472 protein-coding genes, 2 tRNA genes, 1 other RNA gene, 11 pseudogenes and 7 riboswitches (1 of these 493 running past the window's edge) are annotated in these 461,373 nt (G+C 41.6%); of the genes and pseudogenes, 159 read left to right on the forward strand and 327 right to left on the reverse strand.

Annotated elements, in window-relative coordinates; translation table 11 throughout:
- Together dapD and cbpB are read right to left on the reverse strand one after the other, a co-directional pair.
- Positions 1 to 523: the 5' portion of a 2,3,4,5-tetrahydropyridine-2,6-dicarboxylate N-acetyltransferase gene (dapD, locus tag BLR93_RS02975; protein WP_093211064.1), read on the reverse strand. It extends 200 nt beyond the left edge of the window; only the first 523 of its 723 coding nucleotides appear in the window; the start codon lies at positions 521 to 523; the stop codon falls past the left edge of the window.
- 173 nt (positions 524 to 696) lie between these two features.
- Positions 697 to 1,185, reverse strand: a complete 489-nt coding sequence (gene cbpB / locus BLR93_RS02980; protein ID WP_093211066.1) for a cyclic-di-AMP-binding protein CbpB — start codon at positions 1,183 to 1,185, stop codon at positions 697 to 699.
- A gap of 308 nt (positions 1,186 to 1,493) precedes the next feature.
- On the opposite strand from cbpB, the gene trhA reads away from it, so the two are divergent.
- Positions 1,494 to 2,132 carry a PAQR family membrane homeostasis protein TrhA gene (trhA, locus tag BLR93_RS02985; protein ID WP_093211068.1) on the forward strand — a complete coding sequence of 213 codons (639 nt, stop codon included), beginning with the start codon at positions 1,494 to 1,496 and terminating at the stop codon, positions 2,130 to 2,132.
- 54 nt (positions 2,133 to 2,186) lie between these two features.
- Here the strand turns inward: trhA and fadH are convergent, their stop codons facing one another.
- Positions 2,187 to 2,954 (reverse strand): 2,4-dienoyl-CoA reductase, encoded by a 768-nt coding sequence (gene fadH / locus BLR93_RS02990; protein ID WP_093211070.1) that lies wholly within the window; start codon positions 2,952 to 2,954, stop codon positions 2,187 to 2,189.
- A 147-nt stretch (positions 2,955 to 3,101) separates the two neighbouring features.
- Here fadH and BLR93_RS02995 point away from each other — a divergent pair, with 147 nt between their 5' ends.
- From BLR93_RS02995 to BLR93_RS03010, 4 genes are all read left to right on the forward strand, one after another.
- A complete protein-coding gene (locus tag BLR93_RS02995) occupies positions 3,102 to 3,953 on the forward strand; it encodes a metallophosphoesterase (protein ID WP_093211072.1) in 852 nt (283 codons plus the stop codon).
- A 101-nt stretch (positions 3,954 to 4,054) separates the two neighbouring features.
- Positions 4,055 to 4,633 (forward strand): SCO family protein, encoded by a 579-nt coding sequence (locus BLR93_RS03000; RefSeq protein ID WP_281241669.1) that lies wholly within the window; start codon positions 4,055 to 4,057, stop codon positions 4,631 to 4,633.
- A gap of 126 nt (positions 4,634 to 4,759) precedes the next feature.
- Positions 4,760 to 5,236, forward strand: a complete 477-nt coding sequence (locus BLR93_RS03005) for a YkyB family protein (protein WP_093211074.1) — start codon at positions 4,760 to 4,762, stop codon at positions 5,234 to 5,236.
- Positions 5,237 to 5,356: 120 nt separating this feature from the next.
- On the forward strand, positions 5,357 to 5,566 hold the full coding sequence (locus BLR93_RS03010; RefSeq protein WP_093211076.1) for a hypothetical protein: 210 nt from the start codon (positions 5,357 to 5,359) through the stop codon (positions 5,564 to 5,566).
- An 18-nt stretch (positions 5,567 to 5,584) separates the two neighbouring features.
- Here the strand turns inward: BLR93_RS03010 and BLR93_RS03015 are convergent, their stop codons facing one another.
- The 4 genes from BLR93_RS03015 to BLR93_RS03030 all read right to left on the reverse strand — a co-directional run bounded on the left by BLR93_RS03015 (position 5,585) and on the right by BLR93_RS03030 (position 7,623).
- The gene (locus BLR93_RS03015) at positions 5,585 to 5,776 is read right to left on the reverse strand and encodes a PLDc N-terminal domain-containing protein (protein WP_342720198.1); all 192 of its coding nucleotides are present in this window, start codon (positions 5,774 to 5,776) and stop codon (positions 5,585 to 5,587) included.
- A gap of 132 nt (positions 5,777 to 5,908) precedes the next feature.
- Positions 5,909 to 6,298, reverse strand: coding sequence for a hypothetical protein (locus tag BLR93_RS03020; RefSeq protein ID WP_093211078.1), 390 nt, complete (start codon positions 6,296 to 6,298; stop codon positions 5,909 to 5,911).
- An 87-nt stretch (positions 6,299 to 6,385) separates the two neighbouring features.
- Entirely contained in the window at positions 6,386 to 7,264 is an 879-nt protein-coding gene (locus BLR93_RS03025) for a patatin-like phospholipase family protein (protein WP_093211080.1), read from the reverse strand.
- Between the two features lie 215 nt (positions 7,265 to 7,479).
- A complete protein-coding gene (locus BLR93_RS03030; RefSeq protein ID WP_093211082.1) occupies positions 7,480 to 7,623 on the reverse strand; it encodes an FbpB family small basic protein in 144 nt (47 codons plus the stop codon).
- Positions 7,624 to 7,818: 195 nt separating this feature from the next.
- Here BLR93_RS03030 and BLR93_RS03035 point away from each other — a divergent pair, with 195 nt between their 5' ends.
- Positions 7,819 to 8,976, forward strand: a complete 1,158-nt coding sequence (locus tag BLR93_RS03035; protein ID WP_093211084.1) for an aminotransferase A — start codon at positions 7,819 to 7,821, stop codon at positions 8,974 to 8,976.
- A 28-nt stretch (positions 8,977 to 9,004) separates the two neighbouring features.
- Here BLR93_RS03035 and BLR93_RS03040 read toward each other — a convergent pair whose 3' ends face one another.
- Positions 9,005 to 9,235, reverse strand: coding sequence for a Spo0E family sporulation regulatory protein-aspartic acid phosphatase (locus BLR93_RS03040; RefSeq protein ID WP_342720199.1), 231 nt, complete (start codon positions 9,233 to 9,235; stop codon positions 9,005 to 9,007).
- 8 nt (positions 9,236 to 9,243) lie between these two features.
- Positions 9,244 to 9,477 (reverse strand): aspartyl-phosphate phosphatase Spo0E family protein, encoded by a 234-nt coding sequence (locus BLR93_RS03045; RefSeq protein ID WP_245690044.1) that lies wholly within the window; start codon positions 9,475 to 9,477, stop codon positions 9,244 to 9,246.
- 227 nt (positions 9,478 to 9,704) lie between these two features.
- Here BLR93_RS03045 and BLR93_RS03050 point away from each other — a divergent pair, with 227 nt between their 5' ends.
- The 4 genes and pseudogenes from BLR93_RS03050 to BLR93_RS18205 form a co-directional block, all read left to right on the forward strand.
- On the forward strand, positions 9,705 to 10,052 hold the full coding sequence (locus tag BLR93_RS03050; RefSeq protein ID WP_093211090.1) for a PilZ domain-containing protein: 348 nt from the start codon (positions 9,705 to 9,707) through the stop codon (positions 10,050 to 10,052).
- Between the two features lie 388 nt (positions 10,053 to 10,440).
- Positions 10,441 to 11,601: a tetratricopeptide repeat protein gene (locus BLR93_RS03060; RefSeq protein ID WP_093211094.1), complete on the forward strand. Its 1,161-nt coding sequence runs from the start codon at positions 10,441 to 10,443 to the stop codon at positions 11,599 to 11,601.
- Positions 11,602 to 11,627: 26 nt separating this feature from the next.
- Positions 11,628 to 12,773: a S1C family serine protease gene (locus BLR93_RS03065; RefSeq protein ID WP_093211096.1), complete on the forward strand. Its 1,146-nt coding sequence runs from the start codon at positions 11,628 to 11,630 to the stop codon at positions 12,771 to 12,773.
- A 274-nt stretch (positions 12,774 to 13,047) separates the two neighbouring features.
- Positions 13,048 to 13,131: pseudogene (locus BLR93_RS18205) on the forward strand (YjcZ family sporulation protein); the annotation flags it as partial.
- 94 nt (positions 13,132 to 13,225) lie between these two features.
- On the opposite strand, the gene BLR93_RS03075 reads toward BLR93_RS18205, so the two are convergent.
- Together BLR93_RS03075 and BLR93_RS03080 are read right to left on the reverse strand one after the other, a co-directional pair.
- The gene (locus tag BLR93_RS03075; RefSeq protein ID WP_093211100.1) at positions 13,226 to 15,232 is read right to left on the reverse strand and encodes an EAL domain-containing protein; all 2,007 of its coding nucleotides are present in this window, start codon (positions 15,230 to 15,232) and stop codon (positions 13,226 to 13,228) included.
- A 262-nt stretch (positions 15,233 to 15,494) separates the two neighbouring features.
- Entirely contained in the window at positions 15,495 to 15,905 is a 411-nt protein-coding gene (locus BLR93_RS03080) for a YwpF-like family protein (RefSeq protein WP_093211102.1), read from the reverse strand.
- A 512-nt stretch (positions 15,906 to 16,417) separates the two neighbouring features.
- Here BLR93_RS03080 and BLR93_RS03085 point away from each other — a divergent pair.
- Positions 16,418 to 16,741: a hypothetical protein gene (locus BLR93_RS03085; RefSeq protein ID WP_093211104.1), complete on the forward strand. Its 324-nt coding sequence runs from the start codon at positions 16,418 to 16,420 to the stop codon at positions 16,739 to 16,741.
- A 234-nt stretch (positions 16,742 to 16,975) separates the two neighbouring features.
- Here the strand turns inward: BLR93_RS03085 and BLR93_RS03090 are convergent, their stop codons facing one another.
- The 4 genes from BLR93_RS03090 to BLR93_RS03105 form a co-directional block, all read right to left on the reverse strand.
- Positions 16,976 to 18,031: a DctP family TRAP transporter solute-binding subunit gene (locus BLR93_RS03090; RefSeq protein WP_093211106.1), complete on the reverse strand. Its 1,056-nt coding sequence runs from the start codon at positions 18,029 to 18,031 to the stop codon at positions 16,976 to 16,978.
- 15 nt (positions 18,032 to 18,046) lie between these two features.
- Positions 18,047 to 19,327, reverse strand: a complete 1,281-nt coding sequence (locus BLR93_RS03095) for a TRAP transporter large permease (RefSeq protein WP_093211108.1) — start codon at positions 19,325 to 19,327, stop codon at positions 18,047 to 18,049.
- The gene (locus BLR93_RS03100; protein ID WP_175559219.1) at positions 19,324 to 19,860 is read right to left on the reverse strand and encodes a TRAP transporter small permease; all 537 of its coding nucleotides are present in this window, start codon (positions 19,858 to 19,860) and stop codon (positions 19,324 to 19,326) included. The genes BLR93_RS03095 and BLR93_RS03100 overlap by 4 nt, the downstream gene beginning before the upstream one ends.
- A 424-nt stretch (positions 19,861 to 20,284) precedes the next feature.
- Positions 20,285 to 20,863: a class I SAM-dependent methyltransferase gene (locus BLR93_RS03105; RefSeq protein WP_139184378.1), complete on the reverse strand. Its 579-nt coding sequence runs from the start codon at positions 20,861 to 20,863 to the stop codon at positions 20,285 to 20,287.
- A 172-nt stretch (positions 20,864 to 21,035) separates the two neighbouring features.
- Between BLR93_RS03105 and BLR93_RS03110 the strand changes: the two genes are divergently transcribed.
- Positions 21,036 to 21,218: a hypothetical protein gene (locus BLR93_RS03110; protein ID WP_093211114.1), complete on the forward strand. Its 183-nt coding sequence runs from the start codon at positions 21,036 to 21,038 to the stop codon at positions 21,216 to 21,218.
- 92 nt (positions 21,219 to 21,310) lie between these two features.
- Here the strand turns inward: BLR93_RS03110 and BLR93_RS03115 are convergent, their stop codons facing one another.
- Entirely contained in the window at positions 21,311 to 21,670 is a 360-nt protein-coding gene (locus BLR93_RS03115; protein ID WP_093211116.1) for a hypothetical protein, read from the reverse strand.
- Between the two features lie 224 nt (positions 21,671 to 21,894).
- Between BLR93_RS03115 and BLR93_RS03120 the strand changes: the two genes are divergently transcribed.
- Positions 21,895 to 22,650, forward strand: a complete 756-nt coding sequence (locus BLR93_RS03120; RefSeq protein ID WP_093211118.1) for a hypothetical protein — start codon at positions 21,895 to 21,897, stop codon at positions 22,648 to 22,650.
- A gap of 30 nt (positions 22,651 to 22,680) precedes the next feature.
- Here BLR93_RS03120 and BLR93_RS03125 read toward each other — a convergent pair whose 3' ends face one another.
- Entirely contained in the window at positions 22,681 to 23,127 is a 447-nt protein-coding gene (locus tag BLR93_RS03125) for a hypothetical protein (protein ID WP_093211120.1), read from the reverse strand.
- A 174-nt stretch (positions 23,128 to 23,301) separates the two neighbouring features.
- Here BLR93_RS03125 and BLR93_RS03130 point away from each other — a divergent pair, with 174 nt between their 5' ends.
- The 5 genes from BLR93_RS03130 (at position 23,302) to spoVAE (ending at position 26,934) form a co-directional block, all read left to right on the forward strand.
- Positions 23,302 to 24,300, forward strand: a complete 999-nt coding sequence (locus tag BLR93_RS03130; protein WP_093211122.1) for an aldo/keto reductase — start codon at positions 23,302 to 23,304, stop codon at positions 24,298 to 24,300.
- A gap of 313 nt (positions 24,301 to 24,613) precedes the next feature.
- Entirely contained in the window at positions 24,614 to 25,087 is a 474-nt protein-coding gene (locus tag BLR93_RS03135) for a YhcN/YlaJ family sporulation lipoprotein (RefSeq protein ID WP_093211124.1), read from the forward strand.
- Positions 25,088 to 25,103: 16 nt separating this feature from the next.
- Complete coding sequence (spoVAC, locus tag BLR93_RS03140) at positions 25,104 to 25,571, forward strand: stage V sporulation protein AC (protein WP_093211126.1); 468 nt, start codon at positions 25,104 to 25,106, stop codon at positions 25,569 to 25,571.
- Positions 25,571 to 26,587: a stage V sporulation protein AD gene (spoVAD, locus tag BLR93_RS03145; RefSeq protein ID WP_093211128.1), complete on the forward strand. Its 1,017-nt coding sequence runs from the start codon at positions 25,571 to 25,573 to the stop codon at positions 26,585 to 26,587. The genes spoVAC and spoVAD overlap by 1 nt, the downstream gene beginning before the upstream one ends.
- Entirely contained in the window at positions 26,584 to 26,934 is a 351-nt protein-coding gene (spoVAE, locus tag BLR93_RS03150) for a stage V sporulation protein AE (RefSeq protein WP_093211130.1), read from the forward strand. Before spoVAD ends, spoVAE begins: the two co-directional genes overlap by 4 nt.
- A gap of 91 nt (positions 26,935 to 27,025) precedes the next feature.
- On the opposite strand, the gene BLR93_RS03155 is transcribed toward spoVAE, so the two are convergent.
- From BLR93_RS03155 to BLR93_RS03165, 3 genes are all read right to left on the reverse strand, one after another.
- The gene (locus tag BLR93_RS03155; protein ID WP_093211132.1) at positions 27,026 to 28,006 is read right to left on the reverse strand and encodes a zinc-binding dehydrogenase; all 981 of its coding nucleotides are present in this window, start codon (positions 28,004 to 28,006) and stop codon (positions 27,026 to 27,028) included.
- A gap of 164 nt (positions 28,007 to 28,170) precedes the next feature.
- On the reverse strand, positions 28,171 to 29,598 hold the full coding sequence (locus tag BLR93_RS03160; protein WP_093211134.1) for a hypothetical protein: 1,428 nt from the start codon (positions 29,596 to 29,598) through the stop codon (positions 28,171 to 28,173).
- 191 nt (positions 29,599 to 29,789) lie between these two features.
- Positions 29,790 to 30,653 (reverse strand): DUF1028 domain-containing protein, encoded by an 864-nt coding sequence (locus tag BLR93_RS03165; protein ID WP_093211136.1) that lies wholly within the window; start codon positions 30,651 to 30,653, stop codon positions 29,790 to 29,792.
- A gap of 208 nt (positions 30,654 to 30,861) precedes the next feature.
- On the opposite strand from BLR93_RS03165, the gene BLR93_RS03170 reads away from it, so the two are divergent.
- Complete coding sequence (locus tag BLR93_RS03170) at positions 30,862 to 31,221, forward strand: YflT domain-containing protein (RefSeq protein WP_093211138.1); 360 nt, start codon at positions 30,862 to 30,864, stop codon at positions 31,219 to 31,221.
- Between the two features lie 104 nt (positions 31,222 to 31,325).
- Here the strand turns inward: BLR93_RS03170 and thiT are convergent, their stop codons facing one another.
- The 7 genes from thiT to BLR93_RS03205 all read right to left on the reverse strand — a co-directional run bounded on the left by thiT (position 31,326) and on the right by BLR93_RS03205 (position 37,009).
- Positions 31,326 to 31,898 (reverse strand): energy-coupled thiamine transporter ThiT, encoded by a 573-nt coding sequence (gene thiT, locus BLR93_RS03175; protein ID WP_093211140.1) that lies wholly within the window; start codon positions 31,896 to 31,898, stop codon positions 31,326 to 31,328.
- Positions 31,899 to 31,993: 95 nt separating this feature from the next.
- A riboswitch (TPP riboswitch) is annotated at positions 31,994 to 32,095 on the reverse strand.
- A 138-nt stretch (positions 32,096 to 32,233) separates the two neighbouring features.
- Positions 32,234 to 32,647 (reverse strand): universal stress protein, encoded by a 414-nt coding sequence (locus BLR93_RS03180; RefSeq protein WP_093211142.1) that lies wholly within the window; start codon positions 32,645 to 32,647, stop codon positions 32,234 to 32,236.
- Between the two features lie 121 nt (positions 32,648 to 32,768).
- A complete protein-coding gene (locus BLR93_RS03185) occupies positions 32,769 to 33,953 on the reverse strand; it encodes a cation:proton antiporter (RefSeq protein ID WP_093211144.1) in 1,185 nt (394 codons plus the stop codon).
- Between the two features lie 323 nt (positions 33,954 to 34,276).
- The gene (locus BLR93_RS03190) at positions 34,277 to 36,073 is read right to left on the reverse strand and encodes a M3 family oligoendopeptidase (RefSeq protein ID WP_093211146.1); all 1,797 of its coding nucleotides are present in this window, start codon (positions 36,071 to 36,073) and stop codon (positions 34,277 to 34,279) included.
- A 218-nt stretch (positions 36,074 to 36,291) separates the two neighbouring features.
- Positions 36,292 to 36,516 (reverse strand): hypothetical protein, encoded by a 225-nt coding sequence (locus tag BLR93_RS03195; protein WP_093211148.1) that lies wholly within the window; start codon positions 36,514 to 36,516, stop codon positions 36,292 to 36,294.
- A complete protein-coding gene (locus tag BLR93_RS17870; protein WP_175559220.1) occupies positions 36,495 to 36,752 on the reverse strand; it encodes an N-acetylmuramoyl-L-alanine amidase CwlD in 258 nt (85 codons plus the stop codon). The genes BLR93_RS03195 and BLR93_RS17870 overlap by 22 nt, the downstream gene beginning before the upstream one ends.
- 14 nt (positions 36,753 to 36,766) lie before the next feature.
- Complete coding sequence (locus tag BLR93_RS03205; RefSeq protein ID WP_093212320.1) at positions 36,767 to 37,009, reverse strand: phage holin; 243 nt, start codon at positions 37,007 to 37,009, stop codon at positions 36,767 to 36,769.
- Between the two features lie 192 nt (positions 37,010 to 37,201).
- Between BLR93_RS03205 and BLR93_RS03210 the strand changes: the two genes are divergently transcribed.
- Positions 37,202 to 37,693: a GNAT family N-acetyltransferase gene (locus BLR93_RS03210; protein WP_245690045.1), complete on the forward strand. Its 492-nt coding sequence runs from the start codon at positions 37,202 to 37,204 to the stop codon at positions 37,691 to 37,693.
- A gap of 70 nt (positions 37,694 to 37,763) precedes the next feature.
- On the opposite strand, the gene BLR93_RS03215 is transcribed toward BLR93_RS03210, so the two are convergent.
- The 6 genes from BLR93_RS03215 to BLR93_RS03240 all read right to left on the reverse strand — a co-directional run bounded on the left by BLR93_RS03215 (position 37,764) and on the right by BLR93_RS03240 (position 43,270).
- Entirely contained in the window at positions 37,764 to 38,972 is a 1,209-nt protein-coding gene (locus BLR93_RS03215; protein ID WP_093211150.1) for an MFS transporter, read from the reverse strand.
- Complete coding sequence (locus BLR93_RS03220) at positions 38,969 to 40,171, reverse strand: DUF58 domain-containing protein (RefSeq protein ID WP_093211152.1); 1,203 nt, start codon at positions 40,169 to 40,171, stop codon at positions 38,969 to 38,971. The genes BLR93_RS03215 and BLR93_RS03220 overlap by 4 nt, the downstream gene beginning before the upstream one ends.
- A 1-nt stretch (position 40,172) precedes the next feature.
- Positions 40,173 to 41,123, reverse strand: coding sequence for an AAA family ATPase (locus BLR93_RS03225; protein ID WP_093211154.1), 951 nt, complete (start codon positions 41,121 to 41,123; stop codon positions 40,173 to 40,175).
- A gap of 159 nt (positions 41,124 to 41,282) precedes the next feature.
- The gene (locus BLR93_RS03230) at positions 41,283 to 42,143 is read right to left on the reverse strand and encodes a manganese catalase (RefSeq protein ID WP_093211156.1); all 861 of its coding nucleotides are present in this window, start codon (positions 42,141 to 42,143) and stop codon (positions 41,283 to 41,285) included.
- 321 nt (positions 42,144 to 42,464) lie between these two features.
- A complete protein-coding gene (locus tag BLR93_RS03235; RefSeq protein WP_093211158.1) occupies positions 42,465 to 42,923 on the reverse strand; it encodes a DUF6884 domain-containing protein in 459 nt (152 codons plus the stop codon).
- 146 nt (positions 42,924 to 43,069) lie between these two features.
- Entirely contained in the window at positions 43,070 to 43,270 is a 201-nt protein-coding gene (locus BLR93_RS03240) for a cold-shock protein (RefSeq protein WP_093211160.1), read from the reverse strand.
- 852 nt (positions 43,271 to 44,122) lie between these two features.
- On the opposite strand from BLR93_RS03240, the gene ilvE reads away from it, so the two are divergent.
- From ilvE to leuD, 8 genes are all read left to right on the forward strand, one after another.
- Positions 44,123 to 45,031, forward strand: coding sequence for a branched-chain-amino-acid transaminase (gene ilvE, locus BLR93_RS03245; RefSeq protein ID WP_093211162.1), 909 nt, complete (start codon positions 44,123 to 44,125; stop codon positions 45,029 to 45,031).
- A 452-nt stretch (positions 45,032 to 45,483) separates the two neighbouring features.
- The gene (ilvB, locus tag BLR93_RS03250) at positions 45,484 to 47,199 is read left to right on the forward strand and encodes an acetolactate synthase large subunit (protein ID WP_425440923.1); all 1,716 of its coding nucleotides are present in this window, start codon (positions 45,484 to 45,486) and stop codon (positions 47,197 to 47,199) included.
- Entirely contained in the window at positions 47,196 to 47,717 is a 522-nt protein-coding gene (gene ilvN, locus BLR93_RS03255) for an acetolactate synthase small subunit (protein WP_093211166.1), read from the forward strand. Before ilvB ends, ilvN begins: the two co-directional genes overlap by 4 nt.
- 54 nt (positions 47,718 to 47,771) lie before the next feature.
- Complete coding sequence (ilvC, locus tag BLR93_RS03260; protein ID WP_093211168.1) at positions 47,772 to 48,806, forward strand: ketol-acid reductoisomerase; 1,035 nt, start codon at positions 47,772 to 47,774, stop codon at positions 48,804 to 48,806.
- Complete coding sequence (locus BLR93_RS03265) at positions 48,793 to 50,337, forward strand: 2-isopropylmalate synthase (protein ID WP_093211170.1); 1,545 nt, start codon at positions 48,793 to 48,795, stop codon at positions 50,335 to 50,337. Before ilvC ends, BLR93_RS03265 begins: the two co-directional genes overlap by 14 nt.
- Positions 50,338 to 50,392: 55 nt before the next feature.
- Positions 50,393 to 51,499, forward strand: a complete 1,107-nt coding sequence (gene leuB, locus BLR93_RS03270) for a 3-isopropylmalate dehydrogenase (protein ID WP_093211172.1) — start codon at positions 50,393 to 50,395, stop codon at positions 51,497 to 51,499.
- 49 nt (positions 51,500 to 51,548) lie between these two features.
- Positions 51,549 to 52,973: a 3-isopropylmalate dehydratase large subunit gene (gene leuC / locus BLR93_RS03275; RefSeq protein ID WP_093211174.1), complete on the forward strand. Its 1,425-nt coding sequence runs from the start codon at positions 51,549 to 51,551 to the stop codon at positions 52,971 to 52,973.
- A 10-nt stretch (positions 52,974 to 52,983) separates the two neighbouring features.
- The gene (leuD, locus tag BLR93_RS03280; RefSeq protein ID WP_093211176.1) at positions 52,984 to 53,568 is read left to right on the forward strand and encodes a 3-isopropylmalate dehydratase small subunit; all 585 of its coding nucleotides are present in this window, start codon (positions 52,984 to 52,986) and stop codon (positions 53,566 to 53,568) included.
- A 47-nt stretch (positions 53,569 to 53,615) separates the two neighbouring features.
- Here leuD and BLR93_RS03285 read toward each other — a convergent pair whose 3' ends face one another.
- The 3 genes from BLR93_RS03285 to BLR93_RS03295 form a co-directional block, all read right to left on the reverse strand.
- Positions 53,616 to 54,662 (reverse strand): cytochrome d ubiquinol oxidase subunit II, encoded by a 1,047-nt coding sequence (locus BLR93_RS03285; RefSeq protein ID WP_093211178.1) that lies wholly within the window; start codon positions 54,660 to 54,662, stop codon positions 53,616 to 53,618.
- Between the two features lie 27 nt (positions 54,663 to 54,689).
- On the reverse strand, positions 54,690 to 56,018 hold the full coding sequence (locus tag BLR93_RS03290; protein ID WP_093211181.1) for a cytochrome ubiquinol oxidase subunit I: 1,329 nt from the start codon (positions 56,016 to 56,018) through the stop codon (positions 54,690 to 54,692).
- A 78-nt stretch (positions 56,019 to 56,096) separates the two neighbouring features.
- Complete coding sequence (locus BLR93_RS03295; RefSeq protein ID WP_093211183.1) at positions 56,097 to 56,411, reverse strand: hypothetical protein; 315 nt, start codon at positions 56,409 to 56,411, stop codon at positions 56,097 to 56,099.
- A 471-nt stretch (positions 56,412 to 56,882) separates the two neighbouring features.
- Between BLR93_RS03295 and BLR93_RS03300 the strand changes: the two genes are divergently transcribed.
- On the forward strand, positions 56,883 to 57,164 hold the full coding sequence (locus BLR93_RS03300; RefSeq protein WP_139184379.1) for a hypothetical protein: 282 nt from the start codon (positions 56,883 to 56,885) through the stop codon (positions 57,162 to 57,164).
- A 55-nt stretch (positions 57,165 to 57,219) separates the two neighbouring features.
- Here the strand turns inward: BLR93_RS03300 and BLR93_RS03305 are convergent, their stop codons facing one another.
- From BLR93_RS03305 to BLR93_RS03325, 5 genes are read right to left on the reverse strand one after another with little or no spacing between them, the layout of a single operon-like run.
- Positions 57,220 to 58,068, reverse strand: coding sequence for a dimethylarginine dimethylaminohydrolase family protein (locus BLR93_RS03305; protein ID WP_093211187.1), 849 nt, complete (start codon positions 58,066 to 58,068; stop codon positions 57,220 to 57,222).
- A gap of 57 nt (positions 58,069 to 58,125) precedes the next feature.
- On the reverse strand, positions 58,126 to 58,641 hold the full coding sequence (locus BLR93_RS03310) for an NUDIX hydrolase (protein ID WP_245690046.1): 516 nt from the start codon (positions 58,639 to 58,641) through the stop codon (positions 58,126 to 58,128).
- A 47-nt stretch (positions 58,642 to 58,688) separates the two neighbouring features.
- Complete coding sequence (locus BLR93_RS03315; protein WP_093211189.1) at positions 58,689 to 59,519, reverse strand: ABC transporter permease; 831 nt, start codon at positions 59,517 to 59,519, stop codon at positions 58,689 to 58,691.
- 1 nt (position 59,520) lies between these two features.
- A complete protein-coding gene (locus tag BLR93_RS03320; RefSeq protein ID WP_093211191.1) occupies positions 59,521 to 60,492 on the reverse strand; it encodes an ATP-binding cassette domain-containing protein in 972 nt (323 codons plus the stop codon).
- Between the two features lie 22 nt (positions 60,493 to 60,514).
- The gene (locus BLR93_RS03325) at positions 60,515 to 60,943 is read right to left on the reverse strand and encodes a MarR family winged helix-turn-helix transcriptional regulator (protein WP_175559221.1); all 429 of its coding nucleotides are present in this window, start codon (positions 60,941 to 60,943) and stop codon (positions 60,515 to 60,517) included.
- Positions 60,944 to 61,125: 182 nt separating this feature from the next.
- Between BLR93_RS03325 and BLR93_RS03330 the strand changes: the two genes are divergently transcribed.
- Positions 61,126 to 62,631, forward strand: coding sequence for an HD-GYP domain-containing protein (locus BLR93_RS03330; RefSeq protein ID WP_093211195.1), 1,506 nt, complete (start codon positions 61,126 to 61,128; stop codon positions 62,629 to 62,631).
- 201 nt (positions 62,632 to 62,832) lie between these two features.
- Here BLR93_RS03330 and BLR93_RS03335 read toward each other — a convergent pair whose 3' ends face one another.
- Together BLR93_RS03335 and BLR93_RS18435 are read right to left on the reverse strand one after the other, a co-directional pair.
- Positions 62,833 to 63,567 carry a hypothetical protein gene (locus tag BLR93_RS03335; protein WP_342720202.1) on the reverse strand — a complete coding sequence of 245 codons (735 nt, stop codon included), beginning with the start codon at positions 63,565 to 63,567 and terminating at the stop codon, positions 62,833 to 62,835.
- Positions 63,568 to 63,594: 27 nt separating this feature from the next.
- On the reverse strand, positions 63,595 to 63,879 hold the full coding sequence (locus BLR93_RS18435) for a hypothetical protein (RefSeq protein WP_342720203.1): 285 nt from the start codon (positions 63,877 to 63,879) through the stop codon (positions 63,595 to 63,597).
- A gap of 172 nt (positions 63,880 to 64,051) precedes the next feature.
- On the opposite strand from BLR93_RS18435, the gene BLR93_RS03340 reads away from it, so the two are divergent.
- The gene (locus BLR93_RS03340) at positions 64,052 to 64,417 is read left to right on the forward strand and encodes a DoxX family protein (RefSeq protein ID WP_093211197.1); all 366 of its coding nucleotides are present in this window, start codon (positions 64,052 to 64,054) and stop codon (positions 64,415 to 64,417) included.
- 44 nt (positions 64,418 to 64,461) lie between these two features.
- Here BLR93_RS03340 and BLR93_RS03345 read toward each other — a convergent pair whose 3' ends face one another.
- From BLR93_RS03345 to BLR93_RS03355, 3 genes are read right to left on the reverse strand one after another with little or no spacing between them, the layout of a single operon-like run.
- Positions 64,462 to 67,053 carry a YfhO family protein gene (locus BLR93_RS03345; RefSeq protein ID WP_093211199.1) on the reverse strand — a complete coding sequence of 864 codons (2,592 nt, stop codon included), beginning with the start codon at positions 67,051 to 67,053 and terminating at the stop codon, positions 64,462 to 64,464.
- 11 nt (positions 67,054 to 67,064) lie between these two features.
- Positions 67,065 to 67,439, reverse strand: coding sequence for a GtrA family protein (locus BLR93_RS03350; protein WP_093211201.1), 375 nt, complete (start codon positions 67,437 to 67,439; stop codon positions 67,065 to 67,067).
- Positions 67,439 to 68,371 carry a glycosyltransferase family 2 protein gene (locus BLR93_RS03355; protein ID WP_093211203.1) on the reverse strand — a complete coding sequence of 311 codons (933 nt, stop codon included), beginning with the start codon at positions 68,369 to 68,371 and terminating at the stop codon, positions 67,439 to 67,441. The genes BLR93_RS03350 and BLR93_RS03355 overlap by 1 nt, the downstream gene beginning before the upstream one ends.
- 214 nt (positions 68,372 to 68,585) lie before the next feature.
- Here BLR93_RS03355 and BLR93_RS18340 point away from each other — a divergent pair, with 214 nt between their 5' ends.
- Entirely contained in the window at positions 68,586 to 68,708 is a 123-nt protein-coding gene (locus BLR93_RS18340) for a hypothetical protein (protein WP_281241670.1), read from the forward strand.
- Positions 68,709 to 68,747: 39 nt separating this feature from the next.
- On the opposite strand, the gene BLR93_RS03360 is transcribed toward BLR93_RS18340, so the two are convergent.
- From BLR93_RS03360 to BLR93_RS03375, 4 genes are all read right to left on the reverse strand, one after another.
- Entirely contained in the window at positions 68,748 to 69,494 is a 747-nt protein-coding gene (locus tag BLR93_RS03360; RefSeq protein WP_093211205.1) for a CAP domain-containing protein, read from the reverse strand.
- Between the two features lie 343 nt (positions 69,495 to 69,837).
- Positions 69,838 to 70,617 (reverse strand): enoyl-ACP reductase FabI, encoded by a 780-nt coding sequence (fabI, locus tag BLR93_RS03365; protein WP_093211207.1) that lies wholly within the window; start codon positions 70,615 to 70,617, stop codon positions 69,838 to 69,840.
- 72 nt (positions 70,618 to 70,689) lie between these two features.
- The gene (locus BLR93_RS03370; protein WP_093211209.1) at positions 70,690 to 70,950 is read right to left on the reverse strand and encodes a hypothetical protein; all 261 of its coding nucleotides are present in this window, start codon (positions 70,948 to 70,950) and stop codon (positions 70,690 to 70,692) included.
- Positions 70,951 to 70,995: 45 nt separating this feature from the next.
- Positions 70,996 to 71,406 (reverse strand): hypothetical protein, encoded by a 411-nt coding sequence (locus tag BLR93_RS03375; protein ID WP_139184380.1) that lies wholly within the window; start codon positions 71,404 to 71,406, stop codon positions 70,996 to 70,998.
- Between the two features lie 303 nt (positions 71,407 to 71,709).
- On the opposite strand from BLR93_RS03375, the gene BLR93_RS03380 reads away from it, so the two are divergent.
- Both BLR93_RS03380 and BLR93_RS03385 read left to right on the forward strand, forming a co-directional pair.
- A complete protein-coding gene (locus BLR93_RS03380) occupies positions 71,710 to 72,498 on the forward strand; it encodes a DUF3298 and DUF4163 domain-containing protein (protein ID WP_175559222.1) in 789 nt (262 codons plus the stop codon).
- A 135-nt stretch (positions 72,499 to 72,633) separates the two neighbouring features.
- Complete coding sequence (locus tag BLR93_RS03385; RefSeq protein ID WP_093211215.1) at positions 72,634 to 73,179, forward strand: GNAT family N-acetyltransferase; 546 nt, start codon at positions 72,634 to 72,636, stop codon at positions 73,177 to 73,179.
- Between the two features lie 32 nt (positions 73,180 to 73,211).
- Here BLR93_RS03385 and BLR93_RS03390 read toward each other — a convergent pair whose 3' ends face one another.
- The 5 genes and pseudogenes from BLR93_RS03390 to BLR93_RS17690 form a co-directional block, all read right to left on the reverse strand.
- Positions 73,212 to 73,421 carry a hypothetical protein gene (locus tag BLR93_RS03390; protein WP_093211217.1) on the reverse strand — a complete coding sequence of 70 codons (210 nt, stop codon included), beginning with the start codon at positions 73,419 to 73,421 and terminating at the stop codon, positions 73,212 to 73,214.
- 267 nt (positions 73,422 to 73,688) lie between these two features.
- Entirely contained in the window at positions 73,689 to 75,101 is a 1,413-nt protein-coding gene (gene selA, locus BLR93_RS03395; protein ID WP_093211219.1) for an L-seryl-tRNA(Sec) selenium transferase, read from the reverse strand.
- A gap of 149 nt (positions 75,102 to 75,250) precedes the next feature.
- Positions 75,251 to 75,439 (reverse strand): annotated as a pseudogene (locus BLR93_RS18440) (Rdx family protein); the annotation flags it as partial.
- Positions 75,440 to 75,580: 141 nt separating this feature from the next.
- Positions 75,581 to 77,473 carry a selenocysteine-specific translation elongation factor gene (selB, locus tag BLR93_RS03405; protein WP_093211223.1) on the reverse strand — a complete coding sequence of 631 codons (1,893 nt, stop codon included), beginning with the start codon at positions 77,471 to 77,473 and terminating at the stop codon, positions 75,581 to 75,583.
- Positions 77,474 to 77,597: 124 nt separating this feature from the next.
- Positions 77,598 to 77,750, reverse strand: coding sequence for a YfhD family protein (locus BLR93_RS17690; protein WP_139184381.1), 153 nt, complete (start codon positions 77,748 to 77,750; stop codon positions 77,598 to 77,600).
- 148 nt (positions 77,751 to 77,898) lie between these two features.
- Here BLR93_RS17690 and BLR93_RS17875 point away from each other — a divergent pair.
- Both BLR93_RS17875 and BLR93_RS03410 read left to right on the forward strand, forming a co-directional pair.
- A tRNA-Sec gene (locus tag BLR93_RS17875) sits at positions 77,899 to 77,995 on the forward strand.
- 159 nt (positions 77,996 to 78,154) lie between these two features.
- A complete protein-coding gene (locus tag BLR93_RS03410; RefSeq protein WP_093211225.1) occupies positions 78,155 to 79,132 on the forward strand; it encodes a tyrosine-type recombinase/integrase in 978 nt (325 codons plus the stop codon).
- 49 nt (positions 79,133 to 79,181) lie between these two features.
- On the opposite strand, the gene BLR93_RS03415 is transcribed toward BLR93_RS03410, so the two are convergent.
- From BLR93_RS03415 to BLR93_RS03425, 3 genes are all read right to left on the reverse strand, one after another.
- Entirely contained in the window at positions 79,182 to 80,591 is a 1,410-nt protein-coding gene (locus BLR93_RS03415; protein WP_139184382.1) for a restriction endonuclease subunit S, read from the reverse strand.
- Positions 80,592 to 80,626: 35 nt separating this feature from the next.
- Positions 80,627 to 82,696 carry an N-6 DNA methylase gene (locus BLR93_RS03420; RefSeq protein ID WP_093211229.1) on the reverse strand — a complete coding sequence of 690 codons (2,070 nt, stop codon included), beginning with the start codon at positions 82,694 to 82,696 and terminating at the stop codon, positions 80,627 to 80,629.
- A 1,003-nt stretch (positions 82,697 to 83,699) separates the two neighbouring features.
- Positions 83,700 to 84,080 (reverse strand): hypothetical protein, encoded by a 381-nt coding sequence (locus BLR93_RS03425; protein ID WP_093211231.1) that lies wholly within the window; start codon positions 84,078 to 84,080, stop codon positions 83,700 to 83,702.
- Between the two features lie 570 nt (positions 84,081 to 84,650).
- On the opposite strand from BLR93_RS03425, the gene BLR93_RS03430 reads away from it, so the two are divergent.
- Positions 84,651 to 85,943, forward strand: a complete 1,293-nt coding sequence (locus BLR93_RS03430) for a DUF6602 domain-containing protein (RefSeq protein ID WP_093211233.1) — start codon at positions 84,651 to 84,653, stop codon at positions 85,941 to 85,943.
- A 515-nt stretch (positions 85,944 to 86,458) separates the two neighbouring features.
- Positions 86,459 to 86,555 (forward strand) — tRNA-Sec (locus tag BLR93_RS17880).
- A 396-nt stretch (positions 86,556 to 86,951) separates the two neighbouring features.
- Here BLR93_RS17880 and BLR93_RS03435 read toward each other — a convergent pair.
- A pseudogene (locus tag BLR93_RS03435) lies at positions 86,952 to 87,309 on the reverse strand (cupin).
- Between the two features lie 333 nt (positions 87,310 to 87,642).
- Here BLR93_RS03435 and BLR93_RS03440 point away from each other — a divergent pair.
- Positions 87,643 to 88,665 (forward strand): phosphatidylglycerol lysyltransferase domain-containing protein, encoded by a 1,023-nt coding sequence (locus tag BLR93_RS03440; protein WP_093211235.1) that lies wholly within the window; start codon positions 87,643 to 87,645, stop codon positions 88,663 to 88,665.
- A 279-nt stretch (positions 88,666 to 88,944) separates the two neighbouring features.
- The gene (locus BLR93_RS18470; protein WP_093211237.1) at positions 88,945 to 89,334 is read left to right on the forward strand and encodes a GtrA family protein; all 390 of its coding nucleotides are present in this window, start codon (positions 88,945 to 88,947) and stop codon (positions 89,332 to 89,334) included.
- A gap of 112 nt (positions 89,335 to 89,446) precedes the next feature.
- On the opposite strand, the gene BLR93_RS03450 is transcribed toward BLR93_RS18470, so the two are convergent.
- The 3 genes from BLR93_RS03450 to BLR93_RS03460 all read right to left on the reverse strand — a co-directional run bounded on the left by BLR93_RS03450 (position 89,447) and on the right by BLR93_RS03460 (position 91,434).
- A complete protein-coding gene (locus BLR93_RS03450; RefSeq protein ID WP_093211239.1) occupies positions 89,447 to 90,049 on the reverse strand; it encodes a DedA family protein in 603 nt (200 codons plus the stop codon).
- A gap of 202 nt (positions 90,050 to 90,251) precedes the next feature.
- Positions 90,252 to 90,761 carry a GNAT family N-acetyltransferase gene (locus BLR93_RS03455; RefSeq protein WP_093211241.1) on the reverse strand — a complete coding sequence of 170 codons (510 nt, stop codon included), beginning with the start codon at positions 90,759 to 90,761 and terminating at the stop codon, positions 90,252 to 90,254.
- 244 nt (positions 90,762 to 91,005) lie between these two features.
- On the reverse strand, positions 91,006 to 91,434 hold the full coding sequence (locus tag BLR93_RS03460) for a GyrI-like domain-containing protein (RefSeq protein WP_093212326.1): 429 nt from the start codon (positions 91,432 to 91,434) through the stop codon (positions 91,006 to 91,008).
- 468 nt (positions 91,435 to 91,902) lie between these two features.
- On the opposite strand from BLR93_RS03460, the gene BLR93_RS03465 reads away from it, so the two are divergent.
- From BLR93_RS03465 to BLR93_RS03495, 7 genes are all read left to right on the forward strand, one after another.
- Positions 91,903 to 92,898, forward strand: a complete 996-nt coding sequence (locus BLR93_RS03465; protein WP_175559223.1) for a glycosyltransferase — start codon at positions 91,903 to 91,905, stop codon at positions 92,896 to 92,898.
- A gap of 66 nt (positions 92,899 to 92,964) precedes the next feature.
- On the forward strand, positions 92,965 to 94,014 hold the full coding sequence (selD, locus tag BLR93_RS03470) for a selenide, water dikinase SelD (protein ID WP_093211243.1): 1,050 nt from the start codon (positions 92,965 to 92,967) through the stop codon (positions 94,012 to 94,014).
- Positions 94,015 to 94,169: 155 nt separating this feature from the next.
- The gene (locus BLR93_RS03475) at positions 94,170 to 95,108 is read left to right on the forward strand and encodes an NAD-dependent epimerase/dehydratase family protein (protein WP_093211245.1); all 939 of its coding nucleotides are present in this window, start codon (positions 94,170 to 94,172) and stop codon (positions 95,106 to 95,108) included.
- A gap of 31 nt (positions 95,109 to 95,139) precedes the next feature.
- A complete protein-coding gene (gene phnD, locus BLR93_RS03480; RefSeq protein WP_093211247.1) occupies positions 95,140 to 96,048 on the forward strand; it encodes a phosphate/phosphite/phosphonate ABC transporter substrate-binding protein in 909 nt (302 codons plus the stop codon).
- A 12-nt stretch (positions 96,049 to 96,060) separates the two neighbouring features.
- Positions 96,061 to 96,816, forward strand: coding sequence for a phosphonate ABC transporter, permease protein PhnE (gene phnE, locus BLR93_RS03485; protein ID WP_093211249.1), 756 nt, complete (start codon positions 96,061 to 96,063; stop codon positions 96,814 to 96,816).
- Positions 96,817 to 96,830: 14 nt separating this feature from the next.
- A complete protein-coding gene (gene phnC / locus BLR93_RS03490; protein WP_093211251.1) occupies positions 96,831 to 97,604 on the forward strand; it encodes a phosphonate ABC transporter ATP-binding protein in 774 nt (257 codons plus the stop codon).
- A gap of 53 nt (positions 97,605 to 97,657) precedes the next feature.
- Positions 97,658 to 98,248: a polysaccharide deacetylase family protein gene (locus BLR93_RS03495; protein WP_245690047.1), complete on the forward strand. Its 591-nt coding sequence runs from the start codon at positions 97,658 to 97,660 to the stop codon at positions 98,246 to 98,248.
- Positions 98,249 to 98,297: 49 nt separating this feature from the next.
- Here BLR93_RS03495 and BLR93_RS03500 read toward each other — a convergent pair whose 3' ends face one another.
- The 3 genes from BLR93_RS03500 to BLR93_RS03510 all read right to left on the reverse strand — a co-directional run bounded on the left by BLR93_RS03500 (position 98,298) and on the right by BLR93_RS03510 (position 101,410).
- Positions 98,298 to 98,504 carry a thioredoxin family protein gene (locus BLR93_RS03500; RefSeq protein ID WP_175559224.1) on the reverse strand — a complete coding sequence of 69 codons (207 nt, stop codon included), beginning with the start codon at positions 98,502 to 98,504 and terminating at the stop codon, positions 98,298 to 98,300.
- Between the two features lie 223 nt (positions 98,505 to 98,727).
- Positions 98,728 to 100,203 (reverse strand): Na+/H+ antiporter NhaC, encoded by a 1,476-nt coding sequence (nhaC, locus tag BLR93_RS03505; RefSeq protein ID WP_093211257.1) that lies wholly within the window; start codon positions 100,201 to 100,203, stop codon positions 98,728 to 98,730.
- Positions 100,204 to 100,228: 25 nt separating this feature from the next.
- Positions 100,229 to 101,410 (reverse strand): trans-sulfuration enzyme family protein, encoded by a 1,182-nt coding sequence (locus tag BLR93_RS03510; RefSeq protein ID WP_093211259.1) that lies wholly within the window; start codon positions 101,408 to 101,410, stop codon positions 100,229 to 100,231.
- 191 nt (positions 101,411 to 101,601) lie between these two features.
- Here BLR93_RS03510 and BLR93_RS03515 point away from each other — a divergent pair, with 191 nt between their 5' ends.
- A complete protein-coding gene (locus BLR93_RS03515; protein WP_093211261.1) occupies positions 101,602 to 102,291 on the forward strand; it encodes a FadR/GntR family transcriptional regulator in 690 nt (229 codons plus the stop codon).
- A 267-nt stretch (positions 102,292 to 102,558) separates the two neighbouring features.
- Here the strand turns inward: BLR93_RS03515 and BLR93_RS03520 are convergent, their stop codons facing one another.
- From BLR93_RS03520 to BLR93_RS03565, 10 genes are all read right to left on the reverse strand, one after another.
- Positions 102,559 to 104,706, reverse strand: coding sequence for a type IA DNA topoisomerase (locus BLR93_RS03520; protein ID WP_093212328.1), 2,148 nt, complete (start codon positions 104,704 to 104,706; stop codon positions 102,559 to 102,561).
- A gap of 378 nt (positions 104,707 to 105,084) precedes the next feature.
- Entirely contained in the window at positions 105,085 to 106,296 is a 1,212-nt protein-coding gene (locus tag BLR93_RS03525; protein WP_093211263.1) for an NAD(P)/FAD-dependent oxidoreductase, read from the reverse strand.
- Positions 106,297 to 106,540: 244 nt separating this feature from the next.
- The gene (locus tag BLR93_RS03530; protein ID WP_093211265.1) at positions 106,541 to 107,188 is read right to left on the reverse strand and encodes a bifunctional 4-hydroxy-2-oxoglutarate aldolase/2-dehydro-3-deoxy-phosphogluconate aldolase; all 648 of its coding nucleotides are present in this window, start codon (positions 107,186 to 107,188) and stop codon (positions 106,541 to 106,543) included.
- 18 nt (positions 107,189 to 107,206) lie between these two features.
- Positions 107,207 to 108,151, reverse strand: a complete 945-nt coding sequence (locus BLR93_RS03535) for a sugar kinase (RefSeq protein ID WP_093211267.1) — start codon at positions 108,149 to 108,151, stop codon at positions 107,207 to 107,209.
- Between the two features lie 2 nt (positions 108,152 to 108,153).
- Positions 108,154 to 108,942, reverse strand: coding sequence for a DeoR/GlpR family DNA-binding transcription regulator (locus BLR93_RS03540; RefSeq protein WP_093211269.1), 789 nt, complete (start codon positions 108,940 to 108,942; stop codon positions 108,154 to 108,156).
- 66 nt (positions 108,943 to 109,008) lie between these two features.
- Positions 109,009 to 110,025, reverse strand: a complete 1,017-nt coding sequence (locus BLR93_RS03545) for a dienelactone hydrolase family protein (protein WP_175559225.1) — start codon at positions 110,023 to 110,025, stop codon at positions 109,009 to 109,011.
- Positions 110,026 to 110,185: 160 nt separating this feature from the next.
- Complete coding sequence (gene kduI, locus BLR93_RS03550; protein WP_093211273.1) at positions 110,186 to 111,019, reverse strand: 5-dehydro-4-deoxy-D-glucuronate isomerase; 834 nt, start codon at positions 111,017 to 111,019, stop codon at positions 110,186 to 110,188.
- A gap of 21 nt (positions 111,020 to 111,040) precedes the next feature.
- Positions 111,041 to 111,796, reverse strand: a complete 756-nt coding sequence (gene kduD, locus BLR93_RS03555) for a 2-dehydro-3-deoxy-D-gluconate 5-dehydrogenase KduD (protein WP_093211275.1) — start codon at positions 111,794 to 111,796, stop codon at positions 111,041 to 111,043.
- Positions 111,797 to 111,933: 137 nt separating this feature from the next.
- Complete coding sequence (locus BLR93_RS03560) at positions 111,934 to 113,463, reverse strand: tagaturonate reductase (protein WP_093211277.1); 1,530 nt, start codon at positions 113,461 to 113,463, stop codon at positions 111,934 to 111,936.
- Between the two features lie 39 nt (positions 113,464 to 113,502).
- Complete coding sequence (locus tag BLR93_RS03565) at positions 113,503 to 114,999, reverse strand: UxaA family hydrolase (protein ID WP_093211279.1); 1,497 nt, start codon at positions 114,997 to 114,999, stop codon at positions 113,503 to 113,505.
- 181 nt (positions 115,000 to 115,180) lie between these two features.
- On the opposite strand from BLR93_RS03565, the gene BLR93_RS03570 reads away from it, so the two are divergent.
- Positions 115,181 to 116,200 carry a LacI family DNA-binding transcriptional regulator gene (locus tag BLR93_RS03570; protein ID WP_175559226.1) on the forward strand — a complete coding sequence of 340 codons (1,020 nt, stop codon included), beginning with the start codon at positions 115,181 to 115,183 and terminating at the stop codon, positions 116,198 to 116,200.
- Between the two features lie 155 nt (positions 116,201 to 116,355).
- Positions 116,356 to 117,189 carry a sugar phosphate isomerase/epimerase family protein gene (locus tag BLR93_RS03575; protein WP_093211283.1) on the forward strand — a complete coding sequence of 278 codons (834 nt, stop codon included), beginning with the start codon at positions 116,356 to 116,358 and terminating at the stop codon, positions 117,187 to 117,189.
- Positions 117,190 to 117,193: 4 nt separating this feature from the next.
- On the opposite strand, the gene BLR93_RS03580 is transcribed toward BLR93_RS03575, so the two are convergent.
- The 16 genes from BLR93_RS03580 to BLR93_RS03655 all read right to left on the reverse strand — a co-directional run bounded on the left by BLR93_RS03580 (position 117,194) and on the right by BLR93_RS03655 (position 137,561).
- A complete protein-coding gene (locus tag BLR93_RS03580) occupies positions 117,194 to 118,114 on the reverse strand; it encodes an AEC family transporter (RefSeq protein WP_093211285.1) in 921 nt (306 codons plus the stop codon).
- Between the two features lie 109 nt (positions 118,115 to 118,223).
- A complete protein-coding gene (locus BLR93_RS03585; protein ID WP_093211287.1) occupies positions 118,224 to 118,859 on the reverse strand; it encodes a YesL family protein in 636 nt (211 codons plus the stop codon).
- A gap of 54 nt (positions 118,860 to 118,913) precedes the next feature.
- Positions 118,914 to 120,230, reverse strand: a complete 1,317-nt coding sequence (locus BLR93_RS03590; RefSeq protein ID WP_093211289.1) for a Gfo/Idh/MocA family protein — start codon at positions 120,228 to 120,230, stop codon at positions 118,914 to 118,916.
- A 50-nt stretch (positions 120,231 to 120,280) separates the two neighbouring features.
- Positions 120,281 to 121,402 carry a glycoside hydrolase family 88/105 protein gene (locus BLR93_RS03595; protein WP_093211291.1) on the reverse strand — a complete coding sequence of 374 codons (1,122 nt, stop codon included), beginning with the start codon at positions 121,400 to 121,402 and terminating at the stop codon, positions 120,281 to 120,283.
- Between the two features lie 18 nt (positions 121,403 to 121,420).
- Positions 121,421 to 122,260 carry a carbohydrate ABC transporter permease gene (locus tag BLR93_RS03600; RefSeq protein WP_093211293.1) on the reverse strand — a complete coding sequence of 280 codons (840 nt, stop codon included), beginning with the start codon at positions 122,258 to 122,260 and terminating at the stop codon, positions 121,421 to 121,423.
- 18 nt (positions 122,261 to 122,278) lie between these two features.
- On the reverse strand, positions 122,279 to 123,268 hold the full coding sequence (locus BLR93_RS03605; RefSeq protein WP_093211295.1) for a carbohydrate ABC transporter permease: 990 nt from the start codon (positions 123,266 to 123,268) through the stop codon (positions 122,279 to 122,281).
- Positions 123,269 to 123,350: 82 nt separating this feature from the next.
- Positions 123,351 to 124,667 (reverse strand): ABC transporter substrate-binding protein, encoded by a 1,317-nt coding sequence (locus BLR93_RS03610; protein WP_093211298.1) that lies wholly within the window; start codon positions 124,665 to 124,667, stop codon positions 123,351 to 123,353.
- A 186-nt stretch (positions 124,668 to 124,853) separates the two neighbouring features.
- Complete coding sequence (locus tag BLR93_RS03615) at positions 124,854 to 126,413, reverse strand: response regulator transcription factor (protein WP_093211300.1); 1,560 nt, start codon at positions 126,411 to 126,413, stop codon at positions 124,854 to 124,856.
- Between the two features lie 5 nt (positions 126,414 to 126,418).
- A complete protein-coding gene (locus BLR93_RS03620) occupies positions 126,419 to 128,143 on the reverse strand; it encodes a cache domain-containing sensor histidine kinase (protein ID WP_093211302.1) in 1,725 nt (574 codons plus the stop codon).
- Positions 128,144 to 128,237: 94 nt separating this feature from the next.
- The gene (locus BLR93_RS03625) at positions 128,238 to 129,557 is read right to left on the reverse strand and encodes a hypothetical protein (protein WP_093211304.1); all 1,320 of its coding nucleotides are present in this window, start codon (positions 129,555 to 129,557) and stop codon (positions 128,238 to 128,240) included.
- A gap of 42 nt (positions 129,558 to 129,599) precedes the next feature.
- A complete protein-coding gene (locus tag BLR93_RS03630; protein WP_093211306.1) occupies positions 129,600 to 130,679 on the reverse strand; it encodes a M24 family metallopeptidase in 1,080 nt (359 codons plus the stop codon).
- Positions 130,680 to 130,787: 108 nt separating this feature from the next.
- Complete coding sequence (gene iolB / locus BLR93_RS03635) at positions 130,788 to 131,591, reverse strand: 5-deoxy-glucuronate isomerase (protein WP_093211308.1); 804 nt, start codon at positions 131,589 to 131,591, stop codon at positions 130,788 to 130,790.
- Between the two features lie 574 nt (positions 131,592 to 132,165).
- Positions 132,166 to 133,053: an ROK family protein gene (locus BLR93_RS03640; protein ID WP_093211310.1), complete on the reverse strand. Its 888-nt coding sequence runs from the start codon at positions 133,051 to 133,053 to the stop codon at positions 132,166 to 132,168.
- 121 nt (positions 133,054 to 133,174) lie between these two features.
- Complete coding sequence (locus BLR93_RS03645; RefSeq protein ID WP_093211312.1) at positions 133,175 to 133,783, reverse strand: 3'-5' exonuclease; 609 nt, start codon at positions 133,781 to 133,783, stop codon at positions 133,175 to 133,177.
- 78 nt (positions 133,784 to 133,861) lie between these two features.
- Positions 133,862 to 135,058 (reverse strand): MFS transporter, encoded by a 1,197-nt coding sequence (locus tag BLR93_RS03650; RefSeq protein WP_093211314.1) that lies wholly within the window; start codon positions 135,056 to 135,058, stop codon positions 133,862 to 133,864.
- Between the two features lie 268 nt (positions 135,059 to 135,326).
- Positions 135,327 to 137,561, reverse strand: a complete 2,235-nt coding sequence (locus tag BLR93_RS03655) for an alpha-galactosidase (protein ID WP_093211316.1) — start codon at positions 137,559 to 137,561, stop codon at positions 135,327 to 135,329.
- 247 nt (positions 137,562 to 137,808) lie between these two features.
- Between BLR93_RS03655 and BLR93_RS03660 the strand changes: the two genes are divergently transcribed.
- Complete coding sequence (locus BLR93_RS03660) at positions 137,809 to 138,114, forward strand: iron-sulfur cluster assembly accessory protein (RefSeq protein ID WP_093211318.1); 306 nt, start codon at positions 137,809 to 137,811, stop codon at positions 138,112 to 138,114.
- A gap of 183 nt (positions 138,115 to 138,297) precedes the next feature.
- Here BLR93_RS03660 and BLR93_RS03665 read toward each other — a convergent pair whose 3' ends face one another.
- The 5 genes from BLR93_RS03665 to kynU form a co-directional block, all read right to left on the reverse strand.
- Entirely contained in the window at positions 138,298 to 138,780 is a 483-nt protein-coding gene (locus tag BLR93_RS03665; RefSeq protein WP_093211320.1) for a GNAT family N-acetyltransferase, read from the reverse strand.
- Positions 138,781 to 139,388: 608 nt separating this feature from the next.
- Positions 139,389 to 140,732 carry a sodium-dependent transporter gene (locus BLR93_RS03670; RefSeq protein ID WP_093211322.1) on the reverse strand — a complete coding sequence of 448 codons (1,344 nt, stop codon included), beginning with the start codon at positions 140,730 to 140,732 and terminating at the stop codon, positions 139,389 to 139,391.
- A 47-nt stretch (positions 140,733 to 140,779) separates the two neighbouring features.
- Positions 140,780 to 141,619 (reverse strand): tryptophan 2,3-dioxygenase, encoded by an 840-nt coding sequence (gene kynA / locus BLR93_RS03675; protein WP_093211324.1) that lies wholly within the window; start codon positions 141,617 to 141,619, stop codon positions 140,780 to 140,782.
- A 24-nt stretch (positions 141,620 to 141,643) separates the two neighbouring features.
- Entirely contained in the window at positions 141,644 to 142,276 is a 633-nt protein-coding gene (kynB, locus tag BLR93_RS03680; RefSeq protein ID WP_093211326.1) for an arylformamidase, read from the reverse strand.
- Complete coding sequence (gene kynU / locus BLR93_RS03685) at positions 142,273 to 143,559, reverse strand: kynureninase (RefSeq protein ID WP_093212330.1); 1,287 nt, start codon at positions 143,557 to 143,559, stop codon at positions 142,273 to 142,275. The genes kynB and kynU overlap by 4 nt, the downstream gene beginning before the upstream one ends.
- A 477-nt stretch (positions 143,560 to 144,036) precedes the next feature.
- Between kynU and BLR93_RS03690 the strand changes: the two genes are divergently transcribed.
- Positions 144,037 to 144,504: a BsuPI-related putative proteinase inhibitor gene (locus BLR93_RS03690; protein WP_093211328.1), complete on the forward strand. Its 468-nt coding sequence runs from the start codon at positions 144,037 to 144,039 to the stop codon at positions 144,502 to 144,504.
- A gap of 48 nt (positions 144,505 to 144,552) precedes the next feature.
- On the opposite strand, the gene BLR93_RS03695 is transcribed toward BLR93_RS03690, so the two are convergent.
- The 6 genes from BLR93_RS03695 to BLR93_RS17885 all read right to left on the reverse strand — a co-directional run bounded on the left by BLR93_RS03695 (position 144,553) and on the right by BLR93_RS17885 (position 149,605).
- Positions 144,553 to 145,110 (reverse strand): GNAT family N-acetyltransferase, encoded by a 558-nt coding sequence (locus BLR93_RS03695; protein ID WP_093212332.1) that lies wholly within the window; start codon positions 145,108 to 145,110, stop codon positions 144,553 to 144,555.
- Between the two features lie 396 nt (positions 145,111 to 145,506).
- The gene (locus BLR93_RS03700; protein WP_093211330.1) at positions 145,507 to 146,067 is read right to left on the reverse strand and encodes a maltose acetyltransferase domain-containing protein; all 561 of its coding nucleotides are present in this window, start codon (positions 146,065 to 146,067) and stop codon (positions 145,507 to 145,509) included.
- A 167-nt stretch (positions 146,068 to 146,234) separates the two neighbouring features.
- Positions 146,235 to 147,395 carry a M20 family metallopeptidase gene (locus tag BLR93_RS03705; RefSeq protein WP_245690048.1) on the reverse strand — a complete coding sequence of 387 codons (1,161 nt, stop codon included), beginning with the start codon at positions 147,393 to 147,395 and terminating at the stop codon, positions 146,235 to 146,237.
- 236 nt (positions 147,396 to 147,631) lie between these two features.
- Positions 147,632 to 148,156, reverse strand: coding sequence for an HD domain-containing protein (locus BLR93_RS03710; protein WP_093211332.1), 525 nt, complete (start codon positions 148,154 to 148,156; stop codon positions 147,632 to 147,634).
- A gap of 242 nt (positions 148,157 to 148,398) precedes the next feature.
- On the reverse strand, positions 148,399 to 149,331 hold the full coding sequence (locus BLR93_RS03715) for an aldo/keto reductase (protein ID WP_093211334.1): 933 nt from the start codon (positions 149,329 to 149,331) through the stop codon (positions 148,399 to 148,401).
- Between the two features lie 115 nt (positions 149,332 to 149,446).
- On the reverse strand, positions 149,447 to 149,605 hold the full coding sequence (locus BLR93_RS17885; protein WP_175559227.1) for a hypothetical protein: 159 nt from the start codon (positions 149,603 to 149,605) through the stop codon (positions 149,447 to 149,449).
- Positions 149,606 to 149,704: 99 nt separating this feature from the next.
- On the opposite strand from BLR93_RS17885, the gene BLR93_RS03720 reads away from it, so the two are divergent.
- Complete coding sequence (locus tag BLR93_RS03720) at positions 149,705 to 150,673, forward strand: LacI family DNA-binding transcriptional regulator (RefSeq protein WP_093211336.1); 969 nt, start codon at positions 149,705 to 149,707, stop codon at positions 150,671 to 150,673.
- Between the two features lie 285 nt (positions 150,674 to 150,958).
- On the opposite strand, the gene BLR93_RS03725 is transcribed toward BLR93_RS03720, so the two are convergent.
- A complete protein-coding gene (locus BLR93_RS03725; RefSeq protein WP_245690077.1) occupies positions 150,959 to 151,048 on the reverse strand; it encodes a putative holin-like toxin in 90 nt (29 codons plus the stop codon).
- Between the two features lie 305 nt (positions 151,049 to 151,353).
- Between BLR93_RS03725 and BLR93_RS03730 the strand changes: the two genes are divergently transcribed.
- Positions 151,354 to 152,775 carry a Na+/H+ antiporter NhaC family protein gene (locus tag BLR93_RS03730; protein WP_093211340.1) on the forward strand — a complete coding sequence of 474 codons (1,422 nt, stop codon included), beginning with the start codon at positions 151,354 to 151,356 and terminating at the stop codon, positions 152,773 to 152,775.
- 54 nt (positions 152,776 to 152,829) lie between these two features.
- On the opposite strand, the gene BLR93_RS03735 is transcribed toward BLR93_RS03730, so the two are convergent.
- A complete protein-coding gene (locus BLR93_RS03735) occupies positions 152,830 to 153,306 on the reverse strand; it encodes a GyrI-like domain-containing protein (protein ID WP_093211342.1) in 477 nt (158 codons plus the stop codon).
- A gap of 221 nt (positions 153,307 to 153,527) precedes the next feature.
- Between BLR93_RS03735 and BLR93_RS03740 the strand changes: the two genes are divergently transcribed.
- Entirely contained in the window at positions 153,528 to 153,908 is a 381-nt protein-coding gene (locus BLR93_RS03740) for an SET domain-containing protein (RefSeq protein ID WP_139184383.1), read from the forward strand.
- 54 nt (positions 153,909 to 153,962) lie between these two features.
- Here the strand turns inward: BLR93_RS03740 and BLR93_RS03745 are convergent, their stop codons facing one another.
- Together BLR93_RS03745 and BLR93_RS03750 are read right to left on the reverse strand one after the other, a co-directional pair.
- A complete protein-coding gene (locus BLR93_RS03745) occupies positions 153,963 to 154,943 on the reverse strand; it encodes a ketoacyl-ACP synthase III (RefSeq protein ID WP_093211346.1) in 981 nt (326 codons plus the stop codon).
- A 72-nt stretch (positions 154,944 to 155,015) separates the two neighbouring features.
- Complete coding sequence (locus tag BLR93_RS03750; protein WP_093211348.1) at positions 155,016 to 155,360, reverse strand: hypothetical protein; 345 nt, start codon at positions 155,358 to 155,360, stop codon at positions 155,016 to 155,018.
- Between the two features lie 116 nt (positions 155,361 to 155,476).
- Positions 155,477 to 155,565, reverse strand: a riboswitch (cyclic di-GMP riboswitch).
- Positions 155,566 to 156,185: 620 nt separating this feature from the next.
- Here BLR93_RS03750 and BLR93_RS17695 point away from each other — a divergent pair.
- The gene (locus BLR93_RS17695) at positions 156,186 to 156,392 is read left to right on the forward strand and encodes a hypothetical protein (RefSeq protein ID WP_139184384.1); all 207 of its coding nucleotides are present in this window, start codon (positions 156,186 to 156,188) and stop codon (positions 156,390 to 156,392) included.
- On the opposite strand, the gene BLR93_RS03755 is transcribed toward BLR93_RS17695, so the two are convergent.
- Positions 156,379 to 159,576 carry a DEAD/DEAH box helicase gene (locus tag BLR93_RS03755; RefSeq protein ID WP_093211350.1) on the reverse strand — a complete coding sequence of 1,066 codons (3,198 nt, stop codon included), beginning with the start codon at positions 159,574 to 159,576 and terminating at the stop codon, positions 156,379 to 156,381. The genes BLR93_RS17695 and BLR93_RS03755 overlap by 14 nt on opposite strands.
- 277 nt (positions 159,577 to 159,853) lie before the next feature.
- Between BLR93_RS03755 and BLR93_RS03760 the strand changes: the two genes are divergently transcribed.
- Positions 159,854 to 161,410 (forward strand): ABC-F family ATP-binding cassette domain-containing protein, encoded by a 1,557-nt coding sequence (locus tag BLR93_RS03760; protein WP_093211352.1) that lies wholly within the window; start codon positions 159,854 to 159,856, stop codon positions 161,408 to 161,410.
- A 213-nt stretch (positions 161,411 to 161,623) separates the two neighbouring features.
- Here the strand turns inward: BLR93_RS03760 and BLR93_RS03765 are convergent, their stop codons facing one another.
- Positions 161,624 to 162,784, reverse strand: coding sequence for an endo-1,4-beta-xylanase (locus BLR93_RS03765; protein WP_093211354.1), 1,161 nt, complete (start codon positions 162,782 to 162,784; stop codon positions 161,624 to 161,626).
- Positions 162,785 to 163,087: 303 nt separating this feature from the next.
- On the reverse strand, positions 163,088 to 164,302 hold the full coding sequence (locus BLR93_RS03770) for an EAL domain-containing protein (protein ID WP_093211356.1): 1,215 nt from the start codon (positions 164,300 to 164,302) through the stop codon (positions 163,088 to 163,090).
- A gap of 223 nt (positions 164,303 to 164,525) precedes the next feature.
- Between BLR93_RS03770 and cdaS the strand changes: the two genes are divergently transcribed.
- The 3 genes from cdaS to BLR93_RS03785 all read left to right on the forward strand — a co-directional run bounded on the left by cdaS (position 164,526) and on the right by BLR93_RS03785 (position 166,828).
- Positions 164,526 to 165,149 carry a sporulation-specific diadenylate cyclase CdaS gene (gene cdaS, locus BLR93_RS03775; RefSeq protein WP_217629269.1) on the forward strand — a complete coding sequence of 208 codons (624 nt, stop codon included), beginning with the start codon at positions 164,526 to 164,528 and terminating at the stop codon, positions 165,147 to 165,149.
- Positions 165,150 to 165,409: 260 nt separating this feature from the next.
- A complete protein-coding gene (locus BLR93_RS03780) occupies positions 165,410 to 165,640 on the forward strand; it encodes a thioredoxin family protein (RefSeq protein WP_245690049.1) in 231 nt (76 codons plus the stop codon).
- 126 nt (positions 165,641 to 165,766) lie between these two features.
- The gene (locus tag BLR93_RS03785; protein WP_093211358.1) at positions 165,767 to 166,828 is read left to right on the forward strand and encodes a YkvI family membrane protein; all 1,062 of its coding nucleotides are present in this window, start codon (positions 165,767 to 165,769) and stop codon (positions 166,826 to 166,828) included.
- Positions 166,829 to 167,173: 345 nt separating this feature from the next.
- Here BLR93_RS03785 and BLR93_RS03790 read toward each other — a convergent pair whose 3' ends face one another.
- Together BLR93_RS03790 and BLR93_RS03795 are read right to left on the reverse strand one after the other, a co-directional pair.
- Positions 167,174 to 167,914 carry a YkgJ family cysteine cluster protein gene (locus BLR93_RS03790; RefSeq protein ID WP_093211360.1) on the reverse strand — a complete coding sequence of 247 codons (741 nt, stop codon included), beginning with the start codon at positions 167,912 to 167,914 and terminating at the stop codon, positions 167,174 to 167,176.
- 103 nt (positions 167,915 to 168,017) lie between these two features.
- Positions 168,018 to 168,680, reverse strand: coding sequence for a ribonuclease H family protein (locus BLR93_RS03795; RefSeq protein ID WP_093211362.1), 663 nt, complete (start codon positions 168,678 to 168,680; stop codon positions 168,018 to 168,020).
- Between the two features lie 239 nt (positions 168,681 to 168,919).
- Between BLR93_RS03795 and guaC the strand changes: the two genes are divergently transcribed.
- A complete protein-coding gene (gene guaC / locus BLR93_RS03800) occupies positions 168,920 to 169,903 on the forward strand; it encodes a GMP reductase (protein WP_093211365.1) in 984 nt (327 codons plus the stop codon).
- Positions 169,904 to 170,386: 483 nt separating this feature from the next.
- Positions 170,387 to 171,280 (forward strand): fructose bisphosphate aldolase, encoded by an 894-nt coding sequence (locus BLR93_RS03805; RefSeq protein WP_093212338.1) that lies wholly within the window; start codon positions 170,387 to 170,389, stop codon positions 171,278 to 171,280.
- 158 nt (positions 171,281 to 171,438) lie between these two features.
- On the opposite strand, the pseudogene BLR93_RS03810 reads toward BLR93_RS03805, so the two are convergent.
- Together BLR93_RS03810 and thrS are read right to left on the reverse strand one after the other, a co-directional pair.
- Positions 171,439 to 171,888, reverse strand: a pseudogene (locus BLR93_RS03810) (GNAT family N-acetyltransferase); the annotation flags it as partial.
- 239 nt (positions 171,889 to 172,127) lie between these two features.
- Positions 172,128 to 174,047: a threonine--tRNA ligase gene (thrS, locus tag BLR93_RS03815; RefSeq protein ID WP_093211369.1), complete on the reverse strand. Its 1,920-nt coding sequence runs from the start codon at positions 174,045 to 174,047 to the stop codon at positions 172,128 to 172,130.
- 1,105 nt (positions 174,048 to 175,152) lie between these two features.
- Here thrS and BLR93_RS03820 point away from each other — a divergent pair.
- Positions 175,153 to 175,758, forward strand: coding sequence for a hypothetical protein (locus BLR93_RS03820; protein ID WP_245690050.1), 606 nt, complete (start codon positions 175,153 to 175,155; stop codon positions 175,756 to 175,758).
- Positions 175,759 to 176,004: 246 nt separating this feature from the next.
- On the opposite strand, the gene BLR93_RS03825 is transcribed toward BLR93_RS03820, so the two are convergent.
- From BLR93_RS03825 to BLR93_RS03885, 13 genes are all read right to left on the reverse strand, one after another.
- Positions 176,005 to 176,655: a hypothetical protein gene (locus BLR93_RS03825; RefSeq protein WP_093211371.1), complete on the reverse strand. Its 651-nt coding sequence runs from the start codon at positions 176,653 to 176,655 to the stop codon at positions 176,005 to 176,007.
- Positions 176,656 to 176,817: 162 nt separating this feature from the next.
- Entirely contained in the window at positions 176,818 to 177,147 is a 330-nt protein-coding gene (locus BLR93_RS03830; RefSeq protein ID WP_093211373.1) for a hypothetical protein, read from the reverse strand.
- 521 nt (positions 177,148 to 177,668) lie between these two features.
- Positions 177,669 to 178,202: a GNAT family N-acetyltransferase gene (locus BLR93_RS03835; RefSeq protein ID WP_093211375.1), complete on the reverse strand. Its 534-nt coding sequence runs from the start codon at positions 178,200 to 178,202 to the stop codon at positions 177,669 to 177,671.
- A gap of 375 nt (positions 178,203 to 178,577) precedes the next feature.
- Positions 178,578 to 179,681 (reverse strand): ABC transporter permease, encoded by a 1,104-nt coding sequence (locus tag BLR93_RS03840; protein WP_093211377.1) that lies wholly within the window; start codon positions 179,679 to 179,681, stop codon positions 178,578 to 178,580.
- Positions 179,682 to 180,965, reverse strand: a complete 1,284-nt coding sequence (locus tag BLR93_RS03845; protein WP_093211379.1) for an ABC transporter permease — start codon at positions 180,963 to 180,965, stop codon at positions 179,682 to 179,684.
- Positions 180,966 to 180,979: 14 nt separating this feature from the next.
- Positions 180,980 to 181,912, reverse strand: a complete 933-nt coding sequence (locus BLR93_RS03850; RefSeq protein WP_093211381.1) for an ABC transporter ATP-binding protein — start codon at positions 181,910 to 181,912, stop codon at positions 180,980 to 180,982.
- Positions 181,913 to 182,061: 149 nt separating this feature from the next.
- Positions 182,062 to 182,697: a response regulator transcription factor gene (locus BLR93_RS03855; protein ID WP_093211383.1), complete on the reverse strand. Its 636-nt coding sequence runs from the start codon at positions 182,695 to 182,697 to the stop codon at positions 182,062 to 182,064.
- The gene (locus BLR93_RS03860) at positions 182,675 to 183,847 is read right to left on the reverse strand and encodes a sensor histidine kinase (protein WP_093211385.1); all 1,173 of its coding nucleotides are present in this window, start codon (positions 183,845 to 183,847) and stop codon (positions 182,675 to 182,677) included. Before BLR93_RS03860 ends, BLR93_RS03855 begins: the two co-directional genes overlap by 23 nt.
- 156 nt (positions 183,848 to 184,003) lie before the next feature.
- Positions 184,004 to 184,600, reverse strand: a complete 597-nt coding sequence (locus BLR93_RS03865) for a bifunctional transcriptional activator/DNA repair enzyme AdaA (protein WP_093211387.1) — start codon at positions 184,598 to 184,600, stop codon at positions 184,004 to 184,006.
- Positions 184,584 to 185,870, reverse strand: coding sequence for an APC family permease (locus tag BLR93_RS03870; RefSeq protein ID WP_093211389.1), 1,287 nt, complete (start codon positions 185,868 to 185,870; stop codon positions 184,584 to 184,586). The genes BLR93_RS03865 and BLR93_RS03870 overlap by 17 nt, the downstream gene beginning before the upstream one ends.
- A gap of 200 nt (positions 185,871 to 186,070) precedes the next feature.
- Entirely contained in the window at positions 186,071 to 186,670 is a 600-nt protein-coding gene (locus tag BLR93_RS03875; RefSeq protein ID WP_093211391.1) for a class I SAM-dependent methyltransferase, read from the reverse strand.
- A 116-nt stretch (positions 186,671 to 186,786) separates the two neighbouring features.
- On the reverse strand, positions 186,787 to 187,224 hold the full coding sequence (locus tag BLR93_RS03880; RefSeq protein ID WP_093211393.1) for a VOC family protein: 438 nt from the start codon (positions 187,222 to 187,224) through the stop codon (positions 186,787 to 186,789).
- A 256-nt stretch (positions 187,225 to 187,480) separates the two neighbouring features.
- Positions 187,481 to 188,020, reverse strand: a complete 540-nt coding sequence (locus BLR93_RS03885) for a DUF1572 family protein (protein ID WP_093211395.1) — start codon at positions 188,018 to 188,020, stop codon at positions 187,481 to 187,483.
- A gap of 244 nt (positions 188,021 to 188,264) precedes the next feature.
- Between BLR93_RS03885 and BLR93_RS03890 the strand changes: the two genes are divergently transcribed.
- A complete protein-coding gene (locus BLR93_RS03890) occupies positions 188,265 to 188,789 on the forward strand; it encodes a DinB family protein (RefSeq protein ID WP_093211397.1) in 525 nt (174 codons plus the stop codon).
- Positions 188,790 to 189,155: 366 nt separating this feature from the next.
- Here the strand turns inward: BLR93_RS03890 and clpP are convergent.
- The 9 genes and pseudogenes from clpP to BLR93_RS03935 form a co-directional block, all read right to left on the reverse strand.
- A pseudogene (gene clpP / locus BLR93_RS03895) lies at positions 189,156 to 189,739 on the reverse strand (ATP-dependent Clp endopeptidase proteolytic subunit ClpP).
- An 18-nt stretch (positions 189,740 to 189,757) separates the two neighbouring features.
- The gene (locus BLR93_RS03900; protein WP_093211399.1) at positions 189,758 to 190,561 is read right to left on the reverse strand and encodes an RNA polymerase sigma factor; all 804 of its coding nucleotides are present in this window, start codon (positions 190,559 to 190,561) and stop codon (positions 189,758 to 189,760) included.
- A gap of 141 nt (positions 190,562 to 190,702) precedes the next feature.
- Positions 190,703 to 192,166: a protein adenylyltransferase SelO gene (locus tag BLR93_RS03905; RefSeq protein WP_093211401.1), complete on the reverse strand. Its 1,464-nt coding sequence runs from the start codon at positions 192,164 to 192,166 to the stop codon at positions 190,703 to 190,705.
- Positions 192,167 to 192,304: 138 nt separating this feature from the next.
- Positions 192,305 to 192,637 (reverse strand): DUF1048 domain-containing protein, encoded by a 333-nt coding sequence (locus BLR93_RS03910; RefSeq protein WP_093211403.1) that lies wholly within the window; start codon positions 192,635 to 192,637, stop codon positions 192,305 to 192,307.
- Positions 192,634 to 192,987 carry a DUF1048 domain-containing protein gene (locus tag BLR93_RS03915; protein ID WP_093211405.1) on the reverse strand — a complete coding sequence of 118 codons (354 nt, stop codon included), beginning with the start codon at positions 192,985 to 192,987 and terminating at the stop codon, positions 192,634 to 192,636. Before BLR93_RS03915 ends, BLR93_RS03910 begins: the two co-directional genes overlap by 4 nt.
- A gap of 152 nt (positions 192,988 to 193,139) precedes the next feature.
- A complete protein-coding gene (locus tag BLR93_RS03920; protein WP_093211407.1) occupies positions 193,140 to 193,889 on the reverse strand; it encodes an ABC transporter permease in 750 nt (249 codons plus the stop codon).
- The gene (locus BLR93_RS03925; protein ID WP_093211409.1) at positions 193,879 to 194,649 is read right to left on the reverse strand and encodes an ABC transporter ATP-binding protein; all 771 of its coding nucleotides are present in this window, start codon (positions 194,647 to 194,649) and stop codon (positions 193,879 to 193,881) included. Before BLR93_RS03925 ends, BLR93_RS03920 begins: the two co-directional genes overlap by 11 nt.
- 385 nt (positions 194,650 to 195,034) lie before the next feature.
- A complete protein-coding gene (locus tag BLR93_RS03930) occupies positions 195,035 to 195,373 on the reverse strand; it encodes a DUF1048 domain-containing protein (RefSeq protein ID WP_093211411.1) in 339 nt (112 codons plus the stop codon).
- Position 195,374: 1 nt separating this feature from the next.
- Positions 195,375 to 195,713: a PadR family transcriptional regulator gene (locus BLR93_RS03935; RefSeq protein WP_093211413.1), complete on the reverse strand. Its 339-nt coding sequence runs from the start codon at positions 195,711 to 195,713 to the stop codon at positions 195,375 to 195,377.
- A 473-nt stretch (positions 195,714 to 196,186) separates the two neighbouring features.
- On the opposite strand from BLR93_RS03935, the gene BLR93_RS03940 reads away from it, so the two are divergent.
- Positions 196,187 to 196,588, forward strand: a complete 402-nt coding sequence (locus BLR93_RS03940) for a hypothetical protein (protein ID WP_245690051.1) — start codon at positions 196,187 to 196,189, stop codon at positions 196,586 to 196,588.
- A gap of 396 nt (positions 196,589 to 196,984) precedes the next feature.
- On the forward strand, positions 196,985 to 198,613 hold the full coding sequence (gene abc-f / locus BLR93_RS03945; protein ID WP_093211415.1) for a ribosomal protection-like ABC-F family protein: 1,629 nt from the start codon (positions 196,985 to 196,987) through the stop codon (positions 198,611 to 198,613).
- A 107-nt stretch (positions 198,614 to 198,720) separates the two neighbouring features.
- Here the strand turns inward: abc-f and BLR93_RS03950 are convergent, their stop codons facing one another.
- A complete protein-coding gene (locus tag BLR93_RS03950) occupies positions 198,721 to 199,293 on the reverse strand; it encodes a nucleoside/nucleotide kinase family protein (protein WP_093211417.1) in 573 nt (190 codons plus the stop codon).
- Positions 199,294 to 199,388: 95 nt separating this feature from the next.
- Here BLR93_RS03950 and BLR93_RS03955 point away from each other — a divergent pair, with 95 nt between their 5' ends.
- Positions 199,389 to 199,994: a cupin domain-containing protein gene (locus BLR93_RS03955; RefSeq protein WP_093211418.1), complete on the forward strand. Its 606-nt coding sequence runs from the start codon at positions 199,389 to 199,391 to the stop codon at positions 199,992 to 199,994.
- 51 nt (positions 199,995 to 200,045) lie between these two features.
- On the opposite strand, the gene BLR93_RS03960 is transcribed toward BLR93_RS03955, so the two are convergent.
- From BLR93_RS03960 to BLR93_RS03990, 7 genes are all read right to left on the reverse strand, one after another.
- Entirely contained in the window at positions 200,046 to 203,282 is a 3,237-nt protein-coding gene (locus BLR93_RS03960; protein WP_175559229.1) for an ABC transporter permease, read from the reverse strand.
- Positions 203,275 to 203,970 carry an ABC transporter ATP-binding protein gene (locus BLR93_RS03965; protein WP_093211421.1) on the reverse strand — a complete coding sequence of 232 codons (696 nt, stop codon included), beginning with the start codon at positions 203,968 to 203,970 and terminating at the stop codon, positions 203,275 to 203,277. Before BLR93_RS03965 ends, BLR93_RS03960 begins: the two co-directional genes overlap by 8 nt.
- 185 nt (positions 203,971 to 204,155) lie before the next feature.
- Positions 204,156 to 204,668, reverse strand: a complete 513-nt coding sequence (locus tag BLR93_RS03970; protein ID WP_093211423.1) for a nucleoside deaminase — start codon at positions 204,666 to 204,668, stop codon at positions 204,156 to 204,158.
- A 63-nt stretch (positions 204,669 to 204,731) separates the two neighbouring features.
- Positions 204,732 to 205,241, reverse strand: coding sequence for a GrpB family protein (locus tag BLR93_RS03975; RefSeq protein WP_093211425.1), 510 nt, complete (start codon positions 205,239 to 205,241; stop codon positions 204,732 to 204,734).
- A gap of 386 nt (positions 205,242 to 205,627) precedes the next feature.
- Positions 205,628 to 206,140, reverse strand: coding sequence for a methylated-DNA--[protein]-cysteine S-methyltransferase (locus BLR93_RS03980; RefSeq protein WP_093211427.1), 513 nt, complete (start codon positions 206,138 to 206,140; stop codon positions 205,628 to 205,630).
- A gap of 272 nt (positions 206,141 to 206,412) precedes the next feature.
- Complete coding sequence (locus BLR93_RS03985; protein WP_245690052.1) at positions 206,413 to 209,160, reverse strand: UPF0182 family membrane protein; 2,748 nt, start codon at positions 209,158 to 209,160, stop codon at positions 206,413 to 206,415.
- 169 nt (positions 209,161 to 209,329) lie between these two features.
- Positions 209,330 to 210,301 carry a Gfo/Idh/MocA family protein gene (locus BLR93_RS03990; RefSeq protein WP_093211429.1) on the reverse strand — a complete coding sequence of 324 codons (972 nt, stop codon included), beginning with the start codon at positions 210,299 to 210,301 and terminating at the stop codon, positions 209,330 to 209,332.
- 511 nt (positions 210,302 to 210,812) lie between these two features.
- Between BLR93_RS03990 and BLR93_RS03995 the strand changes: the two genes are divergently transcribed.
- Positions 210,813 to 212,333 (forward strand): SAP domain-containing protein, encoded by a 1,521-nt coding sequence (locus BLR93_RS03995; RefSeq protein WP_093211431.1) that lies wholly within the window; start codon positions 210,813 to 210,815, stop codon positions 212,331 to 212,333.
- Positions 212,334 to 212,579: 246 nt separating this feature from the next.
- On the forward strand, positions 212,580 to 212,726 hold the full coding sequence (locus BLR93_RS17890) for a hypothetical protein (protein ID WP_175559230.1): 147 nt from the start codon (positions 212,580 to 212,582) through the stop codon (positions 212,724 to 212,726).
- 147 nt (positions 212,727 to 212,873) lie between these two features.
- On the opposite strand, the gene BLR93_RS04000 is transcribed toward BLR93_RS17890, so the two are convergent.
- From BLR93_RS04000 to BLR93_RS04020, 5 genes are all read right to left on the reverse strand, one after another.
- Positions 212,874 to 213,530 carry an NAD-binding protein gene (locus tag BLR93_RS04000; RefSeq protein WP_093211433.1) on the reverse strand — a complete coding sequence of 219 codons (657 nt, stop codon included), beginning with the start codon at positions 213,528 to 213,530 and terminating at the stop codon, positions 212,874 to 212,876.
- 57 nt (positions 213,531 to 213,587) lie between these two features.
- Positions 213,588 to 214,913 (reverse strand): TrkH family potassium uptake protein, encoded by a 1,326-nt coding sequence (locus BLR93_RS04005; RefSeq protein WP_093211435.1) that lies wholly within the window; start codon positions 214,911 to 214,913, stop codon positions 213,588 to 213,590.
- On the reverse strand, positions 214,903 to 215,583 hold the full coding sequence (locus BLR93_RS04010; RefSeq protein WP_245690053.1) for a potassium channel family protein: 681 nt from the start codon (positions 215,581 to 215,583) through the stop codon (positions 214,903 to 214,905). Before BLR93_RS04010 ends, BLR93_RS04005 begins: the two co-directional genes overlap by 11 nt.
- A 72-nt stretch (positions 215,584 to 215,655) precedes the next feature.
- Entirely contained in the window at positions 215,656 to 215,982 is a 327-nt protein-coding gene (locus BLR93_RS04015; RefSeq protein ID WP_093211440.1) for a hypothetical protein, read from the reverse strand.
- A 170-nt stretch (positions 215,983 to 216,152) separates the two neighbouring features.
- Positions 216,153 to 216,773 (reverse strand): NUDIX hydrolase, encoded by a 621-nt coding sequence (locus BLR93_RS04020; protein WP_093211441.1) that lies wholly within the window; start codon positions 216,771 to 216,773, stop codon positions 216,153 to 216,155.
- A 175-nt stretch (positions 216,774 to 216,948) separates the two neighbouring features.
- Between BLR93_RS04020 and BLR93_RS04025 the strand changes: the two genes are divergently transcribed.
- Positions 216,949 to 218,481: a multicopper oxidase family protein gene (locus BLR93_RS04025; protein ID WP_093211443.1), complete on the forward strand. Its 1,533-nt coding sequence runs from the start codon at positions 216,949 to 216,951 to the stop codon at positions 218,479 to 218,481.
- A 62-nt stretch (positions 218,482 to 218,543) separates the two neighbouring features.
- Here BLR93_RS04025 and BLR93_RS04030 read toward each other — a convergent pair whose 3' ends face one another.
- Positions 218,544 to 218,918: a hypothetical protein gene (locus BLR93_RS04030; RefSeq protein WP_093211445.1), complete on the reverse strand. Its 375-nt coding sequence runs from the start codon at positions 218,916 to 218,918 to the stop codon at positions 218,544 to 218,546.
- Positions 218,919 to 218,932: 14 nt separating this feature from the next.
- On the reverse strand, positions 218,933 to 219,736 hold the full coding sequence (locus BLR93_RS04035) for an AAC(3) family N-acetyltransferase (RefSeq protein ID WP_093211447.1): 804 nt from the start codon (positions 219,734 to 219,736) through the stop codon (positions 218,933 to 218,935).
- Between the two features lie 588 nt (positions 219,737 to 220,324).
- On the opposite strand from BLR93_RS04035, the gene BLR93_RS17895 reads away from it, so the two are divergent.
- The 6 genes from BLR93_RS17895 (at position 220,325) to BLR93_RS04055 (ending at position 223,038) form a co-directional block, all read left to right on the forward strand.
- Complete coding sequence (locus BLR93_RS17895) at positions 220,325 to 220,486, forward strand: hypothetical protein (protein WP_175559231.1); 162 nt, start codon at positions 220,325 to 220,327, stop codon at positions 220,484 to 220,486.
- A 164-nt stretch (positions 220,487 to 220,650) separates the two neighbouring features.
- Positions 220,651 to 221,340, forward strand: coding sequence for a VOC family protein (locus BLR93_RS04040; protein WP_093212346.1), 690 nt, complete (start codon positions 220,651 to 220,653; stop codon positions 221,338 to 221,340).
- Positions 221,341 to 221,359: 19 nt separating this feature from the next.
- The gene (locus tag BLR93_RS17900; protein WP_175559232.1) at positions 221,360 to 221,524 is read left to right on the forward strand and encodes a hypothetical protein; all 165 of its coding nucleotides are present in this window, start codon (positions 221,360 to 221,362) and stop codon (positions 221,522 to 221,524) included.
- Positions 221,525 to 221,589: 65 nt separating this feature from the next.
- Complete coding sequence (locus tag BLR93_RS04045) at positions 221,590 to 222,174, forward strand: histidine phosphatase family protein (RefSeq protein WP_093211449.1); 585 nt, start codon at positions 221,590 to 221,592, stop codon at positions 222,172 to 222,174.
- 17 nt (positions 222,175 to 222,191) lie between these two features.
- Positions 222,192 to 222,698 carry a hypothetical protein gene (locus tag BLR93_RS04050; RefSeq protein WP_175559233.1) on the forward strand — a complete coding sequence of 169 codons (507 nt, stop codon included), beginning with the start codon at positions 222,192 to 222,194 and terminating at the stop codon, positions 222,696 to 222,698.
- A 22-nt stretch (positions 222,699 to 222,720) separates the two neighbouring features.
- On the forward strand, positions 222,721 to 223,038 hold the full coding sequence (locus BLR93_RS04055) for a hypothetical protein (RefSeq protein WP_093211451.1): 318 nt from the start codon (positions 222,721 to 222,723) through the stop codon (positions 223,036 to 223,038).
- A gap of 171 nt (positions 223,039 to 223,209) precedes the next feature.
- Here BLR93_RS04055 and BLR93_RS04060 read toward each other — a convergent pair whose 3' ends face one another.
- The 12 genes and pseudogenes from BLR93_RS04060 to BLR93_RS04115 form a co-directional block, all read right to left on the reverse strand.
- Positions 223,210 to 224,937 carry a M56 family metallopeptidase gene (locus BLR93_RS04060; RefSeq protein WP_093211453.1) on the reverse strand — a complete coding sequence of 576 codons (1,728 nt, stop codon included), beginning with the start codon at positions 224,935 to 224,937 and terminating at the stop codon, positions 223,210 to 223,212.
- Positions 224,938 to 225,080: 143 nt separating this feature from the next.
- The gene (locus BLR93_RS04065) at positions 225,081 to 225,581 is read right to left on the reverse strand and encodes a GNAT family N-acetyltransferase (protein ID WP_093211455.1); all 501 of its coding nucleotides are present in this window, start codon (positions 225,579 to 225,581) and stop codon (positions 225,081 to 225,083) included.
- Between the two features lie 80 nt (positions 225,582 to 225,661).
- Positions 225,662 to 226,051 carry a MazG nucleotide pyrophosphohydrolase domain-containing protein gene (locus BLR93_RS04070; RefSeq protein WP_093211457.1) on the reverse strand — a complete coding sequence of 130 codons (390 nt, stop codon included), beginning with the start codon at positions 226,049 to 226,051 and terminating at the stop codon, positions 225,662 to 225,664.
- A 71-nt stretch (positions 226,052 to 226,122) separates the two neighbouring features.
- The gene (locus tag BLR93_RS04075; RefSeq protein WP_093211459.1) at positions 226,123 to 227,538 is read right to left on the reverse strand and encodes a hypothetical protein; all 1,416 of its coding nucleotides are present in this window, start codon (positions 227,536 to 227,538) and stop codon (positions 226,123 to 226,125) included.
- 194 nt (positions 227,539 to 227,732) lie between these two features.
- Positions 227,733 to 228,254, reverse strand: a pseudogene (locus BLR93_RS04080) (DinB family protein).
- Positions 228,255 to 228,345: 91 nt separating this feature from the next.
- A complete protein-coding gene (locus BLR93_RS04085) occupies positions 228,346 to 229,554 on the reverse strand; it encodes a Bcr/CflA family efflux MFS transporter (RefSeq protein WP_093211461.1) in 1,209 nt (402 codons plus the stop codon).
- Positions 229,555 to 229,709: 155 nt separating this feature from the next.
- Positions 229,710 to 229,994 carry a TIGR04104 family putative zinc finger protein gene (locus BLR93_RS04090; RefSeq protein ID WP_093211463.1) on the reverse strand — a complete coding sequence of 95 codons (285 nt, stop codon included), beginning with the start codon at positions 229,992 to 229,994 and terminating at the stop codon, positions 229,710 to 229,712.
- A gap of 193 nt (positions 229,995 to 230,187) precedes the next feature.
- Positions 230,188 to 231,192 carry an HAAS signaling domain-containing protein gene (locus BLR93_RS04095; protein ID WP_093211464.1) on the reverse strand — a complete coding sequence of 335 codons (1,005 nt, stop codon included), beginning with the start codon at positions 231,190 to 231,192 and terminating at the stop codon, positions 230,188 to 230,190.
- Positions 231,179 to 231,541, reverse strand: coding sequence for a PadR family transcriptional regulator (locus tag BLR93_RS04100; protein ID WP_093211466.1), 363 nt, complete (start codon positions 231,539 to 231,541; stop codon positions 231,179 to 231,181). The genes BLR93_RS04095 and BLR93_RS04100 overlap by 14 nt, the downstream gene beginning before the upstream one ends.
- A 466-nt stretch (positions 231,542 to 232,007) precedes the next feature.
- The gene (locus BLR93_RS04105) at positions 232,008 to 232,217 is read right to left on the reverse strand and encodes a hypothetical protein (RefSeq protein WP_139184385.1); all 210 of its coding nucleotides are present in this window, start codon (positions 232,215 to 232,217) and stop codon (positions 232,008 to 232,010) included.
- 85 nt (positions 232,218 to 232,302) lie between these two features.
- On the reverse strand, positions 232,303 to 232,512 hold the full coding sequence (locus BLR93_RS04110; protein ID WP_093211470.1) for a hypothetical protein: 210 nt from the start codon (positions 232,510 to 232,512) through the stop codon (positions 232,303 to 232,305).
- A 269-nt stretch (positions 232,513 to 232,781) separates the two neighbouring features.
- Positions 232,782 to 234,101: a D-serine ammonia-lyase gene (locus tag BLR93_RS04115; protein WP_093212350.1), complete on the reverse strand. Its 1,320-nt coding sequence runs from the start codon at positions 234,099 to 234,101 to the stop codon at positions 232,782 to 232,784.
- A gap of 382 nt (positions 234,102 to 234,483) precedes the next feature.
- Between BLR93_RS04115 and BLR93_RS04120 the strand changes: the two genes are divergently transcribed.
- The 4 genes from BLR93_RS04120 to BLR93_RS04135 all read left to right on the forward strand — a co-directional run bounded on the left by BLR93_RS04120 (position 234,484) and on the right by BLR93_RS04135 (position 237,628).
- Complete coding sequence (locus BLR93_RS04120) at positions 234,484 to 234,909, forward strand: peroxiredoxin-like family protein (RefSeq protein ID WP_175559234.1); 426 nt, start codon at positions 234,484 to 234,486, stop codon at positions 234,907 to 234,909.
- Positions 234,910 to 235,152: 243 nt separating this feature from the next.
- Positions 235,153 to 235,791: an HAD family hydrolase gene (locus BLR93_RS04125; protein ID WP_245690054.1), complete on the forward strand. Its 639-nt coding sequence runs from the start codon at positions 235,153 to 235,155 to the stop codon at positions 235,789 to 235,791.
- A 104-nt stretch (positions 235,792 to 235,895) separates the two neighbouring features.
- Positions 235,896 to 236,342 (forward strand): hypothetical protein, encoded by a 447-nt coding sequence (locus BLR93_RS04130; protein ID WP_093211477.1) that lies wholly within the window; start codon positions 235,896 to 235,898, stop codon positions 236,340 to 236,342.
- A gap of 221 nt (positions 236,343 to 236,563) precedes the next feature.
- On the forward strand, positions 236,564 to 237,628 hold the full coding sequence (locus tag BLR93_RS04135; protein WP_093211479.1) for an N-acetylmuramoyl-L-alanine amidase family protein: 1,065 nt from the start codon (positions 236,564 to 236,566) through the stop codon (positions 237,626 to 237,628).
- A 237-nt stretch (positions 237,629 to 237,865) separates the two neighbouring features.
- Here BLR93_RS04135 and BLR93_RS04140 read toward each other — a convergent pair whose 3' ends face one another.
- The 4 genes from BLR93_RS04140 to BLR93_RS04155 are packed head-to-tail and all read right to left on the reverse strand — an operon-like array spanning position 237,866 to position 239,826.
- Entirely contained in the window at positions 237,866 to 238,045 is a 180-nt protein-coding gene (locus BLR93_RS04140; protein ID WP_093211481.1) for a small acid-soluble spore protein H, read from the reverse strand.
- 39 nt (positions 238,046 to 238,084) lie between these two features.
- Positions 238,085 to 239,221, reverse strand: a complete 1,137-nt coding sequence (locus tag BLR93_RS04145) for a zinc-dependent alcohol dehydrogenase (RefSeq protein ID WP_093211483.1) — start codon at positions 239,219 to 239,221, stop codon at positions 238,085 to 238,087.
- A 24-nt stretch (positions 239,222 to 239,245) separates the two neighbouring features.
- The gene (locus BLR93_RS04150; protein WP_093211485.1) at positions 239,246 to 239,605 is read right to left on the reverse strand and encodes a spore coat protein; all 360 of its coding nucleotides are present in this window, start codon (positions 239,603 to 239,605) and stop codon (positions 239,246 to 239,248) included.
- Positions 239,606 to 239,619: 14 nt separating this feature from the next.
- Positions 239,620 to 239,826 carry a spore coat protein gene (locus BLR93_RS04155; protein WP_093211487.1) on the reverse strand — a complete coding sequence of 69 codons (207 nt, stop codon included), beginning with the start codon at positions 239,824 to 239,826 and terminating at the stop codon, positions 239,620 to 239,622.
- 168 nt (positions 239,827 to 239,994) lie between these two features.
- Here BLR93_RS04155 and BLR93_RS04160 point away from each other — a divergent pair, with 168 nt between their 5' ends.
- Together BLR93_RS04160 and BLR93_RS04165 are read left to right on the forward strand one after the other, a co-directional pair.
- Positions 239,995 to 240,201: a hypothetical protein gene (locus BLR93_RS04160; protein ID WP_093211489.1), complete on the forward strand. Its 207-nt coding sequence runs from the start codon at positions 239,995 to 239,997 to the stop codon at positions 240,199 to 240,201.
- The gene (locus BLR93_RS04165; protein WP_093211491.1) at positions 240,198 to 240,494 is read left to right on the forward strand and encodes a spore coat protein; all 297 of its coding nucleotides are present in this window, start codon (positions 240,198 to 240,200) and stop codon (positions 240,492 to 240,494) included. The genes BLR93_RS04160 and BLR93_RS04165 overlap by 4 nt, the downstream gene beginning before the upstream one ends.
- Positions 240,495 to 240,549: 55 nt before the next feature.
- On the opposite strand, the gene BLR93_RS04170 is transcribed toward BLR93_RS04165, so the two are convergent.
- From BLR93_RS04170 to BLR93_RS04185, 4 genes are all read right to left on the reverse strand, one after another.
- Positions 240,550 to 242,130: an FAD-dependent oxidoreductase gene (locus BLR93_RS04170; RefSeq protein ID WP_093211493.1), complete on the reverse strand. Its 1,581-nt coding sequence runs from the start codon at positions 242,128 to 242,130 to the stop codon at positions 240,550 to 240,552.
- 295 nt (positions 242,131 to 242,425) lie between these two features.
- Positions 242,426 to 243,595 carry a M24 family metallopeptidase gene (locus tag BLR93_RS04175; RefSeq protein WP_093211495.1) on the reverse strand — a complete coding sequence of 390 codons (1,170 nt, stop codon included), beginning with the start codon at positions 243,593 to 243,595 and terminating at the stop codon, positions 242,426 to 242,428.
- An 18-nt stretch (positions 243,596 to 243,613) separates the two neighbouring features.
- Complete coding sequence (locus tag BLR93_RS04180; RefSeq protein WP_093211497.1) at positions 243,614 to 244,591, reverse strand: cyclodeaminase; 978 nt, start codon at positions 244,589 to 244,591, stop codon at positions 243,614 to 243,616.
- A complete protein-coding gene (locus BLR93_RS04185; protein WP_093211499.1) occupies positions 244,588 to 245,583 on the reverse strand; it encodes a pyridoxal-phosphate dependent enzyme in 996 nt (331 codons plus the stop codon). Before BLR93_RS04185 ends, BLR93_RS04180 begins: the two co-directional genes overlap by 4 nt.
- A 188-nt stretch (positions 245,584 to 245,771) precedes the next feature.
- Between BLR93_RS04185 and BLR93_RS04190 the strand changes: the two genes are divergently transcribed.
- On the forward strand, positions 245,772 to 246,752 hold the full coding sequence (locus BLR93_RS04190) for an NAD(P)H-quinone oxidoreductase (protein WP_093211501.1): 981 nt from the start codon (positions 245,772 to 245,774) through the stop codon (positions 246,750 to 246,752).
- A 226-nt stretch (positions 246,753 to 246,978) separates the two neighbouring features.
- Positions 246,979 to 247,995, forward strand: coding sequence for an LLM class flavin-dependent oxidoreductase (locus tag BLR93_RS04195; RefSeq protein WP_175559235.1), 1,017 nt, complete (start codon positions 246,979 to 246,981; stop codon positions 247,993 to 247,995).
- 76 nt (positions 247,996 to 248,071) lie between these two features.
- Here the strand turns inward: BLR93_RS04195 and BLR93_RS04200 are convergent, their stop codons facing one another.
- Complete coding sequence (locus BLR93_RS04200; RefSeq protein ID WP_093211505.1) at positions 248,072 to 248,335, reverse strand: DUF3006 domain-containing protein; 264 nt, start codon at positions 248,333 to 248,335, stop codon at positions 248,072 to 248,074.
- A 6-nt stretch (positions 248,336 to 248,341) separates the two neighbouring features.
- Positions 248,342 to 249,661 (reverse strand): MBL fold metallo-hydrolase, encoded by a 1,320-nt coding sequence (locus BLR93_RS04205; protein ID WP_093211507.1) that lies wholly within the window; start codon positions 249,659 to 249,661, stop codon positions 248,342 to 248,344.
- 263 nt (positions 249,662 to 249,924) lie between these two features.
- Between BLR93_RS04205 and BLR93_RS04210 the strand changes: the two genes are divergently transcribed.
- Positions 249,925 to 251,454 carry a glycine betaine uptake BCCT transporter gene (locus BLR93_RS04210; protein WP_093211509.1) on the forward strand — a complete coding sequence of 510 codons (1,530 nt, stop codon included), beginning with the start codon at positions 249,925 to 249,927 and terminating at the stop codon, positions 251,452 to 251,454.
- Between the two features lie 35 nt (positions 251,455 to 251,489).
- On the opposite strand, the gene BLR93_RS04215 is transcribed toward BLR93_RS04210, so the two are convergent.
- The 9 genes from BLR93_RS04215 to BLR93_RS04260 form a co-directional block, all read right to left on the reverse strand.
- Positions 251,490 to 253,217, reverse strand: coding sequence for a CocE/NonD family hydrolase (locus BLR93_RS04215; protein WP_093211511.1), 1,728 nt, complete (start codon positions 253,215 to 253,217; stop codon positions 251,490 to 251,492).
- A gap of 105 nt (positions 253,218 to 253,322) precedes the next feature.
- Positions 253,323 to 254,213 carry a glycine betaine ABC transporter substrate-binding protein gene (locus tag BLR93_RS04220; RefSeq protein ID WP_093211513.1) on the reverse strand — a complete coding sequence of 297 codons (891 nt, stop codon included), beginning with the start codon at positions 254,211 to 254,213 and terminating at the stop codon, positions 253,323 to 253,325.
- A 59-nt stretch (positions 254,214 to 254,272) separates the two neighbouring features.
- A complete protein-coding gene (locus tag BLR93_RS04225) occupies positions 254,273 to 255,103 on the reverse strand; it encodes an ABC transporter permease (protein WP_093211515.1) in 831 nt (276 codons plus the stop codon).
- Entirely contained in the window at positions 255,100 to 256,299 is a 1,200-nt protein-coding gene (locus BLR93_RS04230; protein ID WP_093211516.1) for a quaternary amine ABC transporter ATP-binding protein, read from the reverse strand. The genes BLR93_RS04225 and BLR93_RS04230 overlap by 4 nt, the downstream gene beginning before the upstream one ends.
- Positions 256,300 to 256,335: 36 nt before the next feature.
- Positions 256,336 to 256,806, reverse strand: a complete 471-nt coding sequence (locus BLR93_RS04235) for a thioesterase family protein (protein WP_093211518.1) — start codon at positions 256,804 to 256,806, stop codon at positions 256,336 to 256,338.
- Between the two features lie 24 nt (positions 256,807 to 256,830).
- Complete coding sequence (locus BLR93_RS04240) at positions 256,831 to 257,796, reverse strand: L-carnitine dehydrogenase (protein ID WP_093211520.1); 966 nt, start codon at positions 257,794 to 257,796, stop codon at positions 256,831 to 256,833.
- The gene (locus tag BLR93_RS04245) at positions 257,793 to 258,689 is read right to left on the reverse strand and encodes a beta-keto acid cleavage family enzyme (protein ID WP_093211522.1); all 897 of its coding nucleotides are present in this window, start codon (positions 258,687 to 258,689) and stop codon (positions 257,793 to 257,795) included. Before BLR93_RS04245 ends, BLR93_RS04240 begins: the two co-directional genes overlap by 4 nt.
- Before the next feature lie 843 nt (positions 258,690 to 259,532).
- Positions 259,533 to 260,069: a TetR/AcrR family transcriptional regulator gene (locus BLR93_RS04255; protein ID WP_093211525.1), complete on the reverse strand. Its 537-nt coding sequence runs from the start codon at positions 260,067 to 260,069 to the stop codon at positions 259,533 to 259,535.
- Between the two features lie 155 nt (positions 260,070 to 260,224).
- Positions 260,225 to 261,172 carry an alpha/beta hydrolase gene (locus tag BLR93_RS04260; RefSeq protein ID WP_093211527.1) on the reverse strand — a complete coding sequence of 316 codons (948 nt, stop codon included), beginning with the start codon at positions 261,170 to 261,172 and terminating at the stop codon, positions 260,225 to 260,227.
- 156 nt (positions 261,173 to 261,328) lie between these two features.
- A riboswitch (SAM riboswitch) is annotated at positions 261,329 to 261,433 on the forward strand.
- A gap of 109 nt (positions 261,434 to 261,542) precedes the next feature.
- On the opposite strand from BLR93_RS04260, the gene BLR93_RS04265 reads away from it, so the two are divergent.
- A complete protein-coding gene (locus tag BLR93_RS04265; protein WP_093211529.1) occupies positions 261,543 to 261,734 on the forward strand; it encodes a hypothetical protein in 192 nt (63 codons plus the stop codon).
- A 280-nt stretch (positions 261,735 to 262,014) separates the two neighbouring features.
- Here the strand turns inward: BLR93_RS04265 and BLR93_RS04270 are convergent, their stop codons facing one another.
- The 7 genes from BLR93_RS04270 to BLR93_RS18450 all read right to left on the reverse strand — a co-directional run bounded on the left by BLR93_RS04270 (position 262,015) and on the right by BLR93_RS18450 (position 265,353).
- On the reverse strand, positions 262,015 to 262,647 hold the full coding sequence (locus tag BLR93_RS04270; RefSeq protein WP_093211531.1) for a hypothetical protein: 633 nt from the start codon (positions 262,645 to 262,647) through the stop codon (positions 262,015 to 262,017).
- A 95-nt stretch (positions 262,648 to 262,742) separates the two neighbouring features.
- Positions 262,743 to 263,312, reverse strand: a complete 570-nt coding sequence (locus BLR93_RS04275; protein WP_093211533.1) for a nucleotidyltransferase family protein — start codon at positions 263,310 to 263,312, stop codon at positions 262,743 to 262,745.
- 93 nt (positions 263,313 to 263,405) lie between these two features.
- Positions 263,406 to 263,822, reverse strand: coding sequence for a hypothetical protein (locus BLR93_RS04280; RefSeq protein ID WP_093211535.1), 417 nt, complete (start codon positions 263,820 to 263,822; stop codon positions 263,406 to 263,408).
- A gap of 321 nt (positions 263,823 to 264,143) precedes the next feature.
- Positions 264,144 to 264,452, reverse strand: coding sequence for a hypothetical protein (locus BLR93_RS04285; protein ID WP_093211537.1), 309 nt, complete (start codon positions 264,450 to 264,452; stop codon positions 264,144 to 264,146).
- Positions 264,449 to 264,577 carry a hypothetical protein gene (locus BLR93_RS18345; RefSeq protein ID WP_281241673.1) on the reverse strand — a complete coding sequence of 43 codons (129 nt, stop codon included), beginning with the start codon at positions 264,575 to 264,577 and terminating at the stop codon, positions 264,449 to 264,451. The genes BLR93_RS04285 and BLR93_RS18345 overlap by 4 nt, the downstream gene beginning before the upstream one ends.
- A 32-nt stretch (positions 264,578 to 264,609) precedes the next feature.
- Complete coding sequence (locus tag BLR93_RS18445) at positions 264,610 to 265,077, reverse strand: nucleotidyltransferase (protein WP_342720224.1); 468 nt, start codon at positions 265,075 to 265,077, stop codon at positions 264,610 to 264,612.
- 99 nt (positions 265,078 to 265,176) lie between these two features.
- On the reverse strand, positions 265,177 to 265,353 hold the full coding sequence (locus BLR93_RS18450) for a nucleotidyltransferase domain-containing protein (RefSeq protein WP_342720226.1): 177 nt from the start codon (positions 265,351 to 265,353) through the stop codon (positions 265,177 to 265,179).
- 277 nt (positions 265,354 to 265,630) lie between these two features.
- Between BLR93_RS18450 and BLR93_RS04295 the strand changes: the two genes are divergently transcribed.
- Complete coding sequence (locus BLR93_RS04295) at positions 265,631 to 266,509, forward strand: SDR family oxidoreductase (RefSeq protein ID WP_093211539.1); 879 nt, start codon at positions 265,631 to 265,633, stop codon at positions 266,507 to 266,509.
- A 721-nt stretch (positions 266,510 to 267,230) separates the two neighbouring features.
- On the opposite strand, the gene BLR93_RS04300 is transcribed toward BLR93_RS04295, so the two are convergent.
- The 5 genes from BLR93_RS04300 to BLR93_RS04315 all read right to left on the reverse strand — a co-directional run bounded on the left by BLR93_RS04300 (position 267,231) and on the right by BLR93_RS04315 (position 269,539).
- Positions 267,231 to 267,674, reverse strand: coding sequence for a regulatory YrvL family protein (locus BLR93_RS04300; protein ID WP_093211541.1), 444 nt, complete (start codon positions 267,672 to 267,674; stop codon positions 267,231 to 267,233).
- A 26-nt stretch (positions 267,675 to 267,700) separates the two neighbouring features.
- A complete protein-coding gene (locus BLR93_RS17905; RefSeq protein ID WP_175559238.1) occupies positions 267,701 to 267,871 on the reverse strand; it encodes a hypothetical protein in 171 nt (56 codons plus the stop codon).
- A 47-nt stretch (positions 267,872 to 267,918) separates the two neighbouring features.
- Positions 267,919 to 268,509 carry a hypothetical protein gene (locus tag BLR93_RS04305; RefSeq protein WP_093211543.1) on the reverse strand — a complete coding sequence of 197 codons (591 nt, stop codon included), beginning with the start codon at positions 268,507 to 268,509 and terminating at the stop codon, positions 267,919 to 267,921.
- Positions 268,510 to 268,628: 119 nt separating this feature from the next.
- A complete protein-coding gene (locus tag BLR93_RS04310) occupies positions 268,629 to 269,123 on the reverse strand; it encodes a DinB family protein (RefSeq protein WP_425440919.1) in 495 nt (164 codons plus the stop codon).
- Between the two features lie 68 nt (positions 269,124 to 269,191).
- Positions 269,192 to 269,539 (reverse strand): DUF4260 domain-containing protein, encoded by a 348-nt coding sequence (locus tag BLR93_RS04315; protein ID WP_093211545.1) that lies wholly within the window; start codon positions 269,537 to 269,539, stop codon positions 269,192 to 269,194.
- A 190-nt stretch (positions 269,540 to 269,729) separates the two neighbouring features.
- Here BLR93_RS04315 and BLR93_RS04320 point away from each other — a divergent pair, with 190 nt between their 5' ends.
- The gene (locus tag BLR93_RS04320; RefSeq protein WP_093211547.1) at positions 269,730 to 270,365 is read left to right on the forward strand and encodes a pentapeptide repeat-containing protein; all 636 of its coding nucleotides are present in this window, start codon (positions 269,730 to 269,732) and stop codon (positions 270,363 to 270,365) included.
- Between the two features lie 141 nt (positions 270,366 to 270,506).
- On the opposite strand, the gene ssrS is transcribed toward BLR93_RS04320, so the two are convergent.
- Both ssrS and BLR93_RS04330 read right to left on the reverse strand, forming a co-directional pair.
- A non-coding RNA gene (gene ssrS / locus BLR93_RS04325) (6S RNA) lies at positions 270,507 to 270,693 on the reverse strand.
- A 62-nt stretch (positions 270,694 to 270,755) separates the two neighbouring features.
- On the reverse strand, positions 270,756 to 270,941 hold the full coding sequence (locus BLR93_RS04330; RefSeq protein WP_175559239.1) for an aspartyl-phosphate phosphatase Spo0E family protein: 186 nt from the start codon (positions 270,939 to 270,941) through the stop codon (positions 270,756 to 270,758).
- Between the two features lie 186 nt (positions 270,942 to 271,127).
- On the opposite strand from BLR93_RS04330, the gene BLR93_RS04335 reads away from it, so the two are divergent.
- Positions 271,128 to 272,186, forward strand: coding sequence for a DUF3900 domain-containing protein (locus BLR93_RS04335; protein ID WP_093211551.1), 1,059 nt, complete (start codon positions 271,128 to 271,130; stop codon positions 272,184 to 272,186).
- 48 nt (positions 272,187 to 272,234) lie between these two features.
- Positions 272,235 to 272,699 carry a FosM family fosfomycin resistance protein gene (fosM, locus tag BLR93_RS04340; RefSeq protein WP_093211553.1) on the forward strand — a complete coding sequence of 155 codons (465 nt, stop codon included), beginning with the start codon at positions 272,235 to 272,237 and terminating at the stop codon, positions 272,697 to 272,699.
- 452 nt (positions 272,700 to 273,151) lie between these two features.
- On the opposite strand, the gene BLR93_RS04345 is transcribed toward fosM, so the two are convergent.
- A complete protein-coding gene (locus tag BLR93_RS04345) occupies positions 273,152 to 274,222 on the reverse strand; it encodes a C45 family autoproteolytic acyltransferase/hydrolase (RefSeq protein ID WP_093211555.1) in 1,071 nt (356 codons plus the stop codon).
- Positions 274,223 to 274,424: 202 nt separating this feature from the next.
- Here BLR93_RS04345 and BLR93_RS04350 point away from each other — a divergent pair, with 202 nt between their 5' ends.
- The 3 genes and pseudogenes from BLR93_RS04350 (at position 274,425) to BLR93_RS04360 (ending at position 276,109) form a co-directional block, all read left to right on the forward strand.
- The gene (locus BLR93_RS04350; RefSeq protein WP_093211557.1) at positions 274,425 to 275,213 is read left to right on the forward strand and encodes an HAD family hydrolase; all 789 of its coding nucleotides are present in this window, start codon (positions 274,425 to 274,427) and stop codon (positions 275,211 to 275,213) included.
- A 167-nt stretch (positions 275,214 to 275,380) separates the two neighbouring features.
- A pseudogene (locus BLR93_RS04355) lies at positions 275,381 to 275,664 on the forward strand (IS1595 family transposase); the annotation flags it as partial.
- Positions 275,665 to 275,740: 76 nt separating this feature from the next.
- Complete coding sequence (locus tag BLR93_RS04360) at positions 275,741 to 276,109, forward strand: hypothetical protein (protein WP_139184386.1); 369 nt, start codon at positions 275,741 to 275,743, stop codon at positions 276,107 to 276,109.
- 206 nt (positions 276,110 to 276,315) lie between these two features.
- On the opposite strand, the gene BLR93_RS04365 is transcribed toward BLR93_RS04360, so the two are convergent.
- Positions 276,316 to 276,513 carry a YwbE family protein gene (locus tag BLR93_RS04365; RefSeq protein ID WP_093211561.1) on the reverse strand — a complete coding sequence of 66 codons (198 nt, stop codon included), beginning with the start codon at positions 276,511 to 276,513 and terminating at the stop codon, positions 276,316 to 276,318.
- Between the two features lie 181 nt (positions 276,514 to 276,694).
- A riboswitch (SAM riboswitch) is annotated at positions 276,695 to 276,802 on the forward strand.
- Positions 276,803 to 276,874: 72 nt separating this feature from the next.
- On the opposite strand from BLR93_RS04365, the gene BLR93_RS04370 reads away from it, so the two are divergent.
- From BLR93_RS04370 to BLR93_RS04390, 6 genes are all read left to right on the forward strand, one after another.
- Positions 276,875 to 277,888 carry a methionine ABC transporter ATP-binding protein gene (locus tag BLR93_RS04370; protein ID WP_093211563.1) on the forward strand — a complete coding sequence of 338 codons (1,014 nt, stop codon included), beginning with the start codon at positions 276,875 to 276,877 and terminating at the stop codon, positions 277,886 to 277,888.
- Positions 277,878 to 278,540, forward strand: a complete 663-nt coding sequence (locus BLR93_RS04375) for a methionine ABC transporter permease (protein WP_093211565.1) — start codon at positions 277,878 to 277,880, stop codon at positions 278,538 to 278,540. Before BLR93_RS04370 ends, BLR93_RS04375 begins: the two co-directional genes overlap by 11 nt.
- A gap of 37 nt (positions 278,541 to 278,577) precedes the next feature.
- Positions 278,578 to 279,411 (forward strand): MetQ/NlpA family ABC transporter substrate-binding protein, encoded by an 834-nt coding sequence (locus BLR93_RS04380; RefSeq protein WP_093211567.1) that lies wholly within the window; start codon positions 278,578 to 278,580, stop codon positions 279,409 to 279,411.
- Positions 279,412 to 280,038: 627 nt separating this feature from the next.
- Positions 280,039 to 280,563 carry a hypothetical protein gene (locus tag BLR93_RS04385; protein WP_093211569.1) on the forward strand — a complete coding sequence of 175 codons (525 nt, stop codon included), beginning with the start codon at positions 280,039 to 280,041 and terminating at the stop codon, positions 280,561 to 280,563.
- A 120-nt stretch (positions 280,564 to 280,683) separates the two neighbouring features.
- Positions 280,684 to 280,848 (forward strand): hypothetical protein, encoded by a 165-nt coding sequence (locus tag BLR93_RS17910; protein WP_175559240.1) that lies wholly within the window; start codon positions 280,684 to 280,686, stop codon positions 280,846 to 280,848.
- 174 nt (positions 280,849 to 281,022) lie between these two features.
- Entirely contained in the window at positions 281,023 to 281,253 is a 231-nt protein-coding gene (locus BLR93_RS04390; protein WP_093211571.1) for a hypothetical protein, read from the forward strand.
- Positions 281,254 to 281,320: 67 nt separating this feature from the next.
- Here the strand turns inward: BLR93_RS04390 and BLR93_RS04395 are convergent, their stop codons facing one another.
- From BLR93_RS04395 to BLR93_RS04430, 8 genes and pseudogenes are all read right to left on the reverse strand, one after another.
- The gene (locus tag BLR93_RS04395; protein ID WP_093211573.1) at positions 281,321 to 282,484 is read right to left on the reverse strand and encodes a mannitol-1-phosphate 5-dehydrogenase; all 1,164 of its coding nucleotides are present in this window, start codon (positions 282,482 to 282,484) and stop codon (positions 281,321 to 281,323) included.
- Between the two features lies 1 nt (position 282,485).
- Positions 282,486 to 282,923 carry a PTS mannitol transporter subunit IIA gene (locus BLR93_RS04400; RefSeq protein ID WP_093211575.1) on the reverse strand — a complete coding sequence of 146 codons (438 nt, stop codon included), beginning with the start codon at positions 282,921 to 282,923 and terminating at the stop codon, positions 282,486 to 282,488.
- A 52-nt stretch (positions 282,924 to 282,975) separates the two neighbouring features.
- Positions 282,976 to 285,084: a BglG family transcription antiterminator gene (locus BLR93_RS04405; RefSeq protein WP_281241674.1), complete on the reverse strand. Its 2,109-nt coding sequence runs from the start codon at positions 285,082 to 285,084 to the stop codon at positions 282,976 to 282,978.
- Positions 285,085 to 285,300: 216 nt separating this feature from the next.
- Positions 285,301 to 286,767, reverse strand: coding sequence for a PTS mannitol transporter subunit IIBC (locus BLR93_RS04410; RefSeq protein WP_093211577.1), 1,467 nt, complete (start codon positions 286,765 to 286,767; stop codon positions 285,301 to 285,303).
- A 350-nt stretch (positions 286,768 to 287,117) separates the two neighbouring features.
- Positions 287,118 to 287,607 (reverse strand): annotated as a pseudogene (locus BLR93_RS04415) (N-acetyltransferase family protein).
- 92 nt (positions 287,608 to 287,699) lie between these two features.
- Positions 287,700 to 288,332, reverse strand: coding sequence for an SDR family oxidoreductase (locus tag BLR93_RS04420; RefSeq protein WP_093212356.1), 633 nt, complete (start codon positions 288,330 to 288,332; stop codon positions 287,700 to 287,702).
- A 197-nt stretch (positions 288,333 to 288,529) separates the two neighbouring features.
- Positions 288,530 to 289,924, reverse strand: a complete 1,395-nt coding sequence (locus BLR93_RS04425) for a sodium:solute symporter family protein (protein WP_093211579.1) — start codon at positions 289,922 to 289,924, stop codon at positions 288,530 to 288,532.
- Positions 289,925 to 290,208: 284 nt separating this feature from the next.
- Positions 290,209 to 291,099: a 50S ribosomal protein L11 methyltransferase gene (locus tag BLR93_RS04430; protein ID WP_093211581.1), complete on the reverse strand. Its 891-nt coding sequence runs from the start codon at positions 291,097 to 291,099 to the stop codon at positions 290,209 to 290,211.
- Between the two features lie 180 nt (positions 291,100 to 291,279).
- On the opposite strand from BLR93_RS04430, the gene BLR93_RS04435 reads away from it, so the two are divergent.
- From BLR93_RS04435 to BLR93_RS04450, 4 genes are all read left to right on the forward strand, one after another.
- Complete coding sequence (locus BLR93_RS04435) at positions 291,280 to 292,065, forward strand: hypothetical protein (protein ID WP_093211583.1); 786 nt, start codon at positions 291,280 to 291,282, stop codon at positions 292,063 to 292,065.
- A 390-nt stretch (positions 292,066 to 292,455) separates the two neighbouring features.
- On the forward strand, positions 292,456 to 292,803 hold the full coding sequence (locus tag BLR93_RS04440) for a DMT family transporter (RefSeq protein ID WP_093211585.1): 348 nt from the start codon (positions 292,456 to 292,458) through the stop codon (positions 292,801 to 292,803).
- Positions 292,803 to 293,120, forward strand: a complete 318-nt coding sequence (locus BLR93_RS04445) for a DMT family transporter (RefSeq protein WP_093211587.1) — start codon at positions 292,803 to 292,805, stop codon at positions 293,118 to 293,120. The genes BLR93_RS04440 and BLR93_RS04445 overlap by 1 nt, the downstream gene beginning before the upstream one ends.
- Positions 293,121 to 293,525: 405 nt before the next feature.
- Entirely contained in the window at positions 293,526 to 295,448 is a 1,923-nt protein-coding gene (locus BLR93_RS04450; protein ID WP_093211589.1) for an ATP-dependent DNA helicase, read from the forward strand.
- A 251-nt stretch (positions 295,449 to 295,699) separates the two neighbouring features.
- Here BLR93_RS04450 and BLR93_RS04455 read toward each other — a convergent pair whose 3' ends face one another.
- From BLR93_RS04455 to BLR93_RS18220, 4 genes are all read right to left on the reverse strand, one after another.
- Entirely contained in the window at positions 295,700 to 296,206 is a 507-nt protein-coding gene (locus tag BLR93_RS04455; protein ID WP_093211591.1) for a GNAT family N-acetyltransferase, read from the reverse strand.
- Positions 296,207 to 296,277: 71 nt separating this feature from the next.
- The gene (locus BLR93_RS18215; protein WP_245690056.1) at positions 296,278 to 296,751 is read right to left on the reverse strand and encodes an isochorismatase; all 474 of its coding nucleotides are present in this window, start codon (positions 296,749 to 296,751) and stop codon (positions 296,278 to 296,280) included.
- Positions 296,748 to 297,173 (reverse strand): Type 1 glutamine amidotransferase-like domain-containing protein, encoded by a 426-nt coding sequence (locus BLR93_RS04465; RefSeq protein ID WP_245690057.1) that lies wholly within the window; start codon positions 297,171 to 297,173, stop codon positions 296,748 to 296,750. The genes BLR93_RS18215 and BLR93_RS04465 overlap by 4 nt, the downstream gene beginning before the upstream one ends.
- Positions 297,170 to 297,391: a hypothetical protein gene (locus tag BLR93_RS18220; protein ID WP_245690058.1), complete on the reverse strand. Its 222-nt coding sequence runs from the start codon at positions 297,389 to 297,391 to the stop codon at positions 297,170 to 297,172. The genes BLR93_RS04465 and BLR93_RS18220 overlap by 4 nt, the downstream gene beginning before the upstream one ends.
- Positions 297,392 to 297,484: 93 nt before the next feature.
- Between BLR93_RS18220 and BLR93_RS04470 the strand changes: the two genes are divergently transcribed.
- Positions 297,485 to 297,907, forward strand: a complete 423-nt coding sequence (locus BLR93_RS04470) for a VOC family protein (RefSeq protein ID WP_093211593.1) — start codon at positions 297,485 to 297,487, stop codon at positions 297,905 to 297,907.
- Here the strand turns inward: BLR93_RS04470 and BLR93_RS17915 are convergent, their stop codons facing one another.
- The 3 genes from BLR93_RS17915 to BLR93_RS04480 all read right to left on the reverse strand — a co-directional run bounded on the left by BLR93_RS17915 (position 297,908) and on the right by BLR93_RS04480 (position 299,696).
- The gene (locus tag BLR93_RS17915; protein ID WP_175559241.1) at positions 297,908 to 298,084 is read right to left on the reverse strand and encodes a hypothetical protein; all 177 of its coding nucleotides are present in this window, start codon (positions 298,082 to 298,084) and stop codon (positions 297,908 to 297,910) included.
- An 83-nt stretch (positions 298,085 to 298,167) separates the two neighbouring features.
- A complete protein-coding gene (locus BLR93_RS04475) occupies positions 298,168 to 298,401 on the reverse strand; it encodes a DUF5316 family protein (protein ID WP_093211595.1) in 234 nt (77 codons plus the stop codon).
- 149 nt (positions 298,402 to 298,550) lie between these two features.
- Positions 298,551 to 299,696 carry a DEAD/DEAH box helicase gene (locus BLR93_RS04480; RefSeq protein ID WP_093211597.1) on the reverse strand — a complete coding sequence of 382 codons (1,146 nt, stop codon included), beginning with the start codon at positions 299,694 to 299,696 and terminating at the stop codon, positions 298,551 to 298,553.
- Between the two features lie 133 nt (positions 299,697 to 299,829).
- Between BLR93_RS04480 and BLR93_RS04485 the strand changes: the two genes are divergently transcribed.
- Positions 299,830 to 300,297, forward strand: a complete 468-nt coding sequence (locus tag BLR93_RS04485) for a GNAT family N-acetyltransferase (RefSeq protein WP_245690059.1) — start codon at positions 299,830 to 299,832, stop codon at positions 300,295 to 300,297.
- A 573-nt stretch (positions 300,298 to 300,870) separates the two neighbouring features.
- Here the strand turns inward: BLR93_RS04485 and BLR93_RS04490 are convergent.
- From BLR93_RS04490 to BLR93_RS04520, 7 genes are read right to left on the reverse strand one after another with little or no spacing between them, the layout of a single operon-like run.
- Positions 300,871 to 301,389 (reverse strand): DUF4352 domain-containing protein, encoded by a 519-nt coding sequence (locus BLR93_RS04490; protein WP_093211599.1) that lies wholly within the window; start codon positions 301,387 to 301,389, stop codon positions 300,871 to 300,873.
- Positions 301,386 to 302,054 carry an ATP-binding cassette domain-containing protein gene (locus BLR93_RS04495; RefSeq protein ID WP_093211601.1) on the reverse strand — a complete coding sequence of 223 codons (669 nt, stop codon included), beginning with the start codon at positions 302,052 to 302,054 and terminating at the stop codon, positions 301,386 to 301,388. The genes BLR93_RS04490 and BLR93_RS04495 overlap by 4 nt, the downstream gene beginning before the upstream one ends.
- Positions 302,055 to 302,067: 13 nt before the next feature.
- Positions 302,068 to 302,886, reverse strand: coding sequence for a hypothetical protein (locus BLR93_RS04500; RefSeq protein ID WP_093211603.1), 819 nt, complete (start codon positions 302,884 to 302,886; stop codon positions 302,068 to 302,070).
- The gene (locus BLR93_RS04505) at positions 302,883 to 303,707 is read right to left on the reverse strand and encodes a hypothetical protein (protein ID WP_093211605.1); all 825 of its coding nucleotides are present in this window, start codon (positions 303,705 to 303,707) and stop codon (positions 302,883 to 302,885) included. Before BLR93_RS04505 ends, BLR93_RS04500 begins: the two co-directional genes overlap by 4 nt.
- Entirely contained in the window at positions 303,694 to 304,467 is a 774-nt protein-coding gene (locus BLR93_RS04510; protein ID WP_093211607.1) for a hypothetical protein, read from the reverse strand. Before BLR93_RS04510 ends, BLR93_RS04505 begins: the two co-directional genes overlap by 14 nt.
- A 22-nt stretch (positions 304,468 to 304,489) precedes the next feature.
- The gene (locus tag BLR93_RS04515) at positions 304,490 to 305,266 is read right to left on the reverse strand and encodes a hypothetical protein (RefSeq protein ID WP_093211609.1); all 777 of its coding nucleotides are present in this window, start codon (positions 305,264 to 305,266) and stop codon (positions 304,490 to 304,492) included.
- 1 nt (position 305,267) lies between these two features.
- Positions 305,268 to 306,188 (reverse strand): hypothetical protein, encoded by a 921-nt coding sequence (locus tag BLR93_RS04520; RefSeq protein ID WP_093211611.1) that lies wholly within the window; start codon positions 306,186 to 306,188, stop codon positions 305,268 to 305,270.
- Positions 306,189 to 306,386: 198 nt separating this feature from the next.
- Here BLR93_RS04520 and BLR93_RS04525 point away from each other — a divergent pair, with 198 nt between their 5' ends.
- The 5 genes from BLR93_RS04525 (at position 306,387) to BLR93_RS18475 (ending at position 308,619) form a co-directional block, all read left to right on the forward strand.
- A complete protein-coding gene (locus tag BLR93_RS04525; protein ID WP_093211613.1) occupies positions 306,387 to 306,911 on the forward strand; it encodes a hypothetical protein in 525 nt (174 codons plus the stop codon).
- A 158-nt stretch (positions 306,912 to 307,069) separates the two neighbouring features.
- Complete coding sequence (locus BLR93_RS04530) at positions 307,070 to 307,453, forward strand: DUF2642 domain-containing protein (protein ID WP_093211615.1); 384 nt, start codon at positions 307,070 to 307,072, stop codon at positions 307,451 to 307,453.
- 243 nt (positions 307,454 to 307,696) lie between these two features.
- Positions 307,697 to 308,155: a helix-hairpin-helix domain-containing protein gene (locus BLR93_RS04535; RefSeq protein WP_093211617.1), complete on the forward strand. Its 459-nt coding sequence runs from the start codon at positions 307,697 to 307,699 to the stop codon at positions 308,153 to 308,155.
- 25 nt (positions 308,156 to 308,180) lie between these two features.
- Positions 308,181 to 308,414 carry a hypothetical protein gene (locus tag BLR93_RS17920; protein WP_175559242.1) on the forward strand — a complete coding sequence of 78 codons (234 nt, stop codon included), beginning with the start codon at positions 308,181 to 308,183 and terminating at the stop codon, positions 308,412 to 308,414.
- Positions 308,341 to 308,619: a GNAT family N-acetyltransferase gene (locus tag BLR93_RS18475; RefSeq protein WP_425440924.1), complete on the forward strand. Its 279-nt coding sequence runs from the start codon at positions 308,341 to 308,343 to the stop codon at positions 308,617 to 308,619. Before BLR93_RS17920 ends, BLR93_RS18475 begins: the two co-directional genes overlap by 74 nt.
- Positions 308,620 to 308,784: 165 nt before the next feature.
- Here the strand turns inward: BLR93_RS18475 and BLR93_RS04545 are convergent, their stop codons facing one another.
- The 3 genes from BLR93_RS04545 to BLR93_RS04555 all read right to left on the reverse strand — a co-directional run bounded on the left by BLR93_RS04545 (position 308,785) and on the right by BLR93_RS04555 (position 310,342).
- The gene (locus BLR93_RS04545) at positions 308,785 to 308,979 is read right to left on the reverse strand and encodes a helix-turn-helix transcriptional regulator (RefSeq protein WP_093211621.1); all 195 of its coding nucleotides are present in this window, start codon (positions 308,977 to 308,979) and stop codon (positions 308,785 to 308,787) included.
- Complete coding sequence (locus BLR93_RS04550) at positions 308,976 to 309,509, reverse strand: DUF6773 family protein (protein WP_093211624.1); 534 nt, start codon at positions 309,507 to 309,509, stop codon at positions 308,976 to 308,978. Before BLR93_RS04550 ends, BLR93_RS04545 begins: the two co-directional genes overlap by 4 nt.
- Positions 309,510 to 309,805: 296 nt before the next feature.
- Positions 309,806 to 310,342 (reverse strand): YkuS family protein, encoded by a 537-nt coding sequence (locus BLR93_RS04555; protein ID WP_093211626.1) that lies wholly within the window; start codon positions 310,340 to 310,342, stop codon positions 309,806 to 309,808.
- Positions 310,343 to 310,497: 155 nt separating this feature from the next.
- Here BLR93_RS04555 and BLR93_RS04560 point away from each other — a divergent pair, with 155 nt between their 5' ends.
- Positions 310,498 to 310,722 carry a KGG domain-containing protein gene (locus BLR93_RS04560; RefSeq protein WP_093211628.1) on the forward strand — a complete coding sequence of 75 codons (225 nt, stop codon included), beginning with the start codon at positions 310,498 to 310,500 and terminating at the stop codon, positions 310,720 to 310,722.
- Between the two features lie 532 nt (positions 310,723 to 311,254).
- Here BLR93_RS04560 and BLR93_RS04565 read toward each other — a convergent pair.
- From BLR93_RS04565 to BLR93_RS04600, 8 genes are all read right to left on the reverse strand, one after another.
- Positions 311,255 to 311,836 (reverse strand): hypothetical protein, encoded by a 582-nt coding sequence (locus BLR93_RS04565; protein ID WP_093211630.1) that lies wholly within the window; start codon positions 311,834 to 311,836, stop codon positions 311,255 to 311,257.
- Between the two features lie 188 nt (positions 311,837 to 312,024).
- The gene (locus BLR93_RS04570) at positions 312,025 to 312,777 is read right to left on the reverse strand and encodes an alpha/beta hydrolase (RefSeq protein ID WP_245690060.1); all 753 of its coding nucleotides are present in this window, start codon (positions 312,775 to 312,777) and stop codon (positions 312,025 to 312,027) included.
- Positions 312,778 to 312,976: 199 nt separating this feature from the next.
- A complete protein-coding gene (locus tag BLR93_RS04575) occupies positions 312,977 to 313,591 on the reverse strand; it encodes a queuosine precursor transporter (protein ID WP_093211632.1) in 615 nt (204 codons plus the stop codon).
- A gap of 71 nt (positions 313,592 to 313,662) precedes the next feature.
- Positions 313,663 to 314,157 (reverse strand): preQ(1) synthase, encoded by a 495-nt coding sequence (gene queF, locus BLR93_RS04580; protein WP_093211634.1) that lies wholly within the window; start codon positions 314,155 to 314,157, stop codon positions 313,663 to 313,665.
- A 131-nt stretch (positions 314,158 to 314,288) separates the two neighbouring features.
- A riboswitch (PreQ1 riboswitch) is annotated at positions 314,289 to 314,335 on the reverse strand.
- Positions 314,336 to 314,477: 142 nt separating this feature from the next.
- Positions 314,478 to 315,038 carry an RNA polymerase sigma factor gene (locus BLR93_RS04585; RefSeq protein ID WP_093211636.1) on the reverse strand — a complete coding sequence of 187 codons (561 nt, stop codon included), beginning with the start codon at positions 315,036 to 315,038 and terminating at the stop codon, positions 314,478 to 314,480.
- A 14-nt stretch (positions 315,039 to 315,052) separates the two neighbouring features.
- Positions 315,053 to 317,035 (reverse strand): DUF6449 domain-containing protein, encoded by a 1,983-nt coding sequence (locus BLR93_RS04590; protein ID WP_093211638.1) that lies wholly within the window; start codon positions 317,033 to 317,035, stop codon positions 315,053 to 315,055.
- A complete protein-coding gene (locus BLR93_RS04595) occupies positions 317,010 to 317,909 on the reverse strand; it encodes an ABC transporter ATP-binding protein (RefSeq protein WP_093211640.1) in 900 nt (299 codons plus the stop codon). Before BLR93_RS04595 ends, BLR93_RS04590 begins: the two co-directional genes overlap by 26 nt.
- Positions 317,896 to 318,291 (reverse strand): GntR family transcriptional regulator, encoded by a 396-nt coding sequence (locus BLR93_RS04600; RefSeq protein ID WP_093211642.1) that lies wholly within the window; start codon positions 318,289 to 318,291, stop codon positions 317,896 to 317,898. Before BLR93_RS04600 ends, BLR93_RS04595 begins: the two co-directional genes overlap by 14 nt.
- 261 nt (positions 318,292 to 318,552) lie before the next feature.
- Between BLR93_RS04600 and BLR93_RS04605 the strand changes: the two genes are divergently transcribed.
- Positions 318,553 to 318,891, forward strand: a complete 339-nt coding sequence (locus BLR93_RS04605; RefSeq protein WP_093211644.1) for a hypothetical protein — start codon at positions 318,553 to 318,555, stop codon at positions 318,889 to 318,891.
- A 235-nt stretch (positions 318,892 to 319,126) separates the two neighbouring features.
- Entirely contained in the window at positions 319,127 to 320,608 is a 1,482-nt protein-coding gene (locus BLR93_RS04610; protein ID WP_093211646.1) for a potassium/proton antiporter, read from the forward strand.
- Positions 320,609 to 320,711: 103 nt separating this feature from the next.
- On the opposite strand, the gene BLR93_RS04615 is transcribed toward BLR93_RS04610, so the two are convergent.
- Positions 320,712 to 321,767, reverse strand: a complete 1,056-nt coding sequence (locus tag BLR93_RS04615; protein WP_245690061.1) for a lactonase family protein — start codon at positions 321,765 to 321,767, stop codon at positions 320,712 to 320,714.
- Positions 321,768 to 321,934: 167 nt separating this feature from the next.
- On the opposite strand from BLR93_RS04615, the gene BLR93_RS04620 reads away from it, so the two are divergent.
- From BLR93_RS04620 to BLR93_RS17930, 3 genes are all read left to right on the forward strand, one after another.
- Positions 321,935 to 322,114, forward strand: a complete 180-nt coding sequence (locus tag BLR93_RS04620; protein ID WP_093211648.1) for an aspartyl-phosphate phosphatase Spo0E family protein — start codon at positions 321,935 to 321,937, stop codon at positions 322,112 to 322,114.
- Positions 322,115 to 322,229: 115 nt separating this feature from the next.
- On the forward strand, positions 322,230 to 323,006 hold the full coding sequence (locus BLR93_RS04625; RefSeq protein ID WP_093211650.1) for a PAS domain S-box protein: 777 nt from the start codon (positions 322,230 to 322,232) through the stop codon (positions 323,004 to 323,006).
- Positions 323,007 to 323,139: 133 nt separating this feature from the next.
- Entirely contained in the window at positions 323,140 to 323,283 is a 144-nt protein-coding gene (locus tag BLR93_RS17930; protein ID WP_175559244.1) for a hypothetical protein, read from the forward strand.
- Positions 323,284 to 323,367: 84 nt separating this feature from the next.
- On the opposite strand, the gene BLR93_RS04630 is transcribed toward BLR93_RS17930, so the two are convergent.
- The 5 genes from BLR93_RS04630 to BLR93_RS04655 form a co-directional block, all read right to left on the reverse strand.
- Complete coding sequence (locus BLR93_RS04630; RefSeq protein ID WP_093211652.1) at positions 323,368 to 323,595, reverse strand: hypothetical protein; 228 nt, start codon at positions 323,593 to 323,595, stop codon at positions 323,368 to 323,370.
- A 664-nt stretch (positions 323,596 to 324,259) separates the two neighbouring features.
- Positions 324,260 to 325,528, reverse strand: a complete 1,269-nt coding sequence (gene cypC, locus BLR93_RS04640) for a CYP152 family fatty-acid peroxygenase CypC (RefSeq protein ID WP_093211656.1) — start codon at positions 325,526 to 325,528, stop codon at positions 324,260 to 324,262.
- Between the two features lie 642 nt (positions 325,529 to 326,170).
- Positions 326,171 to 327,376: a S8 family peptidase gene (locus BLR93_RS04645; RefSeq protein WP_093211658.1), complete on the reverse strand. Its 1,206-nt coding sequence runs from the start codon at positions 327,374 to 327,376 to the stop codon at positions 326,171 to 326,173.
- 317 nt (positions 327,377 to 327,693) lie between these two features.
- Positions 327,694 to 329,679, reverse strand: a complete 1,986-nt coding sequence (locus tag BLR93_RS04650) for a methyl-accepting chemotaxis protein (protein ID WP_093211659.1) — start codon at positions 329,677 to 329,679, stop codon at positions 327,694 to 327,696.
- Positions 329,680 to 329,837: 158 nt separating this feature from the next.
- Positions 329,838 to 330,941 (reverse strand): MGDG synthase family glycosyltransferase, encoded by a 1,104-nt coding sequence (locus BLR93_RS04655; protein ID WP_093211661.1) that lies wholly within the window; start codon positions 330,939 to 330,941, stop codon positions 329,838 to 329,840.
- A gap of 264 nt (positions 330,942 to 331,205) precedes the next feature.
- On the opposite strand from BLR93_RS04655, the gene BLR93_RS04660 reads away from it, so the two are divergent.
- Positions 331,206 to 332,057 carry a metallophosphoesterase gene (locus BLR93_RS04660; protein WP_093211663.1) on the forward strand — a complete coding sequence of 284 codons (852 nt, stop codon included), beginning with the start codon at positions 331,206 to 331,208 and terminating at the stop codon, positions 332,055 to 332,057.
- Between the two features lie 45 nt (positions 332,058 to 332,102).
- Here BLR93_RS04660 and BLR93_RS04665 read toward each other — a convergent pair whose 3' ends face one another.
- Positions 332,103 to 332,663: a YkoP family protein gene (locus tag BLR93_RS04665; RefSeq protein ID WP_093211665.1), complete on the reverse strand. Its 561-nt coding sequence runs from the start codon at positions 332,661 to 332,663 to the stop codon at positions 332,103 to 332,105.
- 419 nt (positions 332,664 to 333,082) lie between these two features.
- Between BLR93_RS04665 and BLR93_RS04670 the strand changes: the two genes are divergently transcribed.
- The gene (locus BLR93_RS04670; RefSeq protein ID WP_093211667.1) at positions 333,083 to 333,907 is read left to right on the forward strand and encodes an N-acetylmuramoyl-L-alanine amidase; all 825 of its coding nucleotides are present in this window, start codon (positions 333,083 to 333,085) and stop codon (positions 333,905 to 333,907) included.
- A 469-nt stretch (positions 333,908 to 334,376) separates the two neighbouring features.
- Here BLR93_RS04670 and BLR93_RS04675 read toward each other — a convergent pair whose 3' ends face one another.
- The 7 genes from BLR93_RS04675 to BLR93_RS04705 form a co-directional block, all read right to left on the reverse strand.
- Positions 334,377 to 334,616, reverse strand: coding sequence for a MerR family transcriptional regulator (locus BLR93_RS04675; protein ID WP_093211669.1), 240 nt, complete (start codon positions 334,614 to 334,616; stop codon positions 334,377 to 334,379).
- 42 nt (positions 334,617 to 334,658) lie between these two features.
- Entirely contained in the window at positions 334,659 to 335,390 is a 732-nt protein-coding gene (locus tag BLR93_RS04680) for an exonuclease domain-containing protein (RefSeq protein WP_093211671.1), read from the reverse strand.
- Positions 335,387 to 336,361, reverse strand: coding sequence for a DUF294 nucleotidyltransferase-like domain-containing protein (locus tag BLR93_RS04685; protein ID WP_093211673.1), 975 nt, complete (start codon positions 336,359 to 336,361; stop codon positions 335,387 to 335,389). The genes BLR93_RS04680 and BLR93_RS04685 overlap by 4 nt, the downstream gene beginning before the upstream one ends.
- A 27-nt stretch (positions 336,362 to 336,388) precedes the next feature.
- Positions 336,389 to 337,660: an ammonium transporter gene (locus tag BLR93_RS04690; RefSeq protein ID WP_093211675.1), complete on the reverse strand. Its 1,272-nt coding sequence runs from the start codon at positions 337,658 to 337,660 to the stop codon at positions 336,389 to 336,391.
- A 748-nt stretch (positions 337,661 to 338,408) separates the two neighbouring features.
- Positions 338,409 to 339,023: a PH domain-containing protein gene (locus BLR93_RS04695; protein WP_093211677.1), complete on the reverse strand. Its 615-nt coding sequence runs from the start codon at positions 339,021 to 339,023 to the stop codon at positions 338,409 to 338,411.
- Between the two features lie 69 nt (positions 339,024 to 339,092).
- Positions 339,093 to 339,347: a hypothetical protein gene (locus BLR93_RS04700; RefSeq protein ID WP_093211679.1), complete on the reverse strand. Its 255-nt coding sequence runs from the start codon at positions 339,345 to 339,347 to the stop codon at positions 339,093 to 339,095.
- Positions 339,348 to 339,458: 111 nt separating this feature from the next.
- Positions 339,459 to 339,668, reverse strand: coding sequence for a CDGSH iron-sulfur domain-containing protein (locus BLR93_RS04705; protein ID WP_093211681.1), 210 nt, complete (start codon positions 339,666 to 339,668; stop codon positions 339,459 to 339,461).
- Between the two features lie 331 nt (positions 339,669 to 339,999).
- On the opposite strand from BLR93_RS04705, the gene BLR93_RS04710 reads away from it, so the two are divergent.
- Positions 340,000 to 342,996, forward strand: coding sequence for a PBP1A family penicillin-binding protein (locus tag BLR93_RS04710; protein WP_093211683.1), 2,997 nt, complete (start codon positions 340,000 to 340,002; stop codon positions 342,994 to 342,996).
- 115 nt (positions 342,997 to 343,111) lie between these two features.
- On the opposite strand, the gene BLR93_RS04715 is transcribed toward BLR93_RS04710, so the two are convergent.
- Positions 343,112 to 343,729: a YpjP family protein gene (locus tag BLR93_RS04715; protein ID WP_093211685.1), complete on the reverse strand. Its 618-nt coding sequence runs from the start codon at positions 343,727 to 343,729 to the stop codon at positions 343,112 to 343,114.
- A gap of 268 nt (positions 343,730 to 343,997) precedes the next feature.
- On the opposite strand from BLR93_RS04715, the pseudogene BLR93_RS04720 reads away from it, so the two are divergent.
- The 3 genes and pseudogenes from BLR93_RS04720 to BLR93_RS04730 all read left to right on the forward strand — a co-directional run.
- Positions 343,998 to 344,573 (forward strand): annotated as a pseudogene (locus tag BLR93_RS04720) (peptide-methionine (S)-S-oxide reductase MsrA); the annotation flags it as partial.
- Between the two features lie 619 nt (positions 344,574 to 345,192).
- Entirely contained in the window at positions 345,193 to 346,101 is a 909-nt protein-coding gene (locus tag BLR93_RS04725; RefSeq protein WP_093211687.1) for an ABC transporter ATP-binding protein, read from the forward strand.
- A gap of 18 nt (positions 346,102 to 346,119) precedes the next feature.
- A complete protein-coding gene (locus tag BLR93_RS04730; RefSeq protein ID WP_093211689.1) occupies positions 346,120 to 346,863 on the forward strand; it encodes an ABC transporter permease in 744 nt (247 codons plus the stop codon).
- A gap of 39 nt (positions 346,864 to 346,902) precedes the next feature.
- On the opposite strand, the gene BLR93_RS04735 is transcribed toward BLR93_RS04730, so the two are convergent.
- The gene (locus BLR93_RS04735) at positions 346,903 to 347,142 is read right to left on the reverse strand and encodes a hypothetical protein (RefSeq protein WP_093211691.1); all 240 of its coding nucleotides are present in this window, start codon (positions 347,140 to 347,142) and stop codon (positions 346,903 to 346,905) included.
- A 156-nt stretch (positions 347,143 to 347,298) separates the two neighbouring features.
- Here BLR93_RS04735 and BLR93_RS04740 point away from each other — a divergent pair, with 156 nt between their 5' ends.
- The 3 genes from BLR93_RS04740 to BLR93_RS04750 are packed head-to-tail and all read left to right on the forward strand — an operon-like array spanning position 347,299 to position 349,739.
- Entirely contained in the window at positions 347,299 to 348,399 is a 1,101-nt protein-coding gene (locus BLR93_RS04740; RefSeq protein WP_093211693.1) for an NAD(P)H-binding protein, read from the forward strand.
- 40 nt (positions 348,400 to 348,439) lie between these two features.
- Positions 348,440 to 348,943: a DUF2243 domain-containing protein gene (locus tag BLR93_RS04745; RefSeq protein ID WP_093211695.1), complete on the forward strand. Its 504-nt coding sequence runs from the start codon at positions 348,440 to 348,442 to the stop codon at positions 348,941 to 348,943.
- A complete protein-coding gene (locus BLR93_RS04750; RefSeq protein ID WP_342720240.1) occupies positions 348,927 to 349,739 on the forward strand; it encodes a cytochrome c oxidase assembly protein in 813 nt (270 codons plus the stop codon). Before BLR93_RS04745 ends, BLR93_RS04750 begins: the two co-directional genes overlap by 17 nt.
- Before the next feature lie 80 nt (positions 349,740 to 349,819).
- Here the strand turns inward: BLR93_RS04750 and xylE are convergent, their stop codons facing one another.
- The 3 genes from xylE to BLR93_RS04765 all read right to left on the reverse strand — a co-directional run bounded on the left by xylE (position 349,820) and on the right by BLR93_RS04765 (position 353,575).
- Positions 349,820 to 351,211: a D-xylose transporter XylE gene (gene xylE / locus BLR93_RS04755; protein ID WP_093212370.1), complete on the reverse strand. Its 1,392-nt coding sequence runs from the start codon at positions 351,209 to 351,211 to the stop codon at positions 349,820 to 349,822.
- 280 nt (positions 351,212 to 351,491) lie between these two features.
- On the reverse strand, positions 351,492 to 352,277 hold the full coding sequence (locus tag BLR93_RS04760) for a class I SAM-dependent methyltransferase (RefSeq protein ID WP_245690062.1): 786 nt from the start codon (positions 352,275 to 352,277) through the stop codon (positions 351,492 to 351,494).
- A 95-nt stretch (positions 352,278 to 352,372) separates the two neighbouring features.
- On the reverse strand, positions 352,373 to 353,575 hold the full coding sequence (locus BLR93_RS04765; RefSeq protein ID WP_093211699.1) for an MFS transporter: 1,203 nt from the start codon (positions 353,573 to 353,575) through the stop codon (positions 352,373 to 352,375).
- A 298-nt stretch (positions 353,576 to 353,873) separates the two neighbouring features.
- Here BLR93_RS04765 and BLR93_RS04770 point away from each other — a divergent pair, with 298 nt between their 5' ends.
- Positions 353,874 to 354,767, forward strand: coding sequence for a phosphotransferase family protein (locus BLR93_RS04770; RefSeq protein WP_093211701.1), 894 nt, complete (start codon positions 353,874 to 353,876; stop codon positions 354,765 to 354,767).
- 15 nt (positions 354,768 to 354,782) lie between these two features.
- Here BLR93_RS04770 and BLR93_RS04775 read toward each other — a convergent pair whose 3' ends face one another.
- From BLR93_RS04775 to BLR93_RS04850, 17 genes are all read right to left on the reverse strand, one after another.
- Positions 354,783 to 355,712: an aminoglycoside phosphotransferase family protein gene (locus tag BLR93_RS04775; RefSeq protein WP_093211703.1), complete on the reverse strand. Its 930-nt coding sequence runs from the start codon at positions 355,710 to 355,712 to the stop codon at positions 354,783 to 354,785.
- An 81-nt stretch (positions 355,713 to 355,793) separates the two neighbouring features.
- Entirely contained in the window at positions 355,794 to 357,182 is a 1,389-nt protein-coding gene (locus BLR93_RS04780) for a bifunctional metallophosphatase/5'-nucleotidase (RefSeq protein WP_093211704.1), read from the reverse strand.
- Between the two features lie 154 nt (positions 357,183 to 357,336).
- On the reverse strand, positions 357,337 to 357,900 hold the full coding sequence (locus tag BLR93_RS04785; RefSeq protein ID WP_093212372.1) for a beta-class carbonic anhydrase: 564 nt from the start codon (positions 357,898 to 357,900) through the stop codon (positions 357,337 to 357,339).
- A 171-nt stretch (positions 357,901 to 358,071) separates the two neighbouring features.
- Entirely contained in the window at positions 358,072 to 358,620 is a 549-nt protein-coding gene (locus tag BLR93_RS04790; RefSeq protein ID WP_093211706.1) for a hypothetical protein, read from the reverse strand.
- Positions 358,613 to 360,037, reverse strand: a complete 1,425-nt coding sequence (locus BLR93_RS04795; protein WP_093211708.1) for a hypothetical protein — start codon at positions 360,035 to 360,037, stop codon at positions 358,613 to 358,615. Before BLR93_RS04795 ends, BLR93_RS04790 begins: the two co-directional genes overlap by 8 nt.
- On the reverse strand, positions 360,034 to 360,726 hold the full coding sequence (locus BLR93_RS04800; protein WP_093211710.1) for an ABC transporter ATP-binding protein: 693 nt from the start codon (positions 360,724 to 360,726) through the stop codon (positions 360,034 to 360,036). The genes BLR93_RS04795 and BLR93_RS04800 overlap by 4 nt, the downstream gene beginning before the upstream one ends.
- 788 nt (positions 360,727 to 361,514) lie before the next feature.
- Positions 361,515 to 361,610, reverse strand: a complete 96-nt coding sequence (locus BLR93_RS18480) for a small, acid-soluble spore protein, H family (RefSeq protein ID WP_139184387.1) — start codon at positions 361,608 to 361,610, stop codon at positions 361,515 to 361,517.
- A gap of 108 nt (positions 361,611 to 361,718) precedes the next feature.
- Positions 361,719 to 363,197, reverse strand: coding sequence for an aldehyde dehydrogenase family protein (locus BLR93_RS04805; RefSeq protein WP_093211712.1), 1,479 nt, complete (start codon positions 363,195 to 363,197; stop codon positions 361,719 to 361,721).
- Positions 363,198 to 363,351: 154 nt separating this feature from the next.
- Positions 363,352 to 364,956 (reverse strand): ABC transporter permease, encoded by a 1,605-nt coding sequence (locus tag BLR93_RS04810; RefSeq protein WP_093211714.1) that lies wholly within the window; start codon positions 364,954 to 364,956, stop codon positions 363,352 to 363,354.
- The gene (locus BLR93_RS04815; RefSeq protein ID WP_093211716.1) at positions 364,956 to 365,870 is read right to left on the reverse strand and encodes an ABC transporter ATP-binding protein; all 915 of its coding nucleotides are present in this window, start codon (positions 365,868 to 365,870) and stop codon (positions 364,956 to 364,958) included. Before BLR93_RS04815 ends, BLR93_RS04810 begins: the two co-directional genes overlap by 1 nt.
- A 36-nt stretch (positions 365,871 to 365,906) precedes the next feature.
- On the reverse strand, positions 365,907 to 366,530 hold the full coding sequence (locus BLR93_RS04820) for a TetR/AcrR family transcriptional regulator (protein ID WP_093211718.1): 624 nt from the start codon (positions 366,528 to 366,530) through the stop codon (positions 365,907 to 365,909).
- 240 nt (positions 366,531 to 366,770) lie between these two features.
- On the reverse strand, positions 366,771 to 367,187 hold the full coding sequence (locus BLR93_RS04825) for a DUF4181 domain-containing protein (RefSeq protein ID WP_175559245.1): 417 nt from the start codon (positions 367,185 to 367,187) through the stop codon (positions 366,771 to 366,773).
- Positions 367,188 to 367,279: 92 nt separating this feature from the next.
- Complete coding sequence (locus BLR93_RS04830; protein WP_093211722.1) at positions 367,280 to 367,837, reverse strand: TVP38/TMEM64 family protein; 558 nt, start codon at positions 367,835 to 367,837, stop codon at positions 367,280 to 367,282.
- A gap of 161 nt (positions 367,838 to 367,998) precedes the next feature.
- Positions 367,999 to 368,556 (reverse strand): GNAT family N-acetyltransferase, encoded by a 558-nt coding sequence (locus BLR93_RS04835; RefSeq protein WP_093211724.1) that lies wholly within the window; start codon positions 368,554 to 368,556, stop codon positions 367,999 to 368,001.
- Between the two features lie 27 nt (positions 368,557 to 368,583).
- Positions 368,584 to 369,360, reverse strand: coding sequence for a nucleotidyltransferase domain-containing protein (locus tag BLR93_RS04840; RefSeq protein WP_093211726.1), 777 nt, complete (start codon positions 369,358 to 369,360; stop codon positions 368,584 to 368,586).
- A gap of 490 nt (positions 369,361 to 369,850) precedes the next feature.
- Positions 369,851 to 370,975 (reverse strand): radical SAM/CxCxxxxC motif protein YfkAB, encoded by a 1,125-nt coding sequence (gene yfkAB, locus BLR93_RS04845; RefSeq protein ID WP_093211728.1) that lies wholly within the window; start codon positions 370,973 to 370,975, stop codon positions 369,851 to 369,853.
- 90 nt (positions 370,976 to 371,065) lie between these two features.
- The gene (locus tag BLR93_RS04850) at positions 371,066 to 371,911 is read right to left on the reverse strand and encodes a LysR family transcriptional regulator (protein WP_093211730.1); all 846 of its coding nucleotides are present in this window, start codon (positions 371,909 to 371,911) and stop codon (positions 371,066 to 371,068) included.
- A gap of 122 nt (positions 371,912 to 372,033) precedes the next feature.
- Here BLR93_RS04850 and BLR93_RS04855 point away from each other — a divergent pair, with 122 nt between their 5' ends.
- Both BLR93_RS04855 and BLR93_RS04860 read left to right on the forward strand, forming a co-directional pair.
- Entirely contained in the window at positions 372,034 to 372,606 is a 573-nt protein-coding gene (locus tag BLR93_RS04855; protein WP_093211732.1) for an NAD(P)H oxidoreductase, read from the forward strand.
- Between the two features lie 22 nt (positions 372,607 to 372,628).
- Entirely contained in the window at positions 372,629 to 373,183 is a 555-nt protein-coding gene (locus BLR93_RS04860) for a flavodoxin family protein (protein ID WP_175559267.1), read from the forward strand.
- A gap of 96 nt (positions 373,184 to 373,279) precedes the next feature.
- On the opposite strand, the gene BLR93_RS04865 is transcribed toward BLR93_RS04860, so the two are convergent.
- The 8 genes from BLR93_RS04865 to BLR93_RS04900 all read right to left on the reverse strand — a co-directional run bounded on the left by BLR93_RS04865 (position 373,280) and on the right by BLR93_RS04900 (position 380,506).
- Positions 373,280 to 374,218 (reverse strand): NAD-dependent epimerase/dehydratase family protein, encoded by a 939-nt coding sequence (locus BLR93_RS04865; protein WP_217629270.1) that lies wholly within the window; start codon positions 374,216 to 374,218, stop codon positions 373,280 to 373,282.
- 44 nt (positions 374,219 to 374,262) lie between these two features.
- Complete coding sequence (locus BLR93_RS04870) at positions 374,263 to 374,838, reverse strand: TetR/AcrR family transcriptional regulator (protein WP_093211738.1); 576 nt, start codon at positions 374,836 to 374,838, stop codon at positions 374,263 to 374,265.
- A gap of 189 nt (positions 374,839 to 375,027) precedes the next feature.
- Positions 375,028 to 375,789 carry a class I SAM-dependent methyltransferase gene (locus BLR93_RS04875; RefSeq protein ID WP_093211740.1) on the reverse strand — a complete coding sequence of 254 codons (762 nt, stop codon included), beginning with the start codon at positions 375,787 to 375,789 and terminating at the stop codon, positions 375,028 to 375,030.
- Positions 375,790 to 375,888: 99 nt separating this feature from the next.
- Positions 375,889 to 376,872: a ring-cleaving dioxygenase gene (locus BLR93_RS04880; protein WP_093211742.1), complete on the reverse strand. Its 984-nt coding sequence runs from the start codon at positions 376,870 to 376,872 to the stop codon at positions 375,889 to 375,891.
- 214 nt (positions 376,873 to 377,086) lie between these two features.
- A complete protein-coding gene (locus BLR93_RS04885; protein WP_093211744.1) occupies positions 377,087 to 378,166 on the reverse strand; it encodes a GGDEF domain-containing protein in 1,080 nt (359 codons plus the stop codon).
- 336 nt (positions 378,167 to 378,502) lie between these two features.
- Positions 378,503 to 378,919 (reverse strand): GNAT family N-acetyltransferase, encoded by a 417-nt coding sequence (locus tag BLR93_RS04890; protein WP_093211746.1) that lies wholly within the window; start codon positions 378,917 to 378,919, stop codon positions 378,503 to 378,505.
- Positions 378,920 to 379,014: 95 nt separating this feature from the next.
- Entirely contained in the window at positions 379,015 to 379,455 is a 441-nt protein-coding gene (locus BLR93_RS04895) for a VOC family protein (RefSeq protein WP_093211748.1), read from the reverse strand.
- Positions 379,456 to 379,474: 19 nt separating this feature from the next.
- Entirely contained in the window at positions 379,475 to 380,506 is a 1,032-nt protein-coding gene (locus BLR93_RS04900; RefSeq protein WP_093211750.1) for a S66 family peptidase, read from the reverse strand.
- Positions 380,507 to 380,655: 149 nt separating this feature from the next.
- On the opposite strand from BLR93_RS04900, the gene BLR93_RS04905 reads away from it, so the two are divergent.
- Positions 380,656 to 381,351, forward strand: coding sequence for a YetF domain-containing protein (locus BLR93_RS04905; RefSeq protein ID WP_093211752.1), 696 nt, complete (start codon positions 380,656 to 380,658; stop codon positions 381,349 to 381,351).
- 503 nt (positions 381,352 to 381,854) lie between these two features.
- Here the strand turns inward: BLR93_RS04905 and queE are convergent.
- From queE to queC, 3 genes are read right to left on the reverse strand one after another with little or no spacing between them, the layout of a single operon-like run.
- The gene (queE, locus tag BLR93_RS04910; protein ID WP_093211754.1) at positions 381,855 to 382,583 is read right to left on the reverse strand and encodes a 7-carboxy-7-deazaguanine synthase QueE; all 729 of its coding nucleotides are present in this window, start codon (positions 382,581 to 382,583) and stop codon (positions 381,855 to 381,857) included.
- Positions 382,576 to 383,052 carry a 6-carboxytetrahydropterin synthase QueD gene (gene queD, locus BLR93_RS04915; protein WP_093211756.1) on the reverse strand — a complete coding sequence of 159 codons (477 nt, stop codon included), beginning with the start codon at positions 383,050 to 383,052 and terminating at the stop codon, positions 382,576 to 382,578. Before queD ends, queE begins: the two co-directional genes overlap by 8 nt.
- Positions 383,052 to 383,717, reverse strand: a complete 666-nt coding sequence (gene queC, locus BLR93_RS04920; protein ID WP_093211758.1) for a 7-cyano-7-deazaguanine synthase QueC — start codon at positions 383,715 to 383,717, stop codon at positions 383,052 to 383,054. The genes queD and queC overlap by 1 nt, the downstream gene beginning before the upstream one ends.
- Before the next feature lie 85 nt (positions 383,718 to 383,802).
- Positions 383,803 to 383,847: riboswitch (PreQ1 riboswitch) on the reverse strand.
- Positions 383,848 to 383,961: 114 nt separating this feature from the next.
- Between queC and BLR93_RS04925 the strand changes: the two genes are divergently transcribed.
- The 3 genes from BLR93_RS04925 (at position 383,962) to BLR93_RS04935 (ending at position 386,583) form a co-directional block, all read left to right on the forward strand.
- On the forward strand, positions 383,962 to 384,717 hold the full coding sequence (locus tag BLR93_RS04925) for an AAA family ATPase (protein ID WP_093211759.1): 756 nt from the start codon (positions 383,962 to 383,964) through the stop codon (positions 384,715 to 384,717).
- A 99-nt stretch (positions 384,718 to 384,816) separates the two neighbouring features.
- A complete protein-coding gene (locus BLR93_RS04930; protein WP_093212374.1) occupies positions 384,817 to 385,131 on the forward strand; it encodes a DUF3889 domain-containing protein in 315 nt (104 codons plus the stop codon).
- A 180-nt stretch (positions 385,132 to 385,311) separates the two neighbouring features.
- Positions 385,312 to 386,583 carry a glycoside hydrolase family 18 protein gene (locus BLR93_RS04935; protein WP_093211761.1) on the forward strand — a complete coding sequence of 424 codons (1,272 nt, stop codon included), beginning with the start codon at positions 385,312 to 385,314 and terminating at the stop codon, positions 386,581 to 386,583.
- Positions 386,584 to 386,597: 14 nt separating this feature from the next.
- Here the strand turns inward: BLR93_RS04935 and BLR93_RS04940 are convergent, their stop codons facing one another.
- The 12 genes from BLR93_RS04940 to BLR93_RS05000 form a co-directional block, all read right to left on the reverse strand.
- Complete coding sequence (locus tag BLR93_RS04940; RefSeq protein WP_093211763.1) at positions 386,598 to 387,197, reverse strand: response regulator transcription factor; 600 nt, start codon at positions 387,195 to 387,197, stop codon at positions 386,598 to 386,600.
- Positions 387,194 to 388,327, reverse strand: coding sequence for a sensor histidine kinase (locus BLR93_RS04945; RefSeq protein ID WP_093211765.1), 1,134 nt, complete (start codon positions 388,325 to 388,327; stop codon positions 387,194 to 387,196). Before BLR93_RS04945 ends, BLR93_RS04940 begins: the two co-directional genes overlap by 4 nt.
- 172 nt (positions 388,328 to 388,499) lie before the next feature.
- Positions 388,500 to 389,555 (reverse strand): Delta(5) desaturase DesA, encoded by a 1,056-nt coding sequence (gene desA, locus BLR93_RS04950; RefSeq protein WP_093211767.1) that lies wholly within the window; start codon positions 389,553 to 389,555, stop codon positions 388,500 to 388,502.
- A gap of 155 nt (positions 389,556 to 389,710) precedes the next feature.
- Positions 389,711 to 390,664: an ArsA family ATPase gene (locus BLR93_RS04955; RefSeq protein WP_175559246.1), complete on the reverse strand. Its 954-nt coding sequence runs from the start codon at positions 390,662 to 390,664 to the stop codon at positions 389,711 to 389,713.
- 17 nt (positions 390,665 to 390,681) lie between these two features.
- Positions 390,682 to 390,939 (reverse strand): cory-CC-star protein, encoded by a 258-nt coding sequence (locus BLR93_RS04960; protein ID WP_093211771.1) that lies wholly within the window; start codon positions 390,937 to 390,939, stop codon positions 390,682 to 390,684.
- 52 nt (positions 390,940 to 390,991) lie between these two features.
- A complete protein-coding gene (locus BLR93_RS04965; protein WP_093211773.1) occupies positions 390,992 to 392,716 on the reverse strand; it encodes a carbon starvation CstA family protein in 1,725 nt (574 codons plus the stop codon).
- 217 nt (positions 392,717 to 392,933) lie between these two features.
- Positions 392,934 to 394,370, reverse strand: a complete 1,437-nt coding sequence (locus tag BLR93_RS04970; protein ID WP_093211775.1) for a DHA2 family efflux MFS transporter permease subunit — start codon at positions 394,368 to 394,370, stop codon at positions 392,934 to 392,936.
- Between the two features lie 235 nt (positions 394,371 to 394,605).
- On the reverse strand, positions 394,606 to 395,847 hold the full coding sequence (locus BLR93_RS04975; protein ID WP_093211777.1) for a dicarboxylate/amino acid:cation symporter: 1,242 nt from the start codon (positions 395,845 to 395,847) through the stop codon (positions 394,606 to 394,608).
- 324 nt (positions 395,848 to 396,171) lie between these two features.
- Entirely contained in the window at positions 396,172 to 396,663 is a 492-nt protein-coding gene (locus tag BLR93_RS04980) for a DUF1189 family protein (RefSeq protein WP_093211779.1), read from the reverse strand.
- A 77-nt stretch (positions 396,664 to 396,740) separates the two neighbouring features.
- Positions 396,741 to 396,989 (reverse strand): YuzB family protein, encoded by a 249-nt coding sequence (locus tag BLR93_RS04985; protein ID WP_093211781.1) that lies wholly within the window; start codon positions 396,987 to 396,989, stop codon positions 396,741 to 396,743.
- 33 nt (positions 396,990 to 397,022) lie between these two features.
- Positions 397,023 to 397,976 carry a bifunctional riboflavin kinase/FAD synthetase gene (locus BLR93_RS04990; protein ID WP_093211783.1) on the reverse strand — a complete coding sequence of 318 codons (954 nt, stop codon included), beginning with the start codon at positions 397,974 to 397,976 and terminating at the stop codon, positions 397,023 to 397,025.
- A 321-nt stretch (positions 397,977 to 398,297) separates the two neighbouring features.
- The gene (locus tag BLR93_RS05000; RefSeq protein WP_093211787.1) at positions 398,298 to 398,450 is read right to left on the reverse strand and encodes a small acid-soluble spore protein P; all 153 of its coding nucleotides are present in this window, start codon (positions 398,448 to 398,450) and stop codon (positions 398,298 to 398,300) included.
- Positions 398,451 to 398,631: 181 nt separating this feature from the next.
- Between BLR93_RS05000 and BLR93_RS05005 the strand changes: the two genes are divergently transcribed.
- A complete protein-coding gene (locus BLR93_RS05005; RefSeq protein WP_093211788.1) occupies positions 398,632 to 399,237 on the forward strand; it encodes a TetR/AcrR family transcriptional regulator in 606 nt (201 codons plus the stop codon).
- A 57-nt stretch (positions 399,238 to 399,294) separates the two neighbouring features.
- Entirely contained in the window at positions 399,295 to 400,569 is a 1,275-nt protein-coding gene (locus tag BLR93_RS05010) for an MFS transporter (protein ID WP_093211790.1), read from the forward strand.
- Positions 400,570 to 400,645: 76 nt separating this feature from the next.
- Here the strand turns inward: BLR93_RS05010 and BLR93_RS05015 are convergent, their stop codons facing one another.
- Entirely contained in the window at positions 400,646 to 401,041 is a 396-nt protein-coding gene (locus BLR93_RS05015; RefSeq protein WP_093211792.1) for a hypothetical protein, read from the reverse strand.
- 178 nt (positions 401,042 to 401,219) lie between these two features.
- Here BLR93_RS05015 and BLR93_RS05020 point away from each other — a divergent pair, with 178 nt between their 5' ends.
- Complete coding sequence (locus BLR93_RS05020; protein WP_093211794.1) at positions 401,220 to 401,372, forward strand: aspartyl-phosphate phosphatase Spo0E family protein; 153 nt, start codon at positions 401,220 to 401,222, stop codon at positions 401,370 to 401,372.
- A 211-nt stretch (positions 401,373 to 401,583) separates the two neighbouring features.
- Positions 401,584 to 402,228 (forward strand): HD-GYP domain-containing protein, encoded by a 645-nt coding sequence (locus BLR93_RS05025; protein WP_139184400.1) that lies wholly within the window; start codon positions 401,584 to 401,586, stop codon positions 402,226 to 402,228.
- Between the two features lie 124 nt (positions 402,229 to 402,352).
- Here BLR93_RS05025 and BLR93_RS05030 read toward each other — a convergent pair whose 3' ends face one another.
- The 3 genes from BLR93_RS05030 to BLR93_RS05040 form a co-directional block, all read right to left on the reverse strand.
- A complete protein-coding gene (locus BLR93_RS05030) occupies positions 402,353 to 403,819 on the reverse strand; it encodes an MDR family MFS transporter (RefSeq protein ID WP_093211796.1) in 1,467 nt (488 codons plus the stop codon).
- A 2-nt stretch (positions 403,820 to 403,821) separates the two neighbouring features.
- A complete protein-coding gene (locus BLR93_RS05035; RefSeq protein WP_175559247.1) occupies positions 403,822 to 404,718 on the reverse strand; it encodes a TetR/AcrR family transcriptional regulator in 897 nt (298 codons plus the stop codon).
- A gap of 216 nt (positions 404,719 to 404,934) precedes the next feature.
- The gene (locus BLR93_RS05040; RefSeq protein WP_093211800.1) at positions 404,935 to 405,615 is read right to left on the reverse strand and encodes an HAD family hydrolase; all 681 of its coding nucleotides are present in this window, start codon (positions 405,613 to 405,615) and stop codon (positions 404,935 to 404,937) included.
- Between the two features lie 353 nt (positions 405,616 to 405,968).
- Between BLR93_RS05040 and dacB the strand changes: the two genes are divergently transcribed.
- A complete protein-coding gene (dacB, locus tag BLR93_RS05045; protein ID WP_093212378.1) occupies positions 405,969 to 407,465 on the forward strand; it encodes a D-alanyl-D-alanine carboxypeptidase/D-alanyl-D-alanine endopeptidase in 1,497 nt (498 codons plus the stop codon).
- A gap of 80 nt (positions 407,466 to 407,545) precedes the next feature.
- Here the strand turns inward: dacB and BLR93_RS05050 are convergent, their stop codons facing one another.
- From BLR93_RS05050 to BLR93_RS05075, 6 genes are all read right to left on the reverse strand, one after another.
- Entirely contained in the window at positions 407,546 to 407,920 is a 375-nt protein-coding gene (locus BLR93_RS05050; protein WP_093212380.1) for a hypothetical protein, read from the reverse strand.
- Positions 407,920 to 408,453: an acyl-CoA thioesterase gene (locus tag BLR93_RS05055; RefSeq protein WP_093211802.1), complete on the reverse strand. Its 534-nt coding sequence runs from the start codon at positions 408,451 to 408,453 to the stop codon at positions 407,920 to 407,922. Before BLR93_RS05055 ends, BLR93_RS05050 begins: the two co-directional genes overlap by 1 nt.
- Before the next feature lie 179 nt (positions 408,454 to 408,632).
- Positions 408,633 to 409,529 carry a cidABC operon transcriptional activator CidR gene (gene cidR / locus BLR93_RS05060; protein WP_093211804.1) on the reverse strand — a complete coding sequence of 299 codons (897 nt, stop codon included), beginning with the start codon at positions 409,527 to 409,529 and terminating at the stop codon, positions 408,633 to 408,635.
- A gap of 99 nt (positions 409,530 to 409,628) precedes the next feature.
- Complete coding sequence (locus BLR93_RS05065) at positions 409,629 to 410,177, reverse strand: Rossmann-fold NAD(P)-binding domain-containing protein (RefSeq protein ID WP_093211806.1); 549 nt, start codon at positions 410,175 to 410,177, stop codon at positions 409,629 to 409,631.
- 39 nt (positions 410,178 to 410,216) lie between these two features.
- Positions 410,217 to 410,609, reverse strand: coding sequence for a VOC family protein (locus BLR93_RS05070; protein ID WP_093211808.1), 393 nt, complete (start codon positions 410,607 to 410,609; stop codon positions 410,217 to 410,219).
- Between the two features lie 50 nt (positions 410,610 to 410,659).
- Positions 410,660 to 411,868 carry an MFS transporter gene (locus tag BLR93_RS05075; protein ID WP_093211811.1) on the reverse strand — a complete coding sequence of 403 codons (1,209 nt, stop codon included), beginning with the start codon at positions 411,866 to 411,868 and terminating at the stop codon, positions 410,660 to 410,662.
- Positions 411,869 to 412,061: 193 nt separating this feature from the next.
- Between BLR93_RS05075 and BLR93_RS05080 the strand changes: the two genes are divergently transcribed.
- Complete coding sequence (locus BLR93_RS05080; protein ID WP_093211813.1) at positions 412,062 to 412,970, forward strand: DMT family transporter; 909 nt, start codon at positions 412,062 to 412,064, stop codon at positions 412,968 to 412,970.
- A 36-nt stretch (positions 412,971 to 413,006) separates the two neighbouring features.
- Here the strand turns inward: BLR93_RS05080 and BLR93_RS05085 are convergent, their stop codons facing one another.
- The 5 genes and pseudogenes from BLR93_RS05085 to BLR93_RS05105 all read right to left on the reverse strand — a co-directional run bounded on the left by BLR93_RS05085 (position 413,007) and on the right by BLR93_RS05105 (position 415,896).
- Positions 413,007 to 413,579, reverse strand: coding sequence for a GNAT family N-acetyltransferase (locus tag BLR93_RS05085; RefSeq protein WP_093211815.1), 573 nt, complete (start codon positions 413,577 to 413,579; stop codon positions 413,007 to 413,009).
- Positions 413,580 to 413,690: 111 nt separating this feature from the next.
- A pseudogene (locus BLR93_RS05090) lies at positions 413,691 to 413,813 on the reverse strand (DNA mismatch repair protein MutT); the annotation flags it as partial.
- A gap of 193 nt (positions 413,814 to 414,006) precedes the next feature.
- A complete protein-coding gene (locus tag BLR93_RS05095) occupies positions 414,007 to 414,405 on the reverse strand; it encodes a VOC family protein (RefSeq protein ID WP_093211817.1) in 399 nt (132 codons plus the stop codon).
- A 46-nt stretch (positions 414,406 to 414,451) separates the two neighbouring features.
- Positions 414,452 to 415,210: a phosphosulfolactate synthase gene (locus BLR93_RS05100; RefSeq protein ID WP_093211819.1), complete on the reverse strand. Its 759-nt coding sequence runs from the start codon at positions 415,208 to 415,210 to the stop codon at positions 414,452 to 414,454.
- A complete protein-coding gene (locus BLR93_RS05105; RefSeq protein WP_093211822.1) occupies positions 415,207 to 415,896 on the reverse strand; it encodes a 2-phosphosulfolactate phosphatase in 690 nt (229 codons plus the stop codon). The genes BLR93_RS05100 and BLR93_RS05105 overlap by 4 nt, the downstream gene beginning before the upstream one ends.
- Before the next feature lie 256 nt (positions 415,897 to 416,152).
- Here BLR93_RS05105 and BLR93_RS05110 point away from each other — a divergent pair, with 256 nt between their 5' ends.
- Genes BLR93_RS05110 through cysC form a run of 4 tightly spaced genes read left to right on the forward strand, consistent with a single transcriptional unit; the run spans position 416,153 to position 419,720 of the window.
- On the forward strand, positions 416,153 to 416,863 hold the full coding sequence (locus BLR93_RS05110) for a phosphoadenylyl-sulfate reductase (RefSeq protein ID WP_093211825.1): 711 nt from the start codon (positions 416,153 to 416,155) through the stop codon (positions 416,861 to 416,863).
- A gap of 19 nt (positions 416,864 to 416,882) precedes the next feature.
- Positions 416,883 to 417,980 (forward strand): sulfate permease, encoded by a 1,098-nt coding sequence (locus BLR93_RS05115; RefSeq protein WP_093211827.1) that lies wholly within the window; start codon positions 416,883 to 416,885, stop codon positions 417,978 to 417,980.
- Positions 417,973 to 419,121, forward strand: coding sequence for a sulfate adenylyltransferase (gene sat / locus BLR93_RS05120; RefSeq protein ID WP_093211829.1), 1,149 nt, complete (start codon positions 417,973 to 417,975; stop codon positions 419,119 to 419,121). Before BLR93_RS05115 ends, sat begins: the two co-directional genes overlap by 8 nt.
- Complete coding sequence (cysC, locus tag BLR93_RS05125) at positions 419,121 to 419,720, forward strand: adenylyl-sulfate kinase (RefSeq protein WP_425440925.1); 600 nt, start codon at positions 419,121 to 419,123, stop codon at positions 419,718 to 419,720. Before sat ends, cysC begins: the two co-directional genes overlap by 1 nt.
- 613 nt (positions 419,721 to 420,333) lie before the next feature.
- Here cysC and BLR93_RS17935 read toward each other — a convergent pair.
- The 4 genes from BLR93_RS17935 to BLR93_RS05140 form a co-directional block, all read right to left on the reverse strand.
- Positions 420,334 to 420,471 (reverse strand): hypothetical protein, encoded by a 138-nt coding sequence (locus tag BLR93_RS17935; RefSeq protein ID WP_175559248.1) that lies wholly within the window; start codon positions 420,469 to 420,471, stop codon positions 420,334 to 420,336.
- A gap of 87 nt (positions 420,472 to 420,558) precedes the next feature.
- Positions 420,559 to 421,395 (reverse strand): DUF5667 domain-containing protein, encoded by an 837-nt coding sequence (locus BLR93_RS05130; protein ID WP_093211833.1) that lies wholly within the window; start codon positions 421,393 to 421,395, stop codon positions 420,559 to 420,561.
- Positions 421,396 to 421,408: 13 nt separating this feature from the next.
- Positions 421,409 to 421,915 (reverse strand): hypothetical protein, encoded by a 507-nt coding sequence (locus tag BLR93_RS18225; RefSeq protein ID WP_093211835.1) that lies wholly within the window; start codon positions 421,913 to 421,915, stop codon positions 421,409 to 421,411.
- Positions 421,916 to 421,987: 72 nt separating this feature from the next.
- A riboswitch (cyclic di-GMP riboswitch) is annotated at positions 421,988 to 422,073 on the reverse strand.
- 385 nt (positions 422,074 to 422,458) lie between these two features.
- Positions 422,459 to 422,662: a methyl-accepting chemotaxis protein gene (locus BLR93_RS05140; RefSeq protein WP_093211837.1), complete on the reverse strand. Its 204-nt coding sequence runs from the start codon at positions 422,660 to 422,662 to the stop codon at positions 422,459 to 422,461.
- A gap of 117 nt (positions 422,663 to 422,779) precedes the next feature.
- Between BLR93_RS05140 and BLR93_RS05145 the strand changes: the two genes are divergently transcribed.
- The 4 genes from BLR93_RS05145 to BLR93_RS05160 all read left to right on the forward strand — a co-directional run bounded on the left by BLR93_RS05145 (position 422,780) and on the right by BLR93_RS05160 (position 427,594).
- Positions 422,780 to 424,318, forward strand: coding sequence for a spore germination protein (locus BLR93_RS05145; protein WP_093211839.1), 1,539 nt, complete (start codon positions 422,780 to 422,782; stop codon positions 424,316 to 424,318).
- A 2-nt stretch (positions 424,319 to 424,320) separates the two neighbouring features.
- On the forward strand, positions 424,321 to 425,421 hold the full coding sequence (locus BLR93_RS05150; protein WP_139184388.1) for a GerAB/ArcD/ProY family transporter: 1,101 nt from the start codon (positions 424,321 to 424,323) through the stop codon (positions 425,419 to 425,421).
- Positions 425,408 to 426,559: a Ger(x)C family spore germination protein gene (locus BLR93_RS05155; protein WP_093211841.1), complete on the forward strand. Its 1,152-nt coding sequence runs from the start codon at positions 425,408 to 425,410 to the stop codon at positions 426,557 to 426,559. Before BLR93_RS05150 ends, BLR93_RS05155 begins: the two co-directional genes overlap by 14 nt.
- Positions 426,560 to 427,372: 813 nt before the next feature.
- Complete coding sequence (locus tag BLR93_RS05160) at positions 427,373 to 427,594, forward strand: hypothetical protein (RefSeq protein ID WP_093211843.1); 222 nt, start codon at positions 427,373 to 427,375, stop codon at positions 427,592 to 427,594.
- A gap of 24 nt (positions 427,595 to 427,618) precedes the next feature.
- On the opposite strand, the gene BLR93_RS05165 is transcribed toward BLR93_RS05160, so the two are convergent.
- A complete protein-coding gene (locus BLR93_RS05165; protein ID WP_093211845.1) occupies positions 427,619 to 428,422 on the reverse strand; it encodes an SIR2 family NAD-dependent protein deacylase in 804 nt (267 codons plus the stop codon).
- 208 nt (positions 428,423 to 428,630) lie between these two features.
- Between BLR93_RS05165 and BLR93_RS05170 the strand changes: the two genes are divergently transcribed.
- The 5 genes from BLR93_RS05170 to qoxD all read left to right on the forward strand — a co-directional run bounded on the left by BLR93_RS05170 (position 428,631) and on the right by qoxD (position 434,054).
- On the forward strand, positions 428,631 to 429,413 hold the full coding sequence (locus BLR93_RS05170; RefSeq protein ID WP_093211847.1) for a PAS domain S-box protein: 783 nt from the start codon (positions 428,631 to 428,633) through the stop codon (positions 429,411 to 429,413).
- A 799-nt stretch (positions 429,414 to 430,212) separates the two neighbouring features.
- Positions 430,213 to 431,142 (forward strand): cytochrome aa3 quinol oxidase subunit II, encoded by a 930-nt coding sequence (gene qoxA, locus BLR93_RS05175; RefSeq protein ID WP_093211849.1) that lies wholly within the window; start codon positions 430,213 to 430,215, stop codon positions 431,140 to 431,142.
- A gap of 86 nt (positions 431,143 to 431,228) precedes the next feature.
- Positions 431,229 to 433,178, forward strand: a complete 1,950-nt coding sequence (gene qoxB, locus BLR93_RS05180) for a cytochrome aa3 quinol oxidase subunit I (protein ID WP_093211851.1) — start codon at positions 431,229 to 431,231, stop codon at positions 433,176 to 433,178.
- Positions 433,175 to 433,771: a cytochrome aa3 quinol oxidase subunit III gene (gene qoxC / locus BLR93_RS05185; protein WP_093211853.1), complete on the forward strand. Its 597-nt coding sequence runs from the start codon at positions 433,175 to 433,177 to the stop codon at positions 433,769 to 433,771. The genes qoxB and qoxC overlap by 4 nt, the downstream gene beginning before the upstream one ends.
- Position 433,772: 1 nt before the next feature.
- Positions 433,773 to 434,054: a cytochrome aa3 quinol oxidase subunit IV gene (qoxD, locus tag BLR93_RS05190; protein ID WP_093211855.1), complete on the forward strand. Its 282-nt coding sequence runs from the start codon at positions 433,773 to 433,775 to the stop codon at positions 434,052 to 434,054.
- A gap of 23 nt (positions 434,055 to 434,077) precedes the next feature.
- Here the strand turns inward: qoxD and BLR93_RS05195 are convergent, their stop codons facing one another.
- The gene (locus BLR93_RS05195; RefSeq protein WP_093211857.1) at positions 434,078 to 434,326 is read right to left on the reverse strand and encodes a hypothetical protein; all 249 of its coding nucleotides are present in this window, start codon (positions 434,324 to 434,326) and stop codon (positions 434,078 to 434,080) included.
- 374 nt (positions 434,327 to 434,700) lie between these two features.
- The gene (locus tag BLR93_RS05200; protein ID WP_093211859.1) at positions 434,701 to 435,177 is read right to left on the reverse strand and encodes a hypothetical protein; all 477 of its coding nucleotides are present in this window, start codon (positions 435,175 to 435,177) and stop codon (positions 434,701 to 434,703) included.
- A 227-nt stretch (positions 435,178 to 435,404) separates the two neighbouring features.
- Here BLR93_RS05200 and BLR93_RS05205 point away from each other — a divergent pair, with 227 nt between their 5' ends.
- Both BLR93_RS05205 and BLR93_RS05210 read left to right on the forward strand, forming a co-directional pair.
- On the forward strand, positions 435,405 to 436,136 hold the full coding sequence (locus BLR93_RS05205; protein WP_217629272.1) for a DUF421 domain-containing protein: 732 nt from the start codon (positions 435,405 to 435,407) through the stop codon (positions 436,134 to 436,136).
- 17 nt (positions 436,137 to 436,153) lie between these two features.
- Positions 436,154 to 436,519: a DUF4363 family protein gene (locus tag BLR93_RS05210; protein WP_093211861.1), complete on the forward strand. Its 366-nt coding sequence runs from the start codon at positions 436,154 to 436,156 to the stop codon at positions 436,517 to 436,519.
- 25 nt (positions 436,520 to 436,544) lie between these two features.
- Here BLR93_RS05210 and BLR93_RS05215 read toward each other — a convergent pair whose 3' ends face one another.
- Together BLR93_RS05215 and BLR93_RS05220 are read right to left on the reverse strand one after the other, a co-directional pair.
- The gene (locus tag BLR93_RS05215; protein ID WP_093211863.1) at positions 436,545 to 438,038 is read right to left on the reverse strand and encodes an esterase/lipase family protein; all 1,494 of its coding nucleotides are present in this window, start codon (positions 438,036 to 438,038) and stop codon (positions 436,545 to 436,547) included.
- A gap of 689 nt (positions 438,039 to 438,727) precedes the next feature.
- A complete protein-coding gene (locus tag BLR93_RS05220) occupies positions 438,728 to 440,968 on the reverse strand; it encodes an MMPL family transporter (RefSeq protein ID WP_093211865.1) in 2,241 nt (746 codons plus the stop codon).
- A gap of 128 nt (positions 440,969 to 441,096) precedes the next feature.
- On the opposite strand from BLR93_RS05220, the gene BLR93_RS05225 reads away from it, so the two are divergent.
- The gene (locus BLR93_RS05225; protein WP_245690064.1) at positions 441,097 to 441,732 is read left to right on the forward strand and encodes a TetR/AcrR family transcriptional regulator; all 636 of its coding nucleotides are present in this window, start codon (positions 441,097 to 441,099) and stop codon (positions 441,730 to 441,732) included.
- Positions 441,733 to 441,861: 129 nt separating this feature from the next.
- On the opposite strand, the gene copZ is transcribed toward BLR93_RS05225, so the two are convergent.
- The 3 genes from copZ to BLR93_RS05240 are packed head-to-tail and all read right to left on the reverse strand — an operon-like array spanning position 441,862 to position 444,795.
- The gene (gene copZ, locus BLR93_RS05230) at positions 441,862 to 442,065 is read right to left on the reverse strand and encodes a copper chaperone CopZ (protein ID WP_093211869.1); all 204 of its coding nucleotides are present in this window, start codon (positions 442,063 to 442,065) and stop codon (positions 441,862 to 441,864) included.
- Between the two features lie 25 nt (positions 442,066 to 442,090).
- The gene (locus BLR93_RS05235) at positions 442,091 to 444,478 is read right to left on the reverse strand and encodes a heavy metal translocating P-type ATPase (RefSeq protein ID WP_093211871.1); all 2,388 of its coding nucleotides are present in this window, start codon (positions 444,476 to 444,478) and stop codon (positions 442,091 to 442,093) included.
- Positions 444,479 to 444,492: 14 nt separating this feature from the next.
- Positions 444,493 to 444,795 carry a metal-sensing transcriptional repressor gene (locus BLR93_RS05240; protein ID WP_093212386.1) on the reverse strand — a complete coding sequence of 101 codons (303 nt, stop codon included), beginning with the start codon at positions 444,793 to 444,795 and terminating at the stop codon, positions 444,493 to 444,495.
- Between the two features lie 171 nt (positions 444,796 to 444,966).
- Between BLR93_RS05240 and BLR93_RS05245 the strand changes: the two genes are divergently transcribed.
- Positions 444,967 to 445,293, forward strand: a complete 327-nt coding sequence (locus BLR93_RS05245) for a four-helix bundle copper-binding protein (RefSeq protein ID WP_093211873.1) — start codon at positions 444,967 to 444,969, stop codon at positions 445,291 to 445,293.
- A gap of 92 nt (positions 445,294 to 445,385) precedes the next feature.
- Here the strand turns inward: BLR93_RS05245 and BLR93_RS18485 are convergent.
- A pseudogene (locus BLR93_RS18485) lies at positions 445,386 to 446,685 on the reverse strand (globin-coupled sensor protein).
- A gap of 246 nt (positions 446,686 to 446,931) precedes the next feature.
- Here BLR93_RS18485 and BLR93_RS05255 point away from each other — a divergent pair.
- The gene (locus BLR93_RS05255; protein WP_093211875.1) at positions 446,932 to 448,014 is read left to right on the forward strand and encodes a DNA alkylation repair protein; all 1,083 of its coding nucleotides are present in this window, start codon (positions 446,932 to 446,934) and stop codon (positions 448,012 to 448,014) included.
- Between the two features lie 247 nt (positions 448,015 to 448,261).
- Here the strand turns inward: BLR93_RS05255 and BLR93_RS05260 are convergent, their stop codons facing one another.
- The 6 genes from BLR93_RS05260 to BLR93_RS05285 form a co-directional block, all read right to left on the reverse strand.
- Positions 448,262 to 449,350 (reverse strand): threonine aldolase family protein, encoded by a 1,089-nt coding sequence (locus tag BLR93_RS05260; protein ID WP_093211877.1) that lies wholly within the window; start codon positions 449,348 to 449,350, stop codon positions 448,262 to 448,264.
- Between the two features lie 205 nt (positions 449,351 to 449,555).
- Positions 449,556 to 450,308: an ABC transporter ATP-binding protein gene (locus BLR93_RS05265; protein ID WP_093211879.1), complete on the reverse strand. Its 753-nt coding sequence runs from the start codon at positions 450,306 to 450,308 to the stop codon at positions 449,556 to 449,558.
- On the reverse strand, positions 450,308 to 451,372 hold the full coding sequence (locus BLR93_RS05270) for an ABC transporter permease (RefSeq protein WP_093211881.1): 1,065 nt from the start codon (positions 451,370 to 451,372) through the stop codon (positions 450,308 to 450,310). Before BLR93_RS05270 ends, BLR93_RS05265 begins: the two co-directional genes overlap by 1 nt.
- A 19-nt stretch (positions 451,373 to 451,391) precedes the next feature.
- Positions 451,392 to 452,045, reverse strand: coding sequence for a permease prefix domain 1-containing protein (locus BLR93_RS05275; RefSeq protein ID WP_093211883.1), 654 nt, complete (start codon positions 452,043 to 452,045; stop codon positions 451,392 to 451,394).
- Positions 452,035 to 452,388 (reverse strand): PadR family transcriptional regulator, encoded by a 354-nt coding sequence (locus tag BLR93_RS05280; RefSeq protein ID WP_093211885.1) that lies wholly within the window; start codon positions 452,386 to 452,388, stop codon positions 452,035 to 452,037. Before BLR93_RS05280 ends, BLR93_RS05275 begins: the two co-directional genes overlap by 11 nt.
- Before the next feature lie 155 nt (positions 452,389 to 452,543).
- On the reverse strand, positions 452,544 to 453,038 hold the full coding sequence (locus tag BLR93_RS05285) for a GNAT family N-acetyltransferase (RefSeq protein WP_093211887.1): 495 nt from the start codon (positions 453,036 to 453,038) through the stop codon (positions 452,544 to 452,546).
- Between the two features lie 708 nt (positions 453,039 to 453,746).
- On the opposite strand from BLR93_RS05285, the gene ymzB reads away from it, so the two are divergent.
- Positions 453,747 to 454,106 (forward strand): protein YmzB, encoded by a 360-nt coding sequence (gene ymzB, locus BLR93_RS05295; RefSeq protein ID WP_093211891.1) that lies wholly within the window; start codon positions 453,747 to 453,749, stop codon positions 454,104 to 454,106.
- Positions 454,107 to 454,207: 101 nt separating this feature from the next.
- Here ymzB and BLR93_RS05300 read toward each other — a convergent pair whose 3' ends face one another.
- A complete protein-coding gene (locus tag BLR93_RS05300) occupies positions 454,208 to 455,041 on the reverse strand; it encodes an alpha/beta hydrolase (RefSeq protein WP_093211893.1) in 834 nt (277 codons plus the stop codon).
- A gap of 208 nt (positions 455,042 to 455,249) precedes the next feature.
- Between BLR93_RS05300 and BLR93_RS05305 the strand changes: the two genes are divergently transcribed.
- A complete protein-coding gene (locus tag BLR93_RS05305; protein ID WP_093211895.1) occupies positions 455,250 to 456,410 on the forward strand; it encodes an MFS transporter in 1,161 nt (386 codons plus the stop codon).
- Between the two features lie 79 nt (positions 456,411 to 456,489).
- Here BLR93_RS05305 and BLR93_RS05310 read toward each other — a convergent pair whose 3' ends face one another.
- Positions 456,490 to 457,227, reverse strand: a complete 738-nt coding sequence (locus BLR93_RS05310) for a nucleoside triphosphate pyrophosphohydrolase family protein (protein ID WP_093211897.1) — start codon at positions 457,225 to 457,227, stop codon at positions 456,490 to 456,492.
- Between the two features lie 628 nt (positions 457,228 to 457,855).
- Here BLR93_RS05310 and BLR93_RS05315 point away from each other — a divergent pair.
- Positions 457,856 to 458,566 carry a polymorphic toxin type 44 domain-containing protein gene (locus tag BLR93_RS05315; protein WP_217629273.1) on the forward strand — a complete coding sequence of 237 codons (711 nt, stop codon included), beginning with the start codon at positions 457,856 to 457,858 and terminating at the stop codon, positions 458,564 to 458,566.
- 248 nt (positions 458,567 to 458,814) lie between these two features.
- Here the strand turns inward: BLR93_RS05315 and BLR93_RS17715 are convergent, their stop codons facing one another.
- Positions 458,815 to 459,126: a hypothetical protein gene (locus BLR93_RS17715; protein ID WP_139184391.1), complete on the reverse strand. Its 312-nt coding sequence runs from the start codon at positions 459,124 to 459,126 to the stop codon at positions 458,815 to 458,817.
- 731 nt (positions 459,127 to 459,857) lie between these two features.
- Entirely contained in the window at positions 459,858 to 461,366 is a 1,509-nt protein-coding gene (locus BLR93_RS05325) for a right-handed parallel beta-helix repeat-containing protein (RefSeq protein ID WP_093211900.1), read from the reverse strand.
- Positions 461,367 to 461,373: the final 7 nt, after the last annotated feature.

Raw genomic sequence — 461,373 nt, forward strand, 5'->3', positions numbered from 1 at the left:
TTACGACACCATCTTCAATCACGACCGGTTTGGCAGAGGGTGGTTCAATTACACCGGCGAGTACTGCTCCGGCACCAATATGGCAATTTTTACCTACAGTAGCTCTGCCTCCAAGTGTTACATTCATATCAATCATGGTTCCTTCACCAACCACAGAACCAATATTGATCATAGCGCCCATCATAATGACGCAGCCATCGCCAATTTCCACTTGATCACGAATGACAGCACCAGGTTCAATCCGGGCATTTACTTGCTTTAAATCAAGCAATGGAATTGCCGAGTTTCTCCGATCATTCTCCAATACATAATCTTCAATTTTGTTTTCGTATGTATGCAAAACGGGTTGAATATCTTTCCACTCACCAAATAAAACACCTGTTTTTTCATCAACAAAGTCCTGTACTTTTTCACCGAAATCAAGGGTGTTTAATTGGTTCCCTTTAATATAAACTTTGACAGGTGTCGATTTGTTGCTATTTGAAATGAATGAGATAATTTCATTAGCATCCATCATCTTCATGTAAATCCCTCCAATATTTTATTAAGCTACCAGCTTTACTTTATCAAATTTCATTGTAAACGTACAAGGAATTTAGTTGGCTGGCAAGTAAAGGGGGAATTAATTATTAGAATCCTCGATTTTCCGGCAATATAAAGAGCTCTTAGAATACTAAGAGCCCAACATCTAAATCGTCATTTATTTTTGGCTAGTTCTGTAATCGTCTCTGATAACGTTATTTTATGTTTGTTCGCGTGAAGGCTTTTATTCAACTGCTTTAATATTGCTCTTCTCGTTAATATTCCGTCAAAATAACCTTGGTCATCTGCTACACATACAAAGGGAAAGTCAATTACAGCTTTTAAACCTGTCAGGAAACTATCTTTTCTATGCAGACACGGGATGTCTTTGTTCATTACTTCGCTCACTTTGATATCTGCTAATCTTTCCATCTCAAATCGTTCTAATCCAAGTATTTCATTTAGAATTCGTGTCTTCCCTATTGTCCCTTGTAATTTATAAGAAGCATCAAGAACTGGTACTGCTGAATATCCAGACTTCACCAATACTAGCAAAGCATGCTCCAAGGGATTCCCCATCTGCACGTGAGCCACTTTCTCTGAATTGATCATTAATTCTTCAACATACATTTCCATCATTTCTTTGTTTTCTACACTGTTCATTTTGATGAACACTCCTTTTTTTGCAGTTGAAGGAGTTTGTTTTTTCACGCATTACTGCCCAACAGTATTTTACCACAATCACTTTTAGAAAACCAATATTTACATAAAATGTAAATAGAAAATTTACGCCCTTCATGCCAAAATCCTACTTTTCATTCCACCGCCCCCATGAGCTTAAACTTACTTTCTTTATATTATATGTGTTTCGTTGTATAATAAGTAATCAGCAAAATTTAATATTTAGTGTGGATAATCTTAATATTCTGGCCGAATTTATTTAAAAAAACGGCTTCGGAAGGACGATCATATTGGCAAAAACACATACTTTCACCAAAAGTGAAGAATTCGCGAATGCCCTAACTCATGCAATCGGTGCTTTGTTGAGCATAGCAGCGCTTGTCACTTTAATAGTTCATGCCAGTCTCCATGGAACCATCTGGCATATTATCAGCTTTACATTATTCGGAGTAACAATGGTTCTACTTTATTTTTCTTCCACCTTTGTCCATGCCTTGCCGCAAGGCCGCGCCAAAGACTTATTTGAAATAATGGACCATTCCTCGATTTATTTTTTTATCGCAGGTTCTTATACTCCTTTTTTATTCGTGGCAGTTCAAGGCTGGCTGGGATGGACGTTGTTTGGCATCGTGTGGGGAATTGCAATAGCTGGAACGATTTTTAAATGCTTCTTTGTTAAACGATTTCTGTTTGTGTCAACTATTGGGTACATTTTGGTAGGCTGGCAAATCGTCTTTGCCTGGCAGAGCCTTGTTCAAAATATTCCTTATAATGGTATCGTTCTCCTCGTAGCAGGGGGCTTACTTTACACGATAGGGTCTGTTTTTTACATGTGGAGAGGCTTTAAGTTCCACCATGCTATCTGGCACTTGTTTGTATTAGCAGGAACAACCGTACACTTTTTCTCTGTTATTCTCTACTTGATTTAATCAGTAGGTAAGCTAAACAAAGGCAAAAAGCCGGTAGGGCTTTTTGCCTTTTGCTTAAAATGGGTGCTTGTTCAACCACTGTCCTCCATCCATAGTAATGACTTCTCCGTTTATATAGCCGGCATTGTCAGAACAAAGGAAGTGTGCGACGCCAGCAATTTCTTCCGGCTTTCCCAGTCGATGAAGCGGAACAGAATCCAATGTCCGTTGGGCAGCTTCTTCCGAAAGAAACAACTTCTCTGCGCCTCCTGTCCGCTCAATAGGGCCCGGTGCAATTGCATTCACCCTAATCCCATACTTGGTTCCCCATTCGACTGCCAGTGTCCTTGTCATGGAAAGAACGCCAGCTTTTGCTGCTGCTGAATGAATCACACCTGCTCCAGCATTCCAAGCGTAGGTAGCGACAATATTAATAATACTTCCTTTCCATTCGTTATTGATCCAATAATTCCCTACTTCTTTACTGCAATAGAATGTTCCATTTAAAACAATGTCGATCACAGAATTCCAGCCATTCACGGACAATTTTTCAGCAGGGGATATGAAATTGCCTGCAGCATTATTTATCAGGTGATCGATCTGGCCAAACTTGGAGATTGATAATTCGACCATATTTGCCACCTGATCCGGCTTTCTTACATCCATAACAAAATACTCAACGTTTCCGCTGCCGCTAATTTCAATTTCCTGTTTTGCGGTGGACAAAGTTTCCTCAGTCCGCCCAGTAATTAATACATTGGCGCCTTCCTCTACAAAACGCTTAGCCATAAACTTTCCCATTCCGTTTGATCCGCCAGTTACAATAACTGTTTTATTTCTCACCAGCACTCCCTCCCTCTTTAAAATCTTCCATATAAATTATAAAATTCCTTTATCTTTTATTCTATTTTACTTCTATAAGCTAATAAGTTACATTAAATGCTATAATACTCCTAGATAAACTCTACCAGAAGAAAGGCTTGGAAACCTATGAACCGAAGATCATTCCTTAAAAAAATATCCGCCTCAGCTCTTGCACTCCTGGGAATTGGCGGAGGTACTTATTATTATGCTAGAGATATTGAACCAGGTATGTTGAAAATAAAGCATGAAACACTTTCTTCTGGCAAAATACCAGCATCCTTTGATGGCATAAACATTCTGCAGTTTTCTGACACCCACGTTGGTTTTCATTATAGCTTGGAACAATTAGATCAGCTGGCAGCTGAAATAAATGCCCAAAATCCTGACATCGTTTTATTTACAGGTGATTTGGTGGATGAACCAAACCAATTTAACTGGGATAACCAAATTGTCACTATCTTAAAAACCATTAATGCTCCTTTAGGGAAGTACTGGGTTTATGGCAACCACGACCATGGCGGGTATGGTACAGAAACTGTGAAGAAAGTCATGGATGCAGGCGGATTTGCTTTATTACAAAATAGCCATGTAAATATTACCCGCGGTGAGACTTCGATTACCATTGCTGGTGTAGACGATGTCATGCTTGGCAAACCTGATTTAGATAAAACTTTAAATGGCGCAAATCAGGACAATTATACAATAATCATGATTCATGAACCTGATTATGCTGACAAGGCTAAAAATTACCCTGTAGATGTGCAGGTTTCCGGTCACAGTCATGGTGGGCAAGTGCAGATACCCCTCGTAGGGCACGTGTACACACCTGCTTATGCCGAAAAATATGTAGAAGGTACGTATCATTTGGATGACCGGCTTCAATTATTTGTGAGCAGAGGAATTGGCACCACCCGTCTGCCTTACCGATTTTTATGCGCTCCTGAAATGACTGTCTTCTCATTGAAATCCAGCCAGTAGGTTTATAGCTGATTACAGTAGTCACAGAAAGGACATAGTATTTTTGAAACAGCCATGCTAAAATAGTTGGACAACAGACATGTAAGCATGGAGGTAGTAAGATGAGAATGAAATATAAAGCCGTTGCACTTTTCTCTGTTTTGATTGCTTTAGTATTGACCGGCTGCGGCCCTAAGTACGAGGGAGATTTCTCCTACGAGGTAGAGCCATTTGAATTTACAAACCAGGATGGTGAAACTGTCACGAAAGAAGATCTCGAAGGAAAGTTCTGGGTTGCCGATATGATTTTCACTAATTGCGAAACCGTCTGTCCTCCTATGACAGCTAATATGGCCCGACTTCAGGATAAATTGCAGAAGGCGGGACTGGATGTCCATCTCATTTCATTCAGTATAGATCCGGAAAATGATTCGCCGGAAGCTCTGAAGCAATACAGCAAGGAGCGTGGAGGGGAATTTGATAATTGGGATCTTTTGACCGGTTATCAATTCGAAGATATAAAGAAGTTCGCTGTTAATTCTTTTAAAGCGTTAGTGCAAGACTTGGATGAATCGGACCAATTCCTGCATGCTACAAGCTTTTATCTAGTTTCCCCCGAGGGGAAAGCAATAAAAAAGTACGATGGCACCAAAGCTGCAGAAATGGATACCATTGTAGAAGATATAAAAAAGATGAATTGAGATTGTGGAATTTTAACAGCAAAAGTTATTCGACAGATGGTTGAATAGAGGCTTAATTAGTGGTTTTTATCCAACTTTCTGTTGAACATAACTTTGCGAAAAGCTGAAAGGAGCAGGAATAGAAACATGAGCAATAAGCTTAAAAATCTGGACGACATCGCGAAAGCACTGTTTATAGTCAACCGCCACGCCAAAACAGCTCCAAATCCACGCCGCCTTTATGATCTGAAAAAGCAAACCATCAACAAATTGTTAAAAGAAAAGCAGGCTCATAAAGTTGGTCTGCATTTTTCTGATCACCCCAAATACAGCCGCCAGCATTCCACCTTACTTGTAAAAGTCAGTGACTATTATTTTCATATTCCGCCGACCAAACAGGATTTCAGTGAGGTTAAGCACTTAGGCTCAGTGGATAGGGATTTCCGCAATCCAAAACCGCAAATGGGTTTGTCCCAAGCCAAAAAAATACTTAGCCATTATTTGGGATGGCCATTTCCCGATAACCCCGAACCAAACCTCAAAAAGCCGGCATCTTCTTATTATACCCCCTCTTCGCTCGGCCAGTGGGAACGGCGGCCGCGCAGAGGCCAAAATAAATATTGATTAACTTTTGACGCAAGGGATTATTAAAAAAGCTGCAGAAAGTCTGCAGCTTTTTTTAGTGGCCTAAAGGTTTTAAGATAACTGAGAAAAGGAAAGCAATACGAAAAGGAGGTATTTTATATGCAGCAATTACAAGATTTTCTGTATGAATTAAACAAATATATGGATCAAACTTCTGTATTAAAAGACTCTTACAATCGGCTGACTGATTCGGAGAAGAACCTTGTGTTATCACAATCGCCAACAAACCAGTCACCAGACAAACTATCTGAGGACGCCACAAAATGGCTGTCTGCCATGCAAAAGGAAATGGGAATAAATAATGACTGATCCAGTTATGCTTTCGATTTAAATTTCACGTATAAACAAATAGACAATGAGTCCAACAACCGGAAAGAATAAAGTTGCAACTAATACAATGACAGCAAATTCTCTGCTTCTTCCTTTCTCGACGGCGTCTTTATATGCCCAGATACTAGTGAATATGTTTAAAAAAAACAAGCCAACAATAAATAATATGAAAATCATGATAAGTTCCAAGTCGCTTTCTCCCCCTTTCTCTATAGTTACGGATAGATATTCGGGAAAGTTTCAAGACCATAAAAAACTTACCCATCTCCAGGAAATCGGTGATGGGTAAGTTTTTATACAATAATCATTTTCTCGCTTCATCTAGTAGGAATGGGATTTCTTTTTCAAGTTATAGACAATGGACTTGCAAATTCTTACTGTGCACAACACCCCGCCAAAAAAAACAATTCCTAAAAGTAAAAAACGAAGATGCTCGCTGCCACTTTCTTCAACAGCCAGACGATTGCCGCTTTGGAACCAATAAATAATTGCAGTTAAACATATGCTTCCCACCATATATGTCAACAAGTCATTCCATTGCAGCAAGATCAATAATCGTATCAGGGGGCGTACCACCCAAAAAAACAGCAGAATTGCTAAAAAACCAAACAAAAAAAACAATTGATTATCGGTTACTCCCAGTGTGTGTAACTGTGCTTTCTTTAAAAAAATAGTAAAACAATGGAACAAGGAACCATTCCAGACATCCATTGCGAAACACCTCTTTGAGCCTTTTATTACCCATCATTTCCATATCGGGAAAAATTCATACCTCAAGCGCTAACTGGTGACGTTTAATTATTCGACGAGCAATGGCTCCTTTATGTTTGTTTCAATAAATGAACGTATTTGCTTTCCTTGTGCCTCTGCTTCTTTATACCCTTGCAGGTATAGGGCATGGAGCTTTTCTTTTTTTCGTTCGACCCTTCCGACTAGTAAAGGGTCTTTCGGGCGAATAATATAAACTTCCTCGTTTCTTTCCATTTCTTCCAATTGCTGTACGGCTTTATTATACCTCTCATGCCGGTCGGCCATAGCTTTTAATAAGCCCGGGTATTGTTTATAAGAATGATTGAATAACCAGGCGAATTTCATTCTTTTCTTTACATACCCAGCATTCCGGGTCAACACAACTACGTGCTTTTTATTGCCTGCCTCGATGGACGGGGTTATGGGAATAGGATCGGCAATTCCACCATCCATTAAATTTCTCCCCTTATAAGTAATACTTGGAGCTATCATTGGAAGCGAACTTGAGGCACGGATCACTTTCAACAAATCCTCATTCCCCTGAAAACTATCGTAATACACAGGCTCTCCAGTATCTATATCTGTCGTACTGACTGTCAGCGTGGTGTTACTTGTAAAAAAAGATTCAAAATCAAAAGGAACGAGTTGATTGGGCAGGATATCAAAAATAAAATCCATTCCAAATAATTCCCTTTGCTTAAGGGCTCGTTTAAAGGATATGTAATCAGGGTGACTGCCATATTCCACTAGCACTTTATAGTTTCTTCCCCGTTGGCGGGCCACATAAGAGGTCGCGTTACAAGCACCGGCTGAGGCTCCCGAAACAAATGGGAATTCTATCTGGCTATCATGAAAATAATCAAGCACTCCGGCGGTATATGCTCCTCTCATTCCTCCGCCCTCAAGGACTAGGCCAATATCTTCCATATAAACTGTCACTTCCTTTATTCAAAAGAATAATCCTTATTATAACAGTTTCCCAAAAATATGATAATGGCAGATAGCTTTATTAAAGTGCCCAGTTTTCCATAAAAAAACTCAGTACCACTACTGACCGTTTAAATTCAAAATGTCAAATTGCAGGGTACAAGCTGAGAAATCTCCCTTCTTTTATTAACCTTCTTTGTTGTGATATCATCAGCTTAGCGTTTGAGTTTTTTATTGTTGTTTTTTTCGCGTTTCCATTCTATTTGCTTTTCTATTTTGTCCATTGCTTGTCGGTCGTTGATAAGTTCTTGTTTATTTTGGTTAACTAACTCTGAGAAGGATAGTTTACGCTGTCTCATTATAAACTCACTCCTTTACCTTTTCTCGTTTGAAAACGATGGAAATTTTCAGCCATAAATGCTCTGGGATTTCGTTCCATAGCATCTCATGGCTGAAAAGCTGCTTATATCTATATTTATTATACTTAATTATCGTTATATATCTATCAAAATTGTGTGAACAATTTGTAAATTTATATGTTGGAGGACGCTCATGTGGAACATTTATTAAACGACCAAGTTAAATCATTGCAGATATCAGGCATAAGGAAATTTTTTAATATGGTAGCCAATAAACAAGATATTATTTCTTTGACAATCGGGCAGCCAGATTTCCCCACTCCTGAAAATGTAAAGAATGCCGGAAAAACAGCCATTGACCAAAATCATACCACCTATACTCACAACGCTGGCATGTTTCCGCTAAGGCAGGCAATAGCTGATTTTGTATCTGAAAAATACCACCTTTCTTACAATCCTGATGACGAGATTATCGTTACAGTAGGTGCATCCCAAGCAATTGACATCACATTAAGAACCATTATCCAACCAGGTGATGAGGTTATTCTCCCTTCACCCGTTTATCCAGGATACGAGCCTTTAATTAAACTTGCTGGCGGCGTCCCCGTCCATGCTGACACACGGGATACTAACTTTAAATTGACTGGTGATTTAATAAAAAGCCATATAAGTAAAAAAACGAAGTGCGTCATCATCCCCTATCCGTCTAATCCAACCGGCATGACATTAAGCCATGCCGAAATAGAGGATATTGCCGATTTGCTGGAAAACAAAGAAATATTTATCCTTGCCGATGAAATATATAGTGAATTGGTTTATGAACAGGACCACACCTCTATAGCTTCCTTTAAAAAGATGCGGGACAAGACCATCGTCATTAACGGCTTATCAAAATCACACTCGATGACCGGATGGAGGATCGGATACTTACTTTGCCCCGACTGGCTGGGTGCACATATATTAAAAGTTCATCAATACAATGTCTCCTGTGCCACTTCGATAAGCCAGCACGCTGCACTGTCCGCATTAACTTCGGATAAGCTAGCGCCGATTAAAATGAAAAATCAATATAAAAAAAGACGCGACTATGTGTATCAGCGCCTAACCGACATGGGACTGGATATCCTAAAACCGGATGGAGCCTTTTATTTCTTTATAAAGCTAGAAGTTGACGGTCTGTCCTCCTTTGAATTAGCGATTAAGCTAGTCGAAGAAGCTAAACTTGCGCTTGTTCCCGGAGATGCTTTTTCTGAAGGAGGAAAAGGTTATTTGAGGCTCTCCTATGCCTATGATTTTAAAACAATTGAAACTGCATTGGAACGCCTGGAAACCTTTTTAAAAAACAATCAATAAAAGCAAGGCTGGCAATAAGTGCATAAAATCACTCATTGCCAGCCTTCTGCTTTTTTTGGCTTCCTAATTGTTTATGGGAGTCATAGATGTTCAATAATCGATCCAGTTCTTGACTGAGGGAAATGGATTCTGCACTTGTGAACCCCTTTCGGAGGGCAACCTTGGTCATCTTATTCCGTAAAAGCTCAATTCTTTCCAGAAGAGTTTGCAAGTTTTCCATTTTCTGATCGGTTACCCCCTCTACAACATGATAATCCATTACATAAACTATATTACTTTTGGGTGTAACACCGTTGTGCCGTTTTCTCCATAGCCTTCAGGGTTAAACGCTTGTCCGGTTGCGCTGTACTGATTAAGCAGTGCATCCAACTCCTGGCTTAGTTTCAGCGTCAACAAACTCGATAAACCCTGATCTTTTGCTGTATGTATCATTTGTGCTCTTTTTTGGGCTATTTTCTCTTGTAACTTACGTAATTCTCTACCCGAATCGTAACCTACCACCTTACTCAAAACCTTTCTTATTCGACTAATTTTTAGAACCTTAATGATTATGTCAAAGGAAATACAGTAAGTAAAGCATATCGCAAAATTAGACATTTTTTTCAAGTAATTTATGGTAAACTAGGATAATAACTACATAATTCGACAAATATTTTTTTGCAATCATAGCAGTAATGAAAGAAAGACTGTTCCTTTATTGTCACAGCAACAGGAGGTAGAACAGAACCATGTATTTTAAGCGGAACGAACCCTATCGGTACTCATTCAGCCAGCCGGTGCCGAGCAGAATAAAGAAAATACCGAGCAATCAGGATGACAGTTTTTCAAATGCTGTTATTGTAGATGTAAGTTTAAGCGGGATTCGTATGGAAGTAGAAAATCTGTTTTTAGAGGATGGGGATAGGCTGCAATTAGAATTCCAGCTTCTAAACCAAGCCTGCCGTGCGATTGGGTCGGTAGTATGGAGGAAAGGACAGGAAAAGCGATATAGTTATGGCATCCGGTTAGATTATGATGAACAATACCAAAGGCAAATAACGGACCTGCTTAAGCGATTGGCAAGAGGGGGAAATTAATGGATTGGATATACCCCTCCACTTTTGTTAACGAAAAACAACCCTGCCGCTTATTGAACAAGCGGCAGGGTTGTTTTTATCCATTATCAAATATACAGTATCCAATGTTTAAAATAAGTAATCCTATCGATACGATTCCTAAAATGATTTCCATAGCCAACCAACACCTCCTATTCCATCTTATCTTGTGCACTGATTTTCAGCAACTGTATATAATAATTTTCCCAAGAATGGGTATTTAAATCAAGACACTTACACTAAGCAGGCCGTTTTTGCTCAGCAGCTATTAACAATAAATGGGTATGGATATACGGTTGTTTATGGTAAACTATTGTTTGAGATTCAATCATGAGATTGCTAGTTTTTACAGAAGAAAGCGGGTGTTCTTATGCTCCATTGTCCATATTGCGGAAGCAAAACGAAGGAAGACGAACTGTTTTGTATTCAATGTGGAAAGAAACTACCAGAAGACAGATATGAAAGAATACCTCAGTCAAAATATAATTCCCGTGTTTGGTATTTACCTGCTATTGCATTTACTGTCAGCTTGATAGCCATTGGATTCTATTACTTTCATCTTGAGCACCAGACAGATCAAGCAAAGGAAGCTTTTAAAGAGGGAGAAGAAAGTGCACTGGAAGGAGAATTTAACGAGGCTCTGGTTCAATTCAGTAATGCACTTAGCGAAAATGCGAATTTTCCCGCGGCTCAAGAAAACAAAGAGTTTATGCAGGTTGCCCTTCGCTCAAAACTCGATTTAAAACAAGCACAGGACTATGCGTCTGAGAACAAATATCAAAAATCATTAGAAAAGATAAACGAAGCGGAAGATAATTTAAAGATATACAATGGCGAAGCGGTTGATTTAATCATTTCTGAAGTCGTGGCTCAAAGGAAAGAGATACAGTTAAGCCAATTGAAAGAAGAAATGGAAGAGGATCCGGCGATTGAAAAATTAAAGACACTCTTATGGCAAGCTGAAGGGATAAACAGCAGAGAGTCAGACACGATTGCAAAAGCCATTAGGAAACAAATCATATCTTATATTTTTTCGACGGCAAATGAACAGCTAGCCCAGAAACAATTCAGCAACGCCAGAGACATTGTTGAAGAAGGGTTAAACTATGTTCCCGAGAGTGACAAACTGCTAAGCTTACAAACTACGATTGAAAAGGAAAAAACTGCCTTTGAAACGGAGCAGCAGCAAAGAATTGAACAGGCTGTAACAGCTGCAGAAAAAGAAAAAACACAAAATGAGAATGATGCAGTGGAAATGCTAAAAGCGAAACTCAGCCAAGATGACCAGGAAAACATTGTCATCATCGGAAGATTAAAGAGTATTGCTACGGTTCCCATCAATTCCATTTCCGTAGAGTATTCAGTCTTAAACGGGGAAGGCAGGGAATTATTCTCAAACGAGGTCTATGTGTATCCTGACACATTATACCCCGGAGAAGAAGGGAAATTTGAATTTACTCATTATGATACTAAAGCATCAACCGACTCCTCGAGCATCAAGATAGAAAAAATTAAATGGTTACTTGAATAACGAACGAAATACGACGGAGTGAGATAATGAAAAACAAACAAATCTATCTTCCGATTTTAATAACAGTTATTCTTTTGCTGGCTGGTGGCACTGCCATTTACTTCATTCATGACAACTGGAGCAGTAAACCACTGGATGTTAAAAACACATTAGCTCATCAGGTAGAAGAACAACCGGATACGGTCAATTTGAAGTCAATCATCCACCAATCACAAAAAAATGTAGTTCAAGTTGAAGCCCTCGATAAATGGAATGAGAAGATTGGTTCCGGTTTCCTCTATAATAATAAGGGAGATATTATTACTAATGCCCATGTTGTAAAAGATGCTGAAGCTATCTATGTAAAAACAGCAAACGCCCATACGTACACAGCAGCTCTAGTTGGCGTCGGAAAAAAGCTCGATATAGCAGTGATCCGGGTTCCTCAGCTTGCGAATCAAGCACCAGCGGAGATGGATCCGAATTTCGAGGCTGAATTAGGGGAAGAAATCATAGCTGTTGGCAGCCCGCTCGGTTTCCAAAATTCCGTTACATTAGGTATTATTTCAGGAATAAATAGATCTTTTACAATTGATAATTTCGAGTACAAAAATGTCTACCAAATATCAGCTCAAATTACTCATGGAAACAGCGGCGGACCACTAATCGATCGAGCGAGCGGCAAGGTAATCGCCATTAATTCCGCTGGGACAGATGAGGGGAATATTGGTTTCAGTATTCCTATCCAACAAGTAATGGACCAAGCAGAAACATGGTCAGAAGCAGCAGAAGATAAAGAATTGGAATATGAAAGTGTGGCTGAAAATGCCCAAGAAGTCGAACCTGAGAAATTACAGCAGGATGCCAAGTACATGATTAACTACTTTTTCGAGAGTCTATCGATCCGCGACTTCATTAATGCTTATACATTATTGGGAAGCGAATGGCAGATGGAGACGGACTACCAGCAATTCCGTGAAGATTATGTGTACATTGTCGATACAAAAACTTCAGAAATGACTACAAGTTTCGATGAGGAAAGCAATCAAGTGACAGTAACTATGCAAGTAGAACATGAAGAGCGCAATACCAATCAAAAAACAGCTGTTAAAAACTATCATTATACCTTCAAAGTAGGTTATGAAAATGACCAGGTAAGATTGCTAAGTGGCACACGGGAAGAAATATCTTAATATTAGCATGACAGCAAAACCGGCCTGGCGGACCCGCCTAGCCGGTTTTATTTAAAAACGGCATATACCTGACAAAACTCTTTCTAAAAATATCCTTTCCATAGGCATTCAAAGCAGCCCAAATTGATGGATGTTTCCCTCCAAATAGGCAAACGTCCATACAAAGCCCTGCCCTTTTCCATATAGTAAAATGTAAACATTCAGGAGGTGAGTATGCATGTCATTTGGTTATCCTTACGGAGGAGGATATGGCGGTAACTGCGTAGGCGGTTATTCTGGCGGTTATGGTAACTCCTTCGCTTTAATTGTTGTCCTATTCATTTTACTCATCATTGTTGGTGCAGCTTTCTACTGCTAATCCGTCCCCTCCTCACCATCAAAAACAAAAAAACAAACCCTCAACTGATTTCCAGAGGGTTTGTTTTTTTATCTTTTCTATCGAGTATCCAGCCTTATTGAATGCGGGCCAAAAGGCTGTCGGCTTCCTTTAATGGAAGTGGTTTATAAAAATAAAAGCCTTGGATTTCATCACACTTTTCGTTTTGCAAAAACAGTAATTGTTCCTTGGTTTCTACCCCTTCGGCGATTACTTTCATTTTCAGGGAGTGTGACATATGGATTATTGATTTAACTATCGCCTGGTTTTGTGTTTGATTATCTGATATGAATAATTTGTCAATTTTCAATTTACTTATTGGAAACAAACTTAAATACTTTAAGGAAGAATAACCAGTCCCAAAATCATCAATTGATACATGAACTCCCAAGTCTCTTAAGCGAAGGAGTGTGTCCAGAATCGATTCCTCATTAGTCATTGCCGCGCTTTCAGTTATTTCCAATTCTAAATACTCGGCGTTTAATCCTGTTTCCTTCAAAATGTTTCTTATTTTTCCCGCCAAATCCTTTTGGTGAAATTGCTTGGCTGACAAATTAACCCCGACCACTCCTTGATAACAGCCCTGATCATGCCATTTTTTGTTTTGGAGGCATGCTTCTCTCAACACCCATTCTCCAATATCGATAATTAAACCAGTTTTTTCTGCCAGAGGGATGAACTTGCTTGGCGGAATGTATCCTTTTGTTGGGTGGTCCCAGCGCAACAAAGCTTCGAATCCGACAATTTCCCCCGTTTGAATATCTTTCTGCGGCTGGTAATGCAGTTCAAACTGCTCCTCTTTTAATGCTTTCCGCAATTCGAGTTCCAGTGAAAGCATTTCTTTGAAATTTTCAGTAATAGAAGAATCATAAACTTTATAGTTATTTCTATATTTTTCCTTGGTGACATACATAGCCGAATCGGCCTGTTTTATTAATTCATTTACTGTGATCCCGCTGTATGGATACAAACTAATGCCAATACTTACCGTTATGTAAATTTCATACTCCTCTATGAAAATAGGCTGTTCAAAAGCGTCGATGATTAATTGGGCATAAGCTTCTACTTCTTTTCTCGTTTTATATCCTTTTTGTAATAACAGAAACTCATCGCCGCCCATCCGGGCTGCAAATGTAGCTTCATCCAGCAAACCCTTCAGCTTCCTTCCACAGGCTTTGAGCAGCTCGTCCCCAAAGGAATAACCAAGCGTATCATTTACTTGTTTAAAATAATCCAAGTCAACAAAATAAACAGCCAGGTTCTCTTTATCAGTTCCTGTTTCTTCTATTGCATCTTTTAACACTTTATTAAAGTAATTGCGATTAGGCAAATCCGTTAGTTCATCATAGTAAGCTGTATATTCAATTTTCCGTTCATTCTCGACTCGATCGGTTACATCTTGAACTAGTGCAGCCCTTATAACTCTGCCCTGAAGTGGATATTCCATCACTCTCAACTCAAGATGGAGTTGCGAACGGTTACCTCTGACACCAGTAAATCGATAGGTGGAGGGTAAAGAAGTTTCAGTAAATAAAGTTTCACTATCTTCCAAAAACAATTCCGAAACAGGGATACATTTTAGTGAATTGATGGAAATCCCGAAGATTCTGGCAAAGGTCGGGTCGCAGTCGATAATTGATTCGCCGTCGAACAAGACCAGACCTTCTTCACTTAAATTCGTCCATTGTCCTATTCGGCTTTTCACAGCCGCAGTGGTTTCTGTGAGCTCCTGTTGCAGAATCAGCACATAGATAGGCTTGGCTGAGGATGCTTCTGCAGAAATACAAAAGCTTTTTATTTGATAATTTGTATAGGGGCTCTTATTTTGTTTATGTATGGCAATAGTCTTTTCTTTATCCTTCATACTATTAAAATCGAAGAAATCATTGATGGAGTAAGGCTGTGATGATGACATGCCCAGCAATTTAAAAGCAGGCGCATTTCCATCAATAATAAGGCCATTTTCGTCGACGATGAGGATAGCATCTTGCAGATGTTCTAAAAGCCCATAGTGAATAGGTAACTTCTCTTCCTTGGGTGTCAGCGACATTTCTATTTGCCCTCCTGATATTATTGCTACCATTGCTCTATACTCTTGGCTCTCTTCCCATAATTTTCAAGGGGAAAAACTTATCCTTTATGGTAGATGGATAATGATTCACATTCTGCATCTTGCTATCAAACGATTTATTATTTTAACTTAATCATAGCTGGTAGTTATAGTCAATGTCTTATTCCTTCTGAATCCACACTAGTTATTGGTGCGCCCTTTCAAGCCCTGGGCAGCAGTTGGGAGTCGGTTATCGGTTGGATTGAACACAGATATCTGCTCATGTCAGGTACACCTATACGCGATCCTTAAACTCATCCAGCAGTTCGTCGCCCTGGTACCCTTCTTCTATTAACGATTTTAACGTTTTCTCGATCTCACTTTTTTTCCTATCGACTAATGTGCTAAGAAACAACACATTTATATGTTCACCTATATCATTGATATCAAGAATCGAAGCCATGAACGTTGCCGGCTGGTTGCTTTCCTTCGTAATCTTTGCTTGTAACATGATTTTGTCATTTTCCTTTTTCAAGTCCCGGAAATAACTAGTATATGAATGATCAAGATATGCTTCGAGTATCCAATGATTTTTGTCGTCTTCCCGGTTGATGATAAGTCCATCAAGTAATGGAATATTTCTCGGGCGTATTTCTGCTGGTTTGTCTTCGAGTACATCAAGGGAAATAAGTTTAAAAGTTTTCATGTTTTCCTCCTGAGATTTTTATTATGACCTGTGAGGCATTCGCTTGAATCAGTCTTCTCCAATTTTAATAACAGGGGCGTTACCCGATTTTTCGCCACTACAGTCGATATTTCCACGATCATGAATGTTTATAACGATTATTTCGATAAACTCAAGTATAAATCCTCTTTCTTTTACTCAGACATCGACATTTTTTATAAGTTCATTTAATCAATCTGCGTTCACACTAATAAGTTTATCAAAATATGACCCCTTTTAGAAACGGGGGTGAAATTAATTACCTGGGCTGTTTGGCTATCTTACACAGGTTTGCAGCCAACCCGTTCCCATTCCCTTTTAAACCTTACTTTTTGACTATCTTTTATTAAGTATAAAGGTTTCGGTCATGGTACAAAAGGGTATCTATATACCAACACAGAAAAAGTTAGCGGCCGCGTATTTGCTTCGTTTACTTATAAACTTTTAACTTGATCAATAGAAAAAATACATTATCAAACGGAGAGGTGATTACCTTGAAAGAAATTACATCCTATCAAGTAGATCTGACTTATCAGTTAACAACACAGGAAATCATGGAACTTTATCGTTTTACTGTTAAAAGTGATCATGACATATATTTATACCAGGACAACCAAATTGCAGATGCCGGTAATTTCCCCAAGCTATTGTCATTTTTTCTGGTCGCCACAACAAAGCAACCGCTGGTTGTCATCATTGATGGAAAAGATCCTGATAACTGTTATCAGCAGTTTAAGAAACTCTTAAATAAAAATGTAAAAAAATCACAAATCAGAAATAGACATAAAACTGAAAAGGGAATCTCCATTGTCATTTAAGTAATCGTTGGTAACTTCTTTTGAGAAGTTTATCATATATAATCATTCCTTTTCTCCATCTTTACTCGACAAAACCCGCTTAATAAAAGCGGGTTTTGTTAGTTATTCGCTCTAGTTGGCCGATTATTACTTCCATTAATATCACAAACAAAACACAGCATCCCCAATGGCAAGCCATTTTATTTTTAAACAAAAAAACAGCCGGAACCGCAAGACGCGATTCCGGCTGTTTAACTAGTTTTCGCCGTCACTGGCTTTGTTCATTTCTTCTTCAAGCTTATCAAGTATTTCCTGGGCTGATCCTCCTACTTGTTCAACATACTGATTCCTGACGGGCTCGCCAGCATCTCTGAACGACTCTCTTTGTTCAGCAGATAACTCAGTAATCTCAATATTGCTGTTTTTCTCAATTTCATCCAATGCCTGCTGGTTTGTTTCAGCTTGAATGTCAAAAGCCTTATCCTTCATTTCCTCAATTGTGTCGTCAATCATTCTCCGGACATCGTTTGGTACCTCATTATACAAATCCGGATTCACCGCAGTTGTTGTTGTATATAAGGAGTGCTTGGACAATGTCAAGTACTTCTGAACTTCGTAAAATTTCATTTGCTCGATCGCAAATAGAGGATTTGTCTGTCCTTCAATCATGTTCAACTGCAAACCGCTGTACACTTGTTCATATGGTACAGGTGTAGGGTTAGCTCCATATTGTTCATAAGAAGAAACAATAAGCGGGGATGGCATTGTCCGGAATTTCATCCCCGAGAAATCATCCGGTTCTTCCACTTTTGTTTGGGTTGTCCAATGATTGAATCCTTCCGTCCAATAAGAAAGCACCTTAATTTTCTTTTCTTCGAATTGTTCTGCAAGAGGCCCATACAATGCTTCACTATTATTCAGGATTTGTTTATTTACTTGCATATCATCCGAAAACAAGAAGTGCAACAAAAGCACTTGTGACTCAGGGACGATGGTTCCGATGTTTCCAGGTGATATAATTGCAAAGTCGATAGCGCCTATCTGGAGCAGTTCAGCCTGTGTGGTGGCATTGCCAAGCTGGCCGACTGGATAAATTTCAATTTTGATATTTCCTTCAGATTTTTTTTCGATAATTTTTTTGAATTCCTCTGCGTACGTATTTTGTACAGAATCTGGTGATTCTTCATGGGCAAACCGGAATACATATTCAGGAGAATTTTCTCCTCTTGATGTCTCTGTTCCTCCTGATCCACAGGAAGCTAACACAATGGTCATCAATGTAATTGTCATAACGATGATTATTTTTTTCATAAAGTCACCTTCTCTCTATTCCGAGTAAAAGATTTGGTAGGAAGTAATAATTTCCGGAAATAATATAAATAGCGCTGACGCAGCCATTAATATCAAGATATACGGCCAAATGCCCTTTATAATTTCTTTATATGGTTGTTGAAAAACGGCTATCGCAGTAAAGATATCCACTCCGAATGGCGGGGTAGCAGACCCGATGGCCGCCTGCAATGTTACAATCACGCCTAACGCTATAGGATCGACTCCAGCATCGATGGCAACAGGATAAAAAATCGGCGTCAATATCAAAATAACGACTAATGGATCTACAAACATACAACCAACAAAAAAGAAGATAGCCACAATGAATAATACATAGGTTGCAGACGGATCATTTCCAAGTACTGCTTCCGTTATTTCCTGGGGAAGTTTGGCGTAAGCAAGCACCCAGCTCAGCGCAGTACCGGCCGCCACTAAAATAAATACGGCGGCAGTTACAATAGCTGTCGACTCTGCTATTTTTGGCAAATCTTTTATTTTTACATCCCTGTAGATGACTACTTCCAACATAAAAGCATATAAAACAGAAATGGCAGCAGCCTCCGTGGGACTAAAAATACCTAAGTAAATTCCGCCGATTATCACTATAGGAAAACCGAGTGGTAAAATAGCCCTTTTTAAAGCCCTGCCCCGCTGTTTCCAGGAAGCCTTGTTATCGTTCCCCAGCTTCTTGAAGCTGGCTAGAAAATAGCTGTAAAGCGCAAAGAAAAAGAAAATAATAATACCCGGCAATATACCGGCAATAAATAATTCCCCAACAGATGTACCTGTTACTACACCGTATACGATCATAGCAATGCTGGGCGGAATCATCAGCGCAAGGTCACTGGCATTGATGATTAATGGGATGGCTTGCTTATCGCTATAACCGATATCTTTTAGCCGTTGCCTAGTCGGTTTACCGACTGCAACTACAGTTGCCTGGGTCGATCCAGAAATCGAGCCAAACATTGCACAAGCTGCTGCGGTAGTTATCGCGTATCCTCCGCGAATATGACCGATAAAGCTGCCGACAAGGTCTAACAGCCGTGTAGACGTCTTACCGGAAGACATGATATCTGCAGCAAAAATGAACATTGGTACTGCTAACAGAACAAACGTCTGAATCCCTATCGAAAATTGTTGTACAAGTACCATTGGATTTAACTCCGGAAAAAAGGTTAAAGCTACTGCCAACGGAGCCACAAACAATGGAACCATGATTGGATATCCTAAAAACAAAAGTAAAAACATAATGCCGAGCAGCATCCAAATCATTTAATGTCAGCCTCCTCTCGCTTCCATGTAGGATCTTCGGTTCCATCAATCATTTCATCTTTATACCGATAATTAAGCCAGAATTCCCGTAAATATTGAACACCGGAAAAGAAAAAGCCAATCGGTATAAACAAAGTAATTAAGTAAACGGGAAACCTTAATGCAGCAGTTACACGGCCTAATTGATAAAGGGTTATGGTGTAATCAGCTGATAGATAGAATAGATAAAAAAGTAATAAAGAAGTAGTTGCTGTAATGATCAGCACGAGAATTTTTCTCACCTTAAATGGCAAAAACTCTACTATAGCAGTCATTTTCAAATGCCTTCCCCTTCTGGCACAGTAACTTAGCCCGATAAACGTTACAATAATGATGAAAAACTGCCCCAGTTCTTCTGCAAAGGTTAAACTATTCCCTATAGTCCGGGCAAACACATTTGCAAGCAATATTAGGGTCATACCAAAAATGGCACATATGATAATCCACCTCTCTATTCCAGCCTGTATCTTGTCCAGTTTTCTAAATAGGTTCATTGTTCTCATCCTTTCCTTCTTAAGGCCCGGTACTAACTTAATTCCTCTTATATAAGTTGGTAAACGTACAAATTACAAACTTACCAGGACAAAAGTCTTTCTTGCTGACTTACTTAGTATGAACCGGAAAATGACAGCTATAAGACTTTACAAAAAAAAAAAGACCATTCTCGATGGTTCGAGAACAAGTCCATTTCTGCCTTCGCCGGCATTAATCCTTTTTAACTTTCTTTCGCTCTATTTCCTTTTCCAACTCATATACAGATATTATCAATTTTCCCACCTCTTATTTCCTACTTTCATTATAAGAAGCGGGAATATTTATCTGAACGACTATGAGAAGGAATCCTTCTCATACTTTAGACTGAAAGTTTTTGTCTGGTCCAACAGGGATGTGCGACCAAAGGCAAATGTAAATAATGCTTCATACTGCTTTTTCTTTTTCAGCCACGATATAATAAACGTTACTATTCATACTACCGGAAGTAACGGAAAAGCCCGCATCATTTAGTTTTTCCATCAGTACTTCCTTGGGCAGCCGTTCATCCATCACGGGACCTTCTTCATCCCCAGACTTTTCCCACTCAACGATGAGCAGCCTGCCGTCTTCACTGATAACTCGGTGTATTTCTGTTATTGCTTTTCCCAATTCATCCACCTCGTAAAGGACAAAAGAAGCGACGCCCCTTTGAAAGGAACCATCAGGAAAATTTAAGTAGTCAATCCCACTTGGCATTCTGTCTACATTCTCCAACCCTTGTTCAGCGGCACGATCAGCAAGAATTTCCAACATTTCCTGCTGGATGTCGACTGCCAGTACCCGATCTTTCGTCGCCTTAGCAATCGGTAAAGTCAGGTATCCGTTCCCGGCACCCAAATCAATTACTTTTTCATCTCCATGAAGGTTTAATAATTCGATCACTTGATCGATAGGCACTACTTCTTCCCGTTGGGGGTCCAATAATTTTTCTGCTTTTTGATAAGAAAATAACTCTCCTGCCATATATATCCCCTTTCCGTCCAGGTATACTGTTATTTTTCCTTTATTTTTTTCATTCAAACATACTTTGCCTGATTCATCCCTCCTAGAGAAGGACTGCTGGATACCGATAAGGATTAGAATCCAAATTCTTAGGGAACTATGAAAAAAAAGCAAACCGTTAGGAGGATTGTTTATGATATGGGTTTATTTGTCCATCCTTGTACTCTTACTTGTCGGCGTTGCTGTTTACTATGAAAAATGGGGCAAACAAAAAAACAATGATTCAACTGTGACTATAGAGGAAGAAGAAACATTGAATGAAGACTATATTAAACATGGGGCTCACAATGAAACCGAGGATGCCGATAAGCTGTAAATCACTTATTCCATGTCAAATACGTTCCCTAAATAGAGTTTTCCGACTCAGGAAAAGGGCCTGCATCGAATTTGCAGGCCCTTTTTAGTTAGCTATAATTTTTTTTCTTTATTCACTTTTTGTTCTATGAACTCACAAAGATCTCCTATCGTCTGAAAAGCGTCAAACTCTCTATTATACGGTACCTCTTTTTGAGGCGGCGGATCCAGTTCCCAATAGTTAGCAAGTTCCTTTAACGTAGCGGCAAAACGATCTCTATCACCTTTATACAATGCAGCTAAACTTGCTTCGGTTGTCAGATATTCACTTGTATTTGTCATTTCTGAATCCGCATATTTGTAAACATACTTTACAACGCTCAAGTAGATTTCGTATACAATTCCTTTCGCGTGGGCTATTTCTTTTAATTTTTTCTTTGTTTTCTTTTGCTCAAAGTCAATTAAATCACCCATTGTCAGCACCTTTCTTGCAATTATTAATGGTATCTTCCAGATTGCTCGTCTTTAACAGCCCTAAATTAATCATACCACTACAGAAAAAAAAGAAACTTCTCCAGATAATCGTCAAGATAGCAGCATCAGCAGACAATGTGTATTTTGACCGCTTGATTTCCGTTTTCCATGATCTTTTGTATAATGAGAGTAATAAAAAAATTGAGGTGACAGGAGTTGGCCGCATGAAGAAAATGATAATACTGTCTGTGTTTATCCTGCTGTTTTTGATTTCGGGTTGCTCAGATAAAGAAGCACAATCAATTATAGTTAAGTCTGAGGAACAGCCTGCCCATTCGGAAAAAAAGCCAGCTTTTGTCGAAATGGAACAGGAAGGTGAAAAAAGTGAACAAGAAGAAAACCTGCTCGAATTCACCTTGCCTAATGAACAGATTGTGATAAACCTGAATGAAGTAGATATTTTGAAAAATTACCTGTCAATTATTCCAGACAGGCAGAGGGAAATTGAAAGTATGTCTTTAACAAGGGTAGATATTCCAGATAAAGACACAATTTATTTACTGCAATTTTCCTGCCGGGAGGATGCGTGTTCCTATCTTCTTTTAAATCAACAAGAGCAAGGTGGCTCTTTTTTAGCAGCTGACCTTGCAAAATTTAAGTCTGCTTCCGTATCTCCGGATAACAAACAGCTTATGTTGTTATTTAGCAGAATAGAATCAATGGATGGAGTTGAATTAACAAGGGATAAGTTAGTTATGATCCAACTGGAGGGCATGAAACAGCTTTACGTGGCTCAAGAGAAAAATACCCCGTTTGAAAATAATTATCAGTGGCCTATCTTATCTGCCAAATGGGAAGACAGCGATCATCTTTCAATTACTATCCCGGAAATTCCCAACCAAGGAGAGAAAACATTAAAAGATTGGCATTTATCCGACAAACAAACGAAAAAAATCCAGCTGACTGTGTTTGAAAAATAACATTCGGAACCCTTCCGAACACCGTTTCCTTCATTCAAATACCATTTCTTTCTCTGTTTGAATACTCTTCAGCTCACCATTCAGGTAAAACTCACAGGTGATATACAATGTATGTGTCCCTTTATCTAGAGGCTTAAATAATTTAGGATCTTGGGGGTGATATACATCTCCCGGATCTAACTCTTTTGTAACCGGACTTCCAGTGAAATCATTCATTTCACGATTTACATCAAGGGAAATTAACGGGGTACGATGCAGCAGTTCAACCGGTTCTTCTCCTATGTATTCAAGAGACCTCAGAACCTGAAATCCTTTATCTTTCTTTTCTACCTGAACATGAATGATAAAATCATCAGCTTGTTCATTGACTTTAACAGGTTCAGCAAGCTTGGCACTGGAGGTTTCTGCTAACCAGTAGGCCGCTGCCGCCCCAATTACTGCCATAATTGCTGCTACTAACAGCGTTTTTTTAAACATATTTCCCCCTCCTCTGTCTTCTAGTGCCAATTAAGTCTACTAAAATTATCCTATTAAATAGACGTTTAGCACTGGAAGAAAGTTTCATTTTTTTCCCAAATATTTTCTGTGATTTAATAAAATTAAAAACGGGAATCGAGTAAAGTGAGTGTTTAGAATGATGGAGGTGGAAACATGGAAAAAACGAAAATAAAACATATAGATATGGAAATGAGCAAAATTGGGTTAGGTACCTGGGCAATTGGCGGATTTCAATGGGGTGGAACTAACGAACAAGAAGCCATAAAAACGATTCATACTGCCCTTGATAAAGGAATTAATGTCATAGATACTGCGCCTGGCCACGGATTTGGAAAAGCAGAGGAAATCGTCGGCAATGCAATAAAATCTTACGCGCGGGAAGAGATAATTATTTCCAGCAAAACTGGATTAAACTGGAAGGAAAACAGGCAATTGTTCCGTGATTCTTCTAAGGCGCATATTCACAAAGATATAGAAAAATCGCTAGACAGGCTACAGACAGATTATATAGATGTTTATCATGTTCATTGGCCTGATACGTACACTCCTTTTTATGAAACGGCAGAAGCGTTAAACTATTTATATAATGAAGGTAAAATCAGAGCGATAGGGCTTAGTAACTTCTCTCCGGAGCAAATGGACATCTTCCGGGAAGCTGCCCCTGTCCACGCTATTCAAGCACCTCATAATTTGTTTGAAAGAGATAGCGAAAATAACGTGCTTGCCTATGCAGAAGAAAAAGAATTGACAGCATTTTTTTACAGTTCGCTTACAAGAGGGCTGCTTACCGGCAAGATAACCGGAGAAAGCAATTTTAAAGCAGGGGATATACGTTTATCGGAAGACCCAAAATTTCAACAGCCCAGACTTGAGCAATATCTTTCGGCTGTAAAACAGCTTGATCACTTGGCGCAAGATCGATTCAGCATGACAGTACTGGAACTGGCACTGCAATGGAATCTGCAACAGCCCGGTTCTTCTGTTTCATTATGGGGTGCCCGCCGCCCTCACCAATTACAACCTTTGGAAAAATTAGGGGGATTTAAAATTGACGATGATACAATGAAAGATATTGATGAAATACTATTGAGAACAATTAAATCACCAATTGAACCTGATTTTATGGCCCCGCCTACCAAATATGATATTTAGTCTTGTTCCATGTAAAAGCAATCGGAAGGATGTTCCTTCCGATTGCTTTTTAAATTTTTTCCAATTTTTAAGCATTCCCTGTCCCCACAGCAATTTGCTCCACTCTTTTCCTCTTGTCTTCTTTGATTCCTAAATGAAAGAATAATTATCCCAAAAAAGCTCATTCTAAGATTAGATTACTCAGTTAGTAGTTCACGAATGGATCTCCGACAAGGATTAAACAACAAAGGAAAAGGGTCTATTTAACAAAGGTTGGCAGGGAATTACCCGCCAGCCTTTGACAACTGATACTTAAAAAGCGTAGGTGATATCGATGAAGCATTTATTCACTTTTCCCCCGTTATTGTTTTTCTGTCTGACATTTAGCATTTTATCTGCCTGTACTGGCGATGAAGACGGACGAAGTGCCAAACAAGATGAAAATTATGATTTAACGCAAGTCAGCCACCATTCAGAAATAAGCCAGGAACCGGCAAATGCCGCCAAACGAAAAGCGTTAAAAAATGAGGCAGTGATTGGCTCAAGGGGGGTTAATACCGATAAAAACTTACTTATTGGTATAGAGGTTCGCCAATTAGACAGGATTCGACTGAAAAAATTGGAAAAACAGATAACCACGGATTTAGAAAAGCAATATCCGGATAAAAACGTGCAAGTATCTACAGATAAAAAAATTTATTTAGAGCTCGACAAACTGGAAAGCCGTTTACAAAAAAAAGATATCTCCAAGAAGGAATTAGATAAAAAGTACAACCAGATTAAAAAGCTTATAAATGACCAAGCTTAACGGACGAGGGATATAAATGGCAAATAATAAAAAGAAAAATCAACAACAATATCAAGAGTTCGCTAAACAAAGAGAAACAAAGAGACCATTAATCAAAAACTGTATTCGCGCCTTTTTAATCGGCGGCTTGATTTGCACCATCGGGCAAGTGATATCAACCTTCTACATTCATTTTTTTCATTTCACTGAAGAAAATGTAGGTAATCCGACTGTTGCTACACTGATATTCTTAACCATGCTGCTAACTGGGTTCGGCATTTACGATAAAATTGCCCAGTTTGCCGGTGCCGGATCGGCTGTACCTGTTACAGGGTTCGGTAACGCAGTTATCGCTGCGGCAATTGAGCACCGTACCGAAGGTTTTGTATTAGGCGTTGGAGGTAATATGTTTAAATTGGCCGGATCTGTCATTTTATTCGGTGTGTTCTCTGCTTTCATAATTGCCTTAGTGAAAACAATATTAATCCAATGGGGTGGACTATAATGCTGACGGGTCAGCGCTCATGGAAGTTCAACAATAAACCGGTGATTGTCTCTACCGGAACTACTGGCGGTCCTTTTGAAGCGGAAGGCAATATTTCTAAGGATATTGATTTACTTCATAATGATTTGTATATGGGTGAGGATTCCTTTGAGAAAGCGCACAAAATATTACTTGAAAAAGCTGGACAAAAGGCTATCGAAAAGGCCGGAATTAGTAAGGAACAAATCCAATTTTATTTGGCTGGCGACCTAATCAACCAAATTACTCCCACCAGTTTTTCTGCCAAGACACTGGGAATTCCTTATTTAGGATTGTTTGGAGCTTGTTCTACATCAATGGAAGGCCTTGCATTGAGCGCCTACTTAATTAATTCGCAAGGTGCAGATTATATCCTTACAGGTGCTTCCAGCCACAATGCCGCTGTGGAAAAGCAGTTTCGCTATCCGACAGAATATGGTGGCCAAAAACCACCGACCGCCCAGTGGACGGTGACAGGAGCTGGAACTGCTCTTCTCAGCCATTCCGGAGACGGGCCTGTAGTAACATCGGCAACAATCGGAAAAGTAATCGATCTGGGGCTTAATGACCCTTTCAATATGGGAGGGGCCATGGCGCCAGCCGCAGTTGATACAATTGAAGCCCATTTTTCCGACTTAGGTGTGGATGCATCTTACTATGATTTAATTATCACTGGTGATCTTGGCCAAATCGGACAACAGGTTTCCCTGGATTTACTTAAACAGCATGGTGTCCAAATGGAGGAAAGTAAATATGTGGACTGCGGATTAACCATATACAACAAAGATCAACAGGTAAATGCCGGAGCCAGCGGTGCTGGCTGTTCTGCAGTAGTCACCTATGGCCATTTCCTCAATCGGATGAAGAAAGGCGAGTTTAACAGGATTCTTGTAGTGGCAACCGGGGCTCTTCTATCCCCTTTGACTACCCAACAGAAGGAATCAATTCCTTGTATTGCACATGCAGTATCCATTGAAGCTGGAGGTGATCGCCAATGATATATTTCTGGGCATTTGTCGTAGGAGGCGCCATTTGTGTTATCGGCCAAATAATGTTCGATGTTTTTAAATTGACACCTGCCCATACTTTAAGTTCCTTAGTAGTTGTTGGAGCGCTTTTGGATGGGTTTGGACTATATGAACCACTGATTGACTTTGCCGGAGCAGGTGCAACTGTACCGATTACCAGCTTTGGCAACTCCTTAGTCCATGGTGCTATGCAAGAAGCGGAAAAGCATGGATTAATCGGTGTCGTCACAGGAATGTTTGAAGTAACAAGCTCGGGAATTTCAGCAGCTATCATCTTCGGGATGATTGGGGCAATTTTATTTAAACCTAAAGGTTAGGGGCAATCCACTAATCAATAAGCAGAAAAAAACTTACACACACATAGGGAGCAGCTTTGTTTATAAAAAACAAAACTGCTCCCTGCCCTGTTTAACTTATACGTAGGGCTATCTTTCCAAACTGTTTAGCTGCTTCTAAATAATCAAATGCAGCTTCGGTATCCTTTAAGTCAAAAACACTTCCTACTATAGGATGGATTTGATGCTTTTCCATAAATTGCAGCAATTCCCTTAGTTCTTCCCGGCTCCCCATTGTAGAGCCGAAAAGCTGATATTGCCCATAAAAGAACTTACGGATATTGATGGTTATCTCATCTTCTGTAGTTGCACCAAAGCTAACGATTTTCCCACCTTTTTTCAATATATCTAATGACCGGTTAAACGTTGCCCTGCCGACACTGTCAATGACTAGGTCTATTTGTTCGCCAGCCAACTCATCCTGCCAATTACTGTTCGTATCTATTGCCTTATCTGCCCCAATTTCAACAGCTTTATTTTGTTTTTTCTCGCTTCTGGACGTAACGATTACTTTAGCTCCAGCTGCCTTAGCGAATTGAATAAGAAAAGTGGCTACTCCGCTTCCTGCTCCAGGGATAAATACGGTTTCCCCAGCTTGGATTCCACCTTTAGTAAATAACGCCCTGTAACCAGTCAAAGCAGACAGGGCCAATACACCAGCTTCGTCCCAGTTTAAATATTCAGGCTTTCTTTCCACTTGTCCAGAAGATATCGTGATAAATTCAGCAAAAGAACCGTGATCAGGCATTCCTAATATCTCAAACCCTTGTGGGGGAGCTTCACTGTTTTTAAACCAGCCGATCCCCGGGTTTAAGATAACTTCGTCGCCTGCTGAAACACTGGTAACTCCTTCTCCAACCTCCACAACAATGCCTGCGCCATCGGAACCTAACACTAATGGTTCTTGATGTTCGCCTCTCCGGATCGGTATATTTAAATCACGGTGATTGAGCCCGGCACTTTTCAACTGCACCTTCACTTTTCCTTTCATAACCTGCTGCTCAGCAATATCCGTATATTTAAGTTCTTTCCCCTGATGGACAAAAGCTTTCATCGAATCTTCCTCTCATCTTTATTCTTATGTAAAACCTATCGCATCCCTTTATTTAAAATCATCGTACCATAACGGGGACGGGAAAATAAAATATCCACTATTCGCATAGAAAAAAAGGAACATGTTCCTCCAATAGGAAGATAAGTCCCTCTTTATTTTCTCAGCTAGAATATAATCAGGGCAAGCAAGGTGGATAAGAACAAACCAGCCATAACTGGCAGGAAATTTTTACGGACAAGCTCCATTACCGGGACACCGCAGAATCCGGCAATTGCAACGAGAGAAGACCAGGCAATAATCGTTCCTCCACCTGTCCAGATAGATCCCATCTGACCTATCGCTGCCAAAGCTGAAGGATCGATTGTTCCATTAGCTAAAGCACCTGATAATGCACCAGTCAAAGGCAGACCAGAAAAACCCGAACCATCAAGGCCGGTAATGATTCCAATAATTAAGATACTAAAGGCTGCCAGTACTGCGCTCTCTGGAAGAAATGTCTGGCTTGACTGGACTAAATCGAATAATAGAGAAGGCGACTCTGCCTCACGGATGGATAAAATGGAACCTGAAAAGTCCGAACTGCCCAAAAAGAAGAAACCAGCAATTGGTATAACGGGTCCCATTGCTTTAAAAGCGAAAACAAACCCATTGGTAATATGCTCACTGATGTAATCTAATGCCCGATGTTTTCCAAAAGCAATAGTTGATAACAACAGCAATACAACAGCAACCCCGCCGATGAAGGCGGCGCCATCTCCCCCTTCATACCCTCCCATCCGGCCTGAGGTCAGTTTCGTAGAAATCATGTAAACCATTACCGCCAGCATAGAAAGAGGGACTACAACCGAAAATATTTTCCCCCAAATAGGTAGAGCTCTATGGTCTTTCCCCTGCTCATCGTCTTCATTTAATCCCCGCATCTCTTTTATTTCCAAGCCATTGCGCGGATCTTGGGCAGACCGGATATATTTACGGTTCAATAGGTAAGCGAGTGTTATTGCAATTACTCCAGTGATAAGCGAAAGCACTAACCCCTTCTCTAATACTGCTGTAGCGTCAACACCGGCTGATGCTGCTGACAAACCTGGCGCCACTTGAATCACATAATCGGATGATAATGCCATCCCCTGTCCGGCAAGAGCAACCGCCATCGCCGCAGCCGCCGCCGGGAGACCAGCACGGATTGCTGCCGGAACTAATAAAGCACAAATCAGCGGTACAGCTGGGGTCGGCCAGAAAAATAAAGATATGATATACGTAACAAAGACTAAAACGAAGAAAGAAACATGGCCATTGACCATGATTTTCTGCAACGGCTGTATCATCCGTCGATCAGCATCCAGATCCTTTAAAGAATGAAGCAAAGCGACCATAAATGTAATGATCAGAAAAATATTGAACAATTCTTTAGCAGCAACTAGATTTGCATTAAAAATAGCGGTGAATCCGCCGATAATACTTGCCTTATACACCCACGCCACAACAAAAGTCCCTAATAATGTCGGAAGGACAACCCCTCGTCGGAATATCATCGTTATGATAATAAGGAGGGTGAACAAACCGTATAGCCAGTGAGACACAGTCAAATCCATACCATTTTCCCCCTAAGACCAAGCTGCTAGCTATTAGTGCTATAGCCTATGCAATCTAAATGGGATAGGTGCAACCCTCGGTACAGATTTGCATCTTCATTGTTTCGTCGGTTCATCGGTTTACTATCCAATATGGTCAAAAAAACCGTTCCTTCCGCTGCTTATCTTATCGAGCAAAAGGAACGGTTAATTTATAGATTTCTCATAAACTCCAGTACCTCTTTGTCAATTTTCCCTTTCTTCAATTCCCTTTCTTCGAAATTTTCGGTATGAAGATAAGTTGTAAAAGCTTCGTAAAATTTACTATTGGAAACTTCTTTGTTTTCCAAGTACCCTTTTTTCACTAAAGCTTCCGCGACCTCTTGGCGGATGGAGCCTTCGATTGTTAGAATATTTTCTTGTTTGGTTTCACCAAAATAAAGCTGTTGAAGTTTATATAGCCGGATTAATTCATCGATAGGCTCTGGATGATCATCTACCCGCAAGTCGACTAAACGGTCATTAAACCCTCCGTAGCCTCCTTTTTCTTTTACGACATAAATGGCGGCAGACTGTTTGCCGCGGCTGTCTCCGCCTGCTTGCTGTGCCGCTTGCAAGGATTTTAACAACCGGTCGGTTAGAGAGCCTTCCGCTGTTTCAAAAGCCTTCCCCATCTCTGTTACTGTTTCTTTATTAACGAGAATATTTCCCTGGGCAGCATAATTTTCGCCCTGCATACCGCCAGCCCAATCAAAACATTTTTTTCCAGTATATGTAGCACTATTCCCCTTAGCATCTACGATTCCAACTTGGCGTTCCTCCCGATCCGGATCGTTTTCGAGCAATAATTGGATGACTTCATCAGGAGTTTTGCCAGCTCCCAGCAATTCAAGACCCCTCGGTCCAAATGAAGGGTTGCCAAAAGCTTGTGTGGCTACAGCGCCAATCCCTGCTTTCGCCCAGGGCACTACTGAACCAACCGCTATAAACTTCGATTGAACTGCTACGCCGTGCTCTCCTGTGGCAGGATCAAACCCGACGATGGAAAAAGTAGCAACAATCTGTTTTTTATCCATCTAAGTCCCTCCTCATCTTATTACTTTTATTGTATTTTATTTTAACTGATACCGGCAACTTAAACATCTATAAATTCAACATATTTTAAACACGCGGCTGTTATCAACAATAAGCGGCTGATAATGACTTGTGAAAATGGATGAAAGTTTCAATCTATGGATAAAGGGTATTTTATCTATGAAACAGCTTATTATAGGAGGCGATAACATGGCACCATTTATTAAGAAATATACAAATGATGAACAGTTACAGCAGGATGTAAACAAACTTAGCCAAAAAGGCGTAGATAAAAACAATGTGTATGTGCTCAGTCATGATAAGGAACGTACTAAACGGATAGCTGACAACGCTGAAGCGAATACCATCGGTCTTAACGAAATGGATTTAAGCAGTGCTGTCGGAAATATGTTCAGCAAAAAAGGCGATGAGCTGCGTACTAAGCTAAAAGAAGTCGGCTTATCCGAAGTTGAAGCAGATAATTATGAAGAAGAAATGGATAAAGGCAAGGTTCTGCTGATTGTCACTGAAACCAACAACGTAGAACAGATTCTCACAAACACTTTATAAATGAAAAAGCCGGACACTTAAGCATAGTGTCCGGCTTTTTGGTTTAGGAATAAACATACATTCCAGGCATTCCATTACCTAGCAGTATAATCCCACTATTTACATTAAGAAGCTTCTATCAATCTAGGCTGCTTGTAAAATAGGAAACTTATAACTAATGAGCTCAAAATAAAGGCTGGCAGCATATAAGAACCATTATATAAAGTGGAGTAGAGCCAGACCGGCTGACCTTCTGGCGCGTAATTAGCAAAGAAAACTACTCCGGCACATAAGTGTCCTAAAAAACGGAGAGCGCAGCCAAGCAGCACACCCATTGACACGAAAGTAAATAGTTTTGCAGTTTTTCCTGCTGTCAACGCTGTTTGGATTTGTTTTGAGAAGATACCTGCCATCCCCAATGCTGTAAAAGCCAAGCCGTATTCAATAAAACCTTGCAAGGCAGTCACAATGATTGCTTGTCCGACAGCTATCTGAAAAATCCCAAATAAGAAGCCGCTCAACAGTCCACCTTTTAGCCCCCAGCGGAATGCTACAATAAACACTGGAATCATGGCCAGAGATACAGATCCTCCCTGCGGCCAGATTTTGAAAGACAAAAACGGTACGATATCCAGCACGAGTGCCAGCGCTGAGAAAATAGCAACTTCCACTAAAAATAAATTTTTCTTCGAATTCATGAAATCCCTCCCCTATTGATTGTTTTTAACAACAAAAAAAGCAATGCCAAGGGGAAGCTTCCTGATGGGAGGACCCGCTCACATTGCATACTATACCATCAAAACCGCTACCATCCCTACGCTAGAATTAACTAACAGGTTCTAAGGGTCTGAACAGATTGTTCACTCTCAGCCATATGGCTCCCCTTGCAGGCTTTACTATCTATGCTTTTTTTGCTAAACACATTATAACCAAAACCCGCCAGATAAGCAATAAACGGGCGGGAGACCAGCCCCTGGCCATTGACAGCCAGAGGGGCATTGCTTCTATATCTTTTCAGAGGTCAGCTTCTCATTTATCCGGGGAGAATAATGACAGGAGTATCTGTTAACTGGAGTACTTTGAATGTGACACTTCCTATCGTTTTTTTTCGTTTGCGCGGTGCGAGGATAATCCCCCTAATATCATTATCTGCTGCTTCTTTACATATTTCCTGGGCAGGCAGCCCATTCCTCACTTTGCTGATTACCTTTACCCTTTCCTTAACGTGCTTGCATCCTTCTTCGAGGATTTGTGCAGATTCTTCCAATTTGTAGCTTTCCAGCTTTTTCGTTCCTATTTTCGCATGAGCGTATTGTGTATGGACTTTTGGCTGGACATTCAGCAATTTAATAGCCGAACCAGTCTGTAAAGCCAAATCGACGGCAAAATCGATTGCTTTGGCACAATTTATACTTCCATCTATTGGCACCAAATAAATTTTCTGCATGGGCTTTCACCTCTATTGCATTCTATTCAGCAATGCAGAAAAAAGCTCCATTTTCTTAACAAATTATCTGGATTTTCGTTTGAGCAATTTCAGTAAGCTATTTAACCAGCTAAATTATCCCTTACTTTTCCAACCGTTTTGTCAGGGGATAAATGCCTGCACTTTGGATAATTAATGATAATAGAACCGCAGCAAAGGTAAGGGAAATTAAAATATTATCATTCCCTGCATTTGCTTCGAAACTGAGCAGCAAGGCAATCGACATCGTCCCTTTGATGCCCGACCAGGTAATCAACGACACATCACGTAATCCGAATTTCTTATTCCAGATTGGAAAGGCTTGTGTGACAGTACCTAAGACAACAAAACGGACGATTAAAGATAATAAAAAGATTAAAAAAGCAAGGGCCCAGCCAGGAAAAGCCAAATAATCAGCAGCATCTATACCTATTAATAAGAAAATCAACGCTAAAACTGAAGGCTTAGCTATGTTCCAAAACCCGTCTAGCGATGTATGAAAATGCTCCTCTTTATCTGTCTGCCCGAATTCGTAGGAAAGCATGATGCCTGCGGCAACAGTAGCTAACACTCCTGATACACCCATAAGTTCTGCAATATAAAAACTTCCATAAGCAACTACGATACTAAGCATGACTTGATATTGTTTGTGATGGGTGTAATGAACAGCCCTGCTTAACAACCAGCCAAAAATAATGCCGAGCACAATTCCTCCTATCGATACGGTTAAAAACTCACTCAAAAAGTAACCAATCGAAAAAGACTCCCCGCGAGTGTACATAGTCAAAATAACGGAGAATAAAACAATACTTGTTCCATCATTAACCATCGATTCCCCTTCGACAACATTGGCTATGTTTTTTTTGCCTGAAGCATTTTTCAGGATGGAAACAACGGATACTGGATCAGTTGGTGTTAAAATAGCCGAAACCAACAGCGCCCCAAGAAATGAAATTTCGATAAATGGAGCACTGACCATATAAATCGCAAGTCCAAGTAAACTAGCGGTAGCAATAAGTCCGACAGTACTTAAACAAGCAATAATCCAACGATTGTTTTTAAGGGCTGGCAAGGAGAAACTGTAAGCCGAAGTAAATAACAAAGTCGGAAGAAACACATTGAAAATAATTTCTTTGGAGATAACTAAGGAGTCAAAGTAAGGAATAAAAGAAAGTCCAATACCTATTAAGACAAGAACAACAGGTACCGGGAAATTCTTTTGTTTCTTGTCTATAGAAAAAATAAGATAACCAATAAATAATAGCAAAATCACTTGATGTGCCAGCATACATAAAGCTCCTTTCCTTCATATCAAATAGGTGCTTCCCGCCTGCTAATTCTTTATCCGTAAACCGCTAGCAATAAACTGACATTAATTCCCGTTTTGCGCATGTGAGGGATAGCCTTTCAACGCATGCCGATACGCTAATCTACTATTATTAGTAATATCGCCTGTCGCTGATAGATAAAGATGCTTTATATTTCATACTTGCCCTCTTATTTTATGAGTAAAATTTGAAGACCTCCGATGGAATCACTGTATCTAACTAAACGTAAAAAGACCGTAAAGCCGCCTTAAGGGGTTTACGATCCTTTATCTATTCTATATTTTCATTGGCTTTCTGTTAGTTTAAGAAATTCCTCGACATCATCTATGCACAACTGGATAGCTTTTTCCCAAAAGTCCATTCGATCAAGATTAACATTCAAATGTTTCTTCGCCAGGTCCTCTACATTCATTCGCCCGGTATCTCTTAACAGGGAAACATAAGCCTCTTCAAAGCTGTCGCCGGAATTTATTGCATCAGCATAAATACCTAAGCTGAATAAATATCCAAACGTATAAGGGAAGTTATAAAAAGGCACATCGGTGATATGAAAGTGAAGCTTAGAGGCCCAGAAAGTCGGATCATAGCCATAAAGCGCCCCGCAATAAGCATCTCTCTGTGCTTCTTTCATTAAATGATTTAATTTTTCGGTGGAAACCAGTCCTGATTTTCTTTCTTCGTAAAATCGCGTTTCAAAAAGATAACGGGAATGGATGTTCATGAAAAAGGCCACACTGCGCTGAATTTTATCGTCCAGGAGTGAAATCTTCTGTTCCTTGGTTTCCGCATTTTTAACTGCCGCGTCAGCGACGATCATTTCAGCGAAGGTTGATGCTGTCTCCGCAACATTCATGGCGTAATCCTGATTTAATATTTCAATATCGTTCATTACGTACTGATGATATCCATGGCCAAGTTCGTGCGCTAATGTGGCAACATTGGAAGCAGTGCCAGAATAGGTCATAAATATTCTTGTTTGCTGGCTGTCAGGAAAACTTGTACAAAAGCCTCCCGGGCGTTTACCAGGGCGATTATCAGCCTCAATCCACCGCTTATCAAATGCCATTTGGGCAAACTCAGCCATTCCAGTACTAAACCGGCTGAACTGTTCAATGATGATTCGCGCAGCATCATCATAACTAATAGCACCCCCGTTTTCCCCTACTGGTGCGTCTAAGTCAAACCAGCTTAATCGCTCAATGCCTAGTAATTCAGCTTTTCTTTTTAAATAGGAAACGAACGGTGTTTTATTGCTTGAGATGGCTTCCCACATGGCATGCAACGTTTTTTCACTCATCCGATTATAGTTGACGGGTTCATGCAACACACTTGCCCATTTTCTATGTTTATACGTTTGCAGTCGGAAACCTGCCAAGTGATTCAATGTTTCACTAAACAAGTCGGCATATTCCAGCCAGGCTTTTTCCAGTTTATCAAATGCCGATTTTCTGACATTTCTTTCAGGACTGCTTAGAAGATTTGCTGCCTGGCCAATCGATAAACGCTTTACTGTTCCGTTCTCATTCCAATCAATTCCCATCTTGGCGACAATCGCATCATACATTTCTCCCCATGCATGATAGCCATCTACTGCAAGGTCATTCACTAGGATTTCCTGGTCTACCGGCAGCTTGTCCATCGCCTTTTGGCGCCGCTCATGCAAAACAAACGAAAAGGGAGCTATCGTTGGCTGTTCAAGTATTCCATTCCATATATCAGAAGGAATCTGGACAAACTTCCGATCTAAAATCGTCAATACTGTCGAAAACTTTGCTCCCAGCTCGCTGCGTTTTCCTACTAGAAGTTTTGCTTTATGGTCATGCACATCTTCTGCTGTCAGGCAGCTGACAAATGCCGATACTTCCCCTAGCTGCTTAGAACTTTTTTCTAACAAGCTGATTATATTTTCTACATACGCTATGTCATCCGACCGCTCAGGAATAGGGAACTGTTTCACCTGATTAGAAAATTTATTCAAGTCTTGCTCCAATGCTTCTATGTAATCTGCTAAATCCTGTGAACTGCTGCCCCCTTCAAATAAATCATCCAAAATCCACCGTGGATTATACCTGCCGCTCATGAACAACCTCTCCTTTTCCCATATATAGAATAAAAAAATAGACAAAGAGATATCCGGGGAAAAGCATCCCTGTCCCAACCTCCCCTGGTATAAAGGGGTGGAAAAGGGATTATCCCCAATTAGGCCTGCTTCTTGCTGTTTCCCTATTTTGGTAATCTATTATACCTTGTTTCTTCTAGGATGAAAAACTATTTCCGGCTAAAAAGAATTACCTTCTTTTAAATGATTTTCACATGAACAGGATTGGCGGTAACATAATAGATTACACCTTTAGAATTTTTCACTTTATATTGCTCCCCTGAACCTACCTTTACTTTATCTACAATTTCCGGAAAGCCTACTCCCTTATTTATTGTATTAACGAAAGCGCCATCACTCCATGAAGGCCGGTTATAATACCTTAGACCATCAACCTTGCTCTCTACTCTTTTGCCAATAAACAACCGCTGGTCCTGAGTTCCAAGCTGTCTTTCGCCCCCTTCTCTGATAACAGCTCCGGTTTTCGGATGGGCGTAAATTTGTACTCTGCCGTTGTCCTGGTTATGTCCACAGGCACCCCTATTTCCTGATAACGGTTATACTGATAAAGGGAGATTTGCAGATTAAGGTTCTTTTCTGTCCAATATCGATTGGAACCCCCACCACCATGTCCTGGATCAATGATTAATATCGGAGCCATTATCATTCCTCCTTTTATTTTGATAACCCATTTTGCTTCAATACCGCCCGCTGCTGTTTGCCTTTTGTTGTCACATAATTATTTTTAAACCATGCATACACCGAGGAAACAGTAGTGAAGATACTTGCAGTCACTTGTTCTGCAAGTTCATTGTCTATTGGTAGCGGGGACTTTGAGAACATAACCAATACCTGATTTACTAAGGCGAGAACTAATACAACCGTACGGATCAGCGTACCTTTATCCATTTTTGTCACCTCCTGCATTTAAATGAACAGACTTTTTTGCCTGCTACTATATTAAAGTCAAAGACTAATAGATGTGGCACGGCTGCTGTATCGGGATGAGCACTATTGTCTCTTCCAGACCCACCTAATGAAAAGATATTTATGGTATAATGAATATATTACTTAGATAAATAATCGCTGATAGTCAGGAGAATGGTGTTTATGAATCTGCCTTGGAGCACATTGCCAGTAATTATAGAACCGATGAAAGAAAAAGATGCCATGGAAATTTCCACTTGGAAATATGAGGAGCCCTATGATTTATACAGCAATGATGGCAGTAATTCTTTATTGCAAGAGCTGCTTGATGGCTCTTACTACTCCGCCAGCATACAGCACTCACTCATTGGTTATTTTTGCTTTGGAAAAAGTGCCCAAGTTCCAGCTGGAGCCGAAGCTGGTTTTTACCAGGAAGAAGCACTGGATATCGGTCTGGGATTACGTCCAAACCTGACTGGCAAAGGATTTGGGGCTAGTTTCTTAAAGAAAGGGATTGACTTTGCTGTCGATACCCGCCTGCCCCAAAAAATCCGGCTCACTGTGGCGGCATTCAACCAAAGAGCAATCACCGTTTACCAACGTCATGGGTTTGAATCAACCTCCGCATTTATGAGCAACAACATAGAATTTATAATCATGACCCGACAAGTGTAAACCAAACAATAAAATCCATAAAAAAGGCCGCACCATTATATGAGTGCAGCCCTTTTTATTATATGCTTATTTAATTTGTATCAGTTGATTGATCCTTTAAGATATTGGTTAACTCTTGAATCTCTTTCCGGAAAGTTTTCTCTTCCTGTACAGATAATTCTTCTTCTCCATACCTTACTCGTTGATATAATACCACATCATTTACCGGTAATTGCAATCGATTAAACCAATCCTCCACCGTTTCATAAGCTCTTCTGCCAAAACCAAGTTTTTCTGCGAAAATTTCAAAATCGAGAAACAGTTTACGGATTGGATTTGAAGGCCGGTTAACCCGGGTTTTTGAAAACCACCTTTTCTTTTTCTTCAAAGATTCCGGAAGTGATTCATTAGCAATTTCAATATTCCGGTAGGCGCCTCGATCTACTTCAATCCGTCTTTTATAAATAGACAACAGAATCAAGGTTGCTGCAACGATGACTGCAATAGTGAGCACCCATTGGGCTGCATGTAATACTTGATTGACTACCTCGCCATCAAAATTTTCACCAACCTCCGGTCCATCATCTGAGCGATTGGAACCATCCTGTACAATTTGGCTGCCATCTGTATCACTCTGTTTATAATTTGGTTCTATTTCAGTAGTACGAAAAATCCACCCTAAGATCCCACCGAGAGCTGAAGTAAGCAAATTGCCGATAAATAAATACCCAACACGGAAACCATTGAATAAAAAGGCGATGGCAACCCCTAAAGCAGTGAAAACTCCAAAAATAATCCAGATAAAATGCAGGCTGAAACCGCGCCCTCTTTCCATACTCATTATATTTCTCAATAGGTAACCTGACAGCATGAATACAAACTGAACGATTGCTATCCATAAAAATACAGGATTGCTATCCATTAATAAATATACAGCTATCAGAAAGAAACTAAGAGCAAGCAAAGATTTTTCATGCCGATGGTCCGCATCCTGTTGATGCTTAATAAATCGCCAGCCGAATACTGCTGCTATAAGACCAGCCAGCCAATATGGCATATTGAATAAACTGACAGCCGCCATCACTAGCAAACCGCCCCATAAAATGAAAGGATACATGACAGTACTGAATCTTGCGATAATCGTTGTGCCGATCACCTGGATGCCGATTAGCATTAGGAAACTCCAAAAGCAAACAGTGATATCCAATAACCATAATAGCGGGATCAGCAGCAAATAAACCAGAATAGCCTCACTGGTGAACTGGTAGATGCGCGTAATTTGCCGTTCGGCATAATTCATATTCGCTCACCCCACTTTTTCATGTAGCTGCTTCCATCTGTTTCTTTCACCTGATAAACTGGCAATCCATTAGTACTCCAGCGTTCCGCAAACCAGGAGCTATCGGCATCCGCCTCACCGAAGAATACCACAGATTTTGACTTATACAGACGGTTGTCAACATAGTGAAGTAAATCTGAAAAACTGATTAGCCGATAACCAGTATTAATTCTCGCCAGCAATTCTAATGCTTCTTTAAGCTGGCCTGTTGAATTTCCTTCCTCCAAGGAGAAAAACCGTCTTTTGCCCGATCGCTGCAGGTTGATGTATAACTCATAAGGGTAACCTTTGCGGGCGGCAATCTGGCAAAAGTAAGTAACCTGGGAGATGATTTTTTCCATGTCCCCTGAAAAATATGCATTTCCCAGGGGACTCGACTCAGCGAGGTTGATAACCAGCACCCAGGAAAAGTCCAGGGTTCGTTCATAAATCTTCGTTTGAAGAGTAGAAGTTCTGGCAGAAGCTTTCCAGTGGATACGGGAAAAAGGGTCTGAACTGACATAGTCTCTGGTGCCTGCCGGATTGAGTGTATCCTCATATGGCGACAGAAGAGCTCGCTGACTTCCTGTTGATTGGACAAATAATGACTCCACCCCTTGTACTTTCAGAGGTTCAGGGTAAACGATGAATTCTGTTCGATACATTCCCAGAAAGTTTAAGTATATCGAATCGAATCCAGTTAAATGAGGAAAAGTGTACTTAAAATTACTTAGCCTGGTGACTCCTCTGTTTTGGGCTGCAAACGGAAAGGAAACCGTCGTCCGTCCTCTTCTGATGATAGAAAAGGGAATTTCATATCCTGCCGTTTTGCTGTTGGAGGATTTCTCAGATTTCATCCCTTCTATCTCATTGCCCGAGGAAAAGTTAAGCCGGCCATTCACAATAGGAAAGGCCGAAGGATTGGTGAAAGCAATCGTTACCTTACTTATTTCTCCTGGAAAAAGCCTAATGCTTTGTCTTGGATTTTCCAGCGCCAGCTTATTGCCGATATTTCTTTCATATATAATACTTATTGCCAAATACGCCATGATAATTCCCACTAATATAAATAACAGCGGCCGGTTAAAGATAATGCTGAATACAAAGATCAGGATCACCAAGATCACCATAAGTTCATAACCGTAGTTCAGTTGATCGCCAATCCTTTTTTCCAGTTTCATTTTAATGAATCTCCTGTTCAACAGGAACTTCTACTAATTCGATTACTTCTTTCATCACTTGGGGTGTCGTCTTTCTGATCGAACCTTCCATACTTAATACAAGACGGTGTTCGAATATGTATGGCGCAAGCAATTTAATATCAGCTGGACTAACAAAGTTTCTGCCCTTCAGCAAGGCGAATGCCTGGGCAGCTTTCATTAAGGCAAGTGCTCCCCTTGTGCTGACACCTAAATCGATTTCTTCATGTTCCCGTGTGCATCTTACCAGTGCTAGTAAATAATCCCTGACGACGGTAGAAACAGTCACCTGCTTCACTTGAGTCTTCCATGACAACAAATCATCAATCGACAGGATTTCCTTAAGCTTAGCAAAAGGCTCTTCCGTACGGTATGTATCAAGAATCAATTGTTCTTCATGCAGCGAAGGGTAACTCATATCAATTTTAAATAAAAACCTGTCCAACTGAGCTTCTGGTAATGGAAAAGTGCCATGGTTGCTTTCCACCGGGTTCTGGGTTGCGATCACCATGAACGGCTCTGGCAGGGCGACTGTTTCACCATCAATTGTCACCTGCTTTTCCTCCATTGCTTCCAGCAGGCTTGATTGCGTCTTGGGGGTAGCCCGGTTAATTTCATCTGCCAACAATATATTTGCCATTACTGGTCCTGTCCTTAATTCAAACTCCTGGAGTTTAGGATGGAAAAACTGGATACCAGTCACATCGCTTGGAAGTACATCAGGAGTGAATTGGACCCTGCGAAAATCTCCGGATATTATATTCGCAAAGCTTCTCGCCAGTTTTGTTTTGCCCGATCCCGGTACACTTTCCAATAAAATATGCCCTTCTGCAAGGACTGCCGTAAACAGCAAATCTACAACCAATCCTTTTCCTATTATGACTTTTTCTATCTCTTGTTTGGCTGATTCAACCTTTTCAGCTAATAGTGCCATTAGATACTTCCCCCTTTATTTTTTCATATGTTTTTTATTTTACCATTCAATTGGACAAACCAAGCTGAAATCGCCAAAATTTTCAAAATTTCTTTTTCCTAAAAAAAAAATCTGCCATCCATTAAGGTCAGCAGATTATAAGCTACTATTTTTCACAATTTATTTCATACTGGGATCCGGGTAATCTTCTGGGCCTCGTAAGGCTGCTAAAGGGGTATCAAATATATATGGCGGGGCTGGGTTCAGCTTCGGCTTCTTGCCGAATGGCACTGGATGTTCAACATAATTAAATACACCACAACCATCCATGCTTGGCCCGCTGGCCCAGCGTCCGGCAGCACTGGCGTTACCGGCTGAAAGATTAAACAATGTGTAGGCAACTTCTTGTTTCTCAAGTTCACGCGGGAATGTACTCGGCACTACAATATTTTCCTTAGCTTCCAATTCAGCGATTGCTGCAACCCATTGGTTCTGGTGCATGGTATCCCTGGCAATTAACCACGAAAGCATATCTTTTACACCGCGATCATCTGTCATTTCATATAAACGGCAGACTTGCAGCCTTCCTTGTGATTCAGCATTCAAGTTCGCCCGGAAATCAGCCAGCAAGTTGCCGCTGGCAATTATATAGTCAGCAGTCCAACGATTGCCGACACTGTCAGCCGGCATCGCACCTAAGCCTGAGACGATTGCATGCTGTGGATTGCTTCCTCCCAAAATCGCTGCTATCACGGGGTTTTGGGCAGCTTCATCCAATTCGACATCTGGTGCGCCATCCAGCAGACGGGCAATCATAGTAGCCAGCATCTCAATGTGGGCTAACTCTTCAGTCCCAGTGTCCATTAGAAGATCTCTATATTTGCCGTCTCCTCTGGTATTCCATCCCTGAAATAAATATTGAAGTGCTACAGAAATTTCTCCAAACTGTCCACCTAATACTTCTTGGAGCTTCTTTGCATATACGGGATCTGGACAGTCTGGCTTTGACCGGTACTGCAACTCTTTAACATGATAGAACAATAGCTTCACTTCCTTATCCATTAATTTAAGCTGGGTAAATGACCCTCATATATTAGATATTCTCCTGCGCCTAAAAAGGTGAATGAAAGAAGTAGTTGCTGTTGTTGAAAACAAAAAAATTCTTTGCCTAACTTTTTCTTGCTCCATTTGAAAAAGATTTACGTATTCCTCCGACAATTTAAAGGTTCTCATTCAGGGAAATTCCGCAAACTGGGTTTTGTTTAGGAAAAGCTCTTACTTATAGGGGATGGTTTGGCTTGTCAGCCCTTTTTCAATAAAGAGAGAGAAACCCGGGGAGAAGTGAACGACCAATTCTGCGTCTTAATGTAGCGCTTGATTGTTTTCAACTGCTTGCTTTAGTTGCTGCTGAATCCTGCCAATCCCGCCGCACCCTTGTAATGGAAAAACGACATGAGGACTTGTTGCTTGAAAACTGTTGTGAATCACCCGATTGTATTTTTTACCTGTTAAAACGATGCACTGCTGATAATTGTCCAGTCCTTTCGTATGTATTTGTTTTTGTAAAAACTCGGTTGTGACAATCCGATCGCTTTTGTGATTGAAAGTCAAATCATAATTTTCAGGTACTATATCATCCGGAAGCAAAAAACCATGCTTAGCAGATAAAACTACCCAATCAAGCTGGAAATGGTTCGCATAATTTTCACAGAGACGATGAAGCGTTCCTATATACGCCTCTTTTGCCGGAACGGGTCCGATATCTCCTTTGATATCCCATACTTTTTTCTTTCCGCAAGGTATAATGCATAACTTTGGCAAACTCGATCACTCCTTCCTTTTCCATAGCTAAACCTGCGGTTCATTTACATTATGTACTTGCTGCAATACAAATTTCTTCCGTTCAGTGGATTTTTTTCATAAAAAAAAGGCAAACCGTTAAGGTCTGCCTCTTTGTATCAGCTCAATTAGCTTTTAACAACGTTAGCTGCTTGTGGTCCACGGTTTCCTTCTTCAACATCAAAAGTCACTTCTTGACCTTCTTCAAGTGTTTTGAAACCTTCTTCTTGGATAGCAGAAAAATGAACGAATACATCGTCTTGCCCTTCTACTTCGATAAACCCAAAACCTTTGTCTGCGTTAAACCATTTTACTTTTCCTTGTGCCATGAAACATTTCCTCCTTGTGTGGCTTTTCCACACACATGTATTACTATTCTTGCTCTTACCTCAACCAAAAACGTTGGTGTTTCAATTACTTGAAGCGGTCACGAACAAAATAGCTATTTTTATAATAACAAATATAAATGACATTTCCAAGTCTTTTGACTAGCTTTGAGTAATTTTTTTAACAACCTTTTTCGACCTTTTTCTACGTTGGTTCCCCCTGCTTATTTCATTATAAGTATTCCATGGAATGATCATGTTAAACCATTCCGGCGGAACAGACGAGCAGGTATACATTTTCGAAACAGATTACAATCGATAAATGAGTACTAGACATTTTTTTTGAAACCAAATGGATGAACATTCAATAGGAATGTCGTGTTATTCATTATAAAAGCGTAAAAATTTCCTGCCTCAGATCTTACTATTCCTCCCTTTTGTATTCATATTCCATCTCCTACTTTCTTCTAACCATATCTATTAAACAAGATAAACCGGACAACCACCCTCTCTCCAGCCATCTTAGTCCATTAAAAAATATTTTTATTTTTTTTCTTTGTAAAGTTATTTGTCATATTTCTTGACAATCAGCCATTGTAAGCGCTTACTAGTTTTCTGACTTATCACAACTGTCTGAAAATTTTTAATAAACCTGTTGACCTGCCTTTTAAATGGTTGTATTATTGTCGTCAATCCAAACATTTACGGAGGATAAATACTTTCTTTATCCTTATCCAGAGAAGGAGCCCAAAATCAGCTGAATTTGCATTTTTTGGTCAGGGGTCCACTCTCTTTACCGATCACGTAAATATGATAATTTAATTTAACAATTTGACAAGAAAGGAGTGGTTGAGTATGAGTAGTCAATGGATTTTTCTAAGCGGCGAATTCGTTAAAAAAGAAGAAGCGGTTATCTCAGTTTATGATCATGGTTTTTTATATGGAGACGGAGTATTCGAAGGCATCCGGGTATATAGCGGCAATGTTTTTAAATTAACCGAACATTTAAAAAGGCTTTACGAATCTGCACAGTCTATTATGTTACAAGTTCCCTACAATAAGGAGGAACTGGAACAAATTATCATTGAAACTGTCAGAAAGAATCAGCTGGAGAACGCTTATATCCGTGTTGTTGTTTCCCGAGGTGCTGGAAATCTTGGATTAGATCCAACTCATTGCTCACAACCGCGGCTGGTTGTTATCGCGGAGGCTCTCGCTCTTTTTCCTAAGGAATTATATGAACGCGGTTTAAAGGTGGGATCGGTCGCAAGCCGAAGAAACCGGCCCGATGTTTTAAGCCCACAGATAAAATCGCTTAATTATTTAAATAACATTCTCGTTAAGTTAGAAGCCAACCAGGCAGGCGTTGATGAAGCACTCATGCTGAATGATCAGGGGTATGTGACAGAAGGATCTGCTGATAATGTATTTATTGTAAAAAACAATACCATTTATACGCCGCCTGTTTACCTTGGTGCCCTTGAAGGAATCACTAGGAATGCCATTATCGATTTAGCTAACCAAAACGGCTATGAGTTAAAAGAGTCCCCTTTTACCAGACATGATGTTTATGTAGCAGATGAAGTATTCTTAACAGGAACAGCTGCTGAAGTAATTGCCGTCTCGGAAGTTGACGGAAGAAAAATTGCTGACGGAAAACCAGGCAGGATAACAAAGCATTTGTTGGAAAAGTTTCGACAGCTTGTTACGGAAGATGGGACGCATTGCTATCCAGAATGGAAAGATAAAGCGGTTGTCAGCTAATCATAGTCAGCCGGAATGACAATCAAATCAATAAGAAAACGTTGACGGGAATAAAGGAATAAGATAGCTGTATTCACAGAGAGCCGGGGTTGCTGGAAGCCCGGAAATACACCTTATTCCGACATCGTCCCTGAGTGTTAAGCTGAACGGATCTCCTCTAGTAGGCTTAATCAGGTGTGACAACTAGCACCTGTTATCAAAAGAAGCAGTAGATATTATATCCACTGCTTCATGAGGCAGCCTTCGTAAGATGGCTGTAAATCAGGGTGGTACCGTGGAAAGTAAAAAGACCTTTTCTCCCCGTTTATTCTGCAGACGCGCGCAGTTTATTTGAGGGAGAAAGGGTCTTTTTTCATGTTGCTTCCGGTACCTAATAAGCTGGCAAAACACCCCAGTGTTATACAGAGTTTTTGTAATTTTTAAAATTATTTAGGAGGGATTACAAGGTGAAGATAGACACAAAGCCGGGCATCCAGCCCCGCACGGAGTCCAAGACAGGAGCAGATCTTCTCGTCGAGTCACTGATCAAAGAGGAAGTGGAAACTCTATTCGGATATCCAGGAGGAGCAGTATTACCTATTTATGACGCTATTTATAAAGTGAAAGATTCATTCACCCATATTCTTACCCGCCACGAACAGGGTGCTATCCATGCCGCAGAAGGTTATGCCAGGATATCTGGAAAGCCGGGTGTTGTCATCGCCACCTCAGGTCCGGGAGCTACCAATCTAGTAACCGGAATAGCCGACGCAATGATTGACTCCCTTCCGCTGGTCATCTTTACAGGCCAAGTCGCACGGGGCGTGATTGGAACCGATGCTTTTCAGGAAGCAGATGTTATGGGAATCACTACTCCAATAACAAAGCATAACTACCAGGTACAGTCAGTCAATGATTTGCCGAGAATTGTAAAGGAAGCCTTCCACATAGCCACGACAGGAAGGCCCGGCCCAGTTGTCGTTGATATTCCTAAAGATATTTCTTCCAATCGGTGTGAAGAAAGTTATGACTCTGATTTTTATTTACCCGGCTACCAGCCGACAGTGAAACCAAATCCGCTGCAAATCAAGAAGCTTGCAGATACGTTAGCAAAAGCACAAAAACCAGTGATTTTAGCAGGTGCGGGTGTGTTATTCGGAAACGCTGCAGAAGAATTAAAAATATTCGCCGAAAAACATACGCTTCCAGTTACGACTACATTGCTCGGCCTTGGCGGATTTCCCGGCGATCACCCCTTAAATTTGGGTATGGCAGGAATGCATGGTACTTACGCAGCCAATATGGCTTTATATGAATGTGATTTGCTCATCAATATTGGCGCCCGTTTTGACGATCGCTTAACAGGGAATCTCGAGCATTTTGCACCAACAGCACTGGTCGCCCATATTGACATTGATCCGGCGGAAATTGGTAAAAACGTTGCCACTCAAATCCCGGTTGTTTCTGATTCAAAAGCTGCTTTAAAATCTCTGGATTTCCAAGCGACTGACAAACCAGACCACGAAGCCTGGTTAAAACAGATTTCGACAAATAAGAAGGATAATCCGCTGTGGTACAACAATCCGAGCAAAGATTTAATCCCGCAATGGCTAATAGAAGCAATTCACAAGGTTACCGATGGGGATGCAATTGTCACCACAGATGTCGGACAGCACCAAATGTGGGCCGCTCAATATTATTCCTTCAACAAGCCGAATAAATGGGTTACCTCCGGAGGACTCGGAACGATGGGGTTCGGCTTTCCAGCAGCAATCGGTGCCCAGCTTGCAAAGCCCGGGGAAACAGTAGTTGCTATTGTAGGGGACGGCGGTTTTCAGATGACATTGCAAGAACTGTCTGTCCTACAGGAAAGAGGATTGCCAGTCAAAGTTATCATTGTCAACAACGGCGCGCTCGGCATGGTACGTCAATGGCAGGAGACCTTTTACGAAGAACGATATTCAGAGTCCCTGCTCCAAACCCAGCCTGACTTCGTCAAACTAGCAGAGAGCTATGGAATACGCGGCTGCAAGGTGGATAATCAAGAAGATTTAGTCGACAGCTTACCAGAATTGTTCGATTATAACGGTCCTGTAGTCATGGACTGTCGAGTATTACAGCTGGAAAATGTCTATCCCATGATAGCTCCCGGAAAAGGATTACACGAAATGATCGGGGTGAAACCATGAAACGAATTATTACTGCTACAGTTCAAAACCGCAGCGGAGTATTAAATCGAGTGACTGGTCTTATGCAAAAACGACAATTCAATATTGAAAGCATCTCTGTCGGAAGGACAGAGACGGAGGGAATCTCCAAAATGACCTTTGTCGTAGAAGTTGAAGACAATCAAAAGCTGGAGCAGTTGACCAAACAGTTAAACAAACAAATCGATGTACTGAAGGTATCTGATATTACCGATAAGGCAATCGTCTCCCGCGAACTGGCATTAATCAAGGTGGTCAGCAGCGGGCAATTAAGGAATGAATTACAAGGAATCATCGAGCCGTTCCGAGCATCAATTATCGATGTCAGCAAGGACAGTTTATCCATCCAAGTCACTGGAAAACCGGAAAAGATTGAGGCCTTGATCGAACTTCTCAGACCGTATGGGATTAAAGAATTAGCTCGAACAGGAATGACTGCCTTCCTTAGAGGCCATCAGCCGCAGCCGTCAGAGTTGCCTTCCTATTCGTTATTGAAATAAGTGAGCCTGGTGTAATTGCCAATCATAATAAAATTATTGAGAGGATGTTTCCAAATGACAAAAGTACTTTACCACAATGATATCCAAGATGAGAGCTTAAGAGCAAAAAAGATCGCCATTATCGGCTATGGGTCACAGGGCCATGCCCACGCACTAAATTTAAAAGAAAGCGGCTATGACGTAGTAGTCGGCCTGCGAAAAGGCCGTTCATGGGATAAGGCGGTTGAGGATGGTGTCAACGTAGAAACAGTCGCTGAGGCTACCGCCCAAGCAGATGTCATCATGGTTCTGCTACCTGATGAACATCAGCCAAAAATATATGAGGAAAGCATCAAGCCTAATCTGGAACCCGGTAATGCTTTGGCATTTGCGCACGGATTTAATATCCATTTTAATCAGGTAGTCCCTCCTGATAACGTCGATGTGTTTCTGGTAGCACCAAAAGGGCCTGGACACTTGGTCAGGAGAACGTTCCAGGATGGAGCAGGCGTCCCTTCCCTATTCGGAATTTATCAGGATTTTACCGGTCAGGCCGAACAGACAGCACTCGCTTATGCCAAAGGGATTGGAGCCGGCCGGGCCGGAATCTTACAAACCAGTTTCCAGGAAGAGACAGAGACAGATCTTTTCGGCGAGCAGGCAGTCCTGTGCGGAGGGTTAACCAGTCTTGTAAAAGCTGGATTTGAAACACTTACAGAAGCAGGATATCAGCCGGAAGTTGCTTATTTTGAATGTATGCACGAATTGAAGCTAATCGTAGATTTGATGTACGAAGGCGGCTTGGAAAATATGCGCTACTCCATTTCTGACACAGCTCAATGGGGAGATTTCGTTTCCGGACCGCGAGTCGTCAACGAGGATACAAAAGCCCGCATGAAGGAAGTATTGAATGACATTCAGACTGGTGCTTTCGCCAAAGGATGGATCCTGGAAAACCAGGCAAACAGACCACAGTTCAACGCAATCAATGTAAAAGAAAACAATCATTCCATTGAAAAGGTAGGACGGGAGCTTCGTGAGTTAATGCCATTTGTACAGCAGCCGCTAAACTCCAAGAAGAAAGAAGTGGTCACCCATGAGTCAAATTAGCATATTTGATACGACTTTGCGAGATGGAGAACAATCTCCAGGAGTTAATTTAAACCAGCTGGAAAAACTGGAAATTGCCAAACAGCTGGAACGATTTGGAGTGGATATAATGGAAGCAGGGTTTCCTGCTTCCTCCAAAGGTGATTTCGAAGCAGTCAGAGCTATTGCCCGTTCTGTAAAAAATACTTCTGTTACAGGACTGGCGAGAGCAAAGAAAAAGGATATCGATATTGCCTGGGATGCACTGAAAGATGCAGATGAACCACGATTGCACATTTTTCTTGCCACCTCCCCTATCCATATGACTCATAAATTGAAAAAAACGCCTGAAGAAGTCATTCAAACAGCTGTCGAGATGGTATCTTATGCGAGAACAAAGTTTCCTCAAGTTGAATGGTCTGCTGAGGATGCCACACGCTCTGATAAGGATTTCCTTGTCAAAATCATTGAGAAAGTCATCGATGCTGGAGCAACCGTAATTAACTTGCCAGACACAGTTGGTTATACAACACCAGAGGAATATGGAGAACTTTTCCGCTATATTACTAACCGAGTACCAAATATAAACAAAGTCTCCCTCTCCGCTCACTGCCATGACGACTTGGGAATGGCGGTTGCCAATTCACTTGCGGCTATCGAAAATGGTGCCACCCAGGTGGAAGGAACGATTAACGGAATTGGGGAACGTGCCGGCAATGCTGCCTTAGAAGAATTCGCTGTCGCCCTGAACATCCGACAGGATAAATACCCGTATCAAACAAATCTTACTCTAAAAGAAATTAAGCGAACAAGCGATCTTGTCAGCAAATTCACCGGGATGGCAGTCCCTGCGAATAAAGCTGTGGTAGGCCGGAATGCTTTTGCACATGAATCAGGCATCCATCAGGATGGCGTGTTAAAGAACGCCTCTACGTATGAAATTATTACGCCTGGGCTTGTCGGAATCAAGTCAAACAATTTAGTGCTAGGCAAACATTCCGGACGCCATGCTTTTAAAGATAAGATTGAACACTTGGGCTATCAGCTGCCGGAAGAGAAAGTAACTGAAGCCTTTCAGGCATTCAAATTGTTAACAGATCGTAAAAAAGAAGTAACAGATGATGACTTATTTACTATTTTAGTTGATATCCAGACCAATCTTAACGATGTTAAAAAGTATGTGCTGCAAGCGTTCCAAGTGCAGTATGGATCCTCTAACATGCCGACGGCAACTGTAGCACTCACCACTCCAGATGGTTCGAGAGTCGAGACAGCAAGTACTGGCCAAGGAAGCGTAGAGGCTCTATATAATACAATTGAAGCTTTAGTGAAAGAAGAAATCCATTTAACAGATTTCAACTTAAGCTCGATTGGCAAAGGCCGGGACGCTTTAGCAGAAGTCCATGTCAAAATGACAGTAAATGAAGAGGAAGTAAGCGGGCGCGGTTCCGCTCAAGATGTGTTGGAAGCTTCGGCACAAGCCTTTCTAAATGCAATTAATCGTGTTTTTTTAAATAATCAATCCACCATCAAAGAAACCGCCCAGCTATAAGAACCGATTTTGCCTGTATTTATCGTTGTATCTTTTCTAAAAAGGAGGCTATTCGATGAAAAAGCATATTGTACTGCTTCCCGGAGATGGAATTGGAGCCGAGGTTATTCAATCAGCCAAACAGGTTCTCTGGGCAATAGCAGAAGAATTTAATCATGAATTTACGTTCGAAAGCCGGGATATCGGTGGTACTGCTGTTGATACGCACGGTACCCCCCTGCCCGACGAAACTGTAGCAGCTTGTCAACAAGCAGATGCTATTTTGCTTGGAGCCGTCGGAGGTCCTAAATGGGATTCCTTACCCTCTCACCTTCGCCCGGAAAAGGGATTGCTCGGTATCCGGAAAGCATTAAATCTGTTTGCCAATTTGCGTCCGGTCAAAGGGTATCCAAAGCTGCTTCATGCATCACCTTTAAAAGAAGAGGTAGTCAAGGGCAGCGATTTGCTGATCGTTAGAGAACTGATCGGCGGCTTGTACTTTGGTACACCTAGCGAGCGCAGGGATAAAGGACAATCGGTGGTCGATACATTGGCCTATTCCAGACAGGAAATAACGCAAATTGTCGATAAAGCATTCAAAAGTGCCCAATTGCGCAGACACCATCTCACCTCTGTCGATAAAGCAAATGTACTTGAATCAAGTAAACTGTGGCGTGAAATAGTAGAGGAAAAAAAGGCCGACTATCCTGACGTGAAGGTTGACCATTTGCTTGTCGACGCTGCTGCGATGAAACTCATCACCAACCCCGGCCAATTTGATGTCATTGTTACCGAAAACATGTTTGGTGATATTTTAAGCGACGAAGCTTCCGTTTTGACAGGATCTTTAGGAATGCTTCCTTCTGCCAGCCTGAGAGAAGATGGAGTAGGCCTTTATGAACCAGTACATGGCTCCGCTCCCGATATTGCCGGACAGGGAATTGCTAACCCGCTAGCCATGATTTTGTCGACTGCGCTCATGTTAAGACATTCCTTCCAATTGGAGGACGAAGCGCACTTAATTGAAACAGCCGTGCAGGCAGTCCTTGATGATGGTTACCATACGGCAGACTTACAAATCCCCGATGGACAAAAAATCGGAACATCCCATATGACTGCACTAATTGTGGAGTTGATCAAATCCCAGAGTGCTACAAAAAGTATATTAAATTGCTACGTATGACAGTCCTTATTTTTTAGATAAAATTTTTATGAAGTGAGGAGTTGATAGGATGAATGAACCAAAAACAATTGTCGAAAAAATTTGGGATAAACATGTAGTCCATCGTGAAGAAGGCAAACCAGACTTACTTTATATCGATTTACACCTTGTTCACGAAGTTACATCTCCCCAGGCATTTGAAGGCTTAAGAATGAAAAATCGGCAAGTGCGCAAGCCTGAACTGACATATGCTACCATGGACCATAATGTACCGACAATCCACCGTAACGTCATTAAGGATGCGGTTTCTAAAAAACAAATGCAAACACTAAAGGATAACTGTTCCCAATTCGGTATATCCTTAGCGGACATTGATCACCCTGATCAGGGAATCGTCCATGTAATCGGCCCCGAATTAGGTTTGACTCAACCTGGCAAAACAATTGTATGCGGAGATAGCCACACTTCAACACATGGCGCTTTTGGCGCTCTGGCTTTTGGAATTGGCACTAGTGAGGTAGAGCATGTCCTGGCAACCCAGACACTGTGGCAAGCACCTCCTAAAACATTAAAAGTGCAAGTAAATGGCGAGCTTGGCAGCGGAGTCACTGCAAAGGACTTGATTTTAGCGATAATCGCCAAGTTTGGGGTTCGCTTTGGCACGGGCCATGTGATTGAATACACAGGCGAGGCTATTAAAAATTTATCCATGGAAGAACGGATGACTGTTTGTAATATGTCGATAGAGGCTGGAGCCAGAGCGGGTTTAATCAGCCCCGATAATAAAACGGTTGAGTACTTGCGTGGTAAACGTCACGTTCCAAAGGAAGCAGACAGCTTTGAAAAAGCTGCAGCAGAATGGAAAGCACTAGCTTCTGACCCGGAGGCAAGTTATGACAAAGTTGTCGAAATCGAGGCAGCAGAGATTGAACCTCAGGTTTCCTGGGGGACAAATCCTGGAATGTGCCTTCCTGTCAGTGCTTCAGTACCTGATCCGAATCAAGCAGAAACTGCCAATAGCAAAGAAGAAATCGAGCGTGCTTTGGAATATATGGGACTGGAAGCTGGACAGCAGATTTCTTCCGTTGCCATTGACCATGTGTTTATCGGTTCTTGCACCAATTCCCGACTCAGTGATCTCCGCCGGGCGGCAGAGGTTATCCGCGGCAAAAAAGTAAACCCTAAAGTAAAGGCAATTGTTGTACCGGGATCCTTTAGTGTTAAGACTGCCGCTGAGGCAGAAGGCTTGGACGTTATTTTTACCCAGGCTGGTTTCCAATGGCGGGAGGCTGGCTGTAGCATGTGCCTGGCAATGAATGATGACATCGTACCGCCAGGAGAACGATGCGCTTCTACTTCCAACCGAAATTTTGAAGGCCGTCAGGGAAATGGAGCACGGACTCACTTAGTCAGCCCTGAGATGGCAGCTGCTGCCGCTATAGAAGGACATTTTGTCGATGTCCGGAAATTCACTGAAGCTACACTGCATTCATAGGAGGAAACCAATGGAACCTATCAACAAACACCAAGGACTTGTTTATCCTTTAAATAGAGGAAATATAGATACGGATCAAATTATTCCTAAACAATTCTTGAAAAGAATCGAACGCCAGGGATTCGGTCAATTTCTATTTTATAATTGGCGTTTCCATGATGACGGCACACCAAAACAGGAGTTTTCCCTCAATGATAAAAAGTACCAGAACGCTTCCATCCTTGTAGCAGGAGAAAATTTCGGCTGTGGATCTTCCCGGGAGCATGCCCCCTGGGCACTGCAGGATTTCGGGTTTAAAGTAATCATTGCGCCAAGCTTTGCTGATATTTTCTATAATAACTGTACCAAAAATGGGATTCTTCCTGTTCAATTAACGGAACAGCAGACAAAACAATTAATGACACGCGCTGAAACAGAGCCCTATACAATTACCGTTGATTTGGAAAACCAGCTAGTGTCCGATGCCGGAGATTTTCGAGCTTCCTTTCAAGTTCCGGCATACCAAAAGGAAATGCTGCTCAACGGCTGGGATGAAATTGCCGTTACTTTAACGCACGCAGATAAGATAACTGAATTTGAAGCAACCCGGAGCTAGAAATTACTATCCCCCCTTCCAACAGAAGCGGGGATTTTATTTGCTATTCATTTTTTATCATAATTTGATTTTTGCTGCTTTGCGTACCGTTTATCCTTCATAAACAGTCTCCAAAAATAAATAAAACCCGGAAACAAAATGGCAAACCCAACGATATAAGTAATAAATAACGCCCGAAATGCTTCAGGATTGGTAAATCCATCTTCTATGGTAATTGACGGGTAAATTAAATAAGGCAAATGTGCTCTGCCATATGCATAGCTTGCCAGTAAATACTGCAAAACAATCACAATCACGGCTAATCTCGGCCAACCCCTTTTCCCCTGTCCAGTCGGCATCAGTAAGAAAAATCCCGCCAGAAAGAAAGCGCCGGCAGAAGCAAGCAAAAAAGGAAGATGCTCCATCATACCTTCATAGAGCCATACTGCTTCATACCGCATTGTAACCATCACCAGCAAGGCCATCGTTAAAGTTATCGGTCCCAATATCAGTGCGTCCCGGCGGTAGATGTGGTATGCTTCCTGCTCATCTGCATGGTTTGAGAAATCAGCGAGCAATAAAGATGATAAAAATAGCGTACTGCTTACCGCAAACCCAAAAAACGTCCAAGCATGAAAACTTGTAAGTAATTCTCCAACCAACAACTGCTCCACCCCATCTCTCACCTCAATAAAATTCCCATGAGTGACCGGCAAAATGATAATCAACAGCCCGGGAATTAGAAAACCTGTGATTCCTGAAATATAGGTCAATGGCTTCCGATACTCTTCTGCAATATGGGAAAATACCAAAAAACCGCTGCGGACAGCTAACAGCAATAATATCACACTGCCTGGCAGCAGGAGTACTGTACCTAATGTAAATGTTGCTCCGGGAAAAAAACTGATTACTGCTACCACGATCGCAACGATAAAAACATTGGTAACCTCCCATGTTGGAGATAAGTATCTGTTGGCGATATTGGTAGCGTTCGTCTTTTCTTTATTGATATAGACCATTGACCAGAATCCAGCGCCAAAATCCATAGTGGCCATCACTGCATAAATAAAAATGAACCCCCACAACAAGGATATTGCAATAATCACATCCGACACTTCAGCACCCCCTTTTTTGTATAATCCCTACTCTTTTATATCTATCGCTTCATGGACAGGATGTTTTCTGAAATAGTATCTTAATACTAAAACCACCGCTGCTCCTAATACGAAATAAACAAGTGTAAATAAAACAAACAAGGTACCGAGCTGTGAAGCACCGGTCACCGCATCCTCTGTTTTCATCATCCGGTAAATGACCCAGGGCTGTCTGCCTGTACAAGCGAAAATCCAGCCGAATTCAATCGCCAGAACCGATAATGGACCAGATGCCACAAACGCCCACATCATTGGTTTAGGGAATCGTTTCTTTTTTAGAAATCTATTCCAGAAAAAACCGGTAATAGAAAGTAAGATAAGCAGGGTGCCAATACCTACCATGGCATTAAATAATGTATGGACATATAATGGCGGCCACCACTCTTCGGGAAAATCGTTTAACCCGCGAACGACTGTGTCAAAACGGTCATCAGCTAAAAAGCTTAAAGCCCAGGGAATTTCGATAGCCCACTTGACTTCCTCAGTCTCCCTGTCGGTAAAACCGCCAATGGCCAACGGTGCATAATCCTGCGTTTCAAACAAACCTTCTGCTGCCGCAAGCTTTTCTGGCTGATACTCATGCAGCAGCTGTGCAGATTGATGCCCATTAAAAGCAGTGAGCAGTGAAAATATCCCGCCAACCGCTAAGCCTAACATCAGCGCTTTTTTATGAAACCGGAAAACCCTTCCTTTTTCTCTATCTTTGATCATCTTAAATGCAGCTATCGAAGCGATCACAAATCCGCCTGTCATATACGCAGAAACTACCACATGGCCAGCAGTCGTAAAAAATCCGGGGTTGAAAAATGCTGCCCACGGATCGACATCGACAATCTCTCCATTTTCGAAACGAAAACCTGCAGGAGTTCCTTCAAAAGCGTGAACATTTGTAATTAAAATTGCAGAAGCTACTGCCCCTAAGGCAACCAGCGTCAAACTGACGATGCGCATCCATGGGGATATCCGGTCAGCAGCATATACATAGATGGACATGAACAGAGCTTCAACAAAAAAAGCATAAATTTCAATTTGAAAAGGAAGCGCCATTACTTCTCCTATCACTTCCATAAAGCCAGGCCAGAGCAACGACAACTGGACACCGGCAATGGTTCCTGATGGAATAGCCACCCCTAGTAATACGGCAAAACCCTTGGTCCAGCGATTAGCCATTACCGCATAATCACGATCATTGGTTTTTTGATACAAAAGTTCCGCAAACAGTACCATTAAGGGGATTCCGACCCCAAGGGTAGCAAAGATAATGTGGAATGCCATAGTGGTCCCAAACATGGAGCGGGCGATTTCTAAGTGATCCATTACTGCCATCCTTTCTTAGTACGGCTGAGCATAGCTTTCCTACTCCATTGACTGGTGTTTCAGCAGCAATTATGTTCATCAATGGGAATGTTTTTCGCTATGAATAATTTCTTCTATCGACGTTTCGACCTTTGTATGGTTGTGGATTTCGCAATACCAAATATCAGTTCTCAGCTTATGGGAGATGTCACAATTCCGGGTCTTTTTAAGAAAATTGCGCCACAGCGTGTATGTATGCGTATCTACCTTGACAGTATCGTACTGAGGTTTCATTTTTTCCCACTTATGTGGCACAGCTGTCTCATCATGTTCTGGAGTTACTTGCGCCGATAAAATCGAATTGGGGTTCAGTAAAAACAAGCTGCCGATTATGGCTAGCAGTTTACCATTCATTCATACCACTCCTTATTTTTAAATCCTGTTATGTACGTAAGTTGTTAAAATGAGTTATAGAAAGAAACCTTCTCCACTAATAAACCCTTTTTCCTAAACAGATACGCTAGATAATATCCCCCGAATCCGTTTTCTTATTCGGTTTCAATCAGAATGAGCCAGTGAATTGTTTTTAAAAAATGAAACAAATCGTTTCCATTATTCGTCTATATAGGAAGAGGAAACATGATTCAACAAGCAAAGTTTACCTCCCCTTTTTAAACTCTTATTGTTGTTGTTTCCTCTACAAGCTAGTTATCTCAAAAAAAACAGAGGCATTCACCGTAAAAACCGGTGATGCCTCTGTTTTTAAATTTTACCGCATTGCCCGCTATTCAGGGATGTTTAGTTTATCAGCCCTCAGGGTATCTTTAAAAAACATTAGCTAACATTCCGAGTATTTTCAATTTCGTCAAGAAAGGTCGTTAAAAGATGAAAAACAAGTGGGTCTTCTTGATGATCCCTTTGCTAATATTGTTTTCACAAGGGTGCCAGCAGAACGATTATACAGAGAAAATTACAGTTGAAGGCGAAGTCACACTAATAGAAAAAGAAGAAAACTATATCTATATCGATGGAAACCCTATTATGGTAGAAAATCCTGCTTCCTTTGAAGTCGGCCAAAGAGTGAAAGCTGAATTAATTGACACCAATGCTGCAAACGAGTGGGATCCCGAACAAATTGTAGTAGAAGATATTGAATTTGAGCAGTAACACTTAAAAACGCCCCCAGCCGTAATATTACGGCTGGGGGCGTTTTAAGATAACATTATGATTCACGAAGCAATGGAAGTGTACAGCAGCGAAAGGAACCTCCTGATTTTATGATCTCCGTAATATCTACTTCAATCACTTGGTAACCCCTTCTCTTGAGCTCCTTGTTCACATACTGGTTGACCGGCAGGCTGAATACCCGCTTATCACCGATGCTTAACACATTGGTGCCAAGGCTGAACTGTTCCTCTTTCGAGACTTCTATTAAATCATATCTATCGGCAAGCATATCTATTTCCGATTGTTGGAAGGCCGCTGGATAATACAAGGCTTCAGTCGGGGAGACAATATTGAATACACAATCAAGGTGTAGGAATTTTTCTATAAATGGGACGGCCACTACTTCAAAATTAGTAAGCAGTTTGCTCAAATGTTCAACAGCCTGACGATTGGTACGGTTGCTGAGCCCGACATAAATCACCGGCTCATCAATGATTACATCACCGCCTTCAACCATATTCCCTATCAAGTTGTAATATGAAATTTCTTCGTCCTCTAGCCATTGCTTAAACTGGTCTTGTTCACCTTTTCTGACATCGCTTGCCATTTCTCCGACAAAAATGGTTTCGCCTAACGTGAATCCAATATCACGGGTAAAAACTTGTTCAGGGAATTTTTTATGATAAGGAAGCAGGATGACCTCTACCCCATTCTCCCGCAGCTTGCTGACAAATGCACGATGCTGGTCAACAGCTTTCTCAATATGGATTCCTTCATTTTTAAAGCGTTTCTGCGCTTCGTTAATTACATCGCGGATAGTCATATATTGCGGCTCGCACAATATAACCCTTTGCAGCCGGTCATACTCACTGTAACAATTGGTATGTTTCCTGTTAATCATCATGTTTGCCAACCTCCGATAATAAACTTCTTGGTTTATTATGACCGGATATGGATGAAATTATTGTTCAGCGGCATCTAAAACACCAATCAAGCATGCATGCAGAAGCGCAAAACAAAGTTCCGGATCTTTATATTCATTGTCTCGCACTTTTGTCAGGCATTCCTGTTCCTCCACCCGAATAACCTCGATATGTTCATGCTGCTCCAAACTTTGTCCAATATTTTCACCGATGTCTTCACTGTAAAATACATGGGTAATTTCATTAGAAATCCAGGATGCCCCATACATCTCTCCTAAATAACGTATGTCTCCGCATAGGTAACCTGTTTCCTCCTGGAATTCTCTTTTTGCTGCTGTTTCTAAATCTTCTCCTGGGTTTACGCCACCGCCTGGAAGCTGTATGACTAAATCGTCTACCGGTTCTCTGTACTGCTTGATTAAAATGAATTCCTCCCTGTACTTAGCAAGCAAAACAACTGACTCCTGTTCCTTACTTAAAAGATAGGTTCGTCCAAACCGGTTCGTAATGATTTGCTGCATGCCTTTATCAATAACGGATTTCTCTTCGCTCACTCTCTCCCTCCTCCTTAGAAACTCAGTGTTTAGACCGGTTTATCTGCCTATGCTTCTGCACGATTAAATCGAATGGTAGCAAACAAGACAAAAATAATGCTTAAAACAGCAACGACCAGAATTTCTTCAGAAAAAGTAATAACATGATTGAATATCGATAGATTTAACCCCATAGCTTCCCGCAAGGCTGGTTCCATTTGTTCCGGCTGCAGGATAATCTTTTTAAACATGTCGACCGAATAAGTTAGCGGGTTGATTTTAACAAGAAAGTCCATCCATGCCGGCATTCCGCTTAAAGGGAACAGTGCCCCCGATAGAAAAAGCATCGGAAAAATTAATACTTGGATGACCATCTGAAAACCTTGGGACGTTTTCAGGCTGGTAGCAATCAGTAAGCCGATGGAAGAAATCGCAAATGCCACTAAAAACATTACTGGGATCAGTTTTAATATAATGGGAATCGTGATTGTGACACCGATAAAAGGAACAAACACGAGCATCATTAATCCTTGAAACAAGGCAACCGTACTTCCTCCCAATACTTTACCGATCGCGATTGATGTTCTGGACATAGGAGACACCAGAATTTCGCGCAAGTAGCCAAACTCCCTGTCCTGTACAACGGACAGGGCCGAGAAAATAGCTGTGTTAAACACGGTCATACCAATAATTCCGGGAAACATGAATTCTACAAAGTTAAAATCACTTAATGGACCAGATGCAGCCTCTCCGCCCATCATTGAACCGATAGCCCCACTCATCCCGCTTCCGAATAATATTAAGAACATAAAAGGCATCGCAAAAGAACCGATCAGTCTCGCCTTGTCCCTGAAAAACTTTAAAACATCCCGCTGCCAAATTGCATAGATAGCTTCCATCCTAGTGCGGCCCCCTTTTCAAATGCTTCATCTTGTCTTTTCCTGAGACTGTTTCTTCCCTGATTTCTCTTCCAGTTAGCGTCAAAAAGACATCATTTAAAGTAGGCCTCCGCAAATTGACGGTACAAATAGGGATATCAAACTCTTTTACAAATTTGACGAGAAATTCGCTCCCCTTGTCCACCTGAAATGTCAGTGCCTGGCCGGCAGCAGTAACCTCTACACTGTACATTTCCTCTAGCAACGCCTCGGCAGCCTGGTTATTTTCCGTTTCAACTTCAATTATATCTCCGCCAACATTAGTCTTTAATTGATCAGGAGTATCAAGCGCAATTAATTTTCCTTGGTCCATAACGGCAACCCTATCGCAAATTTCTGCTTCATCCATGTAATGGGTCGTTAAGAATATAGTGATTCCTGCTTTCTTCTTCAGCCTTAAAATATATTCCCAAATATGATTGCGCGTCTGGGGATCCAGCCCTACGGTAGGTTCATCTAAAAATAAAACTCTAGGATAGTGGAGCAGACCTCGGGCTATTTCCAACCGACGTTTCATGCCTCCAGAAAATGTTTCCACGATATTTGCCCGTTTATCAGTCAAATCGACTATTTCCAAAACTTCCTGAATCCTTTCCTTCCGCTTATCCTTGGCCACCCCGTAAAACTTACAATGCAGCAGCAGATTTTCATTGGCTGTCAGCTTTTCATCAAGCGTAGATTCTTGAAATATCAATCCGATACTCGCGCGGACTTTGTTTTTTTCTTCTACAATATCGTATCCATTGATGCTCGCCTTGCCCTCAGATGGTTTGATAATAGTAGAAAGCATGTTAATAGTTGTACTTTTTCCTGCCCCATTAGGTCCCAGAAAACCGAAAATTTCTCCTTCTTCTACTTGAAGATCCACCCCTGTTACTGCTTCAAATTTCTTATACCTCTTCTTCAATCCGCTGACTTCGACGATATGACCCATGCAGCTCCCCCTTTTTTCCAACTTATTTTTCGAGCAGGCGCTTCAATGTTGCTAGTCCTTTAATAATTTGTTCAATCTCTTCATCGCTTGCCCCTTTCACCATATTATTTAAATAAGAATGAACGAGCCCATAAACAGAAGTCTGAAGCGCTTCCGCCTTTTCAGTAAGCAAAATATAAACAATCCGCTTATCCTTGTCATCCCTTTTTCTCTGAATATATCCCTGCTGCTCCAGGCGGTCAAGCACACCAGAAATAGTGCTGTTGGCTAAATTCATTTTTCTGCTGATTTCACTCACTTTCAGCCTGTTCTTCTCCCCAAGCAGATGTATAATCATGATTTGCAGAGGAGTTAAATTATTATCAGCCATTTCTTTTCGCAAATCTTTTTTCATCAGCTGCTGTATCTCTTTTAACAGCTCATAGATTTCTATTCCAGTTTTTTCAGCCAAAAACATCCTCCTCTGCCGAAAGTATGTATAAAAATATTTCGCTTCCTAAATATTTTACCATTAAAAAAAACTGGTATTCTAATAAAAATATGCCACAAAATCCCCACTTTTCGACAAAATTTATTATAATAAAGCAAAGGCATACAATTAACAATATTATCTTCTAAGGATGGTACTTACATATGGACTTTCAGAATTTAAGGGCACGGCTGCTGATTCATTACTTTATCGGTTCTATTGTATCTGTATTTGGTTTCGGGGTTGTTTTCATCTTTCATACATTAGAGTTTTCTTCCAGCGAATCATTGCTGCTGTTTTGGATTATTGTTTTTTCTTTTATAAATATGATTATTCTAGAATTCCTGGCATTCTCTAAACAAATTAAGCCTGTTAAAACTGCCTTAACAGCTGCATCGCCTAGCCTGGTTCAGCTGCGGACGGCCTATAAACGCTGCCTTGATTTTCCAATTCTCACTTTTCGCAGGATTATGCTTCCGCATTTCCTTGGCGTAACAGTCCCGGCTACTTTCCTTGTCATTGGTTTAATTTTCACCGACAGACTGAATGTACCTTATGTTTATGTACCAATTGCATGTGCTGCGGCCTTTTTAGTCGCCTCTATGCACGGAATGATCGAGTTTTTCCTCACTACAAGAGCCATGCTACCTACCATGCGGAAATTAAACAAGAAAGCTTCGCTGCTTTTTCATCAAGATATTTCCCAAGGGCACGGTACCTATTTCTCGATTCGGAAAAAGTTTTTTATCAGTGCAATGTTTCTAAGTATATTTCCAACGCTGCTATTTGCAGTGGCCACTATTGCAAGATTGAATGAGTATCAATCCCATTTGTTGGCGGAATACACTAGTTGGGCAGCTGTTGTGATTATTATAGCCTTTTTCTTTGCTGTTCTTGGTTCGATATTATTGACCAAGGACATACTGGCTCCTCTGGAACAGCTGGAATATGGGCTGCGGGGAGTTCAAAATGAAAATATCAGGAAACTGGAAAACTATTATTCGGATGAATTTTCCAAATTGATCAGCGGATTTAATCATATGGCCGATTCTATACTGGAAAAACAAAATATGAATGAGCAGCTAAATGATAGTTTTTTTACAGTATTTGCTGCCACGCTCGATGCTAGAGATCCTTATACAGCCGGGCATTCTCTCAGGGTTGCTGAATATGCCCAGCAAATCGGCAGAAAAGCAGAACTATCTAAAGAAAAACTATCTTTATTAAAAAAAGCAGCACTTTTACACGATATTGGGAAAATTGGAATAAGAGATGAAATTTTACTTAAAGACGGAAAACTGACTGTTACGGAGTATGAAACAATTAAACTGCATCCCCTTATTGGGGCAGAAATTTTACAGGAAATCAAACCAAAGGAAGCAATGGAGCCACTTTTGCCAGGTGTACGCCATCATCATGAAAGATTTGATGGGGATGGTTATCCCGATGGACTTGCAGGTTATGATATCCCTGAATTTGGAAGGATATTGGCAGTAGCAGATGGATTCGATGCAATGACCTCTGACCGTAATTACAGGAAAGGAATGCCGGTGGATAAAGCTTTACGCATATTGAGGGACGGTAAGGGGAGCCAGTGGGACCCTTACTATGTCGATTTGTTCCTGGCCTGTATAAAGGAAACGGAGTTGAAGAAAGCAGCGAATCAATAGATGAGCAATCGAAACCAAATAAAAAAAGCCTCCTGTCCTGGCAGGAGGCTTTACGTTTGCGGCGAAAGACCGTCGACCACATTCGACGTTTAGCTCAAGGCAAATCTTATCGTCTTACGCAAATTAGCTCATCGCTTTAATAATATAACATGATCTGCCAGGAAACTCAACTGTGTTTATTTTTTGCCTGCCCAGGAAAATCTATCTTAATTCTCCTGTGAACTTCAAGAGATTAATGTCCATTTCGTCTGTATCACCTTGCAGAATTGCCTTCACATCTTTGATGGTTGTTGCCAAAGAAACGGATTTCCCCACCTGCCTGGTGAAATTCTCTGCCACGAAAAATGGCTGTGTTAAATAAGCTTCAAGCCTTTCTCCCCGGACATAATCCAGGCGGTCATATTCAGAAATACCATCAGGTCCTCTATTGTTAATCAAAAACCTTAATTCTTTGTACCTCCGGAGTGTTTTTCTGGCCTTTTGCTGTATTTCCAAATGACTGCTTTCGACAAGTAGTCCTTCCAGGACTGTGGAAGTTGAAGTCAAAGGATTTACCGCAGGAAAAGCGTGCTTTGCAGCAAGCTCCATATCAAAATCCCAGAGGGTATCCAATGGTCCATAAGGTAATTCTTGATCAACTGCCTCGCCACTGGTGTCTACAATGGCAACAGTCATCTCCCGAAAATCATTTTCATTAATACGTTCTTCCAATCGGAAAAATTCTTCTGACAGATATAGATTACGGTCAACTCCTAAAATAAACTCTCCCGCTTGTTGATAAGCTTTTATTTTATCAAAAATTTCATCGGTATTGCTGCTGTAAAAGTCCGATTCTGTTAACACATCGGCAATACTGGTCTCTTTATCATCAGCTAAGAAGACTGTTGAAAACCCTTTCTTTTTTAGGCGGTGAAATACTTCGGCCAGCACTACCATCTGGCCCATCCCAGGCCGGGCGATAAGTCATATTTTTCCTCCCCTAACTAATGGTGCAAACAAGTCTAATGTTTTTATACCTGTTTCCAGCATGCTTTCTCCCCCCTTTTTGATAATCAATTCATCTACCGAGCATTCTGCCAGAGAAGCTAAACGAACCAGTGTCTGGACTTCGGCACGTGCTAATGGGATTTTTCCCGTACATAGATTGGATACTGTTGCCGGTCTTAAACCGGCTGAACGAGCAGCGACCGTTAAGTTCGGGACCCGTTTACGCAGCAGGTCAACATTTAATTTAATATCATCCTTCAAAATCCCACCCCCCTTACTCTATATAGTAATTATAGTTACTTTGAAAAGCAATAGTTAAAATGAATGGAAGAAATATTTAAACAATTGCTTAGAAATGCGGAAAGCATGTCATAGGCTGTCCCCCATATGGCATATGGTAATAAAAATAAGTTGCAATGATAGGAGGGTTCATATGCGAATGACTGTCCATTCTCTTCAACTGATCCGCTACGGTGTTGCCTACGTGTTTATCATATCCGGGCTGCTTAAATTGCTTGACCCTGGTTTTACCACTGTGTTTGCCCAAATTGGCTTTCCAAGCCCTGCAACAGCTGTATTGCTGATTGCATTGACGGAAATTATTTGCGGCGGTTTTATCCTATTCCAATTTTATGTTAAAAGAGCAGCAATTCCCTTGCTGGTTATTATGATAGGCGCTTTATTATTAACAAAAGTCCCTGCCTTACATTCAGGGTTTTTCCAATTCGCCTTTGATGCCCGGCTGGATATTATCATGATTATCATGCTAGCTGTGCTCTGGCGAAATTACATTAAATAAAACAAAGCAGGGATAAGCCGGCACAGCAGCCTTCCCTGCTTTGTTTATTTTTTTATTTTTCTGCGGAACAGCCAAACAAAAGCCAAAGCTGCCGATAATAGTGCAATTATGGCTGTTGTCCGTATATAAGGCGGATAATAGACAAAAGTTATGTCATTTTTTCCTGGCTCAATCGATGTGCCCAGAAACGCATAATTTGCTTTTTCTACCGACCGTCTCTCACCATTCACATATACCCGCCACCCCTTCTCGTAAGGAACAGGGATAGTCAAATAATGGTCATTTTTCATATTATTCAAATGGATGGAAATCTTATTACCGTTGATATCTGTGTCAGCTTGCGGTTGATCCTTGGACGCCGCCTGTTCCAGCAGTTGGTAGTCTTCTGCATACAAGTCGATATTTTTTAACGTATAGCTGCCTTCAGGAACCCTTAAGGATATGACTTCATTTTCTGGTACCCGGATGGTAATTTGATTTACATTTGTCCTGTAAATTGATTCCCGCGACTTTCTGCTCGTTCGAAAGTCGTTTACATGGAGCGGAAAAAGCGGCGCATGCTTATCATTGTTTTTCAAATAAAACGACAAATAGTAATCTTTCACAGGAGCTTGTGGATTTCGCGGTTTGATATCTAAACCGCCGCTTTTTCCAGTTACCTCAAGCTGGTTAGCTTGGTAGCTCGCATTGACTGGTTTTATTTCTGCTTCATCAAGCAGATTTTTCACCGGATGAATGCCAGCGCTTTGTTCTGAAGGCTCCTTCAAAATAATACCTTGAAGCATGGCATGCTCTCGTCCTAATACGGTCTTGCCTTCCAAATATTCTTCAGAATAAACCAAACTGGCGGTTCGGACAAAAGGAAGGGAGTTGTTGTTTCGATAGACAACGTAATTTTCGTTATCCATAAAACGCTCAAATCCATAAGGGATGTTTTTTTCTTTCTGTTTCTCATACATAATATATTTTCCGCCAAGTATGCTATGCAGGTTGGCCCGATCTCCAAAACCGGAATAACGGCTGACGCTCTCCCGTTTCATGTCAATTTCCAAATCATGATAATAAAAAAACAAGAGCTCTTCATTCAAAATGCTCGAATACACACTTAAACCAGGAAATTCCTGAATAATCGGTGTATTGTTCCTGCCGTCCGTTTTCCATTCGAGCCTCGCCAATGTACTGTCATCTTCCTCTAGCACCTCATTAATCAAGCTGCGCTGCTCTTGGGAATAATAATTTTCACTCAAGATGTATTCCTTTGTCGTAGTATTAACATCCCCCGCCAGAAACAATTTATCATGCTGGAATTGATTGACTAATAGTAAATGGGAGACTAATACACCAAGTACTAAACAGGTAAAGCCCGTTTTCCGGCTAATTGTTACAGACGCTAAGGCTGCGAAAATTATTACACCTGCCCCAGCTATCATCAATAATGGCAAAGGCTTATGGAAATCGACTTTCGGATCAAGCAAGTAAAATGCAGCATAGCAATAAAACGTCAAAACTGCTGCTGGCAGCAGTTCACGGATATCCGTTTTTCGAAATTGCTGCAAGCCAGCTGCAACCGTTCCGCCAATAGCAAAAAAACCTAAATACTCAAATCGATGCTGGGGTGCAGACATGCCATTAAAGAAACTGGCTGCAAGCGGCACAAAATGCAAAATACTGAACAATACAGCGAGTAATGCAAATAGCCGGAATAAGCGATCTTTATAAAATGAAAAAACAAATAACAGCAAAACGAAAATCGCCGGTATGATAAACAGGCGGCTGTTATACAAAATATTACTTGTTGCATCCAGCAATGGTACATACTGGTCATAAGCCGGCCTGTGGTTATGGAACAAGCCCCAGACAGACGGAATAAATCCTATCGAACCGATGCCGAAACCTAACAAGCCAGCAGCGGCAAATATCTTTAATTGAGTGACCTTGGCAGCCTCTGTTTCCACAAGGGGCAGGAACCATCGTAATACTATGTAAATTGCGATAAAGCAAAAGCTGATAAAAGCAAAATAAAAATTATCGATTAAGGCAATCGCCACAGCAGCAATAAACCAGCCAGGCCTTTGCTCTCTCATTATTTTTTCGGTACCGAGGACTAATAACGGAAGCCACAGAAACGCATCCCCAAAAAATTCCCAATAAGTAACATGGCGAAAATACATCACAGATGAGCCGTATAATACCGCGCCAATAAAAGCATAATAGCTAGTTAATTTCATATAACGGAATGTTAGCGTCGTTATTACTAAAATCAGCGTCAGCCGTACAATACTAATAAAAATAGCTGCCTGGGCCCAAAACAACACATCAGGCTTTGGGATGATCGCCAATAATTCAAGCACATAAACGACTAACACGTTCATAAAGAAATAAACATTTATTCCATAATAATAAGCAAGTTGAGTGAAGGTACTTCCACCCAAACCGTATATATAGGAATAGAAAAGATTCCCTTTCGTCAATTGGTCATAAAGCATGCTTCGAAATGGAAGCATTTGCGACAGACCATCATTAGGGCCTGCCATATATACTCCCTGCCACCATTGATACAAAAAGAATCCATGGGCAAGGACTGCAAAAAGGAAACTTATCAAGATCAGTTTCCACATTGATTGATTGTTTTTCATAACAGCCACCATTACTTCTTTAAAATTTTGCTCGTAACTAGAAAAGTAATTGGAACAGTTAAAAACACTGCAGCTATCGGAGCTACATTTCCATTCCAATGGAGTACATCGACAAACATATAGACGAAACCAGAAGAAACCGACATATTGACCAGCTGTGTCAATGGAAACTGCAGAAATTTAGAAATTGTCGGCTTGACCTTGTAAGTAAAATAAACATTTAAGAAAAAGGAAATTATCAGGCTGATCATAAAGCCAATTATATGAGAAACCAGATAGTGCCAGTTGAAAATATTGTAGCAAAGTAGGTAGACTAGATAATAATTAACTGTATTGACCCCGCCCACAATCACAAAGCGGATGAATTCGTTATTGAGCCGCTTCATTAAAGATCCCTGTCCATGTTTGTTTCTCTTATCAGGTAATGCGGCCTTCGCTTCGTTTCCGCATAAATTCTACCTACATATTCACCGATTATCCCGAGGCTGACCAGTTGAACACCGCCCAAAAATAAAACAGATGATATGATGGAAAAATAGCCTGGTACATCTACCCCTGTACGGATGATTTGGACGAGCATCACTAGTATGTACAATAAAGCGAGGCACATGATTATCAATCCGCCGTACAAACAGACCCTCAGCGGCTTTTGGTTGAATGAAACGATTCCCTCAATCCCATAATTTATCAGTTTTTTATAAGACCACTTCGAATCTCCATTGTCCCGGACTTTATTGGAATAGTAAACCGTTTTTTGTTCAAAGCCAATCCAGGAAAACAACCCTTTCGAAAACCGGTTCCCTTCGGAAAGTTCCAGCACAGCTTCAACTGCTTTTCTGCTTAACAGGCGGAAATCACCTTCGCCATCTTTTAATTTAACATCTACCACCTGATCAATTATTTTATAGTAAATCTTTGTTAACAACGATCTTACTTTCGAGTCGCCGTTGCGGTCTCGCTTGGCCACAACTTGGTCATACCCTTCCTGATACCCTTCCAGCAACTCACTGACTAGATATGTAGGATGTTGCAAGTCTGCATCCATGATAATAACAGCGTCTCCCCTGGCATGCCTTAATCCGGCGAGTAAAGCGGCCTCCTTCCCGAAATTCCTTGTGAAGGAAACGTACTTTACCTCCTCATGCGCAGCAGCTAATTGGTGAATTTGTTTAAAAGTATCATCTTCGCTCCCATCATCGATAAAAAGGATTTCATGATCCATTTTGGCTAATTGTTCTTTTAAAGCCTGATAAATTAACGGGATGTTATATGATTCATTATAGGATGGAATTAATATGGATAGATAACAAGCCTTCATTATGTTTCCTCCGTTATGTGGTGATTGATTGTATCAGTAATTACAGCTTAAGTAACCCTCTAGTGATATACCCAATTACTATTAGCAATAATCCTCGGGGAGCTTCATGTAGCTTTTACTTATTCCTGAATAACGTGATACGTTTTTATGATAAACCTTGGCGTATAAAAATGAAATAGTAAATTACATATTTTTCTAGTGAGGAACTTTAATGATGATTGCCAATACATACAATTTTGGAAAAGAGGGATCTGCGCCGGATGATATGCAGGCAATAAAGGAAGAAGTAAAATCAGAAATGAAAGAAGAACTAATCATTTTAAATCCTGCCTTATAAAAGGACGGTCCACCTTCACATAAGATGGACCGCCCTCTTTTACTTTTGGATAAACATCTGAGTCCAGTAATTGCCGTCAGACTCAAAACCTACCCCAATATGGGTAAGATTTTCATTTAAAATGTTTTTTCTGTGGCCGGAACTATTCATCCAGCCTTCCACCACAGCCTCTGCTGACTGCTGTCCAGAGGCGATATTTTCCGCTGCCGATTGATAATCTACACCGAACTGCTGCATCATATCAAAAGGAGAACCATAGGTTGGAGAAGTGTGGGAAAAATAATTATTTTCCGCCATATCCTCCGATTTCGCTTGTGCTACCTCAGAAAGCTCTGCATCCCCCTGTAATTCACCCAGGCCATTATTCCTTCTTTCAATATTTGTCAGTCGGATTACTTCCTGTTGAATGTCACCGATTTCCTGATTTCCCGTACCTTGTTCTGTCTGCTGCTGGTTGTTTTGTTGATTGTTTTGCTGATTGTTTTGCTGATTGTTTTGCTGGTTATTCTGTCGGAAATCCTGTTGGGTGTCCTGATCTGCTCCTCTTTGAAAAGGACTGTCCCGATAATTCGGGTATTGGCTCTGGCGGCCGGGGTTCAAGGAGATCTGAAACCTGCCTTCTTCATTATTGGCGTCTTCATTGGTTTGCGGGTTGTTCCCATTAAAGCCTACTTCGCGGTAATTCATTGTATCGCTATTGTTTTGGGCTTCCTGGTTATCCGTATTGCATCCAGATAATCCGCCTGCCAGAACAGCTGCAGCTACGGTTAATAATGTTTTTTTCATTTAATAACCTCCATTATTTTAAGCTGTGGCCTCATTAATATTTGCAGATTAGCTTAAAACATTCATTGCTGGTCTGATAGCCGGCTATAGGGAGCCCGGCTGCCTTTCCGGCAAAAAAGGTATTTTTTTACATAGCATCTTCATCGTTTTACACAGCTTTCAATCACTTTTATTGTTTTTAGGGAAGGAATAAAAATTTGAGAAAATGTCTGAAAAAATTCTTCTACATCCGGCTATAGGAGAACAGTTCGTTTGAAGCCAATAAAAAAACGCCTTTCAAGGGTTGCGGATACAAGCAATTGCTTGTCCTCTCACCTGAAAAGACGCTGTTTTAAGCCGGCAACTATGCCATTATATTATAACCTGAGTCAACATGGACGATTTCACCTGTCACTCCCCTGGACACAGGACTTAGCATTATCATTGACATATCTCCGACTTCTTCCTGGGTCACATTTCTTTTTAACGGAGCTCTTGTTTCTATGTCATGGAGCATTTGATTGAATGACGGTATCCCCTTGGCCGCCAATGTCCGAATCGGCCCAGCGGAAATGGCATTAACGCGGATATTGTCTGCACCTAAATCGAGTGCAAGATACTTTACGGATGCCTCTAGCGATGCTTTGGCGATCCCCATGACTTTATAGCCATCGAGCACTCGCTCGCCACCAAGAGCGGTCATCGTGATAATCGAACCGCCCTCTGCCATAAAGGGTTTCGCTTCTCTTGCCACGGCGACCAGTGAATAGGCACTAGTATCCTGAGCAAAGGCGTAGCCGCTGCGGGAAGTATCAACGAAGTCTGCTTTCAAGTCCTCTGCATGGGCAAAAGCAATCGAATGTACAACACCATAAATCGCCCCTGCCTTATCATTTATTTCGGCAAAAGCTTGCTTAATGCTTTCATCCTCATTGATGTCACAAGCAACTATATGCTCAGCAGCAATTCCTGATTTAGCTAACAGCTTGGTCAGTTTCTGCAGAGACCGTTCCTTCCGGTATGTAAATGTCAGTTTTGCCCCAGCTTGATGAAGCGACTTAGCCACTCCCCAGGCAAGACTCCGTTCGTTCGCAACTCCCATAATTACAATATTTTTACCTTTTAGCTTCAATATATCTTCCATAGTATCCTCCAGTAAAATAGATTCACTCCTATCATACAATACTCCAATCGAAGAAAAAACAGCAGTGCTGAATTATCTATCCCCAGCAGTTGGCAGGTATTTTGTGAAATATCCAGCCATCAGCAGTAATATCATGGTGATAAGCCAGCTAATGATTCCTAAAAGTTCAAATAAAATTGCTGCCATGTTAATAACAGCCATTAGATAAAAACAAACCGGCGTTAAATAACTTTTTATTCCTATGTTTTGATACCCTTTACTTTTTTTATAAACGATAAAAATGGATACAGCTATGCTGATAATAAAGGTTATTACCATAAGGATTAGTTGCATCGGAATTTCCCTTCAGCAGTCGATTTCCTGCAGTTTTTCAAGTCCTTAAATAAAGAGAACCACGGCGGAAAGGGCTAAAAATAAAATGAATACAGCTAACAAAATGCCAAAAATAATTCTTGCAAAAAAATTACGACCGGCGTAACTTTTCCATGTGCCTTGAGAAGATTTATCTACTTTTCTCGCACGCAAAACAAGACCAACATTTGCTGCAACCAGTAATACAGCTAATAGTGGCAGCATATAAAATGTCAGAAAATCAGCATCAGCATGATACGTTGAATCGATTCTGATACTGCTCCACTGCCAGAAGAATAACATTCCGAGCACAAGGTTCGTGATGCCAGCCAGCCGTGTTTCAATTTTCCACTCCGTGCCTAGCTGTTTCCGTTCATAGTCTCTCAGCTGTCTGGACCAGTTAAATACGTGTAGATTTTTTCTAATTGATAAAAGCATCATGATTCCACTTAATAGTAATAAACAGCCGGCAACAAGTTGAATATGACTGAGGATAACCTGATAAGACATTAAATAAAAAAGGATACCACTTGCCAGAATGATACTTATATTCATCCAAAAAAATTGTTTTTTCCGTAATTCTCTTATCGATTCGATTGCAAGCCCTCCCATATAGTGGATATATGTTACACATGATTAAATTGGTTCAAAAAAATGTACACTTTTCCAATTATTACTTGGGCTTGGTACAAATACAAAAGATGGTTATGCTAAAGGTAAAACGCGATGGAGGTACAATACATGAAGTGTTTGGCTCTGTTATTTTTCTTCGGTGCAATCTCACTCCCAATTAACTCCCAACAACCTTTGGCGCTCTCGATCAAATCTGTGGAGGAGCCAGCACACCCTGGCAGTATTATTATCGGTACCAAGCCGGTAAAAGAAAAAACGGATTTCGTAAAAATCGATCTTGAAATCCCTGTCATTAATGGGCTAGCCGAGCGAAAATTCGAAAAAAAGTTGAATAATAGAATCAAAAAACAGGCAATGAAAGCTAAGACCGCTATTATCACCGCAGCCAAACAGGCAGAGAAAGAAGCAGAAATACAGGATAGAAAATTCCGTCCATACGAGCTTAACATAGATTACAGTGTTAAAAATACCGAACAATTACTCTCCTTCACCGTTTCCACTTACACTTTTACCGGTGGGGCCCACGGCACAACAGCTACAGAATACTACAATATTGACATAGCGGAAAGTAAAAATATTACTCTTGGTGATTTATTTTCTCCAAACAGCAATTATAAGCAAACGATCTCCGAGAACATTAAACAACAAATCAGAGGCCAGGAGGCTGCTGAAGAGGGGGTGTATTTTAAACCGGATAATCCCTTCACCGGAGCTTTAGCGTTTCAATCCATATCCAAAGATCAGTTATTTTACATTGAAGATAGCAGCATAGTAATTGCCTTTTCCCAATATGAGATTGCTCCCGGATCGATGGGCGAACCCGTTTTTAAAATACCGTTCACAATGTTGAAGGAACAACTAAGAAATAAATACACCCCTTCATTGGAAGGTTTTTAAAACCGATTAAAAAACTCCAGGAGCTGTCTTTTCATTTCAGGAATATAAGCCTATGAAAAAGCTTGTAATCTACTGCCGTTTAACATAAGATATGGAATAACTATCCAAAAAGTATATGGCAAAAGGATGAGAGCGATGGCATTTCCTGTGTTGGAGACGAATAGGATGAAATTAATTGAAATTGGCTCGGAGTATACCGACGGTTATTTTGAAATCATGTCCAGGGAGAAGGTCACCAGGTATTATGGAATGAACCGTCTGACTGATCGGGACCAAGCGGAGGAGATGATTCGTTCCTTCAGCGAGACCTTTAAGAGCAATCGCGGAATTAGATGGGGACTTATACTTAAAGATACAAGGAAGTTCATTGGTACAATCGGTTTAAATAACCTAAGCACATACAGCAAGAAAGCCGAAATTGGTTACGAGCTTCATCCGGATTTTTGGAGAAATGGCTATATCTCTGAAGCAATTAATGAAGTATTGGCATATAGTTACGAAATACTGGACTTATACAGAATCGGGGCGGTAACATTTCCGCAAAATGATGCTTCAAATCATTTACTGGTAAAGCTCGGGTTCGAAAAAGAGGGGAAACTACGAGGATATTTGTACCAAAATGGTCGATCGCATGATGCTTTTATCTTTTCCTATTTAAAAACAGATTGGGAACAACGCTAATAAGCGTTCATTCCCAATCTGTTTTATTAAAGTCAAAAGATGAATATCCACCATAAATACATACTCAAAAAAACAGCCATCCCTACTAAGGCACTCTTCACTTCATACGGTAGCCGATTAGGAATAAAATGTAACGGCAGACCAATTAACAAGCCAGCTCCAGCCATAAATAATAATAAATAAAGGAACATTCCAAGAAAATTGTCGACTGGTAAATTCATCGATTCTATTATGTATGTCATTTTTCCACCTGCTTTGCTAATATGCTATCTATCTCATATTCCATACAAAACCCGATATTCCTGCAATTTCTTTACGATGTTTAACAGGTTAAGAAACAAGCAAAAAGCACTGGGATCTGTAGAAGAAACCGGTGCTTCCTGTTTCAATTAAACCGTTTTATTTATTCAATAGCAGGTTTGTGCTCACTTTACCCCTTTGATTCAGCAGTAAAACATGGTTGGGGACACCATTTTTAACATCTCAAAAATGTTCAACGAGAAATCGTTTCAGCTAGTTCCTAAGTGGAAGAAACGATCCAGCACGGCAGGCGTTTCCTCCTCTGAAACCGTTCGAAAGTCAATGAGCACTTGTTCATCCTTAATTCTAGCAACAATTGCAGGTGTACCAAGGCGCAGTTTTTCCGCTATTTGCTGAGCAGTTAGCTGTTTATGACTGACTGCTGCTGCATACGTTGCCAGCTCCACATCAGGCATCGTGCCACCGCCGATTTGTGATGTGGTCTCCACCAATCGGCATGAAAATGGCTCAGGAGAACGCTGCAATTCTTTCATAAAGGCTGCAGCCTGCATTTTAATCGCTTCAGGAGCTTTGATAATATCCCTAACGGCAGGCAGCTCGGCCGCTGCTTCTTCCCCCATGGCATATGTCTGCAATGTTTTTTCTAATCCTGCCAACGTCATTTTATCAATACGAAGCACTCGCGCCAGCTGATGTTTCTTCAAGCGGTCAATCAAATATTTTTTACCAACGATAATACCCGCCTGCGGTCCGCCAAGCAGCTTATCACCACTGAAAGACACGATGTCGGCGCCATCGTCAATAACCTCCCTTACCAACGGCTCCTCCCCGATGCCCTGTCGTTTAAAATCATATAACGAACCGCTGCCTAGATCTTCATAAAACACCAAATTTTTATGCTGTTTTTTTAGGTCAGCCAATTCTTCCGTTTCGACCGATTGGGTAAAGCCAATTGTTTTAAAGTTGCTCGTATGTACCTTCAATACCATAGCTGTATCTTCCGTGATGGCCTGCTGATAATCATACACATGTGTTTTATTGGTAGTGCCTACTTCAACAAGCCGGGCCCCGCTTTCTTCCATGATCGATGACACACGAAAAGATCCGCCGATTTCCACAAGCTGCCCTCTCGATACGATGACCTCCCGTTCCTTCGCCAGTGCCCTTAACACTAGATACACGGCAGCGGCGTTGTTATTAACTACCATCGCTGCCTCGGCGCCTGTTACCTTTGTTAGTAGATCCTCGATGATTTCATGCCGGGAACCGCGCTTCCCTTCGCTTAAGTTATATTCCAAATTCGAATAACTGCCAGCAGACTGGACAACATGCTCGATTGCTTGCTTACTTAACCTGGCCCTCCCTAAGTTCGTGTGTAAAACCGTACCTGTACCATTTATAACTTGCCGCAGCCGTTCTTTTCTAAATTGAACGAGCTTTGATTCCGATTGTTGCCAAACATAATCCATAAAAGACAAATCAGGCTGGTTTTTCACTGGATTATCTCCGTTTAATAACCGGCTGCGCAAAGCGCCCAATTCTTCCTTGATAGTATTGGTCACTTCCTGTTCAGGTACTCTAGTTAAGTCAGCAACCTTTTGAAACCTGCTGCTCTTCTGGAATTCATGGACTGGCGGGAGTTCCCGCAGCAAATGTTTCATTTTTTCGTCCTCCAATTAAAAGCTGAATACTTTATCTAGCTTCATTATAGCCTTAACTTGTATCATTTTCCCAAAAGTATTTTCTTGTTCTATTGCCAAAGATATAAAAAAGAAGCGATTCTTCTGAAAATCGCTTCTTGCCATGCTGCTTACTTGATGGCTTTCATTTCATTAATGATCGCCTCGACTTCCGGATATTCGCCAGTTTCCAGTTTCGAGTAAACTTTTCGGCCATTTATAGTTAATTCAAATGCCCCGCCAGAACTTGGGATTAGTTCCAAAGAAGTGATTGCAGATCGAAAGTGATTAAATAACTGTTCCGCAAAACTTGCGGCTTTAGGTGCGTAGTTTCACTGCATGCAAAACTCTATAGTTACTTGATATTTCATACGTTTCGGTTCCTCCCTTTTTCTTTTATCGTTAATCTTATTGTACAAAATGCCGTCAGCGAATCAAAAGATTCAGCTTCTGATGATTGCTTACTGCCAGCGCCGTTTGTTATCCTCCCGTTCGGTCAGCCTCCATTGGTCCAACAGCTCCAAAAGCGGAATCATGTACTTTCGGGAAACCTTCCAAATCTCTTTAGCTTCTTTTAAATCAAATGTTACCCCGGTTTGTTCCTTTAACAGATGGACTGCATGCTCTATCGAAGAACGATGCACAATCATTTCTTCAGTTAATTTGTAAGCTTGCTCACTCTGAAGCAAATAATTTTTCAGTTCAGCTGCCATATCTTCTGGTACAGGGGCACCTGTGAAATACTCCTCCCATTTTTTCACAGCTAATCCATCTTGTCTTAAATGGCTGATGATTTCCTGCAAACGGTTTTCCCACCTAGGCGGCAGGTGCGGTAGAAATTCTGCTGCAGTAATAAATTGGCCGTCCTGGCGTAATTTCCCCTGCTTTATTAATGTTTCAATCACAAACTCAACAAATGATTTGGAAAAATAGGTAATCAGATTCTGGCGTAATTCTGCTTTATTTACACCTGCCCTCATTGGGTACTGCTGATGGATCTCCTCCAATCGGGAGAGAAGCAGGGCGGATGCTTTGTTAACCATCGAGACAAGCGTATATTTTTCACTGTCTGTTGCTATAATTCTATCAGATACTCCCGCACTCCTTAGTACTTCATCCACTTCTGCTCCATCCAAAGAAGTTAGTTGGATTAGTTGTGTGCGATTTAGCAAGATGTGCTCCTCGAGCGCATGGACGACTAAATCTTCCGGAGTGCCTTCCATTTTTTTCTGAAGCATCGCGACCGTACTTTCGCCGAATCGATATTTTTCTCCTTTAGGATCGATCACCCAGCCACCCCCAATGGTTTCTGCCGGTGTCGGCCTCCGGATAATAAACTTATCCCCACGCCGGACAACTATTTCGTTATCCAGCCTGATTTGGCAAAGTATCTCTTCCCCGGACTCCTGTACTTCATTTCGGTCAAAAAAGACAATCTTACCCATGACTTCTGATGTGCCGACATGCAGTTTTACCGGTGTGCGTTGTTTCACTGGGTAACGGATTCCCTCAACCAGGCGGACAGCAACATCGATTGTCTTCGTAACAAGAAAGTGGTCAGAGGCTACCAGTACATCTCCCCTGTTCATTTCCGCGCGGTCGATTCCGGTAAGATTAACTGCCGTCCGCTGGCCTGCCCGTGCTTCTTCGATATCTTTATGATGGACTTGGATATTCCGTGCTCTTACGCTTTTTCCTGAAGGAAGTACGGTCAGCTGCGTTCCTTTTCGGACGATTCCTTCATAGATAGTGCCCCGAACAATGGTGCCCTGTCCTTGCACAGTAAAAACCTGGTCAATCGGCAGCCGAAAAGAGCCAAACCGATCCCGGAATTCTACATCCTTCAAAGCGGTAAATATTGCCTCCCGCAGCTGCTCGACGCCTTTTCCGGAAATGCTATCGACAAAATGCATCTCAGCATCGGCAAATATCGATTCGGATAACGCTTCCTTGATATCCATTCCAACCAATTCCTGCAATTCTCCGTCAACACGGCCAATTTTCGTCACAGCTACAATACATCGCTTCACACCGAGAAATTGCAAGATTTCCAGATGTTCCCGGGTCTGCGGCATGACACCCTCATCTGCAGCTACCACTAATACAACTAAGTCTATCCCCGCCACACCAGCAATCATCTGTCTTATGAACCGCTCATGTCCCGGGACATCTATAATCGAGATGTGGGTGCCATCATTCGTATGTAAAGGGGCATAGCCAGCTTCGATGGAAATATTCCTTTCTTTTTCTTCCTTTAAGCGATCGGTATCAACATTGGTTAAAGCCTTCGTCAATGTAGTTTTGCCATGGTCGATATGCCCGGCCATACCGATCGTATAATAGGCTGCATCCATTCCCCTCACCTGCTTTCTGCAATACTGATACTACTACTTTAATCATAGGCCGTCCCTGTTTCAAGCAAGAAGAATCAAACAGGAGGGACAGTCCGTCTAGTCCTGCTGGCTGCCCCTCCCTGTTTTATTTCTCTTCTTCTTCAGCTATTCCAAATTGTACTTTCGGGTTATTAGACATTTCCATATCAACGCCGACTCGGTCTTTTTCATAAGATGGCGTTTGCGGCAATTTCGCTTTATTTTTACCTTTGGATTGATGGTGTTCATCTCTTCCCATATCTCCACCTCTTTTCTATACAGTGTCCCATATAGTATTAGGCAGCAGACCAATTCCCATGTAAGTTGGCAAAATCTACTGAAACGCCATACTTGCTTCTCCGATTGAAACGTTATAAACTATGTGAAGTCCGGTTATACTTTCCGATGGGGCTGGATGGGTGACTGGTGTCCCCCTGGGTCTTCAAAACCCTGAGGGAGGCGCGTGCCGTCTCCGGTGGGTTCGATTCCCACACAGTCCCGCCAAATCAACGATTATACCACATGGGATATATTAACTACCCAATGGTTTCTAGGCTGATTTAAGCCAGACCATAGCAGACCTCTATTGGTGACCACTTGGGGGAATTGCTATAAAATGTTCTCTTTTTGTCCTTCTATTATAAATAATAGGAGGATTTTGTTATGGGTGAAAATGTAAATAAAACAGTAAGAAAATTCGCTAGAAGTACATCAATAAAGAGAAAGACAATTAATGACAGAAATACTGCTACTTTAAATCAAATGTTCGAACAGTTTATGGGTTACAAGGAAACGGAGGGACTTACTGACACCACCCTTCAAGACTATCATAAACACTTTAGGTATTTATTAGAGTACACAAACGGTGACCTCCCGAAGGATGAACTTTCTCTTGAATTATTCCGTGGATTTATCGGTTATATGCTCCATGAAAAAAACTTATCTCCTGTGACAGCTAATGTCCGTATAAGAACTATGCGTGCTTTTGTAAGACATTGCTTCTTAGAGGGATGGATAGAAGAACCTATACATGAGCGTTTTAAACCCGTGAAAACGCATGAAGATACATTAGAGTCATTTACTCCTAATGAAATAAAGGCTCTTATAGGCGCTGTTGATGATTCAACATTCAGAGGATTTCGTGACCTAGTAGTGATTTACGTATTACTAGATACCATGATTCGATGTACGGAACTGATACAAATTAAAAGAGAAAATGTTGATTTAAAAACTGGATTTATCCAGTTAGAACCTAGCGGAACAAAGACAAAAAAAGCCAGACTAGTTCCGCTCTCAACAAGAACTGTAAGAATTTTAGATGAATACATGACTGAAACATTTGATTTTCACTCAGAAATGTTGTTTGTCACATACGAAGGGAAACCTTTAGCTGATAATACTGTTAGAAAAAACCTTCAAGAATGGGGGAAAAAAGCTAATATCCAACATAAGCGTGTTTCTCCGCATACATTCAGACATACTGGAGCATTATTTTATGTTATGAATGGCGGTGACCCTTTTAGTTTACAAAAAATACTTGGACATACTGACATGTCTATGGTCAGAAAATATATACAAATGACTAATACTGATATAAAGGCCCAACATAATCAGTTTTCTCCAATAAGTGCCATATTCTAATAGAAAAAGACTGCTTTAATTTAAGCAGTCTTTTTTCTTTATCAATTTTTTAAGAATTACCTTCGATGTAATGAAAAGCAGATTCTTCTCCTTCTTCAATGGCTATTTCCACACCCTTAATTGCTGTATCAATTAATTTGTCAGCCTGACTCATTAGCTCAGCACTTTCTCGTGCCATATCAGCTAAATTTTTTTGAGCAGCAACATCAACAATAGGGATTAACACATTTTTTATCTCTTCTATTCTCCAATGCAATATTATAGAACCTCCTGCATCCCTTTCTGCCTGCATTTGAACAATAGGTGAATTTAAAACTAGATTCAAATATTCAGGAATTACTTGCTGATTAGGTTTTATGTTGAGGTGCAGTACAGCCCCTGATGTAATCATATCTAAATTCTCTCGAAGTAAGTGTGCAATTCCTACACTTCCATCTTTTGTGAATAGTATAGTCTCTTTACTAGGTTTTAGTTTTTCAATAAGTTCTTTGTTTTCATAACAAAATTCTTCAGTAAGTTTTTTTTCAGGCTCACCGATTCTAAATTTATCAAAGTCTGAAACTCTTAAGAAAGGCAAACCATCACTATTCTCAGAGTAATTTTCTGTACCTGGTTCAATAGATTTTTTGATAGTTACCAAGTTGTCTAATGTTTCGTAATTTTGTGCATAAATATGTTCAATCAAATGGTCAAATTTTGGTTGGTAATATTCCGCATCTAATCGCCCTGATGTAAGAAAGGATTCTTGAAAGCTTTTCTCATTGATTCCATTTTCATTTGGTACAAAATTTTCAAGATTAATTTCCGCCAAGAAATTTTCATTAACTTTTTCATATAGCATTTTTGAGTTCTCAAATTTTTCAGAAGCGAGTTGTATTAAACTACTTATTCTCTTCTGAAGCTCCGGGCTTACAATCGGTACATAAATTTGGTCCATATCTTCCAAAATTAAACCCATTTGAACCGCTCCACGCACAAACTTTTTAATTTGGTTTTGACCATAACGAGTTTTTAAGAAAACCGCTAAATAAAACCCTTCAACTGTTTGTGGTCTTAAAATTGCTAGTTTGCAATTACATGTAGCAGGTGCTTCTGTACTTACTAATGAAACACCACCAATTGTTCCTACTATTGATAGTAGAACATCTCCTTTAACTAAATGCGAACGTTTCATTTGCGGAACCTTATAAGTTAATTCATCTATACAAACTGGTGAAGATTGCTCAATAAAGAAATTATGAATATCTTGTCCTCTATAATAAGGAATGCCTGTATCGGTAAACTTGTCACTTATACTCATATGATTTCCGTCAGATACTTTTGCCACTTCTGTTAACTTTAAAGTTTCAAATTTATCTAAAACATCTAATACTTTGTAGTTTTCTTTACTATAGAACTCAGAATCTATCCTTAAAGTTCTTTCGAGATTAGATTTATAAACAACATTAATTTCAAGCACCCCCCTCTGTTTAGTAATTATTCATTTTGGAGCTTTCATTTCGCAAATGAAAAACCTTCTCGTTTTGCAAAATCAGTAAAAGCTTCAGCAATTCCGTCTTGTGTCATCCCTTCATGGTTATATAAGTCATGTTTCACAATTAAGTGACCATGAGAATCTAATATATATTCATTTAAGTTTATCGGAGCACTATTATAGATACCGGAAGGGTCAATGGCTTCTGAAGTGTCTTGTTCTTCTGATTCTACATAGTCAGGTAAATCTCTCTTTTTCAAGAAGATTTTTTCCCCACTGCTATCTTTGCTTTTTTCTTTCATGGTAGCAAAAAAGATTGGATAATCTTCAACTTTTGGACAAAGTTGGTCATCCCATTTTTGAACCAATAGAACACTTGTTTTTGTTCCTGTATGTGGCTTGAACACGTTGCCATGTAAACCCACTACTCCTAAAATTCTACAACGTTCTGCAAGGTATTCTCTAACTCTCTTGTCGCTACTGTTATTAAATCTACCTTGAGGTAAGACAATTGCCATTCTTCCCCCTGGTTTGAGGAAATCTAAGTTTCTCTCAATAAACAAAAGGTCCCTTCCGACTTTTGATTGAGCTTTTTGATTTGGTTTCTTCCCTAATTCATACTTAGAAAGTATTCTACTCTCTTTAATATCTCCTGCAAAAGGCGGATTTGCCATTAGTATATCGAATTTAAAATCTCTGTTACTATTACGATTAGCACGCAGTTTCTTTAGCTTTTTCCAACCTTCAAAATAGATATCTTGCCATGATTCTTCTTCTGTTTTTTCATCCCACCGCTCATAATCAAGTGTATTTAGATGGAGTACGTTGGTTTGTCCGTCTCCGGCAATTAGATTTAAAGTTCTACCTACACGAACTACTTTTTCATCAAAATCTATGGCAAACACTTTTTCTTTTACATAATCAACACAACGAGAGGGCTTTGTTTCTGAAGTGAATAAATGACTTTTATCAAGTCCTTCATCTTTCATAATTTGTTCCCAAACATAAAAAATAGAATGTACTGGGAAACCACAGCTTCCAGCAGCGGTATCAATAATAGTTTCTTCTTCTTGTGGGTTTAGCATTTGAACGCACATATCTATCACATATCGAGGAGTGAAGTATTGCCCTTTTTCCCCTTTACTACTTTTGTTTATTAAGTATTCAAAAGCTTCGTCAATAACATCAAGGTTTGAGTTAAATAGTTTCACATCTTGAAGTGATGAAATACAAATAGATAAGTGAGATGGAGTTAAAATTATTCTCGAATCTTCAGGAAATACCCCTTCCCATTTCTCTTTAGCATAATCAAATAACGTTTGTATCTTTGTTTTCAATTCTATTTCTGTATCACCATAATTTCTGAACTCTAATTTTCTACTTTTATTCCGCCCGCTTTCCATTTCATCAAAAAGCTTTGTGAAAATAAGCTTAAAAAGCTCTTCAAAAACATCTACTCCTGCATTTGCTAGAACTTCATCTTCCATTTCTAAAATTAAATCTTTTAATGATTTTCGTTCATTTACCAGTTTATCTCTGGCTACTAAATCATCTATAGTCCAACGTTCTTCTAAAATGTCAGATAACTTTTGGTCTGCTCTAGGAATACCGGGCAAATCTTCAAAATAATTAGGGTCCTTCCGGTGATAGTAAGAAACAGAATCGCCATTACTCCATACTCCTATAGGGGCACCCGTTGCATTACAGTATGACTTTAATTGACCTTTCCCATCTTTAAGCTTAGGTTTTTTCACTTCAACGATAATGTAAGGTGCGGTGGTTCTTTCTCTATCAAAAATAACTATGTCTGCTCTCTTCTTTTCTCTTCCAAAATCCACCAGGTATTCTGCTTCCATTTTATCAATCGGATAATGGAAGTCTTGATTTAAAACTAAAATATAAAGTTGGCGAACAATTTCCTCTGGTGTAAGTTTCACATCTTTCTTTCTTACTAAACAATTGAAATAAAGAGCCATCTTCCCCCGAACTTTTTTTTCATATAAATTCTCTTCAATATAATTTATTTTGTCTTCACTAAACTGTGTAAGTTTGTAATTTGAGTCTTTTAAAATCTCGCCTAACTTCGACATTAACATTCTCCATTCTTTTAGAATAAACTTACCGTAAAAAATACACATCCCTATGTATGCATTCCACACAAAAAAACATATGCAAGAAGTTAGCCACTTTACGGTATTACCAAGTATAATTCAACTCTAAAGCATAATCAAACTACGAATTGATTACAGTTTATTCTTTCTATTTTTTTCTATAAATTGATAGTTTAACTGGTTTCATTTTTGGATGATTCCATAATCAGGATTCACTTTCATTACTCGGTATTATTCTCGTTGGTTTCTAATAATTTAATTACTTGCTTAAGGAAAACGAATTATGTAATTACTTTTTATCAATCTTGGTCACTCGTGAAAGAATTTAAAAGATTGAATCAAAGCTTTTACTTCCATTTACACAGAAGGCTTTGATTATTTTTCAGTACGTTATCATTAATCTTAAATACTAAGTACTTCCCCCCCTAGCTCAAAAACCAATGAAAACTTTTTTAAGAATCGTCTCATTTGAGCCTTGACGATATTACTTCATTGGTTGCTACTTAGCAAGAAACTAAGGACCGCTCCACCCCGCACGTTTTTGATTTACTTGAGAATGCGTTAAACTCAACACATCACCGAAACTTTAAACACTAGAGCAAGTATATTGAATCTCTCACATATACGCTAATGTTTAATCGGTAACTGCTGATTTTCTGCTTCGGTTCAGCTTACCTTGGAGTTTATTTTCGGCAAAACTCTCAGCTTTTAAATGCCATCATAACTATTAATAAAATTCTCTCTGTTTTTCTGTACAATATATATTTACGAATTAATCATCGAAACTTTGCAAACTACTACTTTAAAATAATAATTTCCTATAGTTTTTAACCAGTTCTTCATTGTTCTCCATGTCTTCATCTAGTAGCTGACGAAGATAGCCGCTCTTATTAATTCCGCTTACTACACTCATTAATGCTAGATAGCGAATGTGTACCTCTTCTAAATGTACTGTTGTTTATTTAGTTTTTTCCATTTTCCATCACTCCTTTTCCATTAGTTGGTTATGTAGTTTATAAGCTTGCTCCCTAGTTTTCCTTAATGCTTCTAGATTGGGAACTCTCCCTCTCAATCCCCCTACCAATTCATTCCTTCCTGCTAGTTCTAAAACTCTAATAAACTTGTAGTTTTCATCCCGATAATAAGCAAGATACTCATTTATGCCTGGACTATAATTAATCAACTCCATAAGTAGGTCAAATTCTAGCTTTATTTTTGAGGCAAAGGATTTTAAATTAAGGTAATATACTTCTTGTATTCTGTTTAAGATAGCCTTATCACTACCCTTTACAACTTTCAACCCATACTTTTCGTAGTAATCAGTAACAACTATCTCTTTTTGAATATTGATAAAAACACTCATGGTTAACACCTCTTCATAAATTTTTAAAATACGTTTAGGAAGGGGGAAAGGACCCTTCCCATCTTTACAACCAACGAAAGCAAACTATCTTGCGCACTTTAATATGATAAAGAACCAAGAGTAAAGCGGAGTAGGAGGAAGCTAAAACCGCTACACTATATATTCTTCTTGAAACTCACAATATTATGCTATTGACCATCTTTGGTCTCGCCCTTCTTCCCCACTCAGTAATATATTTAGGATTTGATGTAATGAATTTTGCACTCCTAGCTTAGTACTGATAGGAAAAGACATGAGACCATATGGATTCAATTCTGAATAAAAATTGAAACTTAATAAGCACCTATAAATCTATGTTGAGCACTTTTTTCAGAAAACAAATAACGCCCTCTATTAACTATAGAAGACGTTTAAGTACTTGTACCTTTGCTGATTATGGTGACTGTAAATTGAGAAAATATTGAAGAAAGTTAAATATAAAAAATAATCTTCCTATGTAACATTTACAATTTTTAGTAAGTCATATACGTTAAATATAGAACAATTAAGTATTTTTCTGGAGGTATTAATATGATAACTACAATTTCCGATATGCTCATAGACTTGAAGAAAAAAGAAGAAGAAATAATTAATAATTTTCAAGAAGAAGTAGTTTCATTAGAACACCCTACTATCATTGGAGATATGTACGAGGGTACGGCAGAAAAGCTTTTAAATAAAGCAATTTTTGAAGGATTAGATTTAAGAATTGTGTCTGGACAAATTAAAAATAAAAACAAAGATAAAAGTGCAGAAGTTGATATCATGATTGTTGAAGGAGATGGTTACCAAATACCAAATACTGACCGTTGGATTTACGACATTTCCCAGGTTATAGCTGTAATCGAAGTAAAGAAAAACTTATATAAGGCTGACTTAATCGATTCTTATAATAAAATGAAGAGAGTGACCGAGATTTTTGACCCAAGAGATATGAGCTCAAATGAATTTAGATTATTTCGTGATTCATTTAGGTCTGCACTAGGGCAAGAGGTTCCTGACTATAGCGAATTAACAAAATACCCCCTTGTTACTCAAATGATGTTTCATACTCTTTTAATGGAGACTGTTATGCCTTTAAGAGTAGTATTTGGTTTTTACGGATATAGTAATATGAAAAGTCTTAGGAATGGATTTACTAAATTTTTAGAGGGGAATATAACCCATGATTTAGAAGCTCCTAACCGTGGATATGGTCCAAACAGTTTTCCGAACTTAATTTTTACTCGTGATAGTTCACTAATAAAACTTGATGGTATTCCTTATAGAGCTCCTTTAGATAAGAATGGTTATTGGGATGTCTATGTGAGTTCTGTTCACAATCCATTACTTCATTTATTAGAAATGTTGTGGACTAGACTAAGCTACAGACACGGTATTACATCAGATATCTTTGGTGAAGATTTAGAGATTGAAGGACTCTTTGCATACCTACGTTGTAAACCATTAAAAAAAGAAGAGAAGATAGGTTGGGAATTTGTATCTTTAGAGTTGCCAAAGGATTTAGAAATTGAACCCTTTTATATTCAATGGGAACCACAAGAATTAAATGAAGCGGAACATTTGTTAATTACATGGTTATGTCAGGGAGAAAAAATGAATACCAAAAGCGATATTTTTGAAGATTTGCTTCAAAGATACGCCCTTGAAGAAAAAGTGTTTTTGAAAGAGCTACAAGACAAGAAGCTTGTATTTGAAGATAGTAACAATGATTTACAGTTATTAACTGATGAATGTTTAGTTGTTATAAAAGATGGTAAATTCTATGCTGGAGAAAATAAAGACGGAAAAATGGAAAGATGGTTATTGAAGCAAGGGAACTAAACTAAGAGCTCCAATGTTGTATTTGAAAAATTAAAAGTAAGCTTTGTCAATTGAGGATACGCTTTAAATTTCAAATCGTGTTAAATGGAAACTTTTTAGATTTGTTTTCTACTTGAATATTGGTAATGTGACCGTAAACATTCTATAGAGAAATCCCCAAAAATCGATATTACATATCCTAGGGAGCTACTATGCTTTCTCGTTCGGAAGTTGTAACTGAGTTGAATTACCCCCTCCCCCCTGCTTCTTAGATTCTTATAGGTCACCTAAAGTCTATTTCCGTTCGGATAATTGTAAACTGGAGATTATAAAAAGACATAAGTCAGATTCCTTATTATCGAGGTGATATCATTATTAATTGAGGCAATTAGGAGGCTTAGGGTCCTTTTTTGTTTACAGATTCCACCTAGCTAACATAAAATGAATACCTGAGGGGCAGAAAAAGAACCTCTGGGGAGTTTCAGTCAAGACCTTTTGGTAGTTACTTAGATTTGGTGTTATATAGCGTTTAATATGGGGCTGGATGGGTGACTGGTGTCCCCCTGGGTCTTCAAAACCCTGAGGGGCCTGCGTGCCAGGCTCGGTGGGTTCGATTCCCACACAGTCCCGCCACATTCTTATATTTCAACAATTCAATAGCTTGACCTGTACTAAATGATTTGATGAATAACCTCCCCCATCCACTACCGAGGTGCCGAAACTTTATCTGATTAGAAATAGTTCAAACTAATTCCACTTCAGTTCAAGATCTACACTTAACTACTAACATTATATTCCAATTCACCATTGAGTTTTTAATAAAACAATTGAATAACGATACTCATAACTACTTCAAAAATAAAGAACATACCAATGTCCATATTACTTGTACATACAAAAAGGTATTGCTCCATCAAAAACTTTCCTTCTTCATAATTTTCCAATAGTTTTTATTTAACTATCCTGCCAGTTAGTACAATAACTTCCACAAAAAAGCATCAATCCACGCACCATCTGTTCAAGAACCATTTATTTCTGTATGGGCATGAAAGATGATGGCTTTAACTCATCGCTTTCAATAACGATAGGTGTTAATCCTCCATCTGTTTTAGTTTCATGCCATTCATTTCTCTCCCCAAAAACAGCATCCCCTGTTTGAGCTTTGAAGTATTCTTCTTTCTTCCCACGAACATAACCTTCTCCATTCATAATTAAAAGGATTTGAGGTACAACTGCTTGATGGTACCCAATGATTCCGTTTTCATCTAAATGCATACAACCTATAATGAGCTTTCTTTTCGGTTTGGATTATACGAGACATAATAAAATCTGAATTGTATTTTGTAATCTCTCTTCCATTTTCTTTATTGAATGTATAAAACTTCATTATGTACCTCCTAAAAAATTGAATAAGATATACCATTTCAAATATTTCAATTTTCCTTTAATTCCTATTCCATTAACCTGCACCGTTTAGTGCAATAATCTCGAAGTTGCTGTTCAGATTCTCTTATTTATTTTTAGGACTTCTAAATGGTGCTCGATGCATCGCCTTGTTTAATATCGGGACATTTTTAGGCTGAGCGTTAGCAAGGTAACCTTTCGTTTTTCCCTGCTACGATTTGAAAATTTTTGTTGAATGGTACTTAAAACCCTTTTATAATTAGATAGTCTGACACGGAAGATAGCAACAGACATACAACATGAATTGAGGTTACGCATGAAAAAATTAGAGCACTTTTTGAATACATATAAAGGAAATCATCTATCCCATTTATTATTTCTCGAGGATAAAAACTTATTTTGGGCAAAAGAAAATAAAGTATTAATTGCATACCAACAAGTTGCTAACCGACTAGTTGTGTTAGGTGATCCCATTGGCGAAAGGACATACTTCCAAGAAGCTATTAAGGAGTTTGAACAGTATGCCGATAGAAAAAAAAGCAAGGCAGTATACTATCAGGTTAGTTCTTCGACAACCTCTTATCTACAAAACCATAAGGTTTTCAAGTTAGGAGAAGAAGCAACAGTCGACCTCAACAGCTATTCCATTTCCGGAAAATATGGAGCCAAATTGCGAAACCGGCGCAACAAATTTAATAAGCAAGGTTACCAATTTCAGGTAGTTAATCCTCCCCATACCGGAAAACTACTAAAAGAGATAGAAGAAATATCAGATGAATGGTTGAGCGGGAAAAAAGAAAAAGGATTTTCTGTTAGTTTTTTCAAAAGAGATTACGTTGCTCTTTCACCCATAGGTACTCTTCGTAATCCGGAAGGCAAGTTAATTGCCTTTGTCACGTTAGGTTACGCTTATAAAGATTCGAAATCTCTCATTGTTGATCTTATGAGATATCGCCCCCAAAGCCCCCATGGGACGATGGACATGTTAATTATATCTATACTTTCTTGGGCAAAAGACGAAAAATATGAAAAATGCAGTTTAGGTATGTGCCCTCTCTCAAATGTTGGTAAGTCAAAGGAAGATAAAATTTATGAGAAGGTAGCCAATCTAATTTATGAGTACGTGAAAGTCCCCTATAACTTTAAAGGATTAAGGGAATACAAACGTAAATTCTCCCATTCATGGGAAGCGAGATATCTAATCTATTCTAACGACGATTGGTTACCAAGTGTATTTTTAAAATTGTATATGTTAATCAACAGAAGTAGTACAAAGAATATAGTTAACACCCCTACAAGTCCCAAATCTTTAAACTACAAAAATCAGAAAGTTGGCTAGTTTTTTCTCGCTGCTTGTTTTAGGAATAAAGCTGGATTTATCCTCCCACACTTTGTTGTTAAAGTGACCTAACCATTCTACGATAAATTACTAATAGACAATTATAAAAAAGAGCTTGTCCATCAAACTCTTTACAGCAATTTACTTTCACAAGGAGTTATAAGTATCATTCGGGGTTGAAATCTGAAAAAATTTATCAGCAGTAATTTCAATTATCAATGGGTAAAATAAATTTGTAATAAAAGCAAGGTAACAAAGACCTGAAAGGAATACATAGTTATGCTCTGTGAAAAAGCTCTCATAAATAAGTTCTTTAATTATAGTCTCGTAGGATTTTTCTGTACGTCCATTTATTTCTTGGCCATGTTCTTTTTTGTTGAAATGCTAGATATTAAACCTGTATTAGGAGCATCCCTCTCTTTTATCATAATGACGATCTTCTCTTTTATTCTTAATAAAAAATATACTTTTGGAAGCTTGTACACTCACTCAAAGTTGGTCAAATTTTCCATTGTCGCTGTTATAGGATTTTTTCTAAACTTTGTCATCATTTATTCAACCGTTACAATCTTTTCTTTCCACTACATCATAGGTGAGATAGTTACAATCCTTATTATCCCCCTTGTTAATTTTATTTTAAATAATCATTGGACATTTAGTAATAGTTAGCTTAGTTATTTTTTTGGTTGTCGTAGTAGAATACCCCAGTGGCCCTTTTAATAAATGGGTGCATTGGGGTATTCCTTCGTCAACTAAGGCACCCGTTAGCTTAATTGTGATTTTACCTTCTTCTCTTTATAAATAGATACACAAAAATAATGACGAGTAAGAATAAGAAAGCGTATATCACTCTAGAGTATACTTCCATATAGTCTACAATTACTTCCCAAGAACCGCCTACTGAAGCACCTAAATACACGAGAACAACATTCCAAATCAAAGTCCCTAATGTTGTAAATAATAGAAATAAGCCAACATTCATATTAGACATACCAGCAGGAATAGAAATCAAACTACGAATTAAAGGAACGAAGCGACAAAAAAAGACTGTCCAAGGACCATACTTATCAAACCAAGCATCAGCCTTATAGATGTCGTTTTTTGTTATACGAAGAATATGTCCCCATCTATCCACAATTTTCTCTAACTTTGCCACATCAAGTTGTAATCCAATAATATAAAGAACAATAGCTCCAATAACTGAACCTGCTGTTGCTGAAACAATTACACCAAAAATGCTAAGTTTAGATGTAGTTGTTATAAAACCCCCAAACGTTAGTATTACTTCAGACGGAACAGGAGGAAAAATATTTTCACAGGCAATTAAAAACATAATCCCCATATAACCAAACTCACTTATAATATCCGTTAACCAATTCTCCATACTCTTCCCCTTTGTTTATTTCTAAATTAAAAAATTACCCTCATTCCATAATCCTGCCAAGTTAGTACAATATCCAACCACTTACTAACATATTCTCCTCTACCCTACTCAATCCTAGAGGGAAAAAGGTGATTACTCTTATTGAGTAATCGCCCCCTGTGATAGAAAGCTCAAAATCCCGATATTACTAATGATAGACTGACTAAATTTCACGAAAATATCTTAACGCGATATAATTTTCTCCCTCTGAATTCCCATATGCTTTCTGTTCTTTTTTGAAAACAAAACCTCTTGCTTCATAGAAAGGAATCCCTTTTTGGTTCCCCTTTGCAACTGAGACCCATTGTTCAGTTGCATTGAACTCCTCTTTTTGTTGTTTGGTAAGAGCTTTTAATAACAATGTGCCGATACCTTCATTCCGTCTATTCGGATTTAAATATAGAACAAATACTTCCCCAGCAGTCTCATTAGTCATTCCCCCGCCAACCGCGCCAATTACTTCGTTCTCTTCAACAGCGACAAGATAGCCCCCCCATTCTCTGCTTGTTTCAGTAACTTCCAATTCTATTCTTTCGAGATTATAGAATTCCTTTATATTTCTTTTAATATATTCTTCACTACGTATTTTACGGTATGTTGCCCAATAACCATCACTACAAACTTTGGAAATCCCAGCCACGTGACTTGAATCGGCTTTTTTAATCTGTATCATTTCTGAACCCCTTCCAACACACCACTTTAAGGTAATTCCTCAGCCTTTCTGCCCGTCAGAAAAATCTGGTAATCCTTATTGAACAATTGCCCCTATATTATAAAGACTTGAATTCGAGGCAATAAAATAATCTATTACTCTTAGAGGCTTACATAACTGATTTGTATTTGATATAAAAGTCAGTTAACGATAGATTAATTAATTTAATGCCATTCTACACCCTATTACATTTTCCAAAAATCGCCTAAAGGACCGGATCACATAGATCCACTTTATCTTCACTTTTCGGCCATTTTGAATAAATTTCTAATGACCACTTATCTGGTACCCTCTTATATCCATTCTCACCAATCCATTTATGCAAATGAGTATATACTTGGAAAATTTCTGAAGCATGTCCGTTAAAGTTTAGAACTGCATACTTCTGTGCAGGGACAACTAAACGAACCATCCCGGCAGGAATATCCTCAAATTCATGAACCTCGAAACAAACCCAGTATCCATCGTCTTCTTCTGAAGTCTCTGCAGCTTTACGTCGCTCTAATGACATAGAAGCTTCAGGAATCTCTTGACCATAACCCGTCATGTCTTCGCAAACTACACGAAATCCAACTAACTTCTTTTTTGCAAATTCTCTTACACCCTCTAATGTTATAGAATTAATTTTTTCCATTTCTTTACTCCCTTTTGAGTTTTTATACCCTGCTTCCAACTATCCATTACTGCAAAAGGTTATTTTTCCCTCCTTGATTTGTTATGTAAACAAAAAAGCAGAATAGATTACTCTGCAACGAGAAACTTATCTAACTTGTTATGAACGATTCAAGTTATGATTTTAACAGCCTAATAAAGTTTGTATCCCTCAGGTTTCTTTACTAGCAAATTAATTTCTGATTCTAACATTATCTCGAATTCAAGTATTTCACAGTCCTGTCCGTTAGCACAATGTGCTGTTCACTTAAGAAGACAATTGCACCAGTTAGTAACAACTTGTTAACCATACACGCAATTAACATTAACAATAATGTTTAAATCGGGAATAGTAAAGACAGTGATGAACTCCACCCATCCTTATTATTTGCAACAGACTGCCAAGCCAATTATATTTGGAGCAAACCTATTTTTTTAAAAGGAGAACGAAATGAAAGTTATACTAGCAACCCCTAACTTCCATCAACCACGAGGAAATACGGTTACAGTAAAACGAATTGCCGATGGCCTCAATAAACTAGGAGTAAATACAGAAATCGTCTCCATTACCGATGATAATAAACAAACTGTTATCCCGAAAGTCGATATTGTCCATGGCTTTCATGCCTATCGCTTTTATCAATTCATGAAACAACTGAAAAGTAAACCGGAAACCTATATCGTTACCATCACGGGAACAGATCTCAATCATTACTTATGGGATACAAGTACTCGCCCAGATGTGATAGCTTCGTTAACGGGAGCTGAAGCCATCCACGTTTTCAATGATGAGGCGAAAGAAACACTGCTAAGGGAAGTGCCAAATGTAAAGCATAAGACGTATATGATTCCCCAGGGAACGGACGATTTCCGTGAAGATGGCCAAACCTTCGATAAGGATGCCGGTTCCTGCTTATTTGTTTTGCCAGCCGGCATCAGAAAAGTAAAAAACGTACCGAGCGCTATCCATATGCTTCGCAAATTACATGAGAAATCCCCCCATATCAAACTTTGGATTATCGGGCCTGTTCTGGAAAGCGATGAAGGCAAAATTGTTAAAGATCTTGTCGCACAAAACAGCGATTGGGTTACGTATTTAGGCCAGTTAAACCATGCCGACATGGGGGCGGTGTACCGGAAGGCTGATGTTCTGCTGAATACTTCTCATTCAGAGGGGCAATCATCGGCAATTTTAGAAGCAATGGCTTTCGGGATTCCTGTTTTAGTAGCTGGAAATCAAGGGAATCGTAGTATTGTCGCCCATCGGGAGACAGGTTTTATTTATGAGAATGAAAACCAATTTCTTGATTATGCAGAAGAAATCATGAATAATAACAATTTAAGGCAGTCGATTGGACAGGCTGCTGCCCAATACATTGCCGAATTTCATTCCAGCCAGCATGAAGCTGAAGCCTTGCTGAAGATTTACCAGCAGTCCATCGAGTAGCAGGCTGGATTTATCAAGAAAAGCAGTTTCCACTGTATTTCGGAACCGAAAAAGGAGTGAGCAACCATGTCTAGAGAAGATATTATCAAATTGACTTCCTTATCTACGAAAGGCGGCTGAGGATGCAAAATAGGTCCTGAAGACCTGGCGCAGGTGCTGCGCCACTTACCGAAGTCCGTACCAGATCCTAACCTGCTTGTCGGCCTGGAAACGGCAGACGATGCAGGTGTATATAAAATAAATGATGACACAGCTCTAGTCCAGACACTGGATTACTTTACACCAATTGTAGATGATCCATATATGTTCGGGCAAATCGCTGCTGCTAATGCATTGAGCGACGTTTATGCGATGGGCGGGAAGCCAATCACCGTCATGAATATTGTCGGGTTCCCGATTAACACGCTGGATAAAAGCGTTCTTGCTGATATTTTGGCAGGGTCCTCCGATAAGGTTAAAGAATCAGGAGCTGTTCTTGTCGGCGGACACTCTATCGATGACCAGGAACCTAAGTTTGGCTTGTCCGTCACCGGAACTGTCCACCCGGATAAAATCCGTGCCAATGCGGGCGCAAAACCGGGAGACAAGCTTATTCTCACCAAACCAATCGGTGTCGGGATTTTGACCACAGCTATCAAGCAGGATTTGCTTGATGACCAAGCAACTGATGAAGTCATGAAAGTAATGGCTGCGTTGAACAAGCATGCTGCTGAAGCGATGGAAAACCATACGGTCCATGCATGTACTGATGTCACTGGGTTTGGATTGTTGGGCCACACAAGGGAAATAGCGGAAGGCAGTAAAGTCGGAATCACTATCCACAATAAAGACGTTCCGCTCCTATCTCAGGCTAGGGAACTAGCAGAACAAAACGTCATACCTGGAGGCACGAAAAAAAATCATCAATGGCTTGATGATTGTATCGATTACCAGGAGGGCATCTCTGAGATAGACCAGCTGATCCTGTGTGATGCCGTTACTTCAGGAGGATTATTGATTTCTGTCCCGGAAGCTGAAGCAGCAGACCTTCAGCAAAAGCTGAAGGACAGCGAAATACCGTCGGCAATCATCGGTGAAGTAACCAGTGAAAAACCAGGGCGCATTACTGTCATTTAATTACCATCACCAGAAAGGTCCGGTTTATTATGGTTGGAAAAAAGGGCTCACAGGAGCCCTTTTTTCTACTTTCTACTATCGCCAGGCTCGTTAAGCTACACATATAAATGCTATGCCGATTATGGGATTATATTGGACAAGAAAGGGTTAATGTTATGAAAGTGCTCGTTACCGGAGGTGCCGGCTTTATTGGCAGGTATGTAGTAGATGCTTTGCTAACAGAAAATTACGATGTAGCCGTGATTGACTATGACCGCACATCTGCGCTAAGCCGCATGGAAAATGTGGAATATTATCCGGTTGATATAACTAGAGGCTTGGACCAGGTGTTTGAAATAGAACAGCCGGAATGCGTCATTCATCTTGCTGCCCAAGTGGATGTCACTAAATCGGCAGCCGATCCAGGCTTGGATGCAGAAACAAACATTTACGGTACAATCAATATTTTAAAAAGCTGTCAAAAACACCGAGTCGGAAAAATTATTTTTGCCTCTTCTGCGGCTGTTTATGGAGAGCCGCAGTTTTTAGGCATCTCTGAAGATCACCCGCAGGTTCCTATCTCTTTTTATGGGATTTCCAAACATGCCGCTGAGAATTACGTCAAGCTGTATGCAAGCTTACATGGAATTAATTATACGATTCTACGGTATGCAAATGTATATGGACCTGTTTTTGACCAAAAAGGAGAAGGCAACGTAATTTTCAATTTCCTTGAGAAGATGACGAATGGCAGGCGTCCGATCATTTACGGGAATGGCAATCAAACGCGGGATTTCATTTTCGTCAAAGATGTAGCGGCAGCAATTCTGGCTGCCATCAGGCGGGGTGATCAGCAGACATTGAATATTGGAACAAACCTTCCTACAAATCTAAACCAGCTTGCCGCACAGCTTAATTCCCTGTTAGGAACCGAACTAATGCCAGAATATTTAACAGACCGGAGCGGGGATATTAAGGAAAGTTACTTAGAAAACAAAAAAGCATTACGTGAGCTGGATTGGAAGGTCCGTTATCCCCTGACAAAGGGGCTGAAGGAAACAATAGAAAACTGGAACCATGATCCTTTAAACGACATGGATAAAAATTATCAATAATCCACTTAATAATAATAATGAGGTGAAAGTAATGAAGAAATGGATCCCTTTTGCATTTATTCTCAGTCTTGTGCTAATTATAACAGCCTGTGGAAGCAATCAGGAAAACCAAACAGACCAGCAATCGGAAGACGGTGACAAGGATGAAACATTCACTATCGGTGTCATCCCTGCCCAAACAGAAGGCGAAATGGAACAGGCAATGGATAAGCTTCAATCAATAATCGACGAACAAATGGACAAGAAGGTTACCGTCGATGTTTATCCTGATTATAACGGGGTAGTAGAAGCGATGAACTACGATAAAATTGATATGGCTTATTTCGGTCCATTGACGTATGTGGTGGCACACGAAAAAAGCGGAGCAAAAGCAATCATCACCCAACTTATTGATGGTGAACCGTATTACCATTCCTATATTATCACGCACAAGGATAATCCATGGGAATCACTGGATGGTCTTTTGGAAAATCCAGCGGAAGTCGATTTCGCTTTCGGTGATCCTAACTCCACATCCGGAGCGCTAATTCCGGAAATCGAGCTACAAGACCAAGGTGTTTACCAATCAGAAGATGATCATTCTTTCCAGTCTGTCCGATTTACTGGTTCTCATGACGCCACTGCCCTAGCGGTTCAAAACCAGCAAGTGGATGCAGGGGCAATTGATAGTGCCATCTTTAACCAGCTTGTCGAATCAGGAAAGGTTGACGGAGAACAAGTCAAAACTATCTGGAAGTCAGAAGAATTATTCCAATACCCGTGGGCTGTTCATCAAGACACAGATCAAGAAACAATCAACATTTTACAGGAAACGTTCCAATCCATCGAAGATGAGGAAATACTGAACGCATTTGGTGCGACTGGGTTTACGACTGCTGAGAATGAAGACTATGAAAGTATTCGAAAGGCAGCTGCCAAACAAGGAATTATCGAAGAATAGAGCTGATTTTCCATGTGGTTTAAACGACGCAATTTACTAACTTTATTCATCCTCTGTCTGCTGATTTATTTCAGCATGAGGCTTACAGAGTTTGATTTGTCAAAGTTCAGAGACTTTCGCAATATGATTGATTTTTTGTCTCAATGGTTTCCGATGGAGTATTCCAAGCTTCCGGGCATGATAAGTGATAGTATGGAAACATTGGCCATGGCTTTTTTAGGAAGCATATTTGGCTTGATTATCGGTTTGCCAATTAGTTTTCTTGCAGCCTGGAATACAGCGCCATCAAAGTATCTCTATCATTTATCCAGATTAGTACTCAGTTTCGTTCGTTCCATACCGGAAATTGTTTTTGGACTAATATTATTAACTGCTCTTGGGCTTGGTCCATTTCCAGCAGTTCTTGCCATCACTTTCCATAATATCGGTGTGCTTGGAAAGTTGATATCCGAATTGGTAGAAGCTTCCGATCCTGGACCACAGGAAGCAATGAAAGCGGTAGGCTCCAAGAACTGGTTTGCCCACTTGTTCAGTATTCTGCCGCAAATCTGGCCAAATGTACTTTCACATTACTTCTATCGCTTTGAAGTAGCCATCCGTACCTCGCTTGTACTTGGTTTTATTGGTGGCGGCGGGATTGGACAGCGCTTGTTTAATGACTTCAAAACGTTTCAGTATTCATCTGTTTCTCTCGACGTCCTGATTATTATGATAATAGTCATCTGTGTGGATTTACTAGGCAGCTACGTTCGAAACAGAGTCATATAAGGAGGTGCCCTGCTATGCTGGAAATCAAAGACTTATCTGTCCGTTACCCGGGCGGTGACCAAAATGCACTGACAGATATCGACCTTTCACTTTCTCAAGGGGATTTCGTATGTATCCTTGGAAAAAGCGGGTCAGGAAAATCGACGTTAATCCGAAGTATTAATAGTTTACAAAAACCAACGGCTGGAGAAGTATTTTGGCAAAATCAACAGCTTTCTGCATTGTCCGAAGAGGAATTGCGGAAAGTCCGCAGGCAAATGGGCATGATTTTTCAGCACTTTAATCTGATTCCCCGTCTTACCGTTATGCAGAATGTTTTGACCGGGTCATTCGGTTACCGTAATAGTCTAAAAAATTTAATCGGGTTGTTTACAAAAGAAGAAAAACAAGAGGCACACCAGGTAATCGCCGACGTCGGGCTGGAAAATATGGCTGACCGGCGGGTGGAGCTGTTAAGCGGTGGCCAAAAACAGCGGGTAGGAATAGCCAGAGCACTGTTACAGCGTCCGCAAGTGATGCTGGGAGATGAACCTGTATCAAGTCTTGACCCCGGCACCTCCAATCATATTTTTTCCTTGCTGCAGCAAATGCATCAAACGTATCACTTGCTGTCGATTATTAATGTCCATGATGTCGAGCTTGCTAAACGTTATGCGACAAGAATTATTGCCTTGAAGGAAGGAAAAATTATTTTTGACGGTCCGCCGGATCAGTTTACGGCCAAACAGTTTGAGGAAACATATGATTCAAGACAGGCTATGGTCCAGAAGGAACCAGCAACCAACTAAAAAGGGGGTAGATCGGAATGGCCAGTCCATGAGTGGTCACCAATTCAAGGGTCGTGTACGACTCTCCAGATAAAGGTATCCTGACAAAGGTGTCGGGAGAAAAAACAGTCGCCCTTACGTTCGACGATGGCCCTGCCCGGGTATTACCAGATCTTTTAGATAGTTTAAAGCAAGAAGACGTACCAGCAACTTTTTTTTGGCAATCAAGGCTGCTACATCATCAACGTCCATGGCGGAGGTTACTGGATGATGGGCACCAAATCGGCACCCATACAATCAACCACCCGGATTTAACGGCATTATCTTTTGAAAAACAATATCAGCAGCTGGCTAAAAGTGTCCGTATAATTGAAGCAGTTACTGGGACAAAGGTACGTTATTTCCGGCCGCCGTTCGGCCAATATAATGAAACGACTAAACAGGCTGCTCAACAGCTTGGATTAACGACTGTGCTATGGAAAGTTGCTTCGATTGACTGGGAATTAAAAAATGAGCCGCAGCAAATAATCACAAATGTTACAGAACATTTGGAGGACGGGGCAATTATTTTGTTGCACGAATTACAGCAGACAGCGGAAATATTGCCAGAGTTGATTCAAGCAATCAGACAAAAAGGCTATACATTCCGAAATTTGCCGAATTAAAAAAAGGTGATCCGCCTTATTTTAACAGACGGATCACCTTCTTTATTTTTTAAGACTGGGCGAATGCTTTGACCTGTTCCTCTGGCATAAAGCCAACCGAACGATCCGCTTCTTCTCCCCCATCTTTTATTTTTACCATGGTCGGAATACTTTGTACTCCAAACTGTTCAGCTAATTCTGGTGATTCATCGATATCGACATAATAAAAATCAACCGTGTCAAGCTGCTCAGAAACGCTTGAGACCACCGGCCTCAACATACGGCAGCCTGGTCACCAATCAGCCCCGAATTCGAGGATCATCGGCTTATTCATCGATTTCGCAAGATCTTTAAATTGCTCTGCTGTAATTTTTTCAGCCATACTTACCCTCCTTCTGCTTGTCTCAATCCTTCTCTATGAGAAGATAATTTTGATATTAACATCTCTTTTCTATAAATTCCACGATACTGTTTCGGCAAAACCCTCTGCATATAAAATTTTATATTGCAGTTTTTGATGAGGTATTGCCAGTTTCAGCTTCCGGTTCATTCGTCCGGATTCCAAACCCTCCTGTATATGGAGCCAGGAAGCCATACAAAGCAGAAAAGATTATTCCTCCTAAATTGAAGATCGCCCACGGCAGAAATTCAAAGTTCCCAACACCTAGCGTTGTTGCCATAAATACGCCCGAAACCGTCCAAGGCATCAAGGCCTCGGTAATAGTAACAGAATCTTCCATACTGCGTGACAAATTGACAGGATGCAGATTCTTTTTCTTGTAAACGTCTCCATAAATATCCTGAACTAAAAAGTAAGTAACCAATGCATTTGATGTACAGTTAATAACTGCAAAACCTGTAAGCAACGAGGCAAAAATGACACTCCCCACCGATTTCAGATAAGTAATCATTTTCTCAAGGATAACATTAAGTGCCTGTGAAACCTCTAAAGCCGAAGCGAAGAAAAAAGCGCAAAACACAAAGAATGTGGCTCCATACATCGAATATAAACCACCTCTGTTCAACAGTCCTTGCATGTCCTCACTGATAATCCCGGCATCCAGGCCAGGAATAGCAGCGGCCAGCATGTCCACGTGAAATCCTTCAACTGCTGCAGTAAACAAATTGCTTACCGAGGCATTTTGGAAAAACAATGCAATAGCCATTGCCGATAAGGCTGAGACAAACAAAACAATCAACGGCGATTTTTTCATTAAGGAACCTGCAATGACGATAACCGCTGGTATCAGAACGACTACATTTAAGTTAAATAATTGTCCGATTCCTGATAACATTTCTTCTACATTCGTCAATTGAGCTGGATTCGAATCAATTTTCAAACCGACAAAATAAAACACGATGATAGCAATAACTGACGAAGGAATGGAAGTGTAAAGCATATGGCGTATATGTTCATACAAATTAGAACCGGCAGCCAAGGAGCTCATGTTGGTAGTATCTGATAGCGGGGATAATTTATCACCGAAGTATGCACCAGACACGACAGCACCTGCTGTAACTGCCAAAGAAAGATCCATGGTTTGGGCGATGCTCATCAGCGCTACCCCTATCGTACCTGCCGATCCCCATGAAGTTCCCACACAAGTGGAGACAATAGCAGTAACAATAAACGCCATCACATATAAATAGCTCGGATTGATGATTTCTAATCCATAATAGACGAAAAAAGGGATGGTACCGGAAATCATCCATGTGCCAATCAATAAGCCTATGCTAAAAAGGATAAGAATTGCTGGTAAAGCCTTCTTAATTTTATCGCCCATTACTACTAGAATTTTCTCCCAGCTATGACCATGAAACACGGCAAAAACCGCAAAAATTGCTCCAGCAAATATTAGCATTAACTCTGCCTGATATTTGAGAACCCCTATCCCTATGATAAATACAGCTAACGCAATCAAGATTGGCACCAATGCCATACCAATGGACGGACGTCTTATTTCTGCTTGATTCATCAATTAACACTCCTCTTATTATTGATTAGCGTACTTTGAGTTGATTTTTCAACGCTTGAAATCCACGTTCTAAATCATTAATTAGTAACTCTGCACCCTCCAAGCCTATCGAAAGACGGATGAGACCAGGGCTGACCCCTTGTTTTCTTAACATCTCTTCATTGCCGCGCTTGACGGGAGCAGTTACCAGGCTTTCGAATCCTCCCCAGCTGACCCCGATTTTAAATATCGATAATTGATTAATAAATAGAGCCACACTATCAAAATCGGCTTCCTTTAATTCAAAGCTAAGCAATCCGGAATAGCCGCTCATTTGCTTGGTAATAAACGGAACAGACCGCTCATCCAGCAAGCTGGGATGGTTTATTGTCTGTATCTCTTCTTTGCCTTGTAAATATTCGATCACTTGGCGGCATTGTTTCTCATGCTGTTTCATTCGCAGCGGCAATGTCCGCAGCCCACGGATAATCAGAGATGCATCATGTGGAGCAAGAACTGCGCCATTCAATTGGTAACCATATTGAAAGATTTGATCGACTAATTGGTTATTTCCAATTACAGCTCCGCCGACCACATCACTGTGCCCACCAATATACTTAGTCAATGAATGGATGGATAAGTCAATCCCCATCGTCAAGGGTTTTTGAAAAATTGGAGTAGACCATGTATTATCAATGGCTGTCACAATCCCCTTTGCTTTTCCAATAGCAGCAATGGCCTCCAAATCAACCACATTCATTATCATCGTTCCAGGGCTCTCCATATAGATAAGTTTAGTCGTTGGCTTGATTGCTTTTTCGATCTCGTTAATTTCGCCGCTGACGAAGCTATGATCGATATAAAATCGTTTCAAGTGATCCAGCAATAGCGTCGTCGGCCCGTAGATGTTATTTACAAACAATACATGATCGCTTGTTTTTAGCAAGGACAGAAACACGGCGCTGATTGCCCCCATCCCTGATGCAAAGCACTTACACTTTTCCCCCCTTTCAAGATATGCCAATTTGTTTTCCAATAATTCTGCTGTTGGATTCACCCCTCTTGTGTAAACATAGTTTTCCCGCTCCTTCTCTTGAGCTTTTGTAAACGCTTCAAAACTTTCGAATGCAAATAAACTTGTTTGATAAATCGGGGGTGCTACTGCTCCATGATTTTCTGATACAGTCTCGCCAATATGTGTACAAATTTCCTCGTCGCTGTAATTCATCCGATTTCCTTCTTTCTGTGTATAATTAGCACTTAATGAATCTTTTTTTATACTATCATACTTCCAACCTGTATGAAAGGTTTAATTTTTCAGACTATTCATGGGGCATGTCAATCATTAATCCCTGCCGGAATAATCTGGTATAATAATATAAAGATAAAAAGGAATTCAGCGGTTAAAGAGGTGACTGAATGAAACTATTAAAGAAAAAGCGGTTATCTGAACTGGTTGCCGGTGAAATCAAGGAGTATATAAAACAAGAAAATTTACAGGCAGGCGACCGCCTCCCGGCTGTTTCAGAGTTGACTAATTCGCTGGGCATCGGCCGTTCTACCCTTCGTGAAGCTTTACAACTTTTGGAATCACAAGAAGTTGTTGAAGTACTTAATGGAAAAGGCACATTTATTAAAGATGTGAAACCATTTCAAATCAGAACATCCTTTGAGGTAGAAAACGAAAAAATGTTTTTATTGGAAGCATTGGAAGTCAGGATTGCGTTGGAAGGTAAGGCTGTAGATCTGGCCGTCAAACATGCCAGCAAAGCAGATATAGAAAAAATGGAGTTTTATTTACAGGAATATGTCCGCAACTTAAATGCAAATCAGCGGGAGCAGGCCAATCAGGCGGATGCCGGTTTCCACCAGGCGATATATGAGGCCGCCAACAACCAGCTGTTAAACAGTATCATCGATTCGATTTGGGATACCTTTCATGAATTTTGGAATCAACCTTTCGGCAAGGACGATATTTTTGACCAAAGCTATCCTTACCATGAATCCCTGCTTGAAGCGATTAAGTCACAAAATGCAGCAGAGGCTGCACTAGCTTTCCAAAAGATAATGGATTCCGTAAAGTCATCGATTGAAAAATTTAATCAATAAAAAAAGCCAAAACTGCCGCTTGGGTGGCTGTTTTGGCTTTTTTTGATTGCTGCTGGAAGGGCAGCAACCAAATAGACACCTTGCAAAGAAAAGAGGGAGACGCAAACTTTCACTTACAAAACGGCCAGCTGCAAAGCAAATGGAGGATTAGGCCATTTGAAAGCCGGTTTGTTCTGTGATTTAAATGTACCACAAGGCCGGAAAATCTCGCTCTCTTTTTGTCAAATAACCTTACATACTTTTTGAAAGGGGTGAATAACATATCGATTACTTCTTAAATTCCATATTCCAGCTGAAATAATCATTCTTCTCACTCTTTTCATAGCTCAGATAGGCACTAAATTTCTTTCCTCGCTTACTCGTCAATCCTTTTACATAGACTTTTCCATTCTTTAATAAAGACTTAACCATTGCCTTTGTTGCTCTTTTTCTCATGGTTGCCAAATACTTGTCATTTTTCCAAATGATATATTTACAGCCGCTTTTCCAATTACTGCACCCGAACCCCATCCTGCCTTCTACAATATTGCTGCCGCATTGCGGACAACTTCCTAACACTTCATTTGTTTTCTTAGCAACCTTGTTAATGATAACCTCCGGTTTACCTTTGATCGTTTCGACCGATTCTTTAGTGAAGTCAAAAACCATATGAAGGAATTCCTGTTTATTCACCTTGCCTTTTTCCATGTCAGACAGCGTTTTTTCCAATCGCCCAGTAAATTGCAAGTCAAATAAGCTGCTAATCGGAAAAGTCTCTACTAAATTAACACCCAGCTCTGTACAAACGAGGCTTTTTTGCTGGGATGTAATGTAACCGACATCTTTCAGTTTCTTGATAGTTTCTGCCCTGGTTGCAGGAGTACCAATGCTAAATCCGGTCAAAATACTGCCCATTAAGTCGTCACTGTCATCCTCCTTAATTGTTTTACCGCAAGTTTCCATCACGCGCAGCAATGTTTTTTCGGTATGGGGTTTAGGTGGCTTCGTTACATGCGAGGAGAGCTCCGTACCGGTGACTAATGATTTCTCGTTCACTTCCACGGCAGGAATCAACGTATCCTTCGATTGTATGTTATCGACTTTTTTCCATCCTTCGCGAAGCTGTACCTTGCCTTTCGTCTGGAACAATCCTGGTATCGCCGCGTCGGTTATCTTACTGAGCAAATTGGTTTCTTCGTATTCAGCCACAGGCATAAACTGCATAATAAAACGATTCTTGACCGCATGGTAAACCAGTTCCTGATCCTTCGTTAACCGCTTGGGTTTCATATAAGTAGGAATGATCGCACTATGGCTCTCTACTTTGGCATTGTTAAATATTCTTTTTGATTTAGTAAACTTTATTTCATCTTTATATGGAAGGCCTTCGGATAAGGTCTTCAGCACTTTGGCGGCTTTTCCTGCCAAGCTCTCATCCAATGCTGTACTCGAAGTCCTTGGATACGTAATATATTTCTTTTCATAAAGTGTTTGAGCGACCTTCAATACTTTATCTGAAGTCCAGCCGCTATACTTAGCAGTCATAAACCCTTGCAAGTTTGATAGATTGAACAAAAATGGCGGAAATTCTTTTTTTCTCTCCACTTGTTTATCTATGATGAGCGCATGCTTGTCGCTAATTTCTGCTTCTATTGCTTCGAGGCTTTGCTTTTGCTTGAACTTCTCTTTCTTTTCCTCTACATATGTTCCTTGATAGCTCTGATTACTATCCGTTGTAAAGGTAGCTGTCAATTTGAAATAATCCTCAGGGACAAACGAGCTAATTTCTTTATCCCGGTCATAAATAATTTTCAAAGTCGGCAGCAGTACTCTTCCAATATTCAAAGCTTTACCGCTTCCCTGCTGATACTTTAAAGTCGCAACCGATGTCAAATTAATACCGATAACCCAATCAGCCCACTGCCGGCTGATACCTGCGTCTTGTAAAGGCCTCATTGTTTCATTAGGCTTAATATTTTCCAGCCCTTGCAGCACTTCTGCTTGTGTCCATTCATTGATTAACAGCCGATAAACCGGAATTTTGGGCGTGAAATTATTGATGATGCTATCACCGATTACCTGTCCTTCTCTGTCGAAATCACAGGCAGAAATAATGGCACCTACATCGTTTCTGTTCATTAAGTATTTAATTGTCTGTAGTTGCTTTCGGGCTCCCAAATCCGCTCTGTCCCTGTTCCTCGGGTCGGTTTTAACCTTATATTTAAAGTCATCAGGGATAAACGGAAAATTGGCCATTTTCCATTTTGCCATTTTATTGTCATAGTCCTTTGCATCATAAAGCTGCAGCAAATGCCCGAAAGCCCACGTAATAATATAATCATTGCCTTCGAAATAACCGTCTAATTTATTTTTTATTTTTAAAGCGTCTGCGATGTTTTTCGCAACGGAAGGTTTTTCTGCTAAAATTAATTTCATTTTCATCACCAATCTGCTTGGAAATTTATAGGGAGGGGAACAAATAGAGGATATTTTAAGGAAGTTAGTAATCCGTTTAACTTAGACTTCTCAATTATAACATAAAAACAGCAGAAAGGAACAGACGTTTGCTGGAACTTGAGTAGTGTCCACGTATTACTCCCCCGCTCATTGTTTAAAAAGAAAACCGGCATCCTTTAAATAAAGGTGCCGGTTACTCCTATCGTTTACCAAAAGTCTTTATTATTTTCCTGATTCCTCAAAACTACAGCATAAATGACTGTAGATAGGACCGCAAGCAGTGTAACAAATAATGTATTTTTCAAACCTACTTCCCTCCCTCTTCGTGGAGAATTCGTCTACTTAAAATGATATCGATTAAAACGGGCGCAGTTTCCCTTTTTTCAAGACAAGCTTTGGTCCGCCAAGCATGAATAAATAACGGTTATCAATAACATTTTTCATCGTCCTTGCGGTTTTCCCGTACAGCTTATAACCGGAAAATACGGTTCCCATTGCATGGCTGCCGCCTAAGGAAGCAACAGTTCCTTTATTATCGAACACAAAGTCTTCCAGTTGTTCGCCGCGCAGCAATGCGGCTAAATTGTTAGCAGCAGTATCTGCTTCCTGGATAGCTAATTGTGCAGTAGGTGGATATGGACGGTCATTTTCCTTGTCCATTACCCATGAACAGTCTCCGAGCATAAAAATATTTTCATAGCCGGGAACACGTAAATCCCCATCGACATTTACCTTGCCTTTAAACACTTCAAACCCTGATTTTGATAGGATAGAGCTGCCTTGTACCCCGCCAGTCCAGACAATCGTCCCTGCCTTGATTTCTTCATTATCTTCGCCAACAATGAAGGCATTTGGCTTACACTCCTGGATTTTAGTACCTATCCGGAATTCCACCCCTCGATCTTCAAGGGATTTACGGGCATAAGCAACCAATTCTTCATCGAAACCAGGAAGAATAGACGGAGCAGCTTCTACATTAATAATCCGGACCTTGCTGCGTTCAATATCATATTTTCGGCAAAGCTCTGGTACCTTTTCAGCCAATTCACCGACAAATTCGATGCCAGTAAATCCAGAACCGCCGACAACAATATTCAACAAGTCATCGTTTGTTTCTTTCCCGCTGCTGTAGCGGGCAAATTGATGTTCAATATGCTCACTTATCAAACGGCTCTTGTCCACGCTTTCGATAGACATAGAGTTTTCTTCCATACCAGGAATTCCGAAAGAAGCCTTTTCAAAGCCTAGTGAGAATACTAGATAATCATAATCTAGTTCACTATTTTCCAAAATTACCTGCTGTTCGTCTTTTTTAACTTCTTGAACAGTATCATAGACTATTTCTACTCGGTTAGTATCAATGACATCAGTGATCAACATCCGCACTTTGTTGACATCGATCGTGCCTGCTGCCACTTCATGCAGCCATGTCGATTGGTAATGATAATTATGCTTGTTGACTAAAACAATATCTGCTTCTTCAGCACCAAGCTTCTGGGTCAGGCGCTTAGTTGTCATCATCCCGGCGTACCCTGCACCAAGAACGACAATTTTTGGTTTGTTGCTCATTTCTTAACATCCACCTTTCACCTTTATATGAAGTGAGTTATCCTCTGAAAAAGGAGGTACACTTACTAACTCGGTTCCTTTTTGCAAATGAATAGTTTTTATACTATCTGATGGTGGTATTTTTACGAAAAACCGTTGATGTATCAGCTTACAAAACTTTGCTATTATGTTCACAAACATAAAACTTTTCCCTACTACTGTCAAATATAAACTGTTGATAAGAATAATCGATTGCAACGGCTGCTTAAGCCTGCCTTGCTTGTTTTACAGCCTCCACATACTTTGCTGCCGCAGCTTCGATTTTTTTAAATTCACCTGCAGCGATAGCTTTATTGTCGACGAGATTCCCTCCTGCGCCTACTGCAATAGCTCCTGCTCTTATGTAATCCCCAGCGTTCTCTACATTGATGCCGCCCGTTGGGATCACTTTTAAGTGGGGAAGCGGGCCTTTGACATTTTTGATAAAAGAAGCGCCTACAGCAGAAGCAGGAAATACTTTTACTATATCTGCCCCCTGTTTAACTGCAGCAATAGCTTCTGTCGGCGTCATTATTCCAGGTATGGAAACTTTCCCATATTTTTTTGTCATCTCAATCACTTCTCCATCCAGCAGAGGACTGACAATAAATTGGGCACCACTGTCGATGGCACGGCTAGCTGACTTTGCATCGAGTACAGTTCCAGCACCTATGACTGCTCTTCCGGAAAATCTATCGCTCAACCGTTTAATGATTGTGTTGGCATTTTCCACATCTATCGTAATTTCCAGCACGTTTACTCCGCCATTTATTAAGCTTTCAGCTACTGCTTCGACTTTATCCTCCGCTACTTTTCTGATCACAGCAATGACGCCGTTACATACTAAGCGATCAATAATAGCTGCTTTTTCCATGTTTTTACTCCCTTCTCACTACCTTAAGATTTCCCGGCCAGATTTATCGGGATCGACTTGATGCCAGAATGGATACCCTTCTACATCCCCCGCAACGCTCAAGGCATAGGCTCCAATCCGATTGCCTAGCTGGACAGATTGCTCATAATTCCAGCCGCGTAAAAGGCCTGATAGAAACCCTGCCGCAAAACCATCCCCTGCTCCAGCAGTATCCACGATATGATTTACCTGAAATCCCGTAGCATAACCACTTTCTTTTTTGGTTGCATAGTAAGCGCCTTCTGCCCCAAGCTTAACAACAACTACTTCAGCCCCTGCTTCGAGTAAATCAGCAGCTATTTCTTCTGGAGCAGTTTTTCCTGTCATTAATTGTCCCTCTTCAATGCCCGGCAGTACTATATCGCTTTTGCCGGCAATATCAAGAAGGACCTGGGCTGCTTCCTGTTCACTCCACAGCTTCAAACGCAAATTAGGGTCAAACACAACCTTCTGGCTATTTGCTCTTGCCAGATTTACCGCCTGGTATACTACATCTTTGCAGGTAGCACTTAATGCTGGGGTGATTCCAGTGATATGAAGGTATTTTGCCTGTTGCAAATAGGCTTCATCCAACTCCTCCGGTTTCATTAGACTGGCAGCCGATTGCTTGCGGTAATAATAGATTTTCGGATCCTGCCCCGGGTTGCTTTCCTTAAAAAAAACAGAAGTGGGCGCCGAATCATCAAACACTACACGTGAGGTATCGACGCCTTCTCCCCGGATAAAGTTACGAACATATAAACCAAATTCGTCATTCCCTAACTTACTTATCCAGCCGACCTGGTGACCAAGCCTTGTCAAGGCTACTGCAATATTCGACTCTGCTCCGCCAATCGTTTTATGAAAACCACTCACATAGCGGAGCGGCCCCTGACTATCCGGAGTAAATAAAACCATGCTTTCTCCTAATGTTACGACATCCATCGCTAATTTCCTCCTCTTTCTGCATAGTTGTTTTTTACAACCCTGACCTGGATATTCCTTTTCTCAAGCTGTTGCTTTATTTGCTCGTCGAGCCTGTTATCTGTAATTATTTCATTGACTTGATCGATAGCTGCAAATTGAATTAAGGCAACTTTTCCGAACTTAGAGGAATCGGCAACAAGGGTTACTTGTTCGGCACATTCGACGATTTGCTTTTTCCAGTCGGCATGCAAGCTGGTAAAGACCGTCAAGCCTTGGTCGACGGATATACCAGTTGCCCCGAAAAACACCCTGTTGACGTGTAATTTTTTCAGCAGCTCCGTCGCTTGCGCTCCCATAAGTGAGGTTGAATTTGGAATTCGGGTTCCTCCCGGTACTAGTAACTGGATTTTCTCCTTATCTTGCAGAATGTGGGCAATGTTCAAGTCGTTTGTTATAACAGTAACTTCCATGTCGCCAAGCAATTTGGCAATTTCTACTGTCGTACTGCCTCCATCCATCAAAATGGTTTCTCTTGGCCGTACTAAAGTCATCGCTTGTTCGGCTATCGCCTTTTTAACCTGACTATGCCCCGATTGCCGCTCCTGGATCGGGAGCAGCCTTTCTTCGGATTCGACCAAAACAGCCCCTCCATGGATACGAGTCAACAGTCCCCGTTTTTCGAGCGTTTCCAAATCGATTCGGATTGTTTTCTCTGTCACATTGAGTATGCCGCTAAGGTCGGAAACCTTTACTATTTTTTGTTGTTCCAGTTCTGCTAATATTCTTTGATAACGCTCAATTGAAAGCATACTAGCCCCCCTGCCGTCTCTTATTGTTAACCTATCATATTTTCCAGCCTTTGTCCCAGCTGAATATTATTGAGCGGCCATTTCCCTGGCGAGCCAGTCATATGACCTTTCTCCGCTGACCTGGTGGCCTTTTCCGTGTAAATCAAAACAAAAATTATTCCCTTGCCGGTAGTATCGGTACAAGTCTTGCAATTGCTGAACAGCTTCCTTTACAGAAGCAACCGGAAAAATCGGATCGTCCTGCCCTGCTTCGATAAATAATGGCCGTGGAGCAATCAAACCGAGCAAGTCAGGCAATTCTCCAGTTTTCAATATACCTGGTAAATAATTGTCGATACAATGAGACAATTTTAAAATACTTCCTGCAAACGTGCTCGCGTAACCGCTTAACACCACATTCATTATCCTATCATCCAATGCAGCAGTATACCCAGCCACCATCGCTCCGCCCGAAAATCCGAAAACCCCAATTCGGCCTGGCTGGACATCGTTATATGCTTCGATTACATCTATCGTCCTGGCGGCCTCCCATATTCGGGCACCTGCTAATGTTTTTCCTGCCATTAATAACAGCTGGGCCATCTTAGCACAGGATTTATCTTTTCCTGCATCCCAATCGCTGGTGAACATTCTCTCCCCAAAGCCTAAAACGGTCGGGACAAATACCTTGATTCCCCGCTTAACTAACTGTAATGCATAGTCCGATTGAAGATCTTCTGTTTGTTTAACGTTTCCGTCTTTTCTAATCCCGATTATTTCCTCTGGTCCATATCCATGGCCATGAAGGGCTAATACCGCTGGATAAGTTTTCTGTCCAGTAAGCGGGGTCAAAATATACATGGAGACGAGCAACTGGCTGGGGAGCCGGAAAGTGACCAATTCCTGTGAATAACTACCTTTGTTAACTACTTTCTGCACAACAGGAACTGTTCCTTCACCTTCCCAATCGGTAAAGTCGCCTAAAGCTTGTGACAGACCCTGCTTTAAATGCGTTCTATATTCAAAAGACCAGTCAGGTTCAGGCTGCTGCCTTATTGCATGGTGAAAGATATCTTCAAAAAAATGTTCTATTGACTTTACCACAGACAGTCCCCCGTTTTTTGCAATTTTCCGTTGCTTTAGCATAAATATAGGTTAAAAAAATCCGATTCACCTTTAATAAGAATGAATCGGATTGCTTGGATATTGATCTAGCAGATCAGCAGTATATGAACCTCGAATCCTAGCAGTTTTGGCTATCCTTCTACCTTAGTTCATCCATTTGGACGCCATCCATATCTGTAAACGTATAATTCTCCCCAGCCATTGCCCAAATAAAAGTATAGTTATTTGTGCCAACCCCTGAATGAATCGACCAAGGCGGTGACAGAACTACTTGTTCATTTTTCATTACGATATGCCGGGTCTCGTCAGGACGCCCCATAAAATGAATAACACGGGAGTTTTCATCCATATCAAAGTAGAGATAAGCTTCCATCCGCCGATCATGCAGATGCGGAGGCATTGTATTCCACATGTTGTTCGGCGCCAGCAGTGTCATCCCCATCATAAGCTGACAGCTCTTTATTCCTCCTGCATGGATGTACTGGTAAATCGTTCGTTTATTTGATTTACTATCCGAACCTAAATGGTTAGGTGTCGCCTCTTCAATCGCTAACTTTTGGGTAGGATATTGTTTGTGTGCTGTGGCAGAAACAATATATAACCGGGCCGGTTTTTTCTGATCGGTACTCTCAAATGATACATCCTGATGTCCGAGACCGATATAAAGGCAATCCCGCTTATTTAGCTCATAGGTTTCGCCATCAACTGTCACCTTGCCCGTTCCCTCTGAAATGTTGATAATGCCAACTTCACGCCTCTCAAGGAAATATTCCGTCTTCAACAAGTCTCCCGCTTTTAAAAACAACGGCTTTCCGACTGGGATAGCTCCTCCTGTAATCAACCGATCATAGTGAGAATAAACAAGATTCAATTCCCCTTCAACAAATAAATTTTCCACTAGAAATTCCTGTCTAATCCTCTCCGTGTCATACTGCTTAATATCTGCAGGGTTAGTCGCATATCTGATTTCCACTCTACATTTCCCCTTTCTTCATTAAGAGCTCATCCAACCGCCATCAACACAAAGAACCTGACCGTTTACATAAGCAGCCGCATCGGATGCTAAAAAGACTGCAGCGCCTTTCAAATCATCTGGTGTGCCCCAACGCCCCTGTGGAATCCGGGAGGTGATGAATTCATTTCTCTCGGGATTTTCTCTAATAGGCGCTGTGTTATCAGTTGCCATGTAACCAGGTGCGATAGCGTTTACATTTATTCCCTTGCTTGACCACTCATTTGCAAAAGATTTTGTCAGTCCTGCAACAGCATGCTTGCTTGCTGTGTAAGCAGGTACCTTAAGACCACCTTGGAAAGACAGCATCGATGCAATATTGATAATTTTTCCCGCCCCATTTTCCAGCATATGTTTTCCGATTTCTCTGCTTAGCTGAAAGACAGCGTGTTGATTAACATCGATTACCTGGTACCAGTCCTCATCGGAAAACTCCTCTAAGTTTGACCGGCGGATAATTCCGGCATTATTCAGCAGAATGTCAATGCGGCCGGTCACTTTTATCGCTTCGGCAGCCAGCTCGGCAGCAGCTCCTTGTTTTGACAAGTCTTTGATGATCTGATGGAATTTCCCGCCTGCCGATTCCACTTTTGCTTGTGTATCGCTTAAGTCTCTTGTTCCAACTCCGATTACTTCCGCTCCCGCTTCAGCGAGACCGACAGACATACCTTGCCCAAGGCCTCTGCTGGCACCGGTTACTAGTGCTGTTTTACCTTGTAAAGAAAATAAATTCCCCATCCGGAAAGCAGCTCCCTTCCCTAAGTAATAAATATGTTTGTTTATGTTCGTTATGGTTCGATTGTAGCACGGACTCTGCTAGATAACAAGGTTTTATTTACTTGCCCGCAGATGCAGCTGCCTTTCTTGCGATATGGTTATAGTAACGGAGAAACATTGTCCTTCAACAGTTTTCTTAAAGTCTCTTCCATACCGTTTAAAAGTATTTGTTCGACATAAGTGCTGACAGTCTGTGTCAATTGTTCAATTTCGTTTAAATCCGCTTCCCAAATCGATCGACTGCCCAAAAAAGAAAAAACTAGTTCAGGTATCCCGATTTCTCCAGTTGAATACTTTTCCCAGCATTCGGAGATTTTTTTGACGGTTATTTCACTTTCCCGTGCCGCATATTCTTCACCATTACGCATTCCGATGATCCCCTTTTCCCCGTGCCGGATGGGACGATAAAAGACCAACAATGCCGCAAGAGACAAAACAATCGCCTCTGGCAGTTTTTCTGATTTACCAGTGTATGTGTGCAAGGCAGGCAGCAGCCTTGTTTTATATTTATAAATAGAATTCATAGCGATATCCAATAAATAATGCTTATTGTAAGGATTTAAAAACCGTTCCTTGACAGCTTCAGCGAATTCCTGCTTAACTCTATTGTCCATCGGGACTGTCAGCAGGATTTCCTCGAAGCCCTTGTCAATAAACCCGCGTAGTGCGTTGTCCTCCATCACATCTAAAACGGTATCCGCTCCTGCCAAAAAAGCGACGGAAGACATTAACGTATGCGGTCCATTCAATAAGCGAACCTTTAATTGTCGATAACGTTCAATGTCTCCCCATTTTACATTTATTCCTGCCTGGTCAAGCGGGAACTTCTCTCGGATTGCTTTATTTCCATCGATAACAAACAGGTGGTACGGTTCCCCAATGGTCATCAATCGATCATGATAGCCAAGCCTTGCCATAAAGGCATCGCCAGCCCCATTTGGATACCCTGTGACAATCCGGTCAACAAGTGTATCATAAAAATAATTAGCGGTTTCCACCCACTCGATAAAGTCACTGCCAAGCTGCCAGTCTCTGGCAATTTGCTTGACCAAAGCTTTTAACTTGCCGCCATTTCCTTCTATCAACTCACAAGGAAGGATGAAAAGCCCGGCTTCCGATTTACCGGAAAACGCCTGGTAGCGGTGATATAAGATAGCCGCTAGTTTACCTGGGAATGATAACGGTGAATCTTTTTCCGGAAATGGCTCCTCCATGTAGGTGATCCCTGCTTCCGTTGTGTTGGAAATGATTATCTCCAGATCACTGGAGGCTGCTGTTTGTAAAACCTTCTCCCATTCCTCATAAGGGTTAATCCCTCTTGAAATCGACGGAATAATTTCAGCCTTATCTACAACTCTGCCATCTTGCCGTCCGCGCAAAACCGTCGTATAAAGGCAATCCTGTTCCACCAATTTAGGAAGAACCCTGCCATGGGGTGTTGGTTGGACAGCCACGATACTGCCGTTGAAAATACCTTGCTTGTTCATTTGATGGACCATCCAGTCGACGAAACCCCGCAAAAAATTTCCTTCCCCGATTTGCAGCACCTTTTCCGGCATGCTGCCTTCAATGGGATGCCATTCCACTTCCTGTGAGACTGTTTGCAGTCTTTTACTTAACTTAGGCATGCTTATCCCTCCTTAACTCTTATATATCCAGCCTTCCATTTACAGGATGACTCCGTCTTTGAAAATCGAAATCTCTTTAAAGCCGAATTTTTCATTATTAGCTCGCTCTTTACCAGAGGCAAGATCGATAATATAATCAAAAAATGTATTGGTTAGCTCATCTTTACTCTTTCCTTCTAATAATTGGCCCGCATTGAAGTCAATCCAGTTTTTTTTCTTTTCGGCCAATGCTGAATTCGTCGAGATTTTGACAGTAGGAACCGGACCGCCAAACGGCGTGCCTCTGCCAGTTGTAAACAGGACGATATGGGCGCCAGATGCAGCAAGCGCCGTGGTCGAAACCAAATCATTCCCAGGCCCCTGCAGCAAATTCAGTCCGCCGGATGTCATGCGGTCGCCATACGGAAGAACGTCTACTATTTCACCGAAACCGCCCTTTTGGACATTACCTAGCGACTTTTCTTCCAAAGTTGTGATACCACCTTCTTTATTTCCTGGAGAAGGATTTTCATAGACATTTTGACCATGTTTAATAAAGTATTCTTTGAAATCATTTACTAGATCTACAATTTTCCGGAAAGTCATTTCATCTTTAGCCCTGCCCATCAAGATTGTTTCAGCTCCGAACATCTCCGGCACTTCTGTCAACACAGTAGAGCCTCCATAAGAGATTAATTTATCGGAGAATGAACCTAACAGGGGATTTCCGGTAATCCCGGAGAAACCGTCAGACCCTCCGCATTTCAAGCCCACTTTCAGCTTGGAAACCGGAACAGCCTTTCTTTTAAAAGATTTTGCATAGTCTGCCAGCTGCTCAATGAGTTCGAGTGAATCTTCTATTTCATCCTCCGCCTCCTGAACACCGATAAACTTGACCCGGTCTTCATCATAATCTCCGATTACTTTTTTAAATTCGGATATATAATTGTTTTCACAGCCCAACCCCATTACCAGAACTCCGGCGGCATTAGGGTGGTGGACTAAATTGCTAAGAATTTTTTGTGTATTGTGGAGGTCATCGCCAAGCTGGGAACAGCCGAACAGATGTGAAAAATGATAAACGCCGTCAATATGATCATCCCTATATTGTTCATCTGCCATTTTAGCGACGATTTCTGCCGTCTTATTGATACATCCAACCGTATTGATAATCCATACTTCATTGCGAATGCCGACTTCGCCATTTTTCCTGACATAGCCTGCAAATGTGCGCTCACCTGTGCATTGGCTGGTTACCTTGTCGTTCGTTGGCTGATAGACATAATCAAGGGTGCCATCTAAATTGGTGACCACATTATGGGTGTGAATCCAGTCACCGATGTCGATAGGCTCTTTAGCCTGACCGATTGGGTACCCATACTTGATAACGTTTTCATTTTTTCCGATTGGTTTTCTTGCAATCTTATGGCCGGCAGGAATAGCTGCGTTAACCGTTATTGTTTGCCCGTCTGCGGTTATTTTTTCACCAGCCGCCAAATCCTTGAGAGCAATCGCTACATTATCTCTACTCTGGATGATAATCGTTGACTCGTTCATCATTAGCCTCCTGTAAAAAGTTATTTGATAAATAATAACAACGTTGTTATTATTATAGTGCGGACACAATATTCTGTCAATGCAGCGACCGGGATTCGGCTGTCCGACACAGAACAACGTTGTCTTTCCTGGTTGCGGCATATATACTTGTTACAAAATCACCAGGAGATGGAGGAGTACTATGGGAGTTACAATCAAAGATATAGCTAAATCTGCCGGGGTCAGTTATTCGACTGTCTCTAAGGCATTACGTGACAGCCCTCTTGTAAAGGAACCGACCAAAAAACGGATTATCGACATCGCCGGCCAGTTAGGTTACCAGCCAAATGCGGCCGCACGCAGTCTAGTATCAAAAAAGTCGCATACCATCGGGATAGTCTGGCCGACCATTGAGAGAGCAGCACATGCTGCTTTGATTACCAGCTTAAACCAACGGTTAGAACAGCTATCCTACACTACCTTAATTTCGATAAATGAAATGGAATTTGCTATTAACACTTTTAATAGGTACCAGGTCGATGCCATTCTTGCCTTTGATGATGGCGAAAATATCCACAACTATCAGTCGACTGTACCAATTGTCAGCTATGGTATTGCAAATTCTGCCTCAGTGTATCCCACAGTTGATGCCAATCGAAGAAAGGCCATTCAGACTGCGGTTGAATATCTTGGCTCTGCTGGCCATCAAAAAATCATTTATATCGGAGATATGTTGGGAGAGGATCGATTACAACAGGAAAAAACAACTGGCTTTAAACAAGCGATGACCGGATTATACCCCGCGGACGACGTTAGCAGCAGGCTTATACAAGTAGCAGGATTAGAGCAATATGACGGATATGCTGCTGCCAGGGAGGTCTTTGAAGCCCAAGAGCTTCCGACAGCAATCGTGAGCGGCAGCCACGACCTCACACGAGGGATATTGCGGGCCGTTCATGAGAAAGGATTGTCGATACCGAATGATATCTCCATCATCAGTTATGATAACCTGCCAGAAAGTGATGACATGGAAGTCCCATTATCGACTGTCGGGGTCCCGCTTGCTGCCATCTCAGACAAGCTGGCGGATGTATTAATGGCGACAATTCAACAGGAAAACACGGATACTGCCATTTACCTTGAACCAGAATTGAAAATATCAGGTTCAAGCAGGAAACTGGATGATAGTGCTGTCAGCAGAGGAGAAGCTTATCATGGTTAAAGGAAGTTTTCCTCTCTGGACACCCTGTACTTCCCGTTGACGGCTCGATAGCACCTCATCCCGAATTGGAGTAAACCTGCCATGTGTCAGGGAGCTCCGAATTTTCAGCGTATCGCCAGAGCGAGCAGTTTAAAAGAAAAAGGAGATGAGATGATATGTCCATTGGTGTATTGGCACATCTATTTGGCAGATTGCCCTATCAGCAACTTGCTGAACAAGTTGGCCAGGCAGGTTTTTCCCATGTCCAGCTTGCTTTATGGAAAGCAGTTGAATCACCCGATTTTAGCAGTCCGGGAAAGTTAAGCCCTGGTTTGGCAAGGAATATTAGAGACTCATTTAAGGAACAAGGAGTTTCCATCTCTGTACTAGCATGTTATCTGCATCTGTTTGACCGGGATAAGCATAAAAGGCAGCGCAACATTGAACGATTCAAAGAATTAATTCGTTATGCTCCGGTGTTTGACTGTCATATAGTTGCAGCAGAGGTCGGGAAAATGCCTGATGGATTTACAGACGAAGATTGGGAAACGTTGCAGGGAAGCTTACAGGAGCTTACGGAGACAGCGGAAAGATGGGGCGTTTTTATTGGAATTGAGCCGGCTAACGACCATTTGATTGGAGACGCTGAAACATTAGACCGGATGTTAAACCAGCTATCTTCCGACAAAATCGGTGTCGTATTAGACCCTGGTAACCTGTTGAATGAAAACAATTTCAACCGACAGCAAGAGGTGATCAAACATGCTTTTAACCTGCTCGGAAAACGTGTTATTGCCTGCCACGCCAAAGACCGGATAATAAGGGAGGGGAAAATTGTTACTGTCCCCCCGGGTCAGGGGCAGTTAGACTACCAATTATATTTCCGGCTGTTGAATAAATGGAAGCCAGAAACTGATATTATCATGGAAGCCGCCAATACCCCTGAAGAGAGACTTGCTTCCAAAACTTTTCTTAATAAGATGCTGGAAAAAACGAAGCATTCTACCTGACGGATTAATACATGAGATAGGAAAAATAGATAGTGACTGTCACGGTAAGCATGCTCAATACAGTCGAAGCGAGGACAATTTGGGCGGCTAGTTCAGGTTCATTCCGGTACTCCTGAGCAATGATAGCACTATTGACAGAACTCGGCATAGCCGAAGATATGAACAGAGCCTGAGCAAGCAATCCTTGATAGCCCATACTCGAGAGCAGGATGCCCGCAATGGCTGGCCCTAAGGCCAGCCTTACCAGCAAACTTACGTAGACGGTTAGCAGCCTTGGATTAAAGGATAACTGGGCGACCTGAGCACCCAAAGTCAACAAAGCAATGCCAATCATAGCATTGCCGATATACTCTCCGGGCTTTAACAAAAAGATCGGCAGCTGGATATTTAGCATATTTAGCAATATACCTATCGACATTGCGTAAATTGCCGGCATCCGCAGAAGCCCAATAAATGCCCGCAGCTTCCCTTCACCGACCGCTTTCAAGGAAAAAATCCCAAATGAATAAGACAGTACGTTCTGAAAGGTCATGACGATTACTTGAATTGTTGCAGCCAGAGAATCCTGTTTAAAAACCAAATCATTGACAGGTATTCCGTAATTGCCGGAGTTATACAATATAACGCTGTTGATAAACACACCTTCAACACTCTTACTATACTTGCCGATTTTCGCTATCAGCTTAACTAGAATATACAAACAAACGATAAATAATGAAAAAAATCCAAACACCGACCAAAGCATATACAGCGAAAAATCCGACTCATATAAATTAATCAATACAAAACCAGGGCTCAAAAAATAGATATTCAGCTTGGCAAGTGTATATAAATCTAACACGAATAACTTATGCAGCCAGGCTCCGATGCCAATTAATATGAACACTGGCACAATAATATTTAAAAAAATAAAAAGCAATTCCATTGTTTGACCCACCACCTAACCAATTAAAGCTCTAACTAAAAAAACAGCATGATTCAGCTAGAAGTCTCCCTCCACCAAAATCATGCTTACAGCTGGCTTGCCCCGCTTTTCAGGGGACCCTGCTTGCTACAGCAGCATCCTCCACATTTTCAAAGCATTTAAAGGCGAGCCACATATTCAGATGGGCAAACACCGTAAAGCCGAACAAAGGGATGAACCCAGGAAAGCTAATAAAAAAGTAATAAGTCGACAGCGATCCAGCCAGCATCAGTATTAGGTTTGCAGGGTGTAGGAAGCCGATGATCAAGGCGTGCTTTATGTAAGCAAATACACTTAATTCATAATGGACATAGACAGGCAGAATATAAACTAAGAGGATAATATACGTTAACCCGATGATGGTCATCAAATAATTCATTATAGTATAAAATCCTCCTTCAAATTGGCGGAAAAAGTGCAAATCAAAATACCAAACAATCCCAAACCCCGCCAAAATCAACCCCATTCGATTTGCACGGAAGAACTCCTGGCGATAAACCTGCCAGAATATCCGGAAAACAGGCGCATCCTCCTCTCCTATTAAATGTTTCCGTGATACGGCATACATCGCCACCGTACTGGGAGCTATCCCGAATATTATACCGCCCAGCAATGTACAGCCAATCCAAAGTAAATTGAGAATAGTGAAATGGGTAATCCACTTACAGAAAACCAACACACCATTCAATAAACGCCCCATTTGCATAGATAAGCCTCCCTGATACCGGCCATACGATTGACCGTTGCTAACACTAGATTACTAGGTTCCGTATTTATCCACGGTTCTACTCCCTACCGTTTGCTGATTTAACAAATCTTCAATTCTGATGGGCCGGTTCTCCTGTGCTGAACGCCAGACTGCTTCTCCTAAAGTAACTGCATATGCTCCATCTTTACTCCCTGACAAAACTGTATAAGGACGAAGCGGGTCTTCTCCCATAAATATATCCTCCTGGATAACCGGATCGCCGCCGCCATGCCCCCCATCCCTTTTCAGCACATGAATCGTTTCTTTCGATCCAAAGAGAGGAAAAAAGTCAATCGTTTGTTCGGGAACAGGAAACGGTACGCGGGAAGGAGCATGAAATTCCGTCGTTTCAATTCGGCCTTTGGTTCCGTTGATTGCCAGCCGATATCCTTCGTAAGGAAGAGAAAAGTTGATTGAATAACTCAGCAAAGCCCCTTTATCATACCTGACAGTTGCTGTATAAGTATCTTCGATATTTATCTCAGAGTCGAACACACATTGGTCAGGCCGATAGCTGGTATAGGCATCCTTCCTGGCCACATCTGAGTCGATATGATCATCTTGAACGATGACACTATTGCTCCGTGAATTCCATCTCGAGTAATAAGCACAGTCATGCTTCACCTGGCACGTTTTGCAGTGGCGGCCATCTTCCCTAAGCGGGTTATGCTCTCCGTCTGGCCCATAATAGTTGAGGGCACCAAAGGCAAAAGCTTCTATCGGACGTTGATCAATCCACCAATTGACTAAATCAAAGTGGTGGGAGGATTTATGAATGGACAATCCGCCCGAGAATTCTCTCATTCGATTCCACCGTTGGAAGTAACTGGAGCCGTGGTACGTATCGATATACCAGTTTAAGTCAACAGAGGTAATCCTGCCAACCTTTCCTGCCAGTATTAATTCCTTGATCCGCATATGGTAAGGGCTATAACGGTAGTTAAAGGTAACAGTTACGCTTCCCTTGCTTTTCGCTTCGGCATCCATTACCCGCTTGCTGTCAATTGCTGTTGTCGTCATCGGCTTTTCCGTTATTACATCCAAATCGCACTTTAATGCCTTCAGTATATAATCAACATGCGTATCATCCCGACTTGCTACGATAATGGCATCAGGTTTTGTTTCAGCAATCATATGATTAAATTGAGCTTCCGTATATTCCGGCACGTGTTCGATCTCCGGAAGTTCGGCTTTGCATACCGCAAAACGTTTGGGATCCTTATCAAGCAATCCAACCAACTTACTGGTTGCGGCAAAGCTATCCACCATTGGTTTTATAAACATGCCCATCGCACGCTTACTAACACCGCATACTGCGAATTTTCTCATATCTCCCACTCCCAGTTAGTATTTTTAAGTCCATCAGGCTTTGCTTCTGTTTATAACTCGGGCAGCAATGCCTGCATCTCTATACTCGCCAGGATAAAAGAACCGACACCGTGCAGGTCGTTATCTGTTTTCGGGCGGTTGATATAATGGGCAAAATCGCCTACCCCTGTTCCGATACAAATTTCCGGCATGATGAAATGTCCTTGCGCATCAAATTTCATGCGTTCCAGCAGCCCACGATACCCTTTAATTGCGTAAGGCTTAAAACTTTCATCCAGATGCCCTCCGCGGATTGCGCGGGCAATGGTATAAATAAACAATGCCGAGCAGGAAGTTTCTATCCAGTTTCCGTCTGCTTCCGGTTTATCGACGACTTGATACCACAAGCCTGTATCGGGGTCTTGATAACTAATCAGGCTTGCCGCTAAGTCCTTCAAAGCTGAGGAAATTTCCATCTTGGAGGCATGATTATCCGGCAGAAAGCTGAGAATTTCATTAAACGTAATTCCATACCAGCCAATCGCCCTGCCCCAAAATTCCGGCGACTTACCTGTCTTTTCATCTGCCCATGGTTGAATCTTACTCTCATCCCAGGCATGATGGTACAGTCCTGTCTGTTGGTCTCTCGTATGCCTTCGCATCAATCGCTCCTGCTCTAGCACCATATCGAGCAGCTCCGGCTCCTCGTATATCTTGGCGTAGTTCATGGCAAATACTCCGCCCATATACAACCCGTCCAGCCACATTTGATACGGATAACGATCCTTATGCCAAAAACCCCCATCCGATGTCCTGTTTAGTGTTGGAAACATATTCCTTAACTTAGCTGCAGCAATTCGATAGCGGGGATCCTCTGTTTGTTGATCGAGTTCGAACAATAGCAACCCTGCTTGAATGGCATCAAGTTCCTTGCGATTCCAGAGGAAATTACCATTTTCATCGATATTATGATCGACGTAAACTTTAATGTAGGCAAAATAATTTTGGCCGCCAATTGCCTCCTTTAGCTGGCGCATACTTTCCAGAAAAACTCCTTGGTGATAGTGCCATCTGCCATCAGGAGGAAGCTCGGAAGGCTTATATGCAGCCATTAAGGAATCACATGCCGCCTTTCCCCAATCAAGCGGAGTTTTCAACTGCCTATTCGTTTTTGTATGATTTGTTAAAACCATTTTTGACCACTCCCTTTCTTAAGATTTCAAGCCACTGGTACTGATTCCGTCTACAATATATCTTTGAAAAACAAAAAAGATAACAAAAATCGGCAGGATACTGAGCGTGGACATTGCAAACATTGCACCCCAGTTGGTTACCGAGTTAGGGTCGGAAAACAGTTTCAAAGCTAAAGAAACCGGATATTTTTCCGGTGTGGACAAATAAATGAGCGGTCCCATAAAGTCATCCCATCGCCAGTAAAAGGAAAAGATCGCCGACGTCATCATTGCCGGTACAATTAGCGGTACGATTATCCGGTAAAAAATTTGAAAGCTATTACAACCGTCTATTTTTGCTGCTTCATCCAACTCTGTAGGAATTGTACGGATAAACTGCATGATCAGGAATATGAAAAACGGTATCCCAAAAAAGGTTGGAAGAATCAATGGTAAGTACGTGTCAATCCAGCCGAACTTATTGAACATAATATACTGGGGGATCATTACCATTTCAAACGGGAGCATCATCGTCAGCATCATACAAATAAACCAAACACTTTTACCTGCGAATTTCACCCTGGCAAATCCATAGGCTATGAAAGTAGAAGAAATGATACTTCCCACTGTGGCTACGACAGAGATGATCGCTGAGTTGATAAAAAACGTACTGAAGGTAATGCCGGCAAATCCTTTCCATCCTGTTAGATAGTTTTCAAAATGCCAGCCATCCGGGATTAAGGAGTGTGCATCAACGAAAACACTAGAACTTTCTTTTAAAGAACTGCTCACCATCCAGACGAGGGGATATATCATAATCAACGTAAAGATGATCATAAAGGTATGCTGCAAGGTTTTTTTGGTCTTTGTTTTTTTCATTACCGTCTTCTCCTTTCCCTACTTATTCTCGGATTCATAATGGACCCAATGCGGAGAGCTTTTAAAGATTACTGCTGTAAAAATGGCAATAATGATAAGCATCACCCAAGCCATCGCTGAAGCATATCCCATATCGAAATACTCAAACGCCCGCTGGTACATATAAAGTACATAAAGCAATGTACTGTTGACCGGCCCGCCATTGGTGACAACGAAACTCGGCGTAAACGCCATAAATCCTTGAATCACCTGCATGATCGTATTAAATAATATCACCGGGGTCAACAGCGGTATGGTTATGATGAAAAACTGTTTCACAGGTCCAGCCCCATCAACACTGGAAGCTTCGTAATATGTCTTCGGAATGTTCCGCAAACCTGCCAAAAATATCAGCATCGAAGACCCGAATTGCCATCCATACAATACAATCAATGTCCAAATAGCAGTATCTGGATCCCCCAGCCAGGAGTGAGTCGGTAAGCCTAACGTACTTAGAATAGAGTTAAATGCCCCTTCATTCCCGAACAGTTGCCGCCACATAATGGAAACGGCGATACTGCCTCCGACAACAGAAGGCAAATACAATAGAGTCCGGTAAATACCGACCATTTCGACGATTTTATTTAAGGCCATCGCGACTAATAAAGCGAACACCAATCGAATCGGTACTGCAACTCCTGCATAAAAGAAAGTGACCTCCATCGACTTCCAGAACGTCGGATCATTGGTGAACATGCGTACATAGTTATCAAGGCCAATCCAGTTAGGTGTGCCCATTAAATCATAATCTGTGAAGGACAAATATAAAGAATAAAGGATCGGAAAAATTGTCAAAGTGAAAAAACCTAGCAGGAACGGCGAAATAAAAAGGTAGCCCGTTGCATTTTTATTATTCGACTTTGACTTGCGTTGGGCAGGTTCGAGCGGCTTTAAATACTTTTTTGTCGTTGATTTCGAAGAAGCTGCTTTCACATTTGCTGTGTTTTGCTCTTCTTTTTTTGGAATCATCGCCCTCATCTCTTTCTTAAAGTATTAGGATAGATAGGAAAATGGCCCTGACCACCTCGCTTCAGGGCCATCTCCCATTTATTTATCTGTTCAGTACGGATGTAGCTTTTTCCCTGAATTGCTTTGCGCCTTCTTCCGGAGTTAATTCGCCATACATGACCAACTCATCAACTTCCTCCAGTGCGGCTAATATCTCTGATGATTCTGGCGGGAAGTTTGAATCAATCGGCGAACTGTTCTCGGTAACTAGTTCAATATAGTCAAAGACTTTTTTGTCTGTTTCACTTAAATCGGCTGCCATTTCATTTCTTATTTCTTCCTTGATCGGCACCCCGCGGTCAGAACCGCCGATCTTGTATACTTCAATGCTATTGGTGAAAAAGTCAATGAACCTTACGGCCTCTTCCTTATGCTCTGAATTCTCACTCACAGACCAGAGCATTGCCGGTTTCAAATACATCCCTTCTACATTGTTTGAACCAGGAAGCAGGGTCATTTCCAAATTGCGGTCTCCGGCAGCACTAGTTAATGCAGTTGCCTGGTTAGACCATCTGAAGTCAAATGGCGCTTTTCCATGGACAATCAACTCATCTTCCACACCCTTTATTTGCTGGATGGTATCATATCCGGGAGCTATCTCTGCTTCTACCATCTTTTTATTCATGGTGAAGTAATCTTCAAGTAACTGATCATTCTCATATCCAAGGTCTGTTCCGTCTTCATTGAACAGCTTCTCACCTTTTTCTCTCAAATAATATTCAAATAAATTCTTCGGTTCCATTAATCTCGTTCCGTACTCTCCGGTTTGCTCGTGAACCTGTTCGGCTATCGCTAGATAATCTTCCCATGTCCAGCTTTCATCAGGAATATCTGCGCCAGCCTCCTCCAGCATGTCAGTATTATAGAAAGCTGCCAGCGCGTTTGTGCCTGTAGGAATCCCTAACAATTTGCCGTCTTTAACACCCGATTCCATTACCGTATCACTGACGCCTTCCACATCGATTTCTCCACTTTCCACATACTCGGATAAATCGGCGAGCAGCCCTTTATCGGCATATTGGTTCAAATATTCACCAAAGTTCTGTTGCATAATGTCCGGAAGGTTGTTCCCTGCTGCCTGAGCAGCCATTTTTTCGAAATAGCCATCAAACCCAGTGAATTCTGCCTCGATGTTGATATCCGGATTCTCCTCTTCAAACTTTTTTATAATTTCCTGTGTTTGATCGTGGCGGCTTTGAGATCCCCACCAGGTCATGCGTAAAGTTACCTGGTCGCCAACTTCTGCGTTATCACTATCGCTCCCCCCTTCCCCTGCAGCTTCATCCGATTCCGAACATGCTGACAAGAAAATAATCAAAGCCAATACCATTAAGAAACCCAACAGTAAACTTTTTTTCATTTAAAACATCCTCCCCCTTACTATTTGAAAGCGCTTTCTAATTCTTAACTTCATCATAAAGCAAGCCTTATTCATAAAAAATAAAATTTTCAGATATCGATGTATAAAAAACAGTCAAAAAAGATAACAAAAAATATTATCAATCTATCAAAAAAAAACAGAGCCGAACCGATTAGCTGTCCAGCTCTACTTTTCCGACTTATTTTTAAATTCAGTTGGAGTCACTCCAGTATATTTTTTAAAAACTTGCCCAAAATAGCGCGGATTATTGCCAAAACCAACCGCTTCTGCTACTTCAAATACCTTTACCTGTTCTGAGTCTTTGATTATGTCAATAGCACTCTCTATCCGCCGGCTTATCAGAAAATTAGAAAATCGTTCTCCTTTTTCCTTTTTAAAAAGCTTTCCTAAATAGTCAGGGTTCATATAAAGGACCTCAGCAGCTATTTTCGTTAAGGAAAGTTCCGTATCTGCCAGGTTTTCCTCTACATATGCAACAACCCGCCTAATAATATTGGTTTGCGTTTGTTTTGTACGTTCATAATGATAATTTGTTATCTCTTCAGCAACAGAAATAATAAATTGCTTTATTTCATCAAACCGCTCATACTGCTGAAAAAATATTACTTGTTGAAAATAATGATCCATATCTCCCTTCCCAGCCTGCCGGATAATCGACATATACATCTCTAGACTATGCGATTTTACTAAGCCAGCCTCGTATTTTTGGCAGCGGATATCATCGAAAAATTCAGTCAAATAAATATGTACAACGTCTGTGTTTCCGCTTCTCACCGCTAGGATTAAATCTTCATGATCGTACTGCAAATCTTTAAATCTTCCTGCTTCCTTCCCGATGTCCTGCACAGTAATAATACTTCCATTTGCTAAGTAGAAGCGCTGAGTCAGACAATTTAGTGCCTCATTATACATGGAACGAAGCTGTCCAATGCCGCCCGGGTCGCTTATGGCAGTAGTAAACGTCTTTTGGTAAAAATTTTTATAGGTTTGTTTTGTTTCCTTTAATTTGGCTGTCAGTTCTGGCAGAGGGACATCTTCTGCCAAAAGGACGATTTTCTCCCCTATCGTTGTCGAAAGTGGAATATCACGATTTTTACCCATTTCTCCAGTAACCATTTGTTTCAATGCAAATTGTTGCTCATACTCATGTGCCTCGTCTACTGCTAAGACGATCAGGCGGAATTCGGTGGAGTTTGTATTTAAATCGAATAATTGGCTGTAGCTTTCCCAATCCTGGATGTTGTATTTTTTATTTGTAATGTAATCCTTCAAAAATTGCTCTTTCGCTTTTGGCATAACTTTTTGTAAATGGCTCCGCATATTTTCCATAAATACTTGTTTGCGTTGTTGTTCTTCCAGATCAGCAACCACTTGCTGAAGTGCTGCCTCTATTTTTTTCTCGTTGCTAGGTTTGAGTAAATAATGCTTCACATTACATTCCATTGCCGTTTTAGCAAATTGAAACTCATCATAACCAGACAAGACGATAAATTTTATATCCGGGTAAATACGGTGAACCCGCTGGATTAACTCTACTCCATTAAGCCCTGGCATTTTAATATCTGTGATGACAATGTCCGGAGGATTATCCTTAATAAATTCAAAAGCCATTTGCCCGTTAAATGCTTTCACCTGTAATGTTGTTCCGCACTTTTCCCAATCTACTAATGCTGCAATCCCCTCGAGAATATTAATTTCATCGTCGACCAAAAGAACATTGTACATCGCTTTCACCCCGCCATATAAGGTAATAAAATTTTCACCTTTGTGCCTGCACCTAATCTGCTTTCAATGTTAACTCCGTATGTATCGCCGAACATTAATTTGATTCGTTCGTTAATATTGTTCAAGCCTATTCCGGAGCTCTTGGACTTTATTTTTCCTCTATAAATCCCCTCAAGCTTACTTTCATCTATTCCTGGGCCATTATCTTCCACTGTGATCTGCAAATTTTCTCCGATAGCCAGAACAGTGACAGACACATGGCATTTGGTCACCATCTCTTCCAGCCCATGCTGGATCGCATTTTCCACAATCGGCTGAATGGTCAGCTTGGGGATTTGGCTGCCCTCATGAGTTATCGATGTATCTAAAGTAAAGTCGAGTCTTTTTTCATAACGGTATTGCTGGATGGTTATATAATTCCGGACAATTTCCAGTTCTTCCTTGACCGTAATCATTGCGGCTTTCTTACTAATAATATTTCTCATCATATTGCCAAGCGCCTCAGCCATGACTGAAATTTTTTCCTGTTGGTTGATCTTTGCCAGCCAGTTAATGGAATCAAGCGTGTTGTATAAAAAATGGGGGTTGATTTGCGCCTGTAAAGCTTTGTACTCTGTTTCTTTTATGATTAACTGTTTTGTATAATTTTCTTTAATAAGCTCATTAATCTTATCCAGCATTAAACGAAAATTTATATGGAGCAGCCCGACTTCATCATTATGGTATTTCTCTGGAATTGCTTCAGGCTCCTCAAAATCCCCATCTTGCACCTGTTTCATCCGGGTTGATAACTCCTCCAGCGGCTTTGAAATGTTTTGGGCCGCTCTCCGGCTAAGCAAAATTGTTAAAGTCAGCATAAATAAAAAACAGACAATCATGATCCGCTTAATCGTTTGTGACTGCTTCGTGATATTGTCAAAAGGAAGCAGGTGGTAATAAGTCATTTGTGAAAATCGGGAGTGTTTGTAAGTAAGCAAGTAATCCTTTCCTTCCATCTCCTCAATTTTGTAACCGTTTTCAATACTTTCTTTAGGAAAATCATGACTATCCATTATCGTACTTCCTTCGTTTTGATAAAAAATTTCATTTCCATCAGTAATAATAAAATTTTTATTCTTGGAAAAATCAAGCGTTTGTTCGACAAATTTATCCATATCAAGAGAAATAATCAGGATGCCCATATTCGATAAACTTACATTTGCTTTTTTCCTAATCTGCCTTGCCGAAGACAGCCCGTTTTTCCCGTCTATCCGCGACCATGTATTGGAACCTTCCGACGCAGAAACAAGCCTTTTAATTTTATCGGCGTCATTTTCTATTTTTGTATTATAGCCAGTCGTATATTTTTTTCCGTAAATATCAATAATCTGGATGGAAGAAATATATCGTTCACTGGCTGCGAAGGTTAACAACCGTTCAAGTAAATTCGCTTTGGTCTTGTAGTCTTCAAAGCCTATTTTTCTTTCATTAATGGTTTCCATGTATTCCTGCACCAATGTGTCCGTACTCACCTGAAAGGACAGATTTTCAATCTTTTTAAGTTCTTCATCCAATACAGTCGATGACAGTTGGAGCATATCTGCTGACTCTTCATAGATTCGTTTTTCATACAAGTTCGTAAAGTAATGATAAGTTACCATCCCAATTAAACAAAAAATCAGCAAAAGAAGCAGGGAAATAGAGAATATTTTGTTCTTGATTTTAAAATTGCTGTAAAAGGGCTTTAACACTATTAATCCCCCTGTTCTCTGCTTTTTTTTACCATTATAGCACTATTTTTTATAGGGGGGATATCCACTTCCAGGAAATTCCTGTAACAATCTACTAACTAGTATCCATATCTTTATGGGGCTGTTCTTTTCGTCTGGTCATTCGATAAACAATCCAAACAACTAGAATTAAGCCGGATAACTCGCCTATCGAAGCTGCCAGCGATCCGCTAACGCCATTCCATCCCGGAAAGTAAGTGACAAACAGGAAGACAGTAATAATTACTGTAGACAAATTGATGAACTGGGCGATGAGCATTTTTCTAGTCTGGCGATGAAGCATGAGAATTCCATTCAAGAAATCAACCCATGGGAACACAATCGTTTTAATAATAAAAAACTTCAAAACGGCAATAGTTGCTGCCGCTAGCTCTCCTTTTGCACCCATAACATTTTCCATAAACCAAAACCCTACAGGTGTATAGCAGAGCAACACTAGCAAGAGGGAAGGCAGTACACTGACAGCTGCCATAAAGCGGACGACTTTCTGCTTGTTTGTCTGGTACATTTGCAGCACAAGCTGATGGGTGTACATGAAAAAACTCAACAACATTTGCGTAATACTGTAAGCAAGAGCAAAAGAAGCAATTCCCATCTCGATATCATTTGTTTTTGCCAAGAACACATAAATAATTGGGATTAACACCGTCTGGATGACAAAATAAAACACAAGCGGCATATAAAAATTCAAAATCTCTGTATTACCGAGCACCGGTCCCTGCTTTTGATAGCTTCTCTTTAAAATCTTCTGTCCCTTCCAGACACTGATGCCGCATTCGACCAGCATCCCCGCCAAAAAAATGACAGACCCGCTGGCACTTGTAACATAATCAAAGGCAACGAAGAGATAAGCGACCAAAAACATTGCGAATAGACGGATGATCACACCTATAGTCAACCACTTCGTCTCCAGATGATTAATGATAATGCCTTGATAAATCCCGCGAATGCCCGAAAAAATGATGACAATAATGATTACCTTGAAGGCTTCTGATATCGTATGTAGCATGTTCTTATCTGCATTAAATAGATGAATATACACCCAATTCCCTACAGTGCTGTATGCCATCATCAAACTAATCCCAATGATTACAGTCATTACATAGCACATAAAAATAATCAGACGCTTGAAGGACCTCTTGTCTTTAACGAGAGCGGAACAGGTTTGCCTGAAGACGATGACTGGTCGTTCGATAATCCCGAATAAAGAAAAAGCCACGGCATAGCAGGCAATAATAAAGGCTGCATTTTCTCCGCGGCTTAAAGTTCCATTAATAATTACATGGGTGATAGACGTTAGGCTTGCAGAGAAACCGAGCGGCAGAAAAAAAGCAACGAGCTGCTTATAACTGAATCGATTAAGCGGTTTACTCATTCCGATACCCTGCTTTCCGAGATGGTCTGTATCTTCTCTGTTTCAGCGAATTAAAATAGACGGCCTGTAGATAAGAGTACGGTCCGCCGTCTGGACGGCTTCCATTGGGTAGTCCCCTGTATAACTGAGAACCTCAGGGCCGTTTTCTCCTACCAGGATGGTATCTTCTGATTTCACTCCGGCGATACTCGGATTCCAGGCATATACCTGTCCGAGTTGAACGATGCTGTTCTGATTATCCGGCAAGAGCAACACTTCTCGTGTATTATAACCAGACAGCCCGCCCTGGTGGTGAAGCTCCCACTCGTCTTTGAAGCCGCAGGCAGCATAAGCGGCTTGCATCTTAACAAATATTTCCCTGAACGACGTTCCTGTAACAGTAGCTTCAATTAGTCGGGCATCAATAGTAATTACCGCTTGATGCCGCTGTTTAATTATTTCCGCCGGCTGGCCGAAATGAACCAGCCTTGATACGGAAACAACTTTTCCATTTCTTCTTCCACAAACAACCAGCATGGCATAATCTTTCAATCTGCGGGATGTCGGCAAGGGATGCCGCCTTAAAAATACCCGTTCATCAACGGCAGCCAGACTGACGACAGGTTCTACCTCCCGATTCAGGCAGGACCGCATCAGTCTTCCGGCGATTTGATACTCACTATCCCCTTGTACTATTTCAAAAGCCGCCTGTTCAATCGCTTGTGCTGTCTGCTTCGCCAGGTCGCGTAATTCCTCTATATCTTTGTCTGTCATTACCGTACGCAGATGCAGCAATTGATTTTCGAATGCCTCTTCTCCAGCGATATGCTTGCCGCGGGAATGCTTTGCGATCAATTGATCGAGCTGGCCGGGGGTATGCCATGGGTACACTTCTATTTGATCAAATATCATGTCGAACTCTTCATCAACCAAGCGCTCTTTCTCGATATTATTTACGAATAACACAAGGCTTGTATCTGTTACTAATATGACAGCAACCGATTTTTCTGTTGCAGTATTAATAAAACTTCTGCCATTGACCAGCCAGGACACATTTTTTTGCTGTGTAAGTACAATCCCTTCAAAAGAACTGCTTTCTATTGCCGATTGCAACTTGACAACCTTCTCATTGATTTCAGCCACATCCTCACCTCCAATTGGAAAACATACATGCCAAAGAGAGGCTGCATTAACGGCACATTCCTCCCCTTGACGATAATCGTTTATTACAAGTTACCCGCTGCCTGCTATTTACTTTTCATGGAGCCATTTATGGTCAGGGTCTTCATACGGATAAAGTTCCCGCCCCGTTTCCCCGGCCATAAACCAAAGATAATAAATTTCATATCCGCCCGCCCCGCCGACAGGGTGGTAACCAATATCAATGGCAAAGCTGTCGCCATGGCGGATTGGATAAGCAGCATCAATCGCCCCGTCTTTCGTATAGTGATGCTGGACGCCAAAACCCTGTTCGGGATTTACTTGATAATGGTAGATTTCCTCCAGATTCGGTTCTTCCGGGTAAAATTCCCCATCATGTTTATGGGGCGGATAACCAGACCATTGGCCTGGATGGTTGATCGTTTCTCCTAATACCATCCGCTGCACTTTTCCATCGGCATTGTCCGCGATAATATCATAGACTGTGCGATTCCATTGTTTCTCGCCCCGTTCATGTACCTTTATGTCGTCAGGACGTACCACAAATGGCGCGAATTTTTCCTCTGCTTTTACTTTGCACACAGCTATCACCACTTTTGTGCTTGATGTGTCAATTTGATAAGAAGATTGGCAGGGAACATATACTGTAGTCGCTTTTCCGTCAAAAACGCTTTTTCTTCCGCCTAAACTCTCCCATTTCTCCTCTTCTACTTTAATATCAGCTGTACCAGACAAGATAACTAAAGCGGTTTCAAAACTTCCTGTCTTTGCTTGATAAGTCTCTCCTGCTTCCAGCAATAGCTTGCCAAACGCCAAATAGTCAAGTCGTTGATAATCTTCTCCAAAAATGTCCTGATAACCGAGTTTAGCCGTGCCCTTTACAAAGCGTTCCATGAATCCATCCCCTTTACATAGTGATAAATATAATAACAACGTTGTTATTTACCAGTTTATATAATGTTAACCGTTTTTTCAACTATAAATTGTCCATGAAAGAGGTTGGGAATAAAAGTTTAGTAGACAAAACAAAAACCGAACGATGATTCTAAATCCTTAGGATTCGAACTCGTTCGGCTTCGCTTTTCTAGTCCGCAGACCTTCAGAGGAGGAGATCCACGGAGACTCCTGGGGGAGGAAAGGCCTCGGTGGACCCCGTAGAGCGCAAGCTCGAGGAGGCTCACCAGCCGCCCGCGGAAAGCGTAGGGTATTTCCGCAGCGCAGTAATAGCGCTTTTCCGATATTACCTACTATTACATTGTCATTTATATCCATCGGGACATCAATTAAACGATTGAAGATGGCCGTTTAAACCTTCATATGCTGTCATCGTTCGATTTTTGCAAGTGGATGTATGTTATGTCCCAACTTCTTTGTAAAATTTTATTATTATGGTAGCTTTTCCATGTAAGAATTATTACTTCAGGCCCCGCTCGACTGGATTTCCAGTTCGTGAGCACCTAGGATTATATTAGTTATGATTTTCTTTCAAGAAACCGTAGACGGCGCCTAATAAATTAGCATTCTGGCGAAACTTACAAACATCAATTCTTGGCTTTACCGTGGCAATTTTTATTTTTGCCAAAAGCATATCCAGCTTTTCATTAATTCGTTCAATTAAATCTTCCCGGGCACTGATTCCCCCGCCGATGAGAATGATTTCCGGGTCGAAAATATATTGGAGATTATAAATTCCGACTGCTAAATAATGATAAAAATGATCGATAGCTTCCTCGCAATCCTTGTCTCCTTGCTCAGCCATGGCGAAAACTTCTTCCCCGGAAAGAGTACCGTCTGCCAGCTGTTTCTTCTTTTCGACAGCTTTGACAAGCGCTGCTGTGGCTGCTTTGCCGCTCCATGTATTATCATCTTCTTCAATATCCGTATTTATTAGCATATAACCAAACTCACCGCCGTGTAAGTGAGCTCCTTTATGTAATAACCCATTTTTAATTACTGCTCCACCGATACCTGTGCCGATTACAACTGCCAGCACATCACTTTTTCCTTTGGCAGAACCATCCCAAACTTCTGCATACCCGGCACAATTCGCATCGTTTTCCATGAAGACAGACAATTGCGTTCGCTCGGTAATCATTTCCTTTATGTTTGGTCCATGAATATAATCAAGAGCGCTTGAACCATAAACAACTCCTTTTTCGGAAACAGCACCTGGAGCACTTATCGCAATCCCAGCAGCATCAGGAAAAGAAACGGCATAACCGTCGATAAGGTCAATGAGACCTGTGAGACTTGCTGGCGTTTTCGCCTTGCCGCTTTCCATAATTTCTGCAGCTTCAGTAACAATCGCATATTTGATAAATGTTCCACCTATATCAAAAGCTAAATATTTTTTCATAGAAATCACCTCTTCAATATATGTTGCTGTCTTAAACACGGCAGGACAAAGAAATAAAGAGATAGCCTATCGACTACCTCCTTCTCCGCTAAAGTTTTTTGTCTGGTAAGGTTTCATTATATTACCTTTTGGCAGACTTCCTTTTTTTTGCTCCTGTTTTTGGCGGGTAGTACCCTCTTTCAAAAATCCTGCCTTTGGAGCATTGATACTTGGCAGCAAGAAGATCTATGTCTTTTACCTCCTGCTGATTGACTGCTTTCACCATCAACAAGGCAGCCGCTCTAGCATCCTCTAAGGCATTATGGTGGAAAAATTCAATATTATTATAGGCAGCGACTGTATGAAGCTTATGATTGGCTAATTCTGGCCACACCTTTTTTGACAATGTAACAGTGCATAGATAGTCTAATTCCGGATAGGGCAATTCATACCGGTCAAGCGTCTGTCTTAATACGCTCATGTCAAAGCTGGCATTATGGGCAACAACTAATTGACCGGATAGATAGTCAGCAAGCTCTGGCCAGAGCTCGTCGAAAGTCGGCGCCTCCACCACATCCTGTTCTGTTATTCCGTGGATGTAAGTATTGTAAGAGTCAAAATCCATTAATGGATTGATTAAGCTGTAAAATTCATCGACTATTCCATTTTCATCAGCAACTACTATACCGACGGAACAGGCGCTGGTTCGATAACGATTGGCAGTTTCAAAGTCTATTGCTACTATATTCAAGATTTTCCCTCCAAAAGAGGTTTTTCCCTCTCTATTCCTTGCCATATTATATAACAGAATCACCCGATAACAAAACAATCAACTTTTTTCATTGCTTCGCTGCCTGTCAGGAACTTTTATTACCTTTCCATAAGGAAGAATGTGATAAACGGTGATACAAATACTTCCGAACAATGCTATCCAAGCCATTACGAGGTAGAGCATTTCCCCGCCCATCGTATCGATAATAAATCCGCCAAACAATGAGCCAATAATACCTGATAAACCGAAAAACACGGAAACAAATAAAAGGTGACCAGTCGACTGCAGGCTGGCCGGTATTAATCTGGACACATATTGAAATGCTGCCAGATAGAATACACCAAAGGACAGACCATGCATAAATTGAAAAGCAATAACCCAAACTGGCTCATCTACCATGGCATAAATAAACCAACGGCTACTGTACAGTAACCCAGCTGCTATAATGAAAATCAGAGGATGGAGTTTTCGAAACCAAGTAGCAGCCAGGGCAAATACTAGTGCTTCACTAGCCACACCGGCAAACCAGGCTAAACCGACGAGCCCTTCACTTCCTCCAAGCTGGACAATATAAATACCTAGAAAGCTATCGTTGGCACGATGAGTAACCGTTAAAAACATGATGAGCAGTAAAAAAATAATAAACGGTGCACTTTGTAATAACCGTTTTATATCAGCCAGTTGTACTGCTGAGGCTGTATTTTCAACTTTAACATCCGTTAAGGTTATGCATGCTAACAAGGAAGCTGCGCCAAATAGAAAGTATGGCCAAACCATGTGCTGGACCCCAATTCGGGCAAGCATTTCCCCGATCAGCAAGGAGGAAACAGCGAAACCAATCGATCCCCATGTACGAATACTGCCAAAATCTACGGACAATTGTTGGGACTTACGCTGGGCAAGGCTGTCGCTCAATGCGCCCACCGGCGAAATAAAAAAATAAAAAACAGCACCCATTAACAAAATGCTGGCCAGCATGTTCATCTGGAAAAATATAAGACTACTAATCAGTAACCCTGCCAGACAGATTAAGATCATCCGTTTGACCGTACGGTATTTATCGCTCATATAACCCCAAAATGGTTGAGCAAGCAATGAAGTCATTGGACCGATGGCTAATACATAACCGATTTCTGTTCCGTCTAGGTCTTTATCCTGCAAGTAGATTGGCAGAAACGTTATAATAATAGAATTAGCGGCGTGAAAGCAAAACAATAGTGATTTTAACGGTAAAACGGATTCTTTTTTAAGCAACGGGTATAATCCTCCTGTGGTTTCCGGTTATCTGTTTAATTAAGATATTGCATCGTATGTAAGGGTATTTCCCAGGAAATTAATGGATGTAGTCAAGATAAGTCTACCTAAATAAGCTTATCATAAAAAAAGCTTATCTACTGTTAGCTCGGTAAAAAAGTAGAAAGAACGGATACAAAACAAAGCAAAAGCTTGGTCGCCCAAGCTTTTGCTTACATACTTAAGTTTACTTGTTTTCTAAATCCATAAACTGCATATCCAGGACCTGTTATTCTACGATCGCTTGAAACGCAAATAACCGAGACGTAAAATCTGCCGGTTTTTCCTTTTTCCAATAGTCATCTGCTCTGTCGGTATAATCATCTGCAAGGATAATGCCAATATTCATCAATTCATCACCATAATGAGTCGTATCCGCTCCTTTTAGCTTATACAGTTTATCAGGATCGAGTCCAATTAATTTTAAGCGGTGATATTTATCATTAGGTTTTGCTAAAACTTTGTAGTGCAAGACGACCACATCATTTAAGTCTTCAGAAACCACCATCCATGCAGTTTCATTAGATTCAAAGGGACTTTGCAAGCGATAAAAATTGCCAGTTCTGATTAGATGGCGGTTTTGTTTATAGAAGTTTACCTGTTCTTTCAACGTTGATTTTTCAGAGTCATTAAGCTTGGTAATATCCATTTCATATCCAAAGGTTCCAAAATAGGCAACATTGGCACGTGAATCTAAAGGAGTCACCCGGCCAACCTGGTGGTTGGGAACCTCCGAGACATGGCTTCCAATCGAACTGAGCGGATACACCATGGAAGTGCCATATTGAATTTTTAATCTTTCAACTGCATCTGTATTATCACTGGTCCATGTTTGCGGTGCGTAAAACAACATACCCGGATCAAAACGACCGCCCCCGCCTGCACATGATTCTATCAAAAGTTCAGGGTGCTTTTCGATGATTTTTTCAAGCAGCCGATATACTCCAAGGATATAACGGTGAAACAACTCTCCTTGCTGGTGATCGTCTAAACTTCGGGAATAAGGTTCGGTAATATAACGGTTCATATCCCATTTAATATAGGAAATTTCAGCGTTTGAAATTACGTTGTCCATCATAGCAAAAACATATTCGACTACTTCCGGCTTGGAAAAATCTAAAACAAATTGATTGCGTCCGTGAGATGCCCTGCGGTTCGGCGTCTCTATGATCCAGTCCGGATGCTCTGTATACAGTCTTGTATTCTTTGATACCATTTCTGGTTCAAACCAGAGACCGAACTTCATCCCTTTTTCCTTTACTTTTTCCGCAAGTCCGCTTATTCCATTAGGCAATTTCTCCTTATTTTCAAACCAATCGCCAAGCGAACTAGTATCATCCTGCCGTTCGCCAAACCAGCCATCATCTAAAACAAATAGCTCGATGCCGAGGTTGTTGGCTGTATCGGCAATTTCCAGAATTTTGTCCTCGTCAAAATCAAAGTATGTTGCCTCCCAGTTATTAATTAAAATAGGCCTGTCTCTATCACGCCAGTACCCACGCACCAAACGTTCCCGATATAACTGATGGTATGTTTGGCTCATCCCATTCAACCCATCGTTTGTATAAACCATCACACATTCAGGGGTTTGGAAGTCTTGTTGAGGTTTTAACGTCCAATTGAATTGGTATGGATTGATCCCCATCATTACGCGGGCCCCACTATATGTATCTACTTCTACTTGCGCTAAAAAATTACCACTGTAAACTAAGCTGAAGCCATATACTTCCCCCTTGTCTTCTGTAGCATCTGTACGTTTTAATGCGAGAAACGGGTTGTGTACATGGCTGCTTGCACCTCTTGTACTATAAACAGATTGGACTCCTTTTGAAAGCTGCTGTGTTTCAACATGGGTTTCACGGGCCCAGGCTCCTGCAAGGTGTACCATCTCAAAATGATCATCTGGAAAGTCAATATTGGTACTCATCGCTCTGTTTAGATGAATCACCTCAGACCCTTCATTAATAAACCTTGCATTACGGCAAATAACATTTCGACTCGCAAAAATTGTATAACTTAAGATTAATTTGCACTGGATCACTTCATCAATCAACGTGACCTCCAATGTGTCAGCTTCCGTTGCTGCTTCTGTGTAAGTGGCAGGCAATCCAGCTAGTGCAGGCTTTCCTTGTATAACCCGATGACTGCTGTACTGAAAATTTGTAATCCTGCTGCCAATCTCATTTGTAAGCCCATGGGCAGGAAAACGGTAATCCGTAGTTCCATAACTAGGATACTCCTGCTTTATATGTTCTAGCGATGATGTCAGATCCCCCTCAAACATATTTGAAGACGACCGAATCTCTCTTTCTATTAAGTGCTTGAATGAGCCGCGATGCTTAACCTTTTTTCCATAATATAAATGCTCCAACTGATGGCTTTTTTCCAGCACCCTGAAAATATAACTAACATTGTTATTAAATAAGTGAAATTCCCTTGTCTCGTTATTGATTTTGATTGGCAATTTGCTCTCCCCCTTATTAGGAACCCTTATTATTGATGAAAACCCTTACAATTATGCGCAGCAAATGCTTCCATGCATTTTACCAAGTTTGCCGCCAATTTGCAATTTCTATTAAAAGAGAAGCGGACGGATTGATTTAAATAGAAGATGTCATAGGGATCCGGCTTTTCACGCTGTAAAAACGGAATGCTTTATTTTCTTGGGAAAAATCGCGATAATATAACTATCCCAACCAAGGAGTGATTATATGAAGTGTAAAATAAATCGCAACGCTGCTAAGAAAATTAAACAATGGCTCGCAGAAGACGGTTCGGATGAAAAAATGCTACGTGTTTTTGTATCAGAAATACACGGCAACCACGCCCACTATGATCTTACGCTTGATGAACCGAAAGAGCATGATGAAATTGTTAAAACAGACAAAGACATTGATGTCTTAATGGACAGCAGGGAAGATTTCCTTGATGGCGTTTGGATTCAATATTTTTACATACCGACGGAAGGATTTAAAATCACGAATTCTTCCAAAGGCCATCCACCGCATATTCATTAATCGGCTTATTTTTTCTGCAGAAACTGGCTGTACAGAGGATTCCATACAGCCAGTTTTATGTTATCTCATTACCAGGCTTTCCGGCTATTATTCTCCACAATCGAATTCTTTCCAGAGCGGGTGGACTTCTCTACAAACAAATTCCCATCAAAATGGCGATTAAGTTCTCGGGTCCATTTTATTTCAGAGCGGTAAGCTAAAAACAAGCTGCTCTCCCTTCCTGCCCATTTTCCTTCGTCCGCTATCCTGAAATCCAACCGCTTGGTACAGTTTCTGTGCTGATATGTTTCTTTTATTAACTGCCAAAACTATTTCATTTACAGCAGGATACTCCTTAGCTGCGAATGATGCCAATTGGTTCATCCCCTGCTTAGCATACCCTTTTCCTTGCTGTGCGTAAGTGATTGAAAGTGCAGTCAACAGCATTGCATGAGGATTGTCTGTGTACTCTGCAACTCTCGCACTTGTATGTAACATAAAAAATCCCACAGGCTCCTGATCTGCCAATATGACAACTACTGGATGCTGTTCATCTTCGATTGTTTGTAGAAGGTCTATCGGAAAAGCTGTGAATTGCGCCTGCTCAACAGGTAATTCAAACGCTTTGAGCTGTTCCATGTATGCTGGCTGATATTTCTTTAATACTGCCTGAAATGCTGTTTTCATAATTTCTCGACCCCCATTTATTTTATTAATTTTACCATCCCTTTAATATGCAGGAAACAAAAAATGAGGTTGGCACAAAAGGATAGTAGCCAAAACAAAAATCGAACGATGATCCGAAATCCTGAGGATTCGAGCTCGTTCGATTTTTGCTTTTCGAATGTTTCATATACCCTTCGGACACAGTGACAACGCTATTTCTTCATTTTAACAAAGTTGGCTGCTTAAACTTGCGCCGACAACATACGTTGCTCTCCGTAGACACGGCTTCAGTCTCTAGAAAATAAAGGAGCCATTTTCTGCGTACGATGAATCGCTGCCGCAGCGTTCCTTGTCCTCTTCTGCGGGAGGGAAGGCCTCGATGAGACCCCGCAGAGCGCAAGCTCGAGGAGGCTCACCAGCCGCCCACGGAAAGCGTAGTGTATTTCCGCAGCGTAGTACTAGCGCTTATCTGATACTATTAAAAAATCACCTACAGTTACATCACCATTTATATCCATTGTGTCATCAATCGAATGCTTAAAGATGGCCTTTTAAAAATTCATATGAGGTTATCGTTGGTTTTACGTAAATGAGTGTAAGTTATGTCCCAACCTCCCGCTTTCGAAAGATTAATAGAAACCTATGGTGCTTAAGAAGACAACGATTATCGTAATCGGCACAGCCCAGCGCATCAAATTTTTCCAAACTGTAAACCATGGAGAAGATATACCATTGCTTAGCATAAACTCCTCTTCCACCAGTTTTTTATCCATGCGATGGATGATAAACAGAGCAATCAGCAGACTGCCGATCGGCAACAAAATATTGCTGACCAAATAATCCGTTGCATCGAATACAGTCAAACCGAACAATTGGAAGTCACTGAGCAGGCTGGAGGACAATGCAGCTGGGATTCCAGCCATAAAGACAACGATACCTGCAATAACAGCAACTGGTTTCCTTGCCCTTTTTCCACTCTCGGTAAATGCGGAGACAATGATTTCTAAAAGACTGAAGGAAGACGTCAATGTTGCAAATAGGAATAGCAACAAAAACAAGCTTAAGAATACTTCTCCCAGTGGCATTTGGGCAAATACCGACGGAAGTACTATAAACAATAATCCTGGTCCTTCAGCTGGCTCCAAACCAAACGAGAATACAACCGGAAATATTGCCAGACCAGCGAGTAACGATACAAAAATGTTCATCCCCACTACAGTCCCTGCCGAGGATGGAATGCTAACATTCTTATTTAAATACGAACTGTAAGTAACCATACAGGAAAAACCTACCGCTAAGGAAAAGAAGGACTGACCCAACGCATACAAGACCCCTTCTCCAGTAATACTGGAAAAGTCAGGCTGCAGGAAAAACCGTACGCCTTCCATCGCTCCCTCCAATGTTAGCGAACGCACCACCAAAATGATGAAAAAGATAAATAATAATGGCATTAACACCTTGCTCGCCTGCTCGATCCCCTTTTGGATACCAAAGGAAACGACAATAATATTTATTAGCAAAAATAAACCCAGACCAATTATAGTAATAAGCGGGCTGCCTGTTACCAGTCCAAACATCTCCGGATAGTTACTGCTATCTCCTATGATCATACCTGGTATCGACATGCCGCTGTATGTTAATACCCAGCCGCCGACAACACTATAAAATGATAACAAGAGAAAACAGCCAATAATTCCCAAACGGCCAATCCAAGGCCAGAAAGATCGGGGTGCAAGTACTTTATAAGCTGTGACTGCTTCCTTTCCCGCACCACGCCCGATTATTAACTCGGACACTAGCAACGGCAGTCCGATTAAAACGGTAAATGCAACAAAGATAATAAAGAACGCCCCGCCTCCATTCATGCCGGTAACGTAAGGAAACTTCCAAATCGCCCCGAGCCCGATTGCAGCTCCGGCGGTTGAAAGAATAAAACCAATTTTTGAAGACCATTGCTCTCTATTGGTATCCATAACATGCCTCCCATTGATAAATTGCTAATCTTACAGATAGCTTAGAGCTAGATCTTCGTACGAAGTTCCCAAAGCTCAGGAAAAAAGTACTGATCTAGTACTTTCTTCAAGTATCCTACACCAGATGAACCACCTGTTCCAGTCTTATGCCCTATAATTCTTTCGACTGTTTTCATATGCCGAAAGCGCCACTGCTGGAACGAATCCTCAATGTCCACCAATTTTTCTGCCAGCTCATATAACTGCCAATAGCGATCAACGTTTTGATATACTTCCAGCCAGGCTGCTTCCACAGAAGCGTCCGGTTTATATGGGGCGGCGACATCTCTGTCTACGATTGCAGGGTCAATCGGAAATCCTGCTTGACTTAGTGCCTTTATCGCTGCATCGTACAAGCCTGGAGCATGATATGCCTCCTTCAGCTGGCTAAGTATTTCTGGGTCTTTCTGATATATTTTTAACACGTGCGGCGTCTTATAGCCGAGAGCAAATTCAATCAATCGATATTGATAGGATTGAAACCCAGATGCTTGCCCTAAATGATCGCGAAATTCCATATATTCACTTGGAGTCAAGGTGGATAGCACATCCCAGGCATGAATAATTTGGTTTTGGATAGTGGTTACTCTGGCCAACATCTTAAACGCATTTGGCAAGTCGCCATTGTTTATTGAAGCTATCGCTGCTTTTACTTCATGTAAAATCAACTTCATCCACAGCTCGCTGACCTGGTGGATAATAACGAACAGCATTTCATCATGGTGATCAGACAGGCGTTTTTGACTCGATAACAGTTGGTCCAAGTTCAAATAATCCCCATAGGTCATTTTTTCTAAAAAATCTGTATGAATATTCCTCTCTGTTGAAAAGCTTTTATGACCAGTCATGTAAACTCTCCTCCTCATTTGCCCTTATAATCGCCGGATCACAGCACGGACCGGACTGCCATCCGCATCCTGAAGCGCCAGCGGCAGAGCAATCAGTTCATAATCTCCACAAGCGACTTGATCAAGCATTAAATTTTCAAGTATATGGATGCCTTCGGTATTTAACGCATGATGAACCTGAAGATCTTTGCTTTCTGCCGAATCAACGGAGGGCATATCAACACCAAGCAGCCGCACGCCTTTATCTGCCAAAAACGGCGCGATATTTGGATCAAGCACAGGCATTTCCCCTGGAAACCTTGTCGGATCATTCGGCAATGAAGTATGTAACAATAGCCGTTCAACTCGATCTATAGCAAATGAAGCTAGATATTCAGCATCAATGCTATTTTTTCCGGAGACGTCGATAATTTTTGCCGGCCCAATATAAATGGTTATATCTAAATCATTTACCTTTTTCCCCTTGTTATCAAAATGGAACGGAGCATCAATATGGGTGCCTGTGTGACAGCTGGAAGAAAACTGGCCTATATTAACAGAGCCCGTCTGGTCCTTGGAAAAAGTCAATTGATAAGAGAATGGTTCATCCCCAGGCCAATGGGCGATATCATTCGTCAGTGGCTGGGAAATATCAATCCATTCCTTGTTATCGTTCATGCCACCACTCCTCGTTTATTTTCATATTGTTTATACAGTTCTTTCTCCATAATGGTTTTTAATTTCTGAACGACGAGCCACACTTCTTCGAATGTGTTGTATAATGCTACAGGAGCTAGACGGATGCCTCTTGGCGCCCGAAAATCCGGAATCACTCCTGCATCCTTTAATGCCTTGCAAATTCGTACAGCCTCTTTATGCTCAATAAACACGTGGCCGCCGCGAGCCTGATGATCGGCTGGATTTGCCGCAGAAAACCCATAGCCCTCTAGTTCATGGGAGATAAGCTTTAATAAATAATCGGTAAGCTGCAAGGACTTTTCGCGGATACAGTCAATGCCAGCTTCTGAAAACATTTCCAGAGAACCAATCAGCGGTGCCATACTTAACACATGTGGTGTACCAATTTGATAGGCTCCCGCATCTACCGCCGGGGTAAGCTCATGCTCCATATCAAACTGCTTGTTTTTATCGGAACTAAACCATCCAGCTAGACCTGGCTCGTTGCCAAAGTGCCTGCGATGAACATAAAGGCCGCCTACACTTCCTGGACCGCCGTTCAAATGCTTGTAGGTACACCAAAAAGCGAAATCGACATTCCACTCACTTAACTTATGCGGCACAGCCCCAATCGAATGACATAAATCAAAACCAATCAGGATACCTCGTTTATGCGCTTCCGCGGTAAGCCGCTCAATGTCCAGAATCTGGCCGCTGCGATAAAGCACACTAGGCAAAACGATTAACGCCACGTCTTCTGTCATTCTGGCAATGATGTCACCTTCCTCAAGCATATTTCCATCCCTGCTTTTCACTTGTACCAGTTCTTCATCCGGAATAAGATTTTTTTGTTTTATCTGGCTTTTTAATGCATAGATATCCGAAGGAAAGTTCAATTCATCCGCTAATATTTTTGTTTTATCACCTTGGGGATGATAAAAGGACGAAACAAGCTGATGTAAATTCACTGTGGTCGACCCGCTAACCACCACTTCTTCCGGACTTGCACCAATTAATGGCGCTGTCTGCCTTGCCAATGATTCGGACAGGTAAAACCAAGGATGCTCCCCAGTTGTCCAGCCATCGATGCCATATCGCTTCCAAGACTCCACTAAATGATGCAAAGCAGCTTCTGCCCGTTTGGAAAGCAACCCTAATGAATTACCGTCAAAATAAATAACATCCTCTTTTATATAAAACTCCTGGCGAAAATGGCTTAAATTGTCCATTTGATCCTTCTGTAATGCATATTCCCGGCTCCATTGATCAATTTTCCCCTTCATAACGCCCCGCTCCTTTTTCAACATTCTGTCAATTTGACTATATATTTTCATACGTTGACTGTCAACGAGGCTTCTCTTCTCCTCCGCTGGGATAAACAATGCTTATGATTATATTTCACTAGTTCCAGGATGCTAGACAGTTCAATCCTTCAAGGCGACGCAGCGGTAAACATCGAGCTCTATATTCCCCACTTGAATATGCTAAAGCATTCAGCAACAGATACTGGGGATAGGAACAGACATGACCGTGCTGATTGGGTGGCTAAAATAAAATGATTTTTCGCCATACGCAGTCCCCTGGTCTCGAGCTTTCCAGAAGTCAAGGAAGTACTGCATTTTTTAATAACCAGGAAATATGATGTATGCTTCCTATAAAATTTGTCTATCCCTTTACTATTGAGTCTATATCTGTTGTGATTGGTGTAACATTATTTCCGTGGGCACGTCTAATTAACAAAAGTTACTGGAGGTCATGCGATGAAGAAGATATTGTTCCTGTCTTTGTTTTTTGTAATAATAGCAGCTGGATGCGGTACAGGGAATGACCCGAATGAGGAGGCAGAAGAAGTGAACGGAGATGGCAAAGGAATTAATGAAGGAGTAATAGCCGGAAGCCTTGAAGAGCAAAGCCCATTGACATACCAATACCGGGTAAGCAACCAGACGGAGAACGAAGTGAAGCACGAATTCTCCAGTTCTCAACGATTTGATTATTCAATAGCCGATTCATCAGGAGAACAGGTTTTCTTGCTTTCCAGTGTCACTTCCTACATTCAAGTGATGGGAGAAGAAATAATAGAACCGGGTGGAGAACTTGTTTATGATATTGATTTACAGGAACGGGATTTGCCTCCAGGCAAATATGTACTAACCGCCTGGCTGACCCCTACAGACGGAAAAAAGTACGAGGTAAAACAAGAGTTTACCGTCTCTGAAGGCGAATAGCAAGTCCGGATAAAGGCCTTCCACGCAAGCGGGAAGGCCTTTTGTTTATCACGTTTTCGCATAAATACATGTATCTGTAAGATGCTGTCCATCTGCTGACAAATCATCATTCCTTAATATCCCTTCTAACGCAAATTCTAACTTTTCTGGTATCGCACGGCTTTTTAAGTTTTTCGCCTCACACCTTATTTCTACTCTTTGGCACTTCAAATCGGACAAAGCAAACTGAGTCAATTTGTTAACTGCTTCTGTCATATAGCCATAGCCGCTATATGTGGTGTGAATCCAATATCCTATTTCGCATTTCGGAACATTCCAATCAATATTATGGAATCCGGATGATCCGATAAATGCGTTCGTCTCCTTATGAAATAACAGATATCGGAGGTTAACCCTATTTATAAAGCTACTATAAGCTTCTCGGCAGTTAATCTCTGAATCTTCAACTGTAGGGATTCTCTGGGCAAAGGGCATCCAAGGCCTTAATTCTTGGATAGACGCCTTGACTGCATCATTGACTGCCTTCCCATCCCCTGATTCAGGCCTTCTCAATAATAATCTTTCTGTTTCTAGTACAGCAGGAATTTCATATAAAATCGGATTCAAGTTTGGCCGCCTCCCTTCCATCATCTGTTGGTTCTCTTTAAAATAGCTTAAAACGAAAAAACTCCCGCCCCCCCAAGATTTCTAACATCTTGAGGACGAGAGTTATCACTAGCGCGGTACCACCTCAGTTTGCTGATACGTCACCGCACCAACCTTATCGGGTACATAGCATACCCTGTCCCTATAACGGGAGAACCCGTCTTGCAGCTTTGCAAAGCACTGCAAACAAGCTCCAAGCCTTTCTTCATTAAGGTGGTTGCTGCTCCATTTCAGCAGCAGGAGCTCTCTGCAAACAACCATTCCTTAACTACTCTTCTCTTCATCGCCGGATTATTAATTTTTACTATAATAAGAAATATTTTCTGAATTGTCAATCGCTTATTTACTTGCGGGAAACTATCGATCAATTTCTTTCAGGACCTTTGCCGGGTTACCGCCCACCACTACATTTTCTGGTACATCCTTGACCACGACAGCACCAGAGGCGATTACCACATTGTTGCCAATCGTAACCCCTGGATTAATGATCGACCTGCCGCCAATCCAAACGTTATCTCCAATAGTTACAGGTTTGCCGAATTCTGCACCGGAATTCCGTTCTACCGGATTGATCGGGTGTGTAGCAGTGTATATATGTACTCCCGGTGCCAGCATACAATTATCACCTATTCGCACTTCGCAAGCATCTAAAATAGTACAGTCGAAATTGGCATAGAAGTTTTCCCCTATGTGTATGTTATAGCCATAATCGCAGCGGAAGACGGGTTCCACGAATAGCTTGCCGCCGGTCGATCCAAATAGTTCCTTTAAAAGTTTGGTACGCTGTACTGTTTCTGTTTCTCTCGTTTGATTAAATTGTCTAGTTAGCTGGCGGGCATATTTACGTTCATCTGCCAATTGCGGGTCCCCGGCAAAATATAGGTTACCATTAATCATTTTTTCTTTTTCTGTCGGCATATACGCACTTCCTTTTATAGTAGTAATAAGAATTGCAATGCTTTTAGCACCGTTTGATGATTTCCTATATCAATTAACATACGTTAAAAAGCTGGAAGTAGCAATAGTCATTCCTCTTCCAGCTTTAATATCCTGCCGATCATAACGACAATAGCTGCATCCTCCTGTTATTGTTCTTTGTTACGGTTATTTGTCAATAACTCAATCGATCTTGCCAATAAGGCTGTCCGTTTAGGGAATGTCTTTAAATCAACGTATTCCTCTGTCAAGCTATGGGAAAACTCTCCTAATGGCCCCATGCCATCTACGGTTGGAACTCCTTCATCTGCTGTATAGGCAGCATCGGAAGCCCCTCCGGTACTTTCGTCTTTAACGGACATTCCCAATTCTTTTCCGGCAGCTCTAATCACCTCGAGAAGTTTTTCTGTTTCTTCCGTTTTTTCCATCGGCGGCTGAGCCATGCCGCCTTCTATTTTTGTAGAAGTACCTTCGACAATATCCTGATCAGCAATATCCGATATTTCCTTGGTGACTTCCTTCGCCTGCTGTTTATCCTTCACTCTTACATCTACTTTAGCATCTGCATCAGGGGGAACCGTGTTACTGGACGTTCCGCCATTAAAAAGTCCGACGTTGACAGACAAACCTTCTTCATAATTATTTAAATCCTGTAACTTGATGACTTTGTGGGAAAGTTCGTTAATCGCACTTCTACCCAGTTCCGGCTCCACCCCTGCATGGGCGCCTTTGCCTTCTACTTCAAGATCGAATCTGCCCACACCCTTGCGTTGCGAAACAACCGCATCCCCGGGGCGGCCCGATTCCACCACAAGGGAAAAGTGTTTATTATTGGCTGCTTTTTTAATTAATGGCTTGGAAGTAGGCGATCCTATTTCTTCATCACTATTAAAAATGACATGGACATTTTTATATGCATGCGATCCACTTTCTTTCAACGCTTTTAGCGCATAAAGAACAGATACGTGGCTCGCTTTTTCATCACTCACTCCAGGTCCATAAGCTTTGTCGTCTATTATTTCAAATGGCCGTTCTTGTGCCGTTCCAGCCGGAAACACTGTATCCATATGGGCGACAATCAGGATTTTAGGATCACTTCCCCTATCTGCCTTCACTTCCAAATTATTTCCGTGTTCTTTTTCCCTGTGAATGTGTACATACATGCCTAGCTCTTCAAACTTATCTTTGAGAAGGTTGCCAATCGAGTCAACACCTTTTTTATCATAGGTGTTACTATCCGTATTAACGAGTTGCTCAAGCATATCTTTCATTTCCGGCATCTGTGCTTCCAGACGTTTTTCTAAATCCATAACCTTAAAAAAACCTCCTTATCGTCTTCTACTCTACCTATTCCCACTTGTGGAACAATGACACCTGAAATATCGACAGAAGGAATGGTTAAAAAGAACCCCATTGCAAAAAGCACCCATGCAAAGTATTAGGTGCTAATTCACATTTTACTCACTGGGTGTATCGGATTAGTTTCCTGCAGAAAAACAACAGGGGAGATAAGAAGAGGAGGAACTGCTCGTGTTACCGAAGATAGTTAGGTATTTAGCTTTTCAGGCAAACGATCAATCTTCCTGTCAAGCGCTTCAATTAACGCAAGCTCTTTTTTCCTGTCAATATTGCGGTAGTGATGCGAATCTCCTGGTTGTTTATCCTTCTCATCGGCTAAATGGATCACCTTTTGCAGTGCTTTTAATTCAAATTCTCCTTCTGGAAGAGCGGACTCGGTATGAAATAAGACCGCATGGGCAATTTCCTTGGCGGCCTGCTTATCTTCTCCCAGCCGGACCAACAATTTATGTGCCCGCTCAGCTCCTTTAATCGGATGGATATCGTAGGCACGGTACAATTGATAATCCCACTCGCCATCTTTATACCATTGATAATGCCCAATATCATGCAGGAAACCTGCTTTCGCAGCCCAATCAGAATTTACGTTATACGCTCCGGCTAGATGGAAGGCATGGTAGGCAACGGAAATAGCATGAGCCATTCCTGATCTTCTGACGTATTTTTGAGTAATTGGATGTTGATAAATCTTTTTCATAGTGACTGTTCTCATCATGATGCCTCCTCTTCTGTTAGTTTTACAGTTAAATTATCGATATATTATCACCGATTTATGGCAAAAGCAATAACTTGGTAATCAATGGTGACAAACTATTTTTATTAACGACTCCGTTGTTACATCGTTAACCGTAATACTTTTTATTGAATTTTGTATACCCATTTCCCGCCAGCTCCAATCGTAACGCAAAATAATAAAAGAATGCGGCTCAGTTGCCGCATTCCTTAAAAGCTCATTTAGCTAAAAATTTGGTCAATTGCTTGGATCTCCTTATCTGTCAGAGAGACGTCCAGTGTTTTTAAGTTATTAAGCACTTGCTCTGAATTTTTAGCCCCTGGAATGATAGCATCGATAGCTTCCCTTGTTAGATACCAGGCAAGCACGACATGAGCAACTTCTACATGCTTAGCCTCAGCGATTTTCCGGACTTGCTCCACTTTTTCAAGGTTTTTTGCAAATGCATCTCCTTGAAAATGCGGCATATCTTTACGCAAATCATTAAATACCGTATCCTTTGTATATTTACCTGCAAGTAAGCCGGACGCAAGCGGGAAATAAGGAATAAACGAAATGTTTTGCGCTGCTGTATATGGCAGTAACTCTTTCTCTGCCTCTCGCTGCAGCAAGTTATATTGGCCCTGATACACATCGACATAACCGTCTTTATTTGCTTCCTTTAACTGGTCCATAGAGAAATTGGAAACACCGATGGATTTAATTTTCCCTTCGTCCTTCAACTGCTTCAAGGCACCGACAGCTTCATCCTTTGGAGTATCTTTATCCGGGAAATGGATGTAAAATAAATCGATATAATCGGTCTGCAGCCGTTTCAAGCTGCTTTCCACCGCTTGTTTTAAAAAGGCGGGTGAATTATCCATTACTGTCTCTCCGCCGGCAAATTTATGGGCGCCCTTTGTAGCAAGAACGACTTCACTGCGTTTTCCGGTTTCTTCGAGAACCTCTCCAATTAATTCCTCTGAACGTTCCGGACCATAGATGAATGCTGTATCCAACAAGGTGATTCCATTGTCTATCGCTGTCCGGACCAGATCCTTGCCTGCCTTTTCATCAAGATTAGGATACAAATTATGCCCGCCGACAGCATTGGTACCAAGCCCAATCGGATGAACAGAAATACTTGATTTTCCTAATTTCGTTTTCTTTTCCATACACTACCAACTCCTCTCTATTTAGTTAGTATCATTACATATCAAGGGATTAATTTAAACTAGAAAGCTCTACTCGATTAGATCCATTCCTCAGAAAAGTCATTATAAGCTCGCATTAGTCAGTTCTGCCTCTGTCATCCTTTGTTGGTCCGCCATTCCAATCAAAAAACTCGTCGATATCCATGAGGAAAACTGCTTTGTCTTTGATTACAAGTTTTGCTATGATAATTTCACATCCACATAAACCGATTAGTACTAGAAAACCGCTTAACATCCTGTCTTCACACTCCTTCTTTTTGTTAAGAAGAAAGTAATCTATGAAACGCGTTTCAGGTCAAGACAGATATTTCATTACTGGAAAGGATACACAAAAATGGCCAACATTCGTGAGATTGCAAAGCTTGCCGGTGTCTCTGTAGCAACAGTTTCAAGAGTACTCAACAATCACCCCTATGTCAGGGAAGAGAAACGCCATGCTGTACAGCAAGCGATGGATTCATTGGATTATCGAAGGAATCTTACAGCGATTCACTTATCGAAAGGCACTACCAATTTGATTGGAGTAGTGCTTCCGTCCATCGATATCCCCTACTTCAGTAATATCATAGAAGGGATTGCCGAAGAAGGCTTGCAGCATAATCTGCAGCTTGTCCTCGTGCAAACAAACTATGAAATTTCAAAAGAATTGGATGCACTCGAGCTGCTGCGCGGCAATTTAATCGATGGCTTAATTTTTACTTCCCGTGCTGTTTCACTGGACATTATTAAACAATACAATGGGAATGGCCCTGTAGTATTATGCGAAGATTCCGATCAACTGGAGTTCCCCTCCATAAGTATTCCTCATGAGCAAGCTTTCCAAAGGGGATTGGACTATCTCATTTCCAAGGGCCACTCCCGTATTGCCTACACCTTAGGAAGAAAAACAGGTGCAAACAGCCAGAAACGAACAACAGCTTACCAGGCGATAATGAAAAAAATAAATGAACCAATAAGAGACGATTGGGTTTTCGACAAATGCCTTACCATCACTGATGGCAGGCAAATCATCCATAAATATAACCGATTGAAGGAAAAACCGACCGCTTTCCTGGCCACCAACGACCAAGTAGCCGCCGGCCTGATTTTCGGTGCTCAAAATGATGGGTTAACGGTGCCTTATGATATCGCTGTTTTAAGTTTTGACAACCAGCCAATCTCCGAAGTGATGAATATTTCAACTATTGATATTCCAATCAAGGAGATCGGAAGGAAAGCGGTTCAAACATTGGTGGAAGGAAAGTCCGCGAAAAAGCAGAAAATATCTCTTCCTTTCCAGCTAATTGAGCGAAAAACTGTCTAAAAGAAGATGCCCAGGCCGCTGTATAATAGAGAAGGTTTGCTTGTTTGCGACGATGGATGAGCCTGGCAGTATAGCTTTCAGTAAAATGGGCGGCCAAATCCAAAACACTTGATTGTTCTGCTTTTACATTTCAGAAAAATCGGGTATAATAAAACTAAATCAAAATAAAACTAAAACAGACCACAGCAGCCACTGTGGTCTGTAGATAAGCGGTTCCCCCAGAGGGATCGGCTATCATAGTGCGATAGACCTCTCCTAGTTTACTTGTTGGGCAAATAGGGAGGTCTATTTTTTATTGATCAGCGAAACGATCAATGCAAGCAATGCAATCAAGAAGGTACCAAAACCAATGAGTACCATAAAACTCTCATACATGCTCAAAGGCATCACCCCCTTTCACGGGGTTAGCCGACCCACCCTAAAAGAACATTATCTACATCAATTATAGCATATTCTTACTTATAAACGAACGGACATTCGGACCATTTCTTGTCCTCCTCCTGCCTGCAAAACTTTCCCTTGTTTTTTCAAAATAAAATCATCTTTGAAACCCAAAAGATTTTTACTGACAGGCTTTTGATACCGATAACACGCAACCACATGAGACGTTCATTAATTCGGCAAATTGTATGATGCCTTCAAAAGCGGGAAATATAGGAGTGACTTAAGGAGGTTTGGGTTTGGAACATTTATGGCTTTCTGTTATTCCGTTTTTGATAGTCATCAGCCTGTCGATTTGGCTGAAAAAAATATTGCCTGGTCTTGTATTGGGGATTTTAGTTGGTTCGTTCATTGTAGAAACAGGACTGTTAAGCGGTTCCCGGCTAACGGTCGAATATATGGTTACTACCCTTACCGATGAAACGAATATTAAAATCATCGGATTTTTATATCTGTTTGGCGGGCTTGTTGGAATGATGACAATATCAGGGGGGATTAAAGGGTTTTCCGAGTGGATTGGAACGAAAGTAAAATCGCAACGCGGATTGTTAGGCTTAATTTGGTTAACGCTGCCCTTCACTTTTATGATGCCGATGTTCCGGATAATGATGATCGGCCCAGTCGTCAAATCATTAATGGCAAGGTTGAATATTTCCAAGCAAAAGGTCGGCTTTACGATGGATGTTTCCACCTCCTCTGTGATTGTCCTGCTCCCAGTGGCTACGGCATTTGTCGGTTTCATGGTATCGCTTGTCGCTAATGGCATTAACAAACACGGATTATCCTTGACTCCCTATAGCGTTTTTTTAATGAGCATCCCGTTTAACTTCTATGCGATTATTATGCTGTTATTAGGACTGGCAAGAACCTTTTGGACTTCCAGGAATAAGGAAATAGAACCAAATAACGGTGGCGCCAGCATCGAGGATGAACAACACCCCTATCACCGGCTTGGGGTAAAACAAGAGTTAAGCATGGTAAAAGCACAGCCTTGGAACTTAATCGTCCCTTTGTTTCTGCTGCTCGGGCTTTCTTTATACTTATTATGGCAGGATGGGATGGACCAAGGAGCGACGACCGTGTTTGCCGCCTTTTCAGAGGCAGATGCTACATTTGTAATGCTGCTGGCTGTTTTTATGACACTTGTACTGACGTTTATTTTTTATATTTTCCGTAAACAGCCAGTCAATGAAGTTCTATACCACTTTATTGATGGAGGCAATCAAATGATGCAGGCAATCATTTTGCTTGTATTAGTTTGGGCATTGTCTTTAACAGCAGAAGACTTAGGTTTTTCTGAATTTATAAGCTCTACATTAGGAGGCTTTCTGCCGGCATTCACAGTACCGGCAATTCTCTTCGTTTTAGGCTGCGTTGTTGGTTATTTTATTGGTTCCTCCTGGGGAACTTGGGGTCTGTTCATGCCTTTAGGATTTACATTAGCCACAGCAACGGATGCATCAATAATCATGACTGTCGGGGCTGTGTTTGCTGGCGGATCATTCGGAGCGATGACTTCACCATTGGGCGATACAACGATAACGACAGCCTCCATTTTGGAAATGCCCTTAGTTGATTATGCACGCTATAAGTTGAAATTTTGTGCGGTTGGAGCGGCCATTGCGACGGCATTGTACATCATCAGCGGGTTGATTGTTTAATCCGCACTATCCTTATACACCGGTGAGATATTTCAGGAAAATCCCTGTAACCCGTTATTTTTTTATTACTGGAATCAATATTTCGAAATGGGGATCCTGTGCATCACGCTCAGCCGGATATCTTTCATGTTTGATAGGCAGATTATCGAAATACTCTCCCCCGTCCTCTGTATAGGTTTGGTACTCGCTCGCTTCCAGCTCTTGATAAGTTCGGCTAATATCTTGTCCTTTTCTGTGCTGCGTCTTTAAATAAGTCATTGACGGAACATATACTTCAATCATCCCATCAGGCAGCTTCTGTTCCTCGCTCACTTGATACAGAGAAAAATGGACGAAACCATCCAGCCTGGTATGATAGGATAAGCCCAATTGAATGTCTGGCTCAACAGCATATCTTAACTCTGAAACTCTCAAACTCATCCGGTTAATCATCTGTTTAAGCTCAGTGATTTCCGTGTATGGCCCCTCCCATTTTAATCCGATGGCGCGATAGGCGGGAGCCTGCACAATTTGATAATCGAATGAACGCATGTTTATATCTCTCCTTATTATTTATCAATGCAAATCTTTATGATTCGATTTAGCTTTCTACAACCTTGCTGGGTATTCCTGCTTCCCCCCCTTGTTTATTTCATTCTGCTCCTGGGAAATAAATAGAAAAACTTTAAATATGAAGTTGAAACGATTGCTTTATTTCTTGATAACTGGCATTCTGGAGAGATAAATAAAAAAAGACCGCGGAGGTGACATATTTGATTGAGATTAAAACTTCTGCACTTAGTGACGGAGAATTCAATAGAGGGGTATTCGCTACACGTGATATCGCCAAAGGGGAGCTCATCCATGAGGCTCCAGTGATTCCCTATCCTAATGACCAGCATGAATTGATCGAACAAACAATCCTTGATGATTATGTGTTTGAATATGGTAAAAACCATACAGCCGTGGTGCTTGGATATGGAATGCTGTTCAACCATTCCTATACACCGAATGCTGATTATGATATTAATTTCTCAAAACACACCTTTGACTACTTTGCTTATACCGATATAAAAGCGGGTGAGGAAATCCTGATCAACTATAATGGCGATGTAGATAACGAGGATCCCCTTTGGTTTAATATGGAAAAATAAAAGAACGACCCTCGCATCTACGTCCGAGGGCCGTTCTTATTTTCCTTAGATGAACTAATATTTTATCAACATCGCAATAAGCTGGTATCCTGCACCAATCGTCCAAAATAATACGTGATCACCACGCTGGATTCTTCCAGTTTCTATTCCCTCATGTAAAGCGAGAAATGGACTGCTTGTCCCCGTATATCCAAATTTGTCTCCTACATAAATAATTTGGTTATCCTTTATATTAAGCTCATCTTGGATTTTCAAGATATTGGCAAGGGAGAACTGGGAAAAACAATATGCTTTAATTTCATCTGCAGGGATATTGTTTCTCTGCAGAATCGTTTCCAGCATAGCAAAAGTTGGCGGCATAGCAATATCGCCATCGAAAGGAAGCCATTTAATATAACTATCTTCTTTCTGCTTCATGTTCGATAATCCATTCCCAGGATACATAATTTTATCACGATTGACGGAATCAGTGAAATAGACGGCATCTATAAAACCAGTTTCTTCTTCTGTTTTTTCCAGGATGACTGCGGCTGCTGCATCCCCATAATTTGCATAGGTGATTTCATCTTCCGGATTGCTGATAAGCGAGTTATAATCCGAACCGACAATTAATGCCGTATTCACATGAATATTCGATTTCATATAGTGACTTGCTTGCTCAACTGCGACAGTCATCCCTGCGCAATTCGCATTCGAATCAAGAATAATCGTATCATGATCCGCTTCAATGGCATCATGGATAAACATAGCATTCGCTGGAAATGTGGTCTCAGGGACTTGAGTGGAAAATACAATCATATCAATTTCCTCCCCCGTTAATTCAAGCTTTTCCAGCACGCGTTTCGCAGCTGTGATTCCCATCGTCAAGCCATTTTCCCCATCGTTATCGATGATATACCTTCGCCCTCTTCCCATATGTTCGAGAAAACGTTCAATATTTTTACCCCTTTTAGAAAAGTGATCTAGGTAGAATTGATTATCAACAGATGTCGCCGGGTGGTAGATGTCTACTCCCTTTATTCTAATATTACTCACTCGTCATTCCCCTTTTTTATTTCTGATAGTTAACATGAAAAAAAGGCTTTTGCCAAGCCTTTTCATTCTTTATTATGCAACTTCTGCTACTTCTGAATTGGTTAAGCCAGCACTTTTTGCTATTCTGTTTAACTGCATCTTCAAAACAGGATTTTTCTTAATTGTGAAGACAACTTTATTGAATCCAGACTCATTGTACATTTTGAAGGAATTTTCCAGACTCGGAACCATATCTTTGGTCAGCAGATCCATTGAAGTACAATCGACATCCAACGTATAGGAGCTGGCATCGATAGAATTTACTTTTTTCTGATAATCAGTTACAAAGTTCTTTACGTCTTCTGAAGAAAAAGAACCTTTAACCTCCATTTCAATTGTCTTGCTAGAACTAACAACGTTAATAGTGTACTTAGTCATACGTATTCCCCCTGATTTTTTAAACGCTGCATAGGCAGCTTATATTTTATAGAAAAGAAAAAAGCCCACACGGATAGCTGTGGGCTTAAAATCTTTTATAACGAGTATAAAATGATTCCTGCAACCCGACTATCATAGCTAAGAGACCAGCCTTAGATTCGTAGTTTTGCGTCCTTGTTTTTCAACAAGTTTGCCAAAATTATGTAATTATATAGTATCATAAGCTCCCTGGTTTTAGAAGTGCTTTTTCGACAAATTTTGCTAAAAAATCAAAAAATGAAATTTTTGTGAACCTTTCAATTTCCTTTCAGTCACTCGCTTTAAGGTATATCAGCGGAAGTATTTATCATACTTATCAATCGAATCCGGATGTAAACCGGTGTTTTGCTGGGCTTCTCTTTGCATCGATTGATTACAGCTTTAACACACATAACGTGCTTCAGGATTTTTCTTGATTCTTAAACTGGCTGTCAGAATAATCAACGCGAATTCCCCATAAAAATGAGGTTGGGATAAAAGGATAATGGCCAAAACAAAAATCGAACGATGATTCGAAATCTCTAACATTCGAACTCGTTCGATTTTTGCTTTTCTCCTATTTAAGATAACCCTAGGACACAGTTGAAGCGTTCCTGTCCTCAAAGCAAAAACAGCTTCTTCCGGGGCCTTCAGACTCGTGCTGTTCTCACTGGATTCTATGTATTCTGCCTGCGCTGATACGGCTTTTCTTACTACCTTGCATAACCACCGAGGCCTTTCATCCCGCAGGAGTCTCCGTGGATTTCCTCCGCTGAAAGTCTACGAACGGTTTTCAGCAGTCCACAAATGCTTCTGATTTACTTGAGAGCGCGGTGTACTAGCGCTTATCCGATAAACGCTAGTACGGAATCATCTGCTGTTCCATCGTTATTTTATATCTATGGCGTCATCAATCGAATGCTTGAAGATGGCCTTGTAAACCTTCGTGCTGTTAACGTTCAGTTTTTGCAAGTGGATTTATATGATGGTTCCATTTCAGCTAATTTTCATTGATCATTAATAATTCGCGAATATCTGACTCGGTGAGTACGGAAGCTTTATCGTCCTCCGAATCAATCACTTCTTCGATCAGAAGCCGTTTCTTCTCTTGCAGTTCATTCATTTTTTCTTCAACCGTTCCTTGTGCTGTCAGCTTAATGACCTTGACAGCACGTTTTTGGCCAATCCGGTAAGCCCTGTCAGCAGCCTGCTCCTCGACGGCTGGATTCCACCAGCTGTCATACATGATTACCGTGTCGGCACCAGTTAAATTTAACCCGGTGCCCCCAGCCTTTAAGGAAATTAGCAGCAGCTGGCGTTCCCCGCCATTAAATCGATCGCATATTTCCACTCTTTCTTCTGAAGGGGTTTGGCCATCAAGGTAAAAGTAAGCAAGCTGCTTGTCCGTTAAATGTCTCCCTATGAGATCAAGCATTTTGGTGAATTGCGAAAAAATCAACACCCTTCTGCCGGAAAGCATAGCTTCCTCCACCAGCTGCATTAATTGCTCGAATTTCGCCGAACTGCCTTGATAATTATCGACAAACAAGCCTGGATGGCAGCAAATCTGGCGCAGCCGGGTTAAACCTGCTAATATGCGAATTTTATTCTTTCGGAAAGTTTGCTTATCCAAATGCTTAAGCGTGTCATGACGCAGCTTTGCAAGATAGGCCGCATACAACCTTTTCTGTTCCGGAAGCAGCTCTGTCGATACAATTGTTTCGCTTTTTTGCGGGAGTTCTTTGAGTACATCCGTTTTCAGCCTGCGCAGGATAAATGGACGGGATCTCCGGGAAATTGCTTTGTTGGTAAGATTGCTGTATTGCTGTAAACCTAAAAAAAGCTCGGGAAAAATAACATGAAAAATCGCCCAAAGTTCCACAAGTGAATTTTCCACCGGTGTTCCTGTAAGAGCAAAGCGATGGCTGGCTTGAATTTTTTTAACGGCTCTTGCCGTTTGAGTTACTGGATTTTTAAAGGCTTGGGCTTCATCAAAGAACACCGTATGAAAGGAAACCTTTTGAAAACTGGGGATATCCCTGCGCAATATTGGATAAGAAGTGATAATCACATCTTTTCCAGTAATCAATTGAAGCTGGTTGATCCGTTTTTCTTTGGCGCCGTCTATCACAAGTGTCTGAAGATCTGGCGCAAATTTCTCCAGCTCTTTCACCCAATTGTAGGTGACAGACGATGGACAAACAATTAGTACCGGCTGCTGCTTTTCACGAATTGCGGACACCTCTGACAAAATATAAGCGATGCTTTGCACGGTTTTTCCCAGTCCCATATCATCAGCCAAAATCCCGCCAAAACCGTAGCTGGCCAGCGTCTTCAGCCATTGAAAACCATGGATTTGATAATCTCTCAATATTCCCGCAAGACTCTCAGGCACCGTAAACGCAGACTGTGCAGGCTGGCAGATATCCTTCCAAAACTGGCGGAATGAATCCTCGGCAAGGAGAATATCGCTCGTATCCACGGAATCAAGTATGTCAAGGCTTTGCTCAACAGGGACACGCAGTCCGTTTTCCAGATCACCATTGTGTACAGGAAGGTTGTGAAGAAAACGGTGTATCTCCAGATATTCCTTTGTCTCCAAGGATAGGAGCGATCCCGATCGTAAACGGTAATATTTGCGCTTTTCCTCTAACGCTTCCAGCAAGCCGCGGATGTCTTCATGTGGAATCCCATCCAGATTGAATTTGAATTCTAACCAATTGGTCCGTTCTTTACTCACTCTCACCCTGATTTTCGGAAAAACATTTTCCTTAACGAGCCGTGTTCTTATCGCTGTTGTTGTGTAAATGTGTGTCAGCTTTTGCAGTTTGGGAACCATGTAATACAAAAAGTCATATTCGAGTTCTTCATTGTGCATAAAGTAGCCGCTCTCCGACTTGGTAAACAAACTATCTTCCATCAGCCTTAGAATCTGTTCCTCTTTTTCTATATCTCTAAAAACCACTGGTTTCGAAGTTGCTTCGCTAATCTCCAAGGGGTTGATAACGATCTTTCCGTAGTGAAACTCCAGTCCTGCAAGTAAACGGTTTTTCACACGGTCGAGAAACAACTTAGCTTCCAACGGTGTCTTCTCAAACTGTTGCTCGAAACCTTCCGAAATAGTTACTTTTCCTAAATTTTTTAAACCGGGTACCACTTTCTCGAGAAAAAAATTGATTTGCTCGGGAGCAATCGGTATTTCATCTCTGCCGGTTGCATCAAGCATTCTCTTTAACTCCTCTAAACGCTTAACATCATGGCTATCCACCAAGGTAATTTTTCCATCATGAATGACAGTATTGTAAGCAGCCATCACAACCGCCCGGTCCAGTCCGGTAATTTTTAAGCTATAGCCTTTTCCCTTTGTTTCCAACAGGTCAAATTGCAAAGGCAGGATGTCCTTCGAAACATGTATCCCCTGGTAAATTTGCTTCTGATCGTCCAAATTCGCATAAGCAGTGTGCTGCAGCAAAGGTAAAAGCTTTTCCCAGGCTGATGGCGGGATTACTAATATATTGTTGCCGCCGCGCTCCATTGCATTTGTTGCCACTGACTGATAGTCAATGATCTCAGTAAGCAGCTGAACAACCGCATCTGTTTCTTTGGCAAAGCAGTGTACATTCAAATCAAACGTGACCTTAGAGGTAAGGCTAACCGGAACATTTTCTTTCACCCGCTGAAGAAATATCTGGATGTCATCGACCTTGGCTCCATTTATCTCGGCATCCATTCCGAACATCAAGCCTTGTCCGTGTCTATTGATCACTCTACAGGTGAACACAGCCTCCACCACTTCCCTGTCCTCAAAATGGGACTGATGGCCGCTCGTTCGTTTCCTGTTTTCCTGGAAAAGCGATAATAAGTCATTAGACAGCTCCCGGTTAGCGGAAGCATGCAGGGCCAGATTGTTGCCTGAGCGCTGCCATCCATACAAAGCCAATAACACAGCAGCGATATGCTGGCAGTCCTTTGTAATACCTGCCAAAGCTGGACAGCTGCACATCGATTGAAGGTCTCCATTGGCATCTGTTTTAATGACAACATGAAAATCTTCTTTTCCAGCAACTGTCGCTTCACATCCCCCAGGGCCATATTGCTCGAAAGTGACTTTATTCGCACGGTAAAAAGCATCTCCGCTTTTAAAGGAAACAGTACCACACCTATCTTTTATCAACTTTTCATTAAGTATTATATTCAAATACTGCCCCTCCTCTTTTCGCATTATCAAGGGCTATGTGTATTAATTTTACCATTACAAAAAACTTACTGACCCAATTTTACGTTAAACGATACTCATAGACAATCTATCCTATGATAGCACACACAGGAAAAATCCCCCAATTATTGGACAGACTGACTCTCTCCGTACATTCCATGGAGATCGATTTTTCCAAACCTGTAATCTCCCCTATCGCTTTTAGTAAATCACCTATATAATAGAAAGGATGAACTTTTGAAAGAAAAGGTGTTTAATGATGAGTTTACTAACAGTTTCAAATTTAAGCCACGGATTCGGAGATCGCGCAATTTTTGATGATGTGTCTTTTCGGTTATTACAAGGAGAACATATTGGCCTGATCGGGGCTAACGGTGAAGGAAAGTCCACCTTCATGAATATTATTACAGGAAAACTGGAACCGGATGCCGGGAAGGTCACCTGGTCGAAGCATTCCCGGATCGGTTACTTGGACCAGCATGCCGATTTAAAGCAGGGCATGACCATCCGTGACGTATTAAGGACAGCCTTTCAGTATTTGTATGATATGGAAGCAGAGATGAATGGCCTTTATGCAAAAATGGGAGAAGTCGAACCAGAGGAATTAGAAGAAATCCTTGAGGAAACGGGAAGGATTCAGGATGCACTAACCAACAATGATTTTTATACGATTGATGCAAAGGTCGATGAAGTGGCCAACGGGCTAGGCCTTGATGAATATGGGCTTGATCGTGACGTCCATGACTTAAGCGGCGGGCAGCGTACCAAAGTATTGCTTGCCAAGCTTTTATTAGAAAAACCGGACATTCTCCTGCTCGATGAACCGACCAACTATCTGGATGTCGAGCACATCGAGTGGCTGAAACATTACTTGCTGGAATATGACCATGCGTTTATTTTGATTTCCCATGATATTCCATTCCTTAACAGTGTGGTGAACTTGATATACCACATGGAAAATCAGCAAATTACTCGCTATCCGGGTGACTATAACGAATTTCTCCGTGTGTATGAGATGAAAAAGCAGCAGCTGGAAGCAGCCTATAAAAAACAGCAGAAAGAGATTGCCAATTTAAAAGACTTTGTCGCGAGGAACAAAGCCAATGCGGCAACAAGCAAAATGGCAATGTCACGCCAGAAAAAGTTAGATAAAATGGATGTTATCGAGTTAGATGCTGAGAAGCCAAAACCTGAATTTCACTTTAAGCAGGCACGGACACCAGGAAAGTATCTATTTGAAACAAATGAACTTGTGATAGGATATGGTGAGCCTTTATCAAGGCCGCTCAATCTTGCAATGGAGCGCGGCCAAAAAATCGCCTTGTCCGGCGCCAATGGTATTGGAAAAACGACTCTTCTGCGAAGTATTCTAGGCGAAATTAAAGCCGTATCTGGTTCCGTACAACTGGGTGATCATCTGCATATCGGCTATTTTGAGCAAGAATTAAAAGAAGAAACGAGAAACACGTGTATTGAGGAAATCTGGGAGGAGTTCCCCCATTTAACTCAGCAAGAAATAAGGTCTTCCCTGGCTAAGTGCGGGTTGACCAGGAAGCATATTGAAAGCAAGGTACAAGTGTTAAGCGGCGGTGAGAAGGCAAAAGTACGTTTGTGCAAATTGATTAACAAGGAAACAAATTTGCTCGTACTGGACGAGCCGACCAATCACTTGGATCCTGATGCAAAGGCGGAACTTAAACGCGCGCTTCAAGACTATAAAGGAAGCGTACTGCTAATTTCACATGAACCGGACTTTTACCAAGGCGTCGTTACCGATGTATGGAACTGTGAGGATTGGACAACTAAAGTATTTTAATAAGGGACTGCTCTCTTGGCAACGGAGAGCAGTCTTTTCCTTTTTATAAAAAATTCTGCACGAATCGACATTGGCAAACTGGTCCCTGTAATCTTGACGAACACAGACTTAGGATAGCTCCCCCCTCCTTGATAGATCGTCGTAAACAGGGAAAGACTGCCCCTGTCAACTTTGGGAACAGTCCTTCTCCTAACTTGATAGTCGTTGATATGATTAGTCGATAATAGTCCAATAAGCAGGCTTGACATTATAATCTGGATCAAAGACAAACGGTGCATCTTTTCCTGCCCCATCATTGTACTCTTCCGCCCTGTCATCGAGCCATGTATGATTATCTGCGATACCCCAAAAGGTTACATTGCTGATTTTATCATCTAATCTCTCAAACAGTTCGAATAAATCACTGTAACGGTCGGCCTGGGTTTGGAAGACACTGTCCGGAATCGCATCGTATGACTCATATGCTGGTGCCGGCGGCCAGCCATAAATGCTAACATCCAGTTCTGTGATCTGGTTATCAAGCCCTAAATCTGCAAACATATTGATGGCATCCTCTGTTTCCTGTAAAGATGGCCAGCCCAACTGAATATGGGCTTGATGACCAACTCCGTCAATCGGAACACCTTCTTCGAGTAACTCTACTACAAGGTTGTATAAGTAAGTCCGTTTTGGTTCGACTTCGGTATTATAATCATTGATATAAAGCTTTGCATCTTCATCAGCATATTTTCTCGCTGTTTCAAACGCCGTTTTAATATAGTCAGTACCGGTAATTTGATACCATGGTGATTCGCGTAAAGCCCTGTCATTGGATGCATATTCATCGATTACTTCATTAACTACATCCCAAGAATCCACATCGTCTTTATAGCGCTTCACAATCGTTTTTATGTGTTTTTCCAGGCGCTTAAGTAATAACCTTTTGTTCTTTTCCTGTTGTTTCGGGCTAGTTTCCTCGACCATTTTGTTCCCTTCTTTATCGAGGAAAAACCAATCTGGTACTTGGCTGTGCCAGACCAAATTGTGGAAGCGCACTTCCATATCATTTTCTTTAGCAAACTGGACAATTTTATCTGCTTCTTCAAAGTCGTAACGCTTCTCTTCCGGGTGAATGTTAATCGGCTTCATGACATTTTCAGCTACAATGCTGTTGTAATGATGCTTTAGTATTTCTCCTTGTATTCCTTCAAGTTGGTAAGGTTCAACTGCAGCCCCAATAGCAAAAGAATCCTCATATCTGTCCTGAAGCGAACGCACATCCAGCGCACTAACTGGATCATAGGTTTCTTCAGCACTTACACCGGCTGCTCCTGCCGGAAGAATTAAAGAAAAAGCTAATCCAGCAGCTATTGGTTTTCTTAGTAATTTTAGCATCCATACACCCCTCTTAAAAAATTTTGCAAAGCAGTCACAAAAAAAGTTACCTGCAACCCTCCTCCCGTTAAATCTTCGGAAAAAGAACCTCCCTGTCCCAGTCGGCAGATTCTCCCTCTTAATGATGTAAGCCCTTTCATTATAACGAATTTATCTTAGTTTATCAATTGAACGAACTAACTTTTTTCTTCACTTGTAATTGAACTATAAAAGACCAATTAATTGCTGATACCTCTCCAATAAAAAGGATAAGACTTTTGACATGAAAAATCCCTATCCAGTAGGATTAGGGATTTTAACTGATTAGATTAGCAGCGACTCATTTTCAAAGATAAACGCATACTTGATATCAATAAATAAAAAGTACTCGCTTGTCAGTGGAAAACTGAAGGTCCTTATTAACTCTCTTGTTTCGATATCCGAGTAAATTTCGGATAAAATGCCTCTGTTCCATGTTTTCATCTGCATGGCATTTTCCAGGAAATAAGGCCGGAAAGCCCAGTTGGAACCGATTTTTTGCAACTCTATCTCCCAGTCCTCTTCACGTTTCCGGAAATTGGAAGATATCTGACGGCCATCACTATCGCAGATAAACATCCGAAAGCTTTCCTCTTCAAAGTAACTGGTAAGACCTTCGATAAACCTATCTACTTTGCTTGATCCATCCCATTGGGGAAGATGGTTCTTTACCTTTTGTTCCCATACGAGGACATGGTTCAGCCTTTGCTCAACTAATGCTTTTTCCCTTTGGATATAGGCAGCTATTTTATCGTTGACATTGACGGATAATCCGTCATTTTCCGCCAAATCAAAGGCTGGGTGCTTTAGGTAGTACCCTTGGTAATAACGGCCGCCATGTTTCCAGGCAAAATGCAACTGATAACTATCTTCTATATTTTCAAACAGCAATGCAGCTCCAATACGCCGAGCCAGCAATGACAAGGAATGTAAGATATCCTGAAACCCATCATTGCTTTGGCTGCGGATATTGTTGGTATCTATTTTGAGAATATGAGGTTCCAACTGCCGGATACGGTCGATATTGGAGCTTTTCGCCCCGACATGGTCAATGGCAATTTGGATGCCAAAAGTCTTGTAATAAAGCAGTAAATGATCAAGATTTTCGAACGCTTCATCAAAGTCATGCTCGGTTACCTCGATGACAATTCTGTCCATTGCAAATCCTTTTCCTTCAAACTCAAGCAGCATTTGCAACAAGTCTTCCCCGTCGTTTACCATCAATTGTTTGGCATTGCGATTAATGAACAAATACCCTTCCTTATTGAAAGCAAGCATTTCTGAAATAGCTATCTGGAGCAAATGCTGGTCAACTTCCACCTTAAACTCTTCGGGCACTTCCGGATTCTGAAAAAAAGGCCCAAGACTTTCCCATTCCTTACCATTATGGCAGCGGCCCAGCACTTCATACCCAATCACTGTATGTCTAATAGCACTGACAATTGGCTGGTAAACAGGTTTGACAGTATGTAGATTGCCGATGATGTCTAATGGATCCATGGATCTGCCTCCTTTATGAGGATGTTATTTTGCCTAGAGAAAAATTAAAAACTGCTCTTATTATATCATGATATACCGGCCAACCTCTTTGAAAAGTCATATCCTAATGAACGGTATCGGTACTGTCTATATTCAGTAATACTCCATCTGCTTCGGAAGGGAATAACCTATACGAGAAAGGAAAACCTAATCATAATTACCGCCGGAAGGGAGCGATGCGACAATGGATGCCGCGGAGATAGGTCTATCTAGTCCTATGCAGGAACACCTGAAGCAATACTTATACCAAATTACCGAAGATATCGAACGTATGCTCCATACGATTGAAACCAAAAATTGCTGCATACTAAACGAGTTTGAGCAAGTCCACCATATCTTTAACGACCTGCAAATGGCTGCTGCCTCGTATTATTTAAATGCTTATTTGTCTCCATATACCGACCGCCATCAGGCGTTATCGACTGCAGTCCAACATTTTTCTGAACGGAAACATGGCGCGTTAATCGTAATTCAGCGGAAAGACCCGCTTGAAAGGGTTATAACCCCCGGCACGCATGTTGGAGCAGAGGTTTCTTATGCGTTGATCGAATCTATTTTTTATCCTGGCAGCCCCCTCCATGATGGAGCAGCGCTAATCCATGGCAATACGATAATTTCCGCGGGCAATGTTTTACCCCTCACCCAAAAAACTGTTCGTCAGCAGAACCTTGGCACAAGACATCGGGCAGCCATCGGTTTATCGGAAGTAAGTGATGCTCTTGTTCTAATCGTATCTGAAGAAACGGGCAAAACCTCCTTTGCTTTGGAGGGGAAACTATATCCCATCAATCCGGGCGGTATCATCTAAAGGATTAATAAACTACCTAGTTTCCTTTTCTTACAGCTCCCCACCCTTTCCGTTTTTTGTTTTTAAAAAATTATCTGAAAAAGTCGGATTTCTTGCGATATAACCGGTTAAAATCTTATGATAAAAAAATCACAAAAATAGAGAAAGGGATTGCCTAAATGGAAGAACTAACTTCTATAGGAGAAATCGAGTGTTTTATCGAAGAAAATCGTTTTAGCTTTCTGTTTATCTGGAATACTCACTGAAGTGTCTGTCACGGATTGCTTCCTCAGGTCGAGGAAGTCTTAACACAGTTTCCGGAAATAGAAGCCGCTGCGGTCAATGCAGAAAAGGTGCCGGCAGCAGCAGGACAGCTGCTTGCTTTTACTGCTCCTGTTCTGCTTTTATATGTGAATGGAAAAGAAGCCTTGAGAGAATCCCGCTTTGTGCCAATCATGCAATTTCATGAGAAGATTCAAGCAATTTATCAAGCATCTGCAGGAGAGTCATAATCCTCCCAGTCTTTGTTCATTCAAACGCTTACGGGAAGTCTGCTATAAGTTCTATTAACAGCAGAGCAAAAACAAATTTATCAGGATTAATAAACAGATTTTTCATCAACATAATGGGAGGACAACATGAAGAAAGTTTTACAGATGGGAAGCGCCTTTATCGGCATCATTGTCGGTGCAGGTTTTGCTTCCGGACAAGAAGTTTTACAGTACTTTACCAGTTTCGGGCTAATCGGAACAGCAGCTGCTTTTCTAGCTACCATTTTCTTTTCGTATTTAGGGATGACATTGACGCGGCTTGGCAGCCGGATGCAGACCAAATCACATAAGGACGCAATTTATCAGATTAGCGGACGCTATCTTGGAATTATTGTCGATTATGTCATTATATTTACCCTATTTGGTGTTGGAGTTGTCATGGTGGCAGGAGCAGGATCAATCGTTGATCAACAGCTCGGCATGCCTTCCATCGTTGGAGCATTATTAATGGCTGTGCTCGTCTATTTTACCGCCATGCTAAAGGTAGGCCGTGTCGTCGCAGTAATCGGCAGTGTTACTCCATTATTAATCATCGCCGTCATCCTTCTTTCCATTTACAGTGCTTTTACGATGGACGGACCGCTTGCCGCATTGGATGCAGCTGCTAAGCAACAACCATCTGCACTGCCGAATTGGTTCCTTTCAGCGGTTAACTATGTTTCCTTTAATATTGCCCTAGGTGCTTCGATGTCACTAGTCATGGGCGGCGCAGAACCAAACGAGAGAACTGCTGCGCTGGGCGGGCTGACTGGCGGCTTTGGCCTTGGTATCCTTATTTTATTGAGCCACCTAGCCATTTTTTCCAAAGTGGAGACAGCTGCCCAGTTTGACATGCCCCTGTTAAAGATTGTCGATGATATTTCACCTGTTTTGGGTCTCATTTATTTTTTGATTTTATTCGGAATGATTTTCAATACAGCAGTCAGTATGTTCTTTGCCTTCGGTGCCCGTTTTACAGAAACAGGAACTAAAAAGTTCAAAGGATTTATCCTCATTTCATTAACTGCAGCCTTCGCTGCAAGCTTTGTCGGGTTTACTGATCTTGTTGCTTTCTTTTACCCGCTCATAGGATATATGGGTCTTTTCCTGATCGGAGCTTTAATTTATTCCTCCTTGGTAACAGAAAGGCGAAGCAAGAAAAAACCTTGATCCAAGATTTAAGAGGTTGGGACATAACCTACCTCCACTTGCAAAAACCGAGCGATAACAACATAGGAAGTTTTAAAGTGCCCTCTTTAAGCATTCGATTGAGACGCAATGGCTATAAACGGCGCTGTGGAAACAGCACGAGCCCTGAGAACCCGGAAGAGGCCGTTCCCACGGAAAGCGAAGCATGCTGCCTGCGCAAGTTTAAGCACCAACCTTGTTAGAAGGAAGAAACAGAGTTGTCACTGGGTCTGCGGGTTATATGTAACAATAGAAAAGAAAAATCGAACGAGTTCGATTTTTGCTTTGGCCACTATCCTTTTGTCCCAACCTCTTTTTATCATCTAATTACTGTCTGTTTGACTTACTGTCCCAAAACCAGTTAGCTAAATAATCATGGGCATAAACGTCATTGGGATAGTCAATAAAGGCAGTATCCCCTTCTCCGTAAAGGAACTGGAGAAACTCATTTAGAGCTCCCATGTATTCACTGTACAAAAATTCGTAGCTTACTGTGTCTTTAGGCATCTCATTTTGTTCACAAACTTCGGGATCCGTATAATTAACATAGGTACGGCATGGAATCGGCCGTATTTCATAAGCCATGCATTGGTTGGTTTCCGTATTTAACATGACACAAGGAAGCAGACTTTGCTTATATTTCTGTTTGAAATCAGCGTCTGAATCAAAATCCAGCGTGTTTAGCTGTTCGATCTTCTCACCGTATTGAGCAAAATAACCGTTAATATGATCCTGAATCTCATGCCTTCTCTGTTCAGGAAAATGGTTAATCGTCTTTTCCATTAATTTTGCTTCCATTTGATTTACAATGATCGGAAAATAACAGCAAAAGGCACAGCCTAGCCTGCAGGTCGGTGCCATCTCCATAGCTTCTTCCATCCCGGCGACCTCGTCGCTTACCACCTCCAGCAGCTCTTGAAAGCTTGCCAATAATTTTTGCTCTGGTGCGGTATTGTGATTCGCCCATTTCTCTACTACTTTATAAAACTTTTCTTCATTTATTTGATATAGCTCATGTAATTGTTCACATTTATCCTGAATTTCTTGATAAGTTAGAAATTTTCCCATCATTGCTCCCCTACTTTTTCATGCTTGGTGGTCCCCACTACCATAAGTCATTAACAGGAAAAGTAAAGGACCGAATGGGAACCTCTCCTATTTCCGCTCACGGTCAATTATCTTTTAACTCCGTTGTTCCCGTTATTTCAATGGCTTTCAAGGCCTGGGATGCTAATTGGTCTGCTTCCCGGTTCTTTTTACGGGAGATTAGCTCATAATCCGGTTTAATTCCTAATTGACTCATTTTGTTTTCGATGCGATCTGCCCACTTGGATAATTTCGCTTCGTAACACGGCCACTCTCCACTTAACTGGTTAATGATAACTTGGGAATCTCCAATAAAAACCACCGGTAAATCGTGGACACCTAATCGCTCTAATTCCTGCAATCCGAGATGGAATGCGGCATACTCCGCCTCATTATTCGAGTCAAGTTCCTCTACATGAGCATTTTTACGGAGACGGAATGATTTTCCGTTTTGTTGATAATAAATTGCGCAGCCTAAGCCAGAACTTTTTGCCTCCAAATCAAATCCGCCATCAAAATAAACAGTGACATCATGGGGCTCGGTTTGGATTTCCTTGATAAGTTCTTTTAACTCCTTCATTGTCCACTGATTTTCCTGACTATCGATGAATATAGCATTTTTCAGACGTCCTGTTCTTTCTAAATCCTCTACTATTAAAATCGCTTTGCCAGCACGCATTTCAGCTGAGCTGAATCCTGTTTCTGTCCCCTTTGGCGTTTGGTAAGTTAGTTCGATTCTCACATTCACTGTATGACCCCCTTAGCAAATAGGATAGTTACAGACACTTTTCCAGATTCGTTTAATATCCTACATCTACTAGTTAGTTTACCCGAAATAATTTATTATAGAAATCTTCCCACCGGTTCCTCCTCTCCTTCTGCCCTATTAAAATTTTTTGACAATCAGCCGCAAATGATGTACATTATCCTATGTACGAACAATAGACTTAAACTTTATTATAATATTCGTGTTTAGAGGTGTATAACATGGAAAATGTGTTTGATTACGAAGATATTCAGTTAGTTCCGGCTAAATGTGTAGTAAGCAGCCGTTCAGAATGCGATACAACAGTTACCCTGGGTGAGCATACATTCAAGCTGCCAGTGGTACCTGCAAATATGCAAACGATCATCGATGAAAAAATTGCACTTTATTTAGCACAAGAGGGCTATTTCTATGTCATGCATCGTTTTGAACCTGAAAAACGGCTGGACTTTATTAAGGATATGAAAGCACGCGGCTTACTTGCATCGATAAGTGTCGGTGTCAAAGAGGAAGAGTATCGGTTCGTTGAACAGTTAGCAAAGGAACAGCTTATACCAGAATATATAACTATCGATATTGCCCACGGCCATTCGAATGCCGTGATAGAAATGATCCAGCATATTAAGAAGCATATACCAGCTTGTTTCGTGATTGCTGGAAATGTCGGCACACCTGAAGCTGTACGAGAATTAGAAAACGCCGGTGCTGATGCCACTAAAGTTGGCATAGGACCAGGGAAAGTATGTATTACTAAGATCAAAACCGGATTCGGAACCGGAGGTTGGCAATTGGCGGCCCTGCGCTGGTGCGCAAAAGCAGCTAGCAAGCCTATCATTGCTGACGGGGGAATCCGTACCCACGGCGATATCGCCAAATCGATCCGCTTTGGCGCTTCCATGGTTATGATCGGTTCACTGTTCGCCGGTCACGAAGAATCTCCTGGGGAGACAATCGAAAAAGATGGTACGCTTTTCAAAGAATACTTTGGCTCTGCATCAGAGTTCCAAAAAGGCGAAAAAAAGAATGTCGAAGGCAAGAAAATGCTCGTGGAGCACAAAGGGGCTCTGGCCGATACCTTGAAAGAAATGGAACAGGACCTCCAATCCGCCATTTCTTATGCCGGAGGCAGCAAACTAGAGGCAATCCGCAACGTTGATTATGTGGTCGTTAAAAATTCAATTTTTAATGGCGATAAGGTTTACTAGCTGATAACAGGTAAGTGGAAAGGTGATTTTTCCACTTACCTGTTTTTTTGTTTATTTGGTTACATTTATTTATCACGCCTCTGCAAAACAAAAATCAATTCGTTAGCCTTTCGTTTATAAGAACAATACCGTTAAAATCTATCATGGGAAGTTTGTTCTTATAAATCAAATGATTAAAAACTAACTTTAGCAAAGCCTTTTTAAAAGTACATAGTTATTCTGCATACTTGCAAAATAGGCTTTTAGACTTTCAAGAGCTAGATCGCTTCGCAGTTTTACAAGTCGTGAAAGCCGATGAACTAAAGAGCATACCCCGCAACACAAGAAAAATTATAAAAAAATTCCGGAAGTACCCTGAGCATCAATTACAAGCCCCATCACTACAACTTCTTTTCTATTTAGGCTACACTATGGGATATAAGCTTTCTTCTGCGCTAGGATGTAGAAAAAGTGATGATGAATACCAGTAAAGGAGTGGAAAAGATGCACGGAAATCAATTGGAAAAAATCAAAAACGGAAAAGGCTTTATTGCTGCCCTTGACCAAAGCGGTGGAAGTACCCCGAAAGCATTGGTAGGATATGGCGTCTCTGAAGACGCTTATGCAAATGAAGATGAAATGTTTGATCTCGTCCATGAAATGCGCACCCGCATTATTACAGCACCTGCTTTTGACTCTACTCACATTCTTGGTGCCATCTTATTTGAACAAACAATGGATCGACAGATAGAAGGGATGTACACCGCCGACTATTTGGCAGAGAAAAAAGGCGTTGTGCCGTTTTTAAAGGTCGATAAAGGGCTGGCAGAAGCCTCCAACGGCGTGCAGTTGATGAAGCCGATCACAGATTTGGATGAAACACTGAAACGTGCAAACCAACGGAATATTTTTGGGACAAAGATGCGCTCTGTAATCAAAGAAGCTAATCCAGAAGGCATAAAAGCTGTCGTAGACCAGCAATTTGACATCGGTAAACAAATCATTGGAGCTGGCTTAGTCCCTATTATTGAACCAGAAGTGGATATATACAGTGAAGATAAACAAAAATCCGAAGAAATGTTGAAGGAAGAAATTTTGGCTCACTTAGATAAACTGAATGAACAAGACAACGTAATGTTAAAATTATCGATTCCTACCGTGGCAAATACGTACAAGGAATTGATTGAACATCCACGTGTCGTTCGGGTCGTCGCTCTTTCCGGAGGTTATTCCCGCGAAGAAGCGAACCAGAAATTAAAACAAAATGAAGGGTTAATTGCCAGCTTCTCTAGAGCATTAAGCGCAGACTTAAATGTCAGCCAAACCGACGAACAATTTAATGCTGCATTAAAAGAGGCCGTAGAGTCTATTTACGATGCTTCTGTTAATAAAAACTAACTATAATGAGAAACGCCAGCAAGTTTTACACTCCTTAGTGATGAACTTGCTGGCTTATTATTTGTTACCAGAAAAATCCAAATGCCGGTCCTCTGTTTATTTCCGTTGTTGATCAACAGCTTCCTTCTCATCGGAAAGCTGTGCACCCAGTTTCCAAGCATGGAAACAAAGCTATACTTACCCCCATTGGTTTCTTGGATGAAAGTCTTTATGGGTACAAAACCAGTCTTTTCGTATAGTTTGATTGCCCGTTTATTAAAGGCTGCCACTGACAGCGTTATGGCCGCCGGGTTAAAGTTGGTTTTGGCAAAGTCTAATCCCGCTTTCAGAAAGCCTAAACCCATGCCCTTTCCTGTAAATTCCGGTTTCATTCCAAGTCCCAGTTCTATTGTATTGTTTTGCTTTTCATAAAAGTTAAAGAACCCTATTAATTTTCCGCCCTTTTGGACGATATAATAAGCATCACCGCGGCTGTCAGGATCTAAAAACTCAACAAGGTCCTCTTTGTCAGCTTCCATATCATAAAAACGGTATTCTCCCGGATAGTGCCAGTTAAATGCGATTTCTTCAGCCTGTTCCTGGGTCATTTTAGTAAATGTGTAATCCATACCTAGCCTTTATATAAATTCAAATCATTTATAACATCTTCCCGTCCGATTAAAAACATCGTTGCCTATTTGCAGATCAGTTTTAACTTAACGGATTTTCGTTTTCCGATATGAACAAGCAGGTTATCTACATTACCAAAGAATGACTTGGGTCGGTGACCTTTTGCTGGTGAATCTAATCCCGCCATTGTTAATCATGCTTCTTACTTCGTTTTTTGAAGGCAGCAAGTCAAGCTATTTTACTTACTGTCCATCCTGTCAACTTCCTTTAACAAATTATCAATAAATGCTCCCAGCGCGATTTCCTCCGAAGCTTCACTGCCATATTTCCTTACGTTAACCGACTGGTTATCGCGTTCTTTGTCGCCGACGACAAGAATATATGGAACCTTCTTCATTTGTGCTTCTCTCATTTTATAGCTTAATTTTTCATCCCTTAAGTCTGATTCTGCCCGGATGCCTTCTGCTTGTAACCGTTCGGAGATCTCCTCCACATAGCCTTTATGAAGCACGCTTGATACGGGAATAACTTTTACCTGAACAGGAGCCAGCCAAGCCGGGAATGCACCGCCAAAATGTTCAATCAAAATTCCAAGAAAGCGATCTATCGATCCGAATACAGCGCGATGAATAACAACTGGACGAACCTTTTGATTGTTTTCATCAATATAATTCAAATCAAATTTTTCCGGCATCTGAAAATCTAATTGGATCGTTGCACATTGATGACTCCTTTTCAAAGCATCTTTTATATGGATATCAATTTTCGGCCCATAAAATGCTCCGTCGCCCTGGTTGATATGATAATGGTAATCAAGCTTGTGCAAAACATTTTTTAACGCTGTCTCCGCTTTGTCCCATAAAGCTTCTTCTCCCATTGAATCTTCCGGCCTTGTCGACAATTCAATCGCGTATTCAAATCCAAACGAACGATACACATAGTCAATTAATTTTAATACCGATGCGATTTCTGCTTCAATTTGTTCCGCAGTGACATAGATATGGGCATCGTCCTGACAAAAAGAGCGCACCCGCAGCAATCCGTTTAGCGCTCCGCTGAATTCATGGCGGTGCACCTGCCCGAACTCAGCGAAACGAACAGGCAAATCCCGGTAGGAGTGGAGCTTATGTTTAAAAATCAACATGTGCCCGGGACAATTCATTGGCTTCAGCGCAAATCGCTGGTCATCCACTTCCGAAAAATACATATTATCTTTGTAATGGTCCCAATGCCCTGACTGCTCCCACAACCGTTGATTCATCATGATTGGTGTCCGGACTTCCTGATAGCCATAGGAATTTTGCACTTCACGTATAAAGGACTCTAACTGGTTTCGGATAAACTGGCCATTGGGCAAATAGAACGGCATGCCAGGCGCCTCTTCTGAAAACATAAATAACTCCAATTGTTGTCCCAGCTTACGATGATTTCGTTTTTCAGCTTCCTCAACAAAGTGAAAATATTCCTCCATCGCCGTCCTTGAAGGAAAAGCAACCCCATAAATGCGCTGCAGCATGTGATTGCTGCTGTCCCCCCGCCAATAGGCGCCAGAGACATGTGTTAGCTTAAAAGCTTTGATATGCTTCGTTTCCGGCAGGTGCGGCCCGCGGCACAAGTCAACAAATTCCCCCTGGCGGTAGACAGTAACAGCTTGATCATCGGGAATAGCGGCTAGTAGTTCTAATTTTAATCGATCAGACGCAAATAGTTCCTTTGCCTGTTCCCGTGATAATTCTTCGCGCTTAATGGCCAAGTTCTCGGAAACAATGTTATTCATTTCTTTTTCGATCCGGCCGAGCTCTTCTTTGGAGATGTTTTTTCCTAAATCAAAGTCATAATAAAACCCATTTTCGATGACAGGCCCTACTCCTAAATCAATTTCACCATAAATGCGCTGGACAGCCTGAGCTAAAACATGGGCAGCTGTATGTCTCAGCACCTCGATCCCAACAGAGGAATGAATATCGAACAATTCAATTTCTGCATCCCGATTAATCCGACGCCGTAAATCATACAATGATCCGTTTACCATCCCGGCAACTGACTTCTTTTTTAACGATGGACTGATCGATTGGGCAATTTCCTCTAAAGTTATCCCTTTTGGATATTTGTGATGATTTCCATCTGGAAATTTGATGACAATTTCGCTTTCTCTCATCTGTTACCACTCCTTTTAAAATAATAAATAAAAACACACCCATCCCTGCTAACAGGGACGAGTGTGTAGTTACCCGTGGTTCCACCCAACTTTCCATCTCTCCTTACAACAAGATGGCTTCGTTACAGCTTTATCGCAGCTTAGACGGCACTGGCTATGGTTTCATTCACCAATACTGCTCAAAGGTGGTAAGCGTTCCTACTGCGTTGGGAAGATTCCAGCCTTGCCTCCCCTCTCTGTAAACCGTTTAGAAAAACTGTTGTCCTTATCATTGCCTTCACATATGAACTTATAAAATAAAAAAACACACGCTCACCCCTCTTAAAAAGGGACGAGTGTGTGTTATACCCGCGGTTCCACCCAGATTCCCACCACAGTAATAAGTGATGGATGGCTCCATTCGCTTTATCGCAGCGGCTGCGGTATTGACTACTTGAGTTCACCAATACTGCTCAAAGGCGGTAAGCAATTCTTCAGCGTTAGGAAGGTTCCAGCCTTGCCTTCCCTCTCTCTAAACCGTTCAGAATAACTGTTGTCCTTATCTTTGCATTTTTGCCATTAAATTATTAATTACTATATAGAATAATTTCCTGTTCGTCAATAATATTTTCACAAACAACCAATGATTTTTGTATTTTCATATCGCCTTTCAACTAATCCTAAACAGCAATATTTTTAGTTGTTGAACTAACGCACCCGATAGCGCAACAAGTGCTAAATGATTAGTGTTTAGTCCTTTTTGAAATATTTATATAAACTTACTAATCCCACAACAATTAAAACGGTCATAGCGATGCCATAAAAAATCGACTTAAAAGTTTGGCTAAGCGAATCCATACTACTTACCATTGCAGAACCTAAAACAAAAAATAATACCGATATCAGTAATATCCTATTTCTGATAAGAAAAGACGATCGATTGCTTGTTTAACTCTTGCTCCCGTTACTTGAGGACTTGAATCCAAGGTAAATTTCGTTTACTCCATGCCTTAACAACTAACAAAATACGTTGTAATTTTATGGTAGTATAGACATAAGGTTTTGTTTTTCTTCGGACCGTGTTAGTTTTAATGGATTACTATCCGGTTTTATGAGGAGGATTTATATGATAAGAAGAATATTTAATTTAAATACGTTATATATTCTCATGGCAATAATCGCAATTGGCATCCTCCTGATCCCGCGAATAATCGAAAGCATCAATCTACAATCCAAAGGTATCAGTTATATAACTAGTAACATAGAGGATTATTATCATAATGCCTTTCCTAAAGAAGGAAAATATACCGTGGAAATTGATTTAATTGATATAGAGAGTAACGAAGGAAAAGTTCTTTTTGAGGATAGTGAAAATACAATTGATGTAACGAAAGTAACACATAGTGGTTCTAAATACGAAGTAATTTTCAGATCACGTGGAAGTTTTGGCTCGGGTGGTGCGATATTAATTTCTGGTTTGGAACACACACATAAAAATAACAGTTTTACTAGTCATTTCAAAGCGAAAGCCGAAGCAGTGTATAAAGACGAAACTTATGAGTTATCTCCTTCTGGATCTTCTGGATTAGATTACCGCGATGGGGAACACTTTGGGTTTTATTTATTTCCTCCAAACCAGTTGAAAGATATTGATTTAGAAGAAGACCCTATCTTAGAGGTGACGATTACCAATTTACAAGTGAATTTATGGGTGAAGAAGCCAAACAAGTAATTTGTAGGGTGATTTTCCCTAGATAAAGAACACAACCCTTTTAGTAAGGACTGTGTTAAGTATGCACAGCTTCGTGGAATGCAAATCTCAAAAGCATATCCACCAATTCTCTAACATCCCCCCCCTTAACAAACTTGAATTAATTTTAACTTTTAAACTTCAATTATCAATTTCTAAATATCAAATAGCATTGCAAATAAGATAGTTATTAGCACGTTGACAATAGCTTTGTCCTTATATAATCGGTTACTCGCAAATAAACGATTCAAACTCCCTCATAATAACTGTTAAGCATTCAATGGACTGATGGATACCGTCTGGATGTTCTAAAGAATGATTGGTTCCCTGCATCAAAGATATTTTCATAGTGTTCTTTGCTGTAAGAGCAGTAACCCGTTCTTTCATATAACATCTGTCCTGATCGCCGATAATAAGCAGACTGTCCTGGCTATTGTTAAGCAAGCGTCGGTAGACATCGTCTTCATGAAGCAGCGGAGTCAGCCAAATTACTTTTGCGCGGTCAAGTTCTTGATTGTTTTCTAATAAGCGGATTAAACCAGCTGTACCGGTTGATTTGGCCATTATATAAAAGTTTGGGTATGCAGTTGAAGGTATTACTTGTTCAAGAACCGATTGCACGTCTTCGCTTACAATACTGAATTGTTCCTCACGCTCTAGGTTTTTAAATACTGGTGCATCATATTGGTAGTTAATATGTAAGACATCAAACCCTTTTTCAAAAAACAGGCCCGTAGCATAATAAAACAACGGCTGGTCTGTCGAGTAACCCAAGCCAGGCAGCATGATACAAAGGTCTTGATTGTCCGGTTTATTCCGGACGTAGGTATATGCAATTGAACCACTATGGGCTTGGACATTTGCTTTAATGATTTCCATATTCGCTTCCTCCACATTGATTATGATCATTAAATGTATAACACTCACACAGCAATAGTATGCCTTTGCTTAAGAATCCGGAATAAAACAGTTTTAACTTTACCCATTTCTTTATTTTTTAAAGTGAAATTAAATTTCATATTTTCCTCCTTGTCACATTTTTTAACGGTCCCTTTTCCCATAACTCAGGAAAACTATTATCAAAATAAAAACTATAACGTAAAGAATAAAAATAATTATATTTTGAAATATTGAGTAAGTGATAAAAAAAGCTCCTATTACTAGATCAAAGATTCCTTCATCTATTTTTATAGTTTCTTCTTTCTTATTTTTTGAAAAACTTATAAGTCCAAACACTATAAAAAGAATACCAGCACTTAAAAGAAATATTCCTTTGGTATCTTCATTTTCTAGATAAAACATAGAAAAAACTAAAGTTACTGAAATTATTATCTTTATTTGTCCCCATACTTTAGATACTTTAGACAACATTTTGCATTTCCACCTTTTTTATATTTGTAAATATTGTGAATAAGTGTCACGGTATTAATTGTAAAGTAATTCCAACAAATGAGGGGAGAAATTAAAATTAAAAAGAAATTGATGTATTCACGTTGGCTTTAGGTCTTTTAGGTTCTTCCATTCCTTTTAGTTCTACTATATCCGCAACAGAAAACAAGGAATCAATAGAAACTAATGCTTCTTCAAATCTATCAGAAGTGGTTAGTGATATTCGCAACCCCCTATCAGAAGATGGCCCGGAAACAATTCCAGTTCAAGAAGGGTTAGTTGGGAGTATGAGGGTACTAGATATGGTAATACCAGGAACAGAGATGCTCTTATTCTATTGCAACAGGTTATGTGAATCTTCTTCCTGGAGGTGTCTGTGAAATCTACAACGCTTTTATATTATGATTTCCCGAGTTCTTTCTTTTCCATAGACCTGTTCACCTTCTTTAAGGAGTTGAACAGATTAAGTATATTAGTTTGACTAGTTGACGAATTTATTTAACCTATCCATCAGATTTTAATTTTGAATACATAAGAAGATCAACGAATCTCCCTTTTGATTTTTCCGATTGTCTAAGCGTTCCTTCATATGTGAAATTTAACTTTTCCAAGACTTTAATGGAGTTTTCATTTCCTGGTTCCACTTTCGCCTCCACCCTATTTAAACCTAATGTCTCAAATGCATTTTCTACGAGTTTAGCAATAGCTTCTGGTGCATATCCATTACCCCAAGAGGCTTTTGCTATGTCGTATCCTATCTCCGTTTTACCGTTTTCGAAATCAAGGGAATTATAGCCGCATGATCCAATTAATTCATTGGTTTGTAGTTCAAAAATGGAGAAACGAATGGCTCTATTGGTGCGTGCCAATTCTTCCAGATAAGCAATCATTTCTTCTGCTTGTTTTTCCTCTTGGAAGTTATCTATGTTCATAAATTTCGTTACATGAGGGTCCGACCAAATCCTAAACAAACCAGCTGAGTCTGCAATAGTCATTCTTTTTAAATGTAGTCTTTTTGTGTACAAGTTATCGTTCAATGTTTTACCTCCGAAAAAAACTTCTTTCACCTAAGTATAAGGCATTAATGGACGGATTATAGAATAATTTTCTTGTTAACAACAACTCTCTTGGCGGAACCATTACCATTTGTCGTTAATTTCCCTCGGTTTATACATTGCAAGTTCCTCTTATTTTTCAGCTTGCAATTATCTATTTCTGTTTTTATTGCAATACTCCTGCCTTCCACAGGGTATAATTTATTCATCCGAAAAGATACAAACGAAGGTGCCGGATATATTTTTTTGACGTCCAGGCTGCTTATGTAGGTAGAATCAATTTCAAATAAATCTAATAGATGTATTCCATAATAAGTTAAAGGCAGCCAAGCTGATGTGCAAGGCCGCCATCTAGTTCTATGAAGTCCTTTCCATCAAATTAACCCCGATTCCCATGCACAGTACACCGAATAAAACCATAATGGACAATGGCTCTGCCAAAGAAGCTATGTTTTGATTATGCAAGGCAATGCCTTTTAAGGAGTCCATGGCATAAGTCATCGGAAGGACTTTTGAAACAGCGAGTATGATGTTATTGCTGACAGCTTCTATCGGCCAATAAGCACCACCAATCATCGCCATGCTCACCGATACAATCGGAACTAATGCATTCAATTGTTCTAAACTTTTTACCAATCCCAGCATAAGCATACCTAAAGCAACAATTGCGAATGTGTAGCATGCCACCGTCAATACTATTGCTTCAAAGTGGTTGCCCAGTTCATAATTAAAAACATACTTAAAGCTTAGAAAAATGAACAGTATCTGCGAAAAACCGATCATAAATGCGTAAGATAAATGCCCAATATAGATTTGAAATTTCCGAACCGGAGACAAAATGACCCTGTGCCAGGTACCTGTACGTTTTTCCTCAGCAACTTTTCCCAGGCTTAAAATCACGGTATAAATCGAGAAAAACAACGTCATTCCAAATAAGAACTGATTTTTTTGATCATAACCGGCAGAATCGCTTTCTCCCTCTGCGGTAAGACCTGTTAAGGTTATCGGTGCATCAGCTAACAAGGAATCCACCTTTTTACGAAAATCCGTATCCCCGGCCGCTGCCTCAGCCTTCTGGAGACGCAGCTCATCTGCATAAACCTGCTGGACATATTGATTGACTAATAGCTGATTCGGATCATCAGCGGCAACCAGCATCCGATAATTATCCGGCATTGCTTTGATAGCATAAGTGATTTCGCCTAAGGCGACCTGTTTTTCTGCGGCAGCTTCCTCTGTAGTCTGGAAAACAAATGTATCAGACTGATTAAGCCGGTCCAGCAGTTCTTCTTGACCGCTTTGACTAATAGCTTCATCAAAATAAATTGGCACTTCTATCCGATCACCGCTCCCCATACCTCCTAACAGAAATACAAAACCGAACGTCATCGCCATCATCGATAAAACCAGGATTGGTTCACGACGCAGCCGCTGCAGTTGTAGTAAAAAAACTGATTTCATTTAGGCCGCCCTCCTTTTGGAAAAGATCAATAAGCTGATGATTGATAATGTGGCAGTAAGCAATAACAGCCGTAAAACGAGCGGAGTAATAAATTCCTGCCCCAATCCTTGCGACCATTGCAGCGTGGCAGTTAACATGATTCCATTCGGTGTCCAATTTCCTAATGTGGCAAATATATCAGGCATTTGGGATACAGGCGAGAAACTGCCGCCTAAAAATGCCAGCACTGAAACGATACCAGCAGAAAATACACTGGGAACGATGTTGCTCTCCGACTTTAGTGTGATTGCTGTTAATAATGCCCCCAACGCTCCAATACAAATGGAAAAGAACAGGGCAATAACCAGCATGCCCAGCCAAAACTGTAAAGAGTTATCCGCAAAAGCTTGGAGCAAAAACCTCGCCATCACAAACAAAATGGCCACCTGCAAAAACACAATCACTGCAGTAGAAATCGCTTTGCCAGACAAATACAACAACGGATGTTTACCAGAGAGGAGAATTCTGTCCAGCACATGCTCAAAATTTTCCAGATAAGCTTTCGAGGCAATAGTCGAAGCAACAAAAAGTGAGAACATTACTGCCATACCAATCGTGTAGTATTCTATGGAGGAAATCGGCTCCTCGTCGGTAACGGTCAGCCGCCCTCCAAGTTGAGAAGGCTGAACATCCGTCTCGCCTGCCGCAGTAACCTCAGTTTGTTCAGCAGCTTTTGCAATGGCAGTTTCTAAGTTCAATGTTCGTACAAAACGCTGAATGATATCATGGAATACGCCTGCAGATATCGCAGCATCCTCTCCTTCTATTACCTGCAATTCACTGCCTCCGCCTTGATCCAGTAGCATCTTTGCCAGCGATTGGTAGGTGAAATCCTCTGATACTTTTAATATAGCAACGATTTCCTCCGCTTTTAATGCCTGCTTCGCTTCAGCTTCGTCCATTGAATGGACATTAATCACCTCGCTTACCTGCTCGCTTTGCAGCATCTCTTCCAGCATCCGGTACGGTTCAACCGTCTCGCTTGCTTTCAACAATTCTTCTTTTGCCTGTTGCGGTACAGATAACTGGCCGACTTCCTGTTGGAATTGTTCGATCCCTGCCTCGGCGTTATTTTGATTTACAACCGCTACTTCCATATCCAGACCAGTAAATTCTCCGGAGAACATCCCCTTTAATGCAAAGCCCAGAATTACCGTCAAAATGATCGGCATTAGCAGTAAGACAAGCAGCTCGGTTCGATCACGGATGAGCACCAGCACATCTTTCCTTAAAAACGAAAGCATTCTTCATCCACCTCCTAATCTCTCAATTTGCGTCCGGTTAAATGCAGGAAAACATCTTCCAATGTCGGTACTTGAACATTTACGCTAATCAATTGCGCTTGCTGACGTTCAGCTGCCTGAAAGATATTCCCCAGCAGTCTGCTGTTTTTCGGAGTAATCAGCTTTATGCCTTTGTCTGTTTCGACTACTCGTAATACTCCATCAATCTCTCTCAGTTCAGTTACTAGTTCAGGGTATGAGCGGTCAAGCTCAACAAAAATTGTTTCCTCACTCGACAAGATGCTGGTAAGCTCCTGTTTCGTTCCTGCAGCGATAATTTTTCCATGGTCCATAATGTAAATCCTGTCACAAAGCCGTTCAACCTCTTCCATGTAATGACTCGTATACAAAACGGTCATTCCCTTTTCCTTGTTCAATTTTTGAACCATTTCTAAAATATAATTGCGGGACTGGGGATCAATCCCGACCGTTGGTTCATCCATAATGATAAATTCCGGTTCGTGCAGCAATGCCACTGCGATATTAATCCGACGCTGCATGCCGCCGGAATAATGCTTGACAAGCTCATCCTTCCGTTCAGCTAATCCAACTATTCCGAGAACCTTATCGATTTGGTCTTGCAGCGCTTTTCCCTTCAGTCCGTAGATTTTCCCAAAGAATTTCAAATTTTCCGAGGCGCTCAGCTCTTTGTATAAAGCGATTTCCTGAGGGACAACTCCTAAATGCAAGCGAATGGCGTTTGGGTCTTTTACAATACTTTTTCCATGCCATGTCACATCGCCTGATGTAGGTTTAACAAGTGAGGAAATCATCGATATTGTCGTCGATTTTCCTGCGCCGTTCGGGCCGAGCAATCCGACAGACTCTCCTTTGTCCAAGTACAAGTTCACATCGATTACTGCTTTATTCTTTTTAAAAGCTTTATTTAAGTTTGTCGTTTCCAGCACGCTATGATCCTCCCTTTTCTCGGCTCCTATTTAAAGCTTGCCGATACCACTTTCCATCATTATAAGTAAAAGGAGACAGTACGAATACTGTCTCCCGTCATTAAAAAGCACGAAAACCGTGACCTTAGTCATTTAATTATCCAAAAGCTTTAAACGAAGTGATTGCGGATCGCATATATCGCTAACTGGGTACGGTCTCGCAGCTCCAGCTTATCTAGCAGCTGGCTGATATGATTCTTGACGGTCCCAACAGACAGCGCCAGCTCCCCGGAAATTTCCTTATTGCTCCTGCCTTCGCCGATTCGCTTCAAAATGTCAAGTTCCCGCGGGGTAAGAAAATGTTTCATTTGCGGTTCAGGTTTGGCAGCGTTTAACAGGCGTGGCATCACTTTTGCTGCCACCTCCCCTTGCAGTTGAATTCCTCCAGCCAAACAGCTTTTCACCGAATGGATCAGTGTTTCAGCATCAGCATCTTTTAGCATATATCCATGTGCCCCAATCCTAAGTGCCTGTAGTGCATATTCATCATCGTTAAAGGTAGTCAGCATCAAAATCTTTATGGCCGGCCAGCGGTTCCGAATAATTCTTGCTGCTTCGAGCCCATCCATCTCTGGCATTCGGATATCCAATACAGCCATATCAAACTGTTGGGTTTCGCATAAGTCAATGGCTGCTTTTCCATTTTTCGCTTCCCCTGTTACTTGAAGTTCTTCATCCGTTTCTATCATCATTTTTAAGCCTTGCGCTACCAGCGCCTGATCTTCAGCCAACAATATCCGAACCATTGATACCCCCATCCTTTCGATGCAGCGGAAAGGTTCCACGTACAATAAATAAACGCTTATATACTAAAATGTCCAAGCTTCCTCCTGCCTGATCTACCCGTTCCCTCATCGAATTCAATCCAAAGCCTTCTGAATATGTATAATCTTTTTTTATCGGGTTAGAAACTTCGAATCGAAAAATACTCTCTCCCGGTGATTCGAATATTACCGATGCTTCCCGGGCCGGACTATGGCGCATGACATTAGTGAGCGCTTCTTGGACTGCTCGATAAACCGCTACTGTCTGTTCTGGTAAAAGCTGTACAGAAAATGCCCGGTTTTTCACCGAAAAATGAATACGGATAAAATTTTCTGCTTCCAGCTTACGAATCAGACTAATAATCGCAGGTATCCCGCCTATTTCTTCCTGTTTTAATGCTTTGACAGCTCTGCGCGTCTCTTCCAGACTCTCTTTGGCCAAATCTTTGAGAACTCCTATTCGTTGTTTTTCCGGCTCATCTGCCTTCATACGAGTTACTTCCAGCTGCATTAGTAGATTTGTCAGCTTGTGGCCTACACTATCATGAATTTCCCTTCCAACCAAAGTCCGTTCTTGCTGCCTGGCCAGTTTTTCGGCTAAGATGGAGTTTCGTTTCATCCCCCGGTATTCATGTAATAATGCATTGTATCGAGCAGAAACTTCTATCGATTGGTGAAAATAATGATGAAACTTCCAAAGTGCAAGTCCCAATATGCTTATGTATAACAATAAAAAAGAAATAGGGAAATAGCGGCCGCTTCCTAAGAAAGCAGGCAGAAGCAGGCCGGAAAGAATGGCACCGCCTACCGAATATGCGTAAGCAACTGGTAATCGATACACCATTTCACCGGCCAAATAGGCAAACAACAGCAAAGTAAAATAATTTGCACCTTCCGGCTGCATCGGCCAAAATACACCCATTACAATCAGTGAGGCACTGCTAAGCATGAGTGACTGGACTAGCAACCATCTCTTAAACAGCGGCAGCAGAAAATACACAGAAAAAAATAGTGCGCTTCCCAGCCATTGTATGAAAGTAACCTCTGTCAGCCCTTGCGTTTGATTATTCAATCCAAAGCCCCATGTTCCCATTAACAGCGCCAAGCATAACCAGTACGTATATTGATTCATCGGTTCCTCCTGTGAAACTACTATGTATTATTACTATATCATTCGATGAGGAACTTTTGGGAGTTCGAATTGATTGCTTTACCGTTCGCTATGTCGCACCATCACTTTCGTTAGGTGAAAACCAATTTTTAATAGTCTACAAGGTTTTTGAATGATTCAGTCTGGTTCTTGGTTGAAGAGACTTCGATTATGGCAAGAGCGGAATTGACTCGGTGAAAGTCCTGTATTTCGTTTAAATGCATTATAAAAGCTAGAGACGCTTTGATAGCCTGTTTGAAAACCAACTTCTGTACTATTAAGATTCGTGGTTAAAAGAAGTTCCTTCGCTTCGTTCACTCTTATCATTTCTAAATATATTCGTGGTGTATATCCTGTTCTTTCTTTGAAGATCCGATTTAAGTGAAAACGACTAACCCCAACCCTTGACGCTAGTTCATGTAAAGGCATGTTTTGAACATAATTATTTTTTATCAATCGCTTAGTGTCTTCCACAAGGCTTTCTAATGGGTCATATGTTTTTATATTTAAATCTGGCCGGCATCTCTTGCATGGTCGATATCCTGCATCATGGGCTTCCGTCGCATTTGGAAAAAAGGAAACATTTTCGCAATTAGGAACCTTAGACTTGCAAGAAGGACGGCAGAATATTCCTGTGGTACGGACCGCGTAAAAAAACATCCCATCATATGCTGAATCACATGATATGGTCGCTTGCCACATAGTTTCCTTTGAATGGTTAATGGGATTCTTCATTAGATTTGAAACCTCCCTTGTAGGAGAAAGTTTTCTTGCTAAAAATCATATAAATCGTATATAAAACCACGACACTCATTGGTACAAATATATACAATTGAAAAAATGGAAGAACCAATAAACATAAAACGAAAGAGGTTAACGATGCCCACCATGCTAACGTGTTCTTCCTAAATAATTTTACACCCGCAGCCATTGAAAGAACGTAAACTAGAATCCCAAGAGAGGTCGGTATAAATAAAATATTATCAAATGTCAGTGATAAAGACTTCGTCACTAACACACCTGCCATCGAAAAACAGATAACAAATAATACCATCCGTCTTGGAATTTGAGTAGTTACATGGTGTCTTGACAAAAACTTTGGAAAAGCTCCATCTCTGCCTAATGAATATCCTAATTGCGTCAGGCTAGCTACAAAAGCATTTGAGGTGCCTGTACAAATAATCAAGGCTAAAATAGCTGTAAAGACTTTAGCCCCTAAGCCTACCGTATCCCCCATTATGACACCAATAGGAGAAAGATTGCTTTCTTGACTGCCATACGTTGCTGTTCCAATTGTGACAAGGCTTAACGCTAAAAATAATAATCCAATGACGATTGCACTAACAACTGCTCCTTTGACAATATCCTTTTCTGGTCTTTTAAATTGCTCAGCTAGATTACAAATTGCCTCCCAACCGAAAAAAGACCAAAAGATAACCGTTATAGCACTCCCCACAGAAAACCATCCATTCGGAACAAAAGGAGTAAAATTCGCCCATTGTATTCTTGGAAGTGACACCAATACTGCGACCACTAAAAGTATTAGTAATAAAGAACTTAAAATTAAAGCAAGTTTACCACTAACATTTACGCCGTAATAATTGGAAGCACCCGCAATTCCCAAAATAGAGATTGCAATTACAGTTGTTTTGAAACCTGAAAGTCCAAATGCCTGACTGACATAGTAAGCACCGGTTAAAGATACAATGGTTTGACCGACTGCTGCGGTTACAAAGTAAAACCACCCAACGATATTGCCAAGATGATATCCAAAAGAACTTCTAACAAAGGTTGCTGCTCCACCAGCATCAGGGTATTTTCTTGCCAAACAAGAAAAAGAATAGGCAAGCGGAAAGCTTATGATCACAACAATAAGCCAAGATACAATAGATGCGGGTCCCGCCATGGAAGCTGTTACCCCTGATAAAAAAAGGACACCCGAACCAAGGATAGCAGCAATGTATAATGCAATTCCTTGAAATAATCCAATAGATTTATTGTTCATAATCTCACCCCTTCACAGCAATAAGTGTACTAGAAAAGGGGCGAAAAACTCTTCTTTTTTTTGCGTTTTCATTCGTTTACTAACGCAATCAAAAGCATTTTTATTATTATTCCACCGTCAGATCCTATGGCGGAAGCCTAAGTTAATTAAAGTTTTATTGACTGTAATAAAGTGGGAGGTCGGCCAACTATTCAGTCCATTTAAGGTTTCGCCCATATCAAATACAAATAACCAGCCAAGTAACGCTCCTCCCTTATAGGTTTTAATTTTGACTCTTTTACAATTGAAGAAATATTTCTGTTCTGGTGGCACCCTACAACCTTTAGAGCTAAAGGATCCAAGGATTTTTGCAGCCATGCCAACGATTTGTTTGTACTAACGCCGTGCTCCATCATCAGTATTTTTCCTTCTGGCTTGCACCACTTTTGAAAGCTATTTAGAACATTGACAGGTTCTTGATAAGCACATAAGCTGGCAGAAGATATGATGGTATCAAAACTATTTTCATTAAATTCAACCGTTTCAACATCCTTTTGTATAAGTGTCGTTTTAAAAGGATAGTCTTTTGCTGCATGTTGTGCTGATTTCAACATTTCTTGACTAAAATCCAATCCTGTCAATTCAATATCTCTATTATAGAAGGGAAAATTAAGTCCAGAACCAATAGCAACTTCCAAAACCTTTCCTTTAGCTTCTTGAAAAATTCGTTGGCGAAACTTATAAGCCTGATCGTATTTTCGCCGTTTATTGTATTTTTTTGCCTGTTTATCAAACTTTTTAATTAATGATTGACGATCCATATCATCCCTCGCCCCCCTGTTCATTCTGCCGATGTTCCATGTAACAAAGTTATTTTTCACTGGCAGAACATGTTTGTATTCCAAGTTGGGGAACGATATCAATTCAATACCCCAATTTATCTGATTTTTTCCGCCAGCTCTAAAATAATCCCTTCCGGCCCGCGTACGTAGCATAACTTATAAGTATTTTCATAGTTTTGTATCTCACCAAAGAGTTCGGTTCCTTTCTTTTTCAACTTGGCAACAATGGATTCAATATCTTCAACAGCAAACGCAATATGTCGGATACCCAAGGTATTTGCAAAAGATTGCTGAATACCTTTTTCATCTGACGGCTTATGGAATTTGACCAGCTCCAAAGTTGCCTGGCCGTCCGGCATCCCAAACATTACAACCGTCTCGCTAACATCATTAAGCCCAATTATTCGTTCTACCCATTTACCTTCCACTTCTCCTTCCCCTAGCATTTCAAGGCCAAAATTGAGAAAAAACTCTTTAGCAGCAGAGAGATCATCGACGATTACACCTACATGGTCTATTCTATTGATCTTCATATCCATACCTCCTTGTTCCTGTTATTTTGCACTCCTGCTTTCTTGATAAGTTTGTTTATAATGCTTATTCGCTAAAAACAGAAGATATCCTTTATCAATCTAGTCTGTTCGCTGAACAACAAAGAAAAAAGGAAAGAGTTATGAAACTCTATCCCTCTTGTAAAGCTCATTTACCGCCATGGTGTACGCCTTTTTATCAAAGCTATTGGTCCAAGCTATAGCTTTTTCCATGCTTAAGGAAAAGTATAACCGGCACTTATTTTTGCTGATCTCTATTCAGCTTTTGCTGTAAATATTCTTCTGACTTTCCTTTAGGAATACTTAGGCTTTTCCAATGCTCACCCTTCAGTTGCTTACCGATAAAAACGATTTGTCCAATATGGCTGGCATAATGTGCCTGCTGCCTTTCTATCGCTTCAAGTACTGTATGAGCTTCTCGCCGTATATAGATAACCTTTAATAAATCCTGATCTCCCAAGTCTTTTAACGTGTTAAAAAGCGTATTCCAACCCTTTTCCCAAATTGACAATAATGCTTGCTTTGACGATATATCATCCTCAAATTCATCATCCCTGTTTCTGGACGTTTTTTCACCATCAGAAGTCAAAAAATCGGACCATCGAGATAACATATTTCCACTTAAATGTTTTACGATAACAGCAACGCTATTTGAAGCTTCATTAAAAACCCAGTGAATATCGTCTTCAGTCAACTGACTTATTGCTTTTTCTCCAAGCTCTTTCGTACTATAAAAACTATCCTGTACAACTTTTAAATACTCATCACCTAAACTCATTTCCGTATCCTCCTTTTAAAAGGTAACTATCGTTTATTTCGTGATTTAACGGCAAAAACCTTTTTTATCGACCTCTATCGACTTCCGCATTTTTCTAAATGCTCAGCAAATATTGGAGAGAGATGTGTTATGATCATGTTAGATTGATAGCGTTTTATTGGAAGCCATGCCGGCGGATGCTTCTGTGTCAAAAGGGAGGATCCAGAATAGTTTCTCGGTAGTTATTACAGAAAGGAGCAGTTAAATGAATTTTGTCATGGAAGAAGCTATCCAGATTTTAGAGCGTACTCCCGATACATTAATGCATTTTTTATCTGGTTTATCTGAAACATGGCTGCACTCCAATGAAGGAGAGGGTACATGGAATGCCTCCGAAGTGATCGAGCACCTTATTGAAGGCGAGAAAAATAATTGGATACCAAGGCTGGAAACGTTCTTAAATGAAGGGGAAAGTAACCCTTTTCCTCCCTTCGATAGGTATGCGCATCTAACTAAAGGAACTGATAGGGCAATGCAGCAAAAGCTGCTCGAATTTAAGCAGATTAGAGCCGAGAACATATCCAAGTTGAGAACTTTAGTTGACCAGGAAGTCCTCTTAGAACGGAAAGGAACCCACCCTGCATTCGGCGAGGTCACGCTAAGAGAACTGCTATCCACATGGGTTGTTCACGATTTAACCCATATCTCTCAAATCGTACGTGTAATGGCTGAGCGCTACAGAACAGATGTTGGACCTTGGAAGGAATATTTAGGTATATTAAGAAATTAACCAAAGTATGCCAAAAGGCCAAAACGATTTAAATCTTGTTTCCAATATGGAATGAGATTGCCTTTTATTATCATATCGTTCACTTCGCTGATGATGAATGCTCTCTAACAATTAAAACCAAGTGAGATATACTCTGTTCACCAACCCGTTGTTTGATGATATCATTGTGGAACGTTCGTTCGATTTATTCAAATATTCACACTTCCCTTTAACAGAGCGATTTAAAAAAAAGATAACTGCTTCTGAATCTTTTTTTGCTCTATCCATTCCCTCCCTATTAAACGGAAAAAAATAATTATATGTACTCCAAAAAAAAGATCAACCCAATCGTGGATTGATCTTTTTTATTAAAATTGGATGAACCTACTACATCAAATCCTCTGAGTTGACTATTTTGTCGATCATTCCATATTGTTTCGCTTCTTCAGCATTCATAAAATAGTCCCGGTCAGAATCTTTGGCGATTTTTTCAATCGGCTGTCCCGTCCGCTCAGAGAGAATTTTGTTGATACGTTTCCGCATTTCTAAAATACGGCGGGCACTGATTTCTAAATCACTCGCCTGCCCTTTCGCTCCGCCGAGCGGTTGGTGGATCAGCACTTCGCTGTTTGGCAAAGCCAGCCTTCTTCCTTTCGTTCCTGCAACTAATAGCATGGCTCCAAAGGAAGCTGCTAATCCGGTGCAAATGGTTTGGACATGAATTGCATCGTGTCATAAATCGCAAACCCGGCAGTAATCGATCCGCCTGGACTGTTAATGTACAACGAAATATCCTTTTCCGGATCTTCGGCAGCAAGGAACAATAACTGTGCCACGACACTGTTAGCAACCTCATCTGTTACCTCAGATCCAAGAAAAATAATACGATCCTTTAATAACCGCGAATAAATATCATAGGACCGTTCTCCGCGATTTGTCTGTTCGACCACATAAGGTATAACATTGGACATTTCTCATAACCCCTTTCGTTATGCCGCGAAGGAAACCCCGCCTGTCATGATGGCCAACACAGACTGCCATTCCTGCCGATAAAACGGAACGGTAAACATCTTGCCATCAGCGAAAAATAGCGTGACAAGTACATAGGCAGCATTTGCCCCTGAAACCGGGTGGACCGACATCGAAGCAGCTGGCAAGCCGGAAAAACACAAGGACATCGTCGGTTCCTGTGTTTCCTTTTTAAAAAGTTCGACGACTTTGTGTGGATTTGCATGTCGCATTGCAAGCACATATCCAGTGGCTGTATTCTCGTCACTATCATCGGTGTCTTTCCATCTTCTTTTGCGTTTTAACGCTGCTCTGCCCCGGTGAAGTGCCGCCTTGACCGCCCCTTCACTCGTCCCGATCAATTCCGCTGTCTCCCAAGCCGTATAGCCAAAGCCTTCTGTCAAAAGCAGGGACACCCGCTGTTTGGGGGATAACTGACGCAATGCCGTTTCGATTGCTTCCCAAGTCAGGTCAGAATCCGCTGTTTTTTCCGCCGGCAATCTGAACAGCTCCTTGTTGTAATCTTCATCCGGTTTTCGCTTGCGGTATTGATCAATCCAAGTGTTAGAAGCAATTCGATACAGGTATGCCTTCGTAATCGGTTTTGTTGCTTTCAAGTGGCTTTTGTAAGCTTTCGCCAGCGTTTCCTGCATGAGATCTTCTCCGTCCCATTTCGATCTGGTCAGGGAAATGCAATAGTTACGCAAATCCATCAGATAAGGCTCAATAGCAGTTGTGAAGGTTTCCTTCGTCTCGGCTGGAGTTTTTTTAACAAGCGGCCGCATTGCCAATCACTCCTTAAATTTAGTCTTTCATTTATTATAAACGAAAAGTGCAGCTGAAAAGATACGGGGGTTCTCAAAAATGCACAAAAAAACTGCCCATCCCTTTATACTGACAGGGGGGGACAGCCTTTATTTCTATATTCATGTTCCGCAATACGTCTGATAAGGGCGGTCAGAGGGCTCTGGCAATTCGGTATAAGGCTCCTGTTCGGCTGTATAAGCATACGGATCAGAAAGTACATTAATCAGCTGCTCTGTAGCGCTGAAATCCTCTTTTTGAACCGCAGCTTCCAGTGCTTCCTCGACGCGATGGTTACGCGGAATTACGTTTGGATTTGATTGCTTCATCAATTGAATAGCTGTATCCTTTGATTCTTCCTGCCTGGAAAGCCTTGTTTGCCACCGTTCATACCATACAGCAAAGGCATCCGTACCATACATCGTCGTCTTTTCCAGCTTGTCTAATGTTAAAGCGCGGAAGGTATTGGTAAAGTCGGCATTGTGTTCATTCATCATCTCGAGTAGGTCCTGTATTAAAGCTTCGTCTTGCTTCTCTTGATTGTGGAGCCCTAGCTTTTTCCTCATTCCCGCAAGCCAAGAAGCATCATAGAAATCCTTGTACTCGCCAAGGATCTCTTTTGCCTGCTCGATCGCGTGCTCTTGCTTTTCATGAAGCAGCGGTAATAGTGCCTCCGCAAAGCGCGCCAGATTCCATTGGCCGATTCCCGGCTGGTTTTGATACGCATATCGGCCTTGCACATCAATCGAACTGAATACGGTCGCCGGATCGTACTCATCCATAAACGCACATGGACCATAATCGATTGTTTCACCGCTGATGGTCATATTATCGGTATTCATCACGCCATGAATAAAGCCGACAAGCTGCCAGTGGGCAATCAATTCCGCCTGCCGTTTGACGACTTCCCGGAAAAAGGTCAGATAACGGTCGTGATTGTCTTCGATGCCTGGGTAGTGCCGGTCGATAGCATAATCCGCCAAATCGCGAAGCTCTTCTTCGCTTCCCCAGCGGGCCGCATATTCAAAGGTTCCAATCCGCAAATGACTGCCTGCCACACGGGTAAGCACCGCACCGGGAAGCTCGGTTTCACGCATGACCGATTCTCCTGTGGTGACTACAGCCAGGCTGCGATTGGTCGGAATCCCGAGTGCATGTATGGCTTCGCTTATAATGTACTCACGAAGCATCGGACCAAGTGTGGCACGCCCATCACCACCACGGGAAAAAGGTGTGCGACCAGATCCTTTGAGCTGAATATCCTTTCTTGTACCGTCTGGAGTGACTTGCTCACCCAATAATACCGCCCGGCCATCCCCGAGCATAGTGAAATTCCCGAATTGGTGCCCAGCGTATGCCTGGGCAATCGGGTGCGCCCCTTCCGGGATTTTGTTTCCTGCAAAAATTGCGGTACCTTCTTCAGTTCGCAGTGTTTTCACAACCAATCCCAAATCCTCTGCAACCTGCTGATTGTATAAAACTGTTTTTGGAGAGGATACTTCTGTGGGCTGTGCGATTTCAAAAAAACGTTCAGGCAAACGTGCATAGCTGTTGTCAAAGTTCCATCCGATGTTTTTATGTGTCATGATATCTCCTCGATTGTTTTGTCTTAGTTCTATCCTATATCTTTCTCCAAAGAAGCTAAAATCATTTGCATGGTTTTGGTTAATGCAGTACCTAGAGAAAAGTTCGTTAGAAATTTGCCATTAAGTTCTACATTCCTTCTATTTTTCCATAGTCTGATTGACTTTTTTATTGACCGATTCTTGATAGAGATCAGCGTAAGTTTTTGAATTTCCAATCAGCGCATCGCAGAAAGCAGCAACGTCTGTTCCTGTGACTTCAAGCACACCTTTCCCAGCAGCTGAGCCTTCTTCAAAGAAGCTGAGAATTTCCGAGAGCAGTCCGGTACCTTCGTTTAGCTCAACAGGACCGACTTTGAAGAGATATTTTTGGATCTCTTTATAGACAATTTGGTAATCTTGTGGAAGTGATTTGACACGCGAAACATGGGCTCTCCATTCTTTTTTGCCTTCGATGATTTTTTTGATACTCATTTCAGTCCTCCTATTTTTCTTGCTACGTTCTTGTTGAGTTGGTCACGCCATTTATCTCTATAAGTTTTTGCGCCTTCTTCACCAACAAGCGCTGCGCAGAAGCCTTTAATATCATCTCCTAGTACTTCTTCGACGCTCTGGCCGTCTGCTGATGTAACTTCAAGAAGTTCAAGTGCACTTTCAAGAATCGGCATCAGATTACGACCAGTGAAATCGCCGTAAATCCAGAGATTACTTATAATTTCTTTCCAAGCAGTTTGATATTCAACTGGCAAGACTTTAGCTCGCGCTTCAAATCCTTTCATTTCTTTAGTCATATCGCTGCCGGTTATTTTTTCTAAAAAGTTCATTTAGTATCCTCCTTTAAGTTACTAAGCTGTCAGCAAGCTGCTACGTCGTTTCCAGTAAATTCTTTTAGCGCTTGCCAAAGTAAATTCCTCTTTATTAATACGGACAAGTCTTTATGTTTAGCTTTAAACAAATTCCACACTCTCTGGTATTCTTATCCTAACTGGCGTTTAAATGCTTTACTCGCGATCAAGTAAGCGATGACCATGATCCCCACACACCAGGCGAGCGCGATCCAGATACCATTGCCGACAGTCCCTTCATACAAGAGGGCCCGAACCGAATCCACGATTGAAGTCACGGGCTGGTTCTCAGCGAACGCACGCACAATTTTAGGCATGGTTTCGGTGGGGACAAAGGCCGAACTGATAAACGGCAGGAAAATCAGCGGATACGAGTATGCTGTCGCCCCTTCCATAGACCCTGCTGTCAGTCCGGGAATGACCGCCAGCCATGTCAGCGCTAACGTAAACAGCCCGAGTATCCCAACTACCGTGAGCCAATCCAGAATATCAGCGTTAGATCGGAACCCCATCACGAGTGCGACGAGGATTACCACCACGACGGTTAGCGCATTGGAAACAAACGAAGTCAACACGTGAGCCCACAATACCGACGAGCGCTTGATGGGCATGGTATTGAAGCGCGCCATCAGTCCGCTCTTTACATCCGTAAATAGCCGCAAGGAAGTGTATGCAACGCCGGATGCGATAGTGATCAGTAGAATTCCCGGTAATAAATAATTGACGTAATTGTCCGTGCCTGTTTCAATAGCGCCGCCAAATACGTAGACAAACAGCAACATCAGCATAATCGGCGTAATCGCCACCGTTATTATCGTATCCGGGCTGCGCAGGATATTACGCATTAAACGCCCTAGTAACACACCTGTATTACTTTTCATTTACTTCTCCTCCTTTGCCGATGAGCGCGAGGAAAATTTCCTCCAAAGTGGGCTGCTTCTCGATGTATTCTACTTTCGTTGGCGGGAACATCTCCTTGAGATCGGTAAGGGTGCCAGTTGTGATGATCCTTCCGCCATGCAGGATGGCAATACGATCTGCAAGTTGTTCGGCTTCCTCCAGGTACTGGGTCGTTAGCAATATGGTCGTTCCGCCCTCGGAAAGCTCATTAATGGTATCCCAGACTTCAATCCGTGCTTCAGGGTCAAGCCCAGTGGTGGGTTCGTCGAGAAAAATGACTGCTGGAGTTCCGATCAGGCTCATAGCGATGTCAAGCCTGCGCTTCATCCCGCCAGAATACTTGTCAGCACGGCGGTTGGCCGCATCAGTCAGGTTAAATCTTACAAGCAGATTGTCAGTGACTTGAACGGGATTGGAAACTCCCCGCAACTTGGCAATCATCATCAGATTTTCCCGTCCGGTTTGCATGCCGTCTAACGCTGCAAATTGTCCTGTCAGGCTGATGCTTTGGCGAACATCTTCCGGTTGCCGTTGAACGTCAAAGCCGCAAATACTTACTTCCCCACTATCTGGCTTCATCAGCGTCGAGAGGATGTTGACCGCCGTGGTCTTGCCTGCTCCGTTTGAACCCAGCAGTGCGAAAATTTCACCACGCTGCACCTCAAAATCCACCTCCTTTAAAACTTCCTTGTCTTTAAAGGATTTTTTTAACCCTTTTACAGAAATAGCTGTATTTGTCATACTTTTTCCTCCTTATAATAGGCGCAGCAAGGTCGCTTGCTAGACCTGGAAATTAGGTGCTTTGATTAATTAGTGTGCGAGTTGTTTGCCTGCAAACAAAGCGTAGTCATGATCCGGTCAATCGTCTTGTGCATCTAAATTGTCTATATCTATCTACTTAGTCTGACTGATATTCTGTATTACTTACTACCAGATTAAAATTGAACTGAATAGTTGAGATGGCAATTCTCATTTGCAGCCAGCTATTCAGTCGGAATAATCTATTGAATTTACTTCTTTCAATGGCTTTATGATACGCTAATTCGAATCCTCATAATACTTGGCCAATAAGTTTCGGCGTTAGCCCTGTAGAGATACGAGGCGAAAATCCACTATAATTTCGCCATTAATCACGGCCAATCGTATCGTTCAACTTCTCGCGATGTTTGTCCTTCCATGTCTTCGCGTCCTTCACTAGTTCTTCGCAGAAAGAGGCCACGTCCTCCCCCGTAAGGTCAGTGACTTTCTTACCTGCCGCTGCACCTTCCTCAAAAAGGTCGAGAATGCCGCCAAAAATACGGCTCATGTCCTTCCAGTCGGTAAGGCCACCAGCGGTCCACATATATTTTTGGATAGCCTTGTAAGCGTTATGGTACTCAGTTGGAAGTGCCTTCGCACGCGCCTCCATCGCCTTCCATTCCCGCTTGTCATCCAGACTTCCGATAATTTTTTCAATAAAACTCATTTTACCTTCTCCTTTTGATTTCTTTCGTTTTGAGTTCGTTCATTTTGCTTGAGATGAATTCCCATTTTCGCCAAAAAAATTCAAGCTGCTTTTGACCTGCTGCGTTGAGTGTGTAAAATTTTCTCGGCGGTCCCACAGTGGATCGCTTTTTCTCGATGTCCACCAGATTGTTTTTCTCAAGGCGTATGGTAATCGTATAAACTGTGCCTTCAACCACATCAGTGAATCCAAGTTCTCGCAGCTGCTGTGTGATTTCATAGCCGTAAGTTTCACCACGACTAATGATCTCAAGTACACAACCCTCAAGTACCCCTTTGAGCATTTCTGTGTTATTTTCCAAATTTATCACCCATTTGTATTCCATTGTATTTATTCAGTACTCTGTATTGCTGGTATTAGGTAATACTTAATACTGGTATATAGTAGCGCAGAATAGCATCACCTGTCAAGGATAAATCTTTTCTTCAAAAAACACGTTATTACGGGGCTCATCCATTGGATAACTCATAATTCAATTTGATTTATAAATAAGAGCCACAGGGAGTTACTCCACAACCTGGCCCGATACCCGAATAAAAACTTATACCAAAACTACGAACCCTTCTGATGCTCATAACAATAAACCTTTCCGTTAAATCGCTTATTAGCCAGACAAAAAGCACGCACCCCTTTCTTTTTCTTTTCTGGTGGCTTTTTCTTTTGGCTGTTTTCTCAAGATTGTTGTTTTTAAAGTGTATTTGTATAGTCGCAATTTTCCGTTAAAATTATTGTAAGTTATTGGAATGAATAACATTGTGAAAAGGGGGATACAAAATGAATAACTCTTTATTTAATAAAGGAACTTTTCTCTTGTTTTTAGTTGTTTTACTTGTAGGTTTGGCTGGATGTGGAAATTCTCAAGAAAATACACAATCAGAAGTAATAGGTAATCCTACACCAGAGGATTTTCTTGAAGATGGAAATGCAGATATTTTTCTTTTGAGTGGCATTGTCTATTCAAATGTAGAACACGTTGATTGGGTTAAAGAATTAGACTATACAATAGGTGAAGAAGTTGGAGAAATCACAAAACAAACCGATAAAGCAGAAGACTTTGGTAACGGAACTTCTAACATACTCCCCATTGGAACAAAAATATATGAAACGGATACACAAATCTACATTGCCATTGTAAATGATAAAGAAATTCCTTATCTAAAGATGCTTGAAGGATAGTAGAGTATAATCCGTGGAGAAACTTAGATTGATGAATCCTAATAAACATGCTGATAAATGGGCTTTGCCTTTTCAATTTCATTTGTGGTATACTCATTTTAACTAATATCAGAAAGGAATGATGGGTGGACAATGCGTAACTAATCTTATTTTCCAACGTTTGAAATAGCATATTTCAAATCACACGAAATAGGATTAGTCTGCCCACTTCAATAACCAAAATTAAAAAGCTATAGATTGACATAGCTTATTTGATATTTGCAACGGTATGACTAATCCTTCCAAATCAATTGGGAGGATTTTTTTATTAGCTATAATTATACGGCGTCTTATCCCGACGCCAATAGGCGCATAGCGGATGTATAAATCCTCCCTTTTCAGAAAGGGATTGATGTTATGCAGGAAGTATTGAAATTAAATAATCTCAGCTATGAAGTATCCAACGTGAAAATTTTTGACAATGTAAATGCCAGTGTCCAGCAAGGCGAAGTAATCGGTATCATTGGCAAAAATGGAGCAGGAAAAACGACTCTGCTCCAGTTAATCAATAAGGATTTGGCTCCAACAAAAGGGCATATCCAATGGATGCAGCCATACGTAAAAACGGGGATCGTTGAACAGGAGACCGACTCACACACAGTTGAGAATATGTCCTCCGTTGAAGGAAAATTACGCAAGAAATGGCAAGTGCCTGACCATGATTTCTCCCATTTTAGCGGCGGTGAGAAATTGAAAGCACGGCTGGCAACAGGGTTTGCACAGGATGCACAGCTACTACTGCTTGATGAGCCTACCAATCACCTCGATACACAAAGCACTGAACTGTTGATGGAACAAATCAGGAGTTTTAAAGGGACTGTTATTCTGGTATCTCACGATCGACATTTTCTTGATGAAGCAGTAACAAAAATATGGTCGATTGAAGGAAACACGCTGATTGAACACGTAGGGAATTACTCTAACTATATGGAGGTTCGGAAACAGCGCAGGTATACCCAGCAACGCCAATATGAAAAGCAGAAAAAGATGGTGCAACGAATAGAAGGACAGATGAATGAGCTTACCTCCTGGTCGAAAAAAGCCCATGCGGAATCGACGAAAAAAGAAGGTAAGAAAGAATATTATCGCTTAAAAGCAAAGCGAATGGATTCGCAAGTAAAGTCAAAGCAAAAGCGGCTGGAAAAAGAGCTGGAAAAGACAAGAGTGGAACAGCCCGAGCCTGAATATGATGTCAATTTTTCCATGAAAGCGAATAACAAGGTGGGAAAACGGTTCTTGCAAGTGAAGCATTTAACCAAGTCGTATGCCGGACGAATACTATTTGAACACAGCAATTTCACAATCCAGCATGGGGAAAAGGTTTCGATAACAGGTCCAAATGGCAGTGGTAAAACAACCTTGTTGAAAATCATTCTTGGTCAGGAAACGGCAGATGGTGATGTGTGGATATCACCTACAGCCGATATTGGCTATTTAACGCAGGAAGTATTTGATTTACCACTCGAGCAAACCCCTGAGCAGCTATTTTATAAAGAAACGTTTGAAGCGAGAGGGAAAGTTCAAAATTTAATGAAGCATTTAGGATTCACCGCGTCCCAATGGACAGAGCCGATTCGCGCTATGAGTATGGGTGAACGTGTAAAGTGCAAGTTGATGGCCTATATATTAGAAGAAAAAGATGTGCTTATCTTAGATGAGCCGACAAACCATCTTGACTTACCTTCCCGCGAGCAGCTGGAAGACACTTTAGCCCAGTATAACGGTACACTAATCGTCGTTTCGCATGATCGATACTTTCTTGAAAAAACGACGAATGATAATTTCGTTATTGCTAATCAGAAGATTCAAAAGCAAATGGATCAAGCACGAAAAACAGATGACCAGCAAGAGTTGCGTTTAACGCTGGAGACAGAAAGACAGGAGGTTCTAGGAAAACTCAGCTTTATGACGCCAACCGATAAAACGTACGCAGAACTAGACAACAAGTTTAAAGAACTGACGAAACAAATCAATGAACTAAACTGATAAAAAATCGTCTTATCGTGATGCAGTGCAAGTAGCTACTAGTATTAGAGGTACTCTACGCAAACAAACTCGTTCATTGAATGGAGAAATTATTAGGACCATCCATTTTATTTGGGTGGTCCTTTCTTATACAGTTTTCTATCTTTTAATTCTTTCACTATTTGCTCGACAATTAACCCTCTGGGCATAGACCCATCGATTACGATGTCTGAATCTGGTTTGATGGAGCAGGCCATTTGTATGAAAGCCGCTCTTCCATGCGACAGATAATAGCTCAAGTCATTTTCTATATCCTCGGAAGTTTGTTTGGATTTACCTCTCAAAATCCGCCTTGCCATTGCAATGTCTAAAGGTGTATCAATAAAGATTGCTAAATCAATCAAGTCCTTCATGCCACTGTTTTGATAGGCAAATGGGTAATCCAACAATATATATTTATATGTGTATGGCACCTCTAACAGCTTTTTTACATCATTAACTAAAGGGGATAACTCCCATGCATTGTAATCTGAACCTTCCTTGACCCATTCTGCAAGGTTTTCAGGCTGTTCTTCAAACGCATAGTCATCAAAATATAATGCATGGGCATTTGTTAACTGTCTGCTTAACATTTTTGTGGTTGTCGTCTTACCACCGCCCGATATCGCTGCAATAGCAATCACTACAGGTTTCCCGCGCATCAAATCCCTCCAGTTGTATATGGTTATTCACCTATTTTCACCAATCGCATAACATACGTTGAGAATTCAAATATTAATAGAGGTGAAAAAGTACGATGGCTTCTACTGTGGATTATACATCTCCATCCGCCCAGTTTACGTTCGATGTAAATAAAAGTAACTTGTTCAAAAAAGATAATCAAAATTTCATTAATGTGCTTGGCATTAACCAGTTGAACACATTGGAAAATACCTCCCTGCTTGATATTTTCCTTAGTACCAGCAATGTAGTCGAGCCGCATTATCATCAAAATGCCGCAGAACTCGTCTATTGTATTTCAGGAGCCGCGACTGTTTCAATTATGAACCCTTATACCAAGGAAATACTTAACTTTCCGATTACTCCAGGGCAAGTAGCCAACGTGCCACAGGGATGGTGGCATTATGAGATGGCTACGGTCGATCATACCCACCTGCTAGCCATTTTTGACGCACCGACCCCTGAAGTGATTTTGGGATCTGACTTGCTGAAGTTCACGCCGGCAAATGTAATGGCTCATACGTATTGTCTGGACCAGCGCCAATGGGAGAAAACGATCGCCCCTATCCAGCCGTCGACCTATATCGGCCCATCTAAAAACTGCCAACAAAGCAGCCGGCCGCATATGCCGTACGGACAACAGGGATACTACCCATCATTTCCTTATTATCCATATTACTAAAAATGTAAAGATATAGATATGCAAGAAGCATCTATATCTTTTTCATTGTTATCAATTGATTTCCACCATAATCCTGCGCGGCGTCCAATCCCCATTCATATGCAACGCTAACTTACCGGCTTGTTCAGGAACTTCGTAAGTGATTTCTGAAACAATCTTCATCTTGTCTTTTATTTCAAACCCATTCCATTGCACATCACTTACATCTTTGTATTCAAAAGGTTCGTAGACCTCACCTGTGGAGCTGACGATAACAAAAAAGTTTGGTTTGTAGACAACACGTCCAGTATCTTTTTTATCATAGATTACTCTGATGGTGATTAATTTTTTCTTCTCTTCACTAGGCTGTAAACCTACATGTGGTTCTAGAAGCTCTACTTTCATCTTTTTATCGGCATAGTTAAACACGGTGGTATTGATAGGTATTACTTTAGCTGACTCCATATATGACTGATAGTTATTCTTTTCCTCTTCATTACTCCTGTCCTCTAAATGATCGGCTGCATTTTCTCCATCCTTTTCCTTGCTGTCACTGACTTGTATATTTCCTTTTGTACCTTGCACTTCGATTCCAGAGGTACTTTCCGAAGAAACGGAAGATTGTTCGAGATTTGGCAATGTAAAAACTACTAGCACGGCTACTCCCAAGGCTAAACCAGTACCACCTATGATGAATACTCGTCTGAATAACCGCTCTGTTTTTTCGGAGTTATCAATTCCACCCCGCAGACCCTGGTTCGGCTGGATATATACAGCTTTTGTTGCGGGCAGCAGTGCTCCGATCAGTCCAGTGGCCATAGGAATAATCATTGTTCCCAGTAAAAAAGGCATTTCCTCAAGCGGGAGGTGATGATAGACAGCAATAATGACGGCTACTGCTATTGCGATACCGACAATACCTGCAGCCAATCCGCACAAAGCCCCTTCCCAAAGCACAAGCCTGCGGGCAGTCCGGTTTTGCCAGCCCATCGCTTTTAGTACAGCGAATTCTGCTTGCCGCTCCGCTACATTCTGCCACATGATTTCTGCCGTAGTTAAAACCGCAATTATTATGGCTGTCCCCATAGCAATGTAATGCAAGGTACTGACCTCCATGGCTACATACTCACCGAGCCAGGTTGTATATAACATGCCGTGTAAGCGGAAGGTGATGAATAAAAAGAACATCAGCATACTAGTAGGAAGAGCAATAGATAGGATCGATAATAGACTCCGTTTCCAACGGCTCAACAACTGATTTATCGCCATTCCAAAAGTAGAAGAAACACCGAATCGATGAGTGTTAGCAGACATTTCTCCGGATTTCATCGTTTCATAGGGGGAGATACGCTGAATGACTAAACTTGGAATCAGTGCCCCCAATAAGTAAATTGCCAATCCGAACACTGCAATCAGCAGAAAGCGCCACAGCGAAGTAGCAACATCATTTGTCAGATAAATCAGTCCTAGAATTAGCCAGCTAGTGACCGATACAAAACTTCCAACAATGATTGCTTCTACATAAAGCAAGGCGGCAAGCTGCTTCGGCCGCCATCCAAGCGCAAGCAGTACCGCAAATTCTTTCTTTCTTGCCATCATCATCATTAGATTCGAAGAAAAAACATACACAACCGCCACAGCGATTACGATAGCAATAACTCCGGATAGTCCTATCTTGGATTCTTTAAAAATTGAAATGGAGGAACCAAGTTTAATCCACGGCTGTTCCACCCAACCGATCGAAGCTTGATCGCCAGACGCCGGAATATGGGTGATGGCTGGTTGTGGAGAGGAACCTAAGGTAATATCGGTGACCAAGTCCGTTTTCTTTTCTATTTCGCTGGCGACTTGCTTTAGTACTTGCTCACTAGATTGCGACATCGTATCGACACCCCGAACTTTGACACGGATAGCAGAAATCGGTTTTTCGCCGAGCACCTCTGCTGCAGCCTCTATAGTCGTCAACATTAATGGAGGCTTTGTCAAAAATCCATAAGGGTTGTTCAAAGGCTTCATTGTTACAGGCGGATTTACCGGGTTTTCCTCTGCATCCACCACATAATCTGCCCGTGAAGGAAAATAGGTTTCCATCGGGAGCTCATTGAGCGGATCTTTTGATATGGAGAGCTTGCCAGGATCAAATATACCTTGAAAATCAAGCTGAAGACGCGGCCATCCATCACTTGTCTCAGAAAACATTGATATCGGACGATAGGCATGTCGTTGTGCTAACATGCTGTCCTCCGGAACGGAATAAGGCTCTACTTGGTAGGCATACGGCCAGCGTTCCCCAAAGGGACTTGTCACTTCCCGATAATTCACCGGAGAAGGCTTTAAGGCCATCCAGTTAAAGGAGTCTAGTCCCGCTTCTCCAGCTGAACTGCTATTTCTGATGAGATCGAGAGTCTTTTCGTGCGCTTCAACAGTCGAAAAGGTGAATTTATCGATCAACTTTGCAGGCTGCTTTTCCAGATAGTCTATGCCGCCTTTTTGTTTGACCCTTTCCATTGTCTCTTGTTGAACATTTGATTCGAAGGGCAGATCAAGTTTTTCTACCGTATATTGGGAGGATTCTTCTACAAAAGCCTGACTGCTGATCAACACAGGAATCTTAGTATCCTGCAATCCGTCCCCTAAGTTCATGACCTTTACTGTTGACTGGTTTTGAAAAAAACGGTCACTAGTGTCTGCAGCATCCACCAACGCCTGATCTAGTCCGACTAAATCAGCTTCGGCCAGGGGATCAATTCCGGCTATAAGGATATTTTCATTTTTGACAATCCCCCCTTCGTACCTGTTAATTCCGTAATCTGGTCGGGTGCCTTCTGCAGGCTTCCAATCGCCTATCGTGAAGTATAGATCATTTTCATTCTGGTATGTATGCACCCCATTGGTTGTGGCATTCTTCATATGCAGCCGGTAAATCCCCGGCTCCCGATAATCCGTTTGCTTCAACGTTGTTTCATAATCGACATAACCCATCATGGAAATCGGGGCAGCCACCTCAATAGCTTCCATCGACTGGATTTGTTTGTACTGTTCCATGGAAATTCCGCCGGAAAGGCCGCTCAGGTAATTAGGCTCTAACAATTGTTCTTCTTCCGTGACACTTCTTGTCCCAGGTGGCCGGACAACAATATCATAGGAGGATTTCCATCTTTTTTGGAGCTCATCGACGATGGTTCCTTTACTAGCCTGGGTAATCCCTACTAAATAGCTTAAACCTACACTGACAATTAAAGCACCAATAATTAATAATATGAATCGCTGTTTATTCCGCCACCACGAATTCCATATAAATTTAAGCAAGGGCCTGACTCCTCGTATCCTGAACGACCAATCCATCTTTCATTTCAATCATCCGTTCTGCTCTGGTTGCCAATTCCTCTTCATGCGTTACAAACACCACACCACAGCTTTTCTCTTTATTAAGGCGGGACAATAAATTAAAGATAATTTCCCCCGTTTCACTATCTAGGTTTCCAGTCGGTTCATCAGCCAGGAGCCAATCGGGTTCATGAATCAATGCACGTGCTACAGCTACCCTTTGCTGTTGTCCCCCGGAAAGCTGCGATGGCAAAGCGTTTAGCTTATCTGCAAGCCCAACCTCCTCCAATAATCCAGCCGCCCGATTCTTTTTGTCATACGAAACCTTTCTGGCAATCAAGGGTGCCAATACATTCTCAATCGATGTCAAAGTGGGCAGGAGGTGATACTGCTGGAAAATAAATCCGATATGCTGAAAGCGAAAATCAGCGAGTTCTTTTGTCTTCAATTTTTGAAGGTCTTTATTTCCAAACCGGATGGTTCCATCCGTCGGCAAGTCTAATGCGCCTAGCAGGCTTAATAAAGTGGATTTCCCGGAACCCGAAGGACCGACAATGGATATAAATTCTCCAGCTTGGAACGACATATTAATTCCTTTCAAGGCAGTAGTTGTTACCCCATCTCCTTCAAAACTTTTATTAACGTCTAAACACTGGATTGAATGTTTCATGAAACACGCTCCTTTATTTAAATGTATGCTGTCTTTTTTGATTATAAAGCTATTCTGTCAACCGCTTGGCCATCATCACCAGGTTGAAGATATCGGTACACAGTTCGGAGCAATTCAATAAATCGGATTTCAAAAGAAACCGCACCAGATAATCCATCCTGCTTCCCTCCTATCTTGCAACGGCTTTATTCGTCGCCCGCTTTTCGTAAATTGACAACATTATAAGGATTTTCCGCCCATTTGTTCATCAGTTCTTCCTGCTGTTGTTTTAAGTCATCAAAAGGCTCTTTTTCCATCACTACTCGGGAAAAGCGCCGATCAAACACCATGGTATTTTTTATTTTCCGATAACCACCAAATCCTTCCTCATCATTTTTCAACCAGACTGCCCGCCTGATGTGAGAAAATAAGATCGCGCCGGTACACATCGGGCAAGGCTCAAGTGAACTGTAAATGGTCAACATCCTGCCGCTCACCTTGGCATCCAAGATTACCTGCCCGGCATTCCGGATAGCATCAATTTCTGCATGAGCCGTTGCATCTTTGGCTATATGAACGCGATTTCTTCCCCTGGCAATCACGTTGTTCTGTTCATCGACAATGACAGCTCCCACCGGATATGTATTTTCTGCTAGTGCCCCTTCCGCTTCCTTGAGCGCCATCGTCAAGAACATACGGTCATTCGCTGTATTTTGCATTTTTCGCTCTCCCCTCATTAAAAAGAGACGGCAATCGATTGCTGACTGCCGCCCTGGTGTTAGTTAACATTTTGCTAAAAAGGTTTGATACGCTTTACTGGCTAAAATATCGGTCAAAAATTCCGCTTTTGCATCTCGATATTGTTCCATATCTTTTCCATCAAAACGTTTCTTCAATTGATTATATGTTTCATTATAAGCTGGATGCTCCTGAAAGAAATGAGTCGTTTTCCAAAAGTGATCTGCTTCCGACCCCTTAACGGTTAGCTGCACGCCGACTGGCAGGTCATCCTTTGTTTCAAAGCCACAGAAGAAAGAAGTTTGATAACTCCCCTCATTAATGGAGTACAGATTCTGAAAGGCTTTTTTGGCTGTGGAAAAATCTTCTTGTGCAACCCGTACCTGCAGATCGACATCCCCTTTGGTAAGAGATCCTCTTACAGCTGTACTCCCAATATAGTGGATTTCTGACTTAGGAAGCTGCTGAAGAATAAGCTCCCGGTGCTTCATGAACATTTTTTCTGCTTTCTCTCTGAATGCAGACTCTGGAGCAAAATATACATATTCAACCATACCAGTGTTACCTCCTGTGTATTCATTTTGATTTATTTACTTCACACAAAAATCACACTGGAATCGCTCCGTTTCTTTTTGATATGTCTCTATTTTACTTAAATTTTCACAGAATCCAAGACCTTCAGAGTAGTTTATCAAAAATTGTTTTCAAAATATTTGTGCATTTAAAGAAAAGATGGGAACTGCGTATTAATTTTAGCGGGAATTTTATTTGCTTTCATTTGTATGAATCGACCACTAACGAACCGTTTAGGCAACTTCTTTAGTATATAGGTGGCATTAGAAGAAGATACCAATGAACCAACAAAACGGACTTTCATATAATTGGAAGTCCGTTTTTAATCTAATGCTTTAACCTTTAACGGAGCAATCAAAAAGACGATTCAGGGATATTGTTCCAACTTAAGCAAGGCTTTTTTCATTTCCAAACCGCCGCGAAAACCCGTCAGCTTACCATTTTTTCCAATGACACGGTGGCATGGAATGGAAATCATCAAAGGATTGGCACCGATTGCAGCTCCGACCGCACGAACTGCATTCGGCCGCTGAACCATGGCAGCAATTTGAGAATAGGTATATGTTTTGCCGTATGGGATTTGCTGTAGCGCTTGCCAAATCTCCTGTTGAAATGAGGTGCCTTGCAGATCGACTGGAAAAGTAAATGTCTTCCGTTCACCTTGAAAGTATTCCATTAATTCGGCTTTATATGGCTTCAGCAGGGCATCGTCTTCTATTATTCTATGTTCGGGAAAATACCGTCTCGCCCATTCTTCCAATTCGGTAAAAGGGCTGTTGGGAGAACCTACATAGCACAGACCTCTGCTGGTCGCAGCTAGATAAAATCGCCAGTTTTCATAGTCAAATAACGAACAATATATCTTTTTATTGCTCTCCAAATTTCTTCCCCTCCATTCACTTGATGAATTTTTCGATATTTATCAGTTGTTAAAGCAGTAATCTGCTAAATTAAGTTAATGAATAGGTGAACCTTTCATCATTTCCATGTACTTACCTCTGGATAAATTATAACCGAAATAATCAGGAAATGAACGCTTTTCAAATGTAACAGCAAGATAACGAAAAATCTTTCCCGGATAATACATCTGGTGACTTGCAGTCCTATTTGTTAAAAAAGGAACTTCCACCTTGTGTGGAAGTTCCTTTTACTTTATTCCTGGTCCTGGTCTTGTTCTGTCTCACTCAAACGATCTTCAATTTGTGACATAATGGCGCCGGCTTCTTCCCAGTTTCCTGCCGAAAGCGCCTGTTGATATTGATCAAACAGTGAGGATAGCTCCTGCAGTACCTCTTCTGAATTGAGAATTTCCTGTGCAGGGTCTTCTCCATCTGCTTCGCCTTCTGATTCATCCAGTTCGACGTCAGGATCAATAATACCAAGCATACGCTCTAATGCCTGATCGAATGTCGGTTCCATTACAATATGGTCCCCATAAGCAAGGACAACTTGTTTCACCTCTGGCAGAGATGTTTCATTGGAAGATTCAATGTAAATCGGTTCCACATACATCACCGTATCCTCCAGCGGTATTGCTAACAAGTTCCCGCGAATAACTTCGGAACCTCCCTGCGACCATAAGTTCAGCTGCTGGGATATCGTGCTGTCCTGGTTAATCCTGTTTTCAATTTGCTGCGGTCCGTATACATTACGTTGTTTCGGGAACCGATAGACAAAAGTCTCTCCATAGTTTTCCCCATCATTTCTGACACCCATCCATGCCACCATGTTCTGGCGGTTTCTTGGCGTATATGGCATCATGAGTACGAATTCTTCTTCCTCTGCTTCCGGAAGCTTCATCGTGATATAATAAGGCTCCATTTCAATATCTTCGTTGAAGTATTTTTCCGTCGGGAATTGCCAGTAATCTTCCCGATTGTAGAACACTTCCAAGTTGGTCATATGGTAAGTGCCATACATGGCAGCCTGGATTTTGAACAAATCGAGCGGATAACGGAAATGCGCCTGCACATCTTCCGGGATTTCCTCTGTAAACAGATCCGGGAAGATATGTTGATAGGTTTGCAGCAGTGGTTCATCTGGTTCAGCCGCGTAAAATGTCACTTCCCCTGTATAAGCATCTACTGTCACCTTCACAGAATTACGAATATAACTTTCGTCCCCTTCATGGGCTTCCGAGTATGGATAACGCTCTGCAGTCAAATAAGCGTCAATCATCCATGCCATTCTGCCATCATCACGGACAAACAGGTAAGGATCTTCATCATATTCCAAGAATGGCGCAATTCTGTTTACTCGATCGACAATATTACGCGTAGCGAGCAGCTGGCTTTCTCCTGTTAATTGATCTGAGACAAACATCCGGAATGAGCCTTCATCCATAGCAAATAACAGCCGGTTCAGACCGGATAATGGAATACCTGTGTCGCCTTCGTAGCGGCTCGACATGTTTTCATCACCAGAAGGATAATCAAATTCGTCGACTTCACTATTTACGATAACATTCTTATAGTTTTCCTCACCAAAATAGATTTGCGGCCGGCTGATGTCTATTTCCCCTTCAGCTGGAAGGTTTTTCAACAAGTATTCCGGCTGTCCCTGGGAAGTGATTTCATTGACACTGCTCATCGCAACACCGTAACCGTGCGTATAACGAAGGTTTTCGTTCACCCATGTTTTCGCCTGTGACGGAAGATCGACAGTATTCAGCTCCCGAGCGCCCAGGAATACCTGCTGATACTCGCCATCGATTTGGTACCGGTCAATGTCGATATCATTAAACTGGTAATACGTCCGGAATGTCTGGAGCTGATTGTAAATATCGAGAATCGGACGTGCGTCATTGATACGGACATTATTGATGGTCAGTTGGTTGCGCTCTACCATCGACTGGTCAAGCGATTGTGTACCGGGATGTTCCCGCTCTTCAATGCTTTCCAAATCATATGCTGTGCGCGTAAATGACAAGTTATGCTCCAAGTACGGGCTTTCCTTGGAAAACTCGTTTGGCGACACGATATAATTTTGCACAATAATCGAAGCCCCCTGGCCGACGATTACCAGTCCCACATAAACGATCACAGGAATAGCCATCGCGCGTAATCTTCCCCGTACTAACGCAATGATCATCCAAATCGTGCCGATCACTGCTGTGGCAGCTAATACATAGGAAGCCGGGATGTTAATCAGCTTATCTGTATAACTCATGCCATGGACAACACTATCCTGGAATAAGTTGACCCGGCTGGTTAGCATAGTGCCATACGGTTCCAAAACATGGACCGCAGCCAACAGCAACCCGATGCTTCCTAATGTTACACCGAGGTGCAGCTGAGCAGTCCGGCTGATCCGGTACATATGAAAGACAGAGTAACAGCCGATTTCAACAAGCAGCAAAAGGAACCCTAGGCCAATCAATGTCGAAACAGCGAATTCGATAAACGGCAATACAAACATGTAAAAAGAGATATCCATATTGAAATGTGGATCAGATACCCCGAATGAAGTATGGTGTAAAAATTTCAGCCACAGCTCCCAGCCCACTCCTTGAACGATGCTGCTTCCAAGCAGACCGACAAATATGGCAATACAAAAAATCGTGAACAAGCTCAACCGCTTGGCATGGATCACAGCGGGCAGCTGGGATGGATTAAATTGTTTTAAAAATGCTTTTCGAATCCACGCCAGTGTCACATACGTGCATAAGAAAAACAGGATAAACCCGATGATGCCAAGCAGGATTTTACTTCCTAAAATTGTCGTATATACATCGCGGAAACCGAGCGTATCCATCCATATATAATCGGTAACCCAATGTAAGGACAGCCATCCCAGAATCAACAGCAATATGATTGCTCCAATTATCTTTCCGAAAAAACCGCCAATTTTTTTCAGCTTCTCTTTCTGTTTTGGGTTGATGTTTATTGTGTTATTTTCCAACCTTCTCCCCCTCTATCTTGTATCTAAAAAACTCACTCCTTTTACTTTACCATAGGAGTCTAATAAATAATTGACCTATCTTTAACTAGTACGAATAAAAGAGGAAATTTGTTTCGTTTTTGAACATAAATAATGCCAGATACCATAAATAGTACCTGGCGGCTCATAATTATTCAAAAGAGTAGGTAACCCCTGCCTGTCGGCGCACCTCATCCATCAGTGCCATTACATCAACAGACAAAGTCAGTGTCTCATTGTCTGCTTTATTTGCAATATAGTTGTTCATCGCTTCTACCTCGTAATGAAATGCTTTTTCCTTATCACCGGCTTCGATGACCTCTACCCGATTGTCTTCCGTGTACGTTACCGTTGCTTTGGTTGCCCTTTGATAATCCTCTATAGTGATAAATCCTTTCTCACCAGCGATCACCACGTCTTTCGGCATGACCGCTCTCAATGTCAAGGTGATCACCGCCATTTCATCTGACTGGTTTTTCAACAAAATTCCCACTTGTTCATCGACACCTGTTTCAAACTGTTTAACCGTCGCCGAAACTTCCTGCGGTTGATTCGACATAAAGTATCTGGACAGGGATAATGCATACGTCCCAATATCAAGCATGGCACCACCCGCCAAAGCTGGATTGAAAAAGCGGTTCGTCGGATCCGGTTCTTTCAGGCTGCCGTGCGTCAGTTGGATCATCCGCAATTTCCCCAACTCTCCTGATTGCAGAATTTCACGAGCTTTTTTATAAACTGGCATATGGTATATTGTCATTGCCTCTGCAACGACTAGTTTTTTCTCTTTTGCCAGTTCAACAATTTCCTTTAACTGGCTGCTGTTGACAGTTATCGATTTCTCACAAAAGACATGTTTGTTATTTTTTAAGCTTTCCATAATATATTCATGATGAAAGGTATGAGGAGTGGCAATATAAACGATATCAACCGCCTCATCTTTCAACAATTCATCATAGCTACCATAAGCCTTTTCAATTTGATAATCTTCTGCGAATTTTTGGGCTTTCTCCGGCTTTCTGGCTCCTACAGCAGCAATTCTGCCATTCACTTCTTTAATAGCAACAGCAAATTCCCTTGCTATGGTTCCTGGCCCAAGTATTCCCCAATTCAATTGATTCATATGATATCCCCCTTTGGTATTTTCCACACCTTGATTTGAAGCGTTTTCATAAAACCCGAAAAACAACGCGCATTATTGCTTTGCCAACGAATCTTTCACATAGCGTTTACATTGCACTAAATCGATTTAGTAAAATGCGCTGGAATTTCCATCTGTTTTTCGATTAACATGGTCGGGTGGTACGTAGGTTAGAGTATACCGTTCTGGAAAATTTACGTCAACGAAGGCGGGTCCATAGGAAAAGGTGATTTAACAGGTAACCTAAAAGTCTCTTTAAATTGGATCTTGCGTTTTAAAGAAAGAGGAATATATTTTTTGGATAATTATACAATTGCTAAATTTGGAGATGTCGTTTATAAATGGTTATCTTAAATTTACAATCATACTGTTATGATTGGCTTTAGAAAGTTGATTTTTTCTAAAACTTACCATATTACCTTTTTTTTAATCATCACAAAAGGTAGACTTAGGTAAGGAATCAAAGACAATTTACTAAAAGGGGCGGTTTATTATGCAAATGCAAGACGTACTTCCAAAAATGTCGAAGCTTTACTTATCTAGAATTGTCGATAGTTTTTTAAAGGACGTAAGATTAAACAATGAGGAAGAAATGCGTGAGGTAATCATGAAAAACATCGATGAGTTTCAAAACAGTGAAAGAGTTAAACGAAATTTAAACTTCTTAGAAACCGATCGAGATATCGCTCTTGTTAACGAGATGATTCTAATGGCCTTAATGGAAAACGAGGGATATGTTTTGCCAGAGAGTGAGTTATTCACTTCTGTGGAAAATCTCGAGCAGCAAATTGTTGAAGAAAGCAAGGATGATGACTTTATCAAAACTTCTATACCGGAAGATGCGCTTAGAATATACACTGCGGTTCTTATGGCTGCATGGAAAAAAGATGAATCTCTTAACTCTCATGAGATAAATATGCTGGCTGTCCTTAAAAATGAATTAGGATTAAGTACTAGAGATCACTATCTTATTGAAAGTATCGCTGGGAGGTTTCCGCAAAGGGGAAATAAATTACATAGTATTAGACAAATAGAAAAATCATTAAAAGATCTCCAATCCAGAGGAATTATATTACGATTCAAAACAGATGAAGCTTATTATATTATTCCTAAGGAAATAGCAAGGGTAGTTCGATATGAACTTGGCGGTGAACTTAGGAAAGAAACATATTTAAGCCTGCTGAACGATTTAAATGTTAATCAATTAAAGAATATACTTTCCCCGTTGGGACTAAATGTTAGCGGCACCAAAAGTACCCTCATTGAAAGAATTATTAGACATAACATCCTGCCGACAAAAGCTTTAAATTTCTTTAGCAGTTCAGAACTAACGGATGTTTTACGTACATTAGACGGGGCTAAAATAAGCGGGACAAAGGAAGAAAAAATTAAAAGCATTATCGATTACTATGAAAATCTAACTTCTATCGAAAATTCTGATCCCACGGACTCTCGTTCTCGGTTGTATGACTTTTACGAAGACCTTGCAGCTAGAAACTACAAGCCACTCAGGGTTAATAAAATAATCGATAAAGATTTAGATATTGAGAGAAGCTTTGAAGAAGCAACAAAGTACATCTTTGAAAAGAAATTAAATATCAATTTAGTGGAAATGCCAGGTTCTAAACATGCTGACGGGAAAATGAACTATAACCCTAAAGAAGTTATTCTTTGGGATAATAAAAGTGTAGAATCACCGTATAATTTTCCTGATTCCCATTTTGAACAATTCTTAGGATACATAAAGTCTGAAGGGATGAGAGTAACCTTATTTCTAATCATTACTTCTGATTATACTAATGAAGCAATTTCGAAGGCTCAAAAACTAAAAGCCTTTTCGGAGGAAGACACTGATGTAGCAATCATAAGTGCGGACGACCTCAAATATGTTGCTGAAGAATGGCAGAAATTTTCGGGTCAAAAGGAACCAAAATTTAACCTGCAAGTATTTAACCTGACCGGCGAGCTGACTAGAACTGTATTAGCTAGCAGAATGGAATGGGCGATTCAATAGGTGATATCTAAATTAGTCATTTATCTACGGGAAATAAACTCCAGCTGTTTTTCCTTTTTTCACTCTATAAGAATTGTAACTCATTTTACTCTATTTATAGCTTTTCTTCTCCCTATATCACATGTGCATCATAACCAAATGATTAATCTAAAAATGATATTTTATTTATCTCAAAATGAGATATATAGTAAGTAGAGTTAATTTAATGGTTTAAGAGCCCATACTGATTACAAAGGAGTTTTATTCATGAGCCAAGTCCTTAGAAGTGAGCTGGAACATGATTTATGCGAGCTAGCTTCCCTAAATGAAAAAACGGTAAAAAACATGACAGATACAGAAGTGGAATATTACCACTGGCTTTATTTAGAAGAATCTGTTTATGACTTAATGTAAAAACAAATTGTCTGCTAATTTTAAAACAATGATTATACCCGCTTAAAAAAACACCTGGACAGTAATCCAGGTGTTTTTAATCAAATCTCCATCTATAAAGGGTTGAATAGGGATCATAAATTATTAATGTAAAATAAGACGCAGAAGCTATTTACCGTTACTCATTGTTATAATTATATCTGAGGCTCGCCAAACCGTTTTAGAGTTTGGGTTAATCTTTATCCTGCCATCCGTTACTTTACCAATCACTAATTTCCCTTCTCTTAATAATGGCATGGTACTTTCAGAGAATTCCATTCCAACCAACCAATCGGGGACTGGAAAAGTATCGAATTTAGAGCCTATAACTTCCGTAAGGACATGAATATTTGACAAACCGCTCTTTGTGCTATTGTAGTATAGAGAACTGATCAGGTCATTTGGCCTGATAATAGTGTCAGCTCCTGACCTTTGTGCATTTAACATGTGCTTTTCCGTAAGAATTTCGGTGATAACTTTCACCTTAGGATTCATTCCTTTAATGGAAATAGTAGCCAGGATACTATACTGATCAGCTTCCTCTTCATCTTTAGATGGGTCTGCTGTGATGACTGCTGTGTCGACCAGCTCGATTCCAGCTCTTCGAAGTGCACTGCTTTCCGTGGCATCTCCCCTTATGAATTCGATACCCTCAAAATGTACAGGAGGAGAAGCTATTGTGGAGTCCATCAATACCAACTGAGCTCCATTCTCCTTTTGAACCATCATCTCTAATAAGTTTCTAGTACGCTCATTCCATCCTATAACCATATATCTATTATGCACATCGAGTCATCCTTTAGTAAAACTGTTTTGAAATTTCTTTTCAGTTTTTTCGATACATTATCCGGTTAACAAATCTTCTTTCGGATAACGGATATTAGCTTTTACGGGATTTGCGAAAGAAAACGCTAAAGTCAGCGGTCCCACTTTTCCAATCAGCATTATTAGTATGATAACGATTTTTCCAACCGCTGTTAACTCTCCTGTGAGACCCATGGATAATCCAACAGTCCCAAAGGCGGAGACGGTTTCAAAAACAACCATGATAAACGGGGCATCTTCGGTAATGTTTAGTATAAAAATTCCGATGATGACAAAAAACAAACCAATAATCGCTATTGCCAGAGACCGGACAATCGTTGAGTACATAATTGCACGACGATAAATAATTACTTCTTCCTTCTGTTTTAAAAAGGCAAAAACCGCGAAAATAAGTGCCAGAAATGTAGTTAACTTAATTCCCCCACCAGTAGAGGCACTCCCTGCACCGATAAACATTAATAAAAGGATGAAAAACAACGTGGATTCATTCAAGCTGCCAATATCGATCGTATTGAAGCCAGCAGTCCGCGGTGTAACTGCTTGAAAATAAGAAGCTTGAAGTTTTTCAAAAACCGTAAAACCTCCGAGCGATCCCGGATTGTCATATTCGAGTACGAATATGACGAACAAGGATAATATATTTATAAAAAAAGTTCCAACCACCATTAATTTTGTATGAAGGCTCAGCTGCTTGATGTCTTTCTTTTTCCACAAATCGAAAATAACGGTAAAACCCAAACCGCCAACGATAAATAAAAAGGAAATCACAATATTAACGATAGGGTCTGTGACATAGCCTGATAAGCTATTGGCCCATATGGAAAAACCTGCATTATTAAAAGCAGAAACAGCATGAAATAAACTGGCGTATAATCCTTCTTTCATCCCCATCTCCGGTATCCAGCGAAAAGATAGTAAAAGAAATGCGATACTTTCCAGGATAATAGAGAATAAAAACAATTTTTTCACCAAAGCTACTACTCCGCCAACAGACGTTTGGTTTAATGCTTGGGTAACAATCAGCCTTTCTTTAAATCCGATTTTCCTGCCCGCCATCAAAAATATCAGCACTGCAATGGTCATGATTCCTAAACCGCCGATTTGGATAAGCATGAGAATCACTAATTGACCAAATATGGTAAAGGCTGAACCTGTATCTACTACGATTAAACCAGTGACTGTCATTGCCGAAGCAGCAGTGAAGAGAGAATCTAATATGCTAATTTGCCCCGCGGTCGCAAACGGCAGCTTTAATAAAATAGTTCCTAATAGAATAAAGATTACAAAAATGACTAATAAAAATCGGGGCGGGCTGAGATTCACAATATCTTTTTTAAAGTTCATTCCCGTAACCTCTAGTTTCCAATCGATTGAGATCTCCGTTTTTTCCCATGATAATTAAAATGTCACCTTTAGCTATTTTCGTAGCAGGAGTAGGATGGATAAGCATATGATATTCGTCTTTCTTTACAGCAATTATCCTACAGGCATATTTTTCATCGAAATGCAGTTCTGACAACGTCTTCCCTAACATAGTCTCACTTGCAATAACTTCGACTATACTATGGTTTTTGGAAAGTTCAATATAGTCAACGATTCGATCAGAAACGATATGATGGGCAATCCTTTTTGCCATATCGCGTTCTGGATGGATAATTTTATCTGCCCCCACCTTTTCTAATACCTTTTGATGGCTATCATTCCGGGCTTTTACCCATACCTTTTTCATGCCCATTTCTTTAAGTACAAGGGTAGCCAGAATACTTGATTGAATATCCTCGCCAAAACTAATGACAGCACAATCAAAATTTCGTATTCCGACTGTATGCAGTGATTGCTCATCAACCGCATCCATTACAACAGCATGGCTTACAATAGAAGCAAATTCCTGCACTCTCTCCGTGTTTTTATCAATAGCCAAAACATCGATATCTGCCGCAGCTAACTCTTTGCAAAGCGTTCCTCCAAATCTTCCTAATCCTATTACAGCAAATTCTTTCTTCTGTGGTTTCACTCTCAGGCTTCCTTTCGGTATGGTACTACAAGTATTAACCATATAAACATTGGATATAAGTAAGCGACAATGTTATCCCTTAGTGAAAAAAACACTTCCTATCCTTTCCTGGTCATCTATAATAATCTCCTTTACATGACAGACGCGAAATAATTTCTCCATTTTATGAATAATATCCATATTATTCTTTTTTTCATCTATATAATAGAGTTTTTCGTGAGATTCATACAAAACACTGACTATATTTGTTTGCAAAAATACTTTCGTGCTTTTTGGCAGTCCCTTCTGCTTGTTCCTATGCCTTTCATCTTCGATCAATATCAATCCTATTGCGTTACTTTCCTTTAATTCTTGCGCAAATACCCATAAATTTTCCATATCGCTAACCTTGAAAAACATGGTGAAGCCCCTTTCCTATACTTAGGATACAAATATTATTTGGTTTTAGGAGAATATCCATTCATTGAGGGGGCAATGCCGCGCAAATAAAACAGACCAAACGGCCATCCGTTTGGTCTGCTAACTGTTATCCTGTTAGAAATATTTTTCGCATTGATTACTGCTATTATTTACCGCTCCTTTATCAGTTCCGCAAAATGGGCAGCAATCCTGGCGGTTAACCCCCATATTACCCGGCCGTCATACATATAGAAATATTCCTCCATTTTCAGCGGGCGCCATTCATAATCCTGACCGCCGGCGACTAAATCATATGGAAAGTCATCCTCCGGCTGTACATACATACTTACATGATGGATTTCTGGTTTGGTATCCTGAAAGAATGCAAGCGGAACGGTAAATACCTCTTCCACTTCTTCAGGATTAGCTTCTATATTTGCTGAATGATTAACAACCCCTACAAATGGATAAACCAACATGCCGAAAGGAGAAACTAGATAGTCAATTGGATGTACATCGGTTATTTCCTCCCCGCTAATCCCCAACTCCTCCGTTGTCTCCCGGATAGCAGTAGCTTGGGCTGTTTTATCATGGGGGTCCATTTTCCCACCTGGAAAGCAGATGTCGCCAGGCTGTCTTCTCAGTTTGTGGGAACGAACCTCAAATAATAAATGGATGTCATTATTTTTTTCAATAAGCGGGAGAAGCACCGCGAACTTAGCGAATTGTTCACTGCTGAGAATGGCAGGTGTGTGGTTTCCTATTTTATTAACGATGGATTTAATTTTCATCTTTCTCACCTCTAATTATCATTACATCTTCATTGTAGCATGAAGCAGTTTGGACAAAAATCCCTCCTGTCTTTTTAAGCAGCGGCAGAAGTATAAAAACCGTTATAGTAGCCTTTCCCAATTTTGTGCGTCTGTCATCTACTATAGTAAATGCTTCACGACTGGAGATGAGAACATGAGTCCAACACTGGAGAAATTTGTGGATCGGCTGCCAATCATGGAAACGTTAAAGCCGACCCGCAGGACGAAAAACGGTGCCTACTATGAGGTAGTCATGGAAGAATTCAGACAGAAACTGCACAGGGATTTACGGCCGACTAGATTGTGGGGATATAACCGCCAATTCCCTGGACCAACTATTGAGGCTGACACAGGAGAACCGGTGCAAGTCCGATGGATAAACAATCTTCCAAACAGGCATTTGCTCCCGGTCGACCGATCTGTCCATAATGTGGCCCGCGAACCTGAGGTGCGGACGGTCGTTCATTTGCATGGAAGTGAAACAAAAGCGGATAGTGACGGCTATCCCGAGGCCTGGTTCACCAGCGGCTTTAGAGAAACTGGTCCAGCCTTTAGCCGCGAAGTCTATGAATATCCCAACCATCAGCGGGCTGCTGCCCTTTGGTATCACGACCATGCCATGGGTATTACTAGGCTGAATGTCTATGCCGGGCTTGCCGGAATGTACATTATCCGTGATAAACAGGAAAAGCTTCTAAACCTGCCTGCCGGCGACTATGAAATTCCGCTGCTTATTCAGGACCGCACATTTAACGCTGATGGTTCCCTGTCCTATCCACAGCAGCCTGACGACGCTGCTGCTAATTTGCCGAACCCATCGATTGTGCCGGCATTTATCGGCGATACCATCCTCGTTAATGGCAAAGTGTGGCCCTATTTGGAAGTTAAGCCGCGGAAATACCGTTTCCGTATTCTGAACGCATCAAATACACGCGACTACCAGCTAACATTGGATTCAAACCAGCCCTTTTACCAAATCGGATCTGATGGCGGCCTGTTGCAAAAAACGGTAAAAATCAATCAGATCGGAATTGAGCCAGCAGAACGTGTTGATGTTATCGTGGATTTTTCCCAATACAGAGGGCAAACGGTCGTTTTGAAAAATAATCTTGGTCCGAATGCTGATCCGGAAGATGCTACAGGCGAAGTGATGCAATTCCGGGTGACCAAGTCTCCAGCACGTAAGGATACTAGTGTCATCCCACGGCATTTATCGCGCATTCCTTCTTTGAAACAAAATAATATACGAGCAATCCGCAACTTAAAACTTACAAGTTCCAACGATGAGTTTGGGCGGCCGTTGTTGCTGCTGGACAATAAAAAATGGCACGACCCTACGACAGAAAAGCCGAGGCTGGGGACGACCGAGATATGGTCGTTAATTAATCTTACAGGGTTCACGCATCCGATTCACATCCACCTTATCCAATTCCAAGTACTCGATCGCCGACCATTTGATTTAGACCGCTATAATCAGGATGGAAAAATAATATATACCGGTACGGTTGAAGCTCCTGCTGCCAATGAACGCGGCTGGAAAGACACAATTGCTGCGCCTTCTGCCCAGGTTACCCGTGTGATTGCCAAATTCGCTCCTTATACTGGCGATTATGTCTGGCACTGCCATATCCTTGAACATGAGGATTATGACATGATGCGGCCGTTTACAGTTACAGATACCGAGTAAGTGTACAGGAAGATCGAAAAAAAGAAGGCGCCAATTAATTGGCAGCCTTCTTTTCTCAATACTTAATGCAGTTGAAACGTCTCCAGCTCTGTGCCCATTCTAACCATTACATCGACAATCTCTGTCTCATCTTCCACTTTTTCTGATTCAGATTCGACATCAAACGAAAAAGTTTTGTCTTTCGGGATCTCCCCGTCTAACGAGTGTTCCCCGGATATCTCGGCGGATTCACTTTCGAACGAATAGTTGATGGCTTCTGCCGCTTCCAGATCTTCGATATCTCCTTTATAAGTCAATGAAAAGGTCCGGTTTATCCCGCTGTCATCTGTTTCTTCCACTGTATATTTTGCTTTCCAGCTTGGACTTGCTCCTTCGAATGTTTGAGCGCAGCCTGCCAGAACTAGAATAACTAATGCTAAAGGAATCCATTTTTTCATGGTAGCCCACCTTATCAATTCTTTTCCTGAAGCCACTTCCGGGCATAGTCAACCATTGGCCGCTGCTTAATTAGCTTAACGTTTGCGGCACCAATTTGACTACTTATTGCCGGGTTATTTTTTTCAAAGTCTTTTCCAAGTTCTGCAAACGGATCGGAATCATAAACAATTTCTTGATACGTTTTCCAAATCCGTTTGCCGTTTTCCAATATCGCCGTTCCCTTTTCTGCTGTCTTGCGGTTGGGAATGGCATGCTCGGCAAAATGCAACGAAGTGTTGCTGTCATGGCCGACACCTAACAGCAAAATATGGCCATCCAGATAATATATTTTTGCTAACGGCGACTCTTCGCCAAAGCCTGCCTCAAGTGGCTGTTTGGCAAGGATGAAGTCTGCGTGTTTTCCCCAGGCTGTAAATGAATAAGTTGGATGATTGCTCCGCTTGACATTAACAAAGCTGCGAAAGGCCTCGGCAATCTTCCCCATGCCGCGGGATGGCATGGCCGCTGGATCGAAGCCTGGCATTTCCTCGCGAATGATCGGCCACCAATCTTCAGGTACCGGCGGCATTTCCCAATCGCGCGGGTCGGAATTTTCGCCTGTTTGGGCTGGCATTACTATCGTACCCTCTTCTCCCACAGCGTCCATCAATGCCTGGATAACCGCTGTCGGACCGCCGCACACCCAGCCTAGCGCGCTTAGCGAAGAATGAACAATCACCACCATCCCCTTTTCCATTCCTAAATCGGTTAATTCCTTGTGCAAGCTTGTCCTTGTATTAGGCTTCTTCAGAATTTGCGTAGCTGCTTTCTCCCCCATTACCTTAATCCCCTTTCATTGTCTCATGCCATGTTTATTGTTTTCCTTCGGTCTCCTTTAAAATTCGCATCTTCACTAACGAGAAGAAACGTATGTATGTTTTTCCGTTCATTTATCCTTTTACATTCCTGCTTGCTTTTATCTTACAGACTTTTTCTTTCTATAGAAAGAAAAAATGAAAAAACCAGGAACAGATCTTTCTGTCACCCGGCATTTAACTGCTTCTTTTTTTCTTGTTTACTTCTTTGCTAATGCGGCGAAACCGTATAGTCCGCTCTGCAATTAACAGCAATAGTATCACTGTAAACGGCAGAACTGCAACCAATGAAGCGTCTGCACGGCTTGCAGATGCTTCATTGGTTGGGCAACTTCGCCAAACAGATGAGGTGCAGATGTCTACTAAAATAACCCAATCGGGTATAATTTTCCCATATATTCATGCAAGTCCCACCCGAGCGCTTTTGATTTATGTTCTATTATTTGCCCAGTTTATTTCCTTCTGAGCCAGCAAAAAATGAAGCATACGGATGAGTAAGCTGGTGCTTCTAGGAAATGCTAGCTATAAAAGCAATAATTGGAGGTGTAATAATGGCAGATCGCTATGATGAATACCGTACGGGACAAGGTGTGCCAGTTGGCGGACAATACCAATGCCAGGCAGGACAGAAAGTATCCTTTAAAGAAGGCGAAGAGTTCCCATTATGCCCAGCTACTGGCGAGGAGACGACTTGGACGCATGAGGATCGTTAATTAGATTTTCCTAGAAACAAAAAAAGAGCTCGAAGCCGTTTGTGGTTTTGGGCTCTTTTTTATTGATCCGGCAGACAGTAGCAGAAAGTTTATCTATGTTAAAATTAATTAAATGGATGTTGGTTATGTATATTCCAGAAATTTTATTTGTAGGAGGAAGCGAGATGTTTATAAATAAAGTTACTCTCTATAGCGGGCATCTAACCGAAATGAAAGATTTTTATGAAAAGACATTAGGCTTCGAAATATTAGCTGACGATAACGATGCTTTTTCTGTGCAAGCCGGTGACAGTGTATTGCAATTCAAAAAAGCGCCTGCAGACACGCAGCCATTTTACCATTTTGCCTTCAACATTCCACCTAATCACTTTAACCAGGCAAAAAAATGGGCGAAAGACAGAGTTATTTTACATAAGGAAGATGGCGATGATGAGGTTTATTTTCACTTTTTAGACGCTAATGCTTTTTATTTTTCCGATCCCGCTGGCAATGTTGTCGAATTGATAGCAAGGCATTCGGTTTTTCCTGATTTCAAAAAGAAAAGGGAATCTTTTTCGGCAAATAGTATCTTGAATATAGGCGAAATCAACCTTACTACCAGGAAGGTTGCCGATGCAGCAGCAAAACTAAACCAGTCAGGAATACTAGTTAGAGATAATGAGCCATTAGAGCCAGACGGATTAAACTTTATGGGCGAGATGACAGGAGGTTCTTTTCTATTATTGGGCCCTCCCCAACGCCGCTGGTTTTTTTCAAATAAATACGCTGAAGCTCATCCAGTATCGGTTCAGGTTGATGGTGAAAAGCAGATTTTTTTAGACGAAGATACGTTGAAGGTGGAAACGATAAAATAGGAGTAAAAGGAGGATCAAGATGAAGCTCCATCTGGCAGCAGGTATTTTGGCCGGTTTTACGATAGTCTTTATAATTAAAGGGCTGTGGACAAGCGAATTTGATTGGATTTGGTGGCTGTCTATGATGATCGGCGGAATAATTGGATCCTTGATAGCCGCCTTATTGACACGTAAGGGCAAATAGGATCCTTATGTTACTTTTGGCAGGCAAGCCTTCTTAAGTGAGATTTATCGAGAGGTGAAAAGTTCTTGGGAAATTTAATACTTATTAAGCACTCGAAACCAACTATTTCTTCCAGTATCCCCTCCTGTGAATGGACCTTATCAGAGGAAGGAATCAACAAAGCTAGATTACTAGCAACTCCTTTGAGAAACTTTCTGTTCAATACTGTATATTCCAGTATAGAACCTAAAGCAATAGAAACAGCCGAGATAATCGGAAAAGAACTAAATAAACAAGTTGACATCAGACAGGGAATTCATGAACACGAAAGGCATAAACATCGTAAAATTTATCCGGAAGACCAATGGAAAACAATAATACGAGAATTTTTCGATTATCCAAACGATTTGGTATTCGGCCAGGAAACTGCTGCTTCCGCTCAGAAAAGATTTGATTCATCGGTTGGTAAACTGCTAAAAGACAGACCGGCAAACGAAGATATCGTCATCGTTGCCCATGGAACAGTCATTTCCCTGTTTATTGACGAGTACAATCAAGTAGACGTCATGGAAATTTGGAATTCACTTGGTTTGCCAGCTTACGCTGTACTTGATGCCGAAAGTTTTCGATTATATGACATTGTTAATATGAATGGAAAAGGATCTCGTTAGATGGGAGCTATTGATTAATGTTCATCGAAATTAAAAGCATGCTGCCAAGAAAAATCATTGCTGCTGTAATTGCAGGTTCCCTGTTTGCCGTGTTATTCGGACTGATAAGACCTAACCCTTTCGGGAGTATAGCTTCTCTAAGCGAATATTTTTCTGCTTTTTTAATCACAACTCCTGTTTACCTTCTTTACAGTTTTCCGGTAATTTTCATTTACGGTTCATCAACGTCCATCATCAGCGATTTGCTTTCCCGTCGGATTGCCCGTAAATGGTTTGTAAACAAAGAAGTATTTATATCAGGCATACTCCACCTGCTGTTTGGATTGATATTACTTTGGATCAGTCTGCTGGCTGCCTTGATTTATTTTATCGTTGACCGATTGTTAGACAGAAAAGAAACCGTGTACAGGTGGCGAATGGCGCTTAAAAGTTTAATCATCCCTCCTCTCCTTTGGATAGTTTTTATGTTAATCATAAGTTTCATTGATTTTATTGAAAATTGGCAGGACTATATTGTTAATTAAAATAAAGAAAGGGGCGACAGTAATGAACACACAAAAATTAATGTACCTATTCGGCTTGTTCTCAGTTGTTTCAGTAATAATCCACTTTGTTGTCTCAGCTCCCCATTACACAGAGGAGGAGCTAATAAGCGGTAGCGTCTTTTTTTCTATCGCAGCTTTCATTTTCTATTTGTTTGTATATCTCTATTTCAGAAGTGTAATCGGGAAGAAAATAGTCATGTGGGGGGTAATTATTATAACGATTGCCTTGCTGGCTATATTGATAAATTATGATTACTTTGAAAAGAATTATCCAATTTTTGCTTTTCAAGCACAATCGAATATTGTAGATATTATTTAATAAATAAAAAGCTTGAAGGTGACCTTCAAGCTTTTGTAGTTGAATAAGCCTATTCTCTCCAATAGCTCCCCCAAGTCTCCGCTCTGCTTTCCTGCTGAGTTGATCTTCTTCCGCAGGTTTTCGCTCTACTTTCCGACCAAGTCGATCTTCTTTTTCGGAGTAGCTCTATTTTCACCGAGCTCTCTCTTTAGGCAAAAACGATTCTTTCCATCGTGCTATGAACCAAAGCTTACTGGCAGCCTTTCCCCACTGGAGTTGATGGGTTTTCAACACCTGGACACGCCAATACATCGGTGGATGTGGCATAAACTGGAATTCCATGAGGCGCAGCCACCAGGGGGAACGGTCGAGCGATGACTCTTTTACCTTTCTTTCGTTGGCTGCCTCGCTGTATTCGATATTTTTCTGCATATCTTCATCCTGCCGAGTTGCTAGTACGGTAAGGCTGTCTGCCATTTGCTCCGCCCCGCCTTCGAGAAAAGAAGCCCCCAAATGGTCAGCACGTACTTCCATCCACTGTGAATAAAAAGATTGATATACTGGAAATAAAATCATTAACAGCCAAATAAGCAGGAATAAGGGCATCATGATAGCTTCAATATCGGTGACTTGATCAATGATTAACAAAATGATTGCTAGATAAACAAGCAAAAGTACCGCCTTCGCCATTTGTCCCCACATAACGTCCCTTTTTCTGACATGAACAGCCTCATGTGCTAATATACCCTCAATCACTTCAATCGGGAGCTTTAATGTGGCGGTGGTCAGTGTAACCATTGAGCGGCCGATATTCATTCCGGTGGCCAGGCCATTATAGTGAGCTGATTCAGTTTCAAACACCTTCACATCAGGAATGCCGGCTCTTGCAAAAACCCGACGGGCTGCCGCAATCACCTCTGTATCATGTGTTTCCCTGGCATCCATGGCAATTTTAAGAACGTGATCTGATATATACAAATTGAACAGCCAATAACTGACGGCGAAAACTAACATCAGCCATACTGGAGCATGTAAAAGATAGAGCAGTAAAACTATTCCTGTATAAGCCGAAATACCTTTGACCGTCATGGCAAAATATAGTTTCCCAAGCATCCGTTTAATGTTGTTTCGATGGTAAAACGGCAGAACTTCCACTCGCTCTTCTGTCTGCTTTCCCTCTGTCATATGTCCAGCTAGCCTCGTTCGCCATTGCTCCGTCTCATCTATGGTCAGGTAGACCGCTTCTCCTGGGAATTGCAGACGCAGTACTTGCTGAAAGCTGGTCGTGAAGTCGCTATTAGCAGTGAACAGTGTAAAAAATGGGTGGAGCTTTAATATGTCAACAGTTGATTCAATCCTCATTGACTCAAGATCTTTCACCGGGAATTTTCGTGCGTTTAGACGGGAAAGTAAGTATAAGCAACCATTGGCATCCGAATAATAAATGCGAATACCTTGATACGTGGCCAACCGCTTGATCATTATTGTAACGGCTGATAACATCCCAAAAGCAATAATCAATTTGAGAGGACTAGTTTCGGGGCCAAATAGCAAGAATAGAACTGCACCAGCAAATACTAATAATGCAAATCCGATATCGAGTAGAATACGTGCTGCCTTACGTGTAACGACAACTTGTTCTACTTCGACTGATTTCAGTTCCTGTTTCAGTTCACGGTATTTAGCTTCTCCGCCAGTCAACGTGAGCCAGGCCATCCAGCCGCTGGAAAGAAAAGCAATATAAATAAACCCATCGAGAAATCCATGATGATAAAAATTGAAGCCGACTGCCAGTAGAGCTGTGGCAGCCTCTGCTGTTACCCCCCATTTTTTACTTTTTCTGCGCATAAGCGAACCAATTAGTTGGATGGCTACCCCCAAAAATAAATATAAGAGGATTTCGGGAAGATTCGGAAGCATCTCTTTCACCTACATTTCTGAAATTAATTTCGTATTATCGGTTATTATTAGTATGCCTTCTATGTCAGAGCGGGTTGAATTATCATTAACGAATCCTGCAGCCTGCTGACACCAAACAATTACTAACTCTATCCGCTTTAGACTTATATTGCTTTGCGAAAGGCTTTGACAATAATGCCATCATTGGCCGGTTCAAAATCGTATTGCGGCAGCCGCTCAAATCCCACCCGTTCATATAGGCGGATAGCACCGTGCATGAATGCTCCGGTATGCAAACCAATCCAGCAATAGCCCTTAGCTTTCGCCCGGTGGATGCACTCCTCGATCAAGGCAGATGCTACCCCTTTACCCTGCGCTTCTGGTGTAACAGCGAGGACACGAATTTCCGGATAATCAAGTTCTTCCACATGTCCTTGATAGGCATCCGTATTGGCAGGAAACAGTGCAGCACTGCCTAACGCTATTCCCTCATGTTCGGCGACGAGCAATTCAACACCTGGCTGGATATCAGCATCGGATGAAATCGCCTGCTTCAACGCCTGCCAGTGGTTCTGGTTGATCGCCTTAGCATATATACTATAGGCTTGCAACCGCTGTTTGCGGATTGCTTGTACTTCATCTTTTCTTGCATCACGAATGTTCATATCGGCATCTGCTCCTAAGACTTGTCTTCAAGTTATTGTTCTGTGCTAAAGCACACTTCCCAAAATTATTAGGCATACTCTCATTTATTTTTTTTAATTAGTGGTACATCTTTATTTTTACGCTGCTTCACTTCATCCATTTTTGCATAAAAACTCTCTTCCAAATCAATTTCAAAATAATTGGCCATCTTGGTTAGATAAGCAAGGCAATCAGCGAACTCTTTGCTTATATCCGCTTTTATCGATTCCTTGGCTCGCCCAAAGGCCTCCTGTTCATCGACACCCTCCTCGATTAACGTATTAGTCCTATTGAAAGCCTTGCGATACTCTTCTGCTATTTCTGCTACTTCTGTTGTTAATAGCATGTAATTGTTGAGCAGTGAAGCCCTGCTTTCTGTATAGCTGGCTGAACTGATTTCCCAGTCCATCTCTCTCTGAAAAGTTGCTGCATACTCCTGTAGTTCCTTCATAAGTCACCTCTAGTAATATCTTTTAGTGGACATCTTGTTTTTCCATAAGCAAATAAGTATGTGCTAGTTTATTAATAAACGACATACCACATGAACTGGATATAAACCTGTACGAATAAATAAAAAGCAATAGAGTAACCGAGATTAAAGCTAAAACCATTTTTCAAAATGCTTAACCCGTTAGTAGCACTCAATATGATGATCGGCAGGATTACCGGTGACAATAAGACAGAAATCACACTCCCAGATGTCATCGATAGCACCACTAGTTCCGCAGGATAAGGCAAGCTGACATTTTGCAGGATACCCGCTACCAGTACAATAACTGTCAGAGGACCAAGTCCGAGGAAACCCAAAAAGATAACGGTAAATGGCAAAATAACCAGGAAGTTTAAAAATGGGACAACTTCCTCCAAATAAAACAGGCTATCAACCAGATAATTCCCGATCCCGGACTGATTGACGGAAAAGATCAACATCCCAGCAGCAAGCAGCAGGCTGAACTGCTGGGATTTATACTTCATTTCTTCTCCAAAGTAATCCTTGGCTTGAATAAACAGCCGGTCCCCTCTTCTTTTCACCAAGAAGTAAGCACACGTCCAGACGAGAATCACAGGTGGAATGACCATTAACAAGCCCCAGCCCATCGTAATATGTAAAATAAATATGGTGCTGAACAATGACACGAACAAGCAGGCAAACTCCATAACATGACGCTTGGACTGCTTAACATCTTCTGTATTCTGAACCAGTCTATCAATCTCTTCTTTTATCCCGGCGGTAAAGTTGATGCCATATATTTTCTCTTTATAGGAAGCAAACCACACTGCTAGTAAAATGCCGCCCATTGATATGAAAAAGCCCTGTGCGATTGTTCCTGCTAAGGAGGCATCAAGGTGATCGACGGCGAAAGCAAAACTGGGAATGCTGACAACCCAGAGTGTCGTCAGTGCAAACGAACGAAGCAATGCAGTTCCTTTAAAATACTCCCATGCTTCGCTTTTCTTATTACGTAGAAACTCATTGATGAATTGATACATCATCGGTATCGATCCAAACAACAAGAAATAAGCGATAATTTGGTTAACAATCATTACCCCGAAATAAAACTTTTTACTGGAATCCAGCAGGTTGTGAGCAACGTTCATGATGCTGTCTATATAAGGTTCTTCCCGCAGAATCCAGCCGATGACAGGAACAATCAACAATAACGTAATCAAGCTGCGCATCTGTACGATTCCATCTATAAAAAAAGCACCTAGCGGCCCGCCCGAAACCAACTGAACAACAGTGGCCGCAGTCAACAGGAATAGAGGTATCGAGAAAGAACGCAGCGAGAGGTTTATCGCAGCACAAACAATTGCGACAATGCCTGACAATGACAAAATAACCATTCCTGTGTCCGCAGGAAAAATAAATGTAAGGTAATGCATGATTGCGTATAAACAGATAGCAGCTACGAAACCGGCTGCTGAAAATTTTTTCATAGAAAAACTCCTAAACTCTTCTGATAACAGTATTTTAGTTTAGGAATATTATAGCATTTACGTTAAGCAAAGTTACATGAAGATGATTCAGTTCAATAGGAGATAGGTTATTGACGAAGATAGGCATACCCTGAAATAGAAGTACTACAGACTAAATCGTCTTATTGATTTAATGACCCGAACCGCCTATCACGTTAGGAGCCCACATCTTTTTCGACCATTTTTCGAAGGATACGGATCTGCCCTCTATGGTTAATTTCATCTTCAAACACATGGAATCATATAAAATAATTATTCGAAGGGTGTCCGTCCCACAACCTTTCTTTATATAACCAATCATCCGTCCGCTGCTGAAGTTCTATTAACGTACGCTTTCGCACTTCTGCCAGCTTGCGGATATAGTAATCCAAAGAATTTCCGTCTATCTGCCTCCGCCCTTGTTCACCGAGGCTGTAAGCAGCTCCCCATTCATCCATCTCCTGCTGATTCGGCTTTCTGTCATCAAAAATCTCTATTTGAAACCCCTTTTCTATCGCGGCGATATGTAATAGAAGTGCACCAATACTATTGCTTTCCTTTGTCAGCAAGTAATCCAGTTCTGCCACACCTAAACCTTGGACAGCATCTATAGTAGTTTTTCTAGCATAATCCATCATTGAAACCAACTGGCCGATTTGCGGTGTATAACCTTTATTTCCCGATATTTTGAATTCCATATTGTAGATTCTCCTTATACCTGGCACTAGCAAGGTAGTAGTAAAAAATAGACATTCATACAAAAAAGAAGGGGTCTCCCCCTCCTTTTTACTAAGCTTGTTCTGTCTGCTCTTTCTTTGTTAATGTAAAGAAAGCGGTGAAACCAATAGAGGAAGTTATAAACAAAATCGCTCCCATAGGTACTGCAGTCGTTTCATTAATGCCAACGAGCGGTGAAACGATAGAACCAAGTAATAAAGGCAACAGGCCTAGAACAGCACTAGCACTGCCTGCGCGATGCCCCTGGTGTTCCATCGCCAGGGTAAAGCAGCTTGTCACCGTCATTCCGATTGTTGTCATATAAATAAATATCAAAATCACCAGCATTGCCAGCGGCCCTTCGATAATCGTCATGATTAGAAGTAAAGAGGTGGCACTTACAGCGGTAATTACTGCTATCCGCAGCAAACTTCTTTCAGGAACGATTCCGCCAAAGCGCCCGATGATCGAACTTCCTGTCATGATGGCCAGCCCGTTGATGCCAAATAGAATGCTAAATACCTGCGGCGACACACCATAAATCCCCTGATAAACAAACGGAGTGCCCGACACATAAGCAAAACTTCCCCCATGGACAAACCCGACAATCAAGGCATAGCCAATAAAGGAGCGATTTTTCAATAAACTGCCCATCGTCCGGACAGAATGACCGACCGAGCTCGGTATTCGCTTATCTGGCGGTAATGTTTCTCTTAACTTCATGGCCACAATCAGCACAATAATAAACCCGAGCAAACTGAGAAAATAAAATATCGTATGCCAGCTTGCAAAAGGGAGCAGCAAAATAGCTCCACCGGCGATTGGAGCAATCATCGGAGCCGCTGCCATTATCACCATTAATAGTGCATAAAACTTTGTTAACTCCCTCCCTGTAAAAACATCCCGGACAACGGCACGAGAAAGAACAACTCCTGCTGAAGCAGTAAATCCCTGTAAAAATCGAGCGGCTATCAAGGTAGTAATGTTAGGCGCAAATGCACAGAGAAGAGATGATAATGCAAAGAGAAAAATCCCTATCATCAATGGCTTTCTTCTCCCCTGGGCATCACTAAGTAGCCCAACCACCACTTGGCCTGCCGCAAGGCCGATCAAACAAGTAGTTAAACTAAGCTGAACCAGTGAAGCACGAGCCCCTAAGTCAGCGGAAATATCAGGAAAACTCGGTAAATACATATCAATATTAAGCGGTCCAAGAATGGCAAGCATTCCGAGAAGAAAAGCCAATCCCAACCGTTCTTTTCCTGTTGGGTTTTGCAACATGAATATCAAACACCTTTCCTACCTACTAATCTACTTTCATGATAAATATTGTTAGTATACGGCAGAAAAGAAAGTCTGTCCATTGACAGCAATTACGCGAACAGGTTATTGCTAACTATTCCTTTCATGAACATAGAGCGACATTTATGGTACTATTACCACAGCGGTTCTTCCTCATTGGACAGTTTTAATAAAAACGGGTAAATAATGAAAATGACACATGCGATCACAACCAATGCCGGAATGAAGGCCCAGCCGAAATCCATTACTGCGTTGGCGGGTAAAACCAGCAGCGGCAGCAAAGCAACCATGCCTCCCCTTCTTCTTGAGGAAGCTGTTTCGTATTGTTTTTTGCCGCAGTATGGGCAATGCAATTTGAATACTGATTTCACAGTTTGTTTCCATGTCCATTCTTTGCCGCAGTTCTGACAAGTAGGCATCGGATAGCAACTCCCTTATCTTTTTTTGAGACAATTGATGATGAACATCCATGGATACAGCAATCCTCTTCTTTACCCCTATTTTAACATATTATTCCTTCTGGATACTCTTTGCTGTTAGATATTTATAGAATTATCCTATGCCTGAAAAAGGTGAATCCTCGGGGCCTCGTATAACACAACAAGCATATAGTCATTTTCTGAACGCTTTGTAAAAGCCGATTCCCGTATCAATCAGTATCGTTAGAATAAAAATGATAACTATCCAGACTTGGGATTGTTTCCAAATGTTTTGGACGGTGGCAAACTCCTCTGAATTGAATTCGCTGAATTGCGCCAGCTCCTGCATAAAATGAGGATTCCAAATCAATTGATCTTTCAGTACTAACCATGCCAAACCTAGAATGACCCCATTAACAATCAAATTGTAAACCGCCATTTTTTTTGACCACTTGCCGATAATTAGTTTCACAGCTTCTTTTAATATACCAAACGCTACAACCAAATAGATGATTGGCATAATTTCTGCAACCGCTTCGGTATCCAGGAATGGGATGACAGCTACCCATTCACCATTCTCAAATATAGTAACGCCGAATAAGTGATTGGAAAATCTCACAGCCACCAGCGCTATGACGGAAAAAATGATACCGAATACAGCCTCGCTCCGTTTGATTTGTTTTTTTGTATCCGGAATCTGTGGAAGTTCTGATGGCTTCCATTCATCGCCAAATCCCGCCGTTTTCCAATTATACCGGCCCACGCCGTAGTATTGAGCAATAGCGAAGCCAATCGTAATCCAGGCAAACATCTGGGTGGCAGCAATTATCACAGAGATGAGTAAATCGAGAAAATGCTGCAAAATCGCCGCTGGATCCAATATGGTTTCCAGGATAAAGACAACGCCCATAGCTACCGCTGCCACGGTTAAGACGATTTTCATAATGGAAATATACGGATGGAATAGTTGTGGTCCGATTAAATATCGTTTCGGTTCCCGGTACTGGTCAGCAAGTTTAGCTGGATTTCCCAGTTCCAATAGTACTTGCTCGACTTCTTCTTGGCCATATTGTTTCTCTCCTGTTTTTTCTTCAAGCATATCCTCAATCAAGCTGCGCAACTCCTGGGCAATATCTTGGCGCTGGGATTGAGGAAGCCTTTGTGTAACTGCGTAGACATATCTGTCAATCATCTCCATCTGTTGATTCCCCCTTGTCATTTAGTACCACATCCATACTGGCAACGATTTTCTTCCACTCGACTTTTAATTGATCAAACACTTGCTTGCCAGTCGCACTTAACAAGTAATACTTGCGCGGTCTTGCTTTATTGGTATCCCACTGGCTTTCCAGCAGGCCTTGCTTCTCTAATCTTCGCAGCAATGGGTACAACGTGCCAGGCTCCACCTGTACTCCTTTTTCACTAAGTATTGTCACCAAAGAGTACCCGTACTGAGGCTCTGCAAGCTGGCTGAGCACCCCAATGGTAATCGTGCCCCTGCGCAGCTCTTGCAGCAATTTATCTACCAGTTCATCGACTTCGCTCATACCATCAACTCCTCTATTCATTATAATGTATGTCATACACTATTGTAAATAATACATTATTAAATTTTTACGCGAAGACTAAACTTTATTCATGAGTAGTAAATTTAAAGGCAGGACACCTATTAAAAGAGGATATATGAAGGTATCGTCGATTAGTTTTTTATTTTTGTCCTTTTGTCTGTTACTATGGCTGCAATTAACCAGCAGTTATTAAATAAAAAAGAACCCACTTTCCATCCAGAAAAGAGAGTCCCATGAATAATAATGCCTTTTTACTTTCCAGCCAATATCCAAGCTATTTCTAACAACATAACGAGTTTGTTTATAGAAGAATACTAACTGATCCTAATTCCATTGGGTACACGTTCGCTGTTGCTATATTGGTACTATTTATCAAAGGCCTGAACGATTTCCCTCTAACCTTGTTTTGAAATCCCTTGAATCATCCGTATGATGACACTATTTCTTAGCCAATCAAATAAAGTGCCAGTCTAAAACCAAGCGGTATAGCCGCCCAAGTAAGCAACAGCAATGCAGTTAAAATTATTTTCGAATCTTTATGGACACTGATGCCGGCCAGGCAAGCACCAATTGCCCATAGGAGCAGTATGACAAAAAATTCTGGCGCAACAAATGTTCTTTCTGTATAATTCTCGCCGATTGCTGCTCCCGCCAAAAACACAGCTGTCAGGACGGCTAGCAGACCGCTGACAGCCGCATTCCCAACAACAATATACTTTCACTTCGTCCTATTGAGCCCACTATCTGCTTTTCCAGCGTTCTGTAAACGGATTCTTCTTCATACATAGGCTGGAGAGTAAATGATAAAAACTAATTTCAAAAATTAAAAATGCGACCACAAGAGCAGCTAAATAAGGTGATGGAGAGTCGATCACCCAAAAAAGCACTAATGCTGATGCGAAGGTAAGTACTCCAATGAGAATAGGAATTATCAGATTACTTCGTTTCATTCCACCACTCCTTCCTATAGAAGCTTTCCACTTAGTATTCAGGAATTCCTCCCTATTTATCTGCCTGCTTAATGATTTCACGGAAAAGAAACCTGCAAAAATTCTTTTAAGTGTAACGGTTTTCTTGGTAATTATTCGTTAATAATCAGCAGCAATTACTTGGCCATGGAAAAACGCCCGCACATATGGGTTTACTAGTACGAGCGCTATATAATCCGCCTCTCGTCTATGGGGATAATTCTTCGATAGCCCTCAAAAGACACCATGCACTACTCGGAAAAACGCTTTCCTTTTTGGTAGATTTTTTCGCGTTCTGCTTCCGGTACAAGCGAACCTCCGGTTGACCAGGCGATATGGGTGGCACTTTTTGCTTTTTTTAATAGGCTTTGCTTCATTTTTTGTAATCGTTTGGGACCAGACAGCCCGGCAGCTGCGGAGGGTTCGACAAACAACTCCTCTGACTGTACTAACTGATAACCCAGCTGGTAAAACACTTGATCGTTTTCCGTATATATGCCGCTTACTGTGTATCTACTAATAGCAGATGCAAAGCTTGATGGCCTCCCAACTGCCAATCCATCGGCAGCGGTGCGATTATCAAGACCGAAATCCTGAACCGAAACTTGCTCATCCAAGCCTGTCAGTAGTCCGATTAAGACAGAAGGCGAATGCGTCGGCTCTACAAAAAAGCAGTGCACATGCTCACCAAATAACTGCTTCAGCCCGTACGCAATACCACCCGGTGCTCCACCGACACCGCACGGAAGATAAACAACTAGCGGATGCTGCTCATTCACGGCAATCCCCTCTGCTTCCAGCTGTTTTTGCAGTTCAGCTGCCGCTACGCTATATCCTAAAAACAAGTCCTTAGAATCTTCATCATCAATGAAATACGCAGAAGGATTTTGCAGTGTCTTCTCCCTGCCTGCAGTGATTGCTTCACTAAAGTCGCCTCGGTATTCATGAACATTGGCCCCATGTTGGCGCAGCAAATCTTTTTTCCACTGTTTGGCATCACTCGACATATGGACATCGACATGGAACCCTAAAGCTGTACCGATAATCCCGATACTGAGCGCAAGATTACCAGTAGATCCTACGCCTATCGAATGGTTGTTGAAAAACTGCCGGCTTTTTTTAGAGGCAAGAACTTGGTAATTGTCACCTTCTGTTAATAATCCTGCTTGTAATGCTAAAGTTTCGGCATGCTTCAGCACTTCATACATCCCGCCGCGGGCCTTGATCGATCCGGCTACAGGCAAAAGATGGTCACATTTTAAATAAAAATTACTTTCTTCACCAAGCACGTCTGTTAAGTAGGCATTTTTGTAGTTGTCAAGTTTACGTAAGGGGGACTCGATTATTCCGTTATTCTCTGAAAGTTCGGGGAAAAGCTTTATTAACAAAGGGGCAAACCGCTGCCATCGTTCAGCAGCTTCGGCAATATCCTTTTTATTAACCGTTTTAGAATTAAGCTGCTCTCCCTGCACTTCAGGGTTCAGCCAGTGGACCGGCTCGTATCTTCGAATCTGCTCTAATAACGGAAAGCTGTCAAGCCATTCCCTCATCGATTTTCCTGCGATCATCATATCCATTTGATACCCTCCCATTCTCTCTATTATATACATGCCTTTCGCGTCCGTTTTTTAAACTTATCTAGTATTCGTCCGGAAAATATCTTAAGTGTTATATAGAACGAAAGAGGATTTTCCCCTTCCATCTCGTATAGTATATGTATCAATGGGTTATCCGTTTGGTATTATGGCGAGTCAAACTCTATATACATCATAACAATAATAAGAAATGCTTCAAACAATCTAAACAGGAGGTGCAGATTTGATGGACTTAATATTTGAAACAGAACAAGAAGGCGTCCAAATCACCCTTGACCAACTACACCAGGAAAAGCCTGTATTGCTCGTTTTATTAAGGCATATCGGTTGACCAATCTGTCGTGAATACCTCACGCAGTTGCGTGAGCATACCACAGTCATTGAAAGCAGCAACGTATCAATTGCGGCCGTCTTACCGACCGATTCGGCCCAAATAAAACCAATTCTCGATGTATACGGTCCTTATCCGTTCCCGATTCTAGGAGACCCCGAGAGGATTGCCTATAAGCAATTGAAGTTAAAGCAAATGTCTAAAGGAAAATCTTTAAGAGCCATTTCCAGCTACTTCTTCTCAGGCCGGATCCGTACTATTTTTCCAAAAGATACAGAGCAGCGCAAAGTTATTCAAAAAGCGATGCGAAGCCAGAATGTTTTTCAACTCGGCGGCACCTGGTTGATTGATAAAACAGGCGAAATTCTCTGGTTTCATATCGATGCCGAACCGGCCGACCATGCGAAAATACAAACGATTCTTAAGGTGTTGGAAACAATTTCACAAGAGTAATCTTTTAAAGTGGAGAAAGCTTTTCAGCTGATCCACCTTTTTATTTACTGAACCAGTCCTCGCCTGGTTTCCAGCAAGCTGAGGCTTCCTTTCTTCTGTGCTGGCGAACAGGATGGCTGATTAAGCACTTTGATAATTGTTTTAGCGATCACCCCTTTTTTGTTTCGTATATTTCGGGTATAAGAAACTAAGTAGAACAAGAATCTACCCTTACAGGAACAAGCAATGAAAGGAAGTGGTGCTGTGAAAGCAATCATATTTGATTTCGATGGAACGTTAGCTAATACATTACCTGTCAATTTTTATGGGTTCCAGCAAGTGTTTAAAAAATTCGATAACAAAGAATACACAAAAGAAGAAATAAAGGAAATGTTCGGGCCGCCAGAGCCTGAACTAATTGAACAGAATTTGGCCAGCAATGAAATTGAAAAGGCCGTCGAAGTGTACTATCAAGAATATGAAGCAAACCATCATCGTTTGGTGGAGAAGAATGAAGATATCGATAACCTGCTTTCCTCCTTGAAGGAGCACGGAATCAAGCTGGGAGTGGTCACTGGAAAATCAAGGCGCAGCTTTGAAATGTCTCTCGATGAGTTGGATATGAAAAAGCATTTCGACGTACTCATCACCGGGGATGATGTCAGGGATGCCAAGCCTGAACCGGAAGGCATAAATAGCGCTTTAAGCAAACTGGACATCGATCCAGCGAATGCCATGTATATCGGTGACAGCGATGACGATATGAAAGCGGGGAAAAAGGCAAATGTCCATACTGCCGGGGCTAAGTGGCTGCCCGAATACCAGTCATCTGAATACAGCGTCAAACCTGATGCTGTTTTTACGAAGACAGAAGATTTGATTGACTATTTAGAGAAAAAATAACTGTTCTATACTTTGCCAGTTCTATCAAAGGAAGGTTCTTTGCATAATATTACCTGCTTGCGGGGAAGGCTACCTTCGACTACGAATAAAGGAGATGATTCCCCGTGAGACAACTTTTTTGGGTTGCACTGCTTGGTTTAGGTTTAGTTTACTACTTCGCTGATGCACCAAATGAACAATCCCAAGATATCCAGCAATCAGATGAACTGGCAGCGGAAAAAGTTTCTGTTGGTAAAAGCAGTGAACACGAGATTGCCGCAGGAGTTGATACAGTTTTGGCGACTTTGGAGGATTTAAATGACACGATCACTTCCTCTCCTGATGACACTGCCGAAATTAATCAGCTTGGAAAAACGTTATCCGAGGATTGGGATGTTATCGAAAAACAAGTCGAAGAAAACTTTCCTGACGACTATAAAAATATCGAAGACAGCCTCTATCCATTAATTGCTTACGCGCAAAAGGGTCAACCTGATACCAAACAGATCAAACAGCTGATTCCACAAGTAAAAGATAAGCTGACTGCTTTCAAGGAAAAGCTATCGTCTTAACACAAAACCAGGGAGAAATTCTACGATGGATTTCTTCCTTTTTTGTTTCAGTAGCTTGCTTTTACTCCTTTTCTACTCCCCTCGGTTCTACTATCTATCACCAGATTTTTTTAAAATTCAATCTACTAATCTAAAAAAATAGGTTTAAACGTTTTGCTTGCTGGGAAACATGGAGAAATACCGTAATAAAAAAGAGTTAAAGTAAGGGAAAGGAGAGTTCTATGAAGCTGCTATATTCATTGATTTCTTGTATAGCCATCCTTGCTCTATGTTTATCATGGACTGGCCCGGCATTTGCAGCAGATTCTGAAACTTATATTGTCGATGCTTCATCACTGCTGGTGAGGAGTGAGCCTTCCAGCAATGGAGAGGTGATTGGACAGTTGAACAATGGTGATAAAGTAACGGTTTTTGATAATGCCTACGGGTGGGCAAAAACTTATGTGGACGATCAAGAAGCCTGGGTAGCCTCCCAGTACCTCTATCCAGAGGAAGATAACGGGAATCTATCAACCTTACATAAAGAAAAAGAAACTGTAACTGTTGATGAAAACAGCGTACGAGTGCGGACAGGTCCAGGGAGAAACTACAGCGTCTATCAAACGGCTGATAAAGGAGAATCCTTTGAGCTGGCTGCTACAGACAAGGATTGGAATCGAGTCGTTTTGCCCGACGGCAATGATGGGTGGATTTATTCCCGATTAACCGACAAAAAGGAAGAAAGTGCAACAGTACAGCCTCTAGATGGTTACACGATTGTTTTAGATGCCGGTCACGGCGGAAAAGACCCCGGTGCCATAGGAGTAAATAATGTTTACGAAAAAGACCTGACACTGAATACTGTCAAAAAAGTACAAAACAGCTTAGAGGACAGCGGAGCGAACGTCATTTTAACAAGAGCCGACGACTCCTATCTCTCTTTGGAGAATAGAATTGCGATTAGCAATCAGGAAGAAACTGACGCCTTTATTAGCTTCCACTTCAATTCTTTTTCACTTAGTTCTGTTGGCGGTATTCATACCTTCCATTATACCGATGGTGAAGACCGCAAACTGGCACAGAGTATACAAACAGGGTTATCTGACAGGGTAAGCCTGGAGGATAAAGGAACTCTTCAAGCAGATTATCGCGTTTTGAAGAAAAACCGTGATCTCTCTGTTTTAGTAGAGTTGGGCTTCCTGTCCAACCCAGAAGAGCTGGCAACTATCCAGTCCGAAAAATATCAAAACAACGTCGCAGCAGGCATCTCGGAAGGTGTTCAACGATATTTCAATTTACAAGATTAAAAGAAATGAAGCCCTGGCTCTCAAGAGCCAGGGTTTTTTGGTTAGAATTATGGCAACAAGTCGAGCAACTTCTCGGCAAAGTAGAGCAACTCTGTCTATAAGTAGAGCGATTTTCCGGTAAAGTGGAGCGACTCTACCCAAGTAGAGCGATTTCTCGGCAAAGTGGAGCGACTCTATCCAAGTGGAGAGACTAAATAAAAACACCGCTGTCAATGCGGTGTTTTTAACGATACTATGTTACTGTTCCATCAATTCATTAACGGAAACACTTTGTTTGCTTTCCGGATTATCGAGAGGATGTACGGTAGCTTTTCCGGCATCTTGATCTACGTGTTCAATATAAACTTTTTCTCCATTGTAAGTTACTTCTATCATGTCAGCTGCCGAAGTGATTTCCTGTGCTCGTTGGGCATTCATCATATTCACCTCCTTTTTAAAATCAACTAATGAATTTTATTAAGGCTGCAGGACAACTTTAATACAATCCTCCATTTTCGTATCGAAAATTTCATAACCATATTTTGCTTCAGCCAAAGGCAAGGTATGGGTAATAATATCGCTCAGATTTACTTTGCCATTAGAAATTAAGTCATGTAAATGTGGCATATAGTGAATTACCGGTGCTTGCCCAGTCCTTATATTGACGTTGCGCTGGAATATATCACCAAAGGGAAATGCATTATATCGAGAAGCATATACACCGGTAACCTGGATGTTTCCTCCTTTTCTGACTGCCTGGCTGGCCATCACTAACGCACTCATTGAACCGCCTTGCAGCTTCAATCCGGTAGCGAGAAATTCCAAATCAGTCATCTTGCCGTCCATCCCTACACAATCAATAACGACATCTGCGCCGCCTTTGGTCATGTCATGCAGAAATGCTCCTGCATTTTCATAGTCTTCAAAATTAACGATTTCTACATGGTTTGTCCGCTTGGCATGGTTTAAACGATAACCGACGTAATCAACGGCAATCACCCGGTTTGCCCCCTTTAGCCAGGCGAACTTTTGGGCTAATAAACCGACGGGGCCACAACCGAGAATGATAACCGTATCCCCCTCTTTCATGCCAGAGTTATCAACACTCCAATAGGCAGTCGTACCAGCATCTGAAAGCAGGACTAAATTATCGTCTTCTACTTCACTGTCCTCCGGTATTTTGAAAGGAGTGAAATTCCCGTATGGGACACGCATATATTCAGCTTGTCCCCCAGGATAACCGCCGGTTGTTCCCGAATATCCAAAGTAGGCTCCCATCTCTCCATTATCATTAGCATTATCACACTGGCTTTCCAGTTGATTTTCGCAAAACCAGCATCTCCCGCAGCTCACATTAAATGGAACAACGACACGGTCGCCTTTTTTAACTTTTGTTACCTCAGGACCGACTTCTTCCACAATCCCCATCGGCTCATGGCCAATAATGTAATTTTCCTGTGTATTGGGAATCATCCCATGAATCAAGTGCAAATCAGAACCACAAATAGCAGTATTGGTTAATTTTACGATCAGATCGTCTGGCTTCTGGATACTAGGAGCCTCAACATCTTTCACAATGACATTTTTGACACCTTGATAGGTAACAGCTTTCATGATTATATTCCTCCGTTTTCACTTCTACTGCGGCGGGGTTGGGAATAACCCTTTCCGGTTATTGTTATCTGGGAAGAGCTTCAGGCCAGCAATATCTACAGCCGTTTGAGCTGCTTGCAAGTCTAGTACTTGCTGCTCGCTTACATCATACGGGTGGAACCATTTTTTCCTTACCATCATCTCTGTGATTTCTCCCTGGAAATCAATAGCTGCTTCCATTTGATTACGGATGGTAGTTCTGACCTCTGGACTAGCTGCTTCCGTCAAAGCTACGGAATAGTTTCGTACTGCTTCTTTTACTGTAATCAATAAATCGAGCGCTATCGCCGAATCTATTTGTTCAGGCATGCCGACAGCATTTATTGGATCTAAGTAATCATTCATGTTCGTCACCTCGTTTACTGTGATTTTGAATAGGGATATAGACGCTGCAATTGTTTAATATCCATTACGGACGTTTGCACGTTTTTCTCTAACATTGCCCGCAAGTCCTGGTCAAATACAATGCCTTGCATCATTTTCGCTTTTAATAAGGCGACCGTCTTTAAATTTAAAAGTTCGTGGGTATCCATTGTTTCATGGAAAGCTAAATTTTCCTGGCCCATTAACAATCCTCCTCGCGTGTTATCAAACTAACCAGTATTTTGCTACTAAAGAGTTCAACCTATGCACATAAAAGGCTAGTAACTTTGAGGGAGACCATGTGGAATAATAACAGCTCAACTAGGTAACCTAAGATAAAAGTGTTACTATTACGGATTGGGAGTGAGGACATGGCAGATCAATTAGCCCTCCATGAACGTTTAGAATTACATGAGATTTTGACATTCAAAAATCTATGCTTAACGAAAGCAGCAACAATGCATGGGTTGGTAGGTTGTGAGGAGTTAAAAGGAATACTTGAAACAGACGTCACCGAAGGAAAACAGCATGTCGAACAACTTAACCAGTTGTTAAAAAACGGGGGTATTTCATCATGACAAATATGCTGCAAAAAGTTGCTGGATTGAGTGGAATGACGGATCAGGTGATTGCTACTGATTTTTTAATTTCCACTAAGTCGGCAGTAAGAAATATGACCTTTGCGCTAACAGAAGCAGCAACACCGGAAGTGAGAGATGTTTTGCGGGGACAATTAAACTACGCGATCGAAGCCCATGAAAAAATCAGTCAATATATGATGGAAAAAGGCTATTATCACCCCAGTGATTTAGATGAACAATTAACCGTTGACTTAAAAGCATCAAAAGCAGCATTAAAATTGGCTGACTAATAAGCAAAGGAGAACATTGGCAATGTTCTCCTTTGCTTATTTTTATACTGGCCTGCTAATAACCGGAATCCTCTGATGTTATGTTATCGAGAAATGTATGTTCGTCCCGCTGTAACGGCTTTTCTGCCGGCCCTTCGACCACTTCCCCTGTATAGGAAAACCGCGAGCCGTGGCACGGGCAGTCCCAGGTTCGATCGCCATGGTTCCAATTAACTTCACAACCCATATGGGTGCATGTTGTATCAACAATATACACCTTCCCCTGTTTATCCCGATAAGCCCCTTTACGCTTCCCTTCAATGGTGACAGGAGCCCCCTGGTCCTCTGATAAGTCATGGATACGCTGGACAGGCAAATCCAGCTTCCCTTTTATCAAATGCTTGGCAACATCTGCATTTTCTTTTATAAACTCTTTCACACTTGGGTCCCCGATAAACCGGGAAGGAGTGTACAAATCCTTGTACGGATTGTCCCTCTCTAACACGATGTCGCTCAATAGCTTTGCGGCAACAGTCCCACTCGACATTCCCCATTTTCTAAAACCTGTAGCTACCAGAACCTTCTGCTGTGTCGATGTAATGGCACCTATATACGGCATTTTATCTAATGTAGTCAGATCCTGGGCAGACCAGCGATACATAATTTCCTTTGTATGGAACACTTTCTGGCTGAATGCTTCTAACGCCTTATAGTGTTCAAGCGTATCCTTCCCCTGCCCGGTCTTATGGCCTTCCCCAGCTATAAGTACAATATTCTCCCCATCCCCCGCTGCCGAACGAAGGGAACGGCTTGGTTGGTCCACACTAAGGTACATCCCTCCTGGATAATCCTCTTCCGTCTTTACCGCAAGAAGGTATGACCGATCTGCATACATTCTTGTTGAGTATAACCCTGTTCCTTCATAAAAAGGGAAGTGGGAACAAGCAAGAATATAATCTGCTGTAACACGCTTTCCTTCCCTAGTTAAGACCACTGCTCCTTGCTCATTTTCTTCTACATTTACCGCAGTCGTATTTTCAAATATGAGCCCGCCAGCTTTCTTGATTAAATGTACGAGATGCGTTAAATATTTAAGCGGGTGAAACTGGGCTTGATTTTTCATATGCAGCGCGTTTTCAATTTCTATATTAAAAGGAATTTCTTCTTTCAGCTCGCTGTCGATGCCGAGCTCCTGGTATGCTTGATATTCCTTTTCCAATTCACGGGCATACTTTTCTGAAGTCGCATATAATACGGCATCTTGTTCGGTAAAATTACAATCGATTGCAAGCTCGTTTACCATTTTCTTAATAAAATTCAAGGCCTCCGTATTTGCCTGATAATACAATCTTGCTTTTTCTTTGCCAAAATGATTAATAAATTCATCATATATTAAATCGTGCTGTGCGGTTATTTTGGCGGTAGTGTGGCCAGTAGTGCCATTCAACAACTTACCAGCTTCCAGCACAGCCACTTTCACCCCTTCTTTTAGTAATAGATAGGCAGCTGTAATGCCGGTGATACCACCTCCGACAATGACGACGTCTACTTCCAGATCGTCTTTCAATGAGCCAAACTGCGGTATTTCTATATTGTCCAGCCAGTATGGTTCAGGGAAAGTCGGCAGTCTTCCTTCATTTCCATTTTCTTTTGTCACTAATATCCCTCCAAATAGTAAACATTCTTTCTAATATTGTTTACGTGATTAGAGGTATCCATACCAAATTTTCACAAAGCCGATCACCGCACTTATTACCAAGGATAATGCATCAAAAAACCGCCAACTTTGGCGGCTATTTTTACTTCCCGGAAACATTAAGGTTAATTTCATCTTTTGCAGATAACTATCGACTTATCATCACTTCACATCTATCTGCTTTCTAAATAATTCCGCTTCAACCAGGACAATGCCAGTACAGCTAGCTTGAAAATAGGTTGGTAGCCATGACTATTTACTTCACAAACAACTTTCTTGGAAAATCGGTCAACGCTATGCAGCCTGTTTCGGTCACTTGGAAGGTCTCACTTATTTCTACGCCATAGTCATCAAACCAAATACCGGGAATTATATGAAAAGTCATATTAGGCCGGAGGATTGTTTTATCGCCGCGTCTTATGCTGGCTGTATGCTCTCCCCAGTCGGGCGGATAGCTTAAACCAACGGAATAGCCGATGCGCGAGTCCTTAAAAAAGCCATGCCTGGCAATCGACTTACGCCAGACTTCTTCGATTTCTTCACAAGTGACGCCTGGTTTAACAGCTGCCAATGCCTCATTTAAACCCTCGACAACAACGGAAGAAAGATTTTTCACTTTGTCTGTCGGAGAGCCGAGCACCAATGTTCGCGCTAATGGTGCGTGATAGCGTTGAAAGCAGCCGGCCAGCTCGACGATCACTATGTCATTGTCTTGGTATGGACGGTCAGACCAGGTAATATGCGGCGAAGAGGTGCGGGTTCCAGCAGGAAGCAGGGGAACAATTGCTGGATAATCGCCGCCATAACTGGCAGTACCACTGATTTGGGCATGGTAAATATCAGCGACAGCATCGTTTTCCCGGCGGCCGGAATCAATCGCATCCATGGCTGTCTTCATTGCATGGCCGGCAATAACAGCCGCTCTTTTCATATAACCGATTTCTTTATCAGATTTAATCATGCGCAAATAATTGACTAACAGCGTCGCATCAACAAACTCGGCATTTGGAATGCCTTTTTCCAACTGTTTTAATGCCTTAGCGGTAAAATAATAGTTTTCCAATTCGACACCTATGCGGCAGCCGCCCTTGCCGATTTTATCCAACAAACGCGCAATAGCATCCATTGGGTGCTGTATCGGCGATTGTATGTAATCATCATTATAAAAGAGAATATGCTGGTGCTGGAGCCAAGTTGTTTCCTTTGCAGCATTCGCATCCTGCTTGCGGCCGATCCAGCGCGGTTCTTCCTCTTCCGGCAAAATGACGACCATTTGGTGAACATAAAATGACCATGCATTATACCCGGTCAGGTAATTCATGTTGGAAGGATTGGTGATTAACAATACCTCGATACCTTCGACAGCCATCTGTTCTTTCGTCCGCCTTAAACGCTCCTTGTATTCTTCGGTGGTAAACATGGCCATGCCCCCTGCTTCTATTTTTTAAAAAGTGGTACCAGCTCTGTGCTTAACAAGTGCATCATAGGCATAAACAGCGATCATTGTATCCTGGACACCAGTTCCGGTTAAATCGCAAATAGTGATTTCTGACTCATTTAATCTGCCAGATTCCTGTCCTGAGATTATTGCTCCCAGTTCGCTAACCTCCGAATCGTCCGTCATCATCCCAGAGGCATACGCATGGTGCAACTCGCCGAGACGAAGACACTGCTGCTTGCTGTCACAAACAATCTTGTCAGCCGCTTGAAAACATTGTACTTCCAATTCGTTTTTATGCTCGGCATCAGCCCCCATCGCCGTGATATGCAAGCCGGGATGAATCCAGTCTGCCTTAATGACAGGTGTTTCGGACGGTGTCGTACTAATGACAAGTTCACTTTGCCGGACCACTTGTTCTGCAGTTGAACAAGCAACAATTTCACCTTGAAAGATCCCGGAGACATCGTCGATATATGTTTTTACATGCTCCTGGTTACGGCCAAACACAAGCAAGCGGGTGAATGAACGCACAAAATGGAGTGCTTCAATCTGGCAGCGGGCCTGGCTTCCGGTCCCGATAACGCCGACAGTATCTACTGTTTCCTGACTTAAATAGCTAGCGGCAATAGCTCCGGCAGCAGCTGTACGCAGGTGGGTAAGATAGCCGTTATCAAGCATCACTGCCCGCGGGACACCTGTTTCGCTGCTAAACAGCAGCATCATTCCGTTTCCACTCGGCAGCCCCTGTAAATGATTATCGAAAAATCCAGTCGACATTTTAACAGCAAATTTATCCACCCCTTTCACATAAGCAGATTTTATATCAATTTCGCCGTTGCTTTCCGGAAAATCGATGCGCATGATTGGCGGCATTACTACCTGGCTATCTTGTAAACTGGAAAAACCCTTCTCTATTGTGGTTAATACTTGCGGCTGCAACTGCACATACTGGCGGATTTCCGACTCGGTGAACAAAATCATTTGTACACCACCTCCCAGGCTTGACAGAACTGCAGCCAATCAATATTACTGCCGCTGACAATCACAGCTGCAGTTGACTGGGGATGTTGAGGTGTAACCTCCCTTTTCCCCGCCAATAAGGCAGCGATACCGGCCGCTCCAGCCCCTTCGGCAACAATTCGTTCATTATTTAGTAAGTATTCCATACCATGGACAACCTCCTCCTCCGACAAGAGTACGAGTTTATCCATATAAGTACGAACTATGGAAAAAGTATGCCGGTTATTCAGATTAATTCCCCCCAACAGGCTGTCTGCCAAGGTTTCTTTTTCCGGAATTTCAACTGGCTGTCCTGCCAGCAGGCTCTCGTTCATCGCTGAAGCACCCTCAATCGACACACCGGTAATATTAACTGTCGGCTTCAATTGTTTTAGTGTATAAGCTAACCCTGATAATAGCCCTCCTCCTGATAGCGGGATAACAACCTCTTCCAGATTAGGCAAATCCTCAAGCAGCTCCAGAGCAATCGTACCCTGGCCTGCAATAATATCGATATCATCAAACGGCGGGATGATGGTGAAACCCTCTATTTTTTGTAACTGATGGGATCTTTCTGCTGCAGCATCCTGCCCCTCGCCGACGATTTCAATGGTTGCATCTAATTGTTTCAATGCTGCCAATTTGGACTTGGGTACACGGCTGGAAATGCAAATGACTGCCTTTATACCTAATTGGCGTGCAATGAAGGCAACAGCCAGGCCATGATTTCCTGTCGAATAGGTTGTTACTCCGCAATTTCGCTCTTTATCGGTAAGCTGCAGCATTTTATTGGCTGCCCCTCTAATTTTAAAAGAGCCGACCTCATTTAATGTTTCCAGTTTCAAATACGTATTGATTCCCAATTGTTCAGACATAACTGCAGTTTTTATAAGAGGTGTTTTTTTCACAAGGCTTGAGATACGGCTATGAGCCGACCGAATATCACTTAACGCTAGCGTTCGCTGTTCTTCCATCAAAGTTCCCCTTCCTGCAGACTAAAAAAAGAGTATTTCTACATTTATATAACAGTGGCCAGGCATGTATGCGAGCGAATTACCGTTGGACAATAGCGATTTAATCCTTTCTTTTTGCCAGGCAGGCTGTGATAGGATAATAATAAGATAGTAAATAGTTATCAAAATGATAAAAAAGGAGTCTTCGTATGAAAGCTATTGTTGTCAATCAGCCAGGCGGAGCTGACCAATTGCAAGTGTGCGAACGGGAGAAACCGGAACCAAAGCCCGGAGAATTGTTGATAAAGGTCAAAGCTGCTGCCATTAACCGGACAGACATAATCAACCGTGAAGCAAAATCTGGTTATCTTGATTTACCGATTTTAGGAATCGAGGTAGCTGGAATTGTGGAAGTAGCCAATACAGATACCAAAATCCCAGCAGGCACCCGTGTGATGGGGCTGGTTAATGGTGGAGGATATGCCGAATATGCGGTCATGCCCGCCGATCGGGCGATGGTTATACCAGACAGCCTTTCCTACAAACAGGCTGCAGCAATTCCGGAAGTATTTTTGACGGCCTATCAAACATTATTTTGGCTAGGCGAACTGAAGGAAAATGAAACAGCACTTATTCATGCGGGCGGAAGCGGCGTAGGAACAGCCGCCATCCAATTAGCCAAACAGCTTGCAGGTGCACGGGTGATTACTACTGCTGGCTCACAGGAAAAACTGGATTTTTGCCGGTCATTAGGTGCCGATGTCGAAATCAATTATAAAGAACAGGACTTTGATGAAAAAGTATTAGAAGCCACCAACGGCCAAGGGGCTGCAGTGATTCTTGATTTTATAGGCGCCTCTTATTACCGGAAAAACCTTGCCAGCCTTCAGGTAGACGGACGTTGGGTCTTAATTGGTTTATTAGGCGGGGCCCAGCTGGAAAATATCAATTTAATGGATTTAATGATGAAACGGGTCCAATTGAAAGCAACGTTGCTTACCCCTCGGACAGATCAGTATAAAGCAGCGTTGACTGCTGATTTTGCTGGCAGAGCCTTGCCATTATTTGAGCAAAACAAATTAAAGCCAGTAATCGACACTGTTTTCGCTATGGGAGACATACAGCAGGCCCATCAGCGCATGGAAAGCAATCAGAATATCGGAAAAATCATCTTAAATATGGATGAATAACAAGAGCTGAACGAATACCTTAGGATATGTATTCGTTCAGCTCTCTTGTTGTGTTTACTACAATAGTAGAGCAACTCTAATCTAAATAGATCAATAATATGGCAAAGAAGAGCAACACGCCATGGCCACGAGAACAGTAACTGGGCACTAAACAAATCATTGGACGCTGTTTTTTATTAGTCGTATCATTTAATGGCAGTGACGAAACGACAAGGAGTGATGGATCATGAGTAACAATCAAGCAAAGCTTTTTCAAAATATTCCTTTATCTGTACTTGACCTAGCCCCGATTAATGAGGGAAGCGATGCAGGTCAATCTTATAAGAACAGCGCCGAATTAGCCCAACATGTAGAAAAATGGGGCTTCAACAGGTATTGGCTGGCTGAACACCATAACATGCCAGGGATAGCCAGTTCAGCTACCTCTGTCGTTATTGGCCACATTGCTGGTGCGACCGAACGGATCAGGGTCGGCTCAGGCGGAGTAATGCTGCCTAACCATGCAAGTTTAGTTATCGCTGAACAATTCGGCACACTCGAATCTTTGTATCCGGGACGTATAGATCTTGGGCTCGGCCGTGCTCCAGGAAGCGATCAGGCTACCGCCTACGCATTGCGCCGTACATTAAATACAACACCTGAAGACTTTCCACAACAAGTGGAAGAACTGCAAGCCTACTTTGATGAAAAGTCGCCCGCACGTGTCCGCGCCTATCCCGGGACAGGACTTAATATACCAATCTGGCTGCTTGGCTCTAGTGGTTTCAGTGCTCGGCTGTCCGCTCAAAAGGGGCTGCCATTTTCGTTCGCCAGTCACTTTTCACCGGATTACACGTTGCCGGCTTTGCAGATTTACCGGGATAACTTTCAGCCTTCACAGGCGCTGGACCAGCCCTATGCCATGCTTGGCGTCAATATAGTCGCAGCCGATACAGATGAAAAGGCCCAATGGCTGGCAACATCTCAGCAGCAGCAGTTCCTGAGCATTACCAGAGGACAACCTGCACGGCTGCAGCCTCCAATTGATAACATAGATGACGTGTGGGCTCCTCATGAAAAAGCCGCTGTGGAGAAGACGCTTAACTCACCAGCGTCGATTATCGGCAGCCCCGAAACGGTCAAACAGAAGCTTGAAGCATTTATTGAGCAAACAGAGGCAGACGAATTGATTATTAACTCACAGATTTTCCACCAAGAAAATCGTCTTCGATCCTACGAAATTATCAGTGAACTAATGAAGTAAACTCGATTTCAATGCACCTTGACAATCAGAAAAACGGTCTGAGATGAGCTTTCATCCAGGCCGTTTTTGTCTGCAGTCACTTTCGCTTAAACATGCTTCCTTTGCTTTTGGCACGTACTCGATTTATAAGTGCTTCTGATTTCTCCTGCTCGTTTTTAGTCGTTTCCTTATCCAGTTTTACGGCTGTTACTTGATTATCTTCAATAGTCACCTCTAGCCAATCATGAACACTGCTTCCTTTAGGCAGCAGTTCTTTCGAAACAACAAATTCCCTGCCCGTCCCTTCCACAAGAATGACAGCATGTTTTCCGTCTTCTATTCTATCCAATACACCTTTCATCTTTGATCACTCTCCTATGCAAGCTATTCCCTGGGCATGGATATCGTCCATTCTCGATGGTCCAATGCCCTTTATTTTGGTCAAATCGTCCACCGACTGATATGGCCTGAGATCAATTAAATCCTGTGCTCGTTCCGGACCTATGTGTTTAATCTCCTGAACTTCTTCGACATTGGCTTCGTTTATATTTACACACTGGCCGGCAGAGGTTTCCTGCTTTGTATCTGTAGACTCATTATTTGCTGCATCCTCGTTTTCTGTCCCTGATTTACTTTCACTTCCCGGCGTGATATTGCCATCTTCTTTCGTTGTTACCTGGTAGGCTACACCATCTGTTGTTACAATAATAGTTCCATGAATGGTCGTACCATATATTTCTGTCCCATAAGCATTTAGCCGGTTAATCACTTCTTCGTGAGGGTGCCCATACTGATTGTCGGTGCCTGAACTGTAGATGGCCACTGCTGGGGAAACCTTCTCCAGAAATGCCTTGCTGGTTGATGTACTTGAACCATGGTGCCCAAGCTGTAAAATATCAGCATCCAAGCCGGCACCTCTGTTTATCATTTCCTGCTCCTGGACAGTTTCCGCATCACCAGTAAATACAAACGCAATGTCTCCATAGGTGAGTTTCAGGGAAATCGACTCTTGATTAGCATTGCCGGAAATTGCTGATGGGTATAAAACATCAATGGTCAACTGGCCGATATCATATACATCCCCGGCTCTCGGCTCATCATAATCGACACCATTTGCTTCAATTGCCTCCATCACCCGCTGGAATGTTTGGGAAGTACTTGCATTTCCAGACATCCATACTTCCCCTACATCCACTTGTTCGATTACCTTATCCAACTGACCGATATGATCGGCGTCTGGATGGGTGCCCACGACAATATCAAGCTGTTGTATGTCTTGCGCTGCTAAGTAGTTGACGACATTGCTGCTATTCCAGTTTCCGGCATCAATAAGCATCGCATAGACGCCAAATTCGACTAGCGCTGCATCCGCCTGGCCGACATCGATATAATGAACCTTCAGCTCTGGCAGCGGTTCGTCAAGCGAATTGTCAGTGACGGCAGTTTCTTCCCTCTCCTCACTAATTTCTTCTGCTCCACTCTTGTCTGCCTCTGCACGATTAAGGGACCCAGAAGCCTCTGCTTGTTCTTTTTCCTGCTTTTCCTGCCCATACTCGCTAACTTCACTGTCTTCCTGTCCATTTCCGCTAGTGTTCTGCTCAGTACCAGAAGTTTCCGTTCCATTGGTACCACAGGCACTGAATACAAATAAAAATATGCTTAATAATAGCGATAATTGCTTTTTCATGCCTATTCACTCCTTAAAATTACATTTTACCATATTGTTCGTTTGCAAAAATGCAAATTTCGCTACAACCAAGCGGTGTAAATAGCATTTCTATTTTCCAACATCTAAGTGTTAAGAGTTACTTTGCGAAAATAGTTCCAGCTATCAACGTTTCGGTTCTTGTAACAAGGGTACAGGTTTATAAGTGTCTTCAACTTCTATGACAAGTCAGTACTTACAGCAAGTCGATACACTAATGAATCGGAAAGGAGACGATAAAGGAAATGCTGAAAAATTTCTCTCCGGTGTTTAAAATATCCGCCGGAATCATGTTATTACTAGTAATTATAGGAGTTTCATGGCCGGATGGACTCGAAACTGCCACCACTAACATTCAAGCATTTATAGCTAATAAATTTGGTTGGTACTACTTAATTGTTGTTACACTGTTCGTCATGGTTTGTTTATTCTTACTCATTAGTCCTGTCGGTAGAATAAAGCTGGGAAAATCAGATGATAAGCCGGAATTTTCCAGACCGACTTGGATTGCAATGTTGTTTAGTGCCGGCATGGGGATAGGCTTGGTATTCTGGGGGACAGCGGAACCGATCAGCCACTATGCGGTCAACTCACCAACAGGAGAAGCAGGGACAGAGCAAGGAATCAAAGACGCCATGCGCTTTACGTACTTCCACTGGGGTATCCACGCTTGGGCGATATACGGGATTGTTGCTCTAGTCCTGGCGTATTTTAATTTCCGTCACAGTAAAAAAGGACTAATCAGCGCCACCTTACAGCCACTCATTGGAAATAAATCAGAAGGAAATACCGGAAAAGTGATTGATATTCTGGCGGTCATCGCGACCGTAATGGGGGTAGCCACTACCCTTGGTTTTGGAGCGGTCCAAATAAATGGCGGGTTGTCTTATTTATACGGGATACCCGTAAATATTGTGATGCAATTCATCATTGTTTCCATCGTTACAGTATTATTCATGATTTCGGCATGGACCGGATTAAGTAAAGGTATTAGAATCCTTAGTAACGCCAATATGGTGTTAGCTGTCATTTTATTCGGGTTGATATTCGTAATGGGGCCTACCATGTTCGTACTCAACCTGTTTACCAATACGCTGGGAACATATGTACAAAACCTTCCGGCAATGAGTTTCCGGATTGCACCGCTGGATCCTAATGTCAGGCAGTGGATCAACGATTGGACCATCTTCTACTGGGCGTGGTGGATTGCCTGGTCGCCATTTGTCGGTATTTTCATTGCCCGTGTTTCGCGCGGTCGCAGCATTAGAGAATTCGTATTTACTGTATTGCTTGTTCCATCGGTGATTGGATTTTTATGGTTTGCCACTTTTGGCGGAACGGCAATCTCTTTAGAACACAATGCGATAGCGACTATTTCCACGTTAGCGACCGAGGAATCCTTATTTGGCGTTTTCTCTAATTTCCCGCTAGGTATGGTTGCTTCTGTGGTAGCAATGGTTCTAATAGGGACATTTTTTATTACTTCCGCAGATTCAGGTACTTTCGTGTTAGGAATGATGACTACTGGAGGATCACAAAATCCCGGGCACACTATTAAGCTTACCTGGGGCGTATTACTTTCAGCTACTGCGCTTGCTTTGCTATATACCGGGGGCCTTCAGGCTCTGCAAAATACGATGATTATCGCGGCCCTGCCATTCTCGATTATTATGCTGATGATGACTGTCAGCTTCGTCAAATCACTCTATCGGGAAGCTAGGGAACTAGGCGTCGGCCGCTTTAATCCGCCGAAAAAAAACAAAGACCGAAAATAAAAAAAGCATGTGCAGTTTCCCTGCACATGCTTTTTTTATTTGATGATTGGCAGCACAACATGAGATGGAAATTCCATCTGATGGTATACCGTTTGCTTTGCTTGCCGCATCACATCAGAATCCACCGTTGATTTCCCTGTATTCGGGTTGATATCATAACGCGGGAAATTACTTGAAGCTATTTCTATACGAATCGAATGTCCAGGTAAGAAAACATTACTCGTTGCCCATAAATCAATTTGGTAGTGGACTGCTTCTTCCTCTAAGGCAGCTATTTGTTGATACCCATTACGGTGTTTGGCCCTAATAATACCATCGGTCAAATTGTAAGCTCTGCCGTCCGGAAATACGTCTACAAGTTTGGCAGTGAAATCTGTGTCAGCAGCATCGGTTGCCGCCCATAAATGAACGATTACAGGGCCAGTTACCTCCAAAGGCTCAGTCATTCGTTCGGAAGTGTAGACAAGCACATCACTCCTTGCTTCTACCCGACGCTGGTCAACCGGCCCTGCGTTTGCCCCCTGGTAAAACAACCCGCTGCCTCCATGAGTAGGAACTGGATGCTGCGGATCATATGTATATACGTCTGCAGGCTCGTCGCCAGGTACAATTGTATTCAACTGCCCGCTATGCACATTGGCTTCTCCTTCGCTATGCAGAAAAAAAGGTACATATTCTGCCCGCTGTAACGGCCATTCGTTTTCTGATCGCCACTCGTTAATCCCCATAGTAAACAACTTGACGGGAGCATCATCGGCAAGCACTGGATGGCTGCCTTCTTTTAGCCAGCAATCAAACCAGTCGATATGAAGTTGAGTAATATCTGTTTGCTGGTCGATCCAATCACCAGCCGCTGCACTGCCAAAAAATCGTTCTCCTTGCACTGCTGAAAAGTCTCCATGCCCCCAAGGGCCGATAATGAGCTTCTGCTGCTGGCTGGATTTATTCATTTCCTGGTAATTCGACAAAGTCGGACCTAGAAAGCAATCATACCAGCCAGCCAAATGGTATGCCGGAATATCCAACTCTTTTAACTCCTGTTTAATGGTTGTTCTTGCGAAAAAGTCACCCGATATTTCCTGGGTAATATATTGCTTAAAAAGATCTCCCGCCGGCTTATGCTTAGTTAGCGGGGGCCATTCATTAAGCGGCGTGTAGTTCAGCCATTCATTTACTTTGTTCAAATCTGCGGCTATCTGCTGTTTTGCCAGCGGCAAGGCCTTTGGTTTCTGCCTTTCCACCAAGTTTAAAGCAATCGAATCCAGCATCCACGTAGCGAACAATCCCCATTCGAATGCCCCGCCGCGATAAAACAACCCATCCCGCAAATCACTGCCGGCCTGAGCCGGAAAAATAGTTTTCAATGATGGCGGGTGCTCTGCCGCGGCATATAGTTGCGTAAATCCATAATAGGATAAACCAAACATTCCTACCTCTCCATTGCAATAAGGAAGCCCTGCGGCCCATTCAACTACATCATATCCATCATTGGCTTCATGCAAAAACGGTTCAAATTCGCCTTCAGAAGCAAATCTCCCTCTGACATCCTGGATAATCACTACATAACCCGCTTCCGCCAGACGAAAAGGATCGATATAACGATGGGAAAATTCAGGCAGATTTTTATTGTAAGGCAGTCTCGATAATAAAACTGGAAAAGCCCCGTCCTGCTGAGGCCGATAGACATTCGCATATAATGTAAGCCCATCCCGCAGGCGGCAAGGCACATCCTTTTCAAAGCTAATTTGGGAAATTTCACGCATTTATTTGTTCACTCCATTTACCGTACATATTTAGCACACTGCTTATAAGCTTCGAAAAAAAGAGGTCTGTTCCGACTGTTCAAGCCGTAAGCAGACCTCCCCTGATTATTCTCCAGTCATTTCACTGACTTTATCCTGGTTGTTCTCTATCCATTCGCGTGCTACGTCTTGTGGCTCCTGGTCTTCCTCTTCGATTTTGACAATCATTTCTTCCACATCATCAATAGAAATGCCCCAATTGCTAAGGAATTCATAAGCTTCTGGTGCATTTTCCTGAAGATCTTTATTAGTTACTACATGAACAGAAGATGTTTCAAAGAATCCTTCTTCATTACTCAATACTTTAATGTCATATTTGTTAAACATCGTATGCGGACGCCATCCGAAGAAAATCACCGGCTCTTCCTGGCTCATTAACCGCTGTGCCTGAGCAAGCATTCCTCCCTCTGAAGATGCTACATGCTCGATATCGAGACCATACGTTTCAATCATTTCCTTTGATTCTTTTGTTGCGCTAGCTCCTTCTTCAATGCCATACATTTTGTTATCGAACAAATCTTCATTGCCTTTTAAATCTTCGATGGTGTTAATGTCTTCCATGTATTTTGGAACGACCCAGCCAGTTTCTGCTTCTGGATAGCTGACAGCAGTATCTTCAACAGAATCAGAGAACTTGTCCAAATGTACTTGGTGCATCGGGAACCAAGAGTCCATAAACACATCTATATCACCACGTGATAGCCCCATGAATACACTGCCCACATCTGCATCTGTATGTTCTACTGTATATCCCATGTCCTCCAAAATAAGTGTAGCAATTTCAGTCGGAGGTACAGTACTTGTCCATGGCGTCACACCGAAGGTAATGGTCTGATCTTTACTTTCACCAGCTTCATCGCCTTTCCCTTCAGAATTGTTGGTGTCTCCATCAGAAGAACAGCCAACAATCAATACTAAAAATAAGACACTCATTAAACCTGCTAATGCTTTTTTCATATTACTATCCCCTTTTTCTTTTTATTATTTGAAGCTAAACAGCCAAAAACTGAAGCTTTTTATACTCTTTTTCCTAAGCCTTGTGTGATTCTGTCCAAAATTATCGCCAATACGACAATACCTAACCCCCCGGTAAGTCCTAATCCGACATTAACCGTGGAAATACCGGATAATACAGTTGACCCTAGTCCGGGAGCACCTATCATGGAAGCTATAACTGCCATTGACAGAGCTAGCATGATCGTTTGGTTCACACCAGCCATAATAGTCGATAAAGCAAGTGGCAGCTGAACTTTAAACAGCAGCTGTGATTTGGTCGTACCGAATGCCCTGGATGCTTCTACTACATCTTCTGGTACTTGTTTGATTCCCAGGCTGGTCATCCGGACAGCTGGCGGCGTAGCAAAAATAAAAGTCGATATCACAGCCGGAACTCCGCCAAGCCCGAATAATAGGATAGCTGGAATTAAATATACAAAACTCGGCAATGTCTGCATAAAATCGAGAATAGGCCTGACGATTTTATCCATAACCGTACTTGTAGCTGTCAAGATGCCAACCGGTACACCAATAAGTACGGACATCAATGTCGAAACAAGTACAATAGCCACCGTTTGCATCGCTGCCGACCATAATTCGACTGATCCTAAATAAAAACAGCCAATCAGTGTAAATATTGCCAGGCCTTTGCCGGCAATCTTCCAGGATAATAAAATAAGGATGACAGCGATAACTTCAGGCGGGATAACGATCAATAAATTTGTAACAGCTTCTATGAATGCTCCCAATACATCACTTACACTGTTGAAAAAACCGCCCATAACCGGTAACAACCAATTGTTGACAAAAGAATTGGTCCAGTCTTCTAATGGAAAATGGAAGTAGTTCATGTTGGCGTCACCTCATCTTTCTCTTTTCCTAGGACAAGCCCAGAAAGAATCGATACGCGGGAAATAATTCCCAGCAGTCTTCCATCTTCGATAACTGTGATCGGATATTTAGCATCAACTGCAATGCCGATCAAATCATTTAGTGGTGTGTGCGGCAATGCCGAAGGAACCTCTGTAATCAACACATCATCTACGGGGATCTCTTCCTTATAGGCTCTTATTGCATCATCAATAGTTAGCAGCCCTTTGAAATGGTTTTCTTTATCAACGACAAAAATGCTGGATGCGCCGACTTCCTCCATTTTGCGAACGGCAACACGCGGGCCGTCTTTATATGTCATTAATACTTCTGGTTTTTTCATCACATGAGAAGCTTCGAGCACCTTGGAGCGGTCAACATCCTTAACAAAATTGGAGACATAGTCGTTGGCAGGATTTTCTAAAATTTCTTCCGATGTGCCTACTTGAACGATTCGTCCATCTTTCATAATAGCAATCCGGTCTCCAAGCTTTAATGCTTCGTCTAAATCATGGGTAATAAATAAAACAGTTTTCCCCAATTTATTTTGCAAATGTAAAATTTCGTCCTGCATTTCCTTGCGGATAATAGGATCAAGGGCGCTGAAGGCTTCATCCATAAGCAATATGTCTGTATCGTTAGCAAGTGCCCGAGCCAAACCGACCCGCTGCTGCATTCCACCGCTCAATTGGTTGGGATAGCTGTTCTCATACCCTTTCAAGCCCACATCCTCGATTGATTTTTGGGCTCTCTTATATCGCTCTTCTTTGTTAACCCCTTGGATTTCCAAACCGTAAGCTACGTTGTTTATCACGGTCCGGTGCGGCAGCAGTCCGAATTTTTGAAAGACCATGCCTAACTTTTTCCGCCTGGTATCTATCAGTGTGGACATATCCATTTCGGTTATGTTATCTCCATCTATCAGCACTTCCCCATCAGTCGGCTCTATCAACCGGTTAATCAAACGAATCAACGTCGATTTCCCACTTCCGGAAAGGCCCATAATTACAAAGAATTCTCCCGGTTTGACTGCAAACGATGCTTGGTTCACACCAACTGTCATTCCTGTTTTTTCTAATATTTCATTTTTTTGCTCGCCGTTTTTCAAACGTTTTAACCCCTGCTGGGGGTGAGAGCCGAAAATTTTAGTAAGATTATTCACTTCAATCTTGTTCACAAACATTCTCCTTTCTTAGGCCACCAATAAGACAATCTATCGTTTAATTCCGATGCGCCTGCCCATTTGTTTTGGTGCTTCTAAATGTTCATGTGCTTGACGTAACCTTTCTATTTCGGAAGCTATAGCAGTTGGGAATGGTGCTGGACGCCCTTGTTCAACGTCCATGCCCATCAGCATTTGCTCGCTCGTCGCCAATACTTCGCCTCCGCTGTTTTTCATTGTGAAAAAGACATGCAGTCGCTTGGCATCATCATCGAGCAGCTGTACTTCAATCCCGGTTTGTTCGTCTTGATGGGCTTCCTTTAAATAACATAAATGTGTTTCCAGTGTGAAGATGGTATATGCATATCTGCCACGGGCTTCTGCATCTAGTCCGATATAGTCGATAAACGCATCGACAGCCAAACTGAACAATTTTGCATACGCTGCGTCATTCATATGGCCGTTATAATCCACCCATTCCTCACGCACATGATTTTGATAATTAAACGGTGTATGTTTCATGGTTACTCTCCTCTGATCACAACATTATTTTGCTATGCTTTTTGTTTCCGGCCAGTAATCTTCTACTAAATCAAGGACTTTGACAAGAAACTCATTTCTTTTTCTTTCTAATTCGGAAACAGAAGCATCTCCAGCATGCGATTCACAGCCTTCGATCACTTTTTCTTTTAATTCATCAGTTAATTCAGGAGCAATAAGTTTTGTCCATGGCTGCTTGAGCGCCGGTCCAAACTGTTCAAGCATATGGCGCATACCCTGGTTTCCTCCTGCCAGATGGAAGGTTAAAAATGGTCCCATTTGAGCCCAGCGCAAGCCGGCTCCATAAATAATAGCAGCATCCACTTCTTCTGTAGTAGCTACGCCATCATTGACCAAATGCAATGCTTCGCGCCATAGAGCTTCCATTAGCCTGTCAGCCAAATGCCCTTCGATTTCTTTGCGAATTACGAGCGGCTTCATTTGTATGGAAGCGTAGATATTACTTGCCTCATCGATCACCGCTTGTGTGGTTGCTTTTCCGCCAACAAGCTCCACTAATGGCAAAATATAAACAGGGTTGAATGGATGGGCGACAATTAAACGTTCAGGATGTTTTAAGCCTTCCTGTAACCTGCTAGGCATGATGCCCGATGTACTGGAACCAATAATGGCTTCTGGTTTGGCGTGTTGATCTATGCTTGTTAATACACTTTTCTTTAATTCTTCTCTTTCTGGCACGTTTTCCTGGATTAAGTCGGCCTTTGCCACGGCTTCTTCTATAGTTGGCACAAAAGTCAGCCGATCCACAGAAGCTCCTTCTGCCAAACCTATTTTTTCTAATGAAGGCCAGGCAAGTTCCACTGCCTTACGCGTCCGTTCCTCTGCTCCCCCCGCAGGATCAAATGCTATTACATCATGGCCATTTGCCAGGAAACGGGCTATCCAACCGTTACCGATGACTCCGGTACCTACGACTGCGAAAGTTTTGTCTTTGGTTGTTTGCTGGTTCATGATTTATCTCCTCCGTAAGGGTTTCTTAATCCGAATTGCTCACGGGCTTCTTGTGGTGTCATAACTTCCATCCCATTGCCGTTGAGCATGTTTACTGCTTTATCGACTAATTGATCGTTGCGGGCCAGAACCCCTTTGCTTAAGTACAGATTGTCTTCCAGTCCTACACGCACATTTCCGCCAAGCATGGCAGCTTGCGCAACAATTGGCAGTTGCATACGGCCGATTCCGAAAGCGGACCAGTGGGAATTCTCCGGCAGGCGGCTTTTCATGTAGAGCATTGTTTCTGCATCTGCTTCTGCTCCCCAAGGAATACCCAGGCAAAATTGAAACATTGGATCGCCATCGATTAATCCTTCAGCAACTAATTGCTTGGCAAAACGAAGATGCCCGGTATCAAAGCATTCCAGTTCGGGTTTGACACCACTGGCCTGGACAAGCTTTGCCTGTTCTCGCAGCCAATCTGTCGGGCTTAAGTAAACCATATTGCCGAAGTTGGTACTTCCGCAGTCTAATGTACACATTTCCGGAAGCAATTGCCCGACCGGCTCGTGGCGTTCTGCTGGCGTCTGCATGTCAGTTCCGTCACCGCCCGCAGCAGGAGTGGCTAGGCTTGGAATGAAATCTCCTCCGCCGCCTGACGTTATGTTAATAATTACGTCTGTCTCAGATTCGCGTATACGGTCAACGATTTCTCGGTAATGCTCGATATCATGGCTGACCCCTCCCGTTTTCGGGTCACGGGCATGAACGTGGGCAACTGTCGCGCCAGCCTTTGCCGAGTCAATGGCAGCCTCTGCTATTTCTTTCGGAGTCACAGGAACGTGAGAGCTCTTTTTTGTCGTCTCTCCTGCACCAGTTACTGCTGCTGTTAATAAAACCTTGTTCATTATAGTTGTCCTCCCTTTTACATAGGTAATTTATTTAATTTAGGCCTTAGCGGATGCGACCATTCTGTTCATCCATTTTTTACTGTACTGTCCGGACGGTTTGTAACACAATTAAAACTATACCATCCAGACGGTTTTGTTTGCAAACCGTTTTGAGAAAAGAAAGGGGTTTCATAAGAGAGTAAACTTGTGGGGACGTTTCGGCTGGTACTTGATATATGTGGGGTGGCACTTATTTCAGAAAAAAATTTAAAAATGTTTGATTAAGCGAAGAAAAGGGGTAAATTATATGGTTGTTATTCCCTAAATGCAGGCAGAGCGATATTGGTGATTAACTGGTTTATGGTCATTAAAATGTCTTTATTTAACAGGAAGCGTTCAAACATAAAAAGAGGTTGAGACAAAAGGATAGTGACCAAAGCAAAAATCGAACGATGATTCGAAATCCCTTCGGATTCGAACTCGTTCGATTTTTCTTTTCTAATGCTTAAGAAGATAACCTGCGAACACAGTGACAACTCTCTTTCTTCCTTCTAACAAGGTTGGGTGCTTAAACCAGCGCAGGCAGCATACTTCGCTTCCCGTGGGCACGGCCTCAGCCTCGTCTTGTTCCCACAGGAGTCTCCGTGGATTTCCTCCGCTGAAAGTCTACGAACGGTTTTCAGCAGTCCACAAATGCTTATGATTCATTGGAGAACACGCTGGACTAGCGCTTATCCGATACTACTGTTGCATCGCATTTATATCGATTGCGTCATCAATCGTATGCTTGAAGATGGCTTTTTAAAACTCCATACGCTGTTATCGTTCGTTTTTTTACAAGTGGATGTATGTTCTTGAAGCTTTTTATTCATTTGCCCATTCCAGCAAGGTCCGATACACTTCTTCCTTTTTCTCCTGTTCAATATGATAAATATCAAACAGCTCGGCCAGCCAAATACCATCCGTTGCCAACCGAATAATAGTAGCCTTTACAGGATCGAGTCCGTCGTCCTCAATCTCCTTTTGCCATTCTGAATAAAGCTCCCGGATTGGATCAAGCAGCTTGGCATTAACTGCTTTCGCCGCCAGCAATCCAGAATTCATATCTTTGTTTTGATAAACCTGGTTAAACGTAACATTGACGTAGGCGCGAATCCATTGTCCCTTTTCCACTGGATCCATCTCTGCGTTGTTCGCGATTTTTTCCCGATAGTTATTTGTCAAATGGTCAACCATGCCCTTAACCAATGCCTCTTTAGAAGGAAAATGATAGAGCAATCCACCCTTGCTTATTCCTGCTTCGATAGCGACAGCCTCTAATGTCAAATTGAATATCCCTTGTTCACTGACTATTTTAGATGCGGCAGTAAGTATCTCTATCTTTCTTGATTGTCTACCCATTAAAATCTCCTTTAAAAACAAAATGTATTTTTTTAATATACTATCTGGACGGTTTAGTTTCAAACAAATTTTTTTCTGGCGTCTCATACTAATTGGATGATCAGCCGCTAAACAGCAGTGCGGTTGGATTTACCGAAGTCATCTTTTTTGCTGGTTTATAAGGCTTGTTCAATAAAGGACTGAATCCTTTTCTGAAATTCTACCGTTGCCGCTGCGTATGCGTCCGTATGCCCAGCACCTGGGACAATCCACAATTCCTTTTCACCCGCTGCCGCTTTATACAGCTGTTGAGCCATTTCGGTTGGCACTAATTCATCTTCAGCCCCATGGATAATAAATAAAGGACGGCTATTCTCTTTTACCTGTTCTAATGCAGAAGCCTCACCGAATGAATATCCAGCCCGCAGTCTAGTAATCGTACTGGTAATCGGGATCATCGGAAAAGACGGGATCTGGTACAGGTGTTTTAGCTGATGAGCGAGCTCTTTGTCTACAGAGGTATATCCACTGTCGGCAATAATCCCTTTTACCTGAACTGGAAGGGTTTCTCCGCTAGTCATCAATACCAGTGCCGCCCCCATGGAGTTTCCATGCAATAATATACGGTCCGCGCCATATCCGCTTATCAATTCTTCGATCCAGCCTAGGTAATCTTTACGGTCATGCCAGCCGTACCCTATGTAGTCACCTTCACTCTCCCCGTGCCCCCGTGCATCCGGCATCAAAATATCAAAACCTTGATCATAATAAAATTTTGCCAAATCACCCATTTGCTCCCCAACGCCACGGTATCCATGCGCCAATATTACTGCCTTTCCAGTTGGCTGCTCATTTTTTAAATAGTGTGCTCGTAATATAAGCCCATCATAGGCCGTGTACTCAATTACATTAAGCTGCTGCCTGGTAAACCATTCCTGTGCTTCTACAAGCAGCTTTTTATCTTCTTCACTTGCAGGCAGTTCTTTCGGTTCATCTCCGTTATATAACTCGACGGATTCGCCGCGCTTCACACTCTCATTATAAAAGTAATTACCGGCTGCCAGCAGGACAATCAGCACCAGGATAACCACTGTGCCGAATAACCAAAAGAATCTTTTTCTCATTTCAATCCCCTCTTATTTCTATCTATAGTCAGTGAACCAGGCTTCTGGATGCAGCTCCCAGGCAGCATTATAAGGTTGCTATAAAAATATTGTGTTTCTGCTCTTTTTATTGTAAAGTTAAATACAATAATATTCCAATAATTTAAAATTTAAGATTGCTTATCAAGAGAGGTTAAGGGACTGGCCCGATGACGCCTCAGCAACCAGCCAAACATGGCCCGGTGCTCCATCCAGAAGGCAGACATGCCTGGAAGATAAGAAGAACGTTTGTATTCAAGAGCCTTCTTCTTAGAGGGCTCTTTTTTTATTCTGCCATTTGAAAAGGCAGCAGCTATGTTACGAAAATATACCAGGAAAGAAGGAGATTATTGTGGCTCAATCACAAGATACGAAAGTATTAGCAAAAGCAAAAAATATACCATTAAGAGGAGACCATGTCGGCAGCTTGCTGCATCCGGAACGAATCAAGCAGGCCCGCCTAACATATCTTTTCAGTTTTTGCAGAGCTTCTGCGGTATCTTTGCGGATTGTATCCTTTAAAGCGATTACTGATGCTATTTAAAAAGATTATCAATAAAAATACCGACCACTCATACGTTGTAGGAATCCTTCTTCACAATTGATCTGTTTTTTATAGCTCAAATGGTTAGTGGAACCGCATTATTCACTTGCGGATACTGGCATTCTGAGGCAGGAAGTGAATTGCCGGTCGATTCTTCTTTTAGGAATTGGTATGTTTGCTGATGAGTCCAGCGGTGGATCCCGCCTGTCTAATTAAATTTCAATTTCAAAAAAGCTGTCTTACTATGTGCCCCGTGTTAAGCTTTTGGTGAATTCGTCTCTTATTTCTCCGTTTGCTTTTCCACTTTCATTTTTAACAATAACACTATTTCATCGCTCTCTATCATAGTTTCCACTGACTGTTGATCCTGCAAATCATGCATTCCTATTTCATTTTCGGCTTCTCGATAGGCACCTAAAATAGCAGATTCTCCAGCTTTTAGTGATAGTTCAGTATCTCCCAATGCATCATCCCACGTGCTGACAAGATTCGTATCCTGATGAATATACTTAGCAATGTTGTCTGATTGCGAACTAGATCCTGGTGCAAAAAGGGTCAGCATCGTGTTATCACCAGACGGATTGATAATTCCCATTCCTATATGTCCTTCTTCACTTTCCTGCTGGTTTAATCCGTACGAAATAGTCAATAATGGTTTCTCGTGAACTTTTTCCCCATTTTGATAACCCTCGGCAGACAGTTTCACCAGCGTGCTGTCTGCTTGTGGTAGTTTAAGATAGAAATCGAGCATAACTCCGAGGTTTAACTCTTCAAAGGTTGCTTGATAGGAAGAATCCTCAGCAACGGAAACCTCTGCCAGAATCCCCTCTTCCCTAGTTAAATTCTTTGTGCAGCCGCTTAACAGAAGAAAAGCAATCAGAATAGCCGCTATTAAAAAGCTTGTTCTTTTCATTTTTATATCCCGCCTATGTAAATTGGTTTTTTTACAAACATTCGCTTATAAAACGATAAATACAGCCTCTATTTTACTCATTTCACCATTCCTTACTATCTATTATAAACTTTTAATTTTCCCCAAACAGCCTGCCAATTTTTATAACGAAGTCGAGATTGATAGATTGCCATTAGCCTGTTATTCGCTGCAAAAAAGGGCGTCGGCTTTACTTCCAGATTGATAACATCTTTAATACCGTGCGGTGCAGCTAAGACTATGTTTTGTTTCTCATCTGCCTTAATCCCTAAGGCAGTAGCAGTTTCCGGAAATTTCGCCATTGCATCTACAGCTGATGAATAAGGCGGCAGCCCATTGATCAAATGCATTCTCGCTTCATTTTTTACTGACCAGGGAACATCCGGAAACATACGCTTTAACTCCGATTCTAATTGCTTTTCAGTATTTTCGTCGATATTTTCCCGATCAAAGTAAATCACGTCCACGTCCGAAAGTTTCGTTCTTTTTTCAAAATGATGGAGAGAATCCCAAATTTTCGAACGGACGAACCCTGCACAAATCCACCAATCAGGTAAATGTAATTTTCCGGCAGTATGAATGATCTCCATCATCCACTCATCTGCTTGTATGAGCTCGATGATATCTTCTTCCGTTTTAACAGACATTCTATTTTCCTCCAGATGATGTTTCTTTTTATTCATTCCCCATCGACCAACAGCCTCTATAATGACTTTGGCCAGTTAAACTGGAATAAATCGCTATAATCCTCTTCTATTACCGTTAGACTTGATAATGATCCCAATACCCAATGTATTTGCTTGTTCTATATAGCCGTCCATCTGAGTGATATCGATATTAGTTTTTAAAGGTACCTTCCTGGATTCTCCTCCATTTAAGACAACTTGAAATGGAGCATCGTTGTTCATTAGCGATACTGTTGGCAGAAAGTCGTCAAACCGCTCATAGAAAGACACGCTGAATTCCACATCATTGCTACTATAATTTTCAAAATAAAGTTCACATGTCCCTTGTAAAGTAGAGTTATCCGTCTTTTCAAATTGGCAGTTGCTGATATCCCGATTATAGGAAACAGCATACATTCCTGTGGCCAGCGTTTTTTGAAATGCTTCCCCTATGTATGGCGGAATGAAAAGCGCAACGAAAAGCGCAAACATAATAAAGCGTCCTTGATATTGTTTTAATGATTTCCCCAGAATAGTAAAGCTGGTTAATAACAATAAAACCGTAAAAAACCCTAAATAATGCAGTCCTGAAGAGGACCGGACAGGTATTTGAAGAGCCGAAGCAATCACTTCACGGTTTGGCATGCGGAAAGGGAAAGTTTGAAGCTATAGCAGTAACATACAAAAGCAAACCTACAAAAAACAACTTTTTATTTTCACTCTCCACAACTAAACCTCCAATTAATAAGCTCATACGTCATGGGAATGAACCACTCCTAGCAGCCAACTCATCTGATTCCATACACTGTTATTCTATGAAACAATGATCGCCAGCAGGAAAGGCAAAATAAACAGAAACACGCCGCTTGCTAACAGAGTCCATGTAACAGGCCTGGAAAGCCTCACTCTCCCATTTCCTTTATACCATCCGGAAAACTGCAGCTTATTTCGATATAGTACAAAAAGGGCCAAATAAATAGCGATACCGCCAAGCCAGCGAAACTCCTCCACCTTGCCTGAAACACTATAAATGTTTCCGAACAACTCCCATGCCAGGCCGCCAAGCAAACCAAACAGAAAAATAATCCGTATTAGTTCCATAAAAACTGATAAGTGCCTCATTCCGTTCCTCCATAAAACAATAAGTCAATTAAAAAAAGTCCTGCTGTGACAGCAACAAGTAAGTGGGTTTCTGTATTTAGTACTATTTGAATCAGAAACACTGGTTCTGCCGAAAACCACTTCACCCAATAAATCCCTGGTAGCAATACGAGGGTTGTTAGCAATTTCTGCTATATGCCTGATCCTTCCCTATAGAAAAGCCGGCAAACAAACGGCCGCCATATGGGTGCAGTACTTCGTCTGCAAGCGATACAATTTTTGATTTGTCTCCTGTCCTGTAAAAGCTATCAAAAGCCTCGACAAAATTATCCGCAAACTCACCATTGAAACGCTTTAGAGCACGAACCACCCATTTTGAAGCTCCGATCCATTGGCCATTCGTTCTTAAATAAAATTCGCTGATTAGTTCTGCTAACGTACCGGCGATAAATAAATCTTCTGCTCGATAACTGCTGCCAAGGAAATCCTCTAAAGCATCCGTGATGAAATACCGTTTAATATCAACCGTATCCTTAGGCCACCCTTCAGGTCCTGCATCCAGCAGCCGCTGGGCCTCGTTTTTTACGGAGATGATAAATCCGTCCGTATCTTTTAAAATGGTTCCTTCTGCTGCCATTCTTGGCAAAGAGGGCCGGGCTCTTTGCAAGTCACTTTGAAAGAAAGCCTTATAGGAGTTCCTGTTATGGACAAATGCTTCGATCGGCCAGCCGAATTCCACAAAGGATTAACGAAAAGAAGAAGCGATATCATCATCAAAAATGATGATATCCAAGTCAGAGGTAGCTGTTGCTTCTCCACGTACAGTGCTGCCAGCTAAAATTGCTCCCTTGCTGTCAGGAAAGTGTTTGCCGATAAACCGTTCGGCCGCCTGCTTAGCAGGAAGTCTATTTGTCTGTTCCATTCCTTCACCTCGTTATAATACTCCAGGATCACCCCGCTTCTTTTATACAAGGAGTGAAGTTGGAAATTTCTGATAAACAAATTCTACCATAAATCTTATCAGGTGAGAACTTCTCCTTTATGCTCCACATCCCCCTCCATACCTGTCGAAACGTTATTAATAAAAAGCAATTTTCAAAGCATAATACAAAGTAATACTCTACTCGGCTGTTTCCTATTAGTAACAACTGGGTATATCGAATAAGAACCCTAGATTAAAATAGAAGGAGGCTAATAAGATGGACGAACTAAGCAAACAACAGCCATTATCAGATGGGATACCTACCCAGCAGCAATCCCGTCAGCCAGGCTTAGAAACGGAAATGGATCCAAAACCGATTTTTGAAGTGGAGAGCCATGTCGGCAGCGGAAAATTAAAAGACCGTGTCGCATTGATAACAGGCGGCGACAGCGGGATTGGAAAGGCAGTTGCTATTGGCTACGCGAAAGAAGGCGCCCATGTAGCTATTGCTTACTTAGATGAGCATGAAGATGCCAAAAACACCAAACAGCGCATCGAACAGGAAGGAGTCAAGTGTACCCTGCACCCTGGTGATATCGGCGATGAAAAATTCTGTGAAGAACTTGTAGAAGATGTGGTCAATCAACACGGCAAGCTAGATATTCTCGTTAACAATGCTGCCCGCCAGGAAGTAAAACAAAATATCAGGGAAATCAGTCCCGAACAACTGAGAAGAACATTTGACGTTAACTTCTTCTCCATGTTCTATTTGACCCAGGCGGCTATTCCCCACTTGAAAACAGGCAGCTCGATCATCAATACAGCTTCGATCAATGCTTATGTAGGCAACAAACAGCTGGTTGATTACACATCCACCAAAGGGGCAATCGTAGCCTTCACCCGTTCGATGGCCAAGGAGCTTGCCGCAGATGGCATCCGTGTAAATGGTGTTGCTCCAGGACCGATCTGGACACCGCTGATCCCGGCTACTATTCCGGAAGACCAAATCAGCGAATTCGGAGCTAACACCCCGTTAGGCCGGCCTGGACAGCCTGCGGACCATGTCGGAAGCTATATTTTGCTTGCTTCTGATGAAGGAGCCTACATGACCGGTCAATTTGTGCACATCAATGGCGGCATGTTTACTTCTTCTTAACTGGTTTGCTAATAAACGAGTTTTAGCTACGAAAAAACGAGATTAGGACTTAAGAATAGTGGACCAAAGCAAAAAATCGAACGATGATTCGAAAGAGATTCGAACTCGTTCGATTTTCATTTCTACTATTTAATATAACCTGCGGACACAGTGACAACTCTACTTCTTCCTTTGAACAAGCTTGGGTGCTTAAACGAGCGCAGGCAGCATACTTTGCCTTCCGTGGGCACCGCTTAAATAAAGGAACCATTTTCTGCGGGCGATGATAGGGCTGTTCTTACTGCCTTGCGTCGCTGCGGAATACACTACGCTTTCCACGGGCGGCTGGTGAGCCTCCTCGATCTTGCGCTCTTAGGGGTCTCACCGAGCCCTTCCCCGGAAGATGGCCTTTAAAATCTTCATTTGCTGTTATCATCGATTTTTGCCAGTATATTTTATGTCCCATCCACGTTCGTTTTATTTCTTCTTCAATTTACTTCTTGATTATGCTAATTATATCCGCGAACAAAAAGCAACCAACAATATATAAGGATAGAATTGCTGCAAGCTTTGCATCTTTTATCATTGTGTTTTTTATTGTAGGCATCCATTTTATCTTTCCAGAAAGGCTAACCAATCTAGCAATGACAAAAAAGATAATAAAATACATAAAAAAAGAACCAACATAAAATCATCCAAATCCGTTATGTTTTAGATAAACAACCTTTAAAACCCTTGCTTTTTATTCCTTATCATCATCGAATACAATTTCCAGTACGGCAAACAGCACTGCAATAATAATCTCTGCTTTCAAGGGAAGCGTAATACTTTTCATAAACTCATCCACTGTAAACAGAACTAGCCAGTTCGTTGTACCATCAATACAGATTCGGATAAGAAACACCTTTCGTTTTCCTGTAATATTTCGGACGGACAGCCTGTAAATAGCATTAGAGAACAATTCGACTACTACTCCAAGGATAAAGAAACTGACAACAAATACAATCAATGACCAGATAGATTCATACTGGACGCCAAGCAGTCCAAATATCCCGGCCAGTCCAAAGAAGTAAAGCCCTAATACAAATCCCGTTACCAGTAAAATGAGAAATGAGATTCCCAAAATAGCTGCTATTTTTTCTTTTCTATTCATCTCACGAAATGTATTATTTTTATGCTCCGGCATAGGTTTGTTCTCCTTGAGTCAGCAATTTACTCTTTTGTTTTACTTATCCGTTCTAATAAATCAATAATTTTATAGTTTTGCTCAACTTGCAATTCACTGTTGTTTTTGATTTCATATATCCATTTCAAAAGGAATATTATTGTCAAAGGTAAACCAATATATACTAACAAAAAGATTAAAAAAGCCAAAATTTCCATTGTTTCCCCCTAACTACTTTCACTCCTCCGTCGTAAGTCAGCAGAGCTTATAATTGGCCTGATGTATAAACCATTAATATCAGAAAGAAACATAACGTCTCAACATTAAATAAATATGGATTGGGCTTGAATTTTTCCAAGAACTTTATTCTTTTCACCAAACTTCTATCTATTAGGAAATAAAAACCGATTAAACTAAATAAAAGCATTAGTCCTGCCATTAAAAAATTATTACTCTGCCAAAAAGCGATTGTTAAAAATAACGCCCACAAACTTTTAAAGATATTCGCTAGTAATTCAAATGGATTAGACAATGTTTCCATCATGTGATTGTTATGTTCTTCCACACTATTCTTCCCGTTCCTCGTTATGTAAACGATGTGACCCGCCTGGAAGGTCATTGTGACTATCATCATAATTAGATAAGTAACTCCGAAAATCATTCCTGCCTGCAAGACATCCTTATTTATTTGTTGGTTTAATACTGCAGGAAGCGGTAACCACATGGCGTACATCAAAGCCATTAATATATGTAAAAAACCTAACTCATTATGTTGAAACAGCTTGATGAAGGTTACGGCCATAATAGCAAATAGAAGTATACCAATCCACCCTAAAATAACTGTAGATAATAACATAAACCTACCTCTTCTCTCCAAATAGATTACTATTATTTTTTCATAGCATGTGCTATTGACCATCTAATATCACTTGCTATGAAAAAAATACGTTTGAACCATGAATACCTCTGCACTTATTACCCATTACGCCAGTTTTTCTGCAACTTCCGTATATAAACAATTTGACCAATATGGTAGGCGTTATGCGTAATAGCATTTCCGAGTAATTCATGCCAAACCGCTGGTACAGGGAATCCATTCACATCACTTTCGAGCTGCTTCTTGGTTAGCAGGCTTTGCCATTGTAACAGTACCTTTAAAAGCTGTTCTTTTAGTTCATTAAACATTTTGTTTTCCGGAATGATAAAACTTTTAACGTTATCAATAGACCGAACAGCATTAAAATCAGATTTTTGATATCTTATTTGCCATGTTTCATTCCAGTAAATTAAATGCTGTACAATTTCAGCGATACTATGACTATCTTCAGCAGGCTTCCAAAATGCTTCTTCCTCTGCTAAATTTTCAACTGCTTCTGTAAATGGGAGGTACCAGCTTGGGTCATTAGCATTTGCTAAAAACTGATCTAATAAAATACTTTGAACATGCGAGATGAATCTCACCTCCTTCATAATAAAGTTTATAACAGCTGATTTTATCTTTTATTATAAACACCTAACTTCTTTAAAATTGTAGTGGGTTAAACACGATTCAAATGATTATCCTTAAAACCTGTTGGATACTTCAATCCATATCCGATCATTCTATCCATTCCAATGTGGGCTGACCATATTAAACCAAGTGCTAAGATATGCGGGTTTGATACAATTAGGCCACAGAAAACAAGACCAATAGATAAACCGTAGGTATGAAATAAATTATAAAGCACAGCCCCAGCCTTATTATTAAGTAAATAACCAAGCATTGAAATGTCTGGTGCTAATAACAAGATAAAAAACAATAACCAACTAAATTGACTGTATCCGTACAAATAAAGACTTAACGCTAAAACAGCGAACCCTTCTATGTGTAAAAGAATTTTACTCAATGTTCTCCCCCCCAATTCCTTATCTGAAAGTACCTTTACCATACTATTCAATATGCATACTAAATAACCTGCTAAATAATTTGCACACAAATTCCTTCAAAATAAAAGTCTGTTTTTAAAGTTATTTATTCTTTATTGTAAGTAAGAGGATTTTTTTAACTCTAATTTTATTGATAAGTGAGGTAGTTTTATGAAAATAGAATCGCCCAATTTGCCAAATGATTTACCATCAAGAAATTTCCATGACATTTTTTATGAAGCAGACCCCGAATTAGAACTTTGTAAAATCAATGATTCTATCTTTGATAATGGGGAGTTAACTAGATGCCGCTTATATAAAATGACGATAAGAAATTGTAAGTTTAACAATACCGACTTTTCAAATATTGATATAACAGATGTATCTTTTGAAAACTGCGATTTCTCGAATGTTAAAATGAGAATGTCCTCCATACACAGAGCGGTATTCACAAACTGCAAATTAATAGGTGTTGATTTTACAGAATCGAAGCTTGGAAATATTGAGTTTGATAATTCCTTACTGAACTTAGCCTCATTCGGAAATGCCAAACTGGAAAAAGTTAAATTCCAATATTCCCAATTAGAGAGCACCGATTTTTATGATTCTCGCTTTAAAAGAGTTGATTTCCAATCGTGCAACATTAATGGGGCAAGCTTTGAAAAGACATCACTGAAAGGAACAGACATTAGTACTTCTTACTTCGAATCACTTACTCTATCTTTATCTGATTTAAAAGGCTGCAAAGTTTCTACTAACCAGGCAATTCAATTTGCTGCTTTGCTGGGTGTGGAAATTGTTGATTAACATTTTAAATAACGTCCCATTTAATTAATTTACGATTTTTTTCTATTCTTATCTTACGTATTATTTGAGAAACGGTGCTGCTTTTATCTTGAGCACACAAAAAAGCCAGCCCCTATCAGGACTGGCTTGTCAATTATCATTTTTAGAGCCACATTTGCCGTAACCTTTCGTAATAAAGTTTTAAACCACCACTCCTCAAAGTGGGTGTTCGCAGAATCCTTCCTGTCTTCCTCTATCGTGGAGGCATGACATTTCACATTCAATTTAAAACTCCCTATTACAGCTTAAAGGTTAAAACTTATTATCATTACGAGCAACGCAGCTTGTATTGATATAATAACTCATGGATGCTAATAAAGCAATAGTATTGTTTACCAATTTTTAATAGCGTTACTCTTGCTTTTCTTTGAGTTGATATTTAATCCGCTGAAGAAGGAAAATCAGCTTGTCTAATTCTTTACTGCATTGCAGAACTTCTCTGCTCGCCAATCCTTTCGCGTCTGCCAGCAAATACAATTCTTTTCTTTTGTTGCTGATTCTCTCTGTTAATAAACCTATCTCCGCTTGATTATTCATATAAACACAAACCATCCTTTAGGAAAGCCTATTGCTTCATTATCACAGGTGAATGTGGCAAAAGAATGGAAAAAACCTGAAATATATTACAATTGTTCAACAGTTTTATTGAAACGAACCGTTATTGACGAAAGCTGAAAGCTTATCTATACTGATTAAATGCAAAGAAATGGACAGGTGATAAAGATGGAATTCGATATTAACTATTTATCCTTTTACCTCATTCAAGTAGAAGGTGATGATAAACGATCCAAACACTTTCAAACATTAGACAGTGCTACTTATTTAGATAGCCCGCTGAAAACGTTTCTCGACGGAGAATTAGTGAAAATAACCAAAAGGAAAGTCGAGCGGCATGCAAAATCAGAAGGGTCTCCGACCAAAATTGGGCGCTTTGCCGTCGAGCCCGGGCATGAGCTTGATTCTAATCCGAATTACAATTTGTTTCAAAAAGTACGTTTTGCCGGTTCTTCAGAAGATTTCCAAACTGCTGCTACTCAGATTGCGCAGATGTATATCGATACTAGCGCCGTTCGTGGTGGTGCTCTATTAGTGGCTTCGGCCAAGCTGACAAAGTTTTTTGATGAGCCGTTCTTATTTATTATGAAATGCGATTTCGAGCCGAAGGTTGCCAGTATTACCGATGAGTCCACGTTAATACATAATGTCGAAATGGCCATTACTACCAAAAATATGAAATCAATTCAGTATCCGTTCATGCCTGAGGAAGGTATGATGGACAGTGCTGAGGTAAAGGTCCACCAAGCTTCGCACGCTCGGTATTTTGAAGACTTTCTCAAGTTTGTCGAATATGAAAAATCGATGCCTGAAATCGTTAAAACACAAACCATTGGGATGGTCCAGGAACATATCCAGGAGACTTATACAGAAGAAAGTGAAGAAAAAGAACAATTTGAACAAGCAATGGAAGAATGGGCAGTGACTCCGAAACGGGATTTACAGGAACACTTTTCCACAGAACAAGTCGTCGAGGCAGCTGCGCAAATTGTGGAACATACACCAGACCTGGAGCTAAAGGTGAAGCTTGATCATATATCAGTGAAATCCATGCTTGCCGACTTTGGCGATACCGTTCATATGGCAAAAGTAAACGGACGCTATGTGCTGGTCATTGAAGCAGACTCAGTCACCTTTGAGCAAGGCTTCTCACCAATAGAATTCCACAAACCTGATGAACTGCAGGATGTCATGGGACGGGTGATGAACAAAGGAAAGGAAACTTAGTGCATAACACCCAGTTCAAATTATCAGTGTAGGGGAGGACGGAATCAGATGACAATAAAGGGGTTCAATCATTTTTTATTCTCTGTGTCCAATCTGGATGAATCGATCAATTTTTACCAACAAGTATTCGATGCAAAATTACTGGTAAAAGGAAGAAACACTGCTTATTTTGAGTTGAATGGCATGTGGCTTGCTCTAAATGTGGAAGAGGGAATCCCCCGAAATGAAATATCGCAATCTTATACCCATATTGCCTTTACTATAGAAGAAAGTGAATACGACCATATGTATCATAAACTGCAGAAGTTGAAGGTAAATATCCTGTCAAGCCGGCCTAGAGACGAACGGGATAAAAAATCCATTTACTTCACAGATCCGGACGGACATAAATTTGAATTTCATACCGGCACTTTGCAAGACAGGCTTGATTACTATAAACAAGAAAAGAAGCACATGGAATTTTTTGACGAACCAAAAGAAGTTGTTGAAAACAACTATTCGCATAATAAATAAAAAGAGTCTGGAAATCCGAGGGAACTGAAAAACGGAAGCTCTATGATAGGTAGAATTTATAAAAGCGGTCTGTGTGGGAGTTAAATTCCATACAGACCGCTTTTCGTCTAACTTCAAGAGGTTTGTGCCCTCTATTCCTTCATTCGTTTAACGATTCGTTTCACATTTGCCGTGAAAATCGCTATCGCCCTTTGAAATGCACATACCTTCGAGACCCGAAGATGAGGCGATCTGATATCCGTGTCTATGCTTCCATTCGCTATTTTTAGCTTCAATCTATGGCCTCTGTTGATTCCGCGATGGGCGATCGGTGGCGACGCCCGCGGCAAGCATCCACCGACAAGCGATTCGTGAAATCAACAACAAACGTTGACAGCCCCTTTAGATTAAAAAGGATTTTTTCAGTGGCCTCGAAATCCCAGGATCTTTTTTCACGCTAAACTCTCTTGCTATTATTGCTTTTTGTTCATCCAGCTGGCGCCTTCCTCCATGTGGACAAATGGAATATCTGTATTCACTTCGCCAAAGATTCGCTCCTCTTGATAGTCTGTTCCGGCCAGCCATTCGGCAACATCAACTTTTGTCGGCTCCTGGTTTCCGCCTAGAGCAAACCAGGCTTTCATCGCTTTCGGAAAATATGCTGAGGTATGAATAGTTCCCGCCCAGTTGCGGTACTGATCAGAAAAGACCCCTTTATCGGAATCATTCATCAGCCGAAAAGCATCATAGCCATCGCTGAATGTATGCCTTCTTCCCTCAATCACCTCATGTCTGCGTTGAGAATCTACTAAGTAATTACGGTTCTCCCGCTTCATCACTTCAAAATGATTGGTACAAACGTTGGATTGCCGTACCTCTGTGCCTCGCGGTGAGGCTTCGACAATATAGGTTTCGGCACTGGCATCGTAGACAATATAACTGAATGAATGGCGATGAGGAATCTCCTTCAACATTGCTACAGCCTCACTTACGTCACCACAGGACTCCAGCACCAAACGACCGATCATTGCACAAATGAAGCCATCCCCAGGCTTTTTGCGATGCATGAAATTATAGCCAAGCACCAGTCCCTTTTCATTGATGCCGTCGGGACGGCCTGTGATTCGCTGTGACGGGCCGATAATGGCATAACCGCCGTCCGTCGGCTGAAAGAATACGTACCTTCCTTCGTATGTTTTCGGATGATAATCGTAATTACGAACGAAATAATTGTCGCCTGTCACAATGGAACATCCAGATTTTTCGTATTCGACACGGTAGCCGCCAAACTCCATCAATACCCGTTCCATCGGCCATTCCAGCGCATCACGTAAGCCCAGCAATTCCTGCCAGACACCGGGAGCGAATTTGGTAATTGCCTGTCTTGCTTCTTCCTCATCTACACTAAATCGCGGCTTCCGCACCTTCCACTGCTTCTCCCTGTTTTTGATCGTCAAGGAACCCTCTAACATTTGTCCCTGCCTAAAGCCGAAATCATAATGACTGCCGCGAAATTGAATAATGTCACTGTATATCTGCTTCATCTGCTGCTCCCTCTTCTGTCATGTGATTGTATTTATTTAGGATAACGGAAACAGTTAGAAAAAGAAAAGCGAAATGTTTGTTCCTTTTACTCTTGACGCTATTCTTGCGTGTTTCCAAGGGAAATTTTTTCAAGAGAATGCCAAGGTATGATAATATTCAAGCTATGATGATTAACCAATATATATATAGAAGGAGAAAACTATGAACGACTACAACATTTTATTTTTGGATATTGATGGTACTGTTCTCTGTCCCGACCATACGATTCAGGAATCTACCAAACAAGCCGTCCGGGAAGTGAAACAAAAAGGGATAGAAGTGTTTCTAGCCACCGGTCGTCCGCTTCATGAAATAGCGGATATTGCAGAAGCTTTGGATATTCATTCGTTTATTGGTTACAATGGCGCATTTGCCATTTACAAAGACGAAGTGATTGTCAATGAACCATTAAAAGCAGATACGGTTAAAAGCTTTGTTGAGACAGCTAACAAGCACGGGCATGAAATGGTATTATACACAAGTGATAAAAACTTTTACACTTCTATGGAAGTTGAAGAAGTTCAACAATTTATCGACGTGTTTGCACTGAAAAAGAACGAGCTGTTCGGCCCGGAAGTGATGGACCAAATTTTGGGCATCACGCTAATGAAATTAACGAAAACTGAGCCGGCTTTGTATAAGATTGAGGATGATCTCGATTTTTCCCAGGTAAATGTCCACGGCTTGGAGCATTGCTATGATGTAATTAGAGACAGCGTCAACAAAGGGGAAGCTGTCACGAAAATTTTGCAGCTGCTCGATTTTCCGAAAGAAAGTGCCATTGCTTTCGGCGACGGCATGAACGATAAACAATTAATGCAGTCAGTCGGAGAAGGATTTGCGATGGGTAATGCTCATCCCGACCTGTTCCAGTATGCCAAGCATAAAACGACAACAGTTGAAGACTCTGGGATATATAAAGGTCTCCGTACCTTGGGCCTCCTCAAATAAATAAAAGACTTTAGCGCATTTGCTGCTGCGTTAAAGTCTTTTTTTATTGGCTCTGTTAATGTTTGTTGTGGATATTCGCTTCACGGGAACTAAGGTTCTATAATAAGCTTAATTATAAACAAGTTGGTGATAAACGTGAGAGCAACGGATATTCTTAAATTCATTCAATGGGTATATATCAATTCAAGTCTGATGGCAAGGCTCGTACAAAGGGACTATACCATATTCAGAACGTTAACAATTATCACAGAAGGCTTAAAGGATGGATACAACGTATTAATGGAGTTGCAACTAAATATCTGAACAATTACCTAGCTTGGTTTCAAGTGTTAGAATCCATTCAACATCATGGGAATACTGTTACTATGATGTTGAATGGATGATTAAAGGGAATTTACTTCAAAATATGGAAACATATAATACACTTAGGTTTTCTAGATTCACGATCTAACATTATTTCTTGTTCAACTACGGGCAGTAATATTTAATAAGTGAGGGGAATTATTATTAGGTATCTCAAATACATTGTGATGTTAATCCTTGTTTTGTTAATAACAGGTTGTAATTCTGCTTCTACGGGTAATCCAACAGCAAAAGAAATCCTAGATGGTAATAGTAATGCCGATATAATAAAGTTAGATGATTTAATTTATTCAAGAAATACTAATCCTGATAGAAAACCAAAAGATGGTTATTCCAAAGGTGAAAAAATAGGAGAAATTAAGAAAAAAACGACGAATACTTTGTGGTTTAGAAACCTTTATGCGAGTAAGCTACCAAAAGGAACAGAAGTATTTTCAACAAATGAAGAATATAAAAGTGGTGATGCACCATTTGTAATTTTAGTTGAAATGGACGGAGAGTTAATTGATTACCACGCTTTAGTTGAAGGCTAAATTTACTATTCTTCTTCAACTATTTGGGGCGTTAGTTTAACAAGCAATATTATAAAAATGAAACCTCCAAATTTATGGAAGTTCCATTTTTATAACTAATATCAACATTAAACTTTAACAGAGCCTTTTTATTAGTAAATAGCCAAGAGCTCCCGCTGACCAGCTATGTTCGTGCGGTACATGGCCATAACCTTTAACATGCCGATTTAGTCGCCTATAATCTCTTTTACTCTTCCAACTTGTCCATCCTGCAACCGTACTTTAATGCCGTGCGGGTGATTACTGGAGTTGGTTAGTATATCTTTAACTACCCCGCGGGTAAGCTTTCCTGTACGTTGGTCTTTTTTTAAGACAATGTCCACAGTTGCCCCTGCCTCGATGTCGCTTCGCTTTCTGCCGTCCATTTTTTCCCCTCCCTCTAGCATTCTTATCACTAAATCTTACCATGACAGCTCCCTGCTTACCAATGAATCCGCTGTCTGCTTCCATTAATAAAATATTTAGACTTTTTCAATTAAATTACATTGACAAACACTCCTAAGCCGATTATGATAGATTCTATCTTATAAACTACATAAATTAAAAATCTTATCCAGAGTGACTGAGGGACCAGGCCTGTTGACGTCACAGCAACCTTCCTAGCGGAGTGGTGCTACCTCCTGCAGAATGGTGATTCATTCTGAAAGATAAGGATTGAATAGAAATTCTTCCCTCTTTCTGAATGAAAGAGGTTTTTTATGTTGTACGTTGTTAGGGGGGAATCCATTGATCAAAATAGAAAATGTAAGCAAGGTTTTTAAAACAAAATCAGGCCTTGTGCCAGGGGTCGATGATGTTTCCTTATCAGTAGATAAAGGGGAAATATACGGAATCGTCGGCTATAGCGGAGCTGGAAAAAGCACACTGTTACGCTGTATGAACATTTTGGAACGACCGACAACCGGCAAGGTCTTCATTGATGGAGTCGAACTGCTATCCCTTGCCAAAAAGGAACTGCGGGAAGCGAGACAGTCAATGGGCATGATTTTTCAGGGCTTTTACTTAGTATCATCGAAGACCGTATTTGAAAATGTTACCTTTGCTTTAAAAGCGGCAGGTGTACCAAAAGCAAAAAGGAAAGACCGGGTGCTGGAATTATTGGAATTGGTAGGTCTGCAGGATAAAATCGATGACTATCCGGCACAACTTAGCGGAGGACAAAAACAGCGGGTCAGCATTGCCAGGGCTCTGGCGAACAATCCAAAAGTGCTGCTCTGCGATGAGGCAACCTCCGCTCTCGATCCAGGAACTACTAAATCGATTTTGAAGCTTTTGAAAAAAATCAACCAGGAATTCGGCATCACCATTGTCATCATTACCCATGAGATGGAAGTCGTCAAGGAGATCTGCCACCGCTGTGCAGTGATGCAGGATGGCAGAGTCATCGAGGAAGGACCAACCTATGAAATCTTTGCCAATCCAACCGAGTCGCTGACAAAAGCCTTTATCCAAACCGTGCTTAATTTCGAACTGCCGGAAAAGCTTCTGCAAAACTGTACAGGAACGTTAATGAGGCTTCAATTTCGAGGGGATATTGCCGGTGACGCTATTGTGTCAGATATGCTGCAAGCTTTTCCAGTAAGGGGTAACATACTGCATGGGAAAGTAGAATATATCGGAGACATCCCATTAGGAATTTTCATTATGGAAATGACCGGAGAGCAGTCAGAGGTAGATAAAGCAATTGCTTACTTAGAGGGCCGAGTCAACCAGTTGGAGGTGATTCAGCATGCTAGATAGAATCATCGAAATACTGCCGGAATTAAATACAGCTTTTTTTGAAACGATGCTCATGGTCGGAATTAGTTTGTTAGTAGCGATATTGATTGGTTTGCCGATGGGAATTCTCCTTTATGTCACTGATAAAGGGCTGTTCCTGGAAAGCCGGCCAATCAAACTGGTGGTCGGGGTTATTGTCAATTTGATTCGCTCGATTCCATTTATTATCTTGCTCGTATTCCTGATCCCATTTACCAAGCTATTGACAAGCACCACCATCGGTCCCCTGGCTGCATCTGTCTCCTTATCGGTAGCTGCTATTCCGTTTTACGCCCGCATTGTCGAATCGGCGGCAAGGGAAATTGATAAAGGGGTCATTGAAGCAGCTGTCGCTGTTGGTGCCTCCCCATGGATGATCATTAAAGACATCATTTTCCCGGAAGCCAAGCCTGGGTTAATCAGCGGGCTGACAATTACAGCGATTAGTTTAATCGGCTATTCAGCAATGGCCGGCACTGTAGGCGGCGGTGGGATCGGTGACCTAGCCATCCGCTATGGGTATTACCGCTATGACGATACCGTCATGTTTACCACCGTTATTGTTTTGATCGTGTTAGTTCAATTTGTGCAATACCTCGGCGATTTTATCGCAAAAGCGGTCAACAAGCGCTGAGAATTTATATAAACAACAAGAATTAGGAGGAAAAAAGATGAAGAAATTATTATCATTATTAGCGATTTTATTGATTTCTGTGTTAGCAGCCTGCGGCTCAGATGATGGAGAAGGCGCAGATTCGGGGAGTGATGGCGACAAGAAGGAAATTACTTTTGGTGCTACTACAGGCCCTTACAGTGATATGGTTACAAAAGCAATCGCACCGCTGTTGGAGGAAAAAGGATACAAAGTTGAAAACAAAGAATTTACCGATTATATCCAACCGAACAATTCACTGGCTAATGGCGACTTAGACGCAAACTTGTTCCAGCATAAGATTTACATGGAATCTTTCGCAGAAGAAAACAACATGGATTTATCGGAAGTTATTATCGTGCCGACTGCACCAATGGGCCTTTATTCCAATTCATTTGACAGCATTGAAGACATTGAGGATGGCAGCACAATCGTAATTGCCAATGACCCTACCAACCTGGCCAGAACATTAACCATGCTACAGGACGAAGGATTGATCACAATCAGCGATGAAGTGGATCCGTTACGTGCTTCTGTCAATGATATAACGGAAAATCCCAAAAATCTGAACTTCCAGGAAATCGAAGCCGGCCAGCTTCCCCGTTCTGTTGAAAGTGAGGATGTAGCAGCCGTTCCCGGCAACTATGCATTAGCAGCAGATATGGACCTTCTGGATGCCCTGGCGTTGGAAGATATGCCCGATGATTATCGTAACCGTGTAGTAGTGAACACGGAAGACATTGACAAGCAATATGTTAAAGATATTAAAGAAGTCATTGAATCAGACGAATTCGAAGAAATTATCGACGAAGAATTCCAAGGGTTTGGCAAGCCTCAATGGATGAAAGAATAATCATTTACGAGCAATGGCGCACATGCGCCATTGCTTTTTTTATACGCGATGATACTGAAGCTGAGAGTTGATCCTCTTGACCGGACTTTCACTCCTTCTCCCCACCAGGTTGATCTTCCTTCTCCATTTATTGCTCTGCTTCCTCCCAATATGTAAATAATAAAACAGCAATGGCGGCCTGTTCCACCATTGCTGTCTTTTGTTAGTTAGCGCAAATTTTGCTGGTCCCTGAACCGCACCTTATTCAAACTTCATTATGCAGAGGGATTTTTTATATCCCAAGAGCAGCTAAGACAGCAATTAATAGAATAATTGGTGTAAATACTACAAACCAGAAGAACAACAATAGGATAGCAGCAACGATAGCCATTCGGATTCACCTCTATTCTATTAAGAATATTAATATTGAGGCCTCACATTACCACACTATGAATATTGGGAGGATTGGTATAGACGAATTCGATAGCTACCTGCGGATTTTCGCAAAAATAGTCGATTGAACCGCCTCCTGAAAGAGGCTGGTATCTATTTTCCAAAAAAGGCTGTTTTGGTAGTCATTCACACGGACAAAAACATATTTGGAACGTAGTTATGTATAGAAAAAGTATAAAAGGATGGTGAGATTAATTGGCAAAAGGTACACTTTACTATGAAAAAACTCCTGCCGGGTTCAGGCAGATTACAGATCCCCGGGAACAAGAACAAATGCTAAACAACCAAACAAGGCATCATGAAGCTGTTTTGATGAACTCCTCTCCGATTCTTGACCGGCTGCGTACTGAATGGAGGGCAAAGCAATTAAATACAGATTCAATAGATAAATTACAGGGGATCATCAATACTTTGAACACGCCGCAAGTCAGAGGCGGTCTTCAACAGCTAGTCAATTTCGTGCGCACTCGTTTCCCGAAAAATTTAATGAATGGAGTGGTAAAAAACATGTCTAATAAAGACTTTGGTGAGCTGTTAAAAAGCTTAACGTCCAATGGCGATACGAACAAACTAATGGATAAAGTGCTAAATGACCCTGAGCTTTCAAAGGATGCGATGGAAACAATGAAAGAAATGCTAAGCGATGAGGAGAAGTTTAAATCGATGACCAAAATGATGTCCGACATGCTCGGCGGAGACGACAAAGATAACGAGGAGTAATTCCTTTCTCCTGCTTTCCTTTGTGCCTTTTTTAAAAATGGTTTGTTACTCTAGTGGAAACATACTATCAAAATAAATTCTCTCCCATACGATATAGCAAGAAAGGAGGGAAAACGATAGATGCTCCCAAACGTAGATGCTCATAGAGAAAAGCTGCAAGGACTTGGTGCGGCAATCAAGTCAAAGAAAAATCTATTAAACGCTGCTGCCGCTAATAAGCAATCGAACCTTAAGCGTTTAAAAGATCGCGTTGCTTCCACTGTGAGTAATGCGCATAAGCAGTAAGTAAATAACTGGCTTTCTCCAATAATTGTCTCCTTTCTATATCTATAGAGTGACGAATAAGGAAAGCATCGGGATACTTTCCTTTTCGTCTTCTTTTTATAAGCCTTGTTCTTTTCACTAAGTCAGCAGATAGCGTATAATTAATAGAATAGAATTCAAAAGGACGGTGTGAACGTGGGAAAATATATAAACAGAAAAAACTTAGTGGGGGTCCATACATTCGTTGCGTTAGTAATCGTTTTTCTCGCCTCCCTTTATCAAGCTATTTCTCCATATACATACATCGCCATCTTTTTCTTTTATTTGGGTGCAATGAATCTAGTGACGAATAATCGAAACTTAATTCCTACAGCCGGAAGCCTGCTGCTAGCGATTGCCATTTATTTATTTGGCGTTTCCATATAGTATTTCTGTAAAATGGAAAAGGCCCTTTGCATACATTTGCAAAAGGGCCTTTAGTGTTTCACTATTATCAAATCTGATTTAAATGTTTAATTTCGTCGAGCTGCTGCATTACTACTGTAAGCAGAGGGTCGCCATCCTGCAGTTCGGCAACTTGTTGGAGTGCTTTTTGATAGCCTTTCTCTTTGATCAGCGCCTGCATTTTCACCGCTTCTTCATCGTGGTCATTTTGATAGTTCAAGGCTGCAGCAATTGTTTTTGCCAGATACTCCGGTTCTTTACCAGTCAACTGCTGGTATAGGCTGGCTGGACGAACCAGACGATCCTTTGGACCTAATTTCCGTATCGGTCCTCTTCCAACTCTGGTCACCTCGTCCGAAATATATGGGTTCAAAAATCGCTTAATAATCTTATCAATATATTGTTGATGTTCTTCACGATTGAAGTCGTAAGTTTGAATCAACGCTTCTCCAGACTCGTATAAAGCCCCTTTGACAATTTCCTGGACATCTTTATTGTCCATGGCTTCTTTGATAGTCGAATAGCCTATAAACCGGCCCAGGTAAGCTGGCACCGCATGCCCAGTGTTTACAGTGAAAAGTTTGCGTTCGATATACGGAGTCAGCTCCCTGACGTAGGTAATTCCATCAATCTCAGGCTTCGTTCCTTTAATCATCGATTCGTCGACAACCCATTCATAATAAGGTTCAACAGATACCTCTAATGGATCTTCATTTGTCTGGTTGGGCACGATCCGATCCACAGCTGCATCCGGAAAACCAAACAACTGATCAAACTGGGCTTTTTCATCTTCCTGTAACTGCTCGAACACTTTCTCTTTCAACAGTGTACTTCCGCCGACCATGTTTTCACAGGCGATTAAATTAAGCGGCTGCTTGTTTGTTTTCACTCTTTCCCGGAGGCCTTTTGCGACAAGCTCAGAAATAATCTTCAACACATTTGGGCCAACGGCTGTAGTTACCACATCAGCATGGACAATTGCTTCGATAACAGCGTCCGGGTTTTCCATACTATTTATCCCGGAAACGTCTTTAATAGTAACCTCTTCACTTTCTTCGGCAGCTAATACCACCTTGTATTGCTGTTTTTCATTTAATGCTTGAATGACTTGGTCATTTACATCGACAAAAGTGGTATGATAGCCGGCCTGATATAGCAGTGCACCGATAAAACCACGGCCGATGTTCCCTGCCCCGAAGTGTACGGCCAACATATTAGTTCACCTCTTCGAACATGTTAAGGATGTCATCCGCAGATTGTGCATCAAGGATTTTCTGGATATTTTCCTCCTCTGAGCAAACAAGCGCAATTTTTGATAATATTTCCAAATGCTCATCACCTTTGCCAGCAATCCCGATTAACACTTTTGCTACATTACCACCGCCGAAATCGATGCCTTCCGGTACAGTTACTACCGATAAGCCTGTTTCTTTCACTGCTTTTTTCGCATCTTCTGTTCCGTGGGGGATAGCAACATTATTCCCAATGAATGTGGAGGTGACCTCTTCTCTTTCCAGCATTTTATCTACATACGCTTCCTCGACGTAACCATTTTTCACAAGAATATTTCCAGTATAACGGATTGCTTCCTCTTTTCCATTCACCGATGCATTTAAATCTACATTATCTTTTGTCAGTATTTCTTTTGCCATGTTCAACCACTCCTTTAAAAATCATTAAGCAGCAGGCTGCTGCTGATTATCCCTATATTTTTTCGTTAATTAATTGATTTAACTGTCCCGCTATAAATTGCCGGATTTTTGCTTCATTTCCCGACTGGAACAACTGTATGCTTTTTTTATCCTTGATTACCAATCCGCTTAAATAGCTTAGTATTTCCAATACTTCCTGACTTGTATCATCAGGCGCCAGCATCAGCAAAATATGCTTGATGTCCATGTCTTCCCCATCCATTCCTTGCACAGTCAATGGGTGTGAAAGTGGATAAATCGCAAAACATGGCTTCAAGATATCATTGCTGCGGGTATGGTAAAGGGCCAATGAAGTATTGGGAATCCCCAGTCCTCCCAGCCTTTCCCGTTCTAGCAGTTTCCTGCTAACCCGTTGTTCATTCTCCAGTACCTGCTCCTTTGCCAGCTTGCTGCAAATTTGCGTGAGTACCTTTGGTAATGTCCGCTCTCCAGCAAGCTGTCGGACATGAAATCCATCGAGCAGAGCCAAAATCGCTTTGGAATATTCCTGCATTGCCTGCAAACGCGGGACAACGTCCGCGTTGTCTTGATTCTCAGGATCCTTCTCCTGCTTCTGCCTCCGGTCTGTTTTTTGACTGATTTTCCGGCGGCGAACGAATTTTTCAATTTTGTGGACGTCTGACTGCGTCAGGATTGGTGAAGCCAGTATATATTCACGGTTAATTCCCTTTAGCGGAATCGTCGAAACGACTAAATCATATGCATGCAGATTCAGCTTTTCCAGTTCGAACAATGATTTGTTATTAACTTGGTTTATTTCCGGAATTTGCTGTTTCAATCTTGTTGCCAGCATTTTAGCAGTTCCAATTCCACTGGAACAGATCACCAGCGCGTTTAATCGCAGTTCTTCTTCCGAATCCAATAAGACAGCTGCAAAGTGAAGGACAAGATAGCCGATTTCCTCTTCTGGAAAGTGAACTTCCGGGAAGATGGTGTCAACTCCTTCTTCAAGCAGCCGGAACAATTGCTGATAATCATGCCTGATTTCCTCAATCATCGGATTTTTAATGCTCATCTCCTGCTTAAGCCGATAGATGGTCGGTTTTAAATGGGCGACAAGATCATTTAACAGCCGGGAATTATCTGTCATGTCGATATCCAGTTTTACACCGATGAAACGAATTAGTTCTTTTGCTTTAACAGCTATATCCAAACTTGTATCTTCAATCAAATACTCATGGTCAACCCGCAGTTTTGCTCCCATTAAGTGCATGGTAATATAGCCGATTTCATCATCCGGAATCTCGATAGCCATGGCCGTTCCTAAATCACGGATCATCTTCAAGGCAATATTATATTCCCGCGTTCCTTTCAACTGCTCAAGATTATCAGCATCAAATTGGATGTTGTCTCCCTTTTGCAATCTTTCAATTGCCAAGGCAAGGTGGACAACCAATCCGATATAGGCACTGTCTGCCAGTTCATAAGGAAGCTCCTCCCGCAGCCGTTCCACCCTTTTTTCAATCATCATTAGCCGGTCACGGTCGACCAGGCCTAATAAACGGGCAGAGATGGTATCAGCCTGCTGTTTAGACTTTTTCTGGATGTTTTCCCGCAGCATGGAAATGAAATCGAATTCATCGAGATGCTGAGTAATCAAGTAGCTTAGGGCTGCCCGTTTATCGGCTTCTCTTCCATCGACTTTTACCCCATACCCTCTTTTTCTTATCAGCGAGAGATGGAATCCGGAAATGTTTTCTTCTATCTTATCTAAATCATGGCTGACAGTTGCGACTGTTACCTGCAATTCATCCGCCAGAGCAAAAAGCTTGATCGGCTCATTAGTCTCCAGCAGGGTGGATAAAATGATGGTTTGCCGTTCCTCTGGCGTATAATCCGTATGTTTTACATTGAACAAAACCAATTCCAAACGGCTTTTATTCTCTGCAGTGCCAATGATTTGGAGGCCAACCCCAGACTTTTTGTCCATCGTCAAATCATACTCGGCAATAATCGCTTCCACGCTTTTTAGATCCCTGTGAACTGTCCGGGCACTTACTTCCAGATGGTCTGCTAATTTTTTAATGGTAAGCATGTCCTGAGCCGACAATAAAAGCTCCAATATTTTTCTTTCCCGCCCAGAAATATACAGTAAAACCACCCCCTAAGCTTAGGCAAAGCATGATGGTGACAAAATATAAATAAAATATTTCCTTGGTATAGTGTAAGTCTTTTTTTTCTTGTTATACAAACAAAACTTCTTTTATTTTCGTCACTAGGATTGTTGCCATTATTTAATAAGTATAGATATCCTGCTTAAAATGTACAAAGAAAAGCCCTCCGAAACACGCGTATCGAAGGGCCGTATATATGCTTATTATTTTTTTAATCGTTCTACTAGTTCTGTATATTTAGGGCTGTTCAGGAAGTTATCCACTGAAATATGATGTGCGCCAGGAAGCTTCTGCTTCGCGCGATCTGTCAAATCTTTATGAGTAATAACGATATCGGCATCATCCGGAAGCTGGTTGATAGCAGTATTCGTAACGAATACATCGATACCTGCTTTCTTGAATTTATCTTTCAGCAAGGAAGCACCCATGGCGCTGGAGCCCATCCCGGCATCACATGCAAACACTACTTTATTAATATTTTCTGGTTCTTCCTCAGGAAGGGCTGTATTGTCCTGTTCTCCTGTATCCTGTGGCTGTGCCTCGTCAATTGCCTGGCCTTCCTGCTTGTTGAGTTGACCAGCTACAGAACTCTTCTTCCCTTTCATTTCTTCCATTTTACCTGCCGCTGCATTTAAATCTTCACCTTCGCCTGACTTGCTTGACTTCAATATCAGAGAAGCAATCAGGAACGAAACTACCGTAGCTACTACTACACCTAAAATCACGGGTATATGATTACCATTTGGTGCAAGTGCCAGTAACGCGATGATACTTCCAGGCGATGGCGTTGCACTAAGTCCTGCATTGAAAATGGAGAAGGTTAGTACACCACTTGCTCCCCCGCCGATAGCAGCAAGAATTAGTGTCGGCTTCATTAATACATACGGGAAATAAATTTCATGAATACCACCAACAAAGTGGATTAGCGCTGCACCTGATGCAGAGCTTTTTGACGTTCCTGTTCCGAAAACTGCAAATGCTAACAGAATTCCTAATCCTGGCCCTGGATTTGTTTCCAACAAGAACAAAATGGATTTTCCGGCATTTGCTGCTTGTTCAACACCAAGCGGGCTCAAAATCCCGTGGTTGATAGCATTGTTCAAGAACAAGATTTTAGCTGGTTCAATGATAATACTCGTCAACGGAAGCAGACCAGCATTGACAATCACTTCAACTCCAGCAGCCAACGCGTCTTGTAGGCCTTGGACGACAGGTCCGACAAATTTCACTGCCAACCCAGCGACAACCGCACCGAGGATACCAGCAGAGAAGTTGTTGTAGAGCATTTCAAATCCTGACTTAATTTTGTCCTGGAACACCTGATCAATCTTTTTGATTAAGTAACCACCTAGCGGTCCCATAATCATTGCACCAAGGAACATTGGAATCTCCGCTCCAACGATCATCCCCATGGTTGCTGTTGCACCAACTACTCCGCCTCGCAAATCATAAACAAGACGTCCACCAGTAAAACCAATCAATAACGGTAGCAAGTAGTTGATCATTGGACCCACTAATTGAGCTAAATCCTCATTAGGAATCCAACCATCTGGAATAAATAAGGCAGTTATGATACCCCAAGCAATAAAAGCAGCAATGTTCGGCATTACCATACCACTCAAGTAGCTGCCAAACCGTTGTACTTTCGCACGAAAGCCTTTATCGGCCATATAAATTTCTCCTTTCAGCTATTAAAAAAGTATTTAAGAATAAATTCCTTACACTAAGCGTAAAGCGGTTACAGGTTTAATTCAATTGTTTCTAAATAAGAATTTGTCACTAGTACTGTTGACATTTTTTAATTGAACAATCATCCAACGGTTAATTTGCTGTTCAAATGACTGAAGTCGTCCTTTATTTCATAAGTAAAACCAATTATATATACTGCCAGAATTTATTTACTTTTACTTTTCGTTTAGGTCCGTAGGCTTGCAACATAAAAAAAGAACCCACTCAGGGTCCCCTCTTAATTACCCGCCAGGCGGGCTGCCATTTCTCGCATACACTTATTGTGTATTGATTATAAGTTCATTTTAAATCCTTCATGTGTTGCTATAAACCCTAATTGTTCATAAAAACGCAAAGCATCCTCGCGCTTTTTATCGGATGTCAGTTGAATCAGGTGACAGCCTCGGTCCTTTGCCCGGTGAATCGCCCAACCGATCAACTTGGAACCAATCCCTTCCCCTCTTACAGAAGAAGCAGTTCTCACTCGCTCTCCATCCTCCCTGGTGGGTGATATACGGTGTAAAAGTAATTTGCTGAACCCCAATAATTTCTTTGCCCCGGCAGGCAACAATTAACTCATTGTTTGGGTCGGAAGATATCGCTTGAAATGCTTTCAAGTAGCTGTCTGGCAGTGGTTCTTCGTAACGTTCCCGTTTTTTGCCCAATACATCATCGGCAAGCATTGCCACAATCTTATCCAAGTCTTGTTCTGTCGCCAATCTAAACTGAACGTTTTCTTTCAATGAAACCCCTCCATTATTTAGGTAATCTAAGATTACCATAAGTGATGGGCATATATGGAAAACAAATAATCGACACCGCAGGAAAAAACGCCCCTCTTTTAGTCAGAGGAACGCTTTTTTTGAAGGTTACATTATATATTTTTCAAAGCAGTCGGTATTTCCACTTGGCCCTCGATCAAGTCGAAGGATTTATTGTAGGTATTTTGTTCTTCAAGGGAAGTAACGATTACATTAGCCACATCATCACGGCTAATCGTTCCGCGTTCCACATCTTCAGCGGCATTCACTTTTCCAGCTGGTGCCTCGTGTGTCAGGCCGCCTGGTCTAACGATTGTATAAACAAGGCCGCTGTTTCGCAGATATTCGTCTGCTTCTCCCTTCATTTGCAAGTAATATCCAAACGTTCCATCCGCTACATCCGGCTGATCCGCGAATATGGAACTCAACATGATAAAGCGGTTGACTCCCAGTTTCTTGGCTGTATCTATTAAATGAATGGCACCATTCCGATCGACATCTTTTGTCTTTTCCGGACCAGTTTTAGATCCAGATCCAGCCGCGAAAATGACAGCATCCATTCCATCAACCTGATCGGTTACGTCTTTCTCCAGGTCGCCAACAACTATCTTAGCCCCTAAGTTCTTTAATTCAGGAGCCTGTTGTTCCTGCCGTACCATTCCATAAGCATCATGGCCGCGCTCCACTAAATATTGAAGAATGAGACGTCCTGTATGTCCGTTCGCACCCGCTACTAGTACTTTCATATCCATGCAACTCTCCTTTTCAATGATTTTCTAGTACACCAAAATTATTTCACGCTTGTAAAAAGAAGGCAAATAATCTGTATGATGACAATTCCTGTCCTTCTGTACAACTGAAACTAGTATGAGCTGAGATAAATTACTTATACCGACAAAAAAAGAGTGTGGCTCCATCAAATCGAACCACACTCCGTTTGCTTTTAAGCTTTTTCTGGTTTTCCAGAAGTCATCAGTGTAACGGCAATTAATACAATCACAGCTACAGGTAGCGCAATAATGACACTATTTAAATCATATGGCTTTGCCAGAGGGATTTCCCAAATTAATGTGGTTACCACACCAGCAATCATAGAAGCAACACCACCGGTAGCGTTAACCCTCTTCCAGAAGAACACGGCCAGAATGGCTGGCGTCAAGCCGGCGCCATATACCGTATATGCATACATTTGTACTTCCAAAACCGTTGGGAAGTAAGCAATAAGTAAATAGGCAAGTACACCTAATACGATAATAAATAACTTAGTCATTTTTAATAACTGCTTGTCTGATGCATCCTTTTTCATAAATTTACCGACAATATCATAGGTGACATTGGTAGCGGCTGACAGCAAATAGGAATTCCCTGTCGTCACGATGAATGCTGTCGCTGCTGCCAAAAGAATACCGCCGACAATGGTTGGCATAACTACAGTTGTCGCCATTAATGCCATTCCCGGATCAATATCAGGGAACATGGAACGAGAGGCAAATGAGATAAATGAGATAGCTGGAGAAATAAGCAGCATCCCTATCAGCCAGCCAATTTGGGCTTTTTTAGAGGATTTATCACCAGTTGAGGAAGCGAGCCTCTGATACATATTTTGATCGCCTAACAAAAGAAATAATGAGGGCAGTAAAAATCCCAGCAGCTGCACATTGCTTAAAGTCCCTGTCGCTGTCAGATGGTCAGCCGGAACATTAGCGGTAATCTCATCCCATCCGCCGGCAATCACAAAAATAGTCGGCAGCGTAATAAATAAAGCAGCTATTGCCAGAAAAGCACTCAACGCATCTGTCGGTGCTACGGAGCGTAAACCGCCAATCGTTGCCAGGAAGATAATTAAAACAGCCCCGATGATTGTTCCGACTTCGACAGACATGCCTGTTGTCAGGTTCAAGATAAATCCAAGTCCTGTCATTTGGTAAGAAACAATTCCGACGAAGGCTAATATAATAATAATACTGGCAATCATTCTAGCAGTAGATCCGTATTTTTCTTCAAGGATTCCAGAAACAGTATATTTGCCAAACTGGCGGATCTTCGGTGCAATCAAATACAATATCCCGATACCGACCAGTGTAGGTATCATCATCAACAATGCCGGGACGATTCCATAACTAAAGGCCATGGAAGTTTCACCGCCAGAGATACTCCCGCTCCCGGTCCATGTAGCAAGCAAAGTACCTGTCAATACGATAGTGCCTAGTCCTTTACCAGCTAATATAAAGTCTTCACTATTAGATATTTTTCTCGAAAAATAGATACCCATGGCAATCATGATGACCCCATAAGCTCCCACAAACCACAGTAATGCAGGATTATTCGTAATTTCCACGTTGATTGTCTCTCCTTTTTGGTTAGTTTTGAATGGCAAACTCTATCCCACAGCTTTTTACACACAATGTACAGGATAACATAATGAATCTTTAAATCAAATTCGGTTCAAACCAACGCACAAATGGAATATTTTTCCTTATATTGAAGATTAACTAGAGACACTGTTGTCAGGACCGCTCTGCAGTTTTCCTTTATACAGTGGCCCCATATGAATACTTACCATACTTTAAGGATGGACCATTGCAAGAATATTATTACGAATATTTATCTTTCATACACCGGTTATGCCTGTTCTTTTCCAAAGTTAATGGTTATCCATTCCTTGGACTGGCGCTTATCTTTAATGATGAAGCCTTGTTTTTGAAAGGCTTCGGTAACCCGGCCGGCATTCCACTCAACAATACCTGAGACAAGGAAATCATTGGTTTTATATGCTAATTGATGCCTGTCTAAAATTTCAACGGTCTCGTCAGCCCCAATATTCATGATAACCAAATCGTAATCTTGTCTAATTCGATAATCCCCCAGCAATAAATCAGCTTGGTCGATATCCAGCTGCTGGCTAAGCTGATTTAATTCAGCATTTAAACGAATTTCTCTTTCGACTGGTTCATAATCGATGGCGTGCAGTTTATCCGCACCTCGTAATCCGGCAGCAACAGTAAGTACGCCTGAACCAGTTCCTAAATCCAAAACAGACTTACCCTCCAACCGTTTATCAAGCAAGATCCGCAGACAGTCCTGGGTCGTTTCATGCAAGCCGGTGCCAAATGCCGCCTGTGGCTCGAACTTCATCACTTGTTTGTCTGGATATTTACTATCATCTCCAGAGTAACAGAGTACCCAGCCATTCCCGAGGTCGATGTCTTCAAAAGAGTGGCTCCATTGCTGATCATCTAATTCTCGGAAGGCTATCTCTATTTGGGGTATTTGGAGCGCCTTTTCTATTAATGGAAAAAAGGTATGCGGAAGACCAGAAAGCTCTTTTTCCTCAGCGTATATTTTTAACTCGACTGTTTCCTGTTCTATCTCCTGAAAATCATAGCCATTCTCAACTTGGATAATTTCAATCGGAGGCTCGTAATATAGGTTATAAATACCGAACGTATTTAATTTTTCGATTGCTTCGTCCACTCGTCCACGCGGGACTTTTACTACATATTCGTATAACATGCTTTTGTTCCTTTCATTTAAAAAACTTTTTGTTTCTTCAAGTATATAGATGTTCCTGGTTTCTTTTCAACCTGGCAGAACAAAACCGGCCTACCTACACAAAAATTTTCACCTATTAAAACAGCAGCAAAACTGATAAACTATTAAAAGCTACATGATAGTCAAAATAGGAGTGTTAATTTGCATAGATATATATACATTGCTGGAGTTCTGGCTTTTGCTTTGATGGGATGCCAAGCCAGTTCGACAGCAGAAAGCACAAGCAAGGAAACTACCGTAGATACCCTGGATCTTTCTGTAGAACCTGTCGAAAAAGCCGAACGGTCTCAGAAAGAAGAAGAAGCCTTTACGAAAACATTGAATGAATTATTTGAAACAGATAAGCTCGGCTGGGGGAACTCTGAACTTCCAAGCATGGAAATAAGCTACGGATCGATCCTCTTCCAAATACCAATCACAACGAAAGAAGAAGGAATGGAAGACTATCTTGGTACTTTTTTTATGGAAGCATCGAAAAAAAGTGGCAAAGCTCTGCTCGGTACAATAGTTAAAGCACCGGCAGACCGGCTGGACTGGGAAGGGAAAAATGCCAAGCTGGAAAAAATCGATAAGACAACAGCCAAGCTTACCATCGACGGTGTTGCTGAGTATACATTCAAGGCATTCGACAATCAATCACTCGAAGGGCTTTATGGAACGTGGACAGAACAATTCTCGCAGGAATCGTGGCAGTTCACCGAAGGATTGACAAGTAATATCCACATTACTTCTAAAAATAATAGTGAAATGATTTTTGCTATTAATGCTAAACAGGATAATGTTTATTCTGGTGTAATCCACAATAAGCAGGAAGGCGATAGAGAAGAACATGTCGGTAAACAAGCCGAACTGGAAGTAATAGATGAAACGCATGTTAAACTGCACATACCAGAGGACGGCAGCTATCAATTAGAAAAAGACGAGTAAAAAGAGCGCGATGGATTTCGCGCTCTTTTACATTTCCCTATTTTTTTGACAACCATGCTGTCTAAACCTTTGAACATTACCTATGATACCAATTTTGCAGTGAAACTGGTTTCCTTCTTTCTTTGACTCCCCTTACCTCTTATTTCTGATAACAATGTACCATGTTCGTTTATCCTGACAGCATTTCTTTTTGCTAATCCTCCTCTATACTATTAAATCGGAATAGATGCTTATGCTTCGATTACAGAAGATTACAAGTTAGTTAAAAAGAAAATTCTTACGTTTTACTGGTCTATCACCGAGGTATCGTAAGGAAAATTAAAATTGTTTGGAGCCCGGTGACTCTGCTGACAGGGAGGACGAGGGTTAAACAAGGAGGACAATAGCATCATGAAATTTTACACCCTTTTAAGTTTGTCGATAATCTTGGAGACAACTGGAGCCTCTTTTATGAAGCTTGCTGACAATAGTTGGATAGCCATGGGAATTGTAGCTGTTTGCTATGCCATTTCGCTTACGCTTTATATTACGTTAACCTACTATTCGGAAATCAGCGTGGTAAACGCCATTTGGTCTGGAGTAGGCACCGCTTTGATCGTCAGTATCGGAATCCTCTATTTTGGGGAGTCAAATTCTTACACGAAGACTTTGGGGACCGTTCTTATTATTATCGGGGTTGTCGGCTTAAATGTCAGTACCAGACAAACAGGCTCAGTAAGTAAAAAGGGGGAAGCATGATGGCTTACCTTTACTTAGTAAGCAGCCTAGTGCTAGCATTTCTGTCCAACCTGTCTGTAAAAATGTCGGGCGGTTTCGCCCGCCCGCTACCAACAATTGCCGCATTTATCAGCTACGCTTTATGTTTAACTTGTCTCACCCTGTCTGTACAATACTTTGAAGTCGGGCTTGTCTATGCTCTGTGGTCGGGTGTCACAGTTTCTTCCACCGCGATAATTGGCATGCTGTTTTTCAACGAAACATTTAATCGATTAAAGATCTTGTCGCTCTTCGTAATTATCACTGGAGTCGTTCTTTTGCACATAGAAACAGGCTGATCATGTTAAAAACACGCCCTAGCTCCCTGGCGTGTTTTTTTTGATTTGCAGGCTGTAGCTCCCCTTCTTCCTGTTTTCGCTCTACTTTCCGCAAGAATTGATCCTCTTTCCTTGATAGTCGATCTACTTCTCCCTAGTTGATCCACTTCTTCCTGTTTTCGCTCTACTTGGCACCAGAGTTAATCCTCTTTCCTTGATAGTTGATCTACTTCTCCCTAGTTGATCCACTTCCTCCTGTTTTCGCTCTACTTTCCGCAAGAATTGATCTTCTTTCCTTGATAGTTGATCTACTTCTGTTGAGGCTCCCTTAAAAAGATATTGTCACTTATCTTTTACTCAGTATACAAACGTTTTTTATGGTAATATTGAAGTTTAGCGACTGATCATGTATTTGAGGAGAATGTTATGTCTAAGACGAATTCACTTCCATTTACCGTTGACAAGACGGAAAATTTTTATGATCGCCTTGGCGACTATGTCGGCGATGTTTTCTATGATATTTTGCCTGAACAAGGCTATGAACTACGAGATGAACAAATTTACATGGCTTTTCAATTGGAACAAGCCTTTAAAAACAAGCGAACGATATTTGCAGAAGCTGGTGTCGGCACCGGAAAAACGTTTGTTTATCTGCTTTATGCTATTTGTTATGCACGGCATCAACGTAAGCCGGCGATTATTTCCTGCGCGGATGAAACCTTGATCGAACAGCTGGTCAAGAAGGGCGGCGATATCGAAAAGCTGGAGGAAGCACTCGGCCTCAGCATTGATGTACGTCTGGCCAAATCCAGAGAGCAATATGTCTGTATTAGAAAACTGGATGCCTTGGCAAACCGGACCGATGATGAAAATATATTGGCTGTTCACGATCAAATACCTGATTTTGTTTTTGATCAAGGAGCATCCATGAAGGCATTCGAACGCTACGGGGATCGGAAAGAATACCCGTGGGTTTCCAATGAAACGTGGGAAAAAATTGCCTGGGACCCGCTGCAACAATGTTCGACCTGTGAATGGCGCCATCGCAGCGGACAGACGCTGAACAGAGACTATTACCGGCATGCTACGGATTTGATAATTTGCTCGCACGATTTTTACATGGAACATATCTGGACGAAAGAATCACGCAAGCGTGAAGGGCAAATGCCGTTACTTCCTGAAGCAAGCTGTGTCGTGTTTGACGAAGGTCATTTACTAGAATTTGCCGCTCAAAAAGGCTTAACATACCGTTTTCATGCCGACACACTGACTAAAGTGCTGACTGGCTACATGAGCCAGGATGTCCGGGAGGAAACGCTATATTTGATAGAAGAAATTCTAACCATCCATGAGGATTGGTTTGACTCTCTTGCGGAAAAAGCAAGCCATGTCGAAGGTTCCAACCGGAAAGAGCTGGATTTGTCCGCCGACATGCTAACGATGGCCCAAAATCTCAATAACAAAGTTCAGCAATTATTGGAACAGCTGGTGTTTGATTCCGAGTTATTTACCATTGATTCCTACCATATTAAAATTATTGAAGAATATTTAGAGTTCTTCTCCTATGGGCTATCGATTTTATTAAAAAATGATGAAGGTATTTTTTGGATGGAAGAAAGCGATTGGGACACTTCATTGGTAATCATGCCACGGTTAGTCGAGGATGTCTTAAAGCAGGAAGTTTTTTCCCAGCAAATCCCGTTTATCTTTTCATCAGCTACCCTTTCTCATGGCAATGATTTTTCCCATCTTGCCGACAGCCTAGGGATTGAATGTTATGACTCCTTCTCTGTCGCTTCTCCATTTGATTATTCGCAAAAGATGGAAATAAACGGTCATTTGGAATCAATAGAGAAATGGACAGAAATCGGGAATCAGCTGGAGGAAAACGAAGGAAAATCACTTATTTTATTTTCTTCCAAGGAAGAAATGGACCAATTCCGGGTGTGGGCTGATGCGAAGGATTGGCCGGTTTCCCTATTATATGAAGGAGATCGGGAGATTAGTGAAACCGTCCGGAAATTCCAGTTGGACAAGTCTTCTGTTCTATGTTCTTACCATTTATGGGAAGGGCTTGATGTCCCAGGCGAAGCGCTAACCCAAGTAATTATCGCTTCCCTGCCATTCCCTCCGAAGGACCCTGTATTTCAGGCAAAACGCAAACATGCAGACAAACCTACCGACGAGGTAGACGTACCTTACATGCTGCTGCGTCTGCGCCAAGGAATCGGCCGTTTAATCAGGAATAGTGAGGATTACGGTATCATTCATATATGGATCAGCGGCCAGGAAAAACAAGCCTACCAGCAAGCAATCGAAAAAGTTCTTCCCGTCGAGATTCAATGGTAACAAGCAGCCAAGCTCAACATTTTTGAGCTTGGTTTTTTGTTGATAAAAACAGCAATAATAAAGAACTCCTTGCTATCGCAAATGAAATAATAAGACCAAACGGAATCATACGATATTGTCCCCCGCTCCCCTTCGATATATCTGGCCAACCGGGGTGCTGTTGCGCTGATAGGATTTCACTTTATTAGCGATTCCATTGGGGCAGAATATCGATGTGTTCCGGCTGGATTACTCCGACTAAGGTTCCCTCGTTAGATATTGCGTAAATAGCGAACCGTGTTATCGTCTTCTCCCTCGGCATTTGCGTAACCCGTTTTCTTATGCTGAAACTGAAAGCCTTTTGCCTCATAAAAAGGGATTGCCTTTTGATTGCCCTCGGTGACAGACACCCATTGTTTTTTTGCCCCCAGTTGTTTCTGCTGCTCTGTTACAGCTTCCAACAGTTTAGTGCCAATTCCCTGATTCCGGCGCCGAGGGTTCAGGTATATAACATATAGTTCAGCTGCCTCATCATCTATCATGCCGCCCCCAGCTGCACCAGCTACAGTTTCATCGTCCAATGCGACAAACCAGCCTCCCCATTCCTTGCTCGTACGCTCGATCTCATCAAGTACACGCTTTTCATTATAAAATTCCTTGATGACCCCTTCAATGTATGCTTTAGAATGTAAATCGCTGTAGGTAGCCCAATTAGCATCAATACAGACCCGGACAATTCCAGAAGTATGCACTGGCCTGGCTCTTTGTATTACAACCATCTATTCTTCTCCTTTATAGTTATATAACATGTAGATATCTAGTTCTACCGCCATCTCTTCGACTGGACCGATTAAATATCTTCGCTCATATGACATTGCAAATATTGCTCGATATCAGGATTGCCTGATGGATTGTCCAATACGGCCGTCACCCAGCAGTCCCGCTCGAAATTCAGCACCTTTATATCCCATGTACAGGCAATCAATCCTTTCGGTGTGCAGTATGCAAATTGCGGCTTCGCTCCATGCTTCGATACATACACATGATGATTAAGTTCATTCTCATTTGACCACCAGTCGATAAAGATGAAATCGGCATCCTTTCCATCATGTACACCGATAAATCCGACTCCGTATCGATCCTCATTCACAGCGGGAAAGGGGACCGTTTGCAAGGCGAGCGTCTTGGCAGTGGCAACCAACTCTTCTCTTGGTTGTTCACCTTGGAATGCCACCCCATAAACTTTCATTCGCCAGCCCTGCTTTTGCCATATGTCTAAGAAACGAATCGGCCGTTTTTTATAGTCGCCAGTAAGTTTAATCATGAGATACCTCCTTTGTTATTGGAGAGTTCAATCTCTCCTTCCGAGCGGCAAAACGATTGATTCAGAAAATAACAGCCCGCCTGATCGTTAATGCCATAACCAACGGAAACACCAGTTGTTGCTACAGCCGCTTGAAGATTGCTTTCCTCCTGCCACTTAGTGTAATGGACACTGACCACAAGATCCTGGATTAAACCTAAACCTGGCAGAAATAAGTGCTTCCCCTGGGAATTATCAATCGGCGGAATCACGCAAAACTCTGGGCTCAGCAATGCACCAGCAGAAAAGCCAGCCACTGGTACACCTTGCCGGTACAATTCTTTTATTTTTTTACCGATACGCGTATCGACGATGTAGTCACGGTAACGCTCGGTTTCGCCTCCGCCAATAATGATACCGCTACACTCCCCCAGTTGAATCATCCCGATTCTGATACATTCGACTGGAGCGGGAAAAATAAAAAGTTTTTCAAGCCATGCTTTTCCAATTCAGTTGTGTACTTAGGCATGTACGCTTGCCAGCCCTCTCTTTCCAAAAACAAAATGGCGATTTTGCCTAAAGAATTGCGAGCTAAACCGGCAAATATTTTTGCAAGCTGGGGAGTAAATGGAGGGCTTCCGCCAAATAGAAATAGATGCATCAAAACAATCACCTGCTCTTGAACATAGTAAATGGATCATAAGAAATTGTATGGTAAAATGAGGCCTAACTGTTGATGAAAGGGAGACTGTACATGAAATACGAATTAGATCATATTGGAATAGCTGTCCGTCATTTAGAAGAAAGCATTGATTTCTACCAAAATGTTTTAGGCGCAAGCTTAATAGACCGTTATCGGAGCGATGCAAAAGGAGTTGAAAGCGAAATCGCCATCATGGAAATTGATGGCAGCAGAACGGAACTCTTAATGCCTACGAATAATCAAACGTCCCCAATCGCACGGTTTATTAAGCAAAAGGGTAAAGGTGTCCATCACATCGCATACCATGTCCATGACCTCGATGAAGCGATAGAAGGGCTGAATAAAAAAGGAATACGCACGTTGGCAGATAGTCTGCGCGTCAATAAACACGGGCGGCGCTTAATTTATTTAAATCCTGCCGACACAGAAGGAACCATAATAGAATACTGTGATTATCCACAGCAAGTCGATTAATTAGCCTCCTGGAGGAAAGTTATTGGGGTGGTTCCTGACCCGCTCCTCTGCCTCCATTTGTCCTGCAGATTTGGTGGCACCAGGGGTTTTCATCCTCTTAAATTTCAACTGCAGGAAAACGGCAAACAAAATAATCAAGGCAATAAGCCCCCAAAATATCCAGCCAAACATCGTCATAAAAAGCACTCCTTCTATCGTTTTTTATGAAGCAATCAAGCCATATGACAGGACAGCACATGTGATATTTGGCAGCGCAGCTTTCAGCGAAAAAACATCAGTTGATACCGTTCTTCCCTCGTCTGCTTCGTTTCCGAATGGACATTCCTTCCAACCTGGCTGCCGCTGGCAAAAGCTCCAGAGACCACACCTGCAAGCCCTAAACAAATGACTCCTGCAATCCCGGTGATTTTATAAATGTAGGTTGAGTCATCCAACACCAGAGCGACCGCAACTGCAAGCCCAACGATAACTAACCCCGCATAAAACGCCTTCAATGATTTCATCTCCCTTACAGTTTATACTACCTTTACGGGAGAATGAACAGAAAAGTTCCAATAATCCGATAATTGATAAAAAAGAACAGTTCCGCCTCCGGCAGGATCCTGGAATTATCCTTGTCAGGCGGAACTGTCTCTAGTAATGGCTAGTCGGCATTCTGTAATCTGCCTCTAAAAATTGTCTTCTTGATCAGTTCTATGTTTAACTCTTTACTATATTTCCTCAATTGTTTTTCCTCATGAGCGGTGATGATGGAGATAACAGACCCACCAGCAGTTCCCAACCGGCCGATTCTACCTGCCCGGTGGATATATTGATCAACAGTTGCCGGCAAATCAATGTTGATGATATGAGTAATATCCTTGATGTCCAAACCGCGTGCAGCCACATCAGTTGCCAGGACTAACTCAATCGTTCCTGCACGAAAACCGTTAATTGTCTTGGCACGCTCCTGCTTTTTTGAATCGCCATGTAAAACACCGGCGCTAATCCCCTTGTATTCCAGTTTCTCAGCCAGGACGGTCAAATTCCCAATGTCATTGCCAAAGGCTAGTGCTTTCATTTCATCCGTGCCTCTTATCAGCTTGCGAAGGACCTCAAGCTTTTCACGGGGTTCGGCGACAAGATACATATGATCGACCGGTGGTGTCTCAATTTCTTCTTTTCCGATTCGAATAACTTCTGGGTTATCCATTAGCTGTTTAGCCGATTGTTCGACCGTTTCGGAAATGGTCGCCGAAAAAACCAATAGCTGCCGTTCAGTCAGGGTACTCTTGATAATCGCCTCGACTGTTTTTTGGTGCTCTGGCACGAGTAGCTGGTCGGCCTCATCTAGGACAAGCGTCTTTACTTCATGCATTTTCAACTTTTTCTTATTAATCAATTCTTGAATCCTGCCCGGCGTTCCTGCTACGATTTGCGGTCGCTTTTTCAGCTTTTCGAGCTGGCGCTTGATATTGGCACCGCCAATAAGCGAAGCACTTCCAATGCCGCTGCCGGCTGCCCAACTTTGGATTTCCTGGTGGATTTGCATAACGAGCTCATGGGAGGATGCAAGAATTACTGCCTGCACATGCTTTTTATCCGGATCAATTTTTTGTAAAAGCGGCAATATGTAAGCAAGTGTTTTTCCGCTTCCGGTCGGTGATTCAGCAATAACATCCTTGCCTTCCAAAATTTTCGGAACTGCTTTTAATTGGATTGCCGTAGGCTCCGAAAATTCCGATTTATCCCAAGCTGCTTCCATAAAGGGTTTTGTTTCCGTGAACAGTGCTTTGACTCCTTGTGCCATCTATAAAAAATCCTTTCTTCTGAAAAATTTCAGCCTGTTAAATAGTATAGACTCTCTATTTATTACTACTCTCTACCATTATAAGCTATAATACAGTTTAACCGTTAGTTGAATCAAAGGGGGAGGCAATAAAATGATAAAAATCGCAGAGTCAAACGACTGCCAATTAATCGCAAAGTTAAACAAAACAGTGCATGAGCTGCATCGCAGCTGGTATCCGGAGATTTTCCAACCTTACGATCATCAACAAATCCTTGCTTTTTTCAAAGGAATCATTCAAAAACCGGAATTCACCTTCCTGATTATTGAAAGTAACGCCACCCCAGCAGGCTTTGCCTGGATAGAAAATAAAACACACCCAGGTATTGCCTACCGAAAGTCATACCAATCCATTTATGTACATCAAATAAGTATCGAAGAAGCATTCCAAGCAAGAGGATTGGGTGCAAAACTTATGGAAGAAATAAAGGAAAGAGCTGTCTCGCAAGGGATCAATCGAATAGAGTTGGATTATTGGGCTGCTAATGAGCCGGCTAAAGCATTTTATACAAAACAGGGCTTTCAACCATACCGTGAAAGTGTCTATAAACTGCTTTGGTAACGGAGGAATAGGGAGTCCTTACGTAACGAAACCAAGAGCCAATTAGCCCCTGAGGAAGAGAAACAAGAACAAAACTTCATTTTAAAAGAAATCGGGAAGCATTGCAGCACTTTGTACTCCTAATCAAGTGACTTAAAAGGGACAAAAGTTTAGTACCCAAAACAAAAACCGAACGATGAATCGAAACCCTTAGCATTCGAACTCGTTCGGCTTTTCTTTTCTAATTTAAATATCACCCGCAGGACACACTGAAAACTCTATTTCTTCCTTCTAACAAGGTTGGGTGCTGAAACTTGAACAGGCAGCATACTTCGCTTTCCGTGGGCACGGACTCAGCCTACCTGAAAATAAAGGATCCATTTTCTGCGTGCGATGAGTCGCTAGCGAAGCGTTACTTATCCTAAGAAGTAAAAAACGACTTATTCCACGGTCTTCAGATTCGTGCTGTTCCCACTGGAGACTACATATTCTACCTGATTTGATAGGGCTGTTGGTTGAAAACAGTGCGAAGACTTTCCGAAGAGGAAATCCACGGAGACTCCTGCGGAAGTCCTATTCTAATTTTTACCAGACTTATAAATCCACTGCAATCCCGTACCTTTTGCCTTGTTTATACACTTTCTCAACCAGTTCCGGATACAAATCCTGTACGATATAAAGCTTGCCTTGCCCCTGTTGGTCCTCGGCTTTGACTTCATAGGTCAACTCGATTTTCTCTTGCTTCCCGGGCTCGATGTTTAGCAGGGCATTTATATCAAAATTCCCCTGATTCGTTTGGTACACATCCCTACCGTAAGCCAGCTTGGTTTCGATGACCTTTGCCTTCGAGATTGCTTCTTCCGAAGTGTTCTCCAACCCCATTGTCACGGTGCACTGTATCCACTCCTGATCATACTTTTCCTCGGTTTCCTCTCCATAGCGGACGTCTTCCACTGTCAGTACGGCATTCCCTAAAGAAATTTCATCTCCTACTGCAAAGGATTCAATGCTGTATTCTTTCGCCACCCCTTTGTTGACCGCATAGACTCGCGCCGAGTATGCTGCCACAACAACAATAACGAAAAGTAATACCAAAAATCTTTTCCTGTTCACGCGGAATCACCTTCCAGCGCATAGTGATCGACGATTTTGCCGTTTTCCATCATGAAAATCTCGTCGGAAAGATAATCCAGCTCCTCCTTATCATGGCTTGCAATCAAAATACATTTTCCATCTGCTTTGAGATCGAGCAGCACTTTTTTTATTTCCTCCACTCCGTCAGAATCGAGGGCGTTTGTCGGTTCATCCAGAATAATCAATTCCGGTTCTTCCATGATCGCCTGGGCAATTCCCAGCCGCTGCTTCATCCCCAACGAATATTTGCGATATTTCCGTTTGTCATCAGGGTCAAGCCCGACCATCCCAATCGACTGCTTAATCTTTTCATCATCGATGATTTTGTTGATCTCAGCGAGAAGCTTCAGGTTTTTAAAACCTGTGTATCCATTTAGAAAACCTGGATACTCGATTAACACACCGACACTCGGCGGGAAGGAAATATCCTCCCCAAGCGTTTTCCCGTCTACATTCACGGAACCTTTGCTAGCCCGTATCAATCCGCAAAGCAGGCGGAACAGCATCGTTTTTCCCGATCCATTTTTACCACGGAAGCCATAAATTTTCCCTTTATGTAAGGATAAATCAATATCCGTCAATATCTGTTCTTTCTTGATTTGTTTTGAAACATGGTTGGCTTCTAAAAACGCAGTGCCAGTCATCTTGTTTCCCCCTTTATAAAATGTCCTTTCGCCTGTATACCAGCAAGGCAGCTATGGATAAAACGATAAAAAAAGCAGCACTGTACAGATAGGAAAATTGCCAGCTAAGTGCGTGCTCCAGATCAAAGATTTCCTGTCTTAAAATCATCGAATGGATAGCAGGCAGCCATCTGCTGTCGACTATCGTCGAGATTCCGAGCAACAGAACGACGATCAAAAACGAAACGACCGGATCCAAAAATTGGACAAGCAGCAGTTGAGCCGTCGACAGAACCAACGTCGTCACGATGTAGCCGATCAGCAACTGTGCCATCAATTGCAACGGCGATCTATCAAGCTGCAGCATCGGCATGATGTGATGTTGATAAAAAGGCGTAACTTCCAGTGAAAAGTGGCCGAGCACCAATCCTGTCACACAGAAACCAACCAAGAACACCCCGACAAACAGTGCAGCCGTCTGCAAAATCAACCAGAAAAGCTTTGCCAGCAGAAAAGTTGCTTTGGAAGAACTGCGGATGGTTACATAGAGCGCGTTTCTCCCCAAATCGTGTACATAATAGTCACTGAGCAAAAATAGCGCGACAGTTTGAAAGAAAATCCAATCGACAGGGACTTGATAATTATCAAGATTCAAAAAGTATCCTTCATCCTTCAACATAAAATAGAGGACATCGACACTGCCGGCAGAGTCTATTTCTTGCAGCTGAAGCGCTTTGCCTGCAGCCAACAATGCCGTAAGAATAAAAAAGATACCGTACTTTATTTTGCTGTAGGAAAAGCTGTAGGCTATATCGCGATAGAGCAACCGCGTAAAGACAAGTCGTTTTCTCATTGCAAAAAATCCTTCTTTTCATAAAGCAACCCGGTTATCCCATATAAAAAAAGGCATAGAACAAATAAATAGAAGCACTTATAATAGATGTGCACCGGGTGCAGCCAGTCTTCAAGTGATAGCGAAGCAAAGAAAGTGAAAAATTCAAATGGAACCATGCCCGTTCTATCTAGTTCAGACATAGCTAGCAGGATGATTAAAATGATCGCTATATTTTTGATGAAGCGTTTAAGAAACAACGCTAGAAAAAAGATTAACAGAAAACTGAGAAACTTGTTCACAAAAACAATCGTCAAAACTCTCCCTGTCGATACATAAGGCACGATCGAGGAAAAATGCTGTTTATCACCTAATAATTCATATAAAATGCTGTCCTTCGTAATCCAAGTATTGTCAAACCCGACAATCAGTCCACTTAGTACATATGAAACTATTAACAGGCAAACAGTCAAGATGAACGAAACAACCACAGCGAAAGCGGCATGGGTTTGCCATAATGTAAACCGTGAACCGATTTTCAGGACAACATTGCCTCTCTCCTGGTACTGCACCAGCAAGTGGACGATACTGACGATCAACGGGATCGCCAGGAAAGCGAGCATGTAATAATTCGTGGTTCCGGAGGTTTGATCAAGAAATACCACTAAATCCATAACCCCTGCTTTTTCCATCAATTCCTCCTCTCTGGTGCCATAGGAATAGAAGACAGAAAAAAACAGCCCCAGAATGATAAGCAAGAAGTAAATACACACATAGAACCAACGGCTTCCAAGGGATGCAATGCTTTTGCGGGTGACCGTCCATACGTTAGATTGTTTCATGTTTGTACCCCTGTGCTACATACCAAATTAACGGGCCGAAGATACCTACTGCCAAATAAGCCGTGCCGGCAAAATTCCAACCGCCGTTGTGCAAGAACACCGTAGAAATACTATGCGAAAAAGGAACCAGTACATCTAAAGCCATAAAAATCAGCAATGGCAGTATCAAAACGATGTACCGGTTCTTCACTAGTAACGAAAAGACCAGCCCAATAGAGGCAAGCATACCGCCCAGCAAAAAAATGAGCAGCACGACCACCAATACATAGGCAAACGGGTGCTCATAAAACAAGTTCGGCAGCAAGTTAATATCATGAACCAGGTTCATCCCGAAATAGTAGTTGTTTTCAATTAACGGGTATGCCGCCATTTCAAGCAGAAAATTGAGGATTACCGGAAATACTGCCACGACTCCGCCGATGACAAAATTAAAAACATAACGAACGAGAAAATATTTTTTCTTTTCCACTTTGGTCAAAATGTTTTTGATAAAACCTGTGTTGGCATCCTCAGCGTGTGAATCTGCAAAAGCAATCGAAGCAAGAAGCGGCACAAGCAACGCATATATGTAATACAAGCCTGCTCCTTCAAAGTAAAACCAGGAGATGAAAGCACTTCTCGGATACGTATAATAGTAATCCTCTGTCACATGCTGCGGCCACATCTGTATGGCCGGGATGACGGCCAACACAACGCCCACTACTATTGCCAGCCAAAACGCCGGACGCGTAGAAATTCGTTTCCATTCCATTTCCAGCATGGAATCCCCCCCTTTTTTTCTCTCAGAAAAATTCTTTCTTTGTGTACAGCCTGCTAGCCAGGAAATAAGCAACTGCATTCCAAAACAGTAAATAGACAAGATTAAACATTTGGTCCTGCCAGGACAGCCATAACGGCATTTCAATATGAATCGGATGTAAGAACACCGAAAAATCGAGTAAATAGGGAAATGGTGTTCCGAACAAAATCATCATGCCAATAAACGTGAGTGTTTTTTTTTGGAACACTGTTTGGAAGCATAAAACGAACATGCTGACCATCATTAAATAGAAAAAACGATTGCTCCATATGTAGAACCAGACTTTCCAACCCGTTACGTGCGGAACATAAAACGGGAAATGCGCTTTATTGTCGAGAAAATAATAAATTGCACCCGATTCCTCTCCCCATAAATTGTCCAGACTGCCGGTCAAGAAATAAGCAGCTGACAATCCAGCCACTGCCATCAAACAAATCAACAAAAAGTTGAAACAAACAGCAAAGATTACATGTTGAGAGAACAGTTGTTTTTGCTGCTTTAACCTGGTGACGACTATTACTGTTTCCATCCTGTCTATCATCAATGGAAACACTAGCGTAATAATGGGAAGCGTACCATATAGCAGCACAGTCGCACCTGCGCTTCCACCGCCCCGCAGATTCACTATAAAGTCAAATAAAGAATGCTTATAAGGTCCCGATAGAGACATGGCAATCGAGGCCATTATCACAAGCAGCAAATAAAGCAAACCGGCCACTAAGAGTTTCCAGGACCAATAACCTCTCCAAAAAACCCGCATCCTAATCCCATCCTGTTTTCTCGCCGCCTGCTTCGGCGCCGTATGTTTCCTTACCATATTCTTCAACAAGCAATTCCTCACTGCCTGATACATCCATTTGGAAAACTTCCTCTGCATTTTCAATTCCGTCGTTAATGGAAATATCCGCGACCTTTATAAAATATACGGGGTTATCTTTGTTTTCCTCTCCATAGCAGTGCAAATCGAGCAATACGCCGGTTTCTTTGGCGACCGTCATCTCAAACGGACCCGCCAGCATCTCTGAAGTATCTTTTGTGAGTGTCCCCTTTATTTTGAACGCAGGAACGCCGAATGCTGTCGTTTCCTCATAATTCCAGCTGTCATAATTATCAAAAAGAAGCATCCACAATTCGCTGCCAATGACATAACCTAAATAGGTCGTCATTATTTCTACATCTTCTTGATTATTAACAGGCTTCAGAGAATAAAGCCGTTTTTCTGCGAGCTGCCTGAAAATCTGACCATCATTCAGTAAAATTTGCTCGGTTTCCACCACACTTCCATTCCCCACTGTCTCATAGATGGCTTTGTTTCGCTTTTGTTCAAAATCGACATGAAAGGTGACGCGATTTTCCACTTGGCCGTTATGTCCGTATTCATACGACCCTTCGGCATTGTCAATGTAGTCCCATGCATAATACATTTTCTCTACGATAGCAAATTTATCAGGATTTTCTTGCGCATATTTTTCTTGTTCTTCGGATTTTAATGGAAACTCATCCTCGAGTAAGGGGTTTTTGTGCTTCGTTTCCTGCGCAATTTCATCAGAATCTTCTGATAGCTGCTGCTTTTTTTGCGGTTCCTCTTTATTTAACGCACCTGCTATCGTCGGATACAATTTGATGCCTGTTAACGTCAATGCCAATATCGTCATCAGTAGAACTGGAAGGTATTTTTTCACTCTCTGCCCTCCTTCATCAGGAATTTATAAGCAAATTATTTAACATTCTATTCACTACCTTATTTTACCATCATGATGTATAATTGCAACACTATTGTAATAATTCTGTAATATTATTCTTGTCTGTCTACATTAGTTCGCACACTTTCCCTGCCCATTCATATAGTGAAATCAACACAACTTAACGGAGGTGCTGTTATGCACATTCTTCCTGCAGCCGATTTGGGAATCATGGCCCAGCACTTATCTGCGCATAAGGGAATCATCCGCAAACTGAACATTTACCAGCGAATGGTCCAGTCGTCCGAATTGAAGAAAATCATCAGTCAGCAGGCCAATGCCATGCAAGGGCATGTCCATATCATGCTCGCTTTTATTGATCCTGCTTTTCATGATCCGATTGAAGTACCGCCTTTATATGTATTCGAGGAAAAAGGATATGAAAACTGGCAGAGTGGAAATGCAGGAGAAAACGACCAGTGGATCGCCTTGGAGACCCATTCCACGGCAAAACAGATGGCTGGTAATAATTTTTCTTCCGCCCTGATGATGCAAGATTTGGCGGTAAGAAATGCACATGTGGAAATGGCTCTGCAGCAGACGGAGCTGCTTAGAAGATATGAAGCCTTTCTGGAGGAAACGGGCTGGATGTACGTCCCACAGTCTGACATAAGATCGCAACAAGACACCTACCGGCATTTTTATCAGGCTTTTTATTCCTAATTTGCGTTGGATCAATATGGGGTTAACAACCGATAAATGGTTTGCTGCTCGCCGACTCGATGGCATACCCTTTTCTCACCTTTGCATCCTTTTACCTGCATATTATTGCTGATTCGTACATAGGTATGAAGGTACAGCTATGAGGAAGGTGTGTTTCGATGACTAACAAACACCCAGTGCATCAAAAGAAGACAGATTTGAAATCTACCGGCATACCCGCGGAAGAGCCTGTCAAGCTGCAGCCAATTGTCCAGCCCGCCTACGTCAACCACATGCCATCTCCATCCACCCCAGTCTATTCTGTTCCTGCTTTACCGCAGCCGACCCAGTATACCTCGCCTTTTGAACCTGTTTATGTTGACCATCTAAGCAGACATCAAGGCAAACAAATCAGTGTAGTAACTACAGCAGGAACTGTAGAGGGGATCCTTTCTGGTGTAGCAGTCGACCATATCCAGCTCAATTTGAGCGAAACCCGGGCAGTCCATGTTCGGATTGCACAAATCGTCTATTTTGAAGGACTTCCAATTACCTACCGGTGACTGAAAAGATAGCGACAAAGTAGTCGTTGTCTTTTTTCTTCTATCCAAAAACTAACTGGGACTCAACGGAGGTCAATGGTTTTATCCCCTTGCTCTTTCCTTTTTTTATACCTATATTCCTTCCTTATAAAAGTACACCAACTACGTATAATTCCCTGCAAAATTACACGAAGTTTTAAAGGAAAGTTAGACTGTTAAGTCGAAAATAATAGTAATAATGATTAACTGAATCGAGGTGATTGCTTGAATACTGCACAAAATCCCAAGCTCCCGCTCACAACGGAAGAAAGAAACGCACTGCGTAGTGCCAAAGTAAAAATCAACCAGATTGCCGAATTGGAGTTAAAAACGTTCGCTGACTTATTAGACATCACTTACGATCGGGCAAGGCTGCTGAAAGGACTTGCTTCCTTTCAACAAATTCCTTCGATTGGCTGCCGTTTATCCCACAATCTTGTCCAATATCTCGGATTATACAACCTGGACGACGTTCGGGGACAGGATCCGGCACTATTATTGGATTGCTTAGAGATCAAAATCAATACTCCGGTAGACCCATGTGTCGAGGACCAAATCCGCTGTGTTGTCCATCATGCTGAAAACCCCGGCAGTGATAGGCAATGGTTCGACTTTACCGCTGAAAGAAAACGTTACCGCGAGATACACGGTTATCCGGCATCACGACCTAAACCAGCTGGCTAAACAACAACAGGGGAGGAGGATTCGTTTGGAGATACGTGCGTCATTACAAGAGGGCCTGGAACAATTAATGCTGCTTAATTACCAAATTTGGTGTATAGCCAACACCCCTCAACTGCATACTTGGGAATCGGTGGAAGACTATGCGGATTGCTGTCCGCCTGGAAGCCAGTCAGTTGCGGTTAGTAATGGAACCGTCGCAGGCTTTATCAGCTTTCGCCATCCTACTTTACTCAGCACCAATCCACACGTCTGGAATTAATTATCGGCGTCCATCCCGACCTTCAAGGCCAAAAATCGGCACTAAATTATTGCAAGACGTGGAACAAGAGGCGAAAGAACAGGCTATCCGTAAGCTGTGCCTTCTGGTATTGTCGACCAACCTTGCAGCTCTGCGATTTTATGAGCAGAAAGGATTTAATCAGCAAGGAAGATTAGTAGTTTTTGATCAACGGCCGCTATGTTGATGATATTTTCATGTATAAACTCCTCTACTGATGGCCGAATCACTTTAAAGTACGGAAGACGGAATTACCTTTTTCGAAAAATGCAAAAAAACATGCTGGAACGTGCTCTCAGCATGTTTTCTAGGTTTTTAGTAATCAAGTGCGCCACCAACAGTTCTATCACTGCTAGTCCTCCCAAAACAAATCGTCTAATGTTTTTGACAGAGTTTTACATATAGCAATGCAAAGGTTCAGGCTCGGATTGTATTTGCCAAGTTCAATCAGCCCGATTGTCTGGCGCGAAACTCCGACCTGTTTAGCTAATTCCTCCTGTGATAAATCCATTTCGGTTCTGGCTACCTTCATTCTGATGTTTTTCATTTGTGCTCATCCTGGTCTTGATCGTCTTCCAATTCTTTTTCCACTGCCCGATCGCTCCGTTTCTTTGCTGCCAGATAAGTGATACCCACCACAACAATCAGGAACGGGATATAGATAATAAACGAAACGAGAGATACAAGCAAAAAATAATAAATGGACTGCAGAGTAGAATCTGCATAAAGTACGGCGCTGCGAATTCCGAAAAAAGTACCGATTCCTATGCCAAACAATAATCCGAAGACGATATTTTTGAATGCCATCGACCGTTTGCTTGCCTGATTGTGCAACTCCACCTCTGCAGAAAAAATCCCTAGTCCGGTTGAACGAATCATGTAGTAAAAAGAAGAAACCAGTAATATTACTGCTTCTGTCCAAATATTTGCCTCACTGTAGCCATGGTTCAATTGTTTGATGATTAGCGACAATACGCAAATGGCTGCTACTATTAGAAAAATCTCCCGGTAAATTTTATTTTGCAGGTTGGTGATCCTTTCATCCTTAACCTTATTTCTTTGGAAAAAACTCTTCATACCGTCCCTCCTCTTCTTGCTGGTTTTTTATTTTTATTGTAGTAACACGTAAAGCGCACCTTCTGTTGGTTTATAGGCGATATTACGTTTGGCAAAAGCCGCATACGATTGTGTGTCGCCTCGAAAGTACCCTAGAATCATTATATAATAAAATTTGCTTTATGCAATATATATTTGTCATAAAGTTAAGTATATTTTACTAAGTGTAGATAAAATAGCATCAGCCCTTCCTAGCTGATGCATTTACAGGTACAAAAAAAGCACCCGTATCAGGGTGCTTTTCTTAACTGGATCGTTTATTTGTTTTTTACTTCGGTTCCGCCGACAAGCTCTAAATCTCTTTCTTGGGCGATCAATTCATTTTTATTGCCGTTTTGGCTGTTACTGCCTTGACCTGGAACTTTTTCTTTCACTTTATTGGTCATGTTCATCGTTTGTTCTTTCGTCTGCTTTATTTTTTGATTGAGGTTATCTCTTGTCTGTTTCCCGCTGGAGGGAGCCAGCATGAAACCGATAGTTGCACCCACGATACTGCCGAGAGCCAGGCCGTTAACAAACTGCTTTCCAGATCCTCCGCCCGATGTCTGGTCGATTACACCAACTCTTTGCAACCTTTCTTCCACTTCAGCTACAATTTCCTTCACACTGCGCCCTCTTGCGGATACTATCGGCACATTCATATGGATGTCGGTTAAATCTTCCAGGTCACGTACGACAACTACCTGATAATCGGGGGCATCCACTTTTCGTTCTAGCATTTCTGCCTGGTAGCCTTTCTTATTCAATTGATTCTTCACGTCTTCAAATGGCTGTTCAACTGCTATTTTTATCATTTCTTAACCTCCTAAAGCCTGTGATGGTTATAATTTGCCCGTTATAAGAAAAGGATAAACAAATTTTTTTGCTTCTAGTAAGTTTACTTTTTTGTACAGCGTGTATAGTAGTTATGTAAGCAATATAAAACAACTTATGAAAGGAGTTTTATAGAATGGCTGACAAGAACAATAACAAGAAAATGTCTGTAGAAGAAGCAGGACGCAAAGGCGGAGAAACTACTTCTAAAAATCATGACCAGGAATTCTATGAAGAAATTGGTAAAAAGGGTGGAAAAACTACTTCCCGAAACCATGATGAAGAATTTTACGAGGAAATCGGTAAAAAAGGCGGAGAAACACGCGGCCGCCAACAGCAAAACAAAAATAACAATTCTTAATTAATGTGAAATGGAAGACTGAGGTTTTACTTTGAAATAAAAAGTAAACCTGAGATATGGCAAAAAGGTTAGGACAAAAGGATAGTGGCTAAGCAAAAATCGAACGATGATTTCGAAATCCTTCGGATTCGAACTCGTTCGATTTTTCTTTTCTACTATTTAAAATACCCTGCGGGCGCCTGCACTGATACGGCTGTTGGTTAAAGATAATACACAGACTTACAGAGAAGGAAATCCACGGAGACTCCTGTGGGAGGAAAGGCCTCGCTGAGACCCCGCAGACTGCTTGCTCGAGAAGGCTCACCAGCCGTCCGCGGAAAGCGTAGTGTAGTTCCGCAGCGCAGTACTAGCATTTATCCAATACTATTAAGGAAATTACCTACTGTTACATTGCTATTTACTTCCGTGCGTCATCAATAGAATACTCGAAGACGGCCTTTGAAACCTTCATTTGCTGCTATCGCCAATTTTTGCAAGTTTTCAACCTCTTCCGTTTTTCATTAAGGAAAAAAATATTATGATCATTTATTTATTATTGCAGCGTTTTCGTTACTCCCCATATTTTGTCCGTTCCCTTGTAATCATTCAAGGCTATATCAAGATCATGAAACATACGATGCAAGCTCTTAGCTTGGCCTTTTTGCTGCTCTTCAATCAAAACATTAGCAAGCCGTTCGATTTCCTGTAAATCACTTTTTAATGCTTCGTCTTCTACTTCAGGCAGCATTGCATTCAATGTGTCCAGAATTTCTTCAGCTTTCGCTGTCTGCTCAGACCAATCGAGATTATCAATCCGGCCATATCCAGTAGTATCGTTATAAAAGCTATGTGTATCCGAAACAAATTCTCCAACATTCTCATATTCCTTACCAACTGTTTCCCTGGTCTCTTCAGCTTTCGCTTCTAACTCTTCCTGGGATTGCGTATCATCGCCTTCTTGATCCGTTTGTTGTTGGTTGCTTGTCTCTGCTTGCTCTCCATTATTAAAAAGCTGGCTTGCTCCCAAATCAAAGAATAGATAGAAAAATAAGCAAGCGCCGACTAGTGTAATAGCCAGCGCTGACAATGTCCAGCCAAACCAGCCCATCTTAAAGCCTCTCTGTCGTTTAGGCAATATTTGCAGCCTCCTTTGTTTAAAGCATCTTTTATTTTTAGAAGATACTTATAAATTTTACTAATCATTTTACTCTCCGTCTTGTACCAACCATTCTATCTTTTTTTCCGGATTCAGACCAGTATTTTACAATCTGTCAAAAAAAGAACCACCTACAATAAAAAAGGTAGTTCTTCCTGTCAATGTGATTAACATTTCGCTTTGATAAACTGGATTGCATTATCGGCAACAATTTCTTTATCATTATCCAATGTGACAACATGATAGCTGTTTTCCAGTACGATCATCGATTTTTCCCTGGACGAAATAGCTTCATAAATCATCTGGGAATTATCTGGAGATACCACATGATCCTCTGCAGATGAGAGAATTAGTACAGGCATGGCGATTTCAGCAAGATTCTTCCTGGTGATTTCGGTCAAGGAAACAATTTCACCAATAGCCTTTACAGGAGTTTTTGGATAAGCAAGCTCGTTGACACCAGGTTTCTTTATATCTGATCCGATGCCTCGGACAAACCTTGTATCCGTCTGGGAAAGATTACGATAATTTTCTGCCATTTCCGGGATATTCACGGCAGCATTGACCGGCATAACTCCATCCAAATCGGGATATTGCTCCGCTAAGTAAAGCGCCAAAGTTCCTCCCATCGATAAGCCTGTTACAAATATATTAGTACATTGTTCCCGCAAACGAGCCAATCCTGTTTCAACTGTATGAATCCAATCCTGATAAGTGGAAGCTTCCATGTCCTCAGGGTCGGTTCCGTGCCCCTTTAGTCTTGGACCGTAAACAGTGAATCCTTCTTTTGCCAGCTGCTCCCCGAAAAACCGTACGCTCTGTGTTGTTCCGGTAAATCCGTGAATCACCAGCACACCGATTTCATTTCCGGCAAAATAAAATTCCTCTGCACCCTTCATCACCTGATCCTTGGCTGCCACTAAATCCCCTCCATAAAAAATACATGTATGTTTGCAACAATTTTTGGAATGTTTGGTAACAGTTAAATCTTACCATAGTCCTAATAAAACAAAAACCCGGCTACAAAAAAGAAGGAGGAACGCCCCCTTAGTAATACGATGCATTTCCTCCTTCTTTCTATTTATTTGGCAGCAGTCAGCGAATTATATCTTTGCTTCTTTATATCTTTTTTCTTTCCAGCCGGCGGCCCATCCCTACCAGGAGATAAGCAATCGGTGTATCTGCTGCTGCAATTATCAGCTTGAAGACATACTGTGTCACAATCATACTAAACAAAATGCTTAAAGGAACAGTTCCCCAAAAAGCTACTGTTATAAAAATCGCCGTATCAATCAATTGACTAGTCATGGTAGAAAGGTTATTACGCAGCCATAGTTTGTTTGTTCCATGCTTTGCTTTTAAGCGATGAAAGATAGAAACGTCAAGATTCTGACTTGCTATATAGGAAAGCAGGCTCGCCAGCATAACGCGGAAGCTTCCGCCTAAGACAGTTTCAAATTCGGACTGCAGCTCAAATACCGGTGCTGCCGGCAGTACGATAGCAATAAAGACGAATACCAAAGCTAACACTTGGGTAAAAAAACCAGCTTGGACAGTCTTGCGGGCGGCATCCTTTCCATATACCTCCCCGATGACATCAGTAATCAAATATGTCACCACATAAACAATTACCGCTGCAGGCAGGACAAAGCCGCCGATGCTGAACAATTTCACGCCTAAAATGTTAGAAATAATTAAAAGTCCCACAAATAATGCATTCAAATAAATAAACAACTATTATTCCTCCTATTAAGGAAAGGAACAAGCATACCCTCTAAGCAAAACAGTAAACTAGGTTTCGCCGGTCAGCGATTATCGATTTTTTCCGGATAAAGGTCATGGTTCATCAGGCGATGGTCCGCCATTTGCTCGAATTTGGTCCCGGGCTTCCCATAATTACAATAAGGATCAATCGATATGCCGCCGCGCGGAGTGAATTTCCCCCATACTTCAATATAACGCGGATCCATTAAATCTATTAAATCATTCATAATAATATTCATGCTGTCTTCGTGGAAATCCCCATGATTACGAAAACTGAATAAATAGAGTTTAAGGGATTTGCTTTCCACCATTTTCTGATCGGGAATGTAGCTAATATATACCGTACCAAAATCCGGCTGTCCTGTTTTCGGACAAAGCGTAGTAAACTCTGGACAGTTGAATTTCACAAAATAATCACGGTTCGGATGCTTATTATCAAAGGATTCCAATACTTCAGGAGTATAATCAAAAGCGTATGCTGTCCCCTGGCTGCCCAGCAAAGTCAAGTCAGTTAAATCCTCATCTCGTCTTGCCATAAAATTTCCTCCTTATCACTGCTATTAGGTAGATAATAAATAGTTAATCGTTATAGGAGATTGTGCCAAAAATTCTCCGTAGCCAAACAAAAAGCCATGCCCCTAATGGACATGGCTGTAAAATACGACATATGTCCTTAGTTTTTTATAGAGGGTTGTAGCTAAGAACCTCTCCCGTGTTAACGGATAGTCTCCATTTTACTCGACTAATTATATATACCCTTAGATAAGATGTCAACAACGTAACTCTTACAGGAGATCCATGCCTAAAATAGAAGGCAAAGGCTGGAACTGTTTCCCAGCTTCTCCTTTGTCTGCCGTTAGGCACTGATCGTTTTGTTGTCTGCCAGTTCTTCTGATTGTTCCAGCCCTGCTTTCACTCGTTTTCTTGCCCTATAGAGGCGGGCTTTCACTGTACCAAGTGCCAACTGAAGCCTTCCTGCTATTTCCATGTCCGTAAAATCATTTTGGTATTTGAGCGTGAATACTTTGCGGAGCTTAGGACTTAACAGGGTTACCTGCTGTTTGATTTGTTCCTCTGTCAATTTATTCTCCACTTCTTTTTCTACTTGTGTTTCCTCGGAGCAGCTTTCCTGGCTGGTTAAATAAACATCCTCCAGTGGGATATACGTCCGCTTGTTTTCTCTTCTAATAGCATCAATGGCAGTCCGGTAAGCAATGCTTGTCAGCCAAGCACCAAGCTTACTTTGATCGCGTAACTTATCAAAATGCTTTAATGCCTTGATAAACGCATCCTGAACAACATCTTCCGCCAGGCAGCGATTCTTTGTAATTCCCATAGAAACGATATACATCCGTTGGTAATACTCCCGATAAACGGCTTCAAAGCATACTCCTTCCGCCGTTACAGATTTGTCCATATTTTTCTCCCCTTCTACTGATTTTCAAAATAATCCTTTACGAATGCAGGCACATGGTCTTTGGAAAATGACCGGATAACCGGATAATCGTCATTATCAAAATAGAAACCTACAATATAACCGTTATTGTTTATGCGATATTGGTATCTATCAGCTACAGTTGATTCCAGCGCCTCCTGCAGCTGCTGGTTGTCCTCGATGACTAGCCCGTTATCGCTGTTCTGTTGTTCCATTAATATCCTGTAAGGATCGGTTCTTTCTATTCTATTATCTAAAATCAAAGCATGGGAGACATCCTCCGCCTGTATAACCGACTTGTCATATAAGTCATTCTCCTTCAGCCATTGGCCGAACCGCTCATAGCTTCTTAAAATCGGGAGGTGGTAAGTAGTATTTTCACCAACCGAAACTACAATATATGCCATCGTATCCAGTGGACTAACCATTTCCTGATAAGACTGGTCATAAATATCCTGCTTCAACAACTTAATCGCATTAGCGACTTTAACAGGATCTACTACAGCAGCTGTTTTTTGTCTTGTGGCATCATTATAAATCCCCAATTCATCAACAACACCGGCATCCATTGTCAAAATTCGATTCTTGATTTCTTTATATTCATCGGATTCGTAAATTGGCTTCAGATACGTCTCGTAATTTTTTGCTGGATCCAGGTAATATTCCCGATTAACCATACTGCCGTTAGACAATTGATAGCTAATAAACACCCTCTGTTCTCCAGTACGTTTACTAGAAAGAATATTGCTTGGTTCCTCGACAAAGTGTTCATGCAATTTACGTATGTTTTCTATCGTTTCCTGCTCATGGATTGCCTGTTTACGGATCAACTCAGCCGCGTTTTCTTCATTTATATATGACTGATCCTCACTAAAGTAAACCGACTCAATGTTTTCCGAATCAGGAACCCGCCTTTCATATCCAGTGATATCTATGGAAAGTAAAACGAACACGGCGACGGCAGTAAGAATAAATGCCGCGTAGCCTTTCCACTTGCCAAACACACGCCAGTTTTTTTGCAATACCATTTCTGCGATTAAATAACCAAGCAATGATCCAAGTAAATAACCGAAGATAATCCACTCATACTGCCTTTCTGTTTCGCCGAAGTAATAACCGCCGAACAGCATCATACATGCTGTAACCCCATATTTAAAAATCGGGCGCGCCTGGCGGAAGACCATCGGCTGTGTACTTGCTTCGACTGGCCGCTTTTGGTAAATGAACAGGGCCAGCCCATAGAGAAGCAGCGTTATTACTATATAACATCCGATTTTCCAGCCGCTGAATTCGAAATTATAATACTCTAAAAAGTCGGTCAGCGGTGAATACTGGGCAATTTTGCTGCCATTCAGGAAGTTTCCCGGGAACCCATACAATAGAAAATTGAGATTCGAATAAATCAACACTAAAATCCCCGCCGGGAATAATAGGAAAATATAAGTTAGTACCCCCTGAACTGCCGATATTCCTGTAAACATGGCAATAAACACGCTTGATGAAAATAATAGCAGCGTAAAAACCGCCGATGCTGCAAACCACTGCCATATATCCTTTTGACTGTATACCGCCTGCAAGTCCAGCACCGGCTGCATCACGGCCAACAACACGGCGGTAATGATTAATGGGACTATAAGCATGAATACTCCTGCTATAAAATGCTGATTGAATAGCCTTCCCCTTTTTAGCGGCAAACTGTGAATAAAGTCGGAAGCATTTTTGACTTGCATATACCGGAACAAAAACACACCTAACGCCACAGGGATGATATAATGGAGAAATAGCTGTATTTCTCCATTTGAATCCAATAAGTTTTCAAATTCATACGAATAGTCGAACTGATTGTCGCTCTCGCGCATCAGAATATTGAACGGCAAGGCAAAAATCAGTCCAGCGAAATAGACAATGCCAATCCAGCCTGTGCTTAACAGATCCTGTTTCAATAATTGTTTACTAAACAAGGATGTTTTCGATCGCATAACCGGCATCCCCCATTTCATAGACAAAAATTTCTTCCAACGTTAACGGCAGCAAGTCGAGAATGACCGGATGGTATTGTTCTAAATGCTGGATGATGTCCCCGTCAATGCCTCTGACAATCGCCAGCATGACGCTGCCGCGGCTCTCCTTGTAAAGAACTTCCAATCCGTTCCACACAGTGTCCTCCGGTTCTTCACGAAAAGCAATCTGTACTTTATGGATATCAGCTTTCAAATCATCAATATCCTTTTCCAACAGCAGCCTGCCTTGATGAATAATCCCTACATAGTCACAAATGTCCTCAACTTCCCGCAAGTTATGCGAAGATATAATGATTGTCATCTCCCTGTCTGCCACATCCTGGACCAGCAGGTTCTTAATTTTCTTCCTTACTACCGCGTCGAGGCCATCAAAAGGCTCATCGAGAATCAAATATTCCGGCATTGTTGATAGCGCCAGCCAGAATGCAACCTGCCGCTGCATTCCTTTGGAAAATTGGCTGATCTTTTTCTTCTTATCTAATTGAAATAATTTTTCTAGCTTTAGAAAACGTTCCTTATCCCAACCTGGATATATGTCCTTAAAAAAGTCTGCCATCTGTTTCACTGAATATTGGGAGAAAAAATAAAGCGAGTCAGACAGGAAAAAGGTTGATGCTTTTACTTGCGGATTCTCAAACACTTCTCTTCCTGAAATGGTCATTTCTCCGTTATCCTGCTTGATGATTCCTGACATAATTTTAAGTAACGTCGTTTTTCCTGCACCGTTTGATCCAAGCAGTCCGTATATTGATCCTTTATTCACCTGCAAATTAACCTTGTTTAACACATTTTCTTTTTCATACGATTTGCTGATATTGTTACTCGTGATCACCTTGATCCCCCCTTTTTTTAGACTCGTCGATTTCTTTTATAAGTAATTCCAGTTCGGAACTCGACATACCGAGAAACAAAGCCTCTGCAACCAGCTTCTCTAGTTGCTCTTTTATTTTTAGTAATTCTTCGGATTTTTCCGATTTAGCCAGTGCATTTACAAAACTGCCTTTGCCTTTAACCGAATAAATATACCCTTGTACTTCCAGCTCCCGATAGGCTTTCTGGATAGTGTTCGGGTTAATGGTCAGCTGCTGGGCAAGGACCCTTACTGAAGGCAGCTTTTCATCAACTTGGAGAACATCATTGATAATCAGGTCTTTTAGCTTGTCGACAAGCTGTTCATATATCGGCTTTCGGCTTCTAAAATCGAGATCGAACATAGCGTATCCTCCGCTTCCGCTTAACTGTATTAACTGTATTAATATGAGTAATACAGTAAAAGTATATACTAAGCTTTATCATTTGAGAAGGGGAAATTTTATTTTTTTAATATGAATATCCTGCCAATTTATATAAAATGGAGAAAAGCCCCCGGTAAAACGTTGATATGCCTTTGGTTTATTGCTTTCTTTTCATTTTCAAGAGTGGGGCGTTTAACAAATTCAGTGTAGGAAATACTAAGGAAAGGAAGGAGGAAAGAAATGATCAGTTTTTTAATCAAAATTATTTTCTTACCGGTTATCATTGTTTTCTTTACATACTTTTTTGGCAATGTACAATTCGATTCGATTTGGCAAACAATTATCGCCATATTGATGCTTGCAGTAATTGGTGTATCAATGGAAGCACTCCTTTTAAGGCGGAAAACTTTCTGGTTGAGTATTTTCCTGGATTTCGCCTCCACTGTCGTTTTGCTGCTCCTTATAGCGGCAGTATTCGACGGGATTGAAGTGACTCTTGCAGGGGCTGTCTTTATTTCCCTAATCGTCGGTGTCCAGGAATATTTTGTCCATTTAATTTTAATTACCAACGATAAATAATGTTTAGAAAAATGCAAGGACGGTTACTATACTTATACATCTCATCTATTGGCTGTAGTCTATTTCAATTTATGAGCAAAGGAAGAAACTCCCCCCCTGCGAGCTTGATTTTTCAAGCTCGTTTTTTATTTACACTTTCAAGACAATTTTTTTGTGATTTTAAAAGATTAAGATTATCATTAACTATAGAAACAATAGACAAATAATCACTGGATGTGGAGAGGTTGATAAATAGTTGGAATTATCTGTTCAATCCTTAATCTTCTTATTTTCATCCATGTTAATCATCGGAGTTCTGGCTACTAAATTTTCATCCAGACTCGGACTTCCTTCCCTTGTATTGTTCCTATTGGTTGGTATGTTCCTCAATAATTACATATTTTTCGAAAATGCCAAACTCAGCCAGTTGATCGGTATTACAGCACTTATTATCATTCTTTTCGAGGGTGGCACCCAGACAAAATGGACGAATATCCGGCCAATCCTGGGGGCTGCCGGTTCCCTGGCAACTTTAGGAGTATTCATCACAGCCGCAGTAACCGGTTTAGCTGCAATGTACATTTTGGATTTATCCCTCCTGGAAGGCATGCTGTTTGGAGCAATAGTCGGCTCCACTGATGCTGCAGCTGTATTCTCTGTACTCGGCCACAAAAATATTAAACGACGGATTACCTCCACACTGGAAGCAGAGTCAGGCACGAATGATCCAATGGCCGTGTTTTTAACCATTACTATGATTGAAATGATACAACTACCTGAAAGTTCCGTATGGATGGCAATTGGCAGCTTTTTTTGGCAGATGGGACTGGGATTGCTGATCGGCCTTCTATTAGGAAAAGCAACGACTGAACTTATTAACAGGATTACCCTCGATGCTTCAGGCCTCTATCCTGTACTTGCCCTTGCTTGCGCCATTTTCACCTATGCTATTACGGCCGCTGTCGGAGGAAGCGGATTGCTGGCTGTATATGTGATGGCTGTCTTTATCGGCAATAATGAATTAATGTTCCGCTTTTCCATCCTTCGTTTTAACGAAGGATTTGCCTGGATGATGCAAATTATCATGTTCATTCTGTTAGGGCTGCTAGTTTTTCCGGGAGATCTGCTTGATATCTTCTGGCAGGGTATTCTACTGTCGGTTATTTTAATGTTCGCTGCCCGTCCTATTGGTGTTTTCTTAAGTATGATGTTTATGAAGTACCGGCTCAAAGACAAAGTTTTCATATCCTGGGCTGGACTTAAAGGCGCGGTGCCAATCATTCTTGCTACCTATCCTACACTGGCAGGTGTGGAAAACAGCCAGCTGATTTTTAATGTGGTATTCTTCGTTGTATTGATTTCGGCCTTAGTGCAAGGAAGTACATTGTCATGGCTCGGAACTAGTCTGAAGCTTACAGAAGAAAAAGGCGAAGGAATTATTCCAAGCATGGAATTAATTACCCTGGGCCGCACGGGGTCGGAAATCATGGAAGCAACAATCCATGAAAATGCTCCTGTGACAGGGATTTCTCTTCAGGATCTAAGTTTGCCTGAAGATACGCTGATTGCGGCCATTATCCGGGAAGGTAGTGTCGTTACTCCGACGGGAAGCTCAATTCTTGAAACAGGTGATACGTTGTATGTTCTTGCTCATAAAAAGGACCGTGAGAAAGTAAGAGGACTATTGTATGGTAAAAAGAAGCCTAAAAAACGAATCGTCGAGGACAAAACTCCATAGCAGGAAACAGCTGAAACATCGTTTAATGAAAGTGCTGTTTCTCCTGAAAAGCACACAAAAAAGCCTAGATCGACAAAATCGTTTCGATCTGGGCTTTTTTGAATCAATCTTGTAAGAATTTTACGCAAACAGGATTAGGTACCTCGACATCTTTTTGCAGAAGTTCTAATTTCCCTGTATCCAGATTCCTGGAAAACAACGTCAGGCTGCTGGAGTTCTGGTTAGATGCCACCATATAGTTTTCAGTCGGATCAAGACAAAAATCACGAGGCCAATCGCCTTCTGTAGAGTAACGCTCCACAAATGAAAGCTTCCCTTCTGGTTCGTCCACTGCAAACAAGGCGATGCTATTGTGGCCGCGGTTGCCAGCGTAAATAAAACGACCATCAGCAGAAATATGTATCGCGCTTCCTTGATTGTTTTCAGTGAAATCAGCAGGAATCGTCGCTATTGTTTGAATCTCATGAAAGCTTCCATTTTGCTGATTATACGCAAGCACGATAACTTCTGAACTTAGTTCGGTCATCACATAGGCAAATTTACCATTTGGATGAAATACAATATGTCTTGGACCCGCTCCTGGTTTTGTGTTAAAGCAGCTGGCCTCAACTAGCTTGCCATTGTTGCTTTGATAGGTCTTAACAGTATCGCTGCCTAAGTCGACAACAATGACATATTTTTCGTCTGGGGTGAAGCCGGAGAAATGCACATGCGGCTTCTCTTGCCGCTCGTGCGGACCAGAGCCATTTTGTTCAACCACCGATACTGCAGGCTGAATTGCTCCAGAATCCTTTTCAATTAAATAGGATTCTACAGTACCTTTATGATAGTTAGCAGTCACCAGCTGCTGATTACTGCTGTCGACACTGATATGACACGGAGCAGCGCCCTCTAAAAGCTGTTTATTGATAGGAGCCAGAGCACCATTGCTTCCAATAGAATATGCTGCCGCTCCGCCATTTCCATCCTCCTGTACTACCGAATACAGGTAGCGGTTGTTATCACTTATCGTTAAATAAGTTGGCTTGCCTGCATGGGCTGCCGCATCAAGAATAGTCAGTTTTTGATGTACCCGGTCCAACTGAAACGAGTAAATTCCTTTACTCTCACCATTCGTATATGTACCGATATATCCTATGGCTGATTGCTTTTCTGCCAAAATATCCACCTCCATGGTAAAGTTATTTCCACTATACCATATCCAGTGATTTCTGTATTTTTTAAAGTTTTGATGTTTTTTTACCGGAAAATAAATTATAATGTCAAATAACAACTGAAAGAACACACGTTCCATTACCTTTAGTTGTATTCAAAGGGGGATGAAAAATGAAAGAGATAGAGGAAATGGAAAAAAAGATAGAAAACCTCCGTGTGAGGATGTATCAAGTATTTCAATTTAATCCCGACAGTCCAGAAATTTTAAAACTCTCCCAGAGGCTAGATGATGCCCTTAATCAATTCGATCTTCTTAAAAAGGGCCAAAATGGAAATAGCGCAAAATACTAAAATTAATTTATTATAGATAACAGCCGAATGATTCTAAAGTCCATAGACAACCATGCTAAGGTGTGTCATTGTGGTTAAAATGGAAGACTTTTTATGAAGGGAGTTGAAGGGGGAAATGGGGAGTTTCAATAGCGATTCCTCTCTAGAGGAAAACCAGGCATACAAGCAGATCATCGAACGGCTTGTCGAGTCGATTATCGTCCATTCAGATTATATCATTGTTTATATTAACCAATCTGGAGCTGACCTGTTAGGCGAGAATAAAGAGGATCTAATCGGCAGGCATTTATTGGATTTTATTCGTGACGATTTTCATGAACAAGTAAAAGCCCTAGTCGATCAGGTGATGAACGGCGACGCCCCTGCTGAAACTAGTGAACAGGTCATTAAAAGACCAGATGGCACTACTATTGATGTAGAAGTGAATTGTAACAAGGTAGATTTTGCCGGGACGAGGGCCGTTCAGTCTGTATTCAGAGACATTACTGACCGGAAGGAAACGGAAAAATCCCTGGAAACTGTACTAAAAGAAATCAATGAACTAGCCTCGCCAGTAGTACCCATATTGGAAGGCATAGCTGTCCTTCCTTTAATAGGTTCCATTGAAACAGAGCGGGCTCAGCAATTTTTAGATCACATCCCTGCTAAAGTAGCCGAACTGAACATCCAATGGCTGATCCTCGACTTTTCCGGAATAATTAATTTAGATACATATGTAGCGGATTATCTTTTTAAAATTAATGAAACGATCCGCTTGCTGGGCATTCAAACAATCATCACCGGAATGAGGCCGGACCTCGCACAGGTTGCTACCCAGCTTGGCATCAAATTCAATATCAAAACATTTGGTTCCGTACCGCAGGCTCTCCATTTCATCGGGGTCAGGGGCTGATTTCCCTTAATGCCAGCACAGAAAAAACTTGGATAGGCAACTGCTATCCAAGTTTTTTTCTGTTATTGACCGGTTTAGCTAGTGATGATAAATTTGCTATAATTTAAGTATCTTCCATTGAGAGGTGAAAGAAATGAGCGTGAAATCAACGATTTATAAAATTCTTCGCGTCTGGAACGACGTAGATGCTGTAAAAAAAGGCAGAGCAGGAAAAAGAATCGGCAGACGTACAGCTGGAAAAGCAGCCGGAAAAGCAATCAGAAAGCTTTTTAAATAGGTACTTATTAGAAATAAAGGCTCTCCCGCACCCATCGCCAACTACTCTTCATGCCGGCAGATTATCCAGGGACAGCCTTTCCTTCTACATTCTATTCGTCAAATTCATATCATAGACACCCGATAGAATCTTTGCTAGATACATCGAAACGTACTCCTGAATCTCCTTGCTTTCATATTGAACGTGACTTAAACGGACCCTCTCTCTTGACACCCCTGAACCGATAAAGTGAAGAAAGATCTCTTTATTTACCTTATCAGTCCCAATCAATTTGATTCCATTACTGCTATGAGGCGGCACTTCCCACTTCATATCGATCCCCCCCTTTATATAACTATACAATTATTCGACAAAATTTCAATCATTTATTTACTGAAAATTCTATCTTTTATATCAGAGAGGATGAGACGTTCAATTGCACCTGGTGTCGAACTGCTTTTTCGGTGCCCGACCTTCTTTCCCTTAGTTGATCTACTTTTCCGGATTTTCGCTCCACTTTGTTTTAGTTGATCTACTTTTCCAGGTTTTCGCTCTACTTCAGCTCTTTGTTGATCCTCTTCCTCTGATTTTCGCGCTACTTTCCCTTAGTTGATCTGCTTTTCCAGGTTTTCGCTCTACTTCAACTCTTTGTCGATCCTCTTCCTCTGATTTTCGCTCCACTTTGTCTTAGTTGATCTGCTTTTCCGGATTTTCGCTCTACTTCAGCTCTTTGTTGATCCTCTTCCTCTGATTTTCGCGCTACTTTGTCTTAGTTGATCTACTTTCCCGGGTTTTCGCTCTACTTCAGCTCTTTGTTGATCCTCTTCCTCTGATTTTGCTCCACTTTGTTTTAGTTGATCTACTTTTCCGGATTTTCGCTCTACTTCAGCTCTTTGTCGATCCTCTTCCTCTGATTTTCGCTCCACTTATAGCCAGGCATATAAAAAAAGTGTCGGCTTAGCATAACGCTTCAGCCAACACTTTTTAAATAATTAGATTAACTGTTTGTAGTGTTTAACCGGACATTGCTGAGGACGAAACCGCTTTTGGGCATTGCTGGCATCCTTGCCATGTTAATACTAAGATCCTGAGCTGGAACTTCGTAGTCAATGTATTTTGTCATAAAAGCTAAGCTACTGTTCATGATATCAATGGTAACCCATTCACCTGCACAGCGGTGACCCATGTCATATTCCCCGCCACCCTGGGGAATGAAATTAAATGGGCTGCCCTCCCAGCCTTGAAAACGCTCCGGGCGGAATTCCTCTGGTCTTTCCCAAATATTTGGATGGTGATTGGTTCCATAAATATCGAGCAGAACCAATGTTCCTTTATTAAATGGATGCTGACGCCAGGTGAAATCCTTCTTCACTTTAGCACCTGTAAAAGGACCGAATGGATAAAAACGGCGAATTTCCTGTACAAACATTTGCCGGTAATTGCCTTGATTGCTTGCCACTTTGCTGCGCATTTCCGGGTGTTGATGGATAGCGACAGCACCAAAGGCAATAAACCGGGCAATTGCTACAATCGGTCGGAGAATATTCAGCAACTCTACAGCGGCTATTTGAGTATCCAAACGTTTACCATTCAAATCAAGGTGAAAAGCCATAGCATGGGCAGCGGTTTCTGCAGACGGTTTCAGCTTTCCGCTGCGTATTTCCCTAATGATTTGCCTAGTCCAAGCCTCGGAACGCAATCTTGCCCTTCTGCCACGCTGATGCCTTGGCCCAATCGCTCCAAAAGCATCAATCATGTCACCTAGATCACTTGCCCGCTGTTCAACTTCAGATTCCTTCAATGGTACACCGGCCCATTTACAAGCCACCCGGCACATGATTTTTCTGGCTTCATCTATCAAGATAACATCTTCCTTCTTCTCCCACTCAAGTGCACTTGCTTGCCATTGCTCGACGGTAATATCGGTAAGCACTTTCAAACGCTGCTTCGTCATTAGCGACATGAACAGTTTTTTGCGGTGTTTGTGCGCTTCGCCATCCATCGATTGAATTCCATTTTGCCCAAAAAGTGTCTTTTGCACTCTTTTAGGTGTTGCACCTTGACGTTGAAAAAGATCAGTATCATAGAAAACTCTTGCCGCTTCTTCACCGCTGATACAAATTGCCTTCTGCCCCATTAATCGGGTTTCAAATATATCCGATTGAAACCGCCGGCACCTGTTAGGAATATACAGATAGCCTTCCTTTAATAAATTTAGACTATTATCCAGTCCCTGTTCACGAGGTACTTGACTGCTTTTATTCATCTTTTCATCTCCTATCTGGGGAATAATTCCTTGGTTGCATTAAAGGGAGAATATGTAAAGGAATTTTTTTGAAGAGGCTTATGGTTGTTTTTACCCCGGAGTATTTACTGCCAAACAATAGTTTCTCCAATCAATTGGCTAGTATGCATTATTTAATCCTTCTTTCTTTTTACCAACGCAAAAAAAGAGCCTCGCTGATGCGAAGCTCATTAAAGTCTATAAAATCTGCTAAAAAGGTTTATGGAAGTTCGACCTAAAACCGCCGCAATATACAGCAACGCCGAACCACCTGTTATGCGCGGGCGCAGTCTGTACGTTGCTGACCAGGCACCCTCCGCTTTTCTTGTCTAGCTTCAGCTCCCATTGCTTTGTGGGCTTTCTGCACCTCCGTCCGATAAGTTAACATCGGCGCTAAAGCGCCGTCTTTCCTTTATCTCCTGCGGTGCCGTCCACCCCATCCAGCAATACCCGGTCGCTTCCGCTTTTCTTGTCCAGCTGCGGGCACCTAGCAACTAGCATGACTTCCCTCCCTGTCGCTTCGATAAGTCAAGCTCAAAAAGAAGGAACATCTTTTTGGCTATCCTTTATCTTGGACAGGTCAGTCCAGTCTGTACGTTGCTGACCAGGCACCCTCCGCTTTTCTTAATACCTTACTGCGTTGTTGGAGTTGATTCTTCCGTGTTGGAAGTAGCTTCCTGTTCCGCTGATTGGGTCAGCTGTTTGTTCGATTGCTTGACGAATTTGTGAATTGTTGCGTCCTTGTCCTGCTAGCAATCCAGCTAAGCCAGCTACATGCGGGGAAGCCATAGAGGTTCCAGACATGTAAGAGTAGCCATTGTTCGGAACAGTAGCTGCAATATCAACACCTGGTGCCGTAACATCTACCCATGTACCGTAGTTAGAAAAAGAAGCTCTGCGGTCATTCCTATCAACTGCTCCAACGGCAATGACATTATGGTATGAAGCTGGTTCAAATGTAGTGGAGACCCCGTCGTTGCCAGCAGCAGCTACAACAACAGAACCTTGGTTCCAAGCATAGTTAACAGCATTTTCAAGTGTTTGTGTATCACAATTACAGCCAAGTGATAGATTAATAACTTCTGCTCCATTATCAGCGGCGTATCTGATACCATCGGCGATATCATTCAATGACCCGCTGCCATTTGCGTCCAATACACGAACAGCTAGAATACGAGTGTTCGGAGCCATCCCTGCAATCCCAGCACCGTTGTTTGTTTCAGCGGCTGCAGTTCCAGCTACATGTGTTCCGTGTCCATTCAAGTCCATCGGAGTGTAGTCGTTATCGACGAAATCATATCCTCTAATGGTCTTGCTATCCAAGTCAGGATGGTTGTAATCGACACCGGTGTCAAGAACTGCGATTTCTGTTCCGCTGCTTCCTCTGGTAATGTCCCAGGCATAGTTAGTATAGGTATTTTGAGGTCCATATTGATAATTACTATAATACGTATCATTTGGTGTCCACGTTGCTTTAAATGTGTAGTTTGGTTCTGCATATTCAACGTTTGGATTGTTCTCCAATGCCTTCACAACCGCTTCGACATTGCCTACTTTCAATACTTTGAATGGAGAGTCCACTCCATCTTCGTCTGGAAGTACTTGGGCATTCAGCTTCTCAAAAGCTTTTGCCTGAGTAGACTTGCCTGTTTTCTCTTTGAACTTGACGACCACTTCATCTTTAACATGGCTCCCCATTTCTACAGAAGCATTCAGCTCAGCAGATCCTTTCGTTTGTTCAAGCTGATCAGCGGCAGAAGCTTCGCTGATAGAAGGTAACACTGCCAATGAGACTACGAGCGACAGACCGGCAAACAATTTACTTTTCATAAAATTCCTCCTTTAAAAGATTTATCTACCAATTCTTTAAAATAATAGAAATACCTGCTAAATCCAGGTTGGGAAATATCAAGAAAAATACTCCATAGATAGATAAAATCACACCCAATATTTCCCAACAAAAAAGCAAGACCATTGACCCTGATAGCACTGAATACTTGATTTAAAGCGTGAAATACAGTTAGTGTTCATTAGAGAAGACAGCTATTATGTTGCACTACTTTCTAATCCGCTGAAATATGTAAAAACAACCCAAAAAAACAAGCCAGGACAGAAAATTCTGTCGATGGCTTGTTTTAATGAAAAAATTATAATTTAAATTGTTTAACAAGGTCTTGCAGTTCTTCTGCCATTTGCGACAAGGATGTTGCAGAACCTGTGATTTCTTCCATAGAAGCCAGTTGCTGCTGCGTTGATGCAGAAACATTTTGTGCTCCGTCAGATGTAAAGTCTGCCACTTTGGCGACTTCTTCAAAGGTGCCGACAAACTGGTCAGTACCAGATGCAATTTCCTGAATTTTCGAGGTTACCTGATCGATTTGATGGGTTACCGTGTTGACAAAGCCAGTAATTGCTGTAAACGATTCGCCGGCATGGTTAACCACTTCGATTCCTTTTTCCACTTCCGTAGTGCCAGACTTCATTGATTCTACTGCATTGGTTGTTTCGCTTTGAATGGTACCAATCATTTGCCTGATTTGTTCCGTTGACTGTGCGGATTGTTCTGCCAGCTTTCGCACCTCATCCGCAACGACAGCAAACCCTTTGCCATGTTCACCAGCCCGCGCTGCTTCAATCGCCGCGTTTAGAGCCAATAAATTCGTTTGTTCAGCAATGTCGGTAATAACATCGACAATTTTGCTAATTTCCTGAGAATGGCTGCCAAGGCCTTGAATGCTGCCTGACAATTCGTTGACTGTCTCTTTGATGAATTCCATTTGGCCAACAGTCGTTTCGATTGCTTTATTTCCTTCTTCAACGGCAGATGATGCACTAGCTGTTGTACTGGATACTTCATTCGAACTTGTCGCAATCTGCTGAATAGACTTGGACATCTCCTCTGCCATTCTTGTACTCTCGACAATACGATTAGATTGGCTGTCCATTCCGGAAGCTACTTCCTGAATAGAGGAAGAGATTTGTTCGGTTGCCGATGTATTTTGTTCAGTGCTTGCATTTAATTGCTCAGATGAAGCTGCTAGGCTGCTCGCTTTTTCACGAACTTGCAAGATTACATCACTGAGATTTGTCCTCATTTGGTTAAAGGCTTGCCCCAGCTTGCCTAATTCATCATCGCGCTTAAGATTGACCAGTACACTTAGATCCCCATCACTCATCCGCTCGGCAGCGCCGACTAACTCTTTAATTGGATGATTAATCGAACGGATAATGAAGAATATCAATAGGCCGCCGACAACTAACGATATGGCAATCACAACTAAAGTAGTAATAAAGATTGGCAAAACCGCTTGATCGATTTCACTCTGGTACATCGTACCGACAATTTTCCAGCCGGTTACATCACTTGTCGTAAAGGCTAATTTCTTTTGATCGCCTTCAAATGTATAATCAAAGCTGCCTGCTTCTCCGTCCTGGATATCCTGGAAAAAATCATCAGTTGCTTCGGATCCGGCTTCATTGGTTGGATGGCTAATAAAATGGTTGGTCTTATCCAGTAAAAATAAGTAGCCTTCCTTTCCAATACTAACTTCGTTAATCACTTCGGTAAGTTTACCAAGCTCAAGGTTAACAGCAACGACGCCTTGATTGTCTGCTGTTGCTTTTGCCAATGTAACCACTACTTGCCCGGAAGATTGAGAGACATAAGGATCAGTAACAATTACCTCGCCGCTTTCTTCCATAGCCTGCTGGTACCATGGCCGTTCACGCGGGTCATAATCTGGCGGGTTTTGGAAAGATGTAGGTGAGTTCATGAAATCGCCTGTTTCTGTACCCACAAAGGTTTGTTCTACATCTCCCTTAGATTCCTGGATTGTGTCCAGTAACTCGCGGGTTCCTGGATCATTATCATTTGTGATATCTTCTGGTGCCAGTGCATTGGATAAGTAATCAATATTCTCTATTTGGGCTGAGACAAATTGATCCACTGTCTGGCTGACGATGCTGACATTTTTCTCAGCCGATTCCATCATTTGGTCTTCTACTTCGCTTTTCGAGCTGACGTATGAGCTAGTAGCAATGACGATGCTCGGAAGCAAAAGCACAGCTAAAAACGCTATAATCAGACGATTTTTCAAACTAAGAGATGAATAATTTCGTTTGTTTTTTTTCATTAGTATTCCCCCTATTCCTGTTGCAAATTAAAACGATGTATAATTTTCGTTTTACTCACTTTCATTATATCGTCTAATATTACAACAGTATTTAGGGGTATTTTTATTTTTTTTCAAATTAAGGGAAGATTGATTCAAATTAATTCGGTTATACCAAGTTACGTGTTCATTTGAAGCGCGTCCAGGATAAGGGAGGAAGCGTCGTGGGAAAGGCAGTTGTGATAACGATCGAGATTTTTTTGAAACGACTCGAGCTGGTTTTTGTCCTCGAAAAACGCCGTTATTTGTTTTTCAATAGGCAAATTTTTTTGGCAGTCGATCGTATCAATCACAATGCCAAGCTGCTTTAAGTGCTGCAGGTTTATTTCTTCCTGCCCAGGCAAAGCATGGTACACGAAAGCAGGCTTTCGTTTGCGAATGCATTCGCTTATCGTTACTCCACCCGGCTTTGTTACTATCGCGTTCACTTGGTCATACAATTGATCCATTTCTTTCCTGGAGTCAATATAAGGAAGCGGAATAATACTGCCATGCTTTCGTTTGCAAAGCTTTTCGTATAAGTTTTTATTCTTTCCGCACAAGACAAAATATTGATACTGGTTCTTTTCTGGAATGTTTAATAACGTTTCCATCCTGCCAACACCCAGACTGCCCCCTGTTATTAAAACTGCTTTATTATTATTATGTTGGAGCGCCGTTTGCCTGATGTCTGCATGGGTAGGAATGCCAGTTACATAAATGCTTGACGGCCGGGCACCTTTGTTGATTAAATCATCACGCATTATTAATGAGGAAACAAGATGCATATCCACCTGTTCTATCCCCCAAAGGCGATGGGCAAAAAAGTCCGTATAAATATTAATGAGGGGAATAGCGATGTTTTCTGTTTGTTTGATTTGGTTCATGATATAGGACGGCAATGCATGAGTACAGATGACAGCATCTGGTTTTTCCTCATCTAATACTTTTTTCATGGCATAAGCGAACAGCAGCTGATAAGCTTTAAACTGCTTCTGCTGCTGTATGCCGTCATAAACTGAACGGTGGTACAACCAGCTGTAGGTTTTCGGAAAGTGATGAATCCATTTTAAATATGTTCCCGAGACGATACTTTCAATCCTTCCAAACGTGTATGCTAAAATATCAATTTTTTTACAGGCAATTCGGCTATCCAGTTTAGCAAGCCCATCAATTATCGAATCGGCTACTTGATGATGCCCGGAAGGAATCTGCAAAAACGGCAATATTAATACTTTCTTCAATGAAACCCCTCCGCTTTCACCTTAAGTTAGTAGGATTAGTATACTCGCTGGACAGAAATTAAATGGCATCGGGCCTATTTTAATATTTGCTAAACATGTAGATATTTGGAAAGCGTGCTGCCAACAAAAACTGCCTCACCCTTGTTGAGACTTCAGGAACAGGAGACACTTTCTGTTTAAGGCGTCAAACAGAACGCTTTCCAACTATTGCCGGTAAAGTTTTTCCTAATTCCCCTGTATAATGGAGAGCGGAGGTGTTTGATTATGTCGTTAATTTTGTTACTAGTTGCACTTATCATCACTTATACTTTTATAAAAGCTTATACAAATACAAAACAAGTTGTTTTTAATAAACTTGATATAGAGCATACCAATAAGGATGGGAATAAAACAGGCCAACCCTTGCAAATTTTACATTTGTCAGATTTGCACCTGGAAAACATATCTATTACCCCTGCAACGCTTTATGAAAAATTAAAGGACGAACCTATCGATCTTATCGCCCTTACAGGTGACTTCCTTGACCGCAAGCGAACCATTCCCAAGCTGCTCCCCTATTTGCAAGTGTTGAATAAACTTAATTCTTCCTATGGTATGTACGCTGTACTCGGCAACCATGACTACGTTCTGCGTAAAGAACACTTAGCTGAATTAAAGAGAGTCTTAGAGGCTTATAACTGCGTTGTATTGCACAATGAAAACCGCCTGGTCAACATGGGAGGCTATCCGGTAAATATTATCGGTATCGACGATTATAGCACCAACCGCAGTGATATCGCTGAAGCTTACAAGGGCATCGAAGCGGGTTATCGATTAGTGCTTACCCATGACCCTAATGTTGTCCTCGAAATGAAAGATTACGACTTTGACTATTTACTTTCCGGGCATTTTCATGGCGGACAGATTCTTTATCCGAAAGCCTATCACTTAGTGAAAATGGGGAAGCTTGTCCGAATGAATATGATAAAGGGACTACAAAAATATCATGGAAAAAACTTTTATATCAGCGAGGGATTAGGACAGACAGGGCTTAATGTCCGTCTAGGCAGCAGGCCTGAAATGACGCTTCACCGCATTCCTGCCTCAGAAGAATTCATTAATGAACAAGTTGTTTAAAAGCCAACCAGCTTTATCGGCAGGTTGGCTTTTTTCTTTTGGTACTTATTCCTTGTAAGCATTAAGCAAGTTTTCTTTAGACATAAACAAATATTTTGGTTCTTGCTTTCCTTTTCCTTGTGCAGATGGGTCTTTGGCAAGTTTATTTATGGATATAAAAATAATGAATTTAAACCATCGATAAATAAAATTTGAAATAGCGAAAGTTTCAAACCCCAACCTCCGGCATAGTTTATGGTTAAGAACCGTAATACCAATAACTCCTTTGATCTGCTGATGATGCTTATGGGCTCGCAAAAAATCGGCCAGTCCTGGCAAAGAGGCTTGGACAGTTTTGTAAATATGACGGGCCTTGCGTACTTCCCCTTGTATATCTTTGGTTTCATTGATTAACCGTATATTATGCAAATGAATTTTTATTAGTTTATCGTGCTTATTGATGACTGTTCCATCTGAAAGAGTGATTGGTTTACCTTGATAAGAAGTAAGCCGAACCCTGAAAATGTTTTTAAAACCCCTGTCAGGATCATCTATATAGGTTAACCGTGTACATTGAAAATAGATGGGATCCGATAAATTCCAAATGCTAATAAGATTCCTTCTCACGATGACATTCCCTTCCTTTTTTATATAATTAGCTCTATTATTTTGCAGAGATAGCCACAAAATATTTATAAAGGAACTATTTTGAAAAAATTCCCTATTGGTTCAGGAAGGAATACAAAAGTATTGAAAGGCTGTCTTTTTTTACAGACAGTCATTTTTATGTCGTTATCTTGCACATAGGTCCGCATCAAGTAAATAGACTGTTGAAGCAATCTTTCGAAGATACATGGTGTTCGTCGTCTCATAACTTTTCCAGCTGCTTATAATAGTTTGAAAAGAAAAATGCTTCTATGGGTTGTTAAATTGGACCCAGCTTTTTCTTTATTAAGTATCAAGCGGCTGGCTCACCAGTAAAGGATATTAAATAATTCCGAGCCGCTCGCCTGATAAATCCAAAAAGGTGAAGGAGAGATGATTTTATGGTACGAGTAGCAATTGATATCGGTCATGGTTCGAACACATGGGAAAATGGCGGTGGTAAAGGGGTGGTCCGTAATGGCATCGTTTATGAAGAGCATGATTTCAATTCGCTTGTTGCCCAGGAATTGGACAGGCTGCTTAACTACAATGGGATTAGCACACTGCTATATCAACAGCCGTTTTCACCAGAGGTTGGCCTGACACAGCGAACGAATTATTACAATTCGCAAAATGTTGATCTCGTTTGGTCCATCCATGCCAATGCAAGTTCTTCTACCAGTGCAGAAGGGCGTTGCGCATTTTATTGGTACACGTCGAGCGCAGCTAGAAGACTGGCTGAGCTGTATGTAGAGGAAGTTACAAACGCTGGTTACAATACACACGGCACAGGACTCCACGCAAGCCAGCCAAATAGCTGGACGAACCTTCATATTTGCCGGGAAACCAACATGACTGCAGTATTGACAGAAAATGGATTTATGACTAATAATGCCGACTTTGAAAGAATTTTTGGATCTAATCAGGCAGTGTACGTTGCTAATATAGCCAGAGCCCACGCTAAAGCCATATGCCGTTTCTTCAATATTAACTTTAATGATGATGGTGGTGGAGGAACCGGGCAAAAATATATCGAAATTCTCGCCGATTCTCTATGGACCTATAATACAGCCGATTGGAACGATCGAGCAGTAATCGTCAACCGCGGAGAAGTATTTACCGTTATTAGAGACAGATTTTATGTTGATGGGGGATATATGTATCAAATTAAAAGCGGGTTATATATAACAGCAAACCCAACCTACGTCCGAGCCTACACCCGGTAGGAAGAAAAGCGGAGGGTGCCTGGTCAGCAACGTACAGACTGGACTGACCTGTCCAAGATAAAGGATAGCCAAAAAGATGTTCCTTCTTTTTGAGCTTGACTTATCGAAGCGACAGGGAGGGAAGTCATGCTAGTTGCTAGGTGCCCGCAGCTGGACAAGAAAAGCGGAAGCGACCGGGCATTGACTGTTTCGGCAAAGTAGAACGACTTGGCCCAACTTGAGCAACTTTCAGCAAAGCAGATCAACTTCTCTTCGAAGTAGAGCGACTTTCCGGCAAACAGGACCGACTAGGCTCAACCCGGCCATCTCCCGGTCAATGTAGAGGATTGTCCCCGCAACATCCCTCCATTCAAAAGCTGATGCATGCCGCCGCCATCCCGGCGAGACATGCATCAGCTTTTTTGGTTCCCAGCATTTTTTTGCAGCGCTTTTCTTCCATGAAATGACTCATCCGCTACCATCGTGCTATTTAGTCTTCAAGCATTGCTTTTATGCCAGCAATATTTATTCCTTTATCGATCAATTCCTTTATTTCCTTTAAACGGTTGATATCATTCAAGGAATATACCCGCCTGTTTCCTTCATTTCTAACCGGCTCAATCAGGCCTTGTTTTTCGTAATACCTTATCTGCCGTGCCGATAGCCTAGTCAAATCTTTTACGACACTAATCGGGAAAGTTGCTGTATCGCCAGGAATATCATGGTTCAATCCCCCTTCCCCTCCTTCTCATCGTACCGATAGTCAGTTAAATTATTTTGCAGCCAAGTGAGCGTAAACATCTTTTAAGTTTTTAAAGCCAAGGGCTTGAATTAATCGGATGTTCTCCGCCCAAAGCTGTGCTGTTGCCAACGCATCGTGCAATGCATGATGCCTATCTGCTATTTCGATTCCGTAATGAGCACAACACTGATCAAGTGTTACCAGACCAGCTTCAGGCTCCACAATCCTAGTCAAAAAGGAAGTATCTATGATGCGGTGTTGAAAATTCATCTTCAAAGCCCTCCAGGCAGCATGCTTCATAAACACTTTTTCATGGTTGGCATGGTGTGCAACCAGTGGATCCGTTTTGATGAATTGATAAAAATTTTTCAATACATCGTGAATTGGATCAGCATTGAATAATACGTCCTCAGTCAGCCCAGTCAATTGCTGGATTTCTTGAGATGGAGCAGTTTCACAATGGACAGGTGAATAGAAAGTTTTATTATCGATAACATGGTCCCCCTCCATTTTCACAGCGCCAATCGATAAGATGTGATCACCTTTATATGGATAAAATCCTGTTGTTTCAAGGTCAAAGACAACTACCTTCAATTCACCAAAAGGAACTTCTAATATATCCTTCCTTTTCATTTCCCGCTGAAGTTCCCTCATATAAGCAATTTTACCCGGGTCTGTCTGGTTTGATAAAGAAGTATATGGACCCGCATTTAGCTTACCTGACATTTGCTTCACAAATTGAATCATTTGATCCACGATCATTTGGAACACTCTTTTTCTATGATGGATTTAACATCAGAAAAAAGCTTATACCCTTTTTTCATCAGCTGTTTTAGCTCCTGCTTCGCTTCCTTGTTTAATGATTGCATCGGTATAAGATGTACTTCCTCATATGTTTGGGCATTTTTTCTGAACTTAAGCCGGTAATCAAGCAGTTCGATAAAATCGCTTTCCACTGATTTGATTGCTTGGTAATCATTCGTCAGCTGCCTGAACCGTGACAAGGTGGATGGAGCAAAAATCTTATTCTTTAAGGCTAGCAGCCGCAAAGCATTTACATAAGGAAAAAAGGCCTTCTGTTTTAATTGAATAGTTCCCGATTGTTCCCCCTGCTGTTCTGGAAGCAGTTGCCCGAAAATACCTACGCCTTTTTTTAAAAAATCAACATTATCAATCAGCCGGATATATAAGTCCGGATTATCCTGTAAAATGGAAAAAGAAGTTTGCTTTAACTCCTTTAAATAACCCTTTTCCCCTACTAAGACACGGGAATCAAAAAAGGTAGAAAAATGGCGCAGAGACTGCCAGCTGGCTTCTTCCAGCCAATCGGCAACTTGTAATTGCCAATCTGCGACGGATTTACACCATAATGGATTGGAAGCCATCACTTTTCCATCACAAGGTTCATAGCCTGCTACCGCTAAAGCATTGGTGATTTCAGCTCCTACCCTTAAAAAATAAGATTTACTGTCATCATTTCCAGCAAAAATGATGCCATGATCCTGATCGCTCCAGACAGATTGTTCGAACCTGCCGGCACTACCCATTAAAAAGAAAGCAAAGGGAGCAGGAGGATTTCCCCGCTCGCTTCGCACAGTATCCAATGCCAGATGGACAGCCTTGGCAATTAGTTCATCATGCAATAAATTTAATTTTATGTGATTCATCGAAACAGCTCCCATTCGCTGTTCTCGAGCTTCTTTTAATTCTGTGTAGCTATTCACAACTGGCATCCACCCCTTTTATAAGCAATCGTTAACCTATGCTCCTGTTGCCCCCGTTTTATTTGCGGGTTGAGGCAGGTTTTCTGGATAACCATAGCCGCCATGTTCACTCAAGTCCAGACCGACAATTTCTTCTTCCTCTGTGACACGGAGTCCTCCCATGACTTTTTCCATTATCTTTAATAATACAAAGGCTACTGCAAATGCGTAGAGACCACTAGTAACAACACCCATGATTTGCACGCCAAGCTGTTCAAAGCCGCCGCCATAGAATAATCCCGGACGTCCGACACTAGCTAATTCCGGTGTTGCAAACAAACCGTTGGATAATGTACCCCAAATACCGACAGTTCCATGGACAGAAAGTGCGAAGATCGGATCATCGATTTTTGCCTTATCAAAGAACTTCATGCTTAGGAATACAATCAGACCGCCAATAAAGCCGATAACTACAGCAGCCCAAGGCTCTACAAAAGCACAAGAGGCAGTAATGGCAACAAGGCCTGCCAGTGCGCCATTTAATGTTGTAGGAACATCCGCCTTACCTGTCATTGCCCAGACAATCAGCATTGCGCCAATTGCTCCGGCTCCTGCTGCTAATTGCGTATTCAGTGCTACGTATCCGAAAAAGGCATCCGCTACTTCTAGTGTACTGCCGGCATTGAAGCCAAACCAGCCTATCCACAGAATAAGCACCCCTAAAGCAGTGAAGACTTGGTTATGTCCAGCTATGTCATTGGTAGAACCATCTTTGTTATATTTACCGATTCGGGGTTTAAGAATTATAGTGGCAGCTAGAGCAGCCATCGCACCTGTTAAGTGGACAACTGTTGATCCGGCAAAGTCCTGCTTGCCATGGCCGGCCAACCAGCCACCACCCCAAATCCAGTGGGCTACTACCGGATAAACCAACGCAGAGAATAAGACGGCGAAAATAACATAAACAGATAATTTCGCCCGTTCAGCAAACCCGCCAAACGCAATCGTCATCGCAATACAAGCAAACGCCATTTGAAAGAAAAAGTCAGTGGAACCAGCTAAACCCTCTCCCATGGTTGTTGCATCGCCAAAAAAGAAATCGCCAAAACCGATGAGTGAACCCTCGCTTCCATAAACAAAGCCCCACCCTACGGCCCAGAAAACCAGAGAAGCTATTCCGACAGTGAATACTGTTTTGCCGGCAATATGCCCTGCGTTTTTCATTCGTGTTGAGCCTGCCTCCAATAATATAAATCCACCAAGCATAAGAAATACTAGTACTCCGCAAAGAGCGATCCAAACATTATTCATTAAAAATATAGGATCCATTAGTTCTCCTCCCCTTTAATGTGATGTCTTGTAACATCAATTGTTAACTCTAAAATTAGCAGTTTCCCAATTTTCACGCAATTCAATTGTCAGATAACCTTACAAGGTTTTTATCGAAGGGCCTTCCATTTTTTTGCGCCTTTCGCCTTCTCATCAAACAGAATTACCAGGGAAGAAACATGCTGCAGAGTACTTAGCGTTAGTCAAAATATAATATAAGTGGTTGGGACATACCATACATCCACTTGCAAAACCGAATGATAACATCATATGAAGTTTTAAAAGCCCCTCTTCCAGCATTCGATTGATGACGTTATGGCATATCAATGGCGAGGGAACAATAAGTAAATTCCTTAATAGTATCAGATAAGCGCTAATACTGCGCTGCGGAAATACACTACGCTTTCCGCGGGCGGCTGGTGAGCCTCCTCGAGCTAGCGCTCTGCGGGGTCTCACCGAGGCCTTTCCTCCCGCAGGAGTCTCTGTGAATTTCCTCCTCTTAAAACCTGTGTATTATTCTAAACCAACAGCCATATCAGGGCAGGCGCCCGCAGACCATGGCTCCTTTATTTTCAAGGATGCTGAAGCCGTGCCCATGGAAAGTGAAGTATTTGGAATAAAATAGAGTTATCAATGTGTTCGCAGGTTATATGAAGCATAAAAAGAAAAATCGAACGAGTTCGAATCCTAAGGATTTCGAATCATCGTTCGCATTTTCTTTGGCCATTATACTTTTGTCCCAACCTCATTAATTATCGATAAATAGCTTAAAGATATGTCCATAATCTTTCATAGTGTATGCTTCTTTTTGCTTTTTTAACCAATCAAAGGCAGCTTGGTTGATCTCGTTAAATTCCTGAGAGACACTGCCTTCAGTGCTTCTGCTTTGGTTGACAGCTGCCGCAGCTAATTCAAGGCTTCGTTCGGAATAATCCAGATAAACCTGATTATCCTTGGTTACCTCTTCCATTTTAAGTAGTGTTTTGTACAAATCCTTTACTTCTGCAATAAATTTCTTGTGGACATCGACAGAAAATGCAGCGCTTCCAAGGTTGAATTTTATTTCTACATCAAGATCAATGGTTCCAGCCGTTTCCAATGCAACATTACTCACAACCTTCGAGTAATAATTATACCTGTTCAATGTCCGCTTTTTGCTTGTCGCACTTGCACCATCCAAATGGATCATTGCTTTATTGGTGAAACAGTACTCATCCGATTTTGACTTTATCAAAAAGTATATTTTCTCTCCATCTTCGTGCATGACATAATCGTCAGCCTCTGTCTTGTCGTAATCTTCAGGAAAAATCACACTTCCTAAATCACTTAATCCTAATGCGTCGGAGGCTACCTTTTTGAACAAGTAAATTCACCCTTTCCTCTTATAATCTACAGCTTTAGTGCAACGATGCCAGCCGACTGTCGTTATTCCTTAAATCAGCGACCAGAACAGCCAAAAAGCAAACCCTATTGACAAGATAATCAATAAGTAGAGTATCGCAATTATAATCGTTAGAATCCAGCCGATAACTTTTCTGTCCGTTCTTATCAAATATATTCCAAGTGCCAGCAGACCAAGGATAAAACCGAGAATCCCCCATAACAATGGGTTTTTGCCATGCTTGGGAGCATCGATTGCTAAATAAATAGCTACAGCAATCGAAATAATTAAACCTATCCCTTCCATCCCTTTCCCTCCTTCAGTAGAGACAGCACCTGCATTCCTAACCAGAAGCCGCCGTTATCTTTTCTTATAAAAAGAGCCTGGACAGCGGCTCTCATTTCCTCTAAAACTTATTTATTTTGCCCTTAATTTGCTTTCAAACCCAATTTCTTTATGGGTTCCATCACAAAATGGCTTATTACTCGAAGCACCACAACGGCACAAAGAGAAAGCCGGCTTTGTTTCATACACATTTCCTTCTGCATCGAGCAGCTCTACATCCCCTTTTACAAGAATTGAGCCATTATCTCTTACTTGAATGATTGTTTTATTATTGCCACTCATTTTGTTACCCCCTTTTCTAAAATTGTACTTGGTGATAGAAAGAGTGTCTAGTCTTGCAGCTTTAATCACCAACCATTCTTAAAGCTCTTCTTTATATTAATAGATTCCTTTGCAGCTGAAAAAATTACCGGAAATTCCCACCATCCAATAAACCCTTTTTTCTCTTTGCCAAAAACTACAAGTTCGACAGCAGCCAGGAATGGGTATACGACAAGAAGATATCAATGGAGTTTGCAGCAAACATTCTTCTGCTTGTTCGGGCACGAATACTCTCTGACCCTCCCTCTTAGATGGAAAGATAACCTCAGAATGAGAAAGTGAGGAAAGAAACATGAAGGACTACAATACCCGAATAGAAAAAAGAAAAAAGAAACCCTTATGGAGAAAATTACTGTTTTCCATTATTATGTTAGGGTTTGTCGCCCTGTTGGCTGGCGGAGGACTCTTCACTTATTATGCAAGCCAGGCTCCTCCCCTTGAGGAGGAGGAGTTAAAGGATCCAATCGCCTCGCAAATTTTGGATATGAATGGCGAAGTCGTTGCTTCTGTCGGTACCAAAAAGCGGCAATTGGTTAATTATGAGGATATCCCTTCTTTAGTTGAAGATGCAGTGCTTGCTACCGAGGATGTTCGTTTTTATGACCACTTTGGACTGGATCCGAAGCGACTAGGGGGAGCCGTCCTTTCCAATATCACCGAAGGATTCGGTTCAGAAGGAGCGAGCACGCTGACTCAGCAAGTCGTCAAACGATCCTTTCTGACATCCGAAAAATCGCTTGACAGAAAATCCCAGGAAGCATGGCTGGCGGTTAAATTGGAAAAAGAATACAGCAAAGAAGAAATCTTTGAAATGTATGTCAACAAAATCTATTATTCTGACAATATATATGGAATTGCAACAGCTGCTGACTATTACTTCGATAAAAGCCTGGAAGATTTATCATTAGCACAGGCTGCCCTACTTGCCGGTATGCCGCAAAGCCCAAACAGCTATAATCCTTATGATCATCCCAAACGGGCGAAAGAAAGGCGTAATACTGTCCTCGCATTGATGGAACAGCACGGCAAAATATCTCATGAAGAACAGATGAAAGCTTCCGAAATACCGATTACAGAAGGACTTGTCGAACGTTCAGAAGGAGAAAGGACCTACTTAACTGGTGAAAAAAAATACGAAGCATTTGTTGATATTGTTATCAGTGAAGTAGAAGCATTAGGCGATTATAATATATATGAAGATGGTCTGCGGATTCATACTACGCTGGATCCGGAAGCCCAGAATACGATGGAAAAAATGCTGAATAACGATGATATTATTAAGTTTCCCAAAGACAAGGATGGACAGCCCTTCCAGGCAGGCGTTACCCTGCTTGATACGAACAGTGGTGCAATCCGTGCAGTCGGCGGAGGCAGAAATTACGGCAAGGAAGCTAAAAGAGGTTTTAACTTTGCTACAGATACAGACAGGCAGCCAGGCTCTGTCATTAAACCGATTTTAGCGTACGGCCCTGCCATCGAGTTTATGCAATGGTCTACTGCCCATATCGTAGAGGATGAAGAATTCGAGTATGAAAACGGCGGTAAACCGAAGAACTGGGACGGTGAATTTAAAGGTCCAATGACCATTCGTGAAGCACTATTAGGCTCCAGGAACATACCGGCGATTAAAACTTTCAATGAAGTGGGTCATAAAAAGGCAGCAGACTTCGCCAGCAATTTAGGGTTGAATTTGGAAGAGCCTTTACACGAAAGTGCTGCTATTGGTGGTTTATCACAAGGAACCAACCCTCTCGAAGTCGCCGGTGCATATGCTGCCTTCGGAAATGGCGGGACGTATAACGAGCCGTATGCCGTCACAAAAATTGAATTACGTGATGGATCAATTATCGAACCAGACCATGAGAGCCACCAGGCTATGGAGAATTATACCGCTTATATGGTTACAGATATGCTCAAAGATGTCCTTGAGCACCCTGAAGGAACTGGCAGCCAAGCTCGTATTCCCGGGCTCCCTGCCGCCGGAAAAACAGGTACAACAAATTATTCTGAAGATACGCTGGAAGAATATAATATCGATGAACGAAATGCGCCTGATTCCTGGTTTGCCGGCTATACTACCAATTACACAGCAGCAGTCTGGACGGGATATCAGGAAAGGAAAAATTATTTAACACCGGAAGAGCGGGACACTGCTGAGAAGATATTCAAACACTTAATGGAACAAGTTTCAAAGAAATCAAAGACAAAAGACTTCGAACAGCCTGATAGTGTGGTAGAAGTAGAAATTGAAGACGGGACCGACCCGCCGAAGCTAGCCAGCAGTTTCACGCCTGAAGAGGAAACATCCACCGAATTGTTCGTCAAAGGAAGAGAGCCTTCAGAAGAATCTAGAGATTTTGTACCAGATTTGCCGGCGCCGAGCGGGCTTACAACTAATTATGATAGGGAAAATGAAATGGTCCTCCTGGACTGGGAATATTCGCAGGCAGATAATGATGATCGCAAAGTAAGCTTTAAGGTCACTGTCTCATCGGATGGTCAAGGTTCTGAACCCGCCGGGAAAACTGAAGAACAAGAATTAAGAATTGACGGCATCAAACCAGGAAACGAGTACACTTTTACAGTGACTGCTATTGCGGATGATGAACAAAGCGATCCTGCATCCATTGTGCTGCAAACGGAACAGCAGCAGCCTGATGGAAGTACCGAGTCTGAGAACGAATCAGCGGATACAAGCGATTCGGGCTCAGAAACAAATCAGGAAAATAACTCCTCTAATGAAGATGAACAGACATCAGCGGATGATGGTGAAGAAAACACAAACCAGGATGGCCAAGATACAGCAGATGAAGAGGATGCACAACAAGAGCAGGAAGCTAACACTTCTAGTGAGGATGATACCTCTAATCAAGAAGAAAATAATGAAGAGAATACTAACGATGAGGAGGGGTCCGCGGATGACGCTAATCAGGAAGCATCCTCAGAGGACTCCGGCCAGACCGATGACTCCTCTTCGAGCAACACTGGCCAAACAGATGAAAGCGGCCAAGAAAGCAATGATAACGAGGACCAATCAGAGAGCGGCAGTGACGGAAACACGAGCTCTGAACAAAGCGGGAACAATGAAACAGCCTCAGGAAATGAAGAGTCATCAAGCAATTCGGACGATCAGGCAACTAGCCAAACAGAGTCTGATAACTCTGATACAGGAAACAACCAGGAGTCTGATAACAGCTCCGCTAATGATGATGCTGGCAATGGATCAAGTGGAGACAATACGGGGAACAGCTCGTCTTCCGACGGTAACTCCGCTGAAGATAATGCATAAGTGAACAGTCTGCTCTTCAACAAAATCATCATAAAAAGAGGTACAATTTTTCAATAAATTGTACCTCTTTTACGTATTATAAGTCACCGTTCGCTGCTAACATGGCTCAGCCTAACTAAGACATCCATTTTGGCGGTGTATTTTTATCCCAATAAATTTCGCCGATTGTATGGTGCTCTTCAAATCGATCTTTGTTCAGATGATAATGAAAATTAAACCAGTAGCCCTCTCCAGGTCTATTATCACGTCTCACATGAAACCTGGCAACATCCTGTTTCGTTTGATAATCATGGATATTAAAAATCCTTTCGCCATAACCTCTGGAAGGCGCTTCAGTAATCACATAGTAAGGGATTTTTTCTTCTCCTGCGTCGGCTAATATATCATTAAGCACTATTTCCATAGTCGGAAGAATATTAGTTGCAAACTCATCTTCGACCTGATTGTAAATTTTAGGTCCGAGCTTGACGACAGTCTGCTCTCTGGCCTGGTCTGTCATCATTTCAATTAATGCATCACTGGATGCATGGGCATGATCAATTTCGTCTTTCGCCGGCTCACTTTCGTTTACATCCAAAAAAGAAACAGCAGCTTCTTCTGGCAGTCCGGTTTTCGAAGAAACTATTTCATCTTTTTCAGCGGCAATGGCATCTAAATATGTAGGTGGGATATACATCCCTAAAGTCATAAACGTAATTAGGATAACAGATATTTTTTTCATCCACAGCTTCATTATAAATATCTCCCTTTATGTACTAACTCTTAGTTTATCATGTTCGTAAAAAATGTCTATACAACTATTAATTTTTAACGAATCCATAATATATCTTGCTAGCTGGGGGACATAAGCAAGAACGAATTTGAATTACTAGACATTTCCTTTGTAACACCATACTCTTAGAGAAAATTGTTTTGATTTACAGAAAGGAGAGATAAATTTGGAGCGTTCACTACCAATTGTCCAAACAGCAACGTTGGGGATGGGTTGATTTTGGGGCACGGAGGCCCAGTTCGGGCATTTACCTGGAGTTTTACGGACACGAACCGGATATGCAGGCGGAACGGTAATGCAACCAACATATAAACAAATTGGCGATCACACAGAAACAGTGGAAATTGATTTTAATCCAGCCATCATTTCTTACGGAGAGATCCTGGAGTTGTTTTGGAAAGGCCATCACCCTAACCGCAAAAATTATAAAGGCAGACAGTACATGTCACTACTGCTGTATCACGATAAACAGCAAAAAAACGCGATAGAACAAAAGAAGACCGCGCTGGAAAAAGAACTGCACAAGGAAATACAAACAGAGGTAAGCACCTATAGAGGATTTACCTTAGCCGAGGAACGGCATCAGAAATACTTTCTAAAAAGGTACCCGGATGCTATTAAACAACTAACCGAGCTCTACCCTTCCTTCACAGCCTTTAATGACGCAACACTAACAGCGCGGCTGAATAGCTTCGTTAGAGGTTTAGGAACCATGGCAGGAATTAAAAACGAAATCAGCCAATGGCCAGTCAGCCGACAGGAAAAGGAAATTTTATTGGAATCTGTCAGGAGAATCCGCTGGTAACGGATAACGGTGGGCACTTGAAACAACTCATTCGGTTCATTTTGGAAAAGACCTAGCATTTCAAGGTAGGCACTGAAAAACGGAAGCTATATGATAAGTAGAATTTTAAAAGCGGTCTGTGTAGGATTAAATTCCATACAGACCGCTTTTCGCCTAACTTCAAGAGGTTTATGCCCCTCTATTCCTTCATTCGTTTAACGATTCGTTTCACATTTGCGTAAAAATTGCCATTGCCCCTTGAATACACCTGCCTTCGAGACCCGAAGATGAGGCGACCTCATATCCGTGTCTATGCTGATTCTTCGATGGGCGATCGATGGTGACGCCTGCGGGAACAGCACGAGCCGAAGTTCCACTCGGTCAAGAGATCTTCTTGACCAGGTTAGCTGAGGCCGTGCCCGCGGCAAGCATCCGCCGCCAAGCGATTCGTGGAATCAACAACAAACGTTGACAGCCCCTTTAGATCAAAAAGGACTTTTTCACTGGCCTCATTTCAAGGTGGGTCTTTTTTGTTCCTTCGTTCCAATTATAAGAATTTTCGAAACTTAAAGTTCTGCCATACGTATTAACTAATAATAACGGGAAGCGTTAAATCTAAACAAGGCAGGGAGAGAAACGCATGATAAAAATTGACCATGTCAGCAAAACTTACGATGCTGCACAGGCATTAACTGATATTAATCTGGAGATTGCAGAGGGAACTTGCTTTGGCTTGGTAGGACCCAATGGAGCCGGTAAATCGACTCTGATGAAAATACTTGCCGGAATCATCCTCGACTTTGACGGTGATATGTTTTTCAATGGCCATGGAGTGTCCAATGAAAGGATGTTCATCAAAAAGCAAATCGGCTACATTCCACAGGATATTTGTTTAGAAGAAACATTGACTGCCAGAGATAATTTGCTGCTCTTTGGTCATTTATATGGATTGTCTGGTAAAAAGCTGCATGAACGGATAGAGGCTGTACTCGAACAAATTGGACTAACAAACAGAAGCAAGGACGTTGTTCTTAGCTTTTCCGGGGGGATGAAACGGAGACTTAACATTGGCTGTGCCCTGTTACATGAACCTGCCGTTATTATCATGGATGAACCGACTGTGGGTATTGATCCCCAGTCACGTAATTCCATTTTTACGATTATCAAACAATTAAAAGCTGCCGGCAGCACTATTATTTATTCCAGCCACTATATGGAGGAAGTAGAACAGCTTTGCGACAGTGTCGGCTTGATTGACAAAGGAAGAGTAGTCGAAGGAGGCCAGATGCAGGAACTGCTGGAACGGCACGGTAAACCGTCGCTTTTTATTTCTGGCGACGCTATCGGTCCGAAAAGCCTGGAACCGTTAACTGCCATGAAAAAGGGAGATGGTTATCTAGTGAACAGCGAAGACCCGATGGCTACTTTAGAACAACTGATTGCAAGTCTGCGAAGCCAGGATATCAAACCGAAGCGGCTGGAGCTTTATTACCCTAGACTGGAAGATATCTTCTTCACCCTTACCGGGACACAACTGCGGGATGTATAGAAAAGGAGGAATCATTACATGTGGGCAATTGCACAAGTAGAGTTTAAAAAGAAAATTCAGGATAAGGGATTATGGTTTTGGACATTTATTTTGCCGGTTATTTTCATTGTAGGTTTTGTCGCTATTTTTTCCGGACAAGAGGGCGTGGAATATACAGAAATTGTTACGCAAATCATCCCAGGGTACACGGTGATGTTTACATTTTTTATTATGATTTCGATCGTAATTGCCTTTGTTAAAGATCGGGAAAACGGGATGGTTGCCCGAGTAGCAAGCACCCCCCTGCCTATCAAGCACTTTTTTATGGGTAAATGGATCCCCTTCATGATTCTTGTTCTTTTACAGATTGCCGTGTTGTTGTTATTCGGAGTGCTTGTATACGACCTTCCCCTCGGTGATCCAGCAGCACTGATTATTATTTCCCTAATGCAGGCTTTTATTGCTACCAGCTGGGGAATGGCCATGGCTGTTTTAGTTAAAACAGAGAACATGGGAATAGCTCTTACCCAGGTGATTGCAATGGGGGGTGCATTGCTGGGCGGGCTGTGGATGCCTGTGGAAATTATGCCGGATTTACTCCAAAAAATCAGCAGATTCGTTCCTCAATATTGGGGACTTGAAGGTTACAAAGAGATTATTCTAAACGACGGAACAATAATAGATATTTGGCAGCATACGCTTATACTTTTTGCCTGCGGGGCTGCCGGGATTCTTATTGCCTTGTTGGGATATAAGCGTTATTTAAAGCAGTCGCGAAGCTAACTGTCAACCGGATTGTCTAACACCACCAGAAGCTCAAGGTTAATTGGAGCAGCCGCATTGGCCGCTCCTTTTATCCTTGCGGTGATACTCCGATATTTGGATAACCCTCACATCGCGTGGATGCAGTTCGTGGTAAATTCCTCGGCGATCATGGAAAGAAACATAGTCGCTACGCTCGCTTTGAATAAGTTCCTCGGCTTTGGCTTGCGTCTCTTCGAAAATAAACCGTCTAATATAATGTTCCTGATCAAAAAAATAAGTGACCTTAAACTCTCTCAAACCCAACATCTCCTTCCTTTCTCCATGATAACAAAAGCAACAGGATCGGCCACAAATAGAGGATTCCTAACTAAGCAGGAAGAAAGAATAAACGTACACCATGTTGAACAACTGTTAAAATAACATTAACTGGAATTACCAACTGGAGGAATGGGCATGAATAACATAAACAGGCCAGTCGTAGCAATCGCAGGCGCCAGCGGCCAAATTGGACAACATCTACTAAACAAAATCACCAAAACAGCGAACGTGATTGCTTTGTCACGGAGCGCGCACAATCAAACAGACACGGAACATGTAGTATGGCGTTCGTGTGATTTCTTTTCGCCGCGTGATGCGGAGCAGGGATTAGAAGGGGCAGACTTTGCTGTTTATATGATCCATTCGCTGACATCATCTGCCACACTTACCCAAGCAGCATTTTCAGACACTGAAGTACTGCTTGCCGATAATTTTGCCAGAGCGGCAAAAAGAAATGGGATTAAACAAATCATATACATGCGTGCCGCTGTACCCAAACATGAGCTAGAAAGAACTTTTCATTTGAAGAGCCGGTTGGAAGTGGAAAAAATACTCCATTCATATGGTATTCCGGTCAGGACGGTAAGGACAGGCTTGATCATTGGGACAAAAATATTATCTCTTCCGGCTCCTTCGAAGCTGATCGAACGTCTCCCCTCATGGACTCGTACTTTGAAGGAGGTTCTTAAGCTCCCCTGGGATAATCATTACTGGAACAGTCACTTGCAAGACTTAGACCTCCCGCGAGCTTCCAAATCAACACCCGCTTTCCCGCCAAATGTCAGATCTGTTCAACGAGTATTACTGCCAAAAGGAAGAGATGCTGACTGGGCAGGAAAACATTACTTTCACTGGCTGGCAGGCTTGGCCAACCCTTTAATAACGATTGAGGCGGACGTGCAAAGGAATTACAGTATTTTTCTCGGATTAATGAAAGGTCCCATTTTGGAGATCCGCTTTATTCCCGACTACAGTTACCGTACGCGTGCGCTCTATTTTATTTCAGGTGGTACACTAGCACGTATTACTAATGACAGGCACTGCCGCCTGGAATTCCGGCAAATTCCCGGCTCCCAGGAATGTATCATTGCTATTCATGATTACCAGCCTGCCTTGCCCTGGTATTTATATAAATACACCCAGGCTGATATCCATCTGTTGGTCATGTATCTTTATAAAAAACACTTGTATCGCCTGATGAATGATAAGCAAAAGTGCTTACTGGCAAGGAACTAAGCAAAAGGAAAAACTTAATCTATAGGAGGAGTTCCCCCTGATGGAAGAACGAAAAAACAGAAAGAAAAAGACGATTCCAGCATACGCTAAATATGCCGGTCGAAACATGTGGTCGGGTATTTTATTTGGCATTGGGATGGTTGCCTTTATTGATGAGATGGTTTTTCACCAACTGCTGCATTGGCATCATTTTTACGATAAATCCACTACTGCCATCGGGCTAGTCTCCGATGGTATTTTCCACGCGTTCAGCTGGTTTGCAACAGTTGCTTCCTTATTTATGGTCGCCGATTTGCGGCGCAGACGTGCCTGGCATGCAGCCCGTTGGTGGGGTGGAATCCTGCTTGGTGCAGGTTTATTCCAACTATATGACGGGACTATTCAACACAAGGTTTGGAAGCTTCATCAAATTCGTTATGACGTGGAAGTTTTGCCGTATGATTTGGTGTGGAATTCAACTGCCTGCCTAATGATCGCCTTTAGCATACTCACACTGGTCCGGACAAGGCCGCCACGAGCCGAAATGAATGATGGCTATGAATAACCTTCATCACGGGGCTGGTCTCACTCATCAGTTATTGCTGGCACTTCCTTTTATAATGGCAATCATTCTCTACATTTCAGCTGTGCTTTTATCGCTGCAGCGGCAGCGGCCATGGCACTGGCACCGTTCTGTATTTTGGATAGCAGGTTGCCTCTCAGCTATTGCTGCGGTCTCCGGTCCGCTGGCACGCCGTGCTGTCTTCGACTTTGAAGCTCACATGGCGGGACATTTACTGCTCGGAATGCTTGCACCTCTCCTGATGGTGCTTGGCGCCCCAGTTACACTGATGCTTAGAACACTCCGGCCCAGAAGTGCCCGTCGTTTATCGCGTCTGCTCCGAAGCTGGCCCGTCCGAGTGATTAGTGATCCTTTGTTTGCTTCCATTCTTAACGTAGGCGGGTTATGGCTGCTTTACACTACTAACTTATACAGCGCTATGCACGGGAGCAATCCCTTACATGCGCTTATCCACCTGCATGTCTTTTTGGCTGGCTACGTGTTTACAGCCGCTATCATTTATATTGACCCGACTCCCCACAGGGCCTCATTTGTCTATCGTTCTGGTGCATTAATCGCAGCACTGGCTGCCCACGGGATGTTATCCAAGTACATTTATGCCCATCCACCAGCAGGCGTGTCAGCCATACAAGCAGAATCTGGTGGAATGCTTATGTACTATGGCGGCGACGCGGTCGATGTCATCCTTATTTGTATCCTTTGTTACCAATGGTATAAGCGTTGCAGGCCGCGTATCCCCCTTTCGGTAAGCAAGCCTGAAGGTTTTCCGCAAAATTAATCGGACAGTTTGAGTTAAACTGTCCGATTCACTTTATTTGAGGCTGTTTCTGCTCCTGTAAAAAAGCAGCCGCACTCAATTCAGTTTTTGTTAGAATTCGTCAACACCATTTCTAATTCTTCTAGTGACCTGCCTTTTGTTTCAGGAACCATCCTCCAGACAAAGATAGCAGAAAGTACGCTCATGAGACCATAAAAAGAATAAGTCAATCCACCACTGTATTCCATCATAGAGGGATACGTAGAGGAAATGAAATAGTTTGCTGCCCATTGCGCAGCAACAGCGAGCGCAACTGCCTGCCCTCTTATTTTGTTAGGGAAAATTTCGGCAATCAATACCCATACCACAGGTCCCCAAGACATCATAAAAGAAGCTGTATAGATAATAATGAAGATTAAAGTGCCGATTCCTATCATGTTGAAAAAGGCCAGGCCGGCCACTCCGAACATGCCAATTGTCATCCCAATCGAGCCAATAATCAACAATGGTTTTCGGCCGAATTTGTCGACTGTCATTATTGCTATCAGGGTAAAAATAACATTTACCAGCCCCATGATGATTGTTTGGAACATGGAAGCATCTCTAGCTGCACCCATACTTTCAAAAATACGCGGTGCATAATAAAGAGCTACATTTATGCCGACAAATTGCTGGAAAACAGACAGCAATATACCGATCACAATGATTTTTTTGCCAAAAGAAAATAGCCTGCCTTTTTCCGCGTCAAAAGATTTCTTAATTTCATACATTGTTGCTTTAGCCATCGTTTGGTCATAAATCTTGGAAAGGATATTTCTCGCTTTTTCATCCTGATTCTTTAAAACTAAATATCTAGGCGTTTCTGGCACTGCGAATAATAAGACGAGAAACAATGCAGCAGGGATAGCTTCTGATAAAAACATATAGCGCCAGCCGACATCATTAATCCACTCTGCCGACTGTCCCCTGGCAATTCCCCAGTTAACAAAATACACAACCAGCATACCGAAAATAATGGCAAATTGGTTTAAAGAAACAAGCCTTCCCCTAATTTCCGGCGGTGCCATCTCGCCAATATACATCGGCGCGACCGCTGACGCCAATCCCACCCCAACACCTCCGATTATCCGGTAGATGTTAAATGTTACTAATAGAGATAAAGTTGGATCACCTTTAGAAAAAAACAGAAACTCTGGATAAGCTGAACCTAAGGCTGACAGTAAAAATAGCACAGCTGCCAGCATCAAAGAGTATTTTCTACCAATCCGATTGGATAAAAAACCAGATAAAAAACCACCGATAATACAACCGATTAGTGCACTTGAAACAGTTATTCCATGAACAAGCGAGCTAAGGTTCAAATTTTCAGCAAAGTAGTTCTGCAGCGATCCTTCTGCCCCGGAAATAACAGCTGTATCATAACCGAACAAAAGTCCTCCCAAGGTTGCGACGAGCGTAACTAAGCTGATAAATAAACGTTTATGTTTCTTCATATTCGGAGGAAGCAACCACTCACTTCCTCTCCACACCCCTTTCTCGATGTAATCGCTTACCACAAACCGTATTCTACCAGTTCATTGTTAGTTTGTACAGTAAACAAACTAAGTTTAAGAGAGTGTACCTGTCAGAAGAATTGACTTTAAATTTTTGGTTTTCGCTCCTCTTTTACCGGAAGTCGCTCTACTTCTTCATTGTTGATCATCTTCCGGATTTTCACTCTTCTTTCCGGACGAGTCGCTCTTCTTTTCCTGAAAGTTGATCGACTTCCTTCGCCTATTGGATAGGTTTTGCAGCTTTTATTAGTACGGATTCTCCCTGGAAGCTATTCACTTTTCCGGCTTTTTGGGTAATTTTAAATTTCTGTTGATAATGGGCAGGGGCTTGCAGCATTTCTTTTGCCAATTGTTGTTTTTCTGCTTCCGGGAGAGCCATTGTGTTACACCAGTTATCAAATGAAAACGACTTTTTAAGGCAATGCATTTCTTCCAATTCAAATCCTTGTTGCTCGATAAGGCGAACCCACTCGGATTTTTTCCAAGCTCGTTGATGACTGTAATCCCTCTTCTTTTCTATTCGGTTATAAAATTCGTCAAACTCATCGTCTTCCGGGGCCGTGTTATCAATAAATAAAAAAATGCCACCTTTCTTTAATGCTCGGAAGGCTTCCCTAACAAAGGATTCAATATCAGCAAAATGATGAGCCGCAATCCGGCACACTGCAATATCAAATGTTTCTGCTGGAAAAGGTAGGTTCTCTGCGTCTGCCTCCAAAAATTCCACATTGCTATGGCCATTGGATTCAATAAATTTTTTAGAGGCTGCCAGAATTTCCTTCGTTAGATCAATTGCCGTTATTTTTTTTGATAATGGCGCTAACGCATTGGCCACGTGTCCGCCGCCAGTCGCGATGTCCAGCACCGTTTCTTCCCCGTTCCAATGAAGCAGCTTCACCAGCTTAGCCAAATCCTCCCCTTTTGCATGTACCGTACTAGTTACATAGTTTGCTGCATTGTTGCCAAATTGCAGTTGAACATCTGTTTTCGCGCTATTATTTACCATATACATATCTCCTTTGTAGTTCTGTTGCAGCATTAATTGCTTCTATACGGTATTCTTCGTCATTTACTGGAATACCTGCTCCAGTCCTGACCTGATTAAGGATTGCTATTTCGCCTGTTGAAAATTATCCAAGCCACCCCTAGCAGCAACAGCGAACATCCTGCAAGATCATATAAAATAGTGATCGAGGATCTCTGTAAAAGGAAGAATGCCATTAGCGGACCGAGAGCCGCTCCAATGTCAATAACAACCGTATAAGCAGTCATCATTTTAAGTTGATCTGATTGCACAGCGGCCCTGGCTGCCAGTGTATCTGCGGTTGTCACAAAAGCAGTAGAAGTTAATTGAAACATTAATAGCAGGATGATCAGTGACACAATGGATGAAGTATGTGCCAACAAAATAAGTAATACGGCACCACTAAACGCAGGGATTAACAATAAATGGTGTTTTAAATTAGACCCATCGATAACTTTGCCGACCATTGGAGCCACGAAGGGGTCCCAGCTCCAGCGGACTGCCTGAATGATTCCTGCTAACGTGGCAGCTCCGATTGATAATTCGAGAGCTATCCAGCCGCCAGCATAGCTTCTGGCAATTAATTGACTAAGTGTCGATGCAAAAATTCCGAACACAATCAATCCTACAGCCATGCCGGTCAGTAAAACCATTCGTTGATAAGGAAAAAACCACGCCAGGGAGGCTGTCTCTTTTAGGGCTTTTGGCTGTCCTCCTCCTTTTTTTACTGGAACGAGCAGCCAAACAAAAGGTAAAGTAAGTAATCCCATTCCGGCAAACAGGGTTGTAACAAAAAATATCGAAGTCTGATCAACCAATATTCCTCCGACAAGCATACCAAATAAACCACCAATTCCCCATAACCCGTTATACAAGCCGACATACTGGCCACGGTTTTGCTCGTCAGTCTCTTCAATGACTGTAAGGAAACCGCCAAGCCGGAGCAGCGACCACGAGATCCCCCAAAGAGCACGAAGAAAAAAAAGTATCCAGAATTGGTTAAACACGCCGTAAGACATTGTCGTAAGAACAGCTAAACCTACAGCAATAAAAACGCCTGTCCTCAACTGAACATGTTTATAAAACAGACCGATGAGCGGATTGATCGGCAGGCGGATAAACCGGTTAATGGATAGAAGCAGTCCGACCTGCCACACGGCTGCCAAACCAAATTCAGGCCAGTATAACGGCAGGACAACCAGCAGCATAGCATCACCCAACACCGACACAGCAGTAATGACAGCTATTCCTATAATTTTTCTTTTAGCCGATAGTAGCATACATGTATCCCTTTCGTACCCATCCATAATGGATGAGTGGATGCGTATTCGATTCTTATTTGTTTTCTTATTTATTCCAGTGCGCTATCACGTCTGTCATGTATCCCCCTCCTAGTTTCCTATTGTACGTTTTAAAAAGACGAAAAAAAGTGTACAATCTATTAAAACTCTCTTCCCCTTAGAGAAGGGTAATTTAGTAGATTATTAAATATTAACCGCTGCATCAAGCAATACCCTAGGCTGGAAGGATTAGACGGGCTTTGGTTTTGGAAACAGGAAGAAAAGGAGGAGCTCCATCATGGAAGAACAGAAAATAATCCAATTTATTAAAGAGAGATTTCCTCATAAAAATATAACAGCCATCGAAGTGATTAATACAGGTTGGGACAATGATGTACTTCTTTTAAATAAAGAACTTGTTTTCCGCTTTCCGAAAACCAAGGATATAAGGAAAAAGGTGCAAACAGAGGTGGAACTGCTAAAAGCACTTAATGAACGTAACCCACCAGTAGAGCTGCCTCGCCCTACCGTTCTTGAAAACTTTAATAAAGAGCTGACATGTATGTATTACCCTCTCATAAACGGGAAATCGCTGGATAAATTAAATGAAAGCATGATTAAAGCGAATAAGAAAAATGCAAAAGTGATGGGAACGTTTCTAACCAAGCTCCACCATCTCCGTAATACAAACCCTGCTATTAATCTGGAGACCAGCCATCCATTCGATTACTGGAATAACTTGTTTACTGCCGTTAAGAACCAGGTGCTTCCATTAGTAAGTAATCGGGAAGCATATTTGATAACTGGATTTTTTTCTGATTTTCTGCATTCGTTTTCTAATCAAAATTATCGTCCTACCTTCATTCATGGCGACCTTTCCAGCAATAATATCATCGGTGATCCAGAGACTGGGAAGATTCTTGGGGTGATTGATTTTACCGATGCACAGCTTGGGGACCCAGCGTTTGACTTTGCCGGCTTTTATTGGGATTTTGGCGCTGCCTTCACTCGTGAAGTTCTTAATCAGTATCAGGGGGACGACCCAGCTGACAAAATTTTTCAGCGTGTACAGCAGTTTTATGGGGTTCAGCCAATCTTCCATGAATTGCTGTACAAGCTCAAGCTCGGACATCCGATTAACTGGCAGACAGCTTTGGACAAATTCAAGCATTTACTGGCAAGCAAAGAATAATAGCACTACCACTACTTAATAGGAAGCTGGGATATCTTCGATGGTCCTGCCAAAATGCTGCTTATACAAATGTTCAAATATGCCGATGGCCTGATAAAAGCCTTGTTCATAGCGGCCATCTTCGTCCACCGTCCAGCAGGTGGCCAGAACGGAATGACAAAACCCCCATAATAGCAGTCTTTCTTTATTCAATTGTAATTCCCGAGTAAATATTGCTGTCCTTGTTTCGATCACCCAATAGCTACCTTCTTCCGGAAGCTTATTCAATAAAAACTGGATAAGATCGTATTCCCGCTCCCCAATTAATCCTTTTGGATCAATTGCCAGCCAAGATTCCCCATTCCTCAGCAAATTGTAATGATGAAAATCTCCATGCAGGAGCCAATGTTTTTTAATTGTTTGATTCAAATAAGCGAAAATGCCAAGCGCATTTTCTAGCGTTTTTTCGCTAATGGGCCCGATACCTTTGGGATGGTTGCGTGCAATCTTTCTTAACCCTGCTTCTCTTACTTCTGTTGAAGGGAGTTTTGTTTGCGGCGGAGCGCCTACCGTTATTTTCTGGTGTACGTCAGCAGCAATCCGGCATGCTAGGGCATGATCCTCTATATCGGCAAGTGTTGTCCCCGGCAATACTTGCTCCAACAGCATAATTCCATACTCCGCTTCATAATCAATAAGGTTGACCATTGCTGGAGATCGCAACGATTGCAACGCTTCCAACTGATCGATAAATTCTCCACCCGGAGGTGAAATTTTAACGACTGCTTTCGTGCCGTCTGCCATCCGGGCCGGGGCTACATAGTTAATTGACAATTGATACGGTTCATGCATAATTAACTGCCACTTTTGTTCACAATACCTAATAATGTTCGGAAGTTTTGCCAGCCAAGCCTCCCCTTCCTCCCGAAAGTACAGTTTTATATTTTTGACAAATTGTTGTTGCATGCTGTTCCTCCTATCCAAGGGCAGCGAAAACAAAACCAGTAATCCTCTCTTCTAGAAAACCACTGGATTCCTTCGCTTATGTTAAACGGTAACTTTACTGTCGATTGTCCACCGTTTAACCATAGCGCCTTCAATAAACGACGGCTGGCTGGCATACATCCTGATTACATCGCGGATGTCTTCTGGACGGTAGCTGGTATGTTGGTTTTGGGCCAGGGATGGATAACCGGAACCGCGCTGTAAATAGTCTGAGCTTGCCACTTTGTACCACTTTTCTTCCTGTAATGGCTCGTCCCCGATTCTCATGTCGATAACCCTTTGTCCGTCATGGACGATTTCAGCGCCAGATACGTGCAGCCTGCCGGCAAATTTTCCTCTGAAGCCTGGGCCACTGCCATCCGCAAGGCAAGCTTGTACATCTAAGGATTGTTCGATAGCAGCAAGAATATCTTTGCCTTTCACTTCAAAAATTGTCGGATTTAAGGGGGAAGGGCATATTTCGATTAGTTTTTTATCCGACACCCAATCAAACAATCCTGCATTGACAATGCCGCTGTTAATTAATCCGATATCTCCTTTAAGCATATTCTGTAAGCCATCAGCTATCAAATTAGCCATCGGGTTTTCCTCAATCACGTCATGCCAGAGCGGCTGATCCAGATGGTACAACGGACGGCTTAAGTTAGCTACCGCCTTATCTTTGTTTGTTCTTAAAATAGCTGTAGCCTGTTCATCAATGGCAGCTTCACTGGTTGACAGCATCGCAGAGTCTAATAGCTTCACATGGTCGCCAGTCACCTCCAATTCAAGTATCCCGATATGTGCGCCATAATTTCCTGCACTATTACGGAGGGTGCCATTGATAAATTTCGGCTCCGGGTACAGCTGATGATCATGTGCTGAAAGAATTACATCGATATCAGCCAATTCCGCTGCCAGCTGATCATCGGCAGCTGTCCCGATATGATTCATCACAATACAAACGTCATACTCGCCATAATATCTATCAATCTCTCCCTTAAGTGCCGTTTTGTAATCAGACATATGTACCCCAAGGCCATCATTGAAGACATCCAAATCAGGAGAAGAACCTGTAATTAGGATTCGAAGTCCTTTTTTTTCAATTAATGTGCTAGAGACAATACCAGTTATTCGGGTTTTATCCTTCTTATAAAGATTGTTGCTGATAAATGGCACTGAACTGTTGCTGGCCATATATTCAAGTGTCTCCACACCATTAAACATTTCATTGTTGCCAACCGTTAACGCATCATAACCAAGAGATTCTATAAGTTCGATGGCAGCCATCCCTTTAGTACCTTGCAGTTCGATGCTTCTAAAGTCAGCAAAATCGCCGCCGTCCAGAAGCACCGTTGATTCATCTTTATGCTGGCGAATCAAGCTGGCTGCTCTGGAAAACTCATCAAAATGGCTGTGCAAATCGTTAGTATGGATAATTTTTAATTTCATTCGCTTCCCCCATGTTTTTTGACTTTACCCCTCATTATTTCGCAGTTTATTTCGATTTTCCTGCTCAATAACTCTAAAGGTTAATGCATTACATAAAAAAGGCAGGAGGTCGTAACCCCCTGCCAATAATAATTAGGCTTAAAAATAACTTAAATTAACTCTGATATCCATCGACAACAATGTCCAACTTCCCTGTATCCGGGCTGATTACCAAGCCATGAACCGGCACATCGCCAGGCAAGAGCGGATGCTGTTTTATCGTTGTGACACTATGGTTCACACTGTCTTCTACGTTATCAAACCCTTGTAAAAATTTGTTGAAATCAACACCGGAGTATTGCAGTGTATCCAAGGTTTCCTGTGCAATCCCGCGTTCTTTGACTTTAGCAAGCATGCTTTCAGAATTCAAACTGGACATACCGCAATCATGGTGTCCGACAACTAGTACTTCATCTGCCTTTAACTCATAAACTGCAACTAAAATGCTCCGCATGATGCTGCCAAATGGATCTGCAACAATGGCGCCTGCTGTTTTTATTACTTTAGCATCACCGTTTCCTACATTCATGGATTTAGGCAGCAGCTCCACCAATCTTGTATCCATACAGGAGATAATAACAAGCCGCTTATTGGGAAACTTATCTGTTTGATACTGTTCATACTGCTTATTTTCTACAAATTTTTCATTATAAGATAAAATTTCTTCTAAAAGTTTCATTTTTTTCACTCACTTATCCTTTAGTTTTATTTTATTATAAAATGAAAGTCTAAAAAAATAAAATAACTACGCTTCTGCTTGGTTAGTTTCTACCTTACGGTAACCGCTGCTGTATCCAGTGCAGCCTCCCTCCGCCTAATTAATCAGCTGGATGGAAGCAAAACCAGCTTTTTATAATTTCCAGACAGCAGCATACTTTTTCCGATATTTATCTTCCTCCACGGTTTCGATTAAATCGATAGCTTGCTGTTTAATCGTCTCATCCGGCACTTCCTCATAAAGGTGGTGAAGTCCTTGGATAATATCGAATCGGATTAAGGTATAATTTTTTTCATCTCTGCAATTTTCAAACCGATGGGAAAGTCCGGCAATGACCATGTCTTTTTGGTTAGCTCCTGCCGTTCCCACCTTCCAAAGCGATTGAAGGCAATGTCTTGCCGTTACAAACCGTTTATCCCTAGTCACTTCCATTAGCCTGGGAAAGTCCTGTAGCATTCGGTTCTCAGGGTCGCTTTTTGCTAATTGGCAGAGCAGCTGGGCTGCTATTGCCCGGCGGTGATTATCCTGGTGGCTTAAATCCTCCAGCAAGTCATCCCAGACTTCATATGCCCAATCCACTTCACTTTTCGTAGTCTCCATTAACTGAATAAATGCTTCATAACGGATGTTTTTATCTGTTGACTGAAGATCCTTGACAGCTTTTGTGGTGCTTTCATCCATTTTTTATTTTACCATCCTTTCTCCTTGTGAAGTCTTTTCCCAGCAATACGACAACAACAAGTGTCACCATGGGAAAGGCAATACTTACCGTTGTTAGCAGGAATAGTAGCAGCATCAACAAGTTTCTGTTCAACGGCACTGGAGATTTGGCCTTTGCAATAAGAGACATGGTGGTATCGAGCTGATGCTCAATATATAGGACAAGAACATATGCATAAAGGAGCAGCTGCAAAGGGATCCACCAGACTTCCATTTGAAATAGTGCCAGTAATACTAACGTCAGCACACCCACAAGCAGGCCTGCCCGATAAGACCAGTACAAAAATGCTCGTTTCCATGCGGTTAATTGCCATGGCAAACAGAAAATCAACCTATCCCCGAACCCACCGATAAAAAAACTGGCAGCCATCTTTACAAACAAAAAAATAGCCAGACTGATAGCCGCTCCGAATACCAAGTCCCCATGAAAACTTAATAGCACAAGGATAATGAGCAGACTTCCTAGTGTCCGGAGAACTGTCTCCTTTTGTTCGGTTAAGTAACTTTTCCATAACCGTTTATAAATAGCTGTCTGATGCTGGTAATCGAAAGGTTTTCTGCTTTTTTTACTGGAGATAACCCGGGAAAGCCAGCTCTGCCTTGCTGGCGGCTTAATTTCCATATGTGACATTTTATTGACAAACCACATGTTCCAAATAATCAAGTCATTCGTTTGGACCACTTTCTGCCAATCGATTTCCTGCAGCAGCTTTCTGAACAGCACTACATTGACAGCAAGCAAGGTGATAAACAGTCCAGCAGTTCCCCGAAGAATGAACCCCGTTTCTATCATAACAAACCGGACGACTCCCATTAAAATAACCGTCATTGCAACAATAAGCATTTTACTGGTAAAACGCAGCTGATAAAGTTTCCACTGTGGAATTTTCATTAAAACCTGCATCAAAAGAATTATCCCGGCAAGAGCTATCAAAAAGGGGACCGAGAATGGCGTCAGTATCCCGATTAATAAAGCTGCTACTGTCCAATATAAGACACCTATCAGCCAGCTTTCCACTGCACAGTATAGCCACAGCTTTGCCTTTGAAAAAGGGAGCAAACTCATTTTAAATTCTGTGCTCGAAAAGGGAACACCCGGTCTTGTAAAGGCAGCTGTAATTGAGCGGATCACTAGTATAAATACTAGGTTAATAGAATTAGCGGATAGAACAACTTCAATATGACGGATTTGAGCTCCATATTGCTGGATATTTTCATATAAAATAATAGCGCCAAAGATCATATATAACCCTAAATAAATCAATACGGTTACATCAAAACTCACTCCAAAGGCCAGCAGATATAGCTGCTTCTTTTTATAGCGCCTGTTTTTTTTCACACTAGTGTAAGCAGCCCACGTAGAAAAATTCGATTTCATTCAGCAAATCTCCTTTTTAACTCGTGAAAACTGCCCATTTCTCCTTGATCGACTACCTTTCCTTGCTGCAGCATCAAGTATTGATCAGCTGTATCCTGGAGACGGTCCAATAGATGGGAAGTGAGCAAGATTGCCATACCTTGTTCAGCTTTGGCTGCCATTTGTTGTTGTAGAAAATCAGCAGCATACACATCTAAACCCATAAAGGGTTCATCAATCAATAATAAGGGTACTTCCGGGAGCAGTGCACATATAGTTTGTACCTTCTGCCTCATTCCTTTAGATAAAGATTCAGGAAATTCGTGAAGCTTATCACCAATTTCCAATTCGTGTATGTAATAATCAACTTTTTCTTTCAAGTCCCGTTCATCGATTTGATAGCTTTTCCCATATAGTTGAAAATGCTGCATCGTTGTCAACTCTGGTAATAGAAAGGGTTCTTCAGGTATATAAGCAAGCTTTTGCTTAAAAGAAAGGAAATGATCGTCCTGTGAATCGCCATTTAAAGAGATTGTCCCTGATGTCTTTTCCTGTAGACCGATAAGTGTTTTCATGATCGTCGATTTTCCCGCACCGTTATGGCCAATTAGGGCAGTTATGGTTCCTGGCTGCAAATAAAAAGAAATATCTTTAAGTATGCTTTCATTTTTGATTTCGATGTTAACCTTTTCTACTTTTAATCCGTCCATCAGTATCTGCTTCCTCCCCCAATTTGTTAATCTCTCTACGATTTATCAAGCCAAACTGTTTCACTATTAGAAGTTAGTTGTGTTATTTGTTTCTTTTTAAAAAAGAGGTTGGCCAAAAAAGGAAAGTGTACAAAGCAAAAATCGAACTCGTTCGATTTTTCTTTTCTAATGCATAATTTAAACTGCGGACACAGTGACAACTCTATTTCTTCCTTCTAACAAGGTTAGATGCTTAAACGAGCGCAGGCAGAATACAACGCTTTCCGTGGGCACGGTTTCAGCCTCCTTGAAAATAAAGGAGCCATTTTCTGTGTGCGATGAGTCGCTGCCGAAGCGTTCCTATTCCTCAGAAGCAAAAACGGCTTCTTCTGGGGGCTTCAGACTAACTGGAGTCTTTCTACCGCTGATAGAGCTATTCTTACTACCTTGTATGACGACCACTGCGGAAATACACTACGCTTTCCGCGGGCGGCTGGTGAGCCTCCTCGAGCTAGCGCTCTGCGGGGTCTCACCGAGGCCTTCCCTCCCGCAGGAGTCTCCGTGGATTTCCTCCACTGGAAGTCTGTGTACTTTTTTCAGCAGTCCACAAATACTTATGATTTACTTGAGAAATCGCGGTGTACAAGCGCTTATCCGGTAAAAATCAGCTACTTTTACATCGCCATTTATATCCATACGTAATCAATCGAATGCTTGAAGAGGACCTTTTAAAACTCCATATGCTGTTATCGTTCGATTTTAAAAGTGGATGTATGTTATGCCCCAACCACGCTTTTCTTGTATTCCATTTAGTGCTCCTCCATTTCGGCAATGTAAACCTGTTGCTGCCGCTCTGGGTTGTCTAAGTAGTAAACATGAGCTGTTCCGAATTGTTCATCTATCACCTAAATATAAATCTGTTCCCCCAATTACGTCACGTTAATAAGGCCTGTGGACTGTTTGATTTCCTGTGCCCGCTGTTTTTCCTTTATTCTTGCCTCCTAAATGTAATATCACTCCGGGATATAAGGCAATTCCTTGTCATCAGGGATATTAATTACATGGGTATCGGTATAGGCCAGCAGCCCTTCTTTCCCATATTCGCGGCCCATTCCCGACTGTTTTACTCCGCCAAACGGGAATCTTACATCCAATCCCTGGATAGCGGCTGTATTGATCATTGTTGTACCCGCCTGGATATGCCTGGCGACTTTGACAGCATGTTTTTCCTCACCCCAGACCGAACTAGTCAATCCGAATATACTATCATTAGCCAAATCGATGGCATGCCGGTCATCATTAAAAGGTAAAATAGGTACAGTCGGGCCAAATTGTTCCTCGACCACGATTGGATCATCATAATTTGCACCGATGACGACTGTAGGCTGCATGAAATATCCCTTTTCATACAAATCTTGATCGAGTATCTTGCCCAGTTTTACCACCCTGGCTCCTTTAGTTTTGGCATCATCAACTAAGCTTTGGACAAATTCGACCTGTTTTTTGTTGTTGACAGGGCCGATAGTTGTTTGTTCATTAAAGGGATCACCAACCCGGATCCATCTATTGGCTGCTTCGATGTACTTTTCAACAAACTCGTCATGAATGGAGCGGTCAACATAAATGCGTTTAGCAATCATGCATATTTGTCCAGCAGTCAGGAAATTGGAAATAACCAAGCGCCGCATTGCTTTTTCGTCGTTTACGTCAAAATCGCTCAAAATAATTGCTGCATCATTTCCTCCGAGTTCCAGCGTCATATGTTTGATTGTATCAGCCGCAGCCTTCATAATATGCTTCGCTGTTTCTGTTCCCCCGGTGAAAGCAATTTTTGCTACCTTAGGATTGGAGGTTAGCTCTACACCGACATCCGCTTCGCCATGGACGAGGTTGAGCACCCCCGGTGGAAATTCCTCCGCTATCATTTCGGTTACAAGGCTGACCGCCAGTGGTGCCAGTGGACTTGGCTTTAACACCATTGTATTCCCAGCCAATAAGGCAGGAGCAATTTTTATGGTAGACAAAGAGATCGGATAATTCCACGGGGATATTGCCGATACAACCCCAATTGCATCCTTGGCTATAATCGTTCTGCCGCTATCATGCTCCTGAACATCGCTTTTTAGCACTTCTGCCACATTATCACAAGCATACTCCATCCACATCAAGGAGACAGCGATTTCTCCTTCCGAATCGTAAAGCGGTTTTCCGTGCTCACGACTTAACAGTTTAGCGATTTCCGATGTTCGGTGTTTGATGTTTTGAATAGCTGACCGCATCCGTCTAATTCTATCGTCCAAACTAGATTCCGCCCAGGATGGAAAAGCATTATGGGCTGCTTCAATGGCACGGACTGTGTCCTCCCGCGTGTTAATCGGAGCATACCCGACTACTTCTTCCGGATGTGCCGGGTTTTCCCGCGGCGATTGCTTTTCCGCTTTAAATTTTTCACCGTTTATCATTGCGTCTATGACAACTTGTTCATCGGCCATTATCACACTTCCTTTCTTTCAGGTAATTGCCAATAGTATTAGCAATCACAGCAGGAAAATGTATGCGATTTCCACAGATGCCAGTGGACGCCGAAAAAACAAAGCCCCTGCATCTACCAAAACGGCAGAAGCAGAGGTGAAAGTTAGTTATTTGTTATCCTTGGATATCTCTTTTACTAAAGCCGGCAAAACCTGCCGCCATAAGGATGGCAGCCGTCAAAGACAATAGTGATAGATTGGCAAAGCCGATTTCTTCGACGGGAAACTGCGGAATGTAACCGAACGGGGTCAACTTTTCCAGCCAATTTGGCAGCTGAAGCATTCCGCCCATGTACACAACCACAAAGGAATAGCCCAAATAAAGCCAAGCCAGCCCAGCTATTTTCGGGATTACTCCCAGCAACAGGACGGCGAATCCAATCATTAGCCATATGGCAGGTAAATAAACAATGGCAGCTTGGTAAAAAGTACCGAGGGATATACCGCCATCCAGCACCGATATCCCTACCAGCCCTATTCCAAGGGCAGAACACGACAACATCACAAATCCACCGAGTACGGAAACAAGAAAATAACTTGCCAACAGCTGTTTTCTTGAAATTGTCCGGCTTAACAAGTGCCCGATCCGACCTGCATTCTCTTCGCTCTTCAACTTGAATAAAACCATCAAAGCCGGCACTGTACTAATTAACGCCATGATTGTCATCAACATCGTTAAAAATTGTTCTGTCAAACTTACTCCTTCGATAGGAGGAAGCATTTGTTCCATCATTTCAATATCCTCAAAGAATGCTTCTGTGTCTCCTAAAACAGAGCCATAAGTTGCTCCAAAAATCAGCATGGCAATCGACCATGCGACCAGGCTGGTACGCTGCAGCCTCAAGACAAGGCCAGTCGGGGATTGCAGCAAAGCAGCAGCATGTTTTCTTCCCGGACGTGATGGTAAGAATCCAGATTCCATGTCGCGAATAGCGTTGAGATACAGCGTCAGGATGATTAAAACAAGTGACACCCCAACAGTAAGCAGCAGCGGCCACCAATAATTATTTACATATACTTCTGTTCCTAGTGCCCAGCCGAACGGCGAAAACCACGAGAGGGTTTCGTTGCTCACATCTCCGATGGCGCGAAACAAATATGCAAGCCCCAAAACTGTGAATGACAATCCGATGGAGCCACGGGAAGTTTCCGAAAGCTGAGCAAAGAGCGCGGTAATCGCTGTAAAAAAAATCCCTACTGCACCGAGTGCAGCTCCATATAGCAAGGAACCCTCCAAGTTTAGGCTGTCAAATCCTAAAGCATATAATCCAAAGCCTGTTGTCAGAGCTAGTAACAGCTGGATACTGACCATTACGATCAGAACTGCAGCCAGACTAGTTAATCGCCCGGACGGCAGTGACCGGAACAGTTCTAGCCGCCCTTCCTCTTCATCTGCCCGGGTATGCCGCACTACTAGCAAAATACTCATAATCCCAACCACCAATGCAGTAATACCTAGCATTTGATGGGCGATCATTGCACCAAGCGTATAGCTATCCAATCCATAGCCCGGTCCAATCATAGCTGTAACCGCTGGGTTGATCATTGTTTCTGCCAGTTGATTCCTGTCCGCCTGCGTTGGATATAAATTGTCCATCGCTAACGTCAACAGGATAGTAAAACCTATTAAGGAAAACAGCCAAATTGGAAGACGGATTTTATCTCTGCGCAAAAGAAAACGTATGAAATTCCCTGTTTGATGATAAAGTTGTTTGCTCATCAGGCTTCCCCTCCGGCTCCTCTATTCGGCTTGCCTGTTCCTTCATAATGGCGCATGAACAAGTCCTCCAGGGTAGGCGGTGCACTTTCCAGCCTGACGATTCCATACCTGCTAATATGCTTCATCACTGCGTCCATTTCCTCTGTATCCACTTGGAAAGACAACGTCTGGCCTTTTTGCTTAATCGCATGTACGCCTTTTACACCGCTCAAATCTGTCATCGCTTCCTTTGTTTCTACCTGTAGATTAGTTCTTGTCAAGTGGCGCAGCTCACTTAAAGTACCCGTCTCAATCATTTTTCCCTCACGGATAATTCCGACTCTATCACAAAGCCTCTCTACTTCTGATAGAATGTGGCTGGAAAGCAGGACGCTTTTCCCTTGATTTTTCGCCTCCATAACACACTCCTGGAAGACCCGTTCCATCAATGGGTCCAGCCCTGATGTCGGCTCGTCTAAAATATACAGGTCTGCCTCCGAAGAGAAAGCAGCAATCAATGCAATCTTCTGCCGGTTTCCTTTGGAATAAGTGCCGCATTTTTTGGATGGATCTAACGCAAATCTACTGATTAGCTCTTCCCTTCGCCCTTTTCCTTTGGCGCCGCGGAACTTGAGAAATAAATCGATCACCTCACCGCCGGTCAGATTAGGCCATAGGTTAACGTCTCCAGGTACATAAGCCACCCGCTTATGAATATCGACCGCATCTTTCCATGCATCTAAACCGAAAATAGTTGCATTCCCAGCAGTTGCTTTCAGCATGCCAAGCAATATCCTGATCGTCGTTGATTTGCCTGCGCCATTTGGTCCGATAAATCCATATACTTCCCCTTTGTTCACCTCAATGTCTACTCCATCCAAAGCTGTAAATTTCCCGAACTTTTTTGTCAAATTCCCGGTCTGTAAGATAGTCATCGCTTTCCCCCTCTTTTCTCCTAACCCCACCATTCATTAATCATAATAACAAGTCTTTAATACATCTAAATAAGCATAAAATTCCTCCCAATAAGGGTCAAAATCTACCGATGAGAATTTTTTTCCTTTTAACTGGTTAGTTAATTCATTTTGGTAACCGTCAATTGACCAGCGGATCAATTGAAATGCTTTTTCTACATCTATCCCTTCACGGAACAACGAGACATCAATATTGTCATATAGCATTGCATAGCCTGTTTTTCGTAGTTCATCAAATTTTGCTTCTAAATAATCGGGCAATTGCACTTCATCCGACAATAGAAGCATCCCCGTAAAGTTAATGGCATTTGGATATTTAGCAAAAGCCTGCATCTTCAGTTGAGCAGCCTGCTTCCACCGTTCAATAAAGTCTCTTTCGCTTATGTCTATTTTTTTTATATAGTCATCCATAAAAATATTCAGGCTGTACTGAACAAGGTAGTGAAACAACTCTTGTTTATTGGTGAAATAGTAAAATAGCATCCCCTTGCCGATCCCTGCTTCCTTGACAATCCGGTTTGTCGATGCTTGCTCAAATCCATTCTCGGCAAATTCTTTAAGGGCCGCACTGATAATCCGTTGCTGTTTGGTTTCTTCTAAATTGCTAAACGTCTTCGTCATCCCAGAGAAGTACCCCCTTTCAGCAATTATTTACTTTTGTATACCTGATTTTCGGACCATAGTGGTCGATGCGAGTATAACACCGTAGACCACACTGGTCAATACTCAACATATATTTTCCCTTTTCTTATAAAATGCATACTTTAGTTACAAAAAAACAGAAAAAACTTGATGGGTAGCGGAAGAACGAGAAGCCTAGGGGAAGAGGGGGAGTAGAGCAGGAGAGCGCCCACTCGTTAATTAGCTAAACAAGCTGAACAAATCGAGCTGAACAATTAGCAAAAAGTAGATTAATACGATTCCTATTTGACTTAAAGTAAAAATATAATCATTGGTATCCGGCTTAAATTTCCATTCGAGATAAGCACGAAAACCTTCCTGCAGCAGTAGAAAGACCAGTGTTAGTAACAGTGGATAAACAATGTTAACCGGCTGGCGCATTAACAAGATAAAGGAAGCAGCCACAAAAAGTATTCTGAAAGTCCAATCAACTTTCTTGTGTAAGTCATTGACAAAGTGGAAAGAAAACCACTTTTTCTTTTCTACGTTCAGCAGCTTGCGGAGAATCGTATTTAAAACGAAAATGAAAACAGATAATCCAAGGAAGATTCCTATATTTATCCAAATAAAAGCATCTAATCCATAATTGTTTTCCACTTGTGATTCCCCCATCTCTTATGCATTAATAAGAAAGAGGATGCTGTATTAACAACAACCTCCCCTTCCGAACGGCTGGCCTTACAATCGGGCTAGCCATTACTACTTTCGATATTCATTTGGTGAATCCTTCCTAAAAATGCATAAACAACTAATAAAATAATCATAAACAGTCCCGCTGCGTACCAGGAAAATTCAGTAATCGCCTGGCCGAATGCTGTATAAAGAACTGCCGGCAGAATCACGCCAAGCGCCGAATAATACATATACCCTTTTAATGTCTTGGTCATTTCCATTAAATATAACGATAGCAAATGAAAATGGATAAATGGCATCACCCGCAGAATCATGACCTGGCTGACAGTAATTCTCCGATCTTGAAATACTTTTTGCTTCAATCGGGCCACTCCTTCCCGGAATTTCGGGAAAATGTTGACCAATTTATAAAAAAAGAAACTCATCAGGGACAAACCAATAAAGGACAATACTGCACCTTCCACAAAGCCGAAAAACACACCTCCGGCAATACAAACAACGATCACAGGCAAAAACAGAAGTGGCCTTAATAAATGAATAACAATAAATAATGCGGGAGCCAGCCACCCTGCTCCTTCTATTAAGGACTGAATGGAATCATTAAAATTTTCCACACATATCCCCCTTTCCTTACAAACTATCATGGAATCCTACTGCATTTTATGAAATATATATAGAAATGTAAAAGAATTAGTACCTTTCCGACGTACAAGTTCCCTTAGATGATAGTTTATGCCCTTCTTTAGTAATTGCCACTAAACTCGTTAGGCTGTTCCTATTGGCGCTGTTTATTGTCTTTCCACTCTTCTGCCAGCATGCTGTACACAATATGATCGACATAATGGTCATGCAGCCACTCACCCTGTCTTATTTTCCCTTCTACTGTAAAACCCAGTCTCTCGGGAATGGCACGGCTTTTTTTATTTTCTTCTGCTGCACGAATTTCTACACGGTTCAAATGCAGTCCATGAAATGCATAGCTGGTAAATGCTTCACACGCTTTTGTCATTAAACCTAACCCTTCAAACCCTTCTCCGAGCCAATAACCGATACTAGTGTTTTTATTGTGCCAGTTGACCTGATGAAAGCCAATCACCCCGGCTATCCTCCCTTGATGCCAGATACCTGCCTGAAAACCATTATTCTCGCTGAACTGCTTCATCGTTGATTGAATAAATGCCTCCGTATCTGACTGTTCCTTATTTTTTGTGATTAATGGCAGCCATTTTTTTAAACGGTCCATTGAGTCCATTGTCAAAGAATACAAAGCTTCAGCATCTTGCAAGTCTAGCATTTTCAGGCTTGTTTGTTTGTCAATATCATAAGTAAACATAATCGTCCCACCCCTAAGTGATTTCTTTTAACTGCTTTGTTTGGAATGGACTGCCATCATCGTATTCAGCAATCGATTGGTTTCTGGCGCCACATTTAATTGTCCGGACAGCCATTCCTGGTTATCTTCCAAAACGTCTATAATAAGAGCAGCTGCCTTGTCATGATTTTCAGGATTGTTTGTCTGGAATATCTTGCGCACCCGTTTTAATATCGCCGGAGGCAAGGAGTCTTCCAGTGTTTTCAACCCCAGCTGTGCCCTTGCTGGTGCATAACGGTGCAACAGCACCCTTGCTAAATGGACGACTACATGATGAAGCATGGCAACTGCCCATAAGTCATTCCCTCTTAATGCTGTTTTCCGGTATTGCAGCAGAAACCAGGCAACATCTGTGACATCGTCAAGAAATTCTTGGCTCGCTAAAGTTAATTTCTGGTTATCTTTAAATTTATCCAGCCGTTTTTGTGGGTCGTAGATCACACGAAAATAGTCTTTATTCAAGAACGTATTTTCCGTCACTGTAAATAAGTCGACGTGCAGCAGATTTTCATAAACAGCAATAATTTGGGGAGCGATAATAAAAATATCATCATAGAAGAGGATATTACTGTAGGCCTGTAGATGATCTAGCCGCTTAGCTAAAAACGCTGATTGATCCTCCTCTTCGACTAAACAATATAAGTCTATATCCGAGTTTCCATCATGTTCTCCGCGTCCCATAGATCCTTTTACAAATATCGCCTGAACGAATGGGTCTTCCCGTAAACTAGCAGAAATCCGCTCTAGTGCTAAATCCTGTTTCACTTTTCCAGCCTCCTCTCTAAAGATAAATATTACGCCATTATATCGAAAGATTAGGGGAAAAGGCAAGACTTTTAGGACAGCTTGTTACATTTTTAAAAAATAACAGTTGCTGCACTAGTAGCTGTTCAAAAATTGGTTCAAGCAAATGCCTAATTGGGCTACTTCCATAACGATAATGGAACTTGTGATAACTCCCATACCTTTTCGGCGTATTGTTTGAAATTGACACGCAAATTGAACTGGCGTGTATCAACTTCCGCAAAATTATCCTGCAATCGAGCGATATATCATATGGGAAAACTTCAACAGAAGTATTTGCTGTAACCAGGCTACAGGGGATATCGAAAATGCCGGAAAGCCAGCAAAAGGCTTCAAAACAGACAAAGGCCTGCGAGGAACAGCCGCGCCTGTCAATGACCATCAACAAGACTAATTAAACCATAAAAAACAAGGGCTCTCTGGAACCCCTGTTTTAAACGCGCCCTTTTATTTACCTGCTTATTTTCGCTTGTTTTTGTTGAAAGTCGACATCAGGATAATACGTATTTTTAACCAATACGTTCGGTCCTAAGCACCTTACGGCTGGACAATGGCAATTTAACGATGCTGCCGTTTGGGTATCCATCCAGCGGGCGTAGGATTGCTCTAATGGTGTCGTTTGAATATTGCCCAACGGCGGCTCATCTCCAAAATCAGTAACTGTTACTTCACCCGTGAAGATACTAACATTCAGCCGGGATCTGCCATCTGGATCGTTACGGACAGAAACATTTCTTGCTGTAAATAGCTGCTTTTGCAATTCCAAATCTTCCGGGGAAGAACTGCATGGATAAAAAGGCAGTGTACCGAACAGCATCCAAATATCTTCATTACGGTGGTTGAGCAGGCGCCGAATGGCAGTCCTGATTTCCTCCAGGCTCAGTGTTTCAAGATGCTCGGCAAAATCGACCGGGTACATCGGGTGAATTTCATGCCGTGCACAGCCCATTTCTTGAATGTGGTCATGGATTTTTTCCAAATATGGGAATGTCCGTCCGTTTAACATCGTTTCTGCCGAGACCATGACCCCCTCTCTGGAAAGTCGCTGGGCATTTTCAACCATTCGTTCGAAGTATTTCTTGCGGTTTTCTTCGGAAGGTTTTCGCTCCATCCGGGCAAAGCCAGTCTCAGCAAACTCTTCCTCTGTCCCCCAGTTATGAGAAATATGGAGGACATCCAGATAAGGTATAATCTGTTCATATCGCTCATAGGGCAAAGTTAGATTGGAATTGATCTGTGTTTTCACCCCGCGTGCATGTGCATATTCAAGCAAAGGCAAGACATGATTTCTGACTGACTTCTTTGACATCATTGGCTCACCGCCTGTGATGCTGATCGCACGAAGCTGCGGTATTTCATCTAACCGCCTGAAGATCAAATCCATCGGCAGTGCATCCGGGTCCCGGTCCTGAAGGGCATACCCGACTGCACAGTGATTACAGCGCATGTTGCACAAAGTCGTCGTAGTAAATTCTACGTTGGACAGAACCATCTTTCCGTGTTGTTCCACATCCATATATGCTTCCCACGGGTCATTTGCCGGTGACATTTGTTGGTCGATTGCTTTAGTACTCATCTATGTAACTTCCTTTCGGTAAATCAATTAATAACCATATCCATAGTAACATATGAAAAGTTTTCCTTTGAAAGAAGATTTGTGGACATATTACGTAAGCATCGCTAAAAAAGCCTCCAAGTTAACGGAACGCCACTTATCTTTATGGACGGCAGTGTAGATGCCAATAGCATTATCCAGATCAATGACAGCTTCCGTTAGCGTTCCCCGGGCAATTTCACTCCTCACCGCAAAGTTGGGAAGCATTGCTGCTCCAAGGCCGCACAGCACACACTGCTTGATCGCTTCAATGCTCGGCAATTCAATCTTCGCTGTTAATGTTTTTTTCTCATTTTTTAAATAGGTTTCAATGATCGGACGCCAGCTGCACGAATATTCGGTTACAAGCATGGTGTCGAATGTGGCAATCCTACTTGTCTGGGCAGATGTGACAAGGGAAAGTTCCTCATCCAAGATTTTATTTATAGTTAAGTCCCTCGGCTGCCAATCGAGCGTCTCGACAAGAATAGCCGCATCGATATCCCCCTTTTTCAATTGATTGGACAAGTCTTCATACTGGATGGATTTAAGCGTTAATTCCACTTTAGGATATTTATCCATAAATCTCCTGATTTTATCTGGAAGCCAGTATATCATCAATGACTCACTGGCTCCGATGGTAAGCGGACCGACTGGTTCGTCCGCTTCTTTGATGACTTCCTTCGACTTGGCATAGAGATTAATGATTTCACTCGCATAAGGCAGAAAACGCCTCCCCGCTTGTGTCACCGTAATTGTTTTTCCTAAGCGGTCAAACAGCGGGTATCCCAGTTCGCTCTCTAATTCTTTAATATGAGAAGTGATCGACGATTGAGCATATCCCAACTCGTCGGCAGCTTTTTTAAATCCACCGGCATCGACTATTGCTTGAAAAGTAATAAGGTGACGCAGTTCCATCCTACTCCCTCCTCTTATCGGTTTTAATGAACTAAACATTCAAAACTATCAATTTTACTGAACCATCTTTCTATTATAAACTGTACATACAATAAGATTCAACGAGGGAGCGAGGATAAAATATGAAAGTGCTGACAATAGTAACCCATCCGAGAACAGACTCGTTAACATTCACAGCAGCACAAAGATTTACAGAAGGGTTGGAAGCTGCCGGGCATACAACAGAAACCGTGGACTTATATCGTATCGGATTCCAACCTGTATTAGGCGAGGCTGACGAACCGGATTGGTCTGCCGATTCGCAGCATTTCTCCCCTGAAGTAGAAGCGGAGATCGAGCGGGTTAAACAGTATGACGGATTAGCATTTGTATTTCCGTTATGGTGGTGGAGCATGCCGGCGATGCTTAAAGGTTATATTGACCGTGTGTGGAACTATGGCTTTGCTTATGGCCCGGGAAGGCTGGAGCATGAGCGCGTTTTATGGCTAAGCCTGGCAGGAGCGCCAATCGAAAGGTTTGAAAAACGAAAATATGATCAAATGATGTCGCACTACTTTAATATTGGGTTGGCCGATTACTGTGGAATTAAGCATTCCAGCTTTGAATTATTCTACAAAACCATCCACCCTGATCGCGGTCATATCGAACAGCTGCTTAACGATGCTTTTGATTTGGGACTTAATTACGCAAAATAGAAAAGGAGATTTACCAATGAAAATATTAGCTTTACTTGGCAGTTCTAGAAAAGAAGGCAACAGTGAACATTTAGCTAAAAAAGCATTAGCTGATATTGACTATACAAGCATTTATTTACGGGATTATCAAATCAATCCAATATTAGATAAAAGGCATGACGCAGAGGGGTTTACTTCCGTCAATGACGACTATGAAAGGTTATTAGAAGCGTTTTTAGCCCACGATATCATTGTGTTTGCCACACCTTTGTACTGGTTTGGGATGTCCGGCCAGATGAAAAACTTCTTTGACCGCTGGAGCCAGTATATGCGTGATTCCCGATATAATTTCAAAGGAGAAATCCCAAAAAAGAGCGCCTATACAATTGTTACAGGTAATTCCCCGGATCCAAAGATATCGGCATTACCGCTAATCCAGCAGTTTCACTATATATTTGACTATATTGGAATGGAGTTTGCCGATTACATTATCGGGCAAGCAAATCAACCCGGCGACATTGCCAATGACTCCTTTGCCATCCAAAAAGCAGAATTATGGAATCAAAAGTTTAAAAAAAATCTAAATAGCACAAGATAGTAAAAAGGCACTAAAACAGTTGGTTTTAGTGCCTTTTTACTGGTTGTACTGGTAATTTAACAATAATGGCCTTCCACTTCTCTGTCCCGGGGTTGCCTACTGCGCACGCTGCATAAATGATAGTGTTTGTTCAACCCCTTCCCGGTAAGAAGTCCGCGGTACCGGACCAATATGTTTTTCGTACTTATCCCCGCTCAAAATTAGTGGTATTTCGTTTAAATAAAACATTTCAACATATTCACGCATCATCGAATCAAATAAACCAAGCATACGAATCATCGGCTTTGTCACCGTTCTGACTTTTTTGCTATAACCTGTATAAGCTTTTGCTATTTGGATGATTTCCCGGCCAGTAATCGTCCCTGCACCAGGGATATTCCAATTTTGCCCATATGCTGCCTCTTGCATGGCGAGATTAACGATTGCCTTCGCTCCGTCGGGTGTATAAATAAACTCTCGATGAATCTTTTGATTACCGACAAACATGGCCCCTTTATTGCGGACGATGGACTGAAAGGTATAATTTAGTACGCTGCTCTCTACGCCTGGTCCGTAAAAATCAGGAAAGTGCGCAATAAGCACTGGCACTTCCGACTGTTTAGCCATGTTCTCCAGCTCGAGCCGTATCGTTCCTTTTTTTGTTGGCGGCTGTTTTGCATATGTCTCCGGTACAGGTACCCTTTCACTTTTGGCATAAGCATAAATATTATCAACCATTGCCAGCTTGGCTTGCTGAATTCTGGCTGCCTCCAAAATATTAGCTAATAATATCGGCTGCTTCTCCCCCCATTCCGGATAAGGAAGGTTAATCGCATGAAAGATAACATCGTTGCCGCTGGCAGCAAGGACTAGTTCATCCTTGCTGAAAACATCTCCGGAATGGACAGCAATTTGTGGATGATCTTTAAACAATCGCTCAAGCTTATCCCTATGACGTGCGAAAGCAGTCACAGCCACGCCCCGATTCGCCAATTCGAAGGTAATCGCTCTGCCAATCGCTCCCGAAGCACCTAACACTAACGCCTTTTTCATCATACTCCTCCTTTAATTGACCAACGTTCAATAAAACTTTAAAAAAATCAGCTTGCTAGCATTGACGTAAAAATAATATTCACATATGATTCAGCCAAGCCTCTTACATCATGAAATTGCTGACCGCTCTGGCAGTAATGGGCCACAAATCCATGCAGCATTAAAAACACGGACCAAGTAGTCTGTACATTGATTGTTTTTTCGGATAAAGTTTGCAGTGCATTCGCAAATTTTTCATAGCTTTTGTTCGGTCCTTGATTTAAAAAACTTTTAATCTCCTCATCCTTGGTAAGAAACATTATTTCATAATGGTTTTGATGGGTCAGGCCAAATTCGATAAATCCGATCAGCACGGCCTGCAGTTTGACATCCGCAGGATTACGCTGCGCCAATATTTCATCAAGCTTTTGATTTAGCGCTGAAAAATCCCGCTCAACCAATGCATAAAACAATTCGGCTTTGTTTTGAAAGTGATAATAGATGGACCCATGACTATAGCCTAACTTTGCAGCAATTTTCCGTATGGACACATTGCGATAACCGTCTGTTACAAATAGTGTGCGGGCTGCTTCCATAATGATTTCCCTGGTTAATTCCTGGTTTACTGCTTTTCTCGGTGCCATAAATAACTCCTTTTAATTGACCGTTGTTCAATTAAATCATAAATTTTATAAATACTCTTGTCAACATTTTTTTGATTGATAATTAAAATTTTAAATATGGTATTATCAGAAAATACCAAGACTTATTGCTTCTTCGCATGTGCAATAAGCCTTGGTAAGATGCCAGTTGATTTCCCTTCAACAAACTGCCTATTCTTTTTTCTTCACAGCCTTAATGATGATAGTGGTTGGAAACATACGTGCCTTATACAGTGAGTAATAGCGGTCAGACACCCCTGTTTCTGCTTCCGCAGATTCGGCAGGAACATCACTTTCTATCACAGCTTCAATGGAAAAGCCAGCCGTAATTAATTGATTGATATACGTACTCATTTTGCGCCTCTGGAAAGATAACGGCTTGTTTTCGCCTTTAAAGTTATCAAAAGTCAGCAATCCCTCTTCCTGATAAGAGGCATCAAGATAAAAACGTCCTCCTTCACTACTCAAATGGGGATATAAAGGATGATCCCAACTAAAAATAAAACTTCCCCCAACTTTTAGGTAGGAATGGATTAACTGAAAGGTAGCAGGTAAATCGGTCGTCCAACCGATTGCATAAATCGAATAAACACAGTCAAAGTATTGTTTTGGCAAACCGATGTCTTCTTCCATCGGTGCACAGAATAAATTAGCAGAAATACCCTTTAACGTTGTTTCTGCTGCCCGCTGCTGCTCCGCTGACAGATCAACGCCCCATAATTCACCGGCTCCTCTTTCTGCCATATACCGCAAGGAATGTCCGCTGCCGTAACCAATATCGAGTACTGTTTTACGCTTTATGTTACCGAACAATTGCAGCTCCTCTTCTGTTTGTGCATAAGGCCCATAGCTTGGCAATGCATCCTTTCCGTTAAAATAGCGAGCCACAGTGTTCCAGCCCTGCCTATTTTGTTCTAATACTTTATTCGTCATTCTCTCATCGCCTCCACCCCTTTTTTATTCCCTAAATAAGGTGGAAATCCTTTAAGCAATTAAAAAAAGCCTCCTTTTGGCCAAAGGAGGCTTCATTTATTATTCTCGTTCTTTTTCCATATTTTTTGTACTTCTCACTGTATCGATTGGGCGCACGGCTTGCTCGATTTGCTCTCGTTTGGATTCTAGAAAAGGCGGCAGGGATAATTTTTCGCCCAATGTTTCGTATGGCTCATCTCCCATAAATCCTGGACCGTCCGTCGCAAGCTCAAATAAAATTTGCGGGGCCACCCTCGCATACAATGATTGAAAGAAGAAACGATCAACGTACCCAGAAGTTTGAAAACCGAATTGGCGGTACCATTGATCCCATTCTTCTAGCTCTGCCCTGTCCTCAATACGGAAAGCAGCATGGTGCACTGTACCAAATCCTTGTCGGGCTTGGGGAAGTACTTTGTTATGCTCGACTATAACCTGCGCGCCATTTCCTCCCTCGCCGACCTCAAATAAATGAAAAGAGCCTTCCTGATCAATCTCTTTGAAGACAAGAACTTTTTCCATCATTTCTTTAAAGTACTCAAAATTCGCAATCCTGACGAAAATAGGCCCCAACCCGGTTATGGCATACTCTAGCGGAATTGGCCCATTCTGCCATGGATTACCAGCAGCAACGCCCTGATTGTTTTCATCTGATATTAATTGATAATTTTGCTCATCGAAATCCACAAAGGAAAGTGTCTTTTTGCCAAATTGTTCTTTAATACCAGTGTGTTTTACTTCCAAACGGTCAAACCTTTTCACCCAGTAGTTCAACGCAGCATCACTCGGTACCCTGAAAGAAGTTTTGAAAATTTCATTTGTGCCATGGACCCCTTTCGGTATGCCTGGAAAGTCAAAGAATGTCATATCCGTTCCGGGGCTGCCTTTGTCATCAGCAAAAAATAAATGGTAAGTCTGAATATCATCCTGATTTACCGTCTTTTTGACTAATCGCATTCCTAATACATAAGTGAAAAATTCATAGTTCTTTTCAGCACTGCTAGTAATTGCAGTGACATGGTGTATCCCTTTTAATTGGTTCATCCTAAATTCCTCCAATAAAGCTTGTCTATTGTAAACACTTCCGTGGCGAGAATGACGGGGCTTCATTATTTATTACTTAAATATCTTTAATTCAAGATAAATGTATCATACCTAAAAAAATGCTGTCAACAAGTTAGATTTGCCCCCATTCGAGGCAGCAGTCCAAATATACTTGTCCCTGAATTAAAATACTTTTTTATCTATTATGCCATTCTTAAAGATCAGGCTTCTCATCAAAAAGAATGTTGTTTTTTCCGCTCACTTTCACCTGATAAAGAAGCTGATCCGCATTGGCGAGCACCTCTCGAATGCTTGTCTTGCCATCAAAGAAAGCCATGCCCCCGCTGGCAGACAACTTAATCTTCTCGTTAAACTGCATTTTATGTACTTTCTCCAGAAGGTGATCAATTAATTCCCTGCATTGGGCTGCGTCCATTTCATCAATCAGAACAAGAAACTCATCCCCTCCATACCTGCCTACAGTTCTAGTATCAGCAAGTTCCTCTTTTAGTAAGTTTGCAAACCGGATAAGTGCTTTATCCCCTGTTTCATGGCCGTATCGATCATTAATTTGTTTAAAATTATCGATATCTAAGATCAACACAATGATTTTGCGTTCTTCCTGCTTATACTCCTCCAATTTTTGAAACAAATACCTGCGGTTGAACAACTGAGTAAGCTCATCTGTGAAGGTTAGCTTTTCCAACAGTTTATTTTGCTCGTTTAGTAAATCACTGTAGCTTTTTAATTTGTTTCGCTCCTGCCGGTAAGCGGATGCGAACTGTCTGAGCAAAAATGAAGCCATAAGCAGGGTCAAGGGGACTTGGACTATCATATCGTACAGGTTCTGTTGCTTCGAATAAACCGGAAAAAAGGAAGGCAGCTGGTTATGTAATAAAACTAGAAAGCAAAAAATTGCAATAAGGGAAAATATGAATATAACCCTGGTTCTTCCTGTAAACAAATAATTAACGGTAATACAAATAAGAAAGAAATAAGCAATCGAAAAATTATTCGGACCACCTGCAGATATCCAGCCCATTGGCAGTAAAAAGTAAATAATACAGATAAAGATGACTACTTGAAACTGTTTCATATACATTTTTTTGCTGGCAAAATATAAAGCTACTAAAGAAATAGTAATCGATCCTATCCATTTATAATTAACTCCGAATGGATAATCAACCAAAATATTAATCGTAATCGAGGTTGCCGAAACAAAAATAATGAACAGCAATATATAAATAAATAACTTTTCTTCTAATTTGAATTGTCTTAATTTTAGTGGTCTCATGGCAGAAGGCTCCTAATTATCATTTAGCAATTTGTAGGTAATAAGTTATATTTTATTATTCTACCACGAAGCACATCTTACGAATCGTTTATTTATTACTTTAATGAAGAAATAGTGTCGCGTGGCCCGGAGTATCTGCTTCCTGCACAAAAAGCCTGTCTTCATCAAATATCCGAAGACAGGCCATCCTAGTTTCTCACAATGATTCTTTTTCTTTTATAAATTACTGCTACAATTTGTGCATAATACTATTCAATTCCGTGGTCAGGTCAGTCAGTTCATTTGCTGCTTTTGCTGTCCTTTCCACCTGACCATGTACAGCAACCCTGAATTATCCTAAAGTCTTTTTTCCAAAAAATATTGACTATAACCTTGCGGATGGTCTTCCAATACGCCAAATGCCTTGTAGCCTTGTTGTTTGTAAAAATCGGGCGCTTGAAAACTGAAGGTGTCCAGAAAAATGAGACGGCATCGTTTTTCTCTCGCGAGCTTTTCAGCATTTTCCAGTAGTTGACCTCCGTACCCTTGGGAACGGTATTGTTCATCGACCCATAGGAAATCGATATGTAGATGCTGCCAATACATTGTACCGGTAATCCCCCCAACGATCTCTCCGTTGTCGTTGTTTACGGTGATACAAATACTTTCTTTCGGTGTTTTCAACTGATCGGGCAGCATTGCCATGTTGTGATCGATTACCTTGCTTCTGATAAAATCTTTGTCCGCCTGTTTTTCTGTTTTTGTTATCTGCATTGCTTATCCCCCTTTTTGAATCTGGGCTGTTCATCCATTACTTTCTAAAATATTTCAAGCCCCGTAAATTTGGCCAACATTTCCTGAACTTAAAGTCATTCAATCACTAGCATATCGTTCTCATCAAACTTCCAGTCATCGCCATAAGCAACTTCCCAATAAAAGCCGTTCGGGTCCTGGAAATAGCCGCTGTAACCGCCCCAAAAAACGGGCTGCGGCTGTTTGACAATCTTTGCTCCCGCTTTTTCTGCCAGCGCAAAGACCTGGTCAACTTCCTGTTTTGATTTTCCGTTGTATGCAAGGCTGATAGCAGCAGTACCTGCATTAAGTTTCGGCGGATATTCTTCATTAATGTCTTTTGCTAATTGATCAATTTGAAATAGCGAAATTTTTGTTCCGGCATTATTAAAGAAAATCACCTCTGGATTTGCTTCATCCCCGTAGATAACCACTTCAAACCCAAGGCCATCCCGATAAAATTGAAGTGATTCTACCAGGTCATTGACACCTAACGTAACTAAATTTAAACGATTCATCATCTTCATCCCCTTATTTTTACTGTACGCCGCTATCAACTATGGAAAAGGACCCCGTTTCACAATTAATTTCCGCCGTGGCACCGTAGGGCAAAATGAACTTTGGTTCGGTATGCCCGAAATTCATATTGTATAAAATAGGTACATCCGTTAGTGCATATTCCTGCATGACTTGCGTAATTTGTGTTTTGTACGCCTGATAATATTTCTCATCCTTCGGCTTACCAAAAACAATCCCATTCGCCTTGGAAAGTATTCCTTGGGCAGCATAATTGCGAAGCCAATATTTTATAAAGTCAGGCTCCGGCTGTTCCTCCGACGTCTCAAAAAATATAATACTGTTATCCCAGTAACTGTCCTCTGGCCACAGGACGGTTTGCTTAGCAAATTCCAATACCTCGATACAGCCGCCAATCAATTGTCCCCGGACGGTGCCTTTTCCCTGTAGAATTTCATAACCGCCATTCGGCTGCATCTTTCTCCGCTTCTGTTTATTCTCCTCGGTCCATTCCACAAATTGGCTTGTCCATTGCTTTGCGGGCTGTATCTTACCGATTGGTTCACTGGAGAAAAATGTCCGATTAACCATTTCAACCGTATAAGAATCCATTTCCACGTTTTCTGCAAAGTCCGTCAGTATCGCCGGGCCGTAGAAGGAGGAAACACCTGCTTTATGGCAAAACAGGTGGGAAATTGTTACATCAGAGTACCCCATGAATATTTTCGGATTGGCTCTTATCACCTCAAAGTCTATGTACGGCAGCAATCGAATGCTGTCCTCGCCGCCGATATTTGCAACAATTGCTTTCACACTTTTATCACGAAAAGCGGTATGCAGGTCTTCCGCCCGAGCCTCTGGATGATTGTATAGATAATCAGTTCCCTTCAAGCTGTTCGGCATCGCCACTACTTCCAGACCAAAAATTTCTTCCAGTCGTTTGACTCCCTGCTGATACCTCCAGCGCAGCTCAGGATCGCCAGCCCCTCCCCACGAAGGGCTGACAGTCGCTATCCGATCTCCCGCTTGTAGCTTCTCTGGTTTAATTAGCATAAACAGCGCCCCCCCTTTTTCTTAATGCTTTCCTTTTACAATTCGACCAGACAGGCGGATTTCCTTTTAAAATTTATCAAAAGAATAAAAATCAACAAACAAACAAATAAATACTAATATCTTAAACAAACAAGAGGATGGTTTACTAAATGGACACTTTTGAACTACTACTTCGGGTATCTATAAGTTTTTTAGTATTGTTTGCTTTGGCTAGATTAATGGGAAGAAAAGAAATTAGCCAGATGACCTTTTTTAACTTTGTTTCGGCAATAGCTATTGGTTCGATAACTGCTAATCTGGTTGCTAACCAAAACTTCAGCTTGCGCAACGGCATCCTGGCTTTGCTAGGTTGGACAGTTTTTACACTAGTTATGGACTTTATTGATATCAAATCAAAAAAAGCCCGCAAAGTGGTCACAGGAACGCCAATTACCGTTATGAAAGAAGGAAAAATTATTGAGGATGCCCTTGCAAAGAGCCGATTGGATCTGGATTCATTAAAAGCAATGCTGCGGCAAAAGAATGTCTTCTCCATTGCAGATGTCGACTATGCCGTATTCGAAACCAATGGAAAACTGTCTGTGATGAAAAAGGCAGACAAACAATCAGTTACTAAAAAAGATATGAAGATTGATAAACAACAGAAGACTTATCAGCTAGCTACAGAAGTGATATCTGATGGAAAAGCTCTCTCCAATAACTTAACAAAGCTAAACCTTGATACGGATTGGCTGGATCAACAGCTGCGCCAGGCCGGGATTGATTCGATAGAGGATGTTTTTTATGCGGAAGTCCAGCAAGACGGCACCCTGTTTATCGACAGTAAAGAGAATTTGCTTCACTAATATAGCTAATAACGGGCTGGGATAAAAGGGTAGTAGCCAAAACAAAAATCGAACGATGATTTCGAAATCCTTAGGCTTCGAGCTCGTTCGATTTTTCTTTTCTACTCTTTCTATAACTTGCGGACACAGGGACAAAGCTATTTCTTCTTTCATACATATTCTGCCTGCGCTGACAGGACTATTCTTAATACCTTGTATGACCACCGCTCCGGAAATACACTACGCTTTCCGCGGGCGGCTGGTGAGCCTCCTCGAGCTTGCGCTCCGAGGGGTCTCACCGAGGTCTTTCCTCCCGCAGGAGTCTCCGTGGATTTCCTCCTCTGAGAGTCTACGTACTGTTTTCCGCCGTACACAAATGCTTATGATTAACTTGAACGGAAGGATAGACCTGTAAATAGTTAGAAGGATATCACTAACGTAATTTACGATCACTTCCCGGACGGCCTCTAGGGCAGTATAAAAAACAAGGGCCATTGTCCATGCCCACGTTGTTATGTTAGCAGTCACACTCCGCGCTTATTGCCCCATAACAGGGTGTGGACCTGCGGCAATACGCGGACATGATTCAGTGTTTGCGAGTTAACTACCCTGTCAATCAGCCATTGGTATTTGTCTAATAAAATAGCTGTAAGATTTGTTGTACTATTCTCTGCGAGATTTTCGTTTCCGACTTGCAGAAAAAAAGCGGTACCCGGATAACGCTTATGTACCTTTTCGGCGTAGTGCAAATCCTCGTCATTAAAGATGACTACCTTTAAGCTGGTATGGAACAGGCGGTCTTTTTCACTTAAGCGGTTAATGATGCTATCGAGCATATCCCAGTTTGTATCCATCCCGGAACTGGGCGGCTTTGGCGAAATAGTCAAGTCATCAATCTGTAAAAACCAGTCCTGCCAGCGGCTGCCCTGTGTTTCCAATGCTACCTCAAGGCCCTCCTGGTGCAGCAAATCAACCAGTTCAGCCAGATTGCGCAATAAAGCTGGATTTCCCCCGGAAATCGTCACATGATCGAAGTGGCTGCCGCCTATCCTCTGAAGTTCTCCGAGAATCTCACCAGCACTCATTTTTTGAATTTCCGCTTTTGCGCTCCCATCCCACGTAAAAGCAGAATCGCACCAGGCACAGCTATAGTCACATCCAGCCGTTCTTACAAACATTGTCTTCCTGCCAACAACCATTCCTTCCCCTTGAATAGTCGGACCAAAAATCTCCAACACCGGAAACCTATTCATCCTCCATCCACTCCCTTCGCACCTCCGCAAAACTGCCTGGCGTTTCGTACAGCTTGATATATTCCAGGCGAAGGTTACTATCAATCCTTTCTCTTAAAGCTGCTGCCATTTTTTCATAGATCCAGACGACGATGTTTTCAGCGGTCGTATTCATAGCGGGCAGTGTTTCATTCAAATAGCGGTGGTCGAGATATACTTCGATTTCCTCCTTCCACAACACTTTAATATCACCAAAATCAATCACCATACCAATCTCATCGGTATATCCGCTAATCCCAAAAACGACCCGGTAGGTATGGCCATGCAGGTTTTTGCATTTACCTTCATAACAATGTAAATGATGTGCGGAATCAAACGTAAACTCTTTGCTGACCAACACCCGTTTTGTATGATACTTTAATTGCTCCTTTTGAATATCTTCACCTAGTTTTTCCAGCTTTTCTACAATCGTAAACCCGTATCCTTCCATTACAAATCAGCCCCTTCCCGCTTAGCTAAGTAAGACTCCAGCCCGTTACGGCGCAGTTTGCAGGCCGGGCATTCTCCACAGCCATCTGCATGGAAGCCGTGATAGCAGGTCAGCGTCTTTTCCCGGACAAAGCTAAATGCTCCCAAATTGTCAGCGAGCTCCCAAGTTTCAGCCTTATCCAGCCACATCAATGGCGTGTGGATGACAAATGCTTCATCCATCGATAAATTCAATGTCACATTCAACGATTTGACAAATACATCACGGCAATCGGGATATCCGCTGAAATCCGTCTCACATACACCAGTGACAATATGTTTGGCACCGATTTGTTTAGCCATAATTGAAGCAAAGGATAAAAACATCAGGTTCCGCCCGGGCACAAAGGTTGAAGGCAAGCTGCCGTCTTCCCCTTCATTTACCTCTATGTCATTTCTAGTCAACGCATTGGGTGCGAGCTGGTTCAACAACGACATATCAAGCACTGTATGTTTAACGTTCAATTCTGTTGCAATTGCTTTAGCCACCTCAATCTCCTGCTGGTGGCGCTGGTTATAATCGAAGGTTATCGCTTCCACCTCATCAAACTTCTCCAGCGCCCAAAATAAACAGGTTGTACTGTCCTGGCCGCCGCTGAAAACGACAACCGCTTTGTTTTTTTCCATAAAAAAATTCCCCTTTCCAAAAGAAAAAGAGAATTCTATCTACACGTATAAATAAATAAAAAACTATACCCTAAGAAAGTATAGTCTGTCCTTAGTTTTTTATAGAGGGTGTAGCTAGAACCTCTTCATTATGTAATTGGTATTATCATAACATTGATCTTCTGATTCGAAAAGGAAATTTCGGATGACCGGGTGCGGCTAAACCTGTAAAATAGATTTTACCGAAAGGAGTTGGTTGGCTACAATGAAATTAAATCGATCGACCCAATTTGTGAAAAGCCTAAAATTAAATACAGAAAGCATTCCTGCCTATCATACATTTCCGTTTAACCTGCCTGTTATTAAAGCATTTGAGGAGCTGACCTTCCATCCTAATGTTACCTATATTGTTGGCGAAAACGGCATGGGAAAATCAACCTTGCTGGAAGGAATCGCTATTTCATTGGGTTTCAATCCAGAAGGCGGCACATTGAATTTTAATTTCTCCAGCTATGACTCCCATTCCGATCTGGACAAGCATCTACGTCTTGCAAGAGGAATAAAGCGTCCAAAAGACAGCTTCTTTTTTCGAGCGGAAACTTTTTATAATGTAGCGACAAACATTGAAGAATTGGACGATGCTCCTGGTCCCGGAGCGAAAATCATCGATGGTTTTGGGGGCAGTTCTTTGCATAAACAGTCACACGGTGAATCCTTTTTTGCAGCGTTTGTTCATCGGTTCCAAGGGAATGGGTTGTATATTCTTGATGAGCCGGAAGCCGCTTTGTCCCCACTAAGGCAAATGTCGATGCTGGCACGAATAAATGAATTAGTCAATCAAGGATCACAATTCATCATTTCCACCCACTCACCCATTCTTATGTCCTATCCAGAAGCTGCGATTATTCAACTTTCTGATACAGGGATGACCGAAGTCTCCTTAGAAGAAACAGACCACTATGCTATTCTAAAACAGTTTATTGAAGATAAGGATAGGCTGCTCCATCACCTATTCCAATGAATGATAATCATCACCATTTAAAATTTCCCATGGATAAAGTGAATAACTTTGCAGCTGCAGTTTAAAAATAAGGGCAACAAAATATTAGGAGATGAAAAAATGCTGCAAGGAACCTTTCGGAATGCTCTAATGGTTTTTGCCCTTTTGTTTATGGCTTTTCCTGCTAGCATGCTCGCTCAGCCGGAGTACGCAGAATGGGGAAGATTGGCACTACAGGAAACAAAAAATGAATACGCTGATTATAATGCGACAGATTATTCATACCAGGGAAAAGTATATATATCAGAACAAAGAGAACAATTTAACTTTGAAATTAAACTGCAAGGCGCCGAGCCAAAAGAAGTCAGAGTGTATGTACTTGTTAATCCGGAAACGGAGCAACTGATTGACATTTATTTTGACGAGGTTGAATAACAGCTCTGCGTAAGGTACGGAAAATGCAAAAAGCACGTGTTTCAAATACTCGTGTTTTTTTCTTGTGACTAATTTTTTCAATTGACGGGAATAGTACTGGCCTTCTGTCCAGGATTAAGGCATATTCAGCGTTCCTGACCATAAAATGGTGTAATAGAGAAGAAGAGGGAGTGGTTTAGGATGGCAGTACACGTTGTCAAACCCGGGGATACGCTGTGGTCGATTTCCCGCACCTACAGAGTCGGCATTCCAGAGATTAATGAAGTAAATGGCTTAACCTCTGACTTTCTGATGCCAGGACTGGCGCTTTATCTTCCTACTCAAACGCTTCCTGAGCGTTATTACCGAGTTGAAAATGGGGATACGCTGTGGTCGATTGCACAACAATTCGAATCCAGTATCGAATTAATATTACAAGCAAATCCTGTAATAGCCGCAAACAACCTGTCGATCGGTCAAGTAATCAACATCCCATCTTCGCGCCGGTACAGCATGCAGACATTAGCCTTTGTGGATGCTTTTATTCCCTCCCCGCTAACAGAGAAACTTACCAGATTATCTCCTATCCTTACTTATATTGCTATTTTCACGTATGCCGTTCTGGAAGATGGTTCACTTACAGATGTAGACGATGAGTCCCTCTTGGAAGCTTCAAACAGACTCAATATTGCTCCGTTAATGGTTGTCAGTAATTATGCGGAGGGAACGTTTAGTCCAGAACTAGCCGGAAAAACACTGCAGCCGGAAATTCGCCCCCTCCTGATTAGCAATATCGTCCGGATACTTAACGAAAAGGGCTATGCTGGAGTCAGCCTTGACTTTGAATTCATCCCGCCTGAATCCAGAGTGGCGTTTACTCGTTTTTTAATTGAGTTGAAGGAAGCAATCGGAGATTTAATTTTGCAGGTTAACGTCTTTTCGAAGTCAGCAGATATGCCAAATAACCCATTTGCCGGTGCCTTTGACTATGCAGCCATTGGCCAGATTGCAGATATTGTCACTGTCTTGACTTATGATTATGGCTACACGACTGGACCTCCAGATCCTGTTGCGCCGATTTGGTGGGTAGAGCAGGTGTTAGAATACGCAGCGAACCTTATACCTAATAACAAGTTAATGATTGCTATTCCTTTGTATGGATATAACTGGAACACTTCCGCTGAAGCTGATTCTACTACACCTGCACGAGCGATTCCGGTGCTGCAGGCCCAACAATTGGCGCAGCATAACCGATCGGTGATTTATTATGATCAGCAGGCTCAATCTCCCTATTACACTTACACCATCAATGGCCAGAATCACACCGTGTGGTTTGAAGACATCCGCAGCATAACCGCTAAATATCGGCTGCTGGAAACTCACAACTTATTAGGTGCTGCTTACTGGAGGCTTCGCTATGATTTTCCGCAAAACTGGGCATACGTAGAACGGAATGTTAATGTTTTATCGTGAAATAAGCTATAAAACTATTTAAACCAGCCTTTCTCCCTAAATCTAGTTATTGCCTCAATCCGGTTTCCTACTTCCAATTTATCAAGGATGACAGATATATAATTTCGGACCGTTCCGTTCGTTATAAAAAGCTCACTAGCAATTTCTTTCGTATCCTTTCCGTCGGCCATCAATTTCATCACCTGTTCCTCGCGTTCCGTCAAAGGATTCTCTTCACCAAAAGCCATATCAATTAATTCTGGTGCATAAACACGCCGGCCATCCATAATAGCACGGATCGATTTTGCAAGGTCCTCACTAGGGCTGTCCTTCAGTAAGTATCCGCTTACCCCGGCATTCCGTGCCCGTTCAAAGTAACCCGACCTGGCAAAGGTCGTAAGAATAATAACTTTGCACGGGTGGTCCTTTAATTCTTCGGCAGCATCAAGACCGCTTTTTGTGGGCATTTCAATGTCCATTATGCAAATGTCGGGTTGATGCTGCTTTACTAAGGTAACAGCTTCTTCCCCATCCCGAGCCTTGGCAATCACTTCCATATCCTCCTCCAGGTCAAGCAGAGATCCAAGCGCCCCCAGCAGCATCCGTTGATCTTCAGCAATTACAATACGAATCACAGTAATCCCTCCCGTTTAGTTTGTTGAATAACATTTGGGACACGAATATGGAGTACCGTTCCGTTTACCGACTCAATTTCCAGGCTGCCGTTCACAAATTCCAATCGCTCTCTCATCCCTTGCAAACCGTGACCTGTGAAAGAATCTTCCTTTGGGATTCCTACTCCATCATCTTCCACTTTAATATGCCATTCATTATGTGACTGTTCAATTAAAATGCTGCAAAACGTTGCCCCACTGTGTTTTACCACATTCGTTATTGCTTCCTTTAAACTCATACTAAGAACATTTTCAATCAGCAATGGAGTTTCTGAAAGCTCCGTGTTTCCTTTTACCTCAAACGCTATTTGAGCAGCTCCCAGTATTTGCTTAATATGAACGATTTCATCCTTCAATTTTGCTCCTCTCATGTCGGAAACCATGTCCCTCACTTCTTTTAAAGCTGTGCGGGCCGTTTGGTGAATATCGCTGATTTCTGATTTTGCAGACTCCGGTTTAACATCGATTAACTTTCCTGCTAAGTCGCTTTTTAGACCGATAAGCGACAATTTCTGGCCTAAGGTGTCATGTAAATCACGCGCAATCCGCTGCCGTTCTTCGATCACCATTAGCTGAGAAATCCGTTTATTAGCATCCTCCAATTGTCCTTCGAGCTTTTCTCTCTTAATGCGGTTATACATACTGAATGGCATAAGTACCACACCGATAAGACTGACAATCACAAAGGGAAGCTGGCTGAAAAACAAATCTAGATCGATCAAAAAACCAGTGGTGATTGCAGCAACGGTAGTGGTAAGATGAACGACATACAATGTGATAAAACCAGCTTTATTTTGGATATTACCGATAAAAAAGGCTAAAAATAACGCAAAGTATACATAACCAAAAAATAAAGTCATTACAATGCTAATTGCCATTTCTATACTTACCCATACATAAACCGGCCAGCCTTTCGAAATAAAAGATAGGCGATAGGAAGTAAAAAACAGCAGAATCATCGTAATTCCCAGAACAATTTCCATCATAGTCGATGACCGAAAAATAAAATAAAAAGGAAGAATACAAAAAATAATCCAGATATAAGAGCTAAGCCCCGTGTTTTTTGGGATAATATGATACCAGTTTTGCATAGCAGCCCCCTTAGCAAAGAATATAAAGCATAACATACCAAAATTATAACAAAAAAAGGAATCAAAGCGCAGATTCACCGGGTAGGGAGGGACGGAAAATCCACTATACTAACCGAAGAATGATTAACAAAACCCTTCAAAATAGATTTTTGAAGGGTTTTGTTCGCCACTTTTATTTTTCCTGAAGGCTTGGCGTTCTATTGCTTAGTTGTACCTTGGATGATGTTTTTTTCCGCTGCAAGCCTTTTAACTCTTTAAAGCTGATGAATGTTTTGCTTTCTTCATCGTATAAACGAAAACGCAGCGATTCTAAACTGGATAAGAATGTAATTGTGGTCGCCTTTTGTAATGGCGGCGTAGATTCATGCGCTTGCTCTAAATGATAGTTTGGTACCCTCGGGTTCAAATGATGAACATGATGGAAGCCGATGCTACCTGTCATCCACTGCATCACTTTTGGGAGTTTGTAATAAGAACTGCCATCTACTGCAGCTTTCACATAATCCCATTCTTCTTCGTTTTCGAAGTAAGAATCCTCAAATTGGTGTTGAACGTAAAACAGCCATATGCCAAGTGAGCCGGAAACGAACAAGATAGTCCCTTGAATGATTACCAGTGCCTGCCAGCCGATTGCCCATATTAACAGACCATAAATAGCCGCGATTGAGACATTAATCAGGTAAGTGTTCAAGCGTTCCTTTTTTCTTGCTCCTTTTCTATTAAAGCGGTTGTCCACCATGAAAAGATATATAGGACCTAATCCAAACATTACGAGTGGATTACGGTATAATCGGTAAGTTAATTTTTCCCAGAAGGAAGCTGCAGAATACTCTTCCACTGTCATTACCCACATATCCCCAGTGCCTCGTTTATCTAAGTTACCGCTTGTGGCATGATGGATAGAATGACTTCTTTTCCACTTTTCAAACGCAAAGTGTGTAATGATACCTGTAAGCGTGCCGAGAATGCGGTTTGCTTTTTTGTTTTTAAAAAACGATTGATGTGCGCAGTCATGGAAGATGATAAAGATCCTCACCACAAAGCCTGCTGCTACAACTGCTAATGGGATAGTTATCCAAATGGAAATGGATAAGCTTTGGTATGCTAAAAACCAAAGTAAAAAGAACGCCGGTATCGTGTTTATTAGTTGTTTAATACTTGATTTCGTGTCCGCTTTCCCGAATGGAGCGACATTTTTTCTAAGTTCAGCCTGTTTTTGTTTACTCATGTTTTCCTCCTCAAGCATACTTGCCATGCTTTATCTGGAATAAACCAATTGGTCTATCCTTAATGATAGGGGAAATCCCTCAATGTTGTAAGACACAAACGTCAAGGAGCTTGTATGACATTTGTCATGTATCTTCGTTCATTACTATTATTTTTTCATAACTCCATAAAAATATTCGAACCTTCAAGGAATTTTCCATATTTTTTTAGCTGGCTGAACGTAGTAATGTCTTCCGTAAAAAAAGGAACATAGTGAATATGTTTATCCATAAAAGATTGCTTAATTTCATTGATGTATGGCTTCTCTATTTGTTTTCTTCTCGCCAAAAATTCTCCATCTGCGTTTTTGGGCAGTACTTTGTTAACAACTAGGGAATCAATGTCAATATCGAATCGTTCCAGTTGAGAAATTGCTTTTTTAGTTTCTTCAATCGCTAATTTTTCCGGATTCAAAACAAAAACAAAACCAGTTACAGCGTTGTCCAGCAAAATCTTTCTGGCCTGGTCAAACTTGTTGCGGCGTTCTGATAATACTTCAAAAATTGGATCTTCGACAGGCTCCCCATCATTTAACAACTGACTGTAATTTTTATTTGTCTTGCGTCTCTTTTCCAGCATGCCATCCATCCATACCCCCATCAGCTCAGGTAGGGTCAATAACCGGACGGTATGCCCGGTCGGTGCTGTATCAAAAATAATCCGCTCAAAATGGGCCTGCTCTTCTATTATGATGGTAACAATCCGGTCAAATAACGCAGCCTCCTCAGCACCCGGAGAGGCCTTTGCCAGGTCCATTTGTCTGTTTACTTCTTCAACCAGACTTGATTTTACTAAACCAGACAGGTTGTCCTTCACACCCTTAATATAACGGTCAGTCTCAACTGCGGAGTCCACTTCCAATACGGACAAACGGTCGGCAACCTCGACGATTTCACCGCCGATTTTCCTGCCAAAAATATCCCCCAGGTTATGGGCCGGATCCGTAGAAACAAGCAAGGTTTTTTTGCCTTCCCCTGCTGCTCTACAGGCAAGCGAAGCAGCAGTTGTCGACTTTCCGACTCCTCCTTTTCCACCTACAAAGACAATCGGCTTGTCAATATTCGCTTCCACGTTGATGCCTCCTCTTATTAACAGCAGCGGATTCCTTCCAATGGAGATTTTTCCATTCCCATCCGCAAATGCCAGTCATGAAATTTTTCAATCATATACGGATATAGTTCTAATGTGTAATAATAAACAGGATTAGGAATACCTACCATTTCTGAATATAGAAGCAGCAGGAATAAATCTTCCTCATCCCGGAGTTCCCTTGCGACTTCACTTCGATGCGGTAAACTTAACATTTCGTCATACCAGTCTATTAGCATTTTCAGCTTATCAAACATCCGGCAGCCTCCTATTCAAATAGAAAAAGGGGCAGCTCTATGCCCCCTTATCTCAATTTTGTTTTAATTGATTCCTGCTAAGTGTCGAAACAGCGGTAATGATGATCCAAATAGCGAAAACAAATATAACGGCTCCTAATACGAATAACAACATGTTAGAGTCAGATCCAAACCAGGACCATTGGAAAAGTACTTGGTTAAACATGGCAAGCAGAGTCATCAAAAGCAGGAAAATCATCGGGATCAACGTAACCAGGTAATTCCTCCCTTGACGCTTGAGCCAGATGGAAATCAACAGCAGACTAATACCGGCGAGCAGTTGATTGGATGTACCGAACAATGGCCATAGTAGATAGCCCCCAGAGCCAAATCCTCTTGATCCTTCCGGCAGCAGGACTAGAACCGTGCTTAGGATGACAGCAACGCTTGTAGCCACATGCATTTTTGATAATGCCGGAACCTTATATTCAACACCGAGTTCAGCGATGATATATCTCATCAATCGGACAGAAGTATCAAGCGTTGTCGCGGCAAAACTGACAACGATGATCGATACGATGGTTGTTGCCACACCCGCAGGTATTGCCAATCCGGTTGCTAACTGACTGGCTCCTTCGATGAAATTGCCTAAACCCGTCGCATTCGCCTGCGTGAAGCTGGAATATGCTGCTGTAAAATCGCCAGTTGTTGGAAACAAGGTGATCACAGCAAGAATGGAAACCAATGCCAAAGCTCCTTCACCGACAGCTCCAAAGTATCCGACGAAACGGGCGTCCGTTTCCTTATTTAATTGCTTGGAGGAAGTACCGGAGGAAACCAATCCATGAAATCCGGAAATAGCTCCGCAGGCAACTGTAATAAACAACAGCGGGAACCAGGAAACATCGTTAGCTGCGCTGGCGACAGGCGCTGTTACTTCCGGGTTTGTAAATAATAAACCAAGATAAAGGATTGCCATACCAACAACCAATTGGTGAGAATTAATATAATCTCTCGGCTGGAGCAGCTTCCAAACAGGCAGTGTTGATGCTACATAAACGTAACCCATCAAAATAATAATCCAAATGAGAAAGGCCGTGGAAACAGCTCCCATTCCAAATAGACCGGCAGCCCCCTCCCCTCCTATATACTGAACGAGGTCGATTTGCAGTGCTGGTGTATTACTAGAGATAATGGCAACGCCGTACATAACCGCTAGCGCAATCAACGATGGAATCAACATCTTTGTTTTCCCCTTGTAAACGGCAAATCCAATCCAGATTGCTAGTGGAATTTGGATGAAGACTGGCAGTACACTCGCAGGGTAAGATATAAATAAGTTCGAAATCACCCATGCGAACACAGCATTGACCATTAATACCAAAATTAGAATAATGAAAAGGAATAATAGCTTTGCTTTTTTGCCAATCAGGCGGTGAGCAAGAGTGCCAATCGACTGCCCCTTATTCCGTACCGACAAGACCAGGGTACCGAAATCATGGACCCCAGCAGCAAAGACCGTACCCAAGACGACCCATAAAAACGCTGGAAGCCAGCCCCAATACACAGCTATCGCCGGGCCAAGTATCGGAGCTGCTCCAGCGACCGAAGTAAAATGGTGGCCCCATACTACATATTTATTTGTTGGAACAAAATCAACTCCATCTTTAAATTGATGAGCTGGTGTTACAAAGTTGGGATCAAGTCTATAAATTTTTTCCGCAACAAACTTCGAATAAAAACGATAACCCAGAATGAAAATTATAATCCCGATAGCAGCTACCAAAAGACTGCTCACTTTAACAACCTCCCCTTGTCTATTTTTCATTAACCACTATATGTGTAAGCGTTTTCTTTAATGCTGATTTCAGTATAAAAAACAGGACAAGAGAATACAAGTAATCTACTTTTCGACAAATACAGCAGTCAGCAAGCAGCCTTCCATTGGCGTAAAAAACTGCTGATAATCCGGCAATGGATTACCGGCTCATCAAGCAGTTCTCTGTACAATGCTATCAATCTCCCCGAACTCTTTGCTGTCCTCTGTCTTCATCGTTAAGTCCCTCTTCAGCAGGCTTGCTGTTTTTAATAAAAAACGAAAGAAGTAAACCAAATAAAGAAAGAACCGAGACAACGATAAATGCCATATTCGCCCCATAAATATCGGGATGTGAAATTTCCGGACGCTGCTGGGCTGTTTCTTCTGTCGTCGTCATAACTGTAACTAGAATAGCAGTACCAACCGAAGCGGCGATCTGCCGCATTGTATTATCCATAGCAGCACCATGGGGAATCAACCGCTTGGGCAGCTGATTTAATCCTGCAGTAGCTATAGGCATCATTACCATTGACAAGCCAAGCATACGGATACTGTACATGATGGTGATAAATGCAAATGATGTCGTAGTATTTAAAGCAGAAAAAGCCAATGATGAAACAGTAATGATCGATAAACCGACAATCGCCAGCCATCTTGCACCGACCCTGTCAAAAATCCTTCCTGTCACTGGAGACATAAGACCGGTAATCAGCGCGCCTGGCAGTAAGGCAAGACCAGCTTCGAATGCCGAGAACTCCCGCATATTCTGCATATACAGCGGAATAATCGTTTCTACTCCGATTAAACCCATAAAAACAATCATACCGACAATGACCGCCAACGGAAAAATCGAATACTTAAACACCCGGAACTCGAGCATCGGATGCTCCAAACGTAATTGTCTGGTAATAAATAGAACCAGTGCCAATACGCCAAGCCCCAATGACAATAGCGTAAGAGCTGCCGACCAGCCGTTGTTGCCTGCACTGGTGAAACCATATAACAGGCCGCCGAACCCGAAAGAAGATAAGATAATGGATAAGATATCTACTCTCGGCCTGCTTACTTCTGTTACATTTTTCATAACAAAAAAAGCAACAACTATATCAATAATAGCTATTGGCAAAATGATAAAAAACAGCAGCCGCCAGGAGTAATGGGATGTAATCCAGCCAGATAACGCAGGCCCGATAGCAGGGGCAAAGGAAATGACCAATCCGATTAAACCCATTGCCGCCCCGCGCTTGTTCACTGGAAAAATCATCAAAAACACTGTCTGCATAAGCGGCAGCATTACACCCGCACCCGCAGACTGAATTACACGGCCAAACAATAGAACCTCAAAGTTTGGTGCAAGACCTGCGACAAGCGTGCCAACAGCAAAAGTGCTCATAGCTGTGATGAATAACTGTCTTGTCGTAAACCGCTCCAGCAAGAACGCACTTACCGGTATCATAATCCCATTGACCAGCATAAACACCGTTGTAAGCCACTGTCCCGTGTTTGCTGTAATATTCATTTCCTCCATAATTGGCGGTATCGCAGTAATCATCAGTGTTTGATTCAAAATAGCAATAAACGCTCCTGCTAGCAGAAGTGTTACAATGGTAGACCTTTTATAACTGGTTGCCATCTAGTTTCCCTCTCTCCTTACCATGATCCATCAATCATGTTTTGTTGCGCATTTTTTACTAATTTAGATTACACGATTTTAATGGTTTATTCTATTAACCTGACTTATATATTTCTATTTTTATAAATGACACCGGTATAAGCGGAGAGTTTGGGAAAGATGGTGTCTAAAATACAAAAAAAAGGAAAGGACTATCAAGTCCTTTCCGGTTTCTTATTGTGGATAAAATGCTAATCTAATTTAATTGCTGTGTCGGCGTATCGCTGCTCTCACTATTATTGTTTTCTGTTTCCGAAACAATTACCGCACATGCAGCATCACCAGTCACATTAAGGGCCGTCCGTGCCATATCAAGCAGTCGATCAATACCGATAATTAAAGCAATTCCTTCTACAGGCAAGGAAACTTGATTTAGTACCATGGCAAGCATAATCAGCCCGACACCCGGTACTCCGGCTGTGCCGACACTAGCCAGCACAGCTACAAGAACGATCATTAATAATTGAGAAAATGATAAGTCCGTATTATAAACTTGTGCGATAAAAACGGTAGCTACCCCTTGCATGATAGCTGTTCCGTCCATATTGATGGTCGAACCGAGCGGTTGGACGAAGCTGCTGATCGGCTTAGGTACCTTTAGGTTTTCCTGGGCCGTCTTCATCGATATAGGCAGTGTGGCACTGCTGCTCGAAGTACTGAAGGCTACGGTCATTGCCGGGAAAAAACCTTTAAAGAAAGCAATAGGACTCATTTTCCCTAGGAAAGAGACCGCCGATCCGTAAGTGACGATGGCATGGATAATCAAACATGCTATTACGACAAGCATATAGGAAGCCATTGCCTTGGCGCCATCAAGTCCCATGGTTCCAATTGCAGAAGCTAATAAACCGAACGCGCCATATGGAGCGAATTTCATAATCAAATTAACGAGGAACATCATGATTTCATTCCCCTGTTCAACTACTCGCAGTACAGCGGCTGTCTTTTTGCCCAGCATGGCCAAAGCAAAACCGATAAAAATCGAAAAAGCAATGATTTGCAGCATATTCCCTTCCACCATCGCCAAAATCGGATTGGCTGGTATAATATTCGTGAAAGTTTCAACGACTGTTGGTGCTTCATTGCTTTCAAAACTGGCACCAGCAGTATCAATTCCGGTATTGCCCGGCTGGAATATATAAGCAAGTGCTAAAGCTATAGTAATCGCAATAGTCGTGGTTGCCAGAAAAAATGCAATCGTTTTTCCGCCAATCCTTCCTAATTTCTTAGGGTCCCCCAGAGAGGCAGTTCCGAGCGTAATAGAGAAAAATACAATTGGGACGACAAGCATTTTTATCAAGTTAAGAAAAATCGTTCCGAGCGGACTGAACACATAACTATCAAGCGTTCCGAACAAATCAGGTGCAGTAAAGTGTAAAACCAGACCGATGCCAGCACCCAAAATCAGGCCAATAAAAATCTTGGTGGTCAACTTCATCGTATTACCTCCTTATAAAATTATGAAAGCGCTTACTTAAATAAAGATATGTTTGCTATGTGAAAAATATCCTGCTTATTCAAAGGAAAAGGAAAAAAATGAAGATAGCGGATTATCCGCTATCTTCATATCGCTCTACTTCTGCCCATAGTTGATCCTCTTCTCCCGGTTTTCGCTCTACTTCTGCCTAGTTGATCCTCTTTTCACGGTTTTCGCTCCACTTCTGCCCAGAGTTGATCCTCTTCTCCCGGTTTTCGCTCTACTTTCGCCCAGAGTTGATCCTCTTTCCACAAAAAAACCTTTCCTAAGTGAAGGAAAGGTTTTTTATGGTTCTCTCGTTTTCTTTTTTGGATATATGGTTATCATCCGGCACAGGATGACATACAATCCGCCTGCAAGCAGCAGGACAATCGACCAATGATCCCAGCCAATCAGCTTAACTGCGGTGTGAATCAACAAAGGGATGGTCAACGCATAAGCTGTCATTTTCCATAGATGCTGGAAGGCCAATTTTCTTTTTAAGAATGTGGATAGAATCAAGGCACCTGCCGCCAGTAACGTAATCATTACCAGTCCTGAAAATATCACATACATGGGATAAAAGGTGATGCTCTGCAGGATAAAAACACTGCGTAAATTACTATCAAGCAGAAGATTGTCCTGGAATGCCAGTGTGTAACCCTCAGGTAAATATAATAAAAAAATGAGTACAAATATATAGATCAGCGTGTCCCTCATGCTAACCCTGTTCAGCCAAAATACTGCCTGTTTTTTAGGCAGGACTGCACTATGCTTTAAAATCTCGATTAAATGCAAGAATGTTCAACTCCCAGCAGCATTTCCATTTTTTTAAAATTATAGCATAGTCAATTATCCTCTCGCACAGCGCTTGGTTAGTTTAAATAGAAAGCTAGTTCCTCTTCTATTTTTTCTCTAATGACATGTAAGCATTCTTCTGCTGTTTTGCCAAACACCCGTGTATTATTCACCATTGCGTACGGTCTGACCCGGCACAATCCGCAGAAGGATAAACAGTCACTCTTAATGACAGCGACCTCGGGATACTCTGCTTCAATAATTCGCTCCACGTCTACTTCGTTTATCAGGCTGGCATCACAAATTTCAACAACTACAATTCCCATAGTCAGCCCCTCTCTTTGTTGTCTATAGCTGTTTTATCTGCTATCAGTTAAATTCAACATTTGCCGTGCTTCTGCTTCGTCCTTTTTCATTTGCTCAATCAATTCCTCTTTTGAAGCAAAGTTTTCCTCCTCACGCATTTTACGGACAAATGAAACCGCCAGCGATTTGCCATATAAGTCTCCCGTATAGTCCATTAAATAAGCTTCGATCAAATACCCTTTGCCATTTACTGTCGGCCGGTACCCTGCGTTGATTAACGCATACCAATTTTCATCAGCTTGGCCATCCTCATTGTTTAACTCAACAATGCCAAGATAAACGCCGCTTCCCGGAAGTTCATAATCCCCTAGTACCTCCAAATTAGCAGTCGGAAATCCTAGCTGTCTTCCCAACGCATCGCCGTGAATGACTGAACCATGAATACGGTAATTGCGGTCAAGCAGCAAGTTGACTTTATCAAACTTGCCTTTATGGATAGAAGCTCTAATATCGGTACTACTGATCTTTTGCTTATTAACCTTTACTAATGGTGCAACTGTAACTGGAACACCAATATCCTTGCATAGTTTCGTGAGTAAATCTGTGTCGGATTTGCGCCCTTTTCCAAAATTGAAGCCTTCCCCGACCACGATGCCTTTAATATTCAAGACTGACAAATGCTGATGGACAAATGTCTCCGGACTCGTTTCTGCATATTCTTTTGTAAAATTAATCTCGTAAACTTTGCTGACTCCCTGCCGTTCCAGTTGTTTATATTTTTCCTGCCTTGGTGTAATACACTGTTTGTAACGTTCATCTTGCTGCAATGCCCAACGAGGATGAGGATAAAAAGTCATGACAGCCAACGATACATCCTTCTGTTTCAACAGATTGGCATGACGCATAATCGCCTGATGGCCTATATGGACTCCGTCGAATTTACCAATGCATAAAATAATTGGCTCTGTATTTTCCGGTGGTACGTCTTGCACCTGAATAATTTCCATTTACTTTAACCCCTATCGCTAGTCTGACCACCACCCGATTCTTGCGGCGGCAATCTGTTCCCTTTTATTTTATCTAATTTCTTTATACAGCAGATGGGACTGATTTTCCATGAGAACGAATTTACAACCATTGTTTTCTATCATAACGTACCAGTCCCAGCCTTTTTCAAGTATCCAGCTGGGAGTAAGATGTACAGCACCACTTGACTCCCTTTACATATACAAACAATTTCACTGTACTGCGGGAGGAACTGGTTATCAATATTTTTGCTTATTAATTTGATACGTAATAAAGACAGCCGGATGGCTGTCTTTTTTGTTTTACATATCATGCCCGGGATTTCTTTTCTGGCGGGAATGGTTCTCCTTTTTCACTTTATGCGAACCGCTCAATGGCTCTCCGTATGGCTGGCTGGGGGTTTTAGGCAGATTAGGCTGCTTTTGTTGTTTCGGTCCTTCTCGTCTTCCTGACATGGCATATTCCTCCTTTCCTATTGATTGTTGACTAGCTTTTGAAAAATCAGCACTCGTTATTCTGCTTGTAATATTCTAACCAACAACCAACACAAACTGAAAAAACTATTTTACAATGTGAAAAAATAAAGATATAATCATAATTGATTGATTGATCAGTCATTAAAATAGGAGGGTTATCATGCCGCTTTCTGAACAACAATTACAAAATATGAACGCCAAAAGAGAAAAAATATTAGAACAGGCAATCACTCTTTTTTCCGGGCAAGGCTATAATGACACGACTATTTCCAAAGTAGCAAAAGCCTCCGGTGTTAGCTTCGGGAGCGTGTTTACTTATTTTCCAACCAAGGAAGATTTATTCCACCATGCAGTAACCGATCGACTAGATGAATATGCAACTATCCTGCTGAACTTCACTACGGAAGCGGAAGATCCTGTTGCAGAACTTGAGAATATGGTGAACACGCATATTAAATTGTTTTCCAGTGTCGGTACCTATCTTCGTTTAATTGCCCAAGTTATTGGCCAGCATCAGCGCTTCCAGCGACAATTTACAGAACTGGACACGTTTCATGATCAATTCAGATATAAAATAGCCAAACTGGTGGAAAACGGCCAGGAAAAGGGCTTGTTAAACAGTAATTTGCAGCCGATATACGCCGCAACCTCCTATAGCTCCTTTCTAATGGGACTAAGGCTAAATCTTATTGACGGACCGGAGCACGATGTTTGGGATGCATTTAAACCTTTCGCCATGCAATTATTTGGACCGAATACCCTGTAATCAACCGGTCCCTTCAAAACGATTGATTAATCAATTTTTCTGTAAGGAGAACAATAAATGAATTTCTTTCTGTTTTCGCAGACTATTCAAATTCGTCTAATTTTGCAATTTTTGACTACGATGGCTAATATGTCAGTTACACCGTATTTAGTTATCTTTTTTTCCAGTCAGCTGGGCACAATTATGACTGGCTGGATGTTTTTAGGAGTGATGGCAGCTAATATTGCTGGTTCTTTTACCGGAGGATATACTTCGGACCGAACCGGCAGGAAAAATGTGGTTATCTTGTCAGAAGCAATGGTATTCATTGGCTTCCTCTCCGTTGCCTCTGTTAATTCCCCTTGGATTAGTCTTCCGTATGCTACTTTTGTGATATTTGTTTTTATCCACTTTTTTATTGGCATGGCTGCACCTGCCTATCAAGCCATGATCATTGATGAAAGCAGTCCGGATAACCGGAAAGCGATCTACACATTCTCTTACTGGCTGCAAAACCTGGCTGTAGCTATCGGTGGAATTATCGGTGCTTTTCTTTTTAAAGAGCATCACTTTCTCCTCTTTATCGGTGTTGCTTTTTTCACTTTGATTTCCCTTTTGATTACTTTCTTCTTTATTAAAGAGACATATAAGCCAGCCCCAATAAACACAATGACAAGGAATAACCTTTCTTTTTTTGCAGGGTGGTCTTCCTATCTGCAAGTAATTAAAAACAAAACGTTCATTGCTTTGGCATTAGCTAACTTACTAATCGTCGCTATTGAAGAACAGTTAACTAATTTTATCGGCCTCCGTTTGGCTGAGGATATTGCCCAACCCGAACAGTTACTGCCATTCCTGGCGCTTAAAGTAGACGGCATCAATTTACTAGGTATATTAAAAACAGAAAATACGATTTTAGTTGTCTGCTTGACTGTTCTTGTCACATACTTGTTAAAAAAATTCAATGACAGATCTGTATTGCTGAGCGGATTGGTTCTTTATTTTATTGGCTATACCGTGCTTAGCTTCCATGATTCGGCGATCGTTTTACTGCTTGCCATGTTTATAGCTACTTTGGGTGAGTTAATGCATATTCCCGTAAAACAAACACTGCTTGCCAATATGGTGCCTGACCACGCCAGGAGTTCTTATATGGCTGTTTTTGGTTTAATGACGATTGTAGGCGTTATGACAGCGGGAGTCTTCATCTTTCTCAGCAGCTTCCTGCCGACTATCGTCCTATCATGTTTATTTCTGCTCATGGGGACTGCCTCAATTACTATTTTTGCCCGGTTAACAAGCAAGGATCGTCTCGAAAAAAGCAATTCTTTGCCATCCCAATTAGGCTCATAATTGACAGAACAGAAACAGGAGCACAGCACCGTGCTCCTCCTTTTTTTCTACTTTGTTTAATGGCCTCTTCCCAGGCTTATACGCACTGAAAGGAGTCAATTCTATCTAAATCAATTCCAAAATATACCCAACGGTATCCCGTCCATCTGTATCCCGCAATACTCCGCCTCCCTACGTAGGTCGGGAAAAACCAAAAGGACTGATAGCCTTCCAGCCATACATAGGTAAATCGATACAAACAGCCCCGGATAGCTCCAGCATCAATCGCATAGGTTTGCAGCTGCTGCTGGGGAATGAAAGACGGGGGCGGTCCTGTTGGAGCTCCTGTCGGAGGGGCTCCTATTGGCGGACCTCCTCCCGGTTGGCCACCCGGAAAAGATGGAAAACCAGGAATGCCTGGTTGAGGCCCAGTCTGTCCACGAAAAGGCATATCACCGTAATTATGCGGCAAATCTTGCCAGGAACTATACATATTCTGTTCCTCCTTATCATTATATTCATGACAGTCTATGCCATTCGAACAATAAAGGTACATTGGCCTCCTTTAACAAAATAAGATATTTATGTGAACAAAGTACTAATTATATTTGAAAAAAATGTAAAATGATGTATAATAACTGCTAGAAATAAAAATAAGGTTGTGGGTATCTATGAAAAACGATCTAGAAAGAGACATTGAAGAACTAAGGCTAAGTATGTATAAAGCCTACCAGAAAGAGCCGGATGGGCCAGAAGTGCTGAAGATTTCTCAGGCATTGGATGAAATGCTAAATAAAGTACAGTGGCTGAAATATAATTCCTAATTATCCATCGATTGTTAATTTGAAGCCCATATATTTTTCCAAAAAACCACTCCAGCTGATTGGTGTGGTTTTTTATTATGAGACCCATAGGAAATATCCTCCTTTTTTTCTAGCGAATTAGTAGGAAAAATAATAGCAAACTAGTAGAATAATTATAAGAATTTTCTGCATTTTAATAAACAACTATGAAGAAAGGTTGGTTTTATTGGAAGTGAAAAGAACTCCCGAAACGTTATTTGAAAAAATCGCTCAGGATAATGAAATTATTCAGTATTTTAAACATCATTCGATGAGGGTTATGTATTTATCTACCATGCTTGCTAAAAAAGTGGGCCATTATGATGAAGATTTGCGGATAGCAGCATTATTGCATGATATCGGAAAAATGGGATTATCAAAGGATATTTTACTTAAGGCTGGGACTTTTACTCAATTAGAGAGAACGATTATTGAAAGCCATTGTCATATTGGCAATGTAATAGTACGTAAGGAACTAGGAAAAGTCCATTCAGCTGAGTATATTAGAGACCACCACGAAGATTGGAATGGCAAGGGGTATCCCCGCAGACTGGTTGGCGAAGAAATATCTATTCAAGGAAGAATCATTCGTATTTGTGACTCTTTTGATGCAATGACCTATGATATGCGAAACTATCAAAAGACAAAGATGAGCTATTCCGAAGCATTTAATGAATTACGGAAGTGTTCATGGAAACAATACGATGGCAATCTAGTGGAAGAGTTTATCTCTTTAATGAACGATATTGGACTCCCCTACTCCTGGTATAACAAATTTGATGAAACGTTTGTAAAAAGAATTTATTCAAAGATTGAAGGGATGGAAGACCTCTTATAATTTACTGGATGGCCATCATTTGGGTTTTAGATGTCTTTTGACTTTCGATTCTTTTAACCATAATATAAAAGCGACATGAATCCATGGAAAGGATTCATGTCGCAACTATAGGACTAGCTTTCTGTTATGCCTTTTCAGTCTTCGTTGAAGGTTTCCCTTTTAAAAACAGTGCTAATGCCATACCTGCCAGCGCCAATATCGAAGCAAATAAGAAGGCGGTATTGTAGCCATTCAATAAGGCACTTTGAGCCGCTTGCTGCTGGGCCTCATTCTGCGACAGACCTGCAAGTGCTGACATATCCGGCTGATAGTTTTTTGCGGCCGTTGTCATAACCGTTATTAGTATCGCTGTACCTATCGAAGCAGACACCTGCTGCATTGTGTTAGCCATTGCTGACCCATGGGCATTCCATTCATCAGGAATTTGATTTAATCCAGCAGTCATTACCGGCATCATGGCGAGAGCCAGGCCAAACATACGGATTGCATAAACAACAGCCAGCATGGTAAAGGACGTATCCATTGATAGATTAGTAAACATAAAGGTAGTCGCTGCTACAATTGCCAATCCAGGAACAGCCAGCCACCTTGCGCCGAATTTGTCAAACATCATCCCTGTAATCGGCGACATAATTCCCATTACGATTGCTCCTGGGAGAAGCATCAGCCCGGATTCAAGTGGACTGAAGCCACGCAGATTTTGCATATATAATGGTAATAGCGTTTCAGCACCAATCATCGACATAAGCACGATCATCGTGATAAGTAATGACAATGAGAAAATATTAAATTTGAATACTTTGAATTGAAGCAGCGGAGTTTTTAATACGAGCTGGCGCCAAATGAACAAAGCCAGAATAATTCCGCCTCCGATCAAACAAACGAGTACCTTGGTACTTGACCAGCCATCCTCCCCCGCGCTGCTGAAACCATATAACAAACCGCCAAATCCTAAGGAAGACATAATAATGGAAAGAACATCAATCCTCGGATAAGTCAGTTTCGTAACGTTTTTAATATGGAAGTAAGCGAAAATAATAGTCAGGATAACAATCGGGAGCACGACATAAAACAAGGATCTCCATGAGAAATACTCGAGCATCCAGCCGGAAAGGGTCGGGCCTATTGCCGGGGCAAAAGAAATAACAATGCCAGCCATTCCCATCACTGCTCCGCGTCGATCTCTTGGTATGACAGTTAAAATAACAGTCATCATCAGCGGAAGCATGATTCCTGAACCTGATGCCTGAATAATCCTTCCTATTAATAACATAGGGAACACGTGGGATATCGAGCTAATTAATGTACCTATTCCAAATATACTAAAAGCGGTCATAAATAATTTTCTAGTTGAAAACCGCTCGATTAAGAAGGCAGAAATAGGAATCATTACTCCATTGGTCAATAAGAATGCTGTCGTCAGCCATTGTACTTTATTTTCATTGATACCAAAATCCTCCATTATTGAAGGCAGCGCAGTGGCTAGTAATGTTTCATTTAGTAACCCCACAAACGCACCAATCAGCATAACGGCTAGCATTGCTCCTAATTTTATGTCTGGTTGCTTTGTTTCTTGAACCTGTTCTTGCATGATCAATCTTCTCCTTTTTCTCTAAATAGCCTGGTAATCGTTTCTTCCAGCTGTACAATTTCTTGATGCCAGCCTTCCTTTGTTTTCATATATTGAAGCAATGCTTCGATTAAGTATAATTTTGGCTGCTCCTGTTTACATTCTTCTTTTAAATGATTGAGGGATGATACTAACTTCTTCTTTTCATTAACCTTCAGCGATAAGGTATGCAATTTATTCTCAACATCAACAAGCTGCTGTTGCATTTTATTTTCCAGCATCTTCTCTTCCTGATTTAGCGGCCCACATAAAGAATCCTCCGTGAGGACTGGCTCCAGTTTTTCTGATGAATGAATGATCGCTTCCAAACTGGAAGCAATAAGCTCTGCCAAGCGGTTAACCGGCAGCTCCTTACGATGGAATATGATAAGCGACAAAAATTCTTTCATCATCCCCTCATACAGGATGACTACGTCCCATATATTCGGCAGGACGCTTTCACCGAATACTTCCCTCAGTGATTGCTTATGCCATTTCAATAACTTCAAGCGGAAGTCCTCCATCATAAACGAAACAGCATTTTTTTCGTTTAACGGAAATTCTTTAAACAGAAGTAAAAATATCGAGCTGTTTTGCTTCATTTGTTTCAATTCAATCGTAATTCTTTGCTGCAATACCTGCTTAGCTGGTAAGGCATCAGATTGTGGAACTGATTGGGCTTTTTGAAACATCGCTTGATGATTGTCTTTTACTAGTTCAATAAGCAAGCTTTCTTTCGATTCAAAATGTTTATAAAAAGCTCCTTTAGAAACACCACACGCCTTGGCAATCTCTTGAACAGAAGTCAGATGATATCCTTTTTCAGCAAACAGTGTGACCGCTATATCTTTTAATTCCTGCTTTTTACTAATTTCTTTCACCCCTGTCAAAACCATTCGGTAACCTAAAGTGACTGACTGGTCAAAATACCATGAGACTTATAATATGACAGTTAAGTATGTTTGTCAAACTGCAACTAATCACCTCAGGATTTCTTGTTTAGTATGAGAATCTGTCTAAATTATTTTATTAAAAAGACCAGAAAAAAAGTGATATAAAAATCAGGCCTGGCGTAATGCCAGTACCTGATTATCTGTTTATCCGGATTCTTCGCAAGTGCAGCATAGCTCTTTTATTGTTAATAATTCCGCTAAATCACTAATGGTGTAATCCGCTTTTACATCTTTCCATTTCCCGGCTCGTTTCCATATTGTTTTCATTCCGGCCTGCTGTGCAGCTGCTATGTCATTAATAGGATGGTCTCCGATAAAAATACTATTTTCTGCACCAACACCTAACTTGCTTAAAGCCCTTTCGAAAATTCTCCTGTCCGGCTTTTTTATCCCTTCCCACTCAGAAACCAATATAACATCAAAGTATTTTTCGATACCAAGAGCTCTGATGTTGTCCAACTGGAATCGGGTTTTGCCATTGGTAATCAGCCCTATTGCAAGCTGTTTGCTTTTCAGTTCCTCGAGTAAAGGGATTAGATTCGGAAAAGCTGTACAACTCTTTTTGAAGTAAACCAAGTAATCTTCCATCAACTTTTCCCAGGCTATTGATTGTAGAGGAATTTCAGTAACCAATTGTTGATATACCTTGTCTTTCCAAACATAGCCACCATCATCTAATTCAATAAATCTGCGCATGTATTCATTTTTATTTATGTGGCCCAAAGATGCATGCAGCCGCACGTATTGATCGTTGACAAACTTCCGAATCGAGGTATCCCGGTCTAACAGTGTACCATCTAAATCAAACAGAACCGCTCGAAGCATGGGCATCTCCTCCTACATTGCGCCGGTTCGTACAATCAACGAATTGCTGCGGCGACACTTCGGTTAAATTTTTCTGCTCCTGTCTTCCATCGACTTAGCCGCTATTATTAATGTATAGCAGTTGATTCTTTTTCTCAAACTCTTTCATAGGATGTAAGACATACGACTATCTGATCCCCTAAAAAGTACACCTTTCTATTATTGAACCTTAGCTGAACTTCGAATAGGTAATTGGAATGATTTTCCTTGATATTACCCATTCGACAAGCATTTTCCGTTATTATTTAAATATTCAAATAATTAAATGATAGGATGTGAGCAAGTTGAATAAAAAAAATCATCGAACACGGATAATGCTGTATGCCCTTTTCGCTCTTTTGCTATTAATGCCGATGGCTGATCAAGGAAAAGCTTTGTTCGTGGATGCATCCGCAGATTTAACAGAAGAGATTGACCAAAACTCCACCCTAAAAGAAAAACTGGAAGCAATCCTGAATGATCAACGACTGAACGGCACTGTAACTGGAGTGAGTATCAGAAAAGCTGAAACTGGAGAACTTCTTTTTTCTCATGAAGGAAATACAAGATTGCACCCAGCCTCCAATATGAAACTGCTTACTAGCGCGGCTGCCTTGGAAAAGCTCGGTCCTGACTATCAGTTTTCCACAGAAGTGTTAACTGACGGGCAAACAAAAGGAAAAGTACTCGACGGAAATTTGTATTTAAAAGGCAAAGGTGACCCTACGTTGTTAAAAGAGGACCTGAATCAGTTCGCAGCCGATTTAAAGGGAAAAGGGATCACTAAGATAAAAGGTGATCTGATCGGAGATGACAGCTGGTTTGATGATATACGTTTATCTCAGGATTTGAACTGGTCAGATGAGCCCTTTTATACTGGTGCCCAGGTATCTGCGTTGACTATTTCACCGGATGACGATTATGATGCTGGAACAGTAATCATTGAAGTAATGCCGTCAGACGATATCGATAGCCCAGCGATTGTTCGGGCCACACCTGAGAATGACTACATAACCATCGTCAATAATACGGAAATGATTGCTGAAGGTGGTACCAAAGATATTTCTATCGAAAGGGAGCATGGTACCAATAATATCATCATTGAGGGAGAAATGCCGTTAAATGGGACCAATTCCAAGTCCTGGTCATCCGTGTGGGAGCCTTCAGGCTATGCGCTGGATGTCTTTAAACAATCGTTAACAGAACATGGAATTTCTTTTATCGGGAAATCCACGGTTAAGGCAGCTGAAACACCAGATAATGCCCGTCTGCTAACTTCAAAGAAGTCTATGCCTTTGGAAGAGTTGCTTATTCCATTCATGAAACTTAGCAATAACGGTCATGGCGAAATATTGACAAAGGAAATGGGGAGAGTATTCAAGGATGAAGGAAGTTGGGACAAGGGATTAGAAGTAATTAAAGATGCAGTTGTTGATTTAGGTGTTTCACCAAAAACCATTCAGCTTCGTGATGGATCTGGTATGTCCCATAAAACATATATACCTGCAAACGACCTTACCCAACTGCTATTTTCTGCCCAGCAGAGAAGCTGGTATCCTGCTTTCGAAAATTCGCTGCCTGTCGCCGGCATGACCGAGCGTTTAGTCGGCGGAACGTTGCGTTCAAGGATGACAGCTGAACCAACAAAAGGAAATGTAATCGCTAAGACTGGATCGCTTACCAGTGTGTCTACCCTTTCTGGTTACGTCACTTCTCAGGATGGAGAAAAGCTGATTTTCTCCGTCTTGATTAATAACTATCTTGGCTCCAGTTCAGGGATTAGACAGATCGAAGATGCCATCGCCACCACCCTTGCAAGTCACACGTTTTAGTATATAAAAGCTGTACCCCCTCATAACCGGAGGGGGCAGCTTTTTTATATTCCTGGTAAGTTTTAAATCAATTAGGTTGATTATTTCATAATCGTCGACCCTTGCAATAATTCGGGCTTGGCTCCCAGAATTAACAAAAATAGTTTTGAATCACTTATATTCCGGTTTCTTTTCATGATTGCTTTGACGAAATGAATTTCTGGATGTTTTTTCAAATTTTCCACTTCTCCTTGATAAAGAGAAAGAATTGATTCTCGAACAAACCTTGGTCGATATTCCGGCAGGTCTTCATCCATTAATAAAGAACCCATATACCCATACATGATTTGCATTTGCCTAGTAAGGCTTACCACGTGAATCAGCTGTTCGTATAAATTCGGATGCTGATGCTTCAGATTTTCCAATTCCTCTTTAGCCCGGTAAATTTCTTTTAAGCTAGCTATTTTCCCTGTCATCATCCTTCCCCTTCCTTTTCCCACGGTTTTTCCAAACCAATGATTTCCGTTAACTCTTTACTCTGTTTTCTTCGGCTCCTCCGCATTTCTGCACGTTCTTTTCCTGATTCATAAAGAAATTGCTCTTCAGCAGTTTCAGGGATAATCTCCGGTACCTTTAATGGGTTCTTATCATCGTCTAAAGCTACAAAGGTTAGAAAAGCAGTCGCCGCCATCTGGCGGTGTCCAGTAATCATGTCCTCTGCAATTACTTTGCAAAATATCTCCATCGATTTATTTCCGGTATAAGATACAAATGACTCGACGCAAACCGAATCCGTCTGATGTATCGGATACAAAAAATCTATCGAATCAGTGGAAGCTGTCACACATTCTTTCACTCGGGCATGGCGCCGTGCTGACAAAGTGGCGTTGTTATCCAGCTTTTTCATTAAAACACCGCCGAAAAGCGTATTATAATTATTTAAATCATTTATCATTACTTGGTCTGTGTTGACAATCAAACTTTCCTGAGGTCGCCTGGCTTCTTGCATAGGATGGTTCCATTCCTTTCCTCATTGATTTTCTGTGGAATTCCTATAACAAGTGTAAGACTGCCGGAATGATAAATAAAATGGTTATTTGCTATTCAAATGATAGATAGAATCAATGCAACTGCTTTCAATCCGTATATGCGGGACGCTTTCTACAAAAAACGAATAAAAAAACATCTCTAGTCAGAGATGTTTTCCACGGTTAAACGCTCTTGGGTAAACTTCAGCCATTCTTTGGTGGCGTATGACAAATAATGATTTTTTCGCCATATGAAGGCTAGATCCCATTCGATCGTTGGACTAATTACTTTAATGGTTTTAACATCCTCCATTAATAGCTGGGATACACTATATGGCAATATGGAGATTCCTAAATCTGCAGCAATCATTTTGCCGATAAAGTCCCACTGTGTGCTCTCTGAAACAACTGTAGGCAAAAATCCAGCTTCTTTACAAGCACTGGAAATCCGGTCGTTCAAAGCAAAATCTTTATTAAAGAGGATGATTTGCTCATCTTTAAGCTCCTCCAGCTTAATTTGTTTTCTGGAAGCCAGGTGATGAGTTGGAGGAACAACCACTCTCAATTCTTCTTGCTTAAAAGAAAAATAGTGAAAGTTCTCTTCTGATGTTGGTAACACCGTAATCCCAACATCAAGGTTGTCCTGATTGATATCTTCTTCGATTTTTTTAGTGCCGTTTTCTAATAGCTGAAAAGTAATATGAGGATATAACTGGTGAAATTCCCCCAAAATGCGAATGACCCGCTCGGCATCCATAATAGGAGGCAGGCCAATCCGGATATGCCCTTTTTGAAGCCCTAATAAATCATCCAGCTCTGTTTGCAAATTATCAAAAGCTTTATCAATCGTCTGGGCCTGCTCCAAAATCACCCTGCCTGCATCTGTCAGGATTAACTTTTTTCGCGAGCGGTCAAATAACTCGACACCAAGCTCTGATTCCAGGTTTTTAATCATCTTGCTAATGGTCGGCTGTGTAATAAACAAATGATCGGCCGCTCTTGTAAAACTTTTAAAATGAGCGACCTCTATAAAATACTTCAGATGTCGAATATCCATGCTTTCACCTTTTCTAAATAAGCCTTTTAACTCCACACTTTCACTTTAGCAAGGATGTTACCGCAAAACAGCTGACTTGTAAATTTTACAAGGATGCGATTAATAACCGGGTCTTTTCTCATAGGGAGACAGTGTACCGACAATGCCTACGTCATTATCTTTCTTTATATTATGGATTACGCCGCAAGCAATTTCCTGATGGTTCAGCCATCTCGATTGACTACCCTCTATGATGAATCCTAAATAGATGCTGCGATATTGGCAATTAGCTGCAATCTCAATCGGATCATCCTCTAAATATCTGCTGCTTCCTTTGACATGGAACAATTTCCAGTCAGCAATCCGTTCAGAGACCAATCTGCCGACAAGTTCCAACGATCGATAATCCGGCGTCCAGCTGACTACAAGTGAAATAGGCCCATTCTCATCCATTGCTTTGTTTATATGTGTTTCGACAACGGAAAGTTGGCTGTAGTCAATTGCCAAACTGTTGAGCAATTGCGGGTCCTTCGCCTTTCTCCTAAGCTGTCGGTGCTTCTCAATGGTTTGGCCGATGACAGATACACGATAGCCCATTTCCGTCAGCCAAAGAGAAACATCAGCCAGCATTCCTGTTCCTCCTATAATAAGGGCATGTCTCTCGTTCATAACAACTTCCCCCTAATCTTTATCGGATAATTGTATAATTCAGCCTGTACACGCCATAATTACGTTCCCGTCTGGATCTGTGAAATTGAACCAGGCAAAATCTTCGCCGACTCTTTCAATCTCCCGGACAATCGGAATGTTCTTTTCCCTGATAAAGTGATAAGCTTCATCAATATCATTTACGAGAAAATTGAATACCGGGTTGGTACTAGGATCAAGCTGAAACTCAGGATCAAATCGATGATCATCCAGCGTCAAGGAAACACTGCTGTTTACTGGCAGATTGTAGACTGGCGATTCTACTTGATCGGGTACATACTGGAAATCGAGAAGTTCACTGTACCATTTTACCGATTTCTTCAGATTTCGGACATGGATAAAGATACCCCCGATTTGTTTTTTTATCGGATTTTCCTTTGGTTTTTCGCCCACTCTTCTTCTCTCCAATCTATATTTTGTTTAATGACTTCCTGTGCCCCTTTTCATTTCGTTTGCGGCAGCGTTTGTTCATCCCTGAATAAGTCTCTATTCGCCGTTTGATGAACCAGCAAGATTATTGCCAAACTAATCACTGCCATGAGTATGGAGGCGGCAACAATGCTATAACGCAATGGAAAGATTTCTCCGGTAAAACCAATCAGCATGATAAATATTATTTGCAAAATGCTTTGAAAGGTACCATAAACACTTGTTATCCGGCCCATAATCGGCAATGGTACATTATTTTGATAGAAAGTCATCAATCCAGTATTAGAAAAGGCATTAAAGAAGCCGAGAATGATAAAACCAAACGCTATGGACCAGAAAGAAAACGAAAAGGCGTAAATGAGATAGCCAGCTGCTACAAGGACATATCCACTGCCGATTAACGTCTTGAGCGTCAATTTGCGGGCTAATACTGCGACCGTCCCCGCCCCTGCGATTGATCCTATCCCCGTGATACTGATCAGCAAACCAAAATCAGTTTCAGATAAACCCAATACCTGCTGGGTAAAAACTACCTCCTGGGCATCCATGCCCAAAGCAATAACCATAAAAAACTGGGCCAGCAGGTAAATGTGAATCAGGGCAGCGTTATTTTTGCTGAAAAGAAGTACCTCCTGCCAGTCTCTCTTCAATGTAAGCAAACGAATAGACTGGGATGCAGTCCGATTCTCTGCTTGGTCTATATCGGGGAGTAAGAGTAATATAAAAGCAGAGACCAAGAAGGAAGCAGCATTGATCCAGATAGCAATGCTTGCAGTGGTAACGAGCAAAAGGGCTCCTGCGACTGCCGGTCCAACTAAAAAGGCCCCTGAAGTAATCAGACTTCGGAAGGAGTTGAATTGCTTCCGCTGTTTTTCGGAAATCAAGCTTGTCATATATGAAATAGATGCAGGCCCAAAAAACGCCTTGGCAACCGATAAACAAAACAAAAAAATATAAATGAACCAAATGGATGACATAAAAGGAATAACTGCAATCAACACTGCCCGAATAATATCTGTTACAATCATCAGCTTGCGTTGATTAATCCGATCAATGACAGTGCCCGCCCAAAACTGGGTGAAAACAGCTGCAATCGGACTCATTATCCATAATCCAGCAACAGCCGCAGGCGATCCAGTCATTTGGATTACAAGAATATTGATGGCTACCAGGTAGATGAAATCTCCTAAACTGGAAATACCGATGCCTGTAAGTAATAACAAACCATATTTCTTTTGTTTTCCAGGAAAAATAAGGATTCTCCTTTCTATAAATGCTGTTTATGTAAATTACTATAAAGACTTCAATTTATGTACAATTGTTTCTGTTACCTCTGATAAGATGTTACAATTGAACCCTTGATTTAACATGCCAGTACAGTTTAATCCCTATGTGCAGCTGAGAGGACATCCAAACATGAAAGCTTATCTATTCTTATTAATAGTTATGATGATTTTTTCTAGCAATTTATTAATCGGTAAAGGAATTAACGAACTACCGCCATTCACCATTGCTTTTTTCCGTTTTGTAGTTGCATTTCTCGTGTTATTGCCGCTTGGATGGAAATCCTTTAAACAAAATATACCGTTATGGAAGAAGGAATGGAAAGCTCTCTTATCTTTAGCTCTGTTTGGAATGGCGTTTTTTAATGCACTCGTTTATGCTTCTCTGCAGTACACCACCTCAACGAACGTAGCAATCATTGAAGCAACCACCCCTGTTTTTACAATTGGACTAGGTTTGCTGTTTTTAAAAAGGGAACAATTAACACTTAACCAAACGATTGGAGTCATATTATCTCTTGCAGGTGCTATCTGGGTTATTGCAAACGGGTCTTTGGCAGTGATTTACCATTTACAGTTCAATATCGGCGATCTTTTGATGGTTGGGGCTGTTATTGTTTGGGCTGTCTATTCAATTTTAGTAAAGCGGCATAATGCTAAATTCCCAACCTACGGCGGGCTGTTAGTAATGTATGCGATTGCCGCAGCCTGCTTGTTTCCGCTTGCATTCTCGGAGTGGATTGTCTCCGCTCCATCAATTTCAGGCAAGCAAATGCTTAGCTTACTGCACCTCGGTATCTTCCCCTCTGTGATTGCCTTGATATTGTGGAACAGAGCTGTAGAAGAAGTAGGCCCGTCACAGGCGTCTATCTTCTTTAATTTTCTGCCTATTTTCACGATGATAGGAGCTGCTTTATTTCTCGGAGAACAAATCCGGCTGGTTCAAGTGATTGGAGTGACACTTGTAATTGCAGGAGTTTATCTTTCGACAAGAAGCAAGAAACGACGAAAAATAAATAATTCTGCCAGAGCCGGTAATTAATCCAATTGGAAGCTATCGGCTCACAGCCGATCATTATTAAAGCTTACCTTTGGCCTGTTCTGCATTGATATAATATACTAGATTGTCTGTCCATTCACCAAATTCAAAAATAAACCCTTTTCTTGTACACTCGTATTCCATTCCGACACTTGCTGCCAGCTGGTAAGAAGGTGTATTGTCGACATTGATATGCGCTTCAATTCTATGGTAGCCCAGGTCGCTAAAGGCAAGTTCAAGTGCTGCCTTCACTGCTTCCTTCCCATAACCATTCCGCCAAAATTGATTGTGAATTGTGTAACCAAGCCTTCCCCATTGAAAAACAGATCGTTCATAAGTAGAAAAATCAATCATCCCGAGATGCGTTCCGTTGTGTTTGTGAAAGACTCCAAATATATAGGCTTTATCCTCCTGTGCTAATGCCTGATGCTTTTCCACTAAACCGGAAAACCACTCTGGCGAACAATCGCTCATATCGATTTTCCCTCGATCATACCGATGCTGTGATGGCATTCGGGCGGAGAATTGAGCAAACCAATTTTGGAAATCTGATTCTATTAATGGCCTGATTACTAGCCTTTCGGTTTCTGCAGTACAATGAAAATTGTCCAATAAAATAACCTCTCTTTACTATTTTTTTCTGCTGAATCACTACATTCGCTGTTTCTTATTCGTGTGTGCAATACAAACTTTTTTGATAAATAACATAATAAATAGTTAGGAAATATCGATTTTACCGCCCACAAGAGAAAGCATTCCGCTAGCGTGTTCCTCTTGTTCGCTTCGCCTGCTGACTAACCATTTTCCTTCCGGCAGCACAGCACCTTCTACATTGACGATAAACATGTTTGCCTTTCTCCCTAATTTCTCTAGCAAAATACCAGCCACCCGGCTGCATTCTTACTATTTTCATCATAACATTTTTTGATAGGACGATATTTATTTTTTAAACGTTTTTAAAGGCAAAAAGCAACACACCAAACACTGTGTGTCTGATGTGCTGAGACAAGCTGTTTTTATTGATTTATGATGCTTCAGCTTAATAAGCCATTGCAGCATCATGGTAATATTTAAATTCCAGCAAATTATTGGCAGGATCAATGAGAAAGAATGTCATATGCTCTTCTTGTCTTCCTTTAAAGCGTACCATTGGTTCTTTGAAAAACGGTAAACTTTCTTCGAGGGCTAAAGCTAGTGCCTGATCGTATTCTCCTTTGTCTAAAAACGTAATACCATAATGACGCGGATACATCTTCGGATTTTCATCCACACTATCAGGACTTAAGTGGCACACAACCTGATCGCCAAAAAAATCAAAAGTTACCCTGTCATCATACCTTCTGGCAAGCTTGCAGCCTAACTTTTGGTAAAAGTCCACTGTTTCATCCAATTCCTTGCAAGGGATAGCCAGATGAAATACTTTATTTGTTTTTCTCATATTCATTCTCCTTTATTAAAAGTTAAAAATAAAAGACTTAAAACAATTACAAATTGAACGTGTCGGAACGAAGCCCTAAACGCAGCGTCTCTAGTGCTATCGCATCGGATAAAGCGATATTGGCAAGATTGACGTCCGAACCTACATTTTGAATAAAAAATGTTTGCATTTGCTTATTAGGAGCTTCAAATACAAGCCGTTCCATCGGAATGCCTGAGGCGATGATTTGGTTGAAAATATCTATTCGAATAGCACCGTCTGCCTGGCATATTCCGCTTGTTCCACTTTCCCTTGCTTCGGTAATCACTTTGGTAGCACCGGCTTCTAAATCTTCATGGATATTTTCCAGCCATTCAGCAGAACTCTGCTGTTCAGAATTTAAGGAGTCTTTAGCCCCCACTTCGCCAACTACAGCAAATTCATCCGCAAAATCGGCAATGAATTCAGCCTTTTTGCGATTAGGAATATCAATCGTACCATTGGAAATCTCGACATAGCTGCAATCAAACTGCTTGCATAAGTGGTAAAATTCATCCACCTTTCCCTGGCTTAAAAACTTTTCAAATAATGTACCGCCAAAAAAGAATTCAATTCCTTCCTTCCGCAGGCAATCTATCTTTTGCTTCAGGTATTTCGATACGAGAGATGTTCCCCAGCCGAATTTCACTAAGTCGATATACTCGCTTGAACTGTGAATAGTATCTTTAAAATGTTGGATTGGTGCTCCATTATCAATTAAAATGGTCCATCCATTCTCTCTTGGCTTCTCTTCTCTTACCGGTAAAACCAATTCCGTATTGATCATCTGGCAACCCTCTCAATCATTGGGAATTCTTTACTTTTATCCACCCGCATAACAAAGTCACTTTCCACTGCTTGTAAACAAACCAATATATCCTCCCGCTTGAAACACGATTGGTTGTCTGTGAAAAACTTTTCAGCTGCTTGAGAGCTCCTTATTCTGTCCCTCACCGGTTCCTCAGGTATGAGGGAACCCATCAAAATACTTTTAATATACTCAGCACAAGCCAAATCATCGTCACCGCTTGGATGCGAGGCAATCACATTGACCGTCATTTGCTTGTTCCTTCGGCTAAGTTTTTTGACACACTCTGCTGTTGTCCTTGCATTTGAAAAGCCAGTGACGAACACTGTCTTTGATGCTAAGCAATTCAATGTCGCTCGTACTCCATTTGTCGTCCTTTGGACAAGAGTTCTTCCGGCTAGATTTTTTTCTTTGATGCGATAAGGGGAATTATCCAAATCAAACCCATTAATGGCAAGACCGTTCACTTCTCCTGCCAAAAGATATTCAGGATTTTCTTTTTTTAGCTGAAAAGCCTGCTCAACAGACTCTGCAAGATAGATTCCATCAGCACCTTGCAGAAAAACATGATGGGCGACCGTGAATGCCCGGATCACATCAATGACTATCGTGATATCAGCAATAGTCGCCGGAGGTCTACTGCCTTGGTAAATAGTAACCTTCATCGTTTCTCTCCTAATCTATAGTCCGAGATTCCCCTGCTCCCCTCCCATACAACCTACCCAAATTATATTCGCCCAGTGGATTTCCGTTACTGCTTTTATCAATCTGCCCTTAGCAGGAAATAGCAGTTGTTCTTTAACAATCTGTTAAAGAAATGAATACATTGGCTTTAAGGCAAACACCTATTCACTTTACTATTCAGGGGAAGGTTCAAACTGACCGTCTTATTAAAAAAGAATCGTAGGCAGGGGAGGAATCATGGAAAATAAACTGACTTATAAAAATTGGGACAATCAACGCCAACAGGAACTCAACGAGAAACTGACGGATTTTATGGATGTAATCAAGTGGGCATTTAAAGAATACGGGGAGAATATCTTGTACGCTTGCAGTTTTGGTGCTGAGGGAATGGTATTGATTGACCTGATTACAAAAGTACAACCGAACGCAAAGGTCGTCTTTTTAGATACAGATCTACACTTCAAAGAAACATATTCGCTTATTGAAAAGGTGAAACAAAAGTATCCAAAGCTGCAAGTCAAGATGGTAAAGCCATCCCTTACGCTTGAGCAGCAGACTGATCAGTTTGGCAGCAAGCTATGGGAATACAACCCTGACTTGTGCTGCCAAATGAGAAAGATTGAGCCGCTTCAGCAAGAGCTGGACAATGTCGAAGCCTGGATTTCCGGTTTAAGGCGGGAGCAGTCCCCCAGCAGAAAAAAAACTGAATATGTTAACAAAGATGAGCGCTTCAAGCGTGTGAAAATCTGCCCGTTGATTCACTGGAAATGGGAAGATGTCTGGAGTTATATCAAACTAAACAACCTACCTTACAATGAGCTGCATGACAAAAATTATCCAAGTATTGGCTGCGAAAAATGCACGCTTCCCGTCAAGGCTGAAACAGGCTCGCGATCAGGCAGATGGGCAAATTTCGATAAAAAAGAGTGTGGGCTGCACAAGGCTTAAGTAGGGGCTGTTTACGTTTATGATTACAATACTCGCATGTATTATTTCTTTCTTTTTTGCTATAAATATTGGAGCAAGCGGGGCGGCTGCTTCCATGGGAATAGCCTACGGATCCGGGGCTGTCAAAACCCGTAAGCTGGCCCTTTTCATTTGCGCAGCTGGAGTCTTCGCAGGAGCAGTCTTAGGTGGCGGCGAAGTTGTTAAAACGTTAGGATCCGAAATTGTTCCCGAACATATTATTTCTATTCCGATCGCCTCAATTATATTGAGTTCCGCCGCTGTTTCCCTGTTTATCGCTAATCTCAGCGGTATCCCTTTATCGACAAGCGAGGTCACCGTCGGTGCAATTGTAGGCGTCGGAATTGCTTTTAAGGTATTGTTTGTCGATACGCTATTTGTCATCGTCCTTTATTGGCTGTTCATTCCTTTCATTGCGTTTTTATTAGCCTTCGGGCTCAATAAATTAGTAAGACTCGTGGAAGCAAGATCTCCCTTCCTGTTAAAAGGGCCATGGCCAAAACTGTTGGCATGTTTAGTGGTCTTTACTGGTTTTTTGGAGGCATTTTCAGCAGGAATGAACAATGTGGCCAATTCTGTAGGGCCTCTTGTAGCCTCCGGTCTTATTTCAATTGGCCAAGGAACTTTAGCGGGCGGACTATTTGTTGCGCTCGGAGCTTTTTTTCTCGGAGGAAAAGTTATTGAGACGAATGGCAAAAAGATTACCGAATTAAGCTTGCTGCAAGGCAGTGCCGTTTCCGGGATTGGCGCTGCACTGGTAATCATTTCCTCCCTTTTCGGCATTCCTGTTCCCCATACCCAAGTAACCACTTGCAGCATATTAGGTGTGGGAGTATCTGATAAAGGTGCGGAGATATGGAAGAAGGCAATCCTGGCCAAATTGATAAAAACATGGGTCATCTCCCCTCTGTTTTCACTCGTCATTTCCTATAATCTCGTAAAAATTTTCATAGACTTTGATTTCACTGGTTTGGTTATGATTATCGTATTTATTGCCATCGTCGGTTTGCTGTCTTTATGGAAGCCGGCAAATAAATCTCGAGTTATTTATGATAAAAAGATTGTACTAAATAAACAGGAGGTAACAGAAAATGAATAAACCTCACGGCGGTTCACTTGTAGACAGAGTGGACCTCAATTTTAAACCTGAGCAGGGAAACGTGGAAGTCACATTGGATTCGATTGCATTGAGTGATCTTGAATTACTTGCCACGGGTGCATATAGTCCATTAAATGGATTCATGGACCAGGAAAATTACCAGGCAGTTGTGCAGGGAATGCGCCTTAGCAACGGCCTTCCTTGGAGCATTCCCATAACACTGCCTGTGGAAGCGAAAACTGCCAGCAACATCCGTATCGGGGAAACTGTTCATTTGGTTCATGAAGGAACAGTATATGGCGTGATGACAGTCACCGACATTTTTACTCCTGATAAAAAGGAAGAAGCAAAACAAGTTTATCAAACTTCCGACAGCAGCCACCCTGGCGTCAAAAAGCTGATGGAACGTGCCGGCATTTATTTGGGCGGTCCAATCACTTTAGTGAAATTTCCACCCAAGGACGACTTTCAGGAATTCTTTTTGGAGCCAATTCAAACAAGGCAAAAAATCACCGAACTTGGCTGGAACACGGTTGTCGGCTTTCAAACACGCAATCCTGTTCACAGGGCCCATGAATATATTCAAAAAACAGCATTGGAGACCGTCGATGGGCTGCTGCTTCACCCACTTGTCGGGGAAACTAAAGCTGGTGATATTCCCAGTGATTTAAGGATGGAATGCTACCAAGTATTGTTAGAAAACTATTACCCTAAGCGGCGTGTTTGCCTATCGGTATTTCCAGCTGCTATGCGGTATGCAGGTCCCCGAGAAGCAGTCTTTCATGCATTAGTCCGGAAAAATTATGGCTGCACTCATTTCATTGTCGGGCGTGACCATGCAGGCGTCGGTGATTATTATGGTACCTATGATGCTCAAAAAATCTTTAATCATTTTTCCGCCGAAGAAATCGGCATAGAAATATTGTGCTTCGAAAACAGTTTTTACTGCCTTAAATGCGAAGCAATGGGAACAGCCAAGACGTGCCCGCATAATCAAGAGGACCATATTTCCTTATCAGGAACCAAGGTAAGGGCAATGCTTAAGGAAGGCAAACTGCCGCCAAAGCAATTCAGCCGTCCGGAAGTAGCCAAAAAATTGGTTGAAGGCATGTCAAAAAAATTTGTAGAAACGGGGAGATAATTATGATGCAAAAAAATATTGTCTGGCACCCTTCTACCGTTAGCAAAGCAGAACGACAGCAATTAAATAACCACAAAAGCTGCGCCCTTTGGTTTACTGGATATTCGGGCTCCGGAAAATCTACTTTGGCCAATGAATTGGATTGCCAGCTGTACTCTTTAGGGGTCCGAAGCTTTGTCCTTGATGGAGATAATGTCAGGCACGGACTTAATAAAGAATTAGGATTCAGCCCGAAAGACAGGGTCGAAAATATCCGCCGGGTCGGAGAAGTAGCGAAGCTGTTTGTCGAGAGCGGACAAATCGTCATGACTGCTTTTATTTCCCCCTATCGGGCAGACCGCAGTCAGGTCAGAAAAATATTTGACCGGGGAGAATTTATTGAAGTGTTTATAGATTGTCCTTTTGAAGTTTGTGAACAACGCGATCCAAAAGGCTTATACCAAAAAGCCAGAAAAGGAGAGATTCACGATTTCACCGGCATTGACTCCCCTTATGAACCGCCAGTCTCTCCAGAATTAACCATTAATACAGAAGACTATTCTATCCAAGAGGCTGCCGAAGTAATTATCCGTTATTTAGAGAGGCAAGGGATTATCTAACTGAAACCCATAAAAGTGATTGGGAGATAACATAAATCCCCTTGCAAAAACCTAACAGTTACAGAAGATGAAGTTTTAAAAGGCCTTCTTCAAGCATTCGATTGATGACGCAATGGGATATATATGGCGATGGAACAGTAGGTAAGTTCCTTAATAGTATTGGATAAATGCTAATACTGAACTGCGGAAATACACTACGCTTTCCGCGGGCGGCTGGTGAGCCTCCTCGAGCTTTCGCTCTGCAGGGTCTCACCGAGGCCTTTCCTCCCGCAGGAGTCTCCGTGAATTTCCTCCTCTGAAAGTCTGTGTATTATTTTCAACCAACAGCCGTATCAGTGCAGGCGCCCGCAGAAACTGGCTCCTTTATTTTCAAGGAGGGTGAAGCCGTGCCCATGTAAAGCGAAGTATGCTGCCGGCACCTAACCTAGAAAGAGAGTTGTCACTGTGTCCTCAGGTTAAATTAAGCATTAGCAAAGAAAAATCGAACGACTCGAATCCTAAGGATTTCGAATCATCGTTCGATTTTTGCTTTGCCCACTATACTTTTGTCCCCATTCTTTTATGAACAGTTTTCCTCTATTCTGCGGTAGCCTTTAAGATTATTCACAAATTTTTAACCCGGAAAAGCCTCTTTATTAAACTTGGCTTTTTTGGCTGCGATTGATTGATAGCGAAGAATGTCTTTTGCAGACTGATTAGCCGTTACATATTGGAATGCGCCATTGCTATCCATCGAAATCATAAACACCATATCAGGCATCCTGTTAAAGATAATATCATTTAATTTAGTGATTATAAAAAACCCCCGCTCCTAGCGGGGGGGGGGGGGAATGGCCATTTATTGTTCGTCTTGGTCTTCATCTTGGTCTTCGTCTTGGTCTTCATCTTGGTCTTCGTCTTCGTCTTGGTCTTCATCTTCGTTTGAATTATTTCCGGCTTTTCTCTCTGCTTTCTCCCGGGCTTTTTCAGCCTTTTCTGCTGCTTCCTCCTGGGCTTTTTCAGCTTTTTCTGCTGCTTTCTCCTGAGCCTTTTCAGCTTTTTCTACTGCTTTCTCCTGAGCCTTTTCAGCTTTTTCTGCTGCTTTCTCCTGAACCTTTTCAGCTTTTTCTGCTGCTTTCTCTTCCTCTGTTTTTTCTAGCTCTTCCTCGTTTTCATCTTCGTCCTTCTCCTCATCAACCTGTTCTTCTTCACCTGCTGCTTTTGCTTTACTGCGGTTTTCCAGCGCTTTGCGAATTCCTGATTTGGCTTGCTCAGGAAGGTCTTCTCGTTCCAATAATGCAGTTAATTGTGCAGCACGCTTTTGTTCATTTTCAGCCACTTTGGTTTCGATTTCTTTTGCCACAGATGAGTCCGCGTCTTCGGCTTTAATTTCCGCTAGAGCCTTTTCTACTTCCTCAATATGTTTCTGATAATCTTCCAGTAATTTTTCAACAAGGTCACTATCACCATTTTCTGCAGCAAGTAATGCTTCTTGAATCCGTTCTTCTGAAAATTGGTCCTGTAGTAACGCTTTATCACTAGTATCCTCTGTTAACTCATACTCAGCCTCTTCCATCAGTCTAGTAGTTTCGTATAGCTCTGAATCCGGGTTAACTACTAGTGACTCCTCAGCCGCTGCGTGGCCTGCAAAAATAAACCCAAGCCCTAAAAACAATGTAAATACTTTCTTTAACATATAACCCAACTCCTTATGATTTATTTAACTTGACGTTGTCGATAAATTGCGTAATCTCTTGTTCTGCCAGCTCATATTTAGAAACTGGTGTCATGAAAGTGAAAATGTACGTATAGTCTGCTTTCTTTTTAAAAATTATGTCTGTACGAATGCTGCTTTTCAAAGATGATTCAAAGGATAGCTTATCTTTTTCATCTTTGATGATTTCCACTTTACCTGAGCTTGCTTTTAACTCAGTCTTTAATTGTTCAAATGTCTTTTTCGTATCAAAAGAAGTAATGATTGCCTTTATATCCCCATTCTTGAAAGTAGTATGGAGATTATCCTTCATAGATTCTTCCTCAAGCTCCCAGCCCGCTGAATCAGGCACCAAAATGCCATATTCACTGTTCTTAAAAAGAGCTTCTGGCTCGTCGTTTTGCCCGGCAGCCTGCTGTTTGCTCTCTGCTTGACCACAAGCTGATAATAACAACACTATGCCAATCAATAATAAACGTAACAGATGCTTTCCATGCTTCATATTCCTCTTGCCCCCCCTTTCAAAAAGGCAACACAAAAACACATCCGTTTACATGGATGTGTTTACCAGGTAACCGGCAACTGGCTGGCCTAGATTTATTATCCTTAGCCCCTCTAGCTTTGCGTCCCTAACTTTCATTAGGTTTGCCCTTATACTAATTACAAAATATATTAAGACTATAGCACCACATTTTCATATAGGTACTCTATCTTATTATCGGCAATTTTTATAATTTATGAAATCACTAGGACGTCATAAGTAAATATACCGTTGAAAACAGCAATTTTTATGATAGGCGAATTACACAGACCAAAAACGCTTCTCCATTTTTTGGGGTGGGTATAAGCAATATTGAAAAAGAGCATAAAACTAAGGCTGCCGAAATTACCGGCTGCCTTAAAAATGTATTAAGTATTTCCTTCCTTACTATCTTCCACCTTAAATTCTTTTACTATTTCAAATAGTCCATCACTGGATTGGTTCCATTCTTCTGCTGATTCAGCAAGAGATTGTAAAGCGTTTGTTTGTTCATCGATCGTAACATTAATTCCTCATTTGCTGCACTTCATTTGTCGATGCAGCTGTTTGCTCAGTAAGCTTTCTTGCTTCATCGGCAACTACTGCAAAACCTTTGCCGTGTTCTCCTGCCCTGGCTGCTTCAATCCTAGCATTCAAGGGATGCAGGTTTGTTTGTTCAGACGCTATCGTAAGCGCTGAGTCATCTGCGTGACGATGTAAGGTATTCATTTGTTCGAATCCTTTTTCATTAACATTTGATTATAGGAAAAGAAAATCGGTGCGTATCGTATGAATTCTTGATAATCGAGCAGAATAGAGGACACTAACGCCAAAAGGATTGGATAGATGATGTGGAAAAAAAGGAACCGAAAAAAAGACGCCATCAGTAATTTTGTCAGCAAATTTACGACACAGGACACCCCCATTTCCACAAAAACCAAAAAAAACTTTGAGATTCTGTCAACTGCCTATTTAGCAAACAATGATGATTTAATTTTATTATCGATTAATCAGCAATTTGGCGCTGCTTACATAGAAACCATAGTCAACGATAAAAAAATAAAGCAAATACTTGATTATTTAAGAAAGACTTCTAGTAATCAAGGTCAGGACCAACTGGAACACTTGCCATTTCACCATTCAAAAGAGACTCGTTTTGAAAACATTGTGCAAGCTCTAACAAGGGGCAGCTGTGTTCTTTTTATCAACCATCAGAAAGAAGCTATTGTCATCGATATACAGGATATTAAAGAACGGGCACTGGAAGAACCGGCGGCAGAGGCCACCATCAAAGGACCGAGAGAAGGATTTAACGAAAACTTCAAGACTAATATTTCACTCATCCGAAAAAGAATATTTAATCACCATCTCAAGGTTGAAAAAAGAAAAATTGGGACAGTCTCCCAAACAGATGTAGTGATGTTATATCTGGATGGGGTTGCCAGCGAGGAAATTGTCAGTGAAGTAAAAAAACGACTAAGCCGGATAGAGGTCGATGCCGTCCAGTCAAGCAACCAAATTCAATCGTTTATCAAAGACCATTCCTATGCGATTGTCCCCTTAGTTGGGTCGAGTGAGCGGCCGGATAAAATTGCGGCCAACATTATGGAAGGAAAAATCGCCATTATCGTTGATGGGACTCCTTTTGTGTTGTATGGACCGATTAGTATGTTCTCGCTGCTGCAGGCACCAGACGATTATTATGATTCCATGTATATCGCCACCCTACTCAGAATGGTCAGATTTGGCGCTTTGTTCGCATCTTTATTGCTGCCCAGCCTGTACATCGCCTTGACTACCTTTCACCAGGAAATGATACCAACAGCTCTCGCATTAAGCATTGCCGCCGGCAGGGAAGCCGTACCGTTTCCCGCCTTGATTGAAACATTATTTATTGAAATCATCTTTGAGTTTTTACGCGAGGCAGGTTTACGTCTTCCAAAAGCAATCGGGAATACCATCAGTATCGTTGGTGCGCTTGTAATCGGCGATGCCGCGGTCAGGGCAGGATTTGTCAGCCCGTTCGTGATCATTATTGTGTCGATCACCGCAATCTCATCTTTTATAATTCCTAACTATAGTTTGGGGGTTTCATTTCGGATTCTCCGGTTTGCCTTTATCTTCTTAGCAGCAACGTTCGGTTTTTTTGGTATGGTTTGGGGGCTGCTTGTACTTTACTTGTATTTGACCAGCCTGCGCTCATTCGGCTATCCATATTTGGCGCCGCATGCTCCGCTCTTCCCGAAAGGATTAAAGGATACGATTTTCCGTTTTCCGCTATTCCAGCAGGCTCGATACCCTAAGTTCACAGTCGACCAGCCATCGCTCAAACGATTTCCTGCCAAGCCTAACCCTGGCAAAAAAAACCGTGAAAAGGACGATTGATATTGCGAATAACCCATGGCCAGATGACAGCTTTAGTCATGCTAGTATTGCTCGTGCAAATCTACGCTTATGCTCCTGCTTACATGGCAGAGCATACCCACCAGAGTTTATGGATTCCATTACTATTATCGATTGCATTATCAGCCATTGTAGGCTGGACGATGCTGATTGTTTCTGAGCATTACCCAAATGAAAGCTTCGTGTCTGTTTTACATAAAGTAATTGGAAAGTTTCTTGGAAATATTGTGGCCGGATTATACTTTATTTACTTTTTTATTCTATTTATTATTCATTCGCAAATGATTGTCACTACCTTTAAAACATTATTTTTACCAAGAACTCCTATGTCTGCAATTCTGCTGCTAGTATTAATTCTAGCTTTATATTGTTCCTTTTTGGGAATCGAGGTGCTGGCACGGGCTAGCAACATGGTTTTAATACTACTACTCGCTACTATATTATTATTAATTTTCTCAGTCATCCCGGAAATCGATCCATCCTACTATAAACCAATATTTCCACAAAGCTCGGATGGTTTATTATATAGTACTCTGATTTCCTTCTCTAACTATGGACAGATTGTTTTACTATCTACTATCTTTCCGTTCGTTAACCACCAAAAAGAAAAGCGGAAACGCAGCAAGGTTTTTGGCGGGATTTTATTCTCCTGTTTCTTAACGAGTATGGTATTGGTTGTGGAAATCGGTGTATTTTCTCCCTTTGAACTGCAACGGTTGCAATATCCGACAGTTGAATTAATCACGCTTATTCAAATAGGTGAATTTATGGAAAGAATGGAGATTTTTTTAGTAACAATCTGGGCAGGTGCCATGTTATTAGTAATTGGTATTTTTTTCACCGTATCCTGTTTAACAATGACACATATGCTAAAGAAACCGAAGGAGTCCAAAGCACTTAATATCTTACTAATTATGATAGGGTTTGCAAGTATTCTACAGTTCGTGCCTGATACAACTAATTTAATCACATTTATTTATGGACAGTGGGTCTACTTGTCTTTAATCTTTCATGCCGTACTACCAGTATTAATTGGTTTATTCTTTTTTATCAGGATAAAGGTGATGAAACATGGTAAAAGTTAATAAAATGCCTCTAGTGATCTTCTGTTTATTTATTCTTACAGGCTGCTGGGATAGAAATGAAATATCCGATATTAATTTTGTCATGGGCATGGCTATTGATACGACCGATGAAGATAAACTTAGAGTTACCTTTCAATGGGCGCTTCCGACTCAGTTTTCGACAGAAGGAGCCAAAGGAGCTGGGAGCCAGGAAAATACCGATTTTTCGATAGAAGCTGACTCCCTGACTCGGGCAATGTCTATGCTAACTGAAATTTCCCCCCGCACGCCGGTATATTCCCATATGGAATTAATTGTGCTTGGAGAAGAGGTTGTCCAAAAGGAAATGGAGAATGTTATCAATGTTATTGACCGGGAGTTTGAAGTGAGAAGAACAGTCAATATTGTAACAGCCAAGGGCAAAGGCGAAGATATATTAAGATCAAAAACACCTTTTGAAACCGTTCAGTCTACCGGCATTCAAAAAATTATCACGATGTCCAACCAATCATCAACATTTCGTGACGTTAATTTAAATGACCTGTTTATCCATGTAGCGGATCCGGATTCGCTGGCGTACACCCCTGTAGTAGAGACAGTCGCCCAAAGTGGTTTGGAGCCAACAGAAACAGGCGGACAAAACTCCTGGATTCAAGTGGACAGGGTCATCTTTTTCGACAAATTTAAAAAACAGCTCGAACTTTCCGCTGAAGAGTCAAAGGCCTGGATGTATGTGCTAGGAAAAGTGGAAGACCGGACCGTAATGGAAATACCAACAGATAAGGGAATGTTAGTAACTAGTAGCGTATCCCAAAAAAGCAAGCCAACTATCGAGATGAACGGCGACCAGCCCTCCGTGAAATACACGATTACAGAGAAAACTTCTATTATGGATAAACCTATAGATATGACGAAATCAGAGATGGAGAAGGCCATAGAGGCTTATCTTAGCGAAAAAGTAACGGAAACCATCAAAAAGATGCAGGAAGAAAACCATGATATTTTTTTTCTTAGAAAAGCCATTCGCCAGCAATATCCACAACAATGGAAAAAAATAAGAAAAAACTGGCCGGAAACTTATGCTAGTATCCAATTCGAGGTACATACAAAAGTAACCATTGAACATCAAAATGCTTTAAGAAAGGATAAAATTGAATAAAAGATAAAATTAGAGGTTGGCACAAAAGTAAAGTGGCTAAAACAAAAATCGAACGATGATTCGAAATCTCTAACATTCGAACTGTTCGACTATCCTTTCTAACCTGCGGACACAGTGACAACTCTATTTCTTCCTTCTAACAAGGATGGGTTCTTAAGCTTGCGCCGGCAGCATACTTCGCTTTCCGCAGGCACGGCTTCAATGTTTTTCAGAAGTGAAAACTGCTTCTTCCCGGGGGCCCCAGACTCTCGCTGTCCCTACTGTAGTCTATGTGTTCTGCCTGCGCCGATAGGGCTGTTCTCACTACCTTGCATGACGACCGCTGCGGAAATACACTGCGCTTTCCGCGGGCGGCTAGCTTGCACTCTGCGGGGTCGCACCGAGGCCTTTTCTTCCGCAGAATTCTCCCTGTATTTCCTCCTCTGAAAGCCTGCGTAATTTTTTCAATATTACACAAATGCTTCTGATTTACTTGATATCGCACAGTATTAGCGCTTATCCGGTTAAAACCACCTACTGTTACAGCGCATTTTATCCATTACGTAATCAGTCGAATGCTTAGAGATGGCTTTTAAAACTTTATATACTGTCATCGTTCGGTTTTTACGAGGGAATTTATGTTATGGCCCAGCCCCTTTTATCTATGAAAGCTATACAACCAGCGGTGCAAGGCAGGGATTGTTCGGACAGAATGGCACCATATACTGATACAAAACCTGTTTTTTACATAAGTTTTCATAAGGAACAGGTTGTTTTTATGCCCTTTTTTGCATATAATAAGAACAAATGTTCGATGAAGGAAGGGATGATAACATGGTTGGATTGCTTTATCGTTCGCTTGAAAGCGAGAAGGCTGTAGAAATGATTTATCTCGCCAGCGGCGGCTCTATTTCTCAAAGAGCCATTAAGGTACTTGCCATTTATGAAGATCGGATTGTTGCTTATTGTTTTACCCGGAAAGAAATCAGAACATTTAAAACCGGGAACATTTTATCATTAGCGCCAGTGAAAAACACCAAAAAACAAGAGGCATAGACGACGAGGGAGACTTCATAGTGGTTACTTCCCAGCACCAGTTTTTCTCACCATTTCATTCTCTGCACTTAATTGGCTATGGAGGTAGCGGATGAACTCTTCTCCTGAATTGTTAATTAGCTCAATATTTTTCTTTTCCAGATGGGTTATTTTCAACTCTGATATTTCTGGTGATACTAAATAGGATGTTTTCTGCTTTTTTTCTAAATATTTTAAAACGTTACTGATTAGAAAATCATTATTCTCGTCAGCAAAACTGTAACCAACGAACACAATCGATTTTTCGGCGACCAATTTTTTTATATTTTTCCATAACCGCTGTTTATTTCTATGGTAATTTTTCCGGTAATCCCTACTGGAAACCAGCATACTCTCTGGATTGCGGACATCTCCGTGGATTTTATACAGCTTAACCCGCTTCCCGGCGGAGTCATCAAGATTCGAGTCATCAGTAATTGCTCCTATTTCATCTCTGTAGGCTATTTCAAATAACCGGTCATAATTCGTAGTAATAATGGTATCGATTTGTGGTATTTCGCTAAGTAGTTTGTGATAGAGGATAGAAGCTGGCTCTTTGTCTATTAATTTTTTTAGAACCTCTGTGATTTCCTCCCGTGACCCGTTGCGCAGCCGTATAAATTCCTCGAATACTTCCGGTAGATTTATTATCTGTTTCAAATTGGATCGTTCTTCTCGGTTACATAAAGTAAGCAATTCTTCCTTTATTTCTTTGACAGAAGGCATTCCAGCGTATAATGAAAACCCCGCTCCCGTCCATAATATAACTTCATTCGCTTTCATTTTTTCTAATAAATTTTCCAATGGCATAACTAATCCCCCTGTTCCCCTTGCTTGTCTAAAGGATAAAGGCAATCAATGTCTTATTCCGATTTAACGCTCGCTAGAAATATTAGTAAATTACCCTTATATTGGTGAATCATTCACAATAAGGCAGCAGCAATTTATTAAGAAAGGTTGTGTTTTCTGGTACCAAAGTAGTATGATTATACTTTACTATCCGGCAGGAGGGAATATAATGGCAAAAGTAGAACATACCCCAAATGAAGGAAGTCTTACTGTTATTGACCAAGAACAAATGTATAGACAAATTGTGGAATATTCATTTGAAACGACTGTGATTCATTCTAATCATGAAGTATTATATATAAACCAATCAGGTGCAGATTTTTTAAAAGCACCAAAGGAAGAAATCATTGGTTCGAATATTGTTGAAGTGTTTACCGAAGATTATCGTGACCTTATAGTGGAGAGGATACGTCAAGGAGAAACAGAGAATCAGGTAGGCGAGTTGATGGAAACGACCATTTATAAACTTGATGGCTCGATTGTTGAAGTTGAGCTTTACTGCCACCCAGTGATTTTCGGCAGTACTAACGCTATTCAATCGATCATTCGGGATATCACTCCTCGAAAGGAATCAGAAAGAAAACTAAAGAAACTAAAGGGAGAAGTAGCGACTCCGTTAGTTCCTGTGTATGAAGGAATTGCTGTCCTGCCCTTAGTTGGTGACATTGATGAAGAGCGAACAAAACAGCTGTTAGATCTTGTCCCTCGGAAAGTGCAAGGACAAGACCTCGAATATTTAATTATCGATGTTTCCGGAATTTACAATATCAACGAATATATTATTGAATTTCTCTACAGCATCAATTCGATTACAAAATTATTTGGTGTCTCATTAATTTTTACTGGCCTCAGACCTGAAATCGCTAAAAAGATGACAGACACTTACGAACATGTAAAGTCACTAAGAACGATGGCAACTGTAAAACAGGCACTAAGTATATTAACTGCTTAATTACTCTCAATGCCTTCTATTTTCCACTTATCATAGGGTACTCCAGCCGTATAAAATGCTGCGGACCAACGCTGAACACAATAGATAATGTCTATCCATGACTCATAAAACCTAAGAGTTGACCTGTAAAATTAGGTACAACTCTATTTTTGTGAAAGCAAGGATTTTACACAGCTTTTTCACTTAATAGTCACACAAATATACGAACCTAAAATGGAGATTAAAACAGATATTCCTGCCAGTATTACGACTGTCCGGTTCCCACCTAACCAACCATTCAACATCTTGCATAAGAGCACTCGAGTGAAATTCCATGTTGACTTCTGGCCTGATTATCGAGCATACCAGCATTCCCTCTCCCCTATACCAGTTATTTACTTCGCACTAGTGGAGTGATTTTCACCGGATGAGGATCGACTCCTGTCCAAAGTCGATTAACTCCGCATAAGTGGAGCGATTTTACGGAAAAGTAGAGCGGCTTTCGCCCAAAGTAGATCAACTTCGCACACATGTAGAGCGACTTCCATCCAAAGTAGATTAACCCGGGCAAGCAGAACGGCTCCCCGCACATACGATGCAACACTTGTTCATAGCAGAGAATCAACCGCCAGTTCACTAGTTTACTGGGATTCATGAACATTCAGTGACAGAAATCACATCTATTTGTTGAACCTTTTGTGACAAACTTCACATTTAATTGTTTTTTTGGATAGAGCGTAATAAGATAATAAAATGAATAGATTATGTACCGCTTTAGCTCTATACAACTGCTAATAAATCCAGGAAAGGGGTACCCTTCATGAAAATAAAAGCAACATGGTTATTATTCATTTTCGCGGCAATTACATTGTTGACCGGCTGTGAGCCGTTAATGGTCCTGAATCCTAAGGGTCCGCAGGCTCAAACACAAGCAGATGTCATCCTATTATCGATTGCTATTATGTCGTTTATTGTGATTGTCGTGTTTGCCATTTTAATTTATATGTTAGTAAAATATCGTGCGTCCAAACAAGCCGACGACTATGAACCGCCCCACATTGAAGGACATCCAGTCGTGGAAGGTATCATTGTCGGTATTCCGATTTTAATTGTCATCGTTCTTTCAGTCATTTCGGTACGAAGCAACTATCTCGTAGAAGCGACTCCAGAGGGATATGAAGATGAGGAGCCTTTAGTTGTTTATGCCCAGTCATCTAACTGGAAGTGGCATTTCAGCTATCCGGAAGAAGGGATTGAGACAGTCAATTATTTATACATCCCGACAGACAGAGCACTTGAATTCAAGCTCTATTCCTCCGGACCGATCACCAGCTTCTGGATTCCACAGCTTGGCGGACAGAAGTATGCGATGTCTGATATGGTAACTACCCTTCACTTGGCTGCAGAGGCTCCTGGTGAGTATATGGGTAGAAATGCTAACTTCAGTGGTGAAGGTTTCGCAGAAAACACATTCAATGTAAACGCAGTGACACCTGACGAATTTGATGAATGGGTCGATGAAGTGAAAGAAACTGCTGATCCAATAACGGAAGAAAAATACCAAGAGCTGCTGGAGCCGGGCCATCTTGGCCAATTAACATTTTCCAGTACCCATTTAGAATTTTCCCCGCCTCCTGAAGGTGAACATGGCGGGCATAACCATGGGAACAGCCCAAATGAAAAAGATATGGATATGCATGGAGAAAGTGATGGTCATAAACATTCAGATGAAGAATCGCACCATCACTAAGCTCAATAATTAGCGGTGGGATTCCTGCCGCTAGTCGAAGTTTCGCTTTATAATCCGAGAGATTTGCTGAAAGGAGAAACAAAAGGATGGACTTTTTTGATAGATTTGCCATACCACATCCAAGCCCGGTAATATACGCAGCGATGGTCGCCATTACGCTAACTGTAATTGCCATAGTCGCAGGCATCACCTATACGAAAAAATGGGGTTACCTGTGGCGCGAATGGTTAACAACTGTCGACCATAAGCGGATTGGAATGATGTACCTTGTCTCTGCCTTGCTGATGCTGTTTAGAGGTGGAGCAGATGCCATCATGATGCGTGCGCAAACGGCTTTGCCGGAAAACACGCTGCTAGATTCACAGCATTATAATGAAATATTCACCACTCACGGGGTAGTTATGATCATCTTCATGGCAATGGCTTTTATTATGGCCTTAATGAACTTCGTCGTTCCGCTGCAAATTGGCGCTCGTGACGTAGCTTTCCCGCGATTAAATGCCTTAAGCTTCTGGCTGTATTTCTGGGGAGCAATGTTATTCAACATTTCCTTTGTTATCGGTGGTTCTCCAGATGCTGGATGGACTTCCTATTTTCCACTGGCAGGAAACGAATTCAGCCAGTCGGTGGGTACAAACTATTATATGATTGCTATTCAAATAGCCGGTCTAGGTACATTAATTACTGGAATTAATTTTATCGTTACAATTCTTAAAATGAGAGCCCCTGGCATGACCCTGATGAAAATGCCGATGTTTACCTGGTCTGCATTGATTACTAACTTGATCATTGCCTTCGCTTTCCCGGTATTAACTGTGGCGCTTGCTATGGGAACCATGGACCGGCTGTTCGGCACAAACTTCTTTACTACGACTAACGGCGGAATGGATATGCTTTGGGCCAACCTTTTCTGGGTATGGGGCCATCCAGAGGTTTATATCTTAATATTACCCGCATTTGGTATTTACAGTGAAATTATTCCGACATTCGCACGGCGAAACTTGTATGGATATAAATCGATGGTTGCCTCGATTGTTTTAATCTCGGTACTCTCCTTTGTCGTGTGGGTTCACCATTTCTTTACCATGGGACAGGGAGCAATGGTTAACAGTATCTTCTCCATTACTACGATGGCAATTGCAATTCCGACTGGGATTAAAATATTTAACTGGCTGTTTACATTATGGAAAGGAAAAATTACTATTACCGTTCCAATGCTTTACTCCATTGGTTTTATTCCAATCTTTACGATTGGCGGTGTAACTGGTGTAATGCTCGGAATGTCAGCTGCTGACTATCAATACCATAACACGATGTTCTTAGTTGCCCACTTCCACTTAGTAATCATTCCTGGAGTAGTGTTTGCTATGCTTGCCGGACTTACCTATTGGTGGCCAAAAATGTTCGGATTTATGCTTAATGAACGGATAGGAAAATGGGCATTCTGGTTTATATCGATTGGTACATGTGTCGCCTTCTTCCCAATGTTTATCTCGGGGCTTGATGGTCAGGCACGTCGGATGTACACCTATTCGGAAGCAACTGGCTTCGGCATTTGGAACATGCTTTCCTTCGCTGGCGCATTAATGCTTGCTGCAGGTTTTGTGTTAATCGTCTATAACATTTATTACAGTACTCGCTATGCATCAAGAGATATTAGTTCAGACCCATGGGATGCACGTTCTCTTGAATGGGCGACACACACACCGGTGCCGGATTATAACTTTGCGATTACGCCGCAGGTTGATTCCAGTGAAGCTTTCTGGGATTCAAAGAAAAACGGCCATACCTTATATAAAGGTAAGTATAAAGAAATTCACATGCCGAGTAACAGTGGTGTTCCCTTTATCATGAGTGCCATCTTCTTTGTATTTGGGTTTGCCATGGTATTCAGTATATGGATTCTTGCAATTGTGGCACTGCTCGGCATCTTTGCCTGCTTAATACACCGTTCCTTTGAACAGGATCACGGATACCATATACCGGTAGAAGAAATAAAAGAAACAGAAGAAACACTGGGAGGTGCGAAGCAATGAAGACTGATCACACTCAGCCTCTCGAATACAGCACAGAACAGAATAACTTAAATATCCTGGGCTTCTGGATTTTTTTAGGGGCAGAAATCATGTTGTTCGGCACCCTGTTTGCCTCTTACTTCACGCTAGTAGATCGTACTGGGGGCGGCCCGTCTGGAGCTGAGATTTTTGAAATTACTCCAGTCATGTTCGAGACCTTCCTGCTGTTGACCAGTAGTTTTACGATTGGACTCGGCGTACATGCGATGCGCTTACTAAACAAGAAAGCAACGTTGGTTTTCTTCGGGATTACTCTGCTCCTTGGTTTGGCATTTTTAGGTTTTGAAGTGTTTGAATTCTTCACCTATGTAGAGGAAGGTGCAGCACTGCAAACGAGTGCCTTTACCTCTATTCTGCTAACCACATTGGGAACACATGGAGCGCACGTAACATTCGGTTTGTTTTGGGGAATAGCCATTATGATGCAAATCAAGCAACGGGGCTTGACTCCTGAAACAGCCAATAAATCATTCATTTTCTCGCTCTACTGGCATTTCTTAGACGTTGTTTGGATTTTCATTTTCAGCTTCGTCTACTTGAAAGGAATGATGTAATATGAAAGAATTATTCCCGCGAAAACAAGTAATGGGCTTTGTTTTCTCCTTAGTCCTGACGATCGTTGCTCTGTCGGTATATTTCCTGAACATGTCATTCGCTGTTGGTATGACTGTACTGCTCGTCACTGCCTTTATCCAGGCGGGACTACAGCTAATTGTGTTCATGCATGCTGGGGAATCAGAGGATAAAGGAAGTATCTATATCAATATATTTTACGGGGTCATTGTAGCTTTGCTTACCGTCTTTGGTACGCTATTAGCCATGATCTGGGGTTATTAAAAAATGAGCGCCTTTTAAGGCGCTCATTTTTTTTGCATAGTCGGAACTATTTGTTTATGATGCGCGATTTTCTCCAAAGTTTCTTCTGTTGCAACAAAAAACACGCCCATTAGAAAGATAAACACAGCACCCATGACAGTTCCTATACCAATTGGAGTTAAAATACTGGGACCGCTTGCAAAGAAACCGAACATAAACATCATAATTCCTGCTGTAAGAACGATACCGCCTGTATATTTCGTCGCATTGAGTATTTGAGCTTTAGTTACCATAGCGCTTCATCCTCCTTTAATCTTATCTATATTATCCACCTTGTTCACAATTTTGTCAAAACATTGTTACAGTTTTGTGTACTTTTTCTCTCTTCTTACTATTTCCGGTTCTGGAGGGATTGAAACGTACGGATGGCGATTACCATGATGCTGTTTGTGCGAGTTAATATTACGCTAACAGATAAAGCAATCCGGGAGGTTTTGACGATTAGAAGTGATATAATACGAGGTCCTCTTGATTCAGCTTCAGTCTTCTTCCTAATTGGATACCTGACATTTGTCCAGTATCCTCACTTTTTCCTCCGTGAAATAATACTCATTAGGGCTAACCCCTACTGAAGAAGTAAGGGTTAGCACTCTTTTCATTTTTGCAGTTATTTCAACTGATTGGCTAACGAATCTTGTTGTCCTTGCTGCTGACTCATTTGGTTTTGCTGGCCTTGGGATTGTCCCTGCTGTTGTTGATTCATTTTGGATAATTGTTGTTGTGCTTGTCCAAGCGATTGGTTAATTTGGTTAAGAGCCTGGTTTGACTGTACATGCTGCAACCCTTGATTCAAGGTTTGGATTGCTTGTTGAATGGATTGCTGAAGTTGTTGGTCAGTCTGTTGTAATTGCTGTTGAGTTTGCCCGCTGAATTGCTGGATTTGTTCCAACAATTGATTTTGCAGTCCTTCTGTTTGCTGCTGGCTCAACCCTTGCTGCTGGCCTTGGCTCTGTTGTTGATTATTCAACTGTGATACAGAGCGTTCTAATTTACTCAACTGGCTTTTAAATGATCCTAATTCCTCGGCAACCTCAGCATCTGCTGCTCTTTTTGCCCTCGACTCAACCACTTTCTTTTCATCCATTCGATCATTCCTCCTTGAATTTTGTGGTGAAACAATAGTTATAGTTCTACAAAGCGGGCAATTAGATACCCCAAAAAAAATGCCGGTTTTCCCCAAATTTCTCCTTTTATTTCATTAGATTATTTAGCGCTTCGCAGAAAAAAACGAACGGATAAGACAGCTGGTTTTTACTAGGAATTGGATTAATGGCAACAATAAGAAAGGATAAACTGCATGGGAGGCCTACTATGATTGACGAAACAATTGTTGTCATTGTCCGAGTTGTTATTTCTTTTTTTACCTTATTAATTTTTACGAGGCTGCTTGGCAAACAGGAAGTCGGGCAATTAACTTTTTTTGATTATATTAATGGAATAACAATTGGTTCGATTGCAGCAACGTTAGCCACCGATTTGTCAGCAAGAGCCTGGACTCATTGGGTCGGCCTAGTCGGATATGCATTACTAACTGGATTATTGCAATATATCACGATTAAAAACCGTTATTTGGGAAAGGTATTAGACGGAGAGCCAACTGTCGTCATAGAGGATGGTAAAATATTAGAGAAAAATTTAAACCAAATGCGCGTTAAAATCGGGGAATTAATGACATTGCTGCGCGCTCAAAAAGTATTCGATATAACCCAGGTGGAGTACGCCATTTTCGAGATAAACGGGGAACTCTCTGTAAAACAAAAAGCCGAGTACCTTCCGGTTACCCGGAAGGATTTACAAATCCCATCCGCCTCGAGCGGTCTTGCCACTGAGGTTATCCAGGACGGCATTGTCATTGAACAAAACCTTCAACAAAGGAAAAAAGATAAAGCCTGGCTGCGCCAACAGCTGCAGGCAAATGGGATAGAAAAAGAAAAACAAGTCGCTTATGCACTGATACTGCCTAATGGAAAATTATATGTAGACAAATTTGATGACCAAATAGGCAAGGAAGCTGATATGAGCGATTATGAAGGACCTTATTAATCGTAGAGGTGACAGTGATGAAAAAATTTTCATTGCACGCTATTCCCCTGCTAACACTGGTTTTTTTTATCGCCATCATGCACAGCGGGATTGTATTAAAAAACCCAATGGGAACGGAGGACCGCCTTTATCAGTCTGTCAATAAATTAGAGGAGAACGTAAAAGACAAAGATTGGTCCAGCGCGAAAAAAGAAGTCCGTTATATCGAAAATGCTTGGAAAAAGGTCGTCAGACGGATTCAATTTAGTGTGGAAAGGGAATATCTTTTGGAAATAAGCGGTACGATTTCCCGGATCAAAGGGGGAATTGAAGCGCAAGACGACCAAGCAGTGTTAGAAGAAATATATTATTATTATGGACAATGGCATAGTTTGGCTACTTAATCCACCAGGCCACAGAATGTGGTTTCTAATATGCCTCTCCATCCTCATTGACATACAGTGACTTTATAATGGTTCGTTGGAATTTCTCGCCAGCTTTCTTTCCCTCCACTTCCATTGTCATGTTATAAATCCCTTCACCAAGCTTTGGAAGTTTATATCCGGAGTTTTGATCACCATCTATCTTCACTTTTCCTTTTTTCCATTTACCATTCTTATAAAATTCAATCGTTGCATTCGTTTTTACTTGTAATTGCTTGTTTTTATGATGCAGCTTTACATCTTTGCCTGAAACATCTAACGTAAGCTCTTCATTAAGAGGGCTATCAATGGTCACATTCAACAAATAGCTTTGCTTCCGGCTGGACACTGCTTCTAACGACCATTTTCCGCCCTCTGGCATTGGGATCGTTACCGTATGATGATATGCCCCGGCAAAGTATTCCGTTAAATCAGGCTCCACTGTAAAAGAATCATATTGCTTATCAGAGCCATTCTCCAGACGAAGCTTTGGCGTTTTTATATCACTAATCCAATCGACGGTCATTTCTTTGGCCCCGTTTTCTATATAAAAGGATTCCGTGTGCCTGCCGATAAATTCCCCGCCTCGAATATAGGCGGCAGATGACACAGCGTCAGGAGTAGCCGTTGCCTGTGTACTTTGCGCTGAAGTTGTTGATGAGGTAATTCCGTTTTCAAATAGATAATTTTCGAAAAGGCTAAAAGTAGCTGATCCTTCTTTAATAGTCGAGTGCGTCCATTCACCGACACTTATTTCGGTCCCGGATGGGAGTCTTGAGCTAGCCACCGTCACTGCTCCATCGTTCGGACCATAGCTGCTCAAGTAGAGGCTTCCCCAGTATAAAGAACTGCCAAAGCTCCCCCTTTTTGTTCCGCCCAGCGTATAAAAAGGGACGGCATTTACAAGCGCATGACTATCTGTCGTTGACCGAAAGTAATCCATGTACCCTGTTTGCAATGAATAGGTAGCATCACTTTGACTTCCGAGAATGCCGGCCAGCCATCCTGCCCAGCTGCTGTAAGCCAGGTCAGCTAATTCGGATCCATGGTGCGGTGTTGACAACGTAATTACTTTTTCTACATAAGGATAAGCTCCGTAATGTACCAGGGCTGCCTGGGCATCTATTCCGCCCTTGCTGTGGGCAATGACTACTACTTTCTTGCCAAAATGCTGAAACATCTCTTCTATTTTTGCCGCCAGAAGGGCACCGTTATCCCACATATCGTAGGAAGGATATAAATCGATAAATGCTGTTTCATAGCCAGCCTGAAATGATGTGTCATACATATCATTTTCTTCCCACCATGTATAAGAGGAACTGTTAAGCCCATGGACAAACAGGATCGGGAAATTTTCCGGAAGAACATTGGCGGGAGTCGTTCCCACGTACCATTCACCTGGATTTCCCGGCGGATCATCTTTTCCAAAAGACCCCGCAGCAATCACCGATGGGAGTAAAAAAAGAAACAAGAAACTAGTCACAAGTACTTTTTTGAGCATTCCGCCACTCCTTTTGGATTACTTTTTTTAAACAAAAAGCATTCAAAAAGAGTATACAAATCAAATATAAAGATAGAACAAAATCAATGTAAAAAAAGTAAAGCAACTTACAACGGAACCCTGCAAAGCCGAACGATAACAGCATAGGAAGTTTTAAAAGGCCATCTTCAAGCATTCGATTGATGAAAAAATTATTATAAATGGCAATCTAACAGTAGTATCAGATAAGCATTCGTACTGCGCTGCGGAAATACACTACGCTTTCCGCGGGCGGCTGGTGAGCCTCCTCGAGCCTGTGTTCTGCGGGGTCTCACCGAGGCCTTCCCTCCCGCAGGAGTCTCCGTGGATTTCCTCCACTGAAAGTCTGTGTACTGTTTTCAACCAACAGCCCTATCATCGTAGCCAAAAATGGCTCCTTTATTTCCAGGGAGGCTGAGGCCGTGCCAACGGAAAGCGAAGTACTCTGCCGGCGCAAGTTACGCACTGAACCTTGTTAAAAGGAAGAAATAGAGTTGTCTGTGTCCGCAGGTTATCTTAAACATTCGAAAAGGAAAATCGAACGAGCTCGAATCCTAAGGATTTCGAATCATCGTTCGATTTTTGCTTTAGCCGCTATCCTTTTGTCCCAACCTCTGAAAATCTCAGCCTATTAAGGATAAGGATGCGGCTTATCCTTAAAGTACAGCAAATTACTGTGAACCTTTCTCCTTGTCCGTGGCTTCTTTTTTCCATAATGCCCCAGGCCAAAAAGCATATTTGCCAAGGACAGTGGTGATTGCCGGTACTAGTAAAGGCCTTACGATAAAGGTATCCAATAAAACACCGATAGCTGTTACAGCTCCAAATTGGACAAGCACTTGCATCGGCATTACTGCCAACACCGAAAAGGTCCCTGCCAAAATCAATCCTGCCGAAGTGATTACACTGCTGGTTTCGCCAACCCCTTCAGCAATCGCTTGTTTCAACGGCATCCGTTTACGGTTTCTCCATATGCTCGAGATCATAAATATATTGTAATCACCGCCTAGTGCTACTAAGAAAACAAACGCGTATAACGGGATTAACCCCTGCATGGCAGCTTCACCCATCAAATAATGAATCAGGAGCCATCCTAAGCCTAATGCAGACAAGAAAGATAGGACAACCGTCAGCAACAAATAAGCCATGGCGGTAACAGAACGCAAATATACAAGCAGCAAAGCAGCTATTATCACTAAAATTACAGGAATAATGATATTCTGGTCGCGGCTTGTTATTTCTTCGGTATCATACAAGCCAGCTGTTTCTCCTCCTAGCCACACTTGCTCTTCAGCACGGTTGGCACCAGCTTGTTTAAGGGCTGCGACAGCTGCGACAGCAGCTGCCTTGAGCTCTGGAATCGTCTCCACAGCTTCGGTTGAATATGGGTCAATCGCTAACGTGACAGTATATTGAACGAAATTTGGATCCTTTACACCCGCTTCCGGTTCACTGACACTTTCCACATGTCCCAGCGAAGAAAGGGCATTTTTCAAGTCGATTTTTTCTCCTCTTGTATCTATAATCAGCTGGACCGGAGCTATTTCCCCTTCAGGATAATGCTCAGCAATGATGGAAAACCCTTCCCTTGACGGCATATCTTCCGGAAAAGAGTCCAGCACGCCGTAAGTATAATCAATTTTCGGCACTAACGCAGCCAGCCCTCCTAAGAAGATAATACAACTAATAATGATGGGCCATGGCTTCTCGATCACCAGCCGGCCTGCCGCTCTGCTAAAACGGCTTCTGCTATTCTGCTGACGGACAGGCTTGCCTTTCTTTTTCTCTAAATCGTCTGCCATTTTTTCAGTTCTAGGTATAAATGGGAAAAATGCCATTCTGCCAAACAGTGCCAAAATGGCAGGCAGGAGCGTCAGGACTGCGACACACATAATGACTATCGCCAGACTAAATGGCACGGCAAACCGGTCATAGGATGCATACTGTGCGAGAGACAAGGTTAACAAACCTACTGCCGTTGTTAAGGCGCTCATCATTATTGCCCCGCCTGAATTGGCGATTGCCAACTGCAATGCTTTATACTTATTTGGCTCCAAATGTAATTCATCTCTGTACCTGGATACGAGAAACAAGCAATAATCGGTACCCGCCCCAAATAACAGCACCGTCATGATGGAAACCGCCTGGGCATCGACAACAATCCATTCTTCCCTGGCCATAAATCCAAGCAGCGGACTGAGTAAACCATAGGCAAATCCTACCCCGATCAATGGCACAACCGCCAATATCGGTGAGCGGTATAAAACGATAAGTAACACCAGTACAAGTAATACAGTTGCAATAAGTAACGTAATATCAGCCTGGCTGAACAATTCCGTTGTATCTGTCTGGATCCCTGCTGGACCAGTAAAGCGGAGGTGCAGCCCTTGTTCGGATAAATTCCGGCCAAGAACGTTTTCTTCCGTGAGGTTAGCAAGTTTTCTTTCTAATGCTTCCAGTGAATTTTGCAATTCTTCCGTTGATGAATTATCTTCAAAGAATACCGGAGTAGTTAGGGCCATACTGTCTTCTGACGTGGATTCCTGCAATGCCTGAATGGGCATATCGGCAAAATCCGGAACCATCGATTGATGAGCGAGCGGCAATTTTTTCAGCTCTCCATACAAGTCTTGGACCACTTGGATATCCGCATTAGTTAATCCGCCGTCCCGGTACCATACCAGTAACAGCGGGACACCGGAATCATCAGGGAATTGCTCTTCTGCCAGCCTAGCCGCTTCGACTGACATAGCTTCCGCTGGAAGTAAATTGTTAGAACCTGCCTCTTGATCGTTCACCTGGGGCCAAATTGATGACAAAAGAGCAACAAGCAGAAGCCACACGGCCAAAGTCATCCACCTGCTTTTAGATCGTGCAGCTATAGTTGCCAAACGACGCAAAAAATTATTCATTAATAATCCCCTTCTCCCTTGTTCCCATAATTATATATACTGGTTAGTTAATTTTCAACACTTTCATTAATGGACAACTTGTATCTATGGTATACTTGCACGAAACAGCGTACAAGGAGAGAACAAGTTTGACAGCCAACAACAAACGTCCGCTGGGCAGGCCTCGTTCCAGCGAACAAAAACAACCAACCAATCAAAGCATCCTGGCAGCGGCTACCGACCTTTTTTTAGCGAATGGCTACCAGGAAGTTTCTGTTGACGACGTCGCAGCTGCTTGCAATGTCACAAAGGCGACGGTTTATTATTACTATTCCAGTAAAGCAGCGTTATTCACAGAAACCATTGTCCAAATGATGTTCCGGATTCAGGCCCAGATGGAAGCTATCCTGCAGGAAAAAGCTCCCTTGCGTAACCGGCTACTGCAAGTTGCAGAAGCCCATCTGGAAGCGACTGTCGATATTGATTTAGACAGCTTTATGCGGGAGGCCAAAAACGCCTTGACAGAGGAACAAATCAAAAAAATGCAAGCAGCCGAAGAAAAGCTTTATGAGGCGATTGAACAGGCATTTACAGAGGCAATGGACAAAGGGGAAATTAGGAAAATAAATTCAACGTTTGCAGCCCATACGTATATTTCCTTATTACGGGTGGGTAATTACCGTGATGCTGATGACGAGCCGATTTTCCCGACTGTCCAGGTAACAGCGGAACAGATTATCGCCTTTTTATGGAATGGGCTTTTTACGGAGAAATTTGAGCTGTAAGCATACTGCCAAGCCGTATTTTCTTCAAAATAGAAGAATGTAATAACAAAAAAAACAGTGCCAGTTAACTATCCGCGGTTACCTATCCCTGGATATCAACTGGCACTGTTAATTTAGAATTTCTCTACATTAAGCTACATCATATCCTTGCTCTTCCACAGCTTCACGCATGTCTGTCAAGGTTACTTGTGATTCATCATAGGAAACATCTACTTTACCGGTAGCTAAGTCTACCTCTGCATTTTGCACCCCTGCCAGTCCTTCTAAAGCACCTTTTACTGATGACTGACAATGGCCGCATGTCATTCCTTTAACTTCTAGAGTAGTTTTCACAATAACTTCTCCTTTCTTGATTCCGTTATATTTTTACTCGCTTTAACCGGAGCGAATTGGTAACAACGCTAACCGAACTTAATGCCATGGCACCGCCGGCAATCCATGGAGCTAACAATCCAATTGCAGCAATCGGTATTCCTGCGCTATTATAGGCAAAAGCCCAAAATAAATTTTGCCTGATATTTTTAATCGTAGCATGGCTTAGCTTGATAGCTTTAGGAATTAACAATAATTCTCCGCCGAGGATCGTGACATCTGCTGCTTCAATGGCAATCTCTGTTCCCGTGCCAATAGCAATTCCAATGTCCGCTGCAGCTAATGCTGGTGCATCGTTAATCCCGTCGCCCACCATCGCTGTTTTTTTGCCTTGCAGCTGAATTTCTTTCACTTTTTCTGCTTTTTGCTCAGGAAGAACCTGTGCAATCACTTGATCAATACCGACTTGGTTAGCAATCGCCTTGGCTGTCCGTTCATTATCCCCTGTCAGCATGATTACTTGCAAATTCTGTGCCTTTAACTGTCTAACCGCTTCTGCTGCCGTATCTTTGATAGTATCGGCTACAGCAACAATTCCGCGGATTTCCCCATTAACAGCAATCAGCATTGCTGTTTTACCATCTTTTTCAAAAGTAGTCAAATCTGCTTCTGTATGACTGAAATGAATGTTATTTTCTTTCATTAATTTTCTGGTCCCTACAAGTACTTGGTTACCAGCAACCATCGCTCTTATACCGTATCCGGGTATGGCACTGAAAGCTTCCACATCGATTAGTTCAATCTCTTTGTTTGCGGCAAAAGATACGATTGCTTCAGCCAATGGATGTTCGGAGCCTTTTTCTGCGCTGGCTAATAACTGCAAGGTTTTTTGATCACCTGTAAAGTCGGTCACTTCTGGCTTGCCTTTTGTTAAAGTTCCTGTTTTATCAAAAATTATTGCGTCTAGTTGGTGGGTTCGTTCCAAATGTTCTCCACCCTTAAATAATATCCCGCTTTCGGCCGCCTTCCCTGTTCCTACCATAATCGATGTCGGGGTAGCCAATCCGAGAGCACAAGGACAAGCGATAACCAGAACCGCGATTGCTGCGACTAAGGCCGGTTCAAAGTTACCGGGCTGCACAACACTAATCCAGACAATAAAAGTGAACAGAGCGATTCCTACAACAATCGGTACAAAGTAGCCCGAAATGACATCTGCCAACCGCTGAATAGGGGCCTTTGAACCTTGGGCATCTTCCACCGCTTTGATAATTGATGCAAGAGCTGTATCTTTCCCTACCTTGGTAGCTTCCATCTCAACCGTGCCATTTTTATTAATAGTCGAACCAATGAACTGTGCTTTTTCTTCTTTTTCCACAGGCATCGACTCACCGGTTATCATCGACTCATCCACAGCTGTTCTTCCTTTAACTACAATCCCGTCTACGGGTATTTTTTCACCTGGTTTCACTACCAGACGATCGCCGACTATCACTTCTTCAACCGGTATCAGGCTTTCCTGGCCATCCCTAATCACACGTGCTTGCTTCGTTTGTAAGTTAAGCAGTTTCGAAATAGCAAGGGTTGTTTTGCTCTTGGCCCCTGTCTCCATGTATTTGCCGAGCAAAATCAATGTTATAAGAATGGCACTTGTTTCAAAATATAAATGCGGCATGTAGTCTGGATTACCGACAGTACGCATTGCTTCATATAAACTATAAAAATAAGCGGCACTCGTTCCTAAAGCTACTAACACATCCATGTTCGCTCCGCCGTTTCGCAAATTTTTATAAGCCCCAATGTAGAACTGCCAGCCTACCACAAATTGGACTGGAGTTGCCAATGCGAATTGGAACCAGGGGTTCATGAAAATGGCTGGAATGCTCATGTCAGCCAAATGAACAAACATTGTCATTATTAAGGGAGCAGACAAAAGAACTGAAATGGCCAATTTCATTTGCATTTGTTTAAGCTGTCTTTGTTTGTCTGTTTGCTTCTCCTGCTTATCTGCTTTCTCCTTGGCGTCATAGCCCAGCTTTTGAATGCTTGCGATGATATCTGCTTCTTCAATTAACCCGTTATTATATTCTACGGATGCACTTTCCGTCGTTAGGTTGACACTCGCCTGCTTAATGCCCTCCTGCTTGTTCAGCACCTTTTCTATTCGCGCCGAGCAAGCAGCACATGTCATTCCAAAAATATCAAATTCAGCCGTGTCTGTTTGTACACCATAGCCTAACTTTTCAATTTTTGCTGAAATATCCTGAAATGAAACGTCATCCGGATCATAAGAAACGTTCGCTTTTTCCGTCGTTAAATTAACCTGGGCTTCGACGCCCTCTAATTTATTTAAGACTTTTTCCACTCTTGTAGAACAGGCAGCACAAGTCATTCCAGTAACTCCAACCGTGAGATGCTGTTTTTTCTCGCTCATGTCCAACCCCTCCTTTACTTGGAAAACTGCTTCAACACTTCCATTAACTCATCAATCGCAGCTTCCCCTTCACCAGCTTTGACAGCATGGCTCACACAATGCTTCGTATGACGTTCAGCTACGGTGAAACCCACTTTTTTCAATGCGGCATTAATGGCACTGATTTGTACTAAGATATCCACACAATACCGATCTTCCTCGACCATCTTTTGAACACCGCGAACCTGCCCTTCAATCCGTTTTAACCGGTTCACAACCGCCTGCTTTTCTTCTTCCGTTCGAGGGGTTATCGGGTGATCATGCAAGTATTCTCCCATATAGATCACATCCTTTTTGTTTATACACACAATATACCCCCCTGGTGTATTTTTGTCAATTATTCCACCTTATCATCAATATAAAATTTATTTTGCTGATTGTGTTTATTTTAATAACCAGGTGGGAAGAGATTACTAATAAAATACTTACTTAAAATGGAGGTTTCCGAATTGGCACATGAAAAATACCAAGACTTAATTGAGACTTTACATGAATGCATGACAGAGTGTAATCATTGCTATACTGCCTGCTTTCAGGAAGAAGATGTAAAAATGATGGCTGACTGTATCCAGTTAGACAGGGAGTGCGCCGACATTTGCGCTTATTTTGAACAAGCTTTATCAAGAGACACTCCATTTGTCTCCGAATTAGCTTCTGTTTGCGCAAAAATATGCGAAGCGTGCGGAAACGAATGCAAAAAACATGAACATGACCATTGCCAACGATGCGCGGAAGCTTGCTTTAAATGCGCCGAGGCTTGTAAAACCGTTGCATAATAGTTGAATCTTACGCAGCAAGAAAGAAGCATGCACCAAAGGAAGAGGGGGCCCTCTTCTCTGGTGCATGCTTTTTTAATCGAGGTATCATTTTATTGTCTGGTTAAATCAACTAAACCATCAATAGAAACAGCTACATGGGATACGGCATTGTTCACTTCATCAAGACTGTTTTTAAATGTACCGATTTCTAATTCGATCGAATCACTTTGCTGTTTGCTTTGGTTCATCTTGGTCACAATAGTATCAAATACTTGGTTAATCTGTGTCAAATCATCGGTGCCGTCATGTATTAAATTCCTTACTTCTGTAATATAACATGACACACGGTGGATTTGCCCATCAGTTTTGCCAACTAGCTCCGAAACACTCGAGACAGATTTTGTTTCTTCAGCCAGCTTTCTGACTTCATCTGCAACCACCGTGAAGCCCTTACCATGCTCGCCTGCTCTGGCAGCCTCAATCGATGCATTCAAAGCTAGCAAATTGGTTTGCTCGGCAATACCGGTAACAATTGAAACTACCTCGCCGATCTGATTGGAGATTTCTAAAAGTCCCTGGGTCTCCTCTTTAATCTTATCCATTCGGTCATTGATATCTGTCATTTTATCCTGCTGGCCTTCCAAATCCTGTTTACCTGTTATCGACGTCTGCTCCACGTCTAACGATGTCTGTGTTCCTTTTTTCGATATTTCCAATATACCTTCTAAATTAGCCACCAGCTCTTGGATCGAGGCTGTCGTCTCTTCAAAAACAGCTGCCAGACCTTCTGAGGTGTCTTTAATTTGATGGTGCAGCTTGTCTTTTTCCTGCTCCTGTTTTTTTGTACATCTGCTCATTTTCCTGCTGGAACGCATCTAACACAAGCTGCTGCTCCAAGCTAAGAATCTTTGTAATGGCCTCCATTGCTTTAGTAGATTCTTCCTGTTGATGAATGTGTTTATTAATAAGAGCAATTAAAGATAACAATAAATCCTGAAAGGCGCACATATACCATTTAGGCAATAAACCTATTTTAAAATGGATATGGGCAATTTTCATTCGCTTATCGATAAATAATTGATCTATTCTTCCATCGAACATTTCCTGGATATGAACCATCAAGGTCTGCTTCAGCCTTTCCACAGAACTATTATCCTCTATGATGTTCATTAGCGAACCTTCATGTTCCAAATTCTTATAAAATTGACTTACGATACCTTCAATGTTTGCCTGTATGATAGGTTTTAAGGAAGCAAGCATTACCAAGTCTTCCTTTTGTAAGTTAATTATCTTTATTTGTTTGGATAACTCGCTGTTACTATCGATATTTATGTATGTGCTTTTTCCGATCTCTTCGTTGATAAAAGAAGCCTGCTGACCATTTTTTTGCTTTTTAAACAATAAATTCATTGACTGTCCCCCTATGTTTTCGCTATTCCTTTATACTATCTCCTATATATTTCCTATTTTTTTATATCGGTGAAAAAATATAATCGTGAAGAAAAAGGCGGCTAACGCAGTTATAAATTCTAGTATTGTCGTTCTCTTAGTAACCAATGGAAGCAAGTAATGTTAAAATAGTGGTAATCGATCTTTTTTGTAACCTGCATCTCTTCGGCTACATCAAAAAAATACTTTTTACAGGAGAATAATCATATGGCAGACCAATTGAAGGCAATGTATAATGAAACGTTTCTTGGTGAATTTGCCAAGAAGGTAGAGAGCGTCTATCACTCTTTTGATAGAAAAGGATTTATTACAGCAGTACTTTCAGAGGATTGGGATCAGTTAGCTCTTAAAGCGAGAATGCGCAGGATCACTGAATCACTCGGCAAATTTCTTCCTCCATCCTACAAGGATGCCTTGAGCATTTTGTTCCAAATCGATGAGCAATGTATCGGCTTTCCTTATTTATTTTTCCCAGACTTTGTCGAGGTGTTCGGTCAAAAGGAGGAAAATTGGGAGCTATCCATCAAGGCTTTAGAGCGATTCACCAAAAGATCCTCTTCAGAGTTTGCCGTAAGGCCGTTTATCACCAAGCAGCCAGCGCGGATGATGGAGCAAATGAATCATTGGGCAACAGATTCAGATGAACATGTCCGGCGCCTGGCCAGCGAAGGATGCCGGCCGCGCCTGCCGTGGGGAGGAGTGCTTAACCAATTTACAGCAGATCCTGCGCCAATCCTACCGATTCTTAACCAACTAAGGGAAGATCCATCGCTTTATGTCCGAAAAAGTGTTGCCAATAACTTAAATGACATATCAAAAAACCACCCTGAGCTCGTTCTGCAAATTGCCCAAGACTGGTATGGGAAAAGTGAGCATACTAACTGGATTATTAAGCATGCCTGCCGCACGTTATTAAAGAATGGCCACAGGGAGATACTTTCGATTTTTGGCTATCAAGACGCAGAAACCATTGAAGTGCGCAGCCTACGATTAGAGAATAATTTGATCTCAATCGGTGAAGAATTGGCATTTTCCTTCGACCTCCATTCCGAAAAAACAGAAAAAGTAAGGATTGAATATGCCATCGATTTTATGAAAGCTAACGGGCAAAGCCGCAAAAAAATATTTAAAGTATCGGAAACTACCCTCACAGAAAAGCAAACCAAGTCCTATAGCAAAAAGCATGCTTTCAAAGATTTAACTACGAGAAAACATTATAAAGGAAAGCATTCGATTTCGATTATTGTAAACGGGGCAGTGAAGTCATCCCTCGATTTTCTGGTCGATTGACATCCCCTGAAAAGAAGTTGCGCCAATAGGATAGTGGCCAAAGCAAATAAAGGAACCATTTTCTGTGGGCTTGCGCTCTGCGGGGTCTCACCTAGGCCTTCCCTCCCGCAGGAGTCTCCGTGGATTTCCTTCTCTGAAAGTTTGCGTACTGTTTTCAGCAGTACACAAATACTTATGATTTACTTGAGCTCGCGGTGTACTCTCATATTGCAATTGGATGTATGGTGTGCCCTAACCTCTTTTTCATTTATTCGATTTTGCCCAATCGCTCATCAAGCAGCTTGAAACCTTTTTGCAATAGGTCCTTTGGGATTTGCTGGTACCGGTCACCGATACTTACCTCGAAGCTGCACGTCTGATTGCTTGTTGATTTAAGGTAACCGGTGATTCCTATACCTGTTTCCAAACAGATGGACGACAAGATTGGCTCAAGCTTCTCCCTTGCAGCCGAAAAATGGACATGAAACATATTGGATGTTGGCATGACAGGGGTTGTTGCAGATTTCCTACAGTCATTAAAAGCCAGTGCCAGTTCTTTTGCCTGATGGTAATACTCCGCCATATTGTCTTTTCTTTGTTCAAAATAGTGGTCAGCACTAATAATATATGGGTAAAGACTGATTATATCCCCGCCATGACGCCTCTTCCATATCTTCGACTGTTCTGTAAACACTTGATCGCCAGCCAAAATGGCACCGGCAATTCCGCCGATCCCTTTATAAAAGGAAAGATAAACGCTATCAAACAACCCACAAATCTCAGCAGCTGACTTTTGATAAAACGGAAGGATTTCCAGAAGCCTTGCACCATCGAGATGAAGCTTGATATTATTGTCCCCGCAGTATGTTGAAATAGCCTCCAAGGTTTGATATTCGGGCAGCTGTCCGCCAATTTCACGCTGCGGTAATTCGAGCAGCAAACATGCGATGTCCTTCCCCAAACTCACGACGTCCTCTAGTTCAATCACACGGGTTTCATCCGCTATTAAGATGGTTTCTATCTGGTGAAGTTTTTTTAATCCGTCTTCCTCATGAATTTCTAAATGGGACAGCGGATGATAAGCAACTCGTTTGATTCCTTTTTTGTCACACCAAATACGGAGGGCGATTTGCTGAGCCATGGTACCACTAGGAAAAAAAACGGCGGCTTCCTTTCCAAGATAATTGGCCATTTTTGCCTGGAAATTTTCAATCACTTCTCCCCTGCCATACATATCACTCGCCTGCTCATCGTCAATAGCAGTCAACGCCTGTTTTAAAACTCGCACATTTCTTTTGCTGTGGCCCGATAGATAATAGGTTGCATGCTTAAATGCTTCTGCCAGTGAATTGTTCATCCGCTATATTCCTTTCCGATAAAATCGTTTATTAGCGTCTCTTTTGTAGAGACTGCTCATCTAATAAATTATATCTGTTTTATTCCCGTATTTGTACTCCAGAATAGGGCTATTTGTTGATAGCCACAACTTTCATTAGGTATAATAAGAAAGAGAGAAGTGCGCCAACACTTCCCTCTACAACCCTGCCTTCAAGCAGGGCTTGTTATAACGTTTTATTTTTTTCTGGAAAGCCACCTTTTGCATGCAACGGCTCAGGGTGGTTTTCTACTGATAGCATAGATTCCTCACGAATTTGGCCATCTTCCATCCGGTAAATACGATCGCATAAATCCAGCATTCTTTCATCATGGGTTACCATAATTGCTCCCTTTTCCTTGCTTTTCACTTCTTTTAACAGCATTTCAACTACTTGTCTGCCTCGCTCCGAATCCAAGCTTGCAGTAGGTTCATCAGCCAATATTATTTCCGGGTCATTCATAAAAGCCCTGGCGATGGCTACCCGCTGTTTTTCCCCGCCTGACAGTTGGTGTACATGGCTTTTTTCCCGGTGGGCCAACCCTAGGTCATCAATAAGCCGGACAGCCTTATCCTTGTTTTGTTTGTTCCGTTTGCTGGCAATATCAGCAACAAGCAATAATTGGTCTTTCACTGTTAAATATGGAATTAAGTTGGCTGACTGAAAGATAAAACCAATCTTGTTTGAACGGACTTTCTTCAATTGCCTCGGCTTGTAACTAGAGATTTTTTCCTGATTAATCTTTACCGTTCCGCTTGATGGTGTAAGCAGTGCACCGATGATTGATAACAAGGTGCTCTTTCCCGAGCCCGAAGGACCAACGATAGCAACAAACTCACCCCTCTTGATTTCCAGCGATATATTTTCCAGTACTTTGACTGGCGTATCTCCGTCCATAAAGGTTTTAGAGATATTTTCCAGCTTCATGATAGCACGCATTATTCCACCCTCCCGATTGCTTCTAAAGCATCTACTTTGGCTGCCCTATAAACAGACAATAACGATCCGGTTAAATTAAGGGCCAAAAACAGTGCCCCGGTAAATGCAATTAGTGAAATGGATATTTCAAATGGCATCTCTGCAGGTATCACCTTTGTCATTCCGGTTATCCCGAGCAGGCTTAAGCCTAAACTAAGTGCTGTGATTAAAACGACTTGGATGATCATACCTTTGGCAATAAACTTCGTATCAGCTCCAATTGCTTTTAAGATGCCAAACTGATTGGTTTTCTGGATCGTTATTACATAGAAAAAAACGGTAGAAACAAAGGCAGAAATGATAAACAGAAATGTAATCATCATTAGTAACGAACCTTGGGTTTCAGAATAACCAGGCATGGCACTAACTGTTTCGTCGATTGTCAGGGCTTCCAGCTCATCAAAGCCAGCCTTTTCTCCATCATACAAAACTGCCTGGCTTACCTCCTGATCGGTTAACTCGTTTTCATGCCAGTGCGTTAGACTGGTATAAACAACCGGCAAATGGCTGTATGTTTGATTTTCGAAGAAACCGGCAATTTTAAATTCCGTATCGAGATTTTCATCCTTCAGGGTGTCATTTAATGAGTAGCCCTGATCTTTAATAGATTCATCAACGATTACTTCCTTTCCGCTGATTGCTCGCACCGATTTACCTTCGATCACTTCTGGCATTGTTAGACGATCTGTATTCAAGGCAAAATAGACAATGTCTGTCGAACGGCTGTCTTGTTTCACTGTCGACATAGTAATCGTTAATGGTGTCGCCTGATCGTGATTGACCTTTTCATAAACCATTTGTTTTTCCGCTTCCGTGATTTGCGACTTTGTGATATTCCCTTCCGCCTCCTCATTCATCACGACATAGTCGGCAGGCAGGTTTTTCAAGGAGGAACTATCCGCATTCGACAGACCGCTGGCAAGGCCATTTACGAAAAACAGCAGAAATAAAATGGCAGTTAAAATGATTGTAACCAGGATATACTTCAATTTCGAATAGCCCAGTTCTTTAAAAGCTAAAAACATAGACGCAACCTCCTTCCTATTATTTTCTCCGGTCTCTCGTTGTAAAAAGAAGACCTAACAGCAATCCAATCCCAGCTATTAAAAATACCATCATCGAACTAATCGCAACGTACACCTCTTCTGTTGCAAAGCCAGAAGTAAATGCTACGAACAAGCTGAATAAAATCAGCCCTGAGGCTAAGGCATATAAGGCAGCTCTGATTTTATTCATGGCATACTTTTTACTGGTTTCTCTTGTTAAAAGGCTATACGTTATAACGGCACCACCGATCACAATGAAAATAGCTGGGCCAGTAACAGCTTCCATAGGCAAACTCATAAAATACAGCATCGATGTCGTCAACGCTCCAAATAGGATTAACAGGATCCCGACAATCAAGCCGGCAGTCGAGATACGTGCAGTCATGGTCGAATAAACCGATTGCTTCGCTTTGTCCTGGCCAATCTCCCGCATATCGTCCACAAGCCCGCTAAGATCCCCCATGGAACTAACGGCCGCTTTAAAGGCTTCATCCTCTCCCATCCCTGTTCTCTTATAATCATTTATTTTTTCTTTCAAATTGGTGGTCAACTCCTCCTTCAACTCAAACAGCTGCTGGCTTTGACCAACGCCGGCAAACAAATTGTCCACGTATGCTTTTACCTTTTGATCCAGATTTTTATTATTTCTCATCTGTATCAATACCTCCTTCAATCAATTTATTTAGTACATTTTTGGCGAACTTCCATTCCTTCTTGTTTTGCTGGTAACGCTCTAATCCTTCTTCGGCTATCCGATAATATTTTCGTCGTCCGCCCTGGGTTTCATCTCCCCAATAGGAAACAATATAACCTTCTTTTTCCAACCGCCGAAAAGCCGTGTACAACGTTGCTTCCTTCAATTCATACTGGTTGTTGCTCAATTCAATGATCGTTTTATAAATCTGATAGCCATAACTATCGCCTTGCCGAAGAACATTTAAAATGATCGTATCCGTATGGCCGCGGATTAAATCAGTTGAAATTTTACTTCCCAAAATAGCTCACCTCCTGAAATATAATTTACAACACATTACTTTGTCTGTCAATGTAATATGACACAAACACTAAACCGCTGAATTCTGATAAAAAGCCCTTTTATACAAAAAAGCGAATTTACCCAGTTGGGTAAATTCGCTTTAATTTTCCAGTATTAATATAACCAATAAATCGAATCATCGGTTGTTATTGTCTGCTGAAAGCCTATTTTCTCTAAGGTGCGGATCGAAGCGATATTGTCCGGATCACAGCTCGCCATTACCTTCTTAACATCCGGCTGGTCCAATGCCCATTCTACCATCGCTTTGCCCATTTCCGTTGCATAGCCTCTGCCACGATAACTAGGAACAATACTGTAACCAATATCTACAATACCTTCCCCATTTGGCCCACCTTTAAAGCCCATATCGCCAATAATCATATTTTCCGATTTATCAATGATAACCCCTTCCCAGTTGTTTTCCGCTGGAAACTTGCGAAATCTATCGATCTTATAAGGGAAAAACTGTTGATAGACATCCAACGGCCACTCAGGAGATACCTTGTAGGGAACAGTTTTTTCTAGAGCTGCTGCTCCTTTACTCACAGCTTCCATCATATCAATTGTCAATGTTTGCATTTGCAGTCTTTCTGTCGTAAACGCTGGCATTTTATCTCACCTCTCAAACTTTTATGTAAATGAAACCCTTTTAAAATTAGGTAAGGATAGGAATCTAGTTGTTCACATGAATCCATCTCTGTACCTATCATCTTATCTACCGATTCCATAGCATGTAGTAATCGTTAGAAAAAGGAGGAATAGTTATGACTTGTTACAGTACATGCCAGCCAACATGCTCACAGGAATGCCCACCTAAACAGCCGGAGTGTAACAATGGTTCCTGGCTATGGATAATCACCGTTTTTTTAGTTTTCTTCATTACTGCGGCTATTTGTTTATTCGGTTTACTATTTTACCTTATTCATCAGTGTACTTTATCAAAATAAGAGATTTCAGGAAGTACGCTTGATCGTACTTCCTTTCCATACATAACTTGGTCGTCCAATCCTTTAAAGGTTCTTTGCCATCTTTCTTTGTCCCTAGTTTAACAGGAGAAACTTGTTTTAAAAATAACGAAGTGCACTTTGAATTATCTTTTACAAGCGGAAGGAAGATGGACAAAAAATCCAAGAAAATTTTAGTGGCGTTTTTTCGCAATCATTTACTAACAATTATAGCCTCCCTAACTTGTCTATCAATTGGGGCGGCTATTTTACTATTTTATTCTGATGGCTAAGGTCAGCTTCCCATTCTGTACTTTAATTACCCTGTATCTTTCCATCGGTTTTGGAAATCCTAAAGGCAGGAGGGATGATGATGGCACAGCAATTGTTAACGATTGAAGAGTTTAACAAACTTCTGCAGCAATGGAATGGCAAAATGATTAAGGTATCGAAACAGGAACTGGACGACTATGATGAGTCGGTCTTACAGTTACATTCAGTTTCCTATGGGAGAAATACAAGAAGAATCGATGATTACCAACCAATGCACACATTGCAATTAAATGGAGATGGAAAGATGCTGACCGATGCAGAGAGCTCTCAACCGTTGCCGGATCAATTGTATGAAATACCGATTGAAGATTCAACTTTGTACCAATTTGACGAGTCGCAGTTTTCATTAACAACTGATAGAGGGACTTATACGATTGAGATAGCCTCTGAATTGGAGTAGCATTACATAAATAAAAAAGCAGAAGAAAAGAATAAGCTAGCGTTGACAGACGCTTATTCTCAGATAAGCGGCACTTATATTTATTGGGTGCCTTGATCCATTCAAGTATTGATTGACTTTTTCAGCCAATTTACAGCTAAATCAAACCAGGGCTCACAGTATTCATTTTCCTGCTCTTTTGTTTGTGATGAAACAGACGTACTTAATGCCAGCCCATGGACACCACTTTCAAAAAAGTGCGCTTCATGGGTCACGCTTTTGTCTCGAAGGGCCATCATTAACTTCAATGAATTATCTACAGGTACAGAAGCGTCATCCACCGTATGCCAAATAAACGTTCTTGGCATCGACTCAGGTATAAATTGGTCAGGAAGTGTTAATCTCTCTTTCACCTGCTTATCAAAATCGTTACCGAATAAATCGGCCATTTTCTTGTCCTTATCCGCCTGATTCGGCCAACCATAAGTAAAATTAATGACTGGATAGCACAGCACTAAATGATTGAAACGCAAGGACTCTTTGTAAACATCTAGTAAATTCGCTATCCATTCTCGTTCTGTGGCAAATGTGCATGCTAAATGACCACCGGCCGAAAAACCCGTCAAAACAATATTAGCTAGATCGACATGCCAGGCTTCTGCATTTTCTCTGATCCAAAGAATCGTCTGCCCCAATTCTTTGTGCGGAGCCGGAAACAAGGGTTTCTCAGAAATACAGGTATATCTCAATATCACCACATGAAACCCTTCTGAAAAATATTTTAATGCAACAGGATCGGCCTCCCGGTCCGAAGTATGGCGATAGCCCCCACCTGGACAGACAACAACAACAGGTCTTTTCTCCCCTGTTTTAAAATGCTCAGAATCCTCCCATAGATACGCAGCCGCATAAGAAGTGTTTAACTTTGTTTGAAATGTCCGTTTTTCCACTCTCATCCTTTCAACCCTCCCATGTTCTGTCTCACCCGAAACCCAGTTATGGATTGTAATTTAAATATAACTGATCGATTGCCTTTTCACACGCACTTACATACTTTTAGCATTTAAACGGAATGATTTCACTGGTAGCCAACCAAAACTGTATCTAATCGTAGCTCGTCTATTTTTAAACTTCTGGACATACATTGATTCCGAGGTGAAAAAAATGAGAAACGCAACTGCAGAAAAATGGCATATCTTTGTCATCCTGTTTTTTATTAGTCTGATCATGAGGATACAACTACCTGTTTTCACACCATATGCAGCAGCATTTGGTGCATCTAGTGTTTTCATAGGAATCATCTTAAGTGTCACTTCGTTCACTAATTTATCCGGGAATTTACTCGCCGGACCACTGGTTGACCGTTTTGGCAAAAAACTTTTCATCGCTCTTCCGATATTTGCTTCAGGTGCGCTGTTTATCGCCCATGGTTTTGCTTCTGATGCTGCTGACTTGCTATTGTTGCATGGACTGAACGGATTTGCGCTGGCATTCTTAATTCCTGCGGCTTTCGCCCTGCTGTCAGGATATGCGAATAATAGTCGGCAGCAGGGAAAAAACATGGCAGTCAACGGGATTTTATCAACCATAGCTAGTATTGCTGCTCCGTTAATTGGCGGGAAAATGGTTGTTTTGATTGGTTATCAGAACACCTACTTCTTTATTGGATCAGCAATGGTTTTCACTGGTATGTACTCGATCAAGTATTTAAAAGAAAGAGAAGACGTTATTTCTGTAAAGCAGCAGCAAAAATCGATGAGTCCTGGAACGATAATCATGGTCCCCAATTTGGTTATTGTTTACTTGATCGGCTTTGCTGTTATGTATATCCATGGAGTACTTATTTACGAAATTCCTTACTTAGCTGTTGAAAAAGGACTATCCACATTTCATACAGGCCAATTACTAAGTTTTATGGGCATCGGAACATTGTTCACACTGTCCTTATTTTTCATCCATCGCTTTTCTCCTCTTAAACGGCTTATGATTGGCTTGTTTGGTATGACCATTACCCTGTTTGGCTTATTCAGTTCCCCGCTCCCTTTACCGATGTTATTATTTTTAATCGGTATATTCTCTGGTCTCATAATGCCAGCAATGGCCACTGCACTTACTGAAAATATCCCAAAAGAGGCGCATGGAAGGGCCTTTGGGTATATGTCAGCTATATACTCCCTGGGAATCATTAGCAGCTCATTTGTTACCGGCACTATCCGTGACATCATATCTCCCTATTTTATTGCTTTTCTGATCGGTATGAGCATCCTAACAATCGCCGGCTATACCAAATTACGTGTGAGCCACAACCACTTACAGCACATTTAAGGAATTAACCCAGCTGTGTTCTCAAGAATACAGCCGATAATAAAGAACAGGCAGCCATATTGAAAAGCCCTATCCTCTATTATGGCATGGAAAATTCAGACTGCAGCAAAATAAAAAAAGAATCTTTTACCGGGGAATGCCTTGGGTGGCCTTTTGAATAGAAAGAAGCAAAGGTTGTCAGGAAAAAGCGAATTCCGTTATATGAAAATTGCCGTTCTTCCCCTGATGTCTCTTTTGTCCGTATCTCCTGCCCAACAGGATTATGTTCAGATAAGAAAGACACCAATTTGCTTGCAGCGGTTTGCAATCCGTTTTCGTCATTTGCGAGACTTGTATCTTGAATCTCAAAAACATACCCATCCAGTCCCTCTGCTTTGGCACTCTTGGTAAATCTGAGAAAAGAGGGCAGACTGTGCGTCAAATTACTCTCAAAATCCCTATGTTCAATCCATTGGCAGCTCCCCCAGATTTTTTTCTTGTTAAGGCAATCATTCGTTTCGATAACAGTGTTAAATCTTTCAAGTGATAATTCAGTGACCGGATCATGTAAAGACATAAATCGGTTTTTATCCCTCTCTGCAGATTTTTCCAGTACCTTGTCCACGCTATCGAAAAGATTAATATGAAAAGAGTTCGCCAGCAATACCAAATGATATTGCAGACGGGAAACTTCCGTGCCTAAACACATTTCCGGTTCATTAGCCTTCTTTACTTTGTCTCCCTCATAGTGGTTAATAATCCTGGAGATCCTCCCACTAATGGCAGAGATGCGGAAAAACAATGTGTTTATATCTTTATCGCTATCGGCTTTCTTCAAGTTGGCTATCTTATTTGAATAACCGTATTTTAATAAAATATAAGATTCACCTTATCTCCCTTAATTGCCTAAAGGCATAAAGATTACCATCAAGGCAATTAAGTTCTTTTAGGGGGCTCGCCAACATTTCGGAAATTTTGTACGGTAAGCAAATTAAAATAAGAGAATTGCTTGTTATGTGTACGCTAAGGCTTTACCCAAAATATATTTAACCTTAATAATGGGAACTTTGATTTTGATAATGAGTTTTGGTGCTATAAATTAACTGATTTTAGGTCTTAAAAGACTTCGTTTATTCAAGCACCAAAAACGGTCATTATTGAGCCACTCCTTTTATATCAATAATGCCAGTCTTAACGTACAATTTTTCCGTTTTAGTCTGTACCCTTTTAGGAAACAAAGGTGTTCTTCTTATTTTGGCAGTGTGGTATGTCGCCAAGCCGAACATACCCAAAACGAGAGGAAGGTCCAAATTAAAAACTTTAATGAAATTATAAATATTACAGGAAAATTACAATTGATGTCGAAATATTAATACAACTCATAAAATGGAAGGGGGGAATGTCATACAACAAGATTTTACATATTTGTTTATAAGACATATCACAATTTTATTAAGGAGGTTTTTATGAAAAAAATTTTATTGATGTTCTCATTTGTAATATTAGTAGGATTGATTACAGGATTTAGTGGAAATAGTTCGAAGGTGCATGCTTCTGAGATGGGAAATTCAATAATGGCTGAAAGTGCCAATGGATTTGCCTATACTATGAAGAAGAATGCTCTTATTATGATGCAACGAAAACAAAATGATATTGATTTAGGTACTTATCCATACTACACTGGTAAGTATTTTGCAAGTAAGGTGAAATCAGGTGGAGATTGGGATTATAAGCGCACTTTCGGTTATTCGAATGGCTATTATTTTGATGGTAGATATATGACTGGCGAGGCACTAGGAAATATGCATTATGGTTTTACAGGGAGAGCTAGTGGTTTTTCGGAATATCTCCTTAGAACAGCTGCCGGAGCTGTTCAAATATATAGTGGTACAAGTCATATTGGTTGGTATGGTTCTTACTTTGATGATCCAAAAGATCAACACTATATAGAAATTGGCTTTAACTATTGGGGTTCGCCTAGTACACTGCCATCTAGTGTTAATTCTAATACTTCTGTTAAAAGTGATGACTTGAATTTAATGAACATGTCTCTTGAAAAAATGGAAGCGAATATAGATTTGCTAATGGAGAAACATTTTACAAAGCAAGAAAGACAAGAATTACAGAAAGAGTTTGATAAAATGGTTAAAAATGATCCAAAAAGGATTGCTAATTAATTGAAAAGGGGCTGTCCCATAAGTCTGTAATAGACTAATTGGGGCAGCTTATTTCTTTCGTTATTGTTGATACCGGAAAAGTGGGGCTGGGAAACATTCCCTTCCCAAATTGACAATTAACAATTCAAAAATCTTCTCTTTTACATACCAAAAAATCGCCTCATTCGTTATAATGTAAGCGACTAAACCAACAAAAAACGAAACTGGGCGATTTTTCATGAGACAAAGAGGCCTTTTGGACAGCCCCTTCATATGTTATCAATAAAATTGCCGAATAAGAAAATTGAAATAGCTATAATTGAAATTAAAAGAGTAATAACTATTACTGATAAGTTTATTATTACAGATTTCCCCTTTTTTGTTTTAAAAATCCCCAATACAGCTACAAAGAATGAAGCAATTGAAAAAGCAACTGTTATAATAAGAGGATGTATCCCTAAACTATTTACAGAAAATTCGTGGAATCCCTGCGAAAAAGCAGAAAATAAAAGAAGTAATAAACATATTATTAATCCAATAGTGCTAAAAAAAGTTGTATTTAATTTTATTTCTTTTTCCATTTTAGTTCATCTTCCCTTCATAAAGTTATTAAGTAATTCGTTAATTATCTTCAAATTCCCTCTGTTAAATCAAATTAAAATAAAAAAAGGGGAAAAGCTTTAAGCAACTTTAGCAGAAACGTAATTGATCTTTAGCTCTATCGTCATGTGTAATAAAACTCTTCTGTAAACTCCTTTTCACCATTCTAACGTATTTTTTCCCATCGTGTACATTGAATAAAAGTACATTCTCAGTTGACCAATTATGCATGATTTTATACATCCTTCATGGATCAAGGGTATTCCTTTCGGGATTCACCTCCAAAAATGCATAGATCTCAGCAAATTAAAATGGCTATACATTTTTGTATGGCCATTTTAATTTGGCAAAAATTCACCCTGCTGCGGAAACTTGTATTTGCACCTGGATGATGAATTTTTATTCGCCATTTTTGGCGAACCGGGTCTTGAATTGGTTCTTGAACTCCGCTATCACAATCTGATAGTCGGAGTTTTGGTTTCACCCTCGGAGAGCACACATATTGGCGACGAAGTGACAATATAAGAGTTAGCTTCAACCCAACAAAAGAAGTGGTGGAAATCTTAATATCTATCACGTTATCAACACTTCCTTGTTTATGTATTATTTTGGAAAATATTATATTTATACTATGGTTTAGTAAAGGAAATGTCAACGGCTTCGGAGCCGGCCGAAAATCCTAACTCTATCAAACTCTATACTCACATGGTATTCAAGAATCAGTAGCGTCGTAACTGACTAGTCCTTGAAAGTTGTTACCGTTTCTCGTTACGTTTTTACACGAAGCTGACACTTTCAAAACAGCCGCAGCTTTATTATCCTTCTTTTCATTACTGCAAGTATTGGCGCTAATATTCACACCGTTTACGTTTTTCGTAACTGCCATATGATAGATGTCCTTTTTGTTGTCCCGATTCACTTCCGCTATCGTGTTTCCAATGATGGACACCATCTCCAGGTGGTCGGAAACAACAATACCGCTGTAAGCTGCCTCCCGGACCATGTTACTTACTATATCGATGAAATATACCGAATCTGTTACTTTAACACCATCTCCCCCTGTATCCAGGATAACATTACTTGTAATCGTATAATGCTGGCCAGCACTGGCAGCTATCGCTGTTCCCCTAATATTCCTCAGGATATTATTGTTCACTTGCACCGCATCACCATTCCGAATGTAAATTCCCGAGAAAGCACTTGTACATACCGAATCAGAGATAATATTATTACTAATAGAGACATTTGATAATACCCCTGTTTTTTCACCGTTAATATTGATTCCATGGTTATACGCTAACCCACCGGAAATAATATTGTTAGAGATATCAAAGTTGTGGCAAGGCTGACTGCGGCCAGTCTGGCTGCCGGAAACATCCTTCGTGTCTTTCGGATCACTGACAGGGGCTGACACTACGTTGATGCCAGCTCCACAATGCTTGATCTGATTATGGTGGATGCTGACATCCTGCCAGTTGAATGCTCTAACCGCTTGCATTGTCAGGCCTTCAAAAATATTATTGGCAATAATAATATTTCTGTGCCACCTACCTATCGTTGAGGAATGGCTGCCAATTCCACGAGGCCAAACCTGGCTTCCGATTGTACTAGATGAACCGAAATAACAATCCATAATCCAAATATTTTCACATGGCGTATGATCATAAGAACCGAACGCCCCAAACGCCCAGGCCCCTTTCATCAAGTCAATTTGAACAGCTTCTGAAAAGTTACGGCCGCCAGAGTCAATAAAGCCAAGAAATTGGCAGCTTTTTATTTGAACATTCCTGCATCCACACACTTCAATGGCATGCGCACCAGCAACATCTCTGACTTCCATTTTTTCAAAGGTTATGTTTTCTCCATGGCCAATCGCAAAGCAATTGTGCATAACGGTTTGCTTTGTCCCGTTAAAATCCCAAATACCTCCTTCAAATTGAATATTAGAATTCCCGCCATAACCTTCGAATGAATCCGATGGGCGGCCGTTTGTTGCCAGGTAACCAGAATGGTCTCTAACTAATCTGGCATTAGCGGCGGCTATTATATGAGTATTGGAAGAAACATATAACGTCCTTTCCAATATATAGGTTCCCTCGGGAATCCAAACAGTTACTCCTGCTTGGCCTGGTATAGCTTCATCCAGTGCCGCTTGAATTGCAATAGCATCTTTTGTTTGTCCATCTCCAACCGCCCCATAATCTTCTACATTGATAAACATTTATTAA

The sequence above is a fragment of the Sediminibacillus albus genome, from assembly GCF_900101125.1.
Lineage (GTDB): Bacteria > Bacillota > Bacilli > Bacillales > Amphibacillaceae > Sediminibacillus > Sediminibacillus albus.

Excerpts from the sequence above, each read along its gene's own strand:
- cbpB (WP_093211066.1), bottom strand. The coding sequence starts at position 1,185 with ATGAACAGTGTAGAAAACAAAGAAATGATGGAAATGTATGTTGAAGAA.
- BLR93_RS02995 (WP_093211072.1), top strand. The coding sequence starts at position 3,102 with ATGAACCGAAGATCATTCCTTAAAAAAATATCCGCCTCAGCTCTTGCA.
- BLR93_RS03000 (WP_281241669.1), top strand. The coding sequence starts at position 4,055 with ATGAGAATGAAATATAAAGCCGTTGCACTTTTCTCTGTTTTGATTGCT.
- BLR93_RS03005 (WP_093211074.1), top strand. The coding sequence starts at position 4,760 with ATGAGCAATAAGCTTAAAAATCTGGACGACATCGCGAAAGCACTGTTT.
- BLR93_RS03010 (WP_093211076.1), top strand. The coding sequence starts at position 5,357 with ATGCAGCAATTACAAGATTTTCTGTATGAATTAAACAAATATATGGAT.
- BLR93_RS03020 (WP_093211078.1), bottom strand. The coding sequence starts at position 6,298 with ATGGATGTCTGGAATGGTTCCTTGTTCCATTGTTTTACTATTTTTTTA.
- BLR93_RS03025 (WP_093211080.1), bottom strand. The coding sequence starts at position 7,264 with ATGGAAGATATTGGCCTAGTCCTTGAGGGCGGAGGAATGAGAGGAGCA.
- BLR93_RS03030 (WP_093211082.1), bottom strand. The coding sequence starts at position 7,623 with ATGAGACAGCGTAAACTATCCTTCTCAGAGTTAGTTAACCAAAATAAA.
- BLR93_RS03040 (WP_342720199.1), bottom strand. The coding sequence starts at position 9,235 with ATGGATTATCATGTTGTAGAGGGGGTAACCGATCAGAAAATGGAAAAC.
- BLR93_RS03050 (WP_093211090.1), top strand. The coding sequence starts at position 9,705 with ATGTATTTTAAGCGGAACGAACCCTATCGGTACTCATTCAGCCAGCCG.
- BLR93_RS03060 (WP_093211094.1), top strand. The coding sequence starts at position 10,441 with ATGCTCCATTGTCCATATTGCGGAAGCAAAACGAAGGAAGACGAACTG.
- BLR93_RS03065 (WP_093211096.1), top strand. The coding sequence starts at position 11,628 with ATGAAAAACAAACAAATCTATCTTCCGATTTTAATAACAGTTATTCTT.
- BLR93_RS03075 (WP_093211100.1), bottom strand. The coding sequence starts at position 15,232 with ATGGTAGCAATAATATCAGGAGGGCAAATAGAAATGTCGCTGACACCC.
- BLR93_RS03080 (WP_093211102.1), bottom strand. The coding sequence starts at position 15,905 with ATGAAAACTTTTAAACTTATTTCCCTTGATGTACTCGAAGACAAACCA.
- BLR93_RS03090 (WP_093211106.1), bottom strand. The coding sequence starts at position 18,031 with ATGAAAAAAATAATCATCGTTATGACAATTACATTGATGACCATTGTG.
- BLR93_RS03095 (WP_093211108.1), bottom strand. The coding sequence starts at position 19,327 with ATGATTTGGATGCTGCTCGGCATTATGTTTTTACTTTTGTTTTTAGGA.
- BLR93_RS03100 (WP_175559219.1), bottom strand. The coding sequence starts at position 19,860 with ATGAACCTATTTAGAAAACTGGACAAGATACAGGCTGGAATAGAGAGG.
- BLR93_RS03105 (WP_139184378.1), bottom strand. The coding sequence starts at position 20,863 with ATGGCAGGAGAGTTATTTTCTTATCAAAAAGCAGAAAAATTATTGGAC.
- BLR93_RS03110 (WP_093211114.1), top strand. The coding sequence starts at position 21,036 with ATGATATGGGTTTATTTGTCCATCCTTGTACTCTTACTTGTCGGCGTT.
- BLR93_RS03115 (WP_093211116.1), bottom strand. The coding sequence starts at position 21,670 with ATGGGTGATTTAATTGACTTTGAGCAAAAGAAAACAAAGAAAAAATTA.
- BLR93_RS03120 (WP_093211118.1), top strand. The coding sequence starts at position 21,895 with ATGAAGAAAATGATAATACTGTCTGTGTTTATCCTGCTGTTTTTGATT.
- BLR93_RS03125 (WP_093211120.1), bottom strand. The coding sequence starts at position 23,127 with ATGTTTAAAAAAACGCTGTTAGTAGCAGCAATTATGGCAGTAATTGGG.
- BLR93_RS03130 (WP_093211122.1), top strand. The coding sequence starts at position 23,302 with ATGGAAAAAACGAAAATAAAACATATAGATATGGAAATGAGCAAAATT.
- BLR93_RS03135 (WP_093211124.1), top strand. The coding sequence starts at position 24,614 with ATGAAGCATTTATTCACTTTTCCCCCGTTATTGTTTTTCTGTCTGACA.
- spoVAC (WP_093211126.1), top strand. The coding sequence starts at position 25,104 with ATGGCAAATAATAAAAAGAAAAATCAACAACAATATCAAGAGTTCGCT.
- spoVAD (WP_093211128.1), top strand. The coding sequence starts at position 25,571 with ATGCTGACGGGTCAGCGCTCATGGAAGTTCAACAATAAACCGGTGATT.
- spoVAE (WP_093211130.1), top strand. The coding sequence starts at position 26,584 with ATGATATATTTCTGGGCATTTGTCGTAGGAGGCGCCATTTGTGTTATC.
- BLR93_RS03155 (WP_093211132.1), bottom strand. The coding sequence starts at position 28,006 with ATGAAAGCTTTTGTCCATCAGGGGAAAGAACTTAAATATACGGATATT.
- BLR93_RS03160 (WP_093211134.1), bottom strand. The coding sequence starts at position 29,598 with ATGGATTTGACTGTGTCTCACTGGCTATACGGTTTGTTCACCCTCCTT.
- BLR93_RS03165 (WP_093211136.1), bottom strand. The coding sequence starts at position 30,653 with ATGGATAAAAAACAGATTGTTGCTACTTTTTCCATCGTCGGGTTTGAT.
- BLR93_RS03170 (WP_093211138.1), top strand. The coding sequence starts at position 30,862 with ATGGCACCATTTATTAAGAAATATACAAATGATGAACAGTTACAGCAG.
- thiT (WP_093211140.1), bottom strand. The coding sequence starts at position 31,898 with ATGAATTCGAAGAAAAATTTATTTTTAGTGGAAGTTGCTATTTTCTCA.
- BLR93_RS03180 (WP_093211142.1), bottom strand. The coding sequence starts at position 32,647 with ATGCAGAAAATTTATTTGGTGCCAATAGATGGAAGTATAAATTGTGCC.
- BLR93_RS03185 (WP_093211144.1), bottom strand. The coding sequence starts at position 33,953 with ATGCTGGCACATCAAGTGATTTTGCTATTATTTATTGGTTATCTTATT.
- BLR93_RS03190 (WP_093211146.1), bottom strand. The coding sequence starts at position 36,073 with ATGAGCGGCAGGTATAATCCACGGTGGATTTTGGATGATTTATTTGAA.
- BLR93_RS17870 (WP_175559220.1), bottom strand. The coding sequence starts at position 36,752 with ATGGCTCCGATATTAATCATTGATCCAGGACATGGTGGTGGGGGTTCC.
- BLR93_RS03210 (WP_245690045.1), top strand. The coding sequence starts at position 37,202 with ATGAATCTGCCTTGGAGCACATTGCCAGTAATTATAGAACCGATGAAA.
- BLR93_RS03215 (WP_093211150.1), bottom strand. The coding sequence starts at position 38,972 with ATGAATTATGCCGAACGGCAAATTACGCGCATCTACCAGTTCACCAGT.
- BLR93_RS03220 (WP_093211152.1), bottom strand. The coding sequence starts at position 40,171 with ATGAAACTGGAAAAAAGGATTGGCGATCAACTGAACTACGGTTATGAA.
- BLR93_RS03225 (WP_093211154.1), bottom strand. The coding sequence starts at position 41,123 with ATGGCACTATTAGCTGAAAAGGTTGAATCAGCCAAACAAGAGATAGAA.
- BLR93_RS03240 (WP_093211160.1), bottom strand. The coding sequence starts at position 43,270 with ATGGCACAAGGAAAAGTAAAATGGTTTAACGCAGACAAAGGTTTTGGG.
- ilvE (WP_093211162.1), top strand. The coding sequence starts at position 44,123 with ATGAGTAGTCAATGGATTTTTCTAAGCGGCGAATTCGTTAAAAAAGAA.
- ilvN (WP_093211166.1), top strand. The coding sequence starts at position 47,196 with ATGAAACGAATTATTACTGCTACAGTTCAAAACCGCAGCGGAGTATTA.
- ilvC (WP_093211168.1), top strand. The coding sequence starts at position 47,772 with ATGACAAAAGTACTTTACCACAATGATATCCAAGATGAGAGCTTAAGA.
- BLR93_RS03265 (WP_093211170.1), top strand. The coding sequence starts at position 48,793 with ATGAGTCAAATTAGCATATTTGATACGACTTTGCGAGATGGAGAACAA.
- leuB (WP_093211172.1), top strand. The coding sequence starts at position 50,393 with ATGAAAAAGCATATTGTACTGCTTCCCGGAGATGGAATTGGAGCCGAG.
- leuC (WP_093211174.1), top strand. The coding sequence starts at position 51,549 with ATGAATGAACCAAAAACAATTGTCGAAAAAATTTGGGATAAACATGTA.
- leuD (WP_093211176.1), top strand. The coding sequence starts at position 52,984 with ATGGAACCTATCAACAAACACCAAGGACTTGTTTATCCTTTAAATAGA.
- BLR93_RS03290 (WP_093211181.1), bottom strand. The coding sequence starts at position 56,018 with ATGGATCACTTAGAAATCGCCCGCTCCATGTTTGGGACCACTATGGCA.
- BLR93_RS03295 (WP_093211183.1), bottom strand. The coding sequence starts at position 56,411 with ATGAATGGTAAACTGCTAGCCATAATCGGCAGCTTGTTTTTACTGAAC.
- BLR93_RS03300 (WP_139184379.1), top strand. The coding sequence starts at position 56,883 with ATGAAAAACAAGTGGGTCTTCTTGATGATCCCTTTGCTAATATTGTTT.
- BLR93_RS03305 (WP_093211187.1), bottom strand. The coding sequence starts at position 58,068 with ATGATGATTAACAGGAAACATACCAATTGTTACAGTGAGTATGACCGG.
- BLR93_RS03315 (WP_093211189.1), bottom strand. The coding sequence starts at position 59,519 with ATGGAAGCTATCTATGCAATTTGGCAGCGGGATGTTTTAAAGTTTTTC.
- BLR93_RS03320 (WP_093211191.1), bottom strand. The coding sequence starts at position 60,492 with ATGGGTCATATCGTCGAAGTCAGCGGATTGAAGAAGAGGTATAAGAAA.
- BLR93_RS03330 (WP_093211195.1), top strand. The coding sequence starts at position 61,126 with ATGGACTTTCAGAATTTAAGGGCACGGCTGCTGATTCATTACTTTATC.
- BLR93_RS03335 (WP_342720202.1), bottom strand. The coding sequence starts at position 63,567 with ATGGTAGTGCTGGCCGAAGTATTTCACCGCCTAAAAAAGAAAGGGTTT.
- BLR93_RS03340 (WP_093211197.1), top strand. The coding sequence starts at position 64,052 with ATGCGAATGACTGTCCATTCTCTTCAACTGATCCGCTACGGTGTTGCC.
- BLR93_RS03345 (WP_093211199.1), bottom strand. The coding sequence starts at position 67,053 with ATGAAAAACAATCAATCAATGTGGAAACTGATCTTGATAAGTTTCCTT.
- BLR93_RS03350 (WP_093211201.1), bottom strand. The coding sequence starts at position 67,439 with ATGAAGCGGCTCAATAACGAATTCATCCGCTTTGTGATTGTGGGCGGG.
- BLR93_RS03355 (WP_093211203.1), bottom strand. The coding sequence starts at position 68,371 with ATGAAGGCTTGTTATCTATCCATATTAATTCCATCCTATAATGAATCA.
- BLR93_RS18340 (WP_281241670.1), top strand. The coding sequence starts at position 68,586 with ATGATTGCCAATACATACAATTTTGGAAAAGAGGGATCTGCGCCGGAT.
- BLR93_RS03360 (WP_093211205.1), bottom strand. The coding sequence starts at position 69,494 with ATGAAAAAAACATTATTAACCGTAGCTGCAGCTGTTCTGGCAGGCGGA.
- fabI (WP_093211207.1), bottom strand. The coding sequence starts at position 70,617 with ATGGAAGATATATTGAAGCTAAAAGGTAAAAATATTGTAATTATGGGA.
- BLR93_RS03370 (WP_093211209.1), bottom strand. The coding sequence starts at position 70,950 with ATGCAACTAATCCTTATGGTAATAACCTTTATTATCAGCATAGCTGTA.
- BLR93_RS03375 (WP_139184380.1), bottom strand. The coding sequence starts at position 71,406 with ATGCTTTTATCAATTAGAAAAAATCTACACGTATTTAACTGGTCCAGA.
- BLR93_RS03380 (WP_175559222.1), top strand. The coding sequence starts at position 71,710 with ATGAAGTGTTTGGCTCTGTTATTTTTCTTCGGTGCAATCTCACTCCCA.
- BLR93_RS03385 (WP_093211215.1), top strand. The coding sequence starts at position 72,634 with ATGGCATTTCCTGTGTTGGAGACGAATAGGATGAAATTAATTGAAATT.
- BLR93_RS03390 (WP_093211217.1), bottom strand. The coding sequence starts at position 73,421 with ATGACATACATAATAGAATCGATGAATTTACCAGTCGACAATTTTCTT.
- selA (WP_093211219.1), bottom strand. The coding sequence starts at position 75,101 with ATGAAACATTTGCTGCGGGAACTCCCGCCAGTCCATGAATTCCAGAAG.
- selB (WP_093211223.1), bottom strand. The coding sequence starts at position 77,473 with ATGGATGCAGCCTATTATACGATCGGTATGGCCGGGCATATCGACCAT.
- BLR93_RS17690 (WP_139184381.1), bottom strand. The coding sequence starts at position 77,750 with ATGGGAAGAGATGAACACCATCAATCCAAAGGTAAAAATAAAGCGAAA.
- BLR93_RS03410 (WP_093211225.1), top strand. The coding sequence starts at position 78,155 with ATGGGTGAAAATGTAAATAAAACAGTAAGAAAATTCGCTAGAAGTACA.
- BLR93_RS03420 (WP_093211229.1), bottom strand. The coding sequence starts at position 82,696 with ATGTCGAAGTTAGGCGAGATTTTAAAAGACTCAAATTACAAACTTACA.
- BLR93_RS03425 (WP_093211231.1), bottom strand. The coding sequence starts at position 84,080 with ATGAGTGTTTTTATCAATATTCAAAAAGAGATAGTTGTTACTGATTAC.
- BLR93_RS03430 (WP_093211233.1), top strand. The coding sequence starts at position 84,651 with ATGATAACTACAATTTCCGATATGCTCATAGACTTGAAGAAAAAAGAA.
- BLR93_RS03440 (WP_093211235.1), top strand. The coding sequence starts at position 87,643 with ATGAAAAAATTAGAGCACTTTTTGAATACATATAAAGGAAATCATCTA.
- BLR93_RS18470 (WP_093211237.1), top strand. The coding sequence starts at position 88,945 with ATGCTCTGTGAAAAAGCTCTCATAAATAAGTTCTTTAATTATAGTCTC.
- BLR93_RS03450 (WP_093211239.1), bottom strand. The coding sequence starts at position 90,049 with ATGGAGAATTGGTTAACGGATATTATAAGTGAGTTTGGTTATATGGGG.
- BLR93_RS03455 (WP_093211241.1), bottom strand. The coding sequence starts at position 90,761 with ATGATACAGATTAAAAAAGCCGATTCAAGTCACGTGGCTGGGATTTCC.
- BLR93_RS03460 (WP_093212326.1), bottom strand. The coding sequence starts at position 91,434 with ATGGAAAAAATTAATTCTATAACATTAGAGGGTGTAAGAGAATTTGCA.
- BLR93_RS03465 (WP_175559223.1), top strand. The coding sequence starts at position 91,903 with ATGAAAGTTATACTAGCAACCCCTAACTTCCATCAACCACGAGGAAAT.
- BLR93_RS03475 (WP_093211245.1), top strand. The coding sequence starts at position 94,170 with ATGAAAGTGCTCGTTACCGGAGGTGCCGGCTTTATTGGCAGGTATGTA.
- phnD (WP_093211247.1), top strand. The coding sequence starts at position 95,140 with ATGAAGAAATGGATCCCTTTTGCATTTATTCTCAGTCTTGTGCTAATT.
- phnE (WP_093211249.1), top strand. The coding sequence starts at position 96,061 with ATGTGGTTTAAACGACGCAATTTACTAACTTTATTCATCCTCTGTCTG.
- phnC (WP_093211251.1), top strand. The coding sequence starts at position 96,831 with ATGCTGGAAATCAAAGACTTATCTGTCCGTTACCCGGGCGGTGACCAA.
- nhaC (WP_093211257.1), bottom strand. The coding sequence starts at position 100,203 with ATGAATCAAGCAGAAATAAGACGTCCGTCCATTGGTATGGCATTGGTG.
- BLR93_RS03510 (WP_093211259.1), bottom strand. The coding sequence starts at position 101,410 with ATGAATTACAGCGACGAGGAAATTTGTACACATATTGGCGAGACTGTA.
- BLR93_RS03515 (WP_093211261.1), top strand. The coding sequence starts at position 101,602 with ATGAAACTATTAAAGAAAAAGCGGTTATCTGAACTGGTTGCCGGTGAA.
- BLR93_RS03520 (WP_093212328.1), bottom strand. The coding sequence starts at position 104,706 with ATGAAATTAATTTTAGCAGAAAAACCTTCCGTTGCGAAAAACATCGCA.
- BLR93_RS03525 (WP_093211263.1), bottom strand. The coding sequence starts at position 106,296 with ATGAGCAACAAACCAAAAATTGTCGTTCTTGGTGCAGGGTACGCCGGG.
- BLR93_RS03530 (WP_093211265.1), bottom strand. The coding sequence starts at position 107,188 with ATGGAAAAAGCAGCTATTATTGATCGCTTAGTATGTAACGGCGTCATT.
- BLR93_RS03535 (WP_093211267.1), bottom strand. The coding sequence starts at position 108,151 with ATGGATGTCGTAACATTAGGAGAAAGCATGGTTTTATTTACTCCGGAT.
- BLR93_RS03540 (WP_093211269.1), bottom strand. The coding sequence starts at position 108,942 with ATGCTTTCAATTGAGCGTTATCAAAGAATATTAGCAGAACTGGAACAA.
- kduD (WP_093211275.1), bottom strand. The coding sequence starts at position 111,796 with ATGGGGAATTTATTTTCTTTACAAGGTAAAACAGCACTAGTAACCGGT.
- BLR93_RS03560 (WP_093211277.1), bottom strand. The coding sequence starts at position 113,463 with ATGCCTAAGTTAAGTAAAAGACTGCAAACAGTCTCACAGGAAGTGGAA.
- BLR93_RS03565 (WP_093211279.1), bottom strand. The coding sequence starts at position 114,999 with ATGAACGAGTCAACGATTATCATCCAGAGTAGAGATAATGTAGCGATT.
- BLR93_RS03570 (WP_175559226.1), top strand. The coding sequence starts at position 115,181 with ATGGGAGTTACAATCAAAGATATAGCTAAATCTGCCGGGGTCAGTTAT.
- BLR93_RS03575 (WP_093211283.1), top strand. The coding sequence starts at position 116,356 with ATGTCCATTGGTGTATTGGCACATCTATTTGGCAGATTGCCCTATCAG.
- BLR93_RS03580 (WP_093211285.1), bottom strand. The coding sequence starts at position 118,114 with ATGGAATTGCTTTTTATTTTTTTAAATATTATTGTGCCAGTGTTCATA.
- BLR93_RS03585 (WP_093211287.1), bottom strand. The coding sequence starts at position 118,859 with ATGCAAATGGGGCGTTTATTGAATGGTGTGTTGGTTTTCTGTAAGTGG.
- BLR93_RS03590 (WP_093211289.1), bottom strand. The coding sequence starts at position 120,230 with ATGAGAAAATTCGCAGTATGCGGTGTTAGTAAGCGTGCGATGGGCATG.
- BLR93_RS03595 (WP_093211291.1), bottom strand. The coding sequence starts at position 121,402 with ATGGTTTTAACAAATCATACAAAAACGAATAGGCAGTTGAAAACTCCG.
- BLR93_RS03600 (WP_093211293.1), bottom strand. The coding sequence starts at position 122,260 with ATGAAAAAAACAAAGACCAAAAAAACCTTGCAGCATACCTTTATGATC.
- BLR93_RS03605 (WP_093211295.1), bottom strand. The coding sequence starts at position 123,268 with ATGATTCCAAAAAAAGAAGAGCAAAACACAGCAAATGTGAAAGCAGCT.
- BLR93_RS03610 (WP_093211298.1), bottom strand. The coding sequence starts at position 124,667 with ATGAAAAAAAGTTTACTGTTGGGTTTCTTAATGGTATTGGCTTTGATT.
- BLR93_RS03615 (WP_093211300.1), bottom strand. The coding sequence starts at position 126,413 with ATGTACAATGTTCTTTTGGTCGACGATGAAATTAATATTCTCGAGGGG.
- BLR93_RS03625 (WP_093211304.1), bottom strand. The coding sequence starts at position 129,557 with ATGAGTAAACCGCTTAATCGATTCAGTTATAAGCAGCTCGTTGCTTTT.
- iolB (WP_093211308.1), bottom strand. The coding sequence starts at position 131,591 with ATGGAACGCTTTGTAAAGGGCACGGCTAAACTCGGTTATCAGGACATT.
- BLR93_RS03640 (WP_093211310.1), bottom strand. The coding sequence starts at position 133,053 with ATGAAAAAATATTTAGCTTTTGATATAGGTGGAACATTTATCAAATAT.
- BLR93_RS03660 (WP_093211318.1), top strand. The coding sequence starts at position 137,809 with ATGAAGTGTAAAATAAATCGCAACGCTGCTAAGAAAATTAAACAATGG.
- BLR93_RS03665 (WP_093211320.1), bottom strand. The coding sequence starts at position 138,780 with ATGAAAACAGCATTTCAGGCAGTATTAAAGAAATATCAGCCAGCATAC.
- BLR93_RS03670 (WP_093211322.1), bottom strand. The coding sequence starts at position 140,732 with ATGGATACCAATAGAGAGCAATGGTCTTCAAAAATTGGTTTTATTCTT.
- kynA (WP_093211324.1), bottom strand. The coding sequence starts at position 141,619 with ATGACTGGTCATAAAAGCTTTTCAACAGAGAGGAATATTCATACAGAT.
- kynB (WP_093211326.1), bottom strand. The coding sequence starts at position 142,276 with ATGAACGATAACAAGGAATGGATTGATATTTCCCAGCCACTGACGAAT.
- kynU (WP_093212330.1), bottom strand. The coding sequence starts at position 143,559 with ATGAAGGGGAAAATTGATCAATGGAGCCGGGAATATGCATTACAGAAG.
- BLR93_RS03690 (WP_093211328.1), top strand. The coding sequence starts at position 144,037 with ATGAAGAAGATATTGTTCCTGTCTTTGTTTTTTGTAATAATAGCAGCT.
- BLR93_RS03700 (WP_093211330.1), bottom strand. The coding sequence starts at position 146,067 with ATGCCGACAGAAAAAGAAAAAATGATTAATGGTAACCTATATTTTGCC.
- BLR93_RS03705 (WP_245690048.1), bottom strand. The coding sequence starts at position 147,395 with ATGGATTTAGAAAAACGTCTGGAAGCACAGATGCCGGAAATGAAAGAT.
- BLR93_RS03710 (WP_093211332.1), bottom strand. The coding sequence starts at position 148,156 with ATGAGAACAGTCACTATGAAAAAGATTTATCAACATCCAATTACTCAA.
- BLR93_RS03715 (WP_093211334.1), bottom strand. The coding sequence starts at position 149,331 with ATGGAAAAGAAAACGAAATTAGGAAAATCAAGTATTTCTGTTCATCCG.
- BLR93_RS17885 (WP_175559227.1), bottom strand. The coding sequence starts at position 149,605 with ATGTTAAGCGGTTTTCTAGTACTAATCGGTTTATGTGGATGTGAAATT.
- BLR93_RS03720 (WP_093211336.1), top strand. The coding sequence starts at position 149,705 with ATGGCCAACATTCGTGAGATTGCAAAGCTTGCCGGTGTCTCTGTAGCA.
- BLR93_RS03725 (WP_245690077.1), bottom strand. The coding sequence starts at position 151,048 with ATGTATGAGAGTTTTATGGTACTCATTGGTTTTGGTACCTTCTTGATT.
- BLR93_RS03735 (WP_093211342.1), bottom strand. The coding sequence starts at position 153,306 with ATGCGTTCATTCGATTATCAAATTGTGCAGGCTCCCGCCTATCGCGCC.
- BLR93_RS03750 (WP_093211348.1), bottom strand. The coding sequence starts at position 155,360 with ATGACTAAGTACACTATTAACGTTGTTAGTTCTAGCAAGACAATTGAA.
- BLR93_RS17695 (WP_139184384.1), top strand. The coding sequence starts at position 156,186 with ATGCTTCTGATTTACTTGAGAGCGCGGTGTACTAGCGCTTATCCGATA.
- BLR93_RS03760 (WP_093211352.1), top strand. The coding sequence starts at position 159,854 with ATGAGTTTACTAACAGTTTCAAATTTAAGCCACGGATTCGGAGATCGC.
- BLR93_RS03765 (WP_093211354.1), bottom strand. The coding sequence starts at position 162,784 with ATGCTAAAATTACTAAGAAAACCAATAGCTGCTGGATTAGCTTTTTCT.
- BLR93_RS03770 (WP_093211356.1), bottom strand. The coding sequence starts at position 164,302 with ATGGATCCATTAGACATCATCGGCAATCTACATACTGTCAAACCTGTT.
- cdaS (WP_217629269.1), top strand. The coding sequence starts at position 164,526 with ATGGATGCCGCGGAGATAGGTCTATCTAGTCCTATGCAGGAACACCTG.
- BLR93_RS03785 (WP_093211358.1), top strand. The coding sequence starts at position 165,767 with ATGAAGAAAGTTTTACAGATGGGAAGCGCCTTTATCGGCATCATTGTC.
- BLR93_RS03790 (WP_093211360.1), bottom strand. The coding sequence starts at position 167,914 with ATGGGAAAATTTCTAACTTATCAAGAAATTCAGGATAAATGTGAACAA.
- guaC (WP_093211365.1), top strand. The coding sequence starts at position 168,920 with ATGGAAAATGTGTTTGATTACGAAGATATTCAGTTAGTTCCGGCTAAA.
- BLR93_RS03805 (WP_093212338.1), top strand. The coding sequence starts at position 170,387 with ATGCACGGAAATCAATTGGAAAAAATCAAAAACGGAAAAGGCTTTATT.
- thrS (WP_093211369.1), bottom strand. The coding sequence starts at position 174,047 with ATGAGAGAAAGCGAAATTGTCATCAAATTTCCAGATGGAAATCATCAC.
- BLR93_RS03820 (WP_245690050.1), top strand. The coding sequence starts at position 175,153 with ATGATAAGAAGAATATTTAATTTAAATACGTTATATATTCTCATGGCA.
- BLR93_RS03825 (WP_093211371.1), bottom strand. The coding sequence starts at position 176,655 with ATGGAAATCATTAAAGCAAATGTCCAAGCCCATAGTGGTTCAATTGCA.
- BLR93_RS03830 (WP_093211373.1), bottom strand. The coding sequence starts at position 177,147 with ATGTTGTCTAAAGTATCTAAAGTATGGGGACAAATAAAGATAATAATT.
- BLR93_RS03840 (WP_093211377.1), bottom strand. The coding sequence starts at position 179,681 with ATGAAATCAGTTTTTTTACTACAACTGCAGCGGCTGCGTCGTGAACCA.
- BLR93_RS03845 (WP_093211379.1), bottom strand. The coding sequence starts at position 180,965 with ATGCTTTCGTTTTTAAGGAAAGATGTGCTGGTGCTCATCCGTGATCGA.
- BLR93_RS03855 (WP_093211383.1), bottom strand. The coding sequence starts at position 182,697 with ATGGTTCGGATATTGTTGGCTGAAGATCAGGCGCTGGTAGCGCAAGGC.
- BLR93_RS03860 (WP_093211385.1), bottom strand. The coding sequence starts at position 183,847 with ATGAATCAATATACGTACTGGTTATGCTTGGCGCTGTTAATGGGAACA.
- BLR93_RS03865 (WP_093211387.1), bottom strand. The coding sequence starts at position 184,600 with ATGAAGAATCCCATTAACCATTCAAAGGAAACTATGTGGCAAGCGACC.
- BLR93_RS03870 (WP_093211389.1), bottom strand. The coding sequence starts at position 185,870 with ATGAACAATAAATCTATTGGATTATTTCAAGGAATTGCATTATACATT.
- BLR93_RS03875 (WP_093211391.1), bottom strand. The coding sequence starts at position 186,670 with ATGGATCGTCAATCATTAATTAAAAAGTTTGATAAACAGGCAAAAAAA.
- BLR93_RS03880 (WP_093211393.1), bottom strand. The coding sequence starts at position 187,224 with ATGAAGATCAATAGAATAGACCATGTAGGTGTAATCGTCGATGATCTC.
- BLR93_RS03885 (WP_093211395.1), bottom strand. The coding sequence starts at position 188,020 with ATGAGTTTAGGTGATGAGTATTTAAAAGTTGTACAGGATAGTTTTTAT.
- BLR93_RS03890 (WP_093211397.1), top strand. The coding sequence starts at position 188,265 with ATGAATTTTGTCATGGAAGAAGCTATCCAGATTTTAGAGCGTACTCCC.
- BLR93_RS03900 (WP_093211399.1), bottom strand. The coding sequence starts at position 190,561 with ATGCGGCCGCTTGTTAAAAAAACTCCAGCCGAGACGAAGGAAACCTTC.
- BLR93_RS03905 (WP_093211401.1), bottom strand. The coding sequence starts at position 192,166 with ATGACACATAAAAACATCGGATGGAACTTTGACAACAGCTATGCACGT.
- BLR93_RS03910 (WP_093211403.1), bottom strand. The coding sequence starts at position 192,637 with ATGAGTATCAAAAAAATCATCGAAGGCAAAAAAGAATGGAGAGCCCAT.
- BLR93_RS03915 (WP_093211405.1), bottom strand. The coding sequence starts at position 192,987 with ATGAACTTTTTAGAAAAAATAACCGGCAGCGATATGACTAAAGAAATG.
- BLR93_RS03920 (WP_093211407.1), bottom strand. The coding sequence starts at position 193,889 with ATGAAAAGTAATACAGGTGTGTTACTAGGGCGTTTAATGCGTAATATC.
- BLR93_RS03925 (WP_093211409.1), bottom strand. The coding sequence starts at position 194,649 with ATGACAAATACAGCTATTTCTGTAAAAGGGTTAAAAAAATCCTTTAAA.
- BLR93_RS03930 (WP_093211411.1), bottom strand. The coding sequence starts at position 195,373 with ATGAGTTTTATTGAAAAAATTATCGGAAGTCTGGATGACAAGCGGGAA.
- BLR93_RS03940 (WP_245690051.1), top strand. The coding sequence starts at position 196,187 with ATGAATAACTCTTTATTTAATAAAGGAACTTTTCTCTTGTTTTTAGTT.
- abc-f (WP_093211415.1), top strand. The coding sequence starts at position 196,985 with ATGCAGGAAGTATTGAAATTAAATAATCTCAGCTATGAAGTATCCAAC.
- BLR93_RS03950 (WP_093211417.1), bottom strand. The coding sequence starts at position 199,293 with ATGCGCGGGAAACCTGTAGTGATTGCTATTGCAGCGATATCGGGCGGT.
- BLR93_RS03955 (WP_093211418.1), top strand. The coding sequence starts at position 199,389 with ATGGCTTCTACTGTGGATTATACATCTCCATCCGCCCAGTTTACGTTC.
- BLR93_RS03965 (WP_093211421.1), bottom strand. The coding sequence starts at position 203,970 with ATGAAACATTCAATCCAGTGTTTAGACGTTAATAAAAGTTTTGAAGGA.
- BLR93_RS03970 (WP_093211423.1), bottom strand. The coding sequence starts at position 204,668 with ATGCAAAATACAGCGAATGACCGTATGTTCTTGACGATGGCGCTCAAG.
- BLR93_RS03975 (WP_093211425.1), bottom strand. The coding sequence starts at position 205,241 with ATGGTTGAATATGTATATTTTGCTCCAGAGTCTGCATTCAGAGAGAAA.
- BLR93_RS03990 (WP_093211429.1), bottom strand. The coding sequence starts at position 210,301 with ATGAATCAATTGAATTGGGGAATACTTGGGCCAGGAACCATAGCAAGG.
- BLR93_RS03995 (WP_093211431.1), top strand. The coding sequence starts at position 210,813 with ATGCAAATGCAAGACGTACTTCCAAAAATGTCGAAGCTTTACTTATCT.
- BLR93_RS17890 (WP_175559230.1), top strand. The coding sequence starts at position 212,580 with ATGAGCCAAGTCCTTAGAAGTGAGCTGGAACATGATTTATGCGAGCTA.
- BLR93_RS04005 (WP_093211435.1), bottom strand. The coding sequence starts at position 214,913 with ATGAACTTTAAAAAAGATATTGTGAATCTCAGCCCGCCCCGATTTTTA.
- BLR93_RS04015 (WP_093211440.1), bottom strand. The coding sequence starts at position 215,982 with ATGTTTTTCAAGGTTAGCGATATGGAAAATTTATGGGTATTTGCGCAA.
- BLR93_RS04020 (WP_093211441.1), bottom strand. The coding sequence starts at position 216,773 with ATGAAAATTAAATCCATCGTTAATAAAATAGGAAACCACACACCTGCC.
- BLR93_RS04025 (WP_093211443.1), top strand. The coding sequence starts at position 216,949 with ATGAGTCCAACACTGGAGAAATTTGTGGATCGGCTGCCAATCATGGAA.
- BLR93_RS04030 (WP_093211445.1), bottom strand. The coding sequence starts at position 218,918 with ATGAAAAAATGGATTCCTTTAGCATTAGTTATTCTAGTTCTGGCAGGC.
- BLR93_RS04035 (WP_093211447.1), bottom strand. The coding sequence starts at position 219,736 with ATGGGGGAGAAAGCAGCTACGCAAATTCTGAAGAAGCCTAATACAAGG.
- BLR93_RS17895 (WP_175559231.1), top strand. The coding sequence starts at position 220,325 with ATGGCAGATCGCTATGATGAATACCGTACGGGACAAGGTGTGCCAGTT.
- BLR93_RS04040 (WP_093212346.1), top strand. The coding sequence starts at position 220,651 with ATGTTTATAAATAAAGTTACTCTCTATAGCGGGCATCTAACCGAAATG.
- BLR93_RS17900 (WP_175559232.1), top strand. The coding sequence starts at position 221,360 with ATGAAGCTCCATCTGGCAGCAGGTATTTTGGCCGGTTTTACGATAGTC.
- BLR93_RS04050 (WP_175559233.1), top strand. The coding sequence starts at position 222,192 with ATGTTCATCGAAATTAAAAGCATGCTGCCAAGAAAAATCATTGCTGCT.
- BLR93_RS04055 (WP_093211451.1), top strand. The coding sequence starts at position 222,721 with ATGAACACACAAAAATTAATGTACCTATTCGGCTTGTTCTCAGTTGTT.
- BLR93_RS04060 (WP_093211453.1), bottom strand. The coding sequence starts at position 224,937 with ATGCTTCCGAATCTTCCCGAAATCCTCTTATATTTATTTTTGGGGGTA.
- BLR93_RS04065 (WP_093211455.1), bottom strand. The coding sequence starts at position 225,581 with ATGAACATTCGTGATGCAAGAAAAGATGAAGTACAAGCAATCCGCAAA.
- BLR93_RS04070 (WP_093211457.1), bottom strand. The coding sequence starts at position 226,051 with ATGAAGGAACTACAGGAGTATGCAGCAACTTTTCAGAGAGAGATGGAC.
- BLR93_RS04075 (WP_093211459.1), bottom strand. The coding sequence starts at position 227,538 with ATGAAAAAATTTTCAGCAGCCGGTTTCGTAGCTGCTATCTGTTTATAC.
- BLR93_RS04085 (WP_093211461.1), bottom strand. The coding sequence starts at position 229,554 with ATGTTGCAAAACCCAACAGGAAAAGAACGGTTGGGATTGGCTTTTCTT.
- BLR93_RS04090 (WP_093211463.1), bottom strand. The coding sequence starts at position 229,994 with ATGCCTACTTGTCAGAACTGCGGCAAAGAATGGACATGGAAACAAACT.
- BLR93_RS04095 (WP_093211464.1), bottom strand. The coding sequence starts at position 231,192 with ATGGAGATGATTGACAGATATGTCTACGCAGTTACACAAAGGCTTCCT.
- BLR93_RS04100 (WP_093211466.1), bottom strand. The coding sequence starts at position 231,541 with ATGAGCGAAGTCGATGAACTGGTAGATAAATTGCTGCAAGAGCTGCGC.
- BLR93_RS04110 (WP_093211470.1), bottom strand. The coding sequence starts at position 232,512 with ATGAAACGAAGTAATCTGATAATTCCTATTCTCATTGGAGTACTTACC.
- BLR93_RS04115 (WP_093212350.1), bottom strand. The coding sequence starts at position 234,101 with ATGATGATCGCAGGAAAATCGATGAGGGAATGGCTTGACAGCTTTCCG.
- BLR93_RS04135 (WP_093211479.1), top strand. The coding sequence starts at position 236,564 with ATGAAGCTGCTATATTCATTGATTTCTTGTATAGCCATCCTTGCTCTA.
- BLR93_RS04140 (WP_093211481.1), bottom strand. The coding sequence starts at position 238,045 with ATGAATGCCCAACGAGCACAGGAAATCACTTCGGCAGCTGACATGATA.
- BLR93_RS04145 (WP_093211483.1), bottom strand. The coding sequence starts at position 239,221 with ATGAAAGCTGTTACCTATCAAGGTGTCAAAAATGTCATTGTGAAAGAT.
- BLR93_RS04150 (WP_093211485.1), bottom strand. The coding sequence starts at position 239,605 with ATGAATGATTACTTAGATCCAATAAATGCTGTCGGCATGCCTGAACAA.
- BLR93_RS04155 (WP_093211487.1), bottom strand. The coding sequence starts at position 239,826 with ATGGGCCAGGAAAATTTAGCTTTCCATGAAACAATGGATACCCACGAA.
- BLR93_RS04160 (WP_093211489.1), top strand. The coding sequence starts at position 239,995 with ATGGCAGATCAATTAGCCCTCCATGAACGTTTAGAATTACATGAGATT.
- BLR93_RS04165 (WP_093211491.1), top strand. The coding sequence starts at position 240,198 with ATGACAAATATGCTGCAAAAAGTTGCTGGATTGAGTGGAATGACGGAT.
- BLR93_RS04175 (WP_093211495.1), bottom strand. The coding sequence starts at position 243,595 with ATGGCCATGTTTACCACCGAAGAATACAAGGAGCGTTTAAGGCGGACG.
- BLR93_RS04180 (WP_093211497.1), bottom strand. The coding sequence starts at position 244,591 with ATGATTTTGTTCACCGAGTCGGAAATCCGCCAGTATGTGCAGTTGCAG.
- BLR93_RS04185 (WP_093211499.1), bottom strand. The coding sequence starts at position 245,583 with ATGGAAGAACAGCGAACGCTAGCGTTAAGTGATATTCGGTCGGCTCAT.
- BLR93_RS04190 (WP_093211501.1), top strand. The coding sequence starts at position 245,772 with ATGAAAGCTATTGTTGTCAATCAGCCAGGCGGAGCTGACCAATTGCAA.
- BLR93_RS04195 (WP_175559235.1), top strand. The coding sequence starts at position 246,979 with ATGAGTAACAATCAAGCAAAGCTTTTTCAAAATATTCCTTTATCTGTA.
- BLR93_RS04200 (WP_093211505.1), bottom strand. The coding sequence starts at position 248,335 with ATGAAAGGTGTATTGGATAGAATAGAAGACGGAAAACATGCTGTCATT.
- BLR93_RS04205 (WP_093211507.1), bottom strand. The coding sequence starts at position 249,661 with ATGAAAAAGCAATTATCGCTATTATTAAGCATATTTTTATTTGTATTC.
- BLR93_RS04210 (WP_093211509.1), top strand. The coding sequence starts at position 249,925 with ATGCTGAAAAATTTCTCTCCGGTGTTTAAAATATCCGCCGGAATCATG.
- BLR93_RS04215 (WP_093211511.1), bottom strand. The coding sequence starts at position 253,217 with ATGCGTGAAATTTCCCAAATTAGCTTTGAAAAGGATGTGCCTTGCCGC.
- BLR93_RS04220 (WP_093211513.1), bottom strand. The coding sequence starts at position 254,213 with ATGAAAAAAGCATTAGCAGGTTTAATGAGTGTCTTATTTTTAGTATTG.
- BLR93_RS04225 (WP_093211515.1), bottom strand. The coding sequence starts at position 255,103 with ATGAACTACTTCCATTTTCCATTAGAAGACTGGACCAATTCTTTTGTC.
- BLR93_RS04235 (WP_093211518.1), bottom strand. The coding sequence starts at position 256,806 with ATGAAACATACACCGTTTAATTATCAAAATCATGTGCGTGAGGAATGG.
- BLR93_RS04240 (WP_093211520.1), bottom strand. The coding sequence starts at position 257,796 with ATGAACCAGCAAACAACCAAAGACAAAACTTTCGCAGTCGTAGGTACC.
- BLR93_RS04255 (WP_093211525.1), bottom strand. The coding sequence starts at position 260,069 with ATGGGTAGACAATCAAGAAAGATAGAGATACTTACTGCCGCATCTAAA.
- BLR93_RS04260 (WP_093211527.1), bottom strand. The coding sequence starts at position 261,172 with ATGAGAAAAAGATTCTTTTGGTTATTCGGCACAGTGGTTATCCTGGTG.
- BLR93_RS04270 (WP_093211531.1), bottom strand. The coding sequence starts at position 262,647 with ATGAAAAGAACAAGCTTTTTAATAGCGGCTATTCTGATTGCTTTTCTT.
- BLR93_RS04275 (WP_093211533.1), bottom strand. The coding sequence starts at position 263,312 with ATGTCTGTTAAAACGGAAGAAGATATCATCGAGCTCATACAAGCAGAT.
- BLR93_RS04280 (WP_093211535.1), bottom strand. The coding sequence starts at position 263,822 with ATGTTTGCGCTTTTCGTTGCGCTTTTCATTCCGCCATACATAGGGGAA.
- BLR93_RS04285 (WP_093211537.1), bottom strand. The coding sequence starts at position 264,452 with ATGAGGCACTTATCAGTTTTTATGGAACTAATACGGATTATTTTTCTG.
- BLR93_RS18450 (WP_342720226.1), bottom strand. The coding sequence starts at position 265,353 with ATGGAACAGACAAATAGACTTCCTGCTAAGCAGGCGGCCGAACGGTTT.
- BLR93_RS04295 (WP_093211539.1), top strand. The coding sequence starts at position 265,631 with ATGGACGAACTAAGCAAACAACAGCCATTATCAGATGGGATACCTACC.
- BLR93_RS04300 (WP_093211541.1), bottom strand. The coding sequence starts at position 267,674 with ATGCCGGAGCATAAAAATAATACATTTCGTGAGATGAATAGAAAAGAA.
- BLR93_RS17905 (WP_175559238.1), bottom strand. The coding sequence starts at position 267,871 with ATGGAAATTTTGGCTTTTTTAATCTTTTTGTTAGTATATATTGGTTTA.
- BLR93_RS04305 (WP_093211543.1), bottom strand. The coding sequence starts at position 268,509 with ATGTTATTATCTACAGTTATTTTAGGGTGGATTGGTATACTTCTATTT.
- BLR93_RS04310 (WP_425440919.1), bottom strand. The coding sequence starts at position 269,123 with ATGAAGGAGGTGAGATTCATCTCGCATGTTCAAAGTATTTTATTAGAT.
- BLR93_RS04320 (WP_093211547.1), top strand. The coding sequence starts at position 269,730 with ATGAAAATAGAATCGCCCAATTTGCCAAATGATTTACCATCAAGAAAT.
- BLR93_RS04330 (WP_175559239.1), bottom strand. The coding sequence starts at position 270,941 with ATGAATAATCAAGCGGAGATAGGTTTATTAACAGAGAGAATCAGCAAC.
- BLR93_RS04335 (WP_093211551.1), top strand. The coding sequence starts at position 271,128 with ATGGAATTCGATATTAACTATTTATCCTTTTACCTCATTCAAGTAGAA.
- fosM (WP_093211553.1), top strand. The coding sequence starts at position 272,235 with ATGACAATAAAGGGGTTCAATCATTTTTTATTCTCTGTGTCCAATCTG.
- BLR93_RS04345 (WP_093211555.1), bottom strand. The coding sequence starts at position 274,222 with ATGAAGCAGATATACAGTGACATTATTCAATTTCGCGGCAGTCATTAT.
- BLR93_RS04350 (WP_093211557.1), top strand. The coding sequence starts at position 274,425 with ATGAACGACTACAACATTTTATTTTTGGATATTGATGGTACTGTTCTC.
- BLR93_RS04365 (WP_093211561.1), bottom strand. The coding sequence starts at position 276,513 with ATGGACGGCAGAAAGCGAAGCGACATCGAGGCAGGGGCAACTGTGGAC.
- BLR93_RS04375 (WP_093211565.1), top strand. The coding sequence starts at position 277,878 with ATGCTAGATAGAATCATCGAAATACTGCCGGAATTAAATACAGCTTTT.
- BLR93_RS04380 (WP_093211567.1), top strand. The coding sequence starts at position 278,578 with ATGAAGAAATTATTATCATTATTAGCGATTTTATTGATTTCTGTGTTA.
- BLR93_RS17910 (WP_175559240.1), top strand. The coding sequence starts at position 280,684 with ATGCTCCCAAACGTAGATGCTCATAGAGAAAAGCTGCAAGGACTTGGT.
- BLR93_RS04395 (WP_093211573.1), bottom strand. The coding sequence starts at position 282,484 with ATGTTGGCCGTACACTTCGGGGCAGGGAACATCGGCCGTGGTTTTATC.
- BLR93_RS04400 (WP_093211575.1), bottom strand. The coding sequence starts at position 282,923 with ATGGCAAAAGAAATACTGACAAAAGATAATGTAGATTTAAATGCATCG.
- BLR93_RS04410 (WP_093211577.1), bottom strand. The coding sequence starts at position 286,767 with ATGGCCGATAAAGGCTTTCGTGCGAAAGTACAACGGTTTGGCAGCTAC.
- BLR93_RS04420 (WP_093212356.1), bottom strand. The coding sequence starts at position 288,332 with ATGAAAGTACTAGTAGCGGGTGCGAACGGACATACAGGACGTCTCATT.
- BLR93_RS04430 (WP_093211581.1), bottom strand. The coding sequence starts at position 291,099 with ATGTTATACGAATATGTAGTAAAAGTCCCGCGTGGACGAGTGGACGAA.
- BLR93_RS04440 (WP_093211585.1), top strand. The coding sequence starts at position 292,456 with ATGAAATTTTACACCCTTTTAAGTTTGTCGATAATCTTGGAGACAACT.
- BLR93_RS04445 (WP_093211587.1), top strand. The coding sequence starts at position 292,803 with ATGGCTTACCTTTACTTAGTAAGCAGCCTAGTGCTAGCATTTCTGTCC.
- BLR93_RS04450 (WP_093211589.1), top strand. The coding sequence starts at position 293,526 with ATGTCTAAGACGAATTCACTTCCATTTACCGTTGACAAGACGGAAAAT.
- BLR93_RS04455 (WP_093211591.1), bottom strand. The coding sequence starts at position 296,206 with ATGGTTGTAATACAAAGAGCCAGGCCAGTGCATACTTCTGGAATTGTC.
- BLR93_RS18215 (WP_245690056.1), bottom strand. The coding sequence starts at position 296,751 with ATGATTAAACTTACTGGCGACTATAAAAAACGGCCGATTCGTTTCTTA.
- BLR93_RS04465 (WP_245690057.1), bottom strand. The coding sequence starts at position 297,173 with ATGATTCAACTGGGGGAGTGTAGCGGTATCATTATTGGCGGAGGCGAA.
- BLR93_RS18220 (WP_245690058.1), bottom strand. The coding sequence starts at position 297,391 with ATGCATCTATTTCTATTTGGCGGAAGCCCTCCATTTACTCCCCAGCTT.
- BLR93_RS04470 (WP_093211593.1), top strand. The coding sequence starts at position 297,485 with ATGAAATACGAATTAGATCATATTGGAATAGCTGTCCGTCATTTAGAA.
- BLR93_RS17915 (WP_175559241.1), bottom strand. The coding sequence starts at position 298,084 with ATGACGATGTTTGGCTGGATATTTTGGGGGCTTATTGCCTTGATTATT.
- BLR93_RS04480 (WP_093211597.1), bottom strand. The coding sequence starts at position 299,696 with ATGGCACAAGGAGTCAAAGCACTGTTCACGGAAACAAAACCCTTTATG.
- BLR93_RS04485 (WP_245690059.1), top strand. The coding sequence starts at position 299,830 with ATGATAAAAATCGCAGAGTCAAACGACTGCCAATTAATCGCAAAGTTA.
- BLR93_RS04495 (WP_093211601.1), bottom strand. The coding sequence starts at position 302,054 with ATGACTGGCACTGCGTTTTTAGAAGCCAACCATGTTTCAAAACAAATC.
- BLR93_RS04500 (WP_093211603.1), bottom strand. The coding sequence starts at position 302,886 with ATGAGAAAACGACTTGTCTTTACGCGGTTGCTCTATCGCGATATAGCC.
- BLR93_RS04505 (WP_093211605.1), bottom strand. The coding sequence starts at position 303,707 with ATGAAACAATCTAACGTATGGACGGTCACCCGCAAAAGCATTGCATCC.
- BLR93_RS04510 (WP_093211607.1), bottom strand. The coding sequence starts at position 304,467 with ATGCTGGAAATGGAATGGAAACGAATTTCTACGCGTCCGGCGTTTTGG.
- BLR93_RS04515 (WP_093211609.1), bottom strand. The coding sequence starts at position 305,266 with ATGCGGGTTTTTTGGAGAGGTTATTGGTCCTGGAAACTCTTAGTGGCC.
- BLR93_RS04525 (WP_093211613.1), top strand. The coding sequence starts at position 306,387 with ATGCACATTCTTCCTGCAGCCGATTTGGGAATCATGGCCCAGCACTTA.
- BLR93_RS04530 (WP_093211615.1), top strand. The coding sequence starts at position 307,070 with ATGACTAACAAACACCCAGTGCATCAAAAGAAGACAGATTTGAAATCT.
- BLR93_RS18475 (WP_425440924.1), top strand. The coding sequence starts at position 308,341 with ATGGAACCGTCGCAGGCTTTATCAGCTTTCGCCATCCTACTTTACTCA.
- BLR93_RS04545 (WP_093211621.1), bottom strand. The coding sequence starts at position 308,979 with ATGAAAAACATCAGAATGAAGGTAGCCAGAACCGAAATGGATTTATCA.
- BLR93_RS04550 (WP_093211624.1), bottom strand. The coding sequence starts at position 309,509 with ATGAAGAGTTTTTTCCAAAGAAATAAGGTTAAGGATGAAAGGATCACC.
- BLR93_RS04555 (WP_093211626.1), bottom strand. The coding sequence starts at position 310,342 with ATGATAAAAATAGCAGTTGAACAGCCATTTGAAGACGTGAAGAATCAA.
- BLR93_RS04560 (WP_093211628.1), top strand. The coding sequence starts at position 310,498 with ATGGCTGACAAGAACAATAACAAGAAAATGTCTGTAGAAGAAGCAGGA.
- queF (WP_093211634.1), bottom strand. The coding sequence starts at position 314,157 with ATGGCAAGACGAGATGAGGATTTAACTGACTTGACTTTGCTGGGCAGC.
- BLR93_RS04585 (WP_093211636.1), bottom strand. The coding sequence starts at position 315,038 with ATGGACAAATCTGTAACGGCGGAAGGAGTATGCTTTGAAGCCGTTTAT.
- BLR93_RS04590 (WP_093211638.1), bottom strand. The coding sequence starts at position 317,035 with ATGCGATCGAAAACATCCTTGTTTAGTAAACAATTATTGAAACAGGAT.
- BLR93_RS04600 (WP_093211642.1), bottom strand. The coding sequence starts at position 318,291 with ATGTTCGATCTCGATTTTAGAAGCCGAAAGCCGATATATGAACAGCTT.
- BLR93_RS04605 (WP_093211644.1), top strand. The coding sequence starts at position 318,553 with ATGATCAGTTTTTTAATCAAAATTATTTTCTTACCGGTTATCATTGTT.
- BLR93_RS04620 (WP_093211648.1), top strand. The coding sequence starts at position 321,935 with ATGAAAGAGATAGAGGAAATGGAAAAAAAGATAGAAAACCTCCGTGTG.
- BLR93_RS04625 (WP_093211650.1), top strand. The coding sequence starts at position 322,230 with ATGGGGAGTTTCAATAGCGATTCCTCTCTAGAGGAAAACCAGGCATAC.
- BLR93_RS17930 (WP_175559244.1), top strand. The coding sequence starts at position 323,140 with ATGAGCGTGAAATCAACGATTTATAAAATTCTTCGCGTCTGGAACGAC.
- BLR93_RS04630 (WP_093211652.1), bottom strand. The coding sequence starts at position 323,595 with ATGAAGTGGGAAGTGCCGCCTCATAGCAGTAATGGAATCAAATTGATT.
- cypC (WP_093211656.1), bottom strand. The coding sequence starts at position 325,528 with ATGAATAAAAGCAGTCAAGTACCTCGTGAACAGGGACTGGATAATAGT.
- BLR93_RS04645 (WP_093211658.1), bottom strand. The coding sequence starts at position 327,376 with ATGAAAAGTAAATTGTTTGCCGGTCTGTCGCTCGTAGTCTCATTGGCA.
- BLR93_RS04650 (WP_093211659.1), bottom strand. The coding sequence starts at position 329,679 with ATGAAAAAAAACAAACGAAATTATTCATCTCTTAGTTTGAAAAATCGT.
- BLR93_RS04660 (WP_093211663.1), top strand. The coding sequence starts at position 331,206 with ATGTCGTTAATTTTGTTACTAGTTGCACTTATCATCACTTATACTTTT.
- BLR93_RS04670 (WP_093211667.1), top strand. The coding sequence starts at position 333,083 with ATGGTACGAGTAGCAATTGATATCGGTCATGGTTCGAACACATGGGAA.
- BLR93_RS04680 (WP_093211671.1), bottom strand. The coding sequence starts at position 335,390 with ATGATCGTGGATCAAATGATTCAATTTGTGAAGCAAATGTCAGGTAAG.
- BLR93_RS04685 (WP_093211673.1), bottom strand. The coding sequence starts at position 336,361 with ATGCCAGTTGTGAATAGCTACACAGAATTAAAAGAAGCTCGAGAACAG.
- BLR93_RS04690 (WP_093211675.1), bottom strand. The coding sequence starts at position 337,660 with ATGGATCCTATATTTTTAATGAATAATGTTTGGATCGCTCTTTGCGGA.
- BLR93_RS04700 (WP_093211679.1), bottom strand. The coding sequence starts at position 339,347 with ATGGAAGGGATAGGTTTAATTATTTCGATTGCTGTAGCTATTTATTTA.
- BLR93_RS04705 (WP_093211681.1), bottom strand. The coding sequence starts at position 339,668 with ATGAGTGGCAATAATAAAACAATCATTCAAGTAAGAGATAATGGCTCA.
- BLR93_RS04710 (WP_093211683.1), top strand. The coding sequence starts at position 340,000 with ATGAAGGACTACAATACCCGAATAGAAAAAAGAAAAAAGAAACCCTTA.
- BLR93_RS04715 (WP_093211685.1), bottom strand. The coding sequence starts at position 343,729 with ATGAAGCTGTGGATGAAAAAAATATCTGTTATCCTAATTACGTTTATG.
- BLR93_RS04725 (WP_093211687.1), top strand. The coding sequence starts at position 345,193 with ATGATAAAAATTGACCATGTCAGCAAAACTTACGATGCTGCACAGGCA.
- BLR93_RS04730 (WP_093211689.1), top strand. The coding sequence starts at position 346,120 with ATGTGGGCAATTGCACAAGTAGAGTTTAAAAAGAAAATTCAGGATAAG.
- BLR93_RS04740 (WP_093211693.1), top strand. The coding sequence starts at position 347,299 with ATGAATAACATAAACAGGCCAGTCGTAGCAATCGCAGGCGCCAGCGGC.
- BLR93_RS04745 (WP_093211695.1), top strand. The coding sequence starts at position 348,440 with ATGGAAGAACGAAAAAACAGAAAGAAAAAGACGATTCCAGCATACGCT.
- BLR93_RS04750 (WP_342720240.1), top strand. The coding sequence starts at position 348,927 with ATGATGGCTATGAATAACCTTCATCACGGGGCTGGTCTCACTCATCAG.
- xylE (WP_093212370.1), bottom strand. The coding sequence starts at position 351,211 with ATGAAGAAACATAAACGTTTATTTATCAGCTTAGTTACGCTCGTCGCA.
- BLR93_RS04760 (WP_245690062.1), bottom strand. The coding sequence starts at position 352,277 with ATGGTAAATAATAGCGCGAAAACAGATGTTCAACTGCAATTTGGCAAC.
- BLR93_RS04765 (WP_093211699.1), bottom strand. The coding sequence starts at position 353,575 with ATGCTACTATCGGCTAAAAGAAAAATTATAGGAATAGCTGTCATTACT.
- BLR93_RS04770 (WP_093211701.1), top strand. The coding sequence starts at position 353,874 with ATGGAAGAACAGAAAATAATCCAATTTATTAAAGAGAGATTTCCTCAT.
- BLR93_RS04775 (WP_093211703.1), bottom strand. The coding sequence starts at position 355,712 with ATGCAACAACAATTTGTCAAAAATATAAAACTGTACTTTCGGGAGGAA.
- BLR93_RS04780 (WP_093211704.1), bottom strand. The coding sequence starts at position 357,182 with ATGAAATTAAAAATTATCCATACTAACGATTTGCACAGCCATTTTGAT.
- BLR93_RS04785 (WP_093212372.1), bottom strand. The coding sequence starts at position 357,900 with ATGAAACTTTTAGAAGAAATTTTATCTTATAATGAAAAATTTGTAGAA.
- BLR93_RS04790 (WP_093211706.1), bottom strand. The coding sequence starts at position 358,620 with ATGGATGAAAGCACCACAAAAGCTGTCAAGGATCTTCAGTCAACAGAT.
- BLR93_RS04795 (WP_093211708.1), bottom strand. The coding sequence starts at position 360,037 with ATGAAATCGAATTTTTCTACGTGGGCTGCTTACACTAGTGTGAAAAAA.
- BLR93_RS04800 (WP_093211710.1), bottom strand. The coding sequence starts at position 360,726 with ATGGACGGATTAAAAGTAGAAAAGGTTAACATCGAAATCAAAAATGAA.
- BLR93_RS04805 (WP_093211712.1), bottom strand. The coding sequence starts at position 363,197 with ATGGCCGATGAACAAGTTGTCATAGACGCAATGATAAACGGTGAAAAA.
- BLR93_RS04810 (WP_093211714.1), bottom strand. The coding sequence starts at position 364,956 with ATGAGCAAACAACTTTATCATCAAACAGGGAATTTCATACGTTTTCTT.
- BLR93_RS04815 (WP_093211716.1), bottom strand. The coding sequence starts at position 365,870 with ATGACTATCTTACAGACCGGGAATTTGACAAAAAAGTTCGGGAAATTT.
- BLR93_RS04820 (WP_093211718.1), bottom strand. The coding sequence starts at position 366,530 with ATGACGAAGACGTTTAGCAATTTAGAAGAAACCAAACAGCAACGGATT.
- BLR93_RS04835 (WP_093211724.1), bottom strand. The coding sequence starts at position 368,556 with ATGTTTACTTATGATATTGACAAACAAACAAGCCTGAAAATGCTAGAC.
- yfkAB (WP_093211728.1), bottom strand. The coding sequence starts at position 370,975 with ATGAGTACTAAAGCAATCGACCAACAAATGTCACCGGCAAATGACCCG.
- BLR93_RS04850 (WP_093211730.1), bottom strand. The coding sequence starts at position 371,911 with ATGGAACTGCGTCACCTTATTACTTTTCAAGCAATAGTCGATGCCGGT.
- BLR93_RS04855 (WP_093211732.1), top strand. The coding sequence starts at position 372,034 with ATGAAAGTGCTGACAATAGTAACCCATCCGAGAACAGACTCGTTAACA.
- BLR93_RS04865 (WP_217629270.1), bottom strand. The coding sequence starts at position 374,218 with ATGATGAAAAAGGCGTTAGTGTTAGGTGCTTCGGGAGCGATTGGCAGA.
- BLR93_RS04870 (WP_093211738.1), bottom strand. The coding sequence starts at position 374,838 with ATGGCACCGAGAAAAGCAGTAAACCAGGAATTAACCAGGGAAATCATT.
- BLR93_RS04875 (WP_093211740.1), bottom strand. The coding sequence starts at position 375,789 with ATGACGAATAAAGTATTAGAACAAAATAGGCAGGGCTGGAACACTGTG.
- BLR93_RS04880 (WP_093211742.1), bottom strand. The coding sequence starts at position 376,872 with ATGAACCAATTAAAAGGGATACACCATGTCACTGCAATTACTAGCAGT.
- BLR93_RS04885 (WP_093211744.1), bottom strand. The coding sequence starts at position 378,166 with ATGAGACCACTAAAATTAAGACAATTCAAATTAGAAGAAAAGTTATTT.
- BLR93_RS04890 (WP_093211746.1), bottom strand. The coding sequence starts at position 378,919 with ATGCAGATAACAAAAACAGAAAAACAGGCGGACAAAGATTTTATCAGA.
- BLR93_RS04895 (WP_093211748.1), bottom strand. The coding sequence starts at position 379,455 with ATGAATCGTTTAAATTTAGTTACGTTAGGTGTCAATGACCTGGTAGAA.
- BLR93_RS04900 (WP_093211750.1), bottom strand. The coding sequence starts at position 380,506 with ATGCTAATTAAACCAGAGAAGCTACAAGCGGGAGATCGGATAGCGACT.
- BLR93_RS04905 (WP_093211752.1), top strand. The coding sequence starts at position 380,656 with ATGGACACTTTTGAACTACTACTTCGGGTATCTATAAGTTTTTTAGTA.
- queE (WP_093211754.1), bottom strand. The coding sequence starts at position 382,583 with ATGAATAGGTTTCCGGTGTTGGAGATTTTTGGTCCGACTATTCAAGGG.
- queD (WP_093211756.1), bottom strand. The coding sequence starts at position 383,052 with ATGGAAGGATACGGGTTTACGATTGTAGAAAAGCTGGAAAAACTAGGT.
- queC (WP_093211758.1), bottom strand. The coding sequence starts at position 383,717 with ATGGAAAAAAACAAAGCGGTTGTCGTTTTCAGCGGCGGCCAGGACAGT.
- BLR93_RS04925 (WP_093211759.1), top strand. The coding sequence starts at position 383,962 with ATGAAATTAAATCGATCGACCCAATTTGTGAAAAGCCTAAAATTAAAT.
- BLR93_RS04930 (WP_093212374.1), top strand. The coding sequence starts at position 384,817 with ATGCTGCAAGGAACCTTTCGGAATGCTCTAATGGTTTTTGCCCTTTTG.
- BLR93_RS04935 (WP_093211761.1), top strand. The coding sequence starts at position 385,312 with ATGGCAGTACACGTTGTCAAACCCGGGGATACGCTGTGGTCGATTTCC.
- BLR93_RS04945 (WP_093211765.1), bottom strand. The coding sequence starts at position 388,327 with ATGCAAAACTGGTATCATATTATCCCAAAAAACACGGGGCTTAGCTCT.
- desA (WP_093211767.1), bottom strand. The coding sequence starts at position 389,555 with ATGAGTAAACAAAAACAGGCTGAACTTAGAAAAAATGTCGCTCCATTC.
- BLR93_RS04960 (WP_093211771.1), bottom strand. The coding sequence starts at position 390,939 with ATGTTTGATAAGCTGAAAATGCTAATAGACTGGTATGACGAAATGTTA.
- BLR93_RS04970 (WP_093211775.1), bottom strand. The coding sequence starts at position 394,370 with ATGGCAACCAGTTATAAAAGGTCTACCATTGTAACACTTCTGCTAGCA.
- BLR93_RS04975 (WP_093211777.1), bottom strand. The coding sequence starts at position 395,847 with ATGAAGTTGACCACCAAGATTTTTATTGGCCTGATTTTGGGTGCTGGC.
- BLR93_RS04985 (WP_093211781.1), bottom strand. The coding sequence starts at position 396,989 with ATGGGAATTGTAGTTGTTGAAATTTGTGATGCCAGCCTGATAAACGAA.
- BLR93_RS04990 (WP_093211783.1), bottom strand. The coding sequence starts at position 397,976 with ATGGAAATTATTCAGGTGCAAGACGTACCACCGGAAAATACAGAGCCA.
- BLR93_RS05000 (WP_093211787.1), bottom strand. The coding sequence starts at position 398,450 with ATGTCAGGAAGACGAGAAGGACCGAAACAACAAAAGCAGCCTAATCTG.
- BLR93_RS05005 (WP_093211788.1), top strand. The coding sequence starts at position 398,632 with ATGCCGCTTTCTGAACAACAATTACAAAATATGAACGCCAAAAGAGAA.
- BLR93_RS05010 (WP_093211790.1), top strand. The coding sequence starts at position 399,295 with ATGAATTTCTTTCTGTTTTCGCAGACTATTCAAATTCGTCTAATTTTG.
- BLR93_RS05015 (WP_093211792.1), bottom strand. The coding sequence starts at position 401,041 with ATGTATAGTTCCTGGCAAGATTTGCCGCATAATTACGGTGATATGCCT.
- BLR93_RS05020 (WP_093211794.1), top strand. The coding sequence starts at position 401,220 with ATGAAAAACGATCTAGAAAGAGACATTGAAGAACTAAGGCTAAGTATG.
- BLR93_RS05030 (WP_093211796.1), bottom strand. The coding sequence starts at position 403,819 with ATGCAAGAACAGGTTCAAGAAACAAAGCAACCAGACATAAAATTAGGA.
- BLR93_RS05040 (WP_093211800.1), bottom strand. The coding sequence starts at position 405,615 with ATGCTTCGAGCGGTTCTGTTTGATTTAGATGGTACACTGTTAGACCGG.
- dacB (WP_093212378.1), top strand. The coding sequence starts at position 405,969 with ATGCTGTATGCCCTTTTCGCTCTTTTGCTATTAATGCCGATGGCTGAT.
- BLR93_RS05050 (WP_093212380.1), bottom strand. The coding sequence starts at position 407,920 with ATGACAGGGAAAATAGCTAGCTTAAAAGAAATTTACCGGGCTAAAGAG.
- BLR93_RS05055 (WP_093211802.1), bottom strand. The coding sequence starts at position 408,453 with ATGCAAGAAGCCAGGCGACCTCAGGAAAGTTTGATTGTCAACACAGAC.
- cidR (WP_093211804.1), bottom strand. The coding sequence starts at position 409,529 with ATGGATATTCGACATCTGAAGTATTTTATAGAGGTCGCTCATTTTAAA.
- BLR93_RS05065 (WP_093211806.1), bottom strand. The coding sequence starts at position 410,177 with ATGAACGAGAGACATGCCCTTATTATAGGAGGAACAGGAATGCTGGCT.
- BLR93_RS05080 (WP_093211813.1), top strand. The coding sequence starts at position 412,062 with ATGAAAGCTTATCTATTCTTATTAATAGTTATGATGATTTTTTCTAGC.
- BLR93_RS05095 (WP_093211817.1), bottom strand. The coding sequence starts at position 414,405 with ATGAGAAAAACAAATAAAGTATTTCATCTGGCTATCCCTTGCAAGGAA.
- BLR93_RS05100 (WP_093211819.1), bottom strand. The coding sequence starts at position 415,210 with ATGATCAATACGGAATTGGTTTTACCGGTAAGAGAAGAGAAGCCAAGA.
- BLR93_RS05105 (WP_093211822.1), bottom strand. The coding sequence starts at position 415,896 with ATGAAGGTTACTATTTACCAAGGCAGTAGACCTCCGGCGACTATTGCT.
- BLR93_RS05110 (WP_093211825.1), top strand. The coding sequence starts at position 416,153 with ATGGAAAATAAACTGACTTATAAAAATTGGGACAATCAACGCCAACAG.
- BLR93_RS05115 (WP_093211827.1), top strand. The coding sequence starts at position 416,883 with ATGATTACAATACTCGCATGTATTATTTCTTTCTTTTTTGCTATAAAT.
- sat (WP_093211829.1), top strand. The coding sequence starts at position 417,973 with ATGAATAAACCTCACGGCGGTTCACTTGTAGACAGAGTGGACCTCAAT.
- BLR93_RS17935 (WP_175559248.1), bottom strand. The coding sequence starts at position 420,471 with ATGGTGTTTATGATTTCGATGGATAGCAATGGCGCATTCCAATATGTA.
- BLR93_RS05130 (WP_093211833.1), bottom strand. The coding sequence starts at position 421,395 with ATGTTAAAGAAAGTATTTACATTGTTTTTAGGGCTTGGGTTTATTTTT.
- BLR93_RS18225 (WP_093211835.1), bottom strand. The coding sequence starts at position 421,915 with ATGAAGCATGGAAAGCATCTGTTACGTTTATTATTGATTGGCATAGTG.
- BLR93_RS05140 (WP_093211837.1), bottom strand. The coding sequence starts at position 422,662 with ATGAATACCTTACATCGTCACGCAGATGACTCAGCGCTTACGATAGCG.
- BLR93_RS05145 (WP_093211839.1), top strand. The coding sequence starts at position 422,780 with ATGATGTGGAAAAAAAGGAACCGAAAAAAAGACGCCATCAGTAATTTT.
- BLR93_RS05155 (WP_093211841.1), top strand. The coding sequence starts at position 425,408 with ATGGTAAAAGTTAATAAAATGCCTCTAGTGATCTTCTGTTTATTTATT.
- BLR93_RS05160 (WP_093211843.1), top strand. The coding sequence starts at position 427,373 with ATGGTTGGATTGCTTTATCGTTCGCTTGAAAGCGAGAAGGCTGTAGAA.
- BLR93_RS05165 (WP_093211845.1), bottom strand. The coding sequence starts at position 428,422 with ATGCCATTGGAAAATTTATTAGAAAAAATGAAAGCGAATGAAGTTATA.
- BLR93_RS05170 (WP_093211847.1), top strand. The coding sequence starts at position 428,631 with ATGGCAAAAGTAGAACATACCCCAAATGAAGGAAGTCTTACTGTTATT.
- qoxA (WP_093211849.1), top strand. The coding sequence starts at position 430,213 with ATGAAAATAAAAGCAACATGGTTATTATTCATTTTCGCGGCAATTACA.
- qoxB (WP_093211851.1), top strand. The coding sequence starts at position 431,229 with ATGGACTTTTTTGATAGATTTGCCATACCACATCCAAGCCCGGTAATA.
- qoxC (WP_093211853.1), top strand. The coding sequence starts at position 433,175 with ATGAAGACTGATCACACTCAGCCTCTCGAATACAGCACAGAACAGAAT.
- qoxD (WP_093211855.1), top strand. The coding sequence starts at position 433,773 with ATGAAAGAATTATTCCCGCGAAAACAAGTAATGGGCTTTGTTTTCTCC.
- BLR93_RS05195 (WP_093211857.1), bottom strand. The coding sequence starts at position 434,326 with ATGGTAACTAAAGCTCAAATACTCAATGCGACGAAATATACAGGCGGT.
- BLR93_RS05200 (WP_093211859.1), bottom strand. The coding sequence starts at position 435,177 with ATGGATGAAAAGAAAGTGGTTGAGTCGAGGGCAAAAAGAGCAGCAGAT.
- BLR93_RS05205 (WP_217629272.1), top strand. The coding sequence starts at position 435,405 with ATGATTGACGAAACAATTGTTGTCATTGTCCGAGTTGTTATTTCTTTT.
- BLR93_RS05210 (WP_093211861.1), top strand. The coding sequence starts at position 436,154 with ATGAAAAAATTTTCATTGCACGCTATTCCCCTGCTAACACTGGTTTTT.
- BLR93_RS05215 (WP_093211863.1), bottom strand. The coding sequence starts at position 438,038 with ATGCTCAAAAAAGTACTTGTGACTAGTTTCTTGTTTCTTTTTTTACTC.
- BLR93_RS05220 (WP_093211865.1), bottom strand. The coding sequence starts at position 440,968 with ATGAATAATTTTTTGCGTCGTTTGGCAACTATAGCTGCACGATCTAAA.
- BLR93_RS05235 (WP_093211871.1), bottom strand. The coding sequence starts at position 444,478 with ATGAGCGAGAAAAAACAGCATCTCACGGTTGGAGTTACTGGAATGACT.
- BLR93_RS05240 (WP_093212386.1), bottom strand. The coding sequence starts at position 444,795 with ATGGGAGAATACTTGCATGATCACCCGATAACCCCTCGAACGGAAGAA.
- BLR93_RS05255 (WP_093211875.1), top strand. The coding sequence starts at position 446,932 with ATGGCAGACCAATTGAAGGCAATGTATAATGAAACGTTTCTTGGTGAA.
- BLR93_RS05260 (WP_093211877.1), bottom strand. The coding sequence starts at position 449,350 with ATGAACAATTCACTGGCAGAAGCATTTAAGCATGCAACCTATTATCTA.
- BLR93_RS05265 (WP_093211879.1), bottom strand. The coding sequence starts at position 450,308 with ATGCGTGCTATCATGAAGCTGGAAAATATCTCTAAAACCTTTATGGAC.
- BLR93_RS05270 (WP_093211881.1), bottom strand. The coding sequence starts at position 451,372 with ATGTTTTTAGCTTTTAAAGAACTGGGCTATTCGAAATTGAAGTATATC.
- BLR93_RS05275 (WP_093211883.1), bottom strand. The coding sequence starts at position 452,045 with ATGAGAAATAATAAAAATCTGGATCAAAAGGTAAAAGCATACGTGGAC.
- BLR93_RS05285 (WP_093211887.1), bottom strand. The coding sequence starts at position 453,038 with ATGCCAGCGTTTACGACAGAAAGACTGCAAATGCAAACATTGACAATT.
- ymzB (WP_093211891.1), top strand. The coding sequence starts at position 453,747 with ATGGCACAGCAATTGTTAACGATTGAAGAGTTTAACAAACTTCTGCAG.
- BLR93_RS05300 (WP_093211893.1), bottom strand. The coding sequence starts at position 455,041 with ATGAGAGTGGAAAAACGGACATTTCAAACAAAGTTAAACACTTCTTAT.
- BLR93_RS05305 (WP_093211895.1), top strand. The coding sequence starts at position 455,250 with ATGAGAAACGCAACTGCAGAAAAATGGCATATCTTTGTCATCCTGTTT.
- BLR93_RS05315 (WP_217629273.1), top strand. The coding sequence starts at position 457,856 with ATGAAAAAAATTTTATTGATGTTCTCATTTGTAATATTAGTAGGATTG.
- BLR93_RS17715 (WP_139184391.1), bottom strand. The coding sequence starts at position 459,126 with ATGGAAAAAGAAATAAAATTAAATACAACTTTTTTTAGCACTATTGGA.
- BLR93_RS05325 (WP_093211900.1), bottom strand. The coding sequence starts at position 461,366 with ATGTTTATCAATGTAGAAGATTATGGGGCGGTTGGAGATGGACAAACA.